Origin of the sequence: Pseudomonas sp. ADAK13, from assembly GCF_012935715.1 — a bacterium.
In the GTDB taxonomy this organism is placed as follows: domain Bacteria; phylum Pseudomonadota; class Gammaproteobacteria; order Pseudomonadales; family Pseudomonadaceae; genus Aquipseudomonas.
In genome coordinates, this window is sequence record NZ_CP052860.1 from 5,761,018 (window position 1) to 6,220,806 (window position 459,789).

Annotated in this window: 407 protein-coding genes and 6 pseudogenes (2 of these 413 cut by a window edge); 241 read left to right on the plus strand and 172 right to left on the minus strand. The window is 60.2% G+C overall.

What is annotated here, in order from left to right:
* Positions 1-184 carry the final stretch of a methyl-accepting chemotaxis protein gene (locus tag HKK54_RS34070; RefSeq protein ID WP_442962342.1) on the plus strand. 452 nt of this gene lie to the left of the window's left edge, so the window shows 184 of its 636 coding nt (coding positions 453-636); the start codon falls outside the window, past its left edge; the stop codon is at positions 182-184.
* Here the strand turns inward: HKK54_RS34070 and HKK54_RS26535 are convergent.
* Genes HKK54_RS26535 through HKK54_RS26545 form a run of 3 tightly spaced genes read right to left on the minus strand, consistent with a single transcriptional unit; the run spans position 165 to position 3,166 of the window.
* Positions 165-1,433, minus strand: coding sequence for an EAL domain-containing response regulator (locus tag HKK54_RS26535; protein ID WP_169388369.1), 1,269 nt, complete (start codon positions 1,431-1,433; stop codon positions 165-167). The two genes, HKK54_RS34070 and HKK54_RS26535, sit on opposite strands and share 20 nt — an antisense overlap.
* Positions 1,434-1,442: 9 nt before the next feature.
* Entirely contained in the window at positions 1,443-1,826 is a 384-nt protein-coding gene (locus HKK54_RS26540) for a response regulator (RefSeq protein ID WP_010170795.1), read from the minus strand.
* Complete coding sequence (locus HKK54_RS26545; protein ID WP_169388370.1) at positions 1,811-3,166, minus strand: sensor histidine kinase; 1,356 nt, start codon at positions 3,164-3,166, stop codon at positions 1,811-1,813. The genes HKK54_RS26540 and HKK54_RS26545 overlap by 16 nt, the downstream gene beginning before the upstream one ends.
* A gap of 421 nt (positions 3,167-3,587) precedes the next feature.
* On the opposite strand from HKK54_RS26545, the gene HKK54_RS26550 reads away from it, so the two are divergent.
* The 5 genes from HKK54_RS26550 to xylB are packed head-to-tail and all read left to right on the plus strand — an operon-like array spanning position 3,588 to position 9,580.
* Complete coding sequence (locus HKK54_RS26550; RefSeq protein ID WP_169388371.1) at positions 3,588-5,120, plus strand: sugar ABC transporter ATP-binding protein; 1,533 nt, start codon at positions 3,588-3,590, stop codon at positions 5,118-5,120.
* 25 nt (positions 5,121-5,145) lie between these two features.
* On the plus strand, positions 5,146-6,114 hold the full coding sequence (locus HKK54_RS26555; protein ID WP_178120999.1) for an ABC transporter permease subunit: 969 nt from the start codon (positions 5,146-5,148) through the stop codon (positions 6,112-6,114).
* 33 nt (positions 6,115-6,147) lie between these two features.
* Positions 6,148-7,089 (plus strand): ABC transporter substrate-binding protein, encoded by a 942-nt coding sequence (locus HKK54_RS26560; protein ID WP_010170799.1) that lies wholly within the window; start codon positions 6,148-6,150, stop codon positions 7,087-7,089.
* A 21-nt stretch (positions 7,090-7,110) separates the two neighbouring features.
* Entirely contained in the window at positions 7,111-8,103 is a 993-nt protein-coding gene (locus HKK54_RS26565; RefSeq protein ID WP_169388373.1) for a LacI family DNA-binding transcriptional regulator, read from the plus strand.
* A gap of 1 nt (position 8,104) precedes the next feature.
* Positions 8,105-9,580, plus strand: a complete 1,476-nt coding sequence (gene xylB / locus HKK54_RS26570; protein WP_169388374.1) for a xylulokinase — start codon at positions 8,105-8,107, stop codon at positions 9,578-9,580.
* 4 nt (positions 9,581-9,584) lie between these two features.
* Here the strand turns inward: xylB and gcvA are convergent, their stop codons facing one another.
* Complete coding sequence (gene gcvA, locus HKK54_RS26575; protein WP_169388375.1) at positions 9,585-10,487, minus strand: transcriptional regulator GcvA; 903 nt, start codon at positions 10,485-10,487, stop codon at positions 9,585-9,587.
* Between the two features lie 130 nt (positions 10,488-10,617).
* Between gcvA and HKK54_RS26580 the strand changes: the two genes are divergently transcribed.
* On the plus strand, positions 10,618-11,391 hold the full coding sequence (locus HKK54_RS26580; RefSeq protein WP_169388376.1) for an SDR family NAD(P)-dependent oxidoreductase: 774 nt from the start codon (positions 10,618-10,620) through the stop codon (positions 11,389-11,391).
* A 145-nt stretch (positions 11,392-11,536) separates the two neighbouring features.
* On the opposite strand, the gene HKK54_RS26585 is transcribed toward HKK54_RS26580, so the two are convergent.
* Entirely contained in the window at positions 11,537-12,391 is an 855-nt protein-coding gene (locus HKK54_RS26585) for an NmrA family NAD(P)-binding protein (RefSeq protein WP_169388377.1), read from the minus strand.
* 96 nt (positions 12,392-12,487) lie between these two features.
* Complete coding sequence (locus tag HKK54_RS26590; protein WP_008433323.1) at positions 12,488-12,931, minus strand: Lrp/AsnC family transcriptional regulator; 444 nt, start codon at positions 12,929-12,931, stop codon at positions 12,488-12,490.
* A gap of 130 nt (positions 12,932-13,061) precedes the next feature.
* On the opposite strand from HKK54_RS26590, the gene HKK54_RS26595 reads away from it, so the two are divergent.
* Positions 13,062-13,958, plus strand: a complete 897-nt coding sequence (locus HKK54_RS26595) for a DMT family transporter (protein ID WP_169388378.1) — start codon at positions 13,062-13,064, stop codon at positions 13,956-13,958.
* Between the two features lie 27 nt (positions 13,959-13,985).
* Complete coding sequence (locus HKK54_RS26600) at positions 13,986-14,855, plus strand: hypothetical protein (RefSeq protein ID WP_169388379.1); 870 nt, start codon at positions 13,986-13,988, stop codon at positions 14,853-14,855.
* Positions 14,856-14,903: 48 nt separating this feature from the next.
* On the opposite strand, the gene HKK54_RS26605 is transcribed toward HKK54_RS26600, so the two are convergent.
* From HKK54_RS26605 to HKK54_RS26615, 3 genes are all read right to left on the minus strand, one after another.
* Positions 14,904-16,892, minus strand: a complete 1,989-nt coding sequence (locus tag HKK54_RS26605; RefSeq protein WP_169388380.1) for a peptidase U32 family protein — start codon at positions 16,890-16,892, stop codon at positions 14,904-14,906.
* Positions 16,893-17,120: 228 nt separating this feature from the next.
* A complete protein-coding gene (locus tag HKK54_RS26610) occupies positions 17,121-17,501 on the minus strand; it encodes a RidA family protein (protein WP_169388381.1) in 381 nt (126 codons plus the stop codon).
* A gap of 120 nt (positions 17,502-17,621) precedes the next feature.
* Positions 17,622-18,947 (minus strand): OprD family porin, encoded by a 1,326-nt coding sequence (locus tag HKK54_RS26615; RefSeq protein ID WP_169388382.1) that lies wholly within the window; start codon positions 18,945-18,947, stop codon positions 17,622-17,624.
* A 581-nt stretch (positions 18,948-19,528) separates the two neighbouring features.
* Between HKK54_RS26615 and HKK54_RS26620 the strand changes: the two genes are divergently transcribed.
* Positions 19,529-20,476 (plus strand): cupin, encoded by a 948-nt coding sequence (locus HKK54_RS26620; RefSeq protein WP_169388383.1) that lies wholly within the window; start codon positions 19,529-19,531, stop codon positions 20,474-20,476.
* Here HKK54_RS26620 and HKK54_RS26625 read toward each other — a convergent pair.
* On the minus strand, positions 20,469-21,374 hold the full coding sequence (locus tag HKK54_RS26625; RefSeq protein WP_169388384.1) for a LysR family transcriptional regulator: 906 nt from the start codon (positions 21,372-21,374) through the stop codon (positions 20,469-20,471). The genes HKK54_RS26620 and HKK54_RS26625 overlap by 8 nt on opposite strands.
* Before the next feature lie 144 nt (positions 21,375-21,518).
* On the opposite strand from HKK54_RS26625, the gene treS reads away from it, so the two are divergent.
* Positions 21,519-23,585 carry a maltose alpha-D-glucosyltransferase gene (gene treS, locus HKK54_RS26630; RefSeq protein ID WP_169388385.1) on the plus strand — a complete coding sequence of 689 codons (2,067 nt, stop codon included), beginning with the start codon at positions 21,519-21,521 and terminating at the stop codon, positions 23,583-23,585.
* Here treS and HKK54_RS26635 read toward each other — a convergent pair.
* From HKK54_RS26635 to HKK54_RS26650, 4 genes are all read right to left on the minus strand, one after another.
* Positions 23,563-24,567, minus strand: a complete 1,005-nt coding sequence (locus HKK54_RS26635; protein WP_169388386.1) for a nucleoside hydrolase — start codon at positions 24,565-24,567, stop codon at positions 23,563-23,565. The genes treS and HKK54_RS26635 overlap by 23 nt on opposite strands.
* Before the next feature lie 14 nt (positions 24,568-24,581).
* Entirely contained in the window at positions 24,582-25,610 is a 1,029-nt protein-coding gene (locus HKK54_RS26640) for a LacI family DNA-binding transcriptional regulator (protein ID WP_169388387.1), read from the minus strand.
* 179 nt (positions 25,611-25,789) lie between these two features.
* Complete coding sequence (locus HKK54_RS26645; RefSeq protein ID WP_169388388.1) at positions 25,790-27,124, minus strand: OprD family outer membrane porin; 1,335 nt, start codon at positions 27,122-27,124, stop codon at positions 25,790-25,792.
* A gap of 117 nt (positions 27,125-27,241) precedes the next feature.
* Entirely contained in the window at positions 27,242-28,627 is a 1,386-nt protein-coding gene (locus HKK54_RS26650) for an MFS transporter (protein WP_010170829.1), read from the minus strand.
* Positions 28,628-29,025: 398 nt separating this feature from the next.
* Here HKK54_RS26650 and fimA point away from each other — a divergent pair, with 398 nt between their 5' ends.
* From fimA to HKK54_RS26730, 16 genes are all read left to right on the plus strand, one after another.
* Entirely contained in the window at positions 29,026-29,571 is a 546-nt protein-coding gene (gene fimA / locus HKK54_RS26655; RefSeq protein ID WP_169388389.1) for a type 1 fimbrial major subunit FimA, read from the plus strand.
* A gap of 57 nt (positions 29,572-29,628) precedes the next feature.
* Positions 29,629-30,351, plus strand: a complete 723-nt coding sequence (locus tag HKK54_RS26660) for a fimbria/pilus periplasmic chaperone (protein ID WP_272902977.1) — start codon at positions 29,629-29,631, stop codon at positions 30,349-30,351.
* Positions 30,352-30,402: 51 nt separating this feature from the next.
* Complete coding sequence (locus tag HKK54_RS26665; protein ID WP_169388390.1) at positions 30,403-32,991, plus strand: fimbrial biogenesis usher protein; 2,589 nt, start codon at positions 30,403-30,405, stop codon at positions 32,989-32,991.
* A 22-nt stretch (positions 32,992-33,013) separates the two neighbouring features.
* Complete coding sequence (locus HKK54_RS26670; RefSeq protein WP_169388391.1) at positions 33,014-33,538, plus strand: fimbrial protein; 525 nt, start codon at positions 33,014-33,016, stop codon at positions 33,536-33,538.
* A 12-nt stretch (positions 33,539-33,550) separates the two neighbouring features.
* Complete coding sequence (locus tag HKK54_RS26675; protein ID WP_010170836.1) at positions 33,551-34,054, plus strand: fimbrial protein; 504 nt, start codon at positions 33,551-33,553, stop codon at positions 34,052-34,054.
* Positions 34,055-34,067: 13 nt separating this feature from the next.
* On the plus strand, positions 34,068-34,967 hold the full coding sequence (locus HKK54_RS26680; RefSeq protein ID WP_169388392.1) for a fimbrial protein: 900 nt from the start codon (positions 34,068-34,070) through the stop codon (positions 34,965-34,967).
* 164 nt (positions 34,968-35,131) lie between these two features.
* Entirely contained in the window at positions 35,132-36,304 is a 1,173-nt protein-coding gene (locus HKK54_RS26685) for an EAL domain-containing response regulator (RefSeq protein ID WP_010170838.1), read from the plus strand.
* Between the two features lie 157 nt (positions 36,305-36,461).
* Positions 36,462-37,088, plus strand: a complete 627-nt coding sequence (locus HKK54_RS26690; RefSeq protein WP_010170839.1) for a response regulator transcription factor — start codon at positions 36,462-36,464, stop codon at positions 37,086-37,088.
* On the plus strand, positions 37,088-39,238 hold the full coding sequence (locus HKK54_RS26695; RefSeq protein WP_169388393.1) for an ATP-binding protein: 2,151 nt from the start codon (positions 37,088-37,090) through the stop codon (positions 39,236-39,238). Before HKK54_RS26690 ends, HKK54_RS26695 begins: the two co-directional genes overlap by 1 nt.
* Before the next feature lie 171 nt (positions 39,239-39,409).
* Positions 39,410-40,624: an EAL domain-containing response regulator gene (locus tag HKK54_RS26700; RefSeq protein WP_010170842.1), complete on the plus strand. Its 1,215-nt coding sequence runs from the start codon at positions 39,410-39,412 to the stop codon at positions 40,622-40,624.
* 70 nt (positions 40,625-40,694) lie between these two features.
* Positions 40,695-41,117, plus strand: a complete 423-nt coding sequence (locus HKK54_RS26705) for a hypothetical protein (RefSeq protein WP_010170844.1) — start codon at positions 40,695-40,697, stop codon at positions 41,115-41,117.
* A gap of 209 nt (positions 41,118-41,326) precedes the next feature.
* Complete coding sequence (locus tag HKK54_RS26710) at positions 41,327-41,911, plus strand: fimbrial protein (protein WP_010170846.1); 585 nt, start codon at positions 41,327-41,329, stop codon at positions 41,909-41,911.
* Positions 41,912-42,187: 276 nt separating this feature from the next.
* On the plus strand, positions 42,188-42,718 hold the full coding sequence (locus HKK54_RS26715; protein WP_169388394.1) for a fimbrial protein: 531 nt from the start codon (positions 42,188-42,190) through the stop codon (positions 42,716-42,718).
* A 67-nt stretch (positions 42,719-42,785) separates the two neighbouring features.
* Positions 42,786-43,523, plus strand: coding sequence for a fimbrial biogenesis chaperone (locus HKK54_RS26720; RefSeq protein ID WP_169388395.1), 738 nt, complete (start codon positions 42,786-42,788; stop codon positions 43,521-43,523).
* Between the two features lie 158 nt (positions 43,524-43,681).
* Positions 43,682-46,117 (plus strand): fimbria/pilus outer membrane usher protein, encoded by a 2,436-nt coding sequence (locus tag HKK54_RS26725; protein ID WP_169389357.1) that lies wholly within the window; start codon positions 43,682-43,684, stop codon positions 46,115-46,117.
* A gap of 58 nt (positions 46,118-46,175) precedes the next feature.
* A complete protein-coding gene (locus tag HKK54_RS26730; RefSeq protein ID WP_010170853.1) occupies positions 46,176-47,285 on the plus strand; it encodes a fimbrial protein in 1,110 nt (369 codons plus the stop codon).
* Here the strand turns inward: HKK54_RS26730 and HKK54_RS26735 are convergent.
* Genes HKK54_RS26735 through HKK54_RS26745 form a run of 3 tightly spaced genes read right to left on the minus strand, consistent with a single transcriptional unit; the run spans position 47,272 to position 53,204 of the window.
* Positions 47,272-50,352, minus strand: a complete 3,081-nt coding sequence (locus tag HKK54_RS26735) for an efflux RND transporter permease subunit (protein ID WP_169388396.1) — start codon at positions 50,350-50,352, stop codon at positions 47,272-47,274. The genes HKK54_RS26730 and HKK54_RS26735 overlap by 14 nt on opposite strands.
* A 9-nt stretch (positions 50,353-50,361) precedes the next feature.
* Entirely contained in the window at positions 50,362-51,549 is a 1,188-nt protein-coding gene (locus HKK54_RS26740) for an efflux RND transporter periplasmic adaptor subunit (RefSeq protein WP_442962314.1), read from the minus strand.
* Positions 51,550-51,578: 29 nt separating this feature from the next.
* A complete protein-coding gene (locus tag HKK54_RS26745; RefSeq protein WP_272902978.1) occupies positions 51,579-53,204 on the minus strand; it encodes an efflux transporter outer membrane subunit in 1,626 nt (541 codons plus the stop codon).
* A gap of 317 nt (positions 53,205-53,521) precedes the next feature.
* On the opposite strand from HKK54_RS26745, the gene HKK54_RS26750 reads away from it, so the two are divergent.
* The 4 genes and pseudogenes from HKK54_RS26750 to HKK54_RS34080 all read left to right on the plus strand — a co-directional run bounded on the left by HKK54_RS26750 (position 53,522) and on the right by HKK54_RS34080 (position 57,631).
* Positions 53,522-54,478 carry an ABC transporter substrate-binding protein gene (locus tag HKK54_RS26750; protein ID WP_169388398.1) on the plus strand — a complete coding sequence of 319 codons (957 nt, stop codon included), beginning with the start codon at positions 53,522-53,524 and terminating at the stop codon, positions 54,476-54,478.
* Positions 54,479-54,501: 23 nt separating this feature from the next.
* The gene (locus tag HKK54_RS26755; protein WP_169388399.1) at positions 54,502-55,827 is read left to right on the plus strand and encodes an LLM class flavin-dependent oxidoreductase; all 1,326 of its coding nucleotides are present in this window, start codon (positions 54,502-54,504) and stop codon (positions 55,825-55,827) included.
* Between the two features lie 181 nt (positions 55,828-56,008).
* A pseudogene (locus HKK54_RS34075) lies at positions 56,009-56,773 on the plus strand (MCP four helix bundle domain-containing protein); the annotation flags it as partial.
* A complete protein-coding gene (locus HKK54_RS34080; protein ID WP_442962343.1) occupies positions 56,768-57,631 on the plus strand; it encodes a methyl-accepting chemotaxis protein in 864 nt (287 codons plus the stop codon). The pseudogene HKK54_RS34075 and the gene HKK54_RS34080, both read left to right, overlap by 6 nt.
* A gap of 65 nt (positions 57,632-57,696) precedes the next feature.
* Here the strand turns inward: HKK54_RS34080 and HKK54_RS26765 are convergent, their stop codons facing one another.
* Together HKK54_RS26765 and HKK54_RS26770 are read right to left on the minus strand one after the other, a co-directional pair.
* Entirely contained in the window at positions 57,697-63,159 is a 5,463-nt protein-coding gene (locus HKK54_RS26765; protein ID WP_169388400.1) for a WGR domain-containing protein, read from the minus strand.
* Entirely contained in the window at positions 63,147-64,349 is a 1,203-nt protein-coding gene (locus HKK54_RS26770; RefSeq protein WP_010170869.1) for a M48 family metalloprotease, read from the minus strand. Before HKK54_RS26770 ends, HKK54_RS26765 begins: the two co-directional genes overlap by 13 nt.
* A 222-nt stretch (positions 64,350-64,571) precedes the next feature.
* Here HKK54_RS26770 and HKK54_RS26775 point away from each other — a divergent pair, with 222 nt between their 5' ends.
* Positions 64,572-65,180, plus strand: a complete 609-nt coding sequence (locus HKK54_RS26775; protein ID WP_169388401.1) for a dTMP kinase — start codon at positions 64,572-64,574, stop codon at positions 65,178-65,180.
* A gap of 131 nt (positions 65,181-65,311) precedes the next feature.
* Positions 65,312-66,496, plus strand: a complete 1,185-nt coding sequence (locus HKK54_RS26780) for a GGDEF domain-containing protein (protein ID WP_169388402.1) — start codon at positions 65,312-65,314, stop codon at positions 66,494-66,496.
* Positions 66,497-66,530: 34 nt separating this feature from the next.
* Here the strand turns inward: HKK54_RS26780 and HKK54_RS26785 are convergent, their stop codons facing one another.
* Positions 66,531-66,971 (minus strand): hypothetical protein, encoded by a 441-nt coding sequence (locus HKK54_RS26785; protein ID WP_178121000.1) that lies wholly within the window; start codon positions 66,969-66,971, stop codon positions 66,531-66,533.
* 172 nt (positions 66,972-67,143) lie between these two features.
* Between HKK54_RS26785 and HKK54_RS26790 the strand changes: the two genes are divergently transcribed.
* On the plus strand, positions 67,144-67,593 hold the full coding sequence (locus HKK54_RS26790) for an AraC family ligand binding domain-containing protein (protein ID WP_237150996.1): 450 nt from the start codon (positions 67,144-67,146) through the stop codon (positions 67,591-67,593).
* Positions 67,594-67,838: 245 nt separating this feature from the next.
* Positions 67,839-68,759 carry an aldo/keto reductase gene (locus HKK54_RS26795; protein ID WP_202946956.1) on the plus strand — a complete coding sequence of 307 codons (921 nt, stop codon included), beginning with the start codon at positions 67,839-67,841 and terminating at the stop codon, positions 68,757-68,759.
* A 148-nt stretch (positions 68,760-68,907) separates the two neighbouring features.
* Here HKK54_RS26795 and HKK54_RS26800 read toward each other — a convergent pair whose 3' ends face one another.
* The gene (locus HKK54_RS26800) at positions 68,908-70,179 is read right to left on the minus strand and encodes an MFS transporter (protein WP_169389359.1); all 1,272 of its coding nucleotides are present in this window, start codon (positions 70,177-70,179) and stop codon (positions 68,908-68,910) included.
* Between the two features lie 243 nt (positions 70,180-70,422).
* Here HKK54_RS26800 and HKK54_RS26805 point away from each other — a divergent pair, with 243 nt between their 5' ends.
* On the plus strand, positions 70,423-71,550 hold the full coding sequence (locus HKK54_RS26805) for an MFS transporter (protein ID WP_169389360.1): 1,128 nt from the start codon (positions 70,423-70,425) through the stop codon (positions 71,548-71,550).
* A 55-nt stretch (positions 71,551-71,605) separates the two neighbouring features.
* Positions 71,606-72,703, plus strand: a complete 1,098-nt coding sequence (locus tag HKK54_RS26810) for a LacI family DNA-binding transcriptional regulator (protein WP_169388403.1) — start codon at positions 71,606-71,608, stop codon at positions 72,701-72,703.
* Positions 72,704-72,811: 108 nt separating this feature from the next.
* Here HKK54_RS26810 and HKK54_RS26815 read toward each other — a convergent pair whose 3' ends face one another.
* From HKK54_RS26815 to HKK54_RS26825, 3 genes are read right to left on the minus strand one after another with little or no spacing between them, the layout of a single operon-like run.
* Positions 72,812-74,422: an FAD-dependent oxidoreductase gene (locus HKK54_RS26815; RefSeq protein WP_169388404.1), complete on the minus strand. Its 1,611-nt coding sequence runs from the start codon at positions 74,420-74,422 to the stop codon at positions 72,812-72,814.
* A gap of 17 nt (positions 74,423-74,439) precedes the next feature.
* Positions 74,440-76,227: a thiamine pyrophosphate-binding protein gene (locus HKK54_RS26820; protein WP_169388405.1), complete on the minus strand. Its 1,788-nt coding sequence runs from the start codon at positions 76,225-76,227 to the stop codon at positions 74,440-74,442.
* Entirely contained in the window at positions 76,224-76,949 is a 726-nt protein-coding gene (locus HKK54_RS26825; RefSeq protein ID WP_169388406.1) for a ThuA domain-containing protein, read from the minus strand. Before HKK54_RS26825 ends, HKK54_RS26820 begins: the two co-directional genes overlap by 4 nt.
* A gap of 287 nt (positions 76,950-77,236) precedes the next feature.
* On the opposite strand from HKK54_RS26825, the gene hisD reads away from it, so the two are divergent.
* Positions 77,237-78,520, plus strand: coding sequence for a histidinol dehydrogenase (hisD, locus tag HKK54_RS26830; RefSeq protein WP_169389361.1), 1,284 nt, complete (start codon positions 77,237-77,239; stop codon positions 78,518-78,520).
* 976 nt (positions 78,521-79,496) lie between these two features.
* Here hisD and HKK54_RS26835 read toward each other — a convergent pair.
* From HKK54_RS26835 to HKK54_RS26850, 4 genes are all read right to left on the minus strand, one after another.
* A complete protein-coding gene (locus HKK54_RS26835; protein WP_169388407.1) occupies positions 79,497-80,564 on the minus strand; it encodes an ABC transporter ATP-binding protein in 1,068 nt (355 codons plus the stop codon).
* Positions 80,565-80,569: 5 nt separating this feature from the next.
* Positions 80,570-81,361 carry an ABC transporter permease gene (locus HKK54_RS26840; RefSeq protein ID WP_010170899.1) on the minus strand — a complete coding sequence of 264 codons (792 nt, stop codon included), beginning with the start codon at positions 81,359-81,361 and terminating at the stop codon, positions 80,570-80,572.
* A 28-nt stretch (positions 81,362-81,389) separates the two neighbouring features.
* The gene (locus HKK54_RS26845) at positions 81,390-82,325 is read right to left on the minus strand and encodes an ABC transporter permease (RefSeq protein ID WP_169388408.1); all 936 of its coding nucleotides are present in this window, start codon (positions 82,323-82,325) and stop codon (positions 81,390-81,392) included.
* Positions 82,326-82,434: 109 nt separating this feature from the next.
* Positions 82,435-83,595, minus strand: coding sequence for an ABC transporter substrate-binding protein (locus HKK54_RS26850; RefSeq protein ID WP_169388409.1), 1,161 nt, complete (start codon positions 83,593-83,595; stop codon positions 82,435-82,437).
* A gap of 566 nt (positions 83,596-84,161) precedes the next feature.
* Here HKK54_RS26850 and HKK54_RS26855 point away from each other — a divergent pair.
* Positions 84,162-85,253: a thiamine pyrophosphate-dependent enzyme gene (locus HKK54_RS26855; RefSeq protein WP_169388410.1), complete on the plus strand. Its 1,092-nt coding sequence runs from the start codon at positions 84,162-84,164 to the stop codon at positions 85,251-85,253.
* Here the strand turns inward: HKK54_RS26855 and HKK54_RS26860 are convergent.
* Positions 85,244-86,110, minus strand: a complete 867-nt coding sequence (locus HKK54_RS26860; protein WP_169389362.1) for an XRE family transcriptional regulator — start codon at positions 86,108-86,110, stop codon at positions 85,244-85,246. The two genes, HKK54_RS26855 and HKK54_RS26860, sit on opposite strands and share 10 nt — an antisense overlap.
* A gap of 437 nt (positions 86,111-86,547) precedes the next feature.
* Here HKK54_RS26860 and HKK54_RS26865 point away from each other — a divergent pair, with 437 nt between their 5' ends.
* The 5 genes from HKK54_RS26865 to HKK54_RS26885 all read left to right on the plus strand — a co-directional run bounded on the left by HKK54_RS26865 (position 86,548) and on the right by HKK54_RS26885 (position 92,351).
* Complete coding sequence (locus HKK54_RS26865) at positions 86,548-87,714, plus strand: Gfo/Idh/MocA family protein (protein ID WP_169388411.1); 1,167 nt, start codon at positions 86,548-86,550, stop codon at positions 87,712-87,714.
* A 77-nt stretch (positions 87,715-87,791) separates the two neighbouring features.
* The gene (locus tag HKK54_RS26870) at positions 87,792-88,823 is read left to right on the plus strand and encodes a glycoside hydrolase family 3 N-terminal domain-containing protein (RefSeq protein ID WP_169388412.1); all 1,032 of its coding nucleotides are present in this window, start codon (positions 87,792-87,794) and stop codon (positions 88,821-88,823) included.
* Positions 88,810-89,850 carry a glycoside hydrolase family 3 N-terminal domain-containing protein gene (locus tag HKK54_RS26875; protein ID WP_169388413.1) on the plus strand — a complete coding sequence of 347 codons (1,041 nt, stop codon included), beginning with the start codon at positions 88,810-88,812 and terminating at the stop codon, positions 89,848-89,850. Before HKK54_RS26870 ends, HKK54_RS26875 begins: the two co-directional genes overlap by 14 nt.
* Positions 89,834-90,718, plus strand: coding sequence for a sugar phosphate isomerase/epimerase family protein (locus HKK54_RS26880; RefSeq protein WP_169388414.1), 885 nt, complete (start codon positions 89,834-89,836; stop codon positions 90,716-90,718). The genes HKK54_RS26875 and HKK54_RS26880 overlap by 17 nt, the downstream gene beginning before the upstream one ends.
* 46 nt (positions 90,719-90,764) lie before the next feature.
* On the plus strand, positions 90,765-92,351 hold the full coding sequence (locus tag HKK54_RS26885) for a GMC family oxidoreductase (RefSeq protein ID WP_169388415.1): 1,587 nt from the start codon (positions 90,765-90,767) through the stop codon (positions 92,349-92,351).
* A gap of 110 nt (positions 92,352-92,461) precedes the next feature.
* Here the strand turns inward: HKK54_RS26885 and HKK54_RS26890 are convergent, their stop codons facing one another.
* On the minus strand, positions 92,462-93,490 hold the full coding sequence (locus tag HKK54_RS26890) for a LacI family DNA-binding transcriptional regulator (protein ID WP_169388416.1): 1,029 nt from the start codon (positions 93,488-93,490) through the stop codon (positions 92,462-92,464).
* 580 nt (positions 93,491-94,070) lie between these two features.
* Here HKK54_RS26890 and HKK54_RS26895 point away from each other — a divergent pair.
* The 6 genes from HKK54_RS26895 (at position 94,071) to HKK54_RS26920 (ending at position 98,731) form a co-directional block, all read left to right on the plus strand.
* Positions 94,071-94,823, plus strand: a complete 753-nt coding sequence (locus tag HKK54_RS26895) for an SDR family oxidoreductase (RefSeq protein WP_169388417.1) — start codon at positions 94,071-94,073, stop codon at positions 94,821-94,823.
* 10 nt (positions 94,824-94,833) lie between these two features.
* A complete protein-coding gene (locus HKK54_RS26900; protein WP_169388418.1) occupies positions 94,834-95,400 on the plus strand; it encodes an NIPSNAP family protein in 567 nt (188 codons plus the stop codon).
* Positions 95,401-95,451: 51 nt separating this feature from the next.
* Positions 95,452-96,486, plus strand: coding sequence for a proline racemase family protein (locus HKK54_RS26905; RefSeq protein WP_169388419.1), 1,035 nt, complete (start codon positions 95,452-95,454; stop codon positions 96,484-96,486).
* A 136-nt stretch (positions 96,487-96,622) separates the two neighbouring features.
* Complete coding sequence (locus HKK54_RS26910) at positions 96,623-97,144, plus strand: cupin domain-containing protein (RefSeq protein ID WP_010170921.1); 522 nt, start codon at positions 96,623-96,625, stop codon at positions 97,142-97,144.
* A gap of 10 nt (positions 97,145-97,154) precedes the next feature.
* The gene (locus HKK54_RS26915; RefSeq protein WP_169388420.1) at positions 97,155-97,922 is read left to right on the plus strand and encodes an alpha/beta fold hydrolase; all 768 of its coding nucleotides are present in this window, start codon (positions 97,155-97,157) and stop codon (positions 97,920-97,922) included.
* The gene (locus tag HKK54_RS26920) at positions 97,919-98,731 is read left to right on the plus strand and encodes an aspartate dehydrogenase (protein WP_010170924.1); all 813 of its coding nucleotides are present in this window, start codon (positions 97,919-97,921) and stop codon (positions 98,729-98,731) included. The genes HKK54_RS26915 and HKK54_RS26920 overlap by 4 nt, the downstream gene beginning before the upstream one ends.
* Before the next feature lie 95 nt (positions 98,732-98,826).
* On the opposite strand, the gene HKK54_RS26925 is transcribed toward HKK54_RS26920, so the two are convergent.
* From HKK54_RS26925 to glcD, 9 genes are all read right to left on the minus strand, one after another.
* Positions 98,827-99,552, minus strand: coding sequence for an amino acid ABC transporter ATP-binding protein (locus tag HKK54_RS26925; RefSeq protein WP_010170926.1), 726 nt, complete (start codon positions 99,550-99,552; stop codon positions 98,827-98,829).
* Positions 99,549-100,205, minus strand: coding sequence for an amino acid ABC transporter permease (locus tag HKK54_RS26930; protein ID WP_169388421.1), 657 nt, complete (start codon positions 100,203-100,205; stop codon positions 99,549-99,551). Before HKK54_RS26930 ends, HKK54_RS26925 begins: the two co-directional genes overlap by 4 nt.
* Positions 100,202-100,876 carry an amino acid ABC transporter permease gene (locus HKK54_RS26935; protein ID WP_169388422.1) on the minus strand — a complete coding sequence of 225 codons (675 nt, stop codon included), beginning with the start codon at positions 100,874-100,876 and terminating at the stop codon, positions 100,202-100,204. Before HKK54_RS26935 ends, HKK54_RS26930 begins: the two co-directional genes overlap by 4 nt.
* Positions 100,877-100,933: 57 nt before the next feature.
* Positions 100,934-101,743 carry a transporter substrate-binding domain-containing protein gene (locus HKK54_RS26940; RefSeq protein WP_169388423.1) on the minus strand — a complete coding sequence of 270 codons (810 nt, stop codon included), beginning with the start codon at positions 101,741-101,743 and terminating at the stop codon, positions 100,934-100,936.
* Between the two features lie 429 nt (positions 101,744-102,172).
* Complete coding sequence (locus HKK54_RS26945) at positions 102,173-104,353, minus strand: malate synthase G (protein WP_169389363.1); 2,181 nt, start codon at positions 104,351-104,353, stop codon at positions 102,173-102,175.
* A gap of 50 nt (positions 104,354-104,403) precedes the next feature.
* A complete protein-coding gene (locus HKK54_RS26950) occupies positions 104,404-104,805 on the minus strand; it encodes a heme-binding protein (protein ID WP_169388424.1) in 402 nt (133 codons plus the stop codon).
* 24 nt (positions 104,806-104,829) lie between these two features.
* Positions 104,830-106,047 (minus strand): glycolate oxidase subunit GlcF, encoded by a 1,218-nt coding sequence (glcF, locus tag HKK54_RS26955; RefSeq protein WP_169389364.1) that lies wholly within the window; start codon positions 106,045-106,047, stop codon positions 104,830-104,832.
* A gap of 3 nt (positions 106,048-106,050) precedes the next feature.
* Positions 106,051-107,115 carry a glycolate oxidase subunit GlcE gene (gene glcE, locus HKK54_RS26960; RefSeq protein ID WP_169388425.1) on the minus strand — a complete coding sequence of 355 codons (1,065 nt, stop codon included), beginning with the start codon at positions 107,113-107,115 and terminating at the stop codon, positions 106,051-106,053.
* Complete coding sequence (gene glcD / locus HKK54_RS26965) at positions 107,115-108,614, minus strand: glycolate oxidase subunit GlcD (protein ID WP_169388426.1); 1,500 nt, start codon at positions 108,612-108,614, stop codon at positions 107,115-107,117. The genes glcE and glcD overlap by 1 nt, the downstream gene beginning before the upstream one ends.
* 232 nt (positions 108,615-108,846) lie before the next feature.
* Here glcD and glcC point away from each other — a divergent pair, with 232 nt between their 5' ends.
* The 20 genes from glcC to HKK54_RS27065 all read left to right on the plus strand — a co-directional run bounded on the left by glcC (position 108,847) and on the right by HKK54_RS27065 (position 137,191).
* Positions 108,847-109,614, plus strand: a complete 768-nt coding sequence (glcC, locus tag HKK54_RS26970; protein ID WP_010170944.1) for a transcriptional regulator GlcC — start codon at positions 108,847-108,849, stop codon at positions 109,612-109,614.
* Between the two features lie 658 nt (positions 109,615-110,272).
* On the plus strand, positions 110,273-110,689 hold the full coding sequence (locus tag HKK54_RS33710) for an energy transducer TonB (RefSeq protein ID WP_237151000.1): 417 nt from the start codon (positions 110,273-110,275) through the stop codon (positions 110,687-110,689).
* Positions 110,690-110,773: 84 nt separating this feature from the next.
* Positions 110,774-111,502, plus strand: coding sequence for a MotA/TolQ/ExbB proton channel family protein (locus HKK54_RS26980; protein WP_169388428.1), 729 nt, complete (start codon positions 110,774-110,776; stop codon positions 111,500-111,502).
* Complete coding sequence (locus tag HKK54_RS26985) at positions 111,502-111,927, plus strand: ExbD/TolR family protein (RefSeq protein ID WP_010170950.1); 426 nt, start codon at positions 111,502-111,504, stop codon at positions 111,925-111,927. The genes HKK54_RS26980 and HKK54_RS26985 overlap by 1 nt, the downstream gene beginning before the upstream one ends.
* Before the next feature lie 113 nt (positions 111,928-112,040).
* A complete protein-coding gene (locus HKK54_RS26990; protein ID WP_169388429.1) occupies positions 112,041-114,161 on the plus strand; it encodes a TonB-dependent receptor in 2,121 nt (706 codons plus the stop codon).
* Between the two features lie 7 nt (positions 114,162-114,168).
* Complete coding sequence (locus HKK54_RS26995) at positions 114,169-115,434, plus strand: histidine-type phosphatase (protein WP_169389365.1); 1,266 nt, start codon at positions 114,169-114,171, stop codon at positions 115,432-115,434.
* A gap of 398 nt (positions 115,435-115,832) precedes the next feature.
* Positions 115,833-116,669, plus strand: a complete 837-nt coding sequence (locus tag HKK54_RS27000; RefSeq protein ID WP_169388430.1) for a substrate-binding periplasmic protein — start codon at positions 115,833-115,835, stop codon at positions 116,667-116,669.
* Between the two features lie 76 nt (positions 116,670-116,745).
* A complete protein-coding gene (locus tag HKK54_RS27005) occupies positions 116,746-117,516 on the plus strand; it encodes an amino acid ABC transporter ATP-binding protein (RefSeq protein WP_169388431.1) in 771 nt (256 codons plus the stop codon).
* A gap of 10 nt (positions 117,517-117,526) precedes the next feature.
* Entirely contained in the window at positions 117,527-118,189 is a 663-nt protein-coding gene (locus HKK54_RS27010; protein WP_169388432.1) for an amino acid ABC transporter permease, read from the plus strand.
* Positions 118,190-118,199: 10 nt separating this feature from the next.
* Complete coding sequence (locus HKK54_RS27015) at positions 118,200-118,871, plus strand: amino acid ABC transporter permease (protein WP_169388433.1); 672 nt, start codon at positions 118,200-118,202, stop codon at positions 118,869-118,871.
* A 91-nt stretch (positions 118,872-118,962) separates the two neighbouring features.
* Positions 118,963-119,157, plus strand: coding sequence for an SDR family NAD(P)-dependent oxidoreductase (locus tag HKK54_RS27020; protein WP_169388434.1), 195 nt, complete (start codon positions 118,963-118,965; stop codon positions 119,155-119,157).
* 496 nt (positions 119,158-119,653) lie between these two features.
* Entirely contained in the window at positions 119,654-121,453 is a 1,800-nt protein-coding gene (locus HKK54_RS27025) for a Mu transposase C-terminal domain-containing protein (RefSeq protein WP_169388435.1), read from the plus strand.
* Complete coding sequence (locus HKK54_RS27030) at positions 121,450-122,298, plus strand: TniB family NTP-binding protein (protein WP_169388436.1); 849 nt, start codon at positions 121,450-121,452, stop codon at positions 122,296-122,298. Before HKK54_RS27025 ends, HKK54_RS27030 begins: the two co-directional genes overlap by 4 nt.
* Entirely contained in the window at positions 122,298-123,329 is a 1,032-nt protein-coding gene (locus tag HKK54_RS27035) for a TniQ family protein (RefSeq protein ID WP_169388437.1), read from the plus strand. Before HKK54_RS27030 ends, HKK54_RS27035 begins: the two co-directional genes overlap by 1 nt.
* Positions 123,330-124,235: 906 nt before the next feature.
* Positions 124,236-125,150, plus strand: a complete 915-nt coding sequence (locus HKK54_RS27040) for a hypothetical protein (RefSeq protein WP_169388438.1) — start codon at positions 124,236-124,238, stop codon at positions 125,148-125,150.
* 640 nt (positions 125,151-125,790) lie between these two features.
* Complete coding sequence (locus HKK54_RS27045; RefSeq protein WP_169388439.1) at positions 125,791-127,020, plus strand: Druantia anti-phage system protein DruA; 1,230 nt, start codon at positions 125,791-125,793, stop codon at positions 127,018-127,020.
* 24 nt (positions 127,021-127,044) lie between these two features.
* Complete coding sequence (locus HKK54_RS27050) at positions 127,045-128,712, plus strand: hypothetical protein (protein WP_169388440.1); 1,668 nt, start codon at positions 127,045-127,047, stop codon at positions 128,710-128,712.
* Positions 128,709-130,601 (plus strand): hypothetical protein, encoded by a 1,893-nt coding sequence (locus tag HKK54_RS27055; protein WP_169388441.1) that lies wholly within the window; start codon positions 128,709-128,711, stop codon positions 130,599-130,601. Before HKK54_RS27050 ends, HKK54_RS27055 begins: the two co-directional genes overlap by 4 nt.
* Before the next feature lie 507 nt (positions 130,602-131,108).
* On the plus strand, positions 131,109-131,636 hold the full coding sequence (locus HKK54_RS27060) for a hypothetical protein (RefSeq protein WP_169388442.1): 528 nt from the start codon (positions 131,109-131,111) through the stop codon (positions 131,634-131,636).
* Positions 131,636-137,191 carry a DEAD/DEAH box helicase gene (locus HKK54_RS27065; protein ID WP_169388443.1) on the plus strand — a complete coding sequence of 1,852 codons (5,556 nt, stop codon included), beginning with the start codon at positions 131,636-131,638 and terminating at the stop codon, positions 137,189-137,191. Before HKK54_RS27060 ends, HKK54_RS27065 begins: the two co-directional genes overlap by 1 nt.
* Positions 137,192-137,400: 209 nt before the next feature.
* Here HKK54_RS27065 and HKK54_RS27070 read toward each other — a convergent pair whose 3' ends face one another.
* The 5 genes from HKK54_RS27070 to HKK54_RS27090 all read right to left on the minus strand — a co-directional run bounded on the left by HKK54_RS27070 (position 137,401) and on the right by HKK54_RS27090 (position 141,629).
* Positions 137,401-138,504: a hypothetical protein gene (locus HKK54_RS27070; protein ID WP_169388444.1), complete on the minus strand. Its 1,104-nt coding sequence runs from the start codon at positions 138,502-138,504 to the stop codon at positions 137,401-137,403.
* A 13-nt stretch (positions 138,505-138,517) separates the two neighbouring features.
* Positions 138,518-138,703, minus strand: a complete 186-nt coding sequence (gene tnpB, locus HKK54_RS34085; RefSeq protein WP_442962344.1) for an IS66 family insertion sequence element accessory protein TnpB — start codon at positions 138,701-138,703, stop codon at positions 138,518-138,520.
* 265 nt (positions 138,704-138,968) lie between these two features.
* Positions 138,969-139,553 carry a hypothetical protein gene (locus tag HKK54_RS27080; protein WP_169388446.1) on the minus strand — a complete coding sequence of 195 codons (585 nt, stop codon included), beginning with the start codon at positions 139,551-139,553 and terminating at the stop codon, positions 138,969-138,971.
* Between the two features lie 251 nt (positions 139,554-139,804).
* Positions 139,805-140,740: an alpha/beta hydrolase gene (locus HKK54_RS27085; RefSeq protein ID WP_169388447.1), complete on the minus strand. Its 936-nt coding sequence runs from the start codon at positions 140,738-140,740 to the stop codon at positions 139,805-139,807.
* Between the two features lie 19 nt (positions 140,741-140,759).
* Positions 140,760-141,629, minus strand: coding sequence for an MBL fold metallo-hydrolase (locus HKK54_RS27090; protein ID WP_169388448.1), 870 nt, complete (start codon positions 141,627-141,629; stop codon positions 140,760-140,762).
* Between the two features lie 100 nt (positions 141,630-141,729).
* On the opposite strand from HKK54_RS27090, the gene HKK54_RS27095 reads away from it, so the two are divergent.
* Complete coding sequence (locus tag HKK54_RS27095) at positions 141,730-142,635, plus strand: LysR family transcriptional regulator (RefSeq protein ID WP_169388449.1); 906 nt, start codon at positions 141,730-141,732, stop codon at positions 142,633-142,635.
* A 24-nt stretch (positions 142,636-142,659) separates the two neighbouring features.
* Here HKK54_RS27095 and HKK54_RS27100 read toward each other — a convergent pair whose 3' ends face one another.
* From HKK54_RS27100 to HKK54_RS27115, 4 genes are all read right to left on the minus strand, one after another.
* Complete coding sequence (locus tag HKK54_RS27100; RefSeq protein WP_237151001.1) at positions 142,660-143,391, minus strand: MBL fold metallo-hydrolase; 732 nt, start codon at positions 143,389-143,391, stop codon at positions 142,660-142,662.
* A 359-nt stretch (positions 143,392-143,750) separates the two neighbouring features.
* On the minus strand, positions 143,751-144,371 hold the full coding sequence (locus tag HKK54_RS27105) for a tyrosine-type recombinase/integrase (RefSeq protein WP_169388451.1): 621 nt from the start codon (positions 144,369-144,371) through the stop codon (positions 143,751-143,753).
* A 144-nt stretch (positions 144,372-144,515) separates the two neighbouring features.
* Positions 144,516-144,842: a barstar family protein gene (locus tag HKK54_RS27110; RefSeq protein WP_169388452.1), complete on the minus strand. Its 327-nt coding sequence runs from the start codon at positions 144,840-144,842 to the stop codon at positions 144,516-144,518.
* 278 nt (positions 144,843-145,120) lie between these two features.
* Positions 145,121-145,813, minus strand: coding sequence for a Crp/Fnr family transcriptional regulator (locus HKK54_RS27115; protein ID WP_169388453.1), 693 nt, complete (start codon positions 145,811-145,813; stop codon positions 145,121-145,123).
* 177 nt (positions 145,814-145,990) lie between these two features.
* On the opposite strand from HKK54_RS27115, the gene HKK54_RS27120 reads away from it, so the two are divergent.
* From HKK54_RS27120 to HKK54_RS27130, 3 genes are read left to right on the plus strand one after another with little or no spacing between them, the layout of a single operon-like run.
* The gene (locus tag HKK54_RS27120; protein WP_202026879.1) at positions 145,991-146,953 is read left to right on the plus strand and encodes a SphA family protein; all 963 of its coding nucleotides are present in this window, start codon (positions 145,991-145,993) and stop codon (positions 146,951-146,953) included.
* A 15-nt stretch (positions 146,954-146,968) separates the two neighbouring features.
* Complete coding sequence (locus tag HKK54_RS27125) at positions 146,969-148,009, plus strand: DUF1254 domain-containing protein (RefSeq protein WP_178121001.1); 1,041 nt, start codon at positions 146,969-146,971, stop codon at positions 148,007-148,009.
* 18 nt (positions 148,010-148,027) lie between these two features.
* On the plus strand, positions 148,028-149,443 hold the full coding sequence (locus HKK54_RS27130; RefSeq protein WP_202026881.1) for a DUF1254 domain-containing protein: 1,416 nt from the start codon (positions 148,028-148,030) through the stop codon (positions 149,441-149,443).
* A gap of 246 nt (positions 149,444-149,689) precedes the next feature.
* On the opposite strand, the gene HKK54_RS27135 is transcribed toward HKK54_RS27130, so the two are convergent.
* Both HKK54_RS27135 and HKK54_RS33715 read right to left on the minus strand, forming a co-directional pair.
* On the minus strand, positions 149,690-149,914 hold the full coding sequence (locus tag HKK54_RS27135) for a hypothetical protein (RefSeq protein WP_177410564.1): 225 nt from the start codon (positions 149,912-149,914) through the stop codon (positions 149,690-149,692).
* 95 nt (positions 149,915-150,009) lie between these two features.
* Positions 150,010-150,150, minus strand: a pseudogene (locus tag HKK54_RS33715) (adenylate kinase); the annotation flags it as partial.
* A gap of 310 nt (positions 150,151-150,460) precedes the next feature.
* On the opposite strand from HKK54_RS33715, the gene HKK54_RS27140 reads away from it, so the two are divergent.
* Positions 150,461-150,679 carry a hypothetical protein gene (locus HKK54_RS27140; RefSeq protein WP_169388454.1) on the plus strand — a complete coding sequence of 73 codons (219 nt, stop codon included), beginning with the start codon at positions 150,461-150,463 and terminating at the stop codon, positions 150,677-150,679.
* Positions 150,680-152,007: 1,328 nt separating this feature from the next.
* Here HKK54_RS27140 and HKK54_RS27145 read toward each other — a convergent pair.
* From HKK54_RS27145 to HKK54_RS27160, 4 genes are all read right to left on the minus strand, one after another.
* Entirely contained in the window at positions 152,008-153,099 is a 1,092-nt protein-coding gene (locus tag HKK54_RS27145; RefSeq protein WP_169388455.1) for a fimbrial protein, read from the minus strand.
* On the minus strand, positions 153,099-155,696 hold the full coding sequence (locus tag HKK54_RS27150) for a fimbria/pilus outer membrane usher protein (RefSeq protein WP_169388456.1): 2,598 nt from the start codon (positions 155,694-155,696) through the stop codon (positions 153,099-153,101). Before HKK54_RS27150 ends, HKK54_RS27145 begins: the two co-directional genes overlap by 1 nt.
* Before the next feature lie 34 nt (positions 155,697-155,730).
* Entirely contained in the window at positions 155,731-156,471 is a 741-nt protein-coding gene (locus tag HKK54_RS27155) for a fimbria/pilus periplasmic chaperone (RefSeq protein ID WP_169388457.1), read from the minus strand.
* A gap of 72 nt (positions 156,472-156,543) precedes the next feature.
* Positions 156,544-157,089, minus strand: a complete 546-nt coding sequence (locus tag HKK54_RS27160; RefSeq protein WP_169388458.1) for a fimbrial protein — start codon at positions 157,087-157,089, stop codon at positions 156,544-156,546.
* A gap of 482 nt (positions 157,090-157,571) precedes the next feature.
* On the opposite strand from HKK54_RS27160, the gene HKK54_RS27165 reads away from it, so the two are divergent.
* The 9 genes from HKK54_RS27165 to HKK54_RS27205 all read left to right on the plus strand — a co-directional run bounded on the left by HKK54_RS27165 (position 157,572) and on the right by HKK54_RS27205 (position 170,294).
* The gene (locus HKK54_RS27165; RefSeq protein WP_237151002.1) at positions 157,572-158,753 is read left to right on the plus strand and encodes an EAL domain-containing response regulator; all 1,182 of its coding nucleotides are present in this window, start codon (positions 157,572-157,574) and stop codon (positions 158,751-158,753) included.
* 140 nt (positions 158,754-158,893) lie between these two features.
* On the plus strand, positions 158,894-159,520 hold the full coding sequence (locus HKK54_RS27170) for a response regulator transcription factor (protein ID WP_169388459.1): 627 nt from the start codon (positions 158,894-158,896) through the stop codon (positions 159,518-159,520).
* Positions 159,521-163,114: a transporter substrate-binding domain-containing protein gene (locus tag HKK54_RS27175; protein ID WP_169388460.1), complete on the plus strand. Its 3,594-nt coding sequence runs from the start codon at positions 159,521-159,523 to the stop codon at positions 163,112-163,114. It begins immediately after the preceding gene.
* Positions 163,115-163,309: 195 nt separating this feature from the next.
* Complete coding sequence (locus tag HKK54_RS27180; protein WP_169388461.1) at positions 163,310-163,858, plus strand: fimbrial protein; 549 nt, start codon at positions 163,310-163,312, stop codon at positions 163,856-163,858.
* Between the two features lie 75 nt (positions 163,859-163,933).
* The gene (locus HKK54_RS27185; RefSeq protein ID WP_169388462.1) at positions 163,934-164,662 is read left to right on the plus strand and encodes a fimbrial biogenesis chaperone; all 729 of its coding nucleotides are present in this window, start codon (positions 163,934-163,936) and stop codon (positions 164,660-164,662) included.
* A gap of 63 nt (positions 164,663-164,725) precedes the next feature.
* Positions 164,726-167,224, plus strand: coding sequence for a fimbria/pilus outer membrane usher protein (locus tag HKK54_RS27190; protein WP_169388463.1), 2,499 nt, complete (start codon positions 164,726-164,728; stop codon positions 167,222-167,224).
* Complete coding sequence (locus tag HKK54_RS27195) at positions 167,221-168,327, plus strand: fimbrial protein (protein WP_169388464.1); 1,107 nt, start codon at positions 167,221-167,223, stop codon at positions 168,325-168,327. The genes HKK54_RS27190 and HKK54_RS27195 overlap by 4 nt, the downstream gene beginning before the upstream one ends.
* Before the next feature lie 10 nt (positions 168,328-168,337).
* Positions 168,338-169,024 carry a cysteine hydrolase family protein gene (locus HKK54_RS27200; protein ID WP_169388465.1) on the plus strand — a complete coding sequence of 229 codons (687 nt, stop codon included), beginning with the start codon at positions 168,338-168,340 and terminating at the stop codon, positions 169,022-169,024.
* Positions 169,025-169,088: 64 nt separating this feature from the next.
* Complete coding sequence (locus HKK54_RS27205) at positions 169,089-170,294, plus strand: EAL domain-containing response regulator (protein ID WP_169388466.1); 1,206 nt, start codon at positions 169,089-169,091, stop codon at positions 170,292-170,294.
* Between the two features lie 237 nt (positions 170,295-170,531).
* Here HKK54_RS27205 and HKK54_RS27210 read toward each other — a convergent pair whose 3' ends face one another.
* Together HKK54_RS27210 and HKK54_RS27215 are read right to left on the minus strand one after the other, a co-directional pair.
* Positions 170,532-172,109, minus strand: a complete 1,578-nt coding sequence (locus HKK54_RS27210; protein ID WP_169388467.1) for a CocE/NonD family hydrolase — start codon at positions 172,107-172,109, stop codon at positions 170,532-170,534.
* A 457-nt stretch (positions 172,110-172,566) separates the two neighbouring features.
* A complete protein-coding gene (locus tag HKK54_RS27215) occupies positions 172,567-173,559 on the minus strand; it encodes a zinc-dependent alcohol dehydrogenase family protein (RefSeq protein WP_169388468.1) in 993 nt (330 codons plus the stop codon).
* Between the two features lie 116 nt (positions 173,560-173,675).
* Between HKK54_RS27215 and HKK54_RS27220 the strand changes: the two genes are divergently transcribed.
* On the plus strand, positions 173,676-174,599 hold the full coding sequence (locus HKK54_RS27220; protein ID WP_169388469.1) for an AraC family transcriptional regulator: 924 nt from the start codon (positions 173,676-173,678) through the stop codon (positions 174,597-174,599).
* A 30-nt stretch (positions 174,600-174,629) separates the two neighbouring features.
* Here the strand turns inward: HKK54_RS27220 and HKK54_RS27225 are convergent, their stop codons facing one another.
* The 3 genes from HKK54_RS27225 to HKK54_RS27235 form a co-directional block, all read right to left on the minus strand.
* On the minus strand, positions 174,630-174,833 hold the full coding sequence (locus HKK54_RS27225) for a hypothetical protein (protein WP_169385833.1): 204 nt from the start codon (positions 174,831-174,833) through the stop codon (positions 174,630-174,632).
* A gap of 23 nt (positions 174,834-174,856) precedes the next feature.
* Positions 174,857-176,413, minus strand: coding sequence for a UxaA family hydrolase (locus HKK54_RS27230; RefSeq protein ID WP_169388470.1), 1,557 nt, complete (start codon positions 176,411-176,413; stop codon positions 174,857-174,859).
* A 138-nt stretch (positions 176,414-176,551) separates the two neighbouring features.
* A complete protein-coding gene (locus HKK54_RS27235; protein WP_237151003.1) occupies positions 176,552-177,475 on the minus strand; it encodes a LysR family transcriptional regulator in 924 nt (307 codons plus the stop codon).
* 265 nt (positions 177,476-177,740) lie between these two features.
* Here HKK54_RS27235 and HKK54_RS27240 point away from each other — a divergent pair, with 265 nt between their 5' ends.
* The 8 genes from HKK54_RS27240 (at position 177,741) to HKK54_RS27275 (ending at position 185,765) form a co-directional block, all read left to right on the plus strand.
* Positions 177,741-178,553, plus strand: a complete 813-nt coding sequence (locus tag HKK54_RS27240) for a shikimate dehydrogenase family protein (protein WP_169388471.1) — start codon at positions 177,741-177,743, stop codon at positions 178,551-178,553.
* Between the two features lie 35 nt (positions 178,554-178,588).
* Positions 178,589-179,836, plus strand: a complete 1,248-nt coding sequence (locus tag HKK54_RS27245; RefSeq protein WP_169388472.1) for a DegT/DnrJ/EryC1/StrS family aminotransferase — start codon at positions 178,589-178,591, stop codon at positions 179,834-179,836.
* 61 nt (positions 179,837-179,897) lie between these two features.
* Complete coding sequence (locus HKK54_RS27250) at positions 179,898-180,821, plus strand: dihydrodipicolinate synthase family protein (RefSeq protein ID WP_178121002.1); 924 nt, start codon at positions 179,898-179,900, stop codon at positions 180,819-180,821.
* Between the two features lie 201 nt (positions 180,822-181,022).
* Positions 181,023-181,841: an amino acid ABC transporter ATP-binding protein gene (locus tag HKK54_RS27255; RefSeq protein WP_169388474.1), complete on the plus strand. Its 819-nt coding sequence runs from the start codon at positions 181,023-181,025 to the stop codon at positions 181,839-181,841.
* A gap of 27 nt (positions 181,842-181,868) precedes the next feature.
* A complete protein-coding gene (locus HKK54_RS27260; RefSeq protein WP_169388475.1) occupies positions 181,869-182,675 on the plus strand; it encodes a transporter substrate-binding domain-containing protein in 807 nt (268 codons plus the stop codon).
* A gap of 79 nt (positions 182,676-182,754) precedes the next feature.
* On the plus strand, positions 182,755-183,450 hold the full coding sequence (locus tag HKK54_RS27265) for an amino acid ABC transporter permease (protein ID WP_169388476.1): 696 nt from the start codon (positions 182,755-182,757) through the stop codon (positions 183,448-183,450).
* Between the two features lie 10 nt (positions 183,451-183,460).
* Complete coding sequence (locus HKK54_RS27270; protein WP_169388477.1) at positions 183,461-184,105, plus strand: amino acid ABC transporter permease; 645 nt, start codon at positions 183,461-183,463, stop codon at positions 184,103-184,105.
* Between the two features lie 73 nt (positions 184,106-184,178).
* Positions 184,179-185,765: an aldehyde dehydrogenase (NADP(+)) gene (locus tag HKK54_RS27275; protein WP_169388478.1), complete on the plus strand. Its 1,587-nt coding sequence runs from the start codon at positions 184,179-184,181 to the stop codon at positions 185,763-185,765.
* A gap of 85 nt (positions 185,766-185,850) precedes the next feature.
* Here the strand turns inward: HKK54_RS27275 and HKK54_RS27280 are convergent, their stop codons facing one another.
* From HKK54_RS27280 to HKK54_RS27285, 3 genes are all read right to left on the minus strand, one after another.
* Positions 185,851-186,069: a transposase gene (locus tag HKK54_RS27280; RefSeq protein WP_237151004.1), complete on the minus strand. Its 219-nt coding sequence runs from the start codon at positions 186,067-186,069 to the stop codon at positions 185,851-185,853.
* Positions 186,070-186,223: 154 nt separating this feature from the next.
* Positions 186,224-186,529, minus strand: a complete 306-nt coding sequence (locus HKK54_RS33865; protein WP_442962315.1) for a hypothetical protein — start codon at positions 186,527-186,529, stop codon at positions 186,224-186,226.
* A 36-nt stretch (positions 186,530-186,565) separates the two neighbouring features.
* Positions 186,566-187,462 (minus strand): AraC family transcriptional regulator, encoded by an 897-nt coding sequence (locus tag HKK54_RS27285; protein WP_169388480.1) that lies wholly within the window; start codon positions 187,460-187,462, stop codon positions 186,566-186,568.
* A 188-nt stretch (positions 187,463-187,650) separates the two neighbouring features.
* Between HKK54_RS27285 and HKK54_RS27290 the strand changes: the two genes are divergently transcribed.
* The gene (locus HKK54_RS27290) at positions 187,651-188,568 is read left to right on the plus strand and encodes an alpha/beta hydrolase (RefSeq protein WP_169388481.1); all 918 of its coding nucleotides are present in this window, start codon (positions 187,651-187,653) and stop codon (positions 188,566-188,568) included.
* A 31-nt stretch (positions 188,569-188,599) separates the two neighbouring features.
* Positions 188,600-188,788: pseudogene (locus HKK54_RS33720) on the plus strand (cyclase family protein); the annotation flags it as partial.
* Positions 188,789-188,820: 32 nt separating this feature from the next.
* On the opposite strand, the gene HKK54_RS27300 reads toward HKK54_RS33720, so the two are convergent.
* Both HKK54_RS27300 and HKK54_RS27305 read right to left on the minus strand, forming a co-directional pair.
* Positions 188,821-189,738 carry an NADP-dependent oxidoreductase gene (locus tag HKK54_RS27300; RefSeq protein ID WP_169388482.1) on the minus strand — a complete coding sequence of 306 codons (918 nt, stop codon included), beginning with the start codon at positions 189,736-189,738 and terminating at the stop codon, positions 188,821-188,823.
* Between the two features lie 10 nt (positions 189,739-189,748).
* Positions 189,749-190,222, minus strand: coding sequence for a nuclear transport factor 2 family protein (locus HKK54_RS27305; RefSeq protein ID WP_169388483.1), 474 nt, complete (start codon positions 190,220-190,222; stop codon positions 189,749-189,751).
* A 99-nt stretch (positions 190,223-190,321) separates the two neighbouring features.
* Here HKK54_RS27305 and HKK54_RS27310 point away from each other — a divergent pair, with 99 nt between their 5' ends.
* Positions 190,322-190,762 (plus strand): RrF2 family transcriptional regulator, encoded by a 441-nt coding sequence (locus HKK54_RS27310; RefSeq protein WP_169388484.1) that lies wholly within the window; start codon positions 190,322-190,324, stop codon positions 190,760-190,762.
* A 222-nt stretch (positions 190,763-190,984) separates the two neighbouring features.
* Here the strand turns inward: HKK54_RS27310 and HKK54_RS33725 are convergent, their stop codons facing one another.
* Positions 190,985-191,125: a hypothetical protein gene (locus HKK54_RS33725; protein WP_237151005.1), complete on the minus strand. Its 141-nt coding sequence runs from the start codon at positions 191,123-191,125 to the stop codon at positions 190,985-190,987.
* Between the two features lie 394 nt (positions 191,126-191,519).
* On the opposite strand from HKK54_RS33725, the gene HKK54_RS27320 reads away from it, so the two are divergent.
* Both HKK54_RS27320 and HKK54_RS33730 read left to right on the plus strand, forming a co-directional pair.
* Complete coding sequence (locus tag HKK54_RS27320) at positions 191,520-192,665, plus strand: asparaginase (protein WP_237151006.1); 1,146 nt, start codon at positions 191,520-191,522, stop codon at positions 192,663-192,665.
* Positions 192,666-192,831: 166 nt separating this feature from the next.
* Positions 192,832-193,193, plus strand: a pseudogene (locus tag HKK54_RS33730) (serine/threonine protein kinase); the annotation flags it as partial.
* A 353-nt stretch (positions 193,194-193,546) separates the two neighbouring features.
* On the opposite strand, the gene HKK54_RS27325 reads toward HKK54_RS33730, so the two are convergent.
* From HKK54_RS27325 to HKK54_RS27355, 7 genes are all read right to left on the minus strand, one after another.
* Complete coding sequence (locus tag HKK54_RS27325) at positions 193,547-193,837, minus strand: LysR family transcriptional regulator (RefSeq protein WP_237151007.1); 291 nt, start codon at positions 193,835-193,837, stop codon at positions 193,547-193,549.
* Positions 193,838-193,885: 48 nt separating this feature from the next.
* Positions 193,886-195,211, minus strand: coding sequence for an MFS transporter (locus HKK54_RS27330; protein ID WP_169388485.1), 1,326 nt, complete (start codon positions 195,209-195,211; stop codon positions 193,886-193,888).
* A gap of 150 nt (positions 195,212-195,361) precedes the next feature.
* A complete protein-coding gene (locus HKK54_RS27335) occupies positions 195,362-196,702 on the minus strand; it encodes an amidase (protein ID WP_169388486.1) in 1,341 nt (446 codons plus the stop codon).
* Between the two features lie 7 nt (positions 196,703-196,709).
* Positions 196,710-197,387, minus strand: coding sequence for a DUF2848 domain-containing protein (locus HKK54_RS27340; RefSeq protein WP_169388487.1), 678 nt, complete (start codon positions 197,385-197,387; stop codon positions 196,710-196,712).
* A 22-nt stretch (positions 197,388-197,409) separates the two neighbouring features.
* Positions 197,410-198,099, minus strand: coding sequence for a GntR family transcriptional regulator (locus HKK54_RS27345; protein WP_169388488.1), 690 nt, complete (start codon positions 198,097-198,099; stop codon positions 197,410-197,412).
* Between the two features lie 594 nt (positions 198,100-198,693).
* Entirely contained in the window at positions 198,694-199,548 is an 855-nt protein-coding gene (locus HKK54_RS27350) for a helix-turn-helix transcriptional regulator (protein WP_169388489.1), read from the minus strand.
* A gap of 34 nt (positions 199,549-199,582) precedes the next feature.
* Positions 199,583-200,206, minus strand: coding sequence for a YbhB/YbcL family Raf kinase inhibitor-like protein (locus HKK54_RS27355; protein ID WP_169388490.1), 624 nt, complete (start codon positions 200,204-200,206; stop codon positions 199,583-199,585).
* A gap of 286 nt (positions 200,207-200,492) precedes the next feature.
* On the opposite strand from HKK54_RS27355, the gene HKK54_RS27360 reads away from it, so the two are divergent.
* On the plus strand, positions 200,493-202,091 hold the full coding sequence (locus HKK54_RS27360) for an argininosuccinate lyase (protein ID WP_169388491.1): 1,599 nt from the start codon (positions 200,493-200,495) through the stop codon (positions 202,089-202,091).
* A 72-nt stretch (positions 202,092-202,163) separates the two neighbouring features.
* On the opposite strand, the gene HKK54_RS27365 is transcribed toward HKK54_RS27360, so the two are convergent.
* The 5 genes from HKK54_RS27365 to HKK54_RS27385 form a co-directional block, all read right to left on the minus strand.
* A complete protein-coding gene (locus HKK54_RS27365; RefSeq protein WP_169388492.1) occupies positions 202,164-203,048 on the minus strand; it encodes a LysR family transcriptional regulator in 885 nt (294 codons plus the stop codon).
* A gap of 57 nt (positions 203,049-203,105) precedes the next feature.
* Positions 203,106-203,858, minus strand: coding sequence for a maleate cis-trans isomerase family protein (locus HKK54_RS27370; protein ID WP_169388493.1), 753 nt, complete (start codon positions 203,856-203,858; stop codon positions 203,106-203,108).
* Between the two features lie 25 nt (positions 203,859-203,883).
* Positions 203,884-205,251, minus strand: coding sequence for an MFS transporter (locus HKK54_RS27375; RefSeq protein ID WP_237151008.1), 1,368 nt, complete (start codon positions 205,249-205,251; stop codon positions 203,884-203,886).
* Positions 205,252-205,493: 242 nt separating this feature from the next.
* The gene (locus HKK54_RS27380; protein WP_169388494.1) at positions 205,494-205,772 is read right to left on the minus strand and encodes an SDR family oxidoreductase; all 279 of its coding nucleotides are present in this window, start codon (positions 205,770-205,772) and stop codon (positions 205,494-205,496) included.
* A gap of 55 nt (positions 205,773-205,827) precedes the next feature.
* Positions 205,828-206,298, minus strand: coding sequence for a hypothetical protein (locus HKK54_RS27385; RefSeq protein WP_169388495.1), 471 nt, complete (start codon positions 206,296-206,298; stop codon positions 205,828-205,830).
* 192 nt (positions 206,299-206,490) lie between these two features.
* Here HKK54_RS27385 and HKK54_RS27390 point away from each other — a divergent pair, with 192 nt between their 5' ends.
* From HKK54_RS27390 to HKK54_RS27410, 5 genes and pseudogenes are all read left to right on the plus strand, one after another.
* Complete coding sequence (locus HKK54_RS27390) at positions 206,491-206,763, plus strand: helix-turn-helix domain-containing protein (protein ID WP_169388496.1); 273 nt, start codon at positions 206,491-206,493, stop codon at positions 206,761-206,763.
* A gap of 584 nt (positions 206,764-207,347) precedes the next feature.
* Complete coding sequence (locus HKK54_RS27395; protein WP_169388497.1) at positions 207,348-208,112, plus strand: SIR2 family NAD-dependent protein deacylase; 765 nt, start codon at positions 207,348-207,350, stop codon at positions 208,110-208,112.
* A 619-nt stretch (positions 208,113-208,731) separates the two neighbouring features.
* A complete protein-coding gene (gene parS, locus HKK54_RS27400) occupies positions 208,732-209,088 on the plus strand; it encodes a type II RES/Xre toxin-antitoxin system antitoxin (protein ID WP_272903155.1) in 357 nt (118 codons plus the stop codon).
* A 49-nt stretch (positions 209,089-209,137) separates the two neighbouring features.
* Positions 209,138-209,302, plus strand: a pseudogene (locus HKK54_RS27405) (transposase domain-containing protein); the annotation flags it as partial.
* Positions 209,303-209,487: 185 nt separating this feature from the next.
* Positions 209,488-209,748, plus strand: a pseudogene (locus HKK54_RS27410) (transposase); the annotation flags it as partial.
* A gap of 70 nt (positions 209,749-209,818) precedes the next feature.
* On the opposite strand, the gene HKK54_RS27415 reads toward HKK54_RS27410, so the two are convergent.
* The 3 genes from HKK54_RS27415 to HKK54_RS27425 all read right to left on the minus strand — a co-directional run bounded on the left by HKK54_RS27415 (position 209,819) and on the right by HKK54_RS27425 (position 213,932).
* Entirely contained in the window at positions 209,819-211,099 is a 1,281-nt protein-coding gene (locus HKK54_RS27415) for a tyrosine-type recombinase/integrase (protein WP_169388499.1), read from the minus strand.
* Positions 211,100-211,433: 334 nt separating this feature from the next.
* Positions 211,434-212,648: a hypothetical protein gene (locus tag HKK54_RS27420; protein ID WP_169388500.1), complete on the minus strand. Its 1,215-nt coding sequence runs from the start codon at positions 212,646-212,648 to the stop codon at positions 211,434-211,436.
* 534 nt (positions 212,649-213,182) lie between these two features.
* The gene (locus HKK54_RS27425) at positions 213,183-213,932 is read right to left on the minus strand and encodes an SDR family NAD(P)-dependent oxidoreductase (protein WP_010171031.1); all 750 of its coding nucleotides are present in this window, start codon (positions 213,930-213,932) and stop codon (positions 213,183-213,185) included.
* A gap of 102 nt (positions 213,933-214,034) precedes the next feature.
* Here HKK54_RS27425 and HKK54_RS27430 point away from each other — a divergent pair, with 102 nt between their 5' ends.
* Positions 214,035-214,394, plus strand: a complete 360-nt coding sequence (locus tag HKK54_RS27430; RefSeq protein ID WP_169388501.1) for a winged helix-turn-helix transcriptional regulator — start codon at positions 214,035-214,037, stop codon at positions 214,392-214,394.
* A gap of 67 nt (positions 214,395-214,461) precedes the next feature.
* On the opposite strand, the gene HKK54_RS27435 is transcribed toward HKK54_RS27430, so the two are convergent.
* Positions 214,462-215,199, minus strand: a complete 738-nt coding sequence (locus HKK54_RS27435) for an SDR family NAD(P)-dependent oxidoreductase (RefSeq protein ID WP_169388502.1) — start codon at positions 215,197-215,199, stop codon at positions 214,462-214,464.
* Positions 215,200-215,302: 103 nt separating this feature from the next.
* On the opposite strand from HKK54_RS27435, the gene HKK54_RS27440 reads away from it, so the two are divergent.
* Positions 215,303-215,674, plus strand: coding sequence for a winged helix-turn-helix transcriptional regulator (locus HKK54_RS27440; protein WP_010171037.1), 372 nt, complete (start codon positions 215,303-215,305; stop codon positions 215,672-215,674).
* 82 nt (positions 215,675-215,756) lie between these two features.
* Positions 215,757-216,959, plus strand: coding sequence for a multidrug effflux MFS transporter (locus tag HKK54_RS27445; protein WP_169388503.1), 1,203 nt, complete (start codon positions 215,757-215,759; stop codon positions 216,957-216,959).
* A 3-nt stretch (positions 216,960-216,962) separates the two neighbouring features.
* On the opposite strand, the gene HKK54_RS27450 is transcribed toward HKK54_RS27445, so the two are convergent.
* The 11 genes from HKK54_RS27450 to HKK54_RS27500 form a co-directional block, all read right to left on the minus strand.
* Entirely contained in the window at positions 216,963-217,253 is a 291-nt protein-coding gene (locus HKK54_RS27450; protein WP_169388504.1) for a DUF971 domain-containing protein, read from the minus strand.
* Entirely contained in the window at positions 217,250-218,203 is a 954-nt protein-coding gene (locus tag HKK54_RS27455; RefSeq protein WP_169388505.1) for a HEAT repeat domain-containing protein, read from the minus strand. The genes HKK54_RS27450 and HKK54_RS27455 overlap by 4 nt, the downstream gene beginning before the upstream one ends.
* Positions 218,200-219,039, minus strand: coding sequence for an ABC transporter ATP-binding protein (locus HKK54_RS27460; protein WP_010171045.1), 840 nt, complete (start codon positions 219,037-219,039; stop codon positions 218,200-218,202). The genes HKK54_RS27455 and HKK54_RS27460 overlap by 4 nt, the downstream gene beginning before the upstream one ends.
* Complete coding sequence (locus HKK54_RS27465; RefSeq protein WP_010171047.1) at positions 219,039-219,821, minus strand: ABC transporter permease; 783 nt, start codon at positions 219,819-219,821, stop codon at positions 219,039-219,041. Before HKK54_RS27465 ends, HKK54_RS27460 begins: the two co-directional genes overlap by 1 nt.
* A gap of 12 nt (positions 219,822-219,833) precedes the next feature.
* Positions 219,834-221,240 (minus strand): ABC transporter substrate-binding protein, encoded by a 1,407-nt coding sequence (locus HKK54_RS27470; protein ID WP_169388506.1) that lies wholly within the window; start codon positions 221,238-221,240, stop codon positions 219,834-219,836.
* A gap of 122 nt (positions 221,241-221,362) precedes the next feature.
* Positions 221,363-221,608, minus strand: coding sequence for a 4Fe-4S dicluster domain-containing protein (locus HKK54_RS27475; RefSeq protein ID WP_003217650.1), 246 nt, complete (start codon positions 221,606-221,608; stop codon positions 221,363-221,365).
* A 40-nt stretch (positions 221,609-221,648) separates the two neighbouring features.
* Entirely contained in the window at positions 221,649-223,379 is a 1,731-nt protein-coding gene (locus HKK54_RS27480; RefSeq protein ID WP_169388507.1) for a fumarate reductase/succinate dehydrogenase flavoprotein subunit, read from the minus strand.
* Positions 223,376-224,137, minus strand: coding sequence for a GntR family transcriptional regulator (locus HKK54_RS27485; protein WP_169388508.1), 762 nt, complete (start codon positions 224,135-224,137; stop codon positions 223,376-223,378). Before HKK54_RS27485 ends, HKK54_RS27480 begins: the two co-directional genes overlap by 4 nt.
* A gap of 172 nt (positions 224,138-224,309) precedes the next feature.
* The gene (locus tag HKK54_RS27490; RefSeq protein WP_169388509.1) at positions 224,310-227,231 is read right to left on the minus strand and encodes a TonB-dependent receptor; all 2,922 of its coding nucleotides are present in this window, start codon (positions 227,229-227,231) and stop codon (positions 224,310-224,312) included.
* Between the two features lie 101 nt (positions 227,232-227,332).
* Positions 227,333-228,280 (minus strand): FecR domain-containing protein, encoded by a 948-nt coding sequence (locus tag HKK54_RS27495; RefSeq protein ID WP_169388510.1) that lies wholly within the window; start codon positions 228,278-228,280, stop codon positions 227,333-227,335.
* Positions 228,277-228,789, minus strand: coding sequence for a sigma-70 family RNA polymerase sigma factor (locus HKK54_RS27500; RefSeq protein WP_010171060.1), 513 nt, complete (start codon positions 228,787-228,789; stop codon positions 228,277-228,279). Before HKK54_RS27500 ends, HKK54_RS27495 begins: the two co-directional genes overlap by 4 nt.
* Before the next feature lie 276 nt (positions 228,790-229,065).
* Between HKK54_RS27500 and HKK54_RS27505 the strand changes: the two genes are divergently transcribed.
* Together HKK54_RS27505 and HKK54_RS27510 are read left to right on the plus strand one after the other, a co-directional pair.
* Positions 229,066-229,338 (plus strand): DUF2790 domain-containing protein, encoded by a 273-nt coding sequence (locus HKK54_RS27505; protein WP_169388511.1) that lies wholly within the window; start codon positions 229,066-229,068, stop codon positions 229,336-229,338.
* A 99-nt stretch (positions 229,339-229,437) separates the two neighbouring features.
* Positions 229,438-230,295 (plus strand): SDR family oxidoreductase, encoded by an 858-nt coding sequence (locus HKK54_RS27510; RefSeq protein WP_010171063.1) that lies wholly within the window; start codon positions 229,438-229,440, stop codon positions 230,293-230,295.
* 119 nt (positions 230,296-230,414) lie between these two features.
* On the opposite strand, the gene HKK54_RS27515 is transcribed toward HKK54_RS27510, so the two are convergent.
* The 3 genes from HKK54_RS27515 to HKK54_RS27525 form a co-directional block, all read right to left on the minus strand.
* Entirely contained in the window at positions 230,415-230,639 is a 225-nt protein-coding gene (locus tag HKK54_RS27515) for a DUF2188 domain-containing protein (RefSeq protein ID WP_003217639.1), read from the minus strand.
* Between the two features lie 116 nt (positions 230,640-230,755).
* Positions 230,756-231,670, minus strand: a complete 915-nt coding sequence (locus HKK54_RS27520; RefSeq protein WP_010171064.1) for a site-specific integrase — start codon at positions 231,668-231,670, stop codon at positions 230,756-230,758.
* Between the two features lie 103 nt (positions 231,671-231,773).
* Entirely contained in the window at positions 231,774-232,562 is a 789-nt protein-coding gene (locus tag HKK54_RS27525; protein ID WP_029615913.1) for a M949_RS01915 family surface polysaccharide biosynthesis protein, read from the minus strand.
* A gap of 469 nt (positions 232,563-233,031) precedes the next feature.
* On the opposite strand from HKK54_RS27525, the gene arnC reads away from it, so the two are divergent.
* From arnC to HKK54_RS27585, 12 genes are all read left to right on the plus strand, one after another.
* Complete coding sequence (arnC, locus tag HKK54_RS27530) at positions 233,032-234,066, plus strand: undecaprenyl-phosphate 4-deoxy-4-formamido-L-arabinose transferase (RefSeq protein ID WP_169388512.1); 1,035 nt, start codon at positions 233,032-233,034, stop codon at positions 234,064-234,066.
* Positions 234,063-236,054, plus strand: a complete 1,992-nt coding sequence (gene arnA / locus HKK54_RS27535; RefSeq protein WP_010171068.1) for a bifunctional UDP-4-amino-4-deoxy-L-arabinose formyltransferase/UDP-glucuronic acid oxidase ArnA — start codon at positions 234,063-234,065, stop codon at positions 236,052-236,054. Before arnC ends, arnA begins: the two co-directional genes overlap by 4 nt.
* On the plus strand, positions 236,054-236,938 hold the full coding sequence (gene arnD, locus HKK54_RS27540) for a 4-deoxy-4-formamido-L-arabinose-phosphoundecaprenol deformylase (RefSeq protein WP_029615914.1): 885 nt from the start codon (positions 236,054-236,056) through the stop codon (positions 236,936-236,938). Before arnA ends, arnD begins: the two co-directional genes overlap by 1 nt.
* Positions 236,935-238,590: a lipid IV(A) 4-amino-4-deoxy-L-arabinosyltransferase gene (arnT, locus tag HKK54_RS27545; RefSeq protein WP_169388513.1), complete on the plus strand. Its 1,656-nt coding sequence runs from the start codon at positions 236,935-236,937 to the stop codon at positions 238,588-238,590. The genes arnD and arnT overlap by 4 nt, the downstream gene beginning before the upstream one ends.
* The gene (gene arnE / locus HKK54_RS27550; RefSeq protein WP_010171073.1) at positions 238,587-238,934 is read left to right on the plus strand and encodes a 4-amino-4-deoxy-L-arabinose-phosphoundecaprenol flippase subunit ArnE; all 348 of its coding nucleotides are present in this window, start codon (positions 238,587-238,589) and stop codon (positions 238,932-238,934) included. Before arnT ends, arnE begins: the two co-directional genes overlap by 4 nt.
* A complete protein-coding gene (gene arnF / locus HKK54_RS27555; protein WP_169388514.1) occupies positions 238,931-239,344 on the plus strand; it encodes a 4-amino-4-deoxy-L-arabinose-phosphoundecaprenol flippase subunit ArnF in 414 nt (137 codons plus the stop codon). Before arnE ends, arnF begins: the two co-directional genes overlap by 4 nt.
* The gene (locus HKK54_RS27560) at positions 239,341-240,720 is read left to right on the plus strand and encodes a UDP-glucose dehydrogenase family protein (RefSeq protein WP_010171078.1); all 1,380 of its coding nucleotides are present in this window, start codon (positions 239,341-239,343) and stop codon (positions 240,718-240,720) included. The genes arnF and HKK54_RS27560 overlap by 4 nt, the downstream gene beginning before the upstream one ends.
* A gap of 3 nt (positions 240,721-240,723) precedes the next feature.
* The gene (locus HKK54_RS27565) at positions 240,724-242,346 is read left to right on the plus strand and encodes an ArnT family glycosyltransferase (RefSeq protein ID WP_169388515.1); all 1,623 of its coding nucleotides are present in this window, start codon (positions 240,724-240,726) and stop codon (positions 242,344-242,346) included.
* 509 nt (positions 242,347-242,855) lie between these two features.
* Positions 242,856-243,035 (plus strand): type VI secretion system contractile sheath small subunit, encoded by a 180-nt coding sequence (locus tag HKK54_RS27570; protein WP_272903156.1) that lies wholly within the window; start codon positions 242,856-242,858, stop codon positions 243,033-243,035.
* Positions 243,036-243,211: 176 nt separating this feature from the next.
* Positions 243,212-243,910: an HPP family protein gene (locus HKK54_RS27575; protein ID WP_169388516.1), complete on the plus strand. Its 699-nt coding sequence runs from the start codon at positions 243,212-243,214 to the stop codon at positions 243,908-243,910.
* Between the two features lie 142 nt (positions 243,911-244,052).
* Complete coding sequence (locus HKK54_RS27580; protein ID WP_169388517.1) at positions 244,053-245,156, plus strand: enoyl-CoA hydratase/isomerase family protein; 1,104 nt, start codon at positions 244,053-244,055, stop codon at positions 245,154-245,156.
* 3 nt (positions 245,157-245,159) lie between these two features.
* Positions 245,160-246,311 carry an acyl-CoA dehydrogenase family protein gene (locus tag HKK54_RS27585; RefSeq protein ID WP_169388518.1) on the plus strand — a complete coding sequence of 384 codons (1,152 nt, stop codon included), beginning with the start codon at positions 245,160-245,162 and terminating at the stop codon, positions 246,309-246,311.
* Positions 246,312-246,362: 51 nt separating this feature from the next.
* Here HKK54_RS27585 and HKK54_RS27590 read toward each other — a convergent pair whose 3' ends face one another.
* From HKK54_RS27590 to HKK54_RS27610, 5 genes are read right to left on the minus strand one after another with little or no spacing between them, the layout of a single operon-like run.
* Positions 246,363-247,136, minus strand: a complete 774-nt coding sequence (locus tag HKK54_RS27590; protein ID WP_010171088.1) for an enoyl-CoA hydratase — start codon at positions 247,134-247,136, stop codon at positions 246,363-246,365.
* A gap of 9 nt (positions 247,137-247,145) precedes the next feature.
* A complete protein-coding gene (locus HKK54_RS27595) occupies positions 247,146-248,273 on the minus strand; it encodes an acyl-CoA dehydrogenase (protein WP_010171090.1) in 1,128 nt (375 codons plus the stop codon).
* A gap of 9 nt (positions 248,274-248,282) precedes the next feature.
* Positions 248,283-249,467: an acetyl-CoA C-acyltransferase gene (locus HKK54_RS27600; protein WP_169388519.1), complete on the minus strand. Its 1,185-nt coding sequence runs from the start codon at positions 249,465-249,467 to the stop codon at positions 248,283-248,285.
* 11 nt (positions 249,468-249,478) lie between these two features.
* Positions 249,479-250,246, minus strand: coding sequence for an SDR family NAD(P)-dependent oxidoreductase (locus HKK54_RS27605; protein ID WP_169388520.1), 768 nt, complete (start codon positions 250,244-250,246; stop codon positions 249,479-249,481).
* Between the two features lie 21 nt (positions 250,247-250,267).
* Entirely contained in the window at positions 250,268-251,917 is a 1,650-nt protein-coding gene (locus HKK54_RS27610; RefSeq protein ID WP_169388521.1) for an AMP-binding protein, read from the minus strand.
* Between the two features lie 1,083 nt (positions 251,918-253,000).
* Between HKK54_RS27610 and HKK54_RS27615 the strand changes: the two genes are divergently transcribed.
* From HKK54_RS27615 to HKK54_RS27630, 4 genes are all read left to right on the plus strand, one after another.
* On the plus strand, positions 253,001-253,891 hold the full coding sequence (locus tag HKK54_RS27615; RefSeq protein WP_169388522.1) for a bestrophin family protein: 891 nt from the start codon (positions 253,001-253,003) through the stop codon (positions 253,889-253,891).
* 75 nt (positions 253,892-253,966) lie between these two features.
* A complete protein-coding gene (locus tag HKK54_RS27620) occupies positions 253,967-255,025 on the plus strand; it encodes a tetratricopeptide repeat protein (RefSeq protein ID WP_169388523.1) in 1,059 nt (352 codons plus the stop codon).
* Between the two features lie 111 nt (positions 255,026-255,136).
* On the plus strand, positions 255,137-256,639 hold the full coding sequence (locus HKK54_RS27625; RefSeq protein ID WP_169388524.1) for an ATPase domain-containing protein: 1,503 nt from the start codon (positions 255,137-255,139) through the stop codon (positions 256,637-256,639).
* Positions 256,636-258,306, plus strand: a complete 1,671-nt coding sequence (locus tag HKK54_RS27630; RefSeq protein WP_169388525.1) for a response regulator — start codon at positions 256,636-256,638, stop codon at positions 258,304-258,306. The genes HKK54_RS27625 and HKK54_RS27630 overlap by 4 nt, the downstream gene beginning before the upstream one ends.
* Before the next feature lie 29 nt (positions 258,307-258,335).
* On the opposite strand, the gene HKK54_RS27635 is transcribed toward HKK54_RS27630, so the two are convergent.
* The 5 genes from HKK54_RS27635 to HKK54_RS27655 form a co-directional block, all read right to left on the minus strand.
* Complete coding sequence (locus tag HKK54_RS27635; protein WP_010171103.1) at positions 258,336-258,713, minus strand: response regulator; 378 nt, start codon at positions 258,711-258,713, stop codon at positions 258,336-258,338.
* Positions 258,714-258,791: 78 nt separating this feature from the next.
* Complete coding sequence (locus HKK54_RS27640; protein WP_169388526.1) at positions 258,792-259,985, minus strand: hybrid sensor histidine kinase/response regulator; 1,194 nt, start codon at positions 259,983-259,985, stop codon at positions 258,792-258,794.
* The gene (locus HKK54_RS27645; RefSeq protein WP_169388527.1) at positions 259,979-260,578 is read right to left on the minus strand and encodes a chemotaxis protein CheB; all 600 of its coding nucleotides are present in this window, start codon (positions 260,576-260,578) and stop codon (positions 259,979-259,981) included. Before HKK54_RS27645 ends, HKK54_RS27640 begins: the two co-directional genes overlap by 7 nt.
* On the minus strand, positions 260,575-261,390 hold the full coding sequence (locus tag HKK54_RS27650) for a CheR family methyltransferase (RefSeq protein WP_010171106.1): 816 nt from the start codon (positions 261,388-261,390) through the stop codon (positions 260,575-260,577). Before HKK54_RS27650 ends, HKK54_RS27645 begins: the two co-directional genes overlap by 4 nt.
* A gap of 15 nt (positions 261,391-261,405) precedes the next feature.
* Positions 261,406-264,903: a response regulator gene (locus HKK54_RS27655; protein ID WP_169388528.1), complete on the minus strand. Its 3,498-nt coding sequence runs from the start codon at positions 264,901-264,903 to the stop codon at positions 261,406-261,408.
* Positions 264,904-265,226: 323 nt separating this feature from the next.
* Here HKK54_RS27655 and HKK54_RS27660 point away from each other — a divergent pair, with 323 nt between their 5' ends.
* From HKK54_RS27660 to HKK54_RS27740, 17 genes are all read left to right on the plus strand, one after another.
* Positions 265,227-265,586 (plus strand): response regulator, encoded by a 360-nt coding sequence (locus HKK54_RS27660; RefSeq protein ID WP_010171108.1) that lies wholly within the window; start codon positions 265,227-265,229, stop codon positions 265,584-265,586.
* A gap of 237 nt (positions 265,587-265,823) precedes the next feature.
* Positions 265,824-266,561 (plus strand): hypothetical protein, encoded by a 738-nt coding sequence (locus tag HKK54_RS27665; protein WP_010171109.1) that lies wholly within the window; start codon positions 265,824-265,826, stop codon positions 266,559-266,561.
* Positions 266,562-266,570: 9 nt separating this feature from the next.
* The gene (locus tag HKK54_RS27670) at positions 266,571-268,016 is read left to right on the plus strand and encodes a DUF1254 domain-containing protein (RefSeq protein ID WP_169388530.1); all 1,446 of its coding nucleotides are present in this window, start codon (positions 266,571-266,573) and stop codon (positions 268,014-268,016) included.
* A gap of 12 nt (positions 268,017-268,028) precedes the next feature.
* Positions 268,029-269,429 carry a DUF1254 domain-containing protein gene (locus HKK54_RS27675; RefSeq protein WP_169388531.1) on the plus strand — a complete coding sequence of 467 codons (1,401 nt, stop codon included), beginning with the start codon at positions 268,029-268,031 and terminating at the stop codon, positions 269,427-269,429.
* Between the two features lie 59 nt (positions 269,430-269,488).
* Complete coding sequence (locus tag HKK54_RS27680) at positions 269,489-270,394, plus strand: transporter (RefSeq protein WP_169388532.1); 906 nt, start codon at positions 269,489-269,491, stop codon at positions 270,392-270,394.
* Positions 270,391-271,428 carry a hypothetical protein gene (locus HKK54_RS27685; protein WP_169388533.1) on the plus strand — a complete coding sequence of 346 codons (1,038 nt, stop codon included), beginning with the start codon at positions 270,391-270,393 and terminating at the stop codon, positions 271,426-271,428. Before HKK54_RS27680 ends, HKK54_RS27685 begins: the two co-directional genes overlap by 4 nt.
* A 12-nt stretch (positions 271,429-271,440) precedes the next feature.
* A complete protein-coding gene (locus HKK54_RS27690; protein WP_169388534.1) occupies positions 271,441-272,193 on the plus strand; it encodes a DUF2092 domain-containing protein in 753 nt (250 codons plus the stop codon).
* Positions 272,190-272,771 (plus strand): hypothetical protein, encoded by a 582-nt coding sequence (locus tag HKK54_RS27695; protein ID WP_010171121.1) that lies wholly within the window; start codon positions 272,190-272,192, stop codon positions 272,769-272,771. The genes HKK54_RS27690 and HKK54_RS27695 overlap by 4 nt, the downstream gene beginning before the upstream one ends.
* Positions 272,772-272,795: 24 nt before the next feature.
* Complete coding sequence (locus HKK54_RS27700) at positions 272,796-273,770, plus strand: AAA family ATPase (protein ID WP_010171123.1); 975 nt, start codon at positions 272,796-272,798, stop codon at positions 273,768-273,770.
* Positions 273,767-274,702, plus strand: a complete 936-nt coding sequence (locus tag HKK54_RS27705) for a DUF58 domain-containing protein (protein WP_169388535.1) — start codon at positions 273,767-273,769, stop codon at positions 274,700-274,702. Before HKK54_RS27700 ends, HKK54_RS27705 begins: the two co-directional genes overlap by 4 nt.
* On the plus strand, positions 274,699-275,166 hold the full coding sequence (locus HKK54_RS27710; RefSeq protein ID WP_169388536.1) for a DUF4381 domain-containing protein: 468 nt from the start codon (positions 274,699-274,701) through the stop codon (positions 275,164-275,166). Before HKK54_RS27705 ends, HKK54_RS27710 begins: the two co-directional genes overlap by 4 nt.
* Positions 275,153-276,160, plus strand: coding sequence for a vWA domain-containing protein (locus HKK54_RS27715; RefSeq protein WP_169388537.1), 1,008 nt, complete (start codon positions 275,153-275,155; stop codon positions 276,158-276,160). Before HKK54_RS27710 ends, HKK54_RS27715 begins: the two co-directional genes overlap by 14 nt.
* A complete protein-coding gene (locus HKK54_RS27720; RefSeq protein ID WP_169388538.1) occupies positions 276,141-277,640 on the plus strand; it encodes a vWA domain-containing protein in 1,500 nt (499 codons plus the stop codon). The genes HKK54_RS27715 and HKK54_RS27720 overlap by 20 nt, the downstream gene beginning before the upstream one ends.
* A complete protein-coding gene (locus HKK54_RS27725; RefSeq protein ID WP_169388539.1) occupies positions 277,637-278,686 on the plus strand; it encodes a BatD family protein in 1,050 nt (349 codons plus the stop codon). The genes HKK54_RS27720 and HKK54_RS27725 overlap by 4 nt, the downstream gene beginning before the upstream one ends.
* Entirely contained in the window at positions 278,683-279,684 is a 1,002-nt protein-coding gene (locus HKK54_RS27730) for an HAD family hydrolase (RefSeq protein ID WP_010171136.1), read from the plus strand. The genes HKK54_RS27725 and HKK54_RS27730 overlap by 4 nt, the downstream gene beginning before the upstream one ends.
* Positions 279,685-279,760: 76 nt before the next feature.
* On the plus strand, positions 279,761-281,347 hold the full coding sequence (locus HKK54_RS27735) for an arylsulfatase (RefSeq protein WP_010171139.1): 1,587 nt from the start codon (positions 279,761-279,763) through the stop codon (positions 281,345-281,347).
* 258 nt (positions 281,348-281,605) lie between these two features.
* A complete protein-coding gene (locus HKK54_RS27740) occupies positions 281,606-284,098 on the plus strand; it encodes a fused MFS/spermidine synthase (protein ID WP_169388540.1) in 2,493 nt (830 codons plus the stop codon).
* Between the two features lie 72 nt (positions 284,099-284,170).
* On the opposite strand, the gene HKK54_RS27745 is transcribed toward HKK54_RS27740, so the two are convergent.
* Positions 284,171-284,842 (minus strand): DUF3313 domain-containing protein, encoded by a 672-nt coding sequence (locus tag HKK54_RS27745; protein ID WP_169388541.1) that lies wholly within the window; start codon positions 284,840-284,842, stop codon positions 284,171-284,173.
* Positions 284,843-285,037: 195 nt separating this feature from the next.
* On the opposite strand from HKK54_RS27745, the gene HKK54_RS27750 reads away from it, so the two are divergent.
* The 3 genes from HKK54_RS27750 (at position 285,038) to HKK54_RS27760 (ending at position 290,044) form a co-directional block, all read left to right on the plus strand.
* Positions 285,038-287,290: a tetratricopeptide repeat protein gene (locus HKK54_RS27750; protein ID WP_169388542.1), complete on the plus strand. Its 2,253-nt coding sequence runs from the start codon at positions 285,038-285,040 to the stop codon at positions 287,288-287,290.
* 120 nt (positions 287,291-287,410) lie between these two features.
* Positions 287,411-289,234: a serine hydrolase domain-containing protein gene (locus tag HKK54_RS27755; RefSeq protein WP_169388543.1), complete on the plus strand. Its 1,824-nt coding sequence runs from the start codon at positions 287,411-287,413 to the stop codon at positions 289,232-289,234.
* Between the two features lie 6 nt (positions 289,235-289,240).
* Positions 289,241-290,044, plus strand: a complete 804-nt coding sequence (locus HKK54_RS27760; RefSeq protein WP_010171149.1) for a MipA/OmpV family protein — start codon at positions 289,241-289,243, stop codon at positions 290,042-290,044.
* 132 nt (positions 290,045-290,176) lie between these two features.
* Here HKK54_RS27760 and HKK54_RS27765 read toward each other — a convergent pair whose 3' ends face one another.
* Together HKK54_RS27765 and HKK54_RS27770 are read right to left on the minus strand one after the other, a co-directional pair.
* On the minus strand, positions 290,177-291,454 hold the full coding sequence (locus tag HKK54_RS27765; protein ID WP_010171151.1) for an ATP-binding protein: 1,278 nt from the start codon (positions 291,452-291,454) through the stop codon (positions 290,177-290,179).
* A complete protein-coding gene (locus tag HKK54_RS27770) occupies positions 291,455-292,162 on the minus strand; it encodes a winged helix-turn-helix domain-containing protein (protein WP_010171153.1) in 708 nt (235 codons plus the stop codon).
* Positions 292,163-292,316: 154 nt separating this feature from the next.
* Between HKK54_RS27770 and HKK54_RS27775 the strand changes: the two genes are divergently transcribed.
* Positions 292,317-293,516 (plus strand): MFS transporter, encoded by a 1,200-nt coding sequence (locus HKK54_RS27775; RefSeq protein ID WP_169388544.1) that lies wholly within the window; start codon positions 292,317-292,319, stop codon positions 293,514-293,516.
* Here the strand turns inward: HKK54_RS27775 and HKK54_RS27780 are convergent.
* Positions 293,472-294,074 carry a tRNA-(ms[2]io[6]A)-hydroxylase gene (locus tag HKK54_RS27780; protein ID WP_169388545.1) on the minus strand — a complete coding sequence of 201 codons (603 nt, stop codon included), beginning with the start codon at positions 294,072-294,074 and terminating at the stop codon, positions 293,472-293,474. The genes HKK54_RS27775 and HKK54_RS27780 overlap by 45 nt on opposite strands.
* A gap of 151 nt (positions 294,075-294,225) precedes the next feature.
* Between HKK54_RS27780 and HKK54_RS27785 the strand changes: the two genes are divergently transcribed.
* The gene (locus HKK54_RS27785) at positions 294,226-295,086 is read left to right on the plus strand and encodes a universal stress protein (RefSeq protein WP_010171159.1); all 861 of its coding nucleotides are present in this window, start codon (positions 294,226-294,228) and stop codon (positions 295,084-295,086) included.
* Between the two features lie 842 nt (positions 295,087-295,928).
* Here the strand turns inward: HKK54_RS27785 and HKK54_RS27790 are convergent.
* The gene (locus HKK54_RS27790) at positions 295,929-296,393 is read right to left on the minus strand and encodes a DUF1289 domain-containing protein (protein ID WP_010171178.1); all 465 of its coding nucleotides are present in this window, start codon (positions 296,391-296,393) and stop codon (positions 295,929-295,931) included.
* Positions 296,394-296,787: 394 nt separating this feature from the next.
* Between HKK54_RS27790 and acnB the strand changes: the two genes are divergently transcribed.
* Positions 296,788-299,388, plus strand: coding sequence for a bifunctional aconitate hydratase 2/2-methylisocitrate dehydratase (acnB, locus tag HKK54_RS27795; RefSeq protein ID WP_010171179.1), 2,601 nt, complete (start codon positions 296,788-296,790; stop codon positions 299,386-299,388).
* Here acnB and HKK54_RS27800 read toward each other — a convergent pair.
* Positions 299,385-299,843, minus strand: a complete 459-nt coding sequence (locus HKK54_RS27800; protein WP_169388546.1) for a MerR family transcriptional regulator — start codon at positions 299,841-299,843, stop codon at positions 299,385-299,387. The two genes, acnB and HKK54_RS27800, sit on opposite strands and share 4 nt — an antisense overlap.
* Positions 299,844-299,912: 69 nt before the next feature.
* Here HKK54_RS27800 and HKK54_RS27805 point away from each other — a divergent pair, with 69 nt between their 5' ends.
* Positions 299,913-301,145, plus strand: a complete 1,233-nt coding sequence (locus HKK54_RS27805) for an NADH:flavin oxidoreductase/NADH oxidase family protein (RefSeq protein WP_169388547.1) — start codon at positions 299,913-299,915, stop codon at positions 301,143-301,145.
* Positions 301,146-301,223: 78 nt separating this feature from the next.
* Positions 301,224-302,948, plus strand: coding sequence for a ubiquinone-dependent pyruvate dehydrogenase (gene poxB / locus HKK54_RS27810; RefSeq protein ID WP_010171185.1), 1,725 nt, complete (start codon positions 301,224-301,226; stop codon positions 302,946-302,948).
* Positions 302,949-303,018: 70 nt separating this feature from the next.
* Here the strand turns inward: poxB and HKK54_RS27815 are convergent, their stop codons facing one another.
* Positions 303,019-303,576 (minus strand): NADPH-dependent FMN reductase, encoded by a 558-nt coding sequence (locus HKK54_RS27815; RefSeq protein ID WP_010171186.1) that lies wholly within the window; start codon positions 303,574-303,576, stop codon positions 303,019-303,021.
* Positions 303,577-303,804: 228 nt separating this feature from the next.
* Between HKK54_RS27815 and HKK54_RS27820 the strand changes: the two genes are divergently transcribed.
* Entirely contained in the window at positions 303,805-304,041 is a 237-nt protein-coding gene (locus tag HKK54_RS27820) for a hypothetical protein (RefSeq protein ID WP_010171188.1), read from the plus strand.
* A gap of 90 nt (positions 304,042-304,131) precedes the next feature.
* Here HKK54_RS27820 and HKK54_RS27825 read toward each other — a convergent pair whose 3' ends face one another.
* Both HKK54_RS27825 and gspG read right to left on the minus strand, forming a co-directional pair.
* Positions 304,132-304,728, minus strand: coding sequence for a hypothetical protein (locus tag HKK54_RS27825; protein WP_010171190.1), 597 nt, complete (start codon positions 304,726-304,728; stop codon positions 304,132-304,134).
* Positions 304,718-305,143: a type II secretion system major pseudopilin GspG gene (gene gspG / locus HKK54_RS27830; RefSeq protein ID WP_169388548.1), complete on the minus strand. Its 426-nt coding sequence runs from the start codon at positions 305,141-305,143 to the stop codon at positions 304,718-304,720. Before gspG ends, HKK54_RS27825 begins: the two co-directional genes overlap by 11 nt.
* 175 nt (positions 305,144-305,318) lie before the next feature.
* Between gspG and HKK54_RS27835 the strand changes: the two genes are divergently transcribed.
* Complete coding sequence (locus tag HKK54_RS27835; RefSeq protein WP_169388549.1) at positions 305,319-306,221, plus strand: LysR substrate-binding domain-containing protein; 903 nt, start codon at positions 305,319-305,321, stop codon at positions 306,219-306,221.
* A 119-nt stretch (positions 306,222-306,340) separates the two neighbouring features.
* Here HKK54_RS27835 and HKK54_RS27840 read toward each other — a convergent pair whose 3' ends face one another.
* From HKK54_RS27840 to pdxR, 3 genes are all read right to left on the minus strand, one after another.
* Complete coding sequence (locus HKK54_RS27840) at positions 306,341-306,910, minus strand: GNAT family N-acetyltransferase (RefSeq protein WP_029615920.1); 570 nt, start codon at positions 306,908-306,910, stop codon at positions 306,341-306,343.
* Positions 306,911-306,930: 20 nt separating this feature from the next.
* Positions 306,931-309,186, minus strand: a complete 2,256-nt coding sequence (locus tag HKK54_RS27845; protein ID WP_169388550.1) for an Orn/Lys/Arg decarboxylase N-terminal domain-containing protein — start codon at positions 309,184-309,186, stop codon at positions 306,931-306,933.
* Positions 309,187-309,267: 81 nt separating this feature from the next.
* Positions 309,268-310,641, minus strand: a complete 1,374-nt coding sequence (gene pdxR / locus HKK54_RS27850; protein WP_169388551.1) for a MocR-like pyridoxine biosynthesis transcription factor PdxR — start codon at positions 310,639-310,641, stop codon at positions 309,268-309,270.
* Between the two features lie 135 nt (positions 310,642-310,776).
* Here pdxR and HKK54_RS27855 point away from each other — a divergent pair, with 135 nt between their 5' ends.
* The 5 genes from HKK54_RS27855 to HKK54_RS27875 all read left to right on the plus strand — a co-directional run bounded on the left by HKK54_RS27855 (position 310,777) and on the right by HKK54_RS27875 (position 316,956).
* Positions 310,777-311,253, plus strand: a complete 477-nt coding sequence (locus HKK54_RS27855) for a carboxymuconolactone decarboxylase family protein (protein WP_010171203.1) — start codon at positions 310,777-310,779, stop codon at positions 311,251-311,253.
* Positions 311,246-311,686, plus strand: a complete 441-nt coding sequence (locus tag HKK54_RS27860; RefSeq protein WP_010171206.1) for a GNAT family N-acetyltransferase — start codon at positions 311,246-311,248, stop codon at positions 311,684-311,686. The genes HKK54_RS27855 and HKK54_RS27860 overlap by 8 nt, the downstream gene beginning before the upstream one ends.
* Entirely contained in the window at positions 311,683-312,306 is a 624-nt protein-coding gene (locus HKK54_RS27865; protein ID WP_169388552.1) for an FMN-dependent NADH-azoreductase, read from the plus strand. The genes HKK54_RS27860 and HKK54_RS27865 overlap by 4 nt, the downstream gene beginning before the upstream one ends.
* 59 nt (positions 312,307-312,365) lie before the next feature.
* Positions 312,366-313,514: a MalY/PatB family protein gene (locus HKK54_RS27870; RefSeq protein ID WP_169388553.1), complete on the plus strand. Its 1,149-nt coding sequence runs from the start codon at positions 312,366-312,368 to the stop codon at positions 313,512-313,514.
* 94 nt (positions 313,515-313,608) lie between these two features.
* On the plus strand, positions 313,609-316,956 hold the full coding sequence (locus tag HKK54_RS27875) for a hypothetical protein (RefSeq protein WP_010171211.1): 3,348 nt from the start codon (positions 313,609-313,611) through the stop codon (positions 316,954-316,956).
* A gap of 125 nt (positions 316,957-317,081) precedes the next feature.
* On the opposite strand, the gene HKK54_RS27880 is transcribed toward HKK54_RS27875, so the two are convergent.
* Positions 317,082-317,297 carry a TOBE domain-containing protein gene (locus tag HKK54_RS27880; protein ID WP_003217010.1) on the minus strand — a complete coding sequence of 72 codons (216 nt, stop codon included), beginning with the start codon at positions 317,295-317,297 and terminating at the stop codon, positions 317,082-317,084.
* Positions 317,298-317,617: 320 nt separating this feature from the next.
* On the opposite strand from HKK54_RS27880, the gene HKK54_RS27885 reads away from it, so the two are divergent.
* The 3 genes from HKK54_RS27885 to HKK54_RS27895 are packed head-to-tail and all read left to right on the plus strand — an operon-like array spanning position 317,618 to position 320,149.
* On the plus strand, positions 317,618-318,589 hold the full coding sequence (locus tag HKK54_RS27885; RefSeq protein WP_010171214.1) for an aliphatic sulfonate ABC transporter substrate-binding protein: 972 nt from the start codon (positions 317,618-317,620) through the stop codon (positions 318,587-318,589).
* 10 nt (positions 318,590-318,599) lie between these two features.
* A complete protein-coding gene (locus HKK54_RS27890) occupies positions 318,600-319,433 on the plus strand; it encodes an ABC transporter permease (protein ID WP_010171216.1) in 834 nt (277 codons plus the stop codon).
* A 2-nt stretch (positions 319,434-319,435) separates the two neighbouring features.
* Entirely contained in the window at positions 319,436-320,149 is a 714-nt protein-coding gene (locus HKK54_RS27895; protein WP_169388554.1) for an ABC transporter ATP-binding protein, read from the plus strand.
* 823 nt (positions 320,150-320,972) lie between these two features.
* Here the strand turns inward: HKK54_RS27895 and HKK54_RS27900 are convergent.
* The 3 genes from HKK54_RS27900 to HKK54_RS27910 all read right to left on the minus strand — a co-directional run bounded on the left by HKK54_RS27900 (position 320,973) and on the right by HKK54_RS27910 (position 323,457).
* Complete coding sequence (locus HKK54_RS27900; protein ID WP_169388555.1) at positions 320,973-321,908, minus strand: FecR domain-containing protein; 936 nt, start codon at positions 321,906-321,908, stop codon at positions 320,973-320,975.
* On the minus strand, positions 321,905-322,423 hold the full coding sequence (locus HKK54_RS27905) for a sigma-70 family RNA polymerase sigma factor (RefSeq protein WP_169388556.1): 519 nt from the start codon (positions 322,421-322,423) through the stop codon (positions 321,905-321,907). Before HKK54_RS27905 ends, HKK54_RS27900 begins: the two co-directional genes overlap by 4 nt.
* Positions 322,424-322,515: 92 nt before the next feature.
* Complete coding sequence (locus HKK54_RS27910) at positions 322,516-323,457, minus strand: LysR family transcriptional regulator (protein WP_010171225.1); 942 nt, start codon at positions 323,455-323,457, stop codon at positions 322,516-322,518.
* Between the two features lie 117 nt (positions 323,458-323,574).
* Here HKK54_RS27910 and HKK54_RS27915 point away from each other — a divergent pair, with 117 nt between their 5' ends.
* The 8 genes from HKK54_RS27915 to HKK54_RS27950 all read left to right on the plus strand — a co-directional run bounded on the left by HKK54_RS27915 (position 323,575) and on the right by HKK54_RS27950 (position 331,497).
* Positions 323,575-324,870 carry an MFS transporter gene (locus HKK54_RS27915; protein WP_169388557.1) on the plus strand — a complete coding sequence of 432 codons (1,296 nt, stop codon included), beginning with the start codon at positions 323,575-323,577 and terminating at the stop codon, positions 324,868-324,870.
* Positions 324,871-324,885: 15 nt separating this feature from the next.
* Positions 324,886-326,070 (plus strand): L-rhamnonate dehydratase, encoded by a 1,185-nt coding sequence (gene rhmD, locus HKK54_RS27920; protein WP_169388558.1) that lies wholly within the window; start codon positions 324,886-324,888, stop codon positions 326,068-326,070.
* Positions 326,071-326,081: 11 nt separating this feature from the next.
* A complete protein-coding gene (locus tag HKK54_RS27925) occupies positions 326,082-326,882 on the plus strand; it encodes an HpcH/HpaI aldolase family protein (protein ID WP_169388559.1) in 801 nt (266 codons plus the stop codon).
* A 10-nt stretch (positions 326,883-326,892) separates the two neighbouring features.
* On the plus strand, positions 326,893-328,326 hold the full coding sequence (gene aldA / locus HKK54_RS27930) for an aldehyde dehydrogenase (RefSeq protein WP_169388560.1): 1,434 nt from the start codon (positions 326,893-326,895) through the stop codon (positions 328,324-328,326).
* Between the two features lie 72 nt (positions 328,327-328,398).
* Positions 328,399-329,304: an amidohydrolase family protein gene (locus tag HKK54_RS27935; protein ID WP_010171236.1), complete on the plus strand. Its 906-nt coding sequence runs from the start codon at positions 328,399-328,401 to the stop codon at positions 329,302-329,304.
* Positions 329,280-329,600, plus strand: coding sequence for an L-rhamnose mutarotase (gene rhaM, locus HKK54_RS27940; RefSeq protein WP_178121003.1), 321 nt, complete (start codon positions 329,280-329,282; stop codon positions 329,598-329,600). Before HKK54_RS27935 ends, rhaM begins: the two co-directional genes overlap by 25 nt.
* A 40-nt stretch (positions 329,601-329,640) precedes the next feature.
* Positions 329,641-330,699: an L-rhamnose/proton symporter RhaT gene (gene rhaT / locus HKK54_RS27945; protein WP_169388561.1), complete on the plus strand. Its 1,059-nt coding sequence runs from the start codon at positions 329,641-329,643 to the stop codon at positions 330,697-330,699.
* Between the two features lie 27 nt (positions 330,700-330,726).
* Positions 330,727-331,497, plus strand: a complete 771-nt coding sequence (locus HKK54_RS27950) for an SDR family NAD(P)-dependent oxidoreductase (protein WP_169388562.1) — start codon at positions 330,727-330,729, stop codon at positions 331,495-331,497.
* A gap of 825 nt (positions 331,498-332,322) precedes the next feature.
* On the opposite strand, the gene HKK54_RS27955 is transcribed toward HKK54_RS27950, so the two are convergent.
* Complete coding sequence (locus HKK54_RS27955) at positions 332,323-332,964, minus strand: LpxA family transferase (RefSeq protein ID WP_169388563.1); 642 nt, start codon at positions 332,962-332,964, stop codon at positions 332,323-332,325.
* A 48-nt stretch (positions 332,965-333,012) separates the two neighbouring features.
* Positions 333,013-334,089, minus strand: coding sequence for a sigma-54 interaction domain-containing protein (locus tag HKK54_RS27960; protein ID WP_010171256.1), 1,077 nt, complete (start codon positions 334,087-334,089; stop codon positions 333,013-333,015).
* A gap of 402 nt (positions 334,090-334,491) precedes the next feature.
* Here HKK54_RS27960 and HKK54_RS27965 point away from each other — a divergent pair, with 402 nt between their 5' ends.
* From HKK54_RS27965 to HKK54_RS27995, 7 genes are all read left to right on the plus strand, one after another.
* The gene (locus HKK54_RS27965; protein ID WP_169388564.1) at positions 334,492-335,568 is read left to right on the plus strand and encodes an ABC transporter substrate-binding protein; all 1,077 of its coding nucleotides are present in this window, start codon (positions 334,492-334,494) and stop codon (positions 335,566-335,568) included.
* A gap of 14 nt (positions 335,569-335,582) precedes the next feature.
* Positions 335,583-336,809 (plus strand): alpha/beta hydrolase family protein, encoded by a 1,227-nt coding sequence (locus tag HKK54_RS27970; RefSeq protein WP_010171259.1) that lies wholly within the window; start codon positions 335,583-335,585, stop codon positions 336,807-336,809.
* Between the two features lie 13 nt (positions 336,810-336,822).
* Positions 336,823-338,031, plus strand: coding sequence for an LLM class flavin-dependent oxidoreductase (locus HKK54_RS27975; RefSeq protein WP_169388565.1), 1,209 nt, complete (start codon positions 336,823-336,825; stop codon positions 338,029-338,031).
* A 4-nt stretch (positions 338,032-338,035) separates the two neighbouring features.
* Positions 338,036-339,592: an ABC transporter substrate-binding protein gene (locus HKK54_RS27980; RefSeq protein ID WP_010171263.1), complete on the plus strand. Its 1,557-nt coding sequence runs from the start codon at positions 338,036-338,038 to the stop codon at positions 339,590-339,592.
* Positions 339,593-339,740: 148 nt separating this feature from the next.
* On the plus strand, positions 339,741-342,302 hold the full coding sequence (locus HKK54_RS27985) for a TonB-dependent receptor plug domain-containing protein (protein WP_169388566.1): 2,562 nt from the start codon (positions 339,741-339,743) through the stop codon (positions 342,300-342,302).
* 19 nt (positions 342,303-342,321) lie between these two features.
* Positions 342,322-343,401, plus strand: a complete 1,080-nt coding sequence (locus tag HKK54_RS27990; protein WP_010171267.1) for an LLM class flavin-dependent oxidoreductase — start codon at positions 342,322-342,324, stop codon at positions 343,399-343,401.
* Between the two features lie 176 nt (positions 343,402-343,577).
* Positions 343,578-344,036 (plus strand): REP-associated tyrosine transposase, encoded by a 459-nt coding sequence (locus tag HKK54_RS27995; protein WP_169388567.1) that lies wholly within the window; start codon positions 343,578-343,580, stop codon positions 344,034-344,036.
* An 87-nt stretch (positions 344,037-344,123) separates the two neighbouring features.
* Here HKK54_RS27995 and HKK54_RS28000 read toward each other — a convergent pair whose 3' ends face one another.
* The 7 genes from HKK54_RS28000 to HKK54_RS28030 form a co-directional block, all read right to left on the minus strand.
* Entirely contained in the window at positions 344,124-345,902 is a 1,779-nt protein-coding gene (locus tag HKK54_RS28000; RefSeq protein WP_169388568.1) for a dipeptide ABC transporter ATP-binding protein, read from the minus strand.
* Positions 345,899-346,735 carry an ABC transporter permease gene (locus HKK54_RS28005; RefSeq protein WP_010171278.1) on the minus strand — a complete coding sequence of 279 codons (837 nt, stop codon included), beginning with the start codon at positions 346,733-346,735 and terminating at the stop codon, positions 345,899-345,901. The genes HKK54_RS28000 and HKK54_RS28005 overlap by 4 nt, the downstream gene beginning before the upstream one ends.
* Complete coding sequence (locus HKK54_RS28010; protein WP_169388569.1) at positions 346,732-347,778, minus strand: ABC transporter permease; 1,047 nt, start codon at positions 347,776-347,778, stop codon at positions 346,732-346,734. The genes HKK54_RS28005 and HKK54_RS28010 overlap by 4 nt, the downstream gene beginning before the upstream one ends.
* Complete coding sequence (locus HKK54_RS28015) at positions 347,771-349,321, minus strand: ABC transporter substrate-binding protein (RefSeq protein ID WP_169388570.1); 1,551 nt, start codon at positions 349,319-349,321, stop codon at positions 347,771-347,773. Before HKK54_RS28015 ends, HKK54_RS28010 begins: the two co-directional genes overlap by 8 nt.
* Before the next feature lie 3 nt (positions 349,322-349,324).
* Positions 349,325-350,500, minus strand: coding sequence for an LLM class flavin-dependent oxidoreductase (locus HKK54_RS28020; protein ID WP_169388571.1), 1,176 nt, complete (start codon positions 350,498-350,500; stop codon positions 349,325-349,327).
* 198 nt (positions 350,501-350,698) lie between these two features.
* A complete protein-coding gene (locus tag HKK54_RS28025) occupies positions 350,699-351,430 on the minus strand; it encodes a class II aldolase/adducin family protein (RefSeq protein WP_010171286.1) in 732 nt (243 codons plus the stop codon).
* 16 nt (positions 351,431-351,446) lie between these two features.
* Positions 351,447-352,490, minus strand: a complete 1,044-nt coding sequence (locus HKK54_RS28030) for an ABC transporter substrate-binding protein (protein WP_169388572.1) — start codon at positions 352,488-352,490, stop codon at positions 351,447-351,449.
* Between the two features lie 413 nt (positions 352,491-352,903).
* On the opposite strand from HKK54_RS28030, the gene HKK54_RS28035 reads away from it, so the two are divergent.
* The 14 genes from HKK54_RS28035 (at position 352,904) to HKK54_RS28100 (ending at position 372,921) form a co-directional block, all read left to right on the plus strand.
* Positions 352,904-354,136 carry an acyl-CoA dehydrogenase family protein gene (locus HKK54_RS28035; protein ID WP_010171290.1) on the plus strand — a complete coding sequence of 411 codons (1,233 nt, stop codon included), beginning with the start codon at positions 352,904-352,906 and terminating at the stop codon, positions 354,134-354,136.
* A 147-nt stretch (positions 354,137-354,283) separates the two neighbouring features.
* Positions 354,284-356,050 (plus strand): ABC transporter ATP-binding protein, encoded by a 1,767-nt coding sequence (locus HKK54_RS28040; RefSeq protein ID WP_010171293.1) that lies wholly within the window; start codon positions 354,284-354,286, stop codon positions 356,048-356,050.
* Positions 356,043-357,890, plus strand: coding sequence for an ABC transporter ATP-binding protein (locus HKK54_RS28045; RefSeq protein WP_169388573.1), 1,848 nt, complete (start codon positions 356,043-356,045; stop codon positions 357,888-357,890). The genes HKK54_RS28040 and HKK54_RS28045 overlap by 8 nt, the downstream gene beginning before the upstream one ends.
* Before the next feature lie 996 nt (positions 357,891-358,886).
* Positions 358,887-360,038, plus strand: a complete 1,152-nt coding sequence (locus HKK54_RS28050; protein ID WP_169388574.1) for an LLM class flavin-dependent oxidoreductase — start codon at positions 358,887-358,889, stop codon at positions 360,036-360,038.
* A gap of 20 nt (positions 360,039-360,058) precedes the next feature.
* A complete protein-coding gene (locus HKK54_RS28055; RefSeq protein ID WP_169388575.1) occupies positions 360,059-361,108 on the plus strand; it encodes an ABC transporter substrate-binding protein in 1,050 nt (349 codons plus the stop codon).
* Positions 361,109-361,234: 126 nt separating this feature from the next.
* Positions 361,235-362,293 carry an ABC transporter substrate-binding protein gene (locus tag HKK54_RS28060; RefSeq protein ID WP_003212534.1) on the plus strand — a complete coding sequence of 353 codons (1,059 nt, stop codon included), beginning with the start codon at positions 361,235-361,237 and terminating at the stop codon, positions 362,291-362,293.
* A gap of 275 nt (positions 362,294-362,568) precedes the next feature.
* A complete protein-coding gene (locus HKK54_RS28065) occupies positions 362,569-364,833 on the plus strand; it encodes a TonB-dependent receptor (protein WP_010171301.1) in 2,265 nt (754 codons plus the stop codon).
* 200 nt (positions 364,834-365,033) lie between these two features.
* Positions 365,034-367,496, plus strand: coding sequence for a TonB-dependent receptor plug domain-containing protein (locus HKK54_RS28070; protein ID WP_169388576.1), 2,463 nt, complete (start codon positions 365,034-365,036; stop codon positions 367,494-367,496).
* Between the two features lie 260 nt (positions 367,497-367,756).
* Positions 367,757-368,518 carry an ABC transporter permease gene (locus tag HKK54_RS28075; protein WP_169388577.1) on the plus strand — a complete coding sequence of 254 codons (762 nt, stop codon included), beginning with the start codon at positions 367,757-367,759 and terminating at the stop codon, positions 368,516-368,518.
* 9 nt (positions 368,519-368,527) lie between these two features.
* A complete protein-coding gene (locus HKK54_RS28080; RefSeq protein ID WP_010171307.1) occupies positions 368,528-369,286 on the plus strand; it encodes an ABC transporter permease in 759 nt (252 codons plus the stop codon).
* Between the two features lie 11 nt (positions 369,287-369,297).
* Positions 369,298-370,086: an ABC transporter ATP-binding protein gene (locus HKK54_RS28085; protein ID WP_169388578.1), complete on the plus strand. Its 789-nt coding sequence runs from the start codon at positions 369,298-369,300 to the stop codon at positions 370,084-370,086.
* A gap of 105 nt (positions 370,087-370,191) precedes the next feature.
* Positions 370,192-371,151, plus strand: coding sequence for a threo-3-hydroxy-L-aspartate ammonia-lyase (locus HKK54_RS28090; RefSeq protein WP_169388579.1), 960 nt, complete (start codon positions 370,192-370,194; stop codon positions 371,149-371,151).
* A 132-nt stretch (positions 371,152-371,283) separates the two neighbouring features.
* Entirely contained in the window at positions 371,284-372,531 is a 1,248-nt protein-coding gene (locus HKK54_RS28095) for a dicarboxylate/amino acid:cation symporter (RefSeq protein WP_169388580.1), read from the plus strand.
* Positions 372,532-372,543: 12 nt separating this feature from the next.
* Positions 372,544-372,921 (plus strand): RidA family protein, encoded by a 378-nt coding sequence (locus tag HKK54_RS28100; protein ID WP_010171316.1) that lies wholly within the window; start codon positions 372,544-372,546, stop codon positions 372,919-372,921.
* Position 372,922: 1 nt separating this feature from the next.
* Here HKK54_RS28100 and HKK54_RS28105 read toward each other — a convergent pair whose 3' ends face one another.
* Positions 372,923-373,549, minus strand: a complete 627-nt coding sequence (locus HKK54_RS28105; RefSeq protein ID WP_010171318.1) for a helix-turn-helix transcriptional regulator — start codon at positions 373,547-373,549, stop codon at positions 372,923-372,925.
* 57 nt (positions 373,550-373,606) lie between these two features.
* On the opposite strand from HKK54_RS28105, the gene HKK54_RS28110 reads away from it, so the two are divergent.
* The 3 genes from HKK54_RS28110 to HKK54_RS28120 all read left to right on the plus strand — a co-directional run bounded on the left by HKK54_RS28110 (position 373,607) and on the right by HKK54_RS28120 (position 378,020).
* Positions 373,607-374,716: a DSD1 family PLP-dependent enzyme gene (locus tag HKK54_RS28110; protein WP_169388581.1), complete on the plus strand. Its 1,110-nt coding sequence runs from the start codon at positions 373,607-373,609 to the stop codon at positions 374,714-374,716.
* 942 nt (positions 374,717-375,658) lie between these two features.
* Entirely contained in the window at positions 375,659-377,062 is a 1,404-nt protein-coding gene (locus HKK54_RS28115; protein ID WP_010171331.1) for a sodium:solute symporter family protein, read from the plus strand.
* Positions 377,063-377,099: 37 nt separating this feature from the next.
* Complete coding sequence (locus HKK54_RS28120; RefSeq protein ID WP_169388582.1) at positions 377,100-378,020, plus strand: pyridoxal-phosphate dependent enzyme; 921 nt, start codon at positions 377,100-377,102, stop codon at positions 378,018-378,020.
* Between the two features lie 114 nt (positions 378,021-378,134).
* Here the strand turns inward: HKK54_RS28120 and HKK54_RS28125 are convergent, their stop codons facing one another.
* The 4 genes from HKK54_RS28125 to aldA (HKK54_RS28140) form a co-directional block, all read right to left on the minus strand.
* The gene (locus HKK54_RS28125; protein WP_169388583.1) at positions 378,135-379,745 is read right to left on the minus strand and encodes a GMC family oxidoreductase; all 1,611 of its coding nucleotides are present in this window, start codon (positions 379,743-379,745) and stop codon (positions 378,135-378,137) included.
* A gap of 27 nt (positions 379,746-379,772) precedes the next feature.
* Positions 379,773-380,990, minus strand: coding sequence for a mandelate racemase/muconate lactonizing enzyme family protein (locus HKK54_RS28130; protein ID WP_169388584.1), 1,218 nt, complete (start codon positions 380,988-380,990; stop codon positions 379,773-379,775).
* 1 nt (position 380,991) lies between these two features.
* On the minus strand, positions 380,992-382,302 hold the full coding sequence (locus HKK54_RS28135) for an MFS transporter (protein WP_169388585.1): 1,311 nt from the start codon (positions 382,300-382,302) through the stop codon (positions 380,992-380,994).
* 76 nt (positions 382,303-382,378) lie between these two features.
* The gene (gene aldA / locus HKK54_RS28140; RefSeq protein ID WP_169388586.1) at positions 382,379-383,803 is read right to left on the minus strand and encodes an aldehyde dehydrogenase; all 1,425 of its coding nucleotides are present in this window, start codon (positions 383,801-383,803) and stop codon (positions 382,379-382,381) included.
* A gap of 207 nt (positions 383,804-384,010) precedes the next feature.
* Between aldA (HKK54_RS28140) and ccoN the strand changes: the two genes are divergently transcribed.
* Both ccoN and HKK54_RS28150 read left to right on the plus strand, forming a co-directional pair.
* Positions 384,011-385,438 (plus strand): cytochrome-c oxidase, cbb3-type subunit I, encoded by a 1,428-nt coding sequence (gene ccoN / locus HKK54_RS28145; RefSeq protein ID WP_169388587.1) that lies wholly within the window; start codon positions 384,011-384,013, stop codon positions 385,436-385,438.
* On the plus strand, positions 385,438-385,659 hold the full coding sequence (locus HKK54_RS28150) for a cbb3-type cytochrome c oxidase subunit 3 (RefSeq protein WP_169388588.1): 222 nt from the start codon (positions 385,438-385,440) through the stop codon (positions 385,657-385,659). The genes ccoN and HKK54_RS28150 overlap by 1 nt, the downstream gene beginning before the upstream one ends.
* A gap of 115 nt (positions 385,660-385,774) precedes the next feature.
* Here the strand turns inward: HKK54_RS28150 and HKK54_RS28155 are convergent, their stop codons facing one another.
* Entirely contained in the window at positions 385,775-386,269 is a 495-nt protein-coding gene (locus tag HKK54_RS28155; RefSeq protein WP_010171343.1) for a hypothetical protein, read from the minus strand.
* A gap of 126 nt (positions 386,270-386,395) precedes the next feature.
* On the opposite strand from HKK54_RS28155, the gene HKK54_RS28160 reads away from it, so the two are divergent.
* Positions 386,396-387,091 (plus strand): aspartate/glutamate racemase family protein, encoded by a 696-nt coding sequence (locus tag HKK54_RS28160; protein ID WP_169388589.1) that lies wholly within the window; start codon positions 386,396-386,398, stop codon positions 387,089-387,091.
* On the opposite strand, the gene HKK54_RS28165 is transcribed toward HKK54_RS28160, so the two are convergent.
* Positions 387,088-387,600, minus strand: a complete 513-nt coding sequence (locus HKK54_RS28165) for a GNAT family N-acetyltransferase (RefSeq protein ID WP_010171348.1) — start codon at positions 387,598-387,600, stop codon at positions 387,088-387,090. The two genes, HKK54_RS28160 and HKK54_RS28165, sit on opposite strands and share 4 nt — an antisense overlap.
* 204 nt (positions 387,601-387,804) lie before the next feature.
* Here HKK54_RS28165 and HKK54_RS28170 point away from each other — a divergent pair, with 204 nt between their 5' ends.
* The 4 genes from HKK54_RS28170 (at position 387,805) to HKK54_RS28185 (ending at position 392,084) form a co-directional block, all read left to right on the plus strand.
* A complete protein-coding gene (locus HKK54_RS28170) occupies positions 387,805-388,776 on the plus strand; it encodes a helix-turn-helix transcriptional regulator (RefSeq protein ID WP_169388590.1) in 972 nt (323 codons plus the stop codon).
* A gap of 108 nt (positions 388,777-388,884) precedes the next feature.
* Positions 388,885-389,760, plus strand: coding sequence for a transporter (locus tag HKK54_RS28175; RefSeq protein ID WP_169388591.1), 876 nt, complete (start codon positions 388,885-388,887; stop codon positions 389,758-389,760).
* A 22-nt stretch (positions 389,761-389,782) separates the two neighbouring features.
* Entirely contained in the window at positions 389,783-390,958 is a 1,176-nt protein-coding gene (locus HKK54_RS28180; protein WP_169388592.1) for an MFS transporter, read from the plus strand.
* Between the two features lie 13 nt (positions 390,959-390,971).
* Complete coding sequence (locus HKK54_RS28185) at positions 390,972-392,084, plus strand: class II histone deacetylase (protein WP_169388593.1); 1,113 nt, start codon at positions 390,972-390,974, stop codon at positions 392,082-392,084.
* Here the strand turns inward: HKK54_RS28185 and HKK54_RS28190 are convergent.
* Positions 392,081-393,223: a glycerate kinase gene (locus tag HKK54_RS28190; protein ID WP_169388594.1), complete on the minus strand. Its 1,143-nt coding sequence runs from the start codon at positions 393,221-393,223 to the stop codon at positions 392,081-392,083. The two genes, HKK54_RS28185 and HKK54_RS28190, sit on opposite strands and share 4 nt — an antisense overlap.
* A gap of 91 nt (positions 393,224-393,314) precedes the next feature.
* A complete protein-coding gene (locus HKK54_RS28195) occupies positions 393,315-394,421 on the minus strand; it encodes a sugar diacid recognition domain-containing protein (protein WP_010171361.1) in 1,107 nt (368 codons plus the stop codon).
* A 160-nt stretch (positions 394,422-394,581) separates the two neighbouring features.
* Here HKK54_RS28195 and HKK54_RS28200 point away from each other — a divergent pair, with 160 nt between their 5' ends.
* The gene (locus tag HKK54_RS28200; protein ID WP_010171363.1) at positions 394,582-395,892 is read left to right on the plus strand and encodes an MFS transporter; all 1,311 of its coding nucleotides are present in this window, start codon (positions 394,582-394,584) and stop codon (positions 395,890-395,892) included.
* A gap of 231 nt (positions 395,893-396,123) precedes the next feature.
* Entirely contained in the window at positions 396,124-396,465 is a 342-nt protein-coding gene (locus tag HKK54_RS28205; protein ID WP_010171365.1) for a hypothetical protein, read from the plus strand.
* Positions 396,466-396,531: 66 nt separating this feature from the next.
* Here HKK54_RS28205 and HKK54_RS28210 read toward each other — a convergent pair whose 3' ends face one another.
* On the minus strand, positions 396,532-397,236 hold the full coding sequence (locus HKK54_RS28210; protein ID WP_169388595.1) for an SDR family oxidoreductase: 705 nt from the start codon (positions 397,234-397,236) through the stop codon (positions 396,532-396,534).
* Positions 397,237-397,336: 100 nt separating this feature from the next.
* Here HKK54_RS28210 and HKK54_RS28215 point away from each other — a divergent pair, with 100 nt between their 5' ends.
* The 3 genes from HKK54_RS28215 to rarD all read left to right on the plus strand — a co-directional run bounded on the left by HKK54_RS28215 (position 397,337) and on the right by rarD (position 400,345).
* Positions 397,337-398,239, plus strand: a complete 903-nt coding sequence (locus tag HKK54_RS28215; RefSeq protein ID WP_010171369.1) for a LysR family transcriptional regulator — start codon at positions 397,337-397,339, stop codon at positions 398,237-398,239.
* 76 nt (positions 398,240-398,315) lie between these two features.
* A complete protein-coding gene (locus HKK54_RS28220; RefSeq protein ID WP_169388596.1) occupies positions 398,316-399,323 on the plus strand; it encodes an aldo/keto reductase in 1,008 nt (335 codons plus the stop codon).
* A gap of 140 nt (positions 399,324-399,463) precedes the next feature.
* Positions 399,464-400,345 (plus strand): EamA family transporter RarD, encoded by an 882-nt coding sequence (gene rarD / locus HKK54_RS28225; protein WP_169388597.1) that lies wholly within the window; start codon positions 399,464-399,466, stop codon positions 400,343-400,345.
* Positions 400,346-400,405: 60 nt separating this feature from the next.
* Here the strand turns inward: rarD and hppD are convergent, their stop codons facing one another.
* Positions 400,406-401,482 carry a 4-hydroxyphenylpyruvate dioxygenase gene (gene hppD / locus HKK54_RS28230; RefSeq protein WP_010171376.1) on the minus strand — a complete coding sequence of 359 codons (1,077 nt, stop codon included), beginning with the start codon at positions 401,480-401,482 and terminating at the stop codon, positions 400,406-400,408.
* Between the two features lie 248 nt (positions 401,483-401,730).
* Complete coding sequence (locus HKK54_RS28235) at positions 401,731-402,654, minus strand: DMT family transporter (RefSeq protein ID WP_169388598.1); 924 nt, start codon at positions 402,652-402,654, stop codon at positions 401,731-401,733.
* 76 nt (positions 402,655-402,730) lie between these two features.
* Here HKK54_RS28235 and HKK54_RS28240 point away from each other — a divergent pair, with 76 nt between their 5' ends.
* From HKK54_RS28240 to HKK54_RS28250, 3 genes are all read left to right on the plus strand, one after another.
* Complete coding sequence (locus HKK54_RS28240) at positions 402,731-403,603, plus strand: LysR family transcriptional regulator (protein WP_169388599.1); 873 nt, start codon at positions 402,731-402,733, stop codon at positions 403,601-403,603.
* 124 nt (positions 403,604-403,727) lie between these two features.
* Positions 403,728-405,272, plus strand: a complete 1,545-nt coding sequence (locus HKK54_RS28245; protein WP_169388600.1) for an EAL domain-containing protein — start codon at positions 403,728-403,730, stop codon at positions 405,270-405,272.
* A 196-nt stretch (positions 405,273-405,468) separates the two neighbouring features.
* Entirely contained in the window at positions 405,469-405,834 is a 366-nt protein-coding gene (locus HKK54_RS28250) for a histone-like nucleoid-structuring protein, MvaT/MvaU family (protein ID WP_010171383.1), read from the plus strand.
* 169 nt (positions 405,835-406,003) lie between these two features.
* On the opposite strand, the gene HKK54_RS28255 is transcribed toward HKK54_RS28250, so the two are convergent.
* Positions 406,004-406,540, minus strand: coding sequence for a DUF4946 domain-containing protein (locus tag HKK54_RS28255; RefSeq protein WP_169388601.1), 537 nt, complete (start codon positions 406,538-406,540; stop codon positions 406,004-406,006).
* 193 nt (positions 406,541-406,733) lie between these two features.
* On the opposite strand from HKK54_RS28255, the gene gloA reads away from it, so the two are divergent.
* Complete coding sequence (gloA, locus tag HKK54_RS28260) at positions 406,734-407,255, plus strand: lactoylglutathione lyase (protein ID WP_169388602.1); 522 nt, start codon at positions 406,734-406,736, stop codon at positions 407,253-407,255.
* 63 nt (positions 407,256-407,318) lie between these two features.
* Here the strand turns inward: gloA and ahpF are convergent, their stop codons facing one another.
* The 3 genes from ahpF to HKK54_RS28275 all read right to left on the minus strand — a co-directional run bounded on the left by ahpF (position 407,319) and on the right by HKK54_RS28275 (position 410,652).
* Entirely contained in the window at positions 407,319-408,884 is a 1,566-nt protein-coding gene (ahpF, locus tag HKK54_RS28265; RefSeq protein ID WP_169388603.1) for an alkyl hydroperoxide reductase subunit F, read from the minus strand.
* A 127-nt stretch (positions 408,885-409,011) separates the two neighbouring features.
* Positions 409,012-409,575, minus strand: a complete 564-nt coding sequence (ahpC, locus tag HKK54_RS28270) for an alkyl hydroperoxide reductase subunit C (RefSeq protein ID WP_003173835.1) — start codon at positions 409,573-409,575, stop codon at positions 409,012-409,014.
* A gap of 150 nt (positions 409,576-409,725) precedes the next feature.
* Complete coding sequence (locus HKK54_RS28275; protein ID WP_169388604.1) at positions 409,726-410,652, minus strand: site-specific integrase; 927 nt, start codon at positions 410,650-410,652, stop codon at positions 409,726-409,728.
* 161 nt (positions 410,653-410,813) lie between these two features.
* Here HKK54_RS28275 and HKK54_RS28280 point away from each other — a divergent pair, with 161 nt between their 5' ends.
* The gene (locus HKK54_RS28280) at positions 410,814-411,821 is read left to right on the plus strand and encodes a DNA-binding protein (RefSeq protein ID WP_169388605.1); all 1,008 of its coding nucleotides are present in this window, start codon (positions 410,814-410,816) and stop codon (positions 411,819-411,821) included.
* On the opposite strand, the gene gorA is transcribed toward HKK54_RS28280, so the two are convergent.
* Together gorA and galU are read right to left on the minus strand one after the other, a co-directional pair.
* Positions 411,822-413,180, minus strand: coding sequence for a glutathione-disulfide reductase (gene gorA, locus HKK54_RS28285; RefSeq protein ID WP_169388606.1), 1,359 nt, complete (start codon positions 413,178-413,180; stop codon positions 411,822-411,824).
* A gap of 103 nt (positions 413,181-413,283) precedes the next feature.
* Positions 413,284-414,123, minus strand: coding sequence for a UTP--glucose-1-phosphate uridylyltransferase GalU (gene galU, locus HKK54_RS28290; RefSeq protein ID WP_003212579.1), 840 nt, complete (start codon positions 414,121-414,123; stop codon positions 413,284-413,286).
* A 306-nt stretch (positions 414,124-414,429) separates the two neighbouring features.
* Between galU and HKK54_RS28295 the strand changes: the two genes are divergently transcribed.
* Complete coding sequence (locus tag HKK54_RS28295) at positions 414,430-414,615, plus strand: hypothetical protein (RefSeq protein WP_010171394.1); 186 nt, start codon at positions 414,430-414,432, stop codon at positions 414,613-414,615.
* A 101-nt stretch (positions 414,616-414,716) separates the two neighbouring features.
* Positions 414,717-415,001 carry a hypothetical protein gene (locus HKK54_RS28300; RefSeq protein ID WP_003212581.1) on the plus strand — a complete coding sequence of 95 codons (285 nt, stop codon included), beginning with the start codon at positions 414,717-414,719 and terminating at the stop codon, positions 414,999-415,001.
* On the opposite strand, the gene HKK54_RS28305 is transcribed toward HKK54_RS28300, so the two are convergent.
* The 4 genes from HKK54_RS28305 to HKK54_RS28320 all read right to left on the minus strand — a co-directional run bounded on the left by HKK54_RS28305 (position 415,002) and on the right by HKK54_RS28320 (position 417,408).
* Positions 415,002-415,232: a hypothetical protein gene (locus HKK54_RS28305; protein WP_010171395.1), complete on the minus strand. Its 231-nt coding sequence runs from the start codon at positions 415,230-415,232 to the stop codon at positions 415,002-415,004. It abuts the gene before it with no gap.
* A gap of 63 nt (positions 415,233-415,295) precedes the next feature.
* On the minus strand, positions 415,296-416,216 hold the full coding sequence (locus tag HKK54_RS28310) for a c-type cytochrome (protein WP_169388607.1): 921 nt from the start codon (positions 416,214-416,216) through the stop codon (positions 415,296-415,298).
* A complete protein-coding gene (locus HKK54_RS28315) occupies positions 416,213-416,863 on the minus strand; it encodes a c-type cytochrome (RefSeq protein ID WP_029615925.1) in 651 nt (216 codons plus the stop codon). Before HKK54_RS28315 ends, HKK54_RS28310 begins: the two co-directional genes overlap by 4 nt.
* Positions 416,864-417,057: 194 nt before the next feature.
* A complete protein-coding gene (locus tag HKK54_RS28320; RefSeq protein ID WP_010171399.1) occupies positions 417,058-417,408 on the minus strand; it encodes a hypothetical protein in 351 nt (116 codons plus the stop codon).
* A gap of 213 nt (positions 417,409-417,621) precedes the next feature.
* Here HKK54_RS28320 and HKK54_RS28325 point away from each other — a divergent pair, with 213 nt between their 5' ends.
* The 5 genes from HKK54_RS28325 to ada all read left to right on the plus strand — a co-directional run bounded on the left by HKK54_RS28325 (position 417,622) and on the right by ada (position 420,710).
* On the plus strand, positions 417,622-417,924 hold the full coding sequence (locus HKK54_RS28325) for a DUF1883 domain-containing protein (protein WP_010171402.1): 303 nt from the start codon (positions 417,622-417,624) through the stop codon (positions 417,922-417,924).
* Between the two features lie 11 nt (positions 417,925-417,935).
* Positions 417,936-418,100 carry a hypothetical protein gene (locus HKK54_RS28330; RefSeq protein WP_169385834.1) on the plus strand — a complete coding sequence of 55 codons (165 nt, stop codon included), beginning with the start codon at positions 417,936-417,938 and terminating at the stop codon, positions 418,098-418,100.
* A gap of 82 nt (positions 418,101-418,182) precedes the next feature.
* Positions 418,183-418,899, plus strand: coding sequence for a 2OG-Fe(II) oxygenase (locus HKK54_RS28335; RefSeq protein WP_169388608.1), 717 nt, complete (start codon positions 418,183-418,185; stop codon positions 418,897-418,899).
* The gene (gene alkB, locus HKK54_RS28340) at positions 418,889-419,569 is read left to right on the plus strand and encodes a DNA oxidative demethylase AlkB (protein ID WP_169388609.1); all 681 of its coding nucleotides are present in this window, start codon (positions 418,889-418,891) and stop codon (positions 419,567-419,569) included. Before HKK54_RS28335 ends, alkB begins: the two co-directional genes overlap by 11 nt.
* 76 nt (positions 419,570-419,645) lie before the next feature.
* Positions 419,646-420,710, plus strand: a complete 1,065-nt coding sequence (ada, locus tag HKK54_RS28345) for a bifunctional DNA-binding transcriptional regulator/O6-methylguanine-DNA methyltransferase Ada (protein WP_169388610.1) — start codon at positions 419,646-419,648, stop codon at positions 420,708-420,710.
* Positions 420,711-420,716: 6 nt separating this feature from the next.
* Here ada and HKK54_RS28350 read toward each other — a convergent pair whose 3' ends face one another.
* Positions 420,717-421,301: a CGNR zinc finger domain-containing protein gene (locus tag HKK54_RS28350; protein WP_169388611.1), complete on the minus strand. Its 585-nt coding sequence runs from the start codon at positions 421,299-421,301 to the stop codon at positions 420,717-420,719.
* Between the two features lie 174 nt (positions 421,302-421,475).
* On the opposite strand from HKK54_RS28350, the gene HKK54_RS28355 reads away from it, so the two are divergent.
* From HKK54_RS28355 to HKK54_RS28390, 8 genes are all read left to right on the plus strand, one after another.
* On the plus strand, positions 421,476-422,354 hold the full coding sequence (locus HKK54_RS28355) for an alpha/beta fold hydrolase (RefSeq protein ID WP_169388612.1): 879 nt from the start codon (positions 421,476-421,478) through the stop codon (positions 422,352-422,354).
* Between the two features lie 110 nt (positions 422,355-422,464).
* Positions 422,465-423,529 carry an NAD(P)H-dependent flavin oxidoreductase gene (locus HKK54_RS28360; protein WP_169388613.1) on the plus strand — a complete coding sequence of 355 codons (1,065 nt, stop codon included), beginning with the start codon at positions 422,465-422,467 and terminating at the stop codon, positions 423,527-423,529.
* Between the two features lie 119 nt (positions 423,530-423,648).
* Positions 423,649-424,416 (plus strand): molybdate ABC transporter substrate-binding protein, encoded by a 768-nt coding sequence (gene modA / locus HKK54_RS28365; RefSeq protein WP_169388614.1) that lies wholly within the window; start codon positions 423,649-423,651, stop codon positions 424,414-424,416.
* On the plus strand, positions 424,417-425,097 hold the full coding sequence (modB, locus tag HKK54_RS28370) for a molybdate ABC transporter permease subunit (RefSeq protein WP_010171419.1): 681 nt from the start codon (positions 424,417-424,419) through the stop codon (positions 425,095-425,097).
* Between the two features lie 5 nt (positions 425,098-425,102).
* Complete coding sequence (gene modC / locus HKK54_RS28375; RefSeq protein WP_169388615.1) at positions 425,103-426,182, plus strand: molybdenum ABC transporter ATP-binding protein; 1,080 nt, start codon at positions 425,103-425,105, stop codon at positions 426,180-426,182.
* 63 nt (positions 426,183-426,245) lie between these two features.
* Positions 426,246-427,274 carry a DNA topoisomerase IB gene (locus HKK54_RS28380; RefSeq protein WP_169388616.1) on the plus strand — a complete coding sequence of 343 codons (1,029 nt, stop codon included), beginning with the start codon at positions 426,246-426,248 and terminating at the stop codon, positions 427,272-427,274.
* A gap of 144 nt (positions 427,275-427,418) precedes the next feature.
* A complete protein-coding gene (locus HKK54_RS28385; RefSeq protein WP_169388617.1) occupies positions 427,419-429,053 on the plus strand; it encodes an ABC-F family ATP-binding cassette domain-containing protein in 1,635 nt (544 codons plus the stop codon).
* 82 nt (positions 429,054-429,135) lie between these two features.
* Positions 429,136-429,840, plus strand: coding sequence for a YoaK family protein (locus HKK54_RS28390; RefSeq protein WP_169388618.1), 705 nt, complete (start codon positions 429,136-429,138; stop codon positions 429,838-429,840).
* A 141-nt stretch (positions 429,841-429,981) separates the two neighbouring features.
* Here HKK54_RS28390 and HKK54_RS28395 read toward each other — a convergent pair whose 3' ends face one another.
* Positions 429,982-430,335, minus strand: coding sequence for a hypothetical protein (locus tag HKK54_RS28395; RefSeq protein WP_010171430.1), 354 nt, complete (start codon positions 430,333-430,335; stop codon positions 429,982-429,984).
* 109 nt (positions 430,336-430,444) lie between these two features.
* Between HKK54_RS28395 and HKK54_RS28400 the strand changes: the two genes are divergently transcribed.
* Complete coding sequence (locus HKK54_RS28400) at positions 430,445-430,705, plus strand: hypothetical protein (protein WP_010171431.1); 261 nt, start codon at positions 430,445-430,447, stop codon at positions 430,703-430,705.
* A 123-nt stretch (positions 430,706-430,828) separates the two neighbouring features.
* Here the strand turns inward: HKK54_RS28400 and HKK54_RS28405 are convergent, their stop codons facing one another.
* From HKK54_RS28405 to HKK54_RS28415, 3 genes are all read right to left on the minus strand, one after another.
* Positions 430,829-431,140: an AzlD domain-containing protein gene (locus tag HKK54_RS28405; RefSeq protein ID WP_010171433.1), complete on the minus strand. Its 312-nt coding sequence runs from the start codon at positions 431,138-431,140 to the stop codon at positions 430,829-430,831.
* A complete protein-coding gene (locus tag HKK54_RS28410) occupies positions 431,137-431,832 on the minus strand; it encodes an AzlC family ABC transporter permease (RefSeq protein ID WP_010171435.1) in 696 nt (231 codons plus the stop codon). Before HKK54_RS28410 ends, HKK54_RS28405 begins: the two co-directional genes overlap by 4 nt.
* A gap of 72 nt (positions 431,833-431,904) precedes the next feature.
* Positions 431,905-432,120, minus strand: coding sequence for a hypothetical protein (locus HKK54_RS28415; protein ID WP_003212603.1), 216 nt, complete (start codon positions 432,118-432,120; stop codon positions 431,905-431,907).
* Positions 432,121-432,297: 177 nt separating this feature from the next.
* On the opposite strand from HKK54_RS28415, the gene HKK54_RS28420 reads away from it, so the two are divergent.
* The 6 genes from HKK54_RS28420 (at position 432,298) to HKK54_RS28445 (ending at position 436,666) form a co-directional block, all read left to right on the plus strand.
* Complete coding sequence (locus HKK54_RS28420) at positions 432,298-432,654, plus strand: metalloregulator ArsR/SmtB family transcription factor (RefSeq protein ID WP_010171437.1); 357 nt, start codon at positions 432,298-432,300, stop codon at positions 432,652-432,654.
* Between the two features lie 18 nt (positions 432,655-432,672).
* Complete coding sequence (locus HKK54_RS28425; protein WP_169388619.1) at positions 432,673-433,956, plus strand: arsenic transporter; 1,284 nt, start codon at positions 432,673-432,675, stop codon at positions 433,954-433,956.
* Between the two features lie 13 nt (positions 433,957-433,969).
* Positions 433,970-434,440 (plus strand): arsenate reductase ArsC, encoded by a 471-nt coding sequence (locus HKK54_RS28430; RefSeq protein ID WP_010171442.1) that lies wholly within the window; start codon positions 433,970-433,972, stop codon positions 434,438-434,440.
* A 9-nt stretch (positions 434,441-434,449) separates the two neighbouring features.
* The gene (gene arsH / locus HKK54_RS28435; protein WP_442962345.1) at positions 434,450-435,133 is read left to right on the plus strand and encodes an arsenical resistance protein ArsH; all 684 of its coding nucleotides are present in this window, start codon (positions 434,450-434,452) and stop codon (positions 435,131-435,133) included.
* 51 nt (positions 435,134-435,184) lie between these two features.
* The gene (locus tag HKK54_RS28440) at positions 435,185-435,976 is read left to right on the plus strand and encodes an AraC family transcriptional regulator (RefSeq protein ID WP_178121004.1); all 792 of its coding nucleotides are present in this window, start codon (positions 435,185-435,187) and stop codon (positions 435,974-435,976) included.
* 78 nt (positions 435,977-436,054) lie between these two features.
* Positions 436,055-436,666, plus strand: coding sequence for a LysE family transporter (locus HKK54_RS28445; RefSeq protein WP_169388621.1), 612 nt, complete (start codon positions 436,055-436,057; stop codon positions 436,664-436,666).
* An 867-nt stretch (positions 436,667-437,533) separates the two neighbouring features.
* Here HKK54_RS28445 and HKK54_RS28450 read toward each other — a convergent pair.
* Positions 437,534-438,841, minus strand: a complete 1,308-nt coding sequence (locus tag HKK54_RS28450) for an MFS transporter (protein ID WP_169388622.1) — start codon at positions 438,839-438,841, stop codon at positions 437,534-437,536.
* A gap of 410 nt (positions 438,842-439,251) precedes the next feature.
* Here HKK54_RS28450 and HKK54_RS28455 point away from each other — a divergent pair, with 410 nt between their 5' ends.
* The 5 genes from HKK54_RS28455 (at position 439,252) to HKK54_RS28475 (ending at position 444,097) form a co-directional block, all read left to right on the plus strand.
* Positions 439,252-439,545 carry a hypothetical protein gene (locus tag HKK54_RS28455; protein ID WP_010171453.1) on the plus strand — a complete coding sequence of 98 codons (294 nt, stop codon included), beginning with the start codon at positions 439,252-439,254 and terminating at the stop codon, positions 439,543-439,545.
* 246 nt (positions 439,546-439,791) lie between these two features.
* The gene (gene mgtA, locus HKK54_RS28460) at positions 439,792-442,506 is read left to right on the plus strand and encodes a magnesium-translocating P-type ATPase (RefSeq protein ID WP_010171455.1); all 2,715 of its coding nucleotides are present in this window, start codon (positions 439,792-439,794) and stop codon (positions 442,504-442,506) included.
* Between the two features lie 60 nt (positions 442,507-442,566).
* Positions 442,567-442,770 carry a hypothetical protein gene (locus HKK54_RS28465; RefSeq protein WP_237151010.1) on the plus strand — a complete coding sequence of 68 codons (204 nt, stop codon included), beginning with the start codon at positions 442,567-442,569 and terminating at the stop codon, positions 442,768-442,770.
* A 31-nt stretch (positions 442,771-442,801) separates the two neighbouring features.
* Positions 442,802-443,149, plus strand: coding sequence for a DUF2493 domain-containing protein (locus HKK54_RS28470; RefSeq protein ID WP_010171459.1), 348 nt, complete (start codon positions 442,802-442,804; stop codon positions 443,147-443,149).
* 144 nt (positions 443,150-443,293) lie between these two features.
* Positions 443,294-444,097, plus strand: a complete 804-nt coding sequence (locus HKK54_RS28475) for a hypothetical protein (protein WP_169388623.1) — start codon at positions 443,294-443,296, stop codon at positions 444,095-444,097.
* A gap of 200 nt (positions 444,098-444,297) precedes the next feature.
* Here HKK54_RS28475 and HKK54_RS28480 read toward each other — a convergent pair whose 3' ends face one another.
* Positions 444,298-445,017: a tellurite resistance TerB family protein gene (locus tag HKK54_RS28480; protein ID WP_169388624.1), complete on the minus strand. Its 720-nt coding sequence runs from the start codon at positions 445,015-445,017 to the stop codon at positions 444,298-444,300.
* 124 nt (positions 445,018-445,141) lie between these two features.
* Between HKK54_RS28480 and HKK54_RS28485 the strand changes: the two genes are divergently transcribed.
* The gene (locus tag HKK54_RS28485; protein WP_169388625.1) at positions 445,142-445,669 is read left to right on the plus strand and encodes a DinB family protein; all 528 of its coding nucleotides are present in this window, start codon (positions 445,142-445,144) and stop codon (positions 445,667-445,669) included.
* A gap of 1 nt (position 445,670) precedes the next feature.
* Here the strand turns inward: HKK54_RS28485 and HKK54_RS28490 are convergent, their stop codons facing one another.
* Complete coding sequence (locus HKK54_RS28490) at positions 445,671-446,126, minus strand: GFA family protein (protein WP_169388626.1); 456 nt, start codon at positions 446,124-446,126, stop codon at positions 445,671-445,673.
* Positions 446,127-446,360: 234 nt separating this feature from the next.
* Between HKK54_RS28490 and HKK54_RS28495 the strand changes: the two genes are divergently transcribed.
* Positions 446,361-446,645 (plus strand): hypothetical protein, encoded by a 285-nt coding sequence (locus tag HKK54_RS28495; protein WP_169388627.1) that lies wholly within the window; start codon positions 446,361-446,363, stop codon positions 446,643-446,645.
* A gap of 188 nt (positions 446,646-446,833) precedes the next feature.
* On the opposite strand, the gene HKK54_RS28500 is transcribed toward HKK54_RS28495, so the two are convergent.
* The gene (locus tag HKK54_RS28500; protein ID WP_023658809.1) at positions 446,834-447,025 is read right to left on the minus strand and encodes a hypothetical protein; all 192 of its coding nucleotides are present in this window, start codon (positions 447,023-447,025) and stop codon (positions 446,834-446,836) included.
* Positions 447,026-447,140: 115 nt separating this feature from the next.
* On the opposite strand from HKK54_RS28500, the gene HKK54_RS28505 reads away from it, so the two are divergent.
* Positions 447,141-447,662, plus strand: coding sequence for a GNAT family N-acetyltransferase (locus tag HKK54_RS28505; protein ID WP_169388628.1), 522 nt, complete (start codon positions 447,141-447,143; stop codon positions 447,660-447,662).
* A gap of 5 nt (positions 447,663-447,667) precedes the next feature.
* Here HKK54_RS28505 and HKK54_RS28510 read toward each other — a convergent pair whose 3' ends face one another.
* The 8 genes from HKK54_RS28510 to deoR form a co-directional block, all read right to left on the minus strand.
* The gene (locus HKK54_RS28510; protein ID WP_169388629.1) at positions 447,668-448,357 is read right to left on the minus strand and encodes an HAD-IA family hydrolase; all 690 of its coding nucleotides are present in this window, start codon (positions 448,355-448,357) and stop codon (positions 447,668-447,670) included.
* 10 nt (positions 448,358-448,367) lie between these two features.
* The gene (locus tag HKK54_RS28515; protein WP_169388630.1) at positions 448,368-449,396 is read right to left on the minus strand and encodes an ABC transporter permease; all 1,029 of its coding nucleotides are present in this window, start codon (positions 449,394-449,396) and stop codon (positions 448,368-448,370) included.
* The gene (locus HKK54_RS28520; protein WP_169388631.1) at positions 449,393-450,889 is read right to left on the minus strand and encodes a sugar ABC transporter ATP-binding protein; all 1,497 of its coding nucleotides are present in this window, start codon (positions 450,887-450,889) and stop codon (positions 449,393-449,395) included. Before HKK54_RS28520 ends, HKK54_RS28515 begins: the two co-directional genes overlap by 4 nt.
* On the minus strand, positions 450,882-451,868 hold the full coding sequence (locus HKK54_RS28525) for a sugar-binding transcriptional regulator (RefSeq protein ID WP_010171473.1): 987 nt from the start codon (positions 451,866-451,868) through the stop codon (positions 450,882-450,884). Before HKK54_RS28525 ends, HKK54_RS28520 begins: the two co-directional genes overlap by 8 nt.
* Positions 451,865-453,385: an FGGY-family carbohydrate kinase gene (locus HKK54_RS28530; protein WP_169388632.1), complete on the minus strand. Its 1,521-nt coding sequence runs from the start codon at positions 453,383-453,385 to the stop codon at positions 451,865-451,867. The genes HKK54_RS28525 and HKK54_RS28530 overlap by 4 nt, the downstream gene beginning before the upstream one ends.
* Before the next feature lie 99 nt (positions 453,386-453,484).
* A complete protein-coding gene (locus HKK54_RS28535) occupies positions 453,485-454,501 on the minus strand; it encodes a galactitol-1-phosphate 5-dehydrogenase (RefSeq protein WP_029615928.1) in 1,017 nt (338 codons plus the stop codon).
* Positions 454,502-454,594: 93 nt separating this feature from the next.
* The gene (locus HKK54_RS28540; protein WP_003207745.1) at positions 454,595-455,569 is read right to left on the minus strand and encodes a substrate-binding domain-containing protein; all 975 of its coding nucleotides are present in this window, start codon (positions 455,567-455,569) and stop codon (positions 454,595-454,597) included.
* 172 nt (positions 455,570-455,741) lie between these two features.
* Positions 455,742-456,500 (minus strand): DNA-binding transcriptional repressor DeoR, encoded by a 759-nt coding sequence (deoR, locus tag HKK54_RS28545; protein ID WP_169388633.1) that lies wholly within the window; start codon positions 456,498-456,500, stop codon positions 455,742-455,744.
* Between the two features lie 143 nt (positions 456,501-456,643).
* On the opposite strand from deoR, the gene deoC reads away from it, so the two are divergent.
* Positions 456,644-457,324: a deoxyribose-phosphate aldolase gene (gene deoC / locus HKK54_RS28550; protein ID WP_169388634.1), complete on the plus strand. Its 681-nt coding sequence runs from the start codon at positions 456,644-456,646 to the stop codon at positions 457,322-457,324.
* A gap of 129 nt (positions 457,325-457,453) precedes the next feature.
* Here the strand turns inward: deoC and HKK54_RS28555 are convergent, their stop codons facing one another.
* Together HKK54_RS28555 and HKK54_RS28560 are read right to left on the minus strand one after the other, a co-directional pair.
* Positions 457,454-457,876: a TonB family protein gene (locus HKK54_RS28555; RefSeq protein WP_169388635.1), complete on the minus strand. Its 423-nt coding sequence runs from the start codon at positions 457,874-457,876 to the stop codon at positions 457,454-457,456.
* Positions 457,877-457,941: 65 nt separating this feature from the next.
* Positions 457,942-458,364 (minus strand): hypothetical protein, encoded by a 423-nt coding sequence (locus HKK54_RS28560; protein ID WP_169388636.1) that lies wholly within the window; start codon positions 458,362-458,364, stop codon positions 457,942-457,944.
* 397 nt (positions 458,365-458,761) lie between these two features.
* Between HKK54_RS28560 and HKK54_RS28565 the strand changes: the two genes are divergently transcribed.
* Complete coding sequence (locus HKK54_RS28565) at positions 458,762-459,313, plus strand: DUF2569 domain-containing protein (RefSeq protein WP_010171490.1); 552 nt, start codon at positions 458,762-458,764, stop codon at positions 459,311-459,313.
* Between the two features lie 102 nt (positions 459,314-459,415).
* Here the strand turns inward: HKK54_RS28565 and HKK54_RS28570 are convergent, their stop codons facing one another.
* On the minus strand, positions 459,416-459,789 hold the 3' portion of the coding sequence (locus HKK54_RS28570) for a hypothetical protein (protein ID WP_169388637.1). 271 nt of this gene lie beyond the right edge of the window; the window shows 374 of its 645 coding nt (coding positions 272-645); the start codon falls outside the window, past its right edge; its stop codon occupies positions 459,416-459,418.

Sequence of the window (459,789 nt, forward strand, 5' to 3'; positions counted from 1 at the left end):
CATCCAGCAGCTCAACGCCCGCAGCCTCGACTATGGCAAGACCATCAAGCAGGTCAGCCACTCTTCGGAGCAGATGCGCCTGACCGTGGGGGTGTTGCAGACCAGCGCGGAAACCGTGCGGGTGAATGCCAACAAGTTGCAGAAGCTGGTGGGGTTGTTCGAGGTCAGTGGGGCTGCGGCCTGACCAGGCCACGTTTCTCCAGCAACAGGCGCTCCAGCTCCTGCATCGGCAACGGCCGGCTGAACAGATAGCCCTGGATCTGATCGCAGCCGGCTTCCCGCAGGAACTCCAGTTGCGCCTGGGTTTCCACGCCCTCGGCGACCACTCGCAGATTCAGGCTATGGGCCAGTTCGATGATGGTGCGGGTGATCGCCGCGTCCTGGGGGTTGCTGGTGACTTCGCGGATAAACGCGATATCGATTTTCAGCGTATCAATCGGAAACCGCCGCAAGTAAGCCAGGCTTGAATAACCGGTGCCGAAGTCATCGATGGAAATCTTTACCCCCATCGCCCGCAGCCGGTGCAGGCTGGCGATGGTGTGCTCAGTGTTTTCCATCAGCGAGCCTTCGGTGATCTCAACCTCCAGCCAATGCGGTTCTACGTTAACCCTGGCGAGGGACTGGGTGATGTCGGCAATCAAGTCACCTTCGATCAATTGATGCCCCGACACGTTGACCGACACTTCGACGGCACCCACCGCACTGGATTGCCACTCGGCGATCTGGCGACACACGTTGTCGATCACCCAGCGACCGAGCACCACGATCAACCCCAGGCTCTCCAGGATCGGAATGAATACCGCCGGAGACACCGCGCCATAACCGGGCCGGTCCCAGCGCAGCAACGCTTCAAGGGCACATACCTGACCGCCGGCCAGCTCGACCTTGGGCTGGTAGTGCAGTACGAATTCTTCACGTTCGACGGCCAGGCCCAGGGCTTTTTCCAGCTCCAGGCGAGCCAGGTCTCGGATGTTCAACCGGGCGGCGGCATGCTGGTGATGTTGCAGTTGCTGCTCCAGCATCAGGCTGTGATTTTTCAGCCGGTCGCCATGGGCCTTGAGCCGCAGCAGGTTACGCACCCGCAACCACAACTCGACCCGTTCCACCGGCTTGCTGATGAACTCTTCGGCACCGTTTTCCAGTCCGCTCAGGCGGGCGCTGGGCTCACTCAGGGCCGAGAGCATGATGATCGGGATGTTCGCGGTGGTCGGGTCCTGCTTGAGCTGGTTGGCCACTTCGTAGCCGTCCATGCCGGGCATCATGATGTCCAGCAGGATCAAGTCCGGCGGCTGTCGCGCCACCAGTTGCAAGGCTTCTTCACCACTGGCGGCGCTCAAGGTCTGGTAACCCTCGTGGCGCAGCAGGGTTTCCAGCAGCTTGCGCACCTGGATTTCATCATCAACGATCAACAGCGTTGCGGGTTGGCTGGCCATGGAGAGGACTCACGTCAGAGGAGTAATGTTTTGTTGCAGCAGCGTGTCGATCACCTGGTACAGCTCTTTGTAGCGCAGCGGCTTGATGATGTAGGCGTCGCAGCCGGCCCGCAGGGTTTTATCGCGGTCTTCCTTCATGGCCATGGCGGTCAGGGCGATCACCGGGATGTGCGCGGTGTGCGGGTCCTGCTTGAGCAACGACGTGGCTGCCAGGCCGTCCATGCCGGGCAACTGAATGTCCATCAGGATCAGCGCCGGTTGTTTTTCCCGGGCCAGGGTCAGCCCGGTCTCGGCATCGGCGGCCCACAACACGCTGTGGCCGGCGTTCACCAGCAGCAGGCGGGCGAGGCGCATATTCGCCTCGTTGTCTTCCACGATCAGGATTTCGGCCATGGGGCCTCCGTATCCGCGGCGCGGTGCAGCGGCAGCCACACCACAAAGCGGGCGCCGGCACCTTCGCGGCTGGCCACTGCGACGCTGCCGCCGTGCAGGTCGGTCAGTTGCTTGACCATCGCCAGGCCCAGGCCCGTGCCTTCGAATTTGCGCGCCAGGCTGCTGTCGATCTGGCTGAAGGCCTTGAACAACTTGCTCATGTCGTCGCGGGCGATCCCGATTCCGCTGTCGCTGACGCTCAGCTCCAGGAACTGTTGATGCGCGCTGGGCTGCAGGGCAAAGCCATGGGTGGGCCAGTCGCCGGGGATCTGCCCGACTTGCAAGCGACTCACCTCGCGCACCGACAGGGTCACGGAGCCGCCGTGCTCGCTGAACTTCACCGCATTGGCCAGCAGGTTGTAGATGATTTGCTTGGTCTTGCGCAGGTCCAGCTCCAGGGTGCCGAAGTCGTCCGGGCTTTCAAGCTTTAACTGGATGCGTTGCAAGGCGGCCTTTTCCCGCACGATCAGCAGGCTGTTGGCCAACAAGCCCGCCAACTCCACGGCTTCCAGCTCGAGGTCCATCATCCCGGCCTCGACCTTGGACAAGTCGAGGATGTCGTTGATCAGCGACAGCAAGTGCTGGCCACTGGTGAAGATGTCGCCGATGTATTCGCGCTGGATATCGCTCATGTCGCCCACCAGGCCGTCCTTGAGCGCCTCGGAAAAACCGATCACGGCGTTCAGCGGCGTGCGCAGCTCGTGGGACATGGTGGCCAGGAACTCGGACTTCATGTGGCTGGCGTGTTCCAGCTCCAGGTTCTTTTCTTCCAGGGCGCGCTCAAAGCCTTTGCGTTCGGCTTCTTCCTGCTTACGCGCGGTGTTGTCGGTGCCGATCAGCAGATAGCCGATGATCGCGTCGCTTTTATTGCGCAGGGCCGTCACCGAGACCATCGCCGACAGGCGACTATTGTCCTTGCGGATATAGGTCAGCTCGTAGATGTCTTCGATGCCCCGGGAGGCCTTGAACACCAGGGCTTCAAAGCCCGGCGTGATCGGCGTGTCCAGTTCCAGGCTGAGGGCGGCGGCGCGGGTGATCAGTTCGGCAGGGTCGGAAATGTCGGCCGGGGTGACGCGGTTCAGCACATCGGCGGCGGCATACCCGAGCATGCGTTCGGCGCCGACGTTGAAGATCTGGATCACGCCTTTTTCGTCGGTGGCGATGCTGGAAAAGTAGGCGCTGTTGAAGATCGCGTCTTGCAGGGCGCCGGTCTTGAGCAGGGTTTTCTGGCGTTTGAATTCGACGATTTTTTCGGCCCGGGATTGGGGTTCGGGCGAGTTGTCGAGAGCAGGTTTTTCCATCGCAGGGCATTCCGTGAACTTCAGGCCCGACACCGCCGAAGGCCGTGCCGCAGAGCATGCTCACAGAAGATCGCACGGGTGCGATGAGGAGGAGATGAGGTCTTTTGACAATAGCAGACATTGTGGCGATTTGATGGCTGAAAACATCCCCCCGGAAGCTTTCAGCCCTCAAATGAATAGATTCAGCTCAATACCGCACACTGTGAGCGCAGAAACAACGCCGTGGCCTGCAGATAGTGGTCAGGCGTTAACCAAATGAAGGTTTATTCATCTGATGAAACGTTTAATCAATCGATAAAAGGCCTACGCAAGCGCTTGCGTAAACAAATGTATCTGATTAGAGTCGGCAGCAATCAGGTCTGCCGATGGCTGTCATCGGCACACGCTTGAACACAAAAATAATAAAACCAGGAGCTCAGTCATGAGCCTTGACCCCTTGCTTGAAATGCAGGGCATCAGCAAGACCTTCAATGGCCTGCGGGTGCTCAAGAACGTCAGCCTGAAAGTCTATCCCGGTGAAATTCACGCCTTGATGGGTGAGAACGGCGCCGGCAAATCGACGTTGATGAAGATCCTCTCCGGTGCCTACCAGGCCGATGACGGCGGCACCATCCGCATCGATGGCCAACCCGTCGCCAGTTACAACCCAGCCTCCGCCAAAGCCCTCGGCATTGCCGTGATCTACCAGGAACTCAGCCTGTGCCCGAACCTCACGGTGGCCGAGAACATCTACCTGGGCCGTGAACTGCGCCGTGGCTGGACCATCGACCGCAAGGGCATGGAAGCCGGGGTGGCCGAGGTGCTGGCAAGGCTTGGTGCAGAATTCACACCCAGCACCCGCGTCGCCAGCCTGTCCATCGCCGAGCGCCAACTGGTGGAAATCGCCCGGGCCCTGCATGCCCACGCGAAAATCCTGGTGATGGACGAGCCCACCACGCCGCTTTCATCCCGAGAGACCGACCGCCTGTTCGCGCTGATCAAACAGCTGCGCAGCCAGGGCCTGGCGATCATCTACATCAGCCACCGCATGGCCGAAATCTATGAGCTGTCGGACCGGGTTTCGGTGCTGCGGGACGGCGAGTACGTCGGCGAACTGGCGCGGGACGTGCTGTCGGCCGAGGTGCTGGTAAAGATGATGGTGGGCCGCGACCTTTCCGGTTTCTACAAGAAAGAACATGCCGCCTACGACCCGGGCCAGGTGGTGATGCGCGTACGTGACATGGCCGACGGCAAGCGCGTGCGCCACTGCAGCTTCGACTTGCACGCCGGTGAAGTGTTGGGCATCGCCGGGCTGGTGGGCGCTGGCCGTACCGAGCTGGCGCGACTGATCTTTGCGGCCGACCCACGTACCTCCGGCACCCTTGAGGTGGTCGGCAAGACCGTGACCCAGTTGCGCAACCCGGCGGACGCGATTCGGGCCGGCGTGGTGTACCTCACCGAAGACCGCAAGGCCCAGGGCCTGTTTCTCGACATGAGCGTGGCCGACAACATCAACGTGTGCGCCTGTGTGCCGGATGCCCATGCCGGCGGTGTGCTCGACCGTGGCCACGGTGCGCAGCGGGCACGTGATGCAATCAAGTCGCTGTCGATCCGCGTGGCGTCGGGCAAGGTAAACGTCGGGGCGTTGTCCGGCGGCAACCAGCAGAAGGTGCTGTTGGCGCGGCTGCTGGAGGTCAAGCCCCATGTGCTGATCCTCGACGAACCTACACGGGGCGTAGACATCGGTTCCAAATCCGAGATCTACCGCATCATCAATCAACTGGCCAAGGCCGGCGTGGGCATCGTGGTGATCTCCAGCGAGCTGCCGGAAATCATCGGCACCTGCGACCGCGTGCTGATCATGCGCGAAGGGCAACTGGTGGCCGAAGTGGGCGGGGCATCCGGACTGGATATTTCCCAGGAGGCGATTATCGACCTCGCCACCGGCAGCGAGCAGGTGGCGGCCCATGGCTAATTCAAACACGAGCGGGAGCAACACCATGACTGTGGCAACGATCGGCAAGGCTGAGCGTATTCGGGAACTGATGCGCACGGTGGGCATGTTGCCGGTGCTGGTGTTGCTGCTGGTGGGCTTTGCCCTGGCCAGCGAAAACTTCATGACCGTGCAGAACCTGTCGATCATCACCCAGCAGGCTTCGGTCAACGTGGTGCTGGCGGCGGGCATGACCTTTGTGATCCTCACGGCGGGCATCGACCTGTCGGTAGGCGCGATTCTCGCCGCCTCGGCGGTGGTTGCGCTGCAAGCCTCGATGTCGCCGCAATTCGGCATGTTCGGGATTGCTGCCGGGATCGGCTTCGGGCTGTTGCTCGGCCTGGTCAACGGCGGCCTGATCGCGTTCATGCGCCTGCCGCCGTTTATCGTCACCCTGGGTGCGCTGACCGCCATGCGCGGTTTGGCGCGCCTGTTGGCCGACGACAAAACCGTGTTCAACCCTGACTTGCCGTTCGCCTTTATCGGCAACGATTCAGTGCTCGGTGTGCCATGGCTGGTGATCATCGCCGTGGCCGTGATCGCGCTGTCGTGGTTCATCCTGCGGCGCACGGTGATGGGGGTGCAGATCTACTCCGTGGGCGGCAACCCGGAAGCGGCGCGGTTGTCGGGGATCAAGGTGTGGAAAGTCCTGCTGTTCGTCTATGCCATGTCCGGCGCTTTGGCCGGTCTCGGCGCGGTGATGAGTGCGTCGCGCCTGTTCGCCGCCAATGGCCTGCAACTGGGGCAATCCTATGAACTGGATGCCATCGCGGCGGTGATTCTCGGCGGCACCAGTTTTACCGGCGGCGTCGGCACCATTGGCGGCACGCTGATTGGTGCGCTGATCATCGCGGTATTGACCAACGGCCTGGTGCTGCTGGGCGTGTCGGATATCTGGCAATACATCATCAAGGGCATCGTGATCATTGGCGCGGTGGCGCTGGATCGTTATCGCCAGTCCGGTGCACGGACCTGATTTCACTCAAACAACAATCACAAGAGAGTCATCATGAACTTCAAACGCATGTTTCCTGTTGTCGCCTCCCTGGGCGTTGCCGTGTTGATGTCCCACGCCGTAGAGGCCCGTGAGCTGAAAGCCATCGGCATCAGCATGGGCTCCCTGGGTAACCCGTATTTCGTGACCCTGGCCGACGGCGCCACGGCCCGGGCCAAGGAGCTGAACCCGGCCGTCAAGGTGACCTCGGTGTCGGCCGACTATGACCTGAGCAAGCAGTTCTCGCAGATCGACAACTTCATCTCGTCCAAGGTCGACCTGATCCTGCTCAATGCCGTCGACCCGTCGGCCATGGCCTCGGCGATCAAGAAAGCCCGTGACGCCGGGATCGTGGTGGTGGCGGTGGACGTCGACGCCAAGGGCGTGAATGCCACGGTGCAGACCGACAACGTCGAAGCCGGCAAGCTCGCCTGCCAGTTCATCGTCGACAAGCTCTCGGGCAAGGGCAACGTGATTATCCAGAACGGCCCGCAAGTGACTGCGGTGACCGATCGCGTCAAAGGCTGTAAAGCGGCCCTGGCCAGCGCGCCGGATATCAAGGTGCTGTCGGACGACCAGGACGGCAAAGGCTCACGCGAAGGCGGCTTGAACGTGATGCAGGGCTACCTGACGCGCTTCCAGAAAATCGATGGCCTGTTTGCGATCAACGATCCCCAGGCCATCGGCAGCGACTTGGCCGCCAAGCAGCTCAAACGCAGCGGCATCATCATCACCTCCGTGGACGGCGCGCCGGACATCGAGAATGCCTTGAAGACCGACACCCTGATCCAGGCCTCCGCCAGCCAGGACCCATGGGCCATGGCTCAGACGGCGGTCAACGTCGGCAATGACATTCTCAATGACAAACAACCCGCCGAAGCGGTTACCCTGCTGACCCCAAAACTGATCACCCGCGACAACGTCGGTTCCTACAGCGGCTGGTCAAGCAAACATTAAGCGCGCGCAGGAGTGAGTACCGTGGCAACCATGGAGGATGTGGCAAGAATTGCAGGGGTGTCGACGTCGACGGTTTCTCACGTCTTGAACGGCACCCGCAAGGTCAGCCCGGACACGGTGCAAGCGGTGCAGAGCGCGATCAGCCAGTTGGGCTACATCCCCAATACGCTGGCGCGCTCCCTGGCGAGGTCCACCACCAACACGATTGGCGTGGCGATCTCGGCGCTGTCCAACCATTACTTCAGTGAAACGGTGCACGCGATTGAAACCGAGTGCGCCAAGCACGGCTACATGATGCTGTTTGTCGATACCCACGACGATCCCGAGCAGGAGCTGCGCGTGGTTACGGCGCTGCACCACCGGCGGGTGGACGGCATTCTGCTGGCGCCGTCCACCGGTTCGCTGGCCCTGGAATACTTGCAGGCCAATGAAGTACCGGCGGTGTTGGTGGACCGGATGATGAGCGACCGTTTCGATCAGGTCGGGGTGGAAAATACGCTGTCCACCCAGGCCCTGGTGACGCACTTGATCGAGCATGGCCACCGGCGCATCGGTTTTATTTCCGGGCGGGCAGGGCTGGGCACTTCCGATGAGCGCGTGGCCGGTTATCACGCTGCGTTGCAGGCGGCAGGATTGCCGCTTGATCCACAGTTGCTGGTCAATGGCGGCTCCAGCAGTGAGCCGGCGCGCCACGCCACCGCGCAGTTGCTGGCCCTGGAGACGCCACCCACGGCAATCATGGCGGGCAACAACCTGATGACCCTCGGTGCAATGCATGCCTTGCGCGATGCGCGCATCGAGGTGCCCGGGCAAATGGCCCTGGTGGGTTTTGATGATTTTGATTGGGCGGACTTCTTCGTACCGCGCCTGACCCTGATCGCGCAACCGGTGCAGGAACTCGGCGCCCGTGCGGTCAACCTGTTGCTTGAGCGCATGGCGTCGCCCAAGCGTAAAAAACACAGCGTGCGGCTTGCGCCCACCCTGAAGATTCGTAATTCATGCGGCTGCCCCTGATATGAACAACCCGGTTTCCCTTGGCATTGATCTTGGCACCTCGGAACTCAAGGCGATCCTGATGGACGAGCACGGCAGTGTCCTCGCCCATGCCGGTGCGCGCCTGACGATATCTCGCCGGCACACGGGCTGGTCCGAGCAGGCGCCGGAGGATTGGTGGCACGCGTGCCTCAGCGCCCTGGACCAGTTGCGCGCGGATCAGCCGCAGGCTTATGGCCGCGTGAGCTGCATTGGCTTGTCCGGGCAGATGCACGGCGCCGTATTGCTGGGGGATGACGACCGGGTGTTGTACCCGGCCATCCTCTGGGATGACTCCCGCGCCATGGCCCAGGCCGAAGCCCTGGGCCGCGAGTTTGCCGAGGTCACCGGCAGCTTGCCGATGGCTGGCCTCACCGCGCCGAAACTGCTGTGGCTGCAGCAGCACGAACCCGACGTATTCGAGGCAATTGACTGCGTACTGTCGCCCAAGGATTACCTGCGCCTGCGCTTGAGTGGTGAGCGTGTGAGCGATGTGTCCGACGGTGCCGGCACGTTGTGGCTGGACGTGGCCAACCGGCAATGGTTCGAGCCCATGCTGCGTGCAACGGGTTTGCGATTGGCCCAAATGCCAAGGCTGGTGGAAGGCGGGGCGGCCAGTGCTCATTTGAACGCTGCGGCAGCGCTGCGCCTGGGCCTGGCCGAGGGCCTGGTGATTGCCGGCGGTGGCGGGGACAACCCGGTGGCGGCGGTGGGCATCGGTGCGGTGAATGCGGGGGATGCGTTTATCACCCTTGGTACCAGCGCGGCCATTGTTGCGATCACCGACCACGCGGCGGGCAATCCGGCGAGTGCCGTGCATAGCTTCTGTCATGCACTGCCCAATCGCTGGTACACCATGGGCGCCATGCTGGCCGGAGCCAGTTGCTTGCGCTGGGTGACACGGTTGACGGGCGCTGTCGATGAGCAGGCGTTGCTGGATCGCGTGCAGGCCGAGTTGCCGATCGGGCAGGCTGTGGCGGTTTCCAATCCGTTGTTCTTGCCGTACCTGGCGGGCGAACGTACGCCCCATAACGACCCGTTGCTGCGCGGTGGTTTCATGAACCTGGGGCATGACTGCACGCCGGCGATGCTGGGTTATGCGGTGATGGAAGGGGTCGGGTTCGGGCTGCTGGATGCACTGAATGCGGTGCAGTCAGCCGGCGCCACGGTGGGCGCCTGCGCACTGGTGGGCGGTGGCGCGCGCAGTGAATATTGGGCGCAGTTGCTGGCCAATATTCTGGAGCGGGAGATCTTTACGTTGCATGGCAGTGAACTGGGTGCGTGTATGGGGGCGGCGAAGCTGGGGTTTGTGGCGAACGGGCAGGGCGCGGCACTGCTGAGGGCGGGGATGCCGGTGAAGGCACGGTTTTTCCCGGATGGCGCCCAAGCCGCTGTGCTGCAGGCGCGGTATCACAAGTTCCAGGGACTGTTGGGCGCCGCCAAGGCATTGCACGATTAAAACCCTACTGGGTCAGTAACCAGTCACGAAACGCCTGCACTTTCGCCAGTTCGCCGCACTCTGGCCGGTACACCACGTAGTACGCCAGAGCCACGGCGCTTTGGACCTGGCCAAACGGGCGGATCAGGCGCCCCGAAGCCAGGTCGTCGTGCACCATAACGCTGCGGCCCAACGCAAGGCCTTGCCCTTCGATCGCCGCCTGCACCACGGCCGCCGAGTTGTTGATGCGCAACCCGTGGCTGGCATCCGTACCCGGTTGCCCCATGGCATCCAGCCAGGTTCGCCAGGTGGGAAAGCCGGGGTCTCCGGCCATGGAAAGGTCATGGATCAGCGTGCATTGCGCGAGTTGTTCCAGGCTGAGCGTGCCGTTGGCCAGCGCTGGATAGTTGGGGGAGCAGACGGGAAACAGGTCCTCGTCCATCAACTTGATCGCGGTTAATCCAGGCCAGCTGCCAGCGCCATAGCGCACGCCGATGTCGATACTTTCCGCGAGAAAATCCAGGGTCTTGAGGTTGGTGTTCAGCAGTACATCGATCTCCGGATGCAGCTGCTGAAACCGCTCCAGCCTGGGCAACAACCACTTGCCGGCAAATGCCGGGCTGACCGTCACGGTCAGGTCGGCGCTCTGTGACGCTTCCTTCAAGCGCGCCAACCCCACCCGCAACCGATCAAAACCCTCGCGAATGTCCGGCAACGCCGACCGGGCCACGTCCGTCAGTACCAACCGCGTATTGCCGCTGCTGGCCCGGGTGAATAACGGCACCCCGAGCCACGCCTCCAAACTGCGCACTTGCTGGCCGACGGCGGCTGAAGTGACGTTCAGCTCTTCCGCTGCCGCAGAGAAGCTTTGATGCCGGGCCGCGGCTTCGAACGCGCGCAGGGCGTTGAGGTATCCGAGTGAGTTCATCTAAAGAATTTCTTTAATGATGGCGAAAGAGATCTGGTTTGTTGGCCTTACGCCAAGCCGCAAGAATAGCAGGCAACCCGGCGATATAAGTAACAGGCGCTGGAAATCCTATACTCAGAGGTTATTTGCCATGCAAAGATTTTCTTCCAAGGTTGTGATCGTTACCGGTGGCGGTTCGGGTATCGGCAAAGAAGTCGCACGCCGTTTTGTGGAAGAGGGCGCCAACGTGGTGATTGGCGGTCGTGACGCGGCAAAACTGCAGCGTGTTGCTGAAGCAATCGACCCAAGCGGCACCTCGATTCGCGCACTGGCCGGCGACATCGCCAACCCGGCCACGGCCCAGGCCTTGGTAGACGAGGCGGTGAAGGCGTTTGGTGGAGTGGATATCCTGGTAAACAACGCGGGTGTGTTCCGTCCCAAGCCATTCCTGGAAGTGGATGCCACGGAATACGACTGGTTTCTCGAAACCATCCTCAAAGGCAAATTCTTCATGGCCCAGGCGGCGGCGAAAGCCATGCTGCAACGCGGTGGCGGTGCGATTGTGCAGACCGGTTCCCTGTGGGCGATCCAGGCCATTGGCGCTACACCGTCGGCGGCGTACTCGGCGGCCAACGCCGGGGTGCATGCGCTGACCCGCAACCTCGCGATTGAGCTGGCCTCGTCCAATATCCGGATCAACACCGTGGCCCCGGCCGTAGTGGAAACCCCGGTGTATGGCACATTCATGGACGAAAACCAGGTCAAGGCAGTGCTGCCGACCTTCAACGCCTTTCACCCGTTGGGCCGTAATGGCCAGCCGGCGGATATTGCCCAGGCAATCCTGTTCCTGGCGTCGAGCGAGGCTTCGTGGATTACCGGTACGGTGTTGCCTGTCGATGGTGGCGTGACTGCGGGCCGTAACTGACTGGGCAACCCGGCCTGGCCTTAAACCTGTGCCAGGGCTCTTGTGGTGAGGGGGCTTGTCCCCCGCTGGGCTGCGAAGCAGCCCCAAAAAAACGGGAGCGCTTCGCACTCCAACGGGGGACAAGCCCCCTCGCCACAGAGACGATTCAGGCTTTGGCAGCCAGTTCGCGCAGCACCTTGAGCAACGTGGTCTCACCCTTGACCACCCCGGCATGCTCAAAGCAGATCCAGCCTTCATTAAACCCATCGATCATGCGCATGCGCGGCAACGGATTCTGCGCACCTTGTTCCCGAAACATCGCTTCCCAGGTATCCCGAGGCACCACCTGCGCGATCACGCCGCGACCGAGCACTTCGGTCAGGGTGCGGGCAATGTCGTTCGGGCTGACCCACTGGCCTTCCAGCTCAACCACCCGGTGCCCGCTCCAGTGTTGCTGCAACAGTTGCGCGGCGAGGCGGCCGACGTCAGCGGTGGCGATCATCGGTACGGCTTTATCCAGCGGTTGCAGGAAGCTGTTGATCACCCCGTGTTCACGGGCGGCGACCACGTCATAGGCCGCGTTTTCCATAAACCAGCCCGGACGCAGGAAGGTCACCGGCACGTTCAACGCGCTCAGCGCCTGTTCCATCAAGGTCCGTTGAGTCAGCAGGTTAACGTGCTCGGCCTGGGCGCCGATGGTCGACAGGCACACCACCTTTTGCGGCGCAGCAGCCTCGATGGCCTGGGCAACGGCGGCAATCACCTTGCGCGCCTCGGGAAAACCGGGCGCCGGGTCGAAGTCCGACGGCGGCAGAATGAACACGCCGGTGGCGCCTTTGAACGCTTCGGTAAGTGCGGCGGCGTCGTCCATGTTCGCGATGGCGACCTCGCAACCCAGCGCGGCCCATTCGGCGCCTTTGGCGGCATCGCGGATCACCGCGCGCACCGGTTGATGATCATTGAGGAGAAACCGCGCCAGGGCGCCGCCGACTTTGCCTGTGATTCCGGTGATGACATACATGGTGTTTACGCCTGTTGTTCCAATGTGTGGAGCAAGCATAAACACCGCACCCGATGCACAGAATAGCGATCCCGTCACTGCATCAGTGACTCAAAGTCACGAGTCGCCAAGTGGCGGCAACCGGCGTTTGACCGGGGTTTTCTTGACGATGGCGGTGTTGGTTTCGGCGTACGCGTTGAGCCGGTCCAGCAGGGTGTCCAACTGATCCATGGTGCGCACGTGCAGGCGCGCAATGAAGCAGTCATCGCCGGTCACCTTGTCGCATTCGGTGAACTCCGGGATCGCCTGGATCTGCCGTTCCACTTCCTGCAGTTTCCCGGGCAGCGGGCGAATACGCACGATGGCTTGCAGCAGATAGCCAAAATGCTTGGGGTCGATGTCCACGGTGTAGTTTTTTAATACGCCGCGCTCTTCCAGGCGGCGCAGTCGCTCGCCGACACTGGGGGAGGAGAGGCCGGTGATGCCCGCCAAGGCCTTGAGGGACAGACGTGAATCATCCATCAGTGCGGCGATCAGTTGCTGGTCAATGCTGTCAATCATGGTCGCTCCGAAAGCCATTGCGCGGGTTTGCCTAATAAGAATAGGCGAAATACACGGTTCGCCTTATTTAGAATCTGGAGTCGCTGCAAGTCAGATTGCCATAATTGAGCCTCACTTGAGGAGCTCAATCATGGACAAATCCATACGTCGCGGTTCATGGGAAATGGTCGCCGCCATGCTGATATCCGGCACCATCGGCTGGTTTGTACTGGTGTCGGGTGTGCCCGTTGTCGAGGTGGTGTTCTGGCGCTGCGTGATCGGCGCAGTGACGTTGCTGGTGGTCTGCTGGCTGATGGGCTATCTGCGACTTGACCTGCTGAGCTACGCCAAATTGGGGCTGGCGATGCTCAGCGGCGTGGCGATCGTGGGCAATTGGTTGCTGCTGTTTGAGTCCTATGCCAGGGCTTCAATCTCCATCAGCACGGCGGTGTATAACGTGCAGCCGTTCATGCTGGTGATGCTGGCGGCGGTGTTCCTGGGCGAGAAAATTACCGTGCAGAAGCTTGCCTGGTTGAGCGTGGCGTTCGTCGGGATGCTGGCGATTGTCACCGCCCATGGCGATCAGCAAAACGCCGGGGATGACTATCTGGTGGGCGTGGCATTGGCGCTGGGGGCGGCATTTCTGTATGCGATTGCGGCGCTGATCATCAAGCGCTTGAAGGACGTGCCGCCGCATTTGATGGCGTTGATCCAGGTGACCACGGGCGCCGTGCTGCTGGCGCCGCTGATGCAGTGGCAGAGCCTGTCCGCCTCGATGGATTCGTGGGCGGCACTGCTGGCCCTGGGCGTGGTGCATACCGGCCTGATGTACGTGTTGCTGTATGGGGCGATCCAGAAGTTGCCCACGGCAATCACCGGGGCGCTGTCGTTTATTTACCCGATCGCGGCCATTTTTGTTGACTGGATCGCCTTTGGTCATCGCCTGGGTTGGCTGCAATGGCTCGGCGTGGCGGCGATTCTGCTCGCGGCGGCGGGGTTGCAGCGGGGTTGGTGGTGGAGACCAAAAACTGGTATGCAGACGAGCTGAATCCAGGCTGCATCTCAGGAGAATCAAATGTCTGCATCGGAGCATCTAGCGAAAGAGCAATTTCTTTCAATGCTGGAAAAATCAGTAAGGCCCTCATTTTTCTTGTTGGTCATCAGCTTTCTGGTCTTCTTCGATTCCGTGATGGTGTACTTTTCCGGGGTGGGGATCGTAGGCCTCCAAATACCGGGGAACACGCTCAATCTAGAGCTCGGGATAAAACTCCTGATTGGGTTTATTGCCTTTTCAGGCCTGATTTCCCTCGCTTTGCCCGTTATATACAGCCTGGCAGGTACGCTTTATCTTGCCTTTGGCGTACCGGCGCTTACCGGGTTTGAGAACTGGATCCTGAGCGCATCCGGAATCACGGGACGCGAAACGTTCAACGTCAGATACCGGCGCAATCGGGATTGCGTCAGAGCGTGGGAGTTAAGAGCGGAGGCACATGAGACGCAGAGTGACTTTTTAATCAATCTGTATAACAACCATGCTGCGCGACGCAAGGCCGATCGAGCAGAGCAGCACACGAACCAGTACTACGCCTTCTGTGCATTCTTCCTGACGGTTTTTAACTTCTGGTTACCGGGAGGCTCACAAGCCAGCACCTTATGCGGGTGGCTCGAAATGCAAACAGGATCGAGCATGCTGATTGGGTTAATCCTGCTTGTATTGTTTTTATTGATGGTTGTGCCATTTCATGTCGACCGCGCTGCAGGCGAAGACATTTACCATCCGCCGCTGCATCAAAGGCTTGAACAGCGGGATGAGCAATCCTTCCAGCGCCAGCGCGCGCTTGATGCCCAACTGGAGCGTGATGTGCAGGAGCGCAAGACGAAGCGGGAAAAACGCCTGAAAAATGAAGAACACCGTCTGGAAGACGGCGACATTGATGAGACTTGATGACCTGTCAAACGAGCACAACGCTAGCGCATTGTGCTCGTCCGTCACTTAGTGCGGTGCGCGAGGGATGGTCTTGAGCAGGTCGTCCGGGCTGATGTAACCCACCACGCTGCCCGGTTGCGGCAGGCCGAGGATGTGGCCCTTGATCTTGCCGATCACGTGCATCTCGCACGGCTTGCAGTCGAACTTCAGCGTCAGCACTTCATCGCCGTGGATCAACTGCATCGGTGCCACCTTGGTCTTCACGCCGGTCACACCCTTGGCCTGTTTCGGGCACAGGTTGAACGAGAACCGCAGGCAGTGCTTGGTGATCATCACCGGCACTTCGCCGGTTTCTTCGTGGGCTTCATACGCCGCGTCGATCAGTTGCACGCCGTGACGGTGATAGAAGTCGCGGGCCTTCTGGTTGTAGACGTTGGCCAGGAACGACAGGTGCGATTCCGGGTACACCGGCGGCGGCGTGGTTTCTGCCTTGCGGCCGCCCCGTGGATGAGCCTGGATACGCGCCTCGGTCAGCGCCTCGATCACTTCACGGCGCAATGCCTTGAGCTGCGAGTTCGGGATGAAGAACGCCTGCGGTGCATCCAGCTCGATTGACGTGGCGTGGTACTGGGTGGTGCCCAGTTGGCCCAGCAGGTCGCGCAGGGTTTCCAGCGCCTGTTCCGGCTTGTTGGCCACGCCGAACGGACCGGGCAGGGCGACGCTGGCGCTGATGCCTTCCTCGCTGGTGACGGTCAGGTCCAGGCGATCTTCCAGCAGGCGGGCCACCCACGACACACCGATACGGCGCTCGGCAGAGGTCTTGAGCAATGCCTGCTGCCAGTTATGGTCCAGGTTACGGTTCAACGGATGATTCGGACGCAGTTGATGCAGGCCGGCCGGCATCTCGTTGGGCTCGACGCGGTAGCGATAGCGTTTTTCGCCGTCCTCTTCAAACTCACCTTTTGGCTCGGCAATGTTGGCGCGGAAGCCCACCACTTCGCGCTTGATCAGCACGTTGAGGCCGTCACCGTTGGACAGCGGCTCATGGGTGACCACTTGCAAGTCGCGCTTGCCGGCTTTTTCCACCACACCCACCGGCAGGCCGGTAAAGGTCGGGGTGTCGAAGGCGCCGATGTCGACCTTGCGGTCGGTGACGAAGTAGTCGGTGCTGCCACGGTGGAAGGTCTTTTCCGGGTCGGGCAGGAAGAAATGCGCAGTACGGCCGCTGGACGCGCGCGCCAGGTCGGGGCGGTCTTCGAGAATCTCGTCGAGGCGCTGACGGTAATAGGCAGTGATGTTCTTCACATAGCCCATGTCCTTGTAGCGGCCTTCGATCTTGAACGAACGCACGCCGGCATCCACCAGGGCACGCAGGTTGGCGCTCTGGTTGTTGTCTTTCATCGATAGCAGGTGCTTTTCAAAAGCAACCACGCGGCCCTGGTCGTCTTTCAGGGTGTAGGGCAGGCGGCACGCCTGGGAGCAATCGCCACGGTTGGCGCTGCGGCCATTCTGGGCGTGGGAGATATTGCACTGGCCGGAGAAGGCCACGCACAAGGCGCCGTGGATGAAAAACTCGATGGCCGCGTCTGTTTCGTCGGCAATCGCACGGATCTCTTGCAGGTTCAGCTCGCGGGCCAATACCAACTGCGAGAAACCCGCCTGGTCGAGAAACTTCGCCCGGCCCAGGGTACGGATGTCGGTCTGGGTGCTGGCGTGCAGCTCGATGGGCGGAATATCCAGCTCCATCACCCCCAGGTCCTGGACGATCAGCGCGTCGACGCCGGCGTCGTGGAGCTGGTGGATCAGCTTGCGGGCCGGTTCCAGCTCGTTGTCGTGCAGGATCGTGTTGATGGTGGTGAACACCCGCGCGTGGTAGCGCCGGGCGAACTCCACCAACTGCGCGATATCGCTCACGTCGTTGCAGGCGTTATGGCGCGCGCCGAAACTCGGGCCGCCGATGTACACGGCGTCGGCGCCATGCAGGATAGCCTCGCGAGCGATGGCAACATCGCGCGCAGGGCTGAGCAATTCCAGGTGATGCTTGGGCAAGGACATAGTTTTTTTAGTCAGGCTTGTCACGGAGGCGGGCATTGTAGCTGCGAAATGCCTTATCGACATCTATCAGGGCCTACGTGCGCTCCCACAGTGGAATGCAGTCAACTGTGGGAGCCGGGCTTGCCCGCGATGCAGGCACCGCGGTGTATCCGTTACACCGAGGCGATCCCATCGCAGCCTCGCTGGGGCTCGACAGCTCCCACATTGGAGCGTCGACCCCCTTATTCATCAGGCCTTGGCGGCCATCGCCGTGACTTCAACCCGCATGCCTTCCACCGCCAGGGCGGCCACGCCAACCGCTGCACGCACGGGCCAGGGCTTGGCGAAATAGCGTTTGTAGACTTCGTTGAAAGCGGCGCGGTCGGCCATGTCGGTCAGATAAATGGTCAGGTGCATGACCCGGTCAATCGAGCTGCCGGCACGTTCCAGGGCCACCTTGAGGGCCTGCAGGGTGCATTCGCTTTGCAGGGTGATGTCGCCCAGTTCCAGGCTGCCGTCGGCGCGGGTGGGAATTTGCGTGGAGACGAGGATGCCGTTGAAGCCGATGACTTCGGACGAGATGGAGTCCGGGTCGAGGTCGGGGGTGAAAGCGAGGTCGTGGTTGGCCATGAAGGTCTCGTTTTGCTGCAGAGTGAGGCCGCGCAGTTTAACGCCTCCAGCAGAACTGCCAACCCAAATAGCCGATCACCGTGCCAGCGACCGACGTCGCCGGCACGTCCCGGGAAGGGCTTACAGGATGCTGAACGGGTAATTGACGATCAGGCGCGTATCGTTGACGTCGCCGCCACTGCCCGACTCGGAACTGCCGGTGTGGTAGGCCTGGCGCAGGCGGAACGCGAGGTTTTTCGCCGGCCCGCTCTGGACCACGTACTTAACTTCTACGTCGGTTTCGTGCTCCTTGGCGCCGTCGCCGTAGGCGCCGAGATAGGCACTGTTGGCGGGGGTGTGGCTGCCGTCAATGTCGGAGCCGTTGATGTAGCGGCTCATGAAGCTAAGTCCCGGCACACCGTAGGGCGCCATGTTCAAGTCGTACCGCAGGGCCCAGGAGGCTTCGCCTGGGCCGTTGAAGTCAGACCATTGCACCGAGTTGGCCAGCAGGATCGAGTCGCCGGCCGCGGCGGCACCGTTGTCACCCGCGCCGATATAGTCGAACGGCTCATTGCCATCGATCTTCTGGAACGACAGCGTCAGCGTGTGGGCCTGCAGGAACGAATAGGCCGCCGCCAGCGAGTACGCCGTGGTGTTGATCGTGCCCGCATTGGCACTCCCGGTATCGAGGGTGCGGTACAGGTTGCCGTCCAGGGTCACCGACTGGCCATTACTCAGGGGCATCACGTAATTGAGGTTGGTGTAGTACTGGCGCCAGACGTCCTGCAATTCGCCGGCGTACACCGTCGCGCTCAAGTCCGGGGTGAAGGTGTATTTGCCCCCGACAAAACTGGCACTCTTGGTCGCTACGTTGGCGTAGGTGGCAAAGATATCGTGCTCATGGTTGGTGGTATCGCCACCGTTGGTCGCGGTGAAGTGACCGGCTTCCAGGTTCAGGCCGGCGATTTCGTTGCTGGTCAGGTCAAAGCCTGTGGCGGTCTGGTCGAGCAACCCGACACCACCGACGGCAAACACCGGCGCAGTGGGCTGCATTTCACCGTATTTGAGCTGCGTCCTGGAGATCCGCAGTTTCAACGCACCACCCAGCGAGCCGTAGGCGTCCTGAGGGTCGCCGTTGCGATCAAGCGGCAGGTTGCCGGTGTTCGCATATTTGCGCTGGGAGTCGAGTTTCAGCCCGCCGTAGGCATAGGCGTCGACGCCGAACCCGATAGTGCCCTGCGTGAAACCGGAGATGTAGTTGGCCATGACGCCTTGTGTCCAGTCACGCTGGTCGGCGCGACCTTCTTCCCGGTTACGGTTCAAGTAGTAGTTGCGCGCGACGCCGGTGAGAGTGCTGCCATCGACAAAACCCTTGGCGTCTGCCTGATCCATTACTGATTCTGCCAAAGCCACTTGGCTCAGGCTGCTGGAAATGACCAGCGCTAATAGGCTCCACTGTTTAACCATGGTTATAGCTACCCCGGATAGATTAATCGCTAATAGTTGCGTGCGCAGGTGCACGGCCTTATTTTTTATGGCGTATATAACTTTTGGGCAGGCGATATTAAGACGGGCATTCAAGCCGGGTTTCGCGTGTTGTAGTTTTAGCCGGGCACCCCCTGGCGGGCGGCGCTGGCCTTTGCGCGATGGGGGATTTTTAACCGGTTTGCGGTAAAGGACCAGTGAAGGGATGGTTAAACTCGATTAATTAAAATTCACTATACCGCTGCCCGTGCTGCTGTAGTTTTGGTCGTGTCTTAGCCGCTCTGCTTCGACAAAATCCTTTGGTTTGCCGCCGCAGTCTCTGCGGCGGATTTTTTATGGTCGCTAGATGTATAAATTTTTAACCTGTTTATAAAGTGGCACTTTGATAGTTGGTTAATTCAAACTAAGCAACTGCGTAGAATAACGGTTCACTTCTGCCCCATTTCGCACAACTGCTGTGCGAGGCGAGGGATTAATCCCGCGCGATTGAGTGCCTATAGTTCCATCACCGCCGCAACGTCCCACGAGGCGTCGCGAAATCCAGCCGTAGATTGGTGATCATAATGAACCGTGAATTCAAGCCTGACGTGACCGATACCCAGCCCCTGCACCTGCACCTGCTAGACGCCGAATACTTCGAATACAGCAAAGCCGCCAACCCCATCAGTGCCAACCTGATCACCCGCATTCCCTACCACAGCTTCCCGGCCTCGCTGTACGACAGCGGCCCGTCCCGGGTTGTGCCGCTGGACCTCAGCGAGGCACTGGGCTGCGAAGGCCCGGCCACCGGCCCGGGGCTGTGTGCGAACTTCATTCGCTTGAACGCCGGCGATACGCTGGACCTGCAACCCAACGCCACCTCACAGGTGTTTTATGTGATCGCGGGGCAGGGCAGTGTGGTTCAGGGTGAGCATCGGATCGAATGGTCCAAGGGGTGCTTCCTGGCGCTGCCAGGCCTGCAGCCGGCGCACTTCAGCGCAACCCGGGATGCGCGGCTGTACTACGTGCATGACGAACCACTGCTGCGTTATCTGGGCGTGACCCGCAGTGCCGACCGCTTCGTGCCGACGCTGTACCCGGCGGAGCTGGCCAACGCCAAGCTGCGTGAAGCCGCCGATGATCCCCGCGCCCAGGACCGCAGCCGCATCAGCATCCTGCTGGGCAATCGGCATTTCCCGCAAACCCGCACCGTGACCCATGTGCTATGGGCGATGTACGGCATCCTGCCTGCCGGATCGATTCAAAAACCTCATCGGCACCAGTCGATTGCGCTGGATTTCATCATCGATTGCCCAAAGGGCTGCTACTCGCTGGTGGGCACCGAGCTGGACGCCGACGGGCAAATCCGCAACCCGGTGCGGGTCGACTGGTCGCCGGGGCTGGCGTTTGTCACACCACCGGGTTACTGGCATGCCCATTTCAACGAGTCCGACACCGAGGCGTTCCTGATTCCGATCCAGGACGCCGGGCTGCAAACCTACCTGCGCTCGCTGGATATACGCTTTAGCTGACGCGCTTCCAGTGCGGCGTTTCGCCGAGTTGCTCGACGATAAAGTCGATGAAACACCGCACCTTGGAAGACACGATGCGCTTGGGCGGATAGACGAACCACACCGCCGATTCGCGGCCGGCGATCCGGATACTCCACTCAGGCAACCACACCACCAGCTCGCCGACGTCAATGCGCTCGGCCACCAGCCAGTCGGGCAGCAAGGCAAACCCCAGGCCTTGCTGTACGGCGATCATCTGCGCGTCCAGGTCGTTGATCCGGAGGCAGTCTTTATGCACCAGCGGCGACACTTCATGCCCGTTGGCGAAAGCAATCTCAGCCGCCCCCAGAATCCCGGGCAGTGCCGCCAGGTCGGCAGGTCTGGACGGTGCCGGGTGCTCCCGGCAAAACCCCGGGCTGGCCACCAGCCGGTAGTTTTCATCGCAAATCTTGCGGGCCTTCAACGTGGAATCCGCCAGGGTGCCAATCCGGATCGCCAGGTCCGCGCCGGCGTGGATCAGGTTGACGTGGCGGTCATCCAGCACCAGTTCCAGCTTGATCTGCGGGTAGCGGGCCAGGAACGCGTTTAAGGTGGGCAGCACATGGTGGCGGGCAAAGGCGGGCGGCAGGTTGAGCTTGAGCACGCCACGGGGCTGTTCGTTCAGCGCCGAGGTAGCCGCCTTGGCCTGCTCCAGTTCGTCCAGCACCCGGCGTGCGTGCATCAGGAAGGTCTGGCCGCCCTCGGTCAGGCGCAGCGTGCGGGTCGAGCGGTTGAACAGGGCGATGCCCAGGTCCTGCTCCAGGTCTTTCACGTAGCGTGAAACCGTAGACGCCTTGATGCCCAGCCGGTCGGCGGCGCGGGAGAAGTTATTCCCCTCGGCCGCTTCCACAAAGGCGGTTAACGCTGCGAAGTAGTCCACGTGCAGCCCTCGGTCTTGATGATGGGTGACGGCCAATGCAACGAATGGCCGCTCAGGGCCTCATACAATAACCAACGGTGCGGCGATGCAAGCTCAAATGCAGGCGCCGGAATCGAATACTTAATGAGCGCAGGTGATCGATTTATGACGGATGCCGAGAAGAATCATGTGGCCTGGCTGGTAGAACAATCGATGCTGCACGCCGCTAAACAGCGGGCCAAACTCTACTCGGGGCAAGGCAGGCTATGGCAACAGCCTTATGCACACACGCGGCCCCGTGATGCTTCAGCCCTGTCGTCGGTGTGGTTCACGGCGTACCCGGCGTCTATTGTTACCCGCGAAAACGGCAGCGTGCTGGAGGCCCTGGGTGATGAAACCTTGTGGCATGCGCTGTCGAAAATCGGCATCCAGGGCATTCATAACGGCCCGCTGAAACGCTCGGGCGGCCTGACGGGCACCGAGCACACGCCGACCATTGACGGCAACTTTGACCGCATCAGTTTCGACATCGACCCGCAACTGGGCACAGAAGCGCAGCTTCAATCCCTGGCCCGCATGGCCGCCGCGCATAACGCGGTGATCATTGACGACGTGATTCCGTCCCACACCGGCAAGGGCGCGGACTTCCGCCTGGCCGAGATGGCCTACGAAGACTACCCCGGGCTCTACCACATGGTGGAAATCCGCGAGGAAGACTGGCCATTGCTGCCCGAGATTACCGAAGGCCGCGATGCACAGAACCTCAGCCCGACGCAGGTCGACGCCCTCAGAGACAAGCACTACATCGTCGGCCAGTTGCAGCGGGTGATTTTCTTCGAGCCCGGGGTCAAGGAAACCGACTGGAGCGCCACCGACGTGGTCATCGGCGTGGACGGCAAGCCCCGGCGCTGGGTGTACTTGCATTACTTCAAGGAAGGCCAACCGTCGCTGAACTGGCTGGACCCGACCTTCGCCGCGCAGCAGATGATCATTGGCGACGCACTGCACGCCATCGACGTGATGGGCGCGAAAATCCTGCGCCTGGACGCCAACGGATTCCTCGGCGTGGAGCGCAAACTTGAAGGTAACGCCTGGTCTGAAAGCCATCCGCTGTCCATCACCGGCAACCAATTGCTGGGCGGCGCGATTCGCAAGGCGGGCGGCTTCAGCTTCCAGGAGCTGAACCTGACGGTGGACGACATTGCCGCCATGTCCCATGGCGGCGCCGACCTGTCCTATGACTTCATCACCCGCCCGGCGTACCAGCACGCGCTGTTGATGGGGGACACCGAATTCCTGCGCCTGATGCTCCGGGAGATGCATACCCTCGGCATCGACCCTGGCTCACTGATCCATGCCTTGCAGAACCATGACGAACTGACCCTGGAGCTGGTGCATTTCTGGACGCTGCACGCCCATGACACCTACCTGTACCAGGGGCAGACCTTCCCCGGCGGCATCCTGCGCGAGCACATTCGTGAGCAGATGTACGAACGCCTGGCGGGCGAGCACGCGCCGTATAACCTGAAGTTCGTGACCAACGGGGTGTCCTGCACCACCGCCAGCATCATCACGGCGGCGCTGGGGATTCGCGACCTTGAGGCGATCACCCCCGCAGATATCCAGCAGATCCGCCAGATTCACCTGCTGCTGGTGATGTACAACGCGATGCAACCGGGGGTGTTCGCACTCTCCGGATGGGACCTGGTCGGCGCACTGCCCTTGCCGGCAGAGGACGTTGCCCATTTGATGCTGGATGGCGACACTCGCTGGATTCACCGCGGCGCCTACGACCTGGTAGACCTGAACCCGGACGCGCCGCAGTCCGCCGGGCACATGCCGCGCCCTAAAACCCTGTATGGCAGCCTGACCCACCAGTTGACCGACCCGGACTCGTTTGCCTCCCAACTGCAGAGAATCCTCGCGGTGCGCCGTGCCTACGACATCGCCGCCAGTCGCCAGATCCTGGTGCCGGACGTACAGCACCCGGGGCTGTTGATCATGGTCCACGAACTGCCGGCGGGCAAAGGCACCCAGATCACCGCACTGAACTTCGGCTCCACACCCATCACCGAAACCCTGCACCTGCCCGATATTGCGCCCGGGCCGGTGGTGGACATCATCAATGAGCGGGTAGAAGGTGATTTGACGCCCGAGGGGGACTTCACCATTACGCTGGATGCATATGAAGGCTTGGCGTTGCGGGTGGTCAGTAGCTCACCGATGCTTTGAGCGGCTGCATCGACAAGTACCGTTCGATGATTTCCAGCAGCAATCGGTTGTCCACGGTCTGCAATACGTCCACCAGGCCAGTAGTAGGCGGTGTGATGCCAACGTCCAGCCGCAGTGGCTGCTTATAGCGCCAGGTTTTGCCCCGCGTACGGCCGGCGCGCAGTTCTACTTCCGTGTAGTACTGCGTGGCGGTGGCAACGCGCGGATCCAGCAACCAGGCAATCACCAGGGCGTCATGGACCCAGCAACCGGCCAGGCTGCGGGTGGCCATTGAGTAGTCGATCCAGGGCCTGAACGTCTCGCAGATAAAACGGGCGAGGGGCGTATCGAGTTGCTGGATACGGTCCAGGTCGTGGTGCGTCATCAGGGTTTGCGTGGTGACGTCCAGGGGCACCAGGGTGATATTCGCGCCACAACCGAGGACACGGTCCGCCGCTTCCGGATCGAAGCCGAAGTTGGTGTCCTTGATGAAGTCATCCAGGGCGAAAACACCGCCCATGATCACGATTTGCCTGACCGCCTTGATCATGTCCGGGTAGCGTTCAATCGCCAGCGCCACGTTGGTCAGCGGCCCGATCGCCACCAGGGTGATTTCCCCAGGGTTCGCGCAAATCAACTGGCCTATGGCGTCGGCCGCTTCCTGGGCCGGGGCCTCGAAATTCAGGGGAGGGCGCACGCCATTCCATAAATGCACGAGCTGGCGTTTGTGTACGGTGTTGTCCAGCGCATCGCGCCAGGGCCCGCCGGGTTCCTGCAGTGCCTGAGTGCTGCCCCTGACCACGGGTAACGAGCGGCCGGTTCGGGCCATCAGGTCTTTGGCGACGTTGTAACCCACGGCGCTGGGGGTGTTGCCTGCCACCGTGGTGACCAGTTCAAGCGACAATTCGGGTGCAGCCAGTGCCAGCGCCAATGCCAGACCGTCGTCAACATTGGCGCCTGCAATCCCGTTTCCGGGATCGCAATCAATAATTAAACGTTTCATTTCACCTTCTTTTTTTAGACTCGCGGTGTTTGCACAGCGCCGCATCCGCAGGACTCACCAATCACCAGACGGTGAGAAAACTCTTGCAGCTTCACCTCGCCATTCCAGGCCAGCAGCATGGCAATGGCGGCTTTGGCCATCTCCCGCACGGGCTGGCACACGGTGGTCAGTGACGGCGCATAAAACGCCGACTCCTCGGTACCGTTGAAACACACCAGGGCTACCTGTTCGGGGACTTTTATGCCGTGTTCCGACAGGGCCCGAATACAGCCGATGGCTTGCGCTTCGTTGGAGCAAAACAGCGCGCGGGCCGGTGGGCCGGCGGCCAACATGCGCTGCGTCGCGTCATACCCGCCTTGTCGTGTGTAGCTGGCGGGCAATATCCATTCGGCGCGTTCTTCAATGCCGGAGTCCGCCAGCGCGTCACGCCAGCCGTTCAAGCGGTCCTGGGCGTTGAGCATTTCCGGGGGGCCACAAATGATGCCTACCTCGCGGTAACCATGGCTCAGCAAATGTGCAGTGACTTGACGTGCAGCGCCGCGCTCGTCGACCCGCAGCATATTGACGGCCAGGCTGGGGTTGACGCGGTCGAGCATCACAAAAGGCGTGCCGCTGGCCTGGATCAGCTCGATATGCGGGTGGCGGTCGACGCTGGTGTAGAACAGCCCATCCACCCGCTGGCTCAGGAGGTTGTTGATCAGGTTCAGCTCACGCTTGCGGCAGTCACCGGAATCGCCCAGCAGGATGACCAGGCCGTTGTCCAATGCTTCCTGTTGCAGTGCATGGGCGAAGGAGGCGATGAAGGTATTCGAGATATTCGGCACAACCAGCCCATAGGTGCGGGTTTTGCCCGAGGCCAGTGCCTGGGCGACGCCATTGGGCCGGTAACCGGTGTGTTTTATGGCATCCAGTACACGCTGGCGCGTCGCCTTGGCGACGGGCCTTGGGCCGTCGTTGATCACATAGCTGACGACCGCGACCGAGGTTCCTGCTTCGCGGGCCACATCATCGCGTGTGGCCCGGGTGGGATACTGTTTTGTCAAAGCGACCTGCCATTTCCTGTGAGTCGATGGACACGCGGGCGGTACCCGGTAACAGGTCTACCCGCGTAGATGTTTACGGCAAGAGAAGGGGCTGAGATGGGCGGCATTATCACTGCTGGTTTATTTCAGTTTGATGACCTGTGTACGGCTTCGCTTAGACACCCGCAGCCCCGTCAGGGTCAGAAGATCGCGTAGGTGTAGCTGAAGATCACACGCGCCTGGTCCACCGCACCCACGTTGGGAATGCCGCTGCGGAAACTGCCTTCGCGCAACGAGGTGCCAAACCCTTTCAACGGACCGCTCTGCACCACGTAGTCGATGCGCATGTCACGTTCCCACTCCGAGTAGCGGCTGGCGCCGTCGACCGAGCGGATGTTGTCGCCATGCAGGTACAGCGCCGAGGCCGAGAGACCGGGCACGCCCAGCGCGGCGAAATCGTAGGAGTACTGGGCAAAGTTGGTGTTTTCGCCTGCACGGATGAACGAGTTATCCATCACGTCGGTAATCAGGTAGACGCTGGCGCCGCCGTTGCCTTCGCTGTTGCCGGCGCCGCCCACTACGTTGCCCTGGTTCAAGTACACGGTGCCGCCGGAGTCAGACACCTGCTGGCGGCCGAGCATGAATGCGTTGCCGCCCAGGTAGTAGGTGAACGCCGCACTCCAGGTGGTGTTATCCACTTTGCCCGGTTCGCTGGCGTAGCCGCCGTTGTTGTTGAAGAGGTAGCCGGTGGTGCCGTTTTTACCCTGGGATTTGCTGTTGAAGTAGCGCAGGTCGGTTTTAAAACGGGAGTTTTCACCCAGCGGCGTGGTGTTCAACAAACCAAGGAAATCCTGGGTGTAATAGTCCTTCAGGTCGGCGCGGTAGTACTGCAGGGTGGTGGTGGGGGTGATTTTCCAGTCGGCGCCGGCGTAGGTGAATGAGTTGCTGTCCTGGGTGCCACCGGCAATGGCCAACCCTGTGGAGTTGGACGACGCACGCCCCGTGGAGCGGTTGAGTTGCCCGGCATTGATCGTCAGGTTATCGATGTCTTTGGACGTTACCGTCACGCCTTCAAAGGTTTGCGGCAGCAACCGGCCGTCGTTGGCCACCAGGATCGGCAGGTTAGGCTGCAGCGCGCTGCCGGCGTGGAACTCGGTCTTGGACACGCGAAGCTTGGCGTTGGCCCCGAGGCGGCTCCAGCTGTCCACCGGCGTGCCGTCCGAATCGACCGGTGCGAGTGAGTTCGAGGTGCTGGCGCTCGGGTGCTGGGTACCACCGGAAAGGTTGAATGCCTGCATGGCTTGAACGTCGAGACCGAAGCCGACCGTGCCTTGGGTAAACCCGGAGAGATAGTCGAGTTTGAAACCCTGGGTCAGTTCGTTCTGATCAACGCCCGGGGTGTTCGGGTTATCACTGCGAAGGTAAAAAGTGCGCGCGTTGACCGACGCCGTGCTGTCGTCGATAAAGCCTGCTGCCAGTGCTTGTTGCGCAAGGATACTGGTAGTCACTGCCAGTGCGAGGGTGGACCGTTTCATGTCAATGCTCCTATGGATTGCCGATTTACAGGCATGGCTTCGCCCGACTGGTGGTTGAACCGTCGTGCGGGTTTGCGCCTTTCTGCGAGGCGTCAGTGGTTTTTCAGGGGGGTGAAACTAGATAGCATCTTCCAGCGCGTTGAGGTCGCGCCCACGGGTTTCCGGGGCGACAAAGGTCGTCACGAAACCGATCCCGGCCATGGCGACAAAGTACCCGGCAATCGCCCACCAGTGGCCGGTCCAGGTCAGCAGCGCGGCAGCCACCAGAGGCGCGGTACCGCCGGAGAGGATCGAGCCCAGCTCCTTGGCCAGGGCGAGTTTGGTGTAGCGGTTTTTTACGCCGAATATCTCGACGCTCCAGGCCGCCTGTACGCCGAAGATACCCAGGGAAGCGAGGCCCATGCCGACCACGATGGTGGTCATGACAATAGCCGGGTCGCGGGAATCCAGCAGCATGAACGCCGGGAAGGCGTAGAGCATCAGCAGCAGGCAGAAACAGCGGTACACGATGCGTCGACCGAACCGGTCAGACAGCCAGCCCGCCAAGGGGATGATCAAGAAGCCGAGGATCGACGCGATCAACACGGACTGGGTCGCGACAGATTTGTCCACCGCAAGCACCTTCACCACATAGCCGACGATAAACCCCTGGGCCAGGTAAGACGGGCCGTTCTCGCCAATGCGCAGGCCGACCATGGTCAGAAATGCCCGGCTGCCTTTCCAGAAACCAACCGGCTGTACAGGGGCAGTGAGGGCGTTATCGCGCTGCGCTTGCAATTGGGCCTTTCGAAGTTCGAACACCGGCGTTTCCCGCAGGTTGCGACGCAGCCACAGGGCGGCCAGGGCAATCAGCGAACTGCACAGGAACGGAATGCGCCATCCCCAGTCCTGCAGTTGCTGTTGATCCATTTGCACCACGGCAAGCCACACCAATGAAGCCAGCAAGGTCCCACTGTTGGAGCCCAGGGCAATCACCGAAGACACCAGGCCTCGTTGTTTGGCGGGCGCGAACTCGCCCAGCATCACCGTGCCTGCGGCCAATTCGGCGCCTGCACCAAAGCCCTGGGTAAAGCGCAGCAGTACCAGGCATGCCGGCGCCCAGATACCGATCGATGCATAGCTGGGGATCAAGCCGATCAACGTGGTGGAAGCGCCCATCAACACAACGGTCGAGACCATGACCACCTTGCGGCCCTTGCGATCACCCAGCCATCCGAAGAACAGCGCACCGATCGGCCGCGCCACAAAGCCCACCGACCAGGTCGCGAAGGTGGAAAGCAACGCCATCGCAGGCGACACATTGGGGAAAAACACATCGCCGAAGATAAGGCCCGCCGCCAGGCCATACAGGGCGAAGTCTGCGTACTCCATTGCCGTGCCCAGCCAACAAGCGAGGGTGGCGCGATACAACTCCCGGCGTCCTTGCGGGGTTATCAAGCTTTCATCCGCTGCGCCCCATGCGATAGGCGCATCGGGTTGAGCAGCACTTGCAACTGTCGACATCAAAAAACTCCTGATCCAAGGAAGGCCCGGACATGACCATTGGGTGTGTTTGTTCTGCTTCTACAGCTATCTACGCGCGTAGATAGCTGACCTTGAAAATCGGCCCGGGGTAAACCTCAAAGGCCGATGGTGGAGATCCTTGGGCGGATCTTAGGCAGGGTTGTATTGCAGTCGAATGACAGATGTGGCGGTGGATGCGTGCACGGCATCGCCAATGAAACGGCTCGGTGGAGGAAATTTCTCCGGCGTACGGAATTATCGCTCTAAACCCAAGAGGTTTCATAAAACCCGGCGGGAACCTGCTCCATTCTTATTCCTTAAAGAGCTACTTATAGTTCGGGTGCTTGAGTTGCCTTATACCAAGTACTGGAATCCCAAAAGATATGGAGTTTAGAGTTATGCGGAAAATTAATCTGATTAACAGCGCGATTGCAGCCTCACTGTTGTCTGTAGGCGTAGCTCACGCAGACATTACAACAGTCAATGGCGGCACCATTCACTTTCAGGGTGAAGTTGTTAACGCAGCTTGCGCAGTTGATACGGGCTCTACTGACCAGACCGTACAACTGGGCCAAGTGAGAACCGCGGCACTGAGCGCGGCCGGCCAGACCAGTACGGCTGTTGGTTTTAATATCCAGCTGAATGACTGCGATACCTCGGTTTCATCTCAAGCGTCTGTCGCGTTCACGGGTGTCACTGATCCCACCAATACCGAAGCGCTGGCCCTGGAAAGCTCTGCTGCCGGTGCTGCAACCAACGTCGGCGTTCAGGTTCTGGACCGCGTAGGCACCCCCCTGACATTTGACGGCGCCACGTTCAGCAACCCGTTGACCCTCAATGATGGCACCAACACCTTGCCGTTCCAGGCACGTTACATCGCAACGGGTGTAGCCACAGCGGGTACTGCCAACGCCAACGCGAACTTCAAAGTGCAATACCAGTAACCCGTAACTGACAAGGATGTGCTCAGGCCAGGAAGGCCTTCTTGATGTAATAAGTGTGTGTTCGCCAACAAGATTGACGTGAAAAAAATCATGATAACCGCAAAGACAATTCCAACCCTGCTCGCATTGGCAGTGGCTGTTCTCGCCAGCCCCACGGAAGCGGGCGTGGCCCTCGGTGCAACGCGCGTTATTTACCCTGCAGATCAGAAACAAACAGCGCTGGGATTAAGTAACAACAATAACAAGGACACCTTTCTTATCCAGTCCTGGGTTGAGAACAGTGAAGGCAAGAAAGACGGTCGGTTTGTCATTACACCGCCCTTGTTTGTGATGCAGGGGAAAAAGGACAACACGCTGCGTATTGTCGATGCCAGCAACAGTAGCCTGGCGAAAGACCGGGAAAGTTTATTCTGGATCAACGTCAAGGCCATTCCGTCTGTAGACAAGGCCCTACAGAAAGACAATACGCTGCAACTGGCAATCACCAGCCGGATAAAACTGCTGTATCGCCCACGGGATCTGAGTATTTCCCCGGAAGACGCACCGGCAAAGTTGACCTTCAAGCGCAGTGGGAAAACCCTGCTCATTACCAATCCCAGCCCTTACTTCCTGACCATCACGGAACTTGCTGCCGGTACTCGGACGCTGGAGAACGCGATGGCGCCGCCTATGGGCTCCGTGACAGTGGGCCTGCCTGGTGACACGGCCGGGGCGATCAGCTATCGAACCATCAACGACTACGGTGCGCTGACGCCAGTGATGAAAGGAACCGAGCAGTAAATAGTGTTGAGCGAATCAATCCCGGGTTATGGAGCTGGCGGTAACACACACATGAAAAATGGAACCTGGGAGTCAGCACGTAAAAGATCACTGTTATCACCCTTGGCGTTGGTTCTCGTAGTCCCCTTTTATTCGGCGCGTGCAGACAACTATTTCAACCCGCGATTCCTTGCCGATGACCCTGCATCAGTGGCGGATCTCTCTGCCTTTGAAAAAGGCCTGGAGGCGCCTCCCGGCACCTACCGTGTGGACATCTACATGAACGATGGCTACATGGCGACCCGGGACGTTACCTTCGCCAAAAGCCCCGATGGGCAGAAGCTGGAACCGTGCCTGACCCGCGCTCAACTCGCGTCCTTCGGCATCAACACGTTAGCCGTGCCCGAGATCATGGCCATGAAGAGCACGGCGTGTGTGCCGTTTACGCGACTCATCAACGACGCCACCAGCACATTCGACGTTGGCCTGCAGCGCCTTTCCCTCAGCGTTCCCCAGGCACTCATGGGCAGCCAGGCGCGCGGGTACATTGCGCCGGAACTATGGGATGACGGCATTACCGCGGGCTTGCTCAATTACAACTACACCGGCAGCGAAGTGCGCAGCGAAGAGGGCGGGACGTCGAGCTATTCGTACCTCAGCCTGCAAAGCGGGATCAACCTCGGCGCCTGGCGCTTGAGGGACACCACGACGTGGATCTACAGCCACGGCGCGGGGACGGAGGAGAACCAGTGGCAGCACACCAACACCTATCTGGAGCGGGGCATTTCCTCCTGGCACAGTCGATTGACCCTGGGCGACGGCTATACCGCAGGCGACATCTTCGACGGCATCAATTACCGGGGCGCTCAAATTGCGTCGGACGACAACATGCTCCCGGACAGCCAACGAGGGTTTGCACCGGTTGTACGCGGGATCGCCCGAAGCACGGCCAAGGTGTCGGTGAAACAGAATGGGTATGAAATCTACCAGACCACCGTGCCTCCCGGTGCTTTCACCCTCAATGACATCTATGCGCCAGGCACCAGCGGCGACTTGCAGGTCTCGGTGGTGGAGGCGAACGGTTCAACACAGACATTCACAGTGCCTTATTCGTCAGTGCCGATGCTGGAGCGTGAAGGCCACGTAAAGTACTCGCTGACGGCGGGGCAATACCGCAGCGGCAATGCACAGCAAGACACACCGGAGTTTCTCCAGGGCGCGGCATTCTGGGGTTTGCCCCATGACTGGACGGCCTTCGGAGGCACGCAGTTCTCGAACAATTACCGCGCCGTCGACATTGGTCTGGGCAAGAACCTGGGCGACCTCGGCGCGATATCGGCCGACCTGACCGAGGCCCATGCGACGTTGCCTGACGGCACTGAGCACCAGGGGCAGTCCCTGCGGTTTCTTTACAATAAATCCATCAATCAGTGGGGGACCAACCTGCAACTGCTGGGCTATCGCTATTCGACGAAAAATTTCTACACCCTGGCTGACACGGCCTGGAGCCGCATGAGCGGCTTCACGGTGGTCAACCAGGATCAATCTGTTCAGATAACGCCGCAAATCACCGATTTCTACAACCTCAACTACAGCAAGCGGGGTCGCTTCCAGGCCACCTTGACGCAACAGATGGGCAAGACATCCACGCTGTATTTAACCGGGAGCCAGCAGAGCTATTGGGGAACCGGACAGTCGGATGAGCAACTCCAGGTCGGGTACAACAGCACATTCGAAGACATCAGTTGGGGGGTGAACTACAGCCTGACAAAGAGCGCCTGGGCCGATAACAAAGACCAGTTACTGGCCATCAATATCAGTATTCCGTTCAGCCACTGGATGCGTTCAGACAGTCATTCGTCCTTTAAAAACACCAACGTCAGCATGAATGCATCCAGTGATTTAAAAGGGCGGGACACCAGCACGGCAGGGCTCTATGGTACGTTGCTTGACGATCACAACCTCAGCTATAGCGTCCAGACGGGATACGCCACGGGCGGGCACCAAGAGGCATCGAAAACCGGCAACACCTCGCTGAACTACCGAGGGCCTTATGGCAATGCCAACCTCGGCTACAGCACCAGTGACGACTATAGCCAGGTGTATTACGGCGTCAGCGGTGGGGTATTGGCGCACGCGGATGGCGTGACCTTCAGCCAGCCGTTGAACGACACCATGGTGCTGATAAAAGCACCGGGGGCAGATCATGTCGCCATCGAAAACCAGACCGGTATACGCACAGACTGGCGCGGATATGCCGTGCTGCCCTATGCGGTGGACTATCGCGAAAACCGCATCGCCCTGAACACGGATTCCCTGGCCAACAACATTGAGTTGGAAGACCCCATATCAAGCGTCGTGCCGACGCGTGGGGCGGTGGTGCGCGCCGACTTCAAGGCCCGCGTGGGGATGAAAGTCCTGATGACGCTGACCCACAACGACAAGCCCGTACCGTTCGGTTCAATCGCGTCTTATGGCGAGGGCCAGGCCGGGAGCATTGTTGCAGACGGTGGGCAGGTCTATCTGACCGGGCTGTCACCCACCGGGCAAATCAACGTGAAGTGGGGGGAGGGTGCGCAGGATCACTGCCGCGCAACGTACAGCCTGCCCGCCGAAAGCCAGGCGCAGGCCTTGAGTTATGCCTCGGCGGCGTGCCGGTAATCGAAACAGGAATGTGCCACCCATGAAAAAGTACCTTTGTGTCCTGGGCCTGATGCCGTGCTTCGCCAGTCACTCTTATGCAGCCGACACCAGCATTTCCATCACGGGTTACCTTAAAGACAATACCTGTTCGGTGTCGGTCGACTCCAAAGGGTTCACCGTGGACTTGATGAGCAACGCGGCCAAACAACTTGACCGAGTGGGGGCGACGACTGTTCCTGTGCCCTTCAAGATCGTCTTTGATAAATGCGGCAGCTCAACGACCGGGGTCAGGATTATCTACGGTGGAACATCAGACGAAGACAACAACACACTGTTGAAAATTGGCGCGGGCACTAATGCCGCCAGTGGTCTGGGTATACAGATACTGGACAGTGACAAACAGCCAATCCCTCTAAACGCCGCGCCCCAATCCCTTGGTTGGACCCCGCTGATCGCGGGCCAGTCAAATACCCTGAGTTTTTATGCGTGCCTGATGGCGACCCGTTCCCCGGTGACGGCGGGGGTCGTGAATGCGACTGCCGATTTTACCCTTGAGTTTCAATGAAGGAGGCCGGGAATGAACGGTATAAAGGCGGCCCTGCTGGCAGGGTTATTACTGACTGCCGGGATCATGAACGCCGATGCGGCAGACGTGACGATTACGGTCAACGGGCGAGTGGTAGCCCACCCTTGTACGGTCTCAACCCCGCCGGCAGCCGTGGTGCTGGGGGACCTGTACGCTTCTGATTTCAGTCAGGCGGGGGCAAGCTCTGCCTGGTACCCGGTGACGCTGGGCCTGACGGACTGCCCGGTGGGCACATCCAGAGTCACCGCCACCTTTACAGGCACTGCGGACAACACGGGTTATTACCAAAACCAGGGGAATGCGCTCAATCTTCAGTTGGAGTTGCAGGATACCAGCGGCAAAAATTTGAATAATGGAAACTCCACCAGTGTCCAGGTCAATGAGTCAACACAGTCAGCCAGCGTGTCGCTGCAAGTCCGTGCGTTATCCGTTAATGGCAATGCAACGCAAGGCAGCATTCAGGCCCTGATTAACGTGACCTATACATACTCCTAGTAAGGTGTGGAAGATGAAGATAAAAATCAGCGCCCTGCTCGTGCTGTTACTCACCTTGGGACTTTCAACCAGTGCCAATGCTTTTTTGTGCTATGTGAACGGTGTGATCTCTGTCGATGGCGGTGGGGGCAATAACGTGTATGTCAACCTGGACCCGTCCGTTCAAGTAGGCCAGAACATTGTCGTTCATTTGGGCAACAGCATCAGCTGCAAGAACCTGGCCCCTGCCGACTTCCAGGACCCCATAAGGATTATCTCCGGCCAATACACCGGGCCGCTGAATAACCTGACGGGCAGCATTACCTACTATGGAGCCTCGTATGACTTCCCCATCAACACACCCACTATTACCGTCAACCATACATGGGGCACACTCACGCCCTGGGACACCGTACTGTTTTTGAAAGTGATCGGCAGTGGCGCCTCTGGAATCACGGTCAACGCGGGGCAGATGCTGGCCAGGCTCACCATGGAGAAGGTTGACTCCGTTCCCTACCAAATCATTACCTGGAATATTTACGCCAATAACACCGTGGTTGTTCCCACGGGTGGCTGCGATGTCTCCTCACGCAATGTGACCGTAACCCTGCCTGATTACCCGGGATCAGCCGCAGTGCCATTGAACGTGCACTGTGCGCAAAACCAGAACCTGTCCTATTTCCTGACGGGTCCGACCACCGACAGCGCCAACACCACCTTTAGCAATACGGCTTCCGCGTCTCCCGCCTCCGGTATTGGCGTGCAGCTGTCAAACGCCAGCGGCGTGATCGCGACCAACCACAATATTTCGCTGGGCTCGGTCGGCGTCAGCCCCGTAGAGCTAGGGATGACGGCGTCCTATGCCCGCACCGGTGGGCAGGTCGTCGCAGGAAATGTGCAGTCCGTTATCGGTGTCACCTTCGTTTATCAATAGACGCCTCCAACAGGTCGGGGCATCCGCCAAGGCTTCACGTTCAACCAATAAAAGCCTTCTGCCATCTCCTCGGAAATTTCCCTGCGATATGCAGGAAAACGGCTTTCGTAATTCGCCAATAAAGACGGCAGCATGGCGGCAACGAAAACAGGGTCTGTACCAACATGATTTCTTTACGAATTCTCGTACTTGAGGATCGCCTGCCACGTCGCAAAGCCATTGCTCAGGCCTTGACGGTGCTGGGCGTGCGTGCGGTTTTCCAGGCGGGGGAATGTGAAAAAGCCCTGGACCTGATCACCCGTGCAGAAGGCGTGGACATCGTTATCTGCGACTTGAGCAACGAGAAGCTCGGCTATTTTGACTTCCTGATGCTCGCGGGCCGGGCACGCCTGGTGAATGCGCTGATTTTAGGCGCGACCCTTGAACCTCAGTTCTTACGGGCAGTGGAGTGCATCAATCAGTTTTCACAGCTCAAGTTGATTGGTGTGATGGGCGTTGTCGCGCCCGTGCAAGACCTGAGCACGATCCTGCGTGATTACATCAAGCACAAAACCTTTTCGCCGTTGTTGGTCACGGATTCCTTCAAGTTGCCTACCGAGCCCGAGGTCAGAAATGGCCTTGAGGCGCGGGAGTTCAAGGCGTGGTTCCAGCCCAAGTTCGACTTGCGGACCGGCGCCCTGTGCGGCGTGGAAGCGTTGGCGCGTTGGGAGCACCCAACCCGTGGGTTGCTGCTGCCCGGTGAGTTTCTGCCAGCGGTGCTGGCGTACGACCTGATCGACGACATGTTCAAGCAGGTGTTTGCCCAAGGCCTTGACCTGCTGGTTGCCCTGCGAGGCCGCAATATTACGCTGCAGGTTGCGTTCAATTTGCATGCGTCGCAATTGGCCCGTTTTGATTTGGCGCTGTACATCGAAAACGCATTGATTGAGCACGATCTTCCAGGCTCGGCATTGATGTTCGAGTTGGCCGAAAACGGCCTGCTGGATATGCCAGTGGCTACCCAGAAAAGTTTGCTGTGTTTGCGCCTGCTGGGGTGTGGCCTGTCGATCGATGATTTTGGCACCGGTTTTTCTTCGTTGACGTTGCTGTGCCAGCTGCCTTTCCAGGAGTTGAAACTCGACAGTTCGGTGGTGCAGGATTTATCCGACCTGCACAGCAAGGCCATGATGATCAGCACGATTGCGTTGGCCCGCGCGCTTGAGATCAGCCTGGTGATCGAAGGTGTCAGCAGCCAGGAAATACGCGACCAGGCCCTCGCCATGGGTGGAACCTTTGCACAAGGTTTTCACCTGGCCAAACCCATGAGTGCACGCCGCTTGAAAGAGTGGCTGGAATGACACAGCCGATCTGAAAATGACAACGCGCGAAGGGCAAAAATAACCCGCATTGTTCAGGTGCGGTTGGACTAGACTCTGCCGGTGTAGTCGCTTGCCTCCCTCTACGCCTTCTCGTTTCGTGGTCTGTGTCCAGATAAACACAATAAGTGAGATAGATATGCGCAAGGCGCTGGTAGTGGACGACCACCCGATAGTTCGGGCGACGGTCAAAATGGTCTTGAAACAGGAAGGTTTCGAAACAGTAGTAGAGGCGGGCGACGGTGCCGACGCTGTGCAACAGGCGCGTCAGGAGACGCCGGACCTGGTAGTGCTGGATATTTCGATGCCCAAGCTCGACGGCCTGGAAGTCATCCGGCGCATTATCGACCTGAATATCGCCACGCGAATTCTGGTCCTCACGTCCCTGGAAGCCGGGCTGTACCTCAAGCGTTGCATGAGCGCGGGCGCTGCCGGTTTTATCTCGAAGATCGACGACCTGGACGACCTGCGTCGCGCCGTCAAAGTGCTGATGTCCGGCTACACGTACTTCCCCAACCTGGCAATTGGTTCGGTTCGGCGCAGTGACGTCGAAATGAATGAAGCGCGGGTGATCGAAAACCTGTCGGATCGCGAGCTGGTGATCCTCAAGCATCTTGCGCAGGGGCGCAGTAACAAGGAAATCGGCGACTCGATGCTGCTCAGCAATAAAACCATCAGCACTTACAAGACGCGTTTGTTGGAGCGCTTTGAAGTGACGTCAGTCGTGTCACTTTCGGAAGTGGCCAAGCGCAACAGTATTATCTGATGAAGGCCGCCAAAACGATTGTTGCCGCGTTGCTGATCGCCGGGGTGCCATTACTGGCGCGGGCGGAACCGCACATTGCCGGCACGCCCGATTTCGAACTCGACATGGTGGTGCGCACCCAGGGTCAATCCACGCTCTATTGGGGTATGGCGCTGGCAGGGCTGGGTTCTATCCTCTGTTGGAACCTTGGGGTGCTGCTGTGGCGGCGCAAGGCCGATGACCCCCGTCGGGTCCTGGCGACATTTGTCGCCAACATGCGCGAGATGATCGATAACGTCCCGCGGCCGGTGTTCATTCGCGACCATGAGGGCCGCCTGGTCGCGTGCAACAACAGCTACCTGGATTTCCTGGCCATGGACCTCAACCAGGTCCTGGGCAAGCCCATCACCGAACTGCAACTGATGCCGTTGTCTGAATCCCGGCAATACCACGAGCATTACCTCAGGGTTGTGCGCGAGGGTGTCCCGCTGATTGGCAGCGGCAGCCTCGTCGCGCCGTACGGGGAAACGCTGGCGCTGTTCTACTGGATTTTCCCCTGCTTCAATGCTCGCGGGCGGGCGGTCGGGGTGATTGCGGGATGGGTGGATGTCAGTGACCGCGAACAGTTGATGATTCAGTTGAAGGCCTCACAAAAAGAGGCCGACGACGCCAACAACGCGAAGACTTTGTTCCTGGCAACCATGAGCCATGAAATTCGTACGCCCATGAACGCCGTGCTGGGCATGCTCGAAATGGCCAGCAAACGGGCCGAACAAGGCATTATCGATCGGGTGTCACTGGACATCGCCTCCAGCGCCGCCAACAGCCTGGTGGATTTGCTGGGTGACATCCTGGATATCGTGCGCATTGAGTCCGGCCAACTCACCCTGGCGCCGAAAAGAGCCAACCTGTATGACGAGGTGCTCAAGGTCGCCCGTATCTTTGATGGCGTTGCGCAGCAGAAATTTCTCGAACTGCAGATTGATCTCGACCCCCAGGCGGACTGTGAAGTGCTGGTCGACGCCATGCGGGTCAAGCAGGTTTTGTCCAACCTGTTGAGTAACGCGATCAAGTTTACCGTCAGAGGCCAGGTACGGTTTTTTCTGCGCTGCACCCCGGTGGTGGATGGCTCCGAGCTGGACCTGACATTGAGCGTCATCGACACCGGCATTGGCATCTCGCCAGAGGACCAGGCCCTGTTGTTCAGCCCCTTTACCCAGGTCGGCCAGCCAGCTGAGGCGATGCGTACGGGGTCGGGACTGGGCCTGGCCATTTCTCGCACGCTGTGCGAAATGATGGGCGGGCGCTTGACCTTGTCGAGTGAGCTGGGGCGGGGCACCCGCATCGACGTGAGCTTGCGCCTGCCGGTGCTTGAAAACCTAGCCCCGACCACCCACGACACAGTCTCGCCGGTGCTTCGAGCGAAGCGCCTGAGTGTGCTGGTGGTGGACGATTACCCGGCAAACCGTTTGCTGCTGTCCCAACAGCTGACGTACCTGGGGCATGACGTCGCCGACGCGGAGGATGGTGCACACGGCCTCAGGGCATGGCGCCAGGGTACGTATGACGTGGTGATCACCGACAGTCACATGCCGATCATGAACGGCTACGAGCTGTCCCGCGCCATCCGCGACGAAGAACAGCGCAAAGGCTCGAAACCCTGCGTCATCGTCGGCCTGACCGCCAATGCCCAGCCCGAGGAAAAACAGCGGTGCCTGAATGCCGGCATGGACGACTGCCTGTTCAAGCCCATCCGGCTCAGGGAGCTGAGTGCCCGGATGTCCATCATCGAGCCATTGGCACATCCCCATGAAGCGCCCTTGGCCATGGTGGGGCAGGGGATCAATCTCGACCTGACCTCACTGATCCAGTTGGCCCGGGGCGACGAGGACTCGGTCAGCACCATTACCAAGAACCTGGCGCTCAGCCTGGAAGAGGACATGTGCGTGCTGATGCAATGCTACGCAAACATGGACATCGAAGGCCTTGCCACGCTGGCACACCGGATAAAGGGCGGCGGGCGGATTGTCGGCGCACAGAACGTGCTGATTCGTTGTGCGCAGCTGGAAACGGCCTGTGAGGAGGCGGAGCCCGGCGAAGTGACCGCCGCCACCCTGGCCCTGGAGCAAGCCATGCTTGCACTAAAAGCGGCCTTGATCGCCTTGCCATGAAACCCCAGGGTCACGGGCCCTTGGGTCAGCCTTCGGACGTTTCCTGTTCGTGTCGGAAATTTCCGTTTGGCACACGGAGTTTTTCCAGAGGCCATTAGGACCAATCCTAAATACACAGCAGGGGTGGGGCGCAATAATTTACCGGTCCCCATCACCTGTGTAAGAACCGCCATGTCTTTCCTACCGATACGCGTTCTGGTTATCGAAGAACAGCCTTTCAAACGACTGATCGCAACGAGCGTTTTTCAGGATCTCGGTTGTGAAGACGTCACAGCGGTTGCCGACGGTGCTGCCGCGCTGGAGGTACTGGCGCTTAACGGTCCGGTGGACATCGTGTTGTGCAGTTTGAAACTGCAATGCACCCAAGGGCTGTCGCTGATCGAGGACCTCAGTCATGGCGGGCTGCTCAAGGCGCTGATCATTTGCAGTGTTTACCCGGCGAACCTGCACGGCGCCCTGGATCGCATGCTGTCGATGCACGGTGTGAAGGTGTTGGGGTATGTCGATACGCCCGTACGGGCCAGTGAGATAGGCCCCATGGTGGCCGGTTTCCTGGAGTCGCTGGCCGTGCGAAGAACGGACGTTTCAAGCTCCCTCAATCTGAAATGGTTCACCCAGTCCGCCTTGAAAAAGGCAATTCAGGAGAATGAATTCAGGGCGTTTTTCCAGCCAAAATTCAATTTGGTCACCGGCGCGGTGGACAGCATGGAAGCCTTGGCGCGGTGGGACAACCCAAGCTATGGATTGTTGTCACCGGCTGATTTCCTGCCCTTGCTGAACAGCTTCTACCTGATGGACGAGTTGTTTTTCGCCCTGTTTGAACAGGGCTTGATGGTGTGGCAGGAAGTCCTGGCCACCGGACGGCAGATGAATCTCGCGTTTAACCTGCAGGCGGAGCAATTCAGCAACCCGCAATTGGTCGCAGGTATCAGCGGGTTGATTGAACGTTATCAGGTACCGGCGTCCTGCCTGACCTTTGAAATTACCGAAAGCGGTTTGCTCGAAACTTCCCCGGCGGTGCTGGAGAGCCTGATCCGTTTGCGGATGATGGGCTCCGGGTTGTCCATCGACGATTTTGGCGTGGGGTTCTCATCGTTGGAGCGCCTGTGCCAGTTGCCCTTTACCGAGATAAAACTCGACGGCAGCTTCGTTCAGGACCTCGATACCAACGCCGCCAATCGCGCCATTGTCAGCAGCACCCTCGCGCTGGGTGAGGCGCTGAACATGTCGGTGGTGGTGGAGGGTGTCGAAACCGAAAAACAGCGCCAGTCATTGATCAAGCTGGGCTGTGTGCACGCTCAAGGTTATCTCTGTGCGCGGCCCATGAGCGCCAATCGGCTGCTGTTGTGGCTGGACTCGCAGCGCGCGTCGATCAACAACGTTTGAATACAGGCCATCAGTGCGGCTGAATGCTTACTGGGTGTTCAGTTTTCTCGTGGGCCAGGAAGGGTGTTTCATGGTGAATCCAAAGTTGCGTGTCTTGTTGGTTGACGAAGAACAATCCAGGTTAGTCAGCATAGAAAAGAACCTCTCGGGGCTTGGCTACAGTCGTGTTGCCCCGCTGACATCATTCCGGGATTTATTGGTGATACTGGATAACGCGTTATGCCCGTTTGACCTGCTGATTATTCATCAGGTCGTGCTGGAAAATGCAGGCGAAGTGCTTGAACAGTTAGTACGAAGTTCGCCGGCAATCAAACATTTACTGGTTTACCAGGGCAATACGCTGCAGGTGCTTTCCACAGTTGAGTCGTCGTCATCGTCGATGCGCTTTGCGTTGCCTGGCCCGCCGGACCGAGAGTCCATCAAGCAAGTAATGGGCTTTATCGACAAGGTCGAGTTGCATGAGGTTTACGGCAAGCAGCGGGTGTCTGTTTAGTTACAGGTGTATCGGGAAAAATACCGACGGTGCTGGAAATGTCATTGTTTAAGCCGGAAGTTTCCCTTATTGCAAAGGGACCTTTAACGTTGAAGGGGTTGGCCGGAAAAAACATTATTCACTGCATGCAAGGTGCGCAGTCACAGCGAAGCAGTGAACGGTTCGCCGAGCATTTCGATCAATGATGTTTTAACCTTTCGAGGCAACTTATGACGCGCACATACCGTATCGTCGCGCTCGCAGCGCTGACGTCGACCTTCGTGATACCGGCTGCACAGGCAGGCGATGGCACCGTTAACTTTAAAGGCCAACTGATTGGGCAGACGTGTACCGTCAGTGTGAACGGTGGCAGCAACATGGGCACCGTTACGCTGCCTACACTGGGCACTATGGCCCTCGGCGCCGTAGGCGCCACCGCGGGTAGAACCCAGTTCACCATTGGGCTGAGTGCATGCGGCACTGGGAATAGCATCCAGGATTTCCTGCAAAACTTAACGGGCAATAGTGTGATTGGCAAGACGGCATCCACTTACTTTGAGAGCGGCCCAGGCGTCGATCCCACCACCCGGAACATTATTAACACCGGTGGTGCCACCGGCGTGCAGCTCCAGTTGCTTGATTCCGACGGCGATGTGATCAAGGCCGGTGACCCGGGCCAACCGCGAACCCCGGCCATTACTAATCTCGCCACCAACGGTGGCGTGATGACTTACGGCGTCCAGTACATTGCCAACGATGTTATTGCGCCGGGCAGCGTTGTGGGCTCGGTTACCTATTCCATCGCCTATAACTAAAACCCACAAGGACTTGAGAGCGATATCGCTGATCAAGTCTTTGATATATCCATTTCAACCAAAAAAGCCGTTTGGCTGCACTTATACGAATTGAAAGTTGAAGCCTTCGGAAGAGTCTTAACTCTGGTAGGAAATTTCCGAAGCTGTTGCAGGACTTTTCAATTTGAAGGGTTTCACTAAAAGAAACATCATTCACCCTGTGCAAAACGCACCGCCATATTGCAACTGCGAGTGGCCTGCCGGGCATTTATCCAACTAATGATTTTGAGGCAACTTATGAACCGTACTTACCTCGTTCTTGCAGCGGCGACTTCCGCACTCGTGATGTCTGCTGCACAAGCCTCCGATGGCACTATCAACTTCAGTGGCCAACTGACGGCTCAAACCTGCACCACTTCGGTCAATGGCACGAGCAATGTGGGCACCGTAACGCTTCCGACGTTCTCGATTGCGTCGCTGGCGAGCGCGGGGGCGACTGTTGGTGCCACCAACTTCACCATTAACCTGAGCGGCTGCCAGGGCACTATTGCGACCGCCGCTGCGATATTTGAAGCGGGCGCGGGCGTCGACCCGACCACCCAGAACATCCGTAACACCGGTAATGCCACTGGCGTGCAACTGCAATTGCTCGACTCCAATGGTGCTGTGATCAAGGCCGGTGATACCAGCCAAACCGCCAACACTGCCCGTACCACTGTGACCGGCGCCACTGCCGTGCTGCCGTACGCCGTTCAGTACATTGCCAGCGCGGCAACCACCGCCGGTACTGTCGTGGGTTCGGTGACCTACTCGATCAACTATCAGTAAAAGCTGCGCGGTCAGCGCATCTTTCAGGAAGCTGGAAGGTGCGCCGACGATGTCGGGAGAGAATGATATGCAGCGTAAAAAGGCCTGGTGCCGTTGCGTCGTGATGATGGCGGCCGTGCTCGGTTGTTCCCAGGCGATGTCTTCGGTCGTCATCACGGGCACCCGTGTGATTTATCCGGCTGACAAGAAAGAGGTCACCGTCAAACTGAACAACAACGGTGCCAAACCCGTCCTCGTTCAGTCGTGGATTGATGAGGGGGATGCTGCATCCACGCCAAGCAACTCTTCAGCGCCGTTTGTGATTTCCCCACCGGTCTCCCGGGTTGATGCTGCCAAGGGGCAGAGCCTGCGCCTGATGTTTACCGGTGCTCCGCTGGCGTCCGACAAAGAGTCGGTGTTCTGGCTCAATGTGCTGGAAATCCCGGTCAAGGCCACGGGGGAGCAAAACATGCTGCAAATGGCCTTTCGCTCACGGATCAAAGTGTTTTATCGACCTGCCGATTTACCCGGTACACCGACAGCGGCCATCGAGGCGTTGCAGTGGAAGGTCGTCGCACAAAAGAACGGTACTTATGGGCTGCAAGCCTACAACCCCACTGCTTTTTACGTTTCGCAAAGTGACCTGGCCCTGGTTAACGGCGGCCAGCGAGTACCGAGTGAAGCGGGAATGGTCGCGCCCGGCGAGACCCACACCTTTGCCTTGCCCGGCCTGAAGTCGATGCCGGGCCCCGGCGCCAACGTCGAATACAGCGCCATTAATGATTACGGCGCCCTGGTGCCCACTCGGGTACCCGTCAAGCCTTAGGCCCTTCTGGCCCCAATCGTTTTCACCCTCTGTTGTCCGGGTAATCTATGACTACGCTCTCTCCTCTGCGCATGCGCCGGAAGGAAATCTGCTGCTCCAGCGTCGGCTGTTCGCCGATTTGGGGCCGTCGACTGTTACTGATCGCCAGCGCACTGCTGATGCCTCACGCGATGGCCGAAGACGTGCAGTTCGACGATTCCTTCCTTCCGGCGGGCTCAAGCGGGATTGACCTGACGTTGTTCCAAAGTGGCAACCCGGTCATGTCGGGCACTTACCGGGCCGACATTCTGGTGAACTCGACCCTGAGCATGCGCCAGGATATTCGTATCGTGTCCGACGCCAAGGGCAGGAACCCCATCGTCTGCGTCGACAGCCGCATGCTGGAATTGATCGGTGTAAACGTGGAAGCCCTGTCGCCGGCGGCGCTGGCCAAGCTGGACGCCGGACAATGCACGTCCATCGCCGAGGTGATCGATGAGGCGACAGCACTGTTTTCCACCGAGACCCAGCAACTGGACTTCAGCATTCCGCAGGCGGCCATGCGGCGTAACGCCCGCGGGTATGTCAGCCCTGAGTTATGGGATCGCGGTACCACCGCCGCGATGCTCAGCTATGACTTCAACGCCAACCACAACAAAAACCTGTCGGGTACTGACGATTCTGCCTATGTCGGCTTGAACGCGGGGTTGAACGTGGGTGACTGGCGCTTGCGGCACAACGGATCGTTGAATTGGGACAGCCTGACCGGCACCAAGTACCAGGAAATCAACACGTTCGCCCAGCGTGACCTTACCGCCTTGCAAAGCCAACTGACGGTAGGCGAGGCCAACACCAGCGGCGAGATTTTCGACACCCTGGCCTATCGCGGGGTAGAAGTGGCAACCGACGACCGCATGCTGCCAGAGACGTTACGCGGGTATGCGCCCGTGGTACGCGGGATCGCCCGCACCAATGCCCGGGTCACCATCAGCCAGGGCGGCAATGTATTGCTGCAGACCACGGTGGCGCCTGGCGCCTTCGTCATCGATGACCTGTATGCCACCGGCTATGGCGGCGACCTGCAAGTGACTGTACTGGAAGCCGATGGCACTCAGCAAAGCTTCATCGTGCCCTATGCCTCGGTCAACCAGTTGCTGCGGCCTGGCACGTCGCGTTTCAGCGTGACGGCGGGCGAGACTCGCAATAACTACATCGATAAACAGGTCGGGCTGCTGCAAGGCACCTATCAATACGGCTTGGCGAATTCGCTGACCGGTTATACCGGCGCCCAGGCCAGCGATGGGTACCTGTCGGTGCTGGGCGGTATTGCCTTTGGCACCCCCATCGGCGCCTTCGGGGTCGACGTGACTCACGCCCAGACAGAACTGCCGTCCGGCGATCAGCAGGGGCAGAGCCTGCGGGTGTCTTTCAGTGAAAACGTGCAAAGCACCGGGAGCAACTTCTCCCTGGCAGCGTATCGTTTTTCCACCAGCGGTTACTTTGATTTCAACACCGCCGCGCTGTTCCGGGACGCTCAAGAGCATGGCACCGACACCAGCCAGATTGGCCAGCCACGCAGTCGCCTGACCTTGTCCCTCGACCAGAGCCTGGCCGGCTGGGGGCATTTGTCACTGAGCGGGTTTACCGAAAACTACTGGAACGAACCGGGCGAGGATGTCCAGTACCAGATGGGCTACAGCACACAAGTCGGGCGAGTCAGCCTGGGCTTCAACCTCAGTCGCAGCCGCTCCGGCCTGGCGGAGATGCAAACCACTGAGTTGTTTACCGTGAGCATGCCGATCGAGTTCGGCTCCTCGTACAACTCGCCGCAGCTGTCGGGCCGTTTGGCCCGCGACAGCCAGGGCAATTACAGCCAGCAAGCGAGCGTGAGCGGCAGCGCCGGTGAGGATCATGAATACGGCTACAGCCTGACGGCCGACCGCGATGGCGCAAGCCAGTCCACCGACACCTCGGTCAGCGGCCAGTACATGGGCTCCAAAGCCCGGGTCAACGGTTCCCTCAGCGAAGGCGATGGCTACAGCAGCCTCTCCCTGGGTGGTGGCGGCACGATTGTGGTCCATCCAAAAGGTGTGACGTTGACGCCTTACACCGGTGAAACCATGGCGGTGATCAGCGCCCCCGGTGCGGCCGGCGCGAAGGTGGTGGGTTATCCAGGCCTGCGGCTCGATGGCAACGGTTCGGCGGTGATCAACTATCTGCAGCCTTATCAGTTGAACGAGATCGCTATCGACCCGGACGGTATATCCCAGGACGTCGAGCTGAGCGAAACCAGCCAGAAGATCGCCCCCCGGTCGGGTGCCGTGGTAGCGGTGGACTTCGCCACGGTGCACGGAACTGCCTTGTTGTTGAACGTGCGCTTGAAGGACCAGAGTCCATTGCCGTTCGGTGCCACCGTGGTGGATGACGCAGGTAACCCGGTAGGCACTGTAGGGCAGGGCGGGCAACTGTATGCACGTATCAAGGACGGCACACAAAGCCTGCTGGTCAATTGGGGTAAAGAGAGTGGTCAGACCTGCACGCTGAAAGTGCCGGCCCTTAAAGAGCAGGGTCAGATATTGAAGGGCAACGCGCTGTGCCTGAGTGCTGGGTCATGAGGTATGCGGCGAATGCAGCGGTGCCGTCTTCAGTCAACTATACGTACAGAGGTAATCCATGAAGGTGCTTTATTCCCTGATCGCCGCATTGGTGTTGTGTGGCCTTGCGCAGTCGGCGCAGGCGGTCAATTGTGTCTACATCAATGGTAACAAGGGGTTTATAGGCACGTTCCCGTTGCAGATCAGCACCCTCAGTGTGCCTCGGGATGCGCCAGTGGGCACCGTTCTCTATCGGCAGAACTTTAGTCAGACCGGTGGAGGCTACGATACCAAGTGTCTCAGTACGGGTGGGGCGGCAACCATGAACACTCTTTTAGTGCTGAAGAGCATTGGCGCCAATACTGGTTACAGCACCGGTCCTTACGCCAACTTCGTCTATCAAACAGGGGTAGCCGGCATCGGTGTCGCTTGGGTTAACGGGACATCCGTGCAAACTGCTGCCGTGAGGGCAGCGATTCCAAATGGCTGCACACTGTCGGGAACCGTTGACTGTTCCATAACGGGACTCAAGATTGCGCCAGCAACAGGGATGGTGCTGATAAAGACCGGGCCAGTGGGAACCGGCACCATCAACGGCAGTTCGCTGGGCACTCTGGAACAGGATGTCACAGTTAACGATGGCGGTACCATTAGAGCCAACTCCGTGGGGCTGACCGGCAGCATCAACATCGTCGCCCTGACGTGCATGACCTCGGACGTTAATGTACCCATGGGCACCAACAAGATTGCATCGTTCAGCGGGATAGGTTCGGCCAGCACGCCGGTGAACTTCATGATCAGCCTGACGGGTTGCCCAGGATTTCCCGGTTATTACGGCAACGCCAGTTCGATTCCGACAAGCTCGCAATCGGCGGTCATCAGTGCGGGCACCCTCGTGCCCAACACCCTAAGCCTGCGACTGGATCCGGTCGGCACACCGATTGATGCCAGCAATGGCGTGTTGAGCCTGTCAGCGGCTGCAGACCCGGCGACGGGTGTGGGTCTACAGGTGCTTGATGCTTCCGGCGCACCGTGGGCGCTGTCCCAAAACAAATTGTTGAACCTTCCAATAGCCGCTGGCACCACATCATTGAACATCCCGCTGAGCGCGCGTTATATACAAACGGCAACCACGGTGACTGCGGGTTCCGCCAACGCTGTTGCGAATTACACCATCATCTATCAGTAGCCACGCCTGGCGCCTCATCCTGGCCAGGGACCGGCCGCTCAACCTCCTGATGGTGCGTCGAACCAATAAACATATACATCGCCGGCACCATGAACAGCGTCAGCACGGTACCGATCGACAACCCGGCGAAGATCACCAGGCCCATGTCATGCCGCCCCGCAGCCCCGGCGCCAGACGCCCACACCAGCGGCACCACCCCCAGCACCATCGCCGCGGTGGTCATCAGGATCGGCCGCAGACGTACGCCGGCCGCTTCCTCTATCGCTTCACGCTTACTGTGCCCCGCGCGCTGCAGCTCATTGGCAAACTGCACGATCAGGATCCCGTGTTTGGTGATCAACCCCAGCAACGTCACCAGCCCAACCTGGGTGTACACGTTGATGGACGCAAACCCCATGGTGATAAAGGCCAGCGCGCCAAAGAGTGCAGGGGGCACCGAGAACAGGATCACCACCGGGTCGCGGAAGCTTTCGAACTGGAAGGCCAGGGCCAGGTAGACGATCAGGATCGAGAACATCAGCAACCCGAAGAACCCGCCCGACTCCTGCATGAACTGGCGCGACTCGCCGGAGAAGTCCGAGGTGTAGCCCGTGGGCGCAATGTTGGTCAGGATGGTGTTCAGTTTCGCCAGCAGTTCGCCCTGGGCCACGCCGCTGACGCCCGACAGGGTGGCCGAGTTGAGTTGCTGGAAGTGGTTGATGGATTCCGGCTGGGTCGAGGTCTCGATGTGTGCCACGGTGCGCGCCTGGATCATGCTGCCGGATGGCGTGCGGATGTAGTAATCGAGAATTTGATCAGGGTTTAGACGGTCTACCTGCAGCACTTGGGGAATGACTTTGTACGAGCGCCCGGCGGTGGAGAAGTAGTTCACGTAGTTGCCACCCAGCGCGGCGGACAGCGCCGCGCCGACGTCAGCCTGGGTCATGCCCAGTGCGGCGATTTTTTCCCGGTCGACCACCAGCTTGGCTTGTGGTTTGTCGAGTTTCAGGTCCATGTCGGAGAAGTAAAACAGCTGCTGTTTCAGTGCCTCGGCCACCACCGCCTGGGCGACTTCGTTGAGGTTTTCCACCGAGTCGGTGGTGGTGATCACAAATTGCACCGGCAACCCTTGGGCGCCCGGCAGCGACGGCAGCGGAAAGGCCGCGATGGTGGCGCCCGGTACCTGATTCCATTTCTGCTGAAGTTCCAGGATCAGTTGGGCCTGGGAACGCGTGCGGTCGTCCCAGGTTTTGAGCAGCACGCCGCCCAAGCCCTGGTTGAGGATGGGCAGCCCGGTCAGCTGGAACATCTGCGCGTATTCAGGCTCTTTGTTGGCGATCTGGAACGCCTGGTCGGCAATGCGCTCCATCTGCTGCGGCGAGGCAGTCGGTGGGCCTTTGATCTGCATGAACACCAGCCCCTGGTCCTCGGTGGGCGACAGCTCGCTTTTGGCAGTCATGCCGCTGGCGGCCACCAGCAGGAACAGCAAGAAACCAAACGTCACCAGCACCGGCCACACGTTCAAACCGCCTGAGAGTACGCGGTGGTAACGGCCCCGCAACCAGTCAAAATACTGATCGAGCTTGCGTGCGAAGCGGCCTTCTTCCTGCCCGGACTTGAACAGTCGCGAGGTCATCATCGGCGACAGCGTCAGCGCCACCACCGCCGACACGGTCACCGCACCCGCCAGTGAGAAACAGAACTCCTTGAACAGCGCCCCGGTCAGCCCGCTGCGCAGGCCGATGGGCACGTACGCGGCAATCAGCACCACGGTCATCGCGATGATCGGGCCGCCCAGTTCCCGCGCCGCGACCAGTGCCGCCTCCAGCACGCCTTTACCTTCTTCCTTGATATGCCGGTCGACGTTTTCCACCACGATAATCGCGTCGTCCACCACCAGGCCGATCGCCAATACCAGGGCGAGCAGGGTCAGCAGGTTAATCGAGTACCCCAGCAGGTACATGATGAAGAACGTCCCTACCAGCGACAGCGGGATCGCCACCAGCGGCACAATCACTGCACGGAACGAGCCGAGGAACAGGTAGATCACCACCGACACGATGATCATCGCCTCAACCAGGGTTTTCACCACCTCATAAATCGAGGTATTGATGAACGCCGTGGAGTCATACACGATCTCGCCGCGCACCCCGGTGGGCAGTTGGGACTGCAGCTCGGGGAAGGCTTCGCGCACGCTGTCGGCGACCGTCAGGATGTTCGCATTGGGGGCCGTCTTGATCCCGATGAACACCGAACGCTTGCCGGAAAACGCCACGCTGCTGTCGTAGCTTTCGGCGCCGAGGGTGACGGTGGCCACATCCTCCAGGTACACCAGGGCATCGCCTTTCTGCTTGATCACCAGCCGCTTGAATTCATCCACCGTGTGCAAGTCGGTCCCGGCGGTCAGGTCGACCGTCACCGTTTGCCCGCGGGTGGAACCGACGGCAGACAGGTAGTTGTTGTTGGCCAGGGCGGTGGACACGTCCTGGGCGGTCACGTTGTGCGCCGCCAGCTTGTTGGGGTCCATCCAGGCCCGCAGGGCGAACTGGCGCCCGCCGAGGATCTCGGCGGTTTGCACGCCCTGGATCGAATCCAGCTTGGGCTTGACCACCCGCACCAGGTAATCGGTGATGTTGTTGGTGGGCAGCGTGTCGCTATAGAAGCCCAGGTACATGGCATCCGTGGTCTGCCCGACCGCCACCGTCAGCACCGGTTCCTGGGACTGGGCCGGCAGTTGGTTCTTGACCGAGTTGACCTGGGTATTGATCTCGGTGAGTGCCTTGCTGGCTTCGTAGTTCAGCCGCAGCGTGGCGGTGATGGTCGAGACGCCGGTGATGCTCGTCGAGGACAGGTAGTCGATACCCTGGGCCTGGGCGATGGCCGATTCAAGCGGCTGGGTGATAAAGCCGGCCACCGTCGATGCGTCCGCACCGTAGTAGGCCGTGGTGATGGTGACCACGGTGTTTTCGGTGCGCGGCCATTGGTTCACCGGCAGTTCGAAGATCGAACGCAGCCCCAGGATCAGGATGAACAGCGAGACGACAATCGCCCAGACCGGTCGCTGAATAAAGGTATCGGTAAGCTTCATGGGACACCTTTAGTGTTCTTGGGGAGTCGGCGCGGGATCGTTCAGCGGCGCGGCGCTGTTATCGACCTTCACCGGCGAGCCATTCTTGAGCTTCATCTGGCCGCTGGTGATCAACAGATCACCTTCCTTCACGCCCGACAGGATGGCCACCTGGTCGCCCCGGGTTGGCCCGGTCTTGATGAAGGTCTGTTGCGCCGTCAGCACTTCCTCACCCTTGTCGTTCTTGCTTGAGGTGGCGATGAACACCGTGGTGCCGTAAGGGTTGTAGGTGACCGACGTCTGCGGAACGGTAAGGTAGCGCTGGGTCGCGCCGGAGGTGACCACGGCGCGGGCAAACATCCCGGGCACCAGGCTTTGCTTGGGGTTGTCGACGGTGGCTTCCACAGTGACGTTGCGGGTGGTCGAGTCGAACTGGGTGTCGATGGTGCTGACCTTGCCGGTGAAGGTTTGATTGGACAGGCCGTCGGCCGTCACCGAAACCCCTTGGCCAATGGCGATGGCCTCCAGTTGGGTCTGCGGCACCGTGAAGTCGATGTAGATGGGGTCGAAAGTTTGCAGGGTGGCGATCTTGTCGCCGGGGTTGAGGTACTGGCCGGGGTTGACGCTGGTGATCCCGATGCGCCCGGCAAACGGTGCGCGTATGGTTTTTTTCGCCACCAGCGCACGCTGTTGCTCGGCGGCGGCGAGCTTGGCTTTCAGGTCGGCGGTGTCGGTGTCCACTTGGGCCTGGGAGATGGCGTTGACCGCCAGTTGGGCCTTGTCACGCTTGAGGACGATCACGGCCAGGTCGGCGGTGGCCTCAAGGGAATGCAACTGCGCGATGTCCGAGTCGGCATTCAACTGCACCAGCAGCGCCTGGGCCGCCACCTCTTGCCCGGGCGTGAAGCCGAGGGTGCGTACGATGCCGCCCACCTCGGTGGTCACATCCACCCCTCTGACCGCCTTCATCGAGCCCACCGCGGTGACATTCGGCTGCCAATCGCTGAAGGGCACCTTCATGGCCGTGACCACGGAGGCGGGCAGGGGCATCTTGGACTGGGCGATCAGCGCCGAAATCTGCACGAACTTCACCCCGGCAATGATCGCCACAATCACCAGCACCACCACGATCATGACGAGCATCGGCCGCCACAGTCGACGCTTGCGCGGTGCGCCGGGCTCGGGTGGCAGGGGAGAGGCAGTAATGACGTCAGCCATGGGTGTTCTCGCTGTATCAAGAGTTCAGTTCAGTCGAACCGTGCCGAATCGGCAGGCGCTGCCTTGTTGTTGGCCGGCATGATCTCGTTCCACGATGGCAGGCCGAAGCGATCCGGGTGGCCCTTGGTGGCAGGGTCCACATCCGTTCGGTTCCACCAACCGCCCCCCAATGCCTGGAACAGCGCAGTGGTGTCGCTGTAGCGGGAGGCCTGTGCCTTGACCCGCGCAAGCACGGTGTTCTGGTAGGTCTGTTGGGCGGTGAGCAGGTTGATGTACGCCACGGCACCGAGCTTGAACTGTGCCTGCACCAAGTCCAGGTTGGCTTGCGCGGAGCGCTCAGCCACCACCTGCTGGTTGAGCGCATCGGCATCGGCTTCCAGCGCCCGCAGCGCGTTGGCCACGTCCTGGAATGCGCCAATCACGGTGCCACGATAACGCGCCGCCGACTCGTCGTAGGCCGCCACGGCCGCGCGTTTGCGATGTTCGAGTGCGCCGGCATCAAAGATCGGCTGGGTGATCGACCCGGCCAGGCTCCACACACCGCTGCCCGCCGAAAACAGCTTGGTGCCGCTGGCCACCGTGGAACCCACCGACCCGGTAATGCTGAACTGCGGCAACTGATTGGCCACGGCCACGCCTATGTTGGCGCTGGCCTGGTGCAGTTGCGCCTGGGCAGAACGCACGTCCGGGCGTTGGCCCACGATGGCCGAGGGCAGGCTGACCGGCAGTTCTTCCGGCAAGTGCAGGGAGGCCAGGTTGAAGCGCTCGTCCCGGTCCTGATTGGGAAACCGGCCGAGGTAGGCCATCAACTGGTTGCGGGTCTGCGCCAATTGCTTTTGCAGGGGCGGCAAGCTGGCACGGGTTTGCGCCAGTGCGGTCTGCTGCGTCAGGACGTCGCTATCACCGATGGCACCCAGCCGCCGCTGCGACTGCAGCACGTCGAGCTGGTCGCCCTGTAGCCGGATGATTGCCTCGGTAGAGGCGATTTGATCACGTATCGACGCCAGGCTGACCGCGGTATTCACCACATTGGAGGTCAACGTGAGGTAAGTCGCCTCCAGCTGGAAGCGTTCGTACTCGGCTTGCGCCGTGGTGGATTCGATTTGCCGGCGCGTACCGCCGAACACATCCGGGGCATAGGACACGCTCAACGACGCCGAACTCACCGTGAGAATCGGCGACTCCGGCAAGCCCGAGGTCACCCCCGATACCTTCTCGCGGGCTTTCTGCACATTGCCGCTGACGGAAGGGAACAACGACGCCTGGTCGGCATAGACCAACTCGTTGGCCTGGCGCAACGCGGCTTGAGCGGCGGTGACATCCGGGTTGGCGCGCAAGGCTTCTTCGACCAGGGCGTTGAGGGCTGGCGAACGGAACAACGTCCACCATTGCCCGGGAATATCCATCCCGGCGATCAGCCGCTGCGCCGCGCCGCCGGCGTCGATGTCGGCCTTGGCGGTAGCGGTTAGCTTTTCCCGTGAGTAATCAGCGTTAGCGGGCACCTCGGGGCGCGCGAAATCGGGCCCGACGGTGCAACCCGCGAGGGCAATGCACAGCAGGCTCAACGGAGCCAGAAGGTGTGGTTGTCGAAAAAGGGCGCGGGGCTGCGCCACTTGTTGCGGTCCCGATGCAAGCTGCCGAGGCTGCTCTTTCATATTTACTCTGATTAATCAGTAGGTTGACTGCTTTATTGGTTGAGCGATGAATGCAGGCGCATCGGTTAGGGCCGCCGAAAAATGGCTCGCGAGTAGCCGAATTCAAATCAGTGTAGGTGGTGCCGGCCGGTACGCAATGTCAGTACGTGCCGACCCTTAATGAAAATGCGTTATGCGCATTAATATTGAATTAGGTTATGCAATATAAGTATTTTACATGCGACCATTAGCACCTCATGGTAGCTGTCCCTACGAACACTGCCGAGACCGCGCGCGCGGATCGACTTGAAATGCCTGAGAGGGCATCTGGAGCGAACGTGCGTTATCTGACAAAACTGGCGGCCGGGTTGGCCGCTACCTTGCTGTGCCTGACCGCGAACGCGCAAACGCTGGTGGTCGGAGACCAAAGCTACAACGCCCAGGCCGTGATGGAAGCGGCGGGGGTGCTGGACGACCTGCCCTATACCCTTGAATGGAAGCAATTCACCGCCGGCTCACCGGTCGCCGAAGCGCTCAACACCAACAGCCTGGACCTCGGCTTGCTCGGTGATGCGCCCGTGCTGTTCCTGGGCGCGCTGGGCGCGCCGATCAAGGTGATTGCCATCAGCCGGCAAAATCTCGAAGGCGTGGCCATCCTGGTGAAAAAGGACTCATCGATCCACAGCCTTGCAGACCTCAAAGGCAAGCGCGCGGCCATCTGGAAAGGCTCCTGGAGCCAGCAATTGCTGCTGACTGCACTGGACAAAGCCGGCGTGCCAAAGGACTCATTGGACCTGCGCTACCTCAGCGCACTGGATGCTTCCCACGCGCTGGAAGGCGGCTCCGTTGACGTCATCGCCACCTGGGAACCCTACGTCACCCAACAGGAACGCCAGGGTGCGCGGGTGCTGGCGACCGCCGACGGGTTGATCCCGGCCCAGAGCTTCGTGGCCGCCAGCACCAAGGCCGTCGACACCAAGCGTGCGCAAATCAGCGATTTTCTCCAACGCCTGAAAAAAGCCCGTGACTGGACGCGCCAAAGCCCGGCCAACGCCGACGCGTACGCAGACGCCTGGGCCAAACGCACCCGCGCCGACGCCGACATTGCCCGCGCCTGGTTCGCCCGTGCGCGTACCACGGTCGAACCTGTGACAGCCCAATCACCGGTAGAAGCGCAAAAGACCGTGGACTTTTTCGCCAGCCAGGGTCTGGTCAAGTCCTACCCGGCTGCCACGTTGTTCGATGACTCCTTCGCCGCGTCGCTGCAGCCTGCCGTCGCCAAAACCCAGCCCTGAACGCTTCAAGGAATACCTTAGTCATGACCAAACGACAGCTCAAACTAGGCGCCTTGACCATGGGCTGCGGCGGGCCTGGCCGCCACAATCTATGGCTCGACCCTCAACTGCCGGCCGACGCCAGCGTCAATGTCGACTGGTACATCGACATCGCGCGCCAGGCCGAAGCGGCGTTGTTCGACCTGATGTTCATTGTCGACAGCCAGTTCATCACCCCGGGCTCGCCCTCCCACTACTTGAATCGCCTGGAGCCGCTGACGTTGTTGTCGGCGCTTGCCGTGAGCACCCGGCATTTGGGCCTGGTCGGTACGCTGACGACCTCCTACAACTCGCCGTATAACGTCGCGCGACGCCTGGCCTCACTCGACCTGATCAGCAAAGGCCGCGCCGGCTGGAACGTGGTCACCAGCGGAGACGCCGGCACCGCCGGCAACTACAGCCGCGACGAACATTACGATTACGACACCCGCTACGGCCGGGCAGCCGAGCACGTCCAGGTGGTGCAGGGCCTGTGGAACTCCTACGAGGACGATGCATTCGTGCGCGACCGGGCCACGGGCCAGTTCCTCGACCCGAACAAACTGCACAGCCTGAATCACAAGGGCGAGCACTTCTCCGTGGTCGGCCCGCTGAATATCCAACGCTCACCCCAAGGCCAACCGGTGATCTTCCAGGCCGGCGACTCGGAACAAGGCCGCGACCTGGGGGCCGCCACCGCCGATGTCATCTTCACCCATGCCGCGAGCATCGAGCAGGGCCAGGCGTTTTACCGGGATATCAAGGGCAGGGCGGAGCGACATGGCCGTGATCCCGGGCAATTGCTGGTAATGCCCGGCGCCGAGATTTATGTGGGCGATACCGACGAACAGGCCCGTGAAATCGAACAGCACTATCACCAGGCCGATCACAGTTTCGAGCTGGCGTTGAAGGAGTTCGGGCGCAATTTCGGCTGGCATGATTTCACCCAGTACGACCTTGACGCGCCGTTTCCGCAGGAGAGTCTGGAGGCGGCACGCAGCAGCTTCTTCACCGCCGCCAAACGCATTGCTGACCAGGCCCAGGAGAAAGGGTTTACGTTGCGCCAGGCGGTGGAGTTTGGTCGGCAGCTGCGCCCGGGTGCCTTTGTCGGGTCGGCGCAGACGGTGGCGAGCAAGATGGCGGACTGGTTTGAAGCACGGGCGGTGGATGGGTTCAATATCTACATCGGGCATCCGGAGCAGTTCAAGCGGTTTACGCAGGAGGTCATCCCGTTGTTGCAGGCCCGTGGCGTGTACCGCACGGCGTATGAGGGGACGACGTTGCGGGAGAGTCTGGGGTTGGCGATTCCGCGAGGGGTTCGTAAAAGGTAGTCGATGTCGCCATACCCTCACGATAAAAGTGCCCACTGAACTCGCTGCTCAGGTCGAGTCTTTGTGCTAAAGGTTTTCGGTTTTCTACCGACAGTAACGGAGGAGGCCAAGTTTTCCGTTCGCCCGATGTTACCTGCCAAGATTGCCGCTAAATGCTTTTCGAACCTGAGCGAAAAAATCCATGTTCTTAAGAAATATACGAATCGCCGCCAGGGCGTTCATCGCTTTTGCCGCTATTGCGCTGCTGAGTGTGTTTCTCGGCCTCTTCGCGTTGAAGCAGATTCGAGAAGTTCAGTTCCAGGCGGCTGACATCCAGAACAACTGGATGCAGCGGGTCAGGATCCTCGCGCTGGCCAATGCATCGCTAGACCGTTTTCGCCTGGGTGAGATGGCACACATCCTGTCTTCAACCAACGCAGACATGCAGACCTACGAAGAAAAATCAGCAGGGCGCCTGAAAATCGTCAAGGAACAATTGACGCAGTACGCAGGATTACTCAGTACGACGGATGAAAGATCACGTCTCGCCGTGTTCAACCAGAGTCTTGATGTTTATGCGAAGAACCATATCGAGATGCTCCGGCTCTCGCGGGCGGGCGATAAAAAGGCTGCCGTAGAGTTTCTCAACAGCATACGAGACAGCTATGAGCAGATGACAAAGAACTTCGATCAACTCATAGACCTTGCCAATAAAGGTGCCGAACAGGCTGGCCAACAGTCTGTAGACGCTTACGAGCATGCCATCGGCGGTATCGCAATCGTGATTCTGCTGGTGAGTGCGGGAACAGTCATTGTTGCCTGGCTGCTGACCCGAAGCATTACCGCGCCCATCATCGAAGCGATGCACGTGGCCGAGACCATTGCCAGAGGCGACCTGACCCAACCCATCAACCCCACCGGTAACGACGAGGCCACACGCTTGCTCAGGGCGCAGGAGGTGATGCGCGATAACCTCGTGCAGACACTCCGGCAGATAACCGGCTCCTCCAACCAACTGGCCGCTGCGGCCGAAGAACTGAATGCTGTCACCGCCGAGGGCAGTCGCGACTTGCGACAACAGCATGGGGAGATTGAGCAGGCAGCCACGGCGGTCACGCAGATGACAACAGCCATTGAAGACGTAGCGAGGAATGCCGCGTCAACTTCCGAGCTTTCACAGGAATCGCGAAACATCGCCTTAAAAGGCCAGCAGCGAATGGTTGAGGCTTTAAATTCGATTCGATCGCTGACACAGGGTGTCGAACTGAGTTCCGAGCAAGTCGGCGGCCTTGCCGATCAAGCCAAGAGTATCGGCAAAGTCCTTGATGTTATTCGGGCGATTGCCGAACAAACCAATCTTTTGGCGCTGAACGCTGCCATCGAGGCCGCACGTGCGGGGGATGCGGGCCGTGGTTTCGCGGTGGTGGCCGACGAAGTGCGTGCCTTGGCACACCGTACGGCCCAATCCACCCAAGAAATTGAGCAGATGATCGGAGGCATCCAGACCGGGACCGCCAACGCCGTCAACACCATGCACGCCAGTAGCAGCATGACTCAGCAGACCCTCGAGTTGGCCGAGCTTGCGCAAAAAGCCTTGGCGGACATTGTTGCAGCCAACGACGAAATCAATGACCGTAACCTGGTAATTACCACCTCGGCTGACGAGCAAGCGCATGTCGCGCGGGCGGTAGATCAGAACCTGCTGAATATTCAGCAACTGTCGATTCAATCCTCAGAGGGTTCCAGCCAAACGACGGCCGCGTCACAGTCTCTTGCAACCCTGGCGTCTGAGCTGAACACAATGGTCAAGCATTTCCAGGTCTGATCAGTCATGGGATCGCCACAGCGCGTTCTGATTGAACGCGCTAATCCCATTCATGCCGGATCTACTCAGAGCGGCTCGGTGTGATTGACCCCTGCCTGCTCTTGATACCCTTTGCGCAGTTTCTCCGCGACCAGCTTCTCTGCTTCGCGCGAAGCTCGCTCGGGGCTGTCGAGGGACTTGATCAGGGTCTGGCCCTTGGTGCCGATGCGGCCGAAGTGCACCACGACCTCTGCCTCGGTGACGCCGATTCGCCAGAACTTGTTGGAGTTGCCTTCACCAAAGGTGAACTCGCGCATCGGGGTCGACGCTTCAGGGGGTGGAGCCGGCTCGACCTCAACCGTTTCCGGTTCGACGTCCGGTTCCGGCTCTGGCAGCGCGGGCGTTTCTTCACCCCGTAGCAGCGCTTCGATGCGATTCAGCACCTCTTCCGGGTCTCGCAGCCAGTCATGGCTGGGCACGTCGATGATCTTCCAGCCGAAGCTGCGCAACACGGTCGGGCGGAAGATATAGCGCTCACGCACGTCAGCTGCGGCCGCCGTATTGCCGTCCAGCAGCACACCAAGGCTGAAGTGTTCACCGCTGGCGTCACTGATCGCCAGGTCGCAGCGGAACTGCGAACGTCCCACATATTCCTGCACCGTATGCCCTCGCTTGCGCAACGCGGCAGCGAGAGCGCTGCGCAGGCTGTCCCTGGGCAGGCTGACCGCAAAGGATTGCTTGGCGCCCGGGTTGAGGTTGGCGAGGATGCCCTGAGAGCGCGGCGCATCTCCGTTGGCACTGGCCTGGGCGAACTGCAGGAACGCGCGCAATGCAGCGGCACCGTCGTTGTGGGTGTTGGTGATGGCCTCTGCCTCAATGCTGGAGACGATCGCCATGCGTTTGCGCGCGCGGCTGAAGATCACATTGAGGCGTTTTTCCCCGCCACGCTGGTTGATCGGGCCGAAGTTCATCAGCATCTTGCCGTTCGGGCCCGGCGCATAGCAGATGCTCAGGATGATTACGTCCCGTTCATCACCCTGCACGTTCTCCAGGTTCTTGACGAACAGGCCATTGAACTGCCCGGCGTCTTCGCGCACGTACTCGCGCTCCAGGCGGGTGGCAAAGGCCGAGTCGCTGGCGGCCAAGTCTTCCAGGGCTTGTTCGATAGCGCCTTGCTGGGCTTCGGAGAAGGCCACAATGCCCAGGCTCAAGCCGGTCTCGCGCTGCAGCAGTTCGCGCACCAGCTGAGCGATATACCGCGCTTCGGCCAGGTTACTACGACCGAGGTAGACGCCATCGCTCATCTTCAAAAAGCTGATGGGGCTGTCGAGCAGCGTGTCGGCACCCTGCGTCACTGCCAGGGCATCCGTGGAGTCCAGGGCGGCATGGGCCGGGGCAGGGCGCTCGATACGCCGGTCGGGGATGGTGATCAGCCGGCCTTCGTAGAACGCCGCGTTGGAAAAGCTGATCAACGCTTCATGCCGGCTGCGGTAGTGCCAGGCCAGCAGGGTCGCCGGCAAATTGCGTGCGGCCTGGCTCAGCAGGCTGTCGGCATCGAGGTTGATTGCAATCTGTTCGCCGTCTTCCATGGCAATCAGTTCGTTATCGTCCTGGTCCCCTGCGCTGGAGAAGAAGTTGGTCGGCGGCAATTGCATCTCGTCACCCACCACGATCACCTGCTGCGCACGGCTCAAGGCCGGCACGGCTTCTTCGCTGGGGATCTGGCTGGCCTCGTCGAAAATCACCACGTCGAAGAGGTCCGGGATCAGTGGCAGCGTGTCGGATACCGACAGCGGGCTCATCAACCAGATGGGCTTGAGGTCGTTGATCACTCGACCACTGTCGCCACTCGCCATTTCGCGGATGGAGCGGTAGCGCATGGTCTTGCCCAGCTCATGCTCCAGCTCGCGGCGGCCCTTGGCATAGGCTTTCTTGAACTCGCGGGCCTGGGCGTCCAACTGGGTCACCGACATCGCCGATTGCTTCACATGTTCCAGGAAACGCTGATGCAGCGTGGCGCTGAGCACATGGGCATTGTGCTTGAGCAGGCTGCTTTCCGCCTGGCTGACCTGACGGGCTGCCAGCCCCAGGGCCGGGCCGTCGAAGCGCGCCAGTTGCGGGTTGGCGCGGTACAGGCGGGTGAGGTTTTCCTGGGCAATCAAACCCTCCAGCGCAGGTTGCGCCAGGGCGTGCTGTTGCAGGGCAAACAGGCAGACGGGATCGGCCTGGTGCAGCTCTATGAGCAGGGGCAGGGTGTCGGGCAGTTCGTCGAGTTCTTCACGCAGGTCGCGCAGGTATTCGGCCAGCGCGCCCAGGCTCGGCGCCGGCTCAAACGCACAGTGTTGCGCAACCAGCTCGGCCAGGCGAGCAACCGGCTGTCGCAGGCTGGCTTCCTGGCGCACGCCGGGCAGGGCATTCGGGTTACCGCGCAAGCCTTCGACCCACTGGCGCAACAACGGTGACGTGCTCAGTTGCTGGAGCAGGGCTTGCAGGTTGTGCACGAACAGGTCGATGTCCTGGATACCGTAGCGACTTTGCAGGCGCTGCTGTTCGGCCTGCAACTCGGCGGTGGCGCGGTGTTCGCCGGCCAGGTTGTCGAGCACATTGCGGTAGCTGGGACGGACTGCGTGCTGGCTGAAGTCGTAGCGCCGCTGCAGCTCGCCACGCAGTCGCCACCACGCCGGTTGCAACCATCGCAGCAGCGAGCCTTCCAGGCGCTGCACCAGATCCTGGGCGGCCTGGGTGTCCTGGGGCGCGAGTTTGTGGCGCCAATGGCGGGTGGCTTCACCGGCGCTCTGTTGCTGCACGGTCAGCGTCTGCAACGCCGCTTGTTCGGCGTGCAGCGCCTGGGAGCCCGGTGAGCCCGGTTCCAGCAGGTCGAGGTGCGACGCCAGGTTGGCGCCGGTCAGTTGCTCGGCGGCCTGGGTCAGCACGCACGCATCCGCCAGGCGCGTATCACTGGACAGCAGGCTGGAGGAAGACTCCATCAACTGCTCGACACTGTCCATCAACCCGCTGGCTTCATCCAGGAAGGCCTTGAGCTGGCCATAGGCATGCTCGTGGGTAATGAGACTGGAAGCCAGGTGGCTGAAAGGGTGGCGCGCAAAACTGTCGAGGCCGAAGCGCTCGTTGATCGCCTGATACAAGCGACCCGTCAGTTCGTTTTGTGCCTGCCAGCGACGCCAGTCGGGCAAGCGCTCCAGGGCCTCGGGGGGTAACTGTGCAGCCACGGCCGGCAGTTCGATGAGATGCCGCACCAGCTCACGCACGGAGCAGGCCAGGGTCTCCGGCACCCCGGCCATGGCTTGTTCAAAACGCTCGATCAGGCCCAACTGTTGGCTCAGGGTGGCCAATGCAGCGCTGCGTCGGGCCTGCAACTGCGGCGATTGCGCGTCGCCGGCAATCCAGCGCTCATAACACTCGCGCAGGTTGCCCACGAAGTCCTTTTTGTCGGTCTGGGAGTCGTGAATCAGGCAGCACAATTCGCCCAGTTCACTCTGTTGCAGGCGATGGAATACCACGTCCAATGCCGCGCGCTTTTCGCAGACAAACAGCACGCGCAGGCCGCGACCGGCGTAGTCTGCAATCAGGTTGGTGATGGTCTGGGACTTGCCGGTGCCAGGCGGCCCCTGAATGATGAAATTGCGCCCGGTGCGGGCCAGGCTGACAGCGGCGTTCTGCGTAGCGTCGCCGGCCACCACGTTCCATTGTTCCGGCAGCGGGATCGGATCCGGTGATTGGACTTCGACCTCCCGTGGCTCGATGGAAAACATCCGGTCAAACGATTCGTTTTGGGCCGGCTCGTCGATCAACTGCGCGTAGTCGCGCACCAGCGACATCTTGCGGTAGTTGAAGTTGGCCAGGGTGACCTGGGTCAGGTCGATGTCCCAGGCGTATCGATGCCCCTGATTCTCGGGCAGCGCGAAGGTGCTGTTTTCGGTGCTGCTGGCGACCATTTGCGGATGCTGGTCGCGCAGCGACGGCTTGCCGCCAACCGCGAGGCGCAGCGGCAACTGGCTGGGCAACACCTTTTGCTGGAACAGTTGCAGGCCCAGCGGGCGGTAGTCTTCGCGGTCGTAGCTGAAGTCTGGCTTCACCAAAGGCATGGCCGAGCGCTGACGGGCCCGGCGGCGCTGGAAGTGGTGCAGATGCTGCACCGCCTTCTGGTGGATCAATTCGATTTGCGGTTTGCTTTGCAGGCGCAACTCAACGCCAGGCTCGGTCAGTTTGATCTGGCGAGCAATGTCGGCGTGGATGTCTTCCAGCGACGTCTTTTGCAGGTCAACGGTTTCCGGCAACTGGATATCGTAGAGCTGGCGCAACTGATGACGCAGCACCGGGTTGAACTCCGCCTCGGTTTCATCGCACTGCAACATGAACTGGTCGCGCACGCCTTTTTTACGGCTCAGCTCCACCGGCAGCCACAGCAGCGGGGTGACGATGCGTTCTTCCGGGTTGTCCTTGAGGTTGTGCCAGCGCATGAAGGCCACCACCAGGCGCAGGTTGCTGAAGCCGAACTCGGCGCGGTCGCGGCGAGTTTCCTGGATGATGCGTTCCAGGGACGCCTGCAACCAGGTCTGGTCTTCAAACCGCAGCCATTGCTGCAGGCCAACGGGCTTGCCGCTCAATACCTGCTCGGAGAAACCACCGAGGGTCGGCTGCCAGGTGCACAACGCGTCGGGCCGGATGCTTTCAATCTGCATCACCAGCGGTACGCTGGCCACGGTCAGGTTGACGCTGGCCTGGGTCGGCCGGAAGTACAGCAGGCGATTGCGTCGCGACAGGTCGAACAGGCGGTTGCGCAGGTGCTCCAGCACCACGGTGCGCCGCGAAGCCGGGCCCTCGGCCTGGGCCAGCACGCGCTCCACATCCAGGCTTGCCGGCTGCTCTCGCCAGGATTCCAGGCGCCGGGCCAGGGCGTTCACATCAGTGGCGCGCTGATGCCGGTTGAGCTCGGTCATCTCGACGATCAGGTTAGCCAGCACCGGATTCAGCCGGCCATTGAGCTGGAACAGGTTGCGCCGGTGGCGGGCAAACGTCTTGAGGTCGTTGATATCGGAAAAGTCCAGCCCGCAGGCCAGGCACGCCAGCAACTGGCCGAGCTGGAAAATATCGGTGATTTCGTCGTGATGCCCGAGACGATGCTCCCAGCTGTGCAAGTCCGGCAGGAACACCGGGTGAGCGATAGGCTGGTGCGGGTCTTCCTGAACGTGTAGGTCGGTAATCGCCACGCCCGTTTCCGAATCCCGGGTCAGGCGGACCTTGCCGACGATATTCAGCGCAGACTCCGGGTTGGGTTGCACCTGCTTGATCGCCTCCAGCGCCAGGCGCGGCGGCACGCCCTCGGGGTTACGCAAGTACAGGGTGCGCTCAGGCCCTTGCAGCACATCGAGGAAGCTCAGCTGGGCGACACGCCCAAGCTCATGCAGTTGCGCCACCTGACGCAGCAGCGGCAGCGCCAGGAACAACACGTCGTCGATGGGCACGGCGGCGCCATCGTGGCTCAGCAACAACTGCGTGAACGTGACAGGCTGGGTTATTGGGTCCATGTGTCGACCTCCGCTTTGAGCGCGCGAACGATCGGGTCGAGCTCACGTTTTGGCAATTTGATATCGCGCTTGAGCACGCTGATAAAGTCATCGGCGCTGCCGAGCTTCTTCGCGGTGCGCGCGGCATACAGCAATGCTTCATCACGCAGGTCGCGGTCCACCAGGCTGAGGTCGAGCATGATGAAGTGCAGGTATTCGTGAATGCTTGCATCGATACGTTCGGCATTCAGCGAACCAAGGTCCAGCAGCGTTTCATTGTCCTTCCAGTCGGGAAAAAAGCCACGCACCTGATTGAGCACAACCGCCGACTGCAACACTGCTGCATTGATAAAGCTGGCGATAAAGCCGCGGGTGAGGGCGGTCAGCTCCACCTGGTCGGTTACATCCAGGCGGTTGAGCGAGAGCGGCCCGCGTAACCGACGGTGCAGCCAGGCGTCCGTCTCCGGGAGCTGCTGCCACCAACTGTCTACCGCCTGGGAACGCAGAAAAGTCTCCGGGTGCGATATGCCCTGGGACAATTGCGCATCCTTGCCATCCAGCTCGCGGGCCTGCTGCAGATAATTGGCAGCATCGACGCTGACAATCCCGGTGTGAATCTTGACCAGCGAAGTGATGGATGCTTCCGGTCCGCCGGCCACCAGGGCTGCGCCGCGATCGGCGTAGATTTCGGTGTGCAGGCTATATAAACGTGCGGTCTGCTCCAGGCTGGCCGGCGTATACACATCGGCCATCGCGTGATTGAGGATTCGCTCGGCGGTGAGAAAGTCACCGTCGTGCTCCGACCATAAACGGTAATGGGCCAGCTCATGCCCCAGCAACGCCAGTAACTCCTGGGCGTCGAGCCGTTCAAGGATCGGCCCGTAGAACACCACATGCACTTCACCGGCCAGGTAATACAGGCTCGCATTCATCGCGCCATCGCCAGCCTGGTAGAGGGTGGCGGGCGCCTGGATCTGCAAGCGCTGCAACGCTGTTTCGCACGCCTGGTAGGCCTGCGGGTGGGTTTCAGGGCTCAGGCGGTAGGTGTCTCGCAGCAATTGCGCGCGCACATCCTGGGCATGTTCCTGCTGAACCCCCAGGGATGAGGCCCAGTCCCATACGGCAGGTTCACGGGTTTTCAGGTACTCGACCACCTGTTGGTGGTAAGGCAGAGGCGTCAGGCTGCTGATGTCCAGCGCGGGGGTGCTCATCGTTCGAACGTCCTTGAGGATACGGCTCCATAAACTGCGCCTGGGCAGCAGAGGCGTGGGCTGGCATCCCGGTATCAGTGGTCGGCAATAAACGCGGAGCATACCTAGGAAGGGCAGAGACGTCATTTAAATAGGGACAGGCCGTCACCCAGGGTTTTGAGAACCCTCAGCCAGCAATTCAGATAGAGTTCACCGATTCCCCCCTCAATCATTAGTTGAAGTATGAATCGTCCGCTGTTTGTTTCTCTGGATGGGCCCAAGGGGACCGGCAAAACCACGCTGCTGGAAGCCGTGACGAAAGTCCTGAGGGCAGACAACAAAACAGTGATCCGGCTGTGCGAGAAAAAAAGTGATCCCCATCGGGCTGAAACAATGGCCCTGGTTAACCAACTCGTCAGAAAGCCCAGCCGGGCATTGGAGTGGGAGGTGTGTGAGCGATTGGCGGATAGCCGTGCCTGGATTTCACGGCACGTGCTCCCTAAACAGCCACCCGGCCGCATCGTCTTGATCGATCGCTGGTACCCATCTGATGCGGCGTTCCGCCGGACGGTCCCGTTTGCCGAAATCCTGCAGTTGAATATGGATCGAAACGTGCGAGTGCCAGACCTGCATGTCGGGGTTGTGACCACGCCTGACGTTTCATGGGCGAGGGCGGCGGCACGCCGGCGTGGGCTGGGCAGTACGGTAATCCATCAGTTGGCAGAACAGGTCGCATGTACCCAGGCGTTCGAGCAAGCGATTGCCGATAACGGTTGGGTGTTATGCCGTAATGAAGGAATGGTCGAAGACGCAACGATGCAGGTGGTGGCTGCGATACGTCACCTCGAATAACGCTGCTCTAGCAACGTGCAAGCGGTATTCAGGGGAGGGCAGACGTTGTCATTCTCGACAGTCAGCCCTGTTTGGCCCGTTCAACTAAACTGGCGAGCAACACACTTCCTGCCAGCGCTCGGTGAGACGCCATGATCGCTCATACCCCCACACTTTTCGCCTGTGTTGCCCTGGTGGCGACGATAATGGCGTTTTGTTTGATTCTGGTCGGCCAGTTCAATCAGCGTGACGGTTTGCTGACCATTGGCTGTGGCCTGTTGGCGCATGCCCTTGCCTATGTGGGTTACACCTTGTATGGCCATGCACCGTTGTGGTTTACCTACGGCGCCGCCAACACACTGCTAGCGGTGGCCCTGGCCTTTTATGGGGCCAGTGTATTCAGGATTGTTGAGTTGCCGGTCTCCTGGTGGCGGGTATTCGCCCCCGCGGCGTTGATGCTGCTGTTGATGGTCGGCCTGATCGACACCCTGGAACCGCGAATGCTCGCGGCCACACTGGTCTTGATGGTGCAGTGCGCATTGATCATCTACTGGACCCGCCGCTATGTCCCCGCCCAGGGGCGGGCACGGATGCTGTTGATCATCGGGTCGAGCATCAGCCTGATTGGCTTGGGCATGCGGGTGGTGGCCGTGCTGGGCGGAGGGGCTGCCGAGATGCGTTACGACGTCAGCAACCTCAAGCAAACCATCTCGGTCAGTATCGGCACCTTCACCGCAATGATGATCTCCCTCGGCTTGGTGTTGTTGTCCAAAGAGCGCAGTGAATCCTTGCTTCAGCACATGGCGTTGCGTGATGTGCTGACGGGCATCCTTAACCGTCGGGCGATCCTTGATCAGTTTTCCACCGAGTTGGAACGCGCGCGCCGCGACGGTTCCTGCCTGGCAGTGGCGATGGTCGACATCGATCACTTCAAACAGATCAATGACCGGTATGGACACCTGGCGGGGGACGAAGTGATTTGTCACTGCGTTAACCACCTCACCCGGCGCCTTCGTCAATCCGACAGCATTGGCCGTTATGGTGGCGAGGAGTTTCTGTTATTGCTGCCTGGCACTGACTCAGAAGGCGCCATTGCCGCACTGGATACACTGCGCGCCTCGTTGGCCGAGTCGCCGGCTTACTACGGTGATTCAACCATCTCACTGCGCATCAGCATCGGTGTTTGCTGCGGGGTACCTGATGAAGGCGACACCACAGCGAGCCTGCTTGCCAGGGCGGACGCGGCACTTTATGAAGCCAAGGGCTTGGGGCGCAATACCTTGCGGTTGGCGCCGCCGTATTTCCAGCCGAGTGAAGCGCCGCTCAGTTCTGCATGAATGCCCAGAACGCCTGACGTATCCGCGAGGCCCTTCACGCTGCCGCCTGGAGCTTTTCCTGGGTGGCAGGCTTGAGAATCGGCGTTAAGCAGAACATCAGGATGGTGACACCAAAAAGGGTCGCGTAGGACAAGGTATAGCTACCCAAGTGGTCGCGCAAAGCGCCGAAACAGAGCGGCCCAAGTGCCGCGATCAGATAGCCAATGAACAGCATGAAGACCGTCCAGGCACCTGCTTGCTCGGGTGAGTCAACGTTATCCAGCGCCAGCGTCATTGCGACCGTGAAGCCCATCCCAAGACCGACTGCTGCCAGAACTACATACGCGCCAGGGGCCAGCGTCGGCGCAAGCCACATACCCGCCATGCCAAGGCCTGCGACCAAAGAAGAGAAGCCCAGCAGTGGACGACGATCGTGTGCTTTACCTGGGAGCATCCCGGCGCCGACGCTTGCCAATGCAAAAACCGCGGTGAACAAGCCAAGCAGCACGCCCGGGGGCAGGTGCGTTACCGCCGTTTCAGACGATGCAGGAGCAAGCCACGCGAACCGGGCCTTTGGATACGAAATGCGTACTCATCCAGACCCAGCTGAAGTGACAAATGTCGGCATGTGTATGAGCTGACCGAAGTGAGCCATGGAGGAGGGTGGTGTGACGCGAGAAATTCGTACAGTCGCTGTTTGTGAGGCGAGTCCTGAACGCAGCGAAGATTACCTGGACTACCGTGATGTTCCCCGGCAAATGACGGTCCTGGTTCGAAATCAACACACCGGCGAATACAATGAGCCTCACACGCACAAGCACGGGCAGGTGCTCTATGCGTCCAGTGGCGTCATGCGTGTTGCCGCGCAAAATGGACTGTGGTTCCTACCGCCGAAAAGAGCACTGTGGATCCCTGCGGGCGTTGTGCATGACCAACTGATGCTCAGTCCGGTCAAGCTCCGTTCGGTTTATATCGATCCAGAGGCATCACAGGCATTCGGCGCCGAGTGCAAGGTGCTTGAAGTCTCAGTGATGTTGCGTGAGCTGATTCTGGCCTTGGCAGACCAGCCGGTCGAATATCCTCAGAACGTTCGCAATGCGCACATTGGGGGGGGTTGATCCTCAGCGAGCTTGAATTGTCGCGCAGCTTGTTCCGACGGATAATGGGCGAGTCGCCTAGAGAATTCTTGATCAGGGGATAGCGGTGAGCCAATCGCTTGTTTACGAGAACATCCCCACGCCACGTGCGGGCTTTCCACAATGAAATAATCTTCGGATCAACGCTGGACTCAGTGAAAAGCTGAACTTATTCAATCAGCCTGCCTGCTTAATAGGCGCTATTTACCGCATAGAGGGGAATGTTAATGGATGTCTCACCACGAATATCGCTCACGTCTCAAGGACCGGAGTTTTCTCGAATCGTGTATGGCATGTGGCGCTTGAACGAGTGGTCTCTATCGGTCCGCGAACGCCAGGAACTTATTGAGGCAGCACTCGAACTGGGTGTGACGAGCTTCGATCACGCGGACATTTACGGTGGCTATCAGTCCGAAGAATTGTTTGGTGAAGCGCTCGCTGCAGCACCGCACTTGCGCAAACACATGCAACTTGTCAGCAAGTGTGGAATCAAGCTGATCTCTTCTCGGCGACCAGAGCATCGACTCAAGAGTTACGACACGAGCTTCAGTCACATTGTCGCGTCAGCCGAAAGCTCACTACGAGCCCTGCGCACCGAGTACCTTGACTTACTATTAATACATCGTCCTGATCCGTTGATGGATGCAGATGAAGTTGCACGCGCATTCATGGTGTTACGCCAGGAGGGAAAAGTTCGCCATTTCGGCGTGTCGAATTTCTCACCGGCCCAGTTTAGTCTGCTCCAGGACCGGTTGGCCGCCAATGGTATGACATTGGTCACGAATCAGGTCGAATGCTCATTGCTGCACCTGGCCCCTGTCTACGATGGGACGTTTGACCAAGCTCAACAGTTGAAGTGCGCTCCAATACTGTGGTCGCCACTCGCCGGCGGGAGTCTTTTTACCGATTCAGGCCCTGTGGCCAAGCGAATCAGGGAAAGCCTGACACGCATAGGAGAGCAATTAGGAGAGTCTGCAACAACGGTTCTTATGGCGTGGTTGCTTGCGTTGCCATGCCAACCGTTGCCCATTGTAGGATCGAGACGTCTCGATGTTTTACGTGAATCAGTACGTGCTTGCCAGCTGGCCATTACGAAAGATCACTGGTTCGAACTTTTGCTCGCGGCACAGGGGACCGAAGTACCGTAATGAGTGGTGAAGGTCGAGAGCCTTTGATGTAGATGAAGGTGTCTCCCGTCGGTAGCAATCGGGAATTGCAGGTGCAACCTTGCACCGTTCGGAATGCTGCTCAGGGGGCATCATATTACTCGCGAATTGAGGCTGCTCATTGCCCCTCTCAGCTAGGTGATGCGTCGATTTGTGGATTTCCACAGGTAACGCTTTGTCTCGGCGCACGTATCAGCAGTGGCCCGAGCATTGCCATTAAAGCGAGCATCACCAGTGGGAAAAACATCAACTTGCCCAGGCCGAAGTTGCTCACGATCACCGTGATCACAGCAGGGCCCGCCAGCATTCCGGAAAAGCCGATGCAGTTGACGATCCCGATGTTGCGCCCGGCATGTGCCGGATCTCGGCGCCCGGCGGCGGAGATCATCAACGGTGCGATGCACGAAAGGCCGAGGCCAAACATCGCGAAACCGATAATGCCGGTGACGGCCGTGCTGCCCAAAATTGTGACGACCATTCCGAGTACGCACAGCGTGCCGCATCCAAACACCACCTGCGCATTACCGAGCGCAGCGGCCAGGCGGTCGCCAAAAAGGCGCCCCACGAATGACGCACCAACGAACAGTGAGACCGCCATGCCTGCGGTCGAGGTGGTGGTCTCGAACTCCCGGCGAATGTATTCCTGGCCCCAGTCGGCAATTGCGTTTTCGCCCATCATGCTGCCCAGCAGCAAGGTGCCGAGAGCGATCATCACCAGCAGCGTCTTGGCCGAAGGGCCCTTGCCGGTTTCGTCCCGGGACTGAGTGCCGGCTTGCCAGTCGTCAAGCCGGGCGTCAGGCACATCATGCTTGCCCAGCAACCATCGGCTGAACACGCAGCCAAGAATGAACATCGCCAGGCCCAGTACGGTGTAGGGCACCAGCACGCTGTCGGTGTAGAACCGGGTCAGCCAACTGCATGCCATGCCCAGCAGGAAGCCGCCCAGGGAATAGAAGGCATGGAAGCCGGACATGATTGAGCGTCGATAAAACCGTTCAACCTGCACGCCGTGGGCATTCAAGGCGGTATCCAGGGCACCGCGCAACAGCCCCAGCGCAGAGCCGAAACATAGCGCAAACCAGAAACCGTTGACGAAGCCCAGCGGGATAATCGAAAGGGGATAGGCGAGGGCGCCAACGGTAATGACCGGCTTGGCGCCGAAGGTGTCCAGCAGCCGCCCCACCAGCAGCGCACCGGTTGCGGAGCCGACACCGACCCCGAGGGCAATCAGGCCGAAACTCGAATCCCCGAGCTCTCCCGTCAAGCCAAGCTGGGTCCTGAATACGCTCACGCCGGTGGACCAGATGTACATCATGGCGCCAATCATCATGAAGCCGAGAAAGGTGGCGATACGCGCCTTGCGAATACGCGGGGGGATCGGGGTTTTCTGGAAAGTGCTTATCACGCTGCATGGTCCCTTTTGTTTTTGTGGGGTGGTTATGCAATTTTGAGTTATACGAATAACCTTGCGGAAGTAAAACCTGCACCCTATGGGCTGTCAATGCTTTATCAATCCAGAATATGTAACAGTAACAAGGCAGTGGCTGGCGCTTGAGTTTTAAGTTATACGTATAACTCTAACTGTCCAGGTATTAGGGTTTCCGTGTCGTCTCAAGAGTTGTTATTGCCGTGCTCCACGCCGCACATGTCGGCCTACCGCTTGACGTTTCTGCTGTCCGGCCTGTGCATGGGCGCCTGGGCGCCGCTGGTTCCCTATGCGCGCAGTCGGGCTGGGGTGGACGACGGCGCATTGGGCATCCTGTTGCTGTGCCTGGGCCTGGGCTCACTGGTGATGATGCCGCTGGCGGGCATCCTGAACGCCCGTAAAGGCTGCCGCTTTACCATGCACATCGGCATCGCCCTGGTATTCCTGACGCTGCCTCTGCTGGCGACCACCCATTCATTCATAGGCTTGATGTTTGCCCTGACCGTGTTCGGTGCCGGGTGCGGCGCGGTCGATGTGACGATGAACGTGCAAGGCGTGATGGTTGAGCGCGCGACAGGCCGGTCGCTGATGTCGGGCTTTCATGGCCTTTTCAGCCTGGGCACGATCGTCAGTGCGGCGGGAATCACCGCGCTGCTCTGGCTAGGCGCCACGCCGTTGCTGGCCAGCAGCGCGGTGATGGCGGCATTGGCTGCGTTTGTCCTGAGTTACGGGCGCCAGATGCTCGGGCGCAGCGGCGAAGAGGGCAGCCCGATCTTTGTGCGGCCCACGCGTAAAGTCCTGGTGCTGGGCGTGCTGTGCCTGTTCGCGTTCCTGGCCGAAGGTGCGATTCTCGACTGGAGCGCGGTGTTCCTGACCCAGGTGCGTGATGTAGAACCTTCCATTGCAGGCCTGGGTTACGCCTGCTTCGCCGTGATGATGGCGTTGGGGCGCTTGAGTGGCGACCGGATTCTGCTCAAACTCGGTGCCCGCACGGTGCTGGTGGGCGGCGGTTTTATTGTGATCCTTGGGTTCCTCACGGTGGTGCTCGCGACGAACTGGCTGGTGAACCTGGTGGGCTTTGCCGTCATTGGTATCGGTTTGGCCAACATCGCGCCGGTCTACCTGTCCCTGGCGGGTGCACAAAAGACCATGCCAGGGGAGTTGGCGATTGCCGCGGCCACCAGCCTCGGTTATCTGGGTATCCTGATGGGCCCGGCGGTGATCGGCTTGTTCGCCCACGCGACGAATCTATCCTGGGCGCTGCTGGCGGTTGCCTCGCTGATGGTCGCAATCATGTTCAGTGCCACACGACTGGTTCCGAAGGTTTCCCCTCAACGGGTACACTGAGCGTCTGTTTTTTCATGACCTCGCATGAGGTTTCAAAAGGATTGGGAAGCAAGCGATGGCCGTTTCAATGAAAGACGTAGCACTGGCAGCAGGGGTGTCCCAGCCTGCGGTGTCTTACGCCTACAACCGACCTTCCAAACTGTCCCCGGCCCAGCGCGAGCATATCCTCGAGGTGGCCGCGTCATTGGGCTACCCGGGCCCCAATGTGCTGGGCCGCAGCCTGCGCTCGGGCAAGATCGGCGCCATCGGGTTGATGATGATGGACAAGTTGTCCCTGGCCTTTGCCGACCCGTGCACCATCGCCATGCTGCGCGGCATCAGCGAAGTGGGCGAACTGGAAAATGTCGCACTGACACTGTTTCCGCTCAACAATAATCGCCTGGTGGGTCGCGGCCAGGCAGCGAGCCACAGCAGTCTGGCCTTGCGCGGGCTGGTGGATGGCCTGATTATCTCGACCCTGCCCGATGATCACCCGGCGGTGCTGGCCGTGGTGAAGCACAGTATTCCGTTCGTGGTGATCGACTCGCCGCTCGTAGAGAATTCGTTTTTTGTCGGCATTGACGATCGCGGTGCGGCTCGCACGCAAATGCAGCATCTGCTGGACCTGGGCCACCGCAAGATCGGCGTCATCATTGACCGCCTCAACCCGGATGGTTACCGCGGCCCGATTGACCTGCAACGCTTCAAAAGCGCCAGTGAACGGATTGTTCGCGAACGCCTCACCGGTTACGTGGAGGCGGCCACCGACGCGGGCCTGGCGTTTGAAGACCTGAGCGTGATCGAGGCCGGTGGACTGGATTCCACGTCCGGCCAGGCCGCAGCGTTCACGTTGCTGACCTCCAACGACGTCACGGCAGTGGTGGCGTGCTCGGATGTGATGGCGATTGCCTGCATGAAAACCGCCCACGCCCTCAGTCGCCAAGTCCCGGAGACGCTTTCGGTGATTGGTTTCGACGATATTCCCGAGGCGGTGCAGCTCGGTTTGACCACCATTGCCCAACCCATGGTGGAGAAGGGCGTGTACGCCGCACGCATGCTCACCGAGCAATTGAATGCCCCGGCTGATGCACCGCTTGTGCCTGCGCAGAAAATATTCGCCACCAAGCTGGTGGTGCGTACCTCCACTCGCAGTATCCAGCCGGCAGACGCCTGATCCTGTTGGTAGGGGAACACTGTAGGCGCTGGTTTGCCTGCGATGGCAGCGACTCAATACCACTGACAGACCGAGTCGACTGCATCGCAGGCAAGCCAGCGCCCACCTTTACCCCTGCGGTCCATTGAAGTGTGCCGCTACTCTGAGGGCATTCGCCGCGATAGTGAGCGCCGGATTAACCGCCGCCGACGACGGGAAGAACGAGCTGTCCACCACCCATACATTCTCCAGGTCATGCAACTTGCAGTTCAGGTCCAGCACGCTGGTGGCCGGATCCTTGCCCATCACGGCAGTGCCGCACTGATGGGAGTTCGTCGCGATACCCATGCGCGCCTTGAGGATCAGCGGATACCCTGCATCACGCATGGTTTTGGTGGCCTTGCTCACCAGCCCTTCATGGGCCTTGAGGTTGTTCGGCGTCCAGTGAACCTTGATCGCACCGCGCTGCACGTCGTAGGTGACGCGGTTGTCCTGGGTGGGCAGATCTTCCGAGGTCAGGTACAGGTCGACGCTGTGGTCAGTGATATAACGTGAAGCAAATTTCGGCAACCAGGGCCGCATGGCACTGATCATCGGCTCGCGGATTTTCCCCAGCATCTGCACATTGCCCAAGGGAAACGCGTTGTGTGCACTGGCACTGTACCAGTCGTTAATAGCCAGGGTTTTCTGGAAGGTCACGTTGTTCTTGCGTCGCGGGTCTACTACCAGCATGAAGGTGCTGTTATGCACCATGTAGTTACGCCCCAATTGCCCGGAGCTGTTGCCCAGGCCGTGAGGATGTTGAGCGTTCGCAGACTTGAACAGCAACGCTGCGCTGTTGACTGCGCCGCACGCCAGCACGAAGCGGGTGGCACGCAGTGTCACCTCGCGTCCATCGAACAGGCCTCGGGCTTCGGTCACGGTTTTGCCATCGTTACCGGTGTCCAGCTGCTTGATCGTGGTGCGGGTCATCAGCCGAATGCTGCCACTGCGCAGGGCGGGCCTCAGGGCTGAAACTTCGGCGTCGGCCTTGGCGTCCACCAGGCACGGATAGCCATCGCAGGTTGAACACAACACGCAATTGCCACCATCGCCATAGTCCACCGCCGCCGGCATCACGAACGGCTTGAGCCCGGCGCGTTGCATGCTTTGCTCCAGCGCAACCAGGGCCGGGTCATGCTTCAGTGCCGGTTGCGGGAAGGGCCCCGAACGCCAGGGTTCGCTGGGGTCGATGCCGGCCTGGCCATGCACGCGGTAGAGTTTTTCCGCCTCGGCGTACCACGGCTCAAATTCGGCATAGCTGACGGGCCACGCAGGGGACACGCCCTCGGCATGCTGGATCTCGCCAAAGTCCGCCTCGCGAAACCGTGGCAGCATGGCGCCGTAGAATTTGGTGTTGCCGCCGACGTAATAAAACACCCCCGGCGAAAATGCTTGGTTGGCCTGGTCCAGCCACGGTTCGGCATTACGATAGCGCCCTTGGCCGAACACCGCTTCAGCGCTCCAGTTCTGGATCTCACGCGGCAGGAAATCACCCCGTTCGACGATCACGATATCCAGCCCGCTGTCACGTAAGGCATGAGCGAAGGTCGAACCGCCCATGCCCGAGCCGATAATCACCACATCACAGTTGATCGTGCCATCTGCATCAGGCGTCACCACGCCGAGGGCGCGCGGTTCGCGCGACGCCCCCGGTTGTGGATTCAGCTCTGCATGATGCGAAATCAATGCATCACTCATTTGAGCCGCTCCAGCGTTTACAGGTGTTGTTCGGAATTACGGATCTGCCAGTACTCATCCTGGCGTTCGTCGGTGATGTATTCCGGAATCGGGAAGTCCCACCAGCCCGGTACCCAAGGGCCGGCTGCGTCGCGGTCGGTCGGTACTTCGATCAGCACCGGCACGTTCAAATCCAGAGCTTCCTGCAGGATCGGCTCGAGGTCTTCCGGGCGTTCCACACGGTAGGATTTGAGGCCGAAGGCTTCGCCCACCGCCTTGAAGTCCGGGCTGTAGGGCGTGCCGTCCGGGTGGTTGAACTCGGTGCCGATATGGCGGCTGGTCTGCTTTCGCTGGCCACCGCGAATCGACATGTAGCCGGCGTTGTTCTGGATCAGGAACACAACAGGGATATTGTTGGTCACGCAGATCGCAATTTCCTGGGAGGTCATCAGGAAATCGCCATCCCCGAGAATGCACACCACCGGCTGGTTAGGCGCAGCCAGCTTGGCGCCGATAGCGGCAGGCACGGCCCAGCCCATGGACGAGAAGCCGCCGGAGGTCAGGTGTGTACGTGGAGTGTAGACCGGGAAGGTCTGCTTGACCGCACCCTGGGTGTTGCCCGAGCCAACCACCACGATTGTGTCGCGCGGGAACACTTTGCGCAGCGCGCCGAGGGGGCGTTGTGAGGTGAACGGGAAGCGATCGGAGTCACGACGGCCCGCCAGTTTGGTTTCCCATTCTTCCTGATAACCGCGCAGGTCGCTCAGGTACTCTTCGCGCTCAACCGTCTCGCCGTTCAGGCTTTCGACGATGGCGGCGAGGGCGTATTTGGCGTCGGCACAAATCCCCACGGTCACCGGGTAGTTCTTGCCGATCTCGTGCGGGTCGATGTCGATGTGGATCAGCTTCGACGGCGGGATTGCAAAGGTCACGCCCTTGGCATAGCTGGACGACGACCAGTCGGTGAAACGGCAGCCCACGGCGATGATCACATCGGCGGTGGACGCGACTTTATTGCCGCACAGGGTGCCGGTCTGGCCGACGCTGCCGGCGAACAACGGGTGGTCTTCCGGGAAGCCGCTTTTGCCGTTCCAGGTGGTCACCACCGGGATTTTCCACGCTTCGGCGAGGGCGAACAGTTCCGCACTGGCTTCGCCGGTAATCACGCCGCCGCCGATCACCAGCACCGGGCGCTTGCTCAGTTTCAGCTCTTCCACCGCGCGGGCCGTGGCTGCCGGATCCGGGAAGCATTTACCGATCGGAGTACGTTCTTCGAGGGCATGAAGGGTCACTTCAGCCGCCTCGGCCTGCACGTCCATCGGGATTTCCAGGTGCACAGGGCCTGGGCGCCCAGTGACCATCGCGCTCCAGGCGCGGTGCATCATGAATGGCAGCTCTTCAACGCGGGTCGCCACCCAATGACGCTTGGTCACGGCTTCGGCAATTTTCGGGAAGTCGTTGTCGGTGTAGCGTTCCAGCTCCTGTAACAAACCGTGGCCACGCATGTGAGTGGGTGGCCCGCCGGTGATCAGCATCAGGCTGGTGGAGTCGGTAAACGCGGTGGCCATGCCGATCACGGTGTTGGCGGCGCCGGCACCGATGGAAGTCACCGCCGCCATCGGCTTGCCGCTCACCCGGTAGTAACCGTCGGCGAGGTGAACCGCGCTCTGCTCATGGAATACCTGGATGAACTTGAGCTTGGAGTCTTCCTCGAGGAAGGCGTCGGTCAGGGTCCAGATACCGTGGCCAGGGATACCGGCGACGTATTCGACGCCATAATTTTTCAGGGTTTGAGCCACGATCTGGCTGCCGGTCAATTTAGTCATGACAGGACTCCTTGGGTTGATGAAACGGGGGTGTTTGCGTCGGTGGGTCCGGTACTGCTTGCACGTCCGCGTGTCGCCCAGTTCAGGCCTTGCTTGGTCAGGCGGCGGATATTCGGGTCGGCGAGGTTGCTGGTGTCGTGCCCGATGGAGTGATAGAACACCCGACCCTGGCCCCACTGGCGCACCCAGGCCACCGGGCTGCGATGGCCCTTGAGCCAGGGGAAGGGGTTGCCGTCGAAGGTGGTTTCGGCCAGCACGTGAATGTTCGGGTCGACCTGCATGTAGTACTGCTCGGACCGTACCTCGAAATCCTCGACGCCTTGTGTCACCTCGTGGCTGTGGTCGATGACGTTGACCTCGTACGGGTGGGGAAAGCCTTCGCCCATCGGGTGTTCGAGGAATGAGCCGCCGAGCACCCAGTGATATTTGAGGCTGGCGCGAAACGCTGCGCCTGCACCGTGCCAACCCACCAGGCCGGTGCCGCTTTCTACCGCTTGCAGCAGGCGGTTTTCCTGGGAGGCGGTGAGCGTCTCGGTGGTGACCGCGTTGTTCCAGCCGATCACGATCAGGTCATAACCGGTCAAGTCCCTGTCCAGTGTGAAGATGTCGGTGGACTCTTCGACCTCGAAATCCAGCTCCTGGAAAACGGTGCGCGCCCATGCCGCGATTTCGTAGGGGAAATGGCCGGGCCAGCCACCGAATAGATACAAGACTCGACTCACGGTTGATCACCTCTTTACGTTGGGTGTGATTATTAGGTTATACGTATAACCGCTTATTTAACCTATCACTCCGAACCACTAAGTCAATGGGGCTCGCCTATTTTTCGTGAACGGTTATACGAATAACGTCAGCGACCGCCGTAGTGCTTCAGCACTGCGTCTGTGTTGCGTCAGGTTGCGTCATCAATAGGGTGGCTGCGAAATTGCCGGGGGCAGGGGGGTAGGAAAAGATGGTTGCCAATGCCGGGGGCATGTCGCGTGCCCTCAAGAACCACCTGGAGCCACTGATGATTCGTTACCTGAAAACACCTAAACCGGTCGAAGCCCAAGCCGAGATTGCTGCCCAAGTCCGCGATACCGTTGAGCAAATCATCGCCAACGTCGCCCGCAATGGTGATGCGGCCGTGCGTGAATATTCGAAGCAGTTTGATCAGTGGTCGCCCGTGTCTTTCCGGCTGACCGACGAAGAAATTGCCGCGTGCGTGGCGAGCCTTTCCGAGCAGGAAATGGGTGATATCACCTTTGCCCAGGCGCAGGTCCGGCGGTTTGCCGAGGTACAAAAGGCCTCGATGCACGACGTGGAAGTCGAGACTTTGCCGGGCGTGATCCTGGGGCACCGCAATATTCCGGTGAACTCGGTGGCCTGCTACATACCGGGCGGGAAGTATCCGTTGCTGGCGTCGGCGCATATGAGCGTACTGACGGCCAAGGTGGCCGGTGTGAAGCGCGTTGTTGCCGCCGCGCCGCCGTTTGATGGCAAGCCGCATCCGGCCATCGTGACGGCGATGTATTTGGCCGGCGCCGATGAGATCTATTGCGTGGGCGGGGTGCAGGCTATCGCCGCGTTTGCGTTGGGGACCGATACGTTCAAGCCGGTGGATATGATCGTTGGGCCGGGTAATGCGTATGTGGCTGAGGCCAAGCGTCAGTTGTTCGGCAAGATTGGTATCGACTTGATTGCCGGGCCCACTGAGACGTTGGTGATTGCTGATGACAGTAGCGATGTGGAAATTATTGCTGCCGATTTGCTGGGGCAGGCGGAGCATGGGGTTAATTCGCCTGCGGTGTTTTTGACCAACAGTGCTGAGTTGGCGGAAACGCTGCCGGCGGAGATTGAGCGTCAGTTGGCAATCTTGTCCACTGCGCCGGTGGCTTCCATCGCCTGGCGGGATTATGGCGAGATTATTCTGTGCGACACCGTCGACGAACTTGTGCAGGAAGCCGACCGCATCGCCTCCGAGCACGTGCAGGTGATGACCCGCGATCCGTTGTATTTCCTGGAGCACATGACCAACTACGGCGCGTTGTTCCTCGGTGAGCGCACCAACGTTTCCTATGGCGACAAGGTGATCGGCACCAACCATACATTGCCTACTACCGGGACCGCGCGGTACACCGGCGGGCTGTGGGTCGGCAAGTTCATCAAGACCTGCACGTATCAGCGCGTGCTGACGGATGAAGCGTCGGTGCTGGTAGGGGAATACTGCTCGCGGCTTTGCGGGATGGAAGGGTTTGCGGGGCACAAGGAGCAGGCGGATATTCGGATTCGTCGTTACAAGAAGCACGGTTGAGGGTACATATCCGTTATTTGGGTGACGGCTGAGATTGGTTCCGCTCTTACAGCGGCTCACTTTTGAACAGCCGGAATGCCGGCCCAGTCAAAAGTAAGCAAAGCGCTCTTGCCCCACCACTCGGCTCCTCGCTTAGGCTCGGAGTGCCCGCACTCCGGCTTTGGAGCGTGGGCCGCCGTCATGGGCCATCCTTGGCCCAGGACGGCTAACCCGGCGTCCTGCCGGTTTACCCACGCTCCAAAGTATGCGTTCGGCCAGCGTGGTTTAACCGGGCGCCCAAGATCAAGATCAAAAGCAGATCAACAGCACAGCGGCCTGAAAGCCGACCTGAGTGTTAAAAGCAAAATCAAAAGCTAAAGCGGGCACGGTCCACTGTAGGAGCTGGCTTGCCAGCGATGGCATCAACTGGGTGTACCTGATGCACCGAGGTGTCTGCATCGCCGGCAAGCCGGCTCCTACAGAAAAGCAGCTCTGCTTTCGCTTTGGCTTTTGCTCTGGCTTCTACCACTCAAGCCGGCCTGTAGGCCGCTGTGCTCTTGCTTTTGATCTTGATCTTGATCTGACTGCCCCAATAAGCCCGAGGCCGAACGCAGGGATTGAGGAGCGGGTAAACCGGCAGGACGCCGGTTTAGCCGCGACGGGGCAGGGACGCCCCGTCGCGGCGGCCCGCGGAGCAATGCCGGAGTGAGGGAACACCGAGCCTAGGCGAAGTGCCGACAGGCGGGGCAGAGCGCTTTGGTTACTTTGCCGCTTTTGCAAAGTGACTCGCTGTAAGAGCGAAACCATAGGCCGCCGTTACCTAAATAACGGATATACACCCCATCACCCCGCCCCCCACTACCCGCTCGATGTAACCAACCATTATTCTCTTCCCCCGGGGCAAAAAAAACGCCAGACCAGGCTCCCGTGAAAGAGCGCATGATCCGGCGTAAAAATGAACCTCGGCTGCTTCAGCCTGGCCCCATGTTCAACCCCTTCAGACCGGAATCACCACAAAGCTTTCCGGTTTGCAGGTCAACGCCACGTTCGTACCCGGCGGCAGTGCGTGGCTGCCGGGAGTCGGCAGTTGCTGGCATTTGAGATCAAGCGTGCCACCGGCCACCTCCACGCGGTAGATCACCCGATTGCCGATAAACGAAGTGTCCTTGACCTTCCCGGCAAACGCACCGTCGGCCAGTGCGGCGCCCAGAGCCGGCTCAAGGCCGATGGTTTCAGGCCGGATCGACACATTAACCGGCCCCGCACCCACGCCGCTTTTGGCGGTGTGGGCATAGCGCCCGAACGGCAAGTCGACCACGCCACCCAGCCCATACGTGCCGTTGACGATATTGGTATCGCCGAAGAACTTGGCGGCGAACAAGGTGCGCGGCGACCAATACATCTCCTGCGGCCCGCCGATCTGCTCAATGCCACCCTTGTTCAGCAGCACCACCCGGTCCGACAAAATCATCGCTTCGTCCTGGTCGTGGGTCACATACACAAAGGTGGTCGATGTCTCTTCGTGGATGCGCTTGATCTCGTTGAGCATATGGTGGCGAATCTTCAGGTCCAGAGCCGCCAGCGGTTCATCCAGCAGCAGTACTGCCGGGCGGTTCACCAGTGCGCGGGCCAGGGCCACACGTTGCGCCTGCCCGCCGCTGAGTTCGGAGATCCAGCGGCTCTTGAAGCTTTCCAGTTGCACCAGTTCCAGCGCCTTGTTCACTTCACGCTTGATCTCATCCTTGGGCTTCTTCTTCAGGCGCAACCCGAAGGCCACGTTGTCGAACACGTCCAGATGCGGGAACAGCGCGTATTTCTGAAACACCATGTTCACCGGGCGGTGTTCAGGCGCCAGGGCGGTGGAGTCCTTGCCGTCGATCACCACCTTGCCGGTGGTGGGTTCTTCGAAGCCGGCGATGATGCGCATCAGGGTGGTCTTGCCGCAGCCGCTGGGGCCGAGCAGTGTCAGGATCTCGTTGCGCTTGACGGTCAGGTCGACTTTGCCCAGGGCGGTGAGGTTGCCGTAGCTCTTGGAAATTCCGGTCAGTTCAATACTGTTGGTCATGGTGATTACTCTGCAGTTTCAGCACGTTCAAGTTCGAGGCGGCGACGACGCAGGGTCATGACCAGGCCGGCGATGGCGATGATGGCGATGGTCACCACCAGCATGAATACCGAGGCGGCATTGATGGTGGGGCTGACGGCGCGGCGCATCATCGAAAGAATCATGAGCGGCAGCGTGGTGTCGCTGCCGGTGACGAACACGGTGATCAGGAATTCATCCATCGACAGCGCCACCGCGAGGATCGCGGCGCCTGCGATGGTTGGCCCGATGATGGGCAGCGTCACCAGCCAGAACGCCTTGAGGGGCGAGGCGCCGAGGTCGCGCGCGGCCTCCTCGAACGACAGGTCGAAATACTCCAGCCGCGAACGCACCGACTCCACAAAGAACGGAAAGGTGAACAGCGTATGGCCGATGATCACCGTCAGCAGCGAGCGGGGCAGGCCGATCAGCGAGAAGAAAATGACCAGCGCAATCCCCAGGAACAAACCGGGCAAGGCGATGGGCGCGAAGTTCATGAACGCGAACACTGCCTTCACCCGGCCTTTCATGCGCATCAGCGCCAGGGCCGAGAACGTGCCCAGCAGCGTGGTAAGAATCGCCGAGCCAGCGGCGACGATCGCGCTGTTGGTCAGGGCTGTCATAAAGTCCGAACTGCTGAACAGCGCCTCATACCAGCGCGTGGAAAATCCCTCGAACGGGAACGACAACGAGGCCGACGAGTGGAAGCTGAACAGCGCGATAATCGCGATGGGCGCGTAGAGGAACAGCATGTAGACGTAAGTGAATAGCCGGATCATGGCGAGTTACCTTTTTTATGGGCGGTATTCAGTCGTGGTAACGCTTGCCGGGTGCCAGGTTGGCAGCGCGTAACACCGCCAGCAGCAACGCGTACACCAGCATGAACACGATCAACAGCAGATAGGCCATCGCCGCCCCCAGCGGCCAGTTACCCACCGAGCGGAACTGGTTGGCGATCACCAGCCCGGTGGTCATCGCATCCCGGCCACCCAGCAGTTGCGGTGTGACGTAGTCGCTGGCGGCGAGCACGAAGGTGAACATGAACGAGCTGACGATGCTCTTGTGCGCCATCGGCATGATCACCCTCCACAGAATGGTGACGCCGCCGGCGCCGAGGTCGGCGGCTGCTTCCAGGTAGTCCTTCTTGATATCCCGCAGGCCCGACACCAGCAGCAAAAGGGTGAAGGGCAGCATGATGTGAACCAGGGTCAGCACCACTGCGAATTTGCTGAACACCAGCCATTCCAGCGGCTGGTCGATCAGGCCGAAGTGCAGCAGTGTGGAGTTGATCACGCCGTTGGTACCCAGGATTGAGCGCCATGCGTAGACCCGCACCAGATAGCTGGAAAACCACGACACGAGCGCCAGGTACAACACGGCGTTGGAGCGTGTGCGGTACACGATGTAATAGGCTACCGGAGCACTGATCACGGTGGAGAGCAGGGCGGTCCAGAAGCCGTTTTGCAGGGCGATCCACAACGAGTCATAAAACCCGCTGGCGTTCAGGGCCTTGGCATAGTTGGCCAGGGTGGCGGCGGGTTCCATGCTGAAGGTCTTGGCGGTCCAGAAACTGGCGACCAGCAGCAGCACTGACGGAATCAGAAAGAACACCACCAGAAACAGCAACGGTGGCGACGCCAGCCAGTACCCGCTGAGGGTTCTCTTGTCGATCTTCATGTGTTTGCCGACCCTTGAATCCCGGTTGTCCAGGGGCATGGACTCGGTATTGTTGACTACGGTCATGATGAGATTGCCTTTGCGTTTTTATTCGATAGTCAGGGCGCGTTGACCCGTGGGGCGGGTGTTGGTGACCCCCGGCCCCACGGTTGCCTGCACCGGCGTGCCAAGCGCTCTAGAACGAACCCTTGAAGTTCGCCCACTGATCGATCCATTCAGCGTAGGTCACATATTTTTCGGAGCTCAGGGGCGGTTGACCATAGAGTTTGGATTTCTCGAAAAAGCTGTCCAGGTTCGCGTAGTCGAAGGTGTTTCTCAGGTCTTCGGGCAGCAGCGGCACGGCCTTTGGGTTGACCACGCCGGAGAACATCGTGGTCGCCATCTTGGCTTGGGTGTCGGGCTCCAGGGTCTTGTTGATGAATTCCAGGGCCAGGGGAATGTCCTTTGCGGTTTTCGGGATGAACAACGCATCGCACCAAAGCGCCGCACCTTCGGTGGGTACTGACAGGGCAGTGGTCACGCCACGCTTGATGGTTTCGCTCGGGGTGTTGGCGGAGGCCGAGAACACCGCGTCCACTTCACCCGAGACCAGCAGCGACACCGCGTCACCCGACGAGGCGGCGAACACCCGGCACTGATCACGGTACGGCTTGAGTTTTTCGAAGGCATCGTTGAATTCGGCGCGGGTCAGGTTGGGGTACTTGTCGCCGTAGCCGGCGATGGTCGCGATCAGCGACCAGTTCGAGGTGCCGTCATCGACAAAGGTCAGCTTGCCCTTGAGTTTGGGGTCCAGCAGGTCGGTGTATTGGGTAGGTTTTTTGACGTTCCTGGGGTTGTAGATAATGGTGTTCATGCCCCACAGCAACGGGATGCCCCATTGCTTGCCGTCCCAGTACCAGCGGCTGCCCTTGTAGAACAGCGCGAGGGTATTGTCGGCGGAATAGTTGGGGATCTTCGTGGTGTCGATGGCCTTGAGCAGACCCATTTCCTGATAGATCTTTTCGTAGCCCAGGGCGTACATGGTCAGGTCGAGTTGCACCGGATCGGAGCCTGCCAACCGTGCGGTGATGTCGTCCTGGTTGCTGGCATAGCTGGAGCGCACGGTGACGTTGCGCTGCTTGCGCCAGTCGGCGAGTTCGGCGTCGCCGGTTTCACCTTCCCAACCGAGGATTTCCAGGTGGCCGGTGGTGGCGGCAAATGCGCTGGGCACGAACGAGCCGAGGTACAAGCCTGCGGCAGAGGCGGCAGCGCCCAGCAGAAACGAGCGTCGTTTCAAGCTGAGGGAATTGAAGTCAATGCCGGTCAAACCATAACCCGTCTCTATTTCTTTTTTCATTTCGAGTTCCTGCCTGGGGTGGTGGGTGCGAACGTTGAGCGACTTGCAAGGCGTGGGCCCGGCGGTGTGGCCGGGTGCTTCCTTTTGTATGCAGTCAGTTGGATCGGCAGTGTTATGGCCAGCATTGATTCCATGCTGCTGGGGAGGGTGGTAAGGCCTCCACTGTTCCGATTGACTCTTCCTTGGCTGGGCGACGCACGCTTTTTCCGGGCTATGGAGTTGCAGGCCTGAAGCGGTGCGCCCAGCGCTTGATAGGCTCGGCTTGTTGTTTTCATGGGGTGAGTATTGAGCCGGGAGGCGGGGGGCTCAATTTCGCAGGGGGGTTAAAAGCGACGCACTCTGACGCATTGAAGTGACCTAATCGGCGCACGCCTCTGGGTATGGGTTATGGGTCGGGGATTGAGTATCAAAAATCACCCAAATAACGGATATCCCCCCAATCGCCAGGTACCTGCGTCAATCTGCGTCTCTTTTACCCAAGGTGCGAAGTTGAGCCCACCCCGTACCAGGCGAATACTCCAAGCCTGATCCCCGGCCAAGACGCCGCGCATTCGCTGGAGTGTTAAGTGAAACTCACAGGTGGCCAAATCATCGCCAAGGCACTGAAAGCCAACAGTGTCGACTACGTAGCGGGCATCCCGGGCGACGGCTCCCGGGCCCTGGTCGAAGCACTGCTGACCCCAGGCACCGACATCCCGTTCATCCACGTCATCCAGGCCCACAGCGCCGTCCACCTCGCCGACGGCTACTTCCGCGCGTGCGGGCGCCCCATGGCCGTCGTACTGACCGGTCCGCTGGGCATCCCCTCAGCCCTGGGAGCCCTGGCCACCGCACACCAGGACGCCTCCGCACTAATAGTCATCAGCAACGCCCAGGCCGAAACGGTATCGATCAACGTCTTGAAAGACCAGACGACAGTCCAGACGCTACAACAGCTACCCCAAGCCCTGCGCCAGTCCTTCGACACCATGCTGAGCGCCCATTCCGGCCCGGTCAGCCTGTCCATCGACGACACCCTCCAACGCGCCTCCACCAACGCCAGCCTGCCACTCGCCACCCTGCGCGCAGAACCCCAACCCACCCCGCGCAAAATCACCTTACTGCGCGAAGGCCGCGCCTTACGCTCCGTGCTGGAAAACGATGCGCTCCTCGTCCTGGGCGCCGGACCCACACAGCCCATGGCCCGCGAAATGTTCCCGGTGCATTACCCCGGCAGGCACCTCTGCGCTGGCAACCCCGCCACCCTCGGCTGGGCTGTCCCGGCAGCGATCGGCGCCAAGCTCGCGATGCCCGCCCGCCAAGTAGTCTGCGCCGTCGGCAGCCGGGACTTCCTGCAGTCAATGCAAGAGATGGCCGTGTGCGTGATGCACAGCATTCCGGTGGTATTCCTGGTCTTCAACCGCAGCGCTGACGACGCTGTGAACGAGGCACAAGCCCAACCCATCGAGCAGCACCGGGCCGGTGAATTCAACTTGCCCGATGGCAAGCCCTACGCCCCGGATTTCGCCGGTATCGCCCGCAACTTCGGCCTGGAAGCCTGGCGCGTCGAACACGTTTCACAACTCAACGCGACCCTCGTCAAAGCCCTGAACAGCAAGGGCCCGTCGCTGGTTGAAATGATGACCACGCGCCAACCCCTGCAAGCTCCTCAGTCCTGACCGCCCCAGACGATGGTGGCGTTTTCGCCGGTCATGTACTCACGTACATCCAGCGGGATCGACTGATCACTGGGCAACAGCACCGTTGCATTGCGCAAGTGCTGCTTGCGGATCTTGCCCTTGTCCACCAGCCCCAGCGCCATGCGCGTAGAGAAGGGTTGGCGAAACGAGGACGACGCCACACCCGTCACCAACCCATACAGAAAACGGATCGGCCGACGATGTTGCGGCGTCAGGATCGAAAACGTCATCTCGTTACGCTGCTTGCCTTCGAAATCCACCATGAACAGGCGATCGCCCAGCAGCAAACAGAACCCGTGGTAGGTAAATGAATAACCGATCTTGCCGCTGCCATCGCGCAACGGAAACCGCTCCACGGTGACGTACTGCACCATCGAATCGGCCCGGTACAGGCAGGTGACAGAACGCAGGATGCGCCCCTTGTAGATCGACGAATTGTGATAGCGGTAATACACGCCCAGATAGTCTTCAAGCACGTCAGCCGACTGTTTCGCCAGCGGCAGGAAATGATTGAACTGCTCCGAGGCCCGCAAGCCGGTCGGCAGTTCGTTTTCATAGCCTTCATAGAACTTCTTGAACTCGGCGGGCGGACGGAAAAGGTCTTCCGCTTCCATCATGAAATAACGCCCGATCTTCTGAAGGATCTTCTGCGACGGAACGTGCTGGCCCACCAGGTACTTGTTGAACTGCTGGCGATTCACATCAACTTTGCGACACATATCGGCTACCGACCGGCAGGATTCGACCAGGGTGCTCAGGTTCCTTTGCACATTGGCCTGCAAGTCACTGCGCGCCTGCTGTCGCTCGGGGTGCGAAGTGGCAGAGGCTAACGACAGGGGGGATGCGTCCGGGCGACTGGGCATTATTATCTCGATGTACTTGGCTGGGTTAAGGCGCCAGTTATTAAAGTTATAGCGCAGTTATCGAATAACCCTGCTTATAACTTTAATAACCGTTTAAGCGTTTGAAAATTCCGGTAATTACCAAAGCATCTTTCATGCCGTTTTTATAAGTTTCTACATAAAGGTTTAGAACGACTGAATGCGTCAGATTGTAAGCGCTTTTGCTGGCTGCTCGGCACCGCCGACAAGCGCGGCATCGTAGTTTAAGCCGCAGAATCGCTGCGCCCAGTAACACATTGAAATGCCGCGGGTAACACCGCGTGCTGCTTGTGAGTGCTTCAGTCCGCGTCAGGTATCACCAAGGGTGCGAAATGGTGGAAACAAACATCACCCTTGATACTCGGCCCATGCTTTTTGCGGAGGATTGGGTGATGGCAAGGTTGACCGGCGACATTCCCGGAAAGCGGCGATTCAAGGTCGGCATGGTCGGTGGCGGGCAGGGCGCTTACTTCGCCAGTTACCACCGTGCCGCGATGCGCCTGTGTAATCGCTTCGACATCGTCGCCGGGGCCTTCTCGTCGGGCGCGGACAAATGCCGCGAGGCGGGCGCTGCTCTCAATATTGAACCCGACCGCATTTACCTTTCCTTCGAGGCCATGGCCGCCGCCGAGTCGCGCCGACCCGACCCGATAGAGGCGGTGGTCATCGTGACGCCCAATCACCTGCATTTCGAGCCGTGCCGGTTGTTCCTGGAAGCAGGCATCCCGGTGATCTGCGACAAGCCCTTGGTCAACCATCCCCACGAAGCCCTCGAGCTGGCGAGCCTTGCCGAGCGCCACGGGACGTTTTTTGCGCTGACCTACACCTACCAGGGTTATCCGATGGTCAGGGACGCCCGCAGTCGGATCCAGGCCGGTGAGCTGGGGGAGTTGCGCTTCCTGTACGTGGAATATTTGCTGGAGTGGTTGGCACCGGGCGTGTCCGGCTTAAGCAACAGTCTGGCGTGGCGCGGTGACCCGCAAAAGGCCGGCCCCACCGGGGCCTTGGGCGACGTCGGCACCCACGCGTTCAACCTGCTGGAGTTTCTTTCCGGGCAGCGCTGCAACCAGCTCAACGCCAAGTTGACCAGCGTGGTGCCGGGTTGGGCACTGGACGACACCTGCGTGGTGCAACTGGAGTTCGACGGCGGCGTAGACGGCTTGTTGTGGGCCAGCTTCGCGGCGCCTGGTCATCGCAACGGCTTGCGCTTCAAGATCGTCGGCAGCCTGGCCTCGCTCGAATGGTGCCAGGAGTCACCGGAAACCCTGCTGTTCACACCCATCGACGGCGCCGACCGCATTTATCGGCGTGGCCAGGCAGACAACATGCCCCAGACGCTGAGCTTCACCAGCCTGCCGGCGGGCAATACCGAGGGCTATCTGGAAGCGCTGGCGGTGTTGTACGCCGACTTCGCCGACGCCCTGGAGGCCGGGGCGCAGTGGCGCACGGCGACCAGCGTGCCGTTGCCGGATATCCAGGAGGGCGTGCGCGGGGTGCTGTTGTCCCAGGCCTGCGTCGAATCCCACCAGCGACGTGCCTGGGTGCCGTTCCCGCTGTAATTGAATTCATGCGTGGAATAGCCGCGCATCCACCGAGTTGAGCGTTCCGCTCACCATAACGCTGTTGAGGAAAAGCAATGTCAAGCGAACTGCATAGCGCCGCGTATTCGGTACTGCTTCCCGCGTTCGGGGATTTGCACCTGGACGACAATGTGCGCCGTTACCTGAGCCGTGGTGGTGTGTCCCTGTTGCTCGGGGAAACCCGCGATGAATATGTTGGTCGAGGCATGAGCCCGGCGCGCAAGGCAGCCGAGTCCAAGGCTGATTTTGTCAATGTCGTTAAGGAAGCTACGGCCTTGGCGGGTTCTGCGGTATTGATCGCAGTCGACCAGGAACTCGGCGGGATCGAGCGCCTGCATCAACTGGTCCCGGCGGTCGCCTCCCGAGCGCAGCTCCAGGCCCTCAGTGCCCTGGATATCGAGCAACGGTGCTTCGAGATGGCCACCGTGGCCCGTGAGCTGGGGGTGAATCTGTTTCTGGCGCCAATCGTGGACGTCGTCACCGGCGCCAATCCGTGGCTGCATAACCGTCACCTCGGCGCCGACCCGGTGGAAGTCAGCCGGGTGTCCTGCGCGTTTATTCGTGGGGTGCAGCGCGCCGGTGTGATCGCCACCGCCAAGCACTTCCCCGGGCATTACGTCACCGAACACGACCCGGCCATTGCCGAAGCCACCGTGCCGGGGCCGCTGGAATTGCTGCATGACAACCTTGAAGTGTTCAAGCAGGTCATCGCCACCGGCGTGAAAGCCATCATGCCAGGCCCGGCGGTGTTCCCTGCGATAGATACCGATCACTCGGCCTCCACCTCACCCAAGGTTATCGGGGTGCTGCGTGACACCCTCGGCTTCGACGGCTTGATCATTTCCGATGATCTGGACGCGGTTTCCATTCTGCGCGGCAACACCATTCCCGACACCGCTGTCGCGTCGCTGGTGGCCGGTGCGCACCTGCTGCTGGTTTCCAGCGAGTCCGGCCTGGACAGCATCGCCGACGCGATCGTCGCCGCCGTTCACGAAGGCACGCTGGATCGCCAGGTGTTACTGGATGCAGCCGCCAGGGTCCGCCAGTTGGCAATCGCGACCCAGGGGACTAACCATGAGCGCGAATGAAGGCAAGGCCTACGGCGTGCTGTTCCCGGTGTTGCTGGACGTACAGATGACGGATGACGTGCGCCGGTTTCTCGGGAATGGCGGGCGCAGTCTGTTGTTTGGCGAAACGGGCGAGGAATACGTCAGCGGAAAAATGAGCGCCAGGCGCCTGGAAACCGAAACCCTGGACACCTGGCAACGCTTTACCGGCACGGCCACCGCGCTCGGCGGGCCGCTGCTGCTGGCGGCAGACGCCGACATCTCCGCCGTGCACCGCTTGCAAGGGATCACCCCGGCGCTACCTGAACCCGACGTGGCAAGGGCGATGGACTGCGCGGCGCTGGAGCAGGCCTGCTTCAAGGTTGCGACCGCCGTGCGGGAGACCGGGGTCAATCTGTTGCTGTCGCCGACGGCGGACATTGTTGGCGGCCCCAATGTGTGGCTGGCAGGGCGCACGCTTTCGGACGACGTGCAGCAGACGGCGGCGATGGTCGGTGCGTATGTGCGTGGCGTGCGGCGGGCCGGGATGGCCAGCACCCTGAAGCACTTCCCCGGCCATCCGGTGTTGTTTCAGCAGCCGTCGACTGAAACGGCGGTGGTCAGCGAATCCATGAAGCAGCTGCGAGCCTATTGGCCGGGGTTCCAGGCCGGGATCGACGCGGGGGCGGATGCGGTGATGATGGGGCCGGCGATATTCGCCGCGTGCACACCGCCCACCGCGGCCTCAGTGTCGCCGGAACTGATCGGTGTGTTGCGCCAGGAGTTGGGCTTCAAGGGGCTGGTGATGACCATCGACCTCGATCACCGCTCGACCATCGGCCAGATGTCCCTCGGCGAGGTCGCAGTGGCCGCGTTGAATGCCGGGGCTGACCTGTTGCTGATTTCTGCCGGCGCCATGCCGCAGGTGCCGCAAATCGTTCGGGCGATTGTCGCCGCCGTCGCCCGGGGCACCTTGTCTCAGGCTCGGCTGGACGCTGCGGCGCTGGCCGTTGGCGCGTTGGCTGATCGCTACTCACCCGTAGGAGCGCCATATGGCAACCCAAAATAATATCCTCGCACTGCATTCCACCGTCGCCAAACACTCGACCCTGGCGATGGATATCGACATCGCCCAGACGTTGGGTTTTGACGCGCTGGAGATCAACAGCGGCAAGCTGGAGGCGTATTTGCAGGCCGGCTATTCCGAGTCGGAGCTGCAAGCATTACTGCAGCACGTACCGGTCACCGGCATCGGTTACCTTCGGGACATCGAACGCCAGGGCGCCGAGCGGGATGACCTGTTCAAGGAAGCCGAGCGGCTGTTTCAACTGGCCAACCTGGTCGGCGCCAAAGGCGTGCAAGTGCTCACGGGCCCGATCAATGTGCAGGCGGTGATTGATTTCCAGGCGACGGGCAAGAGCGCCCATTACTCGGGCTTGCTGGGTCTGGATCAAGCCGAACAGTACGCTCGCACGGCCAGCAACCTGGCGGAGCTGGCCGATGTGGCCAAGCAATACGGCCTGTTGCTTTATCTCGAAGCGCTGTCCTGGACGCCACTCAATACCCTGGACCACCAACTGCAACTGATCGAACGCACCGGGCGCAGCAACGTGAAGATGGTGATCGACTACTGGCATTGCTTTACCAGCGGCGTTACCCCTGCGGACGTCGCCAGGCTCGACAAGGGCGTGATCTACGGCGTGCATGTCTGCGACTCGCTGGCCTTCGATGGCGGCATCCCGAATGAAGAAGTGCTGCGTGATGTTCCCACCGGCAGCGGGGTGCTCGACCTGGCCGAATGGACCGCCGCGGTAAAGGCTACCGGTTACGTCGGTTGGTGGAGTTGTGAGTTGTTCTGCAAAAAACAGCAGCAGCAAAACAGCTACGCCGTCGCCCAACAATTGAAGACGCTGTTAACCGGCCTGGTCGGTCGATAACGCGCGTTTCAACACTGGCTGAATACTAAAAAGATCTGAGGTTGTCATGGTGGATTTCATCGTAATCGGGGGCGGCTCCACAGGCTGCACGGTCGCATCGCGCTTGAGCGAGGAGCAAGGTGCGTCAGTGGTGCTGTTCGAGGAAGGGCCGCGCGATCGCAGCCCGTACATCCATATTCCCGGCGCCTACTACAAGACTGCCCAGGGCCCGCTGCTCAAGCGCTATGCCTGGGAGCCCACCGAGGACCAGCACCGCAGCGAAACGCCGACCATGGTCCAGGCCAGCGTGCTCGGCGGCGGCAGCTCGGTGAACGCGATGATTTACATCCGTGGCGTGCCCGCCGACTACGATGGCTGGGCCGAGCAGGGCGCTGCCGGCTGGTCGTACAAGGACGTGCTGCCGTACTTCAAAAAGGCTGAAGACAACGAGCGTTTCTGCAATGAGGTACACGGTGTTGGCGGGCCGTTGGGCGTGTCGGACCCGATCAATATTCACCCCTTGACCAAGGTCTGGCTGCGCGCCTGCCAGCAGTACGGATTGCCCTATAACGAAGATTTCAACTCGGGCCAGCCCGAAGGCTGCGGTCTGTACCAGATCACCGCCAAGAACGGTTTTCGCAGCAGCGCCGCCGTGGCCTACCTGGCGCCCGCCAAGTCGCGCAAGAACCTGACGGTGAAGACCGGTTGCCGGGTGCTGCGTATCCTGATGCAGGGTAACAAGGCTGTTGGTGTCGAATACCTGGAGAAGGGCGTGCGCCAGGTGATGCACGCCGACAAGGAAATTGTCCTGTCCTCCGGCGCGATCAACTCACCCCGGTTGTTGATGTTGTCCGGGATCGGGCCCGCCGCGCAGTTGGAGAAACATGGAATTAAAGTTGTTCAGGATTTACCTGGGGTAGGGCAGAACCTGCAGGACCATATCGAAGTGTCGCTGGTGTATGAGCTGACCGGCCCCCACAGCTATGACAAATACAAAAAGCCCTGGTGGAAACTCATGGCGGGCTTGCAGTACGCGCTGTTCAGGCAGGGTCCGGCGGCGTCGAACCTGATTGAAGGCGGGGCGTTCTGGTGGGGCGACAAGACGGCGGCGCATCCGGATATCCAGTATTTCATGGTGGTGGGCGCGGGCATCGAGGAGGGCGTGGATTCGGTGCCTGGCGGCAATGGCTGCACCTTGAACCTGGGGCAGATACGTCCAAGGTCCAGGGGTTATGTGGAGCTGTATTCAGCCGACCCGATGTCACCGCCACGCATTGTGCCTAACTATTTTTCCGATCCGTACGACATCGAAAGCCTGGTGGACGGTTGTCTGATTGGCGAACAGATCATGGCCCAGGCGGCTTTCAAACCCTATGTGGCACGGCGGCACGTACCGGATGTGAGCGTACGCTCGCGAGAAGCCATGAAGAAATTCTGTCACGAGGAAGCCCATGCCGCGCTGCACCCGTCAGGCACCTGCCGCATGGGGATAGATAAACAGGCTGTGGTTGGGCCGGATCTCAAGGTGCATGGCATCGAGGGGCTGCGAGTGGCCGACGCGTCGATTATGCCAACGCTGATTTCAGGTAACCCCAACTCGGTGTGCATCATGATCGGCGAAAAGGTCGCCGACATGATCAAAAGCACCCGATAGGGTTGCCGAATGCGGACATTTCAGCTCACTCCTATCCAAGCTGCCGGTGGGTGTTTGCCAACGCGCATGATCACCCACCCTGCCTCGCAGGCCTCAGAGCGCGAGGGCTACTAGATTGAGTGGCTGGATTGACGGATCATCAACTGAGTACCGAGCAGCAGCGGTTTTATCTCGGTACCGTTTTTCAAGTTTGCGATCAGCGCCTCTGCACTCCTCAGTCCCATCTCTCCTGCGGGTACTGCAAGCGTCGTAAGGGGAGGGTCCAGGTATTCAGCGAACTCGAGATTGTCATACCCCACTACCGACATCTCTCTGGGCACATCAATACCCAGCTTTTTGCAGGCTGAGAGAACGCCAAAAGCGATAACGTCGCTGTTGCAAATGATCGCGGTCACATCCGGGTATTCCAGGCGGATTCGGCGAAGGGTTTTTTCACCGAACTCAATGGTGTATCCGCCGGCGCTTTCGTAGGTGAAGTGAGTGCACTTGGATTTGGAGACAGTGAGCGCATCAATGAATGCTTTGTGGCGCGCCTGTTGGCGATCATTACCTTGCATAGGGCCGGTTAGCATCGCCATGTGGCGGTGCCCAAGACCAAGCAGGTATTCCGTCATCTGTTTCGTGGCCAGGTAATTATCGAAGCCGATAAAGGGAAAAGCCTTGTTTTCAAAATAGGAGTACGTGCAGACCACCGGCATGCGGTACTCCTTGAGGTACTGGATCAGGTCAGGATCGGCGATATCCCCCACGACCAGCAACGCCTCGGCACCCCGTTCGACCAGCAACTTTACGTTGTTGGAGATTGCGTTTGAATCAAACCCGCAACTGAGCACGTAGACGACATAACCGTATTCGGCCAGTTTGTCCTGGAAGCTTTTGACCATGGTCGCGTAAATGGAATGGTCAAGTGTGGGGATGATCGCCCCAATGACGTGGGTCTTTTGAAGCCTCAAGGCCTTGGCTGCAGAGTTGGGTGTATAGCCCATTTTACTCGCCGTCTGCAGAACTTTTTCTCGCACGTCGTCCCGAACATGATGGGGTAAATTGAAGCTTCTGGAGACGGTGGCCACCGAAACACCGGCAGCTTTTGCCACATCAGTGACGTTTACACGTCCCGATGGATTTCGCTTAATGCTCACACAGATTCCTCATGATGGCGCATGCAGATGAAGACGCGGCGTTTAGCGACTGATATCGATTACCTCTCACTCAGCCTACGGCCTGCTCCCTGGAGCCGTTTTGCACGGCTATATGCCCCGATTCTGCGGTATTCCGTTCCGTCCCGCATCAAAAAAAACGAGCACGCCGCGGAAGGGAGGCGCCGCGGATAAAATCCCCCTGCGGCCGCCGCTCCAGCTGGCTTAAAAGGCCTGCGCCCCATAATGTAATCAATTTCAGTAAACGTTACCATTTTTCGCACAAATGCAGTCCTGTAACACACACAAAGACGCGATTGGGGACGGGCGTAGAGCCTGATATTGCCCCGGCAGTGGGCCCGTAGGCCCGCAAAGCAAGACGCCTCCTGACGGGCATGCGATTTGCTTCACGGATTCCATACAACACAGAGATTTCTACAAGCATCTTCCTAAGGTGATTATTTGTTGTTATTTTGAGCGACGAGATGTAAACGTTTACATGAGGCGGGCAGCTATTCGCTTGGCTTCAGTGCGTTCTGTTTTCCAATGATGCTTTTTTAGTGATATGTGAAGGAATTGAACGATGAAATTACAAGACAAGGTTGCACTGATTACGGGTGCCGGTGCGGGTATTGGTGAAGCGACCGCCAAGCTGTTCGTGGCTGAGGGCGCCAAGGTTATCGTCGCCGATCGCAACATCGAGCAAGCGCTGGCCGTAGCACAAGCGCTGGGCAGCCAGGCATTTGCGGTTCAGGCCGATGTTTCTGACGCGGCTCAGGTCAAGGCTATGGTTGAAAAGGCCGTGGCGCATTTCGGCGGCATCGACATCCTGGTGAATAACGCAGGTTTCGGTACGCTGGGAACTGTCGTCACGGTCGATGAGCAAACCTGGGACGAGGTCATCAACGTCAACCTGAAGGGTGTATTTCTGTGCTCAAAATACGCCATTCCTGAAATTATTCGACGCGGCGGCGGGGCGGTCGTGAACCTGGCATCTACTATTTCTGTGGTGGGTATCAAGGATCGCGCAGCTTACGTTGCTGCCAAAGGCGGTGTCGCAGCGCTGACGCGCGCAATGGCCCTTGACCATGCCCTTGAAGGCGTTCGTGTGAACAGTGTGGCGCCAGGCGTGATCGCTTCCAGCTATTACGACAAGATTTTCGAAACTGTTCCAGACCCGGTAGCGTTCAAAAAAGGGCTGGAAGCACGTTCGCCATTGAACAAAATGGGCGAGCCCATCGATATTGCCAACGTGATTTTGTTCCTGGCTTCTCAGGATTCCAGTTTTGCAACGGGCGCGATGTTCACTGTGGACGGTGGCTACACCGCCTGGTGAGGACATGTCGATGATCGATGAACTGCGCGAATACCAATTGACCCCCGAAGCCTGGGAAAAATACTGGACTCTTTTCGAGAGCCTTTGTTTGCCGATTCGGGGTGATAAATATGGCAAGTTGCAAGGCCTGTGGCAGGAGCGAGTAGGGGACAACGTCATCTTTCGGCACCTTTGGCGGTACGAATCCCTGGACGAGCGGGCCCGCTTGAGGGCGCAATTGATCAAGGTAGATGCATGGCGAGAAACTTTTCTGCCTCAGGCAGCAGCCCAGGTCAGCCAGCAGTTCCTGCAAGTGCTCATACCCAGGCTTTACACGGTCATCGATAGCCTCGCACCGGTTCGCTACCTGCATAAATATCGCTGTCCAACGGGCAAGGCGGGTGCTGTGATCCAGCAAATCAATTGCGCAGTAACTGAGGGCCGATCTCACGTGTGCGGCCTTTGGGCGACGGAGTTTTCGGACCCCAACCAGGTGGTCGTCATGGGTGCCGACCCCGAGGCCCCCCAAGTCGATATCCAGGCGTCGTTGGTCGTAGAAACACGTTCTCTCAAGCCATTACGTGTTCTGCGCACCTGACATCCGGACACATCGGCTGGATTACTTCTCAATGACTCGGAAAAGTGACCTATGAAATTCAAACGAATGATCAATGTTGTCGGAGCTCACGTTGCTGGTGAGCGCAATGATGTGATTACCGGTGGCGTGCTGGATGTGCCTGGCAACACCATGTTCGACAAGATGAAGTACCTGGAAACCCAGGGCGATGACCTGCGTAAATTCCTGCTCCAGGAACCTCGCGGCACCGTGACCCAGTGCATCAACCTGGTGTTGCCTTCATCGCACCCGGAGGCCGATGCCGGCTTTGTCATTATGGAGTCCGAGTTCTACCCGCCGATGTCGGGTAGCAACACGATCTGTACAGTCACAGCGTTGCTTGAGACCGGCATGATAGCGATGGTCGAGCCTGTTACTCGCCTGACGCTCGAAGCCCCGGGTGGCCTCGTGCGTGTTGAAGCACGCTGCCAGGATGGCAAATGCCTGAGTGTGAAATTCACTAACGTCCCCTGCTTCGTATTTGCCCTCGACAAGCACATAGAAGTACCCGGGCTTGGTACGCTCAAAGTCGACGTGGCCTATGGCGGCATGATCTACGTACTGGCAGATGCTCGATCGCTTGGCTTCGACATTACACCTGACGAAGCGGCAACGCTGGTCAGCGTTGGGGAGACCATCAAGGCGGCGGCCGCAGAGCAAATCCCGGCGGTGCACCCCGAACAACCGGAAATTCACACCATCAACCAGACCCTCTTTGCCGGGCCAATGCGCGATGACCCTCAAGGCAAGCGCTCGCGCAACGGCGTGATCGTGTCCCCTGGCCGTCTCGACCGCTCGCCCTGCGGCACGGGCACCAGCGCACGCCTGGCCGTCATGCATGCGCGCGGCCAGATCAAGCCGGGCGAGAAGCTGATTCACGAGTCCATTCTGAGCACTGAGTTTGTCGGTGAAATCGTCGAGACGCTGACAGTAGGCGATCGCGCCGGCATTCGCCCGGCCATCAGCGGCCAAGCGTTCCTCACCGGTTTTCACCAATATGTTCTTGATCCAAATGATCCATTCCCAACGGGCTACACCCTGAGCGATACCTGGCGTAAAAATAGCTGATGATTTGCTGGGGGCTCGGCTGAAACTGCTGGGCGCACACCGTTAGAAGCTATTTTTTTATCTTGAGATGTAAACGATTACTAGCCGGTAAAGCAGGTCTTTTCCGGTTCATCCAGCAAGGCTGACGGAGGTTTTCATGACTAACAAGGCAATAGATTCAAACGAAACGCCAGACGTTAAAGGAACGCTGGTTTACGTCACTCGCGAGACGGAGGTGAGTTACTGGCAGCCCAAGCCGGCTAACGGCTACGTATCAGTGGCGGTGTCACCCCAGCAGTTCGAGATGAATCACAACTTCTCTGTGGGCACCCAATTGCTTCCGCCCGGCGGCCGTGTCCGTGAGCATGCCCATGTAATGAACGAAGAGGTCCTGCACTTCGTTTCCGGCACCGGTACCGCCGTGGTCGATGGCAAGGTCTTCAAGCTTGAGCCAGGCGCGACGTTGTTTTTGGGCAAACACAACTCCCACACATTCAGCAACGACGGCGATGTCGATCTGCACTGGGTTTGGTTTATGACCCCCAGCGGCCTGGAGACGTTCTTCCGTGATATAGGCCGACCTCGTCAGCACGGCGAGGCGGCTCCGGAGCCCTTTGAGCGGCCCGAGAACATCGACCAAATCGAGTCCACGGGCCTTTTCGCCTACACCAAAAAATGAGACTGATGACATGGCCAAAAAGCTCTACGCCCACGAGGAGGGAGCGGGCATCCCTGTGGTGTTGATATCAGGGCTGGGCGGGCTGGCCGACTTCTGGAAGCCCGTCGTCAATCAGCTCAAGCATGACTACCGGGTCATTACGTTCGACCATCCAGGAGTAGGCCAGAGCGAAATTGCAGGCGCACCCTGCATTCCCGGTATCGAGGATGCTTTGCTCCGGCTGTTGGATGAGAAGGGCATTGAGTCTGCGCATATTTTAGGGCACTCGACCGGTTCACTGGTCGCGCAAAGCATGGCGCTGGATCACCCGAAACGGGTGAAGAGCATCGTGTTGAGCTGTGGCTGGGCGAAGCCCGACAAGCGCTTCAAGGACTTTTTTGCCTATCGCCAATACTTGCTGATGAAGCTGGGTGGCTCCGCCTACAACGCGCTGACTCGCCTGGTCGCTTACCCGTCCACCTGGTATGGCGAGCATTTCGCAACAGAGCATCCGCTGGATTTTGAAGAAAGCTCATCGCTGGATGTCGAGATGACCTACGCGCGGATGGAGATGCTTTTGAACTTCAACCGCCGTGACGAGTTGGCGTCACTCAAGCTGCCCACCTGGGTGATTGGGGCCAAGGATGACTACATCATCCCGTTTCACCACTCGCAGGAACTCGCCAGCCTGATTCCGGGCGCCAGTCTTGTAGAGCTCAGTGGTGGGCACTTCCCACCGGTTACATGCACTCAATATTACTCATTACTGCTTCGTCAATTCTGGGAGTCCCTAGCATGAGTACCCATAAAATCAGGCGCGTCGGGATCATCGGACTTGGAGCGATCGGCAAGCGTGTCCTGGACGCCCTGCAAACCCGGCACCTGCCATTGGCTTCCTATGCTGCGATTAACCACGCTGCTGATGTTGATGGCTATGCCAAAGGTCGCAAGGTCGAGCTATTTACTGAAGTTCAGGATCTGATCGACTGGAAACCAGACCTGGTCATCGAGTGTGCAGGGCACAGCGCGGTTGTTCATGCAGTGCCAGCTTTCCTCAACGCAGGAGTCGATGTCGTCATCGCCTCTATCGGCGCGCTCGCTGATAAGGCGTTGGCGGCGACTCTTGAGCACGCCGCCCAGTCCGGTGGGTCACGCTTGATCCTTGTCTCTGGCGCAATCGGTGGTTTGGATGCCATGCGTTCCGCTCGCTCTGCCGGCCTTGATGAAGTGTTGTATATCGGTCGTAAACCTCCCAAGGCATGGGCTGGGACGCCTGCCGAGGAAGAATTCGATCTGGATCAGATCAAGGTTCCAACGACCATCTTCCGAGGCACGGCCGCTCTTGCATCCGTTCGGTTCCCAAAAAATGCGAACGTCACGGCGGCCGTCGCGTTGTCGGGCGTGGGTTTTGATCACACGCAGGTGGAGCTGATCGCTGACCCGAGCGTCGCAAAAAACGTTCATGAAGTGAACGCCAAGGGGGCGTTTGGTGAGTTGTCGATTCGACTGGTCAATAATCCACTGCCGGACAATGTTAAGACATCGTGGCTGGCAGCGTTGAGCATTGAGGAGGCGGTCAGCAAGCAGTTGCTCAGTACGGTGTTCTGATTTTCGAGTTTTAATGTAATCGAATACAATGTTTCAGCAGTAACCCATAGAAAACGGCGACGCCATCCATGAATGTGCGTCGCCGTTTGTATTTGTCAGTGGATCTGATGAGAAAGGAATTGCTGCGTACGCACGTTCCTGGGTGAGTCGATGACTTGAGCCGCAGGGCCAATCTCCGCGATCTTGCCGGCGTCGAAGAAGGCAACCCGGCTGGAAACCTCTCGGGCGAAAGCAATTTCATGCGTGACGAGCACCATCGTCATCCCTTCTGTCGACAACATCAAAAGCGTATCGAGCACCTCACGCACCAACTGAGGGTCGAGTGCGGCGGTGACCTCGTCAAACAGCATGTACCGGGGCTGCATCGCCAGGGCGCGAGCGATAGCCAGGCGCTGTTGCTGGCCTCCGGATAACTGGGTCGGGGACATGTTCGCCTTATCGCCCAGCCCGACTTTTTCGAGCTGTGCGTAGGCAACTTCCTCAGCGTTCTGGCGCTTCATCTTGCGAACAACCTTGAGGGCCAATGCCGCGTTGTCGAGCACTGAAAGGTGCGGAAAAACGTTGTACTGCTGGAACACGATGCCTACATTCGCACGAAGCGCGTTGAGGTCAGTAGCTCGCGAAAAAACATCGATGCCATCGACACAAATGTTGCCGTCACTGATGCTTTCCAGGCCATTGATGCATTGAAGCAGGGTTGATTTTCCAGAGCCGCTTGGCCCGATTATGGATACCACTTCACCCTTCTCAACACTCATGTCGACACCCTTTAGAATGTTCAGGTTGCCGTAGGACTTATGGACGTTCTTGATTTCGATCATTGACTTAGACCTTTTTCAACTTTGGCACCCAAGCGAGCGATGGGGTAGCACAACAGGAAGTAAAAGACGCCGACGATCAGTAGCACCAACAGTGGCTCCTGAGTTCGGGTAACGATGATTTGCGATCCACGCAGAAGCTCTATGTAGCCAATGACCGCAGCCAGGGAGGTATCCTTCAGGACACCCAGGACAATGCCGATCCATGAGGCAAATGTGCGCCGCAGCATGATAGGTGCGGTGACGCTGACGAATGCCTGCACGTAGCTCATGCCGAGAGACCGTGCCGCCTTCTGCAGGTTTTGCGGTACCGCCTCGAATCCGCCCTTGTAGATTTCCGAGCAGAACGAGGCCATGTACAAGGTGAGTACGAGTGCGCTGCACAAGAATGGGCTTAACGGAAAACGAAAGGCGGCCAACGCAGCGTTCACTACGATTAACTGTATAAGCAGCGGAACAGAACGGGAAACATCCACCAGTATCATGATCAGGCCATTGCCGATTTTTGACACCGATCTCAGCCAGCCCATCAAGAAGCCCAGCACGGTGCCCAGGACGATCGCCCAAAGCGCGAGCCAGAGTGTGTGTCCTGCACCCTGGAGCAAGTAGAGAAGGTCATTGGGCTGCAGGCCCGAGAATAACGGCACACTGTTCATGCTTGAGCTCTCCGTTTTCCGCCGTACAGCCGAGCGGCCCCGTAAAGCATCAGCGTCACCAATTTGGCGAGCACGTAATAGATGATTGCGGTAGCAATGAAAAACTCGAACGAGCGAAAGGTCAGCGACTGGGCGGTGTACGTTGCCCCGGTTAGTTCCTGGAGGCCAACAACCATGCCCAACGACGTGTTCAGCAGACTCCAGATCAACTGGTTACCGGCGCCTGGCAAAATCAACGGCACCAATTGAGGAAGGATGATTCGCACGAATGTTTGGCGCCGGTTCATTCCCAGCGCTGTACCCGCACGGTATTGCCGCGGGTCAACACCCTCTATTCCGCCGCGAATCACTTCGGCCAGGTACCCGGCCGTATTGAACGTAATAGCGCCCAGCACGGCATAGAAGGAGTTCACATCAACGCCGAGTGCTCCCAGGCCGAAGTACGCCATATAGATCTGGAACAAACACGGTGTATTGCGCGCAATCTCGATCCAGCTGACGCAGATTCCCTTCGCGAATTGATTGCTCGAGGATTTACCCCAAGTCAATACGAACGCAATCACTGACCCGAGAACGAACGCGAGCAACGTCAGCTCCAGGGTCATGATCAACCCGGGCAGCAAGTCGGGGAAAGCCTTCCATACTGGCGCCCATTGGAAGTGATAGTTCAAGGCATCGCCCCTCCTTCAATAGGGTGGGAGCCCGAAGGCTCACACCGTTCAACGTAATTAAAGCTTGTCCAGGGCAGGGGCGTCGGTTTGATACCACTTCTTGTACAGCTCTGCGTAACGGCCACTCACTTGCTGCTGGTGCAGGAACAAGTTGGTGAAACGAAGGAAGTCCGTGCTGTCGCGTGTCACCATCATCCCAACAGTATCCTTGGGAAACGGGGCATCGCAGCAGGTATGAAACGCCTGGTACTGAGGCAGTTTTGTCAGCTCGCTGGCCGCTTGAACATTGACGATAAAGGCGTCCACCTTGCCTTGGGCCAGTGCAAGGTTCCGGTCACTGTCATTGCTGACGGTCAGGTATTGGCCGCTGGCGTCATTCCATTTTTTGAAGTAGTTCTGGAATAGCGAGTCTTCTGCTGCTCCACGAACGCCGGCTACACGTTTGCCTTTCAAATCATCAAACGTTTTGATGTTCGCGTCTTTGCGCGCGACCACCACAAAGCTGTATGAGGAATAAGGAGAGGTAAAGGCGACCGTTTTTGCGCGCTCCAGAGTGATGGTTGCGCTGGCAATCGAGATATCGACCTGGCTCGACAATAGGGCCGGAATACGCTGAGGGGAGGGCGTCTCGACAATGACCGGTTTGACACCCAACGCCTTGGCCAGGTCCTGGCAGTACTCCACGTCATAACCTGTCGGGTTATTGGACGAGTCACGAAAACCGTTAGGCGGGTAGTCCAGCATGACGCCGCATTTAAGCTCGCCTGCCGAGATCACGTCGTCGAGTTTGTCTGCCATGGCGGGTGCCGCTGCTGCCATCAGCGAGACCAGAGCGGCGGTGGTAACAAGTTTCTGCTTCACGTTCATTCTTCATACCTTTGGTTGATGGGAAGGAATGTAATCCTTTACATTTGCAGGAGCAGAAAGCGTGCCATATCGCTTTTCAACGGCCCTGACTGCCTTCATGCGCCTGTCTTTTGCGGGTTTTTACCCTCGATTGATAGAATATAGTCCGTATTTACAGCCTTTGGAGACTCTCAAACGGCCGAAATGAACTGATGTGTCACATTCGACGCTCTGTTTTGGTGCTGATTAATGTAATCGATTACTTTTTTGTTCCGATGGTGAGAAAATTTGTAACGCTGGGCGTGTGCGAGTGAAGGATAAGATGCGGCGAAGGGTGACGGATCGACGGCGCTCCTTAACCCTGAGTGCCCGCGGCTACCTGCCAAAGCGCCCACGCCGGATGCAATGCATCGGGCGCTGGCGGCGCAGGTGAAACCTGTTGCGGATGGTTTAAACCGTCGACTGCTTGAACGTGAGCCGAAATTTATGCAACAGCGGTTCGGTATAACCATTGGGTTGGGCTCGTCCTTCGAACACCAGCGCGCAAGCCGCTTGAAATGCCAACGAGCTGTAGAAGTCAGGCGCCATCGGGGCATAGTGGGGGTCTGCCGCGTTTTGCTCATCGACGACCCGCGCCATACGTTGCAGAACATCCAGGGCTTGAGCTTCAGTAATAACCCCATGCCTCAGCCAGTTGGCCATGTGTTGGCTGGAAATACGCAGCGTTGCGCGATCCTCCATCAATCCCACGTTATGGATATCGGGAACCTTCGAACAACCAATACCCTGTTCGACCCAGCGCACCACGTAGCCCAGCAAACCCTGCGCGTTGTTTTCGACTTCCTGGCGGATTTCATCGGCCGACCACTCGTTGTCGGTAACCACCGGCACACTGAGCAATCCATCCAGAAGCGTTTGCCTGGTGCTGCCCGACCGGGTGCCTTCAAGTGACTCCTGCACCGCTCGTACGCTGACTTGGTGATAGTGCAGTGCGTGCAAGGTAGCGGCTGTCGGGGAGGGGACCCACGCTGTATTGGCACCCGACTTTGGATGGGCGATTTTCTGCGCCAACATATCTGCCATCCGATCGGGCATGGCCCACATGCCCTTGCCTATCTGGGCTCGCCCGCGCAGCTTGCAGTCCAGCCCGACCAGCACGTTATTAAGCTCATAGGCCTTGATCCAGGCGGTGTTTTTCATGTCGCCCTTACGCAGCATCGCGCCGGCTTCCATGGACGTGTGCATTTCGTCGCCGGTCCGATCCAGGAACCCGGTATTGATAAACGCGACCCTTGACGACGCTGCGCCGATGCAGGCCTTCAGGTTAATACTGGTGCGTCGCTCCTCATCCATGATGCCAATCTTGAGCGTGTGCCGTGGGAGCACAAGCAGGTCCTCGATACGGTTGAACAAGTGGTCGGCGAAAGCGACTTCGGCAGGGCCATGCATTTTCGGCTTAACAATGTAGACGCTGCCAGTGCGTGAGTTGCCCTTGCGCGGCAGGTCGTGCAGGGCAATCAGGCTGGTGATGACACCGTCGAGAATGCCCTCTGGAATTTCAAGCCCGGTGTTATCGAGAATGGCCGGGCAGGTCATCAGGTGCCCGACGTTCCGGATAAAAAGCAATGAGCGCCCGGGGAGTGTCAACGAGCTGCCATCTGCTGCGGTGTACACCCGGTCCGGGTTTAGCCGGCGGATAATGGTTTTGCCATTTTTCTCGAGGCTTTCCGTCAGGTCGCCCTTCATCAGGCCCAACCAGTTGCTGTAGACCTGGACTTTGTCTTCAGCGTCGACCGCTGCCACCGAGTCTTCGCAATCGATGATCGTGGACAGTGCGGACTCAATCAGCAGATCCTTGACGCCCGCACCGTCGCCTTGACCGATGAGGCTCTCCCGGTCGATTTGTATTTCCACATGCAGGTCATTGTGTTTCAGCAAAATGGCGACCGGATCTGCCGGCACACCCTGGTAGCCGGCGTATTGCGTGGTCTGCGACAACACTGCCTGTGTGCCATCTTGCAGAGTGGCCCGCAGTGTTGCGCCTTCTATCGTGTACTGAACCACGGCAGCGTGTGAGCCGTTGCTCAGGGGAAATGCGTCATCCAGGAACGCCCGTGCAAACGCAATCACCTGGGCACCCCGAACCGGGTTGTAACCTGCGCCAGGTTGGGCGCCATTCTCATGAGGGATCGCATCCGTTCCGTATAGCGCGTCGTACAGCGACCCCCAACGTGCATTCGCGGCATTCAGCGCGTAACGAGCGTTAACTGCGGGCACCACCAGTTGCGGCCCGGCTTGCACGCTAACCTCAGCGTCAACGTTGCTGGTGGTGACGTTGACGTCTTCGGGTTCCGGTTGCAGGTAGCCGATACTAGTCAAGAATGCTTGATAGGCCGGCATATCGGTCACAGGCCCTGGATGGGCTCGGTGCCAGTCGTCCAGTTGTACCTGCAGGCGATCACGTTCAGCCAATAGTGCGCGGTTCTTGGGGGCCAAATCATGCACCAGGCTTGCAAAGCCGCTCCAGAACGCTTCAGGGGAAAGCCGGGTTCCCGGCAGCACTCGAGCATCCACAAAATGCTGCAGGACGGGGGCGACTTTAAGGCCATGGCAGTTAACGAAATCGGTCACTTTGTGCATCTCCATCATACTGTGTTCATTCGGTTGCTTTGGTTTTGTGCTCAGCTCACGCATTGCGCGCCAGCTCTTGCGACCTGTGCATCCTGCTCGGCTTTAACCCCGGAAACCCCGACGGCCCCTATCACCTGTCCATCGACGAAGATCGGTACGCCGCCTTCCAGGGAGGTCAGCAATGGCGCCGATAAAAAGGCGTATCGCCCACCGTTGACCATGTCTTCGTAGCCCTTGGATTCGCGTCGACCCAATGCGGACGTGCGCGCCTTTTCGACGGCGATGTAGGCGCTGATCGCGGCGCAACCGTCCAAGCGTTCGAGCGCTAGAGGGTGGCCGCCGTCATCAACAATCGCGATGGTCACCGCCCACTGGTGGTTGTGTGCTTCGGCACGTGCAGCGTTCAGGATTTGGTTGATTTCGACTTGACTCAATATGGCTTTGCTTTTCATGGGGTTTCTCCAGGGGGGCGGCGGTTAGGGCAACGCAGCTTCAACCAACTCGATCCAGTGCCGCACAGGGGTGCGACCAGCGCCACCGAGGTGGGTCTGACAGCCAATATTGGCCGTGGCGATGACGTCGGGTTTTCCGCTTTCCAGGGCATTCAGTTTGTTGTCACGCAATTGCAGTGACAGTTCGGGTTGGGTAATTGAATAGGTGCCCGCCGACCCGCAGCACAAGTGACCCTCCGGAACAGCGGTGAGGTTGAAGCCAAGGCTTGTGAGCACCGCCTCGACGGCTCCGCCGAGCTTCTGCGCGTGCTGCAAGGTGCAGGGGCAATGGAAGGCAATTGATTGGGCGCTTTTAACCCCCAGCCGCTCAAGTTGCTCGTCACGCAACACTTCAACCAGGTCTTTGGCTAACGCGCTGACCCTTCTTGCCTTGTCGGCGTAGGCCGGGTCGGTGCTCAGCAAGTGACCATATTCCTTGATGAACGCACCACAGCCACTCGCTGTCTGCACAATCGCTTCGGCCCCAAGCTCGATGCTCGGCCACCAGGCATCAATGTTTCGACGGGCTCGATCAAGCCCGGCCGCTTGAGCGTCCAGGTGGTATTCCACCGCGCCGCAGCAGCCGGCCTGTTTGATCGAGGTGACACTGATCCGGAGTTGGTCCAGAACTCGCACAGCGGCCGCGTTCGTGTTGGGCGAAAGGCTTGATTGCACACAGCCTTCCAGGATCAGCATCTTGCGCGCATGCAGGGCGGTGGGACGCTGTTTCGCCGGCTCAGCGCTGCGCGGCAATTTTGATTCGAGGTGGCCTGGCAGCAATGCACGGAAGACCTGGCCGCTGCCAATCAATCCTTTGAACAACCCAGGATTAGGCACCAGTTTGCGTAACCCCTGGCGCAGGAGCCGCTGGGCGAGGGGCCTTTGCACCGCCGCATCAACCACCGCCCGGCCGATATCCAGCAGGTTGTGGTACTCCACGCCGGAGGGGCAGGTGGTTTCGCAATTGCGGCAGGACAGGCAGCGATCCAGGTGTTCCTGGGTCTTTCGGGTGACTTCGTTGCCTTCCAGAACCTGCTTGATCAAGTAGATGCGGCCTCGGGGCCCATCCAGCTCGTCACCCAGCAGTTGGTAGGTCGGGCAAGTTGCATTGCAAAAGCCGCAGTGCACACAACTGCGCAGGATGCGTTCTGCTTCCGCGGCGCGAGGGAGTTGGCTGGCGTGTTCACTCAAGGTGGTCTGCATCACTCAAAGCTCCGCGTAAAGGCGTCCGGGGTTGAAGATTCCGCTGGGGTCCAGGTGCCGCTTGAGGTTTTGGTGGTAGCGCATCAGAGCAGCCGGTAGCGGCTGGAACGGGCTTTCGGCGTGGCCATGGCTATAGCAGGTCACATGCCCACCGGCTTTTTCGACAACCTGGCGAATCAATGCAGCGTCGGCGTCGGACTTAAGCCAACGCTGCGCTCCGGCCCAGTCGATCAATTGCTGACCGGGCAAGTCGAGCATCGGCGTGTTGTTCGGTAGCGACAGCCGCCAAAGTGGTTGACCCGCATCGAAGAAACTCAATCGATGCTCGTTGAGACCGGCCCAGTACGAACCGTCCAACAACTCGCCACCGAGCCGGTCATGGGCCGCAGCTACGGAGCCTTCACCGCCCTCCAGGCGCAGGTGCAGGCGTTCACCGTCATGACACGCCGCACTGATTGGCAAAGGTTGCTGACCCCATTGCGCCAAGTGCTGCAAGGCACGTTCGCTACCCATTTCCAGGCTGATGCTCAAGGTTTGACGGGGCTTGGGAAGCACCTTGAGGGAAACTTCCGTGATCAGGCCCAGTGTTCCGTAACTGCTGGCCATTAACCGCGAAACGTCATAACCGGCGACGTTCTTCATGACCTCGCCGCCAAAACGCAGATGCTTGCCCTGGCCGGTAATCACGCGGGTTCCCAGGACGAAATCGCGCACCGACCCAGACCAGGGGCGACGTGGCCCCGACAACCCGCTGGCAATCATGCCGCCAACCGTCGCGGTGCCAGCGAAACCTGGAGGCTCGCAAGGCAGCATCTGCTGCGCGGCGTCCAATACCTGTGACAGTTCCGCTAGCGGCGTTCCGCAGCGCACGGTGACCACCAACTCGGTGGGGTCGTAGCTGACGATGCCGCGATGGCCGCGAGTGTCGAGCACATCACCGGCAACGCTGCGCCCCAGGAACGCTTTGCTGTTGGAGCCCTGGATACGTAAAGGCGTTGCATCGCGCAGCGCTTGATTGACCTGCTCCAGCAGCGCACCACCGGCATCGATATCGAGTTGATTGCGCATCAGAAACGCTCCAGTTCAGGGAAGGGCAGTTGGCCCATATGAACGTGCATCGCGCCAAACTCGGCGCAGCGATGCAGGGTCGGAATATTCTTGCCCGGGTTGAGTAACCCGCTTGGGTCAAAGGCTGCCTTGACCGCATGGAACAGGGTCAGTTCGTCGCTGTTGAACTGCGCGCACATCTGGTTGATCTTCTCGCGGCCCACACCGTGTTCACCGGTGATGCTGCCGCCGACCTTCACGCATAACTCCAGGATCTTGCCGCCCAGCGCTTCGGCACGCTCGAGTTCGCCCGCCTGATTGGCATCAAACAGAATCAGCGGGTGCATATTGCCGTCACCGGCATGAAAGACGTTGGCCACCCGCAGGTCGTACTCGGCAGACAGCGCCGCAATGGCCTGCAGCACGCCAGGCAACTCGCGCCGTGGAATGGTGCCATCCATGCAGTAATAGTCCGGTGAAAGCCGGCCCACCGCCGGGAACGCGTTCTTGCGTCCTGCCCAGAACCGCACGCGCTCTGCCTCATCCCGGGCTTGGCGTACTTCGGTGGCACCCGCCAGCTCCAGCACTTGGCGGACTCTGCCGCAGTCTTCATGCACGTCGGCTTCAACACCGTCGAGTTCGCAGAGCAGAATGGCGTGTGCTTCGACCGGGTAGCCGGCGTGAATAAAGTCTTCGGCGGCACGTATCGCCAGGTTGTCCATCATCTCCAGGCCACCGGGAATAATCCCGGCAGCAATGATGTCACCGACCGCGCGTCCAGCCTTTTCCACAGAGTCGAAGGCGGCCAGCAGCACCTTCGCAGACTGTGGTTTGGGCAGGAGTTTGACCGTCACTTCGGTGATCACGCCCAGCATGCCTTCAGAGCCGGTAAACAAGGCCAGCAGGTCAAAACCTGGAGAGTCGAAGGCGTTCGAGCCCAGGCTCAGGTAATCACCTTCAACGGTGAGGATGTCGACCTTAAGGAGGTTGTGTACCGTCAGCCCGTATTTAAGGCAGTGCACGCCGCCTGCGTTTTCGGCAACGTTTCCGCCAATGGAGCAGGCGATCTGAGAGGAGGGGTCCGGCGCGTAGTAAAGGCCATACGGCGCGCTCGCCTGGGAAATCGCCAGGTTGCGCACCCCAGGCTGAATCCTGGCGGTCCGCGCATCCGGGTCGATGTGCAGTATCTGGTTAAAACGCGCCATCACCAGCAGCACGCCTTTTTCCAGCGGCAGGGCACCGCCCGACAAGCCCGTTCCTGCGCCTCGCACCACCACCGGTACCTGGCGCTCATGACACAGCCTGAGCACACCCTGAACTTCATCGAGATGACGGGGCAGTACCACCACCATGGGGGTGGTGCGATAAGCCGACAGGCCGTCGCATTCGTAGGGCTTGAGCTCTTCTTGCTGTTGGAGGATCTCCAGCTCCGGCAATCGCGCCTGCAGCGCCTTTACAAGTGCGTATTTGTCGACGTCTGGCAGAACGCCGTCGACGCGCTCATCGTAGAGAATGTTCATAGGCAGGTGGCAACTCTCATTTGTTTTTATTAGAGGCTGTTGCGGTTACGGCTGGCTTGCATCATTGACCTGAGGCGTTTTACTGTCTATGTGATGTTTTACTGGTCGAACCAGTTTTTTATTTATTGTGTTTTTAGGTATCAGATAAAGATGTTTTAAAACATATGGTTAATCCTTGGTATTTGGTGGATTTAAAAAGAGGTTTGTACTGGTAATACCACCCGGAGGCAGGATGGACGGCACAGGTTCGAGACGAAATCCCCAGGTTGCAGACGTGGTCTGTGAACGCATCGAGCGCTTGATCGTGGACGGTGTGTTCAAGACCGGGCAATTGTTGCCGTCCGAACGGCGCCTGACCGAGAAACTTGGCGTATCCCGTACGGCGCTTCGCGAGGGGTTAAAGCTGTTGCGTGCTCGTGGAATTATCGACACAGAGCACGGCAAGGGCTCGTACGTTGCCGACCTGTCGAGCCACGGTGCTGCGTCGCCGCTGATGCATCTTTTCAGCTCGCAGCCACGCACACTCTACGATCTGTTCGAGGTACGCAGCCTTCTTGAAGGGGAGTCCGCACGTCTGGCCGCTTTACGCGGGACCGACGCCGATTTTGTACTGATCACCCGTAGCTACCAGACGCTGGTTGACGCACATACCCGAAGTCTGGATACCGGCGAGCACGCCCGGCTTGATCATGCCTTTCATTTGGCAATCTGCGAGGCCTCACACAATCCGGTGCTGGTACAAACGCTGCGTTCGCTGACGGACCTGTTGCTTAATACGGTGTTTGCCTCGGTCAATAACCTCTATCACCGAGAGCCGCAAAAACGCCAAATCGACCGTCAGCACGCGAGGCTCTATAACGCCGTGATCGGGCGTATGCCGGACCAGGCGCGCAAAGCGGCCATTGCTCACCTGCGTAGCATCTGTGAGAACCTCAAGGAAATCGAAGTCGAGGAGCAGCGCTTGATCCGCGCAACATTGCGCCTCGAAGGGTGGGCGTGAGGAGTTCGGATTAATGACGTGGTTTGCGACAGCGTTATGAACTCGATGATTTGCACCGTGAGACCCGTGGTGATGCGGGTCGCGCTGAAATGTTTGGCATAGCTGTGAGTCGTGAAAGGCTACTTTCGACTATGGATTCAATCCCGTAATGACGGTTTAGGAGGTCTTGCCTATAGGCGCCAACGCAATTGTCACAAACTGCTTACTTGATAATTGTTCTCTGTCACGCATCTGTCATTCGTCACTCCTATATTCCTGCGACACCTGTCACGAGGCGCCTATACCGGGCCTCGGGCCCAACTTTCGCAGGGAATGCGCCCGATGTACCCGGCTACCGGCCTGGAGGAAATCAATCGTGGATGCGACGCTGACACCCCTGCTGCACCTTCAGCCATTGCCTGCCGGCAGTGCCTCACGATTACTGCGCAGAGGCTGCGCGGTGGCGCTGGTGGTGGCGGTGCATGTGGTGGCATTGAGCGTGGTGAGCCGGTCATCGATCCCGGCGCTCGCACCACCGGTGATTCGTACTATTTACGCTTCGGTCATCAATGAGCCGAGTCCGGTGCCAGCCGCCACTGCGGCACCCGCACCACCACCGCCCGTTGCCTCGATCGCTCCGCCGCCTGTCGCCGTTCAGCCAGTCGTCCGGCCTAAACCCGTGGCCAAGCCGCATGTGATGCAACGCCCGGTTGCGGCCGTCGCAACAACCGCCCCCGCGACCACCAGCACGGCGGCCGCCGCACCAGCAGTCATGCCGACTCCAGCGCCAACTCCCGCATCACCGCCTCACCCCAAGACACTCACCCGTGGCGTCGAATACGTGCATGAACCGCAACCCGAATACCCCGACAGTGCCCGCGAAGAGGGCCACGAGGGCACCGTAATTCTGCGGGTGCTGGTGGACGAACACGGTAAGCCTGGCGCGGTGGACGTCGTGCGTTCCTCCGGCTTCGGTAACCTCGACGAAGCGGGTAGGGCGGCGGTGCGCGGCGCACTGTTCAAGCCTTATCTGGATGAGGGGCATGCGGTGTCGGTATACGTGATTGTCCCACTGCGATTCCAGCTCGACAGTTAGCACTCCTGTAGGTGTAACCCCGCCATCTTTTATCGAAGGGCCTCCCGGTCAGGGCAGCGCTCACCTCCAAAAAAGGAAATACACATGGAAACCGGAACACTGGGTTTGAATGTTTTGTGGCAACAGGCCGACTTTGTCACCCGTGGCGTGGCCTTGATGTTGTTGGTGATGTCGATTGCGTCCTGGTACGTCATGCTCGACAAGCTGGTGCGCCTGGCGCTGCATCGCCTGCGTTCACCGAAGTTGCTGGCGGCGTTCTGGAACGCACCGACGCTCAAGGATGGCGTGCAACGGCTGGGTCATCACAGTGCCTACGCCGAACTCACCCATGCCGGCGTCAGCGCCGCACGCCAGCACCGTGATGCGTTGGATGGCGACATGAACCTGCCAGCCTTCAGCGAATGGCTGACCCGCGCCTTGCGCCATTCCACCCTGACCGTGGGCGGGCAATTGCAAGGCGGCATGGCGATTTTGGCCACTGTGGGTTCCAGCGCACCTTTTGTCGGTTTGCTCGGCACCGTATGGGGCATCTATCACGCCTTGATGAAGATCGGCCTGACCGGCGACGCGAGCATCGACAAGGTCGCAGGCCCGGTCGGTGAAACCCTGATCATGACCGCCCTGGGCCTGGCCGTGGCCATTCCGGCCACCCTCGGCTACAACCTGCTGGTGCGCAGTAACAAGCAGACGCTGGCTGAATTGGGCAAGTTTGCCTTCGAGCTGCACGACTTGCTGGTGATCGGCGCCCGTGCTGCCCCACGCGGCGGGCAGCCAGCGCGCAGCACGTTCAATGCCCAGGCGGAATACGTCTGATGGCCGGTGGATTGCTGGACGGGGACGATCTGGATGAGGACGGCTTCAACCCCGAGATCAACACCACGCCGCTGGTGGACGTGATGCTGGTGCTGTTGGTGATCTTCATCATCACCGTGCCGGCCATCCAGCACGCTGTGAAGATTGACCTGCCCAAGGCCGTCGCGCAGCAGGACAACAAACCGCCGCCCTCCGTGGATCTGGCGCTGGACAGCGACGGTCACCTGCATTGGGACGACCACGCCATCAGCGACAGGGATTTGCCAGCACTGATCGCCGAGGCCGCAGCGCGTCAGCCGGTACCGGAGTTGCACCTGCGCGCCGAGCGCAACACCCCCTATGAAAAGGTGGTGCAGGTAATGGCTGCTGCGCAGTCCGGAGGCCTGGACAAGATCGGCTTTGTGACCCAGGCCGTAACACCTTAACAACCGCGTCGCCTTCGTCCAACTCGCTGCGTCGGCTGTTACAGCCGGCCACGGCGAAGTGCGCGCCGCAGAAATCAACCAGGCCGTGAACGGCCGTTTTCGAAGGTGCAGTCATGTTTCGCAAATCCCCGTTGTATGTGCGTGCAGGTCTCGGTTTCGCAGCGTTTGCCCTGGCCTTGCCGTCTTTTGCGGCCGATGTTCCACCGGCCATCGACGACAGTACGTTGGCCACATTGCCTCAAGTCACCGTAAAGGCTGTCAAGCGCAAGCCGGCGCTGCACCAGCAGACCAATAGCGGTGCCCTGGGCAGCCACGCGGTGATCGACACGCCGTTTTCGTTCAAGAGCGTAGGTAGCGACGAAATCCAGGCCCGTCAGGCGGGCATCCTGTCTGAGGCCATCAAGTACGATGCCTCGGTCACCTCCATCAGCTCCAGCTATGGCACCCACCCAGCCACACTGGCCGTTCGTGGCCTGCCGCTGGATGACCTGAACGGCTATAAAGTCGACGGCATGGCCAACATCAACCGCGGTGTGGAAATGCCTCTCGAGATGTTCGAGCGGGTCGATGTGCTTAAAGGCCTGTCTGGCTTCATGTACGGCTTCGGCAGCCCGGGCGGCATCGTCAACTACGTGACCAAGCGGCCTACCGACAAGACCACCCTCAGTGTTGAGGCGGGCTACCAGTCCAACACCCTCTATAAGGAGCATCTGGACGCCGGAGGGCGCCTGGATGACCCGCGTTTCGGCTACCGGGTCAACGTGGTGCATGAGGAGGGCGGTGCCGCTTCGGGTGACGCCAGGGTCAACCGTACGGCAGTCGGCATAGCTCTGAACGCGCAGCTCAGCGATGACCTGAGTCTCGACTTCGACACCCTCTACCAGACGCGCAATACCAGCGGCGGCACCGACATCATCGTCAACACCAAGAACGCCTTGCCCAGCCCGATTGATGGCAGCAAGCGCCTGTACAGTAATGGCTCCTACACCGATGTCGACTACAGCCTGTCGACCGTGAGCGCCACCTACAAGTTCTCGCCCGACTGGACCGGTAAGTTGGCCTACCGCTACACCGATTCGACACGCCGTTATGTGAAGGATCAGTTCCAGATTTCCAGCGACGCCGGCGCCTACTCCGACAAGGTTACGTCCGAGTACCACGCTTACGATTACAACGACACCATGGGCACCCTGGAAGGCAAGTTCACCACGGGATGGTTCACTCACGACCTGGTACTGGGTGCCAGTTATTCGCAACTGAACTCGGACAAATCGGTGGTCACCCCCAAAACCACCGTGGGCAAAGGCAACCTGTACGATCCGACGATCTTCTCGGTCTACAACATCGACTACAGTGGCGGCACTTACGGCGATGACAACGTCAAGGAAAGCGCGGTGTTCGCCAGCGACACCATCGGCCTGGGCGAGCACTGGTCGTTACTGGCGGGCCTTCGCAACGAAACCTTCCTTGAGCAAACCCACGATTCCGCCACTTCCGCGGCGACACAATACAAGGCGCGGCCGGTAACCCCAACCGTTGCGTTGATGTACAAGCCGACCCAGGACGTGACGCTGTACGCCAGTTACGTCGAATCCCTGGAGAGCGGCGGTACCGCACCCACCACCGCCGTCAACTCCGAGCAAACCCTTGGCCCGCTGCGTAGCAAGCAATACGAGGTGGGCGTGAAGGCCCAGCAGCGTAACTGGAGCGCCACCGCCGCGGCGTTTCGCATCGACCGTGGCGCCGAGTACACCAACGACGCCAACGTCTACGTGCAAAGCGGCACCATCCGCTATCAGGGCCTGGAGCTGAACGCCAGCGTCGATGCCACACCGGACCTGACCGTGGAAGGCAGCGTCATGTCGCTGGACTCGGCCTACCACGATGCGGGGGACGGCGTGGACGGAAACCGCGCAGCCGGTGCGGCGCGTTATCAGGCCGCGACCCAGGTCACGTATCGTGTGCCGTTGGTACCGGGTATGTTCCTGCACACCGGTGCCCAGCGTATTGGCGAAATGGCGGTGGACTCGGGCAACGTGCACACCCTGCCGGCCTACAGCCTGTTCGATGCCGGGGGCGGTTATCGTCTGCGTCTGGGCGATGGCCATGCGCTGACCTTTGGGGCCAACGTCACTAACCTTGCCAACAAGAAGTATTGGACCTACTACCAGGAAAACTACCTGCAGCCGGGTTCGCCGCGTACGTTAAGCCTCAATACCCGCTATGACTTCTAGGCCCTTGATGATGAAGTCGACGTTATTGAAGTACGCGAGTTTGGCGCTGGGCGTGTGCCTGGCGCTTCCATCGGTGGCCGCGCCCCTGGACACCACCGGCCTGCGCCTGGACAAGGTGGTGCTGGTGATGCGCCACGGCATCCGCCCGGCTACCGACACCGCCGAGTTGCAACGCTGGTCGGCCAAGACCTGGCCGGCGTTTGGTACCCCGGACGGCCAGTTGACCGCCCACGGCCGCGCTGCCACCGTACTGCTGGGCCAATGGCAGCGCCACACGCTGGATTCGCTCGGCCTGTTCAAGGCCGGGCAATGCCCACAGGCGGGGGAGGTCTACGTGTGGTCCAGCCCGGTAGCACGTACTCAGGCCACCAGTGCGGCGTTGGTACAGGGGATGTTCCCGGGCTGCGGCGTAGCGGTACACCATGTGCGCGAAAGTGAAGACCGACTGTTTCACGGCGATGAAAATGGCCTGGCACCACTGGACCCGACGCGAACCCAGGCGGCGATGCTGGCGGCCATGGGCGGCAGCCCAGACGCGGCGCGCGAGCGCTACGCCGCGCCGGTACTGGCCATGCAGCAATTGGTTGGCGTGCCGACGCCCTGCGGGAAAAACACCTGTGCCCTGAGCGAGCAACACTGGGCACTGACAGAGAAGACGGGCGTCATCAAACTCAGCGGCCCTTTGAGCGTGGGCGCGGCCATGAGCGAAACCTTCCGCATGCAATACGCCGAAGGCTTGCCACTGGATCAAGTGGCGTTTGGGGAAGGGCGCACCGCCGCAGACGTATCGCGCTTGATGGCCTTGCGTTCGGGCAAATACGCGTTGAGCAATCACGTACCTTACATCGCACAGCGGGGTGCTTCGCAATTGCTGGGACAAATCATCCTGGCCCTGCAACCGGCATCCGTGGGCAGCCCGCCGGGTAGCAAATGGTTGGCGTACGTGGGCCACGACAGCAACATCGCGCAGTTGCGCACGCTGCTGGGCTTTGACTGGAAAATCGCCGAATACCCCGAAAATGACGCAGCACCGGGCGGCACTATTACGTTTGAGCGCTGGGTGAACGATCGCACAGGCGCGCAGTTTGTCAGCGTTGCCTATGTGGCGCAGAGCCTGGACCAATTACGCAGTTTGTCTGACGCACCGCCCTATCAAATGCAGTACCCGGGGTATGCGGGAGAGGGGTTGATGCCGTTGAAGGGGTTTGTTACCGAGATGGAAGGGCGCATCGATCCCTCTGCGACCGAAGTGCAGCATTACGGCAGGCCGTGATTATTCGGGTTGAAGTTTTGGTATTACATCAGTGACGCTTACAGCGCAACGGTCGTTGCTGATCGCTGTAAAGCAGGGTGATTACGGTCCCCGCCGCCCTGCTTTTTATTCTCCCCAAGTGTGTCCTTCTCGCTGGCATTTTCAGTCCTGGCGCAGGGAAATTCTCAGATAAAAATGCCTCAAAAAGGAGCGATATTTTCTTTTTTGACTTCTTTGAGTGCGCTTTTCGTCCAGTAAATACGGGCTATTTACGACCTTTAAAAAATTGTTACCTACCTTGACACCCTTTTTGAAAGGTGATGTCATGTAAACGTTTACAGAATAAAAAAATTGGTTGCATTCCTGCCTATTGACGAACCAGAAGCTGGTTCCAGCTCAACACAACCGGAACGATTTCCATGAAAAATTACTTGAAGCGCTTCACTCAAACAGCTTTCGCCGCAGTCATTGCAGTACTCGTGTTTTCAGACTTGGCGATGGCGGCTGAGCCCGCCACGGAATCGCTTTGGGTTAATGCTCAAAAGGCAGGTGTGCTCCGCGCCGGTGCCGGCCTTGCGCCACCCGATGTGATTCGCGACCCGCAGACCGGAGAGTACAGCGGCATTTTCGTGGATCTGCTGCGCGAATTTGCCGACAAGGAGCTGGGCGGGGTCAAGGTTCAGTTCGTCGACACCGACTGGGACAACATGATCGCCGGCCTGAACAGCAACAAATGGGATGTGGCCATGGCGATCAACCGCAAACCACAGCGGGCAATGGTCATTCATTTCAGTGAACCATCGCGGTTCTTTGAAGTGTCACTGGTCTACAACAAAGACAACCCGAAAATCAAAGCTATCAGCGACTTCTCAAAAAACTTTGATAACGAAAACATTACCTTTGCCGTCGTAGGCGGGACCGCGGAAGAGCAGGCACTGTCCGCCCGGATTCACAAAGCCAAGATTCTAAAGTTGCCTAACATTGGTGATGTAGGCCTAGCGGTTTCCAGTCGTCGTGCTGATGTATCAGTCGCCGACTCGATCACCAATCAGTTGTTCATCAACGCCAACGAGGGCTGGGCTGTTGCTGCAATGCCGGACCCGGCGCTGGCAAAACAGGGGATCGCTTATGGTTTCCGTCGTTCGGTACCCCTGGACGACATCGAGGCTTTCAATATTTTCATTGAGCAGAAAGCGGCGGATGGCAGCGTTGCTCGTCTTACCCAGAAGTACTCTGCCAAGGCAACCGCCCAATAACGTTCCACGAACGATGGTAGTGACCGGGGCCGCCAGTCGGCGGTTCCGCCGCACAGTTCTTGTGAGAGATACCGAGATGTCCGACGCGTTCATCAATATTTCGAACCTGCATAAAAGTTATGGCCTCGGCGCGCTCAAAGTCCTCAATGGCTTGGACCGTACGATTGACCGCAATGACCGACTGGTTATCGTCGGGCCCAGCGGTGGCGGAAAAAGCACCATGCTGCGCTGCGTCATGGGCCTGGAGGATATTGATTCCGGTAGCATCGAGATGGACGGCGAACGCTATATTTCTACCGGCCGCAATGGCAGGACCGTGATCAACCGCAAGTTGCAAAAGCAAATCGGCATGGTGTTTCAGCACTACACTTTGTTTCCTCATTTGACGGTTCGACAAAATCTGACCTTGGCGCCGGTCCGGGCCCATGGGGTATCGCCAAGAGTGGCGAATGAGAAGGCCGAGAGCTTGTTGGAGCGTTTTGGATTAGCTACCAAGCTGGATGCGCATCCCTCCAAGTTGTCCGGCGGACAAAAGCAACGGGTAGCGATTGCTAGGGCATTAATGCTTGATCCCAAGTTAATGTTATTTGATGAGGTTACCTCGGCGCTGGACCCTGAGTTGGTGTTTGAAGTTGAAGGCATGATGTCGGCGTTGGCCGAGGGCGGCATGCCAATGATGATCGTGACGCATGACATGAACTTTGCGAAGAACATTGCTACCGAAATCGTATTTTGTGCCGGCGGCATCATTGTTGAATCCGCGCCTCCCAAAGAGTTCTTTGGTTCTCCCAAGATGCCGCGGACTCAAGAGTTTCTGAAATCTATTCGATCCGGTGGATCTGAGTGAGGGTTGAATAATGGACTTCCACTCAGTCATTAATAATGCCGGGCAGCTCTGGTCCGGGTTGATTATTACGCTGGAACTATCAGCGATCACGATTGCAATCTCTACCTTCACCGGGTTTATTGTTGCGTTGCTATCCATCAGCCCTTACAGAGTCGTGCGGTTGCCGATCCGAACCTACATTGAAATTTTCCGCTGCACGCCGGCGCTGGTGCAGGTGGTGTGGTTCTTTTATTGCGTACCGGTGCTGTTCAATGTGTTCTGGGAACCCTTCACCATGGGCGTGATCGTTTTTTCCTTGAACCTGACGGCTTATAACGCGGAGGCTTATCGGGCGGCTATTCAGGCAGTACCGGGCGCTCATAGCGATGCTGCCGTGGCGCTTGGGCTCAAGCGCACTCAGTATTACCGTTTCGTGGTATTCCCCCAGGCCCTGAGACTGGCAGTGCCCGTATTGCTGACCAACAGCATCGGCATGATCCAGCAAAGTGCGTTGGTGGCATTGGTTGCAGTCAACGACCTGATGTATGAATCCAAGGCGCTGGCCTCGCAAACCTATCGGCCGGTCGAAGTATTCACGGTTGCGGCCGGGGTCTACTTTCTGATTTCCCTGGTTATGAGTCGCGTCGTTGAATTCGTCAGCAAGCGCACCAGTCGATTGATTGACGCAAGGTAGGGGAACGATCATGACGTACACTTTCGATTTTTCGATTCTCTGGAAGTTTTTACCGGTTATCGGCTCGGGATTGCTGGTTACTTTGCAGGTCGCACTCGCCGCTATCTTGGTCGGCGCCGTGGTGGGATTTTTTCTCGCCTATATAAGAAACTACGGCCCGTTTGTTTTGGCAGCGATTGCAACCACCGTGGTTGAATTTTTGCGGGGTGTCCCGGTTCTGATTCAGTTGTTTTGGGTGTTCTTTTGCTTTCCGGTTATCTTTGGAATCGAAACCAGCCCATTCTTTGCTGCGTTCTTTGCGCTGATGATGTACATGGCGGCTATTTGTAGTGAATCTTTCCGGTCGGCGTTTGCGACCATTGAAAAAGAACAATGGGATGCCAGTGTGGCGCTGGGTATTCCAGGGCGAGTCATGATGCTATATGTGATTCTTCCGCAATCGTTGTTGCGGGCTGCACCGACTTTATTGTCTAACGCTGTTTCGGTGTTCAAAGAGTCCGCCATTGTCTCGGCGGTAGGTATGGTGGACATGATGTTCGTGGGCCGTAATGTCTCAAGTGCAACGGGGCACCCCATTGAAGTATTAACCTTGATTGCCGTTATTTATTTCATCATTGCTTTTCCATTGACCCAAGCTGTTTCAGTAGTCGAAGCACGGATACTGCATCGCTTGAAGCTTTAGCGTTTCATCCACTCAACACATCATCAATCCAACAGCATTCGCTGGTGGGTGGCTCAATGACGTCTCCCGATCGATAGTCAGGTGAACATTAATGAAACTAAAAGATAAGGTTGTATTGATTACGGGTGCCGGCGCCGGTATCGGAGAGGGGACCGCGAGGTTGTTTGCCGAGCAGGGTGCCAAGGTGATCGTCGCGGATCGTTATATCGACCAGGCCAGGGCAGTGGCTGACGCCATTGGAGCTCAGGCGTTTGCGGTGCACTCAAGGGGTATTTCCATGCTCTAAGTACGTAGTGCCGCATGTCGTCAACCGCGCCGGTGGAGTGATCATCAATATCTCGTTTAACACCTCGGTAGTCGGTATCAGGATCGTGCAGCGCGTGTCGCCACCAATGGCGGCATCGCCGCATTAGCCAAAGCCATGGCGCTCGAACACGCAGCGATGCAGGATGTTCTGGTGCGAGTGTGGCTGTCAATCAATAATGATTTTCAATAATTATCAATAAAATCAATAGTATAGATAATATCCCAATTTAAAAAGGATAAAAGCCCCAGATCTTTAGGGGGTTTTATCCTTTTTAACTTTTTCGAAAAGCCCAAAGATTCGTTATCTCGGCGTGTATCGGATACACGACTCTGATTTTTAAATACGACATTTTGAAAGAAAAAAAGCACTACGATTCAGAGTGTTATCGCATCAGCCTTCTGAGTTATACATTCGCGTCAAAAAATATGAACGGTAGTGGTCTATATAGCTAATAGAAAACTATTGGACCCTATTCATGTTTGTTGAGCTAAAAAAAGACTTGCAAGTAATAGCGCGCGGAAAAGGCTCGGTTATAACTTCTATCATTGACTCTAAAAATGTCCTGGTACGAGTTTCATCGACCGGTGAAACTGTGGCAGTAGGGGTCGATGAAATCGAATTTTTGATTGTGGCTGATCAGCAAAATATTGCTTGGTCGGCAACGGGTGGCTATGAAGTATCAGATGATGAATTTTACGAGGCCAAACGCCGGCACGATATCCTCGTCAAGTTCAAAAATGGAGAGATTTCTCAAAAGCAAGCGGCGGTAGAAGTCGGTGTCAGCGTGAACCATATCTATAAGATTCTCGGAAACTTCGACGCTGCAAGAGGACCAATTACTTTAACAAGGAGAAATCGAGGAGTTAAAAAGGGTGAAGTGCGACTTAACCCGAAAATAGAAAAAGTTATCAGCGAAGCTATAGATGTGTACAAAAACAAAGAAGCTGTGCCGATTTCAAATATATGGAAAAGAGTTGAGGTGGTATGCAAGGAGAAAGGCTATAAGACGCCATCGAAGGCAACCGTTAGGCAGCGAGTTTATTCAAAGTTAACTTCCCTACAAGTCACATCTTTACGCAAAGGAAAAGAAGCCGCCAAGCAAAAACATCATGCAAAACCAGGGTCTCAAGCCCTGAGTTTTCCATTAGAATCTGCTCAAATGGATCATACATTAGGTGACGTAGTACTTTTGGCAAATGACCGAATCCATCCCATTGGCAGGCCATGGATAACACTTGTCGTCGATAGGTATACGCGCGTAGTTTTAGGTTATTATTTGAGCCTGCACGTTCCTAACTCAGTCTCGGTTGCTTCGGCCTTAACTCACGCGGTACTGCCAAAGTGGGAGTTTCTGGGGAGGCTGGGTTTAGACAAGTTTAGCTATCCGTTTTTCGGGGTGCCACAGTTACTCGGAATGGATAATGCTAAGGAATTCAAGAAACGTAGATTTCTATTGGATTTAGATAAAGTTCAGATGGGATACGAACATCGCCCTCCTGGCAGAAAACATTACGGTGGTCATGTAGAAAGAATGATTGGCACGTTTATGGGGAAGTTACACCTTTTGTCAGGAACAACAATGTCAAATACAGTTGCTCGTAAAAATCTTAAATCTTCCGCGTTGCCTACGATGACATTCTCCGAATTTTGTCGATGGTTTGCCTTACAAGTATATGAATATCATAATACTGTTCATTCTGCGCTTGGTAAGTCACCAGCGGAGGCGTGGACGGAATATTTCGATCCGACAGGGATAACTCCTTATCCTCCATTTACTACTGATCCTCAACAGTTTAGATTGAATTTTATGCCTACTGAGGAAAGGGTGGTACAAACTAAGGGTATAGAGTTTAAGAATATGTTTTACTGGGATAATGTGCTTTCGCCACTGGTCGGCACAGGAAAGGCTATAATAAAATACGACCCCCTTTCAATGAAGCAAATATGGGTGAAGTTCCCAACGGGATATGTACCTATCCCATTCGCGGATATGAGTAACCCTGATTACACATATGAAGAGTACCGTGCGGCCGCGTTTCACAGCGGTCGTAAGATACCAGGGGCCTTCACAACGCCAGAAGGACCAGTCGCTTATCGAGAGGCGGAGGCGATTGAGATTAAAAGCGTCAAGGAAACAAAAAGAGCGAGAAGGCAGGCTGCAGCACGAGAAGAGTACGAAAAAGAATTTTATCCCAGTAAGACAACCGCCGAACCAAAAGATGTACCGGATTATTCACAACCCCCCAAAAAATTTGGTGTGAGTGATGAGCTATGAGTGACTATCCTCGAGATTTACGAGAACTTAATACTCAAGATAGAATCTTGCTAATAAATAAAGACGTCTGGGTTGACTATTCTCCAAGTGAGGAAATATTCAAAATAATGAACAATATTTCTCGCGTACCGAGACGTATTACAGCGCCCGCACTTATGGTTGCAGGAGTAGGAGGTGTAGGTAAGACGGCAATCATACGTCAAATACCTAAAAGAGTTGAGCGAAGTGATGGCCTTCTATTTTTGGATATGGCGCTCGACCCAGAAAAACCTCATATTAAAAAGACATTTCACTCGGAATTGTGTAGGGCGTTAGAAATACCGATTGATGGGTCATCTAGGCCAAAGGAAGGGCGATTGGTTTCGCATGAACTTGCAGATATTTTAAAGCTAAGACAAATCTGGGGATTGGTTATCGATGAAATACATGAGCTATTGTTAGTAAAGAAAGATGAGCAACGAATCAACGGATCGATTCTCAAAACGTTGATCGGTGAGAAATACGCGCTGTGTTTATTTGGATTCGGTACTTTAGGTGCTACTACTGTACTAGGCGCAAAGCCTGAAACCAAACGACGGTTCACGGAGGTGTTGCTAAGTGACTGGAGAGAAACTGAAGAATTTAGATCGTTTCTACTTTCTATTGAAGAGAAGCTACCACTTAGGGAGCCCTCAAAGCTCTACGAAAAAAATATAGTACGGGTTATTTTGCAAAGCACCCACGGGCGTATGGATAAAGTCATTGACCTGATACGCAGCGCCGGATGTTACGCGCTCAAGAATGGGAAGGAGCGCATAGATGTAGAATGCTTGAAGGCTGCAGCTGAAAAACCTTGGTCTTACTAATGCGGTTTTCATGCGGCCTACCTGCACCATTTCATGATGAAACATTAACATCATGGCTCTACCGAATTTCTTTCAAAAGACGAATAGTTGTGGGAGAGCGCGAACTGCTTCTAGCACGACCAAGGATAGCATGGGCGGGGGTTAATCCTATTGATGAAGATCTAGACTTTGATTTTTCGACTGTATATTTCAAAAAAAACACTATTTCTTTGGCGTTAAATGAACAGGCAGTCAAGTGCTTTTTTAGCGCAAAAAATATTGCTATTGTTAATCCTGGCCGAAGAACGCATTTTTGCTCTATTTGCTTGCGAGAGGACATTGTAAGGGGGCAAATGCCAGGCTGGCGTAAAAGCTGGTGCGCGAGGGATGCTGTGATTTGCGCTTTCCACGGAGTAGATCTATCAGTCTTAGGGGTAAATGCAACTTTCCGTAAGAGCTGGGATGCTTACATCCAAAGTGTGCAGCCTAATATAGCTCTCGATCCTTGGCTGAGCGTAAACTTTCAGAGGTTACGTAGAGATTTAATTCAGCGCATCAAACTTTGGCGCAAGCGTCAGAACAAACGCGCACGCAAACTGTTTTTCAATCTTTACGACCTATTCCTTCTGGCGCCGACCTACAATCATGAGGCGGGTGTAGCACGTTTTCTTTTTGGCCGAAAACCTACGAGAAAATATAGTCAACTTATTACGTTTGAAGATGCAATCCTTCATGGCGCCGAATTAAGTGATATTAAAGCAAGATTTGGTGGTCAGGTGCTTGCGGCTTACGTTCTTGGTGGGATTCGAGAAAAGGAAATTTTGAAATTGCGGGCTAGTTGTATAAGGCATGGTATAGCGTTTCCCAAGATAGAAGAAATTATTCCAATGATACATTTCGGCTGCGCGACCTCAGCCGATTATGAATACTTGCATAGCCATTTAGGGAGGTTTACTCGAAAGGCGGGTAGTAAGCTTGATTGTCTCTTTGCGCGTTTTGAAAAAAATATCGGATCACGCATTTTCCATAGTCAACTTCGGTTTGGTCGTTAGCTCTTTCGAATGGAATTGTTCTTTGATATGTCTCGTACAACGAGAACTTATGACCTATGAAGTAGGCTACTGTGCCTTGGTGCGCACGTGCTAATTCAAGGACTACGGAGCGCTCAATTATCCATTGAGAGCTCAACCAGACGAATGACCCCGCCGGACATCCTGATTAAAATAGCATACACCATGAGATTTGAACGTGGGCGAGAGATTCCGTGCATCCTTAATTCCTTCCTCTTCGGATCAAGTAAAGGCGCTGACGTGTACAGTGTGTTCGCTGATATCGAACACGCTGTACGAATTCCTGTACTAAGGGCGACTTTATCCGTTTATTTAAAGGGAGCGCCATCAACGTTGTCACAAGGAGTCTGATGCATCAACAAAACATTAAAAAAACTATGTTAACGCCCAGGTCGTGCCTCGCATCGCTCAATGAGCTTAAGTTATTGAGAGACCTCCGCGAGGTGCTTCTCCAGAAAACTCAAGTTCGCAATATGTTTGTCTTGTATCTCCTGCGTTGCTCTGTCTAGGCATGGCAGCTTTTTTCTGGTCTCTCTGAATTGTTTGATTGACTTCAGCAAGTCATTTTACTTTTGAATCCTTTTCGCGGCGGCGAAGAACTGGCATTCCAGGAATGCGAATAGCATCGTAAATTCTTAAGACCTCACTGCTTGTCTTCGCCCTGGGCGCAAGTTGGACGATCAGTCGATCTCAATCAAGGGCATACACTACAATGCTTTTGCGAAAAAGCGCCGCTCACGATGCTCAACGCAGTTTGGGGTCGGTCTGGGCGGCGTCCAATCAACGACATACCCCAGCCGAGCGAAATCGTCGAGCGATGGTACATTTCACGGTGATGGCATTTTGTCTCAGAGAAATGTACATTTCGCATCTTGCAAGGAGAGCACTGTGGCAGAACCCATCACCTATACCTTACCGCTAGCGTTCTATTATGAAAGCAAGCTGCCCGTCCCAATTGACGAAATCGTAAAATCTCTTCTCGCCCTCGAAAAGCTCGCGGCCAAAGTGCCACTGCTACTCGGGGAGCTCAGTGGAACCTCGATTGATCTGCATTCCCTGAAAGTGGAAAAAATCGAATCTGGGAGTCTGAAAGAGCTTCTTGAAATGTCCATTTCCTTTCTGTCGGAAGAGGACAAGGTGAAGTTTAAGGCCTGGCTGAAGGGGACAAAGATGGGGCAAGCGACGAAGGTTGCAGCAGTGGGAGGCTTAGCCTCACTGGCCGTTTTGCTAATCGCCAGTCAAGCGATCACTGCTTACGACACCTTTACCAAAACCGACACCCCGAGCATCCAGGCAAACCATAACGTCATCATCAACATAGGTGCTGATGCTACCGGCGTGTCGCCTGAGCGTCTGAAAAAAGCCATCGATGCCTCCATGACGGGTGACAAGAAAAAAGTGGTGGCTGCCGCTTTAAACTTCGTAAGTCCGGCGGCGGGTGAGGATGGCGGACGTCTATACATCGGGCAGGATAAGAGCTCCGACGTGTCCTTCTCCCACGAGGCCGCGACCGATGCTCCGGCACAAGCCGATTTCCGCATTCGGGACGTCGATCATCTCTATGAGAGAGTGGCGGTTGAGATCAAGGTCCTTGATCGCGATAAAACCGATCGCGGCTGGAAGGCGATTCTTCCGACGGTTGCTTCGGAAAAGCGGCTACCACTTTATTTCGGTGAGGGCGTCGTCCCTGGTAAAGCTGCGACCGAGGAAACAGTCATGGCGGATGTCATCGTCACATACGCTCAAGACTTTAATAAAGGCGTGATGATTCCCAAGGCGATCCTGGTTAAGCGGATCTATTGATCGACCAAACTGAGCATCGGTACGCCCAATGAGTGAGGGCGTCCTGGACAGATCGCCACTTAAATGCCCCAAGGCGTGATCTTGGCGAGCGCATGTTGTGACTCAAAATCTCTTGATTCCCCGACTTCCGCAGGAAGTGATCGCCGACAGACATTCGTGATGGACATTCGGTCCGCTTCGCGCGCCACCGTCTGGTAGGTGCGGGTGGCGGTCGTATGAGAGGAATCAAGGTCGTCCGCGTGGCGTCCTTCCCAGTGTGGACGTCGCAGCAGCGTGTGTTCGCTGCCAGATTTTTCAGCGACGACGTGCTGAGTTGGATCAGGGCATTAGAGCTCAGCTTGTCTGGGCACGTGCTGACTGTCAGTGCAGTGCGTTGCCTTTATTTTATAAGTGTTGAGGATGGATGTACCATCTACTCTCTGCGCTGACGGCTGGACTCACAAGCTGTTGGAGTTCGCCAAACGGAAGCTGGGATGGGGTATCCGTTGACCCCTTTTGCTGAAGTCTGGCGCGACGCGAACACCGTCCGAATAATCGATTGGGTGGCCGATCCGATTCTAATCAAGCCTCCCATGCGTGTAACGCAGAAGCTGTCGGCTAGTTAGGCGCCATTGGATTACTACTGAGCAGGAAGCGACACATGCCAAAAGGCGACGCGATCATTATTGGCGTTAACCTCCGAGAAGCGAACCTCAAGCGAAAGTTACGCGAGCACTTACATTCTTTGGGGTTCACTAAAACAGATGAGGGTGCGCTGCGTCCGCCGGGAAATGGCAAGGAGGCAATCCGCACTCTGCATAGTGCGCAACGTGAAGAGCGTCTTATCGCCAGCGAAAGCTTTGTTCTCAGGGCGGGCGCAAAACTGATGCATCATTTTGCATCAGGATCTGAGGTTAAACCGGAAAAAATTTCACCCGTGCTGGAGCGCGTGTCTTCCAGTACTTGGCAAAGCGACTTATTCCGATTGGCTGCGCTATCCTGGTCAGTGCCGGTGTCCAATGGCTTTGGGCGCCGCCTACGTTATCTGGTTTGGGACCAAAGCAACGGAAAACTGATGGGGATTATCGCTATCGGTGATCCTGTATTCAACCTTGGGGTGCGAGACAAGTTTATCGGTTGGAACTCCCATGACCGCGGCGCCAGACTGGTTAATATTATGGATGCTTATGTGCTAGGAGCGATCCCGCCTTATAACTCACTGCTTGGCGGCAAATTGGTTGCCTGTCTGCTTCGTAGTCGTGATCTGTACGATGATTTTGCCGCGACCTATGGCGCCTCTAGGGGCATTATCTCTCAGCAGGAAAAGAAGGCGCGTTTACTGGCGATCATAACGACCTCGTCGATGGGACGCTCTTCGGTCTATAACAGGTTGAAGCTACACGGCACGGAGTATCTCAAATCGATAGGCTATACCGGTGGTTGGGGACATTTTCATATCCCAGACTGGCTCTTCACCGAACTGCGGGACTATCTGCGCTATAAGGATCACACCTATGCCGATCAGCACGCTTTCGGGCAGGGCCCCAACTGGCGGTTGCGCACCACTCGAGCAGCGCTGACCGCTCTCGGCTTCAAAGATGATCTGATGCGCCATGGCATCCAACGCGAAGTCTTTATCTCTCAACTCGCATCCAATGCGACCAAAATCTTGCAGAGCGGAAAAGGGAAGCCCGACGTGAGCTCTCTGCAATCCGTTAACCAGATCGCTGATATGGCGCTTGAGCGATGGTTACTGCCCCGTGCTATCCACATGCCGAATTTCAAATATTGGAAATCGAGCGACCTGATTGATTTGTTTGGCAATCAAGCCCAGTTACTCCGAGCACAAGTGGAGCAGGAGCAGTTGCTCGACGCAACCCAACGGAATTAGGGACGCAAGGGGAAGGGGAAGGCGATGGACTATGCCATTAACAGAGTGACAAACAAAATCGAGTCGGCTGAAAAGGCATTTGGCGGAGGATTTTACGTCTGTCCTATTTGCCGGGCGAGAGTGAGCCACTGCGCAGGACTCAAACGTAGAAAATATTTTGCACACTATCCCGGCACCGGCACATTTGAATGTGAAAACTTTACTCTAGGCCAGTATGAGCAGGGCGCTTCCAATGGCGCGCTTGCTGGTCTAACCAAGCGGCGCATGGACCTGCGATTAAAAATCGAAAGAGGGCAAAATCGGGCTGCGTGGTATCTAGAGTTGACCCTGCCTTCCTGTCGTGCGTGCAACGCCACGCTCACTGTTGATGTGGGGGGACGGTTACAGAACATCAATATGCGCGGTATGGCTACTGGCTTTCGGATCATGGCCGAACTCTCCACGGATGACTTTCGGATAGTGTCCTTTGACGGTGCTCCGGACCGTTTTTTCGTCGAAGGCGTGGAGCGTGAATGCCGCGGACTTCCATCATTGGGGGCGGCTGTGTTCACGGCTTCGGGGCGCGGTGGCACGATTGGATTCCCGAGAGCGCACGAACTGCGAGGGGCAGAGACCTACGCTGTTTTGTGGAAAGAACCCGAGTTTCCGGGCTTCCCCAATGAGCTTGTCCCCGATAGGTTTCAAAGTCGGCAAGGTTGGTCGCTTGCTCTAATCACTGTTCCTGAAGCGCCCTCTCAAGAATGCATTGAATGGCTCCAGGCTTTCACGGGCTTGATGGTCAATCCCTCTGTACCAAGCATCTCAACCGTCTGGCCGTTTCTTGCGAGAAACGCCAGTGTAAATGCCGTTGAGTGTACCGATTCTAGTTCGATAGTCTTGGCCGCCAATATGATGCCGGTAGGTCCGGGGGATGCAGGGCCAAACATGCTGGTGTTTGGTGGTGAAAGCCGAATAGCTGCAATGGGGCTTGAACGATCACCTGCTTTGTTTGCTTTGGCACCGGGTGGACAAACGCATTTCCGAGTCGCTAAGTCCGAGCGCTCTGAAAGCGAAAAACTCTTTTCCCGGACACTCACAGTTAGGCCGGTATCGGACCTACCTGGACTGGAGATGGCATTTACTACTGCGGAAGGAGTGCACTTAGTCGTACCCTTCGGCACTTCAAAGTGTAAAGCGCTTGTGGAGTCAGTCAGGCAGCAGCGGACGACACTCGAGTACCTGGCGATGCCTCCCGGCATCTCTGGCCAGCTACATGCCGAAAGTCGGTCAACGCCGGTCACCCTTCGATTGGCGTCAGGCAATACTGCCGCTCCCCATTGTGCCCATCAGCGGCTCCTGCCCCCCGCTATACAGACCGCGGTCATTGATTTTTTAAGCGACTCGTCATCACCTGTCGATCTTGAGTTCGGAGGGTTCGGCCGGCTGCGTTTGGCGGGCACTCCGTTGATGCCGGCAGTCAGTAAGGCTCATTTAGTCTTGGATCACCTCATCCGGACAAGGCTGCGCAGTTTCCTTTTCCAAATGCACGTAGGGTCAACGGCTGGGCGTTTTGCGAACGATTCGACATTGGTTCGAGCATTTTGCGCAAGCAGGCCTCCGCAGAGACTTATACCGAACTATCGCGCTCTGGCGAGCGAACTCCGCGCCAGCGGATTTGACATCAAACATTCAGCAGGAGGTGTCTCGTTATGAGTTACCAGTATGGCCAGGAGGCAAGAGAGCGTATCTCTGCATTCGGACAACATAAAATTGCCGAGTTCATTGAGGAGGTCCCTCATGATTACCGCAAGGCTTACTGCGACCGCCAACCGGCCATCTCCGGCTTCCGCAGAGGCTCACCGCCTGAATTCAAGGAGAAACAAAGGCGCCTTATCGGTCACATTGTGCAGCCCCAAGGTGGCCAGAAAGGCGACGCAGACTGGAAAACATTTGCAAACTTCTGGGTGGCTTGGGCTAAACATAGGCTGGGCGTTGAATTTCCCGCTGGCGATCGAACTGTTCCCGAGGATGACGCAGGACCGATGTTCCTGGAAACGATAGCGGGTAAGTTTCCCGACGTTCCTCGAGAGGTTGTGGAGCGATTGATCGCGTTCAGTTGCTTTTCCGACCATTCGGATACGCAAGCGGCACTGGAAAAATTTCGCCCGGCATCGACCCTTGCTCGTGATCGAATGATTGACGGATTGCCAGGACGTTTGGACAAGATTGAAGGTTACTTCGAGATCGCCGAAACGGCAGCCGAGGAGGTCGCCGGGCAATTTGAGTTACTTGAGTCCAAAGTGTCAGCGCTAATCGACTCTGTGGACGATGTTAAAACACGGGTGCAGTGCTCGGCTAGCGAGGCTGCTGACCTGCGATCTGCTTTAGATAAGGCAAACCAACGAACGGAGCAGTTCATTAAGACCGCTCAGGCGCTTGATGAGGGGGGGCGAAACATTAGTGAAGCTCTGACTGCATCGGAAAAAAAGGCGGATCTGGTTAGACAAAATGTGAATGCGCTTGCTGATAGGGCGCAAGATTGGGATGAGACCTCGGCACAAGCTACCGAGCTCAAAAAACTGGTGGAACAGATTAAGTCACAGGCACCGGACTGGATCAAAACTGCCGAGACGGTAAGTGCACTCTCCGATCGGATTGAAGAGTTACACGCCAATCTGGACAAACTGGGCAGCGGGGCGGGGCACCGGCCACCGCAGTATCGACTGTTTGAGCTTGAAGCCCTAGGGCCTCTTGTCGAGATACATTCTGTCGAAAACGCACGAGAGCTTATCTCATGCAACCTTCAAGCATGTGGGATCGTAAAAGGGGCTGCGATATCTGTTGCTCGGCTGATCCTGGCTGGGCTCGCTGCCGGTCAGTTGGTCCAATTCTCAGGGTCCCTTGCCGACTTCATGGCGGATGCAGTCGCAGCAGCGATAGGCGGCCCGACATTTCACGAGTGGCGGGTCCCCGTCGGCCTCCTATCAGAAGAGGCCGCGAGCGACTGCCTTGAGGCGGTTGCCGACCATTCAGGCTGCTTAGTTCTAAAAGGTGCGAACCGATCTGCGTTTGAAATTTATGGCAACGCAATCCGAGACATTGTCACCCGTCGCCAGTTAGCCGTTGCCACCCATCACAAACTGGCTCTGATCTGTTCGTGGGCAGAGGGCCCCGCCGCATTTCCCGACGGTGGCACCTTGGCCGAGCTCGGCCCAGTTTTTGACACCGATAGCCTGCCGCTACGGGGCGTGTCGTCGAGAGTACCGAGCTTAAGATATGGCCACCTGTCGAGGGGCTCGTGGCAGCTTATTGAGGGTTTTGATGATGAGACGCCGAGCACCCTCATCACCGACTGGAGAGAGTTGCTCGCCGAGTCGGGGTTTCGCCCAGGCAATCTTTGGACACGCAGTGCAGATCGAGCGTATCTGCAACTCAGGGCAACGCCGGGTGGAAACGAAGATGGGGATTTACACGCGATGCTGACGTACTGGGCCTGTCCTTGGGCGAGGGCGTCTGGTGGCCCGTTTGAAGCGGTCGCTACTATTGCGGAACGGATTCTGGCTCAGCAACAAGCAGAGTCTTCGCATTTTGAGGGGGCGTAAATGAGGTGGCAGGCGGTCTCTGGAGATGAGGCTAAGAGGACCATCGCTGCTGGAATTGGCTGCAAAGTACGTGGTGAAGGGCTGCGTATCTCGGCGATCTCAGAGTGCTTGAGGGCTGCGTCCTATTTGTGCTCAGTACCGTTAACAAAGGATGGTCCTTGGGAGCCTGCCGTATCGCTCAGCTTGACTAGCCTCGTGCGCAAACGGCTGTCGCCGATTTGGGACAGCCTTGGCGAAGATGCCGATGCCCGACCAGGCGTGCTGAGTATTTTGGAGAGCCTTGGAGAGCTCGGAGACTTGGTCAGGGCCGAGCGTGGCTGGTTAACTCCGCGGCCCCAAGCGATCAGTGCCGATTGTGGTAACGCAGTGATCCTAGGTGGCGGTCCCTCTCAAGCTTTCCCCGGCGGCGTTCAGCCCCGGGCGTGTGGCCGCGCCCGTCTGGTCACCAGGTCGATGTGCGAAGGATGGCTCGATATCTGTGATGCTAGTGATTGGATTGGTGCGCCAATGGAAGGGTTGAAAAGATGGTCCGCCAGGCTACTCGGTGAGGTGAGCGAGCGCTTCGGCCCCCCTCCCGATAATTTGGTAGACGTCATGGTGTATCTCAACTTGAAATGGGTTGGGATTACTGACCTGCCCGGCGTTGAAGGCACCCATTTGGCAAAGTACCAAGCCGGCCCCCTGACCTGTTATTTCTTAGGCGCTTTCTATCGAGGACGACTTCAGCGGCTGGCCTCGATTCAAGCGCAGGATGCCAGACGTCTTCGCTTTCATTTCGATCAACAAATTGGTCGCCCCACGACGGTGGAGGCCGAGACCTTTCAAGGATTTGTGAAGCTACGCCTGTTCCGGAAACTGCCCGTGGCGGAAGCCAAGACCCTTCTAATTGGTTGGGAAATGGGCGTTCCTCCGGGCTCGCATCCAGGGTTGAGACAATATGTAATACCTATTGAGGCGCTCCCAATCGTGCGGAGCGCGCTAAATGGGCTGGGTATTGAGTTAGTTGAGCGCCTAGGCGCGGAAGGAGGGATCTGATGAGTGGGACGTCTACGACGGCTGAGTCGACTGGTGTGCATGAGACAGCCAAGAGCCTGGCAGACAGCTTGAGGCAATATATCGAGGCTCAATACCATATTCGGGATGAGGGCCTGGTCAGAGAACGTCATGCACTCTTGCAGGCGAGCGAAACCATCGCACAAAAGCCTTATGTTGAAGCGACTCAGGTCTACAAAGTCGGTGAGTCCTACGAGGCTCTTCCAATCCCTCAGGCCGCATCTGCCGTGCTGAGTAAACTGTCGGTGATGGGGCTAGGCCTCTACCCACGTCCATATGAACATCAGTCGCAGGCACTTGCCGCATTTCTTGGCAAGGACGCTGCGGACCTTGTGATCGCAACGGGTACCGGTTCAGGTAAAACTGAGAGCTTTTTGATGCCGGTCATTGGAACGCTAGCGGTAGAAGGTGAGGAGCGACCGGACTCTGCGGCGCTGCCGGGTTGCAGAGCCATGCTGCTGTACCCAATGAATGCACTGGTTAATGACCAAATGGCACGGATTCGCCGGATCTTGGGTAATCCGGATGCGGCAAGTCTCCTTACACAGGGACGGACGACCCCGATCCGTTTCGGCAGCTATACCGGACGAACGCCTTACCCCGGCCGCCGTTCAGCGGATCGAGATGAGCGTTTCATCAAGCCGCTATTTGAACAATTCTACAAAAAGGTCGCGAATGCTCCTGCAGTCCAGCGTGATCTGGTTCGTATCGGACGCTGGCCTAGCAAAGATTTGGTTGGCTTCTACGGAGATGACTCCGTTCAAACTAAAACTTATGCGTCCGGAAAACGGGCGGGGAAGGAATTTGTTTCAAAGAACTGGAAGGGACGTCTGAAAACCCAGTCCGGTGACCGCGAATTGATGACTCGTGATGAGATGCAGACTCGATGTCCTGAGTTACTCGTCACCAACTATTCCATGCTCGAATATATGCTCATGCGCCCCATTGAGCGTGACATCTTTGAGCAAACCAAGGACTGGTTGAAGAGCGACGCTCGGAATGAATTCATCTTGGTGCTCGACGAGGCCCACATGTACCGCGGCGCCGGCGGGGCTGAGGTGGCGCTTTTGATTCGTCGTCTATGCGCACGCCTCGATATTCCTCGAGAACGCATGCGATGCATACTGACGAGTGCTAGTTTGGGCAGCGGTGATACCGCTACAACGGACGGTGAACGGTTTGCCCGCGATCTCACTGGCTTGCTTGAGGAGTCAGAAAGAAGCTTCAGAGTTATCTTGGGAACACATGAACCTCGGTCAAATGAGCGCTCTGTTACTGCCGATCAGATCGATGCTTTAGCCACATTCGATTTGGACGCGTTTCAGACTGTAGCCAATGATTTGCCAACTGCAGCAAAGGCAGCGATGGCGCTAGGTTCCCAACTTGGATGGGAACAGTTTATTGATAATGATCATGCTGCGCTGCGCAATTGGCTGTACGACAATCTCAGTGGCTTCGGTCCGCTGGAAAAGCTCATAGAATTGGTATCAGGGAAGGCGGAGCAACTAAGCACGCTCAGTCGTAAGCTCTTCGGCGAAAGCCCCGCGCAACAGGCCGAAAGAGCGACTGATACCCTCCTTGCCCTGGCGAGCCACGCGCAGAGAGCTTCAGATGGTCGAGTGCTATTGCCGACTCGCCTTCATCTATTTTTCCGCGGATTGCCTGGGCTATATGCCTGCGTGGATCCGAACTGTTCGGGTAGGCTGGCTGATCATAGCGGGCCGACAACGCTCGGCCGCTTTCAGACCAAGCCTTCGACCCAGTGTGCCTGTGACTCGAAATCTAGGGTTTTTGAGTTCCTCACCCATCGAGACTGCGGCGCTGCATTCGTTCGAGGTTACGTGAGTGAAGACATGAAGTTCGTGTGGCACCAGCCAAGCGGGCCTCTGTCGGACGGCGGGACGACGGCGCTTATGCCAATCGATATATTTGTTGAAGAGGCTGCGCACCCCCGCAGCCGTCATAGGGAGATGTGGTTGCATATGGCCACTGGTAATTTGACAGACGTCTGCCCGGCACCTGACGCGGGTTTCCGGAAAGTCCTCGTGCCAGATAAACCTGCGGTTGGCGATGACATCACATTCGATAATTGTCCGGTGTGCACGCGCAGGATCAGGAACGCTAGAGGCGAGCCTTCCAAAATCATGGACCACGTCACTAAAGGCGAGGCTCCGTTCACCACGTTGGTTCGTACCCAGATGGCGAAACAGCCGGCTAGCCGGGTAGCCAATGCCAGGCATCCAAATGCTGGTCGCAAAGTTCTTATTTTTTCGGACGGACGACAGAAAGCGGCGAGGCTGGCTCGAGATATTCCACGTGACATTGAACTTGACGTATTCCGTCAAGCAATAGCGCTTGCTTGCAGCAAGTTGAGCAACCTCTCGAAAGAGCCGCGGCCCTCTTCGGTACTGTACATGGCATTCCTAGCGGTTTTGACCGAGTTCGATTTGCCGATTTTTGATGGCGGTGATGCGAGGAAGGTGGAAGACGCAATCGCGCTTTTCAAACGTGATTGCGATTCAGAATTGGCGGAAGCCTTTGAACAAAACTCCTTGCCCCAAGAGTTACCCTCTCGATATAAAATTGCCTTGTTGAAGCTCCTGTGTAGCAGTTACTACTCGTTCACTGGGACAACAGTGGGTTTTGTCGAGCCCGCGGGCCAGAAGCTCAAAAAAATCAGGCAGGAATTAAGTGCCGCAGGGATTTTGCTTTCGGATAACGACCTTCGTGCTCTGACCGTTGGCTGGATCGAGTCTTTGCTGCAGGAGTTTGCGTTCGATAAGACCATAGACTCAGCTTATCGCTACAAAGCGGCCGGGTATCCGAAGCAACCATGGGGTAGCACTGGGAAGTTTGATAAACCGCTCAGAAGCCCACTTGTTGCCCATCTAGGTGTTACAGAGACGGTACTTGATTCCATCGAAGCGACATTTCGCAAGCACCTAGCGGAAGAAGAAAACGGTGTATGGTTCTTGTCTCCAAACTCCCTAAGTCTGGTCGTGGATCTGGATCACGTGTGGGCGCAATGCTCGCAGTGCACCGCGCTGACGCCGTTCTCATTGGCAGGTAAAATTTGCCTAGCCTGCGGCAGTGATAGCGCACTTCCGGTAGATCCTGCAACGAGTGCCTATGTGAATGCTCGTAAGGGTTTCTGGAGGCAGCCGGTGTGGGAGGCTCTTCAACCCGGCGCCCGGCTTTCCAATCTCAGTGTGGAGGAGCATACGGCACAGTTGTCGAACCGAGACCGTAACAAGGTCCATGCAACAACTGAGCTCTACGAGCTGAGATTTCAAGATGTTCTTATCGATGCTACCGACCGTCCAATTGATGTACTCAGTTGTACTACCACGATGGAAGTGGGCGTTGATATTGGCTCGTTAGTCGCGGTCGCGCTAAGAAACGTGCCGCCACAGCGCGAGAACTACCAACAGCGTGCTGGTCGTGCTGGGCGTAGGGGATCTTCGGTTTCGACTGTCGTCACCTATTCACAAAACGGACCTCACGATAGCCACTATTTTCTACATCCGACCCTTATTGTTGCTGGTCCACCGCGTACTCCCGAGATCAAGGTCGATAACGCAAAAATTGCGCGCAGGCATGTTCACGCTTATTTGTTTCAGACGTTCTTCCATGAAGTTATGGCGCAAACGCCCAACATTTCCGTCGAAAAGACATCTCTGCTGCAGAAGGCCCTTGGCACCACGCAGGATTTCTTTTTTGGAAATCGTGACATAGGTCTAAATCTCGACAGCTTTGAATCCTGGGTTTCGCGAAAAGTTACTGACGACCAGGCGCCTCTCAAGTCCTCAATTCTCGCGTGGCTTCCCCCCAGCTTAGACACTAGGGGGCTTAGCTCGATTGAGTGGCTGGTTGATACCGCTGTGACGCTCATCCGGCAGTTGCGGGAGTTAGCTGAGGAACTTCCGCGGGAGATGTCCGCGATAAATGGCGTTGAGCTAGATGACAGGGAGGAGTCAGATGAGGAGGCGACGGATGGCGTCACTCCGGAACCTGTCATTGAGCAGAAGGAGTTGCTGGAATTTTTGTTCTTTCATGGCTTGTTGCCTAGTTATGCTTTCCCGACCAGTTTGTGCAGCTTTCTTGTCGAAAAGCTATCCAAGGTAAATGGAATGTGGGATGTTCAAACGCTTCAGCGCCCGCAGCAATCTATTGCTAAAGCATTGAGCGAATATGCGCCGGGACGATTGATTGTCATCGACCGCAAAACCTACAGGTCAGGGGGGGTGTTTGCTGATCTACCTTCCCATGCCGTAAACCGCGCGGCACCACTGTTCGAGAGCGCTAAGCCTCACGTCCACTGCAAATCTTGCTCCTTCGTTCGAAATCCCAATAAACCAGGAGCAGGAGGCAATGGCGGCATCTGCCCTGTATGTAATGGAGAGTTGACGGAGGAGAGGATGATTCTTCCTCAAGTATTTGGGCCAGAGCGGGCTGACGACTTGCCGGAGGATGATCGCGAGCAGGAAATTACGTTCGCGACGATGGCCCAATTCCCCCAAGCAGTGGATCCGGAGAACTTCTTATTCCTTGATCTCGGTCCCAATGCAAGCTACACCCATGCAACTGATCAAACCCTGGTAACCGTTAACCGCGGCAGAGAGGGGGCAGAGCAGGGAGGGTTTTCGGTCTGTGTTGAGTGCGGGCATGCTTCAGTTTATGACCAGCAATCCTCGGTCGGCATTCATGATAGGCCCTATAAACTTCTCGGGCCAAAAGGTACGCCACTGACCTGCTCTGGACATTTTGCTAAGGTGCTTCTCGGCCATGATTTTAAGACTGATCTGCTGCTGCTAAGGTTGAGAATCGGTGAGCCGCTCGCGACGAATACGGTGGACATCGTGGTGTTGCAGATGCTTGAAGATGCGTTGCACACCGTTGCGGAGGCTCTTCGACTCGCGGCTAGTCGTCATAGACAACTGGACCTTGACCCTGCGGAGTTTGGTTCGGGCTTTAGGATAGAGCCCGCCCTACAGGATGAGGCTCGCATGTTAGAAGTTTTCCTGTATGACACCCTTGCAGGAGGTGCTGGTTATGCTGAGATCGCGGCAAGGCACCTGCCAGAAATATTAGAAGCAAGCATTGATCTGTTAGAGGGTTGCACTTGCGAAACGTCTTGCACGGAATGCTTAAACCATTTTCACAACCAACACCTTCAAAAACGTCTTGATAGACATCTGGGGGCTATGCTGCTGCGATATGCCATATTGGGTGAGGAGCCGGTGTGTTCATCTCCTGAGGGGCAGGCTTTGACTTTGTCCCAGTTGCGCGCAAGTCTTGAGCTAGACGGATACCGATGCACGTCGCTAGACGATGATTCAATGCCATTGCTTGTGGAACGCAATGGTCGGCGTGTCGCCGTTGGTTGTTATCCTGGGTTGATTAACACACCGGAGTTTATTCACCCCGTTGCGACCGCTGTTGGGGTGAATGGACATGTTGCATTGAATGAATACTTGCTCAGATCAGATTTGCCCGGAGCGCACTTGAAGGTTCGACAGGGCTTTCTTGGCAGTTAGAGCCAAATATGCAGGGACTGGGAAGACTCTTCGGCCGATCACGGTAAATGTGGTTGGCTGAAGTGTTTTCTCCAAATCTCTAGGTGTTTTTCGCAAATCGAGTGTCTAGTAGGGTAGTTTGGCTATCGAGATTTTCCGTGCGGCAATCCAGCTCTCACCTCCCGAATCACCGACTCACCTCCGATCATCCCTCAGCCCATGACCAGGCCTCAATGGAGGATCTGCTTCGCGTGAAGAATTATGTCTTGAGTTGCCGGTACCAGAATCCCACCTTCGCTCGCGTGCAAATTGTTAGATACCTCCAAGGTAATGGCCTCAGACACATTTTGGTCCATGATACCCCCGGTCCTGTACAGCGAACTCAGATAGTGACTGTATTGATCGACATCCTGTTGATTAAGACCCAACTGCTCGGGCCTGGCCAAACGTGAGACGACATCGTGATATTCATCTGCCGTGATGCTACCGGACTTGTGCATCGAGGTAAGCAACCTCAAGCAAGCATCATAAGAATGCTCTCCGCTTGCATGCTTGAGGACCGTGAGAACGCGGTGGTATCGATTGGAGCGCATGGGTTCAATTATTTCTTTCTGCTCATTGCCTGTGATGGCCTTCACCTGCACTCCAGCGGGAGTATTGCTATTAGCCTGGTTGGCCACCTCTGCTAAACCCTCATCGTTAATTCGGTAGAACTGGACATCAAAACAGCTGGCAGTGTTGTAGAGCCATGCAGTCGCACGATTACGCACGAAACTCTTGTCTACTGTCACAAATGGTATGTATTTGGCATACAGATCATCCAGGGCTTTGCCGGGCTTTCGGTTCGTGCACCAAGCGAAAACCTTGCGGCCAATTGAAACTGGATCATCGCGGCACATCCTGGCCAAGTAGGCCTCAAAAACCAATCCTTTAAACGATGGTTCAGATTGCTTGCTGGTGAACCACAGCTTGGTGCCCATCGTGACAAATGCATTGCCAGTCACCATCGCGTCCTGCTGGGTAACATCGCGGTACAGCATGGTGAGCAAACTATAACGATCTTCTTCGTTGAAGTTTTGATCCATAACGTTGATAGCAGTCGGAGCTATCTTAATAATTCCCTGCATCGGAAGCTGCAGAATATGCGACGGGAGCACCAGGCCAGAGGGTGTATCTTCGTACATGCAGGCGGACCGAAACGTGACTAATCGATAGTCGTGATCATGCCACAGGATCCAATTTTGTTGCATTTTTACAGTTAAGTACGTTGTATTTTGTGGCTTCGTACCCGTGTTCGCGTAGAGATCGGCACTGTGCTGGTAGTTTAGAAGCATATAAACCGCCCGACTATAACCTCAAGCATGAAGCCCCGCCGTCCACGTAAGCCGACCCAGTTGTAGGAATGCATTCTTTACGCCGCGCCTGAAGTTGCTCGGTATCCAGTTCCATCTCAGAACCATGTCGAATGCCAGGCCAGTGGAATTTGCCCTGGTTCAACCGGCGCGCCACCAGCCATATGCCAAAATTCGTAATTTACCCGCACTGTCATTCGATTGGTGCAGCGGTTGGCGAACATATAAGTACAGCGCGTCGGTGCCGCACTGTGAGTCAGCAGCCACATCAGCTCATCAGCACCAGCAGCTGTATAAGGACACAAAACCGCCATAGCCCTAGATGCTTTTGATCGCTAGCTGCCTCGCGACGACAGCTAGCGCCCCACCTAAATGCTCTTCGCGGAAAGCAGAAACCTTTCAGTAGCGACATTTCGATATCGTCGGTTGGAATGACCTGTTGATTTTTATTCCCATGCCCTATGAATCTCATGATCCGATTCTAATTCATTGATGTAGTCGACAATACAGACGCCAAATTTGGCAGGGTTAAGTAAAACTTCCCACTCCTTACCTCTGTTTTCGCCTTTAAGGCGAACCTCTCCACTGAACCAAAAACCTGCGAGGTCCTCTGACCAGTATGCAAACTCTTCCATCAGTCCATCTGCGTTTCGCATTACGAATGCCACTGATGTCGCGTGGATAATCTTGTTGCATGTCTCACGGATCGAGAGGTTGACCTGGCTGTTCGTCAGATACGCCGATGGGTGCTGTCCCGAGACGTTAGCGTCAACCTTTGCCATCTCCCCTGGATCAAAAATTAGCTCGCTCAGCGAATCCTGGAGAATTCTTATCTTTGTTGCAGTTACGACCAACAGCTCGCTGATTGTAGTTTGCAAACGGTAAACGTAGTGCGGTTTTGTAGCTCCCCATGCGCTAGGGTCATCGCTATCGACAAAATGGCGCTGAGCTTCTTTGGCGCCGGCGCTCCAAGCGACGAGTTGAAACGCATTTTCAGTAATGAATGCAGTGCTTAGTGAGTGAGGTCTCATAAAGATCCTGAAAGCCTAAAATTTCAGTTCAGCAGATGTCAGAGGCAGTCCGCTGAAGTTGATAGTTAAAAGTATGCGTTGTATGCCTCAACTCTATACGGTAATGGCCGTTTGCAGCCTGTGGCGACCGGCAGAAAACGACCCAAAACTGCCCCTCACAGGGGGCAGTTTTCGGACATGAACGGACTGATTGAACCTTCTTAGCCTGCACCTTTTCGAGACTTCGGCATATCCAGGAAAACCGGGGAGACTCACTCATCTAAGAACTGGCGCACTGCTCCAATTACCTGCCAGCGATTGCGCTCCATAAACACGCTGTGTGTGCCTTCGCCGATTTCCACCCAGCGCCGGTAGACGGCATTGATCAGTTTTGAAAACACCGTACGGGACATCTCCAGCGGACAGTCACGGTCACCGTCGGCATGCACGATCAGCACCGGCACCCTGATCATGGCCGGATCGTATAGTGAACGTCCGGCGGCCCAGAATTCGCGACTGTCTTGTACAGTACCGTTAGGGGCCTTGATCTGTGTTTCGCCGGGGCCGAAGGTAGCGACGGCCCAGGCTTCAAACCAGGCTTCGGGCAGTACGGCTTCGTGGCGTTCGGCGGGTACGCCATTGAGCCAGCGCGCCTTGGCCTCGCTGCGGTTGACGATTCGGTAGGCCCCCAGTGCGCCGCCGCTGTCGGCCAGGCTCGGGGTATCGCGAATCCATTGCGGCGCCACCAGCACCAACTTGACCACCTCGTCGTTGTGCTCGGCAGTATAGTTCGCCATCAACGAGGTGCCCCACGACCAGCCAATCAAGTTGATACGGCTGACTCCGTTGCGTTTGCGCACAAAAGCCGCGGCCGTGGCGACATCGCCGGTTGCAACCGGTGTGCGTACCACCGGTGGGTTGTCTGCAGCGGGTTGTGCAAGCTCTGCGGGTTTGCTGGAGCGGCCATACCCGCGCACGTCCACCAGGTAGGTGTCATAACCCTGTTGCGCCAGTTGGTCCATCCAGGACTGGCCATCAAGTGGCAGGTCAAACGTGCTCGACGCTGGATAGGTAGAACCTGCGACGAACAGCACGGTTTTTTCGCCCGACCAGTCGGCCATGTCCGAGCGCCGTTTGTTGCGTACGTACAGTTCGATGCCTGGCGTACCACTGGGGATCATGAATTCGGTACAGGTAAGTGCTGTCATTGAGTTGCTCCCGATCAAGTCAGATAAAACGCCAGTCGAACTGGCCGTTCGCTTCGGTCACAAGGCCTGCCGAAGTTTTGGCGAAGTGGCTGGTGAACACGGTCAGGCCGCGCCCGGCGGCCTGTTCCAGCAACCAGTGACGTGAGGCTCGCGCCTGTTGTGGGTGGCTGCAAAAACAGCTGTTCCACTCGGGGCGGAACACCTGCAGGGGTTGGTGCATGATGTCGCCGCTGAAAATGGCCCCTTGGGCGCGGTGCACCAGTTCGATGGCCAGATGTCCGACGCTGTGGCCCGGCGTGGGATGAATCAGCAAGGCGTCGCCGATCAGGCCCTCGTTATCGACGATTTGCGCCTGGCCCTGCTCAATCACCGGCAGCACGCTGTCTTCAAACACGTTGGCGTTGAAGCTGTCCTGGCCTATCTGGTCGAGCCAGTACTCATGTTCCGCGCGGGAAAAAACGTACTTGGCGTTTGGAAACGTCGGCACCCAGCGCCCATCGATCAGGCGCGTGTTCCAGCCGCAGTGGTCGGCGTGCAGGTGCGTGCACATTACGTAGTCCACCGACTCGGGCGTCACGCCCGCTTCGAGCAGGCGCTCAAGAAACGGCAGTTGCTGTTGATGAAAGCGCGGCATGCCCGGGCGTTCCTTGTGGTTGCCGGCGCAGCTGTCGACCAGGATGGTGTGATGTGGTGTCTTGACCACCCAGGTATGGATGCTGGCGATAAAACGATTCAATTGCGGGTCGAAGCAGTCCGGCACCATGAGGCGGTGATGCTGTTCCAGCGCCAGGGGATCCCAGTCGGGGTACAGCGCTTCGGGGGCAAATCCGGGACCGCGTTGTTCGGTCACTCGCGTCACTGAAACGTTGCCGAAATGGTAAGTGTGCATGGGGTTTGACCTCCTGGCTGTAACCGGTTGATGGGTGAAAATGCTATACAGCATCCCCTCCACCGTGAAATCGACTCTTGGGATACGGGGCATAACCGTCATGAATATCACCGGCCATAATCTGGCGTTGCTGGCCTCCCTAAGCACCTTGCTCGATGAGCGCAACGTGACCCGCGCGGCCGCACGCTTGGCCATCAGCCAGCCGGCGCTGTCGGCGCAACTATCGAGGTTGCGTGACTTGTTTGGCGACCCGTTGCTCACCCCGGCGCTGTCGGGCAAGGGCATGATCCTGACCCCGCACGGCGCGCGGTTGCAGGAGCCGTTGCGCCTGGCCTTGCAGGCGCTGGAAGACGTGATCAACCACACGCCCGAGTTCGACCCGCTGACCGCCGACCGAACGTTTTGCATTGCCGCCAACGACAACGGCGGCGCCATCATCGGGCCGCGTTTGATTCAGCTGACGCGTGAAGCCGGCTGCCAGGGCATTCGCTTTGCCTTTCGTAGCCTTGATAAGGCTAGGCTCGCCGAACAGATGGAGAACGGCGAAGTCGATGTGGCTCTGACCGGCAAAGACTCGGTGGCCAAAGCCTCTCAGCAGCCGTTGCTTGAAGAGGAATTCAGGATGGCCCAGCGCATCGGCCACCCGCGCGGTGCGGGGCCATTGTCGCTGGAGCAGTACACGCAGCTTGAGCACGTGATTGTATCGGGTGATGGCGGGGGCTTTTACGGGTTTGTGGATGAGGCGTTGGCGAAGCTGGGGTGCAGCCGGCGAGTGGGCGTTTCGGTGCAGTACTACCGCCTGGTGCCGGTGATGCTGCAGGCGACGGATCTGGTGTGTACGTTGCCGGCTCAGTTCCTGGCGCGGTATGCCGAAACCCTAGAGTCTTTCCCGTTGCCGGTGGGGGTGCGGCGCTACAGCTTGTATGCAGCGTGGCATTCACGGTTCGACAAGGACGCAGGCCACTGCTGGCTGCGCACCATGCTGGAGGCCGCGGCCCGGCCCTGAGCCGCGGCGCTCCAACGGAGTTGTTTACTTGGCCGGTTGCCAGATGAAGTGATCACCCTCGGCTGCGATTGTGCCGATGCCGGGGAACGGAAAGTGCGTGGCGAAAATGGTCTCGTGGCTGGCGGCCAGTTTCGTCAGTTCTGCACGACGAATCTTCACGCCCTCGTCTTCATCATTGTCAAAGGTGATCGCCCAGTCAGGCTTGGCCAGTGAAATGATCGAGCTGTGCACCAGGTCACCCACGTCCAGTACACGGTTTTTGCCGGATTCGATCTGATACCCCACATGCCCCGGCGTATGGCCCTTGAGCGGCACGGAGCGAATGCCCGGGGCCACGCTGTCGCCCGGCGTGAAAGTCTTCACCTGAGGGGTGATGATCCTGATCAAGTCCGCCAGCTCCGGCTGAGTCTGGACCCATTTCCAGTCCGGGCTGGAAATCCGTACCACCGCCTTTGGAAAGGCTTGTTTGCCCTCGGCTGTCGCCAGGCCGCCGATATGGTCGCTGTGCACGTGGGTGATCAGCACATCGGTGATCTGTTCGGGCGTATAGCCGGCCTTGGCCAGGCTCGGGATCAAAACGCCTTGAGCGCTTGGGCCCAGGCCGGTGTCGAGCAGCACCGTGTGCTGGCCGTCCTTGACCAGCAGCGCATCGATGCCCAGGGTGATCTGATCGGTAGGGGCGCCCGCTGCCGCCAATACTCCGGCAACCGCCTGGGTGCCCTGGGTGCTGCCGAACACCTTGCCGTCGTTATGCATGCTGTGCACTTTGTCACGTAGTGCGGTGATCGTCAGTGAGCCGAAAGTGAAACTATGGGCGGCGGGGCCGTCTGCTGGGTCTGTTTGCGCGAAGGCCACTGAGCAAGTGATGGCTGACAACACGGCAAAAGCCAAGGGTTTAAGCATGGTGGTGGTCTCTGGCGGGAAGAAGGTGACTTCGGATGCCTGAGGAGGCTATCGCGCTTGCGCGGGACGTTGAAATCCAAATTCAGCATATGGGGTATAAGCGCTTTGAGTGGGTGCCGATTAAGCTGAATAGTCCCGAGTCTCGTAGATATTTTCATAGGCCGCTTGTGGCCGGTTAGCGACGGCCTGACTTCGACCGCCGCTATGCGTGATCAAACCTCAGTCTGTTCCGCCATCTCCAGGGCGTCATCGACCTCAATTCCCAGATATCGAACAGTGCTCTCCAGCTTCGTATGACCGAGCAGCAACTGAACCGCCCGTAGGTTCTTCGTTCTGCGATAGATTAGTGATGCCTTCGTACGTCTCATTGTGTGAGTGCCATACATGGCTGGATCAAGGCCTACTGCTTTCACCCAGCCTTTGACGATACGAGCGTATTGACGAGTGGATAGATGGTCTGAGGCATGTAGCCGACTAGGAAAAAGGCAGTCCTCGCTGCGTAGTTGTGCCTGATGTATCCAGGCCGCAAGAGCAAAACGTGTTTGCTCAGTGATCTCAAACTGCACAGGCCGCTGCGTCTTCTGCTGCATCACCATGGCTCGTGATGATACGTGCTCGCCATGAGCAACATCGCGCACGCGTAGCTTGGTTAAATCGCAGGCTCGAAGCTTACTGTCGATGGCCAGATCGAAGAGAGCCAGGTCTCGGGTTCTTTCCGCAATTTGAAGCCTTACTCGGATGGCCCAGATATCTCTCAGTCGGAGTGGGGTTTTCTGTCCGACTAGTTTTCCTTTGTTCCAGGGCTGACGGCCGTAGGTAGCGATGATGTTCATGACAAGTCCTCCACGTGTGGAAAGACAAGGATGGCTAATCAGAGCGACGGTCGCTAACCGGCCGATAGCAGCCTGTCAGGACGGTCAACTTTCACCTTGTCGCAGTCGGTGATAACACCCCTGTCGATTGATATGGGCGAGCACTTAAACATTAAAAGCAAGCGCCAGGAGTGGGGTGCCGCCAGCAACGACCACTCGCCAGTTCACAAAAGCTGCGCATTCCACAAGCGCTTCAAATTGTTCAGGACAGCGACGCTTGAAATTCTGGGCATTGTCGATGACCAATGAAAGCGGTTGTCCGCTTTGTACATGGATAGACGACATTTCTGCACTGGGGTCATCGAGGTATGAAAGGCAATCAACCCAGGCGTCCATGTTGCGGCCGTAGAAGCTCGGGAAACCGAAATTTTCTGCGAAAACACTGTGAAATGTTTGCCAGTCAGTTATCAGGTTTGCATCCACTCGCACCATTGTCAGATTACCCTCCGCCACATTGAAAAAAACAGGTATGGCGGTCTCGCAAGGTGAAGTCAATTGCTGACTGCATATTTGCGCAATCCAGGGCTTAATCCGCTACAGATGACGTTCCAGTGCCCATTTATGGCCGATTGCTGCCCCCCTGAGAAGGGCAGCTATTTGGCCCACAGACGTCGGTCGTGAGCGGTAGCTGTCGACCCAAATCAGTCAGTCGAAACAGGCCGAAATCGACCCAAAGCAGCCAATCGACCGAGGGTGGGCGCTACGGTGAATCAAGAACAGCGTTCGTCTCCCGCACGTGCATAGGCTGTCAGTGCGCGCGCGTCCAAGATGGTGATTGTGCGGTAAGCAGAGCTTATCCAGCCCTTCTCGGTGAAACGCCCAAGGACTGAGTTCACCTGGACTCGGGAAGCATTAGCCATCACGCCAATTTCTGCCTGTGATAGTGGAATCCCCTGTGGGCTTACGGAGGCGATACGGCTCAGCGTTGAAGCAATCCTGCGCGCTGCGTTGGGAATCTGCAGGTCATGAACGATCTGCATCAAGACGTCCACTGTGGCCATCAGGATTTGTGAAAAACAGCGAGTGGCATTGGGCTCTGCCAGGGCGATTTCGTCCATGGCGGCCAACGGAAGATGCAACATCCACGTGTGGGTGCGCGCCTGTAACGTCAGGCGTCGTGGTTGGCGGGAAAGAAAACATCCCTCGCCCGTCCAGGAGCCCGGCATGCCTACCTGCACCAATCGTTGCGGTTCACCGGGCGGAGCCGTATCTATCGTCACTACGCCCGATACCAGCCCGTAGATTCCCCCCAGCGGATCGCCCATCCGATAAACGATTTCACCCGGCTCGAAAGACATCAGTTTTGCGCACTTCAGAACGGCCAACTGGAACGGCTGCGGTTGAGCAGCAAGCCAGCCACTTTGGCACATCAATTGATCGACAAGTTTCCGTTGCGTCGCCATTTTTCTTCCCCTGAATCCCCTGGCTCGCAGGTAGACGATGTCGTTAAGACTGTTCGATTCTGAACAATCGGCCGACGGCTATCTCTCTATGATGAAGCCCCAAATCAAGACGCACAACGTCACCGCTCACTGCCGACAGGCACGCCGAACGTGGCGGCATTTATTGAGAGCGCAGTAATGCTGAATCGACAGGCAATGGTCGCCGCCGCGGTGCTGGCGGGCAGTTTGATGGAAATACCCAACGTACACGCCGTAGAAGGAGCCGCCGGGGTTTATCTGCTCGGCATGAAGAGCCCCGGCGCCGGCATACTCCCCGCCGAAGGGGTGTATTACCAAAATGATATCTACCTCTATCGCGGCACCCTCGGGGGTGAACACGAGCTGCCCACAGGCGGGCGAGTGGCAGCGGGGATCGATGCGACTGCTCTGGTCAACCTGTCGACCTTGCTGTGGTCCACGCCCTGGCAACTGGGCGGGGGGCGCGTGGGGCTGAACGTTACGCTTCCGATCGGCTACAAAAAGCTTGAGGCGCAGGTGCAAGCGCAAGGTCCCTTTGGCGGCCCCGGGGTCAGCCGCCCACGTACTGACGATATCGCCACGGTTGGCGACCCGACCGTAGGCGGCAGCCTGGCCTGGTCGGAGGGTAAGTTCCATTGGCAAACGGGCCTGTCGGTCAACGTGCCGGTGGGCGATTACCGCGAAGGGCGCTTGGCCAATCTGGCCTACAACCGTTGGGGCGTTGACACCAGTACGTCAGGCACATGGCTGGATACCGAGAACGGCCGCGATCTGTCCGCTTCTGCAGGTGTGACCTTCAATGGCAGCAATGACGCCACCCGCTATCAGAGTGGTAACGAGTTGCACCTGGAATGGTCAGCAACGCAATACCTCTCACCCCAACAGTCAGTGGGACTGATCGGCTATCACTACCGCCAGTTGACCGGAGACAGCGGCGCGGGGGCATTGCTGGGAGATTTCAAGGGCCGCGCCACGGCCCTTGGCGCCAGCACCAGTTATACGTTTTCGGGCAAGCGACCTGTCACCGTGCGACTGAAGTATTTCCATGAACTGTCTGTGCAAAACCGTGCCAGTAGCGACAGCCTGTTTATAACGTTCGCCTTTGCACTGACATCCGGCTGATTCAGGAACAACTCAATGACAATCACAGCACGCCTTCTATTGGCCACAACGCTTGCCATGGGCAGTGTTGACGCCTCGCTTGCCGCGCCGATCGGCGTGACGCCGGATAATTTCGTCCGTGCCGAAAGCGATCTGTATTTCAGCCGTGTGGTGAGGGATGGAGGGTTCGCCAAGTTCAAACATAGTCGGGAATTCCCCGCCATCGACAAGCAAATCATCATCCGTTTGAACCGTGACACGTTGTACTCATCGGCCGTAGTGGATATGGACGCAGGGCCAGTTGTGTTGAACGTGCCGCACGCCCATGGGCGTTTTTTGTCTGTGCAGGTCATCAACGAGGACCACTACACCGCGGCCCTGCTTCACGAACCTGGCCGCTATACGCTCACCCGCCAGGACATGGGCACCCGCTATGCATTGATCGGTGTACGAATCCTGGTCGATCCCAAGAACCCAGCAGACATGACAGCCGTGCATGCCCTGCAAGATCAATTGAGCCTTGAGCAAGCGCAGCCCGGCACCTTCAGCATTCCCGACTGGAACCACCGCTCACAAGACGAGATAAGGCAGCACCTGCTGGCCCTCGCTGCGAAGCTGCCGGATACGCGCGGTATGTTCGGCACGCAAGAGCAAGTCAATCCGGTGCGCCATCTGCTTGGCAGTGCATTCGGATGGGGTGGGAATCCTGATACGGAGGCAACGTACTTGAATGTGTCCGTGGCACACAACGACGGCAAGACACCGTACGTCCTCGACATCAAGGACGTACCGGTAAAGGGCTTCTGGTCGATCAGTGTCTACGACAAAAACGGCTACTTCAAAAAGAATGCGTTGCAAACCTACACGCTCAACAGCATTGGAGCTGCCCGCCAGGCCGACGGCACAGTGCGTGTTCGGTTCGGCGGCTGTGGTGCCACCACCAGCAACTGCATCCCGATCACAGACGGTTGGAACTACATGGTCCGGCTGTACCTGCCCAGCCCTGAAATCCTCGACGCAAGCTGGTCATTCCCGACTGCCCGGATTGCCCGGGAAGCGACCCCTCACACTCCCTGAATATCACAAGGAGCGCATATGAAGCGCAGAAGTCTTCTAGTCAATGGTTCGTTGGGGTTGATCGCCGGCGGCATCGGGTTGGGCATGCCGTTGAGTGCCGCCTTTGCGAAAGCCTTATCCACCGATAAGGCAGCCCTGACCACGCTGGCCCGAGAGGCTTACATCTACCTGCTGCCTATGGTGGAGAACTACTACAGTCTCTACAACTACGCGGTGGATACACGGGGAGCGGATTTCAAGGCGCCCTTCAACCACATCGGCAACGTCGCGCGCACGTTCACGCCTGATGACCGTGGCGTGGTCACGCCTAACTCCGACACTCCTTACTCGTTCCTCATGCTTGACCTGCGCGCCGAGCCGCTGGTGGTCAGCCTGCCTGCCATCGAGCCAACACGTTACTACTCGCTGCAGCTGGTTGACCTGTACACCCACAACCTGGATTTCGTTGGGACACGCAAAGACGGTAATGGGGGTGGGCACTTCTTGCTAACCGGTCCGGACTGGAGAGGTGAGACGCCACCCGGTATCATGCGAGTCATCCGCTTTGACACGTCGCTGGGATTTGCCCTGATCCGAACTCAATTGTTCTCTGCGCAAGACCTGGATATGGTCAAACGCATTCAGGCAACCTACGAGGCTAAACCTTTAAGCGCCTACCTTGGCGACAAGCCTGCACCCGCCGCCCCGACCATTGCCTGGCCCGCAATCGACCGGACCTCAGCAGAGAAGCAATTCTGGTCATTCGCTGCGTTCCTGCTGCAATTTGCCCCGCCTCTGCCATGGGAACATGACTTGCGCGCACGCTTCTGCGAACTTGGACTTACGCCCGGAGGCGTGTGGCCACCCACAGGGTTTCCCGCAGATAAATACGATGCGATGGTCCAAACAGGCGAAACCACGCGGGAGCAGATTGACCACGGTGTGGCAACCCTCACGTCATCCAAAGGGCTGTTCGGCTCTCCAACCCGAATGAAGGGGCATTACTGGGAACGAGCTTTGGGAGCCAAGGGCGGGATCTATGGAAACGATATCGAAGAAACGGTGTACCCCATTATCACGCTGGACCGAGACGGAAAACGCCTGGACACCTCGACCCATCGTTACGTCATACGTTTCCCGAAGGGCCAGTTTCCACCCGTTAACGCGTTCTGGTCACTGACGCTCTATGACGGTCCCTCCAAACTGTTGGTCCGCAACCCACTGGATCGCTACCTCATCAACAGCACCATGGAGAACCAACTCAAACGCGATGGCAATGGTGACGTGGTCATTTACGTCCAGCGGGATTCACCCGGCGCGGCATTGGAGTCCAATTGGTTACCGGCTTCCAACGGCCAGGTCAACCTGGTGATGCGTCTTTACTTGCCCAAGCCTGTAGTACTCGAAGGAAAGTGGACTGCGCCGCAGGTTGATGCGTTTGAGCTTATGGTTTGACCATCTCAAACGGGTCCGCATAGTTGGAAGCCAACTCTGATGGAGCCCGGACACGCTGCAATCAGTAACGGCCAAGTATGAACGTCCGTTTTCGGCCAGAAGCGGCCGCTCAATGGGGTTTATCAAAACAGTGGGATGAATCTCCTGACGTACCTCGGTTTAGGGCATAGAAGCGTCTACGAAATTCTGAGCGATTCAAAAAACTAAGACCTGATCTCGTAGTTATCGAGTTTTCGGTTGTGACTGTTAGATCAAATTCAGTTGAGCATTGCCTTGACCTGCTAAGACTTTGGTCACGCAGAGCATCCAATCCTTCCAAATTGTCGGATCGGCAGTCTCGCCATCGGCAAGATAACTCATACTGCCCAACATTGAGCCCAACTCATCCGACTTCGTTCGCTGATAGATATCCACAAGAAATTCATACATTGCAAGATATGCGAGTTCAGGCGTTAAGTTTTCGGTGATCATTGCTATTTTCCTCTAGACACTCCAGTAGCTGGATTGAAGCTTGAGCGCGTTTAAAGTAGTGCCTCGCCCGCCACGGTTTCGAGCTATTACGATACTTACGACAACGCATGAATGACCTTCGCAGCCATCTTTTCAGCACTGTTCATCCCGTCAAACCGTAAGACCGTAGCCGTTTGCTCTGTTATCCACGCCTCGTGCCACGCTCGGTTGCGTCCTGAAAATTTCGGATTGTCATGCACACGAAGCACCAAAAATGTAAAACCGCAATTTTTCCTCCATGAATACAAGTCGGTTTCGAGGTCAGAACGATATCCCATACCCGCCTGAGTCTCACTTTTTCTGGGCTGTAAATGACCGCTTCTGGCCGTTCACTGTCAGTGATGGTTGTTAGGGGGGCAAGTCCGTTGCAAATTGCTGGTTAGGTCGATTGCAAATGAGTCGTCAAGTCAGTGCAAATATCCAGGTGTCAGCGGATCTGGAGAAGTGGCTCCAGCCAGCGGCGTGTTCAGCTAGTCTTCCCACACCAGTTACTCAAGGACGATCTCCATGCCAGATAACTTTGAAGCCAACATAGCCACAGCGGACGCTCTCACACTGCTCCTGCACAACCAGCACGCCCTAGCAGCGGCCCTTGAAGAAGTGACCAAATGGATCTCAGAGAATGGAGTGGGAAGTGTCGCCGCTAACGCAATGGGGGCCATGGAAACGCTGGACAAGAATGCACGAGCCATTACCGATGCGATTATGCGCCTACGCCAGTTATAGGCATCATCTAACACCCGCTCCCCCTTGCAGCTAGCGAAATGATTCTGCTGAATCGACCTTTAATCTGTCACTCGATTCACTGGAACTAATCATTTGAGATGTGGGGAGTACCGATGCGAATTGACTAGCCTTGTTCCCCACTAGAGAGTAATGCTCAGAACACATTCCGGTGCGGGAAACCGTCTTGCCATGACTAGCTGTTAGAATAGCGCTGGTTTCCAGGACGCCCAGGAGCAGTTTTTGACCCTGTATGAGCAGCCTGATAGGCCTGCCAGCTCTGCCGGTGAATTGGACGCTGTCAGGGCCAGCTCTGAACGGGGGCTGAGGAATGATCGGGGGGGAGTCTAGGTGATCCAGGAGGTGGCAGCATAATTGACCTAGTGATAATGGATTGACTACTATTCATTTGCACGTAGGCGTGAACCATAGGTTGGTTACAGGGATCTTCGGATCGCACCCCGCTTCTGATGAAAGTCAGATGGCCCAGTGCCAAGTAACAGCGTCCTGCCCCGTCGAACGCATGCGATCGACGGCTGCGAATCCCGCCTAGAGCGGGATTCGCCGTTTCTGGCCCTTCACTTTTGCGGCTTCGGCCGATTCCGTAATTCCTTGGGGCATTGGCCCTTCGGTTTTCTTGGCGTATCCATCGCGACCTTGAAGACACTGAACGCCTTTTTGTTGATCGGGGTTTCCGGTGAGCATTCGCCAGTGCGTGCGAAATACGCTCTGGTGACGTGAATCCGCAGCAAGCGGTGTTCGCGATAGAAGGTTAGGCACACTTTGTACGGTTCCAGCAGGCGATAGCTCTGTTCAACACGCTCATGGTGAAAAACAGCTCCCCTTCCGTGTGTTAGATCGTAGCGGCTTCCAGCTTCTCTATGATGCCCTTGAGCTGCTTGGAGGCGCCGTAGCGTTTTAGGCCGACCATTTGCTCATGCCGACCGTCTTCGTACCGGTAGGGAATGTAGTCCGAAGTGCGGGATCAACACGGTCATCGGTTCAGCATCCAGCCTGCCGATTACACCTGAATTTCTTCCAAAAATGCACGAGCATTGTTTCTAAAAGATCCCGTCATTCGATGGCATCCCTCCTGTTTGGAATCTACAGACGAGCTTTACCTCAGTACCGCACGTTCCTGCTGCGTATTTACACACTCTGGGCCAATAGCGGCCTCGCCATCAGGGATTCGAGCTGACTATTGCGGAGAATCATACGTCGACAGAAAGCTGGGTATTCTCGACTTCGTTTTTTACTTTGATGAGAGGATTAAGTGAAAGCAATTGCTGGGAGTCTTTGAGCGTAATAGAGCGCTCAAGTAATCTACGTGCTCAATAGTAATTGATGGTAAACGTCGCCGTGGCGTTGGCTGGGCCTGCAGTAATGTTGTCGCCGGTTTGGATGTAGCGGGCCTTCAGCGGGATGGTATAGCTGGCGTCCTCCACGGTTCGAGGTGTGATGCCGCTGGCACGAAGCGTGGCTAGTGGCAACGGCGTGCCGATGCTGTCGGCGACTTGCAGGCCGACGCCGGTGGCGGCCGGGTCTTCACCCGGTGCACTGGGGTTGAGGCTCATGATGCCAAGGTTAGGGGTGATCGCGGCTCTGGTCGGATCGAGGCGCACCTGCAGGACGTTGTTTTTGCGCATGGTCAGGTTGCTGGCCATCCCATTGCTCGCCCAATGAGGACCAATGTCTTGGTAATAACCCCTGAAGGCCGGGCAGTTGTTCAGGGCGATGGAGAAGTCTTTCCATGGCGTAAAGGTGTTCCTGCCTGAGAACTCACTGGTCATATGTGTACCCATGGGTACGGCGACGTCGGGCGTAGAACAGGTGCGCGAGACGATGAAAATGCTGCCGGAGAAACCCACGCGCTGAATTTCAACATTGTTGCTGGTGATACGCGACTGGGCCATCGTCGGTAGCGACACCCCCTGAATCGTGCCCGGTGACACTTCACCGATCTTGATTAATGACATATCGAACGCCAGTGGCGCCTGGATTGACAGGACACAGACGTTCGTTCCACCACCACAGTTCGTGCCGTTGGTCGATGCCGGAAGTGCTACTCCATTAAACCAGAGAGCCACACCGATGCCGGGCACACCCGTCTGATACACGCGTCCTCCATAGGGGGTACCCGCCCAGCTTGACAATGGCAATGGCGTTGTCGGCAACCATCGTTTGGCCTCCATGTTATATAGACCGGGCGAGCACGCTAAACTTACTAACGTTGAGGCGTCGAACGTTTGCCGATAGATCTCTGCCCCCAAAGGCACATCTCTGCCGACGGTCAGATAGCCCCCCAGCAAAGGCTGGGTACGGATCATGCTGGATGTACCGTCGGCGAAGCTGCAATTAGCCAAAGCCGTCCCCGCCAACAACGACAACCCCAACACCGCAGCACTTGCTTTCATCACGTTCATCACTTGGTCTCCTGTGCGCTGTTCACAGAAGCAACGCGGTTATCTGGTTGGTTGGCCGAGCACACCGCGTCCACTTGCTGCAGGTGCTTGCCTTCGCTTTTCACCGACGGCAACGGCAATGCACATTGCTGCCCGGCCTGAGTGCCCCAACTGATCAGCAGTCGGTGCGCATTGTCCTTGACCCGTGCATAGAGCTGGCCGCCCTGGCCAACCACACCTACCGACACGCCGCGGTCATCGACCACGCTGGCGCCGAACGGCAAACTGCTGCCGTCGGCCAGGGTTACGATGAGTAACAGCGCCTGGCCGTTGTTGGTACCGTATTTGAGCGCCACCACGGCACCGGCTCGCGGCGCTACTTGCTGGCTGGTTTCGCTCAACTCGACGTTCATGTCGGTGCCTAGCGGATCGATAGCCACTTCGTTCAATTCGTATGGTCGCAAGTAAGGCACCACCGCATTGCCACGCTTGTCGAGGCGCAGGCCGGGGAAACCGACCACTTTGGCACCTTCGGCGCCTTTGGCAGTTATCACTGCCATGGTTTCGCCGCGATAGGGGGTCAGCGTCAGGCCGTTCGGGTGTACGACCACGCTGCCGCTGGCGTTCAGCGACAGGCTGTCGTAGCCAGCGCCGTGGCTGACAGTGGCGCCGACGATGGCTTTGGGGCCTATGTACTGGCCGTTAACTGAAGTACTGTTTTCGCGCGTTGCGCCGTCATGCCCTGCGGTCACGCCATAGTTGTACTGGCGATCGACACCGGCAGTGCCGCTGAGCGTTGCCTGCTCGCTGTAGGCGCCTTGGGTGTCACGCATCAAACGTGCGGACAGTTGTGGGTTGTTGATCGAAGAGCCGAATTCCAGCGGCATGCTCACCGTGAACAGCAGGCTGTTGTCCATATCGCCTATGCCCATGCGCGCACGGTTGGCACTGACGCCGTAACTGACCGATCCGACCTGCTTGTTGTAGCTGAACTGGTACTGCACGTCGCGGCCCGGCAGGTTCCAGTAATTCTGGGTAAACCCGTTGAAGGCCACCTGGCCCCATTCGCCCAGGCTCTGGTTGGCGGTCAGCGACAAACGACTGCGCGCGCGGCCATACAGGCGGGTGTCCAGGCCCCTGCGCTCGGCATCGAGCAACTGCACGGCATTGCTGAAGTCCAGGTAGTTTTCCGTGGAGAAGCGCGTCGCCGCCACGGCGAGGTTGCTACCTGTGCTAAGGATGTTCTTGCTGTAGCTCAGGCGTGCACTCTGGCCGGTGGCGGTGCCGCTTTTGAGTTCGGTCTGCGCGTGGGTGACGTCTACCGCCACAGCCCCGACCGGCGTGCTGAATGCCAGGCCGCCGAGGGTCGAACGGTAGTCGTCACTCAATTGCGCACCGCCGTACCCGGTGAAAATGTTGCTCAGTCCACGCTGATAGGTGCCCTGGAAAAGCTTCGCCTGGCGGTCGATGTAGTTGTTGCGGGTTTCACCGGCGGCCACGCTGAAACGCGAAGTGCCTGGGCGCAGCAACTGCGCGGTGGAGGCAAATGGCACGATGAATGATTGTTCGCTGCCATCGGCTTCGTAGACAGTCACGTCGAGGTCACCACCATAACCGGTCGAGTACAGGTCATCGATTACGAAAGCGCCCGGCGCCACCGTGGTTTCATACAGCAGGTTGCCGGCCTGACGGATCGCCACGCGCGCGCTGGTGCGGGCAATGCCGCGGATAATCGGCGCATAGCCACGCTGGGACTCGGGCAGCATGCGATCGTCGGTGCCCAGTTGCACACCGCGATAAGCCAGAGTGTCGAAGATCTCGCCGCTGGTGTTGGCTTCACCCACGGTCAACTGGCTCTTGAACGAGGTGATATCGCGTTGGGCGTAGGTATTGAGGGCCTCGTAGTTCTGACGGTTGAAGGTGTCCCAACTGGCCGAGCCGTTGTGGCGCAAGCGCCAATCGCCAACGTTCAACCCGGCATTCAACCCCAGGTACGCCGAGTCATAATTACCGGTGTCGGTTTTGTTGTGGTTGGCGTTGAAGTTATAGCTCAGGGTGCCGGCGGTGACGCCGCGATCCCACAGTTCAGGGCTGACATAACCACGCGCATCACGACGCAAGGCAATCTGCGGAACGCTGATATCCAGTTGCTGGCTGGACGGCGAAAACATCGCCATCGCGCCCTCGATCAACCCTGCGATATCGAGGCACTCGGCACCGCTTTCCACGCTTGTCATGGACTCGGCGGACAACCGTCGAAAATCCACCCCAATCAGCTCCAGCAGGCCACGGCTGAAGCACACCGTCGGGTGGCTGCCATCGTCATTTGCGTGGATGCGAATGTCCTGGCGCGTTACCAGTTTGCCGTTGACCGCGACATCGGCACGGTACTCGCCCGGCAACACCGGGTCGCCCTGCTGGTAGGCGCTGAGGTCGAGGCTGCGCGAGTCTTCAGGCAAAAAAGCGTCGTTGAATTGCACGTCTTCGGCCCATGCCGCCTGGGTGGCAAGCGCAACTGAAGTGCCAGCCAGTGCCTGGAGTGCCAAGGCGGCCAGCGGATTCAGGGCAAAGCGAGGCCGAACCTGCGGGCGCGCCCCCAGGCGTGGAAGAGTCTTCATAGGTTACTCGTGCGCTAAAACGTTCGCGGGAAGATCAAGGCTTGAGCGGTTGCTTCACCGGCACCAGGGCGCCGTAGTCGTTGATGGCGTTGAACTCGACCTGCGCCGCAGCACCGGGCATCGACTTGAGGGTGGGCAAGGCAAAAATCTTGGTTTCACCCGGGCCGACCATGCCGTTTTCACTCTCGAAACGTTGCGTGCCAACCGTCAGAGCCAGTTCGACCTGGGACATATGAAACGCGGTCGGATTGAAGGCTTGCAGGGCGAAACCCTGTTCTGCCGGTACGACTTTCCATTGCACCTGCTGCAGGGTCTCGACAGGGTTCCCTGGCAAACCGTCAGGACGGTAAAAAATCTTGATCCGCGAACGAAATGCCATCTGCAGCACGTTCAGGTCTGCCGGGCCTTCGGCTTTTGGCGGGATCTCCAGCACGTTTAGCCAGAACACCGACTCCTTGTTGGCCGGTAACGTTGCGCCAGTGAACATCAGGCGCAGGCTCTGGCCTTTGCTCGGATCGATACGCGACACCGGGGGCGACAATACGAACGGAGACTTGGAGCTGGTCGGGCTCGATTGCATATCACCGCTGTCGACCCAGGATTGCACCAGCACGGGACGCGCGCCGTTGTTGTCCAATTTGACGGTGATTTCTTTCTGGCTCGCCGGGTAGACCAGGCGCGTCCCGGTGATAACCACACCCGCCTTGGCTTGCGAATACATCAGCATGGACAGCATCAGTAATGCGCTGATTCGAATAACACTTGCGTAACGCATGACGCACCTCATTTGCCACACCCTGACGTGTCCCTGCCCGCCTTGGACAGGGTACGTCAGTGTGCTGTCGGCTTACTGGTAGTCGACGTTGTAGGTCACGGAGCTGACCACGGTGCCAGGGGTCGTGGCGCCGGTTGCGAAGTACTGCACGGCATATGGCATGTTGGCGGCGCCGGTGCCGTCGATGGTGTTGCGGGTGGTGCTGGTGATCTGGTTGGTGTTACCCGCCTGAATCGCTGCGCCGCCCTGCAGGTCAACCAGTTGCAGTTGTACATTGGTCGCGGTGCCGGTCATGTTGTTGAGGTTGCCGCTGATCGGGTCAACCGTGGAACCGGCGTTGAAGAAAGCCGCGGCGGTGGTTGCGGTACCAACGCAGTTGCTCAACTGGATGTTGAAACCGGTCTGGCCTTCAACCTGGCCCGGAGTGGTCAAAAGGCCGGTGGAGATGGTCGGCAGGGTCACGGTGGCGATGGCAGGCGACACCACGCCGTCAACGGCGATGGTGCAGGTCTGGTTACGCAGTTCACCGTTGAAATTGATAGTGCCGTCGGCGGCATTGGCCAATTGTGCGCCGGTTGCGGAAACCAGTACGGCGATGGCGAGAGCTTTGCGATTCATGGGACAACTCCAAAAGTAAGGTACGAGCCTGTCGCGAAAGCCTGGATGGTTGGAGGACGCGAAATGCGTCGAGCGTTACAAACCATTTGCTGGGCGACAGGGTGATCTTGTGCTTTGGGAAAACTTATTTGTGTAGGTGCGTTCCCTGTGATTTGTAGGAGCTTTCCTACAGGCTCCACTAGCATTGCCGCTCAGATGTTGTATCTCGGCTAAAACTAGCAAAGCACGAGCTTGCTGTTTTATGTACCAAACAAACTCACCCTTTTCGATCATCGCGGTCTTAACGCCCGGGATTGGCCGGAGGCAACGTTTGCAAGTGTCCCTGATGAGTTATTCACTACAGTGGGACGCTAGTTGCGCAGGGAAATTTCCCACAAGAAACAAGGCGGTTTCCTTCGTTGAGGGTTGCCTATGCTCGTCATTATGTCCGTCTTCGAGCTTGAAAACGGTTGATGACGATGCCTTCACCACGTGTCCTGGTTATGGAAAACCACAGTTTCCAGCGCAGTGCCCTGGTTAATATGTTGCGACGGCTCGGGGTGCGGGAGGTGTTGCAAGCTAGTAATAGCGAACAGGCGATGATCCTGATGCAGCGCACCAGCGGCGTGGATATCGTGCTGTGCGACCTGGGTGATAAGGGCTTCGAGCAGGTGGAGTTCCTGCGCTATGCCTGCCAGATCGGCCTGGTCCAGGCGGTGGGGTTGTCCAATGAGCTGCGTCCGGAGCTGCGCCGGGCTCTGGGACATCTGGAATTTTTGTCGGGTGTGCAACTGCTGGGTATCTTGAGTACGCCTTTGCAGCCGCAAGCGCTGGACCGCTTGCTTAAACGGTATCGCTCGATACCGCCGGCGGCGCTCAAGCCTCCGGCCATGGCCCCGCTGCCCAGCGAAGAAGAAATACAACTGGGCCTGGCCCTGGGTGAGTTCCGCGGCTGGTTCCAGCCCAAACGGATGATGAACGATGGCAGCCTCGCCGGCGTGGAGGCTTTAGTACGCTGGGAACACCCGGCACGGGGCTTGCTGTTACCCAAGGACTTCCTCGCGGCAGTGCTGGCCTATGACCTGATCGATGAAATGTTCATGCAACTACTCGAACAAGGGCTGAAATTGCTCGCCGTACTGCATCGTCAGGGCACCGTGCTGGAAATGTCTTTCAACCTGCATGCCTCGCAACTGGCCCGCCATGGGCTGATCGAGCATATCCAGAGCGCGCTGCAACGCCACAATCTGTGCGCTTCGGTGCTGGTGTTCGAGCTGGCTGAAAACGGCTTGCTGGACTTGCAATCCCCCATCCAGGAAAACCTGCTGCGCCTGCGCTTGATGGGCTGCGGTTTGTCGATTGATGATTTCGGCGTGGGTTTTTCGTCACTCAAGTTGCTTTGCCAATTGCCGTTCAACCAGATCAAGCTTGATGGCGACCTTATACGCACCTTGAATGAGCCGCGCAGCCAGGCCATGGTCGGTAGCACTCTGGCATTGGCTCGCTCGCTGGACATGAGCCTGGTGATCGAGGGCGTCAGCAGCCGACATATTCGTGATGCCCTGATCAGCCTCGGTTGCGAGGTGGGGCAGGGGTTTTTCCTGGCCCGGCCAATGACCGGCCACGACCTCCTGCATTGGTTGGCGCGGCAGGACGTACAGTCGGCAAGTTCGCCGGTGGGCTAAGCAGCAAAACTTCAGAATTTTCCTACACTTCAGTCGTGTTCGTGTAACTTGAGCGACGCATCGGCTGGTCGTTAATCCATCGTTTTGTGTAGCAGGTGCTTCTGTCACCGGATCATTCCGGCGCACCTACAGGAGGTTACATGTATACCGCTTTGGTTGTGGATGACCATCCCTTCATTCGCTCGTCCGTCAAAATGCTGCTCAGCCAGGTTCAGTTCAAAGTCGTGGCCGAAGCCGATAACGGCTCAGATGCGGTGCAGTTGGCACGGGAGCATGTGCCCGACCTGATCATTCTCGACATCGGCATGCCCAAGCTCGACGGCCTCGAGGTGCTCAACCGAATCACGTCCCTGCGCTTGCCGAGCAAAATCCTCGTATTTACCTCGCAGTCGGCGATGTTTTATTCAATGCGCTGCATGAAAGCCGGTGCGGCGGGGTTCATTTCCAAGACCAACGACATGGAGGAAGTGACCAAGGCAATCAAAGCCGTGATGGACGGCTACACCTTCTTTCCCAACTTGGCAAACAGCTCGGTACGGCGCAATGATGCCGAGGCTACGGATCACGAGTTGATCCAGAATCTCTCTGACCGCGAATTAACCATTCTGCAACAACTGTCCCTGGGTCTGACCAACAAGGAAATCGGCGACGCCATGCTGATCAGCAATAAGACGGTGAGCACTTACAAGACCCGTCTGATCGAAAAGCTCAACGTGAAATCTGTGGTGTACCTAGCCGACTTTGCCAAGCGAAATAACCTCATCTGAATGAACACACTTCTTCGACACGGCTTGCTGGGCCTGCTGTTGCTCGGAACCCTGGGCAAAGCCCTGGCGGCGCCGCAAATGCTCAAGCTGCATGGGCGCTCCGACGTCAACGACTACAGCGTGGGCCTGGACGAGGCCGACTGGAGCTGGCTGCGGGGCAAGGGCACGCTGGTGTTGGGATCTTCAGCGCCGGACTATTCGCCGTTCAGCATTACCAGTAATCGCCACGACTATGAAGGTTTTACCGCCGACTACGCGCAGTTGCTGGCGCAACTGTTGCACATCAACGTCCGCGTTCATCGATATGCCTCGCGGGATGAGGTGCTGGCGGCGCTCAAGGCTGGCGACGTCGATATGTTGGGCAGCTCCAACGGTTTTGAAGCAGCAGACCCGGAACTGCAACTCTCCAACGCCTATGCAGAGGACCAACCGACCCTGGTCACTCGCGTCGGCGACAGCCAGAACCTCGACCCGGAACTGGCAGGCAAGCGCGTGGCGATGCTTTACCACTACCTGCCGCCCAAAACCGTTGAAGACTTTTACCCGAAGGCCAGCTTGCAGCTTTACCCGTCCACCCTCAGCGCCATCGGCGCCGTGGCGTTCGGCCAAGCGGACGTGTACTTGGGTGATGCGATCAGTGCCAATTACCTGATCAACCGCAACTACCTGAACAATGTGCAACTGGCGGACTTCTCACGCCTGGAAGTCAGCAACTTCTCCTTTTCGGTCAAGCGTGACAACGCCCGCCTGCTGCGCGTTATCAACGCGTCGCTGGCGGCGATCCCGGTTACCGAACGCCAGACCATCCTGCGCCGCTGGAGCGCTGGCGGCGCAAGCATGCCCGGCCAGCGTCCGTTGCATTTCAGTGTCAATGAGCAGCGCTGGCTGGATAAACATCCGCGGTTGCGGGTGGTCGTGGACGACAGCTTTTTACCCATATCGTTCTACACCGACGCAGGCGAGTTCCGTGGCATTAGCGCTGATGTGCTGGCGAAGGTCGCGTTGCGCACCGGATTGAAATTCGAGGTGCAGCGGGTGAATTCCGTCAGGGAGATGATTGAAGCCATCACCACTGACAAGGCGGATCTGTTGGTCACCCTGACGCCCAGTGATGAGCGCGAAGCGGTGCTGCGTTTCACGCGACCATACCTGGCTACACCGTTCGTGCTGGTGAGCAGCAATAGGCCCGGCAGCCCTAACACGCTGGATGACATGAATGGCAAGAAGCTTGCTGTAATCCGCGGAAACGCCACCCGTGACATGCTCATCGAGCAGTACCCGGGCATTCGCCTAGTGGATGCGGAAAACGCTCAGGACGCAATGGCCATGGTTGCCAACGGCCAGGCGGATGCAGCAGTCAACTCGCTGATTACGGCACGCTACATGATTTCGCGCCAGTATCGTGACCGCTTGCGAGTGACCAGCACCGTTGGTGTGACCAACGCCCGGGTGGCTTTCGCCACCGCAAGGGGGGCACTGGAGTTGTTCTCTATCATGGATAAGGCGTTGCTGAGCATTGCGCCCGAAGAAATGGATGAGCTGACCAACCGTTGGCGCAGCCAGGTCGTGGTGGGTGACAGCTATTGGCTGCGCAACCGCAACGCAATCATCCAGGGTTTCGTGATTGCCGCCGTGTTGCTGTTGATTGCCCTGGGCTGGATCGCCTACCTGCGGATGCTGATGCGCAAGCGCAAGCAGGCCGAGCAGGCGTTGAGCGACCAGGTTGAGTTCATGCGGGTATTGATCAACGGCACACCGCACCCCATCTATGTGCGCGACCGCGAGGGCAAGCTGCTGATCTGTAACAGCGGTTACCTGGAAGTGTTCAACGTCGAGCGCGAGCAGGTGATCGGCAAGACCGTATTGGACGGTGTGCTCGGCGACCCGGATGAGGCCGCCGCGTATCACCGTGACTATCTGCAGGTGATGGACAGCGGCGAAGCGCAGCTACAGGACCGCAGCCTGAGCATGCCAGATGGCCGAGTATTGACCATCTACCACTGGATGCTGCCGTACCGCAGCAGCACCGGCGAAGTCAGCGGCATGATCGCCGGCTGGATCGATATCAGCGAGCGCCAGCGCCTGCTGGAAGACGTCCACGCCGCCAACCGCGCCAAGACCACCTTCCTGGCGACCATGAGCCATGAAATTCGTACGCCTATGAACGCGGTGATTGGCATGCTCGAACTGGCGACGAAAAAGGCTGACCAGGGCGTGATGGATCGCTTTGCGATTGACGTCGCTTCCGGCGCGGCGCGGGGCTTGCTGGACCTGATCGGCGACATCCTCGACATTGCCCGCATCGAGTCCGGGCGTCTGTCCCTGAACCCGGAGCGCGCCAATCTGCGGGAACTGCTGGAGTCGGTGGTACGCATTTTTGAAGGCTTGGCGCGGCAGAAACAGCTGCAACTGCAGCTGGACCTGGATGCCGGGGTCAATTGCGATGTGTTGATCGACCCGCTGCGCTTCAAGCAGATCGTGTCCAACCTGCTGAGCAACGCCATCAAGTTCACTGCCCAGGGCCAGGTGCGCTTAAGTGTTCGAACGGAAACGGGCAAGGAGCAATTGGGGGTAAGACTGCAGGTTGAGGACTCCGGTATGGGCATTGGCGAAGAGGACCAGAAACGCCTGTTCAGCCCCTTTACCCAAGCCAGCAACAATGACCAGTCGGCTCGCAGCGGCTCCGGCCTGGGCCTGGTCATCAGCCGCACACTCTGCGAAATGATGGGCGGGCGCCTGACCCTCGACAGCACATTGGGCAAAGGCACGCGCATCGACCTGCGGCTTGACCTGACCACGCTTCAACCGTTGTTCGACGCCGCCCCGGTCGAGGATGAGCCGGCAGTGATGAGCCACGCATTGAACATCCTGATAATTGATGATTACCCGGCCAACCGTCAGTTGCTGACCCAGCAACTCAATTACCTGGGGCACCGGGTCGAGGATGCTGAAGATGGCGCCCATGGGTTGCGGGCCTGGCGGAGCGGGCAGTTCGATGTAGTGATCACCGACTGCAATATGCCCCTGATGAACGGCTACGAATTGGCCCGGGCGATCCGCGCCGAAGAGACGTCCCGTGGCTTGCCACCGAGCCTAGTCCTGGGGTTTACCGCCAATGCGCAACCGGAAGAGAAGGTCCGCTGCCTGGCTGCTGGCATGGATGACTGCCTGTTCAAGCCCATCAGCCTCAAGGATTTGAGTGCACGCCTGGCAGGCCTGGCAACCGAGCAGAGGCCTGCGCAACCCTGGTTTTCGGCAGATGACGATATCGACCTAAGCAGCGTTGAACATCTGGCTGGCGGTAACATCGCCTCGATCAAAAGCCTGCTGGGCGACCTGGCCGGCAGTAATGAGCAGGACATGGCGCGCCTGATGCAGCTGTTTACCCGCCACGACCTGCAAGGCCTGGCGGACCTGGCCCACCGGGTCAAGGGCGGCGCGCGGATCATCAAGGCCCAGGGGCTGATTCGCTGTTGTGACGACCTGGAGGCCGCCACCAAGCGAGCAGACGCCACGCTACTGACCGAGACGGTGGATGCGCTGCATCAACAGATGGAGCTGCTCAGCGAACGTCTTGAGCGTTACCTCGCCTGAATATTAGGAGAGGAGGCAGCAGTTGGCAGCAGGAAATTTCCTACAAAAATGCGGCAGCGTTCATACGTCATTTACTCATCACAACTCCGATACTGAGCCTCGTTGAACGGCCCCACCGACCAAGCGGACCGGGCCCTGCAACCTGATTGAAGTCCTCACTGGGCTTCAGACTTTCCTCATTATCTGGATTACGTTATGAACAAGTTTGCGCTCAAAGGTCTGTTTGCCGCTGTCGTCCTCGCCGCTGGTTCCCAAGCTGCCATGGCCGCTGACGGTGAAATCAACTTCGTCGGCAGCGTGACCGACAACACCTGCCCAGTGGTTGTGACCGACCTGAACGGTTCGGCCGGTGCCGGCGATGTGGGCCTGGGTGATGTACCTGCCACCTCCCTGGCCACCACCGGCGCTGTCGCCGGTGGCGGCGCGTTCACTCTCACCATCGACACTACCGCCCCAGGTTGCAACGTCACCGGCAAGAGCGCCGTGGTCAAGTTCCTGTCCCTGAGCGGTACCGCTGGCGCCAGCGGTCAGTGGATTGGTATCGCCCCGGAAGCGGGCCACGCTACCAACGTTGCGGTACAGATCAAGGACGCCACCGACAAGGACGTGCAACTGGGCCTGGAATCCGCTCCGTACCTGGACCTGAGCCAGCCGCTGCGCTTCACCGCCAACTACATCGCTACCGGCACTGCGACCTCCGGCCCGGCTAACGCCAAGGCTGCGTTCACCGTCGAGTACCAGTAAGCCCTGTTGATGCGCCGCTGCAGCGTTGATGCGCGCAGCGGCCATCCCCTCGCTCACGGCAAGAGGATGATCGAAATGAACGTTTCCCCCTTCAAGAAAGCATCGGCCCTGGCGCTGTTGCTCAGTGCCGCACTGCTCAGCACAGCCAGCCACGCTGGTGTGATGCTCGGCGGTACGCGGATCGTGTTCGACGGCAACAAACGCGATGCGGCGATCACCGTCAGCAACACCACGGCGCAGCCGTACATGGTGCAGACCTGGGTCAACACCGAAGCCGATGACATGACCACCGCCACGCCCTTCGTGTCCACGCCACCGCTGTTCCGCTTGGACCCGCGCAAAGAGCAAATGGTGCGTATCCAGAAAGTCGCCGGCAACCTGCCGACCGACCGTGAATCGGTGTTCTATTTCAACGCCCAGGAAATCCCGGTCGCCAGCGAAGGCAATGCCAATACGCTGAAGATCGCCATGCGCACCCGCGTCAAATTGTTCTATCGCCCGGCCGGCCTCAAGGGCAATGCGATGGAGGCACCGTCGAAGCTGACCTGGAGCCTGGCGCAGGAACAGGGCAGGGCAGTACTGGTGGTCAACAACCCGTCGCCGTTCCATATCTCGTTTATTGGCGTGACGGCCAAGTCCGCCGGCCAGAGCGTCGAGGTCAACGAGCCGACGATGGTCGCGCCGATGAGCAGCCAGCGCTATCCGCTGCAAGGTTTCAAAGGCACCGGCGGTGAAGTGGTGTTCTCGGCCATCAACGACTACGGCGGCTACAGCGAGCCGCAGACCGTGCCACTGAACCGCTGATTCCTTTTCTTTCTGTAGACGTTTGCGCGTGCCACGGCTGTGGCGCGGCGGCCGGGTATTGCCATGCGATTCGATAACTCCTTCAGCTTTAGTCGTTTGCCCTTGTGGGTCGCCGTGGCGGCCGCCTGTGCCGGTGAGTTGGCCCTGGCCGGTGAGCCCGCCAAGTTCGATGCCAGTTTCATGCAGTCGTTTGGTGGCACCGATGCCGGGCCAAACCTCGACCTGGATGCGGTTGCTAACAGCGGCAGCATCGGTCCTGGTACTTACCCGGTACTGATTCGCCTGAACCAGAGCTTTTTCGACCGGCGTGACATGACCTTCATCAAGGACGAGCAGGGTAGCGACGTGCGGGTATGCCTGTCCGAAGCCTTTCTCAAGGAGCTCGGGGTGAAGCTGGATGCGTTCAAAGTACCCGGCGAAACGCTGCCCGCGTGCATCGACCTGGCTGCGCTGATCGAAGGCGCCTCGGTGACCTTCAACGCCAACTATCTGGCCCTGGATATCAGCGTGCCGCAGATCGCCTTGAGCCGGGATGCGGCCGGCTACGTGGCACCGTCGGAATGGGACCGTGGCATCAATGCCGCGATGCTCAACTACCAGTTTTCCGCCGCGCAAACCAACAGCGACGCCCGCGGCACCGGCAACCAATACAACCTGTATGCCACGGGTGGGTTCAACCTCGGTGACTGGCGTTTTCGCTCCAGCTCATCGTTCCGCCAGGACGATGAAGGTGGACGCAAGTGGCAGCGCAGCAATACCTACGCACAACGGGACATCACGCCGCTGAAAGCCACGCTGACGATGGGCGAGAGCTTCACCCCCGGCGATGTGTTCGACAGCGTGCCGTTTCGCGGTGTGCAACTGGCTTCGGACATGGGCATGTTGCCGGACTCGATGCAGGGCTACGCCCCGGTGATCCGTGGCATTGCCGAAACCCAAGCTAAGGTCGAAGTGCGCCAGAACGGCTACTCGCTTTACACCACTTACGTGGCGCCGGGCGCTTTTGAAATCAACGACCTCAACGCGGCCTCGGGCAGCGGCGACCTGGAAGTGATCATCACCGAAGCCGATGGCGGCGAGCGCCGCTTCACCCAGCCGTACGCGACCCTGGCCAATATGCTGCGGGAAAAAACCTGGCGCTACAGCGCGACAGTGGGCGAGTACAACTCGGCCAATGGCGGCGAGCGGCCAATGTTTACCCAGGCGTCTCTGGCCTATGGGTTGCCGTTCGACCTGACGCTGTACGGTGGCTTTCTGGGGGCTGATTTTTACCGTGCCGGTGTGGTTGGCGTGGGTAAGAGCCTGGGCAGCCTCGGCGCCGTGTCGATCGACGTCACCCAGGCCCAGACCGACGTACCTACGACTGTCACTGCCAAAGGCGAAAGCAAAAAGGGCCAGAGCGTCGGCGTGCGCTACGGCAAGGCGTTTGAAAGCGGCACCTCGGTTCGCTTCGCCGGTTATCGCTATTCCACCGAAGGCTATCGCGACTTCAGCGAAGCCGTGGATTTGCAGCAACCCAACGAATACAGCCAGTTCTCCAAACGCAGCAAGGTCGAGGCAAGCGTCAACCAGGCCCTGGACAACTACGGCTCGCTGTATTTGAACCTGAGCAAGCAGAACTACTGGGGCACGTCCCGGGAAGACAAGCAGATGCAGTTGGGTTTCAACACCCAGTATAAGGGCGTGACCTATGGCGTGTACGCCAGCAAGACTCTGACAGACGACTTCGGCTCCAACAACCAAGTGGTTTTCACCGTGTCCATGCCCCTGGGGCAAACCCGCAGCACTGGTACGTTCAGCGTCACCCGCAATAACGACGGCAGCCTTGATCAACGGGCCGGCCTCAGTGGTCGCGATGGCAACCTGAACTATAACGTCAACGCCAACCGCGTGGAAAACACCGGAAACAATGGTTCGGCGTTACTGGGCTACCGCGCACCGTTTGCCCAGTTGGGCGCCGGTGTGAGCGTCGGCTCGGGCTACCGCCAGACTTCGGTCAGCGCGGCTGGCTCGGTGCTGGCCCATGGCGATGGCGTGGAATTCGGCCAGACCCTGGGTGAAACCGTCGCACTGGTAGAGGTCAAGGACACGCCGAAGGTTGGCCTGCTGAATGCCCCGGGCACCCTGACCAACGATCGCGGGTATGCCCTGGTGCCGTACGTCACGCCGTATCGCAAGAACCGCGTGGCAGTGGACACCAGCGAGCTGGATACCAGCGTCGACATCGCCGAAGGCGTGACCAATGTTGTGCCGCGTCGCGGTGCGGTGGTCAAGGCGGTATTCGCCGCTGGCCGTTCGGAAAAAATACTGCTCAACGTGCGCCTGCAGGACGGCTCGCTATTGCCTTTCGGCACCACCGTGCAGGACGACCAGGGCGCCAGCGTTGGTGTGGTTGGACAGGCGGGGCAGGTGTTGCTGTCTGCCAGCAAGGGCACGACATACACGATGAAGTGGGGTGGCGAGGCTGCCCAGCAATGTGAAATCAATTTGGATATCAGCAGCACGCCAGCCACCGACGGTTACCGGGTGATGGATGCTGTTTGCGGAGAATCTCGTCCATGAAAATTTTTAGTGCTGTGTCCTCGACCCAAGACTTGGCTTTGCCCGCGCGTAATGTCTGGAAGAAACGCTTGATGATGAGTGCGCTGGCGGTGCTGCCGGTGGTTATTTCACAAATGGCTGCGGCTGACTGTGCTGCCACCGTTGCGACGCAGAGCATCCATGCCGTAGGTGACCTGTTCATCCCTCAGGACGCCCCGGTGGGATCGACCATTGGCGCGGTCAAGTACACCCGGTTTCCTATTATCAACTGCGCGACGACTACCCCGTTTTCGATCCAGTCCACCATGCTGACTGCCAAGGCGCCTAACGTCACAGCAGCCATTGGTGCAGTGCAAGGCAGTCAGCTCTACACGACTAACGTTCCAGGAGTCGGAGTCGGAGTAGTCAACGAAAGCCGGCCCGCCTATATGTGCCTGACGTCTGGCAGCTGGTACTTCCCGCTCACGTTCAACGGCTGCAATACCGGTGGATTTAGCGCCAACACCAACAACAGCCTGATCCTGATCAAAACCGGACCTATCCCGGCAGGAATCAACGATTTCGGCAACTTGCAGGTCTACACCGTCGATATCAACAACAACGGCACCCCGTTCAACTGGATCGATGGCCGCCTGACCGGAACCGTGACCGTGGCGGGCTGCAGCATGCCCGCAGCCGTGGGCAACATCATCGATGTGCCCATGAAGAACTGGGAGAAGCGCGTGTTCAACGGCCCGGGAACCGTCACGCCCACCGAAGGGTTCAACATCGCGCTCAACAACTGCGTGGCCGGGACCTATGCCGGAAATCCTACCTGGAACTATTTTCGCGGCAACAACGCGAACATCCGCCTGGACGGCGCCAAGGGCTCGATGATTGTCGACGCCAGCCAAGGTGTGCTCGGCCTGAATAGCGAAGCCACCGCCACAGGCGTCGCCGTGCAAGTGCTGAAGCAGGATGGAACCCCGCTGCCACTGGGCGTCGACGTGCCGATCATGCCGGTCCAGGACGGCAATACCAACTTGCAGTTCGGTGCCCGCTATATCCAGACCGCCGGCGACGCTACCGGGCCACAGCCCGGCAGCGCCACCGCGACCGCCAACTTCACCATTACCTACAAATAGGAAACTCCCCATGCAACGGTTTACCCGTCGCTTCATGGCTGCTTGCGTACTGTCCACTGTGGTTGCCAGCGGTGCAGCAATCGCCAACGATCACCCGACCATCCGCGCCATGTCCGGTGCCGAGCAGATTAAGCAATTGCCGGCCGCCAAGACCGCGCTGATCGTGATCGACTTCCAGAACGAATACTTCACCGGGCGCATGCCGATCCCGGATGGCGCCAGCGCCCTGGCGAAAGCCCGTGAGCTGATCAACTATGCCGATAGCCACAAGATTCCGGTCTACCACGTGCAACACGTGTCGCCGGCCGGCGCTGCGGTATTTGCCATTGATGGCGAGACCGTGAAATTCCACAAGGACATGCAGCCGCGTCCTCAGGATCACGTCGTGCAAAAGAACACCGTCAGCGTGTTCGCCAGCACTGACCTGGCCGCACAGTTGAGCAAGGCCGGGATCAATACGCTGATCATCAGCGGTCTGATGACCCACGCCTGTGTCGCCGGTGCAGCCCGTGATGCAGCGCCACTGGGCTTCAACGTAATCGTGGCGTCCGATGCGTCCGCCACCCGTGCGATCACCCGCCTCAATGGCCAGAGCGTCGACAAGGACGCCTTGCATCAATCGGCACTGGCCGAAGTCGAAGACACCTTCGGCGACGTGATGACCACCGAGCAGATCATCAAGCTGCCCGTGCGCTAAATCGCTGCAACCCGCCCGGCGTCACACCCGGGCGACCTTATTCCTTTCAGATGAGCCGACTTCAATGACGAGTTTTCCCATACGCGTGCTGGTTCTCGAGGATCATCCTTTTCAACGTGCCGTCGCAGTGAGTATGTTGCGCCAGTTGGGTTGCCGCGAGGTCTTCGAGGCAGTGGACGGCTTACACGCCCTGGCTGTGTTGGATCAAGTGGGCGCAGTGGACATTGCCCTGTGCGACCTGTGCATGGAAGGCATGGATGGCCTGGAGTTTCTTCAGCAGGTGGGAAGTTCCGGATTGGTCGGCTCAGTGATTATCAGCAGCTCCCTGTCGGCCGATGTACGCCGCACGGTTCAGCAGATCGTTTCGTTGCTGGGCCTGGAAATGCTCGGGGATGTCGGAAAGCCGTTGCAGGCGCACACTCTGGAGAACTTGCTAAAAAAGCGCTCCAGTGGCCCTGGTGTCGCGCCGCCCGACGCTGTGCCGGTATGCCTGGCCAGCGATGAAGAAGTGCGTTGGGCCCTCAACGAACAGCAATTGCAAGCCTGGTACCAGCCCAAGGTCGACATGAATACCGATGACGTCTGCGGCGTGGAGGTGCTCACCCGCTGGGTGCACCCGTTGCGCGGCATCCTGTCACCGGCGGTGTTCATGCCCGTGCTGGAACGCTGCGGCTTGCTCGATACGCTGCTGTTCATGCAGATGAACCAAGCTCTGAGCCTGCAGCGACTGGCAAAAAACACCGGCCTGACGCTCGACCTGTCGTTCAACCTGCACACCAGCCAACTGACCAACAGCAACCTGACCGCGGTGATCAAAGGCATTCTGTCCCTGCACGAAGCAGTGCCCGCCAGCCTGACCTTCGAACTCACCGAAAGCGGCTTGCTGGAAGCCCCGGCCACCAGCCTGGAAACCCTGGTACGCCTGCGCATGATGGGCTGCAAATTGTCCATCGACGACTTCGGCGCCGGCTTCTCGTCGTTGCAGCGCTTGTGCCAGCTGCCGTTCAACGAGATCAAACTCGACGGTGAGTTTATCCGCACCTTGCTCCACGAACCGCGCTGTCGGGCAATCGTTAGCAGCACCCTGGCATTGGGGGAAACCCTGGGGATGTCCGTGGTAGTGGAGGGCATCGAGACTGAGGAACAGCGCGAGTCGTTGCTCGCGATGGGATGCACTCAAGGGCAGGGCTACCTGTTCGCCCGGCCGATGAATGATGTGGATCTGCTGCGATGGCTACCGGCCGCGTCGAGAATTGATGGACAATCATGATCTGCCCTGCGGCCACTATGTATGAACTAAAATCCGCGTACTGAACCATCCTGTTTTCGTTGAAGCGTCATGCCATTGTCTCAGCCTTGGAGCGGACCACATGCGAATGTCTGCTTTTGGCCGGTAGCTGAAACTCATGAACGACCCCTTCAGACCCGAAGCGGCCGCTCATGAGTGGCTTCTGCCGTCCACAAAAAGGACTCCAAAAAACGTCTACGAAACCCGGGGCGATTCAGTTCATCTGGGGGTATAGCGAACCAATGGCAGCTGAATACTACTTTGATAATCAGGTCCCAGATGAAGAGTGTTGCATGCTTTCAGGGACTGTTCGTAGCCATCCAGTTGATCCCACGTGTTGGTATGGCGCTCAAAACGTGGCCAGTTACTGCTCTGTATGAAAACGCCTAGGCGATGCCCTTTGTTGAATACAAGCGCCGTTGACCAAAGGTCGATGGTGACCGGGTAGATCTCGTCTTTTACAACAAGGGTCTGGCTGTAACCTCCCATTCGGTGTCTCAGACGTGTTCCCTGATCACGCACCAGGGCCTCGAAGCCATCTGGATGGATGTCGACAAGCTTGATAATAAAGTCGGTGTCTTCTGCGTCAGTCGACACCCAAAGTTGAGCAGTGATTTGTCCGACCACGGTCATTGAATCCTGAAGTGGCTCGCTGACAAAACGCAGTACATCGGCACGCGAACTTACAGGGCGCTGATCAACTGGCCCGCTAGCCATAGAAAGATTGTTTCCCCCTCTTGTCGACACAGGGTTCAGCGGATCATAGATATAACTGAGAGCAGCGTTTGTGATGGCAGGGGTATTGCTCAATGCTCCATTCGCCTGCAGATAAAAATGGGTAGGCGTTGAAGGCGGCGGCCAGGTTTCGTCCTCCCGCCATTCGTTTCCGGGCGCTGACTCATCAAACGTGTCACCCATCAGGTAATAACGTACCGCAGGTTCCTCCATGACACCATTGTCCTCCCCCTTTAACCAGTGGTTGAACCAACGAACCATCAGTTCGCTAGAAATGAACGGTGGCGCACCGCAATCTTCGGGAAAAACAACCTCTTCAACCGCGCCTATGTGAGCGCTTGCTGCCATGATTAATTTCTGATTGCCACGTGCAGGTGCTGCGGCCTTCGCCTGAAGATGCCTGAAGTTGTCGATTGTGGCTTGGAGGTGAATATCAAACCACCCGCCTAGATGGATAAAAGGTACGTTGATCTGCTTATCGTATTGGCGAATGTCCATCTTGATATCGTTATCATCGAACGATGCAATTTTGGGCACCCTCGATGACTTCTCAGCTAAACCGACAGTTTTGCTCCACTCGCCAGCACCATTCTCCAGATAAAGCCCTCCTGGAAACCGCGACAAGTTTTGATTCGGATTGCGTGCCACCATCACCGCGCCTGCAAATAGGTGCGGCGGATTGGCCATTGCGGCGAGATAGGCGGCAATTCCCATCGCCGAGGCACCGGTCATACCGACTTTACCCGTGGAATAAGGTTGGACCGCTAACCACTCAACAGTGTCGTAACCGTCATCCATATCATCTACGAACGGCCGATAATCGCCCTCACTGTCAAAACGCCCCCGATTGTCCTGCACGGCCAGTACAAACCCTGACTGCAGAAGATAGTAAAAAGGCGCGTAAAAAAACGGTTGCTTGCGACTATAAGGTGTACGTTGCAGTACTAGTGGCCAAGGCCCATCGCCTTCGGGAAAGTACAGGTCGGTCGCCAGACTTACGCCATCGCGCATAGGTACCATAATAGTCTTCGCGTGCATCTTTTCAGCGTCGGGAAAGCTCATGGACTCTGGTAGGGTCCCGCCATGCCGCACTTGTCCCGCGGGTTGAGCACTCGACTTTTCCATCAATTAAATTGCCCCATTACAATTTAGAGTGTGGCCAGACGCGATGAGCCTTGCATATATCTGGATATCACCAGCCTATCAGCAACTGAGAGCGTGGAATATGAAGCTTACCGGTGTCTGCTCGGACAATGCAGTTCCCACTTAGTGCATCTCCACGAATCGATCCAGGCGCAAGTGGAGCTGCAAAGGGTTGTTCTTGATCGTAGTAGGTTGGGTGTTGCCGAGGAAGGGCTTGTTGCCTTGATCGAGCTGCGCTATCCCGAAGGTGAGGTAAGTCGGCGTGCCGGTTGATGGCAATGCTGCGCGGGCCTTCCCATCAGAGGCGGACGCGAGAGCGTCCACCAAAGTCAGGTCTCATTTATCGGTTTTTTGTGGGGCACCACGCTGCTGACGTTTACTGCGTGATGATGACCTTGCCGAAGAGGTCGCGCTTAGCGAAGTGCCGCCATGCACTGTGGGCGGCATCGAAGTCGAAGGTACTATCAATCACCGGGTGCAGACGGTGCTGAGCCACCGTTGCGATAACATCCTCCAGGTCCTGGCGACTGCCCGTAGCGATTGGCTGAAACCGTGCCTGGCTCAAAAACATATCCATGAAGCCAGGCATTTCGCCTGACGCCAAAACGCCTACCATCGAGACCTGCCCGCCGATTGCGACGGCCTTCACAGACTGGGCCAAGGTCCCGGGACCGCCCACATCCACCACACGATCCACACCTCGACCGCCGGTAATTGCCTTAACGGCCTCACCCCAGTTGGGCTTCTCGACATAATTGATGACATGGTCCGCGCCCAGTTCGCGAAGCCGTTGCGCTTTCTCTGCGGACGATGTCGTCGCTATGACTTCTGCGCCTGCGGCCTTGGCAAGCTGGACCGCGAACAGCGACACTCCACCCGTACCTTGAGTCAGGACACGTTGGTGCGGCCCTACACCGCTTAACGCAGACCATGCGGTGACAGCAGCGCAGGGCAGCGTAGCAGCAGTAGCGAAACTCATGGAGGCCGGTATGGCGACGACTTCGTGTTGGTCTACGCAGCGATACTCACTCGACCATCCATCGAGGTGAATACCGTACTGCGGCGCGAATTCGCGAAGCGGACCCGAGACCCAACCCGGTGCAAAGGCGTTTACCACCCGAGCACCCACCCCGAATCGGGTTACGCCCGATCCCACGGCTTCAACGATTCCCGCCGCGTCAGACAGCGGTACTCGCCCTTGCTCCACGCTGAAGGGCATCGAACCATTCAGAATGGCGAGGTCTCGGAAGTTCAGGGAGGTCGCCATGATCCGAATCAGAACTTCGCCAGCCCCAGGTGTGGGAACCGGCTCTTCGCAAAGTTCCAGGCCGTCGATTGAACCAATAGTCTGCAAACGATAAACCTTCATGTCATCTCCAATGGTTGGCGCCTTATCGGCCTGTGGCGCCATAGTGGTTCGGCTTGACTGGATGATCCATTGCCAGGAATATCGAATTACTAACCCATCGTCCAAAGCGTGCCCGAATGAACCCGTTTAATTCCGTTCTCGATGCGATGCGACTCGAAAGCTCGCTTTTCGTCCGTCTGCGCGGGCACAGCCCTTGGGCGATCTCTTTCGACACTGGTGCCCAAGCAAGGTTGGTGGTCATCGCCAAAGGGCATTGCTGGTTCACCCAGGCCGGCCAGCCCCCTTTTATGGTCAGGACGGGCGATTGCCTTATCATCAAACAAGGTGTCGAGGGTATCCTGGGCGATACGCCGGACCGCGATGCAATCCCATGTTGGGTGGTGGCCGATCACGTGACTGGAAACATGGTGTCGTTCGGAGGCGACGCAGAGGTCTGCGAGTTCTTCTCGACGTTATTCACCTTCGACCATGCTGCGGGCGAGCCCTTGTCAGCGCTGCTGCCAAATGTCGTGCATGTCGCAATGGCTGCCCCTGATGCGGGGCGGATGCTGTTAATCCTTGAGCAGATTGGTGCTGAAGAGGCACAGGATGGGCTCGGCGCACCGTATATCGTCAGCCGGCTTCTGGACGTTGTGTTCATCCAGGCGATTCGGCTATGGGCGGCCTCCGAGGGCAATATGCCGAACGGCTGGCTTGCCGGCCTGAGCCACCACCAGCTTGCCGGGACGCTACACCGCATCCATGCTGACCTGGCACGACCATGGACGTTGGAGCAACTTGCCCGGGACGCGGCGATGTCGCGTTCTGCATTCGCGGTGCTCTTCAAGTCTGTCATCGGGGTTCCGCCGATGACCTACATCGCTAACTGGCGCATCTACCAGGCAAAACTTCTCCTGGCGGCCGGTCAGTCGATTGCCGAGGCGGCCGAGCAAACGGGCTATAGCTCCGACGTTTCGCTCAGCCGAGCCTTTAAGGCTGTGACCGGAAGGACACCTGGGCAGTGGCGGCAAGAGCGCCGCGTCAGCACCCGTAGTGCGTAGTTCCTCTGCAAGGAGAAATACTGCGTTTAGCTAACCTTTACGTTCAGGATGATACGAGCGGGGAAGCTTGGCCGTGCGTAGGGTATATGCCGCAGCGATTTCCTGAAGCAAGTGGCACATCCAACGGTGCGTCGAGTCGCTGTCGAACACTTTGCTCCACAAGGTGAATTCGCGCCGCAGCGGCAGTTCAAAGGGCGGGTGATCATAAATGATCACCCATTCCTGCACCTCCATTGTTATCTCCCCCCTTCAAAGCCTTAAGTAATCGCGCCAATCTGCCAAGGCACAAATTCATTCTGCCCATAGCCGTGAAGTTCGCTTTTGCTGCGCTCTCCGGAAGCGACGCGCAGCAGCATGTCGAAGATATGGGCGCCGCGTTCCTCGATCGTATCGGTGCCGTCGGCGATACCGCCACAGTTCACGTCCATGTCCTCTTCCTGATGGTTGAACATGTGCGAGTTGGTCGCGATCTTGATCGAAGGCGAGGGCGCGCAGCCAAACGCCGACCCGCGGCCTGTGGTGAACGCAAGCAGGTTGGCACCGCCCGCCACCTGGCCGGTGGCCGAGATCGGGTCGTAGCCGGGGGTGTCCATGAACACCAGGCCGTGGGCGGTGACGGCTTCGGCGTATTCGTAGACATCCACCAGGTTGGTGGAACCGCCCTTGGCTACGGCGCCGAGGGATTTCTCCAGGATGGTCGTCAGCCCACCGGCCTTGTTGCCGGCCGATGGGTTGTTATTGAGTTCGGCGTTCATGCGCTGGCAGTAGTCCTCCCACCAGCGAATACGTGCGATGAGTTTTTCACCGACCGCGCTGCTCACCGCGCGGCGTGTCAGCAGGTGCTCGGCGCCATAGACCTCTGGCGTTTCGGAGAGGATCGCCGTGCCGCCTGCCGCCACCAGCCGGTCAACCGCATTGCCCAGGGCCGGGTTGGCGGTGATCCCGGAGTAACCGTCCGAGCCGCCGCATTGCAGCCCCACAATCAGGTGCTTGGCACTGACTGTCTCGCGGTGTACCTGGTTGGCGGTCGGAAGGAGCGCCTTGATCTGCTCGATGCCGTTGGCAATGGACTTCGAGGTGCCCCCGGTGCCCTGGATGGTGAACACCCGAAGGTGCGGGCCGGCGCTCAGGTGCTGGGCCTTGAGCAGGTCGTCGATTTGGTTGGTCTCGCATCCCAGGCCGATCATCAGCACGGAATGGAAGTTGGCGTGAACGGCATAACCTCCCAGCGTTCGCTGCAGCATGGCCAAGGCCACGCCACCGGGGTCCACGGCGCAGCCGATGCCGTGGGTCAGGGCCACCACCCCATCGACATTCGGGTATGGCGCGAGCGCTTCAGGGTGAATGTCACGGCGGAAGTAATCTGCGATTGCCCGCGCCACGGTGGCCGAGCAGTTCACCGAGGTCAGCACGCCAATGTAATTGCGCGTTGCCACGCGGCCGTCCGGGCGAACGATGCCCATGAACGTCGCTTCTCGCTGCGGTGTCGGCTTGGCGTCGATGCCGAATTCATGGTTGCGTGAAAAGTGCGCCATGCCGAGGTTATGACTGTGGACATGCGCACCGGCCTCAATCGCCTCAGACGCGACACCGATGATCTGGCCGTAACGGCGAACATTCTCGCCGGCCTCAATACGCCGCACGGCGACCTTGTGCCCGGCAGGAATCGCCTGGCGCACCACCACACCTTCTGCTTCCAGCAAGAGCCCGGCAGGCAGCGGCTGGCGTGCGATCAGTACATCGTCATGCGGGTCAAGGCGAATCGTGGCGGCTGCAATCTGGCTTTGCGCACTTGTTTTAGCAATCAATTCCATTACGGCACCTTACTGGGCGGGAAAGCGGATGCTGGGCTACAGGGTTCATAGCCCGATCCTAACGCCGGCTCGACGGGGCGGGTAATGAAAATCCGGAGGCTTTAGATAACCGGGCGTTATCTATGTGGCGCCGCCGGGCTACTTCGTCAGTTCCTCTATCAGCAGGTGCGTCAGTTGCGAGAGTTCCACCTGGGTGCGCGTGACGATGGCGAACGGTTCGGTCTTGGGCGTGATGGTACAAGGCAGCAGCGCCAGCATGGCCTGCAACAGCGGCAGCTCGGCCACGTCGGTAGGCAACACCGCGACCAGGTTCGGGTCATTGATCAGCAGTAGCAACGTGGCAAAGGTGGATGAGGTTTCGATGGGGTGCGCCGGAAAATTCACGCCTGCCTCGTGGAACTCACGCTCCAGGGTCTGGCGCAGCGGCATGTTCGCCGAGAAAACCACCCAGCCTGAATCCGCAAGGTCTTCCAGGGCCAGCGAGCTGCGCCCCGCCAACGGATGCTTGGGGTTGGCCATGACCACCAGCGCCTCGGGTTTCATGCTGATGCTGTCATAGGCGGTGGGGCGCGGGCTCACGCTGGGGTAACACAGCGCCACGTCCAGCCGGCCCTGGTCCAGCAGGCTCAGCAGCTTGACGCTGGTGTCCTCGACAATCTCGATGGTCGCCTGGGGTTGACGCTTGCGCAGCCGCAGCAGGCTGTCGGTCAGCAGCGGCACGCCGCCCATGATCGTGCCGACGGTGATGCGGCCCCCGTGTCCCTGGAAGATCCCTTGCATTTCCTGCCGAAGATGGGAGAGGTCAGTCAGGATCAACCGTGCATAGCGAATCGCGCAACGGCCCATCGCATTCGCATTGAGCCCCTTGCTGGTGCGCTCGAACAGCGTCGCGCCGAGGGTTTCCTCTACATCGTGCAGGGCCTTGGTGGCGCCGGGCTGGGTGATGCCGATGATTTCGGCGGCCCGGTGGATGGAGCCGTGGTCGTCCAGCGCAACCAACAGGCGCAATTGCTTGAGGCGAAGGCGCGAGGAGATGGTCTCCAGGGTCGGCATCGTCATCATCAGGTAGGCGCCTTTTTTTATAGGTGCTGCGCATTAGGCATCAGCTCATCGGAAAACTCCAGCCGGCTCCGGTCCCGTAGCAGGCGCTAGCTGGAGCCCGTCTTCAGCCGGGGATAGCTGACGGTTATCGAGGGCGGTCGACTTCTCATTACTCGGCCTGCAGGAAGTGCAGTACTTTTAATCCATCCGGTTTTGCGGTGTTTAGTGTTTCGTCGTAGAGCCCGCAAAACAGCCCGGATTGTTTTTATAGAGAGGAGCCACGTACATGCCTGACAGGCTGGATAACACCCTAGAAGTGACGGGCAGAACCCGGGTATTGGGGATTCTTGCTCACCCCACCGAACATGTAAAAGCGCCGCCCAAGATCAACCGGATTGCCCGTGAGCGCGGCAGTGACGCGATCATGGTGCCCATGAATGTCGCGCCCAAAGACTTCGAAGCTTTCGTCAACAGTCTTCGAACCCTGCTGAGCTTCGATGGCGCGATTGTCACGGTGCCCTTCAAGCAAGCCATCCTGGGGTTGTGTGACGAACTCAGTGAACAGGCCGCAGCCGTCGGCGCCGCCAATGTCATCCGGCGCCTGCCCGATGGCCGCCTGGTGGGCGATCAACTCGATGGCGTCGGCTTCCTGCAGGGGCTGCAGCATGCCGGCATCGAAGTCGCCGGCCAGTCGGTGTACCTGGTTGGTGCCGGTGGCGCGGCCAACGCAGTGGCCTTCGCGCTGGCCAACGCCGGCATCTCCCGGCTGACCCTGGCCAACCGCAGTGAACACAAGAGTCTTGAACTCAAGGAACGGCTGCTGCGGCATTACCCGTCCCTGGAGGTCGCTCTGGGAACCCGTGATCCCAGTGGCCACCAACTGGTGATCAATGGCACGTCGCTGGGCATGCACGCCACCGACCCGTTGCCGCTGGATGTCGACAAGCTGACTGCGCAGATGACCGTCGCCGAAGTGGTCCAGGAACCGGAGCGCACGGCGTTGCTGAACGCAGCCGAGGGCATCGGCTGCCGGGTCCACCTGGGACGCCACATGCTGGAACACCAGGTGCAGTTGATGGCGGATTTCCTCGGCCTGTAAGCGGTTGCACTCACTTCAAATAAGAAGGATTGATCATGAATGAATTAGCCATCCATGGCGGACCACGCGCCATCGAAGGAACCCTGCCGAGCTTTCGTGATGCGTCCGGGCGCACATTCGACGCCGAGGAAGAAAAACTCCTGCTGGAAGTGATTCGGTCCGGCAGCCTGTCCTTCCTGGTCGGGCCCAAGACCCGGCAGTTCGAGCAACGCTGGGCGCAGATGTATGGCGTGTCCACGGCCGTGGCGGTGGCGAACGGCACAGCGGCGCTGCATACCGCGGTGATCTACCTGAACCCCGAACCTGGGGACGAAATCATCCTGTCGCCAGTGACGGACATTGGCACCGTGATTCCGGTACTCGCGCAACTCGCGGTGCCGGTCTTCGCTGATGTCGACCCGCTCACGCAGAACCTCGACCCGATCTCCATCGAGAAGAACATTACCCCGCGAACCCGCGCGATCATCGTCACCCACGTGTACGGCCATCCGGCGGACATGGACGCGATCATGGCGATCGCCAAAAAGCACAACCTGTTTGTGATCGAGGACTGCGCCCAGGCGCACCTGGCCTACTACAAGGGCCAGTTGTGCGGCACCTTCGGCGATGTAGGGTGCTTCAGCTTCCAGCAGTCCAAGCACATGACCACCGGTGACGGCGGCATGGTGATCAGCAACCGCGACGAATACAACGGCCGTGGCCTGCGCGCCAGCAGTGACAAGGGCTGGCCGCGTGAGCGTGGTGGCCGCGACCATCTGTTCCTGGCGCCCAACTACCACATGACCGAATTGCAGGCCGCCGTCGGCCTGGCGCAGGTCGAGAAACTGCCGCAGTTCGTCGAGGCACGTATCGCGTCGGCCGATCGCCTGACCGAGTTGTTGGAGGGGTTGCCGATCCAGCCGGTATTGCCACTGCCGCAGACCCGCGGGGTGTACTTCTTCTATTCGTTCCGCGTCGACACCGCGCAACTGAAGTGCTCGATGCGCGATGTCATGAAAGCGCTGGTGGCGGAAGGCATTGACGGTTTCATCGGTTATCCGGGCGAGGTGCCGCTCTACAGCTACCCGGTCATCCGCGAGCGCAAGACGTTCGGTACCTCGGGGCTGCCTTTCACCTTGCCTGGCGTAACCCCGCAGGACTTTTCCAGCAGCGTCTGCCCGGTGGCGGAAACCGCCTGCAAGGAAACGGTGTGCATGTGGTGGACCGACCGTTTCGAGGACAAACACCTGCAAGGCATCGCCCACGCGATCCGCAAAGTGCTGACGGCCTACGGCCGGGGCTGACTCATACACACGACAGGCCGTTGCCCGGCCTGGCGTTTCCCAAATGGAAGAGGTTCTTGCGATGCAAACGACTGGGCCGTACTCGGGGCTGTTTCCTGTTGCTCCCACGCCATTCACCGACGCCGGCGAACTCGATTTCGAGGGGCAGGGGCGTGTGCTGGACTGCATGATCGACCAGGGCGTCGATGGCATTTGTATTCTGGCCAACTACTCGGAGCAGTTTCTGCTCTCGGATGAGGAGCGCCGGCAGTTGACCGTTTTCTGCCTGGAGCACGTCAAGGAGCGTGTGCCGGTGATGGTCACCTGCAGCCACTTCAGCACCCAGGTCGCTGGCCAGCGTGCACGTCACGCGGCAGACCATGGCGCTGCACTGATCATGATGATGCCGCCCTACCATGGCGCGGGCATCAAGCTTGAGCCGCGCCTGATCCGTGAGCATTTCGCCCGCGTCGCAGAGGCGTGCCAGTTGCCGATCATGATCCAGGACGCGCCACTGAGCGGCGTGGCGCTCTCCACCACCTTCCTGGCAGAAGTGGCGCGTAACTTGCCGCTGGTGCGTTACTTCAAGATCGAAGTGCCCGGCACTGCCGCCAAGCTGCGCGAGTTGATAGAACTCGGCGGCAGCAATATCGAGGGGCCTTTCAACGGTGAAGAGGCGATCACCCTGATGGCCGACCTGGATGCCGGTGCGCGTGGCGTAATGGCCAGCGCGATGATTCCAGACCTGATCCGGCCAGTGATGGCCGCCCATGCCGAAGGCCGTCGCCAGGACGCTATCCGGGCCTACGAACGGATACTCCCGTTGATCAATTATGAGAACCGCCAGTGCGGGCTGCGTGCAGCCAAGACGGTCATGAAGGAGGGCGGGGTCATCAAGTCCGACAGCGTGCGCCATCCCCTGGAGGCGTTGCATCCGAAGACACGTGAAGGTCTGCTCGAACTGGCCAGGGCGGCCAACCCGATCGCCTTGCATTGGGGTAAATAAGGTCGAGGCCCCGGTACGAACGAGGTACCCGGGCTACTCGCCTAAGCTGTCTGAGGGAACGACATTCATAGCGCCTGGAGTTGGAGCGAAAGAGCTCATGAGGTCAATAAAAACAAGAACTGCCAGTCATTGTGATTTTCTGCTGCGATGACAGCGTCTGCCGCCACTAGCTGTATATATCTCGATGTGAGGGGTATTTGAATGTCAGGCCGAATAAGTGAAAACAGCTTTGCCAAGCCCACATTGGTCGTGTCCCAGGGAGGGTGGAACACTGGCGATGTGGACGAGAAACGCCCGTCGCTGGTGTCGTTCGACGGTGTACGCAAGAACTTCGGGAGCCTGCAGGTCCTGAAAGACGTAACGCTGGACATCAAGGCGGGCCAGGTCATCTCGTTGATTGGTCGAAGTGGCTCGGGCAAGAGCACGGCACTGCGCTGTGTCAACGGCCTGGAACGCATTGATGGTGGAACGCTGAAGGTCTGTGGCCGCGACTTGTCCACCCCCGGCAGTGATTTGCGCGAGTTGCGCAAGGAAGTCGGCATCGTCTTCCAGAGCTTCAATCTGTTTCCGCACCTGACCGTCGCGGACAACGTCACGCTGGCCTTGCGCAAAGTCTTGAAAGTCAGCCAGCACCACGCCTTGGATGTGGCCAGGGACGTATTGAACCAAGTGGGGCTGCTGGAAAAGATCGACAACTATCCCGAGCAATTATCCGGCGGCCAGCAGCAGCGTGTCGCGATTGCCCGCGCCCTGGCGATGCGCCCCAGGTTGATCCTGTTCGATGAAGTGACGTCGTCGCTCGACCCGGAGCTGACCGGGGAAGTGCTCAAGGTGATTGAAAAGTTGGCGGCCGACGGCATGACCATGTTGCTGGTGACCCATGAAATGGCATTTGCCCGGTCGGTCTCGGACGAGATCGTGTTCATGCACCAAGGCAAGGTCTGGGAAAAAGGCGGTGCCCAGATACTGACATCACCCGACTCCCAGGAGTTGGCGCAATTCATCGGCAGCGGCTTATAACTATAAACAACTCAGGAATACGTTCTCATGAAAGCGATCACAATTAATGTACTCCGTGTGGCCACGATGCTCGCGGTGACCGCGCTGTCGGTCCAGGCCCACGCCAACGCACTGGACGATATCAAGAAGCGCGGGGAGTTGGTGGCGGCGATCGATGTCAGCTATCCGCCGTTTGGCAAAATTGATGCGACGGCGGGCGAGTCGGGCTCGGACGTCGACACCGCAAGGCTGCTGGCGCAGGACCTGGGCGTGAAGCTGAAGATTATTCCGGTCTCCGGCGCGGCGCGCGTGCCGTTCCTGCTGTCGAACAAGGCCGATGTGGTGATCGCCTCGTTCTCCGTCACCGAAGAGCGCAAAAAGGTCGTCGATTATTCCCTGCCGTATGCGGTGGATTACCTGGTGGTAGCGAGCGAAAAAGCCAATGCGATCACCCAGGTGGGTGACCTGGCGGGCAAGAGCGTCGCCGTAACGCGCGGCACCACGGCGGATATCGAACTCACCAAGTCGCTGAAGGGCGCCTCCGTCTCAGCCAACGTGGTGCGTTATGAAGACGAGGCCACGGCCAACACGGCAGTCGTCACCGGGCAGCAGGACATCATCGCCGCGTCCCTGTCGACGGTCCAGGAACTGCAAAAGCAGGTGCCCGCCAAGAACATCGAAATCAAGTTCAACATGGCGCATTACCCCCTCGCCATCGGCCTGCGCAAGCAGGAGCCAGAGCTGAAGGCCTGGCTGGACGCGTGGGTTACCAAGAACGTCGAGAATGGAAAGCTGGACAAGATCTTCGTGCAGTACTTTGGCCAATCCTTGCCCGCTGATCTGCTGAAACCCTGAGACGGGCTCCAGCACCTGACGAACCGGGCGCGTTGCCCCGGTTCGTTTTTCTTCTCTGACGGATTGTCGGGACCGGAATATGTCGTACATCTTTGATTTTTCCTTTCTGCAAGAGTACTGGCCCAACGTTGTCGACGGCATTATCAAGACCTTGTACCTGAGTGTGGTGTCCATGGTCCTGGGGCTGGTAGTCGGCTCGCTGACGGCAGTGGGGCGCTCTTATGGGCCGCGCTCGGTCCGCGTGGTGGCGGTGGTCTATGTGGAACTGGTGCGCAATACCCCGTTGATCATCCAGGTGTTCTGGTTGTTTTTCGGGCTGGCGGTGCTGCAATTTCGGATCGGCGCGACGAACGCCGCGATCATCGCCCTGGCGATCAATGCGGGGGCCTATACCGCCGAAATCATCCGCGCCGGACTGGGCAGCATTCATCGCGGCCAGACTGAAGCAGCCTCCTGCCTGGCCTTGACCAAGTACCAGTTGATTACCAGCATCCTGCTCCCCCAGGCGCTGGAAAAAATGTACCCCGCTCTGGTCAGCCAGTTCGTGCTGTTGATGCTGGCCAGTTCATTGATGTCGCAAATCTCGGTCGAAGAGTTGACCGGTGTGGCCTACATGATCCAGTCATTCACGTTCAGGGGCTTTGAGGTCTACCTGATCATCGCGGCGGTCTACCTGGTGCTGGCCATCCTGATCAAGGTCATCTGCTTCTGGGCGGCGGCTTATATCTTCCCGCGCAAGCGGCGCATTCAACGGTCCGTCCGTCTAGCTCAGTGAGGTGGGATTCATGTTCGTCTTGACTCAAGATCAGTTCGTCTTCCTGTTGACGGGTGCGGGCTGGACATTGTTGCTGTCGGCCATCGGTTTCATCATGGGCTCGATCCTTGGCTTGCCGCTGGCGCTGATGCGCGTGTCATCGAACCGCTTGCTGGCCAATGCGGTGCTGGCGTTCATCCACACGGTCCAGGGGATCCCGCTGCCGGTGGTGATGTTCCTGGCCTATTTCGGCCTGGGCTTCAGCGGCTTCAATGTGCCGGCGCTGCTCGCTGCAGGCCTCGCGCTGTCGCTTTACGCATCGGCTTACCTGGCGGAGATCTGGCGCGGCTGCATCGAGTCGGTGCCCAAGACCCAGTGGGAAGCCGCCGAATGCCTGGCCCTGACCAATACGCAGCGGTTGCTGTACGTGATCCTGCCCCAGTCGATCAAAATCGCCGTGCCGCCCACCGTGGGCTTCCTGGTGCAGATCGTGAAGGACACCTCCAACGCGGTGGTCATCGGGTTCTTCGACCTTGCCTACTCGGCCAAGGTGCTGAACAACGCGACCTTCAGCCCGTTCGTCATCTACAGCATCGCCGCCGTCATCTACTTTTTAATCTGCTTCCCGCTGACCTCGCTGGCCGCGTACACGGAGCGCAAGATGACCCGTACGTGAAGTACAGCCCACACCGTTTCCTGTACATTTCATTCGTTTCGGCCACGGGCCGATGCAATAGAGAGAGTTGAAAATGCTTCCTGTACTTGGCCAACAGTTCATCGCGGGCGCCCGTAGCGGCCTCGGCGAGACCCGTCACCAAAGCGTCGATGCCGCCAGCGGTGAAGCCCTGCCGTATGCCTTCCACCAGGCCACGCTCGAAGAAGTCGAGCAGGCCGCCTTAGCTGCAAAAAGCGCCTTTGGCCCTTTTCGCCAACTGAGCCCGGCGCGGCGCGCAGAGTTCCTGGAGGCGATCGCCGAAGAACTGGAGGCGCTGGACCAGGAATTCGTGGCCATTGTCTCCCGGGAAACTGCGCTGCCGCCCGCGCGTATTCAGGGCGAACGTCTGCGCACCAGCAACCAGATGCGCCTATTCGCCCAAGTGCTGCGCCGTGGCGACTTCTTAGGTGCACGCATTGACCTGGCGCTGCCGGACCGCCAGCCGTTGCCACGCGTAGACCTGCGCCAGTACCGAATCGGCGTCGGCCCAGTAGCGGTATTCGGTGCCAGCAACTTCCCCTTGGCCTTCTCCACGGCAGGGGGCGACACCGCTTCGGCGCTGGCGGCCGGTTGCCCGGTGGTGGTCAAGGCCCACAGCGGCCACATGGCGACCGCCGATCTGGTGGGCTGCGCCATTGAACGCGCTGCCACGCGCACCAGCATGCCTGCGGGGGTGTTCAACATGATCTTCGGTCAAGGTGTCGGGGCGGCCCTGGTCGCGCATCCGGCCATCCAGGCGGTGGGCTTTACCGGCTCGCTACACGGTGGGCAGGCCCTTTGCAAGATCGCCGCTGAGCGTGAGCAGCCAATCCCGGTGTTTGCCGAAATGTCGAGCATCAACCCCGTCATTCTGCTGCCGGGTGCCCTGGCCGCCCGTGGCGCAACCATCGCTGGCGAGCTGGCGGGTTCGGTGGTGCTGGGCGCCGGGCAGTTCTGCACCAACCCTGGCCTGGTGATCGGTATTCGTGGTGCGGCATTCACAGCGTTCACCGAGCAGCTCAAGGGGCACCTGTCGGCACAGGCACCGCAAACCCTGCTCAATGCGGGTGGCCTGCTCAGTTATCAGAACGGCATCAGCGCCTTGGCTGAGTGCGCAGGCATCACGCACCTGGCAGGTCAGCCGCAGCAGGGCACCAAGGCTCAGGCGCAGTTGTTCAAGGCCGACGTCAACCTGCTGCTTGAGGGCCATCCCTTGCTGCAGGAAGAAGTCTTCGGTCCGACCACGGTGCTGATCGAGGTGGCTGACGACGCCGAACTCAAGCGGGCGTTGCAGGCCTTGCGCGGCCAACTCACAGCAACCCTCATCGGTGAGCCTGGCGACCTGCGTCAGTACCACTGGTTGGTGCCGCTGTTGGAGGAGAAGGTCGGTCGCATCCTGGTCAATGGCTACCCGACTGGCGTAGAGGTCTGCGACGCGATGATCCATGGCGGCCCGTACCCGGCTACCAGTGATGCCCGGGGTACCTCCGTCGGTAGTATGGCGATTGATCGGTTCCTGCGCCCGTTGTGCTATCAAAACTACCCGGACAGCTTGCTGCCTGCTGCCTTGCAGAATGTAAACCCCCTGGGAGTGACACGGTTGGTAAACGGTGCCTGGAGCAGCGAGAGCATCGTGCCTTAATACATGATAAGAACTGGGGCTACGGATACATGGACGTTAAAACTAAAGAGACTCTAGGCCATGCATCGTGGATTCTGGTCTTGACCTAGCGCTGGTGGCTTGCAGTCAACTGCATGGGTAACGGAATGAATGCAGGTTGCAGCGCCGTGCTTTTCTGCGCTTGCGCCCGAATCCATTTGTGTACGAAGTTTGCGTTAAGACCATGGCTGAGCGCGATGCTGGCAATTGAAGCTCCGAGCTGGGCACACTCTTGAATGACCTGGGCCTTGAAGGACTTGGAGTAGGAACGGCGTTGTGGCTGCATGAAATACCCGCTTAAAAAACTGGAACTGGTGCCCACTTAAATTTAAGTGCACACCATGTCTTGGCCTCGCGGGGCTGGGTAAATGACTTGGCCGGAAGGATACGTATTTTGCGCTTATGTACCTGAATGACTGGCAGTTCTGGGATAACCATTCTCAGAGCGCATATTTTCTGACGACAACAAAGATAGCTTGGATGCCTTCCACCACGCTGCAAAGTACTACAAGGTCACTCGAAACTTTCCAATTGATGTGTCCGAGAGCCGACTCCAGGCCGCACTTAATCTGGTCAGGTCTAGGCGAGGTGCGTTGACTGAAAAGAATGTTTGCCAAACGGTGAACGCCGGGCGATTTGTACTTATGGCGCCGGCGCTGACGACTGGCGATACCAGCTTCGCGCATCAAGCTGCGGGCCATGTACCGCCCGACACGATGTCCATTCGCTTGCAGCTCTTTGGCCAAGGTGCGTGTACCAATGCTACGGAGGATTGCTGGATGTTAGTCACTCTCAATTTTTCTGAGTATTTTCCCATCCTCACGTGGAGGTCGTCCGAACAAACGGTGGTATTCACGACTGAACTGAGAAGGACTCTCGTAGCCGACCGCAAGACCTATATCCGCTATCCCTCTCAAGGAAGAGGCCAACAGTGATCGAGCCATTTGGAGTCGAACATGCTTTTGGAATTGGATAGGACTTAATGATGTCGCCGCTAGGAAATGCCGATAAAACGATGTAGTACTCATACCTGCTACGTCTGCCAACTTCTCTATTCGGATGGTCTCTGCGTAGTGGTCTCTGATCCATTTAATCGTTCGTGCGATCTGCATCGTTCGGCTGTCAGCAAGGCCAAGCTGCCGGACCATTGCACCTTGTTCCCCGTTAATGAGGCGCCACAGAATTTCGCGTTCAATTGACTGCGCTAAAATTGGAATGTCGTTCGGTTTATCTAAAAGCCTTATGAGCCGGACAACGGGATCAAGTAGATCATCACTTAATTCACTTACAGCAATACTGGACTGCTCACCTTTCTTTTTTTGTGGCGCGCTGCTTTCTAACAACAACGAAGCTATCGCTTCGGGCCTCAGGACTAATCCAAGGCCCAGCAGTGGTTCCTCTTCGCTTGCCTGTATGACATTTGAGCTAAGCGGCAAATCGACCAGGTAAATCAGATACTGCCCTGTGGCATATCGAAATACCTGCTTGCCGAGGGCGACCTGTTTAGCGCCCTGTACCACGAGGGCCAGGGCAGGTTCGGCGATGTGGCGGACTGGCTGCGTCGGCGCGAAATAGCTCGATAACACGACGTTTGGGAGCGCGGGTCGAGCAGCGTGCGATGCGGCATGGCGAAGGATGAGTTGCTTCAACTCGTCCAGCAAACTTGTGTTCTTTTTCATGACGAAACTCTACCTCGCCAGCAAACGATGCGTACCCGATGAAATCACATTTGGAAGGATTGTGCAGATGAATGGCAGCTTCAGGCTACCTCTGAAATTTCCTGGCATTGTTCAATTGCGTCAATGCCAGTCGCTAGGCTTTAGGCAGCACGTTCACTCCAGCAATTAAGCCGGTAAGGAATTTCAACATGAAGCAAAAAATCGTTACTTTCGAAAGTGCCGGGCTCAACCTCGTGGGCAATCTTTACAGCTCAGATGGCTTGGCGAGCGGGCCACAAGCGGCAGTTGTAGTGGTGCATCCTGCTAGTGGCGTAAAAGAACAAACCGCTGCCTTATATGCCCGTTATCTCGCAGAGCAGGGTTTTATTACGCTCGCGTTCGACGCAGCTTACAGCGGTGAAAGTGCAGGTGAGCCGCGTGGTTTGGAAGATCCGGCACATCGCATTGAGGATATTAAGTCTGCAGTTTCATTCATGAGCGTTCGTGATGACGTTGATTCAGAGCGAATTGGCCTGCTGGGTATTTGCGCCGCTGGCGGGTATGTGATTCCGGCCACCGCGACCGACCATAGAGTTAAAGCTGTCGCTATGGTTAGTGGCGTCAGTATTGGCGAATTCTTCCGGGTGGGTTATGACGGGAAGCAACCTCCTGAGGTTCTCAAGATGATGCTGGATAGTGCTGCGAAGGCACGTACTGCCCAAGAGCGCGGCGAGGGGACACAAACCTTCCCGATTTTTCCGTCTGATGAAGCGGCGGCCCGCACGCTCGGTCAGTACGTATACGAAGGATGGGAGTATTACTGCACTCCTCGTGCTTATCATCCGCGATCTACTAAACAGATGCCTTGGGTCAGCGTCGACAAGATGGCGCTATTTGAGGGTTTCCGCTTCATCGACAGGGTTGCACCACGTCCCTTGCTAGCCATTGTAGGAACGGAAGCCGCCACCAAGTGGATGACGGAAGAGGCTTTCCCCAGGGCAGGAGAGCCGAAGGAGTTACTTTGGGTAGAAGGTGCGAGTCACGTCGATCTCTACGACAAAGAGCAGTACGTAACGCCAGCGATAGTGAGGCTCACCGAGTTCTATCGAAAAAATCTGCTGGTTTGAGTATTTTTCCGCTTGCGGCTACTGGTCCTATGGGGACAGTTCCCTGATATGGGAAGGGCACAAGGCTGGACGGGAGATTGGCTATGGACAGATGGAGAAACTCTCTAATCTGGAAACGTTGCCTGCCCACGGCTTTGAGGTCTCGTGTTTCCCCTACAAGATCAAACACGCCTCGGCTGGTTTTGTGAGGGTGGTTGCCATCTTCGAGGAGGGTGTGTGAGCAGTGACCCTCCACGAGTCCACCCGATGCTGTCAGGTAAAACCTGGAACGAGGACTAATCTTCCTGGTCCGCAGGTCCTTGCCTTCAGCACGTCCTGTGCGAGTGCGGCATCTGCCAAGGCAAACGAGGCTGCAACCGTCACTCGTAGAGCCCCGGCTTCAACCAGGTCGACAAGCCGTGCGAGAATCTCAGTATCGTGTCGGGCGAAAACTGTAGTTATCCCGGGGCCGCTGTCCGCTATTGAGCAGACTCTTGCATTTGGGGCAGCAGCCATAGCCTTCGCCAACCTGCCGTGGCCGGCGCAATCCACGATGGCCGTCACGTCGGTGGATGTGTGCCTTTTGAGTTCGGCGACATCATTCGACAGCATGGGTTCTGCTTCGAGCGACCTCACATAGGTGTGGTGTTGGGCAGAAGCACTGCCAATGACGGTAGCGCCTGAGAGCACCGCGAGTTGGGTCGCCAGCGAGCCTACCCCTCCTGATGCACCGAGCACCAGAACGGTATCTGCTTCGGACACGCGCAACGTTTCAATCACCGCACGATAGGCCGTCAGACCGGCAAGTGGCAGTCCGGCCGCTTCGGCCCATGACACGTTCTTCGGCTTTCGCCATAAGCGTTCCACGGGCACGCTCACCAGCTCGGCATAGGTGCCGTTATGCATGATGTGTTGATGCGTATAGGCGATGACTTCATCACCTGGTTCGAACTCGACTACCCCGGCCCCCACACGCTCGACGATGCCGGCAAGGTCCCATCCAGGTACTACCGGAAACCAGGTCTCCATGAAGCTCTCGCCAAAACCGGCCTGTAATGCGATATCGGCCGGGTTGACGGTCGCGGCTTTCATTCGCACGATCACTGAGTTCTGCGACAGCTTCGGTTCTGGCAAATCACCGTATTGGAGGACTTCCGATCCTCCGAAGCCACTATAAAAAACACCTTTCATAGTACTTTTCCTAGAAGGCATACGGCATGTCGTGATAAATGCGCATGTGCGCGATCATCCAACGCCCATCGACTTTCTCCAGGATAGGCCGGTAGTAGCCACTCTCGATCGGGGTAATAGTGCCTTGCGCGCCAAACGCTCCTTGCGGCCAACCGCCTTCAGGCTTTTGCATACCGACAACGTTGAACACCACAAAATGGACATCCAGTGTCCCGCTGTCGCCATTCACCTCGATGAGCGGGTCATGGGTGGTGTGGTGGCTCCAACCCCGTGGTGGATGCGGTTTCATCATCGTGGTAACGGCTGCGCCAATTGCCTCCGATCCGGCCACCTCGCCAAAAAGCTCGGGTGTGCCAGCATTGTTGTAGAAAACCTCGACCTTGGCGTCGGCCAGGAAAAGGTTGCTCATTGCCTCGCCGTCTCGGTAGTCAGCCGCCCTGACATAGCGCGCCATGACCTGCTGAATTTCACGTTCTTCGGACATCGGAGTTCTCCTTGGGATAATGTGTGCCCATAGAAATACATCCACCGCGACATATATGCAACAATAATAGATGCATATTAAAATGATCGGGAGTCGTAAATGATCGATGTCCGTTTCCCAACGGCCTTGCAGATGATGCTCAGCCTGGCGCTGGCTCAGGCCGAAGGCGTCGAACGCTTGAGTTCTGCTCAATTGGCTGAGGGGGTCGATTCCAATCCGACCTTTGTCAGACGATTGTTGGTGCCCTTGATTCAGGCGGGCCTTGTTCACTCGACTATGGGGCGAGACGGGGGGGTGAGCCTTGGTGTTGACGCCACTGCGATCACGCTCGGCGATATCTACAAGGTGTCGATGGGGGGCAAGAAGCTGTGGGTCGGGCGCAGCGATATCCCTCACCGCTGTCTCGTCAGCTGTAATGTTGAACGGTTCTTTGGGAATTTGGCTGACGAAGTCGATGAGTCGGTGTCGCGTTTGTTGGGTGGGCGGACACTGGCCGATGCGCTCCAGGAACTTCGCAGCCTCGATACGCAGCGTACGTAGGTGGCGAACCGGGACGCCAGCGCCATGAACTCAGCGTCCGCTGGATCGATACCGAGGAACTACGCAAGGCATTGCTGGCGATAGGATGCACTAAAGAGCAGCGCTAATTGTTCACTTGCCCAATGAGTGATGTGGATTTTTTTGCGCTGATTACCGGTGGCGTTGACCGACAATCGTGACCTCTCCCGCCTCACCATAAACCTCTACCTGGCCGCAAGCTTGCTAATCTTTCGGCATTACGCGAGAGCCGCAGGGATACAGCATGTCGCCCATCTCCAGCAAGGCCAGCTCGGTGACACGAATACCAGTGGTGTGAGTAAGCCACAACAGCATCACGTCACGCTCTGGCAGACGGCCAGTCATCTGGTACTGGTAAATCGTTAGATATGTACCTTCTTAGAAACAAGCCCTTAGAAGCTCGTAGGCATTGCTTGAGAGATGGTCGATGACTTCTCTATCAAAGCAGGCAAAGGAGTTGGATTTCTGATCAGCGCAGAAAGCTGTAGATAGAGCTCGTGTGGGCGGCTGAGGAGTTGATTATCGCTGGTCAATCCTTTTCGGTCTGCTATGGGACTCTATGGAGAGTATCGTCCTGTTCACAATTCTTCAGTTGTCTCCATCCATGCCCATTCTCAATGTTCAGATTTTCTCGTGTGAGATAGACGCTGGTACCAGCAGTGCATAAGATCTGTCGCAACAACATTCTCATTGCTGCTTGAAACCCAATCCCAACACAACAAAAAATTTGGATAGATAAATGGATATTTCGATTGGAACCGTTCTAAGCGCTTCGTCTACGCGATATGGCGATAAAACCACCCAGGTTGCCAACGGGCGCAACTATTCGTGCATGAGGACATTGAGAAAAACGCTTGTAACTTTGGCGATGTGCCTCGCGGCGATGGATGCATCAGCCCAGGCACAACCTGTGGTGCAATTCATCGCCACGGGCGGGACGATAGCCATGAAGATCGACCCGGTGACCAAAGGTGTCGTCCCCGCGATTTCGGGAGATGACCTGATGCAGACGGTGCCAGATGCCGGCAAATACGCGATCGTCGAAGTCAACAACTTCTCGAACATGTCGGCCAACTATGTCGAAGCGAAGTGGTGGACACGTCTCACTAAGGCCGTTGATGATGCGCTCGCGCGTCCCGAGGTCGCCGGCGTTGTCATCGCGCACGGCACCGATACGATGGAAGAAACGGCTTACTGGCTGGACCTAACCGTCAAGTCCGACAAGCCGGTGATCCTGATCGGTGCGCAGCGTAATGCATCCTCGCCCGATTTCGATGGTCCGCGAAACCTGCTCAATGCCATCCGCATAGCTACCACGGCGCAAGCCCGCGGCAAGGGCGTAATGTTAGCGATGAACAACCAGATCAATGCGGCGCGCAGCGTCACCAAGACTCACACAGGAGATGTCGAGACCTTCAAGTCTGGTGACTTCGGCTTTCTTGGCGAGGTCTGGGAGGACAAGGTCATCTTCACTAACGCACCGCTGCGCCGCCAGCATATCGACATCGGTACCGCAGAGATGCCGCGCGTAGAGATTCTAGCCATGTTCGGTGGGGCCGATGGGTCGCTGCTGCGCTATGCTGTCGACCAGGGTGCCAAAGGCATCGTGGTGCAAGCTGTTGGCATGGGCAACATGAACGTCTCTATGTTCGAGGCGGTCAAGTACGCCCTTTCGAAGAAGGTACCGGTGGTGGTTGCGACCCGAGTGCCCAACGGCCGCACGATGCCGGTCTATGGTTTCGTTGGCGGCGGCAAGACCACCTACGAAGCAGGTGCAGTGATGGCCGGCGATCTGAGCCCTCAAAAGGCGCGCCTGCTTCTCATGCTCTTGTTGCAGAGCGGTATTAGCGGTCAGGCAGAACTTCAAGCCGCATTTGATCGCTAGTACTAGTGCGTAGATTCGGGGGTGCCGTCGAAGCTTCTCTGTAAGCCACAACGGGAGCCATTTCGAGTTACAGGCTGGTTTCTATGAGCGGCTGCGGTGCAGTAGCGGGGGAGTCGGGCGAGAACATTTAAGATGTGATCGACTTTCAGACTTCCCGACTCAAGCCCCCGGCTTTCCGCACCTGAGCCGCAACCGCTTCAACGTCTAGCCCCCGGGTAACGCCGCCCCGGCGCTGCTCGAAGGCCAGCCTCTGTCTGCCAGTGCTGATGTGTACGCCGTAGCGTGTGTGATCTACGAGCTGGCGGGGGGCAAACAGCCGTTTCGCAGCTTGTCCTCGGGTCAGCCACGCAATGAGTTTCTGGAGTGTTACCGGCACCTGAGGATTTACCGAAGCACTGTTGATCAGCTTTGCGAGCCGCGCTGGCGTTCGACGTGGCAGACCGAGCGATGAGTTCCAAGCAATTACGTGACGCATTTGCCTTCACTTCATCCAGGCTTCAACGTTTGAGGCATTGGCGTAAAGGGTGATCACAGAACAGGGGCCGAACGATGTGAACCCTTTTAACGAAACGCACTTCAGCCTTCCCAAGGCGACTTCGCAGTGTATCTGCATGTGCGGTCGTTCGTTGGTACTGAAGGCGACAATTAAAGGCGGATGCTCGTTATTAGCCACTACGCCACCTGACCAGTCCGTACCTAGATACCATCCTGTCGTGATTCCGTCGATAACTTCAGGTGCGTTACCCATGAATTTGCATCGGTGTGCACAGGTCCCTGGACGCTGGCCGATGCACTCCAGGAACTTCGAAATCTCGATTCGCTGCACATACGTTGAGAACAGGGGGCGCTCAGCGCGATGAATTCAGCGTCCCCTGGATTGTTTAGGAAGGGGGGCTCGTTGTTGAGTGAATCGTCTGCACCACTTGCTGGAGAGACTTCAGCATGGGCTGGACACACTCCAATAACATTGCTCCCGCCTCGGTGAGTTTCACTTCTGCGCAGCTTCGTTCAAAGAGTTCAAGCCCCAGGCTGTTCTCCAGATTCCTTACTTGCTTGCTCACCGCACTTTGCGTAACAGACAACACCTGGCTCGCCTTGGTGAAGCTTTTCTGGTGCGCCACCGCCTCAAAAAACCACAATGTGTGGAGTGGTACGAATGGTTGGTTTTTCAATGAAATGTCCTTGTTTGCTGCAGTAAAAAACGACGCCCCTTGCACGTGCTACTTGCTGACTTTTACCCCTTTGAATAACAACAGCAGTAACACCCCTGCCAGCAACTCGAAACCTGCGACCAAATACAGTCCTGCGGACAAGCTACCGGTCAGGGTTTTCAGCCAGCCAATCATGTAGGGCGCCACGAACCCTGCCAGGTTGCCGATACAGTTGATCAAGGCAATGCCTCCGGCGGCCGCAGTACCGGCCAAAAAGGCCCCTGGAATCGACCAGAACACCGGGAACGCTGCGAGGATGCCCATGGCCGCAATGGTCAGGGCGATCAATGCCAGAACGGCGTTGCCGATAAACAACCCGGTCCCAATCAGCCCGAGCCCGGCGAGCAGCGCGGCCATGGCGCAATGCACGCGGCGCTCAGAGGTTTTGTCGGAGTGAAAGCCGTTCCACAGCATCGCCGCAGTGCCCAATATGAACGGTATCGAGGAGAGCAGGCCGATACGCATGGTGTCGTCCACCCCCAGCGCCTTGATGACGGACGGGGTCCAGAACGCAATGGTCGCGTTGCCGCTGACCAGGCAGAAATACACCAGGGCACACAACCACAGTTTGGGGTAACGAATCAGCGAACGCAGGTCGCTGTGTTTGCCAGGTGCCTGGTCTTCGCGGGCGATCGTGTCGCTGACCATCTTGCGTTGTGCCGGGCTCAGCCACTTGGCATTGATGGGTTTTTCCGGCAGGTAGCGCAGTACCAGGAAACCAGCGATCACCGAGGGAATGCCTTCGAGAATGAAGAGCCATTGCCAGTTGGCCAGGCTGCCGACCCCCACCATGTGGCTCATGATGAACCCGGCTAGTGGGCCGCCGACCACGCCTGCGATGGCGAAAGAGGTCATGAACATGCCGTTGATCTTTGCGCGTTGCGCCGCCGGGAACCAGTAGGTCAGGTACAGCACCACACCCGGGAAGAAGCCCACCTCAAACGCACCGAGCAGAAACCGCAACACGTAGAACGACCAGGCACTTTCGACATAGGCCATGGCGATGGACGTCAGGCCCCACATAATTGTGATGCGGGCCAGTGTGCGCCGCGCGCCGATTTTTTCCAGCAGCAGGTTGCTGGGCACTTCGAAGAAGAAGTAACCAATGAAGAAAATCCCGGCGCCCAGGCCGTAGACGGCCTCGCTGAAACCCAGGTCCTGCAACATCGCCAGTTTGGCGAAGCCGACGTTGACCCGGTCGATCCAGGCCAGTACGAAGAGGAATACCAGGAACGGGAGCAACCGCCAGGCGATCTTGCGATACACAACCGCCACTTCGTCGGACATCGGCGAGTGGTCCAGTTCCAGCGATGAAGTTGCGTTACTTGGGTTCATAAGTTGTCTCGTCAATTCGTTGCGCATGGAGTACGCAAGCCGATTGGCAGGCGAGTGCGGCCGCACGGGCGGCCGCCGTGGAATTTTTGCTGTGAGTCAATAAGTGAACCAAGGGCAGGTCGCGCCCGCCGTTGGCTCAACGGCAGTGCGTTACGTGCTCTGGCGTAACAGCGCCTCGATCGAACGAGACACTTGCAGCACCCGTGCGTCCTGGCCGTGCAGGCCGGCAATCGACAAGCCTACGGGCAGTTCGTCGCCACGCTGGCAAGGCAGGCTCATGGCGCAGCCGTCCAGAAAATTGAGCACGCTGGTATTGCGCAATACCAGGCCGTTGGTGGCAAAAAAAGCCGCGTCATCCGCCAGGTCGGCAAGCGTTGGCGGCACCACTGCGACACTCGGCAGCAACCACGCATCGGCGTCGCCCAGGCGTTCACGCGCCACGCTGATCAGGCGTTGACGTTCGTCCTGGATGTCCAGGTAATCGGCTGCACTGATGGCCGCGCCACGGCGTATGCGTTGTGCAACGCGTGGGTCATAAGCCTCGCTGCGGTCGCCTTCGAGCCACTGGCGATGGCCCTGCCAGGCTTCGGCCGCCGTGAGCCCGCCTGCAGCATTGATGCGTGGCAGTTCATGCAGCTCCGGGAAGTCGAACCAGCGGATATGTGCACCTGCCTTGGCGAGCAGGTCCAGGCTGCGCTCGAACGCTGCCGCCACGGTGGCATCCAGTTGGTCGAGCACCACGTCGCGGGTGACCGCCAGACGCAACCCGGCCAGCGGCACGGCACGGGTATCCAGCGATTGGCCGCTGAGTATCTGGTCCAGCAGGATGCAGTCGGCGACGCTGTTTGACAGTGCGCCGACCGAGTCCAGGCTGGCGGCCAAAGGGAAGGTGCCGGACATCGGCACACGGCTGGCGCTGGGCTTGAAACCAGTGAGGTTGCAGAAGGCCGCGGGGATGCGGATCGAGCCACCGGTGTCGGTGCCCAAGCCTGCCACCGCCATGCCCAGTGCCACGCTCACGGCGGCGCCGGAGCTGGAACCCCCGGCGATGCGCCCGTCTGCACACGGCGTGAGCGGCGTGCCGTAGTGGGGGTTCCACCCCAGGCCGGAAAAGGCAAACTCGCTCATGTTGGTGCGGCCGAGCAAGATCGCGCCGGCCGCCCTCAGGCGCTCGACGACCACCGCATCGTTGCGGGCGGGCTGTGCATCGGCGAGTAACCGCGAGCCGGCTGCTGTGACTTGCCCGGCCACGTCGAACAAGTCTTTGATCGATACGGGCAGCCCGGCCAGCGCCGACGGCACATAGCCGGATGCACGCGCCAGGTCGCTGGTCCGTGCAGCGTTCAAGGCGCTGCCGGCGTCGACGCTGATATAGGCCGTGCCGCCCGCTGTGCGATGCGCTTCAATACGGTTCAATGCCTCGGTCACCAGTGCCTCACTGGTGGTGCGACCCTCGGCAAGCTTCTGCGCGAATTCTGCAATCGTGGTCATCGTGGGTTTACTCAGCGACAGGCAGCGACTCGACACCGTACTGGTGGCGCAGGCTGCGGTTGAGGATGGGGTCGAACAGTTCCATTTCAAAGGCTTCGCCGTAACCCAGCTCGCCGATCACCGATTGCGTGCCGCAGAACATAGCCGTATCGGCGGGCAACGCGGCGTCGTTATTGAGTTTTGCGAGCAGGGTTGGCGGCGCGAGCAGGTTGGTCACCGGCCCCTCTTGATACAGCGCTCGCACGCCATCACGCACTCGCCAGGTGCGCATCACCAGGTGATCCCAGTGTTCCTGTACCTCGGTGTAGCGCCATACCTGCTGGGCGATGGGTTTGTCGCACATCTGCTTGGACACGGTCACGTCATAGCTTTCGACCTTGCGGTCGGTGTGGTCCGAGCCCAGGCCGATCAACAGGCCTTGCTCGCTCGGGATCAGTACAAACTCGGTCTCACCGGAGGAGTCCTTGCCCGGCACCTGAATAGTCTCGGCGTTGTTCAACAGGCTGGCAGACACACGATAGAAGCACGGTACCTGGGTAGGCCGGCGTACGCCCAGCGCTTCCAGTTCGGCAATGTGGTGTTCGACCGCTTCGCTGTTACGTCCCGCCCAGCCAGCGATGATCAGGTGTTTGATGCTGGCCTGGTGTTCGCCTTGGCCGACGACGTGGAAAGTCATTTGAGTCATGAAAGCTTCTCGTAGTGAGTGATCAAAGCGTGCGCATGATTGCGCGGCGGAAATCGTCAATGTGGTGATGGATCGCGGCAATGGCGGCGGTGCCGTCGCGCTGTTCCACCGCTTCAAGGATTTGCAGGTGTTCGTGGTAGATGCGTTCGCTGTGGTGGTTTTCCGACAAGGTCAGGTACCAGAAGCGAGCCTGTTTTTCGTGCAGGTTGCGCAGCAACTCGGCCAGCACGCGGTTGTGGGCGGCGGCCGAAATCGACATGTGAAACTCCAGGTCAAGCGACATCAGCCCGGCTACGTCGTGCTTGGCTAAAAGGGCAGGGGTGCGCTCCAGAATGTCGCGCATGGCCTGGATGTCAGTGGCCTTGGCGCGCTCAACTGCGAGCTTGACGCACAGCTGTTCGTTGCTGACGCGCACTTCGATCATGTCGAGTACATCGTTAAGCGATAGGGCCGTCACCATCACGCCCTTGCGCGGCATGATTGTGACCATACCTTCCACTTCCAGGCGGTGCAGCGCTTGATGGATGGGGGTTCGGCCGATGCCCAGTGCAGCGGTCAACTGTGCCTCGTTGATCGCATCGCCAGGGCGAAACTCGCAGTTGATGATCCGCTGTTTGATTTGTGCATAGGCCAGCTCACGCAGTTGCGCTGCGCTTTTTGTGGGAGCCGTTGCGGGTGGGTGACGGCTTATAAAATCGGTCGGTTCAAACATGCTCTCTCCTGAAAATCATCTGATATATCAGATGATTTTCAGAACAAAGCAAAGCCTGTGCCAGTTTTTGGCGGGCGGCCTGGAGCATGATCTATGAGGGCTTGGCGAAATCACAAGGGCGGTGGAGGGCAGGGCCGGCTGTGTTACTTGTTACTTATCTGCCCGACTTCGGGCGCGTGTGCTCGATGTTTGTGCGGGCTAGATATCAACTTAAAGGTGGCTAGAGAGCAGGGTCGTTAGCCGATAGCTCCACTAGCGGAATCGTGATGCCCGCTTCCGGCTCAGAGTGTGTAAATACGCGCTTATGCACTGTCGTGCGCGTAGCTGAGTAATTGCTCGCGACAAGTCCTGTGGTCATCACTTGGTCCTAGGAGCCCCTAGCGTCGCTTCTACCTTGCTGGGTGACCAAAAAAGACATCTTTAGGCCGACAGCGCCTTCATTAAGCCGTTGGTACCGAGAGTTTTCTTGACCCGCTTCAGGTTGTAGGCGAGGACGTTCAAGCTCATCTCTGTGAATCGCCCCGGATTTTCTAGACACCTTGCAAGCTGATTGCGTAACGTTTTTCAAACTCTACTGGTGACAACTGATTTCGCTTATCTTCTAGGTGAGAAACCAAAACGACTTTTAAAACGCATTGAAAACCTGGAAATCGCTCGATAGCCGCAAGCGTCGGCTATTTGAGAAATACTAAAATGCGTCGTTTGTAAGAGCATCATTGCATGATGCATTCTCACTTCAATCAGCATCGCACTGAAGCTGATGCCTTCGGTTGCGAGACGTCGCCTTAAGGTAGCTTCACTGACGGCTAGCTCGCGACTAACTTGTGCCGCCGTCCAGTGTTTTTCCGGTGCCTTGGTTAGTAACTGAGTCAACTGCTCAGGCAGACCAGGAGTTGAAGGACGAATAAATACAATGCCCCGCTCTTGCAGCGCCAACAGAAGCCCCAGTAACCGGGTTGTCTGTTGCGACTCTGAAACGGTCGGCGAGCTGATTCCTCGAATGCAAAATTGCAGCGCATCATTCAAATCATCGTCCAGTTCAGTCGTCTTGCATTCATCGACCGTGGGTGCGGCCATGACGTTGTGGCCATAGCGTTGGTGAAACTCAGTGATGAGGCCGGGGGCGAACGTCAAAAAAAGAGAGCTAAACGCCGAACTGTTTTTGTCGGGTGTTTTTTGAATATTCATGATTGAGTTTTTTGCCACGACCATCAGCGTGTGAGAGTCAGCCAACTCCCAAGTCCTTTCACCTCTCGCCAGTGTTAAGTGGCCCGATGTCACAACCAGCAGCGTTGCCTCAAAAAAACGGAAGTCAGTAGCATGCTGAGGCCACATCAGGTGCGGCGTGGCCACCATACAAAGCGCTTGAGCTTTCAGGGATGCACCCGATGGCAGTAGCCAACGGGCGTCGTCCAGTTGCGATGTCGTCACAGGTTTGATTCGCTCCATCGAGAGTGTGTGGTACCTGAAGTTGGCTGCAAAATCACAGGTTCATATTGAGCGTGTAGGTGCCAGTAAGGCTTACCTTGGCCAGTACGTGGCCTTGCAGGGCCTTAAGGATATTGGCGCCGTTAAGCGGGCCTTTTATCGCAAGCTCCGGTACATCCAAAGCGTACAATGTGAACACGTAACGGTGCAGTCGCTCATCGTTCCACGGTGGGCACGGGCCGTCGTACCCATAGTACTCGCCGGACATCTGCGGGTCTGAGGCAAACCAGCTTGTGTAGTCATTGATCCCATGGCGCTGTCCATCGGTTGTGTGAGGGCCGTTTTTGCCTCTCGGGGTAATGGCCGCGCTATGGCTCCCTTCCGGAATTTCCCGCTGGTTCGCAGGAATATCGATCAATAGCCAGTGGTAAAAATCTACACGCGGCAAGGATGCAGAAATCGATTTACCTTCCTGATTCACATCGTCGCCCACACTAGGTACATCGGGATCGTGGCAAATCAGCACGAATGATTGAGTGCGCTCCGGAACCTCTGCCCAGGCTAGATGAGGGTTGCGGTTTGTCGACAGGGCGTAGCGGCTTTGCGCGTCAGGAACAGCAAACGCGTGCTCCCCAGGGATGGGGGCGTTGTCATTAAATGCGTTACTGCTCAGTTTCATGGTTCGGCCTAATGGGTGTGTATCGGGGGGGGGGGCAGCCGCTATGAAGCAGCAGCTGTGGAGGGATTTTAGAGTGGAAGTGAACTCCGGCGTTGACCCACCCAATCATAAACCGCACCGATCCGGTCAACTTGTTCAACTGGCTGCACCACCATCGCCATCGACGATGGCATGCTCGTCAACGCCTAATGTACGAGACAATTCTCCCTTACTACTATCGGCCGCTCATCAACCGTCGCCTCGCGACAGCGTTCGTGAACGTCCAATAATAATAAGTGAGAGTCCTATGTCCCCTGCGAAAACTGCGTTACACGTTGCCATCGGCTATGCGATCTTCGTGTCCTTTGTCGCCAATGCTGCGAACACCGGATCAATTCCTTGTACTACGACAACCGAATGCTCCGCCGAGGCTGGAAAAATTGGCGCCTCGGTCTACAACCGGGCTCCAGGTGGTGGGGCTTACGAAGATCAGTTCAGCGGCCTCAATCGCATTAACAAAGCGTCTATTGTGATGCTGGCCGAGGAGGGCATCGTCAAGGCGCCGATGGCTGGAAAAATAGCCGCGGGTGTCCAGCACGTCATCGATCAGGCTGCGCAACCAGGCGGCAAGCGGCCCAGCGACGTGCTTCAAATTGAACAGATCATGGTCGACTACATCGGCCCTGAGGCATCGCTGATTCACTCGGGACGAAGCCGGCAAGACATGTACGCAACCTTCCGCCTGGCGACGCTACGGGCTCAAGTGCTGGCGTTAAATGAGGCTATGAATAGCACCCGGGCGCACCTGCTCAAGCTTGCGGCGGATAACATCGACACATTGGTACCCGCTTATACCAATGGTGTTCAAGCCATGCCCATTAGCTACGCGCATTATTTGCTGGCGTACGAGGCGGCGTTTGAACGAGATGCCCAGCGTATTCATGAACTCTATGTGCGTTTGAACCAGAGCCCCATGGGCACCGCCGTATTGGCCAACTCCGCATGGCCATTGAACCGCGAACGCCTGGCCACGTTGTTGGGATTCGATGCCGTGCGAGAAAACTCACTGGATTCCAGCCAGGTATCAACATACGACATTCCCCTGGAGGCCACTGGTATCGCGTCTTCTTCGGCGATTCGTATTGGCGCGATGATTGGCGATATCCATACTCAATACCACCAGACGCGGCCCTGGTTGCTACTGGATGAAGGCTCGACCTACACCAGCAGTGCAATGCCGCAAAAACGTAATCCTGGTTTCTTGATGCGCACCCGTGAGTCCGCGTCCGATGTGGTGGGGCTCGCACAGGCAACGACGATCAGGGCACACAATGTCACCACGGGTATGACCGACTACAAGGATGCCTTCGACAGTTTGGGGGTGTTTGGTGCCGCAGAGGAAATGTTCAAGCACATGGACAGCGTACTGGAAGCGTTGACCATCGACCCAAAGCGCTCGCTTGAAGAATTGGAGAACGACTGGACTACTTCAATGGAGTTGGCGGACACGCTGGAGCGCCAATACGGCGTGCCTTTTCGCATTGGGCACAGCTTCGCTTCGCTGATCGTGACACACGCTCGTACGCATGGGCTGTTACCCAAGACGTTCCCCTATGACGTAGCGCAGAAACTTTACACCCAGGCAGCGCAGCAATATCACTGGAAAACCGATAACTTGCCCCTGGATGAGGCCGGTTTTCGCGCAACATTATCGCCGCAGAATATGGTTGCGACCCGCATAGGCATCGGCGGACCGCAGCCTGCCGAGGTCAAGCGCATGTTGGCCGAAGCGCAGACCACGCTAGGCAATGATCAACAATGGGCGCAGCAACATCGCCAACGGCTTCTCGATGCGGATAACACACTAAACGCTGCCTTCTCCAAACTGCTTTCCGCCCACCGTTAACGCGGCAGATGAGGTGCCGGTCGATGCCTTGAAGGGCATCAGCCGGTTTGAGCGAATGCTGTTTCCGGTCGTTCATTGCCCTTCGAGCAAATGGTCCAGAAACAATCCTGCCGCAACGGACAAGGCTTCACGGGACCTCACGCACACACTGATCTCACGGGATGTCCATGCCTCATCCAGCCTGACCATCTTCGCTCGATCGATTTTATAGAGGCTCATACTGCCTTCGGGCAGGATGCCAATCCCGACGCCTGCCTGAACCATCCCGCACAATGCATCGTAGCTGGACACCTCCATGCGGATTTTCAACGAGCGCCCCAGGTCGTTGGCTGCCTTGATCAGTTGAAAGTTGAGGTGGGTGCCACTGCTCAGTGCGACATAAGCATGATCGAGGGTTTCGCTGAAGCTGACGCAATCGCGCACGGCCAACGGATGATCATTGGGAACCAGGAGCACCAGCCGGTCGTGACGGAACGGGAATACTTCGATATCTGCACCGTGAGGCAAGCGGGTGAATATGCCGACATCGGCACGGTTTTCCGCAACTGCCTTGGTAATGGCCAGACTTTGCCGCTCCTCCATGCTCACGCTGATCAACGGGTACAAGTCCATGAATGACTTGATTTTGGCCGGCATGAATTGGGTGATGGCTGAGATGTTGGCCAGTACATGCACCGAGCCACGACGACCGTGGGAGTAGTCGCGCATTTGTACAACGATTTCATTGAGGTTGTTCAGCGCGCTGCGGGCCATGAACAACAGGGAAAGGCCCGCATCCGTTGGGGTGATCCCTTTGTTCGAACGATCCAGCAACTTTGAATCGAGTAGCTCTTCCAGCTCGCTGAGCCGCTTGCTGACCGCTGCCGCCGCGATATGCTCGCGTTTAGCCGCGGCAGCGATGGTGCCTTCTTCAACAACGCTGACAAAGAGTCGCAATGAGACGGGATCAAGTTTCATGTGAGATACCGTGGCATCCAGGCCTAAGGTGTTTATCGTACCTCACAAGGCCTCGACTCAGAATGCTCCGGACAACAGGTGGCCTGCATTCGGTACGTGAGCCGTCAGGCCGAGGGTCTTGAGCATCTGGTAAACCGTGGCGATCGACGCAGACAACACGGGTTTCTCGAGACGATCCTGTACCACCTGAATGGCGGGCAGCGAAGGCATCTGCACGCAGCAGGACAGCACCACGCCGTCGGCCTGGCCAATATTGAGCCGGTCGGCATGGGCCACCAGGTTCATGGGGTCCAGACGGCCGACCTCGAGGTTGTCGGAAACCTCCAGGCTGATGGAGTCGACCACCTCAATGCCAGCGGCTTCGATGTAGTCAATGACTTGTTGGGTCAGTGGTTTCATGTACGGGGTAATGATCGAAATTTTCTTGTACTCGAGCAGGTTCAGGCTGTCGATCAACGCGCCGGCGGAACTAAGTACGGGGGCGTTCGATTGGTTGGAGGCCACCGTTTTACCCAGGCGGGCCTGGGAGACTTTGTGATAGCCGGCTCCCTGACACATGATTGCGACAAGGCAGGCATACGCCATTACATCAACCCGCGCATCGCTGAGTTCCAGCGCACAGCGGTCGCTGTCGATGTCCATCTTTTTCAGCTCTTCGGGGCTGACATGCATCATACGCATACGCGCCGAGTGGAAGGTGAAACGCTCCTCGGGAAAGAGCCCGTAACGCGAGGTCAGCATCGCCGGGATCTCGGTTTCCATAGTGGTGTTGGAGCTGGGAACAATCTGTCCGATACGTAAGCTTTTCATGTAGGTGTTCTCTGTGTGGTGCAATTCAATTGCCGCTGGTGAGTTGAACGCCTTTGGTTTCCTGCAAGGTGAACACCATGATGGCGGCGATCACGTAAGCAACGGAGGCGAGGGAAATGGTCGCTGTAAAGCCGACAATCGGGATCAGGATCGGTACCAGCTTGATCCCGGCAATGGCGCCGATCCGGCCGAAGTTGAAGCAAAAGCCCGAAGCCGTTGCGCGAATGCTGGTGGGGAACAATTCGGCATACCAAGCACCGAAGCCGCTGAAATAACCGGTAAAAAAGCCCAGCAGCGCTGCCAGTGAGCCCAGGGTAACGACGTTCTGGGTGGTGAAAGTCAGCTTCCCGTCCGTCAACGGCATCAAGGTCGCCGAGTAGGCGAAAACGGGCACCATGATCGCCATGCCGGCGAAGAAGGTCGCGAACGCCAGGCGCCGACCGATGCTCTCCGCCAGGTAGCCGTAAGCCAGGTAACCTATCGTGGCGCCGATGCCGATCCAGATAATGAACACCGGTGCCTGGTCGATGCGCACGTTCAATATGTTCTGCAGGTAGGCAGGCATGAAGGTTGTGATGATCCAATAGCCATACATGCCGAGTACCGAAATGCTGAGGCCCAGCAGCGTGGTTTTCAGGTAATTGGTGCTGAAGATTTCTGTGAGGCGGCCTTTGTCGGTGTTATTGCGCATGAACTCGCGGTTGGCCAGCCAAACCGGCGACTCTTTGACGAACAACCCAATGAATATCAGAGTCAGGAACGACGGGATTGAAGCGTAGATAAACAGCATCCGCCACGAGTCCGGGTTATTGCTGTCGAGAAAGTTCCAGGCGAAAACCGCAGCAAGAAGGCCACCGCCGGACCAGCCGGTTTGCATGACCGCGAAGGCCTTGGCCCGACCTGCAGGCGGCCAGATCTCCGAGACCAGTGCTGCCGCGGCTGACCACAAGCCACCCACACCGATGCCGACGCAAAAGCGAAACAGATCAAGCTGCCAAAGGGTTTCGGCAAAGCCGCACAGGAAAGTGCCGGTGCCGTATACCAACACGGACAGCATCATGGTTCTCTTGCGCCCAATCTTGTCGCAAAGGTTTCCCAGGAAGAATCCGCCGATTCCCGTGGCGAGCAGGAACCATGCAACCGTGGAGACAACATCGCTCAAACCCACGGCGAAGGTTGTCGCAATCGCCAGCAGCACGAAGCCGAAGATGGTTGCGTCCAGTGCATCAAACAGCCACGCCGCCCAAGAGCCTCCCAATGTGGCGTAGCGTTGGTTAGTGGTCAGCGGCAGGCCGCGCTTGGCGCTTGAAGCATGGGTCATAGACCCGGAAGCGGGGTTGTTCATGAAAAGCCTCACAAAGATGGTTTTATTATTCTTGGGAAAATGCGCCACAGCCGTTGATCGTTGCCGTGCGAATGCTCATGAAGTAGTGATGGTAGTGGCGGGGGAGAGGAGGCGTATATCAGGCATTTGTGAGCTTGCCATCGCGCTTCGCGATGGCAGCCGGAGCAGTCCGAGTGTGTGAAACAGCCAGTATTTTTGCTGCAGGTGGCCTTAGCTCTTACCGTGTCTTCAGAGCATGGTCGGTAATGAAATACACCGGATTGCTAAAGCCCCCTTTTGATGTGCCGATGTCAAATGTTGGAAGACAATCCAACACCACCGGAAGCCTCAATATTCTGTCCCGTAATCCAGCGAAAATCATCCGAAAGTAACGATGCGATCACGACGCCAACATCGCCGGCTTCGCCCAAGCGTCCCATCGCCGTTATGCTGGCCATATGTTCGGCAATCCCCGGGTACTTTTCATAGGCGTCATCGCAATCCGCGCGCGGGTAGCTCCCGGCGCGACAGAGTTGACGCGGATTCGGCGATCGCTGAATTCCTTGACCATATAGCTGGTCAACAATCATCGATCTCTTCCTCAGCGATGCCTATATCAGAAAGAAGTGCCAGCCCTAAGATCGACTACTTCCGCCATAGGGGGCCGTAGAGTCCGCCGCCATCACCCTGGAGCCTTTCCAGCCCACGCGATGGTGTGTGGTTTTGGAGGTGCTGAAGCGAATACAAAACCCGTGAACTCTTTTTTTTCCGTAAATCTAGGTCGCCGACTTTGTAGCTTGCGATGGCGGTTCGATAAACAACCGCGTTTGCGTTATTTGCGACCCCCTGAAAGACAACGATGCTCTCAAGCTTCTCAAGAGCCCATTCACTTCGACCGCTGACCGTCGGAGGACACATCATGTGGACATGCTCGACCACGACGTCTTTCACCGCGGAAAGGTAATGCTGCAATTCATACGCGCATTCGATCACAGCAGCTCGGTTTTTCTCACCCGTGCGCATAGACGTGATGGTAGCGATGAAGCAAGGACCTTCGATTTCGCCATGAGTCCAGGTGCGAACCTCTCGATGGGCTGCGTCAAAAACAAAAATCACTCAAGGCACCGTGATAAGTGAGTTATGGCTGCTCAAGTGAGCAGCAAGGACTGGCCCGACGTAAGGATGGCGTACGGGGAGGATTACGGCAGAGAATCACACGAACACACTAATTCTACCTAAATGAATACTATAGATTGTAGTCCTATAGTGCTCAAAAAGGCTTCATCGTTCCTTTTGCGAGGAACGGTAATGGAAGTCAAAGAAGCCTTCGGGATTGCGTTGCGTAACGCGCGCGCACGGCGAGGTCTGACTCAGGAAGATTTTCACGGTATCAGCAGCAGGACCTACCTGAGCACCCTAGAAAGGGGTCTTAAGAATGTCACCTTAGAAAAAGCAGTAGAGCTTGCCAGACGTACGGGGGTCCACCCGTTGACCCTTATAGTTGAAATGTTCTTGATTCTCGAGCCTGAAGCGGATCTTGCCTCCCTGTTTAAGCAAGTCATCAAAGAAATCGAGTCCTGATTTTGGGTCCAGCTAAGAGAAATCACCGGCGGCCAAGAGGCTTAGCCTCCGGTGTTTCGAGCTCGGGGCGGAGTAAAACGCTTTTCGTCTGCGTATGCCGCTTGCATTTCGATATTTGAAAGATGAACACTATAGGGCACAATGCTTACTCAGCAGACGAAAATCAGGTCGCCGCTGTCGATTTTAGGGTAATAGCATAGACATGCGTAAAACCTCCAACGTCTAAGTCGGCCCCTTCTACACAGAAATGCCTATGGCTGACGCGGCTATTCCCTGACTTACACCGCAAGAAAACACCAACCTGGAGGCCCGCATAATCATTTCAAAACCGCGGAAAATTTTTCCCAGGTGATTGAGGTGATGGAACGCGCCGGATTGCTTTGGGCTAGCGCAAGGTACGCAGCATTAGGTGCCGATTGCTAAACAAAAACGCTCGTAAGGCTGGGGTCGAATAGAGGAGGGCAGTGATAGCGATACATTACGCTGCCCTAGTCCCTATGCTCCATCTGTATTTGTCGGTAACGAAATCGGGAATTCGCGTAAATGCGCGATGAATCGTCAGCACGTAAACAGAGGCCGATCAGATGGACGACATGAGCAGGGCTACACAAGCTCTTCGTGCGGCTCGAAAGGTTGTATTTTTCACAGGTGCCGGTATTTCAGCAGAGAGTGGTATTCCCACTTTCCGGGATAAGCTCACGGGGCTATGGGCGAAGCATGATCCCCAGCGCCTCGAAACGGCAACCGCGTTTCGAGAGAATCCGGCTTTGGTTTGGGGTTGGTACCTATGGCGTCGCAATCAGGCGAAGCAAGCAAAACCTAACGCCGCACACCACATGGTTACGCACCTGGCTGACTCAGGCCGAAGTGTCTTCGTGGTAACTCAGAATATTGACGACTTGCATGAACGTGCCGGCTCTCGAAATGTATTGCACCTCCATGGAAGCTTGGCCACACCGATCTGTTTCGCATGCAAGCGTTCCGCGGATCTGACAAACGAGCAAACGGCGATCTCTGATGAGTTTGCGCTTATCCAACCACCTCGCTGTCTGCGCTGCAACGGTCGGCTCCGGCCCGGGGTAGTTTGGTTTGGGGAGGACCTCCCAGACGGAGCGTGGAAAACAGCGATTGCTGAAGTAAAAAGCTGCGACGTCCTGATATCCGTCGGCACCTCAGGCGTTGTCCGCCCTGCGGCTGATATTCCCGAAATCGCTATGGCAGCAGGTGCAACGGTCATCCATGTGAACTTATCAGATGTGGCTCTGGGTAACCCGAACGAGTTGATGCTGGTAGGCTCGGCAGCGAAGTTACTGCCTCTCCTACTGCTAGCCATCAATGATCCTCTCTAGGCAAACGCTGCAGCAATTTAAGTTGACGATGCTCTATAAATGGTAAACCAAACCGACCGAGTGGCGGTAAGTCTTGAGGCGGGCGATGAAGATTATTGAGCGAGTCGAGATAGAGGTAGTAACCGACGTAAAGTGCGACGTGTGTAGATGCTCAACCCGATCGGAGATCGATGGACTTCAGTTCGCAACTCTCCACGCACACTGGGGTTTTGGCACAAAGCATGATGGCGAACGGTATGAGCTCCATCTCTGTGAGAACTGCTTCTTCGGAACGATTGCTTACATAAAGCAAGAGCGGCGCATACAGAGTCTTTTCGATGAACGTGACCAAACTAACTCTGAAGAACTTGGCTTGGTTGTCAGAGGTGACTTTTTTGGTGACTCCAGGCAGTAGGTAGGGAAACTCTCGACATTTGCAAGAGGGTATTTTAACAAAATGTCGACGTAACCTGATGATAGGATCATCAAAATCTTGCTATTCCGGCTTGGAGGAGTAGACCCGTTGAGATTTTCAACTGAACAGCACCGAAATAAAAGGAGTGAACGGTTGCGTATCTTAGGCGCCAAGGAATTTTGGGCCTTCAGTTCCGTTCGCTATGCACTTAGGGACTCAGAGCGATTGCTCCAAATCAAGAACGGATTTCCCGCCCATCTTTTTCAAGCCATGCTCCGGACTTTTAACCTTCAAGAACACGCCTTGGCCGTTCTCCTCAATATATCAATGGCAACGTTTGAACAGAGAGTACGAGAGCAGCGAACCCTTGGTACCGCCGCGTCCGAGCGGCTGGATCGAATCGCTACCGTTTCACACCTGGCCGAAAAAGTCTTTGAGAATAGAGATGCCGCGGCTCAATGGATGGCAAGACCAAATAAAGCCATCGGCGGTAGCTTACCAATTATGCTGTGCGAGACTGAAATTGGTGCTCGGCAAGTCCGCCGGGCACTCCGTGCTTTGGGCTCTGGAGGCATAGTATAATTGCATCCGTATCGACTACGAGAGCAGCTATAAGCCGTCGGTGCGTGACAGCAGAAAACGGGCTGCGGCAATCATGAGCCTGATTCAGTCGGCACGCATGATCGGGCATGACCCGTATGGCTATCTCAAGGATGTACTTACGCGGTTGCCGACACAGAGGGCCAGTGAAATTGGACAGTTGCTGCCGCACCAGTGGGTAGCTCCATCGCATTGATCTAATGGGCGTAACCCACTAGATTTCCCATTTTTTCCCCTGTCGTTGGCTAGATTTTCTTAACCGCGCCAAGATTTTCTTAAAATGTGCGCCGAGCACTCAGAAAATATTAACCGAAAATTGTAGTGGTCTAATGAAACCGGGCACCCATTTAGTCGAGAATGCTCGCTAGATCCAGGTGTCAGATGACCAAACAACGCCGCTCCTTTACGGCTGAATTCAAACGCGAGGCTGCCGACCTCGTGCTCAAGCAAAACTACAGCTACATCGAAGCCCGCCGCTCACTCGGCGTTGGTGAGTCAGCGCTGCGCCGGTGGGTTGACCAGGTTCAGGAAGAACATAAAGGCGTCACTCCGCAGAGCAAGGCGCTGACCCCAGAGCAGCAGAAAATTCAGGAACTGGAAGCCCGGATCGCTCGGCTTCAGCGAGAGAAATCAATACTAAAACCCAGGGTCGAAACTCACGACGATAAAACGCAAGATGTGTCCTCCGCCCGTTTACGCATATCGTGCCAACTCAGCCGCGATCCCGCATGCCGATACGTTTAACAGAGTGCGCCCGTTCTTGGTCATGAGAGTGATAGTAAGTGTTCTGAGTGGTGCTGAGATTGCTGTGACGTAAGTCTTCCTGCAGGTCTTTTGGATTGCGCAAAGGGGCATCAAAGGTGGCGGAGGTGTGCCGTAGCCAATGAGCCGAAGCGCAACGCAGACTTTCCAACTCATGAAGGGCTCGACCCTCGTTACGCATATTGTCCGTTGCCTTATCAAAAACGGCTTGGAGGAGGGCGCGGATCTGTCGATCTGACAAACCCGCACGGCCATTGAGTGTTTTGATCAGAGGCGTGCTTTCGTCTTTAGCAGGCAACTCTGGCAATCCCAGAAATCGTCGATAGCGCTTAAGGTAGCGTTCTACGTATACATCCCGCACAGCAATCTTTGCCGCCTTGTTGCCTTTGCCAACAGTGTGATACCACCAGTTTCCCTCAGCATCTAAACGGAAATCGCCCATGGTCGGTTTCCAGTTCTTTCTGCCTGCGAGATCGGACACGCGAAGGTACATAGCAAAGAGCGTGGCTAGAATAAATAAAGTGCGTTCGTGCCGCAATGGCTCTATGTCCGCCATGTTTTCAGCGGTGTCTAACACATAGTCCCATTGCAATGGAGTAAGTGCGCGAGAGGATGAGAGTTCAAACTCCTGCCCGGAAAACCGATTGCCTTTTTTTAACAATCTAAATGGATTGGTTTCGGAGAATCCATCTTCAACCAAGTATTCATAGAATCGACTACACACAGTATAAACCTGATTCAAAGTGCCATTGGCAGCATGGTATTGCTGTTCGGCAACATGTTCTGCACTGTCATTTTTTCGCGACTTAAGATTAAAAGGTAGCCACTTAGGGTTAGGCAAGTACGCATCCAAGGGTCCCGTTGCCTCGGGATTGGTCACGAAACGGCTTCGCGTCACCGGACCTATCCAGTCGCCAGGTGGATTCCTGCAAAAATCCAAATAGTCTTGTGCATCCTGTCGTTTAAGCCGATTCAGCGGTTTGCCTTTAACGAGCAGTGACCACAGCAGCAATCGCTCAACGTGGCTTCTGTACGAGTTAAACGTTTGTGCGTTATCCGAAAAAGCACGCAGAAATGAACGTACTGCAGCGTAACCGCGTGCGACCTCCAGTTCAGATTCAAACTCGCCAAGATAAGTTTTGACGCAGTCCAGTGTGGGTGCATGAATGCTGAAGTCTTGCTCGATAAAAATATCATAAGTTTCGAACAAAGGTTTGGGTGCGCGAGCCATGGGTGACAGCCGTTCTAATGATACGTTAAAGACTTCCAGTTATGACAGTAATCGGAAGTTGGCAGCTAATCTGCGAGGATTGCTTCAATCGACCGATGTTAGCGATTAGATCTCCAACACGCAACAAGCGCTGAAGAACCCACCGCTGCGGCATGCAGAGGTTGTTCAGCAACACCAGAAAGGCACATCATGAGCTGAGAAGTTTTAACGTGGATTATGACAACGGGCGCGTGATGAGCACGAGAATATGAACCCCCTGAAACCCCTGATACCTCAATGCCAGAGCGTCCGGCTCGCATAGCTACTGTTCCGTCTCGGACCGAACGGTCTTTTTTCAGATGCCTTTACGCAAAATCGAACTGAATATTTCGGAGCCTAACTTTTTTTGAGTTTCGTAAATACCGTACTCTTGAAGACTCCCACTTATGCTAGCAATTCGTATAGAGTCCAAACACGATTTCTTCAGAGAAATTATTTCCTGATTATCCACCCCTTCAACTTCCAGCTGTTGAACCGTTACCAGCACAATCTCATTGACAAGGTTTCTGATTTGACGTTGCGTCAAACCAGAACGACCATGTGAGGTCACCAGCAACGGCTCATCCTCATCGTCGGGAGCCTCCTTAGGCAGGCCACGACTTGCCCGATACCTTTCAAGATATGAGATGAATACGCTTGGGGCGCTCACTGCTTCGACGCCCCGTAGACCGTCAACCAAATACTGAACACCGCAGGTAGTATGTTTTAAAAGGTTAAATGAAGGAGTTCTCCTAATGTCTTTCGCAATCCACCGGATCGGCACTAAAAGATATCTCATCATGGCCACTATGAATAAGGCTCGCTCATGGCGACCGCAGCCCAGATTTGCGCCAACTCTTAAAACTTGATCCACATGCCAGACCGTCAGCCCGCGGTCAATGGACCTAGATTCGACACTTAAGGTTTGAAGAGGGAGCCTTTCGACATTTCGTGCCGGGTTAAACTGGCAAACTCCTTTGCGGATGAGGTAATCATAGAAAGACATGCAACAGGAGACTATGAGCCTAAACATACTCATTGTACGCATGCCGGTTTCATTGGCAGGCTTGGAAAATGGGCGCCAAGCCGGGTTAGCGATGTAGCCAACTCCATCAATCCAATCGAATCGTCGACGTGCGGCGTCGCCTACCCATTCGAAAGGGGGCAATGAGTTGAACTCTAGAAACTCTTGAAATTCTTCCTTGCCTATCGCTTCTACCGACTTTCCTTTTATGATCCATGACCAGAGTAATAAACGCTCTGTAATACCTCTCGCAGATCCAAAACCTGAAAGATTCTCTCCATCACTATGCGAGCCGACACTTCCAGCAATGAATTCTCGCGCCAGATTCGCGTACTTGAAAGTATTTAGGCTTGAGTCAAATCCAGCTAAATAACTCTCTACTCCTGGATGCTCTCGGTAATAATCAACCTCACATAAACCAATACTAGCCGCGGCTGAAAAGAGTGGATGAGGCAAGCTCATGATGATTATCTCTCGACCAATGTTTTGATAAGGGTAGGAGATCATCAGGAGATTTTGAGATTATTTTTTTTAAAAAATATTCCCATCAGCAAGCCTTTGATTTGGGTCGTAATTAGTGACAATCCGAATTCGAGCATTATTTTTAAAGTCTTCAGTACTAAATACGTCATTGTTTCTTAAGGCTTTTCACATAATCAGTCAAAATCTTTAAGCTATAAACGTTTTGCAACCGTTTGATTTCTCGACCTTTAAGGGCACACTCAAAAGAAGAGATCATCGTTATCAGAGCTTCAGGTACCGAGTGAGAGACTGGTTTTTCGCCTCAATGACTTATCGTGACGATGCCGAGCTAGCAGGGCGTGAGGCTAAGCTTATGATTTCACGATACGATTTTTAAATTCACGAATTATCTTTTTTTGATAACCGCCACAGCGAGAGCGGCATGTAGGGGTACAGCAAGTTAATCTCTAACAAGATACGTGATTTAACATAATATACATTATGCGTAATCATATGATTCGTTATCAGGGGCAGTGCCAGTCAGATTTCAACAGGCACCGCCCCTCAAAACGCTGCGTCTCAGACTTGTGCAAACCCACCGTCCACAAACATTTCACTGCCGGTCATGAAGCTGCTTTCATCCGACGCCAGGAACAACGCCGCCGCCGCAACTTCTTCCGGCTGACCGATGCGTCCCAGCGGCAACTGTTCAACCATGCTGTCAACGATCGCATCCTTTTGACCGGTACCCGAAAGCGCCAGGTCCAGGCCTGGTGTCGCGATCGGTCCGGGCGAAAGTACGTTGACACGAATGCCCGTGCCTTTCAGGTCAAGCGCCCAGCTCCTTGCGAAGTTACGCAGCGCTGCTTTTGTGGCGCTGTAGACGCTGAAAGCCGGTGTTCCCATGGTTCCTGTGGTCGAACCGGTCAGGATGACTGAGCTGCCAGCACTCATCAGTGGCAAGGCTTTTTGCACGGTGAACAGCGTGCCTTTGACGTTGATGCCGAAGGTACGGTCAAACGATTCCTCGGTGATCGATCCGATCGGCTGGAAATCCCCCAGGCCAGCATTGGCAAACAGCACGTCAACCCGACCTTTGGTGGCTTTCACCTGAGCGAAGATTCGCTCCAGATCCTCCAGATTTGAAATGTCACCTCGGATAGCGACAGCATCAGGTCCGATCAGCTGCAGCGCTTTATCCAGTTCTTCCTGCCGCCGTCCGACGATCACCACCTGCGCGCCCTCAGCCGCAAAGCGAATGGCCGTTGCCAAGCCGATGCCGCTGTTGCCGCCGGTCACCACCGCAATTTTCCCGTTGAGCCTGCTCATGATTAACTCCAAAGAATAACGTTGAGGCCCAACTGTAGAACTGCGCTATTCTTTTGAATAGTATGCACCTTTTAGTAAGTACCCTCCGGAGCCTGCACAACCATGGCCAACAACTCTTTCAACTGTGGTCTCGAAGCCGCTCTGGCGGTGATTGGTGGCAAATGGAAGCCGCTCGTTCTGTTCAACCTGGCGCAGAATGTTCACCGATATGGCGAATTAAGGCGCGCAGTTGGCGGTGTCACCGATAAGGTGCTGATCCAGCAACTCAAGGAACTGGAGCGTGACGAGATCATTGAACGCGTTGATTTCCACGAAATACCGCCCAAAGTCGAGTATTCCCTGACGCCCTTCGGGCAATCCCTGGCCACAGCGCTGGGTGCGCTGTGCCAGTGGGGCACGGAACATATGCAAACGGTGGAGCGCATTGCTGAACGACGCACGTCTGCCCTCGCCCAACCCTGATCCCCTGCCCCTGATACCCAACTCAACTAAATGGATATTTAGTTGAGTTATCACCCTTCGAGCGGCCTTACAGCCCCCCACTGACCACCAGTACATCGCCGGTAACCCAGCCCGACTCATCCGATGCCAGGAACAACGCCGCTTTCGCAAGATCCTCGGGCAACCCCATCCGGCCCAATGGCGTCTGGTCGATCAGTACCTGGCTCATCTCGCTTTCCATCATGCTCCGCGTGCCATCGGTACGTGTCGGGCCGGGGTTGAGCGTGTTAACCCGTATTCGTTGCCCACCCAACTCCTTGGCCAGTACGCCGCTGATGCCCTCCAATGCGCTTTTGCTCGCGGTGTACACCGCAGACGTGGGGGGTTTCATGTGAGTGACATTGGAACCGATGTTAATCACACTGCTGCCCTCCCCCAGATACTTCGCGGCAGCTTGCGTCATCAGCAGCGGGCCCAGCACGTTGATGTTGAACACCTTATGAAAGTGCCCTTCGGTGATCCCGGCCAGTGGCGCGAACTCATAAACGCCGGCGTTGTTGACGAGGATATCCAGCCGCCCAAAGGTTGAAACGGCCGCCTCGACGATCCCGACGGCCTGGGCAACAACGGACACGTCGCCCTTGACCGCAATCGCCTTGCCACCCGACGCATGGATCTGCGCGACCACGGCCTGCGCACCGCTCTGGCTGCTGGAATAATTGACGACAACCGAGGCTCCTTCAGCGGCGAACAAGACGGCGATCGCCGCGCCGATACCCTTGGATGCACCCGTTACAATGGCTACTCTATTGACTAAACGGCCCATGACGAATCCTCTGAATGTCACTCGAATGCGTTCACAGTAAGTCGCCCGAAAAATCATTGTAAGTAGGCACTTTCAAGTAACCGGGTGCCCTGGAGTCATGCCGATGTCATCGATCCAAATCGAAAAAACACCCTGCGAAACGGGCGAATCCGAGGCCCAACGGTGTGCAATGAGGGTGCTGCTGGAGCTGATTACCGCGCCGTGGACTTTGCATATCCTGCTGGTACTGACGGCCGACGGCCCTACCCGGTTTGGCGCTCTGCGGCGCCGGGTTGAAGGCATCTCTGCGCGGGTGTTGACTGTGCGTTTGCGCTCACTCGAAGAGCGCGGGCTGTTGGTCCGCAGGGCCACATCGAGCAAATCCCCCGAAGTCACGTATTACCCCACCGCGCGCCTGCACGACATGCGCGAGTTCATGCAGCAAATGCGCGACTTGTCGCTTAAGTGGCAGGACGAGGACCTGCGCAACACCTAGCCGGTTACTCTGCCGTACCTGCTTGTATACCCGGGCCGCGCTACTTAAGCTTGCCGCTCTTTTGATGCCGCCCGGAACCTCCATGCCTAGAAGTATCGCCCACCTCGCCCTGTTGCTGGGGTTGATCACCGCCGTCGGCCCCTTTGCCATCGACAGCTACCTGCCGGCCTTACCGACGCTGGGCGCCAGCCTGCACGCCTCGCCAGCTGCGGTGCAGATGAGCCTCACGGTGTTCTTCATGATCATCGGCGTGTGCCAGTTGTTTTACGGGCCGATCAGCGACGTGTTCGGGCGCAAGCCGCCGATCTATGCCGGCCTGGTGATTTTCATCGTGGGCAGTATTGGCTGCGCCCTGGCGCCAAACATCGAAGTGCTGATTGGCTTCCGGGCCTTGCAGGCCTTTGGCGCCTGCGCCGGGATGGTGATTCCCCGGGCGGTTGTCCGTGACCTGTACACCGGCCATGAAGCCGCCCGGTTGATGGCGTTGCTGATGCTGGTGGTGAGTATTTCACCGATCCTCGCACCGCTGGCCGGCAGCCTGGTGATCGCAGTGTGGAGCTGGCGCGAAGTGTTTTGGGCGCTGGCCGTGGCCGCGGTGCTGTGCCTGATCATGACCGCCGTGCAACTGCCGGAAACCCATCCCGCCGAACGGCGCCTGGGCAAGACCCTGGGCAATGCGTTCGGCAGCTACGGCGCGCTGCTGCGTGACCCGGTGTTTACCGGGTTGTCGGTGGTGGGCGGTTTTGGCCTGGCGACCTTCTTCGTGTTCATCGGCAGCGCGCCGTTCGTTTACATCGAGTACTACGGGCTTACGCCGACCCAATTCAGCCTGTGCTTCGCCCTCAACGCCGCGTCGTTTTTTGCCCTCAGCCAACTCACGGCGCGCTTGAGCGCACGCTTCGGCCTGGCACCGCTGATTCGCTGGTCGGTGACGGGCGTGGCAACGGTCATGACCTTGCTGGCGCTCACCACCCTGTGGGCCAATAGCCTGCCGTTGATGATGGTGTTGCTGTTTATCGGCTTTGGTTTTCTCGGCCTGCTGCTGCCGGCAGCCGGGGTGTTGTCCCTGGAAGACCACGGCGCCGTGGCCGGTTCTGCATCAGCACTGCTGGGCGCGATCCAGATGATCACCGCCGCCGTGTGCATGGCGGTGGTGGGTGTGTTTGCCGACCATACGCCGGCACCGATGTTGATCGGCATCGCCCTGAGCGCCGTGGCGGCACTCTTCACCACGCTATGGACGCTCCGCCGTTTGCCACCGCACCTGGCTGGGACCTCTTCATAGCGCTCAGGTGATTTTGATCGCCCCCAACCCGGCCAAATAAGCCCACGGGTAAATCCCCCGTTGGTGCCCATCACTGAAGATCAACTGCACCCCATATCCCTGGGAATGAATTTCCAGCACGCGCACGCCGTCCGACACCAGTGGCGGCGTGCCTTTCAGCCGAAAGGACCGGCACTGTGAGCATGGGCATTCACGGCGCAGGCGGGCATGGTCGATCCATTGCACGCCCTCGCGCCACTCCAGCCTCAAGCGCCCTTCGTCATCCCGGCCAATGCGTTCAGGCGCGCTGTTCATTGCAGTTGGGCCAAGGCAATGCGTACGGCCTTGCGCACTTCCGGGTCGCCGTCGTCGGCAGCGTCCCGCAACGGGCCAAGGGCTTGCCGGTCGCCCAACTCGCCCAGCGCCAGGGCGGCTTCTTTGCGCAGGTTGCTGATGCTGTGCCCCAACGTCAGGATCAGTGGCTGCAACGCCGGTGTGTACCGCAAGCGCCCCAGGCTGCGGGTGGCGCGCAGGCGCACTTGCCAGTAGTCGTCGGCCAGCGCGTGGATCAAGGCCTCGCCGGCGCTGGCGCTACCGACTTTACCCAGGGTGGTCGCCGCCTCTTCTCGCACCTGCCAGGTGGCGTCCTGCAACGCTTCATACAGTGCCGGCAGCACACGCTCATCGCTGGCAAGGCCGAGGGCGCCGGTGGCAGCTCGGCGGACTTCGGTATCCGGGTCGCTACTGGCCAATGTCGCCAATGCGTCCAGGGCTGGCAGGTGTTTGAGCCAGCCGAGCACACCCACTGCTTCACGGCGTACGCCGGCATCGGCATCGTTCAGCGCCAGCAACGCCGAAGGCGCCGCGGCCTCCAGGCGCAACTCGCGCAGGGCACGGAATATCGCGGCGCGTACGCTGACATCGGCGTGAGTGGTCCACGGCAATAACAACCGGCCCGCCTGCGTTGTCTTGAGCACGCTCAAACTCTGGGCAGCGGCGTCACGTACCGACGCTTCGGTGTCGGTCAGTGCCCGGCACAGCGCCTCGACCACCTCATCTTCTTCCCAGGCTTCCAGCAGGCTGGCGGCCTGGGCGCGCACGTCGGTGGCCGGGTCGTTGCTCAGGCTGTCCACCAGCCACACCAGACCGTCGGGGTCTTCGAGGTCGGCCAGGTCAATCAGGGCGATCCGGCGCATGCCGGCATCCGGCGCTTGCAGCCGTGGGCGCAGGGCTTCGATGTCGGGGTTTTCGGTTTCATAGGTCATATGGCAAATCGCGGTCTTGGGTGATCGTTGGGCAGCCCGAGCGGGTTCAGCCGGGGCAACTGGCGACCATCTTCGTGGTGCAGCAGCTCCAGGCAATGGCGCTTGAGGTGGGTAAATTCCGGCGAGGTCATCAGCTCGGTGCTGCGGGGTCTCGGGAAAGTCAGCTGGAAGTCTTCGATGATGCGCCCGGGACGCGGGCTCATGACCAGAATGCGATCGGCCAGGAACAACGCTTCGTCGATGTCATGGGTGACAAACACCACGGTGGTGCGGATACGTGTCCAGATGTCGAGCAGCAAGGCCTGCATTTTCATGCGGGTCAAGGCGTCCAGCGCGCCGAAGGGTTCGTCCATCAACAGCAGGCCGGGACGGTTGATCAGCACCCGGGCAATTTCCACCCGCTGCTGCATGCCGCCCGACAGCTGGTTTGGCCAACGCTCGGCAAAGCCTTCGAGGCCCACCAGCTCAAGGATTTCATCGGCGGCGGCGAGGCGCTCGGCCTTGCCCACGCCGCGCATCTTCAGGCCGAAGGCGACGTTTTCGCGCACCGAGCGCCAGGGGAACAGCGTGTGTTGCTGAAACACCATGCCGCGCTGCTGTGACGGCCCGACCACCGGCCGGCCATCCATTTCCAGGGTGCCCAGGCTCGGGGTGAGGTGCCCGGCCAGCGCGCCGAGCAAGGTCGACTTGCCACACCCGGACGGGCCGAGGATGCACACGAACTGCCCCGGTTCGATCCTGCAATCCAGGGCCTTTACCGCCTCGAACGCCTGCTGCTGTTCGCCCAGGACAATGGACAAGCCGCGTATGTCGACACAGCCTTCAAGATGACTCATCAGGCTTTACCTCGTGGTCGATGCCAGGGAGTGAACAATGCGCCAAGGCGCTTGACCAACAGGCTGCTGCCCATGCCCAGCACGCCGATCAACAGCATGCCGACGACAATGTCGGCATAGTTCTGGATGGTGTAGGACTCCCAGGTGTAATAGCCGATACCGTACTGGCCGGAGATCATTTCCGCCGTCACCAGGCAGAACCAGGAGGTGCCCATGCCGATAGCCAGGCCAGTGATGATGCTCGGCGCGGCGCCCGGCACAATCACCTCCAGCAGGATTGCCCGGCGCCCTGCCCCCAGGCTGCGCGCCGAGGCGATCAGGCGCGGGTCGACGCCTTCCACGCCATGCACGGTATTGAGCAGCACCGGAAACAGCGCGCCGGTGAAGGTGATGAAGATCATCGACAACTCCGACGACGGAAACATCAGGATCGCCAACGGGATCCAGGCCACCGCCGGAATCGGCCGGATCACCTCCAGCGGCGGCAACAGCAGGTCTTCCGCCCACTTCCAGCGGCCTATCGCGATGCCCAGGCCGATCCCCACCACTGCCGCCGCCAGGTAACCTTCAAACACCCGGGTCAGGCTCGCACTCAGGTGCCGGGCGAGCTTGCCCGAGTCCACCAGGCCCAGGGCGGCCTGCACCACGGAACCCGGCGTGGGCACATTGGCAAAGGTCACCAGGCCCAGGTTCCAATGCAGGCTGGCCGCCAACTGCCAGAACAGCAGGCACAACAGCAGCGAAGCGGCCTTGGGCAGCCAGCGCCATGGGGTGCTTGTCATGAACGCGCTCCCTCAGCGACCGGCAACGGCCTGCGCGCCGGCGTCGGTAAAGTTGAACACCTTGCCGCCCTGGGCCTGGGCGAACTGCTGCGCCTGGCCTTTGAGCAGGAACGCACTGAGCTGGCCTTGCTTGTTGGTTGCAAACCAGGCCTGGCTCGCCAGCAACTTGATGCCGCTGTCCTCGGCCTGGGCATACACCGCCCGCACGGCCTTGCCTTGTTTGTTGAGGCTGTCCAGCGCGGTGAATGCCGCCTCGGCCGATGCGTAATCCCGCACCTTGGGCTCACCCTTGACCCAGATTTGCGCGACATGCTTCCAGTCAGTGATCGGCGCACCAGTCAGCGCATCGTTGGCCTTCAGCGGCGACTGGGCGTAGTTGCCCAATTGCGCCTGGTAGTCCAGGCCCGATGCCTTGAACGCGGCGCGGATGTACTGGTCATCGATAAAGGTCGTGAGGTCCAGGCCACGGTCGGCCTTTCTCAGCAACTTGAGGGTGTCGATGGCGGTGCCGACGGCCTGGCGGTACTCGGGCTTCCAGCTCAAGTCGCGGGTTTGCACGCCCAGCGGGCCATGGAACAGGTAGTTGACCTCGGCTTCAACGCCGGTGACTTTTTCGATCAGCTCGCTGTACTTCTCCGGCTCTGCGGCCAGCAACTGATTGGCCTCGATACTCGCACGCAGGTAGGCGACGACGACTTCCGGGTACTGTTTTGCGTAGTTCTCGTCCACCAGCGCGCCGTGGAATGTCGGGGTGTCGGATTGCGAACCGTCGTAGATCTTGCGGGCGAAACCACGGTTGGGGAACAACTCGCCAAACGGCACAAAGTCGGCGTGGGCGTCGATCTTGTTGGCCTGCAACGCCGAGCCCGCCACTTCAGGGGCCTGGGCAATGATGTTGACGTCCTTGAGCGGGTCCCAACCCTGGGCCGCTACGGCGCGCAGCAACATGCCATGGGCCGTCGAGGCGAACGGCACGGAAATCGTCTTGCCCTTGAGGTCCGCCAACGACTGGGCGCTGGAAGCGACCGGCACCACGATGCCGTTGCCGCTGCCCTTGATATTGCCCGACAGCACGCTGATAAACAGGCTGTGCTTGCCCGCGGCCTCAAACGCCACGCCGTTGAAGGCGCCGGGGAAGTCGGCCATTGCGCCAAAGTCCAGTTTGCCGGCGACCATTTCATTGGTCAGCGGCGCGCCACTGGTGAAGTTTTTCCACTGGACGTCGTAGGTGGCGTCCTTGTACTTGCCGTCGTGTGGCAGGTACTTGTCCAACAGCCCCAGTTCGCGGATCAGCAAGCCGCCGGCCGCGCAGTTGATGGTGGTGTCCTGGGTGCCGATGGCCACCCGGATCGTTTGTGCCTGAGCCGAAAGGCTCAAGGAAGCCAGCACCAGGCCGGCCAACGTTGCGCGCAATAACATTGGGTATTTCCCCTCGAATCATGGTTAAAAGAGTCGTCTCCGCCACGGTCTGGCGTGGTGGGAAACGAGGGGGTGTTGCTCGGGCGGCGTCCGGGGTTGGCGGATGGCTTTTGCGGCAGACCTCAGCGCAGCAGGTACGGGATCTCGACCTTGACTGCACCGGTGGGGCAATCTTTTTCGCAGGGCATGCAGTACCAGCACTCATCGAACGCCATGTACGCTTTCTGCGTTGCCGGGTTGATCGCCAACAGGTCCATCGGGCACACGTCGACGCAGACCGTGCAGCCTTTTTCGGCGATGCACTTGTCTTCATCCACCGTCACCGGGGCGTTGGAGCGGAAGAATATTTCCTGGGGCTGATAGGCCATTTCACGGTGTCCTGTGGTGAGCGAGCTTGGGGAGGCACATTCAGGCGGCGTCAGCCCCTACGCGCAGGCGGTCGTAAGCCTGCATCTCTTCGGCATCCAGTGGGATCACATAGGGCTCGACGGGTTTCTTGAAGCTGACCATCTGCCCGTCATCGCCCTTTTTCAGGTGGCAATGGCAGAACCAGTCGGCGTCGTTGCGTTGCGGGTGATCGACCCGGTGGTGGTACAGGCCCCAACGGCTTTCGGCGCGGTACAGCGAGGCGCGGGCGGCCATTTCGGCGCAATCGCGGATCACGCTGGTTTCCATGGCGCGCATCAACTCGTGGGGGTTGTGGGCCTTCATCTGGTCCAGGTCGCGTTCGATGTCGGCGAAGCGTTGCAAGCCGATTTCCATCTTGCGGGTGACCTTGGGCGGTTGCAGGTAATCGTTCACGAAACGCCGCAGCTTGTACTCGACCTGGGCCGGCGGCAGGCCGGTTTCGCGGTCCAGCGGGGCGTACACCCGGGCCTGCTCGGCGGCCACTTGCCCGGCATCCACGGCGCTGAACTCGCGCCCGGCCACAAAGCTGGCGGCGTTGGTGCCGGCGAACCACCCATAAGTGAACGCACCCAGCATGTAGTTATGCGGCACCGCGGCCATGTCGCCCGCCGAATACAGGCCCTTGACCGAGGTCTCGGCGCGCTCGTTGACCCACACGCCCGACGCGGAATGCCCGCTGCAAAAGCCGATCTCGGAGATGTGCATTTCGACCATCTGGCTGCGGTAATCGGTGCCCCGGTTGGCGTGGAACTGGCCACGGCTCGGGCGCTCATTGCTGTGCAGGATCTGTTCGATGTTCTGGATGGTTTCCTCGGCCAGGTGATCGAGCTTGAGGAACACCGGCCCGTTGCCGCTTTCCAGCTCCTGGTGGAACTCCCACATCATCTGCCCGCTCCAGTAGTCACACTCGATGAAGCGTTCACCCTTGTTGTTGGCGGTGTAGCCGCCCAAGGGCCCGGTGACATAGGCGCAGGCCGGGCCGTTGTAATCCTTGATCAGGGGGTTGATCTGGAAGCACTCCAGGTTCGCCAGCTCGGCACCGGCGTGGTAGGCCATGGCGTAGCCGTCGCCGGCGTTGGTCGGGTTTTCATAGGTGCCCATCAGGTAACCCGACGACGGCAAGCCCAGGCGGCCGGCCGCGCCGCAGCACAGGATCACGGCCTTGGCCTTGATCACCTGGAAGTCCGCAGTACGGCAGTCAAACCCCATCACGCCATTCACCGCGCCGTCGCTGTCGGTCAGCAAACGGGTGCACACCAGACGGTTGGTGATCGTGACCCGGGCCCGCTTGAGTTGGCGATACAGCACCTTCTTGATGTCGTGCCCTTCGGGCATCGGCAATACGTAGGCGCCCATGTGGTGGACTTTCTTCACCGCGTAATCGCCGGTTTCGTCCTTCTCGAACTTCACGCCCCAGCGGTCCAGTTGCTCGATGGTTTCAAAGCTGTGAGTCGCGTAGGCATACACCGCCGCCTGGTTGACGATGCCGTCGTTGGCAATCGTGATTTCCTTGGTGTACTGCTCCGGCGTGGAGTGGCCGGGGATAATCGCGTTGTTCAGCCCGTCCATGCCCATGCTGATGGCGCCGCTGCGCTTGACGTTGGCCTTGTCGATCAACAATACGCGCAGGTCACGGTTGGCCTCCTTGGCCTTGATCGCCGCCATGGGGCCGGCAGTACCGCCGCCGATCACCACGATGTCGTATTCCAGTTCCAGGGTTTTGCGGCTCACGGGCGGCTACCTCGCTGACGGTCGATACGCAGGCGATACTGGAAGGCATCGCCGCGGTAATACAGGTGTTCAAAGTCCACCGGCTGGCCGTCGGCGGTGTGGGTCAGGCGTTCGATGCGCATGATCGGCGAACCGGCCTCGACGTTCAGCGCCTGGGTCAGCTCGCTGTCGGCGAGTACCGCGTCAATCGCCACGTCGGCGTGGCCCAGTTGCAAGCCGCAGTCGTTCTCCAGGATGAGGAAGATGTCGCGGGTCACCAGGTCGGCGTTTTCCAGGCGTTCGCCCAGGGCCTGGCTGAGGTAGGTGATTTCCAGCGACACCGGTTCGCGGTTGATCAGCCGTACGCGCTTGATCTGCGCGACCGTGGTGCCCTCCTCCACACCCAGGCGCTCGGCAACCAGCTTGTCGGCGGGCACAAAGCGGTAGCTGCGCAGGCGGTTGATCACTTCATAGCCGCGCTCGGTCATGGACTCGCCCAACCCCTGCAGGGTGCTGACGTTCTGATAGGCCTTGGGTTTGGAGACGAAGGTGCCTTTGCCGTGGATCTTGTAGATCAGGCCTTCCTTTTGCAGATCACCCAGCGCCTGGCGCACGGTGATGCGGCTGACCTTGAAGCGCGCACCCAGTTCGCTTTCGGAAGGCATCTGGGTGTTCGGTGCGTATTCACCATCGAGGATGCGGCTGCGCAGCAGATCCCGCAGCTGGGCATGCAGCGGAACGCTGGACAGAGGGGATAAGGCGACGGTTGATTCGTTCATCAGGACCACTTGTCATAACGAGTTATGACGTGATCATAAGGAGTCTTATGAAAGACGTGGAAATACCGTTTTGGAATAAGGTTATGGACAGGCTGATCCGCTGCACCTACCCGATATGTGCAGTGGATCAGCTTGTTTTATAGAGCCGCGTTAGACCTGATGATTATAAAAATCAGAAGTTGTAGCTGACTCGGGTATACAGGATCCGACCAAACGGGTCGGCGTATTTCGGGTCGTACCCGCTCTGGAAGGCGTAGGTCTGGTTGCTGAAAGGCGGCGCCCGGTCAAACAGGTTTTTCGCGCCCAGGGTGACGGCCAGGGACTTGCTCCAGTTGTAGGTGCCCGCCAGGTCCCAGACGTTGTAGGAGCCCACCGCGTCGTGGGTTTCGGGGTCCGAGTCGTGATAACCACTGGTATAGCGGTTGGTCAGGCTAACGCCCAGTGGTCCCCGCGCCCAGGTACCGGTCAGGCTGTGGCGCCAGCGTGCAACGGCACCCGCGGTGGAGAACTCGCCGCCACGGAAATCACCGAGTTTGTCGATGTAGTCGCCCTTGAGCTCCTGCTGGTATTTGTATTGGTTGACGTAGGTGCCTTGCAGGCCGATGCCGAAGTCACCGATGGCGGTGCTCGGGAAGCGGTAGTCGAAACTCACGTCTACGCCGTTGGTTTTGGTCTTACCCAGGTTGGCCAGGCCGGTAACGATGTGATCAATGGAGCCGTCAGCCTTACGAATCAAGCGGTCGCCATAGGCGTCCGGGTCGTCGAAGACCGACGATTCCGGAAACTCGGCGATCTGGTTGGCGATGGTGATCCACCAGAAATCCAGGCCAGCGCTCAAGCGCTCAATGGGTTGGAATACGAAACCAAAGGTCACGTTACGGGCGGTTTCCGGGCTCAGGCTGCCGTTGCCGCCGGTCTGCCGGCGGAACTGCTGGGCGCAGTCGCGGTTGCCGATCCCGCCATTGGCCGGGGTGCCGCCCGGGCACAAGCGCGGGTCGTTGTAGTTGGCCACGGTGTAGCTGGTGTAGGTCGGGTTGTACAACTCATACAGCGACGGTGCGCGGAACCCTTCGCTGTAGGCGCCACGAACCACCAACTCCTTGAACGGCTGGAAACGGAACGAGTATTTCGGGTTGGTGGTGCTGCCAAAGTCGCTGTATTTGTCATGCCGCACGGCGGCGGAAAGCTCCAGGCTTTCGAGCACCGGTACGTTGACCTCGGCGTACTCGGCCGAGACGCTGCGATTGCCGCGCACCGCGCCATTGGGGTCTACGCCGAGGCTCTGCACGGTCTCGGCAAACTGGGCGAAATCCTGGTGAAAATCTTCCTTGCGGTATTCACCTCCCAGCGCCAGGCCCGTGGGGCCTGCCCCAAACCAGTCGCCGATTTCACGGCTCACGCGCCCGTCGATACTCTTCACCCGGCCAACGGCGGTGGCGTAGTCGCCATCGACGCGGCTGGACGCCAGCAACGCCCTGCCCGCTTCACTCTGCGGGCCGAACGGGTTGATCACGCCGTTGGCGATCCCCTGGCTGATGGTCTGGTCGTTCACATAACCGTCGAGAATGGTTTGCACCACTTTGTTCTGGTTGTAGGACGCGCCGACGTTGTAGTCCCAGTTCGCCACGTTGCCTTCAAAACTCAGCAGCAGGCGCTGGCTGGTGTTGTCATCTTCGTGCTTGCGCGCGCCGGCATCGGTTTCACGCCAGTTCACGTCTACCGGCTGTGTCGGGTCCAGGGCGAAGCCCGTGGGGCCCGGGGTGACGCCGTTGCCAGGATAGAAAGGCGTACCCGGGTTAACCTGGGCGCCCATCAGGGTGCCCGGGCCAATCTGCGTCCGGTTTTCGTTGCGCGCCCAGAAGTACTCGAGGCTGACTGTATGGTCATCGGCCAGCTTGCCGGTGGCCTTGGCAAAGGCCGAGGTTTTTTCGGTTTCAGGGACCAGGTCCAGGTAACTCCACAGGCTTTGGCGGCAGATGCCATTGCGTGACAACAGCCCCGGCGAGTTGCAGCCGGAGCCCGCCAGCGGGTTGGTCGCGTTGCTGCCCTGGCTCCAGTTAGCCGGCGCGGCGGTACCGGAGGTGAAATCCAGGCCGCGACCGGGCTGGTAGTTGTAGGTGAAGTCCCGGTCCTTGGCCGCCAGGCGCGTCTGCTTGTCATAGCTGACCACGCCGAACACGTTGAAGCGGTCCTCTTCAAGGTCGCCGAAACCGTAGCTGCCGCTGAAGTTATGGCTGTCGCCGCCGCCGGAGCGCGTCGGCGAGTCGTAATTGGTCGACAGCTGGCCGCCGGTCAGGCTGGTCTTGGTGATGAAGTTGATCACTCCGCCAATCGCGTCGGTGCCGTACAGCGCCGAGGCGCCATCGCGCAGGACTTCCACGCGGTCGATGGCAGCGAACGGGATGGTGTTCAAATCCACCCCGGAGCCGTTGGTGGTGTTGACCGCGTTATTGCTCAGGCGTCGGCCGTTGAGCAACACCAGGGTTTTGTTCGCGCCAATCCCGCGCAAATCGGCAAAGGCCGCACCGCCGCTGCTGGAACCCACCGAGCGCCCGGAGCCAACGGAGGACTGGTTGGCAGAGATGCGGTTGATCAACTCTTCGGTGGTGCTCACACCTTGTTCGCGCAGTTGCTCGACCCGCAGGATGGTCACCGGCACGGCTGTTTCAGCGTCCACCCGGCGAATCGCCGAGCCGGTCACGGTGACTTTTTCGAGGCGGTAGTCGGTGCTTTTACCTGCTGCCGGGGCGGCCTGGGGCGGCGCCACAGGCGCCGCCTGTACGGTCAGGCCCTGCTCGCTGTCACTCACTTGCAGGCCGCTGCCCTGCAACGCTTTGTCCACCGCTTGCAGGCTGCCCAGGTTTCCCCGAATGGCGGCGCTGCGTTTGCCCTGGACCAATTGTTGACTGAACGAAATCATCACCCCGGTCTGCCGGGAGATATCCAGCAGCACCGTATCGAGCGGGCCGCCGGCGATATCAAGGCTGAACACCTTAGCGGCCGCTTCCTGGGCCATCACCGATGTTGTGCAGACACCCATCGCCAACGCCGCCGCCAGCGTCAGTCGTGGTAATTGTTGTTTGAATAAGAACATCGAGGATCTCCCTGTTGAATGTGTCTACAGGGGATGAGCAGCAGCCTGCGGATTTTTATAGGGCGGCGTTTAGGCAAAGAAGCTATGAGTTTATAACCGGTTTAACGCGACCCGATGCTCACCCAGTAAGCGCTGTGGTAAGTCACGCGAATCGGCAATGAGTTCTGCAGCAATTGCAGGGTCCGATCCGTATCGTCCAGGGAATAGATGCCGCTCAGGCGCAACCGGGCGACGTCCGGGCTCAAGCGCAGAATCCCGCGGCGATAGCTGCGCAGGCTATCGATTACTTCGCTCAAGGCGCGGTCGTGGACTTCCAGGCGTCCCTGGGTCCAGCCCGCTTCATCGCCCTTGAGCGGGCCAGTGCCGAAGGTGTGCTGCTCATCGAAACGCAGGCTCTGCCCGGCCTCCACAATTTGGCGCGCGCCGTCCCGGGTGACCACTTCCACCCGCGAATGCAGCATCGCCAGGCGGGTGGACGCTTCGTCATGCTGCACCAGGAACCGGGTGCCCAGGGCACGAATCTGGCCATGCCGGGTTTGCACCACGAAGGGCCGTGTCGGGTCCTTGGCCACATCCACCAGCAACTCGCCATCCCGCAGCTCCAGCACGCGCTGGTGAGCGTCGAAGCGCGCCATTACCCGAGTCTGTGCGTTCAGCGTCAGCAAGCTGCCATCCTCCAGCGTGAGGTGCTTGCGCTCACCGGTGCCGGTATACAGCTCCCCGGTATCGCCCAGCCAGCCCTGGCGACGCCCGAGAAACAGCGCGGCCAGCGCGACGACACCCAGGCTGCCGGCGACAAACCGCCGGCGGCTGGACGGCGCTTTCAGGCTGTGCAACAGGCGCTCACTGGGCACCCCGTGCAACGCCTGACTGCGCAACAGCCGCATGCCACCGCTCATTTGATCAATCACCTGGCGGTGACGAATGTCCGCCGCGCACCACGCCTCGAATGCCTGCCGTTCCTGAACGCTGGCGTGCTCCGATTGCAGGAGCGCCATCCAGCGCGCAGCCTCCTCGACCACTGCATCTTCCGGGCGTAAAAGGCTCATGGTTGCGCCATCGCCAGGTAGCAGCGCTTGAAGGCATCGGCCATGTATTGCTGCACACGGCTGGTGGAGACCTGCAAGCGCTCGCCGATCTGGCTGTAGGTCAGGCCGTCCAGTTGGTGGTAGAGAAATGCCGCCTTGGCCTTGGCAGACAGCCCGTCAAGCAGGCGATCCACGGCCAGTAAAGCCTCGATGACCAACGCCCGCTCTTCGGGTGATGGATGCACCGGCACCGGCGCATGCGCCAGGCTTTCAAAGTAGGCGCGCTCCAGATCCTGCCGGCGCCAGCCCTCGTACACCAGGCGCCGAGCGATGGTCGTCAACAGCGCGCGAGGTTCGCGAATGGCGGCCGGGTCCGGTAGTGACAGCACCCGCAGGAACGTTTCCGAGGCAATGTCCTGCGCGCTGTGATGACACCCCAACGTTCGCCTGACCGAACCGCACAACCACTGGTAATCCTTTTGGAACATCTGCCCAATCAATGGGTAACCGAGGGGCTGTCTGACACCCATGCCTTGCTCCCTTACGAGGCATTTCGCCTGCCTCGAAAATCATCCGCCAACACCACCCTGTAAGTGGCTTGGAATAAAGGGAGCGACTGTGCAGCAGAGGTGCGGAGCTTTGGAAGTAATTAAAAATCCGCTTTAACTCTCAAACGAATATAAGGGCCGCAAGCATCGATTTGGCTGATGTCTTCTATTGCCCCGCAAGCGTTCATCCCCGCAGCAAGCGCTTTGTAGAATGAACCCCACAGTCAACTCACCACCTTCGTGGTGCCGGAGGTTCCCATGCGTTATCTGCTTATCGCCGTGCTGGGCCTGTTCAGCACACTTGCCGTCGCCCAGGGCGAAACCACGGCGCCCACTGTGAGTGCCAGCGCACCCGCCAACGAGACTTACGACTACTCCCAGGACCTGGATATCGCCAAGGTGGTGCGCGTCAGTACCGAGTCTTCCACCGAGTGCGGTCCGGTCAAGGGCCACATGGTCTATATCGATAGCCATGGCGTGCGTCACGAACTGGACTACATGCGCCTGGGCGATGCCTGCCAGCATGGTTGATCGCAAACCATTCGTCGGGCCTGACCGGCATCGATTACAACTATTGGGCTGCTGAAAATCACTAATCCATAGAACCCGTTGTGATCTATGGAGATTGAGATGACTGACTACCCACGCCCACCTTTCGCCAGCCAGGCCCAATCCGTTCCCGGTTCACAGAAGAAGATGGACCCCTACCCCGACTGCGGCGAGAAGAGCTACACCGGCTCTGGTCGCCTGGCCAACAAGATCGCCCTGATCACCGGCGCCGACAGCGGTATCGGCCGCGCCGTGGCGATTGCCTTCGCCCGCGAAGGGGCCGATGTGGCCCTCGCGTACCTGGATGAACACGAGGACGCCAAGGAGACCGCACGCTGGGTGGAGGAAGCCGGCCGCCAGTGCCTGCTGCTGCCCGGGGACCTCGCGCAAAAGGCCACCTGCCAGGCGATTGTCGACCAGACCGTCGAGCAGTTCGGCCGGATCGATGTGCTGGTCAATAACGCAGCCTTCCAGATGACCCACGAGACCCTGGAAGACATCCCCGACGAGGAATGGGTCAAGACCTTCGATATCAACATCACCGCGATGTTTCGCCTCTGCAAGGCGGCGCTGCCACATATGAAGGCCGGCGGGTCGATCATCAATACCAGTTCGGTGAATTCCGACATGCCCAAGCCGACGTTGCTGGCGTATGCCGCCACCAAGGGCGCGATTGCCAACTTTACCGGTGGCCTGGCGCAATTGCTGGGCAGCAAGGGCATCCGGGTGAACAGCGTAGCGCCTGGGCCGATCTGGACGCCGCTGATTGTCTCGACCATGCCGGACGAGGACGTGAACAGCTTTGGCAGCGAGACCCCACTGGGCCGCCCCGGCCAGCCGGTGGAAGTGGCACCGATCTACGTGCTGCTGGCGTCGGATGAGGCGAGTTACATCTCCGGCTCGCGGTATGCCGTGACAGGTGGCAAGCCGATTCTCTAGGGTCGGATGCAAATCCAGTGTGGGAGCGGGCTTGCTCGCGAAGGCGGAGTGTCAGGCAATGCATGTGTGACTGATCCAACGCCTTCGCGAGCAAGCCCGCTCCCACATGTGTGACTCGGTTAACCTGGAGATCGAGTCGGATCAGCCTTGCGCGGATAGGTTCTTTCCTCCTGAATCCGCCCATCCATGCTGTGAATTCTCAGCGACGCCGTCTTGTCGCTGAGAAACTCCTTCGCCAACTCGACGATCGCCTCCTTGGTCTCCGCTGTTTTCGACGGCCGCGCCGAGCCCTGCTTGGTCAACGCCCAACCGGTGCCGGTCTTGTTGATGTTGTAGGTATCCATGGTCTGCTCCCTTGACTGAATGAACACGGCACGCGGCAAAACCCGCGCCCTAGTTATTGCGAGCGCAGGCGCCGGGCAGAGTTCAAGGCAGTTGGCCGCCCAGGTTACAGGCGGCCCTACAGGTCAAACCGATCCACCGCCCGGCGCCGCTCGTTGTCGTCGCGCACGTCGTAAGTGGCGGTGGTCTGGATATTGGTGTGGTGCGCCAGCTTCTGGGCGATGGACAGGTCGTACTCTTCAATTACCCGGGTGATAAACGAACGCCGGAAATCATGGGGCATGATTTTCACCCCAACCTGTTCCCCGCGCTGGCGGGCAATGTAGTAAATCGCGTGTTTGGTGATGCGTTCCCGGGTGATATGGCTGCCCCGGCGGATGCGGTTGAACAGGAACGTGTCGTCCTGCTCGCCCTCTTTCAACTGGCTGCGACGAAACTCCAGCCACGCCTCCAGCTTGGCAAAGGCCCAGGCCGGCGCGTACTTGATCAGTTGTTTGTTGCCCTTGCCGGTGACCTGCAGGCTGCGCTCGGCAAAGTTGACCTGGTTCAGCTCGATATTCACCGACTCCGACTTGCGCATGCCCGAGCCGTACAGGATCCCGATCACCGCCGCGTCCCGCAGCCCCTGGGGCCGTGGGTCGGCGGCACAGACTTCCATCAACTCACGAATCAACGTACGCCGCAGGTTGCGCCCCTGGCTCAGCCGGGTGCCGGCCATGGCCTTGACCGAGCGCATCTTCAGCAGGTGATCCTGGCTGATCAGGCTCATGCGCCAGGCTTCATTCATCACCCCGCGCACTGCGTTGACGTATAGCGAAGAGGTATTCGGCGCGTAACCGTCTTCACGCAGTACGGCCACCAGCGCCATGACCTGCTCGGGTTGCAACAGGTGCCAGTCGATGTCTTCGAGGTTGATGTCTTCAAAGCCCAGGCGGTCGGCGGCGTCTTGCAGCACGTAGCGCATGGTCAGCTGGCTGGAGGGCGCCAGGCGGGTGAGGTAGAGGGTCAGCGGGTTGCGGGTAGACTCAGTCAAGGTAGATCAGCCTTTGGATTAAATAGATCGACTAACCATTTGATTAATCGACCTATTTAGTGAATTGGCGAGCGCGAAGTCTAGCGCAGGTCAATCCTCGGGGCTATTCCTGATCGTCTTCTGCCGGGGCCGGCGTCTGCTGCTGGCTCCAGTCGGTGTCCTGCTTCTGCATCAACGCAAACCAGTGCTGGCGCATGAAGTCCAGGTACGGTTTGGGCGCCTTGGCGAAGTCCTGCTCGTCGCCATAACAGCCCGGCAACGGCAACTCGGTGCCCTGCTCCTTGTACTGGCTGACCAGTGCCTGTTGCGCAGCAACGCTGCAATCCTTGGGCAACGGCATGCCTTGCAGGGCGCCGGCGTCTTCATCCCACCAACTGGCGCCATAGCGGTCGATGCCCCGCAGGCGGTACTTCTGCGACTTGCCGATGTGCATGATCAGCTTGAAGTCATTGGGGCTGACATCACTGGTGCAGGTGCGGCTATAGCCCACCGTGACCTGGCTGATGCCATCGCCCAGCAGGTCCGTGACCTGGGTGGCGTCGGTGTTGAAGTGCGCGCCAGCGTCAAATTCACAGTGCTGCACGTCGTCGTAGAGCATCCACACCCGCTTGGGCCGGTCGCCGTCAAGCAGGTACTGGGCGGCATAGACAAAGGCCGACTGGGCGCCGTCGTCGTCGCGCTCGCTGACCTGTTCCGCCAGCACCAACAGGTTTTTGCCCTGTTTATCGCTCCAGGTGTAGGCCCCGACCTGTTTACCCCGCACTTCCACGCCATCGGGCACCGGGTCGATGGCCGTCAGTGCCACACCGTCACCGGCCCGCACCACCGTGGCCCACGCCACCGACATCAACAACACCATCAACATTGGCCGTAAACGCTGCACGCTATTCATCCGACTGCCCTGGCAAGAGATGGCTTACTTTACCGGCACTTGCGCGGCATTGCAGAGAAGATTCTTCAGGAATGAACTAGCGAGTAGGAAAAGGCTACTCCCCCTCCACACGTGGCCAGGAAGGCATTGTCCGTGTTCCTGCTGTTTAGCTGAACACTAGCTGTCTACCTGCCAAAAAAACGACTTTTTCATCTGCGTTTCATATTCGTTGAACATTTTTGCGCTTAATCTTGGCGGCACGACTTGAGAGCGAACCGTACTTTGCAGGTTAACTCGTTGATTCCGCTTTACCTTTGAGCATTTTGGTCTTTACTCACGTAAGCCAAGGAAGACCCACTGTGACCTGTCAGGACTACCGAATGAATGCCATGAATCCACGTTATTTTTAATCAGGCGCCTGCTGTTCCAGGCTTGTGATTACTGCTGTGTTTACGCTCCAAGTTGCTCTAACCCCCGAGGTAATGAATCTTTGAAACCCTATCCAATTCATTGCGTGTCGATCGTTATCCCGGTCTACAACGAACAAGAAAGCCTGCCTGAATTGCTGCGCCGCACCATGGCCGCCTGCAAACAGCTGGCTTACGAATACGAAATCATCCTGGTGGATGACGGCAGCCGCGACAACTCCGCGCAATTGCTGGAAGACGCCGCCGCGCTCGAAGGCAGCAACGTGGTCGCGGTGATCCTCAACCGCAACTACGGCCAGCACGCCGCGATCATGGCCGGCTTCGAGCATTGCCGGGGCGACGTGGTGATCACCCTGGACGCCGACCTGCAGAACCCGCCGGAAGAAATCCCGCGCCTGGTTGAACAGGCCGCCCTGGGCTACGACGTGGTTGCCACCGTGCGCAACAATCGCCAGGACTCGGCCTTCCGCCGCTGGCCGTCGCGCCTGATCAACCTCGCCGTGCAGCGCTCCACCGGCGTGGCCATGAGTGACTACGGCTGCATGCTGCGCGCTTATCGCCGCACCATCGTCGACGCCATGCTGGCCTGCCGCGAGCGCAGCACCTTTATCCCGATCCTGGCCAACAGCTTTGCGCGCCACACCACGGAAATCCTGGTGCATCACGCCGAGCGTGAACACGGCGAGTCCAAGTACAGCCCGATGCGCCTGATCAGCCTGATGTTCGACCTGCTGACCTGCATGACCACCACGCCACTGCGCCTGTTGAGCATCGTCGGTTTCAGCCTGGCGGCGCTGGGCATGCTCTTCGCCTTTGCGCTGATTGTGCTGCGTATTGCCTTCGGTGCCGGCTGGGCCGGTGACGGGATGTTCGTGCTGTTCGCCGTCCTGTTCGTGTTCACCGGTGGCCAGTTCATCGGCATGGGCCTCTTGGGTGAATACCTGGGCCGCATGTACAGCGATGTGCGGGCCCGCCCACGGTTCTTTATTGAAAAAGTGCTGCGCAACCAACCGGCAGCACCGGCCGAGACCTTTACGGTCGATGGCCTGACGTCTTCCCACACCTCTACTTCTCCTTCCGATCAGGTTTCGTCATGAATTCAAAAGCTGTTGTCTTCGCTTACCACGATATTGGCTGTGCAGGCATCGAAGCCCTGCTCAATGCGGGTTACGAAATTGCTGCCGTGTTCACCCATGCCGATGATCCCAAGGAAAACAATTTCTACGGTTCCGTCGCCCAACTGTGCGCCCGCAATGGCATCCCGGTGCACGCCCCGGAAGACGCCAACCACCCGCTGTGGATCGAGCGCATCGCCAAGCTGAACCCGGACTACATCTTCTCGTTCTACTACCGCAACCTGCTGAGCGAAGCCCTGCTGGCCACCGCCAAAAAAGGCGCGTTCAACCTGCACGGCTCCCTGCTGCCTAAATACCGTGGCCGTGCACCGGCCAACTGGGTGCTGGTCAACGGCGAAACCGAAACCGGCGTGACCCTGCACCGCATGGTCAAGCGTGCCGATGCCGGCGCGATCCTGGCCCAGCAGAAAGTCGTGATCGACCGCACCGACACCGGCCTGACCCTGCACGCCAAACTGCGTGAGGCGGCCACCAACCTGCTGCGCGACGCCCTGCCGCAACTGGCTCAAGGCAAGCTGGCTGAAACCGCACAAGACGAAAGCCAGGCCACCTACTTCGGTCGCCGCACCGCAGCAGACGGCAAGCTGGACTGGAAAAAGCCGGCTGAAGAGCTGTTCAACCTGGTGCGTGCCGTGACCCAGCCTTACCCGGGCGCCTTCTGCGCCGTGGGCGAGCACAAGCTGATCGTCTGGAGCGCTGAAGTCGTCAAGGGCAACGAAGGCCTGGCGCCAGGCCGCGTGATCAGCGTCAACCCGCTGCGCATCGCCTGCGGTGAAGATTCCCTGGTGGTCAAGTTTGGCCAGCGCAACGAAAACGGCCTGTACCTGGCCGGCCCGTCCCTGGCGGATGAGCTGGGCCTGGTGGACGGTTCCGTGCTGCGCGGCGCCGAGTCCGGCCGCAAGCCACGCCGTACCCGCGTGCTGATCCTGGGTGTGAACGGCTTTATCGGTAACCACCTGTCCGAGCGCCTGCTGCGCGACGACCGTTACGAAATCTACGGCCTGGACATCGGTTCCGACGCCATCGAGCGCCTGCGCAGCCACCCGAACTTCCACTACGTGGAAGGCGACATCAGCATTCACTCCGAGTGGATCGAGTACCACATCAAGAAGTGCGACGTGGTCCTGCCACTGGTGGCCATCGCCACCCCGATCGAATACACCCGCAACCCGCTGCGCGTATTTGAACTGGACTTCGAAGAGAACCTGAAACTGGTTCGCTACTGCGTGAAGTACAACAAGCGCGTGATCTTCCCGTCGACCTCCGAAGTGTATGGCATGTGCCAGGACCAGTACTTCGACGAAGACACCTCCAACCTGGTGGTGGGCCCGGTCAACAAGCAGCGCTGGATCTACTCGGTCTCCAAGCAACTGCTGGACCGCGTGATCTGGGCTTACGGCGACAAAGGCCTGAAGTTCACCCTGTTCCGTCCATTCAACTGGATGGGCCCGCGCCTCGACCGCCTGGACTCGGCCCGTATCGGAAGCTCCCGCGCCATCACCCAGCTGATCCTGAACCTGGTGGAAGGCACGCCAATCCGTCTGTTCGACGGTGGCGAGCAGAAGCGTTGCTTCACTGACATCGCCGACGGCATCGAAGCCCTGGCGCGCATCATTGATAACGACAACGACAACTGCAACGGCCAGATCATCAACATCGGCAACCCGGAAAACGAAGCCAGCATCCGTCAGCTGGGCGAAGAACTGCTGCGTCAGTTCGAAGCTCACCCGCTGCGCAGCAACTTCCCTCCGTTTGCCGGTTTCCGCGACGTAGAGAGCAAGGCGTTCTACGGCACCGGTTACCAGGACGTGGCACACCGCAAGCCAAGCATCGAAAACGCCAAGCGCCTGCTGAACTGGGAGCCTACCGTCGAGATGAGCGAAACCATCGGCAACACCCTGGATTTCTTCCTGCGTGAAGCCATGCTCGAAATCGCGGACAAGCGTTGATGCAAGCGGGTCTACGCATCGACGTCGACACCTACCGAGGCACCCGCGAAGGGGTGCCAAGGTTGTTGGAGTCGCTCGACGAAGCCGGGGTCAAGGCGACCTTCTTCTTCAGCGTCGGGCCGGACAACATGGGGCGCCACTTGTGGCGCCTGATCCGCCCGCAGTTCCTGTGGAAGATGCTGCGCTCCAATGCTGCCGGTTTGTACGGCTGGGACATTTTGCTGGCCGGCACTGCCTGGCCGGGCAAACCCATTGGCCGCGACCTGGGGCACCTGATGCGCCAGGCCAAGGCAGCCGGGCATGAAGTCGGCCTGCACGCCTGGGATCACCATGGCTGGCAGGCCAACACCGCAAGCTGGAGCGACAAACAGCTGGTCGAGCAGATCCGCCGTGGCGTCGACACCTTGAGCGACATCCTCGGTGAGCGCATCGACTGTTCAGCCGCCGCCGGCTGGCGTGCCGATGAGCGCGTGGTGCAAGCCAAGCAACCGTTCAACTTCCGTTACAACAGCGATTGCCGTGGTACCAGCCTGTTCCGGCCGACCCTGGCGGATGGCAGTGCCGGCACGCCACAAATTCCGGTGGACATGCCGACCTTCGACGAAGTCGTGGGCCCGGTAGTGGCTGCCAAGGATTTCAATGCCTTCATCCTCGACCGCTTCAAGCCGTCGAAGCTCAACGTTTATACGATCCACGCAGAAGTAGAAGGGATTCTGATGGCCAATGATTTTCGCCAGTTGCTCGCCCAGGCAGGGCAGCGCGGCATCGCGTTCAAACCGTTGGGCGACCTGTTGCCCGCCGACGTGACCACCCTGCCCCAGCAACAGTTGGTGCGCGGTGTGCTGAGCGGCCGTGAAGGCTGGCTCGGAGTGCAAAAGGCATGATCCGGCGCTGGGCCCTGCCCCTGCTCCTGTTGGCTTTCGGGGTGTTCTACCTGATCCCGCTGGCCACCCACGGGCTGTGGATTCCCGACGAAACCCGCTATGCGCAGATCAGCCAGGAAATGCTGCTGACCGGCAAGTGGGCGTCGCCGCACTTCATGGGAATTCGCTACTTCGAAAAACCGGCCGCCGGGTACTGGATGATCGCGCTGGGCCAGGCGATCTTCGGCCAGAACCTGTTCGGCGTGCGTTTTGCCTCGGCCTTGAGCACCGGCCTGAGCATCCTACTGGTGTACTTCGTGGCCCGGCGTTTGTGGAACGACCCGCGCAAGAGCCTGGTCAGCGCCGTGCTGTACATGAGTTTCGTCAGCGTCGCGTTCCTGGCGGGCTATGCCAACCTCGATCCGCAGTTCACCTTCTGGGTCAACCTGACCGGGGCTGCGCTGTGGTTCTGCTTCGACAGCACCACCCCCCGTGGCCGCCTGGGGTCCTGGGCCTTGCTCGGGTTCGCCTGCGGCATGGGCTTCATGACCAAGGGGTTCCTCGCCTGGTTGCTGCCGGTGTTGATCGCCCTGCCCTACATGGTCTGGCAAAAGCGCTTTCGTGAGCTGCTCACCTATGGCCTGGTGGCCGTGGTCGTCGCGATTGTCGTCAGCCTGCCGTGGGCACTGATGGTGCATGCCCAGGAACCGGATTACTGGAATTTCTTCTTCTGGCACGAGCACATCCAGCGCTTTGCCGGCGAAGACGCCCAGCACTCCGAACCCTTCTGGTACTACCTGCCGTTGCTGGTAGCGTTCACCCTGCCGTGGATGGCGTTGCTGCCGTCCACCGTCAAACAGGCGTGGCTGGAAAAGCGCAGTGCCAAGATCGGCTTCCTGTTGCTGTGGCTGCTGATGCCGTTGGCGTTCTTCAGCCTGGCCAAGGGCAAGCTGCCGTCGTACATCATGCCGTGCCTGCTGCCGCTGGCATTGTTGATGGGCCATACCCTGGCCGACAAGTTGGCCCAGGCCCGTGGCCGCGTACTGCGCATCAACGGCTGGCTGAACCTGATCCTCGGCGTGCTGGGGCTGCTGGCCCTGACCTGGTTCCAATTGAAGAAGCCGGTGTATGAGCACGGCCAGGAAACCTTGAGCCTGGTGCTGGTGTTCATCTTCCTGTTCGGCTGGATCATCGCCAATCTGCTGCAAGCCGCCCGCCCGCTGCACCTGTGGGCCGCACCGGTGATCGGTAGCTGGCTGCTGGTGGCACTGGTGCCGGCCGCGTTGCCGCACTCGGTGGTTTATAACAAGACCCCGGACCAGTTCATCATCGATCACCTCCAGGAATTGCAGCCCACCACCGCGTTGCTGAGCAACGACCTGGGTGCGGCCTCGGCCTTGTCATGGCGCCTGCAGCGTCCCGAAGTGATGCTTTACAACACCGTTGGCGAAGTGAAATACGGCATCGCCTTCCCGGACACCGCTTACCGCAAGATCGATGCCGCCCATGTCCAGCAATGGATGACCGACGCGCGCAAACAGGGTTCAGTGGGCGTGGTGATGCGGGTCAAGGGTGACGACGAGCGCCAGGAAGTCGAGCTGCTGCCCAAAGACGGCAAGCGCTACGAGCAAGGCAATATTGTGATTCTGATTTTCCCGCAGAGTGCCCCATGACCACACTGCTGCTGTTGTTGGGCGCGTGCCTGCTGACCTGCATGGGCCAGGTGTCCCAGAAGTTTGCCGTGGAAGGCTGGCGTGACCAGCCCGAGGGTTGGGCCTTGAAGCTGCGCTCGCCGTGGCTGTGGTCGGCACTGATATGCCTGGGCCTGGGTTTGCTGGTGTGGCTGCTGGTGCTGCAACGCCTGGAAGTCGGCATCGCCTACCCGATGCTCAGCCTCAACTTTGTGCTGGTGACCCTGGTGGCGCGCTTTGTGTTCCACGAACACATCGACGGCCGCCATTGGTTCGGCGTGCTGCTGGTGATTGCCGGTGTGGTGTTGCTGGGGCGTCAGGTATGAGTCGCGCTCGCGGTTTTGCCCTGGCCCTGGGCAGCGTTGCACTGGTGAGCGGCGCCCAGTTGGGCATGCGCTGGAGCATGACGCGCCTGCCGCTGCCCGCCGAATGGCTGACAGCGCTCAACACCGGTGCCATCGACCTTGGCGCACTGGGCGTGGTGATCCTGGCGATCATCGCCTATGCCCTGTCGATGCTCTGCTGGCTGGGCGCGCTGAAAGACCTGCCGCTGGGGCGTGCCTATTCGCTGCTCAGCATCAGCTACGCGCTGGTGTACCTGCTGGCCGCCAGCCTGCCGGTGTTCAACGAACATTTTTCCGTTTCAAAAACTGCGGGAGTGGCCTTGGTCATCCTCGGAGTCCTGACTATCAACTCTCGTCGTGCTAGCACCACAAGTCCCAGGAATGCCCCATGAAAATCAGTGTATTTGGTAGTGGTTACGTCGGTCTGGTGCAGGCCACCGTATTGGCCGAAGTCGGTCACGATGTCATCTGCATGGACGTTGACGAGAACAAGGTCAAGCAACTGCAACAGGGCCACGTGAGCATTTTCGAGCCGGGCCTGGCGGCCATGGTCAAGGAAAACCTCGAAGGCGGGCGCCTGACGTTTACCTATGACGAAAAACTCGCGGTCGAGCACGGCGAAGTCCTGTTTATCGCCGTGGGCACGCCTTCGGATGAAGACGGCTCGGCCGACCTGAAATACGTGCTGTCGGTAGGCGATGCGGTGGCCCGTCACCGGGTGCAACCGGTGATCCTGGTGGAAAAGTCCACCGTGCCCGTCGGCACTGGCGACACCTTGCGCGCCCACATGGAAAAAGCCCTGCACCTGGCCGGCCGCCACCTGGAATTCGATATCGTCTCCAACCCGGAATTCCTCAAGGAAGGCTCGGCCGTTGCCGACTGCCGCCGCCCGGACCGCATCGTCATTGGCTGCGAGCGTGAAGAAGTGCGCGAGGTGATGCGTGAATTGTATGCACCGTTCAACCGCAACCACGACCGCATCATCTTCATGGACCTGCGCAGCGCCGAGCTGACCAAGTACGCCGCCAACTGCATGCTGGCCACCAAGATCAGCTTCATCAACCAGATCGCCGAACTGGCCGAACACCTGGGCGCCGACATCGAAGCCGTGCGCTTGGGCATCGGTGCCGACTCGCGCATTGGTTATCACTTTATCTACCCGGGCTGCGGTTATGGCGGCTCGTGCTTCCCCAAGGACATGCGCGCCCTGATCCACAGCGCCAAGGCCGCCAACTGCTCCAGCGACCTGCTGGAAGCCGTGGAAGCGATCAACCAGCGCCAGAAGAGCAAGCTGTTCGAACGCGCCAACGCGTTCTTCAAGGGCGACCTCAAGGGCAAGACCTTCGCCTTGTGGGGCCTGGCGTTCAAACCGAACACCGACGACATGCGCGACGCACCCAGCCGTGTGCTGATGGAAGCCCTGTGGGCCGCCGGCGCCAATGTGCGCGCGTTTGACCCGGAAGCCATGCAGGAAACCCAGCGCATCTATGGCGATGACCCGCGCCTGATGCTGATGGGCACCCCGGAGTCGACCCTGAGCGGTTCCGACGCCTTGATCATTTGCACTGAATGGCAGCAGTTCAAGGCGCCGGACTTCGACCTGATTCAGCAGCGCCTGAAAACCCCGGTGATCTTCGACGGCCGTAACCTGTACGACGGCGAACGCTTGGCACGCAAAGGCATCCAGTACTTCCCGATGGGCCGCGGCGACTCCTGCAATTTGCCGATCCCCCAGCAAAACTGGGTACCTCAGGCCGAGGAAGCCTAAGACGTGGACAGAGCTCATCCGCCCCTGCTCAGCCCGACGATTCGCCGACACTCATGGTTGCTGGGGCTCCTGGCGCTCGTCCTGTTTATCGCGGGCAACTGGAACCAGGCAATCATTGGCTTTGATTCGCGCTTTGTGCTGTTCGCCCAGGAGATGCTGCGCCATGGGCCGGGGTTCTTCCCGACGACCTACGGGCAGCCTTATGCCGACTACCTCGCCACCTCGACACTGCTGACCTGGCTGCTATCCCTGCCCCTGGGGCAGGTCACCAGCCTGACGGCCTGGCTGCCGACGGCCATCGCGTCGGCACTGATCGTGGTGCTGGTCTATCGCCTGACGGCGCCCTACTCCCGGCGCTGGGCGCTGCTGAGCATCGCGGTGATGATGCTGAGCAGCACCTTCATCAGCGAAACCCGCGCAGTGTCCCTCGACCAGATGCTGGCCGCGGTGGCCCTGGCGGTGTTTTACCTGGGGTATGCCCATGATCACTTCGGCGCCGGCAAGCGCTTGCACTGGCTGTTTGCGCTGCTGATCGTAGGGTTCGCGATTCGTGGGCCGATCGGCCTGGTGATTCCCACCGGCATGCTGTGCAGCTACTACCTGATCAATCGCCAATGGCGGCAACTGTTCAGTTTCGGCCTGTTGGCCCTGGCGTTGCTGGCGGCTTGTGTCGGCCTGCTGTTGCTGCTGGCCAAGCTCAGCGGCGGCGAAGGGTTCATGCAGGATGTGATCCGCATGCAGTTCCTCGGCCGCATGGACGGGACTGAAGGCTCCGGCAGCGTGCTGTATTACTTCAGCAGTTCCCTGGGCAACTACGCCCCGGCGTATCCGCTGGCCCTACTGGCGCTGATTGCAATCGTTGCCGGTGGCCGCGAAGAACAGGGGCCGGCGCTGAAGCTGGTGCTGTACTGCCTCGCCGCAGGTTTGATCGTGATGATCGGCCTGTCGGTGCCTCAGGCGAAAAAGGCCCGCTATGTACTGCCGATGCTGCCCATGGCGGCGATCATCGCCGCGTATCCGTTCCAGGTTGAACGGGGGCGACTGTTCGCCGGGCTGCGCTGGCTGATGCTGGCGCTTTGGACGGCAATTCCCGGGCTGCTGATCGCCGGCTTGTTCGTGGCGCGTCATCGCTTCCCCGGGGAGATTGGCAGCCTCAACCCGGTGTTCGGGATCCTGATAGCCCTCCAGACGCTGGCACTGGGGTTTCTGTTCAAGACGCGCCTTCGCTACCTGGGCCCGGCCTTCACCGCCGTGCTGGCGGTATGGCTCGCCTATATCGTGATGGTCGAACCCCTGGAGCGCCGGCTGTATGACACGCGCACCTTTACCCTCCAGGCCCAGACGCTCATCCAGCAGGAACGGGCGCCGCTGGTGCTGCACGCGCTGGGCAAGGATGCGAAAGCCATCAAGTTCATGGTCAACCTCGATTGCGACCGGGTGCCGCTGTTTACCCAGTTGACCGCCGAACTGGCACCGATTCAGGCACCTGCCTGGCTGATCATGAGCCAGGCGGACTTTGAAGGGTTGAGCGATCCACGGTTTCGCTCACTGGTGCCGGTGTTGACCGGGCAGTTCGACAAGAACCCGTATGTGTTGCTGCATTTGGTCAAAAACCCACAGCCTTGATGCCTGGCAATGGGATAAGCGGGCAACCCGCTTATCCCATGTCGGTGCTATCCGTAGTTTAAAACTCCGGTGTATGTAAGAAGCTTCTTTATCCGATAACTTCTGTAAATTTCCAGACAGTAACTATCGAGAAAAATCCTACGCTTCTATCCGTAACCACCGATGCAACTCCCCTTCCCGCTTAAAGTCCCCAACTGTAGACTCGCCTGCCAAGTGAGTTAATTAATTACTACCTTCCCCACTATTTAAAATAGCACCCGTGGCTCGACTCAGGGCCTTCCTGACAATTTTGAAAGAAACCAGCTCAAATCGTGCTCACCCGGTTATAGAAAGAGTTGCAATAACAATAAACAAGTTTAAACAGCACTTAATCCTGCCGTTTATTTACTCTAGAGGAATGCTCCGTGTCCGACCAACCATTGCCCGCCCTCTCTTCTGCGACAGGTTTTACATCCATTCTTCAAACCCCCTCTTCACCGGCAAGCGTTGGCTATGTCCCGGTTCCCAAGCTGGATCGACTGATGGAGTTGCGCGATGCGCTGGTGGTGCTCAAGGGCCCGCTGGCCAACAACCCGTCACTGCGGGAAAACGTGCAGAACCTGCTGATCAACGAAGAAACCAATGACCGGGTGCTGGGCAAGGTCAGCAGCCCCCTGCCACCCCCGACGCGGCTGATACCCTTCGGCTGAGGCGGTTAACTGCAAAAATACTGCACTTGACCTGCATTAATATGCATTGGCGGCAACTTTGCCCGATGGGCACACTGCGCAGGTTCCTCCCCCAAATGCAGGAACTTTTTTGAAGGGCTTTTCCGGGAAACCAGACAGGCCTTTTTTTTCGCCCGCTTTTTATGGACCGTCTGTCAATGCTCGCTCGCTGGTTACCCGCTGCCATCAATACCCGCCCCGCCGAATGGAGCCGCGCCGCGATCGGCATGGCCCTGGGCACGCTCTTCAGTGTCTGGGTATGTGCCCAGGTGTTCGGCATGGAGGTGGCCTTGCACCTCATCGGCCCGCTCGGGGCCTCGGCGGTGCTGCTGTTTGCCGTGTCATCCGGCGCACTGGCCCAACCCTGGTCGATCATCGGCAGCTACCTGTGCGCCGGGGTCGTTGCCTTGCTGGTGGCCCGGGTACTGGGACGCACCCTGGGCAGCGCGTGCCTGGCCGCCGGGATGACGGTGATCCTGATCTGCTGGCTGCGTTGCCTGCACCCGCCGGCGGGTGGGCTGGCCATGAGCCTGGTGCTGGCAGACCCCGCCTCCATCGCCCTGGGTTGGCAGGAAATGGGTGCCGTCATGCTGGGCGCTACCGTCATGGTGGCGTGTGCCCTGGCCTACAATAATGCGACGCGCACACGTTACCCCAAGGGCGCAAGCGAACCGGCGGCACCGAGCTTTATGCCAACCGCCATCGAAAACCCCGGCATCAGCGCCGAAGACCTCAAGCAGGCACTCGCCGAGCGCGAGCAGTTCCTGGACGTGACCCCACAGGAACTGGAAGAGCTGATCCAGGCCAGCGAACGGTACGCCCGGCGACGCGCTATCGGGGCGGTTTTCCAACGCTAGGGCCGATGCAGCCCATCGTGCAAAAATGCAAAAACGACCTGCAGGATTCCGACTTGTACTGGGCAAATTTGCACTGGTACGATCGCGAGAGCGTTCGCCCCCGAACATCTTGATAAAGAACAATAAAAGCAGGGAGTTAGAGATGACTGCTCAGGTTTCATCCGAGGCAAGCAGCGCCGGGATTCTGCAAGACGAGGTCCTGGCTGAAGTACGCAACCACATAGGCCACCTGACGCTCAATCGCCCCGCCGGCCTGAATGCCATTACCCTGGACATGGTCCGCAGCCTCAGCCGGCATTTGCAGGCCTGGGCTGACGACCCCCGGGTGCACGCCGTGGTGCTGCGCGGTGCCGGGGAAAAAGCCTTCTGCGCCGGCGGCGACATTCGCTCGCTGTACGACAGCTACAAGAACGGCGACACCCTTCACGAAGACTTCTTCGTCGAGGAATACGCCCTCGACCTCGCCATCCACCACTACCGCAAACCGGTGCTGGCGCTGATGGACGGCTTTGTCCTCGGCGGCGGCATGGGCCTGGTGCAAGGCGCCGACCTGCGAGTGGTCACCGAACGCAGCCGCCTGGCGATGCCGGAAGTGGCCATCGGTTATTTCCCTGACGTGGGCGGCAGCTATTTCCTGCCGCGTATTCCCGGCGAACTGGGGATCTACCTCGGTGTGACCGGGGTGCAGATTCGCGCGGCCGACGCCCTGTATTGCGGGCTTGCCGACTGGTACCTCGACAGCGCCAAACTCAGCGAGCTCGATCAGCGGCTCGACCGCCTTCAATGGCACGACTCGCCGCTCAAGGACCTGCAAGGCCTGCTGGCCGGCCTGGCCGTACAGCAATTGCCCGACGCACCGCTGGCGGCACTGCGCCCGGCCATCGACCACTTTTTTGCCTTGCCGGACGTGCCGAGCATCGTTGAGCAGTTGCAGCAAGTCACCGTTGCCGACAGTCACGACTGGGCGTTGACCACCGTCAGCCTGATGCAGACCCGCTCGCCCCTGGCCATGGCCGTCACCCTGCAGATGCTGCGCCGGGGTCGCCACCTGCCCCTGGAGCAGTGCTTCGCCCTGGAATTGCACCTGGACCGCCAATGGTTCGCCCGCGGCGACCTGATCGAAGGCGTACGCGCCCTGCTGATCGACAAAGACAAAACCCCTCGCTGGAACCCTCCGTCCCTCCAGGCGTTGGAGGCTGATCATGTCGAGAGCTTCTTCCGCGACTTCGACAAGAACGAGAACTAAGTCATGCAAGATATTGAATTTACTGAAGAACAGGTAATGATCCGCGACATGGCCCGGGACTTTGCCCGAGGCGAAATCGCGCCTCACGCCCAGGCCTGGGAAAAAGCCGGCTGGATCGACGATGCCCTGGTCGCCAAGATGGGCGAACTGGGGTTGCTGGGGATGGTCGTCCCCGAGGAATGGGGCGGCACCTACGTCGACTACGTGGCCTACGCCCTGGCAGTGGAAGAGATCTCCGCCGGCGATGGCGCGACCGGCGCACTGATGAGTATCCATAATTCAGTCGGTTGCGGGCCAATTCTCAACTACGGCTCACAAGCGCAAAAGGAAACCTGGCTGGCGGAACTGGCCAGCGGCCAGGCTATCGGCTGCTTCTGCCTGACCGAACCCCAGGCCGGTTCCGAAGCCCACAACCTGCGCACCCGTGCCGAACTGCGGGACGGCCAGTGGGTGATCAACGGCGCCAAGCAGTTCGTCAGCAACGGCAAGCGCGCCAAGCTGGCGATCGTGTTTGCGGTGACCGACCCGGAACTCGGCAAGAAAGGCATCTCGGCCTTCCTGGTGCCTACCAACACCCCGGGCTTCGTGGTGGACCGTACCGAACACAAGATGGGCATTCGTGCCTCGGACACCTGCGCCGTCACCCTCAACCAATGCAGCGTGCCCGAAGCCAACCTGCTGGGCGAACGCGGCAAAGGCCTGGCCATCGCCCTGTCCAACCTCGAAGGTGGCCGCATCGGGATTGCCGCCCAGGCGCTGGGCATCGCCCGGGCCGCCTTTGAAGCGGCGCTGGCCTATGCCCGTGACCGGGTGCAGTTCGACAAGGCGATCATTGAACACCAGAGCGTGGCCAACCTGCTGGCCGACATGCAGACCCGCCTGAACGCCGCGCGCTTGCTGATCCTGCATGCCGCCAGACTGCGCAGTGCGGGCAAGCCGTGCCTGTCGGAAGCTTCCCAGGCCAAGTTGTTTGCCTCGGAAATGGCCGAGAAGGTGTGCTCCTCAGCGATGCAGATTCATGGGGGATATGGCTATCTGGAGGATTACCCGGTGGAGCGTTACTACCGGGATGCGCGGATTACCCAGATTTACGAGGGCACCAGCGAGATTCAGCGGATGGTGATTGCTCGAGAGCTTAAGAACTATCAGCTGTAAGCAGTTGATTTAAATTGAAATTGTGGGAGCCATCAGGCTCCCACCTTGGCCTCACTTATCCTTGAACTCCGGCGCACGCTTGGCCACAAACGCCGCCATGCCTTCCTTCTGATCCAGTGTGGCAAACGCTGCATGGAACACCCGGCGCTCAAAGCGCACACCTTCAGACAGGCTCACTTCAAACGCACGGTTGACGCTTTCCTTGACCATCATGCTGATGGGCACCGATTTGCTGGCGATCAGGGTCGCGACTTTCAGCGCCTCATCCAGCAACTCATCCGCCGGCACGATCCGCGCGACAATCCCGCAACGCTCCGCTTCCACCGCATCGATAAACCGGCCGGTCAGGCACATTTCCATGGCCTTGGCCTTGCCCACGGCGCGGGTCAGGCGCTGGGTGCCGCCCATGCCCGGCAGCACGCCGAGGTTGATTTCCGGCTGGCCGAACTTGGCGTTGTCACCGGCCAGGATGAAGTCGCACATCAACGCCAGCTCACACCCGCCGCCCAGGGCAAAACCGTTGACCGCCGCAATGATCGGCTTGCGGCGGTTGGCCACGCGGTCGCTGTCGCTGAACAGGTCATCCAGGTAGATCTGCGGGTAAGTCAGCTCGGCCATTTCCTTGATGTCGGCGCCGGCGGCAAAGGCTTTTTTCGAGCCGGTGAGCACGATGCAGCCGATTTCCGGATTGGCTTCCAGGCTGTCCAGCGCCTGGTTCAACTCGCTGACCAGTTGAGCATTCAAGGCGTTCAGCGCTTGCGGGCGATTGAGGGTGATCAGCCCGACACGGCCCTGGACGTCCAGCAAAATGGTTTCGTAACTCATAGATGCTCCTCAGAGATTGCGTGAAATGACCATGCGTTGAATATCGCTGGTGCCTTCGTAAATCTGGCAGACCCGCACATCGCGGTAGATCCGCTCCAGGGGAAAGTCGCTCAGGTAACCGTAACCGCCGAGGGTTTGCAAGGCCGCCGAACAGACCTTTTCGGCCATTTCCGACGCAAACAGCTTGGCCATTGAGGCTTCCACCAGCGCCGGTTTGCCGCTGTCACGCAGCGCGGCGGCGTAATGCACCATCTGCCGGGCGACGGCGATTTGCGTGGCCATGTCCGCCAGGCGGAACGCCACGGCCTGGTGCTCGATGATCGGTTTGCCAAAGCTTTCCCGCTCACGGGCGTAATCCCGGGCCGCTTCAAACGCCGCCCGCGCCATGCCCACCGCTTGCGAGGCAATGCCGACGCGCCCGCCTTCAAGGTTGGCCAGGGCGATTCGGTAGCCTTCGCCCTCCTCGCCCAAACGATTGCCGACCGGCACTTTCACGTCCTCAAACAGGATTTGGCAGGTGTCGGAGGCGTGCTGGCCGAGCTTGTCCTCGACCCGCGCCACGCTGTAGCCCGGCGAGTCAGTGGGCACGATAAACGCGCTGATGCCCCGCTTGCCGGCGGCCGGATCGGTGACCGCAAACACGATCACAATCCCGGCGTTTTGCCCGGAGGTGATGAACTGCTTGCAGCCATTCAACACGTAGTGATCGCCTTCCAGCCGGGCCCGGGTTTTCAGGCCGCTGGCGTCGGAGCCGGCCTGGGGTTCGGTCAAGGCAAACGCGCCGAGCATGGCGCCGCTGGCCAGGGGCTTGAGGAACTGCTCTCGCTGTTGATCGTTACCGAACTTGAGGATCGGCACACAGCCCACCGAGTTGTGCACGCTCATGATGGTCGAGCAGGCGCCGTCGCCGGCGGCGATTTCTTCCAGGGCCATCGCATAGGCCAGGTAGCCGGTGTCGCAACCGCCCCATTCTTCCGGGACCAGCATGCCGAAAAAGCCCAGTTCGGCCATTTCGCCGACGGCCTCCCTGGGAAAGCGATGCTCGCGGTCCCACTCGGCGGCGAACGGCTTGAGCCGTTCCTGGGCAAATTGCCGGGCGGCCTCGCTGATTTGCAGTTGTTCGTCATTCGGGAGCATAGGTGTTCCTTAGTACAGGCATTCAACGGCCATAGCCGTGGCTTCACCGCCGCCGATGCAGATGGCTGCGACGCCGCGCTTGAGGCCTTTCTGGCGCAGGGCCGAGAGCAGGGTCACCAGGATCCGTGCGCCGGACGCACCGATCGGATGGCCCAGGGCACAGGCGCCGCCGTGGATGTTGACCTTGCTGTGGGGGATTTCCAGCTTGCTCATGGTCACCAGGCTGACCACAGCGAAGGCTTCGTTGATTTCAAACAGGTCGACCTCGTCGAGGTTCCAGCCGGTCTTGGTCATCAGCTTGCGGATCGCCCCCACCGGCGCGACCGGGAACAGGCCTGGCTCGTCGGCAAAGGCTGCGTGGCCATGAATCACCGCCAACGGCTTGAGCCCACGCTTTTGCGCTTCGGACTCACGCATCAGCAGCAGTGCCGCTGCACCGTCGGAAATCGAGCTGGAGTTGGCGGCCGTCACCGTGCCGCCTTCGCGGAAGGCCGGTTTCAAGGTGGCGATCTTGTCCAGTTTGGCTTTGGGCGGCTGTTCATCGTGGGTGATGGTTTTCTGCTCCTTGCCTACGGTGACCTGTACCGGAACGATTTCGGCGATGAAGTTGCCGTCGGTGATCGCCTGTTGCGCACGGGTCAGGGACGCAATGGCAAACGCGTCCTGGGCCTCGCGGGAAAAGCCGTTGTGCTCGGCGCAGTCCTCGGCAAAGGTGCCCATCAGGCGGCCCTTGTCATAGGCGTCTTCGAGGCCGTCGAGGAACATGTGGTCGAGCACCCGGCCGTGGCCCATGCGGTAACCGCTGCGGGCGCGGTCCAGCAGGTACGGCGCGTTGGACATGCTCTCCATGCCACCGGCGATGACCACGTCCACACTGCCCGCCAGCAACGAGTCATGGGCCAGGATGGTGGCCTCCATGCCGGAGCCGCACATCTTGTTGAGGGTGGTGCAGCGGGTGGATTTGTCCAGGCCGGCGCCGAGGGCCGCCTGGCGCGCAGGGGCCTGGCCGAGGCCGGCGGGCAGCACACAGCCGAACAGCACTTCATCCACGGCGTCGCTGGCAATACCGGCCCGTTCGACCGCCGAGCGAATCGCTGCAGCGCCCAGTTGCGGGGCAGTCAGGCCTTTGAGGTCGCCCTGGAACCCGCCCATCGGGGTACGTACCGCGCTGACAATAACGATTGGATCAGTCATGAAAAATCTCCTTATTTGGCCGCCATGCGCAAGGCACCGTCGAGACGGATCACCTCGCCGTTGAGCATGCTGTTTTCAATGATATGCCGCACCAGCGCGGCGTACTCGCCTGGCTTGCCCAGGCGCGGCGGGAACGGCACACCGGCGGCCAGGGACTCACGCACTTGCGGGGTCATGCCGGCCATCATCGGGGTTTCGAAAATGCCGGGGGCGATGGTCATCACCCGAATCCCGTAGCGCGCCAGTTCGCGGGCCGCCGGCAGGGTCAGGCTGGCAATCGCGCCCTTGGAGGCGGCATACGCCGCCTGGCCAATCTGACCGTCAAAGGCTGCCACCGAGGCGGTGTTGATGATCACGCCGCGCTCGCCATCGGCATTTGCCTCGGTTTCAGCGATGGCGGCTGCGGCCAGGCGCAGCAGGTTGAAACTGCCGATCAGGTTGACGTTGATCACCTGGGCAAAGTTGGCCAACGCGTGTGGGCCATTTTTGCCGAGGATTTTCTCGCCACGCACCACGCCGGCGCAGTTGACCAGCCCGTGCAAGCCACCAAACGCAGCAACGGTGGCCTGCACCGCAGCCTCGGCGGCGGCTTCCTGGCTGATATCCGCGACCACGCTGCGCGCCTGCTCACCGAGTTTTTGCGCCTGGGCGGCGACGGCGTCGGCGTTCAGGTCCACCAGCATTACCTTGGCACCGGCGGCTACCAACATCTCGGCGGTTGCCGCGCCGAGGCCTGAAGCGCCGCCGCTGACCAGAAAAACCTTGTTCTCAATCTGCATCATTGTTTCCTTGAAGAGGGATTACGCCGTAGCCGCCTGGGCCTTGGCGATTTCCTGATTACGCAAAATGAAGCGTTGCAGCTTGCCGCTCGGGGTCTTGGGCAGCTCGCTGACAAATTCGATTTCCCGTGGGTACGAGTGGGCCGCCAGGCGCTTGCGCACGTGCTGGCGCAGCTCTTCGGCCAGGGCCGGCTCGGCGCGGTACTGCTCGCTGAGCACTACAAAGGCTTTGACGATCTCGGTGCGTTCCGGGCAGGGCTTGCCCACCACCGCCGCTTCCACCACCGCCGGGTGCTCGATCAGGGCACTTTCCACATCGAACGGGCCGACCCGGTAGCCGGAGGTGGTGATCACATCGTCACTGCGCCCCACGAAGCTGATACTGCCGTCGGGGTTCAGCTCCACCGTGTCGCCGCTGAGGTAGTACTTGCCGACGAAAGCCTTCGTCTTGACCCCGTCGTAGCCGGCGAACCAGCACATTGGCGATTGCTCGCGGTCGATGGCGAGAATGCCCGGCTGACCGGCGGGCAGTTCCTGATGGTCGTCGTCCAGCACCACGATGCGATGCCCCGGCGAGGCAAAACCGGCAGAACCGACATGCACCGGGTGCTCCAGGCCGTGGTGATTGCACAGCACCATGCCCAGTTCGGTCTGGCCATAGTGGTCGTGGATGGTCACGCCGAGGTTGTCGGCGAACCAGCGAATCACCTCCGGGTTCAACGGCTCGCCGGCGCTGCTGACAATGCGCAGCTTGCCTTTGATCGACTGGGCGAACTGTTCGCCGCCAGCAATCAGCAGGCGGTAGGCCGTCGGCGATCCGGTGAGGTTGGTGATCCCGTATTTGTTGATGACGCGGCAGGTGCTTTCGAGGGTGAACGGGCCGTCGTAGAAGGTGATCGGGTGGCCCATGGACAACGGGCCGGTGACGCCGAAATAGATGCCGTAGGCCCAGCCCGGATCGGCGACGTTCCAGAACGCGTCCTCGGGGCGCAGGTCCACGGCATCGCGGGTGTAGCTCTGGAACGCGACGATCGCCTTGAGCGGCACGGCCAGGGCTTTCGACGGGCCGGTGGTGCCGGAGGTGAACATCAGCAGGAATGGGTCTTCGGCGCCCAGCAGTACCGGCTCGCAGGTATTGGAATAGTTGGGCAACTCGGCCCAGAAGCTGAAATCGCCACGCACGATGCCTTCGCCGTTGGGGCCGGAGACGGTGACGATGGTTGGGCAGTCGGCCACTTCATTAAGCTTGGGACGGTTGACGGCGTCAGTCACCACCAACGCTGCGCCGGAGCTGTTCAGGCGGTGTTCGATGGCTTTGGGGCCGAAGGCGGTGAACAGAGGCTGATAGACCGCGCCGATGCGCCAGGTGGCGAGTACCACCACCAGCAACTCGGCGGTGCGTGGCAGGAGGCCCGCTACCTTGTCACCGCGTTTGACGCCCTGGGCCAGGAGGAAATTGGCGAAGCGTGCGGCCTGGTCTTGCAATTGGGTGAAGGTGGACGTGGCGCTGCGGCCGTCCTTGCCCTCCCAGAACAGTGCGATGCGGCCGGGCAATGCGTGGCGGTCGCAGCATTCGACGCAGGCGTTGAGCGCCTGCAGGCTGCCCGACAGGGCGGCGTCGACGGTGTGTTGGTAGTTGAACTGGGTGGTGGCAGCCGAGTAATCACGCATCGCTTCAAATCCCTGTGTGTTTTTATTTTCAGGATGGGTACGTAGACCGGTGAAATAGTCGCTCTAGAGCGGTGGACGGGCAATGGTCAAAGCTTTCAACTTGGTTGACTGGTTTGGCCAAGGGGGCTGCGCTTTTGGGGGGTATATCCGTTGCTGCGGTAACGGCCGCTATGGGTTCCGCTCTTACAGCGGCTCACTTTTGAACAGCGCAAAAGTAAGCAAAACGCTCTTGCCCCACCACTCGGCACCTCGCTAAGGCTCGGTGTGCCCTCTCTCCGGTACTACTGCGCGGGCCGCCGCGACGGGGCGTCCCTGCCCCGTCGCGGCTAAACCGGCGTCCTGCCGGTTTACCCGCTCCGTACTACCTGCGTTCGGCCAGCGTGGTTTAACGGGGCGCCTAAGATCAAGATCAAAAGCAGATCAACAGCACAGCGGCCTACAGGCCGGCTTGAGTGGTGTGAAGCAAAGGCAAGATCAAAATCAAAAGCCAGAGCGGGCACGGTCAAATGTGGGAGCTGGCTTGCCTGCGATAGCATCAACTGGGTGTACCTGATGCACCGAGGTGTCTGCATCGCCGGCAAGCCAGCTCCTACAGAAAAGCAGAGCCGCAGCAGTTTCAGATTTGGTTTTCGCTTTGGCTTTTGCTCTGGCTTCTACCACTCAAGCCGGCCTGTAGGCCGCTGTGCTCTTGCTTTTGATCTTGATCTGGCTCTGACTGCCCCAATCAGCCCGAGGCCGAACGCAGGGATTGAGGAGCGGGTAAACCGGCAGGACGCCGGTTTAGCCGCGACGGGGCAGGGACGCCCCGTCGCGGCGGCCCGCGGAGCAATGCCGGAGTGAGGGAACACCGAGCCTAGGCGAGGTGCCGACAGGCGGGGCAGAGCCCTTTGCTTACTTTGGGGCTTTTCCAAAGTGAGTCGCTGTAAGAGCGAAACCATAAGCCGCCGTTACCCAAATAACGGATATGTACACCAAAAGCCCCCCGGCGATAGACCCCACCAATCACCCAGTCAGCCCAAGCGATTGGACGCTCTACCCGCAAGCTTCTAAGCTTGAGGCCTGCGCCACCCAAGAAGCCCGCCCATGATCGTCCGCCCCAAACCCAACCTGCTCGGCATCCTGTTCTCCCTCAAGGGCTCAATCGCCAAGCGCATCGCCCTGCGCAGCCTGCTGGTCACCTTGCTGGCCTCAGTCATCGTGCTGGTAGAAACCCTGCACCCGGCCTATTTCTCGAAGGTCAACGCCACCCCCTTCACATTGCTGGGCCTGTCGCTGTCAATCTTCATGAGCTTTCGCAACAACGCCTGCTACGACCGCTGGTGGGAAGGCCGCAAACAACTGGGCCAGATGATCATTGAAGTACGCTCGCTGATCCGCGAAACCCAAATTTTCACCACCGCCGAACGCGAAAGCATGCTCCGCAGCCTGTGCGGCTTTGCCCATGGCCTGGTCGCCCGCCTGCGCCTGGAAGACGAAGCCCGGGCAATCCAGCCGTGGGTCAGCGTCGAGGCCAGCCACCCGAACCTGCCCGACCGCATCCTGCAAGACCTCGGCGCACACTGCTCGAACCTGGCCGAACAAGGCCACATCACCGAATGGCGCTACACCCAACTGGAAACCCGGCTGTACGGCCTCAGCCAGGTCCAGGCCTCCTGCGAGCGGATCAAGCACACGCCGCTGCCCTTCCCTTACACCTTGCTGCTGCACCGAACCATCTACCTGTTCTGCATTCTGCTGCCCTTCGCCATGGCCGAGCCGCTGGGCTGGCTGACGCCGGTCTTTACCGCGATCGTCAGCTACACCTTCTTCGGCCTGGATGAAATCGGCGACGACCTCGAAGACCCGTTCGGCTTCGACGAAAACGACCTGCCCTGCAACGCCATCGTCCGCACCCTGGAACGCGAGATTCTCGCCGCCCTCGGCGAAACCGAGTTGCCGCCGGCCCTTGAACCGATTGAATTCGTGCTGACGTGATGCGGGTTTGACAGTCGCGATGACCTGACCGAAGCTGATGGCTTTGCACTAGCTCCCCAGCTTTCGGACGCCTGCATGTCAAAGTCACGCCGTTACTCCATCATCGGCCTGTGCGCCCTGTTGTTTATCGTCGCAATCACCTGGTATTTCACCCGCACACCCCCGGTGGTCGTGCCCCCGGCCATCGCCCACGGTTACGCCAAGGCCTTGAAACAGGCACATAACGGCGAACCCGGCGCCGCCCGTGTGCTGTATCAACAGTTGGGGCGTCCGGACCTGTCCGACGTGCGCCGCGCCGCCTTGCATGCCGAATTGCCCAACTACCCCAGCCCCCAGGCCCTGAAGCTGGCGGACAAGGACCTGGCCAACGACGCACCAATGGTGCGCGAGGCGGCGATCCACAGCATCGTCGGCCTGGTGCCCAGCGGCCAGCGCACGCTGTTGCTCGGCCCGCTGCTGGATGACCCGGAACAAAGCGTTCGGTTTGCTGCGGCGAATGCCCTGCTGGGGCTGTCCCCCGACACCCTGGGGCTGTATTTCGGCCCATTGCAGCAAGTGCTCGACGAATACGTGAAGTTGCTCAAGGGCCAGCCCGAAAGCCCCGAAGGCTGGATTCAGCTGGCGCGCCTGTACATTCACAGCGCGCTGCTGCCCGATGCACAAAACGCCCTGGAACAGGCGATGCGCCTGCAACCGGACAACCTGCAGGCGGTGGTCGCGCAAATCGAATTGCTGGATAAACAGGGCAAGGTCGACGAGTCCCGCCAGCTCCTGGCCAGGCAGCTGCAGGCCCATCCCGATTCGGCTTACCTGCAACATGCCTTGGGCATGTGGCTGCTGCACCATGGGGAACGCCCTTTTGCCCTGCTCAGCCTGTCCCGGGCGGTGGAGCTGGAACCGAACAATCAGGATTACCGCTACGACCTGGCCACCACCCTGCACGCCCAGCAGGAAGTGGAAGCCGCCCAGCGCCAACTGGAAGAAATCGTCCAGCGCAACCCGGCCAATCGCAAGGCGCGGGTATTGCTGGTCAACTACTGGAAAGAAACCGGCCAGTTGCAGAACGTCCAGGTCTTGCTGGCGCAGCTTGAACAGCAGAACCCGGACGACCCGGCGCTGCAACAAGGCCTGTAAACGCTGTAATTGATACAAAACGTTGAACCGCTACACGGCGCCACGGTCAAGTAAATATGGCGCGCCCCAGCGGGCGCTCCCCCCTACTGATACGTGACCCGAGGGCACTTCTTGTCTACATCCAAAGAGCTGTTCACAGCAAAGGCGGCCACCGGTATTGAAGGTCTGGACGACATTCTTGCCGGGGGGCTTTCACGCAGCCACCTGTTCCTGCTCGAAGGTGAGCCAGGCACCGGTAAAACGACCGTAGCCCTGCACTTCCTCCAGGCAGGCGCCCGCAATGGCGAACGTTCGCTGTACATCACCCTGTCGGAGACCGAACGCGAGTTGCGCCAGGGTGCCAGGTCCCACGGGTGGGACCTGGACGAACACATTCATATCTTTGAACTCACCCCGCCGGAAAGCCTGCTGAATGCCGAGCACCAGCAGAGCCTGCTGTACTCCTCGGATCTTGAGCTGGGTGAAGCCACCCGGCAGATTTTCGAAGTGGTGGAACGGGTCAAACCCACCCGCGTGGTCATCGACAGCCTTTCGGAAATCCGCTTGCTGGCCCAAAGCTCCCTGCGCTATCGCCGGCAAATCCTCGCCATCAAGCATTACTTCGTGCGCTACGACGCCACGGTGTTGCTGCTGGACGACCTGACCACCGAGTCCCTCGACAAAACCGTACACAGCGTGGCCCACGGCGTGATTCGCCTGGAAGAGCTGACCCCCAACTACGGCGCCGAACGCCGGCGCGTGCGGATAGTGAAATACCGTGGCCAGAAGTACCGCGGCGGCTTTCACGACTTCACCATCATGGAAGACGGCGTGCATGTATTCCCGCGCCTGGTGGCTGCCGAGCACCGTGGCGGCTACAACCGTCAGACCTTGACCAGCGGCATCGGCGAGATGGATGCCTTGTTGGGCGGCGGGATCGAAACCGGTTCCAGCACCTTGATCCTGGGCCCGGCCGGTACCGGCAAATCGCTGATCTCGATGATCTTCGCCGCCGCTGCCGTCGCCCGGGGCGAGAAAGCCGCGCTGTTCATTTTTGATGAAGAGTTGGGGCTGCTGTTCGAGCGCATGAAGAACATGGGCATCGACCTGGAAGCCCTGCAAGGCACCGGCAACCTGCTGATCGAGCAAGTCGACGCCGCCGAACTGTCCCCCGGCGAATTCTCCCACCGGGTGCGCCGCTGCGTGGATGAGCGCGGGATCAAGACGGTGGTGATCGACAGCGTCAACGGCTACCAGGCCGCGATGCCGGAAGAAAACGCGCTGATCCTGCACATGCATGAACTGCTGCTGTACCTCAACCGCCGTGGCGCCGCGACCTTCATGACCGTGGCCCAGCACGGGCTGGTGGGCGACATGCAGGCGCCGGTGGACATCACCTATCTGGCCGACACCGTGATCCTGCTGCGTTACTTCGAAGCCCTCGGCAAAGTCCGCCGGGCCATCTCGATCATCAAGAAACGTACGGGCAGCCACGAATCGACGATTCGCGAATACCGCATCGGCGGCCGAGGCATGACCATCGGCGAACCCCTCGACGCGTTCCAGGGTGTGTTGCGTGGCGTCCCCACCTACATGGGCACCGATAACCCGCTGCTCAAGGAAGAAGGTTCGTGAGTGGCGCACCCGCCATCTCCGAGCGGGCAATCATCCTGGCGCCACTGGGCCGCGACAGCACTCTGGCGCTGATGATGCTCAACGAGGCGGGCTTCAGCGGCATCGTCGCCAGCCACCTGCAGATGCTGTGCGACGAACTGGAACAGGGCGCCGGATTGCTGATCGTCGCGGCCGAGGCCATGCACGGCATCGACCTGGAACCGCTGCTGACTCATTTGCAGCATCAGCCGGCGTGGTCGGACTTGCCCATCGTGCTGATGACCCACCATGGCGGCAGCGGACAGAACGGCTCATCGCGCTTGAGTACGCTGCTGGGCAACGTCACCTTCCTGGAGCGGCCGTTCCATCCGGTGACCCTGATCAGCCTGGTGACCACGGCGCTGCGCGGTCGCCGGCGGCAATACGAAGCCCGCGACCGGCTGATCGACCTGAGCCAGAGCGAACAACGCCTGCAAAGTACGCTGGAAACCCTCGAACAGCAGGTGGAAGAACGCACCGCACAGCTGCGCAATAACGAAGAAGCGCTGCGCCAGTCACAGAAAATGGAAGCTGTGGGCCAATTGACCGGCGGTATCGCCCATGACTTCAACAACATGCTTACCGGCATCATCGGCAGCCTTGAGTTGCTGCGACGACGGGTGGCCAGAGGGCGCATCGACGACCTCGACAGCCTGATCGACTTGGGCGTGACCTCGGCCAACCGTGCCGCCGCCCTGACCCACCGCCTGCTGGCATTCTCCCGGCGCCAGTCGCTGGATTCAAAACCGGTGCAGATCAACCAACTGGTGGCGTCCATGGGCGAGCTGCTGCAACGCAGCCTCAACGAGAGCATTGCCCTGGACATAAGGCTGAGCGAGCAGCTGTGGACCGCCGAGGTCGACCCCAATCAACTCGAAAGCGCCCTGCTCAACCTCGCGATCAATGCGCGGGACGCCATGCCCAGTGGCGGCCAACTGGTGGTGGAAACCACCAATCGTCACCTCGACAACGTGTTTACGGCGGCCTACGGCACCCTCACTCCCGGTGACTACGTGGAGCTGAGCGTCAGCGACACCGGCTGTGGCATGCCCGAAAGCGTGATCAGCCGCGCCTTTGACCCGTTCTTCACCACCAAGCCGATTGGCCAGGGCACGGGCCTGGGGCTGTCGATGATTTATGGCTTTGCCCGCCAGTCCCATGGCCACGTGACGATTCACAGCGTGGTCGGCGAAGGCACCACCGTCAGCCTGTTCCTGCCGCGTTTCGTCGGCGAAATAATCGCAGAAGAAACGCCCAACCCCGCCTTGCTGCCCTTCGCCAATGCGGGCGAAACCGTGCTGATCGTCGAAGACGACCCGGCCGTTCGGGTGCTGGTCAGCGCCGTGTTGAGTGAGTTGGGCTATGCGTTTGTGGAAGCCGGTGACGCCGACGGCGCCATGCCGATCATCGAGTCCAGCCAGCGGATTGACCTGTTGATCAGTGACGTTGGCCTGCCCGGCATGAATGGCCGGCAACTCGCGGAAATCGGCCGCCAGGTGCGGCCGGACTTGAAGGTGCTGTTTATCACCGGCTATGCGGAGCATGCGGCCGTGCGTGGGGGGTTTCTGGACCCCGGCATGCAGATGATCACCAAGCCGTTTACCTTTGATTTGTTGACGGCGAAGGTGCGGGAGATGATCAGGGCGTGAAGAGGGAGCACGCCCCTCTTCACCTGCCCTCAGGCCAACAGGCGCTGGATATGCTCCTGCAACGTATCCAGATCAAACGGCTTGGCCAGGATCGGTGCATTGCGGGTGATCGGGCTGTTGCAGTCGAGAATTTCCTGCGGGTAGCCGCTGATAAAGATCACCTTCAATTCCGGTCGCAGCTTGATCGCGGGCTCGGCGATCTGCACGCCGGAGATGCCGCCCGGCAGGCGATAGTCGGTCACCATCAGGTCCAGGTGCGGCTTGGTGGCCAGGATTTCAAACGCCTGCTCACCGTCAATCGCCTTCAATACCCGGTACCCGAGGCCCGACAGGTACTCACCCAACACAAACATAATCGACTCGTCATCTTCGACGATCAGAACCACATCTTGCGCATCTTCACTCATGGGAAGCCTTTGTCCGGTCAATTGCTGCTGATACGACCATAGGGTCACGCAGAGGTTGCGTCGGATTCACGATTGATTTCACGCCCCAGCCTCCAGGGGCAAACAGACGCGAAACAGGGCGCCCTCGCCTATCCGGCTTTCAACTTCGATAGTACCGCCGTGGGCCGCGATAATCTGTTCGGAGATAAACAGGCCGAGGCCCAGGCCCGCCACGGCATGGCTGGCCGACACCCGCTCGAACTGCTGGAAAATCCGCTTCTGGTTCTCTTCGCTGATACCAATCCCGTGGTCCCGCACCTCGACGCGCGCCTCACCGTGCTCGGCATACACCCGCACTTCGACAGGGCTCTTGGCCCCGTAACGCAGGGCATTGGTCAGCAGGTTGGACACCACTTGCTCGATACGAAACTCGTCCCAGTTGCCCACGACCGAGCCTTCTTCGATCCATTTCACCGAGGACTCGGCCGCGGCGACTTGCGGGGCAAAGTTCTCCAGCAGGTTGCGCACCAGTTGCGTCAGGTCAAAGCGCCCTGGGCGAATGGACAGCTTGCCGGTGCGGATGCGCGACACATCGAGCATGTCTTCGATCAAGCGGATCAGGCTCTGGATCTGCCGCTCATCGCGGTCGACCATAGCGTGCATCTTGTCCAGGGTGAACGCGGCGGCGTTGTCCCGGGCCAGGTGCATCTTGCGCAATTGGGTTTCCAGGATCAGCCCGTTCAGGGGCGTGCGCACTTCGTGGGCAACGATCGACATGAAGTCGTCACGCATGCGCACCGCCTGCTCAAGCTCGGCCTGGGTCGCCTGCAAGCGCGTCAACAAGGCTTCCTGCTCGCGACGGCTCTGCTCCAGGGCTTCCACCTGCAGCTTCATCGCCTTGCTCTGGCGGTACAGGTCGACGAACACATTGACCTTGCTCTTGACCGCATGGATATCCAGCGGCTTGTGCAGGAAGTCCACGGCCCCGCTTTCGTAGCCCTTGAACGCATAGTTGAGTTCACGGCCGGCGGCGCTGACAAACACGATGGGGATGTTCTTGGTCTTTTCAGTGCCACGCATCAACTCGGCCAGTTCGAAGCCGTTCATGCCCGGCATCTGCACGTCGAGAATGGCCATGGCGAACTCGTGCTCCAACAGCAGCGACAAGGCCTCGTCGGCGCTCAGTGCCTTGTAGACCTGACGGTCCTCGCGCTTGATCAGCGCTTCAAGGGCCAGCAGGTTTTCCGGCAGATCGTCAACGATCAGCAGTTTGGCCTGGACAGTACTTAACATGGGGACGATTCCAGGGAGGCCAGCAACTCGCCGATGCGGCTCAAGGTGAGGATATAGTCAGGTTCATGCAGCGCCAGGGCAGCCCGGGGCATCACGGCGACCCGTGCCTCCAAGGGATCCTGGACCACGGTGATGCCTGCGCACTGCTTGACGTGGGCCAGGCCCCGGGCGCCGTCCTGATTGGCCCCCGTCAGCAGGACCGCCAGCAAGCCCTCGCCATAGACGTCGGCCGCCGATTCGAACAGGTAGTCAATGGCGGGCCGGGAATGGTGCACACGGTCCTCCTGGCTCAGGGACAGGCTGCGGTCGTGCTCCACCGACAGGTGATAGCCGGGGCCGGCAAAATACAGGGTGCCTGGCTGGATCAGTTCCTTGTCGCGGGCCTCGACCACGCTCATCGACACCCGTCGGTCGAACACTTCCGCCAACTGGCTGCGACGCTCGTCTGGCAGGTGCAACACGGTGATGATCGGCAGGCTGAAGCTGGCGGGCAAGGCGCTGAAGATGCTCAGCAACGCCTCGACCCCGCCGGCGGAAGCGCCGATCACAATAGCCTCGATCCCGGATACCGGGCTGGCAGCAGCTTGGTTCATAATTTTCGGTAGATCCGTTCTTGCTTGACCAGGGGTTCGAACCGTTTGCTGTAGGCCGAGAAATCCAGGGTTTCCTTGCTGCCCAGCACCAGGAAGCCGCGATGGCACAGCGACTCATGAAACAATCCAAACGCTCGATCCTGCAACTTTTTATTGAAATAAATCAGTACGTTACGACATGAAATTAATTGAGTTTCTGAGAATACGCTGTCCGTCGCCAGGCTGTGATCGGCGAAGGTCACGTTCTCGCGCAGGGTCTTGTCAAAGATCGCGTGATCGTAAGCCGCGGTGTAGTAATCGGCAAATGAACATCGCCCACCGGCCTGCTGGTAGTTGTGGGTATACGCGCGGATGTTCTCCAGGGAGAAAATCCCCTGCTTGGCTTTTTCCAGGGAGCGGGGATTGATGTCGGTGGCATAGATGATGGTGCGCTCCAGCAAGCCCTCCTCCCGCAGCAGGATGGCCATGGAGTAAACCTCTTCCCCGGTACTGCAGCCCGCGATCCAGATCTTGATCGACGGGTAGGTCTTGAGCAGCGGCACCACTTCCTGGCGAATCGCCAGGAAGTGCGAAGGGTCGCGAAACATCTCGCTGACGGGAATGGTCAGGAACTGCAGCAACTGCATGAACGCCGTCGGGTCGTGCAGCACCCGCTCCTGCAAGGCCGAGATGGTATTGCAGTCGAACTGGCGCAGGGCATGGGCCACGCGGCGCTTTACCGACGCGCCGGAGTAATCGCGAAAGTCATAGCTGTACTTGAGGTAAATAGCCTCGATCAGCAAGCGCAGTTCAATATCGGTGCTTCGTTCCAATTAGCGTCTTTCCACTTAAATGCGTTCCATCTTCGGGAGCCATACCCGAATCAACGAAAACAATCGGTCAAGGTCGATGGGCTTGGCCAGGTAATCGTTGGAGCCCGCTGCCAGGCAGCGCTCCTGATCGTCCTTCATGGCCTTGGCCGTTACCGCGATGATCGGCAGTTTGCGCCAGCGCGGGTCCTGGCGGATCAAGGCCGTGGCCTCGTAACCGTCCATCTCCGGCATCATCACGTCCATCAACACCAGGTCGATGTCATCGACCTCATTGAGCTTCTCGATCGCCTCACGGCCGTTACGGCCAATGACGACAATCGCGCCCTTGTGTTCCAGGGCGCTGGTGAGGGCGAAGATATTGCGCACATCGTCATCCACCAGCAGCACCTTGCGCCCCTCGAAGACCTTGTCGCGACTGCGGGCGGTCCTGAGCATTGTCTGGCGTTCATGGGACAACTTGGATTCGACTTTGTGCAGAAAGAGTGTGACTTCGTCCAGCAGGCGCTCGGGAGAACGGGCGCCCTTGATGATGATCGAGCGCGAATACTTACGCAGTTCGGCCTCTTCGTCCCGGGTCAGGTTGCGCCCGGTGTAGACGATTACCGGCGGGAACGAACAGATGTCTTCGGTGGACATGCGCTTGAGCAACTCGTTGCCCAGCATGTCCGGCAGCTTGAGGTCGATGATCATGCAGTCGTAGATATTGTTGCGCAACAGGTCCAGGGCTTCCTGGGCGAAGCCAACGGCAGTGATTTCGATGTCATCGTCGCCGATCAGGCGGGCAATGCTGTCGCGCTGCAAGTCGTCGTCTTCCACCAGCAGGATGCGCTTGACCTTTTGCGTCAGCTTGGCCTCCAGGCGCGCAAAGACATCCTTGAGTTCTTCACGGGTGGTCGGCTTGACCGCATACCCCACGGCGCCCATGTGCATGGCCGCCTCGACGCGGTCTTCGACGGAAATCACATGCACCGGGATGTGCCGGGTCCCGGCGTGTTCCTTGAGGCGTTGCAGCACGGTCAATCCGGAATGGTCCGGCAGGCGCATGTCCAGCAGGATGGCATCGGGAATGTACTGTTCCGCCAGGCTGTAGCCTTCGTCCGCGCCATGGGCCACCAGGCAGTGGTAACCGAGTTCATGGGCGAGGTCGAACAGAATGCGCGCAAAGTTCGGCTCGTCTTCCACCACCAGGATGCAGCGGGTGGTAAACGGTGCCTTGTCACGGTCATCGATGAAGCGCGGGATCTGCGCCGCGTCGGCGACAGGCAGCGGCGAAACCTTGACCGGGGCCGGCGCGGGGGCCGGGACCACCACACGCGGCGCCTCGATGGCCGGTGCGTCTGCGTCACGCTCAACGTAGTGTTCCGGCAGCACCAGGGTAAAGACGCTGCCCTGGCCCGGCTCACTGGTCACACTGATGTACCCGCCCAGCAGGCTGGCCAGGTCACGGGAGATCGACAGCCCCAGGCCGGTACCGCCGTAACGGCGGTTGGTGGTGCCATCGGCCTGGCGGAAGGCTTCGAAGATGCTTTCCTGCTGGTCCGGCGCAATTCCGATCCCTGAGTCGCGCACGGTGAAGGCAATGCCCTCGTCCGGCTGGCGGGAGACCGTCAGGCTGACTTGGCCCTTCTCGGTGAACTTGACCGCGTTGGACAGCAGGTTCTTCAGAATCTGCTCCAGGCGCTGGCGGTCGGTGTACAGCATGTGCGGTGAACCTTCCTGCACCTGCACCTGGAACCCGAGTTTGCGGTCGGCCGCCAGGGGCTCGAACATCCCGCGCAAACCATCCACCAGGCGCGCGACGCTGGTGTTCTCGGGGCGCATTTCCAGCTTGCCGGCCTCCACCTTGGAGATGTCGAGGATGTCGTTGATCAGGTTGAGCAAGTCGTTGCCGGCCGAATAGATCGACTCGGCAAACTTGACCTGTTCCGCGCTGAGGTTTTCCTGGGGGTTCTCTGCCAGCAGCTTGGCCAGGATCAGCGAACTGTTGAGCGGCGTGCGCAGCTCGTGGGACATGTTGGCGAGGAATTCGGACTTGTACTTGCTGGAGCGCTGCAACTCGTCGGCACGCTCTTCCAGCTCGATCTGTACGCGATTGAGCTGGACGTTCTTCTGGTCCATGGCATCGCGCTGTTCGGCCAGGGTCTGGGTCTGCTCGGCCAACTGTTCGTTGGTCTGCTCCAGTTCCGCCTGCTGGGTTTCCAGGTGCGCCTGGGACTCCTTGAGAATGCGTGACTGCTCTTCCAGCTCTTCGTTGGCGGTCTTGAGTTCTTCCTGCTGAACCTGCAGCTCTTCATTGAGCTGTTGGGTTTCGGCCAATACTTCCTGCAAACGCTGGCGATAACGGGCGGCTTCGATGGACGTGCCGATGTTGTCGGCAATCAACTCCAGCAATTCCACGTCACGTTCATCCAGCTCGCGCAGGAAGCCCAGTTCGATCACACCGTTGACCCGGCCATCATCGCTGGTCGGCACCACCAGCACACTGCGGGTTGGGCCCTCGCCCAGGCCTGAACTGACCTTGAAGTAGTCCACTGGCACATCGTCGAGGCGAATCAGGCGGTCCTGGCGGGCCGACTGGCCGACGATGCCTTCATCGTTGTAGATCGACTGTTCCTGCTGCTCTTGCTCACGGGAGAAGCCATAGGTGGCCACCCGAGTGAGGCCGCCGTGCTCTTCACGCACATACAGCGCGGCCACCGCCGAGCCCATGTATTGGGCGAAGAACTGCAACACATTGCGGCCCAGCATGTTCAAGGTCAGCTGGCCCAGCACCTGTTCGGCCAGTTCGGTCTGGCCGTTGCGCAGCCACGCTTGCTGTTCAAGGCGCTTGGCAATCCTCTGTTGCGACTCGAGGTTTTCGCTGTAACTTGTTGATAGCTCTAATAGATTTTTTCTTCCGATATACGCCAGGATGCCGCTCAGCCCGAGCACAAACACCAGGTACAGGCTGACGCTGATAATGGTGGTGCGAGTGACGTCTTCATTGCGGCTGATGCGGAACTGTTGCTCCATCGCCACCGCCCGGTCGTACTCCTTGCGGATCTCGTCTGTCAGGCTCTTGCCACGCCCGGCTTTCACGGCCGAACGGTAATCGCCGTTCTGGCGCTGCATATCAATCATGGACTGGGCGTAGGTGTTCCACGCCATTTGCAGCGACTCCAGGCGCTTGAGTCGGTCCACCTGCTCCGGGTTATCCGCCACCAGCACCTGCAAGTTGCGCAGGTCGGAGATGATCCGCGGCTTGGCTACTTCGTAGGGGTCGAGGAAATGCTCGTCGCCAGTGATCAAAAAGCCGCGCATGCCGGTTTCCAGGTCAACCGTCAGCTTTGAGGTTTCGTTGAGGTTGTTGATTACCCGGTCGGTGTGTTCGACCCACTGGATCACCGACAACAGGTAGGTGATCAGGCACACGAAAAACACCGCGCTGAGCACGCCGACACCCAGGGGCAATGCCACGTTGCGGCTCAACAGTTTACGGAAGCTTTTCTCATCGACTGACGACGCGGGAGTCATGGGGATGCCTTGGCCAAATGCGGAAAAACGAGGAGTTTGCCCCAAAGTCGCGCCTGAGCGCTATTTTTCTGCCCGCATTGGCCACATTTACTGCATAAGTTATTGAAAAATATACGAGCGCCTGTGTTTTTCTACAGGTTGCAATGTGCGCTGAAACGCGGCTTCGGCACACCACGACTGAGTAACACCGGAGGACATTCCTACGCATTCCCGGCACAATGCCTACCTTGTTTCGGGAACTTGCCGAGATTGACGCAACTCATTAGAGGATGGTCTTTCAACTGATCAAGACCTGTACCCTCCACTTCTCGGGAACTCTCACTATGTCCGCCGCAGCCTCCACCATCCTTGTAGTCGAAGACGACGCCATCGTGCGCATGCTGATCGTCGATGTCCTCGAAGAGCTGGAGTTCCAGGTGCTTGAAGCGGCAGACGCCGAAAGCGCCCTGGGTATCGTCAACAATTCCGCGCTGACCATCGACTTGATGATGACCGACGTCGGCCTGCCAGACATGGACGGCAAGCAGTTGGCCGTCAAAGCGCGTGAATCACGCCCCGCCCTGCCCATCCTGTTTGCCAGCGGCTACGCAGAAAATATCGACGTGCCGGACGGCATGCAGGTCATCGCCAAACCCTTCTCGATTGATCAACTTCGCGACAAAGTAAAATCCATGCTGGCCTGATTTCCTCGGTCACTTGCGTGATTGCCCCCGCACAAACCAACTAATTCTTTCGTTTGACTAGCGAGTCTGAATTTTGCTGCTAGTTTCAAACGACATGTCCTACAAGAAATAGTGAAAAAGGACAGCCCGATAGCCTGTTTAAACACGCTATCGGGAACGTCACCAGGGAATTGGGGAGTTGTCATGTGCAGGTCATCGTATCTTCCGGCATTCGTGCTGGCGTCATCCGTGTTGCCTATGTTTGCGGCCCACGCCGATAACGCCGAGACCGCCAACAAGAGCAACAACCCCCTGAACCTCGCGCCGGGCGCGAACCTGCAGGATTACTACACCCCCAGGCTCTTCGACAGTAATGCCCACACTAATGACCTGCTGCTGCGAGGCACATTGCCGGTAGCCCCGTCGGATTTCATTGGCGTGCCCCAGTTACTGCGCGCCACCCTGCCCCTGAGCACCCGTCCCGACCCCCACAGCGGCTACAGCACCGGGATCGGCGACCTGAACCTGTTCGATATTTTCCTGCTCAAGACCGACGGCGTGCAGTTGGGCATTGGTCCGCAAATCACCGCGCCCACTGCCGAACACGATGAGCTGGGCACCGGCAAATGGCAGGCGGGCCTTGCGGCGGTGGCCATCGATGCGTCGCCCCGTGGCCTGCTTGGCGCACTGGTGCAATACCAAAGCTCGTTCGCCGGGGACCGCGACCGGGCTCATGTGGAAAGTGCCACCTTCCAGCCCTTCGTCATGCATAACCTGCCCAAGGGCTGGTACTTGCGCTCCACCGGCACCTGGACCTTCGACCTGAAGAACGACACCCATTACATCCCGATCGGTTTCGGTGTGGGCAAGGCGTGGAAAGCCGGGACCAATATCCTCAATGCCTACGTCGAACCGCAGTGGACCGTCGCCCGCAAAGGCGATGGCCTGCCGCAGTTCACCCTGTTTGCCGGGATCAACGTGACGTTTGGGAAATAAGGAAGTGTCATGCACGCTCTGATTCGTAGTGCCGGTTTCTGCCTGTTAACCCTGGCCGCCGGTGTACAGGCACAGCCCCTGGATACACGCATCGGCCCGATCACCATGGAGGGCGAGCTGCCGGCCCACAGCGAAATTGCCAAGCTGTATGGCGAGCTGGATTTCCAGCAGGCCACCCAGAGTTTTCTCTGGGCCTTGCCGCTGGTGTCCTACGCCCAATGGCAGGACGAATTCAGCACCAAGCTCGGCGCGCGCAGCGGCGACCTGATGGTGCTGACCACCTACGAAGACAAGCTGGGGGTGATCACTGCCAACGCCACCACGCCTTACATTCTCGGCTTCGTCGACCTCAACGAGACCGGCCCGCTGGTGATCGAGCTACCGCCGGGGCCAACAGCCGGCGGTGTCGGCGACTTCTGGCAACGGGCAATCATCGACATGGGCCAGACCGGCCCCGACCAAGGCAAAGGCGGCAAGTACCTGGTACTGCCGCCGGGCCAGGAACCCCCCGCCGATGCCGGCAAGTATTATTTGGCCAAGTCAGAAACCATGAACGTGCTGGTGGGCTTTCGCGTGCTCGACCCCGACCCGGCCAAGGGCAAGGCATTGGTCGAACAATTCAAGATGTACCCCTACGCCCAACGCGCCAACCCGGCCAAGACCCGCTTGCTGTCCCCTGGCGGCAAACCCTGGTCCGGCACCCAGCCACGGGGCATGGCCTATTGGGAGCGCCTGCACGGGATTATCCAGAAAGAACCGGTCAACGAGCGTGACCGCTTCTATATGGCAATGCTCTCCAGCCTGGGTATCGAAAAGGACAAACCGTTCAACCCCAACGATCGACAGCGCCAGGCCCTGGAGCAAGGTGCACAGATGGGCGAGCTGATCGCCAAGGCCAACGCCTTCGCCAAGCGTTTCCCCCAGGCCCAGTACTGGAAAGACCGGCAATGGGACACGGTGCTGAACATTACCGAACCGTCCCAGCGCGTGGCCTACTACGATCAGCTCTGGGAACGCAGCGCCTGGTTCTATGAGGCCGTGACCAACACCAAGGGCATGGTCTCCAAGACCCCGGGCCTGGGCCAGACGTACCTGGGCGCCTATACCGACAACAAGGGCCAATGGCTCGACGGTGGCCAGTCTTACACCCTGCACGTGCCCGCCAACCCGCCGGCCAAGCAGTTCTGGTCATTGACCGTGTATGACATCGCCAGCCGCTGCCTGATCGACAACCCGCAGCGTAAAGCGGACCTGTCGTCACGCCAGGACCTGAAGAAAAATGCGGACGGATCGGTAGATCTTTACTTTGGCCCTCACGCGCCAAAAGACTTCGAGAGCAACTGGGTGCAAACTCTGCCCGGCAAACACTGGTTCAGCTATTTCCGACTGTACGCCCCCACCGAGGCCTACTTCGATAAAAGCTGGAAACTCGACGACATCAGACTGATTCAGTAAGGACGCAACAACATGATTCGAACTCCGACGCGCCTGCTGTTGGCGAGCCTCTCGATTCTCATGAGCACCGGCGCCTGGGCCGACTTCACCGCGACGCCGAGTGAAGCCCGGGCCATCGCCAAGGAAGCCTACCTCTATGGCTTCCCGGTGGTGGAGATGTACAAGACCCTCTACACCCAGGCCGTCGACAAGACCGGGCCAAACTACAAGGCACCGTTCAACCATATCGGCAACACCGCGCAGCTGTTCACACCCAAAGACACTGCGTTCGTCACGCCGAACTCCGACACGCCCTACTCTTTCGTCTGGCTGGACCTGCGCGCCGAACCGGTGGTGCTGACCCTGCCGAAGATCGAAGACAACCGCTACTACTCGGTGCAGTTGATCGACCTCTACACCCAGAACTTCGGCTACCTGGGCACCCGCAGCACCGGCAACAACGGCGGGCACTACATGATCGCCGGCCCCAACTGGAAAGGTCAGCAGCCCCCCAATGTCGACCGCGTGGTGTACAGCGAAAGCAACATCGCCTACGCGCTGTACCGCACACAGTTGTTCGATGACAAGGACCTGGGCAAGGTCAAGCAGATTCAAAGCGGCTACAAGGTCCAGACCCTCAGCAACTACGTGAACCAACCCAAACCCGTCAAGCCGCCGAAGATTGCCTGGCCCAAGCCAACCCCGACCATGAGCGACAGCATCCACCTGTTCCGCTACCTGAACTTCATGCTGGGTTACGCAGCCCCTCAGGACAGTGAGAAAGACGTGCTCGCGCGGTTTGCCAAAATCGGCGTCGAGGCGGGCAAGCCGTTTGACCTCAAGGCCCTGACAGTTGAGCAACGCAAGGCGCTGGAAGACGGGATTGCCGACGGCAAGGCCGAATTTGCCGCGTTCAAGAAAGACAAGATCGACACTCACCAGGTTGCCAGCGGTGACTTTTTCGGTTCGCGGGACCACCTCAACAACAATTATCTGTATCGCTACGTGGGCGCCAACCTCGGGATCTTCGGCAACTCGACAGATGAAGCCGCCTACTTGAGCTACTTCGTCGACAGCGAGGGCAAACCGGCCAACGGTGCACGTCACAGCTACACCGTGCATTTTGCCAAGGACCAACTGCCACCGGCCGAGGCGTTCTGGTCGCTGACCATGTACGACGCCAAGACCAAGCTGCTGGTGCCCAACCTGAAGAAGCGCTACCTGCTCAACTCGCGGATGTTGCCCAACTTCAAGTTTGACGCCGACGGCGGCCTGACCTTGCTGGTGGCGCACCACGAGCCACCGAAAGCCGAACAAAGCAACTGGCTGCCGGCACCACCCGGCCCGTTCTACGCCGTATTGCGCATTTACCTGCCCAAGCCTGAGGTAGGTAGCGGCCAATGGAAGCTGCCACCGCTCACACCGATCAAATAGCGCCTGATCCAGTAGCACCGCTGCACCCCTGACATCAGGCATTTACAAGGAGTAGAGCCATGGTTTCACGTAGTCAATTGAGTGCGTTTACCGCCGCCACGCTGGCACTGATGCCAGGGATAGGGTTTGCCGACAATGCCAGGGATTGGCAAAACACCCCGACGGACTTGAACATGGTGTTCGGCTACTACAACCGGCTGGACACCAACACGCCGATCGACACCTCGCTGCCGATTACCGGCCTGTCGTTGAATGCCGACCTCTATCTGTTCCGCTACGCCCGTTCATTTGGGATTGACGGGCGCAACAGCGCGATCCAGCTCATCCAGCCTTACGCCGATATTTCGGCGTCGTTCGACAACGCGCAGTTCTTCAGCGGCACCAAGCACAACGGCGGCATGGGCGATACCCAGGTCGTGTTTGCCCACAACTTCTTCGGTGGCCCCGCCTTGACGGCCGCCGAATTTGCCAACTGGACGCCCGAGACGTTCCTTACCGGGGCTTTCTGGTTGACGATGCCGACCGGCGACTACGACAAAGACCGCATCATCAACATCGGCTCCAACCGTTGGGTGTTCAAACCGGAAATCGGCTTTGGTACCCCTATTGGCCCGACCTGGCTGGAGATCAACACCTATGTGTCGCTGTTCGGCGACAACAAGGATTACCACGGCAACAGCAAGCTCGAACAAAAGCCGCTGTATGCCATTGAAGGCCACTACAGCTACACCATCAACCGTGCGCTTTGGGTATCCCTGGACGCCACCTACAACCGTGGCGGCGAAAGCAAGATCGACGGCGACTGGCAAGACAACAAGCAGGAAAACGGCCTGCTGGGCGCCAGCCTGGGTTTTATGCTGTCACCGCAATTTGGCGGCCTGATCGCCTATAACGACACGGTGTCCGAGCGCACCGGTTCGCCGGATGTAAACACCTGGACCTTCCGCCTGCAGTACGTCTGGTGAACAGCGTGCGCTACGCAGCGCTCTATGCCGGGTTACTCGGCAGTGTCGGTGTGTCCGCCGCCAACCTGCCAGACCTTGGCACCGCCTCCGGCCCGGTTGTCAAAGCCGACGCCGAGACCTGCCACCGCCTGCAGCAAGACTTTGATATCGACCTCAAGCAAGTGGTCAAGGCCGGCTGCGAGCCATCCACCGAGCAGATCGCCAAGTTGATGGACAACCCGGTGGGCAACCTCGTGCTGCTGTTCAATCAGTTCGACTACAGCGCCCTAAAGGGCCCCCACAGCAATGGCACCCGTTACCTGGGCAAATACAGCTTCATGCCCACCTTCCCGATTTCCCTCGGTGAAGACTGGAACCTGATCAACCGCCTGCCCGTCAGCTATGTGAGCGCACCAGTCAACCAGAAGGCCGGCGACCTGGTAGGCATGAGCCCTTATGGGGTGCTGACCGACCGGGCATTCCCCTCGGTGGTCAATGACCCGTTCGACCGCACCTCGGGCTTCGGTGACTTGGCTTATGTGGGTGTGTTCTCCCCCAAGCAGCCGGTGCGCTTTGCCAATGGCGGCAAGATGGTCTGGGGCTTCGGCCCGACGGCGATGTTCCCCACCGCTGAAAAAGACGTGCTGGGCACCGGCAAGTACTCCCTCGGTCCGGCATTTGTAGCCGCCTACCTCGGTGAAGACTGGACGTTGGGGGTGTTCCCCCAGCATTGGTGGTCGGTGGGCGGCGATGCCCGGCGCAAAGACGTGAGCCTGACCAATATCCAGTACTTCATCCAGCGCAGTATTCCGGGCCCCAGCCAATGGCGGGTGGGCATGACGCCCAACGTCACCGTCAACTGGAAGGCCGAAGGCGGCAACAAGGTCAACTTCCCCATCGGCCTGGGTGCCGGGCGGATCGTGTACTTCGGCAAGCTGCCGGTGCGCATTTCCGGCGAGGTGCAGTACTCGGTGATTCACGCCGACGACCTGATCAGCAGCCGCTGGAATTTCCGCCTGTCGTTTATCCCGGTGATCCCGACTTTCATGCTTTGAACGAGGTGCGCCATGCGCAGTTTTCAGTGCACACGCGTGTTGTTGATCGGCCTGATATTCAGTGCCCATACCGCGGCCTGGGCCGACGAACTTGAACCCAAGGCCCTGACCGCCCTGGAGCAGATGGGCGGCTACCTGCGCAGCCTGCAACAGTTTCGCATCGACGCCCACAGCCACACCGACCAGGTGCTGGATAACGGCCAGACCATCGAATTCAGCCACCAGACCCGCCTCGTGGCGATGCAACCGGACAAGCTGCAAGTCTCGGTGGAAAGCGACGGTGAACGGCGCAGCCTGTTCTACAACGGTAAAAGCTTCACCCTGTACGACAGCCGCAGTGGCTACTTCGCCAACCAGTTAGCCCCGGCGAACATCGGCGGGCTGCTGGATCAATTGAGCGAGCGCTATGGCATCGAGTTGCCCCTGGCCGACCTGTTCCGCTGGAACCCCGGCACCGCCAGGGAGGTGGGCATCAGCAACGCCGTGCTGATCGGCAGCGAAACCATCGACGGCCAGACCTGCACCCACTACGCCTACCGCCAGCCGGACATCGACTGGCAACTGTGGATTCGCCAGGGCCCGCAGCCGTTGCCATGCCGGCTGGTCATCAGCCGCCGCGACACCGCCGAACACCCTCGGCACAGCGTCAACTACCTGTGGCAACTCAACAGCCCGCCCGCCTCCAGGGACTTTGAGTTCAGCCCACCGGCCGGCGCCCGCGCGGTCCCCCTGCAACAGCTGGAGCCTCAGGGAGAACAGCCATGAAAAGCACGGCGGCGGTGCTGACCGCGAGTTTGCTCCTGACGCTGTTCGACCCGCTGGCCGCCCAGGCCTGGCAACTGCGTGGCGGTGGCGGCGCACGGACGTTTGTGGTGCCCCATGGTGGTGGCGGCGGTTACCGGCCGCCAATGCCTGCGCCGCACCCGATGCCCGCGCCCCGGCCAATGCCGCCGCACCCGGAGCCGCACCCGCAGCCCCATCCTCAACCAGCACCGCACCCCGAGCCCGGGCCGCATCCGTATCCAGGCCCGGGACCACAACCTGGCCCACATCCTTATCCGGGACCGGGGCCACAACCGCATCCGATGCCGCCACCGCCACCGCCTCCACCGCCTCCGCCACCCCACGGAGATGACTGGTACCACCCGTGGGCGACCGCAGCCGTCGTCGGCGCCACCACGGCGACCCTCCTCGCCATCGGTACCCGCGTGACCACGGTGCCGGTGGATTGCGTCTCGGTGGTCGCCAATGGCGTGGCCTACCAGCACTGCGGGCCCACGTGGTACCAGCCGCAATACGTCGGCAGTTCCGTGCAGTACATCGTGGTCGCCGCGCCCTGGTGACCCACTGTTTCAAGGATGATTGTGATGACAGCGCTCAACGATTTAACCGCCCTGCAAGCCAGCATCGCCGAAAGCGTACTGGGCCAGGACCAGGTGATCCGGCAGATCCTCATCGGCCTGCTGGCCAACGGTCATTTGCTGCTGGAAAGCCTGCCGGGGCTGGCCAAGACCCGCACGGTCAAGGCCCTGGCCCGGCACCTGGATGCGAAGATGAGCCGTATCCAGTTCACCCCCGACCTGCTGCCCTCGGACATCACCGGCGCCGAAGTGCTGCACCAGGTGGACGGCCAGAACCAGATCCGCTTCCAGCCCGGCCCCTTGTTCGGCAACCTGATCCTCGCCGATGAAATCAACCGCGCCCCGGCCAAAGTCCAGGCGGCGTTGCTCGAAGCCATGGAAGAACGCCAGATCACCGTGGCCGGTGCCAGCCACCCGCTGCCCGAGCTGTTTATCGTGGTCGCCACCCAAAACCCCATCGAACAGGAAGGCACTTATCCGCTGCCGGAAGCGCAGATGGACCGGTTCCTGATGAAAGTCCTGCTGGATTACCCCAGCGCCGACAACGAAAGCCAGGTGCTGCGCCTGCTGCGCGAAGAAGAACAGCACGCCGCCACCGCCGCGACCCAGGGCTTCACCCTGGCGCCCGAGGTGATCTTCGCCGCACGCAAGGAAGTCAGCGCGATCCAGGTGTCCCCCGCCATCGACCGCTACCTGATCGACCTGATCAACGCCACCCGCCATCCCGCCGACTACGACGCCGACCTGGCGCGCTGGATCAGCCTCGGCGCCAGCCCCCGTGGCGGCATCGGCCTGGACCGCGCCGCCCGCGCCGATGCCTGGCTGCAAGGCCAGGCCTTCGTCACCCCGGACAACGTGCGCACGGTGGCGCATCCGGTGCTGCGTCACCGCCTGCAACTGAGCTACGACGCGGTGGCCGATGGCGTCACCGCCGACCAGGTGCTGGACCGCTTGCTGGACAAAGTGGCGATACCGGCATGAACGCCGACGGCCTGGTCTATGTGTCCCTGGGGCAGTTGATGGCCTTGCAGTTCCAGACCCGCGGCCTGAGCTTTGTCGCGCGCCAGCCCCAAGGCAGCATCCTCGCCGGCAACCATGCCTCACGGCTGCGCGGGCGCGGCCTGAACTTCGATGAGCTGCGCCGCTACCAACCCGGCGATGACCTGCGCCACCTGGACTGGCGTGCCTCGCTGCGCACCGGCAAACCGGTGGTCCGCACCTTTACCGAAGAGCGCGACCGCCCGGCGCTGATCGTGGTCGACCAGCGCATGTCGATGTTTTTTGGCTCGGTGCGCAGCTTCAAATCCGCCGTCGCCGCAGAGTTGGGCGCATTGGCGGCGTGGATGGTGTTCAACGCCGGCGACCGGGTCGGCGGCCTGGTATTCAACGATGAACGCATCGACAGCGTGGCGCCGTTGCGCAGCCGCAAACGTGTGGAAACGCTGTGCAGCCGAATCGTCGAACAGAACGCCACCCTGAGCGCCTCCAACCCGGACCACGAAGCCGACGGCCAACTCGACAAGGTGCTGCAACAGTGCCTGGCGCTGGCCGGGCATGACCATTTGATCTGCCTCGTCAGTGACTTCGCCGGGGCCGGTGAGCGCACCCTGCAATTGATGCGGCAGCTGTCGGCCCACAACGACGTGATCGCCCTGCAGGTCTACGACCCGCTGGCGCTCAACGTGCCGGACAGCGGGCACCTGATGGTTACCCAGGGCCAGTTGCAGGTCGAACTGGCGGTACAGAAACGCCAGGTGCGCCAGCCGTTGGGCGACTTTCTCGGTGGCCGCCTCAAAGACGTCGCCAGCCTGCTGCGCCGCAGCCAGGTGCCGTTGTTGATGATCAGCACCGCGCTGCCCGCCGTTGACCAACTGCGCGATGAACTGGGCCGGCGCGCGGGAGCGCGGCGATGAACAGCCATGTGCCGAGCATCGAACAGCTCAAGGAGATGGGCTTGCCTGCCCCGACCAGCTATTGGCCGCAGACCTGGGGCTGGTGGGCGCTGCTGGGGTTGCTGGCAATTGCCTTGCTGGCGCTGGGCATCCGCGCCTGGCTGCGCTGGCGGCGCAATGCCTATCGCCGCGAAGCCTTGGCGCGCCTCAACGCGCTCGACGACCTGCGCGAATTGCCCGAACTGCTCAAGCGTGTAGCCCTGTCGATGCCCCTTGCGCCGCAGGAGCACCAGCGCGTGCCGACCTTGAGCGGCGCCGACTGGCAGGCATTCCTGCTGCGCCACGCCGGTACCCCGCTGCCGGAGGACTTCAGCCGCCAACTGGCAAGCCTTGCGTATGGCTTGGCGGATGTTTCCGGCGCCCAGCGGGAACAGCTGTTGGCCCAGTGCAAAGCCTGGGTGGAGCATCATCATGTGGCAGCTTGATTACCCCTGGCTGTTGCTGCTGCTGCCGCTGCCGTGGCTGGCCTACCGTTACCTGCCGGAATACCGCGAAGCCCGCAGCGCCGTACGCGTGCCGTTCTTTGCCAGCCTCAGCCGGGCTGTCGGCCAGACGCCGGCAGCCAGCGGCATTCGCACCAACCGCCGGCAACTGCTGCTCAACCTGCTGGTCTGGGCGTTGCTGGTGCTGGCCATCGCCCGTCCGGTGTGGATCGAAAAACCCATCGAACGCCAACAGCCGGTCCGTGACTTGATGCTGGCCATCGACATTTCCCAGTCCATGGAAACCCAGGATTTCACCGACGCCAACGGCCAGAAGATCAACCGCCTGGCTGCCGTCAAACAAGTGGTGCACGGTTTTATCCAGCGCCGCAAGGATGACCGCATCGGCCTGATCCTGTTTGGCAGCGGCGCCTATCCCCAGGCACCGTTGACCCTCGACCATGCCAGCCTGTCGCTGCTGCTGGACGACAGCGGCATCGGCATGGCCGGGCCCAACACCGCGATTGGCGATGCGATCGGCCTGAGCCTGAAACTGCTGGACCAGGCCCATGAGCAAGAGAAAGTGCTGATCCTGCTTACCGATGGCAACGACACCAGCAGCGCGATCCCGCCGGACCATGCAGCGTCGATGGCGGCCGCCAAGGGCGTGGTGATTCATACCATCGGCATTGGCGACCCTGACGCCTCGGGTGAAGCCAAGGTCAACCTCAGCGCCCTGCAACAGATTGCCGACGCCACCGGCGGGCGGTATTTCCGCGCGGAAAACCGCAACACCCTGGACCAAGTCTACGCCACCCTCGACCAGATCACCCCGCACCAAGTGAACACCCTGAGCCACCAGCCCAAGCGTGACCTGTTCTGGATGCCCCTGGCGGCGGCCATTGGCGTACTGGCGCTGTATCACTTGATCGCCGCCTTGTGGCCGCACCTGAGTCAGCGCCATCGGGAGGCCCGCGATGGAACTCAACCTCAGTGACTTCCACTTCCTGCGCCCGGCCTGGCTGCTGCTGGGGTTGTTCGGCTTGTTGCTGCCGCTGCTGTGGCGTCGCAGCAAGGACCTGCAACGTCGGCTGCGGGGCAATATCGCGCCTCATCTGTTGCCGCATTTGCTGCTCACGCCGACGGACCCTCATCGCCTGCGGCCGGTGCACCTGGTCAGCGCCTTGCTGGTCCTCGGCGCACTGGCCAGTGCGGGCCCTACCTGGGAACAGGACCGCCCCGATTTCCTGGAAAACCGCGCGCCGCTGATCATCGCCCTCGACCTGTCGCCGTCCATGGACACCGCCGACGTGCCGCCTACCCGGCTACAGGCCGCCAAGCACAAGCTGCAAGACCTGGTACAGCGCCGTCAGGGTGCGCGCACTGCGTTGATGGTGTACGCCGGCAGCGCACACCTGGTATTGCCGCCAACTGACGACCCGGCGCTGCTGGACAGCTTTATCCAGGCCCTGGCCACCGACCTGATCAGCAAACCCGGGCGGGATGTGGCCGGGGTGATCGACCAGGCCAAGCTTTTGCTGGCGGCCGAAAAGGCCCCAGGCAGCCTGTTGCTGATCACCGATGGCGCCGACCTCGCGCAGCTGCCGCAGCTCAAGCAACACCTCGCAGACAGCCCGTTGCAGGTGCTGGTACTGGCGGTCGGGGTGAATTTCGACGCCGGCGCGTTGAAGCAACTGGCGGCCGCCACCGACGCACCACTGGGCAGCCTGACCCTCAACGATGACGATCTGGACTGGGTTGAGCTGCACGCCCAACAGCATTTCCAGAACGCCGACGAACAACAGCGCAACCTGCAATGGAAGGACGCCGGCTATTGGCTGTGCTGGCCGCTGCTGCTGTTGGCGTTGTTCAGTGTGCGCCGGGGCTGGAGCCTGAACTGGATGGCGGTGCTGGTGCTGGGGGTGTGCCTGCAACCGGCACCCGCCGAGGCCAATGCCCTGACCGACGCCTTCTTCACCCGCGACCAACAGGGCCGCTGGGCCTTCGAGCACCATCACTACCCCGCCGCTGCCGCACTGTTTGTCGACCCGTACTGGAAAGGCATTGCCGCCTACAACGCCGCCGACTACGACCTGGCCCTGACCACCTTTTCCCAGCTCGACACCCCGCAGGCCGCGTTCTACCGGGGCAATATCCATGTGCGCCGCTTCAAGTTCGACGATGCCATCGCCGCCTATCAACAAGCCCTCCAGCAACAACCGCAGTTCCCCGAAGCCAGCGCCAACCTGGCCCTGGCATTGGCGCTGAAAAAGGACACCGAAAACGCCTCGGACAACGCCCCCGAGGTCAAACCCGATGCGGTCAAGTTCGACAAGGCCGCCGGCAAGGGCAAGAGCAAGACGATCCAGACCGAACAGGCGAGCAACGATGCGTTGTGGTTGCAGAACCTGACCACTTCCCCGGCGAACTTCCTGCGGCGCAAGTTCAGCCTGCAAGACCAGGGAGCCCAGCCATGAACCGTCTCTGCTGGCTGTTGCTGCTGGTCGCGGGCCCGTTATGGGCGGTCGAGCCGCAACTGAGGGTGCAGGCGCAATTGGTGCCGGGCAACAACGTGGTGGTGGGCGAGCAGGTGCAACTGCAGGTCGATGTGTTGACCGACAGTTGGTTCACCGCCGCCGCCAGCCTGCCGCCGCTGCACCTGAACGGTGCGCGGGTGCAGGCGCCGGACGGTGAGTCCGAGCACCTGAACCAGGTGATCGAGGGCAAGACCTTCTACGGCATGCGCTACCGCTACCGCATCACACCGGCCGTGGCCCAGACCTTTACCATTCCGGCGCTGACGGTGCAGGCCCAGCCCGGTCAAGCCAGTGCGCCCTTGAGTGCGCAGACTGCACCGCTGTCGTTCCAGGCCACCCAGCCGCCGGGGTTCGATCCCGGAGAAAGCGTGTTGGTGGCCGAGGGTTTGCGCCTGACCCAGACGGTCAGCACCCCACCGCTCAAGGTCGGCGACACCCTCACCCGCACGCTCACCCTGCAAGCCGACAACACCCCCGGCCTGTCCCTGCCGCCGCCTGACCAAGCGCAGGTAAAAGGCCTGCGCCGCTACCCGCAGTCGCCGGTCATCAGCAACCTGGATGATGGGCGCGGCAACATCAGCGGCGGCCAGCGCATCGACCGGCTGGTGTACCGCGTCGAGCAAGCCGGCAAATACACACTGCCCGCCATCAGCGTGAAATGGTGGGACAGCCGCAACCATCGCCTGCAAATCACCCGAGTGCCTGAGGTCACCCTCGAGGCAACAGCGGCGAGCGCCTACACTCCGGCATTTTCCATCGCCGAAGACCTCAAGCAGCTCGGCCAACACAGCCGCTGGCAGTTGTCGCGCCACGGGTTGGCCTGGGGCTCTGCGTTGGTGGTGCTGGTGCTGGCGGCGTACCTCGTACATGGCATCTGGCCACGTATTCCGCCGCTGTGGCGACGTGGCTGCGAGGCATTGCGCTGGCTGTTTCGTCGACTACGCTTGCTACCACTGAACCCCCGTCGCGAAAAGGATTTCCCATGACGTCCCTCCGTTCTGTCCTGCCCCTTCTCCTGCTTATCAGCCTGCCTGCCCTGGCCACCGACCCGCTGCCCTCGTGGAACGACGGCCCGAGCAAAAAACACATCATCGAATTCGTCCAGGCCGTCACTGCCGAAGGCTCCCGGGACTACGTAAAACCGGCCGAGCGCATCGCCGTATTCGATAACGACGGCACGCTGTGGACCGAACAACCGGCGTACTTCGAGGTGCTGTTTGCCTTCGACGAAATCAAGCGCATGGCCCCCCAGCACCCGGAGTGGAAAACCACCCAACCGTTCAAGGCCGTGCTCGAAAACGATCACCAGGCCTTGGCCCAAAGCGGCATGGAAGGCCTGCTGAAAATCATCGGCGCGACCCATACCGGCCTCACCACCGACGCCTTTATCGACAACGCCAAAACCTGGCTCGCCCAGGCCCGCCACCCGAAAACCGGCAAGCCCTACACCGAGATGATCTACCAGCCGATGCTGGAAATGCTCGACTACCTGCGCAGCCAGCAATTCAAGACCTACATCGTTTCCGGCGGCGATACCGCCTTCATGCGCGCCTTTGCCGAAGTGGTCTACGGCGTGCCACCGGAACAGGTGATCGGCTCCAACTTTGTCACCGCCTTCCAGATCAAGGACGGCGCCCCGCAGGTACTGCGTACCGCCAAGCTTGCCCACAACGACGATGGCCCGGGCAAACCGGAAAGCATCGATTCGATCATAGGCCGCCGGCCGGTCCTGGCTTTCGGCAACTCCGACGGCGACCTGCAAATGCTCCAGTGGACGGCCGCAGGCCCGGGCAAGCGCTTCATGGGCCTGGTGCACCACACCGACGCCAAGCGCGAGTGGGCCTATGACCGCAACTCATCGATCGGCCGCCTGGACAAGGCGCTGGATGAAGCAAAGACAAAAGGCTGGAACGTGGTGGACATGGCGACCGAATGGAACCGTATCTACCCCTTCGAGCCGGCTGTGCAAAAGCAGGTGCAATAAGAAAAGACGTCGCGATGGACTGTAATAAACGTTGGTCGCAGGCAATGCGACTCAAGCCGAGAAAGGAGCAAGTCATATGACTCGCAGATGCAAGTGGCTACCGAAGCTCGCCCTGGTGGCGGCCTCGGTAATGGGGATCTCGGCGTTAGCCGGGGCCGCCGAAAAACCCAATATCCTGGTGATATTCGGTGATGACATCGGGCAAACCAATATCAGCGCGTACTCAATGGGTGTGGTGGGCTACAAGACCCCGAACATCGACCGTATCGCCAAAGAAGGCATGATGTTCACCGATTACTACGCGGAGAACAGCTGCACCGCCGGGCGCTCATCCTTTATCACAGGCCAGACGCCGTTGCGCACAGGCTTGTCCAAGGTGGGGATCCCGGGTGCACCGGTAGGCCTGCAAAAACGCGACATCACCATCGCCCAGGCGCTTAAAGGCCTGGGCTATTCCACCGGGCAATTCGGCAAGAACCACCTGGGGGACAAGGATGAATACCTGCCCACCAACCACGGTTTCGACGAGTTCTTCGGCAACCTGTACCACCTCAACGCCGAAGAAGAGCCGGAGCGTCCGTACTGGCCCAAGGATGACGCCGAGTTCGTCAAGGCCAACACCCCGCGTGGCGTGATCCACAGCTTCGCCGACGGCAAGATCGAAGACACCGGCGCCCTGACCGCCAAGCGCATGGAGACCATCGACGACGAAACCACGGCCGCCGCCCAGGCGTTCATCAAGAAACAGGCCGAAGCCAACAAACCGTTCTTCGTGTGGATGAACACCACGCGCATGCACGTGTTCACCCATGTGCGTGACTCGATGAAGGGCCAGAGCGGCATGCCCGGCAACGAATACGCAGACGGCATGCTGGAGCACGACGGTGATGTGGGCAAACTCCTGCAAACCCTCGACGACCTGAAAATCGCCGACAACACCATCGTGGTCTACACCACCGACAACGGGCCGAACCAGTTCTCGTGGCCGGACGCGGCCACCACGCCGTTCCGCAACGAGAAAGACTCCAACTGGGAAGGCGCCTACCGGGTGCCGGCGATCATTCGTTGGCCAGGCAAGATCAAGCCCGGCGAAGTCTCCAACGAAATGGTCTCGGGCATGGACTGGTTCCCTACCCTGCTGGCCGCCGCGGGTGACGCGGACGTGAAAGACAAGCTGCTCAAGGGCTGGGCCCCGACCGCTGGCGGCAGCAACTTCAAGGTGCACCTGGACGGTTACAACCAACTGCCCTACCTGACCGGCCAACAGCCCAAAGGCGCACGTCACGAGTTCTTCTACTTCAACGACGACGGCGCGCTGGTGGCAGTGCGTTTCGACAACTGGAAAGTGGTGTTCGCCGAACAGCGCCAGCCGGGCGGTTTCCGGGTGTGGAGCGAACCGTTCGTGCAACTGCGGGTGCCGAAGATCTTCAACCTGAGGATGGACCCGTATGAGCGGGCGGACGTGGTGTCTGACCAGTACTACGACTGGAGCACCAAAAACGTCTACCTGGGTGCAGTGGCGGTGACCAAATCGGCGAAGTTCCTCGAGACCTTTATCGAGTACCCGCCGAGCCAGAAACCGGCCAGCTTCAGCATCGACCAGATCCGCGCCGCCGTGGACAAGAAGATTGATGAAAAAATGAAGGCTAACCCGGCGCAATAGCCGTTGAGCGCCGTTCTCGCGAGCGGCGCGTAACCTGTGGCGAGGGGGCTTTTCCTGTGGCGAGGGGGCTTGTCCCCCGTTGGGCTGCGCAGCAGCCCCAATAAGCTGACCGCGGTGCTTCAGGCAGCACTTCGTTGCATGCTTTGGGGCCGCTTCGCAGCCCAACGGGGGACAAGCCCCCTCGCCACAACAAGCCCCCTCACCACAACAATCTCTTTCGCCACATTTTGATCCGTGTTCCCTATAAGGCTATTTGCAATGTCGTCACGCACCGCCGGCAAACCCGCTGCACTGGCTCACACGTCCACCACCCTGATCCCCGCCCTGCTGCTGTTCATCTCCGGCATGGCCGCGCTGGTGTACCAGGTGTTGTGGATCAAGCAACTGTCGCTGGTCGTGGGGGTGGAGGTGTACGCCATCACCACCGGCATCAGCGGATTTTTTGCCGGGCTGGCGCTGGGTGGCTTGCTGTTCGGACGCTGGGCGGATCGCCTGTCGCGACCGCTGCTGCTGTATGCAATCCTCGAAATTCTTGTCGCCGTGCTCGGCGTGGGCGCCACTGTCGCCCTGAGCATGGCGGCCAGCCCGTTTGCCTGGCTGGAGCAACACATCGGCCTGCTGGCCTGGGTGCTGCCGTTTGTACTGGTGGGCATTCCGGCGCTGCTGATGGGCGGCACCTTGCCGGTGCTGGTGCGCTCGCTGGACATCGACCCCAAGGCCCTGGGCCAGGCCGGCGGCCGCCTGTACGCGGCCAACACGGCGGGAGCGATTGCCGGCACCCTGCTCACCGCCTTCGTGCTGATCGCCACGTTTGGCGTGCGCGGCAGTGCCCTGGTGGCCGCGATGCTCAACCTGCTGGCCGCCGTCGGCGCGCTGCTGTATGTGCGACAGCACACGCCCGCGCCGTTAACCCACACCCATGACACCCAGCCAGCGCGCCTGGCTCTGGTCCTCTACGCGATCGCCGGCGGCGTGGCCCTGGGTTATGAGGTGGTGTGGTCGCAATCCATCGTGCAATTCATGAGTACCCGCACCTATGCGTTTGCGGTGGTGCTCGCCACCTACCTGGCCGGGCTGTTCATCGGCAGCCAACTGATGGCGCGCCGGGTGGAACGCATTCGTGATCCCTGGGGCGTGTTCGGCCTGCTGATCGCCGGTGCCGGGCTGGTGGCGCTGCTGGAAATCGCCCTGCTGGGCCGCTGGCTGGTGCTCCTGCAAACCCAGGCCGAAGCCCTGGTGCTGAGCCTGGGCGGCGCCGAACTGCCCGGCATGAGCGCGCGCTTTGCAGTGGCGGCGCTGTGCATCGTGTTTGTACCGACGCTGTTGCTCGGCGCGGCGTTTCCCCTGGCCCTGCGCTTGAGTGTGGGCAGCCAACACGTTGGGCGGGATGTGGGTGCCGTGGTGGCGTTCAATACGCTGGGCGGGATTGTCGGGGTGATGCTTTGTGGTTTTGTGCTGATTCCCTGGCTGGGGCTGGTGCGTACCCTCGGTTTGCTGGCGGTGATTGCCGGTACCGTCGGTTACATGGCCGTACGCCGTGGTCACGGGGTGAAGAAAGGCCGGCGCCAGGCGGTGGTCGCACTCGGCTTGTTGTCACTGGCCGTGGCGCTGCTGACCCCGGTGGACCGCCTGGCCAAGCTGCTGCCCGGGGCGCGCAATGCTAGCCTGGCGTTTTACCAGGAAGGTCGTGGCGCCACCGTCGCCGTGGTCACCCAGGGCCAGGGCGCGCGGAGCTTTCAGCGCCTGTACATCCAGGGTGTGTCCAACACCGGCGACGCCATGCCGTCCCTGCGCTATATGCGGATCCAGGCGCTGCTGCCACTGCTGATTCACACCGGCGAACCGCGTTCGGCACTGGTGATCGGCTTCGGCACCGGAATTACCGCCGGGGCCTTGTTGCGCTATCCCGGGCTGGAACACCGGGTGGTGGCCGAGTTGCTGCCATCGGTGATCCAGGCGGCGCCGCTGTTCAAGGGCAATTTCAACGCCGCCGCTGACCCGGGCGTGGACGTGCGCCTGCGGGATGGTCGCCAGGAACTGCTGCGCAACCCGCAGGCCTACGACCTGATCACCCTCGAACCACCGCCGCCGTCGGCAGCCGGCGTGGTCAACCTGTATTCCCGCGATTTCTACCAACTGGCCGCCCGGCGCCTGGAAAAAAACGGCCTGCTGGCCCAGTGGCTGCCATTGCCGACGCAAAACATCGAGGACTCGCAGTCGCTGGTGCGCAGTTTCCTCGACGTGTTCCCGTACGCGACGCTGTGGACCAGTGAGTTCCACGAAATGCTGCTGGTGGGCTCCATGGCGCCCATCACGCTGGATGCCACACGGATTCGCCAGCGCTTTGAGCAACCCACCGTCAGCAGCGCCTTGGGCGATGTGGGCATCGATTCGGCCGCCACCCTGCTCGCCACCTGGGTCACCGACCGCCAGGGCCTGGAGCGTTTTGCCGGGAGTGCGTTACCGGTCACCGACGACCAGCCGCGCATCGAATACGCCCCCTGGGTACGCAGCAAGGAAATCGCCCGGGTGCTGCCGGCGTTGCTGGACTTGCGTGTACCGGCGCCACTGTTGAATGCAGACCCGGCGTTCGCACGCACGCTGGCCAGCGAGCAACAGCGCCTGATGCAGTTCTATCGCGCCAGCCTGCATGCCTACGACGGCGACCGTGCCGCCTGGGGCCGGGATATCCAGGCGGTGTTACAACAAGACAGCGCCAACCCGTACTACCGCTGGTTTATAGGCCAATAGTTTCACCCTGCCGCCGCAGCGGAGTGACGACTGCCTGCCACTGCGCTGCAACGTCGGGTTCACCTGTGAGGCTTAACCCTTTTTAAGCTTCAGGTACGACTGATGCAGGTCCGAAGCCCAGCCGTCGATGACGCTCTTCACGTCATCGGCCTTCATCACCTGGGAGTCGTTCGACAACGGCTTGCCGGTGCCTTTGCGCACGACCTGGGCGACTACTTTGCCGCTGTCGCCATCGAGGAACTGGGCTTCGGTGCCCAGGGTGGTTTCCTGGTCACGAATGCCGGTGCCGGTGCTCACCGCTGCGGCCACCAGGGCCACGGGAATGTACTCATACGGCTTGAGGCTTTCGGTCTTGCTGCTGACGGCCGTGATCGCCGCCCGCACCACAATCACACCCGGGCCAGGCCCGTTGGCCAGTGGCAGGGACTTTTCCAGCTCACGCTTGAGCGCCTGGTTGTAGTAGGTGTTGATGCCCTGCAAGGTGCTGTCCGGAATCTTGGTGGTGGCTTGCGGCTTGGGGTAGTACTGGGTGGGCTCGATGTACACCGCGGTATACCGGCTCAGGTTCAGGTCGGGATCTACCCAACGCATTACCTCAGCGCCTGACGGTGACTTGGCCTCCTTCAGGTGGCTGTAGTCGGAGAGAAACCCGGAGTATTCATCCGGCTGCGTCACCTTGCTGGAACACCCCACCGCCCCGATCGAGGCAATGCACACCGTGCCGATCATTAGTCCTAGCTTCATCGTCGAACTCCCTGGCTGTCATCGAAGGAACACTGAGCTGTAGGTATAGCCAACTCTGGAAAAATCGCCCGCCCCGCGTGGCAGGTTGGGAGCTATTTCACAGCACGGATTTGACAGGCATGCGCTCAACGTCAAAGCTGCACGAAGCTTAAGCGCGCCGTTAGAGCGTCAATGCATCGGACATCGGAAGTCGTAATGCCCAAGCCTGACCATAAAGCCGTACCTCACCGTGATTCATCCAGCCGTTACCTGTACCCCGTCGTGATCGCCCTGTTGCTGTCGGCCATGGCCGGGATCTGGTTTTTCCTCCAGGCCAGTACGCCCACGCTGCCGGTGTCGCCCCCTGCGCCCGTGGCCAAGCCGGTGGCCGTTGTGCCGGCGGCGGCAATGGTCGATGAGCAGCAATGCCAGGGCTGCCACCAGGCTCAGGTCAAGGACTGGCAAGGCTCGCACCACCAGTTGGCAATGCAGGCGGCCACGCCCGAGACGGTGCCAGCCGACTTCAACGATGTGTCGTTCAGCAGCGAAGGCGAGACCACCCGGTTCTCGCGCCGGGGCGATGAATTCTGGGTCAACACGCCCGGTGCCGACGGCAAGGCTGCGGACTTCAAGGTGGCCTATACCTTCGGCATCGCACCGTTGCAGCAGTACCTGATCGAGGTTGGTGACGGGCGCCTGCAAGCCCTGGGCGTGGCCTGGGATACGCAGAAAAACCGCTGGTTCCACCTCTACCCCGGCCAGGGCGTGAACTTCAAGAACCCGCTGCACTGGAGCAAACCCAGCCAGAACGCCAACTTCATGTGCGTGGAATGCCACACCACCGGCTACAAACGCAATTTCGATGCCGCCAAAAACAGCTTCGACAGCCAGTGGAACAGCCTGGGCGTCGGCTGCCAGGCGTGCCATGGCCCGGCGTCGAACCATGTGGCATGGGCGGCGAAAAAAGGTGACCTGCTGCACGCAGGCTTTGCCGTGGACCTGAAAGACAAGGACGCCACCGTCGAGATCGAAACCTGCGCCCGCTGCCACGCGCGCCGCGCTCCGCTGGGGGACGGCTATACCGTCGGCAAGCGCCTGATGGACGACTACCTGCCCAGCGTCCTGACCCGCGAGCTGTATGCGCTGGACGGCAAGATCAAGGATGAAGTGTTCGAACACGGCTCCTTTGCCCAAAGCAAAATGGCGGACAAGGGTGTGCGCTGCAGCGACTGCCACAACCCCCACAACGCCGAGCTGAAGGCGCCAGGCAATGGCGTGTGCCTGCGATGCCACAACACCGCAGGCAAAACTGCCGTGGCCACGGTGGACGGTCGCGGGTTGCAGGCCAAGAATTACGACTCCCCGGAACACACCCGCCACGCGGCCGGCGAACCGGGTTCGTTCTGTGTCGATTGTCATATGCCCGGCAAGTTCTACATGGGCAATGACTTCCGGCATGACCATAGCTTCAGCATTCCGCGGCCCGGGGACAAGGTCAGCGAGCAGTTCAAGCTCTGGAGTGCCAGCGAGCCCGAGCATGCGCCGCGTTACGCCGAGAGCATGGTGTTGATCCGTGGCGGTCAGCCGGGGGCGGCGCAGGCCTTGTATGACCAACTGGCCCGCAACAACCTGCCGGCGATCCAGCGCGCGACATTACTCGCCGAACTGCCCAACTACCCGAGTGAACAGGCGCTGAAACTGGCGACCCGGGACCTCGGCAACCCGGCGCCGCAAGTGCGCGAGAGCGCGGTGCGGGCGATCAGCGCGTTTCTGCCGCCGCCTGAGCGGGTCGCTTTGTATGGGCCTTTGCTTCGGGACCCGGTGCTGGCGGTTCGGATCATCGCCGCCCGGGACCTGTTGAGCGCCGCCGGGCAAGGCCTTGGGCCGGCCTGGGACAAGGCGATCGTGGAATACGAAAACGTGCAGTTGAGCTTGCTGGAGCGGGCCGAAGCCAACCTCAACCTGGCGATGCTGTATCAGGCCAGCGGTCGGGGCGACAAAGTGGAAGCGCAGTTGCGTACCGCGCTGCTGCGCGACCCGGATTTCTTCCCGGCGCTGGTGACCCTGGCGCAGTGGCTGGAGGCCAATGGTCGCGCCCAGGAGGCGCGCACGCTGATCGCGGACAACCTCAAGCAGCACCCGCAGGCGCCACTGTTGCAGCACACTCAGGGGCTGATGCTGATTCGCGCCGGGGACACGGCCAACGCCATGCCGCATCTGCGCGAGGCTGCGCGCCTTGAGCCGGCGAACCCGCAATACACCTACGTGCTGGCGGTGGCGCTGCATGACAGCGGGCAGGCGGACCAGGCCTGTGAGCAGCTGGAAAAACTGCTCGCGTTGCAGCCGTATAACCGCAATGCGCGGCTGTCGCTGATCCAGTATTACCTGGAGAACGGAAAAGAGCCCAAGGCGCAGGTGGTGATGCAGTCGTGGAAGAAGCTTAACCCTGGAGACCCGGCATTGAAGTAACTCAGCCCGGGGCGGCCCCCTATTAACAGTCTTTGACACTTTCCCGACAAAGCTCACAAAGACGCATGGACGGGCCGCCCCTAGCATTCGAGCATCCAAACCACCCCTCGGGTGCTCATCATGTTTCGCACTTTGCGCAGTATCCCGCTGCTGGGTTGCCTGCTGGGCAGCATCGGCTGCCATGGCCAGCCACCGGCCCCGCCGCCCATCCCCAAAGGCGACTACAGCGCAATCATCCGCTACCTGCAAAAACGCATCCCCGTTGAAATGGCCAGGCAAGGCACCGCCGGCCTGTCCATCGCGCTGGTCAACGGCCAGGAACTGATCTGGGCCCAAGGGTTTGGCGTTGCCGACAAAACCCTGGGCAAACCGGTCACCCCCAACACCGCCTTCCGCGGCGGTGCCCTCTCCAAACTGCTCACCGCCACCGCTGCCCTGCAACTGGTGGAGCAACAGCGGCTGGACCTCAACGCCCCGATCCAGGACACCCTGCGGGAATTCTACGTACGCTCGCGCTTTCACTCCGACCAGGCCGCCGCCGACCGCGACATCACCCTGCGCCGCCTGCTCAGCCACCAGTCCGGGCTGCCCAGTGAACACCTGCGGGACGTGCGCAACACCTTCGCCATGGGCCAGATGCCGATGCGCATTTCCGGGGTGTGGCTGAGCACGCCACCGGGCACCCAGGTGGCCTACTCCAACCTCGGCTACGCCCTGGCCGGTGCCGCTATCGAGCGCAGCAGCGGGCAAGACTTCGAAACCCGGTTGCAAAACAGCCTGCTCAAGCCGCTGGAGATGAACCAGTCGAGCTTCGTCGGTACCGGCGCGCAACCGGGTTTCCGCGCCCGGGGTTATGAAGACGGGATTGCCAGCGCCGACGCCCAGGTACGCGACCTCGCCGCCGGTGGGTTGTGGACCAGCCCCAAAGACCTCAGCCACTACGTGCGGATGCTTTTTGCCCGGGGCCTCTACAAAGACAAACAGGTGCTGGGCAGCCCGTCGATTGATGAAATGTTCACCCGACAAAACACCGGCAACGCCCTGGATTTCGACTGCCAGATGGGCCTGGGATGGTTTCTCGCGCCCTGCGGTGACGAGCCGGTGGCCCCAGGCATCCGCACCTATCAGCACAGCGGTGGCGGCGACGATTTCGCCGCGCAACTGACAATGCTGCCGGACCAGCAACTGGCCGTGATCGTGATGGCCAACGACAGCAACGCCGAAGAGCTGGTGGTGTCCCTGACCACCGACACCCTGCGCCTGATGCTTCAGGCCCAGACCGGCAACCCGGTGTGTGCCGACACCTGCCAGGAACCCACCCACGGGCTGAAAATTCGCCAGGTGCCCGCAGCCATCGACCGCACGCGCCTGGCCGGTTTCTATGCCACGGCCTGGGGCGTGTTCCGCATCAAGGATGAAAACGGCAAGTTGTATGGCGAGTTGGCCGACACCCGTTTCGAACTGCTGCGCGACGGCCAGGGCTGGCTGCGGGCACAGCAGAAGTTCCTGGGTTTCTGGCTCAAGGACCTCGGCGAGTTGGGCCGCGTACAGCTGGATGTGGTGACGGTGCAAGGCCGCCAGATGCTCACCGCCCGCAGCCACGGCCAGCGGGTGCCGGTGGGCGAACGTATCGAACCGACGCCACTGAGCAACGCCTGGGCCGACACCATCGGCACCTATCAGGTGCTCAACACCCATGAGCCCGACGCGCCCTTGAGCGGCATCAGCGTGCGCCTGGAAAACGGCTTCCTGGTGATCCGCGGCCAACTGCATGACGAGCCACTCACCGACTACATCCTGCTGCCCGTGGACAACGCCCACGCGGTGCTGGCCGGCAACGGCTATGGCCTGGGCGACACCGTGAGCCGCCAGGTCAACGGCCTGAGCGCCTCCGGCTACCACTTCAAACGTACCGATTCTCCCCACAACCCCTTGAGCCTCTGACCTCACATGAAGACCCTCCTGCGTTCAAAACCCCTGTGCCTGTCCCTGACGTCACTGTGCCTGCTGGCCAGCGCCGACACCCTGCGGGCCGAAGATTGGGAATACACCCTCAAGGCCGGCGTGGCCAACCTGCCCCGCTACAGCGGCAGCGACGAGCGGGTGACCGCGCCGGTGCTGGGGGCGGCCATCGTCAGCCCGTGGGGGATTTTCCTCGACACCGACAAGGGCCTGGGCTGGGGGTATGACGGCGGCGGCGCGAGCTTCAGCGCCTACGTCGGCGCCAGCAGCTCACGCAAGGACGAGAGCAAAAGCGGCCGGCCGGGCTCGAAGAAACTCAAGGGCATGGGCGAGATCAAGACCCGCGCTCAGGTGGGTGTCAGTGGCAGCTATAACCTGGGCGGGGTGATTATCGGCGCGACCCTGGAACATGCGCTGAAGGAGGACGATCACAAGGATTCCGGCAAGGCCTTCACCCATCTGGAGCTGAGCCTGGGCACCAACCTGTATGACGGCGACTACGGTTCGCTGGACGCCAGCCTCAGCAGCCATTTTGGCGACAGCAACTACATGCAGACCTGGTACGGCGTCACCACCGGCCAGGCCGCGCAGAGTCGCTTCAAGGCCTACAAGGCCAGCGGTGGCAATATCAGCAACGGCATGAATGTGGTGTGGAGCTTGCCGATCAGCGAGCACACCAAGTTCTCGACCTTGCTGGACGTGCAGTACCTGGCCGACAAGGCCGGCCAAAGCCCGATTGTGGAGAGACGCTTGCAGACGTCGGTGATGGGGATGGTCGAGTACACCTTCTAATTGGGTAACCCAATCAATAATGTGGGAGCTGGCTTGCCTGCGATGCAGGCACCTCGGTCTTTCAGTGAGACTGAGGTGATGCTATCGCAGGCAAGCCAGCTCCCACATCTGATCTCCATCGTTCCTCACTCGTTACTCCACATACGCCCACGTCATGCGGAACGACGCCCCGCCCCACTCCGAGTCCAGCACTTCAACCTGCCCGCCATGCCACTGGCACACGCGCTGCACCAGTGCCAGGCCCAGGCCGAAGCCGCCGGTGCGGCGGTCGCGGCTGGCATCCAGGCGCAGGAACGGTTCGAAAATCTTCGCCCGCCCTTCCACCGGCACGCCCGGGCCGTCGTCATTCACCCGGACTTCATAGCCGGCACCAAACTTCACCAGTGACACTTCCACGCGCCGGTCGGCGTAGCGAATCGCATTGCGCAACAGGTTGATCACCGCCCGCGCCATAAAGCGCGGCTCGATGCGGATGTAGTCGACTTCGCAGGTGCGCAGCAGCAACTGCACCCCTTCCGCCTCGGCCTCCAGGGCGACGCTGCCAATCACGCTGTCGAGCCAGCTGTGGGCCTCGATGCTTTCCCGGGTGATCTGCGTGGCGCCACGCTCCAGGCTGGCGTAGGTCAACAGCTCCGAGACCATTTCTTCCAGCTCGCCGAGGTCGGCGTACATGTCCTCGATCAGCGCGCGGCTTTGCCGTGGGTCGGCCTGTTGCTTGAGCTGGTCCAGTTCAAACGACAACCGCGCGATCGGCGTGCGCAGCTCGTGGGAGACCGCGTTGGTCAACTCGCGCTGATTGGCGATCAGGCTTTCGATGCGCTCGGCCATTTGGTTGAAGTGCCCCGCCAGCTCGCGCACCGTGGAGCGGCGCGGCAGCAGGATGCGTGAGCCGAGGTCGTTGTCGCCGAAACGTTGCGCCGCCAGGCGGATGTGCTCCAGGTCGCGCCAATGGGGCCGAACCCAGAAATACAAAACAATCGCCAGGCACAGTCCGAGGAAACCGTACGCCCACATGTACAGCCACTTGGGTTCTTCCGGCAGTTTGATTTCGAGCATTTGCGGGCCGCCATCGATATCCACCAGGAACTCCATGAAGTCCCCCCGCACCAACAACTGCCCGGCGGCCAGCAACTGTTTCTCACGCTCGGTCATCGCCAGTTGGTCACGCTGTACCAGCGCCAGGCGCAGCCCATAGTGCGGTTGCAGTTCGGCCAGGCGTGCGGCCCGGGCGTCCCCTTTCACCGGGCGCAATTGCTCCACCAGCCCATACGCCGGGCCGCGCAGGGCCTCGCGGTTGTAGGTTTCGTTGGCCTCCGGCAGCAACTCGTCGAAGGTGTAGTTCACCAGCCAGATTGCCCCGGCCAGGCCGATGGCCAGGATGATATACAGACGCAGAAACAGCCGTAACATCTAGACCTCCCACGCAAACGGATTGAACAGGTAGCCCTTGCCCCAGATGGTCTTGATGCACACCGGCTCCCGGGGGTTGTCGTTGAGCTTGCCGCGCAGCTTGCTGATGTACACATCGACGCTGCGGTTGAGCCCGTCGAAGGCGATCCCGCGCATGCGGTTGAGAATGTCATCGCGGGAGAGGATTTTCCCGGCAGAGCTTGCCAGCAACCACAGCAATTCGAATTCCATGGTGGTGAGGTCGATCTTCTCGCCGCCCAGGCTGACTACACGGCAACTGCGGTCGATGGCCAGCCGGCCGAACTCAAGGGAGCCGCGCACGGTGGGTTCCGGGGTCTGGCGGCGTTGCAGGGCACGCAGGCGGGCCAGCAGCACCGGCGGTTTGATCGGTTTGATCACGTAGTCGTCGGCGCCGGACTCCAGGCCGAGGATATGGTCCAGGTCGTCTTCCTTGGCGGTAAGGATCACGATAGGCGTGTCGGACACGTTACGAATTTCGCGGCACACATGCAGGCCGCTCTGGCCCGGCAGCATCAGGTCGAGCACGACGATCTTGGGCTTGAATTCCAGGAAAGCCGCCAGGGCCAGGTCGCCCCGGTGCACCGCCAACACCTCGAAGCCATGCTGGGACAGGAAATGGGCAATCAGCCCTGCCAGCTTCTGATCGTCCTCCACGAGCAAGACCTTGCCGAGACCCAAGTTATCCATAAATTTCCAGTGCACGCGCGGATTGAAGTGTGCGCATTATAGGTGGCAAGCTGACCAACTAAAGCAGCTGGCCATCACTGGCCGACGAAGCTTCATGCTTTTAAGAGTTTTTAACAAATAGCCTGCAATCTTTAACGCCATCACAGGGAGTTGTATGCGCAAGGATTACCTGGCGTTCTTCATGTCGTTGTTCCTGTCCCGCCTCGCTGACCAGATTCTGTTGTTCATCGTGCCGTTGATCGTGTTCCAGACTACCAACAGCGTGTCCTGGGCCGGCCTCGCGTTTTTCGTCGAGTCTTTGCCGCGCTACCTGTCGTTCCCGGTGTGCGGGGCGTTGTGCGACAAGTATCCCGCCGTGCGCATCCTGCATATCAGTCAGGTATACCGGGCACTGGCCTGTGTGGCGGCGGTGCTGCTGTACGGAATGTTCGACGGGATTTACTGGATTGTCATCCTTTCGGCCCTGTGCGGCGTGTTGACCACCCAGGGCATCATGGCCCGGGAAGTGTTGCTGCCGCATATCTTCAAGCATTACAGCTATGCCAAGACCTTGTCCTATTCGCAGATTGCCGACCAGACCGGGCTGGTGCTGGGCCCCCTGGTGGCGGCGCTGATGCTGGAGGTGTGGGCGTGGCACTGGGTGGTCATGGGGATTGCCGGGTTGTTCCTGCTGGCAGACCTGGCCATGGGCATCTGGCAACGCAACACCACCGTCAATCTGGAGACTTTCGAGCAACACAATGACATCTGGCTGCAACCGCTGCGTATTGCCTTCGGGCATATCCGCGACCTGCCGGAGCTGAAAAAGATCATTGCCCTGGCGGTGGGCGTGAACCTGATCATCGGCGTGACCCTGGCCACTTCGGCGGCCATGGTCATCGGCCAATACGCCGCCGGCAAAGACACCTACGCCGGATTGCAGGCGGCGGGCGCGGTGGTGACCATTGTCATTCTGTTCTACCTGGCGCGTGCGTCGCTGCCGCTGAAGGTACTGGGCGGTTTGTCGTATTCGATGATTGCCGTGGGGGCGCTGATCACCGCCATCAGCCCCAACGTATGGGCGTATACCCTGGGCTTCCTGCTGGTGACCGGTTTCGACAAGATGTTCAACGTGTACATCCGCAGCACCCGCCAACGGGTGATCCCGGTCCGGGACTTTGGCAAGACGGTGGGCGTATTGACCTTGCTCAACAACCTCTCGCAGCCAGTGGCCGGGTTGTTGATTGCGCTGCTGGCGGCGCCGCTGGGGACGCAGACGGTGATCCTGCTGCTGGCCGGGATCACCGCATTGATCGGTGCAGCGGTTGCGTCAGGCTGGCACGCCACTGTGAAAGCGGAACTCGACGTCCGTTGATTCGATCAGCTCCTGCTCGGCAGCGCGCACCCGGTCGATGACCTGGGCAATGTCCTTGGCATCGCCGTACTGGTAAGCCAGTTTCAGGTAACCCTGGAAATGCCGGGCCTCGCTTTTCAGCAGGCCGAAGTAAAACTTGCCGAGTTCTTCGTCCAAATGCGGCACCAGTGCTTCGAAACGCTCGCAACTGCGAGCTTCGATAAACGCACCGACCACCAGGGTGTCCACCAGTTTGACCGGTTCATGGCTGCGCACCACTTTGCGCAAACCTGACGCGTAGCGGCCGGCAGACAATTGGCGCAGCTCGATCTTGCGCTTCTTCATCAGGCGCATGACTTGCTCATGGTGCACCAGTTCTTCACGGGCCAGGCGCGACATCAGGTTGATCAGGTCGACATGGGAATGGTACTTGGCGATCAGGCTCAAGGCGGTGCTGGCGGCCTTGAATTCACAGTTCTTGTGGTCGATCAGCAAGGTTTCCTGGTCGGCCAACGCGGCCTGGACCCAGCCGTCGGGGGTGCGGCAACCGAGGAATTCGTGGATTTCTGGCAGGTTCATCGGGCTCACGGGCAAAGAATCACAAAAAGGGCCGCGATTATACCGACCACACCGCAGACCGCCAGCCACCGGGCTTGATGTGCATCAACATGACGTGTGCCGGGCAGCAACTATAGTTGTTCCACGCCCACCTTTTTTGGAGAACCCGATCATGCAAGCCATCCGCAGCATCCTGGTGGTCATCGAGCCCGAGCATTCGGAAAGCCTGGCCCTCAAGCGCGCCAAGCTGATTGCCGGGGTAACGGGGGCGCACCTGCATTTGCTGGTGTGCGACAAAAAGCACGAGCATTCGGCGATGTTGAGCCTGCTCAAGGCGGGTTTGCAGGAGGATGGCTACAGCGTCACCACCGAACAGGCGTGGAATGACAGCTTGCATGAAACCATCATCGACGTGCAGCAGGCCGAGGGTTGTGGGTTGGTGGTCAAGCAGCACTTTGCTGACAGCCCGCTGAAAAAAGCACTGTTGACGCCGGCGGACTGGAAGCTGATGCGTTACTGCCCTACGCCCGTTCTGCTGGTGAAAACCTCCAGGCCGTGGGCGGGTGGGGTGATCTTGGCGGCCATTGACGTGGGGAATTCCGATGCCGAGCACCAGGCTCTGCATAATTCGATCATTGATCACGGGTTTGATATCGCCAGCCTGGCCAAGGCGCAGTTGCATGTGATCAGTGCGCATCCTTCGCCGATGCTGTCGGCGGCGGATCCGGTGTTTCAGCTCAAGGAGACGATCGAGGCGCGGTATCGTGAGCAGTGCAAGGCGTTTCAGGCGGAGTTTGATATTGATGATACCCACCTGCATATCGAGGAAGGGCCGGCGGATGTGTTGATTCCTCATGCGGCGCACAAGTGGCAGGCGGCGGTGACCATTATTGGTACGGTGGCGCGTACCGGGATTTCCGGGGCGTTGATCGGGAATACGGCGGAGGTGGTGCTGGATGCGGTGGACAGTGATGTGTTGGTGCTTAAGCCGCAGGAGTTGATGGATCATCTGGAAGAGCTGGCTAATGGGTGAGGCTTTTGGGGGGGCATATCCGTTTTTTGGGTGATGGCTTCGATGGGTTCCGCTCTTACAGCGGGTCACTTTTGAAAGGAGCCCAAAAGTAACCAAAAGGCTCTTGCCCCACCACTCGGCACCTCGCTAATGCTCGGTGTGCCCTCACTCCGGTACTACTCCGCGGGCCGCCGCGACGGGGCGTCCCTGCCCCGTCGCGGCTAAACCGGCGTCCTGCCGGTTTACCCGCTCCGTACTACCTGCGTTCGGCCAGCGTGGTTTAACGGGGCGCCTAGGATCAAGATCAAAAGCAGATCAAGAACACAGCGGCCTACAGGCCGGCTTGAGTGGTGTGAAGCAAAGGCAAAATCAAAATCTAAAGCGGGCACGATCCCCTGTAGGAGCTGGCTTGCCTGCGATGGCATCACCTCGGTGCATCTGAAAAACCGAGGTGTCTGCATCGCAGGCAAGCCAGCTCCTACAGAAAAGCAGAGCTGCAGCAGTTTCAGATTTGGTTTTCGCTTTGGCTTTTGATCTGGCTTCTACCACTCAAGCCGGCCTGTAGGCCGCTGTGCTGTAGATTTTGATCTTGATCTGGCCCTGACTGCCCCAATAAGCCCGAGGCCGAACGCAGGGATTGAGGAGCGGGTAAACCGGCAGGACGCCGGTTTAGCCGCGCCCGGGCCGGGCCGCCCCGTCGCGGCGGCCCGCGGAGCAATGCCGGAGTGAGGGAACACCGAGCCTTAGCGAGGTGCCGACAGGCGGGGCAGAGCCCTTTGCTTACTTTGGGGCTTTTCCAAAGTGAGTCGCTGTAAGAGCGAAACCATAGGTGGCCGTTACCCGAATAACGGATATGCACTCAATCACAAGGCATCCCTGAGAAACCCCGGCGCGATATACCGCTGATAATGCGCCTCAGACAAAATAAAAAACTCCCGATCAATGGCATCCCGCAATTCAGGCAACCCCCACTCCCGAAACTCCGGCATCAACACCATCCCATAAGCCTCAAGATTGCTGATCACCCGCGCCCCCCGGGCAATCAACTGATAGGCCCAGCAGTACTCCGACTGATGCGGCACAAACCGAATCTTGCGCTGTTCAAGCTGCCCCCGAAGCATTTTGGGGTCAAACACCTCAACCTTCCCCGCCATCACCTGCACCAACAACTGCTCCAGCCTCAGCCAAACCGCACGTTTTTCTTCCTCGTTATACCCGTTCCACTGAATCACCTCATGGTGAAACCGCTTACACCCCCGGCACACTAGATCGCCGTAAACCGTGGAGCACAGGCCTACGCAGGGGGTCTTGATGGTTTGGTTGGACATGGTCGACAACGCACAAATCAGCGAAACAGTTGCACATGTTAGCCCTTTGTCTAAGGTTCATCACCCTGCAAACTTGGCGCGGCAACTTACGTTTAGAAATTTTTTGCCGTAGAATCACCCGGCCTTGTAAGGCGCCAATAATCCGTTGGAAGCTGTTTTCAAAGCGTCACGAGCACAGTCGTTCCTAAAGAACGGTGTTGGCGATGGTTATTTACCCGGTAAATAGCCAGCGCCAACCCTCATCAGCTCCGTTCTGCAGGCGTAAAACTTTGAAAGCAGCTTCTGTGAGGATTGCCGGCAGCGCTGGCTCTACGGCCCAAAAAGCCCCCGAGCGCATGCGTGCCGTGCATTTCTGGATGAGCGTCCCGTGGGACCACTGATGAGGGTAATAACTGTGCTTGAAGCCTACCGCAAACATATCGAAGAGCGTGCAGCCCTGGGTATCGTTCCCCAGCCGCTTAATGCCGAACAAACCGCAGGCCTGGTCGAGCTGCTGAAAAATCCCCCGGCTGGCGAAGAAGAATTCCTCGTTGACCTGATCACCAACCGCATTCCACCAGGCGTTGACGAAGCTGCCTACGTCAAGGCCGGTTTCCTGTCTGCCCTGGCCAAGGGCGAAGCCACTTCTCCCCTGATCGACAAGAAACGCGCTGTTGAACTGCTCGGCACCATGCAAGGCGGCTACAACATCGTGACCCTGGTCGAGCTGCTGGACGACGCCGAACTGGCGCCCGTCGCTGCCGCCCAACTCAAGCACACCCTGTTGATGTTCGATGCATTCCACGACGTCGCGGAAAAAGCCAAGAATGGCAACGAACACGCCAAAGCCGTGATCCAGTCCTGGGCCGACGGCGAGTGGTTCAAGAACCGCCCGACCCTGGCCGACAAGATCAGCCTGCGCGTGTTCAAGGTCACCGGCGAAACCAACACCGACGACCTGTCCCCTGCCCCGGACGCCTGGTCCCGTCCTGACATCCCGCTGCACGCCCTGGCCATGCTGAAAATGGCCCGTGAAGGCATCGTGCCGGATGAGCAAGGCAAGACCGGCCCGATGAAACAGATCGAAGAAATGCGCGGCCAAGGCTTCCCGATCGCCTACGTCGGTGACGTGGTCGGTACCGGTTCGTCGCGTAAATCGGCCACCAACTCGGTGCTGTGGTTCTTCGGCGACGACGTTCCTTACGTGCCGAACAAGCGCGCTGGCGGCTTCTGCTTCGGCAGCAAGATCGCTCCGATCTTCTACAACACCATGGAAGATGCCGGCGCACTGCCCATCGAGTTCGACGTCACCAACATGAACATGGGCGACGTGATCGACCTGTACCCGCATGCTGGCAAAGTCACCAAGCACAACAGCGATGAAGTCCTGACCACCTTCGAAATGAAGACCCCGGTCCTGTTGGACGAAGTCCGTGCCGGCGGTCGTATTCCGCTGATCATCGGCCGTGGCCTGACCGAAAAGGCACGTGCCGAGCTGGGTCTGCCACCTTCGACCCTGTTCAAACTGCCGGAAGCTCCGGCTGAAAGTGACAAGGGCTACACCCTGGCGCAGAAAATGGTCGGCAAGGCGTGCGGCGTGGCTGGCGTTCGTCCAGGCACCTACTGCGAACCGAAGATGACCACCGTGGGTTCCCAGGACACCACCGGTCCAATGACCCGTGACGAACTGAAAGACCTGGCGTGCCTGGGCTTCTCGACCGATCTGGTAATGCAGTCGTTCTGCCACACCGCGGCCTATCCAAAGCCGATCGACGTGACCACCCACCACACCCTGCCTGACTTCATCATGACCCGTGGCGGTGTATCGCTGCGTCCAGGCGACGGCATCATCCACAGCTGGCTGAACCGCATGCTGCTGCCGGACACCGTCGGTACCGGTGGTGACTCCCACACCCGTTTCCCGATGGGCATTTCGTTCCCGGCCGGTTCCGGCCTGGTAGCGTTCGCCGCAGCCACTGGCGTTATGCCACTGGACATGCCGGAATCGATCCTGGTGCGCTTCAAAGGCGAAATGCAGCCTGGTATCACCCTGCGTGACCTGGTTCACGCCATTCCTTACTACGCGATCCAGGCTGGCCTGCTGACCGTAGAGAAGAAAGGCAAGAAGAACGCCTTCTCCGGCCGCATCCTGGAAATCGAAGGCCTGGACAACCTGAGCATCGAACAAGCCTTCGAGCTGTCCGACGCCTCGGCTGAACGTTCGGCTGCCGGTTGCACCATCAAGCTGTCGAAAGAGTCCATCACCGAGTACCTGAACTCCAACATCACCCTGCTGCGCTGGATGATCGGTGAAGGCTACGGCGATGCGCGTACCCTGGAACGTCGTGCCCAAGCGATGGAAGCCTGGGTTGCCAACCCTGAGCTGATGGTTGCCGATGCTGACGCCGAATACGCTGAAATCATCGAAATCGACCTGGCCGACATCAAAGAGCCTGTGCTCTGCGCGCCAAACGATCCGGACGACGCCCGTCTGCTGTCGTCGGTACAAGGCGAGAAGATCGACGAAGTGTTCATCGGTTCGTGCATGACCAACATCGGTCACTTCCGCGCTGCCGGTAAACTGCTGGATCAGGTCAAGGGTCAGCTGCCTACCCGTCTGTGGCTGTCGCCGCCGACCAAGATGGACGCTCACCAACTGACCGAAGAAGGCTACTACGGCATCTACGGCAAGGCTGGCGCGCGCATGGAAATGCCGGGCTGCTCGCTGTGCATGGGTAACCAGGCACGTGTAGAGCCGAACTCGACGGTTGTGTCGACGTCGACCCGTAACTTCCCGAACCGCCTGGGTGACGGCGCGAACGTCTACCTGGCTTCGGCCGAGCTGGCGTCGGTAGCTTCCATCCTGGGTCGCCTGCCGACCGTCGAGGAGTACATGGAATACGCCGCGAAGATCAACACCATGGCCAGCGACGTGTATCGCTACCTGAGTTTTGACCAGATCGCCGAGTTCCGTGAAATTGCTGCAAGCGCCAACATCCCTGTGGTTCAAGCCTAAGGTTTTGTTGCTGTAAACGAACGCCGCGTATCGTCAGATGCGCGGCGTTTTTTATGCGCCTCGATTGAGGCCCAGACCTTGTCCTGCGCCTGGGTGCACGGCGTGCCTTCCGGGTGCGACTGGATCGTGGCGATCACCGCCCGCAACTCGGCCTTGCTCTGGTCCATACGGGTCTGCAGCTCTTCTATCTGCGCAATCCTGCGTTCCAGCCTCAACACGATATCGGCGCGCTTGGCCTCGCTCGGCGAATCGTCCGGCATCAGCGCCTTCAACTCCTGCAAGCTGAAACCCGCCCGCTGAGCGCCCTGGATCAATTGCAGCGTCTGCAACGTCTGCGTGGGATAACGGCGATAGCCATTGCCTTGCCGCTCGACCTGGATCAGCCCCTGGGCTTCGTAAAAACGAATCTTCGAAGCAGCCAAGCCACTGCGTTCCGCCAGTTCACCGATATTCATCGCCTACCCCATTGACCTTAAAGTTACCTTTAAGCTTAGCCTGAGCGCTCCCATTGTGAGGAGTCAAGCATGTCGCCCTTTGAAGCATTGCAATTGCCCAACGGCCAAGTCGTCAGTAACCGCATCGCCAAGGCGGCGATGGAAGAGAACATGGCCGATGCCGACCAGGCGCCTTCCGAAGCCCTGATGCGCCTGTATCAAGCCTGGGCCCAGGGCGAACCCGGCCTGATCCTGACCGGCAACGTGATGATCGACCGCCGAGCCATGACCGGCCCCGGTGGTGTGGTGCTCGAAGACGAACGCCACCTGGACGCGTTCCGCCGGTGGGCCACCATTGGCCGGGCCAAGGGCGCGCAGTTCTGGGTGCAGCTCAACCACCCGGGCCGCCAGACCATGGCCAACCTCGGCCAGCAGGCACTCGCGCCTTCGGCGGTGCCTCTGGACCTGGGTGGCTTCTCGAAGATGTTCGCCCAGCCCAAGGCGATGACCGAGGAAGATATCCAGGACGTCGTCACGCGCTTCGCTACCAGTGCACGCCTGGCGGAAAAAGCCGGCTTCAGCGGGGCCCAGGTCCATGCGGCCCACGGCTACCTGCTCAGCCAGTTTCTCTCACCCTTGAGCAACCAGCGCACAGACCGCTGGGGCGGCTCCGTGGAAAACCGTGCACGACTCCTGCTGGAGGTGATCAAGGCCGTGCGCGCCGCCGTGAGCGCTGATTTCTGCGTGGCCGTGAAACTCAACTCCGCCGACTTCCAGCGCGGTGGCTTTGACGCCGCCGACGCCCGCGCCGTGGTCGAACTGCTCAACCCGCTGGCCATCGACCTGCTGGAGCTGTCCGGCGGCAGCTACGAAGCCCCGGCCATGCAAGGCGAAGCCCGCGATGGGCGCACCCTGGCCCGCGAAGCGTATTTCATCGAGATGGCCAGCGACCTGGCGAAGGTCGCCCGCATGCCGGTGATGGTCACCGGCGGGATCCGGCGCTTGCCCATCGTCCAGCAAGTACTCGACAGCGGCATCGCCATGGCCGGGATCGCCACCGCCCTCACCCTGGAACCGCACCTGATCAAGCAATGGCGCGCAGGCCGTGACCTCAACCCGCAACTGCCGCCGATCCGCTGGAAACGCAAACCCCTGGCCAGCCTGGCGAGCATGGCGGTGGTGCGCTATCAGCTACGCCGCCTGAGCCGTGGCCGCCAGCCCAAACCCGGCGTGGCGCCGCTGCTGGCGTTGATCAAGGACCAACTGTTTATCGCCCGCCGCACCCGCCAATATCGCGCGGCGATGACCAATTCTTCACATTAACCGGGGAGCATTCAGCGCCATGGAGCTGTCCTCTACTGATCAGCAGCTTTTTACCCTCACTGACGATTGGAGTTCTTCATGGCGAAAATCACCCTGGCCCAGCAATTGGCGACCACCCTTGAACAGGCGGGCATCAAGCGCATCTGGGGCCTGACCGGCGACAGCCTCAACGGCCTGACCGACTCCCTGCGCACCATGGACAGCATCGAATGGATGCACGTGCGCCACGAAGAAGTGGCCGCATTCGCCGCCGGTGCCGAAGCCGCCGCCACCGGCGAGCTGACGGTGTGCGCCGGCAGTTGCGGCCCCGGCAACCTGCATTTGATCAACGGCCTGTTCGACTGCCATCGCAACCATGTGCCGGTGCTGGCCATCGCGGCGCAGATCCCCTCCTCCGAGATCGGCCTGAACTACTTTCAGGAAACCCATCCCCAGGAGCTGTTCAAGGAATGCAGCCACTTTATCGAGCTGGTGACCAACCCCGAACAGATGCCCCACGTGCTGCACCGCGCCATGCGCTCGGCGATCCTCAATCGTGGCGTGGCCGTGGTAGTGATTCCGGGTGATGTGTCGCTGCTGGAAGTGGAAGACACCTTCAAACCGTGGCCGGCCCTGCTCGCGCCACGTACGCTGCCGGCGGAACAGGACCTGCAACGCCTCACCGACATCCTGGAACACAGCGGCAAAGTCACCCTGCTGTGCGGCAGTGGCTGTGCCGGCGCCCACGATGAGGTGGTGGCCCTGGCCGACGCCCTCGGTGCGCCTGTGGTGCATGCCCTGCGCGGCAAGGAGCACGTGGAGTGGGATAACCCGTTCGACGTCGGCATGACCGGCCTGATCGGCTTCAGTTCCGGCTACCACGCCATGCTCAACTGCGACACGCTGATCATGCTCGGCACCGACTTTCCGTATCGCCAGTTCTACCCCACCGACGCGAAGATCATCCAGGTCGACCGCAACCCGCAGGCCCTGGGCCGGCGTGCCACCCTGGACCTGGGGATTGCTGCAGACGTCAGCGAAACAATCCAGGCGCTGCTGCCGCGCCTGACCCGCAAGACCGATCGCAGCTTCCTCGAAACCTCGCTCAAGCATTACGAGAAAGCGCGCCAGGGCCTGGATGACCTGGCTGAGCCGTCAAAGGCCGGCCGTCCGATCCACCCGCAATACGTTGCGCGCCTGCTCAGCGAACTGGCGGACGACGACGCAATCTTCACCGCTGACGTTGGCTCGCCTACGGTATGGGCGGCGCGCTACCTGAAAATGAATGGCAAGCGCCGACTGATCGGCTCGTTCAACCACGGCTCGATGGCCAACGCCATGCCCCAGGCCATCGGCGCGCAAGCGGCGTTTCCCGGGCGCCAGGTGATTTCCATGTCCGGCGACGGTGGCTTCACCATGTTGATGGGCGACTTCATCAGCCTGGCGCAGTTGAACCTGCCGGTGAAACTCGTGGTGTTCAACAACTCGTCCCTGGGCTTTGTCGCCATGGAGATGAAGGCTGCCGGCTACCTGGATACCGGCACCGAGCTGAAGAATCCGGACTTTGCCGCCATGTCCAATGCCATGGGCATCCTCGGTATTCGGGTCGAGCAGTCCGAAGACCTCGAACCTGCCCTGCGCCGCGCCCTGGCCCACGACGGCCCGGTACTGGTGGACGTGGTCACCGCCACCCAGGAACTGGTGATGCCGCCGAGCATCAAGCTGGAACAGGCCAAGGGCTTCAGCCTGTACATGCTCAAGGCGGTGATGAGCGGGCGCGGTGATGAGGTGATCGAGTTGGCGCGGACCAACTGGTTGCGTTGATAGCGCCATAGCGGCTGACCGCAGACAAAAAGACCCCGCCTAAAAAGCGGGGTCTTTTTCGTGCGGCCTGTCAGCCGTGTTGTTTTTCGACCCACTTGCCATAGGCGTCGATAAACGCCTGCAAAAACGGCTTGGTCTTTTCCGAGACCTTGCCCGACTCGTCGAACACGCTGCCCGCACCGCCCAGGTAGGCTTCCGGCTGCTGCATGCATGGCACATCGAGGAACACCAGCGACTGGCGCAAATGGTGATTGGCGCCAAAACCGCCGATGGCACCGGGGGACACACTGATCACCGCACCCGGCTTGCCACTGAAGACACTTTGGCCGTACGGGCGCGAACCGACGTCAATCGCATTCTTCAATACACCCGGTACGGAGCGGTTGTATTCGGGGGTCACAAACAGCACCGCGTCGGATGACCGCACGTGCTGGCGGAAAGTACTGTAGGCTGCCGGCGGTGCAGCACCGTCGATGTCCTCGTTGTAGAGCGGCAAATCGCCAATTTCGACAATGTTCAACGTGAGATTGGCGGGCGCCAACTCGGCCAATGCCAGGGCGACCTTGCGGTTGATCGACTCTTTTCTCAAGCTGCCGACCAGTACGGCAATCGTGTAGACCTTGCTCATTGGGGTTTCCCGGTTTCTGACTTAAGGAGCTTGTAGTTATAGAGCCTGCGCGGCGCTATCACCAGCGTGTTTTTGCAATCTCCAGGGACGTTCACACCGCAGACGGATTTGTAAGTAATGTCTGAAAAAGTCAACGAATAGTATTTTTTTTCAATAGGTAAACTACCCCGCTCTCCTACGGTCTACAGAACCGCAAATCGAGTGTTTATCTCCAGAGGTTCTAAACAGATGGCAGCAGTACTTGTCGGACAGTTCCATGCCAGAGACGCGGAAGGTCGCGTTTATTCGGTGCATGAGTTCCAGGAATCCAACCCGCCCCAAGGCGACCTGACTGGCTCGGCGCCCACCATTACCTACAAGCTGGCCATTGGCGATCGTGTAGAAAAACTGGACGGCGATGAATTCAGATTGATTCAGTCGGGCACCATCATCACCCGCGAATCCGCAACGACCCACGCTTCATAAGACCTCGCCGTAACGCAACGTCTTGGATGTGTACCTGCTCAGTCCTGGCCATACGTGGCATGGTGACTGGGCCGGGACGGATCGCAGCGTTCAGCTTCCCCAGCCGTTCATGCCCATCAGCATAGTTATAAATCCCATCAGTACCAGACCCAGGCCCAGCGGCCACTTCAGGTAGCGGCTCCACCCCGGTCGAAGTTCGAAAAAGCGCCACACGCCTTCGCGATGCCTGGCAATCACCCGATCCCCCCAGATCATTCCCGCAATGCCCCCCGTCAACACCAGCAAGCCCATGCAGGTCAGCGCCGTATTGAAAGGTGCCTTGCCGAGTTGTACCTGCGTTATTTCGATCGGATGGTCGCTATCCTCTCGCCTGACCTCGACCGTGGCCTGCCCGCGCTCACCCACCACACGGTACAAAGACTGCGTATAGCCGGGTGTATCGCCATGAACGCCACCATAGCCCGGGTAGAGTGTCACACGCTTAAGGAGCTCAACGGATGAAACGGTCCCCACCTGCGACGTGACCTGCGCCTGTGAGCGAATAAACGCCTGAAACGCCAGGTTCGTCGGATCTTTTTCTTCGTAATGCTTGACCACTACGCCCAAAGCCACCACCGCCACGGCTGCCAACAGCCAGTTCCTGGCACGTCGTGAAACGCCGGAGGCGCCGCCGATGCTACTCGCCATAGGCAATGTCCACGTTGTCGCCTTCACCTCCCAGCGTCCGGTCCTTACCGAACGAAAACAACTCAAAGGGCGCGCTCGGCTGGGTAGCCGGGAAATGGTACTGATAGGCCACGCCCCAAGGGTCTGTGAGGATATCCTCCTTGAGGTACGGCCCCTTCCACTTCGCCTCGCCTTGAGGCTGAACCATCAGCGCGCTCAGGCCCTCGTCATCCGTTGGATACCGCCCCACATCCTGATGAAACTGCTCCACCGCCTTGCCCAGCGCATTCAACTGGACCTTGGCCGTGGCGATTTCCGTTCGGGTCACGTCGCCAAATAGCCGCGGCCCCACCGCAACCGCCAGCACGCCAACCACCAGCACCACCACCAGCAGGTCCCACAACGAAAACCCGCGCGTATCTGCTTTACCCAACATCGACGTGGCTCCCCCTTGGATCCCTTGGTTGATACGCCCTTTGTATGACCGTTGGTGGCAAGTCTCAGGGGTCTTGATCGTGCAAGTCTAGTTGGGCCGTTCCCGCGCCGGGTCTTTTTTCCACACCCGGGCCCAAGCCATTGAATCCACGTCGCACTGAACATAGACTCCGGCCATGCGTTTACGTCATATCGAAGTCATTCAAGCGATTTTGCAGACCGGACACCTCGGCACCGCCGCCGAATGGTTGCAACTCCCTGTGGCCGATGTGGAGGCGACGCTCAAGGATGCCGAGCTGCAACTGGGCTTCATGCTGTTCGCCAGTGTGCGCGGACGCTTGCAGGCCACCCGCGAAACCCTCGAACTGCAGGGCCAGATCGCCCACCTCTACGCCGCCCTTGAGCCGGTGCAGCGCCTGGCCAGCAGCCTGAAGCACCATCATGCCCCGCCCTTGCGCGCGCTGTGCACCCCGCCCCTGGCCAATCAGTTGCTGCCCCAGGCGATCGCCGTGCTGCGCCGACGCTTTCAAGACACGCCGTGCAACCTGTCCAGCCACTCCACCCGGGATATCGTCAAGAGCCTGCTGCTGCACGAAGCGGACCTCGGCCTGAGCCTGCACGACCCGGAACACCCGCAAATCCACAGCACGCCACTGGCCCACGGCAAGCTGCAATTGCTCGCGCCCCATGGCTGGCTGAAACCGCGACAGAAGTACATTGCGCTGCAGGAGTTGGCCGGGCAGTCGATGATCGGACTGGAGGGCCAGGACCCGCTGAGCCGCCTGCTGGACAGCAAGCTGCAAGCCCTGCGCCCGCTGCCGGTGGTACAGACGCGGGTGCAGACCTACCAGATGATGCGCAGCATGGTTGAAGCCGGGGAAGGTCTGGCGATTGTCGACCCGTTCACCGCCACCGGTGCACGGGAAGCCGGGCTGGATGCTTGCCCGTTGTCACCCCCGATTGGGGTGACCTTGTATGCGTTGACGCTGGAAGGCCGTGAGGCGTCGCCCGCCTTGAATGCGCTGCTGGAGATTGTCACCGAGAAGGCCGAAAGCCTGCTGACAAACACACTCTCCTGACCAACAGAGATAAATGTGGGAGCTGGCTTGCCTGCGATGCGCACACTGCGGTGTATCAGTAACACTGAGGTGATGCTATCGCAGGCAAGCCAGCTCCCACACTGAATCAGCGCCCGGCTTCAGACCGCTTCCAGCTCCGACCTGAACAACCGATACCAGAAAATCGCCACCTCGCGCGTCTGCGGATCAATCCCGCGATAGCGCAGGTGGTCGATTCCGCCCATCACATACCCGCAGCGCTCGTACAACCGGCAGGCACCGAGGTTGTTGTTCTGGGTCTCCAGCATCATCCCCGGCAGGTTCTTCTTGCGGCTCCAGAACTGCGCCACGTCGAGCAACGCCTTCGCCACCCCGTGGCGCCGCGCGGGCAATACCACTGCCAGTTCGTCCACATGGGCAAAGCCGTTCCAGTTGGTGCTGACCACGATATGCCCCACGGGCCGGTCATCCAGGTACGCCATGAACACTGCACTGTCGGCCGCGTCACGGAAGCTGGCGAACTCCTCGGGGTCGATGCCATAGCATTTGCGGTACGGCACAATGCGCTCCACCGCCCACTGATCGACGCGCTTGCCCATCTCCGGCATGCCGTAGGCGTTGACCTCAAAGCTGAAGTCGTTACCCCACACGTACGCGTCAAATCCTTCGTCAGCCACCCGGACACTGAGGCCCGGGTACTTCGGGTTCATCACAGCTTGCATAAACATTCTTAACCCTTGATGCAGTCGACGGTGTAACAACGACCAGTGCCGTCGTCTTCGTGTTGCAGTCCATGCACATCCGCGACAAAGCCGGGGAAACTGCTATCGAACGTCCTGGCAAATGCCAGGTAATCAATGATCGAGCGAGTCGATTCGGTAAAACGCTCCCCCGGCATGATCAATGGAATGCCCGGCGGATAAGGCACCAGCATGACCGCTGCAACGCGTCCTGGCAAAGCGTCGATGGACACCGCCTCGACTTCGCCCTTGACCAGCAGGTCGTAGGCATCGGCCGGTTTCATGGCGATTTCCGGCAATACGGTGTACATCCGCTTCAGGTGCTTGGCCGTGGCATTACTGCGGTAGCAGCCGTGCAACTGATCGCACAGATCCTTCAAGCCCAGGCCCTGATACCGTGCCGGCCCCTGCGCAAACACCGAGGGCAAACAGCTGGCGAGGCTCACGTTGGCGTCATAACTGCGCTTGAATTCCAGTAATTCGGTGAGCAGGGTACTCCACTTGCCTTTGGTGATGCCCATGGAAAACAGCACGAGGAACGAATACAGCCCGGTCTTTTCCACCACCAGCCCACGTTCCCAGAGGAATTTACTGACCACCGCCGCCGGGATTCCGCACTCGCTCAGCGCCCCTCCGGCGTTCAGGCCGGGCATCACCAGGGTGACTTTTATTGGGTCCAGCAACACGTAGTCTTCGGCGATATCGCCAAAGCCATGCCACTCCGCCTCGGGTTGCAGCAGCCAGTCCGCCGTCACCACCCGGTCGATGCCCGCCACCAGCGGCGGCTGCCAGATGGAAAACCACCAGTCTTCGGCGGCAATGTGCTGGCGCAGGTTGGCCAGGGCGCGACGAAAGCTCAGGGCTTCGTCAAACATTTCTTGCAGCAACGAACGCCCCGCCGGGCCTTCCATCATGGCCGACGCCACGTCCAGGGAGGCGATGATGCTGTACTGCGGCGAGGTGGAAATATGCATCATGAAGGCTTCGTTGAAGCGGTCGCGGTCCAGCTTGCGCACCCCGCCATCCTGCACATGGATCATCGAGGCCTGGCTGAATGCCGCCAGCAGCTTGTGGGTGGAATGGGTGGTGAACACCAGCGGGCTGTCGGGCGTGCGCGAGGTGCCCATGCCGTAGCGGCCGGCGAAGAACTCGTGAAACGCCGCGTAGGCGTACCAGGCTTCGTCAAAGTGCAGCACCTCGACGCTGTTGCCCAGTTGCTGCTTGATCAGCTCGGCGTTGTAGCACAGGCCGTCGTAGGTGGAGTTGGTGACGACCGCCAGCTTGACCTTGGCGGGCCGGCCACGGGTCAGCGGGCTGGCGTCGATCTTGGCGCGGATCGAGTCCGGGCTGAACTCGCTCAGGGGAATCGGCCCGATGATCCCCAGTTCATTGCGCTCCGGGCACAGGTACAGCGGGATCGCGCCGGTCATGATGATCGAATGCAGCACCGACTTGTGGCAGTTGCGGTCCACCAGCACCAGGTCATCACGGCCCACCATGGAGTGCCAGACGATCTTGTTGGCGGTGGACGTACCATTGATCACGAAGTAAGTGTGATCGGCGCCAAAGTTACGTGCCGCACGGGCTTCGGCCTCGGCCAGCGGCCCGGTGTGGTCCAGCAGCGAGCCGAGTTCCGGCACCGACACCGACAAGTCCGAACGCAGGGTGTTTTCCCCGAAGAACTGATGAAACGCCTGCCCCACCGGGCTCTTGCGATAGGCCACGCCACCGCCGTGACCGGGGGTGTGCCAGGAGTAATTGGAGTCCGCCGTGTGCTGCACCAACGCCTTGAAGAATGGCGGCAACAGGCCATCCAGGTAAGCCCGCGCCGCCCGGGCCACTTGCCGGGCGAGAAACGGCACGGTGTCTTCAAACAGGTAAAGAATGCCCCGCAGCTGGTTGAGTTCGCTCATGGCATCGGCCGGGGCGTTTTCCAGGGTGACTTGCTCACCGAGGGCGAAGATCGGCAGGTTCGGTGCCCGTACCCGCGCCAGGCGGATCAGCTCCACCATGTTTTGCATCAGGTGGGTATTTTCCCCGGCCCCTTCGGCGGCAATCAGCATGCAGGCCAGGCCGTGATGGGTGGAAGCCACCAGGCGGCCCTCGGCGTAGTCCACCGCCGAAAAGATACTGAAGCCCTCCTGTTCCAGCTCCCGGGCGATGCCCCGGACGCGGTCGCCGGCAACGGTGTCGGCCTTGATGTCGCGGTGTACGATCAGAACCGGGAACTTCAGGTCTTTGTACATGAGCGCTTGGCGTCCTGAGGGCTATGCCTTCAGGGTAGAAGCTTGGGGCCGATGTGGCGAATGAAGATGTTCAACCAGTCTTCATAAAGCGCCGTCGATGACCTCGCGCAACACCAACGCCGCCTCCATGGCCTGCTGGCGAGTTGCCAGGTTGGTGAAGCCCATCAACAGGCCTTGCTGGCGACCGGGTTCGATGCTCCAGCCAGACACGGCCTGAATCCCCAGCCCCGCACGAGCGGCGGCCGCCGCGATCGCCTGGTCAGGGACGTCCACCCGCAGCCGCGCCAACAAGTTGATCCCGCCCGACTGCTCATCCACCTGCAAAAACTCCCCGCAATGACTGGCCAACGCTTCCACCAGGAAACCGCGCCGCACGGTGTAGAGCTGGCGCATTTTTTTCAGGTGCCGGGTGAAATGGCCTTGTTCAAGAAAGTCGGCCGTGGTGGCTTGCAGCAATTCAGCGCTGCGGTTTTGCAGGACGCCGGCGCTGGCCTCAAAGGCCGGGCGCAACGCCTGAGGCACCACCAGGTAGCCCAGGCGCAACCCCGGGAACAGCATCTTGCTGAAGCTGCCCGAGTAGATCACCCGGTCGGCAGTGTCCTGGCTCTTGAGCGCCGCCAGGGGTTGGCCCCTGTAGCGAAACTCGCTGTCGTAGTCGTCTTCCACCACCCAGCCGCCATGGGCCTGCGCCCAATCGAGCAAACCGAGCCGCCGGGAGGCACTGAGGGCCACCCCCAGCGGACTTTGGTGGGCCGGGGTGACAATCGCCAGCCGCGCCTTTGGAGCGCGCCGTACGCCCGCCTCCACATCAAGCCCGTCACGGTCCACCGGCACCGGTACCAATTTCACGCCCAAGTGGCGTAACAATTGCCGCGCATGCAGGTAGCCCGGGTCTTCGAACCAGCAGTCCTGGCCGGCCATCTGCAGCGCATCACACACCAGCGCGAGGCACGCCGAATAACCGGCGCACACAAACACCTGCTCCGGCGAACACTCCACGCCCCGATACAGCGCCAGGTACTGCGCAATCGCCACACGCAGCGAACGGGCACCACGCACGTCGCCCATGGCCAGGCTGTTCACGTCGATACGCCGCACTTGGCGGGTGACCAGCCGCGCCCACAACTTGCGCGGGAAACTGTCGAGCGCCGGCAAGCCCAGTTGCAGCAGGCGCAGGTTGGATGCCGGTGCCACGGGTTCGGATGCCACCGGCAGCGTCTTGATCGACCGCTGCGGCAGTGCCTCGGCCACCACCGTGCCCGCTTGGCCGCGCGCGAGGAAGAAGCCTTCGCTGACCAGCAACTGATAGGCCGTCTCCACGGTGCCACGGGCCACCTTCAGTTCCTGGGCCAGGCTGCGCACCGACGGCACCCGTTCGCCGGGGCGCAGTTGGCCCTGGTCGATGGCCTGGCGAAAGCGCCGGTAAATCTCCTGGTATTTGGGCAGTGACGACATCGTTATCCGGCTCACAGTCAATCAGCCCTGAAGTCTGATCTTGTCCCAACCCGCTTGTCCATTCTTGGCCCTATTGAGCCGGCGACCCGGCCGCCAGACTGGCGGCATCACTTCACGACAGTCAGGAGCCACCCCATGCAACACCGTCTCGACTACGCCCAGGCGGCACCCGTCGGCTACAAAGCCCTTGGCTCGGTGCACAGCTATATCCACGGCTGCGGCCTGGAGAAGGAATTGATTGACCTGGTGTACCTGCGGGTCTCGCAACTCAACGGCTGCGCCTATTGCCTCGACTCCCATTCCCGCGACCTGCTCAAACAGGGCGTGAGCCTGGAAAAACTGATGCTGCTGGCCGCCTGGCGCGAAGCCTCGCCGCTGTTCACCGCCCGCGAATCCGCAGCCCTGGCCTGGGCCGAGTCAGTCACCCGGGTCGCGCAAACCGAGGTGCCGGACGCGGACTATGCCGAGGCCACCGCGGTCTTCAGTGCCAAGGAAATCGCCGACCTGACCCTGGCCATCGCCCTGATGAACGCCCTGAACCGCGTCGCCATCAGCTTTCGAAAAGTACCCGCAGCGGTGAAAGCCCACCTGGAGCACGGCCACCATGAATGATCATGTGGAGTTCGTGCACATTGAAACCGACGCCGACTGCCAGGCCTGCTTTGCCGTCATGCAGCAACTGCGGCCCATGCTCAGCGACCCGCAAGCCTTTACCCGGCAAATCCAGCGCCAGCGGGACAACGGCTACCGCCTGCTCGCCGCCCGGGAAAACGGCCAGGTGCTGGGCCTGGCCGGTTATCGCCTGACCGAAAACCTGCTGTATGGCCGCTTCATCTACGTCGATGACCTGGTGGTAGACGCTTCTCTGCAACGCCGGCGCCTGGGTGAGCAACTGCTGGACCAGGTACGCCAGCAAACCCGCAGCCTGGGTTATCGCTACCTGGTGCTGGACACGGGCATGCACATGGCCCTGGCCCAGCGCTTCTACTTTCGTCAGGGCCTGCTGCCGCGGGGGATGCACTTTTCCCAGGACCTCAGCCAATGAGCCGCGCGCTGCTGCTGAGCTTCAGCCCCCATGGCAAGGCCGCCCAGACCTTCCGCCTGGCCCGCGCCCTGCTCCGTGAACAGGCGCCAGAGGCCCAGGTGACCGAGCGTGACTACGGCGGCCAGGCGCTGCCGCCGCTGACCCGGGAATACGCCAGCGCCCTGACCACGCCCGGCGGCCTCAGTGGCCCGGCAACGGAGCGCTCCGAACAGCTGATCGTCGAGCTGGAGGCCTGCGACCTGTTGATTATCTGCACCCCGGTGCACAACTTCACCCTGCCGGCGGCGCTCAAGTGCTGGATCGATCATGTGGTGCGTATCCATCGCAGCTTCACGGTCAGCCCGCAGTTTGAAAAAGTCGGCCTGCTCAAGGACCGGCGCACTTTTGTATTGGTGAGTTCCGGAAACTCGCGAAAAAGCCGCGAGCCGGACTTCCTGAGCCCGTACCTACAGGCGATCCTCGCAACGGTGGGTATTCACACCGTGCGCTTCGTCTATCTGGGCGCCATGGTCCGGGGCGAAGCGGCCGTCCAGCGCAGCTTGGCACAGGCCCATGAACAGTTGTCCAGGGCGTTTGACCGGCAGACGGGAGGCCACGCGACAATCAGCGCTGGCGCGTAAAATTAATGGCGCTAGAATCAGCGCCATTTCCTCGCCCGCCTCCCTGACTTGAGCCACCCATGAGCTTTAATTTCGACACGATCCACTCCCGCCTCGGCACCGGCAGTACCAAGTGGAGTCGTTACCCGCAAGACGTTCTGCCGATGTGGATTGCCGACATGGACATCGCCGCGCCACCGGCTGTGCTTCAGGCGCTGCACGAGCGCCTTGGCCAGCAAATCCTCGGCTACAGCGTGGCCTGCGATGGCGTGCGCGAGGCGATCGTCGCCGACCTGTGGGCCAAGTACGCCTGGCGCGTGCAGCCGGATGAGCTGCTGTTCCTGCCGGGGGTCGAGCCGGGTTTCAACATGGCGCTGCATGCGTTTGTGCAGCCCGGCCAACCGGTGGTGCTGCAAACCCCCAACTATCGCCCGATCCGCCTGGCGCCGGGCCACTGGAACCTGCCAAAAATCGAAGTGCCGTTTGAACTGAGCGCCGAGGGCGAGTACCTCACGCCGTTGCCGGCCATGCGGGAAGCCCTCACCGGCGCCGGTGCGCTGCTGTTGAGCAACCCGCACAACCCGATGGGCAAGGTCTTCCCTCGCGAAGAACTGCTGGCCGTGGCCACCGCCTGCCTCGACCAGGGCGCGCTGATCGTCTCCGATGAGATCCACGCCGAGCTGTGCTTTGATGGCCGCCGGCATATTCCCACTGCCAGCCTCAGCCCCGAGATCGCCCAGCGCACTATTACCCTGATGTCGGCGAGCAAGGCGTATAACGTCGCCGGGCTGAAGACCTGCTTTGCGGTGATCCAGAACCCGGAAATTCGCGAGCGCTTCAACCACGCCCGCTGCGGCATGGTCGACAGCGTCAGCCCCCTGGGCCTGGAAGCCACCCGTGCAGCCTATAGCGACTGCGGCGACTGGCTGGAAGCGCTGGTGGCGTACCTGCAAGCCAACCGCGACTACCTGCTGAACGCCGTGCAAACCCGCCTGCCCGGCGTGGTGATGCATGCGCCCCAAGGCACCTACCTGGCCTGGCTGGATTGCAGCGCCTTGGGCCTGGATGACCCGCAACAATTCTTCCTCGAACAGGCCAAGGTCGGCTTGAGCGCCGGGATTGAATTCGGCGATGACAGCCAGCAGTTCGTGCGCCTGAACTTCGGCTGCCCACGGGCGATGCTGGAAGAAGGCATTGCCCGTATGGAAGCCAGCCTGCGTCACCGTTAAGGCGCAATTCACAACTTTTCGCAACGACCACCGAACCCCTGCTGTTACTGTTTTTGCCGATTCGTCCCACCGGTAACAGCAGGAGTTCCATGGCATGACGACCCAGCCGCTCAACCGCTCGACCGACCCCAAGGCCCTTCCCCTCACACCGCCCAAGTCCGGCGCGGCGTTCCATGTGCTGCTCAAGAACAGCGCCAACAACAAGAAGGTCGAGGCCGGCGACAAAACCGCGCAAGGGCTCGCTGCCAGCAAGGAACAAGGCTACGAACTGGCCGCCAAGGACGCCGCACCGCCCACCACCCTGGGCGACTACAAGGCCATCGGCCCGGCGGACGAAGTCGGCCCCGGCCTGATTCGTTATGAAACCCAGGACGGCAAGAAAGTCATCGTCAGCGAAAAAGACAGCCCCGAGCTGTTCAAGCAAGTCAGCGCCGACTTCAAGGCACTCTCCGGCGTCAACGCCAGCGAAGCCGCCGGCTACCAGCGCCTGGGCGGCGACGCCACGGCCCCGGAAAAGCTCGGCGACTACAAATCCCTAGGCCCACCGGACGAAACCGGCCCGGGTGTGATCCGCTACGAAACCCAGGACGGCAACAAGTTCGTCATCAGCCAGCGCGACAACCCCGAAGCGTTCCAGAAAGCCAAGGAAGCCTATGAAAGCTTCACCGGCCTGGCCAGCAGCGAAGACGCCGGCTACAAGCGTGCCAGCGACAACGAAGTGTGGCCACCCTACGCCGGCACCACCGTCGGCCCCGAGGATGAAGTCGGCCCGGGCCTGATCCGCTTCGAAAGCAACGGCCAGAAAATGGTCGTGGCCCGGGACGACAACCCCAAGCTGTTCGATTACCTGGCGGGCCTGCACGAGGTCTACACCCACCCGGACAAAAAGGCCGCCGTGGAGTCCGCACTCAACGACGGCTCCACCCTGGCGGACGCCAACACCCAACCGCCGGAACTGAATGACTACAAGGGCTTCGGCTGGATCGAAGGCCAGCAAGGCAATGTACTGACTTATGAAACCCACGACGGCACCAAAGTCGTGGTGTCGGCCGACGTCAGCCCGGAACTGTTCAAGAGCGTGGCCACCGCCCAGGACACCTGGAGCAAGATCCACTCCAGTGAAGACGCCGGCTACAAGCTGGCGGGGCCGAATGATTTCCTGAAAAACACCGAGATCACTTTCGGCTCCCCCGATGAACTGGGTGACGGCCTGATCCGCTATGAAACCAGTGAAGGCAAGGTCATCGTCTCCAAGGAACTCAGCCCGCAGCTTTACGACGAAGTGGTCGCCAAGTGGGAAGCCTGGAGCGCCGGCACCGTCGACGAAACCCGCGCCAAGTACAACCTGCCGAGCAACGACGAACTGGACGTGCTCAACCTCGACACCGGTGTGCACGCCGACAAGGACGACGATAAATCGCCGACCCAAAGCGTCAGCGAACTGGCCACCACCGAACTGATCGACACCTACCGTGCCGGGGTCAAGGACGGCTCGATTCCCAAGGACGACCCGCGGGCCAAACTGGTCCGGGCCCTGGAAGCCCAGGCGGCCTACCAGAACGGCCACGGCATCACCGGCTACGAAGAATCCAAGCGCCCGTTCAACACCACCTGGCGCGAGTTCGATGACAAGCAGACCGAACTCACTTCAGCCGACATGCACGACATCATCGACGGCAAGGCGGTGCAGGAGCAGATCGGCGAACTGTTCAAAGACCCGACCGTGCAGGCCGACTACAAGACCAAGATGGACGACGCCATCAGTCACCTGCCCAACAAGGACGAGATCAAGCAGAAGCTCCTCGACCTGACCAACAACCCTGACTACGTGCTCTACCTCAAGGACCTGCAAAAACAGGGCAAGAGCCACGAAGCCCAACAGGACCTGAGCAACACCCTCACCTCGCTGTCGCTGTTCGACCCGGAAGCCGCCACCAAGGCTGCGCAGAATATCCAGGCCGACGGCCTCACCACCGACCTCAACGAGATCCTGTCGGACCCGAGCAAGATCTCCGACGAGAACAAGGAACTGGCCACCAAGGACCTGTTCGGCCTGCTCAAGGGCGTGCTCAAGGGCAACCTGCTGGACTTGCCGCGACGCAGCCAGGAAGTGCTGGAGAAATTCCTCAACGAAGGCCTGGAGGGCAAGGAGAAATCCTCGGCCGTGACCAAGGCCCTGGAAGAACTCGGCGATGTCTACAAGAACAGCGGCACCATCAGCGAAGCCGACGTGAAAACCGCCCTGAGCAAACCCTATATCCCGGTGGCGGATCGCGGCATGCTCGGCGAGGTGTTCAACACCCTCAACAGCAAAGGCATCCTCGGCTCCATGGGCGCCGGCGTCAGCCTGTTCTCAGGGATTTACCAACTGGTGGGCAAAGGCGGCAAGCTCGGCGAAACCCCGGCCCAGCGTATGACCATCGCCAAGGACTTCCTGAGTTTTGCCGGCGGCGCGAGCCACTTCGTCAAGCTCGGCGACAAGATCGGCGAAGCCCTGGGCAAGGGCGGCCTGGTGGACTTTCTCGGCCTGGACAAGACCCTGCCGGAAATCTGGGGCAAGGAAGGTGCGGCCGGCAAAGTCATCGACTTCAGCAAGCCCACCGAGATCGACTCAAAGGTCAGCAAGGAAATTGCCGCGGCCCTGGACGCGGTTCCCGACAGCCAGTACGACGGCGTCGCCAAACTGTTTGGCGAAGGCGATAAAGCCGTGACCGAAGCCACCGAAGGCCTGGCCACCCACCTGGATGACGGCCTGAAGGCTGCCGGTGCGGCCAAGCTGGGCGCTTCCCAATCGGCGAAGATCGCAGGTTCGGTGATCAAGGTGCTGGGCCCGGCCACGGATATCGCCGGTGGTTTTGCCGATATCGTACTCGGCGCCCTGGCGATCAAAAGTGGCGTGGACAGCAAAGACCCGTTGGCTCAGGCGGCGGGTGGATTGCAGGTGGCGGGCGGTGCGTTCGGTGCATCGGCCGGCGTATTGGGTGCGGCGGCGCTGTTTGGCGCAGGCACGGCGGCAGCGCTGACCGGGCCGCTGTTCCTGGTGGGCGTGGTGTTGGCGGTGGTGGGCGGGATCATCGGCTACTTCGTCGACCACAACAAAAAACAGAAGGCCACCGAGAAGGAAAACGACTGGTACCGCGACCTGGCGGGCGACGGTTTATTGCAGGACAACTGGGCGGACAAGGTCGAATACGCCCACTACGAAATCCACCACTACCACGGCCGCGACACGCCGACCGATGACAGCCTGTTCCGCTTCCAGCAATCGGAGTGGGAACACTTTGACGCGACACCGCAAAGCGGCGGCTCGTCGAGCAACCGGCTGGATGGGGATTTGCACAAGGACTACAAGGACCCGAGTGAAAAGCCCAAGGAACTGCCGGATGCTTCGGGTGAGAAGCCCGGGTCCCGTCCGTCTGGAGGCGGCCCTCGGCTCAACTAAATCTACACAAATCAGTGTGGGAGCTGGCTTGCCTGCGATAGCGGTGTATCAGCCGACAAATAGGTCGACTGACACTCCGTCATCGCAGGCAAGCCAGCTCCCACATTTGGATTGGGTTCACACCTTTACAGCTTGGCAATAGACACTTCGGTCGATTTCACGAAGGCAATCACTTCACTGCCCACTTTCAATTCCAGGTCACGCACCGAGCGCGTGGTAATCACCGACGTCACGATCCCCGACGCGGTTTGCACGTCGATCTCGGACACCACTTCGCCGATCAGGATTTCCTTGATCACGCCTTTGAACTGGTTGCGCACGTTGATCGCTTTAATGGTCATGTCGGCTTTCCTTTGGTCTGTTGGGTCAATCCGCACGAATGCGCAGGCACTCAAAGTGCCCTATTCGTGAAAACAACAAAAGGAATAAATAACTCTTTATTTATTCCATAAAGACATATACAAGCTGTTGCGCAGCCAACAGTGATTCAACAAAGTGCCCTCTCCCATCACAACGTCCCTGCCCCCAACCCCAATAGAAACGGCCCCGCGACTGCTGGCACAGAGACTGCATATTCCTATAACGCATGATGGAACATGCCATATGAATTTTCTGAATATAAGAAAAGCCTTCTCTTTCCCGCCTTGCCCGGAGCTGTTCCATGAAACCCTTCGCCAAAACCCTTCTGGGCGCCTGCGCCCTCGCCCTCAGCCTGCAACCCCTGGCCCATGCGGCGGAAACCGACCCTGCGCAAGTCAACCTGGACTATGCCTATTACTCGCCGGTGAGCCTGGTGCTCAAGCACTTCGGCTGGCTCGAAGAAGCACTGCCAAAAACCAAGGTCGGCTGGGTGCTGAGCCAGGGCAGCAACCGTTCCCTGGAATACCTCAACAGCGGCGGTGTCGATTTCGCTTCGTCCGCCAGCCTGTCGGCGGTGTTGAGCCGGGCCAACGGCAGCCCGATCAAGTCGGTGTATGTGTACAGCCGCGCCGAGTGGACCGCACTGGTGGTGCGCAAAGATTCAACCTTCAAGAGCGTGAGCGACCTCAAGGGCAAGAAAATTGCCGCCACCAAAGGCACCGACCCGTACCTGTTCACCCTGCGCAGCCTGCAGAAAGCCGGCCTGGCCAAGGACGACGTAGAACTGGTGCACCTGCAACATCCGGACGGCCGTACCGCCCTGGAGAAAGGTGATGTCGACGCCTGGGCCGGTCTTGACCCGCACATGGCCGCCAGTGAAATCCAGGCCGGTTCTCGCCTGCTGTACCGCAACAAGGACTTCAACAGCTACGGCGTGGTCAGCGTCACCGAGACGTACGCCAAGGAGCATCCGCAGACCATCGCCAAAGTGCTCGGCGCCTATGAAAAAGCCCGCAACTGGGCGGTCCAGCACCCGGATGAATTTGCCAAGCTGCTGGCGGACGAATCCGGCCTGCCGCTGGAAGTGGCCAAGCTGCAATTGTCCCGCACCGACCTGAGCAGCCCGTTGCTCACCGCTCAGGACGTGGTGTCCTCCAAGGCTGCTGCGCCGATCCTGGTATCGGAAGAACTGGTGCGCCGTGGGGTGAATGTGGATCAGGTGATCGACCAGTTGATCGACCCAAGCTTCGGCCAGGCCTTGCCTCGTCCATAAGGGGAGCGTCATGAGCAGCAAAAGCGAAGCCCTGCCGGTCCCACGGACACCCACGATCACTGTCCAGCGCAGCGCCTGGCCACGCCGGCTCAAGGGCCTGGCGTTGCCGGTGTTGATCCTGGTGATCCTTGAAGTGGTGGTGCGTATCGGCTGGCTGCCGTCCTACCAGATGCCGGCCCCCAGCGAGATCGCGGTGACCCTCACCGACCTCGCCGAAGGCGCGTTATGGAAACACATCAGCGCCAGCCTGTTGCGGGTACTGCTGGGGTTCGCCATCGGCGCCAGCCTGGCCCTGGTGTTTGCCGCCTGGGTCGGCTTGAGCCGCGAGGCCGAGGCGTACCTGGAACCGACCTTCGCCGGCCTGCGCTCGATCCCGAGCCTGGCGTGGGTGCCGCTGTTGCTGCTGTGGCTGGGGATTGATGAGACCTCGAAGATCGTGCTGATAGCCATCGGCGCGTTCTTCCCGGTGTACCTCAACGGCGTCGCGGCGATTCGCGACATCGACCGCAAGCTGGTGGAAGTCGGGCAGATGTATGGCTTCAGCCGTACGCGCCTGGTGCGCCGCATCCTGTTGCCCGCCGCCCTGCCCGGCTTGTTCACCGGTTTGCGCAGCGGTTTGAGCCTGGCCTGGATGTTCCTGGTGGCGGCCGAATTGATCGCCGCGACCAAGGGCCTGGGTTACCTGCTCAGCGATGGCCGGGAAACCTCACGGCCCGACATTGTGCTGGCGGCGATCATTGTGTTGGCCCTGTTGGGCAAGATCAGCGACGGCCTGCTGGCCGCCCTGGAGAAACGCTGCCTGGCCTGGCGCGACACCTTCAACGGCCAAGGCCCGGAGAATTGAGCATGAGCGAAGCGCTACTGGACATTCGTGTCGAGCGTAAAAACTTCGGCGCTACCACGGTGCTGACCAACGTCCACCTGGCCCTGCAACCGCGGGAAGCGGTGAGTTTGCTGGGGCCCAGCGGCTGCGGCAAAAGCACCTTGCTGCGGATCGTTGCCGGGCTGGAAAAGGACTACCAGGGTGAGCTGTTGCAGGGCGGTGGCGAGGTCGCGTTTGTGTTTCAGGAACCGCGCCTGATGCCTTGGCTGACGGTGGAGCAAAACATCGGCTTCAGCGATGACAACGGCTATGACAAAGCCTGGGTCGCGCAGTTGATTGACGAGGTGGGGCTTACCGGCTTTGGCCAGGCGTTGCCCAAGGCGTTGTCGGGCGGCATGGCGCAACGGGTGGCGATTGCTCGCGGGCTGTATTCGCGGCCGCAGGTGTTGCTGCTGGACGAGCCGTTCAGCGCGGTGGATGCGTTTACCCGCATGAAGCTGCAGGACTTGCTGCTGCAATTGGCTGAGCATCACGGGATCGCCCTGTTGCTGGTGACCCACGATGTGGACGAGGCGCTGTACCTGAGTGACCGGGTACTGGTGATGGATAACCGGCCCAGCAGTATTCGCCAGGAACTGGCGGTGGAGCTGGAGCATCCGCGGGACCGGCGGGATCCGCTGTTGGCGCGCCTCAAGGCACTGGCGTTGACCGAGTTGCAGCGGGCGCATGTGATCTGAAACGCACGTGTTGGGGGGGGTAAGTCAGGCTGGGGTGTATATCCGTTATTTGGGTGACGGCTGATATGGGTTCCGCTCTTACAGCGGGTCACTTTTGGAAAAGAGCCCCAAAAGTAACCAAAAGGGCTCTTGCCCCACCACTCGGCACCTCGCTCAGGCTCGGTGTGCCCTCTCTCCGGTACTACTCCGCGGGCCGCCGCGACGGGGCGTCCCTGCCCCGTCGCGGCTAAACCGGCGTCCTGCCGGTTTACCCGCTCCGTACTACCTGCGTTCGGCCAGCGTGGTTTAAAGGGGCGCCTAAGATCAAGATCAAAAGCAGATCAACAGCACAGCGGCCTACAGGCCGGCTTGAGTGGTGTGGAGCAAAAGCAAAATCAAAATCTAAAGCGGGCACGGTCACCTGTAGGAGCTGGCTTGCCAGCGATGGCATCAAATGGGTCTGCCTGATGCACTGAGGTGTCTGCATCGCCGGCAAGCCAGCTCCTACAAAAAAGCCGCTCTTGCCTTTGCTCCTACCACTCAAGCCGGCCTGTAGGCCGCTGTGCTGTAGATTTTGATCTTGATCTGACTGCCCCAATAAGCCCGAGGCCGAACGCAGGGATTGAGGAGCGGGTAAACCGGCAGGACGCCGGTTTAGCCGCGACGGGGCAGGGACGCCCCGTCGCGGCGGCCCGCGGAGCAATGCCGGAGTGAGGGAACACCGAGCCTAGGCGAGGTGCCGACAGGCGGGGCAGAGCCTTTTGCTTACTTTGGGGCTTTTCCAAAGTGAGTCGCTGTAAGAGCGAAACCATAAGCCGCCGTTACCTAAATAACGGATATGTCATCAGACAGCCGTTTTACGCGCCGTCAGCGTCACCCAATACCGCGTACGCGACTGCACCTCCAGCGGCATCGTCGACGCCAGCAACGCAAGAATGCGATCAGTATCGGCCAACTGAAAACTCCCGGTCACCCGCAGCGCTTCCAGGCTCGAGTCCCAACGCATCACCCCCGGCCGATACCGCTCCAACTCCCGCAAAAAATCGCCCAGCAGCTGGTTCTGCGCGGTCAACACACCCTCGCGCCAACCCAGTTGCAGCGCATCAAACGCTACAGCTGCGCCCATCCCGAACGCCTGCAAGCGCGCCTGTTGCCCACCTTGCAACGTCGCCACTTGCCCCCGCAGGTCCTGCACCTGCACCGCGCCCTTCAAGACCGACACCAGGCACCCGGAAGACAGCTGCCGCACACACACCTCAGCCTGGCTGACAATCACCTGGCCATAACGCGTCTGCACCGTCAGCGCACCAGCCCCCGGCACCGTCAACGCCATCTCGCCTTCCACCAGCGTCACACGGCGCCGGGCCACGTCCACATCCACCGCACTCGCGGTGTTCAGTTGCAGGCTGCTGCCATCCGCCAGCGACACCCGCTTGCGTTCGCCAGTGGCGGTATGCAAATCGGCGCGCCATGCATCGATCGGCAATTGCCGGCTAAGCAACCACGCAGCCGGCACCAGCGCGGCCACGCCCAACGCACGCTTGAGCACCGCGCGCCGTCCCGGTTGCGGGCGATCAAGGCTGGCCATGGCCAATGCCGGTGGCAAATCGTTAAATCGCTGACGCAACAGTTGGGCTTTTTGCCAGATTTGTTCGTGCTGGGGATGGCTGTCGCGCCACTGCTGCAGGCTGGCGTGATCACGCTCGGTGGCACTGCCAGACTCCAGCAACGCCAGCCACTGCGCCGCCGCACGGGCGAGATCCGGCGCGCTGCGGCTCACAGGTCCACCAGCAAGCAATGCTCATAGGCCTGGGCCATGTAGCGCTTGACCGTACGCTCGGAGACCTTGAGCCGCTCGGCAATCTCCCGGTAGCCCAGGCCTTCCAGTTGGCTCCAGAGAAACGCGCGACGCACCACCGGTGGCAAACCGTCGAGCAGTTCATCCAGGGCTTGCAGGGTTTCCAGCAGCAACCAGCGCTGCTCCGGGGACGGCACGCAGTCTTGCGGCAAGTGCATCAGCGCGTTGAGATACGCCTGCTCCAGGCTGCGCCGCTGGTGAAAGTTGACCAGCAAGCGCTTGCCCACGGTCACCAGGTAAGCCCGGGGCTCCTGCAATTGTGCAATCGGCTGGGCGCTGGCCAGCACCCGCAGGAACGTGTCCTGGCTCAGGTCGGCCGCATCCCAGGCATTGCCCAGGCGCCGCCGCAGCCAGCTTTCCAGCCAGCTGCGGTGGTCGCGGTACAAGGTGTGAAGACTCGCTTCAGCCAGGTGCGTCGGCAATACAGCATCATTCATGGCAAGTAACCTGCGCGGCGCGAGTTAATCTCAAATGAGATTCATTCTATTTAATATCCCGCCGGCATACCACGTTCTTTTACACGCAGCGTTTAAAGCATCGCGGCCTTCTGTCGGAGCATGTCGATAAACAGCCCCAGCTCGCGGCTCACCGGGTCGCCCTTGCGCAACAGCATCCCGAACGGCGCCAGCTGCACCTCCAGCACCACCGGCAAGGCCACCACGAGGCCCATTTTCAGGTAGTCCCGCAGGGCGCTTTCCGACAGCACCATGATTGCGTCGGTGAGTTGAATCAGTTGTTGCATGGAATACACCGAACTGCACTCGATGATGTCCGCCGGCTGCGGCAAGGCCAGGTGTTGCAGCGCCTCGTCAAAACCAATGCGCGCCGGGCTGGTTTGCGGTTGCAGGATCCACGGCCAGTCGCTGACCAGCTCCGCCAACGGCAAGTGTTCGCGTTGCGCCAGGGGATGGCCGGCGTGCACCACCACAAGCATGCGTTCATTACCCAGGGGCTCGAAACTGTAATGCTCGCTGTCGGTGGCGGCATTGCGCCGGGCGATGGCCAGGTCGATGCGGCCCTGTTCCAGCAACTGGATCACCTGGTCGCTGGTGTCGCCCATGATGCGAATGCGCATCTGCGGGTTGAGCGACTTGATCTGCGCAATCGAGTCCATCACCAGGTCCGGCGCCGCGCCCATGATCGTGCCGATCGACAAATACCCATAGCCGCCCTGCTGGCGCACCCTCAATTCCTCGGCGCAGCGGTCGAGGCCGCTGAGGGCGGATTCGGCAAAGCGGATCAGCTCCTTGCCCAGCGCCGTGGGGCGCATACCACGGGGCAGGCGCTCGAACAGGTCGCAGGCAAACATGTCCTCGATCTCCCGCAACATGCGCGTCGCCGCCGGTTGCGACATGTTCAGGCTCTGGGATGCGCGGTGCAGGTTCTGGCTGGAACTCAAGGCCACCAGCATATGCAGATGCTTGTAGCGCAGGCGGTTGAACAGGCTGCGGGAGATCGCGGGACTACTCATTATTTTCCTTGTTATCGATACCCTGAGGTTATCAGTTGTAAGCGAGATTCGATTTGTAGCGCATAGATCGAGCGCCGTACAGTCCTTCCCATAAGAACAAAACAACCGGACTGACCCATGAAGACCCTGCCTGCGTCTCTGCTCGCCAAGATTTCCTGGCGGCTGCTGCCCTTCCTGCTGTTGATGTACATCATGGCCTTCCTCGACCGCGCCAACGTCGGGTTCGCCAAGCAAGCCTTCCAGGCCGACACCGGCCTCAGTGATGCCGCTTTCGCCTTTGGCGCCGGGGTGTTTTTTGTCGGCTATGCGCTGCTGGAAGTGCCGAGCAACCTGATCATGCATCGCGTCGGTGCCCGCCTGTGGATGTGCCGGATCATGGTCAGTTGGGGCCTGGTGTCCGCCGCCATGATGTTTGCCCATAACGAAACCAGCTTCTACGTGTTGCGCTTCCTGCTGGGCGTGGCCGAAGCCGGGTTTTTCCCCGGTGTCATTCTCTACCTCACCTATTGGTTCCCGTCTGCGGTACGCGGCAAGGCCATGGGGTTCTTCTACTTTGGCGCGCCCCTGGCCTTCATCTTCGGCAGCCCGCTGTCGGGTCTGTTGCTGGAGCTGGACGGGTTCTCCGGGCTGCACGGCTGGCAATGGCTGTTCGCCGTGGAAGGCCTGATGGCCACGGCGGTCGGCATCTGGGCCTATTGGTACCTGGACAACCGCCCCGCCGATGCCAAATGGCTGACCGTGGCAGAGCAGCGCCAGATCCAGGACCTGCTGGACCGCGAAGACCAACACAAAACCACCCACGGGCACAGCCTGCTCAATGTGCTGTGCCAGCCCAGCGTGCTGTACCTGTGCCTGGTGTACCTGCTGATCCAGGCCAGCGTCTACGGCGTGGTGTTCTACTTGCCCACTCAGGTCAGCGGCCTTTTGGGCACCAGGGTCGGCTTGATGGTGGGCCTGGTCTCGGCCATTCCGTGGGTGTGCGCGCTGTTCGCCGCCTGGTGGATTCCCGGCTATTCCGACCGCACCGGCGAGCGCCGCAAAACCGCGTCCCTGACCCTGTTGATGGCCGCCGCCGGGATTGCCTGCTCCGTGACCTTCGCCAACCCGCTGCTGGGCATGCTCGCCCTGTGTTTCGCCGCCTCGGGATTTATCGCTGTGCAACCGGTGTTCTGGACTTTCCCCTCCAGCTACCTGGCGGGCAGCGCCGCGGCCGCCGGCATCGCGTTGATCAACTCCTTCGGCGCCCTCGGCGGGTTTATCGCCCCGGTGCTGAAGAACTGGGCAGAAACCGCCTTCCACTCCCCTGCGGCCGGCCTCTACCTGCTGTCCGCCACCACCGTGCTCGCCGCCTTGCTGGTACTCGGTATCCATTCGCCAGGCCAAAAAGCGACGAACACGCCGGCCACTGTTTAATCAAGGAGTCACACCATGGGCAACATCACTATCAAGCACGTACGCGCCTTTGTGCTGCGCGGCGGCGGCGCGGACTACCACGACCAGGCAGACGGCCACTGGATCGACGATCACATCAGCACCCCCATGAGCAAATACCCCGAATACCGCCGGAGCCGCCGCAGTTTCGGGATCAACGTACTCGGCACGCTCGTGGTGGAAATCGAGGCCAGCGACGGCACCGTCGGGTTTGCCGTGACCACCGGTGGCGAACCCGCCGCCTACATCGTCGAGAAACACCTGGCGCGCTTCCTGGAAGGCGCCCGCGTCACCGATATCGAGAAAATCTGGGACCAGATGTACCAGTCCACTCTGTACTACGGGCGCAAGGGGCTGGTGATCAACACGATCTCCGGTGTGGACCTGGCGCTGTGGGACCTGCTCGGCAAGATCCGCCAGGAGCCGGTGCACCAGTTGCTCGGCGGCGCGGTGCGGGACGAGTTGCAGTTCTACGCCACCGGCGCTCGTCCGGACCTGGCGCAGAAGATGGGCTTTATCGGCGGCAAGATGCCCCTGCACCACAGCCCGTCGGAGGGCGAAGAAGGCCTGCGCAAAAACCTCGAGGAGTTGGCGACCATGCGCGAACGGGTCGGCCCGGACTTCTGGCTGATGCTCGATTGCTGGATGAGCCTGGACCTGAACTACGCCACCAGACTGGCAACCGGCGCCCACGAATTTGGCTTGAAGTGGATCGAGGAAGCGCTGTCGCCTGACGACTACTGGGGCTATGCCGCCCTGCGCAACAACGTGCCCAAGGGCATGCTGGTCACCACCGGCGAACACGAAGCCACCCGCTGGGGCTTTCGCATGCTGCTGGAGATGGGCTGCTGCGACATTATCCAGCCGGATGTGGGCTGGTGCGGCGGCCTCACCGAACTGGTGAAAATCTCCGCCCTGGCCGACGCCCACAACGCGTTGGTGGTGCCCCACGGCTCGTCGGTCTACAGCTACCACTTTGTCGCCACCCGCCATAACAGCCCGTTCGCCGAGTTCCTGATGATGGCGCCCAAGGCCGACGAAGTGGTGCCGATGTTTCACCCGCAACTGCTCGGCGAGCCAGTGCCGGTGAAGGGCCGCATGCGCCTGTCGGTGCTCGACAAGCCGGGGTTTGGCGTGGACCTCAACCCCGATTGCCAACTGCACCGTCCGTATAACCGCTGAGGACTCCTGCCATGAACATGCCCCACAACGCTTTCAAGGCCGCGCTGCGTAAAGACGCCGCGCAATACGGGATCTGGGCCGGTTTCGCCACGGCCTATGCCGCCGAAATCGTCGCCAGCACCGGTTATGACTGGATGCTGATTGACGGCGAACACGCCCCCAACACCGTGCCCAGCGTGCTCAACCAGCTCCAGGCCGTGGCGTCCTATGGCACCGCGCCGGTGGTTCGCGCGGTGAGCAGCGACGCCAACCTGATCAAGCAACTGCTGGATGTGGGCGCCCAGACGCTGATGATCCCGATGGTGGAAACCGCCGAACAGGCCCAGGCCCTGGTGCGTGCAATGCGTTATCCGCCCCACGGCATTCGTGGTGTCGGCGGCGGCTTGACCCGCGCTACCCGCTGGGACGGCGTGGCCGACTACCTCAATACCGCCCATGAACAGCTGTGCCTGATTGTGCAGGTGGAGTCACGTCTCGGGGTGGAAAACGTCGCGGCGATTGCGGCGGTCGAAGGTGTGGACGCGGTATTTATCGGCCCGGCCGACCTGTCCATCGGCCTCGGTCACGCCGGCAACCCAGGGCATCCCGAAGTGCAGGAACGTATCCGGCACGCGGTCGACGCCACGCTGGCGGCCGGCAAGGCTTGCGGCATCCTCGCCCCCAACGAAGACGACGCCCGCCGTTACCAAGCCTGGGGCTGCCAGTTCATCGCAGTGGCCATCGACATCAGCCTGTTGCGCCAGAGCGCCATGGCCGCACTGGCCCGCTACCGCCCCGTCGCCGACGCCCAGGCGCCGTCACGCACTTACTGAGGAGCTGCCCATGTCATCCGTACCGGTCTACCAGAATTTCATCAACGGCCGTTTTACCCCCAGCGATGCCCACCTGGAGGTGTTGAACCCGGCTACCGGCGCCCTGCTGTCGAAGGTCCCGGCGTCCACCGCTGAAGACGTCGATCAGGCCCTGGCCGCTGCCCGTCATGCGCAAAAAGACTGGGCCCGCAAACCCGCGATCGAACGCGCCGGGCACTTGCGCCGCATTGCCGCCAAGCTGCGGGAAAACGTCGCCCACCTGGCACGCACCATCACCCTGGAGCAAGGCAAGGTCACGGGCCTGGCGGAAGTCGAAGTCAACTTCACCGCCGACTACCTCGACTACATGGCCGAGTGGGCGCGACGCATCGAAGGCGAGATCATCACCAGCGACCGGCCCAACGAAAACATCTTTCTGTTTCGCAAGCCGCTGGGCGTGGTGGCCGGCATCCTGCCGTGGAATTTCCCGTTCTTCCTGATCGCCCGCAAGATGGCCCCGGCGTTGCTGACCGGCAACACCATCGTGATCAAGCCCAGCGAGGAGACGCCCAACAATTGCTTTGAATTCGCCAGACTGGTGGCCGAAACCGATCTGCCAGCCGGGGTCTTCAACGTGGTCTGCGGCGATGGCCACGTCGGTGGCGCCCTCACCGCCCACAAGGGCGTGGACATGATCAGCTTCACCGGCAGCGTCGCCACCGGCTCGCGGATCATGGCCGCCGCCGCGCCGAACATCACCAAGCTCAACCTGGAGCTGGGCGGCAAGGCCCCCGCCATTGTCCTCGCCGATGCCGACCTGGACCTCGCGGTAAACGCCATTCGCGCCTCAAGGATCATCAACAGCGGCCAGGTGTGCAACTGCGCCGAGCGGGTGTACGTGGACCGCAAGGTGGCCGACCAGTTTATCGAGCGCATCAGCGCCGCGATGGCTGCCACCCGCTATGGCGATCCCATCGCCCAGGCCGATGTGGAGATGGGCCCGCTGATCAACCGCCAGGGCCTGGACAGCGTCAATCGCAAGGTGCGCACCGCGCTGGGCCAGGGTGCATCGCTGGTCACCGGTGGGCAGATTGCCGACCTGGGCCAGGGCTTTCACTTCCAGCCCACGGTATTGGCCGGTTGCCGCGCCGACATGGAAATCATGCGCGAGGAGATCTTCGGGCCGGTACTGCCGATCCAGATTGTCGACGACCTGGATGAGGCCATCGCCCTGGCCAACGACTGTGACTATGGCCTGACGTCGTCGATCTACACCCGCGACCTGGGCAAGGCGATGCAGGCGGTGCGCGACTTGTCGTTCGGCGAAACCTACGTCAACCGCGAGAATTTCGAAGCCATGCAAGGCTTCCATGCCGGTGTGCGTAAATCCGGAATCGGCGGCGCCGATGGCAAGCACGGCCTGTATGAGTACACCCATACCCACGCGGTGTACCTGCAGGGCTGAGGTGGTGCAACGGGCCCTGGCGCGGTAGCGTGCGGGCCCTTCCCGATCAATTCTTCCGACAAGGATTGCGCAATGCCTCTTACCCCTTACAACGGCCCGATCATCGACAGCCACTTGCACCTGTTCGACCCGCGCCGCCCCCAGGGCATTCCCTGGCCCGAACCCGGTAACGCGCTGTATGCCGCGCATTTGCCGGCGGATTATTGGGCGCTGGCGGGCGACCATAACGTGATCGGTGCGATTGCCGTGGAAGCCAGCCCGTGGCGCGACGACAACCGCTGGCTCCTGGAAACCTTGCGCAGCGATCCACGCCTGCTGGGTTTCGTCGGCAACCTCGACCCGCTGCACAGCGACTTTGCAGCAGACCTTGAAGCCCTGGCCCATGAACCGCTGTTCCTCGGCCTGCGCTACGGCAACCTGTGGGACCGCGATCTGCTCGACGACCAGACGCGCCCCGGCTTTATCGACGGCCTGCGCCGCCTCGCCGAATATGGGCGCAGCCTGGACAGCGCCAACCCGAACCCACGCCTGATCAAAGGGCTGCTGCACGTGAGCGATGCCTTGCCCGAGCTGCGCATCATTGTCGATCACCTGCCCAACGCCAGCGTGCCGGCCGGTGAAGCATCGGCGTACCACGCCGACCTGATGCGCCTCGCCGAGCGGCCCAATGTGTTTGCCAAACTGGCGGAAATCCCCCAGGTCGGCCCGCAGGGCCTGATCCTTGACCCGGCCTTCTATAACGACCGCCTGGCGGTGCTGTGGGAAGCCTTCGGCGAAGACCGTTGCTTCTTTGGCAGCGACTGGCCCAACAGCGATCACCTGGCCAATTTCGCCACCACCCTGGGCCTGGTGAAAGCCTGCCTGGCGGGCAAACCCGAGGACGTACAGGGCAAGTTTTTCCTGCACAACGCGGTGCGGATCTACAGCCCCACGCCACCCCACGGAGGCCAGTCATGCAGACCCGAGCCTTTCGCATGAACCTCAACCCCGGGCAGCACGCCGAGTACCGTCGACGCCATGACGCGATCTGGCCGGAACTGGCCCAGGCCCTGCGCGATGCCGGCGTGGTGGACTACCGGATCTACCTCGACGAGGCCAGCAACGCCTTGTTCGCCGTGATGACCCACGAAGACCAGCACCGCCTCGACACCTTGCCTGGCACCGCGCTGATGCAGCGTTGGTGGCACTACATGCAAGACATCATGCCCAGCCACCCGGACGCCTCGCCCGTCAGCGTGAATTTGATCCCGATGTTCAGCCTCACTCCAGGCTGAATCAGCGCGGTACCACAACAATAAAAAAGGATTCGACTACGTGGAAATCATTCTCTTCGGTGTGATCCTGCACTTCATCGGCGGCTTCGCCTCCGGAAGCTTCTACATCCCCTACAAGAAAGTCCGCGGCTGGGCCTGGGAAAGCTACTGGATCACCGGCGGCCTGGTGTCATGGCTGATCGTGCCGCTGATTGCCGCGCAACTGACCGTGCCCGGCTGGGCCGACATCCTGCGCCAGGCCGACACCAGCACCCTGCTCTGGACCTACCTGTTCGGCGTGCTCTGGGGCATTGGCGGGCTGACGTTCGGCCTGACCATGCGCTACCTCGGGTTGTCCTTGGGCATGTCGCTGGTACTGGGCCTGACCTCGGCCCTCGGCGCCTTGATGCCGGCGCTGTACCGCGACCTCTTCACCGACGCCACCGAAGGCACCCTGACCTCAATGCTCGCCTCCCAGGGCGGGCATTGGGTGCTGTGGGGCGTGGCGGTATCGCTGGTGGGCATCGCCGTGTGCGGTAAGGCCGGGCTGATCAAGGAACGGGAAGTGCCGGAAGCGGTGAAATTCGCCAGCATCAGCGAGTTCTCGGTGGCCAAGGGCATGCTGGTAGCGGTGATATCCGGGGTGCTGAGCGCGTGCTTCAGCTACGGTATTTCAGCCGGGCGCCCACTGGCTGCCGCGGCTGTCGAGCACGGCGCCAACAGCCTGTTCCAGAACAACGTGACCTTCATGGTGATCATGTGGGGTGGCCTGACCACCAACGGCCTCTGGTGCCTGTGGTTGAACTGGCGCAACCGCACGTTCCACAACTACACCGACCGCAGCACGCCGCTGTTAAGCAATTACCTGCTGGTGGCGTGCGCCGGAACCCTGTGGTTCCTGCAGTTTTTCTTCTACGGCATGGGCGAAAGCCGCCTGCAGAACGATGCCAGTTCGTGGGTGCTGCACATGTCGTTCATCATCATCGTGTCCAACGGCTGGGGCCTGTATTTCCGCGAATGGCAAGGCACCAGTGCTACCAATAAAAGCGTATTGGTGGCCGGTATCGCGGTGATTCTCGGCGCTATCGCCATGGTCGGTTACGGCAACTATCTCGGCTGAGGCCGTTTGTTTTCGAGGAGTTCATTTATGTTACTTGCAGATAAAACCGTGATTATTACTGGCGCTTCCCGGGGTATCGGACGCGCTGCTGCCCGTGAGTGCGCGCGCCAGGGGGCTCGTGTGGTGATTGGTCATAGTGGCAGTGGCCAGGGAACTGAGGCGGCGTTGTCGTTGATCGAGGAGATCAAGGGGTTTGGTGGGCAGGCGGTTGAAGTGGGCGGTGATGCCGCTGACCCGGACACCGGTGACAAGCTGGTGGCGGGCGCGCTCAAGGCATTCGGCAGTGTGGATGTGTTCGTCAACAATGCCGGGATTTGCCCGTTTCACTCCTTCCTCGACATGCCGCGCGAGGTGTACCTCAAGACGGTCAACACCAACCTCAACGGCGCCTACTTCGCCGTGCAGGCGGCGGCCAACCAGATGAAAAACCAGGGCAAGGGCGGCGCGATCATCGCCGTCAGTTCCATCAGCGCGCTGGTGGGTGGCGGGATGCAAACGCATTACACGCCGACCAAGGCCGGGCTGCACTCGTTGATGCAGTCCTGTGCGATTGCGTTGGGGCCGTATGGCATTCGCTGTAATTCGGTGTTGCCGGGGACGATTGCTACCGACATCAACAAGGAGGATTTGGCGGATGAGGAGAAGTTGGCGTACATGACGTCACGTACGCCGCTGGGGCGGTTGGGCGAGCCCGACGACGTTGCTGGCCCCATTGTGTTTCTTGCTTCGGATATGGCGCGGTATGTGACCGGGGCTTCGCTGTTGGTAGACGGGGGGTTGTTTGTCAACTTGCAGTAGCTTTTTTTGGGGGGCATATCCGTTTTTTGGGTGATGGCTTCGATTGGTTCCGCTCTTACAGCGGGTCACTTTTGAAAGGAGCCCAAAAGTAACCAAAAGGCTCTTGCCCCACCACTCGGCACCTCGCCTAGGCTCGGTGTGCCCTCACTCCGGCATTACTCCGCGGGCCGCCGCGACGGGGCGTCCCTGCCCCGTCGCGGCTAAACCGGCGTCCTGCCGGTTTACCCGCTCCGTACTACCTGCGTTCGGCCAGCGTGGTTTAACGGGGCGCCTAAGATCAAGATCAAAAGCAGATCAACAGCACAGCGGCCTACAGGCCGGCTTGAGTGGTGTGAAGCAAAGGCAAGATCAAAATCTAAAGCGGGCACGATCCCCTGTAGGAGCTGGCTTGCCTGCGATGGCATCGCCTCGATGTACCTGAAAAATCGAGGTGTCCGCATCGCAGGCAAGCCAGCTCCCACAGAAAAGCAGAGCCGCATCCGTTTCAGATTTGGTTTTCGCTTTGGCTTTCGCTTTTGATCTGGCTTCTACCACTCAAGCCGGCCTGTAGGCCGCTGTGCTGTAGATTTTGATCTTGATCTGGCCCTGACTGCCCCAATAAGCCCGAGGCCGAACGCAGGGATTGAGGAGCGGGTAAACCGGCAGGACGCCGGTTTAGCCGCGACGGGGCAGGGACGCCCCGTCGCGGCGGCCCGCGGAGCAATGCCGGAGTGAGGGAACACCGAGCCTAGGCGAGGTGCCGACAGGCGGGGCAGAGCCCTTTGGTTACTTTGGGGCTTTTCCAAAGTGACCCGCTGTAAGAGCGGAACCATAAGCAGCCGTTACTCAACCAACGGATATGTACCCCAAAAGCCCCCTACCCCTCACAATCAAAAACCTCCCCCGCCTGACCACACTACCCACCGCAAGCACCGCCCCCGGTGCCAACACACCATTGGCTCCAACCCGCGACTGATCCCCCAACAGCGCCCCAAACTTGTCGCACCCGGTACGCTGCAACTGCCCATCAACCCGCACCTGGACCTCCTTGTCATCCCGCTCATTACGGTAATTCGCAACGATACTGCCCGCCTCCAGATTCACCCCGCGCCCCAACACCGAATCACCCACAAAGTTGAAGTGCGCCAACTTGCTGCCACTGAAAACAAAGGACGTCTTGAGCTCCGCACCCGGCCCGAAGATGCAATATTCATCCACCCAGCAACCACCACGAAGGTAAGCCCCGGCCGCGATAAAACAGTGGGCACCAATGATCAGCGGCGCTTTCAAAACAGCGCCAGCTTCAACCACCGCAGTACGGTGCACGGCGATCTCGTCATGAATCTCGTAATCGTCGTCAGAAAGCCCCGCCAGCAATTGACGCACGATGCCAGGCGCCTGGGTCACCAGTTCCCAGGGTGCAAGGTCAACCCAGGGTGCCAGCGGCGAACGGGAAAAATCCGCGATGTAATCGGTGAGTCGAATCAACGTCGAGCCCTCTACAGATCAGAGAAGCCCGAAACGCTAACACCCCCGTCACTGCCCGTCGAGCAGCACCGGCTTGCCCAGTTCGCCGATCTTTTCCAACCGCGCCCGCACAATGTTGCGGCTGATATTCAGCAAGCGCCCGGTCTGCAACTGGTTGCCATGGCAGTAACGATAGGCCGCACGAAAGACCGTCTCCTCGATGTGCTCGTAAAGGTCCGGAATGTTCTGCTCGAACAACGCATTCAGCGCCGCCTCCAGGCTCACCGGCCCGGTGATCGCGGGCGCGGCCTGGTTTGCCTCGTCCTGGCGAATGCCCGAGGAACGCATGTCCACCAGGTGCAGGTCCGGCGGCTGCACCAACTGATTACGGCACACCAGCAACGCATGGTGAATCGCGTTTTCCAACTCGCGAATATTGCCCGGCCAGCTGTGTTCCAGCAGCTTGCGCTCGGCATCGATGCTCAGCGAAGCGCGGTTGTAGCCCAGGCGCTGGCAGTGTTCTTCAAGAAAAAATTCCGCCAGCGGCAGGATGTCGCCGGGACGCTCCCGCAGGGGCGGCAGGCGGATGGTGGCGACGTGCAGGCGGTAGAACAGATCCTCACGGAAGTGCCCGGCCACCACCGCGTCGGCGAGGTTGACGTTGGTGGCCGCCACCAGCCGTACGTTGATCGGAATCGGCGTACGCGAACCCAGGCGCACCACTTCGCGCTCCTGTAGCACCCGCAGTAATTTGACCTGCATGTTCAACGGCAAATCGCCGATTTCATCCAGAAACAACGTACCGCCGTTGGCGGCTTCAAACCAGCCGGCCTTGTGGGTGGTGGCGCCGGTGAACGCGCCTTTTTCGTGGCCGAACAACTCGCTTTCCACCAGGGTTTCGGCAAACGCGCCGCAGTTCACCGCCACAAACGGCTCACGCCCGCGACGGCTCAGATGATGGATATGACGCGCGACCAGTTCCTTGCCGGTGCCGGTCTCGCCGATGATCAAGGTGTTGGCCTCACTGGGGGCCAGGCGCTCGATACGTGCGAGCAATTCCTGTGAGCGCGGGTCCTTGAAGACCAGCACGGTGGCGCGCACCGACTTGGTCAATTCACGGGCGTTAGGGTGGGTGATCAGCGACATGGTGCATTCCTGGCAGTAAAAGCGCGTGTCAATAGTGCATGAAGTTTTCTATACCATTTAATTATTAATTAATATTTATATATTCCCGAAAAGAATATACCAACACATCACACCCCACCTGCTGCTGGAGCAGCAATCGGCCAGCACCTGCCTGTGCGCAGATCAGCACCAAGCCATTGCCAGGCGGCTCTTCGAAAACCCGCAAAGCCACGTTCTACAAGGCGTGCAGCGCGTTTTTCCACTGATGGCATGCAATCTGCTCTCTCCCTCCCAACGCCACCTCCCCTGTAGGAGCCGGCTTGCCAGCGATGAGGCCCTCAAGCCTTGCACCGACTAAACGGACGCTTTCGCCGGCAAGCCGGCTCCTACAAGGGGTCGCGATCACTTAGCAGGGAGATCCCAATGAAAAGTTTCTGGCGCAACAGCATTGCCACCGTGTTCGGTGTGCTGGTCAGCACCGGCGTGCTGGCTGAACAGGCGCCACCGGCGTCGGTGAAGATCGCCATCGTCGCCTACACGCAAGGGGGCAAGCCGGTGTTCGGCGGCATCGCCGGGCGCGTCATCGAAGACGGCTGGCTCGAAGCGCAACTGCGTGAACGCGGGGTCAAGCTGGAGTGGATCGCCCTGCCTCACGCCGGCGCCGGGCCGCAGATCAACGAAGGCTTCAGCAATAACAGCCTGGACTTCGCCGTGCGCGGTGACCTGCCTTCGGTAATCGCCGGGGCCGGCGGTGTGCCGGGCAAGCTGATCGTGCCCGGTGGCAGCGGCAACAATATCTACCTGGTGGTGCCCGAAGGCTCCCCCGCGAAAACCATCGACGACCTCAAGGGTAAGCGCCTGGCGCTGCATCGCGGCCGGCCATGGGAGTTCGCCTTCAGCAACTTCCTGGCCAGCAAGGGCCTGAAGCTCGACGACTTCAAGATCGCCAACCTCAACCCGCAAGTCGGCGCCGCGGCCGTGTCTGCCGGCAAGGTCGACGCGGCGGTGTTGCTCAGCGAGGCCTATGCCCTGGAAGACAAGGGCGTGGGCAAGATCATCTGGTCGACCAAACAAGGCAGCAACGACTGGCGCCTGGTCTCCGACCTGTGGGGCACCGAGGCCTTCGTGCAGCAGCACCCGGACATCACCCAATTGCTCGCCACGGCCTGGGTGAAAGCCGCGTGGTGGATTTCCCAGCCACAGAACCAGGACGCCTATTACCAGCTGTCTTCCCGCGCCGGCACCGCCGAAAGCGTGCTGCGCCGTGACGATCAGGACGATCCGGTGGCCTGGAAGGATCGCTGGGCGCCAAAAAGCGACCAGCAACTCAAGGCTCATTACCAGGCCCTCACCACCTACGCCCTGGCCAATCACCTGATTCGCGACACCTACGACATCGGCCCGTCACTGGCCACCGGCTTTACCAACCAGGCCCTGATCGACCTGAAACTCACTGACTACTGGCCAGCCCTGCGTGGCCAGGTCAGCACTAATCCGTAATAGGGAAATTGAGCATGAAACTGCCGCACTCCTTTGCCTTTGGCCTCAGCGTTCTGGCCCTGTCCATGAGCGTGTTCGCTGCCGACACCTACGCCCCCAAACCCGACCCGCTGCAAGGCGATGGCCGCGTCTCGGCGTTCTACACCTGGGAAAAAGCCATCCCGGCCGTTCCCGGCAAACTGCTGCGCAGCGAGCCCCTGGACAGCACCCTGAGCCTGGCCAACGCCGCCAGCGCCCAACGGATTCTGTACACCTCCACCGACGGCATCGATAACAAGACACCGATCGTGGTGTCCGGCGCGCTGTTCCTGCCAAAAGGCACGCCGCCTGCCGGTGGTTGGCCGGTGGCGAGCTGGGGCCATGGCACCGTGGGCGTGGCGGACGTGTGCGCACCGTCCTGGCAAGGTCGCTCGTACCGTGACGTGGCCTACCTCAATCGCTGGCTGGCCGAAGGTTTTGCCGTCGTCGCCACCGATTACCAGGGCCTCGGCGTGCCCGGCGGCCACCCATTGCTCAATAGCCGCATGGCCGCCTACGGAATTCTCGACGCCGCCAAGGCCGTGGTGGCCGGGGTACCCGGGCTGGCCGACAAGGTGTTGATCGTCGGTCAATCCCAGGGCGGTGCCGGTGCCTTCGCTGCCGCGGCGTATGCCGCCACCTACGCCCCGGACCTGGGAGTGAAAGGCAGCATCGGCACCGGTGTGATCTACACCCTCGACTACGCGAAAAACCCCAGCGAAGAAGTGCGCAACAAGGTCGACCCAACCCTGGCCTACGGCTTCTACACCCTGCTCGCCGCCCAGCAATACGACCCGAGCATCAACCCGGCCGACTTCTACACCGAAAAAGCCCTGCCGATTTTCGAGCAGGCCCGCACCAGTTGCCTGTTCGCCCTCGAAGGCGACGTGGAAGGCCTCGGCCTGAGCATCGCCAACACCAAGAAAGACTACAAGGGCAAGCAGCTCGCCCCGTGGCTGGCGCAAGTGTCCTACCCGACGCTGAAAACCTCGAAGCCGATCTTCATCGGCACCGGCGCCGAAGACACCACCCCGGCCGCCGCGACCCAGGTCAAGTTGATGCAGGACGCATGCAAGGCCGGCTCCATCGTCGAAGGCCACCTGTACAAAGGCCTGGGCCACAGCGCCACGGTCAACGCGTCGCTCAAGGACTCGATCCCGTTTGCCCACAAGGTCATCAACGACCAGCCGATCACCCCGATCTGCGCCCCCACCGCGCAATAAGCAGGAGGCTTGCATGAGCATCGAATTCTTTACCCGCCTGCCACTGCACGGCGAAACCCAGTTCCTGCCCGGCGACCCACGCAACCGTGGCGACTGGCATCGCGGCGGGCCCAGCACCGGTGCGGTGTCGGGCTTCAGTGTCGGTGATCACTTCACGTACATCGACTACCTCGGACAAATCGCCAGGGCTGCGGAAATCAACGGCTTTGGCGGCGCGCTGATGGTCAACGCGCCCACCGGCGAAGAGCCGTGGACCGTCTGCGCGCTGCTGGCCCGGGAAACCCGCACCCTGCAATTTGTCACCGCGTTCCAGCCCTACCACTACACCCCGTGGGTGGCCGTGCAGCAGGCGGCGACCTACCAGCGCGCCACCGGCAACCGCCTGGTGTGGAACATCATCAACGGCGGCTCGGACGCGATTCAACGCCAGGTGGGCGACTTCAGCGACCACGATGAACGCTACGAACGCGCCACCGAATTCATGGACGTGGTCAAGGGCTATTGGCACAACGAAACCTTCCACTACGACGGCAAGTTCTACAAGGCCGACGGTGGCGGCTTGCGCGGGCCGTTGAAGAAAGCCCAGTTGCCGCTGATCTGCACCGCCGGTTCGTCCATCGCCGCCCGGGAGTTTGCCGCCAAGCACGCCGACTTCTACCTGATGCGCGCCGAACACCCGGACGAAATCGCCGCCCTGATCGCCGACCTGCGCGAGCGCGCGTTGAAATGGGGCCGCACCGACATTCGCTTCGGCCTGTCGATTGACGTGATCACCCGGGAAACCGAAGAACTGGCCCGCACTGAAGCCAAGCGTTTCTTCGACGAAGGCATCGCCCGGGGCGCGGTCAAGGCCGTGGCGGCCCATGCCGGGTTGCGTACGGCACGCAAGCTCAGCTATGAGCACGGCTTCAGCGAAAAAACCGAAACCCAGGGCTTCGATGACTTCTTCATCCACCCCAATGTGTGGACCGGCTTTGGCTACATCGGCATTCCGCCGGGCTGCGCGCTGGTGGGCAGCTACGAGAACGTGGTGGCGCGAATTCGCGAGTACAACGCCATCGGCATCGACCTGTTCTTCCTTGCCGGCTACCCGCACCTGGAGGAAGCCTACCGCCTGGGCGAGCACATCCTGCCGCACTTTTTCAATGAACGCGCCGAACTGAGCCGCTCCCAGGAGCCCGTGCTGGAACTGCGTTCCTCCAACGGTCCGGCCGGAGTCTGATGCCATGAGCCTACTGCTTAGCCGCCGGGACTTTCTCGGCTACAGCGTGACCGTCGGCGGCGGCTTGCTGCTGGCCGGTTGCGGCCCCGGTGACACGCCCAAAAGCGTCACCGCCAACGACCAGCCGCGCTACGGCGGGCGCCTGCGCCTGGGGATCCTGGATGGCAACCAGAGTGGCAACCTCGATGCCCACAAGCCCGTGGGCAGTGGCATCGTTCGCGGCTTTGCGCTGTACAGCAAGCTCTGGGAATGGGACGAGCAGATGCAACCGCGCCTGGCCCTGGCCGAGTTTGCCGAGCCGAATGCCGACGCCAGCAGCTGGACCCTGCGCCTGCGCCCCGGCCTGGAGTTTCACAACGGCAAGACCATCGACGCTGATGACCTGATCTTCTCGATCCGCCGCCTCACCGACCCACAGTTGGCCTCGCCCTACGCGGCGCTGCTGCACTGGGTGGACCGCGACAACCTGGTCAAGCTCGACAACCGCACCGTGCGCCTGAGCTTTCGCGACGGGCGCAGCTACATGCCGCTGGCAGAAACCTGGGTCAACTTCGGCGGCATCGTGCCGGTGGATTACCACCCGGTCACCAACCCGGTGGGCGCCGGCCCCTACAAGCTCAAAAGCTTCACCCCCGGCCAGCGCTCACTGTTTACCCGCTTCGAGAACTACTACAAGGACGGCAAGCCCTACGCCGATGAGCTGGAGATCATCGACTTCAAGGATCAGGTCTCGCGCCTGGCCGCCCTGCGTTCCGGGCAAATCGACATGGCCAATGTGATGCCCACCGAGCAGTTGCCGATCCTGCAAAAGGACCCACGCCTGAAGGTCATCACCTCGGTGACCGGTAACTGGCTGTCGTTCGACATGAACCTCGACAAGCCGCCGTTCAACGACCCAAGGGTGCGCGAAGCGTTTCGCTTGATGGCCGACCGTGAAGAGCTGGTGCGCCGCGCGCTGAACGGCCAGGGCCGGGTAGCCAACGACCTGTATGCACCCAGCGACCCGACGTTCAACCACGACCTCGGCCCACGCCCCTACGACCCGCAACGCGCGGCACAACTGCTGAAGGACGCCGGCCAGGAGAACCTTGAGGTGGAATTGATCACCACCCCGGGGCCGGGACTGAGTTCGGCGCTGGTGCTGGCCGAACAGGCCAAACGTATCGGCGTGACCCTCAAGGTCAAGCAGGTGGACCTGGCGACTTTCCAGGGCCCGCTGAAAAACGACTGGACCCTGAGCACCGGCGGCAGCATCGGCGCGCCGTTCCTGGCCAGTGCGATCCATACCGACGCGCCGTTTGCGGTGTCCAACAAGACCCACTTCAACGACCCGCAATTCAGTGAGCTGTTCCTGGCCGCCATGGCCCAGCCCGACCTGGAAAAACGCAAGGCCCTGGTGCATCAGGTCCAGCAGATCCAGTACGAACGCGGCGGGATGCTGATCTGGGGCTATGCCGACTTGCTCGACAGCGTCTCCACCCGCGTCGGCGGCGCGCAGTCGGAAGAGTCGCTGTTCAGCACCTGGCGCTTCGAAAAGCTCTGGCTCAAAGACACCGCCTGAGCCACTTGCACCGTATCGCCCTGTAGGAGCCGGCTTGCCGGCGATGGCGTCCGGTCGACCGGCGCAGGGCTCGAGGGCCTTATCGCCGGCAAGCCGGCTCCTACAAGGGACCGTGCGCTCTTCATTCTTTTTATGGGGCATTTCTGCCATGCACGCTATCGCCTTGCGTTTACCTCTGCTGCTGGCCGCAAGCCTGCCAATCCAGGCCTTTGCCGCCGATACCCAACTGCAAACCGTGACCGTGCAGGCCAGTGCCAGCCAGTCCGATGACGACGCCCTGCCCACTCGCCCACCGACGTCGGTGTACGGCGGTACCGAAACCAAAGTCCTCGATACGCCGCGCTCGGTGGTGCAAATCAACGCCGAGCAACTGGCCAACGACTCGATCCGCAGCGCCGACGACCTGGTCAAGTACGCCCCCGGCATCACCCGGGGCGGCGGCCAGAACGCCGGCATCGCCCCGCAGTTTCGCGCCCAGGGCTCCGAGGTGTTCCAGGACGGCCAGCGCGCTTATGGCGTGCGCCACCCGGCAAACTTCAACGCCTATGAAGGTGCCGACATCGTCGCCGGACCGTCCTCGGTCACCTACGGCTCGGTGTCCGGCAGCGGCGGTTATGTGAACTACCTGAGCAAGAAGCCCGACTTCGACGCGTTCAAGACCAAACTCAGCGGTGAACTGGGCTCGTGGATACCGGACGGCACCTCCCGCAGTTCCAACAAGTTCAGCATCGACAACACCGGCCCCTTGAGTGACAACCTGGCCTACCGCCTGAGCATCACCAAGCAGCGCCAGCAGGACTTCTACGACAACGTCGACAACAACTTCGACGCTTTCTACGGCGCCCTCGCCTGGCGCAACGACAACGTGCGGGTGGACTGGAACGCCAGCTACGACAACTACTACGACTACAACATCACCCACGGCTGGAACCGCGCCACCCAGGACCTGGTGGACAACGGCAAGTACTACGCCGGCCGCGCCACGCCGATTATCCAGAACGGCAACACCCTGTGGTCACCGGTGCTGGCCTCCGGCGCCACCGATGCGCCAACCCTGGGTTGGGTCAAACGCCAACGCAATGCCCAGGGCCAATACAGCGTGGTGGATGGCAGCTTCCAGACCGCCTCGCCCAACACCCAGAGCAACCCCGGCAGCCTGCGGGGCTGGGTGTATGACCCGACGCTGGCGGGTAACGGCGAACGCTCGCTGTCTTCACAAACCGGGCAACGCAAGGAAGACGAGAGCAGCTCCCGGCGCTTTACCACGCAGCTGCGTATCGAGGCCGACCTGTCGCCCACCATCACGCTGGCCAACAGCACGTTCTACCAACGCTCCAAGGACATCACCGATGCCGTGGGTTCGTTCCAGGTGCAATCCAAAGACAACATCTTCGACAACCGCTTCGAATTCCGCTCACGCAATGAAACCCGCCTGGGGGGCTGGACCCTGCGGGATGACAGTAACACCGGCCTGATCTATCGCCGCGAGTTCAACCAGTCGATCGCTGCCAACAACAGCTTCGGCTCCACCATCAACGCCTATGACTTGACCCAGGACTCTTCGGGCAAGAACCCCGGCGACCTGCTGGGCCTCACCGGTGCCAACCCGGCCGGTGGCAATGGCGCGTGGATCGGCCAGCCCGGCGTGCCGCAGTATTCGAATTACTACGGCTGGCTGAACCTGCCGCCGATGTACCCGGCCGGGCACGGGCTCTATGCCGAATCCGTGGCGCCCTACACCGCCGAAAGCACCTGGACCACCAAGACCCTGTTCAGCCAGCACAACCTCAAGTACGGCGACTATTTCGGCCTGAACATCGGCGCCAGCCGCAGCTGGATCGAGGCCGAGATCGATAACCCGTTCGTGCTCGCCGGCGGCAACCCGCGCAAGGACAGTGACAATTACCGGCTGTTCGCATTCCAGGTCAGCCCCTACGTCAAGCCCACGGAAAACACCACGCTCTACTACACCTTCGATCGCTCGCTGGCGGTCAACACCGGGTTCTTTTCCAACGGCCTGGGGTGGGGCAGCGGCAGTGGCGCCAACCTGCTCAACCCGCTGGCGTTCCAGAGCCTGAGCGTGTTGCACGAAGTGGGCGTGAAGGTGGAAGCGGTGCCCAACCAATTGTTCATGACCCTCGCCGCGTTCAAGCAGGCCCGGGACCAGGCGCCAGACAGCAACAACAGCATCGCGCGGCTGGTGATCAAGGGCGTGGAAGCCACCGTGCGCTATCAGCCGGATGACCACCTGCGCAGCGGCTTGAACCTGTCCAAGCTCAACGCCTACAACGAATTCACCTCCCAGGCGGGCTTTGCCTCGGCCGGGTTCGTGCCCGACAACGGCACGGTGTTCGGCGACAACAACAGCCTCAACCAGCGGCCTTCCGGGCGTTTCGACGCGGTGCAGATTCCTGAATACACCGCCAGTGGCTACGTCGACTACCGCTTCGACTCGGGCTTTGGCGCCGAGCTGTCCGGCTGGTGGACCAGCAACTGGTACCTGAACCTGAGCAAGACCGTAAAGATCCCCAACGAATACAACCTCGACCTTGCCGTGTACTACCGCCAGCCGCAGTGGAGCACCACCTTGCGCGTGCTGAACCTGACCAACGAACTGAACTTCGTCAGCGGCCTGGCCGGCTCCACCAACACCTTCCTGCAACCGATGCCTGGCCGCACCTTGCTGGCCCAGGTCGACTACCAGTTCTAACCCTCAAAGGAGCCTCAGCATGTCCATTGAATTTGTCGGCATGATCTTCCCCCGCCAATGGTCCGAGACCCGTGGCGTGCGCAGCCCGGATTTCGACCTCGATTTTATCCGCCACCACGCCCGCGCCCATGAACACGCAGGCTTTGACCGGGTGCTGATCGCCAGCGGGCCCGGCAGTGCCGACAGCCTGCAAATCGCCGCCTACGCGGCGGCGCACACCGAACGCCTGGGTTTCATGATCGCCCACCGCCCGGGGCTCACCGCGCCGACAGTCGCAGCCCGGGCCTTCGCCACGCTGGACCACACCACCGGTGGCGGGCGCATTCGCCTGCACGCCATCACCGGCATCACCGCCGAGCCCCAGGAAGGCGACTTCCTGCTGGACAAGACCGAGCGCTACCAACGCACCGACGAATACCTGGAGATAGTGCGGCGCACCTGGACCGCCGAAGAGCCGTTCGACTTCGAGGGCAAGTACTTCAACATCAAGGGGGCGTTTTCCCCGGTCAAGCCGCTGCAACAGCCCCATATCCCGATTTCGTTTGGTGGCTCGTCGGACATTGCGTACCAGATTGCGGTCAAGCATGCGGATCTGTATGCGCTGTGGGGCGAACCGTTGAGCGGTGTGGCGGAGCAGATTGCCAAGCTCAAGGCGGCGGCCAGTGCAGCGGGTGTGCAGGCGCCGCGGGTGAGTTTGTCGGTGCGCCTGATTTTGGGCGCGACCGAGGAACTGGCCTGGCAACGGGCCGAGCAGATCCTGGAGCAGATCAAGGCCAATCCACAGTTTGCGGCGGGCAGTCCGTGGCAGAAGCGAATCAAGGGAACGGGGTCGGAACGCTTGCTGGCAGCGGCGGCTTTAGGCGACCGGCATGACCGCGCGTTGTGGATGCCGACGGCGACGGCTGTGGGGGCGTATGGCGACACCACGGCATTGGTAGGCACACCGGAGACCGTGGCCCAGGCGCTGCTGGATTATGTGGACCTGGGGGTCACGACGTTTTTGAACCGGGGGTATGACCCGCTGTATGACACCGTGGATTATGGGCGCTGGATCATTCCGGCAGTGCGCGAGGAAGCCCGGCGCAGAAAGGCCGCGTAAAGACGGCCTCCACCATCGCCGGCAAGCCGGCTCCTACAGTAAAACGCGCACACCTGTAGGAGCCGGCTTGCCGGCGATGGCGCCCCCACAGACACACCCTGAGCCAAAAGCCCGCGCCAAATCTCGACGTTACGCACTAGCCTTTCCTGCCTGTATTTCCAACAGGAGGACAAGGAATGTCCACGCTTCCTCACGCCAAACACCTACGCACCGGCCGCTATTCCGAACCCGGGCGGATTTACATGCTGACAGCAGTCACCCAGCACCGCGATCCTGTCTTCACCGATTGGCGGGTAGGCCGATTAGTCGTTCATCAATTCCGTCAGGCCCAAACCGAAGGTTTGGTTGACTCTCTCGCCTGGGTCGTCATGCCCGATCATTTCCATTGGCTGGTCGAACTCAAACACAGCACGTTGCCGCAACTGATGCTTGCAACAAAGTCCCGCAGTGCGCGTGCGGTTAACGCGCACTTGGGGCGCTCGGGGCGTTTCTGGCAGAAAGGTTTTCACGATCGGGCGATTCGTCGGGAGGAAGACCTGCAGGCCGTGGCTCGTTACATCATCGCCAACCCAATACGGGCGGGGCTGGTGCGGCGGGTACATGACTATCCGCTGTGGGATGCCATTTGGGTGTGAACGGACGGACGCCATCGCCGGCAAGCTGGCTCCTACAGGTTTCGTGTAGGAGCCGGCTTGCCGGCGATCACTGCGCAGCAGTGTCGGTCAGCCCAGCGAGGGCGAATGCTCCAGCAACGTCTGCGTATACGCCGCCTGCGGCTGATCCAGCACGCTATCCACCGCGCCCTGCTCCACCACCCGCCCGACCTTCAGCACCAGCACCCGGTCGGCAATCGCCCGCACCACGCCCAGGTCGTGGGTGACAAACAACAACGTCAAACCGTCCCGCTGCAACTGGCGCAGCAAATCCAGGATCGACGCCTGCACCGAGACGTCCAGCGCCGAGGTGATCTCATCGCAGATCAGCAGCTTCGGCTCACACAGCAACGCCCGGGCAATCGCCACGCGCTGGCGCTCACCGCCAGACAGGCTGTGGGGATACAACCCGGCCACTGACGCCGGCAGCGATACGCGCTTGAGCACCGCCTCCACCCGTTCCCGTGCGGCGGCGCCGCTCACGGCAAAGAAATGCGCCAGCGGTGCACTCAAGGTCTGGTACACCGTCTGCCGCGGATTCAACGCCCTATACGGGTTCTGGAAGATGTACTGAATCTGGTGCCGCAACCCCGCCTCACGCTGCCGTGCCTGCAGCGGCAACGGTTGCCCGGCATAACGCAGCTCGCCTTCGGCATTCTCCCCCAACCCGGCAACGGCCCGCGCGAGGCTGGTCTTGCCGGAGCCGGACTCGCCCACCAGCGCCAGGCACTCCCCCGGCAGCAGCTGCAGCGACACGTCAAACAGCACCTGCCGGTCATACGCCACGTTCAACCCGCTGATCTCCAGCAGCGCGGTATCGGTGCGCGCATCCACGGCGGCAATCGGTGCCAGGGCGATGCGCTGCAACGGCTGATCATGGGGCGTGAAACACGCCACTTCATGCCCCGCCGACAGCGTCTGCAATAGCGGTTCCTGCTGTGAACACTCAGGCCCAAAACGCTCACACCGCGGCCCGAAGCCACAGCCTTGAGGGCGCTGCCCCGGCGCCGGGGCATGCCCGCCAATCGCCCGTAATTCACGGCGCCCGGCCACATCGGGAATCGCCGCCAGCAAGCCACGGGTGTAGGGATGGGATGGCCGACTGAACAACCCGTCCCGGCTGGCCGTTTCAACAATCCGCCCGGCGTACATCACCATGACTCGGTCCACCAGGTCCTTGATCACCGCCAGGTCATGGGACACATACACCGCCGCCACGCCCTGGCTTTTGCACAAGCGGCGCAAGGTGGCGAGGATATGCGCCTGGGTGGTGACGTCCAGGGCGGTGGTGGGCTCGTCCAGCACGATCAGCCGGGGCCGCAGCACGAACGCCAGGGCCAGCATCACCCGCTGTTGCTGGCCGCCGGACAGTTGATGGGGAAAGCGCCGTAGAAACTCCGGGTCATCCGGCAAACCCACATCACGCAAGGTTTCAATAATCCGCTGTTGCTGCGCAGCCTTGTCCAGCTGGAGTGGATGCACCGCCAGGGTTTCGCGCAGCAGGCCGCCAATACGCAGCGCCGGATTGAGCGCGGTGGCCGGGTCCTGGGCAACATAGCCGATCAGGCTGCCACGGGCGCGGCGCAAGGCTTCACCTTCCAGGCCCAACAGCGCCTGGCCGGCGATGTGCACCTGGCCCCCGACAATCCGCGCGCCGCGCCGGGCATGGGCCAGCAGCGCGGTGGCCAGCGTGGTCTTGCCGGATCCCGACTCCCCCACCAACCCGAGGATTTCGCCGGCCTCCAGGCTAAAAGACACCCCGGACAGCACATCCACCTGCCCCGGCAATTCAACCCGCAAGCCGCTGACCTGCAGCACGGTTGTCGCAATTTCCGCGATCGCATTCATGGCTGTTTTTCTCCCAGGCGCGCGCTGCTGCGGCCGATGCCTTCAGCGAGGATATTGGTGCCATAGGCAAATACGCCGATCAGCACCGCCGGTGCCAGCACGGCCCAGGGCTGCACCAGCAACCCGGCCTGGTTTTCATTGATCATCAAGCCCCAGTCCGCCGTCGGCGGCGCCACGCCATAACCGAGAAAACTCAGGCCCGAGAGCATGCCCACGCCCCAGGTCAGCATGTTGCCGAAGTGCACCAGCAATGGCGTGAGGATGTTCGGCAGGATCTCCTTGAAGAGGATCCGCCGCCGCGAATAGCCCATCATCTGCGCCGCCTCGACAAATTCCTGCCCCGCCACCGCCACCGCGCTGGCCCGCGCCAGGCGAATCACCCCGGGGATAAATGCAATCGACACCGTGAGCACGATCAACCACGGCGCACGACCCAGCATCGAGACAATCAACAGCACCAGGATCAGGTCGGGAAACGCCAGGGACACGTCCGCCAGCCAGGTGATCAACTGGTCCAGGCGCCGCCGCGACAGGCCGGCGAGCAAGCCAAGGGTGCTGCCCACCGCGAGGGCAATGCTCGCCGCCGCCACTGACATCCACAACACCGACAGGCCACCGCTGAGCAGCCGCGACAACACGTCATGCCCGAGGAAGTCATACCCGAGCAACGCCCAACCCGTTGGCGCGCCGTACACCGGCCCGACCATGTCCGTCGAACCATGGGGCGCCAGCAACGGGCCCAACAGCGCCACGGCGATCACCAGCACGGTGATCAGCGCACCTTTGCGGGTCTGCGGCTCGGCCAGCCAGCGGGAAACTCGACTCTTGCTCATGCATCACCTCGGGAGCGCCGCCACCACGGGGTAATGCCCCGGCGGTTGCGCGAAATCATTGTCACGCGACGGGCCGTGCGCAGCTTGGGCGTGAGCAGCACCGTCAGCAGGTCAGCCAATAGGTTGATCAGTACCACCGCCAGGGTGATCACCAGCACGATGGCCTGGATCATCGGCAAATCGCGCATCTGGATCGCCGCGTTAAGGGCCGTGCCGATGCCGGGGTAGCTGAAGATCACCTCGGCCAGCACTGCGCCGCCGATCAACGTGCGCAGGGTCAGCGCCACGCCTTGAATCGCCGGCACCAGCGCATTGGGCAAGGTGTGCCGCCATACGATCCGCCAATGGGGAATGCCCCGTAGCCGTGCGGCAATCACGTAGTCGGACTCCAGCGCGTCGATCATCGCCGCACGTACCATCCGCGTGAGGTACGGCAGCGCCGACAGGCTCAGGGCCAACACCGGCAGCACGAGGAACGGCAACTGGCGCCACAGCGACTGATCCGGGTCGAGGATCGACACCGCCGGCAACCAGTCCATATGCGGCATGGAAAACAGCAGCACCAGGCCAATGGCCAACAGAAAGCCCGGCGTGGCCTTGAGGAAAATCAGCAACGACAGGCTCCAGCGGTCGAGGTGGCTGTCGCGGCGCAGTGCCAGGTACACACCAAGGCCCAGCGCCGCCGGCACCACCACGGCGATGACCCCGGCGAGCAGCGCCAGGGTGTAGCCGAAACGGCCCCACAGGATGCTGCTGACTGGCGCGTTGGAGTCCAGTGACACCCCCAGGTCGCCGCTCAGGGCCGAGCCGAGCCAGCGCAGGTATTGCCGCAGGATCGGCTGGTCCAGCCCCAGTTGATGTTGCAGGGTGAGGATGCTTTGCAGCGGCGCGTCGGGGCCGAGAATCACCCGGGCCGGGTCCGAGGGCAGCGCCTGGGTGGCGATGAACACCACCAGGCTGATCACCCAGGCGGTGAGCAGGCCGTAGCCCAGGCGGCCGACGAACCACGACAGCCAGGCCGGCGTTCGCAGGGGCTTAGACATGGTTCAACCACAACTCGTCAAAGCGCCAGGAGGCGAAGGTGGTCTGTTCCGGCGTGAGGCCGCCGACCCGTACCGACGCGGCGTCCAGCACGTCGTTGAAGCCCCAGATCAGCAGGCCACCGCGCTCGTGTTGAATCTGCTGGGCCTCGTGCACCAGGCCTTTGCGCAGTTGCAGATCCGGTTGGGCCAGGGCCTGGCGGTACAGCGCGTCGAAGCGCTCGTCGTGGAAATTGCTGCGGTTGTAGATCGCCAACGGTGCGTCGTTGTGCAACGCCGACGCGAGGAAGCCACGGGCCGGCGTCGAACCCGGCGACAGCTGCCACTGTTCACGCTGCGGGCCGTTGAATACGGCGCCGTCGACCTGGGTCACACGCACCTCCACGCCGGCCTTCTTCGCCTGCTGGGCAAACACCAGCGCGGCATTCACGCCGGGGCCGGACGGGGTCGTCAGTTCAACACGCAGATCGGTCTGCCCGGCCTGGCGCAGCAGCGAACGCGCCTGGTCCAGGTCATGGGGACGCTGCGCAATGTCATGGTTGTAGGTGGGGTCATGGGGCGAATACAGGTCGTTGGCGATGCGCCCGAAACCGTTGAGGCCACGGTCTACCAGTTCCTGCCGATCGGCCAGCAAACGGAACGCCTGGCGCACCCGCACGTCATCAAACGGCGGCTTGGCCAGGTTCAGGTTGAAGCCGGTGAACGAGGTGCTGGGCGACACACACAGCGACAGGCGCGAGTCGGCCTTGAGCAATGCGCTGTGCTCGGCCTGCACGCCACTGGCGACGTCGATCTGCCCGGCCCGCAAGGCCGCGACCCGCGACACCTGGTCCTTGAACTCGATGATTTCCAGTTCGTCGGCGTAGGGCTGGCCGGGCTTGTAGTAATTCTCGAACCGGCTGTAGAGCGAACGCTGGCCGGGCACGAAGCGCTTGAGCTTGTAGGGGCCGGCGCCCACCGGATTGCTGATGGGGTCGTAGTCGGTGGGCACGATGCCGCCGAAGCTGATCAGGGTTTCATCCAGCGGGAAGAAGCTCTGGCCCTGTTTGAAGCGGATTTCGATGGTGCGCTCATCCAGCTTGCGCAGCGCATCGCGGTCGATGGCACCCACCAGGCCGGCAAACGGCGAGGCCAGTTTCGGGTCGGTGAGGCGCAGCAGCGAGAACAGCATGTCGTCGGCGCCGATGGTCTTGCCGTGGTGAAACTCCAGGCCTGGCTTGATGCGGATGATCCAGGCGCTGGCGTCGGCGTTCGGCTCGGCGAACTCGGCCAGGGCCAGGCGCGTGCTGACGTCGGTGTTCCATTCCCAGAACTTGCTGTACAGCGCCCAGCCGCGAATGATCCCGCCGCCCACCGGTTTGTGGGCATCGAGGTTGCCGGACTGGTCGCCGTCGATGATGCCGATGCGCAGGCGTCCGCCGGTAGTCGGTGTGCTCGACAGCACCGCCGCCGGCGCTGCACCGCTGTCACAGCCACCCAGCAGCAAACCGCCGCCGATGGCCAGGCTGTTGCCGAGGAACACCCGGCGGGAAAAACCTTCGCTCATCAGTTACGCCTCTTGGTGTTGCACGGCGTTCAGACGCGGCACTTCAAAACCGTGGTCCAGGTCCAGCAGCGGGAATAGCAGGTCTGCCACCCGGTGCGCTTCATCGATCAGCGGGAAGCCCGACAGGATGAACGCCGAGGTGCCCTGGGCTTCGTACTCGCGAATGCGCTCGGCCACCTGTTCGGCGCTGCCCACCAGGTAAGTGCCGGCGGCCGGGCCGAGGATGTTGAAGCCGAACAGGCTCGGGCCGAGCCACACGTTGGGGTAAATCTCCAGGTCTCGGGCCTTGGGCAGGCGGCCGGCGCGAATGGTCTCGACGTTGCGTTGGGTTTGCGGGTCGTCGCTGTGGAAATCCTCGAAGCTCACGCCGGGGGGCAACTGGCGTTCGATGGCAGTGCGGGCGGTTTGCAGCGAGGTGCGTTGCAGCAGTTTCTCGGCGTGGGCCCAGGCCTCTTCTTCGGTCTCGCGCACGATGATTTGCAGGCGGGTGCCAAAGGTCAGTTCACGGCCGATCTTTGCTGCTTCGGCGGCGACCTTGCGGAACTTGTCGCCGAGTTTTGGCGGGGTGTTGGCGAAGCTCAGGTACACGTCGAGCAATTGCACCGAATGCTCAACCCCCGGCCCTGAAGTACCGGCACCCCACAGCGGGATGCCCGGTTTCTGGTACGGCGGATGCCAGCCGCCCAGCGGATGTTTGGCCGCCCCCGGCGCACGCGGGGCGAGCTTGACGTATTCGCCGTCATAACCCCGAGTATCGCCGGCGTAGAAGCCCTGGAAGGCGCGCCAGTATTCGAGGCTGAAGGCGTAGCGTTCATCGTGTGGGTAATGCACGCCGAGGGTGGCCAGGCCGGCGTCATTGCCGTTGACCACGTTGAACAGCAGGCGGCCATTGGAGAACTGGTCGAAGGTCAGGGCCCATTTGGCCAGGACGGCAGGTGACAACTCGCCGGGGTGTTGCGCCACCAGGAAGCGCAGGCGCTGGGTGGCGTCGATCAGCGAGGCGGCTACTGCCAGACTTTCGTTGGGGCTGGAGCCGAGCAGCGAGCCGTAGAACCCCAGGCGGTCGCTGGCGACGGCGAGTTGCTTGAGGTGTTGGAAGTCGGTCTTCCAGCGGCCTTCGGGCTCCCATGGATAAGGGCCGTCGGGCGTGGTGAGGTACCAGAGAATTTTTACCGCCATGGGGCAACATCCTTGAAGTTGGAAGCCAAAATGGGCACTGATTTTTCCTGTGGTGAGGGGGCTTGTCCCCCGTTGGGCTGCGCAGCAGCCCCAATAAGATCACCGCGTTTTTTTCAGACAGGATGGGATCGCGGCTTTTAGGGCTGCTTCGCAGCCCAACGGGGGACAAGCCCCCTCGCCACAACAGCGCCCTGGTACTCAGGTGCGGCGGTCGATGGCGGGGACCAGGCCGAGTGCTGTTGCTTGTTCGTATAAGCCACTCATCTTCCACTGCTGGGTCAACACGCCAGGCCCGTAAGCCCGCGAACCACCCAGGGCATCTGCCAGCAATTGCAGCTGCGCGCCCTCCTCCAGCAACAGGATGAATTCAGCCGTGGCCCGCAGCCCTTGCTTGCCCCACACCGTGGAGCCGCCGTTGGCTTCGAGGATCGCCAGGTTGAAGGGGTTTTCAGCGATCTTGTCGAGGATGAAATCCACTTCCTGCTGGCGACGGTCGATGTACACCGGCAGCTCGCGCGCCAGCTGGTAACGCTGCACCGGCACGTAGTGGAACGGCAGCGTGCGATGGGTCTGGGCCCAGGCGCCGAGGTACGGCGAGTGCACGTGAGACACCGTGGTCACGTCCGCATGCTGCTGGAACAACTTGGTGTAGCGCCCCAGGCCGCCCTTGCCTTTGCCGAAGATCACGTTGCCGGCAAAGTCGGTGACGGTGGCCTGCAGCGGCTTGCGGTAGTTCCACGGGCCGCCGTAGTTGACCGACACCAGCAGTTCCTGGCCCGGCACACGCTCGATAAAGCCCACGGTGCCGTTGGCGGTGATGGTGTTGGTCTCGCGGAAGACGGTGAAGGCTTCTTCGGCTTCCAGCAGGACCTTGTCGATAAAGTCCTGCAGTTCCTGGGTGATCGGTTGGGCGTGGACAATGGCAGTCATTGCAGTTTCTCCGGGTTCAGGCGCGGCGCTTGGCCAACAGTTCATGGGCAGCTTGCAGGGGGCGCGGGTCGACCCAGTCGGCGATCGTAAAATCGCGCTCCAGGAAGCCGTGCAGGTACAGGAAGTTTTTCTGGATACCGAGGAAGTCCAGGCGCTGGGCCGACAGGTCCGGCGCCAGGGTGGTATGGAAATCGCCGCGATAGGCCTCGGCCACCCCGGCACTGCCGGCGCGGGTTTCTTCTTCGAGAATCGCGTTCAGGCCCTCACGATTGTTCGCAGCCCAGTCTGCCGCGCTGAGGGTTTGCGCGAGGAAACGCACCACCAGGTCAAAGTGGTTGTCCAGCAGGCTCTGGTGGACGGTGATCGGGCGCGGCGTGCCGTTATTGATGCGGTAGCGCGGCTCGGCGATCAGGTCCAGGTCGATGCCCACCACCAGGCCTAGACGGCGTGCGGCATCGGCGGCCGAAGCGCCCTTGACGTACACCGCATCCACTTCGCCGCGCGCCAGGTAATCCAGGCCCGACCACAGGCGCTGCAAACCTTCCTGTGGGTTGGACGCCTGCTCCTGATCGTGCAGCGCCACCTCCACCAGTTGCACATCATCAAAGCCCAGGCCGGCCAGGCTCAACGCGCCTTTATAGCCGTGCAGGCTCATGGCCCGGGCGATGCTGCCCGGGCGGCTGTCGCCCCAGGCCGGCAAGGCCAGGCGCTTGCCTTTCAGGTGTTCGGGACGCGTGATCCCGGAATCCGGACGGACCAGGATGGTTTGCCATTCCTCGATCCAGGTCAGGCCGATCAAACGGCTCGGCGCACCGGCGGCACGGGCCGCCAGTGCCGGCACGTTGCCGCCTTCGCGAAACAGCCCGGGCAGCTCGTGATCGTAGTGGTGATGCCCCAGTTGGCGGGCCTCCTGCAAGGTCGAGACCGGCAGGCCGTCGGCGGCGAATTCCTCGCTCAGCCAACCGAGTTTGTAGGCGATGCCGGAAGCGGTCGGCACCGGGCAGCGGGTAAACCAGATCTGCTCAAGCGCAGGCTTGGGCAGGATGGCGGAAAGGGTCATGGGCAGCTCCATTGAATTGGGCAAGGCAGTCCATGGGGGTATTGCAGAGGCCGTGCCAATTGGCCAAAGCCCCGGTTTACAAGGCTTTGGCGCAAACAGCCAAAGCGCTGTTGCTGGCCTGTCAGCAGCGCTGCTGCTGGCCCAGCAGTCACCCGTTCGCCACTGCTGCCCCAGCAACACCCCCGTTGTCGCAGCCCCCGCCAGGCGTGGTTTTCGGCATTGGCGCAGAACTTGCTCAAGGCACCTTCAATGCCCGACATCCAGCGCAATCCCCTGTAGGAGCTGGCTTGCCAGCGATGGCCTCAAGTGCACCGCGTAAACCCGTCAGTACGCGTCATCGTTAACCACCATCGCAGGCAAGCCAGCTCCTACAGAGGGGCTTGAACGCACGGGCCAAATCAGGGGAAGAAACTATGAGTACGTTCGAACAGGTACCGGTACGCCAACTGCACAGCGAGGCCGAGGCGATTGCCGCGGCCAAAGAGATCGCCGTGGAAATCGCCGCGATCGCCGCCGACAGTAGCCAGAACGGCCAACTGCCGTGGCGCCAGGCGCAATTGCTGTCCCAGAGCGGCCTGACCGCCATCGGCGTGCCCAAGGCATTTGGCGGGCTGGGTGCCTCGGTGCAAACCATCGTCGAAACCGTGCGCCTGGTCTCGGTGGCCGATGGCGGTGTGGGGCAGTTGCTGCAGATTCACAACGTGATGCTGCGGGGCATCTTCAACGGCTATCCGGATGCAGTGCGTGATCGCCTGGTGGCTGACGTATTGGCCGGCAAACGCTTTGGCAACGCCCTGGCGGAAGTCGGTGGCAAGAACAAGTTCGCCCTCAAGACCCGCGTCGAGCGGCGTGCCGACGGCAAGCTGGTACTGAATGGCAGCAAGTTCTACTCCACCGGTTCCTACCTTGCCGAGTGGATCTCCCTCACCGCCGCCTCCGATGATGGCGGTGCTGGTGTGCTGCTCAACCGCAACGCGCCGGGCCTGACCCTGGTGGACGACTGGGAAGCCTTCGGCCAGAAAAACTCGGTCAGCGGCACGGTGAATTTCGACAACATCGAACTGGACGAAGACTTCGTCTCCCGGCGCAAGGGCCCGATGAAGCGCACCGGACTGACCTTCCCGCAGATCCTGCACGCGGCGATCGATACCGGGATTGCCTCGGGCGCGCTGACCGCTGCGGTGGACTACCTCAAGCACAACGCCCGGCCGTGGGTGGAAAGCGGCGTGGACCACGCCAATGAAGAGCCGCACATCATTAAGCAGATCGGCGAATACGCGGTGGCCCTGCGCGCGGCCGAGTCACTGCTGCGGGATGCGGCGCGGGTGTTTGACGAGCATGAACTGGACCCGGAAAACAAGGAACTCCAGGACGAGTTGATCCTGTCGGTGGCCACCGCACGGGCGCATTCGGACAGCGCCTCGTTGAAGATCTCCAGCGATATTTTCTCGTTGCTGGGGGCCAGTTCGTCGTTGAGCAAATGGAACCTGGACCGGTTCTGGCGCAACGCGCGGGTGCACACCACCCATGACCCGATTCGCTGGCGTTTGCACCATGTGGGCAATTACTACCTGAACGGGATTGATCCGGGGGAGTACACGGCGATCTTGAACGCCAAGGAAACCCAGGGAGCTACCACTCGCTAGACCCGCCCGACACATCCCTGTGGCGAGGGAGCTTGCTCCCGCTGGAGTGCGCAGCAGGCCCCTCTTTCGGGGTCGCTTCGCAACCCAACGGGAGCAAGCTCCCTCGCCACAGTTTGGGAACGATCAATAACCCCCATTGAGCTTTTCATGATCGAAAGACACCCTCTTCTGCGCAGCCTGGCGATCTACCGCGAAATGCCCTGGCGTTTCGCTCTGGTCGCCGGGCTGTTCGTGGCCATCAACCTCGGCCTGGTCTGGCAACAATGGCTGATCGGCCATGCCGTCAACGATGTGAGCGCCGGCCGCGCGGTGATCCGCCAGGCCGACGGCAGCCTCGACGCCAGCCTGGGCTGGCACTGGTTATGGCTGATGCTCGCCGTGGCCCTGGGCCGTGGCGTACTGCAATACGCCGCCAGCGTGTTGTCCCTGGTGCTCAGCCAGGAACTGCTGACACGCCTGCGCGAACGCATCCTCGCCCAGGTGCAAAGCCTGCACCTGGGCTATCACTGGCAGCACGGCATGGGCGAGATGATCACCCGCACTACCCGCGATGCCGACAAGGTACGGGACGCCCTGATCACCTTCTGGCGCCAGGTGGTGGAAACCCCGCTGGTGGTGCTGGCCACCGTTGGCCTGTTGAGCTGGTACAACCCGTGGCTGGGGCTGGTACCGCTGCTGCTGACCGTCACCGGGCTGTGGATTTTCGTGCGGCAGACCGAACGCCTGGTTGAACTCGACCGCAACGTCGGCGCGGCCTACGACCGGGTCAACCAGGACCTCAGCGAAGGCATCGGCGGCGTGCGGGTGATCAAGTCCTTTGCCCTTGAGCAGAGCCGTATCCAGGGCTTCTCCGAACAGGTCGCAGTGTTCGCCGGGCTGGCCCGCCAGGCGCTGGCTTATTCCAGCTCACGCATTCCGCTGCCCCAGGCAGTGGTCGCTCTCGGCCATGTCTGGATCCTGGTCTACGGCGCCCATCTGGTGGCCGCCGGCCAACTGGGCATTGGTGAGCTGGTGACCTCGCTGCTGATCGCCACCACCCTGGTGTTTCGCATCGAAGGCATTGGCCGGGTGATGCAGACCTTCGCCGATGCCCGGGCCAGTGCCGAGCGAATCTGGCAACTGCTGGACGCCCCGGCCGCTATCCGCAGCGGCAGCGCCACCCTGCCCGCTTCGCCCTTGGGGCTGCACCTGGAGCACGTCAGTGTGAGCGCTCCCGGCGGTGGCCGGGACATTCTGCATGACTGTTCGCTGACCCTGGTGCCCGGAGAAATTGTCGCGTTGGTGGGCGCCACCGGTACCGGGAAAAGCTTGTTGGCCAGCCTGCTGCCGCGCCTCACCGATGTCAGCGCCGGACGTGTGTTGCTCGGCCATGACGATGCTGGCTGGCAAGACATTCGCGAACTGGACCTGGGCACGCTGCGCCAACGGGTGCACGTGGTGCCGCAAGAGAGCTTCCTGTTTGCCGGCAGCCTCGCCGCCAACCTGCGCCTGACCGCCCCCGACGCCACCGATGAACAATTGCTCGAGGCCCTGCACCTCGCCGCTGCCGACGACATCTTGCTGCGCCTGCCCCACGGCCTCGCCACGCCGCTGGGTGATCGTGGCGTGACCTTGTCCGGCGGCCAGCGCCAGCGCCTGTGCCTGGCCCGGGCGTTGCTCGGCAAACCGGACATTCTGTGCCTGGACGACGCCACCAGCGCCCTCGACGCCATCAGCGAACGCCGCGTGCTGAATAACCTGCGGGAACTGCGTGGCACCACGGTGCTGGTGATCTCCAGCAAGTTGTCGACCATCCTCCTGGCCGATCGGGTGCTGATGCTGGCGCACGGCAAAATCGCCGCCGCAGGGCCACACGCCGAGCTGCAACACACCAACCCGCACTACCGCGACCTGCTGGGGATCGACCATGGCTAATCCAATCGCCGGCAAAGCCTTGAGCGATATCGAAATCGAAGAAATGCTCGCGAAAAAGGCCCTCGACCGCAGCATGTTCAAACGCTTGCTGCCACTGCTCAGGCCAATCCGCCGCTCGATTTTCGCGGTGATCGGCATTGAGTTATTGCTGGTATTCACGGTGTTTTTGCGACCCTGGTTCGTGCGTGAACTGCTGGACCGTGGCTTGATTCAACAAGCCGACCACTGGCTGCTGGATGAGCGCCTGGTGCTGTGGCTGGGCCTTGGGCTGGCCGCCAGTTGGCTGGTGCGCTTCCTGCTGGCCGGGGTCTCGCAGTTCGTCGCCGGAGGCGCGGCGATTCGCGTACTGAATGCCCTGCGGGTACAGGTATTTGCGCATGTCCAGGGTTTGAGCGTGAGCTACTTCGACCAGACCCGCGCCGGGCGGATCATTTCCCGGGTTGACCGCGACGTGGATGCCCTTGAGCCCCTGGTGATCCAGGGCCCGCCGGAGCTGCTCGGTGCCGTGCTGCGCTGCGGCCTGGCGTCGGTGATGCTGTGGCGTATCGACCCGCGCTTCTTCCTCAGCCTGGCGGCCACCGTACCGTTGCTGGTGCTGGCGACCTGGAGTTTCAAGCGGATCTCCCAGCGCAACTGGGCCAGGGTCGCGGAAAACCGCAGCCGCTTTACCGCGCACCTGGTGGAGAGCGTCAGCGGCGCCCGAATGCTGCAGCAGTGCGCGCAGGAGGCGCCGAACCTGCGGCGTTATCGCGGGTTGCTGGATGACTTCAACCACGCGCTGATTCGCGGCAGCCTGCGGTCGGGGTGGTTCGCCCCCTTTACGGCGTTGCTGAGTTCGGCGGGGATCGCCTTGTTGCTGCTGGTGGGCGGTTATGGACTGGCGGCGGGCGAGGTGTCGGTCGGGCAAATGGCGGAGAGTCTGTTCTACGTGTTTTTGTTTTTGGGGCCGTTGCAGGAACTGTCGGACCTGTTTGAGCGCTATGCCACCGGCTCGGCGTCGGCCCAGCGGATTTTCCTGTTGCTGGATACCCAGGCGCAGATCACCGACAGCGCTACTCCCCGGCACTTGGGCCGGGCACGGGGTGAGGTGCGGTTTGAAAAAGTGGACTTCAGCTATGTGCCGAGTGCGCAGACGCCGGTGATCAATGGGCTGGATTTGCATATCCCGGCGGGTGAAGTGTTGGCGATTGTCGGGCCGTCGGGGCACGGGAAAAGCACGCTGGTGCAGTTGCTGACGCGGTTTTACGAGGTGCAGTCGGGCGCGGTGCGGCTGGATGGGATTGATGTGCGGGAGTTGGCCCAGCATGCGTTGCGGCGCAATGTCGGGGTGGTGTTGCAGGACAATGTGTTGTTCAGCGGGAGCATTCTCGACAACTTGCGGCTGGCGGCACCACTGGCGGATGACGCGACATTGATCGCGGCGGCCCGGGAGCTTGGGGCGGATGAGGTGTTGGAGCGGTTGCCGCATCAGTACCACACCGAGGTCGGGCCTTTGGGTGCCCATTTGAGCCATGGGCAGCGGCAGCTCGTTTGCCTGGTGCGGGCGTATCTGGCGGACCCGGCGGTGCTGGTGCTGGATGAGGCGACTTCGGCGGTGGATATTCACACGGAGCGGCGGATTCAGCGGGCGTTGCGCAGGCTGTGTCTGGGGCGCACGGCGATCATCATTGCCCACCGGTTGGCGACCATACGGGACGCGGACCGGATTGCCGTGGTGAGGCATGGGCAGGTGGTGGAGCTTGGGGCGCATGATGCGTTGATTGAGCGTGGGGGGGCTTATGCGGCGTTGTATCAGACCTATTTGCGGAGTGCTCGGGTGGGGGATTTGGTGGCTGGGTGATTGGGGGGTATATCCGTTGCTGCGGTCAGGGCTGCTATTGGTTCCGCCCTTACGGCGGCTCACTTTTGAACAGCGCAAAAGTAAGCAAAACGCTCTTGCCCCACCACTCGGCACCTCGCCTAGGCTCGGTGTGCCCTCTCTCCGGTACTACTGCGCGGGCCGCCGCGACGGGGCGTCCCTGCCCCGTCGCGGCTAAACCGGCGTCCTGCCGGTTTACCCGCTCCGTACTACCTGCGTTCGGCCAGCGTGGTTTAACGGGGCGCCTAAGATCAAGATCAAAAGCAGATCAACAGCACAGCGGCCTACAGGCCGGCTTGAGTGGTGTGAAGCAAAGGCAACATCAAGATCAACATCTACAGCGGGCACGGTCAAATGTGGGAGCTGGCTTGCCTGCGATGCAGACAACTCGGTACATCAGACACACCGAGGTGATGCCATCGCCGGCAAGCCGGCTCCTACAGAAAAGCAGCTCTGCTTTCGCTTTGGCTTTTGCTGTGGCTTCTACCACTCAAGCCGGCCTGTAGGCCGCTGTGCTCTTGCTTTTGATTTTGATCTGACTGCCCCAATAAGCCCGAGGCCGAACGCAGGGATTGAGGAGCGGGTAAACCGGCAGGACGCCGGTTTAGCCGCGACGGGGCAGGGACGCCCCGTCGCGGCGGCCCGCGGAGCAATGCCGGAGTGAGGGAACACCGAGCCTTAGCGAGGGGCCGACAGGCGGGGCAGAGCCCTTTGCTTACTTTGGGGCTTTTCCAAAGTGAGTCGCTGTAAGAGCGAAACCTTAAGCAGCCGTTACCGCAGCAACGGATATGTACACCCAAAACAGCGACTGCTTCACCCCCAACACCCACTGCTGACCCAGTGTTGCTACAGACGCACCCCACCCACCCAAAAAACCCAACACCCCCGCCCCCATTGGCCCAAGCCCCCATGGCATGCCCGTTGCAGTCCCAATACCAAAAGGTCCCCGCACCTCACGCGACTGACTCCGGAGCACCCATGACCACTGAATTCTTCTGGCGCCTGCCACTGGGCACCGACGGCCCCCAACTCACCACCGACAAACACAACCGGGGCAACCCGGACTACCGCCCCGGCAATATCGCCCCGGGCCGCCTGCCCAACGGCCAACCCGACGACTTCACCTACATCGACTACATCGCCCAGGTCGCCAAGGCCGCCGAACTCGCCGGTTTCGAAGGCGCCCTGCTGCCCACCGGCCCGGAGCCGTGGATCGTCGCCGCCGCCCTGGCCCGGGAAACCCGGCGCATCAAGTTCCTGATCGCCTTCCAGGCCACCTGGACCCTGCCCGCCTACGCCGCCCAACAAGCCGCGATCCTGCAAAACCTCAGCCGCGGCCGCGTGGAATGGAACATCATCACCGGCGGCAACCCCGCCAGCCAGCGCGCCAACGGTGACTTCCTCGAACACGACCTGCGCTACAAGCGCACCGGCGAATTCCTCGACATCATCCAGGGCCTCTGGGAGAACGAAAAATTCTCCTACGACGGCGATATCTACCAACTGGAAAACGGCGCCCTGCCCCACGGCCTACACCACGAACGCAAGCCCGGCGTGTACTTCTCCGGTTTCTCCGACGCCGCCCTCGACGTCGCCGCCAAGCACGCCGACGTGTACCTGAACTGGGCCGAACCCATCGACAAGCTCAAGCCACACATCGAGCGCGTACGCGAATTGGCCGACAAACAAGGCCGCACCGTGCGTTTCGGCCTGCGGGTCGATCTGTTCGCCCGGGAGACCGAGGAGCAAGCCTGGAAGGACCTGCGCCGCCAGTTCGACAAGCTCGAAGGCAAGAGCAGCCAGGTCGCCAAGGGCTTTACCAGCGGCTCGGATTCGGTCGGCGGCGCGCGCCAGACCGCGTACCACCAGAACGTCGACCGGTTCGACGACCTGATCATCGGCCCCAACCTGTGGGCCGGGTTTGCCAAGGCCAAGCCCGGCCCCACCGTGGGCCTGGTCGGCAGCCACCAGAACATCGCCGAGCGCCTGGTGGAGTACCGCGACGCCGGTTTCTCGACCTTTATCCTCGCTGGCAATCCACACCTGGAAGAAGCGTTGCGCATTGGCCAGGAAGTCCTGCCGCTGGTGCACCAACGCCCGGCCATCCAACCTTTGAAAGCCAGCGCCTGAACGCTGTGGGAGACCCCCTGATGACCCAACCTCTCGATACGCTCTGGTACACCCGCTGCCCCGTGCCCACCGGCCTGGGCATTGCGGTGCAAAAAGGCTGGCTGCAAGACACCGTCGGTGCCCTGGGCACCGAGGTGCAGTCGCTGCGTGAGTCCGATGACAAAGCGGTGCGCGAATCGCACTTCGATCACACCCTGCGCAATTCGGTACGCCATGGCGGGAATATCCCGGCGATCTGGGCCCGCGCCCAAGGCCGGGAAACCCGGGTGATCGGGTTGTCGTGGGCAGATGAAGTGCAACTGATCCTGACCCGCCAGGACAGCGGCATCAAAACCGTCAATGACCTCAAGGGCCGCACCTTCGGCCTGCCGGACTGGGCCGGCGCACAGATCGACTTCACCCGCGCCCAGGCCCTGCGCGGGCTGGAGAACGCGCTGTCACTGGAAGGCCTGAAGGTCGGCGACGTGAAGCTGAAGAACTTCCGCTACGGCGGCACCTTCAGCGATACCCCGGTGCGCAATATCGCCGGTACGCCGGTCACGCAAAAAGTCAGCGAACGCAACCTGGAGCTGATCGGCCTGCTGCGGGGTGAGGTCGATGCGATCTTCCTCAAGGGCGCCCACGCCGCCCAGCAGGCTCATGATTTTGGCCTGCACACGGTGATCGACACCGGCTCCCACCCGGACCCGCTGATCCGCAGCAACAACGGCACGCCACGCACCCTGGCGGTAGACCTGAACCTGCTGGAAAACCACTTTGACGTGGCCACCGGCATCCTCGATTCGGTACTGCGCGCCGAGCAATGGGCCCACACCCACCCGGAGGAAACCCGGCGCTACCTGGCACAGGAAACCAACAGCAGTGAGTATTGGGTCACCGCCGCCTATGGCAACGACGCCCACTTGCGCCTGCGCACCGGGCTCGATGAACAGGCGATTGCCGCGCTGCAGGACTTCACGCATTTCCTGCACCGCTGGCGCTTTATCCCGAAAAGTTTTGATGTGCGTGAATGGATTGATGCACGGCCGCTGGAAGCACTCTTGAACGGCAAAACCGCGCTGGCAGGCTAACCCGTGCAGGAGCCGGCTTGCCGGCGATGCCGGCCTAGAATGCGGCAATGACCTTTCGGACCTCATCGCCGGCAAGCCGGGCTCCTGCAAAGGTTTCCTATTTCATGGATTTGAACGAAGACCCTTATGAGCAAACCACTCGATACTCTCTGGTACACCCACAGTCCGGTTCCCACCGGCCTCGGCATTGCGGTGCAGTCCGGCCGCCTGGCGGAGGCTTTCCTGCCTTTTGGCACCAATATCCAGTCGTTGCGCGAGTCCACGGAGCGCGAAGTTCGCGAAGCGCATTACGACCATCACCTGAAAAATTCGGTGCGCCACGGCGGAAATATCCCGGCGATCTGGGCCTACGCCAGTGGCGTGGAAACCCGGGTGCTGGGGCTGTCGTGGAGCGACGAGGTGCAGTTGATCCTGACCACCGCCGAGAGCGGTGTGCGCAGCGTGCGCGACTTGAAAAACCGGCGCTTCGGCCTGCCGAAATGGGCCAACGTGCAGATCGACTTCACCCGCGCCCAGGCCCTGCGCGGCCTGGAAAATGCCCTCAAGCTCGAAGGCCTGGAAGTCTCGGACGTGGAGCTGGTGGACTATCCCTACGGCGGCACCTACAGCGACAACCAGGTGCAATACGTCTACGGTTCTCCGGCCAGCCTTGGGGTGAGCCGCTTCAGCCGGCGCAACAACGAGCTGATCGGCCTGCTGCGCGGTGATATCGACGCGATCTTCCTCAAGGGTGCCCACGCCGTGCACCTGGCCAACGAGTTTGGCTTGCATGTGGTGGTGGACACCGGCTCGCACCCGGACCCGCTGATCCGTTCCAACAACGGTACGCCGCGTACCCTCACGGTGGACATCAACCTGTTGCAGGAGCACTTCGACGCCAGCGTGAAAATCGTCGACACCGTGCTGCGTACCGAGCAATGGGCCTGGGCGAATCCGGACGAAACCCGGCGTTTCCTGGCCCAGGAACTCAACACCAGCGAGTACTGGGTGACCGCGGCCTATGGCGAAGATGCCCATCGCCGGCTGCGTACCACACTGGACTCACGCTCCATCGAAGCCTTGCAGGACTTCACCGACTTCCTGCATCGCTGGAACTTCATTCCACGGCGTTTCGATGTACGCGACTGGATTGATTTCAGCGTGCTGGAAAAGGTCATCGGCTCCACCTCTCGCGTGGCCGTCTAACCCCACCGCAGGAGCCGGCTTGCCGGCTCCTGCAGTGCTTGCCTGGCAACACTTCCCCTGCTGCTCCAGCAGCACCCTCCAAGCAACTTCTGCTGAATCTTCGACACGCTTTTCAAACGGCCTTCGGCTGCGCTTTCAATCGCTCGTAAACGCCCGCTTATTTAATTTTTTAATCGTTATATATCATCATCTTACAATCATGTATCGACCCTGAAATCTGCTTGGCACGATCTCTGCTCTAGCCCCTTCAAGGAAACTTTTCCGGGGGAGATTTCATGCACACACTTAATCCGATCACCAAGGGCCTGTGGCTCGCTTTACTGCTGGCAGGCGGCACCGCCAGTGAACCTTTATTGGCCGCCGAAGCAGCCGAAAACGACGCCAGCAACACCGAGCCGTCGCTCAAGACCGTGACCGTCACCGCACAACACCGGGAAGAAACCCTGCAAGAGGTTCCGGTGGCGGTATCGGCGGTCCAGGGCACCAGTATCATTGCCGACGGCGTACGCTCGATGGGCGACATCACCACCTTTATTCCCAACGCCTCGGCGAAGAACCCCGACGGCGACGGTCGACCACGCTGGTACATCCGTGGCCTGGGCACCGGCGACACCGGCGCGGCCACCGTGTACCCGGTGGGCATCTACGCCGACGACGTGTACCTGAACGCACCGATTGCCGGTGGCGGCCCGCTGTTTGACCTCGAACGCATCGAGATTCTGCGCGGCCCCCAGGGCACGCTGTATGGCAAGAACACCACCGCGGGCGCAGTCAATATCATCTCGAAGAAGCCGACCTTCGACACCGATGGCTACGGCACGATTGGATTTGGCAGCAAGAACGAACGCATCGTGAACGGCGCCATCGGCGGCACCCTGGTGCCGGAAAAACTCGCGGCACGGATCTCGCTGTACTCCGAGGAGCGCGACGGTTTCCAGAAAAACCTGATCGACGATCACACCTACGGCGACGTCAACAAGAAGGCCGTGCGCCTGCAGTTCTTCGCCCAGCTCAACCCGGACCTGGATGCGCTGTGGAAGATCCACAGCCGCGAGTTCAAGGGCGACGGCGCCAACGGTGCGCTGACCCTCGGGCGTTACTACAACGTGGGCTACACGCGCCCCGCCGGACGCAATATTGCACTGAACGTGGACGACGACTCCAAGCTCAACCACGACGGCACGTCGCTGACCCTCAACTGGCACCTGGGCGACTACACCCTGACGTCCATCAGCGCCTACGACTACATCCGTGGCCAGTCCAGCGGTGATGCCGACTACACACCTTACGAGGTCAACGGCACCTCCACCGCCGACAACAAATACACCCAGTACTCCCAGGAAATCCGCCTGGCCTCGCCCCAGCAGGAAACCCTGCGCTGGCTGGCCGGTGCGCACTATTTCCATGAAGACCTGGACAGCAGCGCCGGACGCTTTATCGCCCCAGGCCCGACACCCAATGGCACCGGCTCCAACCAAATCAACGGCGCGACGGATTTTCGTGACCTGAACTACAACCACACCACCGATAGCTACGCGCTGTTCGGCAACCTGACCTACGACCTCACCGACAATTTCAGCGTGACCGGTGGCCTGCGCTGGACCCAGGAAAAGAAAGACATCGACCTCAACCTCACGCAGTTGACCCGCGCCACCGCCAACGGCCCGCTGATTCCCCTGGCGGGCGTCGGCACCAACGGCAACCGTCAGGAAGACAAGACCTGGGAAGCCTGGACCTATGACCTGACCCCGGAATACCGGATCAACGACAACGTGCGGGTGTTCTTCCGCTATGCCCACGGCTTCCGTTCGGGCGGCTTCAACACCGGGCTGTCCACCAGCCTGTCGCAACTGACCACGGTGGACCCGGAACAACTCGACGCCTACGAATTCGGCGTCAAGTCCGAGTGGTTCAACCACCGCCTGACGGCCAACGCGAACATCTTCTACTACGACTACTCGGACATTCAGGTCAACCTGCTGACCGTCAACAACGGCGTACTGACCACCGCGCTGACCAACGGCGCCAAGGGCAAGGTCAAGGGTGCCGAGCTGGAACTGGAAGGCCAGCCCACCGACTACCTGCACCTGCGGGCGGCGATTTCGTTCCTTGACTCCGAATACACCGACTTCAAGAACACCAACCCCAACACCGGTGCGGTCACCGGTGACTACAGCGGCAACAGCTTCGTGCGCTCGCCGCGCAACGTGGTGTCGCTGGGTGGCGACTACACCATCCCGCTGGAGATCGGCGGCAAGCTGGTGGCCGGTGCCGACGTGAGTTTCCGCGACAAGGAATACTTCCTCGCCGACCGCCAGAGCAGCGCCGACAAGGACTTGAGCCAACCGCACTACACCTTGGCCAACAGTCGCCTGACCTGGTACAGCGCCGACGAAAAACTCAGCGTCACCGGGTTTGTGAACAACCTCACCGATCGCCGCTACCAGGTGCATGGCCGGCCGAACGGTGGATTGGGGCAGTACGTGATCACCTATGGCGACCCGCGCACCGTGGGACTGAGCGTGACCAGCCGCTTCTGACTTCAGCCGCCGGACACTATTCACCAAACGCCGGAGATCAAATGTGGGAGCTGGCTTGCCTGCGATAGCGGTGGGTCAGCCAACCACTATGTGGCTGTGCCGCCATCATCGCAGGCAAGCCGGCTCCCACAGTTGACCTTCTTTGTTTGAACCATAGCGTCCGGCCCGCCATCGCCAACACTCTTCGAAAGGACCTTTCTATGTTCCAACGTACTCCGTTGGCCGGCGCCATCGCGCTGGTCATGGGCAGCCTTGCCGTGCCCGCTGTAGCCGCCGAGACACAGCCCACCGCCAAGAACGACAGCCTCGACACCGTGGTAGTACTCGGTACCCGTCGCAGCGATGTCACCGCCCTGCAAAGCGCCGCGCCGGTGGATGTGCTGAGCGGCGAGCAGTTGCAGCAAACCGGCGCTGCCGACCTGTCCGGCGCCCTGACCGCGCTGTCGCCGTCCTTCAGCTTCCCGCAGTCGCCTCAAGGCGCGTTCGCCGGGTCCATCGCCCAAGGCGCCTCGCTGCGCGGCCTGGCGTCCGACCAGGTGCTGGTGCTGGTGGATGGCAAGCGCCGCCACACCAGCGCCAACATCACCCGCCAAAGCCTCGCCAACGGCCGGGGCGCGGCGGCGGTGGACTTGAGCCTGATCCCGTTGAGCGCGATCGACCACGTGGAGATCCTGCGTGACGGCGCCGCCGCCCAATACGGCTCCGATGCCATCGCCGGGGTGATCAACATCGTGCTCAAGCAGAAGGACGACGGCGGCAACGTCGGCTATCGCTTCGGTGGCTACAACAAGGGCGACGGCATGCAGCGCAAGTACAGCGGCTGGAAAGGCTTCGAGCTGCCCAACGACGGCTTCCTGACCCTGAGTTTCGATGCCGGCAGCCAGGACCCGGCCAGCGACACCAACCCGGACAACCGGATCTTTTATCGCGGCGATACCAGCGTCAATACACCGCGCGAACAGAACAACCGCTACCGCACCTGGAACTGGGGCTCCAACAGTGTCTCCGACCAGTACAACTTCCTGGCCAACAGCGAGATGGGCGTTGGCGAGGGGCTGACCGCCTACGGCTTTGCCACCTACTCCCACAAGAACACTGACTCCACCGGTTTCTTCGACCCGCCCACCGCGCTGTACAACAACTACGGCAGCGTTTCCTTGCAGCGCTACCCGGACGGGCGTTTGCCGATCACCCGCTACACCCTGGAAGACTATGCCGCCACCGGCGGCCTGCGTTACGAAAACGAGCAGTTGGGCAAGTTCGACCTGGCGCTGAACCACGGCACCAACATCGTCAAGTCCACCGACTACAACGCGATCAACCCCAGTTGGGGTACCAACAGCCCGGCGACGATCTACACCGGCGAGCGCAAGAACGACCAGACCAACGTGACCCTGGACTGGGTACGGGATTTCCCCACCGACTTGCTGTTCAAGCCATTGACCGTTTCCGCAGGCCTGGCCTGGCGCCAGGAGAACTACCAATTGAGCGCAGGCGCGCCGGCGGCGTCGCAAAATGGCCCGCTGTTCAACACCATCGACCCGGTGACCGGGCGCCGGCTCGCCGGGTATTACTCGGGGATCACCCCGGTGGATGCCGCCTCGCTGCAACGCAAGGTGCTGGGCGCGTATGTGGATGTCGAAGGCCAGGTCACCGAGAAGTTCCAGGCCGGCGTTGCAGTGCGCACCGAACACTATTCGGACTTTGGCGACACCACCAACGGCAAGCTGTCGCTGCGCTACGATTTCACCCCGCAGATCGCCGCACGGGCCAGCGCCAGCACCGGCTATCGTGCGCCGTCCCTGGCCCAGAGCGGCATGTCGTCGTTCAGTGTGCAGGTGGTGGAGCAGCCACCGGGCAGCGGCAACTACGTGGAGGTGCAACAGCGCACGCTGCGCGCCAACAGCCCGGAAGCCCAGGCCCTGGGCGGCACCCAGCTCAAGCCCGAGGAGTCGACCAACTACTCGCTGGGCCTGGTCTGGCAACCGCTGGATAACGCATCGGTAACGGTGGATGCCTACCGCATCAACATCAATAACCGCATCACGCTCTCCGACCAATTGCCGGCCTCGGTGGTCTCGCCGATCTTCGCCGGCACGCCTTACGCCAATATCCAGAGCGCGGCGTTCTACACCAACATCGCCGACACCCGCACCGACGGTATCGAGCTGACCGGCAACTACAAACTCAATCTGCAGCAATGGGGCCGGGTGAACTTCAATGCCGGCTACGCGCGTAACCGCACGCAAATCACCGACCTGCGCAACGTCGGCAACATCGCCGGCAACCAGATCATTGGCCGCACGACCCAAGGCCTGATCGAACACGGTACGCCGGACTACAAGCTGACCCTCAGCGCCAACTGGGCCTATGAACAATGGGGCGTCACCGTGGCCCAGCGCCGTTATGGCGAATGGAAAAGCCTCAACGCCGCCAACCCGAACCTCGACCAGACGTTCAGCCCGCAATGGGTCACCGACCTGGACGTGTCCTACAACCTCGGCAAGGGAATCAAGCTTTCCGCCGGCGCGACCAACCTGTTCAACACCCACCCGGACAAGGCCTCCGGCGCGCAGCTGTATGGAGTGCCGATCTACTCGATCACCAGCCCTGAAGGTGCGCAGGGTGCGTTTTACTACACCAGTGTGAGCTACGACTTCTGAGGGGATTGCTGATGGGGTGTTGCTGGAGCAGCACCCCATTGTTGGCCAGGCATCATTCGGGCATTCGGATATACACCCATGCATTGTGGGAGCTGGCTTGCCTGCGATAACGGTGGATCAGCCAGCCTCAATGTTTACTGGCCCACCGTCATCGCAGGCAAGCCAGCTCCCACATTTGGCCTTCATTGTTCTCCTCTGTTGTGTTCACTGGCACATGTCTTGCGATGCTCCCCCAGTACTTCGCCGAAATAAGACCCGCCATGCGCCCCTACCGATTACTGACTGCCCTGACCTGGCTCATCTCGCCCCTCGCCCTGCTCGCCACCTGGACGCTGGTGGCGCACCTCGGGATCTTCCCGCGCAACCTGCTGGTACCGCCGGCCCAGGTCCTGCACACCTTCGAAGAACTGCTCGCCAGCGGCGAACTCGCGGAACACCTGGGCAACAGCCTGTCGCGCCTCGGCCTGGGCTTTGGCATCGGTTCGCTGTGCGGCCTGGCCTTTGGCGTGCTGATGGCCTTGTCCAAGAACGTCGAGGTGTATTGCGCGCCGCTGTTCCACACCCTGCGCCAGATCCCCAGCATCGCGCTGATCCCGATGTTTGTGCTGCTGTTCGGCATTGATGAAACCTTCAAGATCATCATCGTCGCCAAGACCGCGTTTTTCCCGGTGGCCCTGGCCGCCAGCGAGGGGGTCAAGGGCATTCCCCGTAGCTATTTCGAAGTGGCCGACGTGTACCGCCTGCGCTGGCCGACCTTCGTCTGGCGCATCGCCCTGCCCGCCGCCGCACCGCCGATCATCACCGGTTTTCGCATCAGCCTGACCCGCGCCTGGGTGGTGCTGGTGGCCACCGAGTTGCTGGCGGCCGACAGCGGCCTGGGGCAAATGATCGAGATGGCCCGGCAGATGCTGCGCATCGACGTGGTGATGGTGGGCGTGGTGGTCACCGGGGTGATCGGTTTTGCCCTCGACTTTGGCTTTCGCTCACTGGAACAGCGGCTGTTTCGCTGGCAAACCCGCTAGGAGCCCGGCATGAACCTCTTGAAAAAGTCCCGCGGCCTGTTGCTGCCACTGTTGTTGATCCTCGCCTGGGAATACGCCTCGCGCCAGGACGCGGCCGGCGCGTATGCCTTCGTGCCGCTGTCGGCGATTGGCTCGGCGTTGCTGGAAATGCTCGGCAACGGCGAGCTGCTGGTCAACCTGCTGGCCAGCCTGGCCCGCACCAGCAGTGGCCTGGCCCTGGGCATCCTGTTCGGCGTGGTGCTGGGAGTGCTGATGGCGCTGTCCGGCGTGGCCAACCGTTTGATCGGCCCGTTGTTCCATTCGATCCGCCAGGTGCCGATGCTGGGCTGGATTCCGCTGATTGCCATGTGGTTCGGCAATGGCGAATTTTCCAAGGTGCTGATCGTCAGCCTCGCGGCCTTCTACCCGATGGTGCTCAACACCTACCAGGGCTTCAGCCATGTGGAGCGGCGTTATCGTGAAGTCGGCCAGGTGCTGGTGCTCAGCCCGGTGCAGCAGTTCGTGCATGTGCTGCTGCCGGCGGCGCTGCCGAGTATTGCCACCGGCGTGCTGCATGCCCTCGCCTTCGCCTGGGTCACCGCCATCGGGAGCGAACTGTTCCTGTCCTCCGGCGCCGGCCTGGGCAACCTGATGATGAACGCCGAGGCCGGCTCGCGCATGGAAGTGATCGTGCTCAGCGTGCTGTGCATCGGCCTGCTGGGCTACCTGATGAACCTGCTGTTTACCCGCCTCAGCCGCCACGTGCTGCGCTGGCGCAATCTTCGTTGAAGGCCATGAACATGAACGCAATCGCCCACCACGCCCTCCACACCGCCGTGCAGACCGGCGCCCTGCAGATTCGCGGCCTGAACAAGGCCTACCGGATCGAAGGCAAGCCGCTGCCGGTGTTGCACAACATCAACCTCGACGTGCGCCCCGGGGAGTTTGTCAGCATCGTCGGCGCCAGCGGCTGCGGCAAATCCACCTTGCTGCGGCTGATTGTCGGGCTGGAGGCCGAGTACGAAGGCGACATCCTGCTGGACGGCCAACGCATTGCCGCCACCAGCCTGGAGCGCGGCATTGTGTTCCAGGACCACCGCCTGTTCCCGTGGATGACCGTCAGCCAGAACATCGCCCTGGCCCTGAAAAATCACAAACTGGCCCAGGCCGAAAAGGATCGGCAGGTGGCCGAACACATCGCCCTGGTCAACCTCACCGGCTTCGAAAACGCCTATCCCCACCAGCTCTCGGGCGGCATGGCGCAACGTGCGGCGATCGCCCGGGCGCTGATCAACACACCCAAGGTGCTGTTGCTCGATGAACCACTGGGCGCCCTCGATGCCCTGACCCGGGTGCATTTGCAGCGTGAACTGCAGCGGATCTGGGTGCAGCAGCGCTGCACGGTGATCATGGTCACCCATGACATCGAAGAGGCGTTGTACCTGGGGGACCGGGTGATCGTGATGGATGCCCACCCAGGGCGAATCAAACATGAAATCCGGGTGGACTTGCCGCATCCGAGGGAGCGCAGCTCATCGGTATTGCAAGGCTACAAAGAGCAGTTGCTGGAGGAACTGGTCGGGCACTGAAAACCCTGGGCACGCGGCGCTTTACATTTTGTATAGTTCTGGATATTTTATCCAGACAGCAAATGCAATGCGCCCGTGCCCGGTTCATTTTCAGAGGTCCTTTCCATGCAATTGTCTTCGTACCATGACGTGATCAAAGCCGCCGAACGCCTGGAGGGCTTCGCCAACCGCACGCCGGTGTTCACCTCGCGCACCCTCGACGCCGAGACCGGGGCCCAGGTGTTCATCAAGTGCGAAAACCTGCAACGCACCGGTTCATTCAAGTTTCGCGGCGCGTTCAATGCGCTTTCACGGTTTGACGAGGCGCAGCGCAAGGCCGGTGTGGTGGCGTTTTCCTCGGGCAATCACGCCCAAGGCATCGCCCTGGCCGCGCGTCTGTTGCAGATGCCGGCCACCATCGTAATGCCCACCGACGCACCGGCCGCCAAGGTCGCCGCCACCCGGGAATACGGCGCGACCGTGGTGTTCTACGACCGCATCACCGAAGACCGCGAACAGATCGGCCGCACCCTGGCCGAGCAGCACGGCATGACCCTGATTCCTTCCTACGACCACCCGGACGTACTCGCCGGCCAGGGCACTGCCGCCAAGGAACTGCTGGAATTCACCGGCCCCCTGGACGCCTTGTTTGTTGGCCTGGGCGGTGGCGGCATGCTCTCCGGCACGGCATTGGCCACCCGTGCGCTGTCGCCCGATTGCCTGCTGTACGGGGTCGAGCCCGAAGCCGGGAATGACGGCCAGCGCTCCTTCCAGACCGGCAGCATCGTGCACATCGACACTCCCGCCACCATCGCCGACGGCGCCCAGACCCAGCATCTGGGCCACCACACCTTTCCGATCATTCGCGAGCAGGTCACTGACATCCTTACCGTCTCGGACGCCGAATTGGTCGCAGCGATGAAGTTCTTCATGCAGCGCATGAAAATGGTCGTGGAGCCCACCGGTTGCCTGGGTCTCGCGGCGTTGCGCAGCGTGAAGGATCAATTCAAGGGCCAGCGCGTGGGCATCATCGTGACGGGCGGCAACGTCGATATCGAGAAGTACGCGAGCCTGCTACAGGGCTAAGCCTTCCAACAAAAAAAACACTGAACCCGACTGTGGCGAGCGTGCTTGCCACACGGTTTCCTGCTGCCTGCAATTTCTGCCGCCGATAAAAACGCCCGGGTTTTCCCGAGGCTTTAACAACAAGAGGTGCTTATGAAAAATCGTTACCTGGCCCGGGCCATCGTGATTGCGATCATCCTCGGTGTGCTGGTGGGGGCCGTACTGCACGCCCGACTGGACGCCGACACTGCCAAGACCATCGCCGGTTACTTGAGCATGGTGACCGACGTATTTTTGCGCCTGATTAAGATGGTCATCGCGCCGCTGGTGCTGGCGACGTTGATCAGTGGCGTGGCGAGCATGGCAGACAGTGGCTCTATCGGCCGCGTCGGGTTCAAGGCGATGGCCTGGTTCCTGATTGCGTCGGTGGTGTCGCTGCTGATCGGCCTGGTATTGGCCAACCTGTTCCAGCCGGGCGCGGGGCTTAACCTGAGCGTGGCGGCGAACGGCAGCAGCGGTTTGAACACCGCCACCTTCAACCTGTCGGGCTTTTTGTCCCATGTGTTCCCACGCAGCATCGTTGAGGCCATGGGCAACAATGAAGTGCTGCAAATCGTGGTGTTTTCGTTGTTCTTCGGCGCCGCGCTAGCCTTCGTCAAGGGCAGCGCCAGGTCGCCGATCCTGCACGTACTGGAAGAGTTGACCCAGGTGATGTTCCGCATCACCGAGTACGTGATGGTGATTGCACCGCTGGCGGTATTTGCCGCGATTGCCGCCACCATCAGCCTGTACGGGCTGGGGATGGTGGTCAGCTTTGGCAAGTTGATCGCGCAGTTCTACCTCGGGCTGGCAGTGCTGTGGCTGGTGATCAGCGGCGTGGGTTACCTGGCGCTGGGCGCACGCTTGCGGCAATTGCTGCGGCTGCTGCGCAGCCCGGTGTTGCTGGCGTTCTCCACCGCCAGCAGTGAAGCCGCCTACCCCAAGACCATCGCCGCCCTGGACAGCTTCGGCTCGCCCAAGCGTATCAACAGCTTTGTGTTGCCCTTGGGTTACTCATTCAACCTCGACGGTTCGATGATGTACCAGGCGTTTATCGTGATGTTCATTGCCCAGGCCTATGGCATCGAGATGAGCTTCAGCCACCAGGTAATGATCCTGCTGACCCTGCTGGTGATCAGCAAGGGCACCGCCGGCGTGGCCCGCGGCTCACTGGTGGTGCTCGCGGCCGGCCTGCCGATGGTGGGTCTGCCGGAAGCCGGCTTGCTGCTGATCCTGGCGGTAGACCCGATCCTCGACATGGGCCGAACCGCCACCAATGTGTTCGGCTGCGGCGTGGCCACGGCGGTGATTGGTCACGGTGCCACCGATGAACAACCTGCTCCCCTTCCCTCTATTGCCTGAGAACTGCCGATCATGAAGATTCACCACACACCCACTGCCTCCCAGCCTGCCGGTCACTACGCCCAGGCCGTCAGCCATCAGGGCACGCTGTATATCTCCGGGCAATTACCGGTGAGCCCGGACGGGCGCCACAACATTGATGCGTCGTTTGCCGAACAGGCTCAAGTGGCGCTGGACAATCTGTTGGCGATTTTGAAGGCCGCAGGCGGCTCACCCGCAGACCTGGTGAAAGTCACGGTGTATGTGGTGGGGGTAAAACACTGGCCTGAATTCGACGGCTTGTACGCTGCCGCGCTGGGGGACCACCGCCCTGCCCGCGCGGTGGTGCCGGTGCCGGAACTGCACCACGGCTACCTGATTGAAATCGAAGCCGTGGCGCGTTCGGCGTAGGTCATTTGGCGTAGGTGTAGACCGCCGCCCGCGAGACCCCAAGGTGCGAGGCAACCGTTTCCATGGCCCGTCGTATGTCCATCACGCCGGCGTCCTTGAGCTCTTGCATCAGCAAGCGGCGATCGGCGGCCTTCAGCGCACGCGGCGTGGTCGCCAGGCGTGCGGCGAACTGATCGATACGCGCACGAATGGCATCGGCACCGGACGGGTCGAGAGACTCGGCGGGCCGGTCGCCGCTGACCGAGCCGAACTGTTCCAGCATGCCCTGCAAGCCACGGAACAACGAGAGGTCGACGTTCATGCACAAAGCCGCGACGTACTTGCCGGTGGAGTCCTTGATACCGATGGAAGTGCTCTTGACCTGGCGGCCATCGGCGAACTGGTTCTGGTAGTTGGCGATCACCTGCGGGTACTCGGGATCGGCAATCCGCGCCAGGCCCAGCTCGGTCGCAGGGTCTCCCGGCTGGCGCCCGGAGAGGTTGTTGTGGATGGCCATGATTGCGTGCTGCGGGTCGCGCAGGTCGTGCAGCACGACCTCGCAAAACGGGCTGAAGGTCTTGCTCAGGCCTTCGGCAATCTGTTCGAGTTGGCTGATCAGGGCCGCTTGTTCGGGAGTGTGTTTTTTCATTCAGACAACATATCCAGTACTGGATAGACCGTCAATTTACCTTTTGGAGTGTGCACGATGGATACCCCGACCGCTTTGCTGGATGTCAGCCGGATGCAGCGCAATATCCTGCGTATGCAGCGGCGCGCCGATGACTTGGGGGTGAGCTTGCGGCCCCATGTGAAGACCCATAAATGCGCCGGGGTGGTGGCGGCGCAAATCGCTGCAGGGGCCACGGGGATTACGGTTTCGACGTTGAAGGAGGCCGAGTATTTTTTCGACCTCGGCATTCGCGACGTTCTGTATGCGGTGGCGATGGCGCCGCATAAATTGCCCCAGGCGTTGGCGTTGCGTCGTCAGGGGTGTGCGCTGACGCTGATCACCGACAGCCTTGCCGGGGCCCGGGCGATTGTCGAGTTTGGTGCGCTGCAGGGTGAAGTTTTTGCGGTGCTGATTGAGATTGACTGTGATGGGCACCGGTCCGGGGTGAAGCCTCAGGATCCGCTGTTGCTGGAGATCGCCAGGCTGCTGCATGGCGGCGGGATGCTTGCCGGGGTGTTGACTCATGCCGGGGAAAGCTACGGGCTGGATACGCCTGAGGCGTTGCGGGCGATTGCCGAGCAGGAACGGGCGCGCTGTGTGGCGGCGGCCGAGGTGATTCGGGGAGCGGGTTTGCCTTGTTCGCAGGTGAGTGTGGGTTCGACGCCGACGGCGCTGTCGGCGGTCAGCCTGGAGGGTGTGACTGAGCTGCGGGCCGGGGTTTATGCGTTTTTTGATTTGGTGATGCATAACGTTGGGGTGTGCCGCGTTGATGAGCTGGTGTTGAGTGTGCTGACTACGGTGATCGGGCATCAGCCGGAGAAAGGCTGGATCATTACCGATGCGGGGTGGATGGCGATGAGTCGGGACCGTGGGACGCAGTCGCAGAAGCGGGATTTTGGGTACGGGCAGGTGTGTACCGAGGGCGGTGAGGTGATTGAGGGGTTGGTGGTGGGCAGCGCGAATCAGGAGCATGGGGTGGCTTGGTTCGACGGCGTTTCGGTGGATGTGGTTGAGCGGTTTCCGCTGGGGACGCGGCTGAGGGTTTTGCCTAACCATGCGTGTGCTACGGGGACGCAGTTCGGCAGCTATAGCGCGTTGTTGGAGAACGGGGATGTGCAGGTTTGGGAGCGGTTGCGGGGGTGGTAGATTGGGGGCATATCCGTTATTTGGGTGATGGCTGATATGGGTTCCGCTCTTACAGCGGGTCACTTTTGAAAGGAGCCCAAAAGTAACCAAAAGGCTCTTGCCCCACCACTCGGCACCTCGCCTAGGCTCGGTGTGCCCGCACTCCGGCATTACTCCGCGGGCCGCCGCGACGGGGCGTCCCTGCCCCGTCGCGGCTAAACCGGCGTCCTGCCGGTTTACCCGCTCCGTACTACCTGCGTTCGGCCAGCGTGGTTTAACGGGGCGCCTAAGATCAAGATCAAAAGCAGATCAACAGCACAGCGGCCTACAGGCCGGCTTGAGTGGTGTGAAGCAAAGGCAACATCAAGATCAAAATCTAAAGCGGGCACAGTTAAATGTGGGAGCTGGCTTGCCTGCGATGGCCTCGCCTCGGTGCATCTGAAAAACCGAGGTGTCTGCATCGCAGGCAAGCCAGCTCCCACAGAAAAGCAGAGGTGCATCAGTTTCAGATTTGGTTTTCGCTTTGGCTTTGGCTTTTGCTCTGGCTTCTACCACTCAAGCCGGCCTGTAGGCCGCTGTGCTCTTGCTTTTGATTTTGATCTGACTGCCCCAATAAGCCCGAGGCCGAACGCAGGGATTGAGGAGCGGGTAAACCGGCAGGACGCCGGTTTAGCCGCGACGGGGCAGGGACGCCCCGTCGCGGCGGCCCGCGGAGCAATGCCGGAGTGAGGGAACACCGAGCCTAGGCGAGGTGCCGACAGGCGGGGCAGAGCCCTTTGGTTACTTTGGGGCTTTTCCAAAGTGACCCGCTGTAAGAGCGGAACCATAAGCAGCCATGACCTAACCAACGGATATTCACCCATACCAAAAGAGTATCAAACCATACCAACCCGATATTAGACGAAAGCAAAACCACCAGAGGAAACTACCCACAATTACAAAAATACCTAAAGAGTATAAAAAATGCCCACCCACTCATCCTGGATCGTGCTGTCCATCACCGGCCTCTACATGCTGAGCCTGGCGCTGATCAGCTACGGCGTCCGCCGCCATTCCCGCAGCGCCAACAACTACACCACCGGCGGTGGCCACTTCCCGGCGTTCCTGATCGGCTTCCTGATGCTCTCCGAATTTATCGGCACCGCAGTCAGCATCGGCACCGCCCAAACCGGTTTCAAGGTCGGCATCTCCGCCGCATGGAACCTGTTCGCCCTGGCCCTCGGCTTCGTACTCTTCGCCTGGCTGCTGGCGCGCAAATACAAGGACCTGGGCGACAACACCATCTCCGGCGTACTCGCGCGCAACTACGGCCAACGCACCCGCTTCGCCACCTCGATCATCACGATCTTTGCCCTGGAGATCGTCGCCGTCTCGATCTACGCCAGCGGCGGCGCGGTATTGGCCAGTGTGATGCAAGTGGATCGAACCCTCGCGATCGTGATCGTCGGCGTGGTCTCGGTGCTGTACGTGAGCATCGGCGGCATGCGCTCAGTGATCTACACCAACTTCGTCCACGCCGCCTTGAAGTACCTGGGCGTCGGCCTGGCCCTGTGGTTTGGCTTGAAGCAAGTGGGCGGCATCGGCCAGTTGCAGGCGCAATTGCCCGCCAGCATGTTTGACTGGACCACCGTCGGCTGGGGCCAGATCGTCGCCTGGATGATCGCCGGTATCGGTTCGATCTTCTCCACCCAATACGTGATCCAGGCGGTGAACACCGTCAGCCATGCGGGCAAGGCCCAGCGTGCGTGTTTCTATGTGGCAGTGCTGATGGTGCCGTTCGGCATCGGCGCGGCATTGATCGGGATGTGCAGCGCGGTGCTGTTTCCCAATGTGGATTCGCTGCAAGCCTTCCCGACTCTGATCGCCAGCATGGACCAACTGACGGCCGGGCTGGTGGTAGCAGGCCTTGCCGGCTCACTGTTCGGCACCATCTCGGCGGTAAGCATGGGCTCGGCGACGTTGTTGCTGCGGGACTTCTACGAACCCTGGTTCAACCCGGAAAAAAGCGACGCCAAATCCCTGCGCTTCGTGCGCCTGGCGACCATCGCCGTCGGCCTGTTGCCGATTGCCCTGGCGCTGACTTCTGACAAGGTGCTGATGATCGCCTTCCTCGGCAAGGCGTTACGCGCCTCCCTGGCCGTGCTGGTGTTGATGGTGTTCTACGCGCCGAAATTCGGCACGGCGGCCGGGGCATTCCTGAGCATCATTGCTTCGTTGCTGGCGACCGTGGGCTGGTTCCTCGCCGGTAATCCGTGGGGCATCGACAACGCGTACATCGCCCTGTTTACGCCGCTGATTATCATGGGCATCAGCCATTTGACGCGCCGCAAGACACCGGCCGAACCCCTGGCGGCGGCCGCTCACTGAGGTAGGATGGCAGCCCACCCAATAAGGAAGTTGCGCAATGCTGCCCATCCGCACCCCGTTGATCCTGCACCCCGGCCTGTCCACCCCTAACCGGCGCATCTGGCTGAAGCTTGAGAACCTGCAACCCTGTGGCTCGTTCAAGTTGCGCGGGATGACCACGCTGTGCGCCTACGCGGCCAGCCAGGGCAAAACCACGGTGGTGTGCCCTTCCGGCGGCAATGCCGGGTTGGCCACGGCCTTTGCAGCAAGAGGCCTGGGATTGCAGGCGCGGATCGTGGTGCCCTCCACCACCCCCGAAGCCACCCGCGCGCGTATCCGCCAGGCGGGCGCCGAGGTGGTGGTGCACGGTGATCTGTGGGATCAATCCAACGAGCTGGCGCTGCAACTCGCCGAAGCGCCGGACGCGTTGTATGTACCGGCTTTTGATCACCCACTGTTGTGGGAAGGTCACAGCCGCATGATCGATGAGATTCTTGAGGATTGCCCGCAGGTGGGCGCTATCGTGACCTCCGTGGGCGGCGGTGGCTTGCTCGCGGGGGTGCTGACGGGGCTGGAGCGTCATGGACGGTTCGACTGCAAGGTGATTGCCTGTGAAACGGCGGGCGCGGCTTCGTTTGCGGCCGCTGTGGAGGCTGGAAAGCCGGTGCGCCTGGCGAAGATCGATACCGTGGCCAAGTCGTTGGCCGCGACCCAGGTGGCGGCGTGGCCGGTTGAACATATCGGCCAGTTTGCCCATCAGTGCGTGGTGCTGAGTAACGCCGAGGCGATGATGGGCGTGGCGCGGTATGCCGATGATTTACGGCAGTTGGTGGAGCCGGCGTGCGGGGTTTCGTTGGCTGTGGCGTATCTGGAGCATGGGGCGATTGCCGGGGTTGAGGATGTGGTGGTGATTGTGTGTGGTGGGGTGAGTATCAGCGCAGAAACGGTTGCTCAGTGGCAGAACACCGCCTCTCTATGATCGTTCCCACGCTCTGCGTGGGAATGCCACCCTGGACGCTCCGCGTCCGTTCGTGATGTCGTGACGCGTAGCGTCACAGGATGCATTCCCACGCAGAGCGTGGGAACGATCAGTTCAGGCATCCTGCAGGATAAGATCCGCGCCCTTCTCCGCCACCATCAACACTGCCGCATGGGTATTCCCTGACGTCACGTTCGGGAAAATCGACGCATCGACAATCCGCAACCCTTGCATCCCGTGCACCTTCAGGCGCTTGTCCACCACTGACACCAACGGGTCCGAGCCCATGGCACACGACCCGCACAGGTGATAGATCGAGCCGCTGTTCTCGCGGAAGTACTGCAGCATCTGTTCATCGGTTTCCACCGCAGGCCCCGGCAACACCTCGGCCACGGTCACGCCCTTGAGCGCCGGGGCCTGCATGATCGTGCGCATCAGCCGGCTGCCCTGGATCACCTCGTCGATGTCCTTCTGGGTGCTCAGGTAGTTGGGGTCGATCAAGGCCGCATCCCGTGGGTTTTTCGAGGCGATGCGAATCGTCCCGCGGCTGGTGGGCCGGCACGGGTTGAAGCACAGCAGGAAGCCTGAATACGGCTCGGGCTTGAGGCTGGCCTTGTTGTTTTTCGGGATCTGGTACGACAGCGGGTTGAAGTACAGCTGCAGGTTGGGGTGCGCCTGTTCCGCGTTGCCGCGAAAGAACCCGCCGGCCTGGTTGACGCTCATGGCCAGCGCGCCCTTGCGGGTCAGCAGGTATTTGAGGCCCAGCTTGAACTGGCCGAACAGCGAGCTGAGCTGGTCGTTCAGGGTCGGGATATTGGCCTTGTAGTAATAGCTGGCGCACAGGTGATCCTGCAGGTTCTGCCCCACCGCCGGCAGGTCCTTGACCAGCGGGATGTTGTGTTCGGCGAGCAGTTGCTTGTCCGCCACCCCCGACAGTTGCAGGATCTTTGGCGTATCCACCGCCCCCGCGCACAGGATCACCTCCTTGCGCGCGGTGAAGGTGCGGACCACGCCGTGCTGGGTCACGCTGATGCCGGTGGCCCGCTGTTGGTCGTCGAACAGCACGCGGTCTACCAGCGCATGCAGTTCCACCGTCAGGTTCGGTCGACCCAACGCCGGGTGCAGGTGCGCAAAGCTGCTGGAGCAGCGCTCGCCGTTGCGGGTGTTGACGTCGTAGAGGCCCGCACCTTCGAAGTCCGGCCCGTTGAAGTCATCGCTCAGGCCGTAGCCCAACTGCTCACAGCCCTTGAGGAACACATCACAGATAGCGTGGGTCTGGCCCTTCATCGGGGTGATGCTGATGGGGCCGCTGCTGCCGTGGTATTCGGTGTCGCCCAACGGGTGATTTTCCAGCTTGCGGAAGTACGGCAGCACGTCCTGGAAACCCCAGCCGTCGTTGCCGTTGGCCGCCCAGTCATTGAAGTCATGGGCCTGGCCGCGCACGTAGATCATGGCGTTGATCGAGCCGGAACCGCCCTGCACTTTGCCGCGTGGGGCATAGATGGCGCGGTCGGCCAGCTGTTTTTGCGGCTGGCTGTAGTACATCCAGTTGAAGGTCGGGTTGTAGTACATCTTGGCAAAACCGACCGGGATCTTGAACCACCAGGAGCTGTCCTTGCCGCCGGCTTCCAGCAGCAACACCGAATGCTCGCCCGAGGCGGAGAGTCGGTTGGCCAGGACGCAACCTGCGGCGCCGGCGCCGGCGATGATGTAGTCGTATGTCATTCACAGTTACCGCATCAGTCGTTTTTTTTAGCCCTTGGCGGGCGAAGTGTCTTTCACGTCAGCCGGCGTAGGCGCCATTTGCAGGTGCAGGCGTTCGCCGGTGTACGGCGTGTGCTTGCGCACCACGTCCATGTTCAGCTCCACCCCAAGGCCCGGCTCGGTGGACGGGATGATGTAGCCGTCCTCCCATTGCAGCGGCTTGGTCAGCACTTCGGCGTGGAAGCCGCCCCAGGTCATGATGCTTTCCTGGATCAGGAAGTTCGGCGTGCACGTGGCCAGCTGGAAACTCGCCGCTGCGCCAATCGGCCCGTTGTACAGGTGCGGGGCGATTTGCGCGTAGTAAGCCTCGGCCATGCTCGCGATTTTCTTGGCTTCCAGCAGGCCGCCGCAGCGGGCCACGTTCATTTGCAGGATCGATGCACCACCGGCCTGCAAGAGCTTGAAGAACTCGTACTTGGTGGTCAGCCGCTCGCCGGTGGCGATGGGGATGGTGGTCTTGGCTGCGACCTGGGCCATGGCGTCTTCCTGGCCCGGTGGCACGGGCTCTTCGAACCACAGCGGGTCGTATTTTTCCAGGCGCTTGGCCAGGCGGATGGCCGACGACGGCACCATCTGCCCGTGGGTGCCGAACAGCAGGTCGCACTTGTCGCCCACCGCTTCGCGGATCTTGCGGCAGAAGGTTTCGCAGCGTTCCAGCACTTCCAGGGAAATCTGGTGGCCGGAGTACGCGGTGTACGGGCCTGCCGGGTCGAATTTGACCGCGGTGAAGCCCTTGTTCATGTTCTCGACGGCGCACTCGGCGGCCAGGTCCGGGTCGTCGTAGTCGTACTCGCCCTTGCTGTTGACCGGGTACAGGTAGGTGTAGGAGCGCAGGCGCTCGTTGACCTTGCCGCCCAGCAACTCATAGACCGGCTTGTTGGCGGCCTTGCCGATGATGTCCCAGCAGGCCATTTCCAGGCCGCTGACCACGCCCATCATGGTCAGGTCGGGACGCTGGGTGAACCCGCTGGAATACGCCTGGCGGAAGAAACGCTCGATGTGGTGCGGGTCGTGGTTGAGCAGGTAGCGCTCGAACACGTCCTCGATGATCGGCAGCATGGCTTTGGGGCCGAAGGTGGCGGCGTAGATCTCGCCCACGCCTTCGATGCCGCAGTCGGTTTTGAGTTTGACGAACAGCCAGTACATGCCGCCAATGTGGGGTGGCGGTACGGCGACAATATGGGTTTCAAGGGCGACGATTTTCATCTCAGGCACCTGTCTGGTTGAATTTTTTACGATTGATTCGGGCGCGCAAGGTCAGGGCCGCGAGGGTCCCGAGCACGCCGATGAAGGCGATGTAGCCGAAGTACAGGTTGTAGCCAACCTGCCCCGGGTACGTGTCGGTGAGGTAGCCATTGATCAGCGGGATAAAGGTGTCCGGCAGGTAACCCACCACCGAGACAATGCCGATGGCCAGGCCGGTGATGCGCAGCGGGATATCGCAGCTGTCGAGGATCGCCCAGTACAGGCCGCGAATCGCATAGGTCATCAGGCCGATAAAGATCACCGTGCCGATCAGCAAGCCGAGGCTGCCAATGGCCGGGAACACGATCAGGCCGACCATCGCCAGGGTCACCAGCACCAGCGCGATGATCAGCACCGAGATGTTCGAAAACTTGTCCCCCAGCCAGCCGCCGCCGATCCCGCCGATAGGCCGCATCCACAGCTTGATGGTGGTGATGGTGCCGGCCATCACGGCGGTCATGCCGCTGCCTTGCAGGTAGTCAGAGAAGCTGTAGGTGGCCCAGAACATGTGATAACCGCAGAACACAATGGCAGTCACCAGCCACAGCTCAGGGATTTTCACCAGGGTGGTGAGGTCGGCGATCAGGTTGAACTTGCCCTTCTCTACCGCCGCGGTTTCGGCCATGGACTTGGGGTCCTTGAGCAGCACCAGCACACAACCAATCGCGATACACACGAACGAATACAGGTACACCACGTGCTTGAAACCTTCGGCGGCGGTTTGGCTGCGGGTCTCGGTGGCATAGGCGAACAGCCCCAAGGCCACGGTGGCCAGCAAGGCTTCCACCAGGCCACGGCCGCCGTCGAGGATGCCGAAGAACCGGCCTTGCTCACTGTGATGGGCAATCATCTTCACCCGCTTGAGCACCGAGGCCCAGAAGGTCAGGCCGGTGGTCAGGCCCCAGCAACCGAAGATAATCATCAGGCCGGTCATCGACGGCACGGTGGAATACCAGATGCCCAGGGCACCGGTGGCCACCAGCGAAAAAAAGATCAGGAAGCGCGGTGGCAGGCGATCCGCCAACCAGCCGCTGGGCAGGTAGCTGAGCAGGAAGATCGTGCCGAGCATTGAATACAGATAACCCAGCTGGCTGTGGTTGATCTGGAACACGTCGAGCATGGTGGTCTGGTAGACCTGGCGCAGGTAGAGGATCGGGTAGATCGCCCCGGCGGCCAGCACCAGCAACATCAATTGGAAGTAGCGACTGGCTTTGTCGCTTTTGGCCGCGGACACGGCATCGAAACCCTGGGCAACGGGTGCAGGCTTGGACATCTTGTAGACCTCGGGCACCCGATGCGCGGGTGCCCCGATAATTGTTTTTATTGAGGTAAAGCCGGTGGTCGGTGACTCAGTACTTCATGACCACCAAACGGGTCTGGGTGAACTCAAGCATCCCGTGCTTGCCGTCATCGCCGCCCAGCCCTGAGCGTTTCCAGCCGGCGTGAAAGCCCTGGTAAGGGTCCGCCGGGGTGCGATTGACGTACAACTCGCCGGCCTCAATGGCATTGGCGACTTTCATGGCCGTGCGGTAGTTCTCGGTGTAGAGCACAGACGACAGGCCGAACTGGTGGTCGTTGGCCATGGCCAGCGCTTCGTCGATGTCGCGGTACTTGAGCACCGGCAGCACCGGGCCGAAGATTTCTTCCTGGATGATTTCCATGCCTTGGCGGCAACCGCTGAGCAGCGTCGGCGGGTAGAAATGGCCCGGGCCTTCGGGGAGTACGCCGCCTGTTTCCAGTACAGCACCGTCGGCGATGGCGCGCTCGACCATGGCGTGAATATTCTGCCGGGAGCTGGCGTTGACCAGCGGGCCCATCAGGCCGGCGTCCGTGGCGCGATCGCCAAATTTTACGGCGCTGATCTTGGCCTTGAGCAGCGCCAGGAATCGGTCGTAGACGCTTTCCTGCACGTACACGCGCTCGACCGCCGTGCACAACTGGCCGCAGTGAGTGGTCTTGGAGGCGATGATGTCGCTGGCGGCTTTTTCCAGGTCGGCGTCGGCCTCGATGATTGCCGGGGTCTTGCCGCCCAGTTCCAGGGATGGCTTGGCGATGTTGGCCTTGCAGTAATCCAGCACGATGCGCCCGGCGTTGACGCTGCCGGTCAGCGTGATCAAGCCCACGGCCTTGTGGGTGCACAGGGCGGCGGCGGTGGCGTGGTCCATGGTCAGGATGTTGATCACGCCGGCCGGGATGCCCGACTGCTCAACCGCGCGGGCGATTTCGAAGGCAGACAACGGGGTGTTGTTGCTCGGGCGCACCACCACGGTGTTGCCGGCAATCAGCGCCGGGGCGATTTTGCGCAACAGGGTGTAGACCGGGTAGTTGAACGGGATCAGGCACGCCACGACGCCAATCGGCTCGCGTTGCAGGAACAGGTTTTCGTCCGGGGTGTCGCTGGGGATGATTTCGCCTTCAATGCGGCGGGCCCATTCGGCGTGGTAACGGGTGATTTGTGCGGCGTAGCGGGCTTCGTTGCTGGCGTCGTCGAGGCTTTTTCCGGACTCGCTGGCCAGCGCCTTGCCTATGCTTTCAGCGCAGGTTTCGAGGGCGTCGGCGAAAGCCCGCAGGTGTTCGGCGCGCTGGATGCTGGTGAGCTTGCCCCAGGTTTTCTGTGCGGTAGCGGCGGCGTCTACGGCAGCAATCGCCTCGTCGGGGGTGGCGGCGGACACCTGGCCTACCTGGGCCTCGGTCGCAGGGTTATAGACCGCGATCCGGGCGGTGGTGGCAGGTTCGGCAAACTGGCCGTTGAAAAAATTGCGCTCGATTTGCATGTGGTTTTTGCCCAATCGTTGTTGTTTTGCGAGTGACTTGCAGTTTTGTCATTGGGCGGGGGTTGGACAAACGATTTATTGACGGGGGTAACGTGCGAAAAATGCAGGTTAGTGGCTGATCCGTATTAATGACCCGGGTCTGAGTCTGTATTGTTCCGCCCATCCTTCCTACAGTGCCGCCCACTTGGAACCGTGGGAGGACTAAGCATGCAACCACCATCAATCGCACAGGCCTACAACTACAAGGTCGTGCGTCAATTCGTCATTGCAACCATCGTTTGGGGCGTGGTCGGCATGGCCATGGGCGTGTGGATCGCCTCGCAACTGGTCTGGCCCGAGATGAACCTCGACCTGCCCTGGACCACCTTCGGGCGCCTGCGCCCGCTGCACACAAGCCTTGTGATCTTCGGCTTTGCCGGCAGCGCGCAATTCGCCGCCAGCTACTACGCAGTACAGCGCACCTGTCAGGTACGGCTGTACTCGGACAAGCTCGCAGCCTTCACATTCTGGGGCTGGCAATCGGTGATCGTGATCATGTTGGTCAGCCTGCCGCTGGGCTACACCACCACCAAGGAATACGCCGAGATCGAGTTCAGCGGCGCCGTGTGGATGACCGTGGTGTGGGTCGCCTATGCGATCGTGTTTTTCACCACTGTGGTGCAGCGCAAGACCCAGCACATCTACGTCGGCAACTGGTTCTTTGGTGCGTTTATCGTGGTGATCGCCATGCTGCACGTGGTCAATCACCTGTCGATCCCGGTGGACTGGTTCAAATCCTACCCGGTGTATTCCGGTGCCACCGACGCCATGGTGCAGTGGTGGTACGGACACAACGCCGTGGGTTTCTTCCTGACCACGGGCTTTCTGGGGATGATGTACTACTTCGTGCCCAAGCAAGTCGGGCGGCCGGTGTATTCCTATCGCCTGTCCATCGTGCACTTTTGGGCGTTGATCACCCTGTATATCTGGGCCGGCCCCCATCACTTGCACTACACCGCGCTGCCGGACTGGGCCCAGTCGCTGGGCATGGCGATGTCGCTGATCCTGCTGGCGCCCAGCTGGGGCGGGATGATTAACGGCATGATGACGCTCTCGGGGGCCTGGCATAAATTGCGCACCGACCCGATCCTGCGTTTTTTGGTGCTGTCGCTGGCGTTCTACGGGATGTCGACGTTTGAAGGGCCGATGATGGCGATCAAGACCGTCAACGCCCTCTCCCACTACACCGACTGGACCATCGGCCACGTCCACGCCGGCGCGCTGGGCTGGGTGGCGATGATCACGTTTGGCTCGCTGTACCACATGATCCCGAAGGTTTTCGGGCGCACGCAGATGCACAGCGTGGGGCTGATCAATATGCACTTCTGGCTGGCGACCATTGGCACGGTGCTGTACATCGCGTCGATGTGGGTCAACGGCATCACCCAGGGCCTGATGTGGCGGGCGGTGAACGATGACGGCACCCTCACCTATTCCTTTGTGGAAGCCTTGCAGGCAAGCCATCCGGGGTTTTTAGTGCGCTTTGTCGGCGGGGTGTTTTTCCTCAGCGGCATGTTGCTGATGGCGTACAACACCTGGCGCACGGTGCGGGTGGCGGACTTGAAGGTGGCGCAGCTTGACGCGCGGATCGCCTGATGTGGGAGGTCGTGCTGAACCTGGCGGCGGTGATCGGCCTGTATGGTGCGGTGGAGTATTGCTTGCGGGGTGAGTCGAGGGAGAGCCTGGATGAGGCCAGCCTGATGCCGTTCGCCGATGACCCGGAAGTGGCGCGGCGGGTGGAGTTGGCTACGGGCAAGCGGGTTAACGCGGTGGCGCCTGAAGAGGCAAAGCCGGGTTGGGGCAATGTCGATATCTGAGAAAGGAATGCACCACCTGTAGGAGCTGGCTTGCCGGCGATGCGGGCCACTCGGTGCTTGTGAAACACCGCGGTGATGCTATCGCAGGCAAGCCAGCTCCCACAGAAGCCATGACTCACCCGCGTTCGCGGGGAATCAGGCTCTGCAACTGCAAGGCCAGGAAGTTGGCATCGAAACCGAAGGTGTCCGGGTCTTTCAGGCCGTTGGTTTTCTTCCACAACCAGTCGTTTTTCCCCGGCAGCAGCACCAGGGAAATGCTGCCGTAGCGGGCGGCGGTCAAGCCCATCACCGACAGTGAAATCAGGCCGCCGGCGCCCATTACATCCGGCACGAACTCCACGGGTTTGCCGGCAATATGGATGGTCAGTTTCTCGGTCTTAAAGGTGGAGGTCTCCACCGGTACGCTCGGGCCGGAAGCCACATACGCTTCGCGCTGCACTTCCAGCAAACCGACGGTTTTCACCGGCTCCAGCCACTGCTCGATCTGGCCGAACAGCTCGCCGATCTTCTGCGCCCAATGGGCCGACTGCACGTCGAACTGCTGCTTCTTGTGGGCTTCGCTGTCGGCGTAATGACGAAGCATCTCGCCCAGTTGTTGTACATCGTCCATTGCCGTGTTCCTTGGGTGACCCAGGTTGCGAGCCTTGATCATGGCAGATGCGGCACACCGGCGTATGACTAAAGCACCGCGCTTGGGTAATGTGGTGCCCTCGCCCGTCCATTTCAGGAGCATCGAATGCGCACCATCGGCCTTATCGGCGGCATGAGCTGGGAGTCCAGCGCCGAGTATTACCGCATCATCAACCAGAGCGTGCGCGACCAGCTCGGGCCACTGCGCTCGGCGCAACTGTTGATGTACAGCGTCGACTTCGGCCCGGTGGAGCAGGCCCAGCACGCAGGCCGCTGGGATGACGCAGCGCTGATTCTCGAAGACGCCGCCCGTCGCCTGCAAGCCGGTGGCGCCGAATGCATCGTGCTGTGTACCAACACCATGCACCTGGTGGCACCGCGTATTGAAGCGGCGGTGTCCATACCGTTTCTGCATATTGCAGACGCGGCCGGCGCGGCGGCGGTAGAGGCCGGCACCCTCACCGTCGGCCTGCTGGGCACCGCATTTACCATGGAACAGGAATTTCTCAAGTCACGCCTGGCGGCCCAGGGGCTGACCGTGCTGGTGCCGGACGCAGACGAGCGCCAGGCCGTGCACCGGATCATCTATGAGGAGTTGTGTGTCGGGGTGATCAGCGACGCATCGCGCGAGGTGTACCAACGGGTGATCGGGTCCCTGGCGGCACGCGGCGCCCAGGCCATCATCCTCGGTTGCACGGAAATCAGCCTGTTGATCAAACCGCAGCACAGCGACCTGCCACTGCTGGACACCACCGAGCTGCATGCGCAGGCTGCGGTGGCGTTTGCGTTGCAGGACGACTAGGCAGGCTTGCGGATGCGCGCCATGGTCAGGGTGTCGACGAATACGCCGTCACGCACGGCGTAATCCCGCAGCCGGCCTTCGGTCTCGAAGCCGAACTTGTGGTACAGCCGGTGGGCGGCTTCGTTGTCGGCGTACACCGTCAGTTCCACCCGGTGCAGGTTCATCCAGTTGTCCGCCACCTCCAGCGCCGCGCCCAGCAACCGGGAGCCCACGCCCTTGCCCTGCCAGGCGGTGGCCACGCCCATGCCGAACGAACCGACGTGGCTTTGGCGCACCCGCAAGTACTGTTCGAGGCCGAGCTGGCCGATCACCTCGCCGGCATGCAGCGCCACCAGCTGTAGCCGCCGTTCGTTGTCCTGCACCAGGCGTTTGCGCCAGGCCTCGACCGACTGGAAAGGCATTTGCAGCACCTGACGGCAGACAGCCGGATCGTTGTAGAGCGCAGTGACGCCTTCAAGGTGGGCCTCGGTGAAGCGCGTGATAACGATTTTGGGTTCAGGTGTGTGCATGGTGTTTCGTCCTGTGAAAAACACGTGGCCGACCAGTGTAGGCGGCACAGCGGCTTTTTGGCGAGCACAAATCCTGCCGCACATCGTGCATCTGTAGGATAGCGATCGCCCCTCGCAGCGCCGATACTTCACCCAGGCCCTGCCCCGTTTCGGCCTTCAAACCCTGTGACTAAAACAATAAAAAAGTCCCACAGAGGAACGCCCATGAGCCGCCTTGATCTTCCTGGCCTGTTACAGGCTTTCAGCACCCTGACACTTGATCTGCAACGCCTGGCCCAACACCAGGACATTGAACAGTTTCATGGCCATGCCCTGACGCGCATCAGCCAGTTGCTGCCTTTCGACAGCGCCTGGTGGGGCCGTGCGGCGATCATCGATGGCCTGCCGGAGGAACACAGCAGCTACCTGCATCACCTGCCCGCCACCTACCTGGCCGACTGGCAATCGATCCGCCATGTGGACGTGACGGTCGGGTTGGTGCACGAGGCGCCCGGCCAGGCGGTGATTGTCGACATGCTCGACGCCGCCAACGGCCCGGGTCAGAACTGGTTGGGGCAGCGCTACGGCATTGGCGAGTTGTTGTGCGTGATTCACGTCGACCCGCAAACCCGCCTCAGCGATCACTTGAGCCTGTACCGCAAGCCCGGCGCGCCCCGCTACAACCAGGACGACTGCCAACTGCTGAACAACCTGATGCTGCACCTGGTGGCGTCGGTTTCGGCGAATCAGATCCGAACCCTGGTGGCCATGCGCGAAACCCTCACCAGCCCGCGCAACCTGGCCCTGGCGGTATGCGACCAGCGCGGGGTGTTGCAGTGTGCCGAACGCGGGTTTGTCGACCTGTTGCTCAGTGAGTGGCCGCAATGGAGCGGTCCCGCCCTGCCGCTGCCGTTGGATGAACGCGGGCATGAGGGCAAGCACATCCACATCGAGGCCTCGGCCGTGGGTGACCAGTTTCTGTTGGCGGCGCGCATCAACCGCGCCCTGCCCCAACTGAGCCCGCGGGAAAACGACGTGGCCCAGGGCTTCGGCGAAGGCAAGACCTACAAGGAAGTCGCCCGCGACCTGGGCTTGTCGCCGAACACCGTGCGCCATCACATCCGCGCCATCTACAGCAAGCTTGGGGTCAAGGACAAGGCGCGCATCGCGCACTTGCTGCACGCCCCGCCCGACTGATCTCAGCCCTTTATCCATTGCTTTTTTGCGCTGTCGTTTTGACGGCCACGGGCGCCCTTTGCCCATTTTCCGCTGCCATCCATAACAGTCCATAAGAGATGCCTTGCGATGAATCACCCTACCTTGCGTCACCTGGCCATGCTGCTGGGCGGTACCCTGCTGAGCCTCGACAGCCAGGCTGCCGACCTCAACGCCCGGGATTTTTTCGGCGCGCCGTCCGGCACCAGCCTCGGCGTGCTGTACTTGCCCGCCTCGCGCTACGATGACTTCCACGGCCCGGCCGACACCACGGGCAAGGCCGACTTGAAGGTCAACGCCGTGGCGTACCGCCAGGTGTTTTTCACTGACGTCTGCGGCACGCTGTGCACCCCGCAATTTATCCTGCCCTTCGCCGACATCAACGCACGCTTGCCCGGCGCCAGCCAACACACCGGCGAGAGCGGCTTTGGTGATCCGCAAGTCGGCGGCACGCTGTTTTTCATCAACGACCCGGCCTCGCGCACTTACAGCGGGCTGTTGAGCCTGATCACCGTGCCGGTGGGCGAGTACCACAGCAAAAACCCCGACGTGTCCCCCGGTGCCAATCGCTGGGGCGCGACCTTCGTTTACAACTACACCCAGGGCATTGGCGAGAAATGGGTACTGGAAGCCAACCTCGAAGCCCAGTTGTACGGCACCAACAACGACTATTTCGGCAGCGACCTCAAGCAAGACCCGCTGTACCGCCTGCAAGCCTTCGCCTCCTACGACTTCAGCCCCACCACCTACGGCGCACTGCGCCTGATCCATGCCGATGGCGGCGCGCTGCGCATCAACGACCAGCGCATCGACGACACCCATAAACGCTACACCCAGGTGGGTTTCGAGGTGGGGCACTGGCTCGACCGGCAGAACCAGCTGATGTTCAGCCTTTCGCAAAACGTCGCGGCGTCCAACGGCTACGCGGGCACCGACGCCCTGCTGCGGCTGGTTCATGTGTTCTGAATCACTTTCCCGGAGCTTGCCCATGAACACTCAGACCCACGCTGCAACCGCCGGCTATTCGGCGCGTTCCTGGCCCTTGCTGGCGGCGATCATCCTGTTCGCCGCCATCACCCCGACCATCCTGATGACCGCACCGGCGGTGGCCGCGCAACTGGCCAGCCAATGGCAACTGAGCCCGTCACACATCGGCGACCTGTTCTCCACCGAGCTGGGGGCGATGAGCCTGGCCACCTTGCCTGCGTTCTGGTGGCTCAAGCGGGTGGACTGGCGCCTGGCAGCGCTGGTGGCCGCCATTGCGTTCATTGCCGCCAACCTGCTGTCGATGCTCGCCGACACCTACGCCACCTTGCTTGCCTTGCGCTTTATGAGTGCCCTGGCGGGCGGGTCGCTGATGATCATCTGCCTGGCCAGCGCGGCCGCCACCGCCAACCCCAGCCGGATCTACGGCTTGTGGGTGATGGGGCAACTGGTGGTCGGCGCCGTCGGCCTCGGGGTGTTGCCCGGGTTGTTTGCGCGCTATGGGCTCGGCGCCTGCTACTTGATTCTTGCGGGGTTGATGACGCTGCTGCTGCCCCTGGCCCGCTGCTTTCCATCCGGCAGCCCGCCGCGCCAGCCAACCGATGCCGCGCCATTGCCGGGCTCCCGGGTGAAGGCTGCGCTGGGCATCGCCGGGATCCTGACTTTCTATATCAGCCTCGGCGGCGTCTGGACCTTTATCGGTGCCATCGGCAGTGGCGCTGGGATCTCCGCACAACACAGCGGTGAAGTGCTGGCCGTTGCCACGGTGATGGGAATCGTCGGCGCCGGGTGTGCCTCAGTCTTCGGTACGCGGCTGCCGCGCCTGCTGCTGTTGCTGGCCGGCTACGCCCTGATGGCGGGTGCCGTGCTGTTGCTGAGCGGCATGCCGACGCTGATGCGCTTTGCCCTGGCGGCGCTGCTGTTCAAGTTCACCTGGACCTTCATCCTGCCGCTGATTCTCGCCTGCCTGGCTGACCTCGACCGCAGCGGCAAGCTGATGAACACCTCCAACCTGGTGATCGGCGCCGGCCTGGCCATCGGGCCGGCGATTGCCGGGCGGCTGATCGAGGCCAGCGGCGGGTTTACCTCGCTACTGGTGGGCGGCGCCGCCATCACCTTGTTGTCCCTGGCGCTGATGCTCGGCAGCCGCACCCCGCCTGACGCTGTTTTAACCCGCTGAACTGGAGACTCTGATGAACCGATCCACTGCGTTTTTCTTTGATGAACTAAGCCTCTGGCACAGCGCCGGCCCCCACGCCCTGACCTTGCCAGTGGGCGGTTGGGTGCAGCCGCCTGCCGGCACCGGGCATGCCGAGTCACCGGAGACCAAGCGGCGCTTGAAAAGCTTGCTGGACGTGTCCGGGCTGAGCCGTCACCTGCAACAGCACAGTGCCGCCCCAGCCACGGAGGAGGATTTGCGGCGAGTACACGGCGCCGACTACCTGCAACGCTTCAAGGCCCTGAGCGATGCCGGCGGCGGCGAGCTGGGGCCCCAGGCGCCGATTGGCCCAGGCAGCTACGAGATCGCCAAACTCTCTGCCGGGTTGACCATCGCTGCGGTAGACGCGGTGCTGAGCGGGCACGTCGGGAATGCCTACTCGCTGTCGCGGCCACCGGGGCATCACTGCCTGGCGGACGGCGCCATGGGCTTTTGCTTCCTGGCCAATATCGCCATCGCCATCGAGGCGGCCAAGGCGCGCCGTGGGCTGGGCAAGGTCGCGGTGATCGACTGGGATGTGCACCATGGCAACGGTACCCAGTCCATCTTCGAAGCACGCGGCGATGTACTGACGATCTCCCTGCACCAGGACGGTTGCTATCCGCCGGGTTACAGCGGTGAACAGGACCGTGGCCACGGCGCGGGCCTGGGGGCGAATATCAATATCCCGTTGCCACCCGGCAGCGGCCACGCGGCGTACCTGCATGCGATGGAGCGCATCGTGGTGCCGGCCCTCGAGCGATTCGAGCCCGAACTGATCATCGTCGCCTGCGGTTACGACGCCAACGCCGTCGACCCGCTGGCGCGGATGCTGCTGCACAGCGAGTCGTTCCGCCTGATGACCCGCGCAGTGCGTGAGGCTGCCGAGCGGCTGTGCCAGGGCCGCCTGGTGCTGGTGCATGAAGGCGGCTACAGCGAGGCCTACGTGCCGTTTTGCGGGCTGGCGGCGCTGGAGGAATTGGCCGGCGTGCGCACGGCGGTGGAAGACCCGATGCTGGAGTTTGTTCAGCTGCAGCAGCCCAAGGACGCGCTGCTGGGCTTTCAGCGCCAGTGGGTCGACCAACTGGCGCAGGGCTTTGAGGCTTAAACCGCCGGGGCCGCCAGGCGCCAGACCCGGGCGATGTCCGAGGCGCGTTCGCGCAACAGGCGCGGCGCCTCGCTGCAGGCCTGCTCCAGGGTAGTCGGGCCGGACGGCAAGGCGAACGCGGCATCCACACCGTGGGCGTACATCTGCTCATAGCCATCACCCAACGTGCCGGCGATCACGATCACCGGCACGTTGTGCTGCTTGGCAATCCGCGCCACGCCAAACGGGGTCTTGCCCCGCAGGGTCTGGGCGTCGAAACGGCCTTCGCCGGTGATCACCAGGTCGGCGCCGCGTACCGCGTGTTCAAGTCCTACCAGTTCAGCGACGACTTCAACCCCTGCACGAAATTGCGCGCCCAGGAACGCCTTGGCGGCGAACCCCAAGCCACCGGCGGCGCCGCTGCCGGGCTCGTCACGCACGTCTTTCGGCAACACCTTGGCGCAGTGATCGGCGAAATGGCCGAGGGCAGCGTCCAACTGCTCGACTTGTTGGGGATTGGCACCTTTTTGCGGGCCGAAAATCGCGGAGGCACCGTGGGGGCCGCACAGCGGGTTGTTCACGTCGGCAGCGATTTCGAAGCGCACCTCGGCCAGGCGTGGGTCCAGTTGTTCCAGGCTGATGCGCGACAGATTGGCCAGTGCCAGTCCGCCCAAGGGCAATGCGGCACCTTCGGCATCAAACAATTGCACACCGAGGGCCAGCATCGCGCCGGCGCCGCCGTCGTTGGTGGCGCTGCCGCCAATCGCCAGGATGATGCGCCGGGCGCCGGCATCCAGTGCCGCGCGGATCAGTTCGCCGGTGCCAAACGTGCTGCTGGAACAGGCATCCCGCTTACCCGGCGGCACCAATTGCAGCCCGCTGGCCTCGGCCATTTCGATGATTGCGGTGTGGCTCTCGGCCAACCAGCCCCAATGCGCATCAATGCGGGCGCCCAACGGCCCTTGCACGTTGGTGGTACGCAGCTCGCCCTGGCAGGCGGCGAGTACCGACTCCACCGTGCCCTCACCACCGTCCGCCATCGGGCACTTGATCAGCTCGGCGTCGGGCCACACCGTGGCCAACCCCTCGGCAATGGCATTCGCCACGCCTTCGGCACTCAGGCTGTCCTTGAACGAGTCGGGGGCGATGATTATTTTCATGGGCTTTCTCCGGTTTTTATAACGCCCATGCTGCCAGTTGGCTCAGGCAATAACGCCGGTCCATTGCACAAGAGTGGCTGGGGTTTGTTGTTCATTTCGACAAAGCCTGGGGCAAGAGCTGCACGCCGAGGTACAACGCGAGCATGCCGTCGAGGGTCAGCGGGTCAACGCCGCTCAGCTCGGCAATGCGCTCCATGCGGTAGCGCAGGCTGTTGCGGTGGATGCCCAGGGCATCGGCGCAGGCCTGGCTTTGCCCGTCGTGGTCGCACCAGCTGCGCAGGGTCGCCAGCAACTGGCCGTTGCTGTCCTTGGCCAGCACCTTGCGCAGCGGGTTGAGCAGTTCGTCGAGGGCATCGTCGTTGCGGTGGCGCCAGAGCATCACCGGCAGGCGGTAACGGGTCAGGGTCAGCAAACGTGATTCCGGCAACACATCGCGGCCATAGGCGAGCAGATCGCCGACGCGTCGGTAGCAACGGCGCAGCCCGGCCAGGCCGTCCGCCTGGCCGCCGACGGCAACCCGCAGGATGTTCCAGCCCAGGCCTTCGAGCTTTTCCAGCAGGCGCGGGTTGTCGACTTGCACTGACGCCGGCCGGCACCACAACAGGGAAAACTGCGCGGAGCTGACGCACCAGCTGTCGGGGTAGCGCGAGGTCAGCCAGGCGCTCAAGGCCTCGGCCGACTGGCCGCTGCCCAGTTCAAACAGGTACGGCGTGCGCGCCAATTGCGGCTTGAGGCCCAGTTGCTGCGCTTCGTCCACCAGGCGCGGTGAATCGCCGGTCTCGGCCAGCAGCAGCGCCAACAGATCATCGCAACGCTGGCGGCGCCATTGCTGCTCGGCTTGCTGGTGGCGCTGGCTCACCAGCATTTCGGCGGTCATGCGCACCAGCTGGGCATAGGTACGCAGCACTTCCGGCTCGCCGGTAATGCCCAGCACGCCGATCAGGCGCTGATCGTGCAACAACGGCAGGTTGATCCCGGGCTGCACGCCCTTGAGGTGCTTGGCGGTCTGGCTGTCGATTTCCACCACGCGCACGTTCGCCAGCACCAATTGCGCGCCTTCATGGCGGGTGTTGATACGCTCCGGTTCGCCGCTGCCCAGAATCAGGCCCTGGCTGTCCATGACGTTGACGTTATAGGGCAGGATCGCCATGGTGCGATTGACGATATCCTGCGCCAGGTCATGATCCAGCTCGAACATGGGGCTAAATTCCTGAAAAAACGGGTTGTTCATAGGCACAGCGCAAACCATGCCTGACTGTGCGCGAGCACAAAGACATCACCCCTTGAGGTGGCCGAGACTCATTGGGCGATCAACGTTACCCTCGCATCGCGAAAAATCATAATAAAGAGAGACTGCCATGTCACAGAGCGCCGCTGTCACCCAGGCCACCGATGACGATAAAAACGCCGTATACAAGCGCATTACCCTGCGCCTGATCCCCTTCATTTTCATCTGCTACCTGTTCAACTACCTCGACCGCGTCAACGTCGGCTTTGCCAAGTTGCAGATGCTCGACGACCTGAAATTCAGCGAGACCGTGTACGGCCTCGGTGCCGGGATCTTCTTTATCGGCTACGTGCTGTGCGGCGTACCGAGCAACCTGGCGTTGACCCGGTTTGGTCCACGGCGCTGGATCGCGCTGATGATGATCGTCTGGGGCACCCTGTCCACCTGCCTGCTGTTCGTCACCACCCCCACCCATTTCTACGGCTTGCGCCTGCTGACCGGCGCCGCTGAAGCCGGTTTCTTCCCGGGTGTGGTGCTGTACCTCTCGCAGTGGTTCCCGACCTTCCGCCGTGGGCGGATCATGGCGCTGTTCATGTCGGCGATCCCGGTGTCCGGCTTGCTCGGCAGCCCGTTCTCCGGCTGGATCCTCAACCACTTCGCCGCAGGCCAGGGCGGGCTCGCAGGCTGGCAGTGGATGTTCCTGCTGCAAGGCATCCCGACGGTGATCCTCGGCGCCCTCGCCTACTTCCTGCTCAGCGACAGCTTTGCCAACGCCAAATGGCTCACGCCTCATGAACGCGCAGTACTGGAAGCCGACCAGGCGACCGACCTGGCCAACAAGCCGAAAACCACCAGCGACTCGCTGCTGGAAGTGTTCAAGAACCCGGCCATCTGGGCGTTCGGCCTGATCTACTTCTGCATCCAGAGCGGCGTGTACGCCATCAACTTCTGGCTGCCGTCGATCATCAAGAACATGGGTTTCAGCGATAACCTGGTGATTGGCTGGTTGAGTGCAATCCCGTACTTGCTGGCGGCGGTGTTCATGCTGCTGGTGGGCCGCTCTGCCGACTTGCGCAAGGAGCGTCGCTGGCACTTGGTAGTACCGATGCTGATGGGCGCGATCGGGTTGGTGATTGCGGTTAACTTTGCAACCACGCCGGCGATTGCGATCCTCGGCCTGACCATCGCCACCATGGGCGCCCTCACCGGCCTGCCGATGTTCTGGCCGGTACCGACCGCCATGCTCAGCGCAGGCGCTGCGGCGGGTGGCTTGGCACTGATCAACTCCATGGGCCAGATGGCCGGGTTCCTCAGCCCGTATATCGTCGGGTTTGTGAAGGATGCCACCGGGTCTACCGACATGGCGCTGTACTTGCTGGCGGCGGTGATAGTGGCGGGCAGTGTGCTGGCGTTGCGGATGACGCGGACACTCAAGGCCTGACATCAGGGCAAACCGGCGCTGTCGACCTCCATGGCGGCGCCGGTGTTTTTATATTCAGAACGCCGCCGGACACCCGTATTCACTTCAACGCCAGAGCCAGGTAACAAACAGGCTACAAACCTTACCTAACCTTTACTCTGGCGCCGCGTAATCCCCTCAAAAAGCACTGTCTGAAACGTATGCCCGGGAATATGATTAAAACCGGTTCGATGCATAAGTAGAGGACTTGTCATGATCAGTCGACTCTCAAAAGTGAAAGTAGCCCTCGTGCTGATTGCCACCCTCGCCATCGCGGGGCAGGCAGAAGCCCGTGGCGGGTACGGCTATGGATGGGGTCACGGTGGCTACCGTGGTGGTTGGGGCTGGGGTGGCCCGGCGTTGCTGGGGGCCGTGGTCGGCGGGCTCGTCGTAGGCTCGGTCGTCGCCAACTCCCAGCCGCCGGTCTACGTGCAACAGCCGGTTTACGTCCAGCCGCAGCCGGTGTACATCCAGCAACCTCCGCCGGTGTACTACCAGGCGCCGCCTCCGGGCTATTACTACCCGCCGCAACCGGCTCCGGTGCCGCGTTATTAAGCAAGATGCGGTGGGTGATACAGCAGGCCCCGCCCGAAAGCGGGACCTGTTTTGATTGACCTGCGCTTAGAGCAAGCCGCCACCATCCACATCAATCACGCTACCCGTGATAAACCCGTTCTCCATCGCCAGCACGTACCCGGCAGCCACTTCTTCGGCCTGCCCCACTCGTCCTACCGGCAACGCCCCGCCGGCCTTGGCAAACATCGCCAGCCGCTGCTCCTCGGACAACCCGGCATACGCCTCGGTGTCGATTACGCCCGGGCTGATCACGTTGACCCGACGTGGCGCCAGCTCCTTGGCCAACTGCTTGCCCAGCGCTTCAGTCGCCGCATTGATCCCGGTCTTGATGAACTGCCCCGCCACCGCTCGACGACCCAGTTGGCCCGAGGTCAATGTGATGCTGCCGTGCTCGCCGAGAAATGGCAGCGCCGCCTGGATCGCCCGCAGCGAACCCCAGAGCTTCACGTTGTAGTTGTCTTGCGCTAGGTTCAGGTCAGTCTCGATCAACGTCTTGGCCTGCACCGCAGGGCCGGCGGTGTAAACCAGATGGTCAAAACGCCCCACTGTTTCAAACAGGCGCTGCAACGAGGCGGCGTCGGTCACGTCCACCTGTTCGCTGCGCACACCGTTCTCCACGGCTGAAGACAAGCGCCGTCCGGCCAGCACCACGTGGGCCCCGCGTGCCACAGCCTGTTTGGCCACGGCTGCACCAATGCCGCTGCTGCCACCGATGACGATGACGGTTTTGCCGTTGAGGGGAGAAGTCATGGAGAAATACCTGGTTGGGAAAATGAGGTTTCATCTTCCCAGCTTGGCAATCGTTGAAAAATCCCGGTAAAACGACAAGATCTTTAAAGGATTTTTACAGATGAGTTCGATCCTCGACCTTGAAGTCTTCGTGCGTACGGCCGATACGGGCAGCCTGTCCGCGGCTGCTCGTAGCCTCAGCCTGACTCCGGCCGCAGCCAGTATCGCCCTCAAGCGCCTGGAAACCCGCCTGGGCATCCGGCTGCTGGCGCGCTCCACCCGCAGCATGCGGCTGACCGAAGAAGGCCGGCGCTACCTCGACAGCGTGCGTGTGGCCCTGGAGGCGTTGTCGGAAGGCGAACAGGCGATCAAGCAGCAAGGCCAGAGCTTGAGTGGCTTGCTGCAATTGGCGGCGCCCTCGGATTTCGGGCGCAATGTGCTGCTGGGCTGGCTGGACGAGTTCAAGCTCGAACACCCGAACGTGCGCCTTCAGTTGCTGCTCAACGACAGCAATGCCGACCTGTTCCGCGAGACCGTCGACATTGCCCTGCGCTTTGGCGTGCCACGGGATTCCAGCCTGGTGGCCCTGCCGGTGGTGCCCGATCACCAGCGCGTGGCGTGTGCCAGTCCTGAGTATCTGGCACGCCATGGCACACCGCGCACGCCCCAGGACTTGGCGCAACACAGCACCCTGCGCTACATGCGCCAGGGCCGTGCGAACAACACCTGGTACTTTCGCCAGGGCGCCCTGCTCCAGGAAGTCGAGGTGACAGGGGACTACCTGAGCGATGACGGCGAGATCGTGCGGCGCTGGGCGCTGGCCGGCCATGGCATCGCCTACAAAGCGCGGCTGGATGTGGCCCGCGATATCAAGGCCGGACGCCTGGTGCCGTTGCTCACCGATTGGCAAGGCGAGCCGACGCCGTTCAATTTGATGTGCCCGCACCGGCTGCAAGTGTCGGAACGGGTCAAGGTCCTGCACCGCTTCCTGCAACAGCGCTGCGCCGAACTATTACCGCAATAACCGTCGCAGGGCTTGTTCCAGAGCCTTGCTCTCTGGTATTGGGTAAGTACTGTCTCCCCCTTTTGAGGTGTTCACGATGATTTACCGCACACTGGGCCAGTCCGGGTTGAAAGTCAGCGCGCTGACCCTGGGCAGCATGATGTTTGGCGAGCAGACCAACACTGAGGATTCGCTGCGCATCATCGACAAGGCCTGGGACCAAGGCATCAATTTTATCGACACCGCCGACGTCTACACCGGCGGGCGCTCCGAGGAAATCGTCGGTGAAGCCATCGCCCGCCAGCGCCAGGATTGGGTGCTGGCCTCCAAGGTGGGCATCGGCCCCGTGGATGGTCTGCCAAACCGCAGCGGCTTGAACCGCAAACGGATCTTCAATGCGCTGGAAGCCAGCCTGACGCGCCTCGACACCGATTACCTGGACATCTACTACCTGCACCGTGAAGACCACAACACGCCGCTGGAGGTGACGGTTTCGGCCATCGGCGACTTGATCCGCGAGGGTAAGATCCGCCATTGGGGCCTGTCCAACTACCGCGGCTGGCGCATCGCTGAAGTGATCCGTGTGGCCGAGCGCCTGGGGGTGGACAAGCCGATCATCAGCCAGCCGCTGTACAACATCGTCAACCGCCAGGCCGAGGTGGAGCAGATCACCGCCGCTGCCGCGTACGGTTTGGGCGTGGTGCCTTACAGCCCGCTGGCCCGAGGCGTGCTCAGTGGCAAATATGCGCCGGACGTGACACCTGAAGCCGGCAGCCGCGCCGGGCGCCAGGACAAGCGCATCCTGGAAACCGAATGGCGCGTCGAGTCCCTGCGCATCGCCCAGCAGATCCAGCAATACACCCAGGGCCGCGGCGTGGGGATTGTCGAGTTCGCGATTGCCTGGGTGCTGAACAACTCGGCGGTCAGCTCGGCGATTGTCGGGCCGCGCACCGAGGCGCAGTGGGACGCCTACACCGGCGCGCTGGAGGTGAAGATCACGGCGGAGGATGAGGCGTTTATTGATTCGCTGGTGACACCGGGGCATGCCTCGACGCCGGGATTCAATGATGTGAGCCATTTCGTGTCGGGTCGGATTGCACGATAGCCGAGCGGGCTACACCTGACCTGCGGTGAGGGGGCTAGTCCCCTCACCACAAAACAGCACAAACATCTCACCGCAAAAGCACTATATTCCCTCCCTGAAATTTCCCCTCTTTTGTAGTCATCGGTTTTCGCGAGGACAGCGTGTCTAAAGGTGTTGTGTTATCGGTATTGGCCTCGGTGTTGTTTGCCGTGATGTATTACTTCACGTCGCTGCTTACGCCCTTGAGCGGCCTGGAGATCTTCGGCTGGCGGATGCTGCTGACAGTGCCCTGCATGACCGTGTTCATGATCGTCAGCGGCGAGTGGCGCCGCGCCTGGGAGTTGGTTCGGCTGGCCGCAGCCAAACCCGGTTTGATCGGCGGGCTGGTGTTGTCTTCGGCCTTGCTGGGGGTGCAGTTGTGGCTGTTCATGTGGGCGCCGCTCAACGGTCGCAGCCTGGATGTATCGCTGGGGTATTTCCTGCTGCCGTTGACCATGGTGCTCACCGGGCGCCTGGTGTATGGCGAACAGCTGTCACGCCTGCAAAAGGTCGCGGTGTTTTTTGCAGCTTGCGGCGTGCTTAACGAGTTGTACCAGGTAGGCGGTTTCTCCTGGGCCACGCTGGTGGTGATCATCGGTTACCCGATCTACTTCATCGTGCGCAAACGTCTGAAGACCGACCACCTTGGCGGGCTGTGGCTCGATATGGCGCTGATGTTGCCAGTGGCGTTATGGTTCGTCCAAAGCGGCGAACAGGGCTTTGCGGTGCTCGATGCCCACAAGGGGTTGTACGCCTTGATCCCGATGCTGGGCGTGATCAGTGCATCGGCTCTCGTGTGTTACATCGTCGCCAGCCGCTTGTTGGCCTTCAGCCTGTTCGGGCTGCTCAGCTATGTGGAGCCGGTGCTGTTGCTCGGGGTGGCGTTGCTGCTGGGAGAAAGCATCAAGGCCGGTGAGTGGCTGACCTATATACCCATCTGGCTGGCGGTGATGGTGCTGGTGTACGAAGGGTTCAAGCACCTGGTTCGCCAGCGCAAAGCCTGATTGCAGGCAAAAAAAAGCCCGGTCGCGGATATCCACGACCGGGCTTTTTTACATCAACCATCAGTCAGCGGTGAGCACACCGCGACGTACCTGGTCGCGCTCGATGGATTCGAACAGTGCCTTGAAGTTACCTTCGCCGAAACCGTCATCACCTTTACGCTGGATGAACTCGAAGAACACCGGGCCCATCAGGGTTTCCGAGAAGATCTGCAGCAGCAGGCGCTTGTCGCCCGCCACTGACGAACCGTCCAGCAGGATGCCCCGCGCTTGCAGTTGGTCCACCGGCTCACCGTGGTTCGGCAGGCGGCCTTCGAGCATTTCGTAGTAGGTGTCCGGCGGCGCGGTCATGAAGCGCATGCCGATCTTCTTCAGCGCGTCCCAGGTCTTGACCAGGTCGTCGGTGAGGAACGCCACGTGCTGGATGCCCTCGCCATTGAACTGCATCAGGAACTCTTCGATCTGGCCGGCGCCCTTGGACGATTCTTCGTTCAGCGGGATGCGGATCATGCCGTCCGGGGCGCTCATGGCCTTGGAGGTCAGGCCGGTATATTCGCCCTTGATATCGAAGTAACGCGCTTCACGGAAGTTGAACAGCTTCTCGTAGAAGTTCGCCCAGTAGACCATGCGCCCGCGGTACACGTTGTGGGTCAGGTGGTCGATGACTTTCAGGCCGGCGCCCACCGGGTTGCGCTCGACGCCTTCGAGGTACACGAAGTCGATGTCATAGATCGAGCTGCCCTCGCCGAAGCGGTCGATCAGGTACAGCGGCGCGCCGCCGATACCCTTGATCGCCGGCAGGTTCAGTTCCATCGGGCCGGTTTCGATATGGATAGGCTGGGCGCCCAGTTCCAGGGCCCGGTTATAGGCCTGTTGCGAGTCCTTGACGCGAAACGCCATGCCGCACACCGACGGGCCGTGCTCGGCCGCAAAGTAGGAAGCGATGCTGTTGGGTTCGTTGTTGAGGATCAGGTTGATCTCGCCCTGGCGGTACAGGTGCACGTTCTTGGAACGGTGGGTCGCCACTTTGGTGAAGCCCATGATCTCGAAGATCGGCTCCAGGGTGCCCGGGGTTGGCGATGCGAATTCGATGAACTCAAAGCCCATCAGGCCCATTGGGTTTTCGTACAGGTCTGTCATTTTCGGTGCCTCATCATTCTTGTCATTAACGGATGTCGTTAGTTGCCAGCAAGGATGAGGTGGGCAGGCGGCGCACAGGAGATACCCCGCACGCTGCGGGCGAGGAAGTCACCAAAGATGAGGGCGGACCCGAGTAGCTTCATGATTACATCAGTCTCTGACGGGCGAGGCTTGCGTTAGCGCAAGTCCTTATTCTTGTATGCGTAAATCGATTCTACACAGCGTAAACAGATTTGTCCGTACTCTTATCAAATCCCCATTGCCCTCACCCGCGCAAGGGGTTTGTTGCACAGGTAGATGCCCAGCAGGATCACGGCCCCTCCCAGTAGCATCGGCGCGGTGAGTTGTTCGCCGAGCAGCAATGCACCGCAGATCACCGCCGTCAGCGGATTGAGGGCGATGAACACACCCGCGCGGGTGGCGCCGATACGGCGCAGGCCATCGTAATAGCCGATGTAGGCCAGCGCCGAGCCCAGCACGCCGAGGTACAACAAGCTCGTCAGTTGGGGCAGATCAATCGCGCCCAACGCATCCACCGTCAATCGCCCCGTCACCAGCGTGGTGAGTGTCAGCATCAGCGTGCCCAACAGGATCGACCAGGTCACGGTTTGCAAGGGGCCCAGGCTCTGGTTGAGGCCGCGGGAGAACAGCGAATACACGCCCCACCCCACCACACAGCCAAAAATCAGCAGGTCACCGATCCAGGCGTTCGCAGCGCCCTGCAACAGCTGCGGGTTGCGACTGACGATCACCAGCCCCGCACCGCCCAGGCACAGCGCAATACCCAGCAGTTTGAGCGGCTCCAGGCGCTCTTTGAACAACACCCACGAAGCCAGGCCAATCACTGCCGGGTTCAGCGCCACGATCAGCGACGCCCGGGACGCGTTGATGTACTGCAGGCCGTAGAAAAAGCACAGGTTGTAGAAAAAGATCCCGAAAAAGCCGAGGACGGTCAGTTGCGCAAGCTGCGCGGTGGTCGGGCGTACCAGTCGAATTCGCGCCGCGCCCAGGAAGGCCAGCAACGCCACGCTGGCCAGCAAAAAACGCACGGTCGCCGCCAGCAGCGGGTCCAGGCCAGCGGCCAGATAACGTCCGGCAACGAAGGTGCCGCCCCAGATCATGGTCACGGCCGCCAGTTTCAGATACGTGAGACGGTCAGAGGTCGGTGTCATCGGATTTCTACTCAAACATTCAGGATTGGCTTATTGTTTGGCTAATCCCTTGTCATCGTAAAATGAGTAAATACTCATGACCCTTACCCAGCTGGAAATATTCTCCCTTGTGGCCGAGCTGCAAGGTTTCACCAGCGCTGCCAATCGCCTGGGCATCAGCCAGTCGGCGGTGTCCCACGCGATCAAATCCCTGGAGCAGGAGTTGGGGGTCGAGTTGATTCGCCGCCATCAATCCCAGGTCGAACTCAGTGATATCGGCCAACAACTGCTGTTGCGCGCCCGGGCCATGCTCGGGCTGGCCAACACACTGCAACAGGAAGCCGCCGACGCCCGCGGCATGAAGCGCGGGACGTTGCGCATCGGGTCGTTCGGGCCCACTTCGTCGATTCGATTGTTACCCAGGATTCTGCAGCACTTTCGCCAATTGCATCCGGGCATTGAGGTACATGTGGATGAAGGCCCGGATCGGCAGGTAATGCAGTGGCTGGAAGAGCGGCGCGTCGACGTGGCGTTCGTGGTGCTGCCCGAAGAGCGCTTCGATACGTTCCCGTTAATCGAGGACCAGTTGGTCGCGCTGCTGCCGTCAGGCCACCCCCTTGGCGCGCTGCCAAGTGTCAGCCTCAAGGCCCTGTGCGGCGAACCCTTTATCCTGACCCAGGCCGGCTCGTCCGAACTGGTCTCAAGGCTGTTCGTCGGTGCCGGGCTACAGCCGGACGTGCGTTACCGCTGTTCGCAGTTGCTCAGCACCCTGGACACCGTACGCCGGGGCGATGGCGTGACCATCGTCGCCGAGTTGTCGCTGCCTGAGTCCACGGACGCCGCGTACCTGATCAAGCCCCTCAAGCCCGTCGTCAAGCGTCAGGTGGGGCTGGCGGTACTGGATCGGCGACAGTCGTCGCCAGCGACCCTGGCATTTGTTGAACTGGCCACACGCTTGCCGCTTGATTGAACATGCGCGCTCGCGTGGCGCCATCTATCATGGCCAATACCAATACGCTTTGTTGGAAGGCCGCCGTGGTTGTCCCGACCGCATTTGAGCGTCTTATCGCCCCCTCCCGTTACAGGCCGCACTAATGCCACTGACCGTCAAAGGCCCACGAAAAGCCTCCACTCGCCACCTGATCACCCTGCTCAGTGGCGCGCTGCCGATTTTACTGGGTGTGTTTATTCTGTATTGGCAAGCCGGGCGCACCCTGGAGTACAGCACTGCACAGACGGCACAGGAGGCCGTGCGCCAGTTCGACTTGATGCTCGACAACACCGCCCTCGCCGCCCAGGACCTGTTGCCGATGGCTGGCCATGAATGTGATAACCCGACACAACTGGCACTGCGCGAACAAGTCACCCGCCGCCCCTTCGTGCGCGCCACGACTTTGTCCTGGCAGAGAAACATTTATTGCAGCTCATTGTTTGGCGGCAACTACCAATCGCCGGTCAACCCTGAAGACTACGTCGATGGCCGCCTCTGGCTGATGAAAGGCAACCCGGTCACGCCCGACACCGCCTTGCTGGTGTATCGCCTCACCGAAGGTGACCGGGGCGCGTTTGCGTCTATCGATGGCTACCACCTGACCAACGCCCTGCGCCTGATCAGCCGTTTTGCCGACCTGGTGCTGCAGGTCGGGCCCAACTGGCTGTCGGCAGATGGCAAAGTTCACAACACGGCGCTGCCGACCTTTGCCGTGGCCCAGCATCATCTCGATTCCAAGCGGTATACCTACAGCGTGGAAGTCGGGATGCCGGAAGGCGAAACATGGCGCTACATGAAAGACCGGTTTCCGGCGCTGTTCGTCCTGGTGGTGTTTTTTGGCGTACTGGCGGGCCTGCTCGCGCACTGGCTGCAAAAACGCTCGTCAGCACCGACCCATGAACTGCAGCGGGCCTTGGGCGCCAATGAATTCATTCCGTATTATCAGCCCGTGGTGCGTGGCGACAACATTCGCCAGTGGGCCGGCTGCGAAGTGCTGATGCGTTGGAATCACCCGAAGGAAGGCCTGGTGCGCCCTGACCTGTTCATCCCCCTGGCCGAACATTCCGGCCTGATCGTGCCAATGACCCGCGCCCTGATGCGCCGGACCGCCGCACAACTGGCGCCCCACGCCGCGCAATTTGCTGACAACTTTCATGTAGGTATCAACATCACCGCCCGCCATTGTCACGACCTGGAGCTGGTGGAGGACTGCCGCGAATTCCTCGCTGCCTTCCCGCCGGGCAAGGTGATCCTGGTACTTGAATTGACCGAGCGCGAGTTGATCGAGCCCACCGACATCACCCGCCAGTTGTTCCAGGCGCTGCATGAAATGGGGGTAATGATCGCGATCGACGACTTCGGCACCGGCCATTCCAGCCTGGGTTATTTGCGCAACTTCAATGTCGATTACTTGAAGATAGATCAAAGCTTTGTAGCGATGATCGGTGTTGATGCACTCTCGCGGCATATACTCGACAGCATCATTGAACTGTCCACCAAGCTCGACCTGGGCATCGTGGCAGAGGGCGTCGAAACACAAGAACAATGCGATTATCTCGCCGCTCAAGGCGTGGATTTCTTGCAAGGTTACCTGTTTGGCAAGCCTGTTCCTTGCGACGAGTTCATTAGATTCCTGAACGGCCATTGAATAGCCAGCCACTTCAATGGAAATATTGTTAATTATACAAAAGACATGATTTACTCATGGCTGATTAACTACTACAATTTTTCCTGCCTGTGCTGAATTGGCAGGAGGGCCACTTTCATTGAGTCGCCTTAAGGCTCTTGGCTTATCGCTTTGTTTGCAGTAGATATCAGCCAAATACACTATTGGAGTATAGATTTTGTCCAGACTCGCCGAATTTCGCGCAGCAGAAAAAGCCCTTCAAGAGCAGCTTGCCCAGCTGGAATCCCTGAAGAACGATGCTGGTTTGAAGAAAGAAATCGAATTCGAAGAAAAGCTGCAAGGGCTGATGAAAACCTACGGCAAAAGCCTGCGCGACATCATCTCCATCCTGGATCCTAACCCGAGCAAGTCCGGCGCTTCCGTCGCCGCCGCACCAAAACAGCGCCGCGCACGTGTGGTCAAGGTTTACCACAACCCGCACACTGGCGAACTGATCGAAACCAAGGGCGGCAATCACCGCGGCCTGAAGGCATGGAAAGAACAGTACGGCGCAGCCACTGTAGATTCCTGGCTTCGCGGCTAATGCCTTGCGGCTAGTACAAACGCACTAAGAAAAGCCCTGCACATGCAGGGCTTTCTTGTTTTCGGGCAGCAATATTGAAACAAAATAGTACCGTGGCATTTTCAAAAACGAACTTTAAAAAACATTTCACTTTGTTCAAATCGAATATTTTCTGCGCTGCCTACAGCGCTCAAAGTTTAAGGCTGTCTCGCACCGAACTGACTTCGTCCTTGCTGGACTCGTAAGCTTCGGCCTGGCCTGCGTATGAAAAAACATAGGCCTTATCGGTATCAAGCGCCCCGACCAACGTTTGCGACAGCACGTGCCGACCGTTCTCGGTGATGACACAGGTAGTTTCCAATGCTTCAAGCCGGCTCAATGTTGTGGGGTGCATCTTGGTGCACACACTTTGATAACCACCCTGGGCAAAGTCCTTCTGGATGGATTTGCGCATTTCCAGCAGCACACCTTGCAGGTTGACCGTATGCCCCACTTCGATCGGGGTGCCCGTCAACTCCATGACCATTAACGTCGCACCATTTTCATCATTCTTTATTGCACGCTGGCGCGACACTGTGGAAGGCTGAGCCGGCGCCTGATCGTCGGGCACCACCTCCTCCACCTGCCAGCCGCTGGGCCAATGAATTTCCGGGTCAGCCGCCCATGCGGCGGTGCTGCCCAACAACAGGCCCAGGGTCGTTAACAGCGGTGCGCGAAATCCGATCATTGCGAAAAACACTCAAGGTTCAAGCGACAAAGTTTGGCCCCCCGCACCCGCTGCTCGCAAGGGCTGCGTGACCTTTTTCATTTGGCGCAGCAGGCATGGCTGCGTATCATGGACCGGCTGCAAGGATGCCAGCCGCAAGCCAAGGGATGCTCCAACCGGAGCCACGTTTGCCCCATTCTTCTCTGGAGGGCCCATGAGCCTGCACGAACTGAACACATTCCCGGGCGTCACCGCCCAACCTGACACCGCCACCTCGAACTTCGTGTTCAACCACACCATGCTGCGGGTCAAGGACATCACCAAGTCGCTGGATTTCTACACCCGCGTCCTGGGTTTTTCCCTGGTTGAAAAACGTGACTTCCCGGAAGCCGAATTCAGCCTGTACTTCCTGGCCCTGGTCGACAAGGCCCAGATCCCGGCCGACGCCGCCGAGCGCACCCAGTGGATGAAGTCGATTCCAGGCATCTTGGAACTGACCCACAACCACGGCACCGAAAACGACGCAGACTTTGCCTATCACAACGGCAACACCGACCCGCGTGGCTTTGGCCATATCTGCATCTCGGTACCGGACATCGTCGCGGCCTGCGCACGCTTTGAAGAGCTGGGTTGCGACTTCCAGAAGCGCCTGAGTGATGGCCGCATGAAAAGCCTGGCCTTCGTGAAAGACCCGGACTCTTACTGGGTTGAGATCATTCAGCCAACACCGCTGTAAGATTTGGCAGGCAATAAAAAACCCCATGATCACTCATGGGGTTTTTCATTTCCGGGCCAGAATTTACGCCGGGGCGGAAGTGCGGATCAGGTGGTCGAAAGCACTCAGGGAAGCCTTGGCGCCCTCGCCTACTGCGATCACGATCTGCTTGTACGGCACAGTCGTTACGTCACCGGCGGCAAAAACACCGGGCAGTGACGTCTCGCCACGTGCATCGACGATGATCTCGCCACGTGGAGTCAGTTCCACAGTGCCTTTGAGCCAGTCGGTGTTGGGCAGCAAACCGATCTGTACAAAGATGCCTTCCAGGTCAATCGTCTTGAACTCACCGCTGTCGCGATCCTTGTAGGCCAGGCCGGTAACTTTCTGGCCATCGCCCTTGACCTCACTGGTCAGCGCGCTGGTGATCACGTCAACGTTCGGCAGGCTGTACAGCTTGCGCTGCAACACGGCGTCGGCGCGCAGCTTGCTGTCGAACTCAAGCAAGGTCACGTGACTGACGATACCGGCCAGGTCGATGGCTGCCTCAACGCCGGAGTTACCGCCGCCGATCACCGCCACACGCTTGCCCTTGAACAACGGGCCATCGCAGTGCGGGCAGAAGCACACGCCCTTGGCTTTGTATTCCTGCTCGCCCGGTACACCCATTTCGCGCCAGCGGGCACCGGTGGCCAGGATCACGGTCTTGGACTTGAGGGTCGCACCGCTTTCAAAACGGATTTCGTGCAGTTCACCCGCGTTCTTCGCCGGGACCAGCGCAGTGGCGCGCTGCAGGTTCATGATGTCCACGTCGTACTGACGCACGTGGGCTTCCAGGGCGCTGGCCAGTTTCGGCCCTTCGGTTTCCTGTACCGAGATAAAGTTCTCGATCGACATGGTGTCCAGTACCTGCCCGCCGAAGCGCTCAGCCGCAACACCGGTGCGGATGCCTTTACGTGCAGCGTAGATGGCGGCTGCCGAGCCCGCTGGGCCGCCGCCGACGACAAGTACGTCGAACGCATCTTTGGCGCTGATTTTCTCGGCGGCCTTTTCGATGCCGCTGGTGTCGAGCTTGGCGAGGATTTCTTCCAGGCCCATACGGCCCTGGCCGAAGTTCACACCGTTCAGGTAAACGCTCGGCACCGCCATGATCTGACGATCATCGACCTCGGCCTGGAACAACGCACCGTCGATGGCGACGTGGCGGATATTCGGGTTCAACACTGCCATCAGGTTCAACGCCTGGACCACGTCCGGGCAGTTCTGGCACGACAGCGAGAAGTAAGTCTCGAAGCTGAACTCGCCTTTAAGGGCGCGGATCTGTTCAATCACTTCGACACTGGCCTTCGAGGGGTGGCCGCCGACTTGCAGCAGCGCCAACACCAGGGAGGTGAATTCGTGGCCCATGGGGATGCCGGCGAAACGCAGGCTGATATCGGCACCCGGGCGGTTGATGGAGAACGATGGCTTGCGCGCATCATTGCCATCGGTTTTCAGGGTAATCAGCGTGGTGAGGCTGGTTACGTCCTGCAAGAGGGCAAGCATTTCCTGGGATTTCGCACCGTCGTCGAGGGAGGCGACGATCTCGATCGGCTGGGTGACCCGTTCCAGGTATGACTTCAACTGAGCTTTAAGATTGGCGTCCAACATACGGGCGATTTCCTATTAATTCGGTTTATTGCAGACAAAAAAACGCCCGAGCGAATCTCGCCCGGGCGTTTTGAGGGCGGATGCAGCTTACTTAGGTGCGGTAACCCGCCCTTGGCATTTCACAGACTTAGATCTTGCCGACCAGGTCCAGGGACGGAGCCAGGGTGGCCTCGCCTTCTTTCCACTTGGCTGGGCACACTTCGCCCGGGTGAGCAGCAACGTACTGAGCGGCCTTGATTTTGCGCAGCAGCTCGGAAGCGTCACGGCCTACGCCGCCATCGTTCAGTTCAACGATTTTGATCTGGCCTTCAGGGTTGATCACGAAGGTGCCACGGTCTGCCAGGCCTGCTTCTTCGATCAGTACGTCGAAGTTGCGGGAGATGGTCAGGGTCGGGTCGCCGATCATGGTGTACTGAATTTTGCCGATGGCTGGCGAAGTGTTGTGCCAGGCAGCGTGAGCAAAGTGGGTGTCGGTGGAAACGCTGTAGATTTCGACGCCCAGTTTCTGGAATTCGGCGTAGTTGTCAGCCAGGTCTTCCAGTTCGGTTGGGCAGACGAAGGTGAAGTCGGCTGGGTAGAAGAAGACGACAGACCATTTGCCTTTCAGGTCAGCATCAGTCACGTCTACGAAGTTGCCGTTTTTGTAGGCGGTAGCTTTGAACGGTTTTACTTGGCTGTTGATGATAGGCATCGTTGACTCTCCGTCAGGGTTTGTAGAAGGGCTTAGTAAGTTGATGAGGTGAATCCTACCCACTCTCCTGGCCGATGGCTCATTGGCAAACCTCATGCTGACGATTGGTTTTCGCTATCAAGGGACTGTATTAATAGAAGAAACCTTCAATCACTCGAGGGCTGCGCGGGTCATGCCGAGAAAGGGTGTCGCTTCAACATAGCGCATGGCGGATTTCATGTCTTTCCAGCCGACGTAAGTCATCAGCGACTTCAAGTCCCAACCGCTGCGATGGGCCCAGGTGGCAAAGCCCCGGCGCAAGGAGTGGCTGGTGTATTGATCGGCCGCAATGCCGGCGCGCTCCAGGGCCTGGCGCAACAGCGGGATCACGCTGTTGGGGTGCAGGCCCTCCTCGCCCAGGTTGCCCCAGCGGTCAATGCCGCGAAACACCGGGCCGCGCACCAGCGCCGAGGCACTGAGCCACTCACTATAGGCCTGGACTGGACACAGGCGTAACAACGCCGGTGTCTGGTAGGTGCGGCCGATATTTTCCCGATCACTTTTACTGCGTGGCAAATACAGGGTGATGCCCGAGCCTGGCACCGCCTGCACGTGCTCGATAGTCAACCGGCATAACTCGTCGCTACGAAAGCCGCGCCAGAACCCCAGCAGGATCAACGCCGCGTCACGCTTGGCCCGAAGCCAGCGCGGATGATCTTCGGCGCCTCGGGCGTCGCTGCCTTCCCGCTCAAGGAAATCAATCACCTGTTCCAGGTGCTGGAGCTGCAAAGGCTCAGCCTGCTTTTCCTGGGCCGGGTGCACGGCCCGGATGCCTTTCAGGACTTTGCGCACCACCGGCGCCTTGGTCGGATCGGGAAAACCCTGGCTGGTGTGCCACTGAGCCAGCGCCGACAAACGCAGCTTTAGCGTGTTGACCGACAGCACGCCCGCATGCGCCACCAGATAGCGCGCCACGCTGTCGCTGGTGGCCGGCAGAAACCCACCCCAATTCACCTCGAAATGCTCGATCGCCGCCCGATAGCTGCGGCGGGTGTTATCCCGAGTGGCCGCATTCAGATAACGGTCCAGTTCACTCATACCTGTACTGCCATTGGGCGACATCCACTCATAAACCCTTGTCACACGGGATAATACGCCAATATCCCATCTGTTAAATCAACAATTTAAGCTTAAATATAATCGTGATATAGTACGTATATACATACTACGTACCACAGTACTAAATCGACGGAGACTCCATGGCTCGCGGCGGCATCAATAAAGCAGTAGTTCAAACGGCACGCCTGGCGATCCTCGCCCGCGGCGAAAACCCAAGCATCGATGCCGTACGCATCGAGATGGGCAATACCGGCTCGAAAACCACGATTCATCGCTATTTGAAGGAGCTGGACGAAAGCGAAACCCGCCAGACCATCACTGAAGCGCCCATCGACGACGAGCTGGGCGAACTGGTGGCACGCCTGGCCCAGCGCCTCAAGGAGAAGGCCCAGGAGCCTATCGACCTGGCCCTGGCGCAGTTCCAGCAACAGAAAGCCGCCCTGCTCGCCCAGGCCGAAGCGCTGGAAGGCGCCCACAGCCAACTCAAGCAACAGTTCGATATCCAGGCAGCCGCCCTGGCCGATGAAAGCGCGGCCCTGCAAAGCACCCGCTCCAGCCTGCAAACCGAGCAAACCCGCAACGCCGGGCTGAGCCAGGCGTGCAGCGATTACGAGCTGCGGATCAACGATAAAGACGAGCAGATTCGCTCACTGGAAGAGAAGCACCTGCATGCCCGGGATGCCCTTGAGCATTACCGCAACGCGATCAAGGATCAGCGCGAGCAGGAACAGCGCCGCCATGAAGGACAGTTGCAGCAGGTACAGGCAGAGCTGCGCCAGGCCCAGCAGAGCGCGACGGTGCGCCAGGATGAGATCACCCAACTGCACCGCGATAACGAGCGCCTGCTGATTGAGCATCGGGTGACAGTGAAAGAGCTGAGCGCCTTGCAGGAACAGGCCCGCCAGGACCGCGAACAGCAGCGCCAGCTGAGCGAACAGGTGAATGTGATCGACAGCGAGCGCACCCTGTTGCAGGAACGCTTGCGGGTTGCACAACTGGAGAATCAGGCACGTCAGGAAGCGCTGGCCGAACACCAGCAGGTCAACAAGACCCTGGAGCTGGACCTGGTCAAAGCCCAGGCCAGCATCGAGGCGCTGCGCCTGGCGGCCGTCGTTGCGACGGCGCCAGAGGCAACTACCGAGGGCTGATTACTGCGCCACCGGCGTGCGCATGGTGACGAATTCTTCCGCCGCCGTAGGGTGCACGCCGATGGTTTCGTCGAAATGCTGCTTGGTCGCGCCCGCCTTGAGTGCGATCGCCAGGCCCTGCACGATCTCGCCAGCGTCAGGGCCGACCATATGGCAGCCCAGGACCTTGTCAGTCTCGGCATCCACCACCAGTTTCATCAGGGTCTTTTCCTGGCACTCGGTCAGGGTCAGCTTCATCGGCCGGAAGCGGCTTTCGAAAACCTGCACCTTGTGGCCGTCCTCACGCGCCTGCTCTTCGCTGAGGCCCACGGTGCCGATGTTCGGCAGGCTGAACACCGCGGTCGGGATCATCGCGTAATCCACCGGGCGATACTGCTCAGGCTTGAACAAGCGACGCGCCACGGCCATACCTTCAGCCAGCGCCACCGGCGTGAGTTGCACACGACCGATCACATCGCCAATCGCCAGGATCGACGGCTCAGCGGTCTGGTAAAGGTCGTCCACTTCGACAAAACCACGCTTGTCCAACTTGACGCCGGTGTTCTCCAGCCCCAGGTTATCAAGCATCGGGCGCCGGCCGGTGGCGTAGAACACGCAATCGGTTTCCAGCACGCGACCGTCTTTCAAGGTGGCCTTGAGGCTGCCGTCGGCCTGCTTGTCGATACGCTCGATGTCGGCATTGAATTGCAGGTCCAGGCCGCGCTTGGTCAGTTCTTCCTTCAAGTGTGTGCGTACCGAACCGTCAAAACCGCGCAAGAACAGGTCACCGCGATACAGCAGCGAGGTCTGCGCGCCCAGGCCGTGGAAAATCCCGGCGAACTCGACGGCGATATACCCCCCGCCGACCACCAGCACACGCTTGGGCAGTTCTTTGAGGAAGAACGCCTCGTTGGAGCCAATGGCGTGCTCGCGCCCCGGGATTTCCGGGATCTGCGGCCAGCCGCCGGTGGCTACCAGAATGTGTTTGGCGGTGAAGCGCTCGCCGTTGATTTCCACCTGGTGCGGGTCCACCAGCCGCGCATGCCCTTCGTGCAGGGTCACGCCGCTGTTGACCAGCAGGTTGCGGTAGATGCCATTGAGGCGGTTGATCTCGCGATCCTTGTTGGCAATCAGGGTCGCCCAGTCGAAGCTGGCTTCACCCAGGGACCAGCCAAAACCGCTGGCTTGCTCGAAGTCTTCGGCGAAATGTGCGCCGTACACCAGCAGCTTCTTCGGCACGCAGCCCACATTCACGCAGGTACCGCCCAGGTAGCGGCTTTCCGCTACCGCCACCTTGGCGCCAAAACCTGCAGCGAATCGCGCAGCGCGCACACCGCCGGAACCGGCACCAATTACATAAAGGTCAAAATCGTAGGCCATTTCACTCTCCTCGGCAGGACAACAGCATACCTGCTTACATGGGGCCGAAAAACGAAAAAGCCACCCGAAGGTGGCTTTCCCAGATCAAGCAGGCAACCGTGAATCAGTAAGCCTTGCCAGTCTTGTAGAAGTGCTCGTAGCAGAAGTTGGTTGCTTCGATGTAGCCTTCAGCGCCACCGCAGTCAAAACGACGACCTTTGAACTTGTAGGCAATCACGCAACCGTCTTTTGCCTGCTTCAACAGGGCGTCGGTGATCTGGATCTCGCCACCCTTGCCTGGCTCGGTCTCTTCGATCAGCTTGAAGATGTCCGGGGTCAGGATGTAGCGGCCGATGATCGCCAGGTTCGATGGGGCATCTTCCGGCGCCGGTTTTTCAACCATGTCGCGTACGCGGATCAGGCCATCACCGATATCGTCGCCGGCAATCACGCCGTACTTGTTGGTTTCCTGAGGGTCAACCTCTTGAACCGCGACGATGGTGCAACGGTACTTCTGGTACAGCTTGACCATCTGGGTCAGCACGCCGTCGCCTTCCAGGTTTACGCAAAGGTCATCCGCCAGTACCACGGCGAACGGTTCGTCACCGATCAGCGGGCGACCGGTCAGGATCGCGTGGCCCAGGCCTTTCATTTGGGTCTGGCGGGTGTAGGAGAACGAGCACTCGTCGAGCAGTTTACGGATGCCGACCAGGTATTTTTCCTTGTCGGTGCCCTTGATCTGGTTTTCCAGCTCGTAGCTGATGTCGAAGTGGTCTTCCAGGGCGCGTTTGCCACGGCCGGTCACGATCGAGATTTCGTTCAGGCCGGCATCCAGTGCCTCTTCAACGCCGTACTGGATCAGTGGCTTGTTCACCACCGGCAGCATCTCTTTGGGCATGGCCTTGGTCGCTGGCAGGAAGCGAGTGCCGTAACCGGCTGCTGGGAACAAGCATTTCTTGATCATATGAGTCCTTACAAAGGGCTGTGCGTACGAAATTCGGCGCAGTCTAATCAGGCCGCAGTCACCTTACAATGGGTCCTGCTGGCGTTGCGATGTCAACATAGAGAAAAAATGTCGGCGTAAGTTCCGCCGGCATTCAATCAAGTGCCTTCGTCGCTGTTAAAAATCGTCGGCTTGCGCCCGTCATTCAAAGGGCTTCAACCTTTTTAGCACGCTTTATCGCGATCGGCACTGACCTGCAACAACTTGCGCCGCCCCACGCCGTTTGGCGCTATCATTGCAGCCTGAACCAAACAACGAGATTGATAGATGTCAGAACCAAAAGGCGTGAACGGCTACCTGATCACCAAGCGAGCGGACGGCTGGCACTTGATCAACTTCCACGGCGACAGCGTTGCCGGGGCATTCGCGAGCGAAGCCCAAGCCATTGCGGTGGCCGAAGTGTTTGTGGATGAAGCAGGCCACGCGTCGAGCAAACGTCCCAAGACCAAGTAAGGCCTGTTTCAGGGGCTGCTTCGCAGCCCAACGGGGGGCAAGCCCCCTCACCACAAGACAGTGTCAGCGCTCCCTTCCAACACCCTGATGACGACTCCTACATGAACAAGATTCTGGCACTGATTGCGGTACTGGCGCTTACGGGTGGTTGCACCACCACCTCCGACACCGTCCTGAAAAACGGCGAACAAGGACTGGCTATCGACTGCTCCGGCGAAGCCAACTCCTGGGCCAGTTGCTATGAAAAGGCGGACGCGTCCTGCGCGGGCACCGGTTACCGGATTGTCGGCACTGAAGGTACGCCAGCCCTGAAAGAAAGCGACAAGACCCTGGGCAAGGATGTCGGCAACTACAAAACCCGCAGCGTGACCGTGGTCTGTAAGTAATTACATGTGAATTTCGGCGAACTTGATGCCCAGGCCGCGAATGGTCTCGATCAAGTCGTCCAGGCGAGAGAAGGATTCGACTTCATCTTGGTCATCTACCAGGAAATAGCTGCGACCGCCGCTCTTCTTGAAGAATACGATCCACTCGCCTGTATCCGCAGGATTTTGAATCACATGGGTCGCAGAAATATGACCCCCTGCATGTCGCTCTCTGACTTGCTCACGCTTCATGACTGAATATCCGAAAAGACAATGCCGCTGATTCAGCGGCATTTTTTATGGGTGATCGACAGTTTAACGGATGCCTTGGCCAATCAGCACGCCATCGACCGTCTGCCCGTAAAGATTGATGCCATCATTGGCGTGAAACTTCACCCGGGTTTTCTCCACGGAGCCTTCCACCAGGCGCGGGTCCTGAGGCCGCTCGTGGCGATTGACGTAGGCCGCCACGTCCCAGGCCTGTTGGTCGGTCAGGCTGCCGCCCTTGCCCAGGGGCATGTTGTGCTTGATGAAGGACGCTGCCGTGTTGATCCGGTGCATCCCCGCGCCCCAATTGTAGGAGTCTTTACCCCAGAGTGGCGGCATCACGTAGCTGTCGCCGACTTTCTGGCCCTGGCCTTCAGCACCATGACAAACGGCACATTGGCCCTTATAGACTTCAGCGCCCTGGGCCAGGTCATACCCCTTGTCGGGGGCCGGCACGTCCGGGTAGCCACGCCCCGGCAGTTCGACGCCCAAGGGAGCCTTGCTCGCCAACCAGTAGGCATACACCGACAACGCAGTAATCTCCGGGCTGTCTGCTGCCGGTGGCGTGCCGCCATTCATGCTGAACTGGAAGCAACCCTGCAGGCGCTCGGCGAAGGTGTTGACCTTGTCGTTCTTTTTTCGATACGCCGGGTACATCGGATAGGCACCCCACAGCGGCGCGGAGTTGGCCAGGCGTCCCTGGTCCAGGTGGCAGTTGCTGCAATTGAGGCCATTGCCGACAAACTGCGGCGCCAGGCGCTTGGTGTCGACAAACAGCGCGTAACCCTGTTTAACCAGCTTGCCGTAGGCGTTGTCCGGCAGCTCACTCTCTTTCGGCGGCTGGAACTGCTCGGCCGCAGGATGAGCAGCAGGCTGCAACTGTGACTGGTCCTCCATGGCGATGGTGGCCGCATGGGCCGGCACACTGATCAGGGTTCCCAGCAACGGCGCACACAAGAAACGCTTCATGGCTTGGCCTCCTGGCCGCTCAGCGACGCGAAATAAGTGGCCACCGCCTGCACTTCTTCAGCGCTGAGAGATTTGGCGACATGCCCCATCAGATCGTTCGGATCGTTATGGCGTGTACCACTGCGCCAGGCGTTCAACTGCGCTGCCAGGTAGGCTGCCGATTGCCCGGCCAAGGGTGGAAATGCCTCGCCGACACCCACGCCGGCCGGGCCATGGCAACTGACGCAGGCCGGGATCTGGCGCTCCCACGCGCCTTGCATGGCAATCTTTTGCGCAGCGTCAGTTGGCATATCGCTGCGGTGCACCGGGACAGGCGCCGGCGCGGGCATTGCCGCCAGCTCCTCGGTCACGGCGTTGATTTCTTCTTCCGTCAGTGCGCTGGCCAGCGGTTGCATCACGGGACTGTTACGCGCGCCGCTTTTGAAATCCTGCAGTTGCTTGCGCAAATAACCCGCAGGCAAACCGGCCAAGCGCGGAAAACCCGCCGCCGCCAGCCCCAGGCCATCAGCCCCGTGGCAAGCCACACAGGGCGCCGCTCCCGGCTGGGAACCGCCCTGTGTAAACACGTTTTTTCCCTCTAGCGCGTGGGCGCTGCCCACTATCAGCAACAACGCGCTACCCATCAGAACTCGTTCCAGAGACATCATCACGACTCCATTTTTATAGTTATATGCTTAGGCGAATCAGGCATAAGCCTACAAATGGTAGGGTAATGATCGGACTGTCACAACACCCAATGGCGAGTGGAAAACCAGGCGCTGAATATCGCGCACAAAAAACCCGACACTGCGATGGCAGGTCGGGCTTCTTGATCGGATTCGAAAGTGGGTGACCTACCGGATTAACCGGAAATGCAAGCCTCGCCGGCCGCCTTCACGTCACCCGGGCGAATCGGCACATTGGACATGCTCTCGTAGAGCTTGATGCTGCTGCCGCTGGAACGCTCTTCGATTTCGAAGATAGCCGACGGATCAGCAGAGAATTTCTGCGGCACAATCACTTGAACACCCTCCTTGTGGGGCTCGATCTGGGACGGCCTGCGGGTTTTGGACAATTTCTGAACCACACACGCCGCGTATTCCTGCGGCTTTTTGCCCGAGATCACTGCCAGCGTCGGTGGGGTCTGCTTGATATCCGCCACCGAAGCACATCCACCCAACGCCAGGGCCAGAACCAACACACTCCACTTCATATAAAAAACCTCCGATAAAGACCCTACGACAGCGAGGAAGGTATTTTTCTCCCGCCCACGTTGGATTTATCCCTGATAACTCGGTAAATAACTGTTTTAAATTGTCGAAGTCGTCGACGACGGTCCGATAATAAACGTGCTGGGGCTGATAAACTCCATCTTAACCTACGTATCGTTCTGATTTTTCAGAAAAAGCCCTTCTGGAGACACCCAATGAAATTCATCCACCAGCGCGAACACCTTAATGAAGGAGATATCGTCGTCATTGAATGCTCGCAAACCTGCAACATCCGCCTGATGAGCGACGCGAACTTTCGCAGCTTCAAGAACGGTGGCCGCCATACCTACCACGGCGGCGCATTTGACAAGTTCCCTGCAAAAATCACCGCTCCGAGCACCGGGTTCTGGAACATTACCCTGGACGTCGTGACCCGCCGTGCCATCAGCGTGACCAAGAAGCCGACCTTGTCCCACAAGATCCGCATCGTGCGCCGCACCCATTCGAAACTGAGCTGACAGGAATGCCCGTGACTACCACCAAATATGTGATCAAGTACAAACTCAACGGTGAGCGCCGCTTCGAATTCGCCCAATTGCAGGCCGGCAGCCTCGAAGAAGCCAAGGAAGCCCTGGCGAAAATCCACGACGCCAGCGATGAAATCACCGATATCAATGTGAGCAAGGCCCTGTAATTCGAGCGCAAGCATCGGAGTGTCACGCCGCTGACGACTTCCTAGACTGGCAGCCTTTACCCGCTGCCACAGGAACTCGTCGATGCCTCCTACTCCACTGCAAGAACGCCTGGCCAACCTGAACTGGGACGCGATCGAGCGAGACCTCGATCAACAGGGCAATGCGCTGATCCCGGGCCTGCTGGAGCATTGTGAATGCGCAGCACTCAGCAGCCATTATCCCCGACAGGACCTGTTTCGCTCCCACGTGCTGATGGCCAGGCACGGCTTTGGCCGTGGCGAGTACAAGTACTTCCGCTACCCGTTGCCCTCGCCGATCTGCGAGCTGCGTGAACAGCTGTATGGGTACCTGGCGCCCCAGGCTAATCGCTGGAACGAGCGGATGAACCTGCCGATCACCTACCCGGCGCACCATGCCGACTTCATCGCCCGCTGCCACGCCGCCGGGCAGCAACGCCCTACGCCGTTATTGCTGCAATATGGCCCCGGTGACTACAACTGCCTGCACCAGGATCTGTACGGCGAACATGTATTCCCCTTACAAGTGGCCATCCTGTTGTCGCAGCCGGGAGAGGATTTCCAGGGCGGCGAACTGGTACTGACCGAACAGCGGCCAAGAATGCAATCCCGTGCCCATGTCGTACCGCTGAACAAGGGCGACGCGGTGGTCTTCGCGGTCAATCAGCGACCCGTGCCCAGTGTGAGGGGCTTTCATCGGGTCACCTTGCGCCATGGGGTCAGTGTTCTGCACAGTGGCATGCGCCATACCTTGGGAGTGATTTTTCACGATGCGCAGTAAGAGCAATCCCGGCCCCACCCTCGATCTGTTTGCCGACGAGGCCTTGCGGCAACCCGCGGGGCGCGAGCAAATCGGCGAGCAGTCCTGCGTGCTCAAGGGCTATGCCCTGCCCTGGGTCGAGCGTTTGCTGCCGGAACTGCGGCGCATATTGGCCCAGTCGCCGTTCCGGCAAATGGTCACGCCGGGCGGTTTTACCATGTCGGCGGCGTTGAGCAGTTGTGGGGAGTTGGGCTGGACAACCGATCCCACGGGCTATCGCTACTCCCCGGTAGACCCCAACAGCGGACAACCTTGGCCAGCACTGCCCGAGGCACTGCGCCAACTGGCGATCACGGCCGCAGCAGATGCGGGTTTCGCTGATTTCGAGCCGGATGCCTGCCTGATCAACCGCTACGTGCCGGGGGCCAAAATGTCCCTGCATCAGGACAAAAACGAGCGCAACTACGCAGCCCCGGTGGTCTCGGTGTCCCTGGGTTTGCCGGCGATCTTTCTGTTCGGCGGCCATGAACGGAGCGACAAGCCACAAAAGGTCTCGCTGTTCCATGGCGATGTGGTGGTGTGGGGCGGCGTGGACCGCCTGCGCTTTCATGGCGTGATGCCGATCAAGCCCGGCACTCATCCGGTGATGGGGCCGCAGCGTATCAACCTGACATTTCGAACCGCCGGATGAATTTGACCGCAAGCATCGGAGTGATGGGAATGCCGCACGGGACTAACCTGGCATTCCTCAACCAGGAGTCATCACCATGACCGCGCGCCACGCCACCGAACAAGATCCACGCTGGGCCGCCATCGTCGCCCGCGACGCCAAGGCTGACTTGACCTTCGTCTACGGTGTGAAAACCACCGGCGTGTACTGCCGCCCCAGCAGCTCCGCACGGCGGCCGCGCCCGGAGAACGTCGAATTCTTCGACACCCCGCAACAGGCCGAAGCCGCGGGCTACCGACCCAACAAACGCTATTCGGGCGACCAGACCCAAGTCGCCGCACGCCATGCGCAACTGGTGGCAGGCGCCTGCCGACACATCGAGCAAGCCGAAACCTTGCCGTCCCTTGAAGCCTTGGCCGCCCTCGCCGGCTTGAGCCCGTTCCATTTTCATCGGGTGTTCAAAGCGGTGACCGGCCTGACGCCCAAGCGGTACGCCAGCGCCCACCGCTCGCGCAAGGTGCGTGACGGGCTCAAGGACCAACACTCGGTAACCGACGCGCTGTACGACGCGGGCTTCAATTCCAACAGCCGCTTTTACGAAGCTGCCGACCAATTGCTCGGCATGAAGCCTGGCGACTACAAAGCCGGCGGCACCAACACAGACATCCGTTTTGCCGTCGGCGAATGCTCATTGGGCGCGATCCTGGTGGCGCAGAGCAATCGCGGCGTATGCGCGATCCTGCTGGGGGATGACCCGGACAAACTGGTGCGCGACCTACAGGACCAGTTTCCCCGTGCCAATCTATTGGGCGCCGATCACGACTTCGAACAATTGATCGCCCAGGTGGTGGGCTTCATCGAAGCGCCGGCCCTGGGCCTGGATTTGCCCCTGGATTTGCGTGGCACCGCGTTTCAGGAACGGGTTTGGCAGGCCTTGCGGGAAATCCCGGTGGGTTGCACCGCCAGCTACGCCGAGATCGCCCAGCGCATCGGCGCCCCGACTGCCTACCGCGCCGTGGCTCAAGCGTGTGGCGCCAACAGCCTGGCCGTGGCGATTCCCTGCCACCGTGTCGTGCGCGCCGACGGTAACCTGTCGGGCTATCGCTGGGGCGTTGAACGCAAACGCCAACTGCTGCAGCGCGAAAGCCCGGCAGAATCCTGAAGACGGTTAGTGGAGTTTACGTTTGCGAAACTCCGCCACCTTATGCCGGTTGCCACACAGCGCCATGCTGCACCAGCGGCGCTTGTGCCCCTTGGTACGGTCGTAAAACCACAGCACGCACTCGGGATGCTCACAGGTGCGGATCAACCCGAAATCCCCTTCCACCAGCAACGTCGCAGCGGCTTCGGCAATCGGTGCCAGGAACTGCTCAGCGGTTTGCTGTTTGCGCTGTCGCTCCAGGCGCAACTCGCCAGGTGCCGGCCAAGCCAGCTGCGGGTGACTGACCGCCTTGCGCAAAAATGCATTGAGTGCGCCAGGGTCGCCCTGCTCGCCGGCCTTGCGCTGTTCGAGCAACTGCCGGATCACCTCCCGCAAGCCCCGCGCCGCGCCCAGCAGCGCGCCCTCCTCGAACACCGGCACCGTGCCCTCATCGCACCAGCCCAGCCGCACCAGCCAGCGCTCGACATCGCCATCGCCTTGCCAGAATTCAAATGGCACGCCGTCGACATTCGCCCGGGTATTGAGCATGTCCAGCACCGGATGGTCGGCCAGAACGTAGGGTTCCAACGGGGATGGGGTGATGGCGGTCATGGCGAATCCTCTTCAAGTCCGGGTCATCGTAACCGCTGACTGGGCTTTTGGATAGTTACCAATCCACAAAAACGTAACCTCTTAAATTAATTTGACAGGTTACTTTTTCGGGCGCAGCCTAAAAATCAGTAACCCGACAAATAATCTTATCCAGTTACAAAGAGGACTCCGATCATGTCGATTTCAACCCCAGTGGTTCGCTACCAGCACGTTGATGCCGATGGCGTGCGCATCTTCTACCGCGAAGCCGGCGACCCGTCCGCCCCCGTGATGTTGCTGCTGCATGGTTTCCCCAGTTCGTCCCATATGTACCGCGACCTGATCCCGCTGCTTGCCACCCGCTACCGGGTCATCGCGCCAGACCTGCCTGGTTTCGGCTTCACCGAAGTCCCCACCGAACGCAATTACCACTACAGTTTCGACAACCTGGCGCTCACCGTCGGCCATTTCGTCGACGCCCTGCAGCTCAGCCGCTATGCCCTGTATGTGTTCGACTACGGCGCGCCGGTGGGCCTGCGCCTGGCGGTGGCGCACCCGGAACGGGTCAGCGCGCTGGTGTCGCAAAACGGCAACGCGTACCTGGAAGGCTTGGGTGACGCCTGGGCGCCGATCCGCGCCTATTGGGCCGAACCCAGCCAGGCCAATCGCGAGGTGATTCGCCATGCCGTCATCAGCCTGGAAGGCACGCGCTATCAGTACCTGCATGGCGTCCCGCAACCGGAGTTGGTCGCACCAGAGTCCTACATGCTCGACGTGCTTTTGATGCAGCGCCCCGGCAATGACGAGATCCAGCTGGACCTGTTCCTCGACTACCGCAACAACCTGACGCTGTACCCGGCGTTCCAGGCGTTTTTCAAGGCCACGCAAGTGCCGGCGCTGGTGATCTGGGGCCAGAACGATCCGTTCTTCATCCCGCCGGGCGCCCATGCCTACAGCCGCGACAACGCCAACGCGGTGGTGGAATTACTCGACACCGGCCACTTCGCCCTGGAAACCCACGCCGCGCATATTGCCCAGCGGATTCATGAGGTATTGGGCCACGCCATCGACTGATGGCCGCGCACGAAACACTGGATTCGTCCAGTGAATAATACAGACTGGCCTGGTGCTGCCTGGCCCTGCTAAAACGACGGAACAGCATTCCACCGTTGGAGAAGCGTCCCATGAGCACCTGGCCAGACACCCGAATTCTTGACCTGCTGGGCATTGAGTTACCGATCATCCAGGGGCCCATGGCCAATGCCACCAGCACGGCGATGGTGATTGCCGTCAACCAGGCCGGCGCTCTCGGCTCGATGCCCGCCGCAGCACTGAGCATCGAGCAATTACGCGAAGCGCTCTCTGTCATTCGCCAGGCCAGTTCGCGGCCACTCAACGTCAATTTCTTCTGCCATCAGCCACCGGCGCCGGATGCTGAGCGCGACCTTCAGTGGAAGAACCTGCTGGAAACCTACTACCGCGAACTGGGCGCCGACTTTGACGCGCCTACGCCCGTCTCCAACCGCGCACCGTTCAACAATGCCGCCTGTGAAGTGGTGGAAGAGTTCCGTCCGGAAGTCGTGAGTTTTCACTTCGGCCTGCCGGAAAAATCCCTGCTGGACCGAGTCAAGGCCACCGGCGCGAAAGTGCTGTCGTCGGCCACCACCGTTGAAGAAGCCATCTGGCTGGAGCAGCACGGCTGCGACGCAATCATTGCCATGGGCGCCGAAGCCGGCGGCCATCGCGGGATGTTCCTCAGCGACGACCTCAATACCCAGATTGGCACCATGGCCCTGGTGCCACAGATCGTCGACGCGGTGAGCGTGCCGGTGATCGCAGCCGGCGGCATCGGTGATGCACGGGGCATTGTCGCCGCCTTTGCCCTCGGCGCCTCGGCGGTGCAGATCGGCACGGCGTACCTGTTTACCCCTGAAGCAACGGTGTCGAAGTCACACCACCACGCCTTGCGCAACGCCCAGGCCAGTGAAACCGCGCTGACGAACCTGTTCACCGGGCGCCCGGCACGGGGCATCGTCAACCGGGTGATGCGTGAACTGGGCGCGATCAACCCGACGGCACCGGCGTTTCCGCTGTCCGGTGGTGCGTTGATGCCGCTCAAGGCCAAGGATGAAGCCGGCTTCAGTAACTTGTGGTCGGGCCAGGCACTGCGCCTGGGCAAAGACATCTCCACCTATGACCTGACACTGGAACTGGCCGCGCAAACCCTGGAAAAACTCGGCCGACGCTGAACCTGAACTCCCGGGACAACTTTGCACTGTACCGGCAGTGGCGAACCGCTATATATTCCCATACATAGCGGTAGCCTCCCTCTGCCTATAACAAGCCGCAAACCCCAAGGAGCTTCTTGATGATGATTCGCGCCTCACGCCTGGCCCCCACGGCCCTCGCTACCCTGATCGCTGCGTTTGCCTTTTCTTCGGCGCATGCCGATGAAGTACAGGTGGCCGTGGCTGCCAACTTCACCGCACCGATCCAGGCGATTGCCGCCGACTTTGAAAAAGACACCGGCCATAAACTGGTCGCGGCCTACGGCGCCACCGGCCAGTTCTACACCCAGATCAAGAACGGCGCGCCGTTTGAAGTGTTCCTCAGCGCCGACGACACCACCCCGCAGAAACTCGAAGCCGAAGGCGAAACCGTCAAGGGTTCGCGCTTCACCTACGCAGTCGGCACTCTGGCGCTGTGGTCGGCCAAGGAAGGCTACGTGGATGCCAAAGGCGAAGTACTGAAGAAGAATGAATTCCAGCACCTGTCCATCGCCAACCCGAAAGCCGCGCCGTATGGCCTGGCCGCCACCCAGGTACTGGCGAAGGAAGGCTTGACCGAGAAGGTCAAGGACAAGATCGTTGAAGGCCAGAACATCACCCAGGCCTATCAGTTCGTGTCCACCGGCAACGCCGAGCTGGGTTTTGTCGCGCTGTCGCAGATCTACAAGGACGGCAAAGTCACCAGCGGTTCGGCCTGGATCGTGCCCTCTTCGATGCATGACCCGATCAAGCAAGACGCGGTGATCCTCACCAAAGGCAAGGACAGTGCAGCCGCCAAGGCCCTGGTTGAATACCTGAAAGGTCCGAAAGCCGCCGCGGTGATCAAGTCCTACGGTTACGAGCTGTAAATGCCGCTGTCGAGTGCCGATTTTTCCGCGATCTGGCTGACCCTGAAGCTGGCGTCACTGACCACGGTCATCCTGCTGATCATCGGCACTCCGATCGCCCTGTGGCTGTCGCGCACCCGTTCGTGGTGGCGCGGCCCCATTGGCGCCGTGGTGGCCTTGCCGCTGGTGTTGCCACCCACGGTGATCGGCTTCTACCTGCTGTTGACCATGGGGCCCAACGGCTACTTCGGCCAGTTCACCCAATGGCTGGGCCTGGGCACCCTGACGTTCAGCTTTGCCGGGCTGGTAATCGGCTCGGTGATCTATTCCATGCCGTTCGTGGTGCAGCCGTTGCAAAACGCCTTCTCCGCCATCGGCACTCGCCCACTGGAAGTGGCCGCGACCTTGCGGGCCAATCCCTGGGACACCTTCTTCAGCGTGATCTTGCCCCTGGCGCGCCCGGGGTTTATCACGGCGTCGATTCTCGGTTTTGCCCACACCGTCGGCGAGTTCGGCGTGGTGCTGATGATCGGCGGCAATATTCCGAACAAGACCCGGGTGGTCTCGGTGCAGATCTACGACCATGTCGAAGCCATGGAATACGCCCAGGCCCATTGGCTGGCCGGCTCCATGGTGGTGTTTTCTTTCCTGGTGTTGCTGGCGCTCTACTCCAGCCGTAAAACCAAAGCGGGCTGGAGCTGATGTCGATGATCGAGGTGCGCCTGCAACTGAAGTACTCCGGGTTTGCCCTGGACGTCGACCTGCAACTGCCAGGCCGCGGGGTGACGGCGCTGTACGGTCATTCCGGCTCCGGCAAGACCACTTGCCTGCGCTGCATCGCCGGGCTGGAGCGGGCCGAAGAAGGCTTCGTGCAAATCAACGACGAAGTCTGGCAAGACAGCCGTAAAGGCCTGTTCGTGCCACCGCACAAGCGCGCCCTGGGCTACGTGTTTCAGGAAGCCAGCCTGTTCCCGCATTTGTCGGTGCTGGCCAATCTTGAGTTCGGCCTCAAGCGCATCCCGCGCCAACAACGACGCGTGGAGATGAGCCACGCCACCGAACTGTTGGGCATCGGCCACCTGCTGGACCGCCATCCGCAGCACCTTTCCGGCGGCGAACGCCAGCGCATCGGCATCGCCCGCGCGCTGCTCACCAGCCCGAGCCTGCTGCTGATGGACGAACCCTTGGCGGCGCTGGACAGCAAACGCAAAAGCGAAATCCTGCCGTACCTCGAACGCCTGCACGACGAACTGGAAATTCCGGTGCTGTACGTCAGCCATGCCCAGGACGAAGTGGCGCGCCTGGCCGATCACATCGTGTTGCTCAGCGACGGCAAGGCCCTGGCCAGCGGCCCCATTGGCGAAACCCTGGCCCGGCTGGACCTGCCCATGGCCCTGGGTGACGACGCCGGCGTGGTGATCAACGGCACCGTCTGTGCCTACGATGAGCACTACCAATTACTGACCCTGCAACTGCCCGCCAGCCAATTGCAGATGCGCGTGGCCCATGCACCGCTGGCGCTGGGCAAACAGCTGCGTTTCAAGATCCAGGCCCGGGACGTCAGCCTGAGCCTGCAAGCCGAGGAACACAGCAGCATCCTCAATCGCCTGCCGGTGACCGTGACCCAGGAGATTCCTGCAGACAACGCCGCCCACGTGCTGGTGAGCCTCGACGCGGCCGGTACACCACTGCTGGCGCGCATCACCCGGTACTCACGGGACCAGTTGCAACTGCATCCGGGCCAGACGTTATGGGCGCAGATCAAGGCGGTGGCGGTACTGGCCTGAATCCATTGGCACGACCGCAAAAACCTGCGGTCAATCAGAAATACCTGCCAAGGAATTTGCGCCATGCCCGATCCCGCGTTGCTTGCCGACCTGCCCCGCGACCTGCATTACGTCGACGACACCCAGCCCGGCATTTCCCGGAAAAAGCTGCGGGGCAAATTCCAGTACTTCAAGGCCGATGGCACACGCATCAGTGACGCCGACGAAATCAAGCGCATCAACGCCCTCGCGGTGCCGCCGGCCTACACCGATGTGTGGATCTGCGCCGACCCGCGCGGCCATCTGCAAGCCACCGGGCGCGATGCCCGAGGGCGCAAGCAATACCGCTATCACCCGCGCTGGCGCGAAGTGCGCGACACCGACAAATACTCCCGGCTGCAACAGTTCGGCAGCGCCCTGCCCAAGTTGCGCAAGCAGTTGGAAGCGCAGATCGCCGCGCCCGGCTTCAATCGGGAGAAGGTGCTGGCCACGGTGGTGCTGTTGCTCGATGCCACCCTAATCCGCGTCGGCAATACCCAATACGCACGGGACAACCGTTCCTACGGCCTGACCACCCTGCGCACGCGCCATGTGGACGTCAAGGGCAGCGAGATCCTGTTCCAGTTTCGCGGCAAGAGCGGCATCGAACACCAGATCACCGTCAAGGACCGGCGGCTGGCCACAGTGATCAAACGCTGCCTGGAGCTGCCAGGGCAGAACCTGTTCCAGTACCTGGACGAGAACGGCGAGCGCCACACGGTCAGCTCCACCGACGTGAATGCCTACCTGCACACCCTTACCGGCGCGGACTTTACCGCCAAGGACTACCGCACCTGGGCCGGCAGCGCCCTGGCGTTGGCGGTGTTGCGCGAGCTTGAATGGCAGCCGGAATCCGATGCCAAAAAGCACGTGGTGGAAATGGTCAAGAACGTCGCCAAGCAATTGGGCAATACCCCGGCGGTGTGCCGCAAGTGCTATATCCACCCGGCCGTGCTGGAGCATTTCAGCCTTGGCGAGCTGGCAAAACTGCCCAAGCCACGGGTGCGCAAAGGCCTGAAAGCCGAGGAAGTGGGGCTGGCAATGTTTCTGGAGCAACTGGCCGAGCGCTTGTAGAAAAAATCCAAACCGGGTTAACCTGCCCGTCCTTTCTGATCCCGGGATGACCGCTGACGTGAACCACTAAGCCTTCCAACATGTAAACGCAACGAGCCGCCTGGCGCGCTTGTTGGCTTGTGCCACATTGTTTTGGAGGTGCTGATGACTGACGTCAAACGGCTGCCTGTGCTTGTTTCCCTGCAACATGTGTATTTCCAGTTCGCCAATGGCGAAACCCTGCTGGACGACCTGAACCTGTCTTTCGATCGCACGCCCACCGGGATTGTGGGGCGTAATGGCGCGGGCAAAAGCGTGCTCGCGCAATTGATTGCCGGCAGGCTGGCGCCCTCTTCCGGTACGCTTGAGACCTGCGCCCGGCTGGCCTATGTCCCACAGACCCTGAGCCTTTCTCCCGGGCAAACCGTCGCGCAAACCACCGGCACCGCCGACGTGCTGGCCGCCCTGGACCGGTTGGCCCGGGGCGAAGCGCACACCGACGACCTGGAACGGATCGATGATCGCTGGGACCTGGCCGAGCGCCTGCGCCAGGCGTTGGACGCCGCGGGACTGGCCGGCGTCGGTTTCGAGGACCGTGCCGATCAGTTGAGTGGCGGCCAACTGGCCCGCCTGGCGGTGATCGGCGCCCTGCTGGCCAATCCTCAACTGCTGATTCTCGATGAACCCACCAATCACCTGGACAGCCAAGGCCGCGAATGGCTGCTGGGCATACTGGGCGAGTGGCGTGGCGGCTTGATCGTGGTCAGCCACGACCGGCAATTGCTCAACCGCATGCGGCGAATCATTGAGCTGTCGCCCTTGGGCACCCAAGTCTACGGCGGTAACTACGAGGCGTTTCAGGCTCAGCGTGAGACCGAACAACACGCCGCCCAGGCCACCCTCGAACATGCGCGCCTGGTGCGCAGCCGCGAACGCAAGCGCCTCAAGCAAAGCAACGATGACATCCAGCGCCATGCCGCCCGCTCCCGCAAGCACGCCGAAACCGCAAACGTGGACCGTTTCACCAAAGCGCGCTGGAAAGGCGCCGCCACCGAAATCGTCAGCACCGTACGCAGTGCCCATCAGCAACACAAGGATGCGCTGGATGAGCGGGTGCGCAAAGCCTACGAACAGGTGGTGGATGAGACGCCCACCCTGCTGGCATTACCCGGCACGGCGGTGCCTTGCGGTCGGCAGGTGTTGACCCTGGAGCACACGCAACTGCCCTGGCTGGATCCGCAACGGCCGACCACCTTCCTCAGTGCCCAGCTTATGGGGCCGATGCGGGTGGCCGTCCACGGGCCGAACGGTTGCGGCAAATCCACGTTGCTCAAATTGCTGGCGGGGCAGTTACGGCCGGTCAGCGGTGACTGCACGGTGCATGTACCGACGGCCTATATTGATCAGCACCTGGCGCTGCTGGACGACCAGCGCTCGATCGTCGAACAGCTCAACCTGCTGGACACCCCGCTGGCCGAGGGTGAATTGCGCACACGCCTGGCCTTGCTGCAACTGGACGCCTTGCGCGTGACACAACCCGTGGCGCGGCTCAGCGGCGGCGAGCGGCTGAAGGCCGCGATGGCAATTGCCCTGTGGCGCAAAACCCCGGTGCAACTGTTGCTGCTGGACGAACCGACCAACCATCTGGACATGCAATCGGTGATCGCCTTCGAGCAGGCATTGCAGGGGTTTACCGGGGCGATGGTTGCGGTGTCCCACGATGCCGAGTTTCTCGCCGCACTCCACCCCAGCCACACCCTGACATGGCAACCTGCGGGCTGGCGCCTGGAACCGGTGTGAAAGGCCTGCGCCAAGTCATTGCAGCCGAACGCAAAGCGCCCTACGGTAGTGGCCGGATAATCTCACCGAGGAACCCGGCCCCATGCTGCCTTCATCCCTGAAGCCCTACACCAACGCCGCCCTGTTGCACCGCCACAAATGGCGCGGGCGTGTCGGGCTGATGCTGGTGGCCAGCCTTTCCGTCCTGGCGGGGATGACCGACGCCATCGGCTTCATGGCCAGCGGGGATTTTGTCTCGTTCATGAGCGGCAACACCACGCGCCTCGCCGTGGCGATCAGCGAAGGCGACCTGGGACTCACCGGGCGCCTGACGCTGTTGGTGGCGACTTTTATCGCCGGTAACGCGCTGGGCGTGATGGTCAGCCGCATCAGCCGGCGCCATGCCCTGCCGCTGTTGCTGTGCATCGCCACCTTGCTGTGCGGGGCCGCGGCCTGGCCGTTCGAGGATCAGTTGCCAGCGTTGCTGGCGGCGATCATCGCCATGGGCATGCTTAACGCCGCCGTCGAAGAAGTGAATGGATTACCGGTGGGCCTGACCTACGTCACCGGGGCGCTGTCGCGATTCGGGCGCGGGCTGGGCCGCTGGATGCTCGGTGAACGGCGCAATGGCTGGCGCGTGCAACTGATCCCCTGGGCCGGGATGTTTGCCGGTGCGGTGATCGGCGCGGTGCTGGAGCATCACATGGGGATTCGTGCGCTGCTGGTCAGCGGTTTGCTGTCGGCGCTGCTGGGGCTGGTGTCGCTGAAGATTCCCCGGCGCTGGCACCTGGGGTATATGCCACGCTAGAAAAAGACTGCCCTCCCGGCGCTCCGGCCTCGACGTCCCTGTACCGGTAAAGAGCCGTCACGCCGGGTGAGCACGGGAATACTAAGACAATGCCCGCGGGGCTGTCCGCAGGGCATTTCTGAATTTTTCTAACGTAAGGGATTACAGGCAAGTCGCCAGTGCGGCGAGGCGACGCTTGGCCGGGTAGTCATCCTGGGCTGCGTAATAGTTGACGGTGGCGCCAGCGCCCGCGCTGCGTACATCGACAAAATAATCACCCGCCGTGGTGTAGATGGTGAAGCCGCCGGCCTGTGCGGGCTCCATAAAACCACCGGCGTCCACGCCGAATACGGCTTCGTCCTGCCAGCCGAACTGGATGCACTGGGCAACCACCAGCGGCGCCTTGTCCGAGGCCAGGGTTTTGTAGGGCGTACCGGTACGCGCCTCTTTCATCTTAGAGCCTGCGCAACCGGCCAGCGATGCCAGTACCAATGCGCCAATGACCACCATCCGCATACCGTAGCTTCCTTGGAAAAAACGCGACTGTACCATTAGCAGGCGACACCGAATGATTATTGCGTCACCCTGCCGCCTACTTACGAACCCGCTTTTACCCGGAAACCCCATGACACCCAACGCCGAGCGCTACAACCCCTCCACCGACTACGCCGACAAGCTGATCAGCCGCATCGGCCAAACGCCTTCGTGGATCGCCAAACGCATCGGTGTGACCGACAAGCGCATCCGCTACATCCTCGACGGGATGCGCACCGTCAAGGGCGAGAGCACGCCGATCCAGATGACCTACACCGAGCAGTTTGCCCTGGAGTGCCTGGCGGCCGAGGCCAAGGCCAACAAGAAAGCCGCGGCCCCGGTTATCGAATAGCTGACAGATTCATGAACTTTGTTTCACTGTGAAGGGAGACCTTGCCGCCTATAGTCGGCAGGCTCATTTTTAAGAAGTCTCCCTTCTAGCTCGCCCTCCCGCGGGCTTTTTTTTGCCTGTTTTTCAGAGCAGCCAGCGGAACAGATAGAACAGCGCCATGCTCAACAGCACGGTGATCAACACGCTGCGGGTCCAGAACATCAGCGCCACCGCGCTGATCCCGGCCAGCAGGTAGGGGTTGCTCACGCTCAGATTGAGTGTGTGGTCGGCGAGGAAAATGATCGGGCCGCAGATGGCGGTGAGCATTCCCGGTACGGCAAAGCCGAGAAACTCCCGCGCCCCGCGATTGAGGCGCACCGGCAGGCGCGGCTCGATAAACAGGTAGCGGTTGAGAAACACGATCAGGCCCATGCCAAAAATCATCACGAAGATCATTGCTGCCCCACTCCCAGCCGCTTGCAGGCAAACCCCGCGCTCATCCCCAATACACCGGACACCACCACCGCCGACTCCCAATGCAGGTAGCTCAGCCATACCGAACACAGCAACGACACCGCGACACAGACAATGGTCGGCACGTCGCGCACCACCGGGGTGATCAGGGCGATAAAGGTTGCGGCGATCGAGAACTCCAGGCCCAGTTGATCGAGCCCGGGAATGCTTTTGCCGAGCACGATGCCGGCGAAGGTAAACACGTTCCAGATGATATAGAACGTCAGGCCAACGCCCAGGGCGTACCAGCGGTTGAAGGTCTGGCGGTCATATTGGCTGACCAGGGCGAAGAATTCGTCGGTCAGCAGAAAGCCCAGGCTCATGCGCCACCGGGCCTTGAGCGGCGACAGCGTGGGACGCATGTGCATGCCGTAGAGCAAATGCTGGGAGGTCAGCAACAAGGTGGTCAGCAGGATCGAAATCAGGCTGGCGCCGCTCTTGACCATGCCGATGGCCACCAGTTGTGCAGCACCGGCAAACACGATGGTCGACAGCCCCTGGGCTTCCAGCGGGGTGAATTGGGCGTCAATTGCAGTGGAACCGGCCAGCAATCCCCAGGGCGCGCAGGCCAGGGACAACGGAATGATCGCAATCGCGCCACGGGAAAAGGCGTTTAGAGGCAGAGCATCAGGCATACACAACGGGCTCATCGACAGTCAGTCGACAAGCATGCCAGCGGTGTCAGGGATTGTCTTGAACGATCGTGCTCACGCCAGCTTGACCGACACTCGCTCCACCGCATCCCGGGCTTCGCGCAGTTCGTGGGCGTCCTGGTTGAGCCGGTGGATGGTATTGAGCAGGCGCTGGCGCAGCACTTCATCACTGAGTTTTTCGACGGCGCGCATCAGGTCAAAGGCCGCGGTTTCGTTATTGTCCGCGACGGAATCGAGGGTCTTGCGCAGGTTGCGAGTGGCACGGGTCACACGTTTTCTTCCTTCATCACCAATGGGCAGGCACTTTAGGACATTTGTGTTTCAGTTTAATTTCAACCACTTGTCGTCGATTGTCGGGCCGTTGACGTAGATCAATCGAAACAGGGTTTGACCAATACATATGGAAATACGTATATTCGTATCTCCATATGTATCAAGGCGTCTCACATGGCCGATCCCTTCTCCCCGCCCAACGTCTTCAAATGCCTGGCCGACGCCACCCGCGTCCGGCTGACGCTGTTGATTGTGCGCGAAGGCGAACTTTGCGTGTGCGAGTTGATCCATGCTCTGGACGACAGCCAGCCAAAAATCTCCCGCCACCTGGCGCAACTGCGCAGTTGCGGGTTGCTGCTGGACCGTCGCCAGGGCCAGTGGATTTATTACCGCCTCAATCCGGCATTGCCTGAGTGGGTGACGGCGGTGCTCGACACCACCCTGCAAGCCAACCAAGCCTGGTTAAAAACAGACGCCCAGCGTCTGGACACCATGGGCGACCGACCACAACGGGCCAGCGCCTGCTGCTGACCCTGCGGAGAGCTTTTCATGCTTGTTGCCGTTGCTATCTTTCTGTTCACCATCATCCTGGTCATCTGGCAGCCCAAGGGCCTGGGCGTAGGCTGGAGCGCCACGATGGGCGCGATCCTGGCCCTGGCGCTTGGCGTTATCAGCCTGGCGGATATTCCGGTGGTGTGGCACATCATCTGGAACGCCACCGGCACGTTCGTCGCACTGATCATCATCAGCCTGCTGTTGGACGAGGCCGGCTTTTTCGCCTGGGCCGCCTTGCATGTGGCGCGCTGGGGCCGTGGGCGCGGCCGGCGATTGTTCGCGTATATGGTGCTGCTGGGTGCGCTGGTCTCGGCGTTGTTCGCCAATGACGGTGCGGCGCTGATCCTCACCCCCATCGTGATGTCGATGCTGCTGGCGTTGCGCTTTTCACCGGCGGCGACCCTGGCGTTTGTCATGGGCGCCGGGTTTATCGCCGACACCGCGAGCCTGCCCCTGGTGGTGTCCAACCTGGTGAACATCGTCTCGGCCGACTACTTCAAGATTGGCTTCAACGAATACGCCGCCGTGATGGTGCCGGTAAACCTGGTGAGCGTTGCCGCGACCCTCGAGGTATTGCTGTGGTTTTTCCGACGCGATATTCCGCAAACCTACGACCCGGCAGACCTCGACGATCCCGCCAATGCGATCCACGACCGCGCGACGTTCCTGGCCGGCTGGTGGGTGCTGGGCATTCTGCTGGTGGGCTGCTTTGCCCTGGAACCGCTGGGCATTCCCATCAGCGCCATCTCCGCCGCTTGCGCCACCTTGCTACTGGTGATCGCCGCCAAGGGCCACAAGATTTCCACCCGCAAGGTGCTGAAGGAAGCGCCCTGGCAGATCGTGATTTTCTCCCTGGGCATGTACCTGGTGGTCTACGGCCTGCGCAACGCCGGGCTGACCGACTACCTCGCCACCTGGCTCGACACCTTCGCCGGTTACGGCGTATGGGGCGCCGCCCTGGGCACTGGCGTGCTGACCGCCCTGCTGTCTTCGGCGATGAACAACCTGCCGACCGTACTCATCGGTGCACTGTCCATCGAGGCCAGCCATGCCGTGGGCGTGGTCAAGGACGCGATGATCTACGCCAACGTTATCGGCAGCGACCTCGGCCCCAAAATCACCCCCATCGGCAGCCTGGCCACCTTGCTCTGGCTGCATATCCTGGCGCGCAAAGGCATCACCATCACCTGGGGTTACTACTTCAAGGTCGGCATTGTGCTGACCCTGCCCGTGCTGTTGATCACCCTCGCCGCCCTCGCCTTGCGCCTGAGTTTCTGACGGAGTCCACTCAATGAAAGTCCTGTTCATGTGCACCGCCAACAGCTGCCGCAGCATCCTTTCGGAAGCGCTGTTCAATCACCTGGCGCCAGAAGGATTCCTGGCCATCAGTTCCGGCAGTTTTCCCAAGGGCCAGGTACTGCCCCGCAGCCTGACCACCCTGAAGGCCGCCGGCATCAGCACCGAGGGTTTGTACAGCAAGGGCAACGACGCCTTTGAAGGCAACCCGCCGGACATCGTGATCACGGTGTGCGACAAGGCTGCCGGGGAAGCGTGCCCGGTGTATTTCGGCCCGGCACTCAAGGCGCACTGGGGGCTGGAAGATCCGTCAGATGTTCAAGGAGATGAAGCTGAGATCGACGCTGCGTTTCACACCACCCTGGACATAATTGAACGCCGTTGCCGGGACTTTTTCGAGATTCCGTTTGCCAGCCTGGGTCCGGTCGAAATCAAGGCCGAACTCGATCGCATCGCGGCGCTGTAACCGGAGCAACTGATGAGTACCCTGCCCAACCTGAACCACGACCTGTCCAAGCCGCAACAACTGGACCCACCGCCGCGCATCCTGCTGCTCTACGGCTCTACTCGGCCACGCTCGTTCAGCCGTCTGCTGGTGGAAGAAGCCGCGCGCCTGTTGCAGCACTTTGGCGCCGAGACACGCATCTTCAACCCCTCGGGCTTGCCACTCCCGGACGATGCGCCCAACGACCACCACAAGGTCCAGGAACTGCTGCAACTGATGCAGTGGTCCGACGGCCAGGTCTGGTGTTCGCCGGAGCGTCACGGCTCGATGTCGGCGGTGTTCAAGGCACAGCTGGACTGGGTGCCATTGGCCCTCGGCGCGGTGCGTCCGACCCAGGGTAAAACCCTGGCAGTGATGCAGGTATCCGGCGGCTCGCAGTCGTTCAATACCGTCAACCAGTTGCGGGTGCTGGGACGCTGGATGCGCATGTTCACCATCCCCAACCAATCGTCGGTGCCCAAGGCCTATATGGAGTTCGACGACCAGGACCGCATGAAGCCGTCGGCACTGTATGACCGGGTGGTGGATGTGATGGAAGAGCTGGTGAAATTCACCCTGCTGCTGCGGGATCGCCCGGACCTGGTCGACCGCTATTCAGAGCGCAAGGAGAGCAGCGAAGCACTGTCGAAACGGGTCAATCAACGGTCGATCTGAAGCCCTTTTCCGGCGTATGCTCGCGGGCAACCGTCACTGCGAGCCACCTCAATGCGTTCCATGCAACACGCCTGGCTGGGCAACTACGAAGTCAGCAGTACCTCCTGCACCGGCTTGACGTTTGCCCGCCACAGCCACGATGAATGTGTGATCGGCGTCAACCTGCTCGGCGAGGAACAGGTGTGGCTGGACCGCCGCACCTTCGAGGCGGGCCCCGGCAGCATCACCTTGTACAACCCGGGGCAAATTCAGGGCGGCGGCGCGGCCGAGGGGCAGCCGTGGCGCTTTGTCAGCCTGTATGCGACCGCTGACCAATTGGCGACCGACCTGGGCCTGGCGCACCTGGAGTTCGACCGTTCGCTGTGCTTCCAGCCGGAATTGGCGATGAAGCTGGCCGGGGCGATCGAAGGCTCGTTGAGTGCCGATCCAATGGCCCGCGAGCTGAGCGAAGAAGCCCTGGTGGTGCTGCTCGGCGAAGTGGTCAGTTACAGCGGCGTGCGCCTGCCCGGTAGCACCGCAGCGGGTCGCGGGCTGGTGATCAAGGCCCAGGAGCTGCTCGCCGAAAACCTGCATCAGGCCGTTGCCCTCGACACCCTCGGTGATGAGCTGGGCCTGTCGAAATTCCATCTGCTGCGGGCCTTTCAGAAAGAAACCGGACTGAGTCCGCGCCAGTGGGCGATGCAACTGCGCACCCGACGCGCCAAAGGCCTGCTGCGCTCGGGCGTTGCAGCGTCGCAGGTTGCCCACGCCCTTGGGTTCGCCGACCAGAGCCATCTCAATCGGCATTTCCGGGCGGCTTACGGCATCACACCGGGGCGCTATCAAAGCGTACTCAAGGGCTGAAAAGCGCAATCTGGTTCAAGACGCCTCACCTGCCCTCGCGCAAAATGCCGGCCATCACTTGAAGGAAGGCAGGCAGGCATGTTGACGATCTTTTTTTCGGCGCTGGTATTTGGTTTTGTGTTTTGCCTGTCGCCGGGGGCGGTGTTGGCGGAGACGCTGCGCCGTGGGCTGTTGCATGGGTTCACGCCGGCGCTGCTGGTGCAGATTGGATCGCTGGTGGGGGATGCCGTGTGGGCGGTGATTGGGCTGACGGGCATGGCGTTGTTGATCCAGCATGAGTCGGTGCGGGTGCCGCTGACGGCCGTTTGTGGGTTGTATCTGGCCTGGCTCGGGGTTCGCAGCCTGATGGACGCCTGGCGCTTGCCAGAGGCCGAAAGTGCACCGGCCGGGTCCGGGCAGAATGCGCTGGTGGTGGGGGCGGCTATTTCGTTGGCTAATCCGAAGAACATTGTTTATTGGGGGGCGCTGGGCAGTGCGTTGTCTGGGATAGTCGGGGCGGCGCCGAGCCATGGGCAGACGTTGATGTTTTTTGCGGGGTTTATGGTGGCGTCGGTGCTTTCGTGCTTTCTGATTGCGGCACTCGTCAACCTGCTGCGCCAGAACGCGTCACCCCTATGGCAGCGTGTCAGTTATGGGGCGTGTGGGGGGGTGTTGCTGTATCTGGCGATTCTGGCTTTGCGTGCGATTTGAGGGAGGGGTTGGGCGGTGGGCATATCCGTTGCTGCGGTCACGGCCTCCTAAGGTTTCGCTCTTACAGCGACTCACTTTGGAAAAGCCCCAAAGTAAGCAAAAGGCTCTGCCCCGCCTGTCGGCACCTCGCTAAGGCTCGGTGTTCCCTCACTCCGGCGATGCTCCGCGGGCCGCCGCGATGGGCCATCCTTGGCCCAGCGCGGCTAAACCGGCGTCCTGCCGGTTTACCCGCTCCGCACCACCTGCGTTCGGCCTCGGGCTGAATGGGGCAGTCAGATCAAGATCAAAAGCAAGAGCACAGCGGCCTACAGGCCGGCTTGAGTGGTAGAAGCCAGAGCAAAAGCCAAAGCCAAATCTGAAACTGATGCAGCTCTGCTTTTCTGTGGGAGCTGGCTTGCCTGCGATGCAGACAACTCGGTCTCTCAGGTACACCGAGGCGAGGCCATCGCAGGCAAGCCAGCTCCCACATTTGACTGTGCCCGCTCTGGCTTTAGATTTTGATCTTGCCTTTGCTTCACACCACTCAAGCCGGCCTGTAGGCCGCTGTGCTGTTGATCTGCTTTTGATCTTGATCTTAGGCGCCCCGTTAAACCACGCTGGCCGAACGCAGGTAGTACGGAGCGGGTAAACCGGCAGGACGCCGGTTTAGCCGCGACGGGGCAGGGACGCCCCGTCGCGGCGGCCCGCGTAGTAATGCCGGAGTGAGGGCACACCGAGCCTAGGCGAGGTGCCGAGTGGTGGGGCAAGAGCCTTTTGGTTACTTTTGGGCTCTTTTCAAAAGTGACCCGCTGTAAGAGCGGAACCAATCGAAGCCATCACAAAAAAAACGGATATGCCCCCCCCGGAAAAATCAAGCCACGCCTCTGATCAAGCCGGCCACCGCCGGTGCAGATCATCGATAACATAGTCGTGCCTGTGCACCCCGCCATGGTTAAGCGCCAAGTGCGGATGCCCCACCGGCAGATCATCATGACGATGGAACATCTGGATTTGCTCATGACCCGGTCGCCACAGAAAAACGCAAGCCATCAGCGCCAACACCGCTATCACCGCCATCGCGGCAAACGACGCCACCAACCCCGCATTGGCACTCAACCAACCCGCCAGCGGATAAGTGATCAACCAGCAAACGTGAGACAGCGCAAATTGTGCGGCAAACAACGCCGGACGATCTTCAGCGTGCGCAGAACGACGCAACAAACGCCCTCCCGGTGTTTGCGCCAGCGAGTAACCAACCCCCAGCACACACCACAACACCCACAACTGGCCGTAACCCGACAACTGGATACCGGCGCTCAACCCCACTATCAACAACCCGCCCCCCGCCAACATCGCCACCCGGTCACTGATGTTTTTCAGAAGCCCGGGCAACGCCAATGCGGCAATCATCGACCCCGCACCAAACGCCGCCAGCGCCATCGCAGTAAACCGTTGCGGCAATTCAAAGCGCGACTGCACGAGCACCACGGTGTTGACGATCACCATGGAGCTGGCCGCCGCCACCGCCAGGTTCAACGCCAACAACCCGCGCAGGCGCGGTGTCGCAAGGAAGATCCGTACGCCCCGGGTGGTGCGTTCATAAATGCTGCGAGGCACCATCGCCCGGGCCTGAGGCAGCAGCACCGAAGACACCAGCAGCGCCGACACCACAAACCCCACCGACGTACCGGCAAACAGGCTGTGGAAGCTGATCACCGTCAGCAATGCGGCGGCCAGCATCGGGCTCACCACGCTTTCCATGTCGTAGGCCAAACGAGCCAGGGACAGCGCCTGCGTGTACTGCTTTTCATCGGTGAGGATGTCCGGGATGGTCGCCTGGAAGGTCGGGGTGAAAGCCGCCGAGGCTGACTGCAGGACAAAGATCAACAGGTAGATCTCCCACACCTGCGTCACAAACGGCAGCGCCAGGGCCACCAGCGCCCGGGTCAGGTCCAGGGTCACCAGCATCGCCCGACGTGGCAGGCGCTCGGCAAAGGCCGCGGCCACCGGGGCAACGCCGATATAGGCGGCCATCTTGATCGCCAGCGCCGTGCCCAACACCGCGCCCGCCTGGGCACCCGCCAGGTCGAACGCCAACAAGCCCAGCGCAACGGTGGTCAAGCCGGTGCCGATCAGCGCGATGATTTGCGCCAGGAACAAGTGGCGATAGGTTCTATTGCCGAGAACATCGAACATGGGAAGTTGCCTCGTGCGCACACACATAGAAGTTGTTGCGGCATTGTGACTCCGCGTTATCCACCTGGTACAGATCATTTATCAATAAGTGCATTGGATACTAGAACTTCCCTCCCCTTTTGTCTGAACGAACTCTGAACCGGTAACAAATTAAGTCATTAAATGTTGACAGGCCGCAACTGCCTGAGTAGATTGCCCGTGCCTGCAACTCCGGGCCATTTTTTAACCTCACAAAAGAAGCCAATGGACACAGTATCTAGTCGCTGTCCGATCACCGTGAATGCGGCGAATCGGGCGCAAAACCCAGAGAAAATGACGGGACTCGCCTTTCCGGCCGAGTAAGCTGCGCTAGAGCCTGACGCTCCAACGTAACTGCCTCACCGGATGCCAGTCCGGTCCCGAGGTGTGTTATGACCTTTCAACTGATTGCTTTGCCTGATCTGCGTACGCTGGCGTCGGCCCTGCGTGCCAAATTGTGCCGCGAGCCCGTAGGCTTTTCGCCTACCCGCAGCGCTTTTGTGACCTCATCTCCCCGCGTGTGCCCGGCTCCCCTGGCCCACTGGCGTATCTGCCCCACCACCGGCCACCTGGTCCAGCAATGGGATCACGCCGACCCTCAAGACCCACAGAGACGGGACGTTTCCGGCCTGGTCGCGCAAGCGAGCCTGATGCTGAGCCTCTACGTGGACGCTCGCGCGGCGTAAGCCGGCTGGAAACAGCAACTTCCTGATTATCTGTTAATTATTTAGCTGGAGTTCTCTATGGACGAAGCCAGTAGTAGCCCGCTGCGCGCTAGTTAACTAACGCGCTGTTAGCGGGCCTCTAGAAAGTTACTCAACACTTTATTTAAACCGATCGCGAAGTCAGCGACTCGGCATGCTTTCGCTCGCCTGTCATCAGGTAAGTACCGGGTATGTTTTGTCGAAAAATTGGCGACAGGAGTACACACAATGAGCGCAGTAAAAAACCCGAAACTGCACAAGAAAAACGGCACCGACACCGACACCAAGCTGTCGATGCGTGCTGCCCGCGAAGCCCAGAACGGCCTCTCGGCAACCCTCGCCAATGTCCGGGCAACCAAGGATGGCCTGACCGAACTGGACGCCTCTGCCCGCCTGCAACGTGAAGGCTACAACGAGGTGGCCCACGACAAGCCGCCTCACGCCATCGTGCAATTCCTCCAGGCACTGAACAACCCGTTCATCTATGTGCTGCTGACCCTGGGCGGCATCAGCTTCGTTACCGATTACTGGCTGCCGCTGCAGGCCGGTGAAGAAGCCGACCTGACCAAGGTCATCATTATCATGACCATGGTCATGCTCAGCAGCCTGCTGCGGTTCTGGCAGGAACACCGCTCGGCCAAGTCCGCCGAAGCCTTGAAAGCCATGGTGCGCACCACTGCCACGGTGTTGCGCCGCGAACAAGTGGGCTCCACGCCGACCCTGCGGGAAGTGCCGATGCGCGACCTGGTGGCCGGCGATATCGTGCAACTGTCAGCCGGCGACATGATCCCGGCCGATATCCGCCTGATCGAGTCCCGCGACCTGTTCATCAGCCAGGCCGTGCTGACCGGCGAAGCCTTGCCGGTGGAGAAGTACGACACCCTCGGCGATGTCACGCAAAAATCCGCCACCTCCACGGCGGCAGACCAGGGCAACCTGCTGGACTTGCCGAACATCTGCTTCATGGGCACCAACGTGGTCAGCGGCCGGGCGAAAGCCGTGGTGGTTGCCACCGGCCCACGCACCTACTTTGGCTCCCTGGCCAAGGCGATTGTCGGTTCCCGGGTACAAACCGCATTTGACCGTGGGGTGAACAGCGTCAGCTGGCTGTTGATCCGCTTCATGCTGGTGATGACGCCGATCGTGTTTTTCCTCAACGGTTTCTCCAAGGGTGACTGGAGCGATGCCTTGTTGTTCGCCCTGGCAGTTGCGGTGGGCCTGACCCCGGAAATGCTGCCGATGATCGTCAGCGCCAACCTGGCCAAGGGCGCAACCGCCATGGCCAAGCGCAAAGTGGTGGTCAAGCGCCTCAACGCGATCCAGAACTTCGGTTCAATGGACGTGCTGTGCACCGACAAGACCGGCACCCTGACCCAGGACAAGATCATCCTCGAGCACCACGTCAACGCCTTTGGCAACCGTGATGACTCGGTACTGACCCTGGCCTGGCTCAACAGCCATCACCAAAGCGGCATGAAGAACCTGATGGACCAGGCGGTCGTACAGTTCTCGGAACAGAACCCGAAGTTCCAGGTGCCGTTCGCCTACAGCAAGGTCGATGAATTGCCGTTCGACTTTATCCGTCGTCGCCTGTCGATTGTGGTCAAGGACGCGCAAAACGATCACCTGCTGGTGTGCAAGGGCGCGGTCGAGGAGATGCTGAGTATTTCCACCCACGTGATGGAGGGTGACGTTGCCGTCGAGCTGGATGATCGTCGTCGCAACGAGTTGCTGGCGATTGCCCAGGATTACAACGAAGACGGCTTCCGGGTGCTGGTGGTTGCCACCCGCAACATTCCAAAGGCGCTGGCGCGCAACCAGTACACCACCGCCGATGAGCGCAACCTGGTGATCCGTGGTTTCCTGACCTTCCTCGATCCGCCAAAGGAAACCGCAGGCCCGGCCATCGCTGCCCTGCGCGAAATTGGTGTGGCGGTCAAAGTGCTCACCGGCGACAACGCCATCGTCACCAGCAAGATCTGCCGCCAGGTCGGCCTGGAGCCCGGCGTGCCGTTGCTGGGCGTGGAAATCGAAGCGATGGACGACGCCACCCTCAAGCTGCGGGTTGAGGAACGCACGGTGTTTGCCAAGCTGACGCCGCTGCAAAAGTCCCGGGTGCTCAAGACCTTGCAGTCCAACGGCCACACCGTGGGCTTCCTCGGCGACGGCATCAATGATGCACCGGCCCTGCGGGACGCCGACGTGGGTATCTCGGTGGACAGCGCGACGGACATCGCCAAGGAGTCGGCCGACATCATCCTGCTGGAAAAGAGCCTGATGGTGCTGGAGGAAGGCGTGCTGAAAGGCCGTGAGACCTTCGGCAATATCATGAAGTACCTGAACATGACCGCCAGTTCCAACTTCGGCAACGTGTTCTCGGTGCTGGTGGCCAGTGCATTCATTCCGTTCCTGCCGATGCTGTCGATCCACCTGCTGCTGCAAAACCTGATGTACGACATCTCCCAGCTGGCCTTGCCGTGGGACAAGATGGACAAGGAATACCTGGCCAAGCCGCGCAAGTGGGATGCGAAAAACATTGGCCGCTTCATGATCTGGATCGGACCGACCTCGTCGATCTTCGACATGACCACCTTTGCCCTGATGTGGTACGTGTTCTCGGCCAACAGCGTGGAAATGCAGACCCTGTTCCAGTCCGGCTGGTTCATCGAGGGGCTGCTCTCGCAAACCCTGGTGGTGCATATGCTGCGCACCCGCAAGATCCCGTTCTTCCAGAGCAACGCCGCATGGCCGGTGATGATGATGACGTGCATCGTGATCGGGCTGGGCATCTACGTACCGTTCTCGCCGCTGGGCGCGATGGTGGGCCTGGAGCCGCTGCCACTGGCGTACTTCCCATGGCTGGTGGGCACCCTGGTCGCCTACTGCTGCGTGGCACAGCTGATGAAAACCCTCTACATCCGCCGCTTCAAGCAGTGGTACTGATCAACCGCCCCTGAAAAGCGCTGGCTATCGATGGATAGCCAGCGCCTGCGGAGACTGACAATGAACCGACTCATGAGCTACCTCGACAACGCCGCACGCGCGATGCTGGTGTACGGCCTCGCCCAAGCCGCCAAGGCGGTGATGGTGCTGGGCGTACGGCTTTACGTACGCAACCTGCTCAGCGCCGTGGAAATGCGCTTCATGCTGGGCTTTTCCAGCACGTTGAACAGCACCTGCCTCCGCTTGCTGCGCCCGCGTCGATAAATGGCAATACGCAATACAAGGAAACTTCACCATGCGCGTCTTGATCTGTGCAGGTCGTCATTACGCCGATACAAAAATGTCCCGCCAGGTGCTGGACGCCTACCACCGCCTGCGCCCGGTGCAGGTATTGATCCACGGCGGCAGCCAGTTCCTGGGCAGCGACGTGGAGGACTGGGCCCGGGAAACCGGCGTGGATGTGGTGCGTTACCCACCCAACTGGCAACGCCATGGCAAGCAGGCCGAGCGTCATCGCAACCAGTTCATGCTCACCGACAGCCGGCCCGACGTGATCATCGCGCTGCCCGGTGGCGACGACACCTCGGAACTGGTGAGCCAGGCCAAGGCCTGCGGCATCCATGTGCTGACGGTAGACAGCTGAATCAACCCTTACTGGAGCATCCAGACATGAACGAAGAACCCAGTTGTAGCAGTACCCAGTTGCACACCCTTTTCTATTTGAATCACGGCGCGTCCCTGCCAAATCCGGCCGGGACACGCCTCAGGCTGTTGATCGAGGTTCACCATGTACAAGAAACACACCCCTGACGGTTTCACCAAATACCGCAACCGCAGCACCCACGTTACCTTCCATCCCCTGCCCGCCTCCAAGCTACGAGCGGTGCGGCGTAATCTGATCTTCGTTGGCGTGACCCTGGGCGTCGTGCTGGTGCTCAGCCTGATGTCAAATGCCTATGCGGCCGGCGGCTCCTACGTGGTCGACGACGGCGCGATCAATGCCCCGGGCGAATGCAATGTCGACGCCTGGTTCACCGCCAATCGGCACGACGGCTCAACCCACAGCGAAACCCTGGCGCCGGCGTGCACCTCCACTGCCATTCCGTGGTTGCAGTGGACTGCCGCCGTGTCGCGGGCCAACCATGATGGCGAGGGCGAAACCCAGGTGAATCCGCAGCTCAAGGCGCAGTTGTGGGCCCGGGAAGACCTGGGCCTGGAACTGGCCGCGTCTGCCGGCGTGCATTACGCGCTGAACCGCCAGCATTCGTTTGATGGTGCGGACTTGAATGTGCCGTTTACCTGGCAGCCCATGGAGGCCCTGCGACTGAACTTCAATGCGGGCTGGAGCCATGCCTATAACGACGGCGACCAAACCCATCGACCGACCTGGGGCACCGGGCTTGAATACACCCTGGCCGACTCACTGACGCTGATCGCCGAACGTTACGGCCAGCAAGGCGGCGACCAGGCCTGGCAAGCCGGGCCGAGGGTGCATATCGGTAAAAATGTGGATGTGGACCTGGTGGTGGGGCGCAGTTTGATCGGAGATCGGCATCAGTGGCTGACAACCGGCGCTACACTCAGGTTCTAAAAACCAAGGGAAGTACACACAACCTGTGGTGAGGGGGCTTGTCCCCCGCTGGGCTGCGAAGCGGCCCCAGAAAGGCAACCGCGATCTTTCAGAAATACAGCGGTGGATGAATCAGGGCCGCTTCGCAGCCCAACGGGGGACAAGCCCCCTCGCCACAGCCCCCTCACCACACGTGTCAGACGCAAGACTTGCCGCAGCGGCTAAACCTGCCCTTTGGCCTGCTGCTCCAGATGCACCTGCAACGCAGGATCAATCTTCAACTGCCCCGCCAGCTCATCCAGGTAATTGCGTTCCGCATCCTGCTGGTCATCCACCAGCATCACACTGACCAGGTACACCTCGGCCGCCACCGCCGGGTCTGCGGCAAACTCGGCAAAGTCCGCCGGATTCAGCGGTTTGGCCACCTCGGCATCCAGCCATGCCTGCAACTGCGGATTATCGGTGTGCTTGCCGATCTCGGCCGAGATCATCTGCTGCTCGCGCTGATCAATCTCGCCATCGGCCTTGGCCGCCGCGATCAACGCACGCAACACGGCGTGGCTGTGTTCCTCGACCTGAGCGCCGGACAATTGGTCAACCGTTTGCAAGGTCTGCTGCGGTGCCGACGCCTGTTGCCGCTGCCAGGCCTGATACGCCTGGAACGCCATCATCCCCAGGGAGGCCAGCGCCGCATAGTTGGTGCCGCCGGTGCGCCCTTGGGGCGCCGCACGGCTTCCGCCCAACAGGCCACCCAGGCCTCCGAGCAAACCGCCCAGGCCACCGCCGCCGGAAGCTGAAGCGCCACCGCCGCCCAGCAAGCCGCCGAGCAACCCGCCCAAATCGCCGAGCCCGCCCTGGGACGCCGGAGCAGCGCCGCCCTGCTGACGCGTCGAGGCCTGGCCAGCGCGCAGCAATTGTTCCAGTAGATCGCCGGTATTCATGGTGTCACCCTCCCAGGGCGCAGAGTTCCAGATCAACAACAATAGACCGGCTGCGCCAGAACACCATGACCGCCCGGCAGGCACGCACTATCATGCTGCCAACCCCCCATGGAGGACGCACCACGTGACCCGTACCGAGCAGATTATCTTGATGGCGAGCTACAACCAGTGGATGAACCGCAAGGTGTACGAGGCTGCCGGCGGCCTGAGCGACGAGGCGTTAATGGCCGACCGTGGCGCGTTCTTCAGCTCGATCCTGGGCACGCTGAACCACCTCGCCCTGGGCGATCGCGTCTGGCTCAAGCGTTTCGCCGAGCATCCGGCGCAATTTACCGCGCTGGCGCCGTTAAGCGCGCTGGAAGTGCCGCCACGCCTGGACCAACTGGCGTTCGCTGACATCCGAGAACTGTCGGCCCACCGCGCCTGGCTCGACCGACTCATCATCGAATGGGCGCAATCGATCACCGAGCCGGACCTGGAGCAGCTGCTGCAGTACCGCAACATGGCAGGCACGGCCATGAACAAGAATTTTCATGCACTGCTGGTGCATTTCTTCAATCACCAGACCCACCACCGGGGCCAGGTAACAACGCTGCTGACGCAGGCCGGGCGCGACGTGGGCGACACCGACCTGCTGGCGCTGATCGACTAGTTCAACCGGCGTTAAACTCGGCGTAGGCCTGTATCAATGCCGGGAAATTCTCTCGCTCCGGCAACTGCGCAAAGCTGTGCTGCGCAGGGGTCGTCGCCCACGGCAGCTTTTCACTGGTCCAGGTTTCAATGAACGGCACATAGTCGCTGACATCATCAAACATGGTGGGCCGCAGGTTGATCAAATCCTCGACGCCGTTGGGGCGGGAAAACATCCAGCTCATGCAGTGCGGGCAGCAGTAATGGCGGTCTACGCCGTGCAGCCCGCCGATCACCGGGTTGCCCTGGGTGATGGTAAATCCGCTGCTGGGGATCAGCGCGCTCAGGGAGAACGCGCTGGACGACATCTTCTGGCAGCCGGTGCAGTGGCACGCCATGGTGATCAACGGTTTTTCGGTCACGGTAAACCGCACCCGATCACAACGGCAGCCACCTTCCTGGGACTCTTGATTACTCATCTTCCACTCCAGTCACATTGTGTGTGTGCCCGGAGAATAAACGAGCGGGTGCGTCACGAACAGCAGCAGGCTCTATGGGTGCCGACGGGGGCGCAATACCCTCAAACGAACGCCTGGGGCAGCGAACTGTCATAAAAAAGACAGAGCGGTGAAATCAGCCAACAGCTGCCCGCCCTGCCCGCGCGCATCAGCAGATTACCGGTGCGACGCATCCCCCAAGAAGGAGACGCTTACATGGTCATTCACTTCAAGGTCGCCGGGCATCTTGCCTGCGGTCATCACGGCAACAACCTCCCTTCCAGCACCGAGCTGAAGCGGGTCAAATGCCGTACCTGCCGTAATACCGAAGCCTACAAAGAAGCCCGCCGCACCCAACGCAACGCCGCCCGGCGTGCCGCACGCCGATCCAAAGTCGCCCATGCCGCCGGTGACTGGCGCAGCGCCTGGACCCAACGCCTGACCGATCTGCCAGGCCGTCAACGCCTGCCACGCGGCTTCAGCGGCCAGCCATTCGTCTAGGCTGTACAGGACACACCGTGGCGAGGGAGCTTGCTCCCGCTGGGCTGCGTAGCGGCCCCAAAATCCAGGGAGCGCTTCGCACTGGAGCGCCAGCCCGGTCCAGCGGGAGCAAGCTCCCTCGCCACAGGTATGCATCACCCAATCACCTCCCAATAAAAAGCCCCGGACTGGCCGAGGCTGTTGAGGGTTCACGCATCATTGGCAACGGGCCTCGACCGCGCCTTGTAACCCGGCAGTGCAGCAGCATACGCCAGTGCCTGCTCACGGGAACCGAAGGACGCCAGCCGATCAGCCTTGGTACAGACCCGCCACGGGCCACTGTTGACCTGCACGATGTCGTAGCCGTTGAGATGCAGCTTGTTCAGCATGGGAGTGCTCATAGTCACCTCTCTCTCCAGAGATAATCCAGGTGTTTGCCCGGTCTACCATACACCCGGGTAAAGCGGTGTAACCTACCGGGCGTCGCACAGGCGTGCACTTCATGGAGCAGGGAAGATGATCACTATCAAACAGGCGACGGTCAGCGATGTTGCAGTGCTGCGTGACATTGGCATCCAGACCTACACCGAGCATTTCTCGGCCATCTGGAGCCCGGCGGGCATGCAGGGCTTCCTGGACAAGGACTTCTCCCCCGAATCGCTGCAAGACACCCTTGAGCGTCCCTCGGCACATTGTTGGTTACTCGCCCAGGATGAACAGGCACGTGCCGTCGGGTTCGCGAAGGTCAACTGGGACCGGGAGGTTCCGGGCAGCGATAAAGCAGGCGCCGAACTGCAAAAGATCTATTTCCTGAAGTCCGCGGCCGGTAATGGTTACGGCCAGCAGTTGCTGGACCACGTACACCAGCTCGCACGCACCCACCTGCAACCGCTGTTATGGCTCGAAGTACTCAAAACCAACGAAAGCGCCCAACGCTTTTATCAACGCTACGGGTTTGAACGCCTGGCAGAAATCCCTTTCAGCACCGACATCACAGCGATCCCAATGGTGGTCATGTCCCACCGCTTGGCCCGGTAAAAGGCTCATCCTGCATCGGGTAACGGCAAGCCCCAAGCTTGCAGGTCAAACGCCTCCAGGCTCAGCAGTCGACCGTCCGCATGCAGGAACTTCTCCTGCGGCATAGCCGGGTCCGGGATGGCAACGGCGTACATCCCCGCCGCCTTGGCCGCCGTGATGCCGAATGGCGAATCCTCGAACACCAGGCAGTCAGCCGGCGCCACACCCAGCCGTTCGGCGGCCACCAGGAAGATGTCCGGCGCCGGCTTGGCGGCACCCACCTGCGGGTCATCCGCCGTAACGATGGCGTCGAACAAGGCGAACCACTCCCGGTGCAAGGTGGTTTTCAGCTCGAAATAATGCCGCGATGAGCTGGTGCCCACCGCAATCGGCACACCGTGGGCCGACAAATGCCGCACCAGCGCCTGGGCCCCGGCCATCGCCGCCGCTTGTGGAAAGCGCGCATTCATCAACGGCGTGCGTTCCTGCAGGAACGCCTCGGGGCTCATCGGCAAGCCCACGGCCTGCACGATATAGCTGGCGAGCTCATAGGCCCCCAGGCCGATGGTGTTCTGCTTCATGCTCCAGTCAAACGTGAGGCCGTAGCGGTCGGCAATCATCTGGGTGACTTCGGTGTAGATGCCTTCGGTGTCGAGCAGCAGGCCGTCCATGTCGAAGATCACAGCCTTGATCGGCGCGGGTCGCGGTGCATTCATCAAGGTGCCCTCAAGTACGGCCGGCATAATGGTCGATCAAGCGGTTGAGCAAAATCGCCAGCACGATGATCACCCCGGTGATCGCCATCTGATAGAACGAGCCCAGCCCCAGCAGGTTGAAGATATTGCGCAGCACCTGCAGCAGCATCACCGCCACCGCCGTGCCCACCACACTGCCGCGCCCGCCGAACAGGCTGGTGCCGCCCAGCACCACGGCGGCAATCGCATCCAGTTCCAGGCCTTGGGCGGCGGTCGGCTGGCCGACGTGCAGGCGTGAGGTCATCAACAAGCCGGCAAACGCCGCCAGGCCGCCGCAGATGGCGAACACCGCAATCGTCACCGCACGCACCGGCACCCCGGACAGCCGCGCAGCCTCCAGGTTGCCGCCGGTGGCGAGCACATACTCGCCAAACACCGTGTAGCGCAGCACCAGCCAGGCGATGACGGTGATCAGGATAAAGATCAGCCCCAGCACCGGGAACGCGATACCCGCGCTGGGCAAGATGTCGATCATCGCCGAGCCGAACGCCGTAAAGCTGGCCGGCAACCCGCCAATCGGCGCTCCATCGGACGCCAGGAACGTAGCCCCGCGCAACGAGACCAACCCGGCGAGGGTGATGATAAAACTCGGCACTTTGCCAAACACCGTCAGGCTGCCCATCAAGGTGCCGATGGCCAGGCCCACCAGCAACGTGGCCGGCACCGCCAGCCAACCGCTGACCTGCTGTTGCAGGAGCACGGCCACCAGAATCCCGCCGAAGGCGCACAGGCTGCCCACTGAAAGATCGATATTGGCGGTGAGGATGACGAAGGTCATGCCGATGGCAATGATCCCCACAATCGCCCCCTGCTGGAACAGGTTGGCGATGTTGCCGAAGGTCAGGAAGTCATCCGACAGGAACGTCGCCACCACCACGGCAAACAGGAAAATGAACACGAAGTTGTAGCGCATCACCCATTCCAGCACCGCACTGCGACGGCGGCTGGCGAGGGCGACAGGCTTATCGAAAACCGGGCTTGGATTGCTCGCAATAGTCATGGTTCTACACTCGTTTTACCGATAAGGATGGCCTGGTCGATCTGGTCGCGGCTGGCACTCAAGGGGTCGAAACACAGCGCATTGCGCCCCTCGTGCATCACCCAGATGCGGTCGCAATTGACGTACAACTCATCCAGCTCGCTGCTGGCCACCAGCACCGCCGCCCCTTCCTGCGCCAGGCTGCGGGCCAGGGCGTAGAGGTCGGCCTTGGCGCCGACATCCAGGCCGCGGCTGGGCTCGTCCAGCAGCAACAGCCGTGCGCCGTCGATCACCCACTTGGCCATGACCACTTTCTGTTGATTGCCACCGGAGAGCTGGCGCACCGGTTGCTCGAGGTTGTCGAGCTTGGTCTGCAAGCGTTGCAGCACCGGGCCGGCGCGATCCTTGGCCTGGCGATGGGAAAACCAGCTCAAGTGCCGGGTGTGCACCAGGCACGCGTTGCGGTAGATCGGCGCGTCCAGCAGCAGGCCTTCGGTCTTGCGGTTTTCCGGTACCAACCCGACGCCCTGGCGAATGGCCTGGCGCGAGGTTTGCGGGTGATAGGGTTGGCCGAACAGCTCGACATCGCTGTCGTTGCGACCCACACCAAACAAGGCCTTGAGCAAGGTGCTGCGCCCCGCTCCGTTCAGCCCGGCAAGCCCGACGATTTCACCCTGGCGCACTTCCAGTCCTTGCACGTCCAGGCCCTGCTCGCCCTGCAAGCGGCGAATGTTCAGCGCGAGGTTTTCCCGGGGCGCCTGGCGCGGGCTGCGCTCCAGCAGGTCGCGGTGTTCGCCGACCACGGCAGCAATCAGCGCCTGGTCATCGATCTGCGCCAGCTCATGGGTTTGCAGGGTTCGCCCGGCGCGCAGCACCGTGACCCGGTCGCCGATCTCGCGGATTTCATTCAGCCGGTGGCTGACATACAGCACGGCCACCCCGGCCGCCGTGATCTCGCGGATCACCTGGAACACCCGCTTGAGTTCAGTCTCGTTCAGCGCCGCCGAAGGCTCGTCCATCACCACCAGTCTCGCCTCACAGGTCAGTGCCCGGGCAATGGCCGCCAATTGCTGATTGGCAATCGACAGGCTGCCCACTCGGTCGGTGCTCGAGAAATTCGCCCCCACCCGCAACAGCGCGGCCTTGGCCAAGGCAGTGCGCTTGCCCCGGGAAATAATCCCGAAGCGCTGGGGCGCGTAGCCGAGCATCAGGTTTTCTTCGACGGTCATCTGCGGGATCAGGTCGAGTTCCTGATAAATCATCGCGATCCCGGCCTGGCGCGCCTGTTGCGGGTTCTTCAACTCCACACGCTGCCCGGCCACCGACATCTCGCCGCCATCCGGGCGATGAGCGCCGGCGACGATTTTCAACAAGGTACTTTTGCCCGCGCCATTGGCACCCAGCAGGCAATGCACCTCCCCCGGCCGAACGTCGAGGGACGCGTCAGTCAGCGCCACCACATTGGGCGGAAAACGCTTGCTGACATGACGGATATCCAGGGCCAACTCACTCATGATCCTGCTCCAGCAAATAACGGGCGGTCGCCGCGTCGGTGGCCAGCACATTGACGTAGCCGGCCTTGACGCTGGCGTGGACGATGCGGTGCTTCTGCGCGCCGACGCACACGGCAATGGACCAGGCCTTGTCGCGCAACGCGGCCAACGGCAGGCCCAGGGTGCGGGCGTCGAGTTCGGGCATCACCGGCTCGCCATCCATGCCGATAAAACGGCCCATGATGTCGCCGACGGCGCCCAGGCGCTCCAGCGCTTCGAGCAGCGGGCGGTCGATGTAACCCGACTCCATCAGCACCGAATGATCAGACAACTCCCCCAGGCTGAAACACGCCACCGGCGCCTGTTGGCCGAGGCGCAAGACCTGGGCGATCACCGGATCTTGCTCCAGCGCTTCGCGGGTGTGGGCATGCCCCAGGATCGCCGGCACCGGCAGCAACGTGGCCTGGCCACGAGCCGCCTGGGCGAAGCGCTCGGCAACGTTATGGCTGGGCTCCCCCATCGAGCGCGTATTGATCGCGCCGTTCAGCAGCACCACATTGACGCCCTCGTTCCAGCGCGGCACCAGCCACTGGGCCATTTTGGTCAGGGTGCGGCCCCACGACACCCCGATCAGTGCCGGCATCGGCTGCAAATTGCACAGGTAACGGGCGGCGGCCTGGGTCACCACGTTCAGCGCGGTGTCGGCGTCCTCTACATCCAGCACCAGCGCTTCACGCAAGCCGAAGCGCCGTTGCAACGCCACTTCCAGCTGCGGCAGGCGGGCCGAGCGGGCGACGATATCGATGCGCACCACCCCGCAATCCCGCGCCTCGCGCAGCAGGCGGCTGACCTGCCAGCGGGTCAGGCCGGTTTCCCGGGAAATATCGCTTTGGGTTTTCTCCAGGTCGTAATACAGCTTGGCCACCTGGACCATCAGGTCATCGCGCTGGGAATCTGCCGACAACCGCGTGGCAAATGATTCTTCAGGATGGGCGCTCATGCTGCCGGCCTTACGCCGAGCGTGCGGTTCGCCGGCGGCTTGCAACTGATGGGCGCGACGCTGTCGGTGGCGGCGCGGTAGCGGCCCAGCAGCTCGATGTATTGTTCGTGGGCGTAAGGGTCCGGCTCGATCAGCCGGCCGATGGTGGTGAAGTCGGTGGCGGCCTCCTGCAGGTTGCCGAACTCGCCCAAGGCGCAAGCCGCCGCTGCTGCGGTGCCGATCAGGGTGAGGTTGTCGTGGGGCACCATTTCGAACGGCACACCGGTGGCGTCCACCGTGGCCTGCAACCACAACGGGTTTTTCTGGAAGCCGCCTGCCGCGACCACACGGGTGATCTCGATGCCTTCGGAGCGCCAGGTATGAAAGATGTTTGCCGAGCCCAGGGCAATCGCTTCCACCGAGGCGCGGTACAGGTCATGCCGGTCATGGTTCAGCGAGAGGCCCATGATCGCCCCGCGCATGTCCGGCGAACGGTACGGCGTGCGGTTGCCCATCCAGTAATCGAGCACCAACAAGCCGGTGGAGCCTGGCTGCAGTTGCGCAGCCTGGCGGATCAGGCGCTGGTGCCCGGCATCGTCGAGGCCGAACATCTTTTGCGCCAGCCAGTTGAGGATCGAACCGGCGGACACCTGCCCGCCTTCCATCAGCCATTGGCCGTCGAGCAAGGCGCCGGGATACGGCCCCCAGATGCCCGGCACATCGATCCGTTGCGGGGTGTGCATCAATTGCACCACCGAAGTACCGCCGATGAATAACAGCTCGCCGGCGCCGGTGGTGCCGGCACTGAGCATTGCCATGTGGGCATCGATGCCACCCTGGGCCACCAGGGTGTCGCGGCCCAGCCCCAGATGGTTGGCGGCATCGGCGCTCAACGGGCCGATACGCCCGCCGACCTTGATCACTTCCTGAGGGAGTTTTTGCGCCAGCTCCGGCACGCCCAGTTCGGCGTACAGTTCCACCGGAAAACGCTGCTGAAGCGTGTCGTAGTTCCACTTGCAGCTGGCATTCAATTGGGAGGCGACCCAGCGCCCGGTCAGCTGGAAGTTGATCCAGTCCACCGCCTCGCAGATGCGCTCGGCGCGCTGGTACACCTGGGGCTCGTGCTCGGCCAGCCACATGGCCTTGGGCACCAGCCACTCCACCGCGTCACCGCCCTGGTTCATCATCGGGTGGCTGACGTGAGCGGTGCGCGCCGACTCGGCTGCGGCGCGGCAATCCATCCATAAGAGTGCCGGGGCCAAGGGTTGGCCGTCTGCCTGGGCGACCACTACGGTGGAGGCTGTGGTGGCGACGCACACCGCCGCCACCTGCGGGTGCCCGGCCTGGGCCATCAACTGCCGGCAGGCTTTGCCCAATGCCGACCACCAATCCGCCGGCGCCTGTTCGGCCCAGCCCAACTGCGGGTATTGCGTGGCATACGGCGCCTCGGCGACGTGCACCAGTTTGTGGCTGTGCAGGTCATACAAACCGGCCCGCACCCCACCTGTTCCGAAATCCAGTCCCAACAACAAGGTCATCGGTAGTCCTCCTGCGTCTTTTTACGACGACGCTTTTTGTTTTAAGCCCGGCAACGCTCCGCGCTGTCGGGCTTGGCGACACACAGCAAACGGCATGGCTCAGGGACGGAAAATCACCTTGGCCGCCACTTCACTGCGATCGGCATACCGCTTGAACATCGCCGGCAACTCATCCAGCGGCAAGTCGTGGGTAATCATGAACTGCCACTGCAATTCACCGGAAGCCAGTTTGTCGATGGAAGCCGTCCACTCGTCACCCGGGAACGGTGCCGAGAACGAGTTCCAGGCGCCGTGCAGGGAGATTTCCTGGCGCAGGAAGTGCGAGAACGTCGCGGTGCTGAGGGCCACGTCGCTGGTGGGAATGCCGATAAACACCACGTGCCCGCCGGCCTTGGTCAGTTGCACGGCCTGGTTGATGGAGCTGGGGTGGCCTGCGGCTTCAATCACCAGTTGGCAACGCGGCAGCTCGGCATCCGCCGCGCCGCTGAGCAGGGTGTGGGTGGCGCCGGCCTGGCGGGCCATGGCGAGTTTTTCTTCGGCGATGTCGATGGCGACGATGTCCTTGGCGCCCATGATCCGCAGCCATTGAATCGCAAACAGGCCGATCGGCCCGCAGCCCACCACTGCCCCGCTCTGCCCGGCCTTGAAGTCGGCTTTCCAGATCGCATGCAGGGCAATCGCCGCCGGGTCTACCAGGGACGCGGCAATCGGGTCCATGCCTTGGGGCACCTTGATCAGGTTGCTCAGCGGCACGTTGACGTACTCGGCATACGCGCCGTCGCGGCGGCTGCCGAAGTAATCGTAGCGCTCCGAACGGGACGGAAAGCCACGGGCATATTGGTCGCTGCTGACGTCCGGGATCATCGGCGGCACGGTCACCAGCTCGCCGATGACGTAGCCTTCGACGCCGCTGCCGATCTCTTCGATGAAGCCTGCGAATTCATGGCCGCAAATCAGCGGCATCACGTGGGCGCCCTTGCTCAGCATGCGCGGGATATCCGAGCCGCACACGCCGCAGGCTGCGACCCGGACCAGCGCATGGCCGGCCTTGACCGCCGGTTTTGGAACCTCTTCGACCCGGATATCGCCCGGTTGGTACATGACGGCAGCTTTCACAGTGAATTCCTCTGTTGAGTGACGAGTGCGTTCGAACAGGCACCTCTCGCAAGAGGTGCCCGCAAAAATCCATAAGGTGGCGGCGCAAATCCGTCAGAGCGCGCCGGGGCGGTATTCGCCGAAGGTAGAGTCATGCTTGACCTCCGCCACGTTGGCCTTGGTCACCACCTGGGTGCCGGCGTCGACAAAGTTGGGCACCGATTTGCCGGCCGCCAGGGCCCGCGCGGCTTCAATGGCGACCTCGCCCAGGTAGCGCGGGTCGTTGAGGGCGGTGGCCACGTATTGATCGCCGCTCTGGATGGCATTCAAGGCCTCGGACAAGCCATCGATCCCGGCCACCAGCACGTCTTTCTTGCCGCTTTCGGTGAGCACTTGCAGCGCGCCCATGGCCATGTCGTCGTTATGCGCGATCACGGCCTTGAGGTCGGGGTGCGCTTGCAGCAAATCCTGCATCGCCGTGACGGCGTTGGCGCGCATGTACTCGCTGTAAGGGCCGTCGATGATCTTGAAGTCGGTGCCGGCCAGGGCGGTGTGGAAGCCCTTGCGGCGTTCTTTCATCACCGTGCCGCCGGCATCGCCCTGGATCTCGATGATCTTGCCTTTGGTCACGCCGCGCTGCTTGAGGGCGGCGAGCAAGGCCTTGCCGGACAGCTCGCCCATCTCGGCATTGTTGCGGCCGATGGTGGTAGCCACCGGCGCATTGATTGCGCGGTCGACGGCAATCACCGGCACCTTGGCGCGCTTGGCAGCGTCGAGGGCGGCGCCTACGGCGTCGGGGTTCACGGCGTTGATGATGAGGATGTCGACCTTGCGGGTCAGCAGGTCCTGGATGTCGTTGTTCTGCTTGCTGATATCGCCGTTGGCGTCGAGGAAGATCAGCTCGTCGCCGCCCTTGGCCGCGGCGGCCTTGGCGCCATCGCGCAGCTGTACATAGAAGGGAGATTGCAGGGTGACCTGGCTGAAACCGATCTTCAGATCCTTGGCCTGGGCGTTCAGCGCCAGCGCCGAGGCCGCGACAGCCAGTGCAAGGGCCAGCACATGAACAGGTTTACGGGCTATCTGGAGCATGGTGATTCCTATTTTTTATTGTTGTCAGGAGTCGGGCATGGCCTTCAGCGAGGCCATGCTCACAAATGTGAACCGCGATCACATTTGAAAAACTATGCCTTGCTCCCGAGGGTGTCAAGGCTAATTTGTTAGATTCCAAACAAATGAAATAAAAATCACAATACCATTTGAATCAGATCAGCAGGATCGCCCCGCTGTCCTTGATCACCTGCTGCTGTGCCGCCTGAAGGCCGGGGTCACTGACCACCCGCTGGAAGTCCGACAGCTCGGCAAAGTGCGCGGCGCGTACCTCGTCGAACTTGCTGTGGTCGGCCACCAGCACGCAGGTTTGTGCCCGTGCCATGACCCGGCGCTTGACCTCCACTTCATTGAGGTTGTAGCAGGTCACGCCGTGGGCCGCGCTCACGCCCGCCGCGGAAATAAAGGCCCAGGCCACGCGGATGCCGTCCAGGATGCCCGCCTCGGCATGGCTTTCGAAGACCATGTTGCGCCGGTGAAAGGTGCCGCCGCAGAGGATGATGGTGCAGTGGGGCTTTTGCTGGAGCTTGAGCAATACGTTGAGGGAATTGCACAGCGCGGTGAATTCCAGGTCATCCGGCAACGCCTCGATTATGAACGGCGTGGTGGTGCCGCAATCGATAAACACCGTGTCGCCGGGCCTTACCAGGCTGGCGGCCAGTGCGCCGATCTGACGCTTCTCGGCGACGTGGCGCTGATCCTGTTCGGCCACCTGGTAGTCGGGCTCCGGCGGCCCGCTACGGGTGACGTGACCGCCCAGCAAACGCAGGCCCTGCGGGCTGTCTGCCAGGTCGCGGCGCAGGGTCATCTCCGATACACCCAGCAATACGGCCATGTCCCGCAGGTGAACCGCCGACTCGCCCTGCAAGGCCTTGTGCATGGCCCGAAATCTTTCGCTTTTCTTTGAATCCACTGCGTTCCAGCCCTCGTTGAATGCACGCCCTTGATCAGGGCAGTCACAAATTCCATTTACAATGTTATTTATTTCACATTTAATGCATCCAACTTAACACAAACCGGCTTTTCCCAGCACCTCATCCTGACAGGACACTTGCCATGCCGACTGATCCGTTGCCGCTCGCGGCCTATATCGACCACACCCTGCTGGCCGCCGATGCCTCCCAGGCGAGCATTCGCCAACTGTGCGACGAGGCTCGCGAGCATGGCTTCAAGTCCGTGTGCGTCAACAGTGCCAACGTGCCGCTGGCCGCTGAATGCCTGCGCGACGCTGCACCGCTGGTGTGTGCGGTGGTGGGTTTCCCGCTGGGTGCAGGCTTGAGTGCAGCCAAGGCGTATGAAGCAAAGCTTGCGATCGAGGCCGGTGCGGGCGAGATCGACATGGTGCTGAACATCGGCTGGCTGAAGGACGGCCTGCTGGATCAGGTTCGCGACGATATTGCCCAGGTACTGGCGGCCTGCGGCGCGGTGCCGCTGAAAGTCATCCTCGAAACCGGGTTGCTTGATGACCAACAGAAGACCGAAGCCTGCACCGTCTGCCGCGAGCTGAACGTGGCATTCGTCAAGACCTCCACCGGCTTTGGCCATGGCGGAGCGACGTTGGCGGATGTGCGCCTGATGCGCGGCGTGGTGGGTGGGCAGATCGGCGTGAAGGCTTCAGGCGGCGTGCGCGACCTGGCGACGGCCCAGGCGATGATCGAAGCCGGCGCCACCCGCTTGGGCAGCAGTTCCGGGATCGCCATCGTCAGCGGCGCAAAGGCGGCTGCGGGCGCTTACTGAATTCAGTGCAACGCTGGCGCCCTTTCACAACTCTTTCACAGTCGGGCGCCTATGGTCACCTCAGCTCCTGGTGAAAACCTTTAAGCCCGCGCTCCCCATCGCGGGCTTTTCTTTGCCCGGGATTTGCCCCTAGCGAGCGATGACGTTATTGCTGGAGCTGCGTGGCGCCATACCGCTGCATGTCTGCTCAAGGCAGAATACGAAGGGCGCCACCACTTCAATTTCACCTTTGAGCAGCATTGAGGGTGGAGGCGCAGGCACTGGCGATGCCGCCGGAATAAATGCCTCCACTGCCCCGACGAACACATCCGAGCCGGTATGGCTGACGATTTTGTGGCGTATCAGGTTGCCTTTGGCGTCGACGACAAAGGCCACTCTGACCAGACCGGTCAGCCCTTGCAGGCGAGCTTCTTCAGGGTAGGACTTGAACCGGTTAAGGTGGGTGAGCAACTGATATTCCCATAAGCGCTGCTCTGCCCTTTGTTCCTGGTGGTTGGGCCCGCTTGTGCAGGCACAAAGCAGTAAGACAAGTGCGATCCAGCTGTATTTCATAAACGCAGTTCCGTTGACGTTCTGGTGTACTAAGTGAGGCTAATCAGCCGACGCTATGCTGCGTCTCAGGCGGTGGTACTGACGATTGAACCGGTACTGCTTCCACCCTCGGAAGTGACCGCTTGCAACAACGCCGAAGACGCCGACTGCAACGCTGCTGCCGTGGCGGCAATCTGCGTCTGGGCGGCTGCCACGGCTGCAGCTTTGGCGTCGGCGCTTTGATTGCTGGCCTGAGCCTTCTGCATGTTTTGCTGCTGCTCTTGAAGCTGCTTCTGCAGCTCCGCAATCTGCTTTTTCAGTTCCTTGACGGTGTCGGACTCCTGCGACGTCGATGCCGCCTGGCCGCCACCTGCAGCCGGCGCACTCTTGGCCTCTGCGCCCGGGCTTACGTTCAAGGCGCCAGGGTCGTCGGTCTTGGAGCTGTCGCTAACGCCGGCTGGGGTTGGGCTGGTGGGCACTGAAGCGAGACTGCTGACGTTAGTGATCATCTCAAATATCCAATTCCGCTATAGATCCTGGTTCATCGGCGCTTTAGCGCAATACTTTAACGCGTTAACCGCGGTAATGCCCGGGCTGGCGGTGATTATCCGGAAAGTCGCCGGCCACGTCTGTGCTCAGCCGGGAATGACCGCCATTCTTTGATTCGCCTGGATCAACGAGCGGCGTGTGCAGAGGTGATAAGGACCGGGCATTTGCGTGCAGATACCGGGCTGGTGCGGGAGGCAGGTATTGCTCATGGGCATGCCGGGTCAATCCGATATAGTATGCCGACTTATCACCCACTCCATTTGCCGGAAGCTAAACGAACGTCATCTTCCGCGCGAAGAGTCGTGCGCCGCAGGTGATCTACCCCTCGTCAGTAACTCAACTGTTTACGGAATGAACATGCAAAACAATACAGATTTAAAAGGATTGAGTGGCTGGCTGATATTAGTTGGAATCGGCTTGATCTTTAGCGTTTTCCGCCTGGCCTATCTCTTCATCCCGTTGTACTACTCTATTTTCACAAACGGCACATTTGACAGCGTCACGACCCCTGGAACAACGTTTTACAATCCGTTCTGGGGCGCGCTGTTGATTTTTGAAGCGGTCTTCAACTCCCTGCTGACCTTGACGTATCTGTATCTGGCCTATCTGTTTTTCTCAAAGCACTACTTATTCCCAAAAATTTATATAGCCACACTCACCGCCGCCGTTATTTTCATCCCTTTGGACGCCTGGTTTGTCTCACTTATCATGCCTGGTCAACCCACATTCGACGTCAACACCGTAAAAGAATTTATGCGGGGATTAGTGTCCGCCGCCATATGGATTCCTTACATGCTCGTCTCTAAAAGGGTAAAGGCAACGTTTGTAGAATCCAGGCCTGAGGCGAAGCCGAACCCGGTCGTTCAGACGGAGATCGTCGCCGGCAATAACATGGGAAGTGGCGATTAACAGCCGCAACGCAATCAAGCTGCGCACGCCCGGCACCAGGCCGGGCCCACCCTCAGTCAGGGTCAACCGCCCCCCGATTCCTGCTGCCGAAAAGGTGTGTTTTCAGGCCGCCGGAGCAAGCACTTCCGAGCGCTGTGGTGCCGCCTGGGGACGTCTGAGCCGTTGCTGACCAGCCAGTTGGGCCTGAACCACAGCGACCGCATCCAGAACCCTCTGCGCCCAGTGCTCATCCTCCGGATTCACGACCACCACGCGAAAGCCGTGATCATGACCTTCAAGCTGCACACCCTCGGAATCATCGACATGCAAGTCGATATCAAAGGCCGGCGGGAATTTCGAGGGCGTGGTCGACAGCCCGCGCACCGTGAGGGCGCGGTTATGCAGCACACTGTTAACCACCCCGTCGACGCGTATGCCGTAGAGCATCAACCAGCGCCTGATGTAGGAAGGCTCTCGACCGGACGATGTGTAGACCC

What these genes read in the sequence shown, in the direction of transcription:
- HKK54_RS26740 (WP_442962314.1), bottom strand. Translation starts at nt 51,549, where the DNA reads ATGGCTGACGTCATTACTGCCTCTCCCCTGCCACCCGAGCCCGGCGCA.
- HKK54_RS27925 (WP_169388559.1), top strand. Translation starts at nt 326,082, where the DNA reads ATGAACATGCCCCACAACGCTTTCAAGGCCGCGCTGCGTAAAGACGCC.
- HKK54_RS26680 (WP_169388392.1), top strand. Translation starts at nt 34,068, where the DNA reads ATGAAGATAAAAATCAGCGCCCTGCTCGTGCTGTTACTCACCTTGGGA.
- HKK54_RS26600 (WP_169388379.1), top strand. Translation starts at nt 13,986, where the DNA reads ATGTCTGCATCGGAGCATCTAGCGAAAGAGCAATTTCTTTCAATGCTG.
- HKK54_RS26645 (WP_169388388.1), bottom strand. Translation starts at nt 27,124, where the DNA reads ATGAAACGGTCCACCCTCGCACTGGCAGTGACTACCAGTATCCTTGCG.
- HKK54_RS27370 (WP_169388493.1), bottom strand. Translation starts at nt 203,858, where the DNA reads ATGAAAAGCTTACGTATCGGACAGATTGTTCCCAGCTCCAACACCACT.
- HKK54_RS27680 (WP_169388532.1), top strand. Translation starts at nt 269,489, where the DNA reads ATGGTTTCACGTAGTCAATTGAGTGCGTTTACCGCCGCCACGCTGGCA.
- HKK54_RS27205 (WP_169388466.1), top strand. Translation starts at nt 169,089, where the DNA reads ATGACGAGTTTTCCCATACGCGTGCTGGTTCTCGAGGATCATCCTTTT.
- HKK54_RS28015 (WP_169388570.1), bottom strand. Translation starts at nt 349,321, where the DNA reads ATGAGCGAAGGTTTTTCCCGCCGGGTGTTCCTCGGCAACAGCCTGGCC.
- HKK54_RS27270 (WP_169388477.1), top strand. Translation starts at nt 183,461, where the DNA reads ATGTTCGTCTTGACTCAAGATCAGTTCGTCTTCCTGTTGACGGGTGCG.
- HKK54_RS27645 (WP_169388527.1), bottom strand. Translation starts at nt 260,578, where the DNA reads ATGAACCAAGCTGCTGCCAGCCCGGTATCCGGGATCGAGGCTATTGTG.
- HKK54_RS27615 (WP_169388522.1), top strand. Translation starts at nt 253,001, where the DNA reads ATGATCGTCCGCCCCAAACCCAACCTGCTCGGCATCCTGTTCTCCCTC.
- HKK54_RS27170 (WP_169388459.1), top strand. Translation starts at nt 158,894, where the DNA reads ATGTATACCGCTTTGGTTGTGGATGACCATCCCTTCATTCGCTCGTCC.
- HKK54_RS27105 (WP_169388451.1), bottom strand. Translation starts at nt 144,371, where the DNA reads ATGAACATCATCGCTACCTACGGCCGTCAGCCCTGGAACAAAGGAAAA.
- HKK54_RS26910 (WP_010170921.1), top strand. Translation starts at nt 96,623, where the DNA reads ATGACTAACAAGGCAATAGATTCAAACGAAACGCCAGACGTTAAAGGA.
- HKK54_RS26550 (WP_169388371.1), top strand. Translation starts at nt 3,588, where the DNA reads ATGAGCCTTGACCCCTTGCTTGAAATGCAGGGCATCAGCAAGACCTTC.
- HKK54_RS27445 (WP_169388503.1), top strand. Translation starts at nt 215,757, where the DNA reads ATGCCTAGAAGTATCGCCCACCTCGCCCTGTTGCTGGGGTTGATCACC.
- HKK54_RS28420 (WP_010171437.1), top strand. Translation starts at nt 432,298, where the DNA reads ATGGCCGATCCCTTCTCCCCGCCCAACGTCTTCAAATGCCTGGCCGAC.
- HKK54_RS27380 (WP_169388494.1), bottom strand. Translation starts at nt 205,772, where the DNA reads ATGATTGTTGACCAGCTATATGGTCAAGGAATTCAGCGATCGCCGAAT.
- HKK54_RS27340 (WP_169388487.1), bottom strand. Translation starts at nt 197,387, where the DNA reads ATGACTCAAATGACTTTCCACGTCGTCGGCCAAGGCGAACACCAGGCC.
- HKK54_RS28065 (WP_010171301.1), top strand. Translation starts at nt 362,569, where the DNA reads ATGCACACACTTAATCCGATCACCAAGGGCCTGTGGCTCGCTTTACTG.
- HKK54_RS28025 (WP_010171286.1), bottom strand. Translation starts at nt 351,430, where the DNA reads ATGACTGCCATTGTCCACGCCCAACCGATCACCCAGGAACTGCAGGAC.
- HKK54_RS27910 (WP_010171225.1), bottom strand. Translation starts at nt 323,457, where the DNA reads ATGAGTAGTCCCGCGATCTCCCGCAGCCTGTTCAACCGCCTGCGCTAC.
- HKK54_RS26980 (WP_169388428.1), top strand. Translation starts at nt 110,774, where the DNA reads ATGGAAACCGGAACACTGGGTTTGAATGTTTTGTGGCAACAGGCCGAC.
- HKK54_RS26580 (WP_169388376.1), top strand. Translation starts at nt 10,618, where the DNA reads ATGCAAAGATTTTCTTCCAAGGTTGTGATCGTTACCGGTGGCGGTTCG.
- HKK54_RS26610 (WP_169388381.1), bottom strand. Translation starts at nt 17,501, where the DNA reads ATGGCCAACCACGACCTCGCTTTCACCCCCGACCTCGACCCGGACTCC.
- HKK54_RS28075 (WP_169388577.1), top strand. Translation starts at nt 367,757, where the DNA reads ATGCGCCCCTACCGATTACTGACTGCCCTGACCTGGCTCATCTCGCCC.
- HKK54_RS27825 (WP_010171190.1), bottom strand. Translation starts at nt 304,728, where the DNA reads ATGGCGAGTAGCATCGGCGGCGCCTCCGGCGTTTCACGACGTGCCAGG.
- HKK54_RS28160 (WP_169388589.1), top strand. Translation starts at nt 386,396, where the DNA reads ATGCGCACCATCGGCCTTATCGGCGGCATGAGCTGGGAGTCCAGCGCC.
- HKK54_RS28115 (WP_010171331.1), top strand. Translation starts at nt 375,659, where the DNA reads ATGCCCACCCACTCATCCTGGATCGTGCTGTCCATCACCGGCCTCTAC.
- HKK54_RS27365 (WP_169388492.1), bottom strand. Translation starts at nt 203,048, where the DNA reads ATGAAACTTGATCCCGTCTCATTGCGACTCTTTGTCAGCGTTGTTGAA.
- HKK54_RS27995 (WP_169388567.1), top strand. Translation starts at nt 343,578, where the DNA reads ATGTCCACGCTTCCTCACGCCAAACACCTACGCACCGGCCGCTATTCC.
- HKK54_RS26795 (WP_202946956.1), top strand. Translation starts at nt 67,839, where the DNA reads ATGGATGTCTCACCACGAATATCGCTCACGTCTCAAGGACCGGAGTTT.
- HKK54_RS27165 (WP_237151002.1), top strand. Translation starts at nt 157,572, where the DNA reads ATGGAAAACCACAGTTTCCAGCGCAGTGCCCTGGTTAATATGTTGCGA.
- HKK54_RS28520 (WP_169388631.1), bottom strand. Translation starts at nt 450,889, where the DNA reads ATGAGTGAGTTGGCCCTGGATATCCGTCATGTCAGCAAGCGTTTTCCG.
- HKK54_RS28040 (WP_010171293.1), top strand. Translation starts at nt 354,284, where the DNA reads ATGATCGAAAGACACCCTCTTCTGCGCAGCCTGGCGATCTACCGCGAA.
- HKK54_RS28315 (WP_029615925.1), bottom strand. Translation starts at nt 416,863, where the DNA reads ATGATGTCTCTGGAACGAGTTCTGATGGGTAGCGCGTTGTTGCTGATA.
- HKK54_RS27200 (WP_169388465.1), top strand. Translation starts at nt 168,338, where the DNA reads ATGCAACGGTTTACCCGTCGCTTCATGGCTGCTTGCGTACTGTCCACT.
- HKK54_RS27465 (WP_010171047.1), bottom strand. Translation starts at nt 219,821, where the DNA reads ATGACAAGCACCCCATGGCGCTGGCTGCCCAAGGCCGCTTCGCTGCTG.
- HKK54_RS27970 (WP_010171259.1), top strand. Translation starts at nt 335,583, where the DNA reads ATGAAACTGCCGCACTCCTTTGCCTTTGGCCTCAGCGTTCTGGCCCTG.
- HKK54_RS28180 (WP_169388592.1), top strand. Translation starts at nt 389,783, where the DNA reads ATGAACACTCAGACCCACGCTGCAACCGCCGGCTATTCGGCGCGTTCC.
- HKK54_RS27660 (WP_010171108.1), top strand. Translation starts at nt 265,227, where the DNA reads ATGTCCGCCGCAGCCTCCACCATCCTTGTAGTCGAAGACGACGCCATC.
- HKK54_RS27120 (WP_202026879.1), top strand. Translation starts at nt 145,991, where the DNA reads ATGCTGAATCGACAGGCAATGGTCGCCGCCGCGGTGCTGGCGGGCAGT.
- HKK54_RS27470 (WP_169388506.1), bottom strand. Translation starts at nt 221,240, where the DNA reads ATGTTATTGCGCGCAACGTTGGCCGGCCTGGTGCTGGCTTCCTTGAGC.
- HKK54_RS34080 (WP_442962343.1), top strand. Translation starts at nt 56,768, where the DNA reads ATGCGCGATAACCTCGTGCAGACACTCCGGCAGATAACCGGCTCCTCC.
- HKK54_RS26845 (WP_169388408.1), bottom strand. Translation starts at nt 82,325, where the DNA reads ATGACCGTAGTCAACAATACCGAGTCCATGCCCCTGGACAACCGGGAT.
- rhmD (WP_169388558.1), top strand. Translation starts at nt 324,886, where the DNA reads ATGGGCAACATCACTATCAAGCACGTACGCGCCTTTGTGCTGCGCGGC.
- HKK54_RS28385 (WP_169388617.1), top strand. Translation starts at nt 427,419, where the DNA reads ATGACTGACGTCAAACGGCTGCCTGTGCTTGTTTCCCTGCAACATGTG.
- HKK54_RS27050 (WP_169388440.1), top strand. Translation starts at nt 127,045, where the DNA reads ATGGACTATGCCATTAACAGAGTGACAAACAAAATCGAGTCGGCTGAA.
- HKK54_RS28035 (WP_010171290.1), top strand. Translation starts at nt 352,904, where the DNA reads ATGAGTACGTTCGAACAGGTACCGGTACGCCAACTGCACAGCGAGGCC.
- HKK54_RS27245 (WP_169388472.1), top strand. Translation starts at nt 178,589, where the DNA reads ATGAATGAATTAGCCATCCATGGCGGACCACGCGCCATCGAAGGAACC.
- HKK54_RS27700 (WP_010171123.1), top strand. Translation starts at nt 272,796, where the DNA reads ATGACAGCGCTCAACGATTTAACCGCCCTGCAAGCCAGCATCGCCGAA.
- HKK54_RS28325 (WP_010171402.1), top strand. Translation starts at nt 417,622, where the DNA reads ATGAAATTCATCCACCAGCGCGAACACCTTAATGAAGGAGATATCGTC.
- HKK54_RS26590 (WP_008433323.1), bottom strand. Translation starts at nt 12,931, where the DNA reads ATGATTGACAGCATTGACCAGCAACTGATCGCCGCACTGATGGATGAT.
- HKK54_RS27990 (WP_010171267.1), top strand. Translation starts at nt 342,322, where the DNA reads ATGTCCATTGAATTTGTCGGCATGATCTTCCCCCGCCAATGGTCCGAG.
- HKK54_RS28175 (WP_169388591.1), top strand. Translation starts at nt 388,885, where the DNA reads ATGAATCACCCTACCTTGCGTCACCTGGCCATGCTGCTGGGCGGTACC.
- HKK54_RS26840 (WP_010170899.1), bottom strand. Translation starts at nt 81,361, where the DNA reads ATGATCCGGCTATTCACTTACGTCTACATGCTGTTCCTCTACGCGCCC.
- ada (WP_169388610.1), top strand. Translation starts at nt 419,646, where the DNA reads ATGACCGCGCGCCACGCCACCGAACAAGATCCACGCTGGGCCGCCATC.
- HKK54_RS26865 (WP_169388411.1), top strand. Translation starts at nt 86,548, where the DNA reads ATGGCAAGGTTGACCGGCGACATTCCCGGAAAGCGGCGATTCAAGGTC.
- xylB (WP_169388374.1), top strand. Translation starts at nt 8,105, where the DNA reads ATGAACAACCCGGTTTCCCTTGGCATTGATCTTGGCACCTCGGAACTC.
- HKK54_RS27960 (WP_010171256.1), bottom strand. Translation starts at nt 334,089, where the DNA reads ATGTCGCTGATCACCCACCCTAACGCCCGTGAATTGACCAAGTCGGTG.
- pdxR (WP_169388551.1), bottom strand. Translation starts at nt 310,641, where the DNA reads ATGTCGTCACTGCCCAAATACCAGGAGATTTACCGGCGCTTTCGCCAG.
- HKK54_RS27320 (WP_237151006.1), top strand. Translation starts at nt 191,520, where the DNA reads ATGGATATTTCGATTGGAACCGTTCTAAGCGCTTCGTCTACGCGATAT.
- HKK54_RS27265 (WP_169388476.1), top strand. Translation starts at nt 182,755, where the DNA reads ATGTCGTACATCTTTGATTTTTCCTTTCTGCAAGAGTACTGGCCCAAC.
- HKK54_RS28400 (WP_010171431.1), top strand. Translation starts at nt 430,445, where the DNA reads ATGACACCCAACGCCGAGCGCTACAACCCCTCCACCGACTACGCCGAC.
- HKK54_RS28060 (WP_003212534.1), top strand. Translation starts at nt 361,235, where the DNA reads ATGAGCAAACCACTCGATACTCTCTGGTACACCCACAGTCCGGTTCCC.
- HKK54_RS28170 (WP_169388590.1), top strand. Translation starts at nt 387,805, where the DNA reads ATGAGCCGCCTTGATCTTCCTGGCCTGTTACAGGCTTTCAGCACCCTG.
- HKK54_RS33725 (WP_237151005.1), bottom strand. Translation starts at nt 191,125, where the DNA reads ATGACTGGCCGTCTGCCAGAGCGTGACGTGATGCTGTTGTGGCTTACT.
- HKK54_RS28150 (WP_169388588.1), top strand. Translation starts at nt 385,438, where the DNA reads ATGTGGGAGGTCGTGCTGAACCTGGCGGCGGTGATCGGCCTGTATGGT.
- modA (WP_169388614.1), top strand. Translation starts at nt 423,649, where the DNA reads ATGATGATTCGCGCCTCACGCCTGGCCCCCACGGCCCTCGCTACCCTG.
- HKK54_RS28165 (WP_010171348.1), bottom strand. Translation starts at nt 387,600, where the DNA reads ATGCACACACCTGAACCCAAAATCGTTATCACGCGCTTCACCGAGGCC.
- HKK54_RS28030 (WP_169388572.1), bottom strand. Translation starts at nt 352,490, where the DNA reads ATGACCCTTTCCGCCATCCTGCCCAAGCCTGCGCTTGAGCAGATCTGG.
- HKK54_RS27655 (WP_169388528.1), bottom strand. Translation starts at nt 264,903, where the DNA reads ATGACTCCCGCGTCGTCAGTCGATGAGAAAAGCTTCCGTAAACTGTTG.
- HKK54_RS28220 (WP_169388596.1), top strand. Translation starts at nt 398,316, where the DNA reads ATGATTTACCGCACACTGGGCCAGTCCGGGTTGAAAGTCAGCGCGCTG.
- HKK54_RS27870 (WP_169388553.1), top strand. Translation starts at nt 312,366, where the DNA reads ATGAGCTTTAATTTCGACACGATCCACTCCCGCCTCGGCACCGGCAGT.
- HKK54_RS26905 (WP_169388419.1), top strand. Translation starts at nt 95,452, where the DNA reads ATGAAATTCAAACGAATGATCAATGTTGTCGGAGCTCACGTTGCTGGT.
- HKK54_RS28280 (WP_169388605.1), top strand. Translation starts at nt 410,814, where the DNA reads ATGGCTCGCGGCGGCATCAATAAAGCAGTAGTTCAAACGGCACGCCTG.
- modB (WP_010171419.1), top strand. Translation starts at nt 424,417, where the DNA reads ATGCCGCTGTCGAGTGCCGATTTTTCCGCGATCTGGCTGACCCTGAAG.
- HKK54_RS28405 (WP_010171433.1), bottom strand. Translation starts at nt 431,140, where the DNA reads ATGATCTTCGTGATGATTTTTGGCATGGGCCTGATCGTGTTTCTCAAC.
- HKK54_RS26745 (WP_272902978.1), bottom strand. Translation starts at nt 53,204, where the DNA reads ATGAAAGAGCAGCCTCGGCAGCTTGCATCGGGACCGCAACAAGTGGCG.
- HKK54_RS27025 (WP_169388435.1), top strand. Translation starts at nt 119,654, where the DNA reads ATGTTTGTTGAGCTAAAAAAAGACTTGCAAGTAATAGCGCGCGGAAAA.
- HKK54_RS27450 (WP_169388504.1), bottom strand. Translation starts at nt 217,253, where the DNA reads ATGAACAGCGCGCCTGAACGCATTGGCCGGGATGACGAAGGGCGCTTG.
- HKK54_RS28555 (WP_169388635.1), bottom strand. Translation starts at nt 457,876, where the DNA reads ATGAAATACAGCTGGATCGCACTTGTCTTACTGCTTTGTGCCTGCACA.
- HKK54_RS28425 (WP_169388619.1), top strand. Translation starts at nt 432,673, where the DNA reads ATGCTTGTTGCCGTTGCTATCTTTCTGTTCACCATCATCCTGGTCATC.
- HKK54_RS26695 (WP_169388393.1), top strand. Translation starts at nt 37,088, where the DNA reads ATGAAGGCCGCCAAAACGATTGTTGCCGCGTTGCTGATCGCCGGGGTG.
- HKK54_RS27090 (WP_169388448.1), bottom strand. Translation starts at nt 141,629, where the DNA reads ATGCACACTTACCATTTCGGCAACGTTTCAGTGACGCGAGTGACCGAA.
- HKK54_RS26700 (WP_010170842.1), top strand. Translation starts at nt 39,410, where the DNA reads ATGTCTTTCCTACCGATACGCGTTCTGGTTATCGAAGAACAGCCTTTC.
- HKK54_RS27415 (WP_169388499.1), bottom strand. Translation starts at nt 211,099, where the DNA reads ATGGCTCGCGCACCCAAACCTTTGTTCGAAACTTATGATATTTTTATC.
- HKK54_RS27580 (WP_169388517.1), top strand. Translation starts at nt 244,053, where the DNA reads ATGACTGCTCAGGTTTCATCCGAGGCAAGCAGCGCCGGGATTCTGCAA.
- ccoN (WP_169388587.1), top strand. Translation starts at nt 384,011, where the DNA reads ATGCAACCACCATCAATCGCACAGGCCTACAACTACAAGGTCGTGCGT.
- HKK54_RS26820 (WP_169388405.1), bottom strand. Translation starts at nt 76,227, where the DNA reads ATGACTAAATTGACCGGCAGCCAGATCGTGGCTCAAACCCTGAAAAAT.
- HKK54_RS27765 (WP_010171151.1), bottom strand. Translation starts at nt 291,454, where the DNA reads ATGTTACGGCTGTTTCTGCGTCTGTATATCATCCTGGCCATCGGCCTG.
- HKK54_RS27015 (WP_169388433.1), top strand. Translation starts at nt 118,200, where the DNA reads ATGACGTACACTTTCGATTTTTCGATTCTCTGGAAGTTTTTACCGGTT.
- HKK54_RS28275 (WP_169388604.1), bottom strand. Translation starts at nt 410,652, where the DNA reads ATGAGTGAACTGGACCGTTATCTGAATGCGGCCACTCGGGATAACACC.
- HKK54_RS27145 (WP_169388455.1), bottom strand. Translation starts at nt 153,099, where the DNA reads ATGAACGTGATGAAAGCAAGTGCTGCGGTGTTGGGGTTGTCGTTGTTG.
- HKK54_RS26540 (WP_010170795.1), bottom strand. Translation starts at nt 1,826, where the DNA reads ATGGCCGAAATCCTGATCGTGGAAGACAACGAGGCGAATATGCGCCTC.
- HKK54_RS27575 (WP_169388516.1), top strand. Translation starts at nt 243,212, where the DNA reads ATGCTCGCTCGCTGGTTACCCGCTGCCATCAATACCCGCCCCGCCGAA.
- HKK54_RS27720 (WP_169388538.1), top strand. Translation starts at nt 276,141, where the DNA reads ATGGAACTCAACCTCAGTGACTTCCACTTCCTGCGCCCGGCCTGGCTG.
- HKK54_RS27475 (WP_003217650.1), bottom strand. Translation starts at nt 221,608, where the DNA reads ATGGCCTATCAGCCCCAGGAAATATTCTTCCGCTCCAACGCCCCGGTG.
- HKK54_RS27135 (WP_177410564.1), bottom strand. Translation starts at nt 149,914, where the DNA reads ATGATCACCGAAAACTTAACGCCTGAACTCGCATATCTTGCAATGTAT.
- HKK54_RS27885 (WP_010171214.1), top strand. Translation starts at nt 317,618, where the DNA reads ATGAAACCCTTCGCCAAAACCCTTCTGGGCGCCTGCGCCCTCGCCCTC.
- aldA (WP_169388586.1), bottom strand. Translation starts at nt 383,803, where the DNA reads ATGCAAATCGAGCGCAATTTTTTCAACGGCCAGTTTGCCGAACCTGCC.
- HKK54_RS26710 (WP_010170846.1), top strand. Translation starts at nt 41,327, where the DNA reads ATGACGCGCACATACCGTATCGTCGCGCTCGCAGCGCTGACGTCGACC.
- HKK54_RS27845 (WP_169388550.1), bottom strand. Translation starts at nt 309,186, where the DNA reads ATGTACAAAGACCTGAAGTTCCCGGTTCTGATCGTACACCGCGACATC.
- HKK54_RS26885 (WP_169388415.1), top strand. Translation starts at nt 90,765, where the DNA reads ATGGTGGATTTCATCGTAATCGGGGGCGGCTCCACAGGCTGCACGGTC.
- HKK54_RS27430 (WP_169388501.1), top strand. Translation starts at nt 214,035, where the DNA reads ATGGCCAACAACTCTTTCAACTGTGGTCTCGAAGCCGCTCTGGCGGTG.
- rhaM (WP_178121003.1), top strand. Translation starts at nt 329,280, where the DNA reads ATGCAGACCCGAGCCTTTCGCATGAACCTCAACCCCGGGCAGCACGCC.
- HKK54_RS26940 (WP_169388423.1), bottom strand. Translation starts at nt 101,743, where the DNA reads ATGAACGTGAAGCAGAAACTTGTTACCACCGCCGCTCTGGTCTCGCTG.
- HKK54_RS27180 (WP_169388461.1), top strand. Translation starts at nt 163,310, where the DNA reads ATGAACAAGTTTGCGCTCAAAGGTCTGTTTGCCGCTGTCGTCCTCGCC.
- HKK54_RS28135 (WP_169388585.1), bottom strand. Translation starts at nt 382,302, where the DNA reads ATGTCCAAGCCTGCACCCGTTGCCCAGGGTTTCGATGCCGTGTCCGCG.
- HKK54_RS28335 (WP_169388608.1), top strand. Translation starts at nt 418,183, where the DNA reads ATGCCTCCTACTCCACTGCAAGAACGCCTGGCCAACCTGAACTGGGAC.
- HKK54_RS27875 (WP_010171211.1), top strand. Translation starts at nt 313,609, where the DNA reads ATGACGACCCAGCCGCTCAACCGCTCGACCGACCCCAAGGCCCTTCCC.
- HKK54_RS27605 (WP_169388520.1), bottom strand. Translation starts at nt 250,246, where the DNA reads ATGCAGATTGAGAACAAGGTTTTTCTGGTCAGCGGCGGCGCTTCAGGC.
- HKK54_RS28125 (WP_169388583.1), bottom strand. Translation starts at nt 379,745, where the DNA reads ATGACATACGACTACATCATCGCCGGCGCCGGCGCCGCAGGTTGCGTC.
- HKK54_RS27045 (WP_169388439.1), top strand. Translation starts at nt 125,791, where the DNA reads ATGCCAAAAGGCGACGCGATCATTATTGGCGTTAACCTCCGAGAAGCG.
- HKK54_RS27435 (WP_169388502.1), bottom strand. Translation starts at nt 215,199, where the DNA reads ATGGGCCGTTTAGTCAATAGAGTAGCCATTGTAACGGGTGCATCCAAG.
- HKK54_RS28525 (WP_010171473.1), bottom strand. Translation starts at nt 451,868, where the DNA reads ATGAGCGCCCATCCTGAAGAATCATTTGCCACGCGGTTGTCGGCAGAT.
- HKK54_RS26815 (WP_169388404.1), bottom strand. Translation starts at nt 74,422, where the DNA reads ATGAGTGATGCATTGATTTCGCATCATGCAGAGCTGAATCCACAACCG.
- HKK54_RS26615 (WP_169388382.1), bottom strand. Translation starts at nt 18,947, where the DNA reads ATGGTTAAACAGTGGAGCCTATTAGCGCTGGTCATTTCCAGCAGCCTG.
- HKK54_RS27225 (WP_169385833.1), bottom strand. Translation starts at nt 174,833, where the DNA reads ATGGAGGTGCAGGAATGGGTGATCATTTATGATCACCCGCCCTTTGAA.
- HKK54_RS27905 (WP_169388556.1), bottom strand. Translation starts at nt 322,423, where the DNA reads ATGAATGATGCTGTATTGCCGACGCACCTGGCTGAAGCGAGTCTTCAC.
- HKK54_RS28480 (WP_169388624.1), bottom strand. Translation starts at nt 445,017, where the DNA reads ATGAATACCGGCGATCTACTGGAACAATTGCTGCGCGCTGGCCAGGCC.
- HKK54_RS28510 (WP_169388629.1), bottom strand. Translation starts at nt 448,357, where the DNA reads ATGAATGCACCGCGACCCGCGCCGATCAAGGCTGTGATCTTCGACATG.
- HKK54_RS26725 (WP_169389357.1), top strand. Translation starts at nt 43,682, where the DNA reads ATGCCTCACGCGATGGCCGAAGACGTGCAGTTCGACGATTCCTTCCTT.
- HKK54_RS27460 (WP_010171045.1), bottom strand. Translation starts at nt 219,039, where the DNA reads ATGAGTCATCTTGAAGGCTGTGTCGACATACGCGGCTTGTCCATTGTC.
- HKK54_RS28200 (WP_010171363.1), top strand. Translation starts at nt 394,582, where the DNA reads ATGTCACAGAGCGCCGCTGTCACCCAGGCCACCGATGACGATAAAAAC.
- HKK54_RS27710 (WP_169388536.1), top strand. Translation starts at nt 274,699, where the DNA reads ATGAACAGCCATGTGCCGAGCATCGAACAGCTCAAGGAGATGGGCTTG.
- HKK54_RS28255 (WP_169388601.1), bottom strand. Translation starts at nt 406,540, where the DNA reads ATGATCGGATTTCGCGCACCGCTGTTAACGACCCTGGGCCTGTTGTTG.
- HKK54_RS27725 (WP_169388539.1), top strand. Translation starts at nt 277,637, where the DNA reads ATGAACCGTCTCTGCTGGCTGTTGCTGCTGGTCGCGGGCCCGTTATGG.
- HKK54_RS26880 (WP_169388414.1), top strand. Translation starts at nt 89,834, where the DNA reads ATGGCAACCCAAAATAATATCCTCGCACTGCATTCCACCGTCGCCAAA.
- HKK54_RS28080 (WP_010171307.1), top strand. Translation starts at nt 368,528, where the DNA reads ATGAACCTCTTGAAAAAGTCCCGCGGCCTGTTGCTGCCACTGTTGTTG.
- HKK54_RS28495 (WP_169388627.1), top strand. Translation starts at nt 446,361, where the DNA reads ATGGTCATTCACTTCAAGGTCGCCGGGCATCTTGCCTGCGGTCATCAC.
- HKK54_RS27585 (WP_169388518.1), top strand. Translation starts at nt 245,160, where the DNA reads ATGCAAGATATTGAATTTACTGAAGAACAGGTAATGATCCGCGACATG.
- HKK54_RS27640 (WP_169388526.1), bottom strand. Translation starts at nt 259,985, where the DNA reads ATGTTAAGTACTGTCCAGGCCAAACTGCTGATCGTTGACGATCTGCCG.
- HKK54_RS26805 (WP_169389360.1), top strand. Translation starts at nt 70,423, where the DNA reads ATGTCGGCCTACCGCTTGACGTTTCTGCTGTCCGGCCTGTGCATGGGC.
- HKK54_RS26775 (WP_169388401.1), top strand. Translation starts at nt 64,572, where the DNA reads ATGAATCGTCCGCTGTTTGTTTCTCTGGATGGGCCCAAGGGGACCGGC.
- HKK54_RS27255 (WP_169388474.1), top strand. Translation starts at nt 181,023, where the DNA reads ATGTCAGGCCGAATAAGTGAAAACAGCTTTGCCAAGCCCACATTGGTC.
- HKK54_RS26585 (WP_169388377.1), bottom strand. Translation starts at nt 12,391, where the DNA reads ATGTATGTCATCACCGGAATCACAGGCAAAGTCGGCGGCGCCCTGGCG.
- HKK54_RS28235 (WP_169388598.1), bottom strand. Translation starts at nt 402,654, where the DNA reads ATGACACCGACCTCTGACCGTCTCACGTATCTGAAACTGGCGGCCGTG.
- HKK54_RS28020 (WP_169388571.1), bottom strand. Translation starts at nt 350,500, where the DNA reads ATGGCGGTAAAAATTCTCTGGTACCTCACCACGCCCGACGGCCCTTAT.
- HKK54_RS28045 (WP_169388573.1), top strand. Translation starts at nt 356,043, where the DNA reads ATGGCTAATCCAATCGCCGGCAAAGCCTTGAGCGATATCGAAATCGAA.
- HKK54_RS26665 (WP_169388390.1), top strand. Translation starts at nt 30,403, where the DNA reads ATGAAAAATGGAACCTGGGAGTCAGCACGTAAAAGATCACTGTTATCA.
- HKK54_RS27675 (WP_169388531.1), top strand. Translation starts at nt 268,029, where the DNA reads ATGATTCGAACTCCGACGCGCCTGCTGTTGGCGAGCCTCTCGATTCTC.
- HKK54_RS28240 (WP_169388599.1), top strand. Translation starts at nt 402,731, where the DNA reads ATGACCCTTACCCAGCTGGAAATATTCTCCCTTGTGGCCGAGCTGCAA.
- HKK54_RS28515 (WP_169388630.1), bottom strand. Translation starts at nt 449,396, where the DNA reads ATGACTATTGCGAGCAATCCAAGCCCGGTTTTCGATAAGCCTGTCGCC.
- HKK54_RS28360 (WP_169388613.1), top strand. Translation starts at nt 422,465, where the DNA reads ATGAGCACCTGGCCAGACACCCGAATTCTTGACCTGCTGGGCATTGAG.
- HKK54_RS28390 (WP_169388618.1), top strand. Translation starts at nt 429,136, where the DNA reads ATGCTGCCTTCATCCCTGAAGCCCTACACCAACGCCGCCCTGTTGCAC.
- HKK54_RS28455 (WP_010171453.1), top strand. Translation starts at nt 439,252, where the DNA reads ATGACCTTTCAACTGATTGCTTTGCCTGATCTGCGTACGCTGGCGTCG.
- HKK54_RS27860 (WP_010171206.1), top strand. Translation starts at nt 311,246, where the DNA reads ATGAATGATCATGTGGAGTTCGTGCACATTGAAACCGACGCCGACTGC.
- HKK54_RS27305 (WP_169388483.1), bottom strand. Translation starts at nt 190,222, where the DNA reads ATGTCCGAAGAACGTGAAATTCAGCAGGTCATGGCGCGCTATGTCAGG.
- HKK54_RS28500 (WP_023658809.1), bottom strand. Translation starts at nt 447,025, where the DNA reads ATGAGCACTCCCATGCTGAACAAGCTGCATCTCAACGGCTACGACATC.
- HKK54_RS27035 (WP_169388437.1), top strand. Translation starts at nt 122,298, where the DNA reads ATGCGGTTTTCATGCGGCCTACCTGCACCATTTCATGATGAAACATTA.
- HKK54_RS27310 (WP_169388484.1), top strand. Translation starts at nt 190,322, where the DNA reads ATGATCGATGTCCGTTTCCCAACGGCCTTGCAGATGATGCTCAGCCTG.
- HKK54_RS27055 (WP_169388441.1), top strand. Translation starts at nt 128,709, where the DNA reads ATGAGTTACCAGTATGGCCAGGAGGCAAGAGAGCGTATCTCTGCATTC.
- HKK54_RS28320 (WP_010171399.1), bottom strand. Translation starts at nt 417,408, where the DNA reads ATGAAGTGGAGTGTGTTGGTTCTGGCCCTGGCGTTGGGTGGATGTGCT.
- poxB (WP_010171185.1), top strand. Translation starts at nt 301,224, where the DNA reads ATGGCGAAAATCACCCTGGCCCAGCAATTGGCGACCACCCTTGAACAG.
- HKK54_RS28395 (WP_010171430.1), bottom strand. Translation starts at nt 430,335, where the DNA reads ATGCGGATGGTGGTCATTGGCGCATTGGTACTGGCATCGCTGGCCGGT.
- HKK54_RS27070 (WP_169388444.1), bottom strand. Translation starts at nt 138,504, where the DNA reads ATGCTTCTAAACTACCAGCACAGTGCCGATCTCTACGCGAACACGGGT.
- HKK54_RS26555 (WP_178120999.1), top strand. Translation starts at nt 5,146, where the DNA reads ATGACTGTGGCAACGATCGGCAAGGCTGAGCGTATTCGGGAACTGATG.
- HKK54_RS27330 (WP_169388485.1), bottom strand. Translation starts at nt 195,211, where the DNA reads ATGAACCCAAGTAACGCAACTTCATCGCTGGAACTGGACCACTCGCCG.
- HKK54_RS27240 (WP_169388471.1), top strand. Translation starts at nt 177,741, where the DNA reads ATGCCTGACAGGCTGGATAACACCCTAGAAGTGACGGGCAGAACCCGG.
- HKK54_RS27775 (WP_169388544.1), top strand. Translation starts at nt 292,317, where the DNA reads ATGCGCAAGGATTACCTGGCGTTCTTCATGTCGTTGTTCCTGTCCCGC.
- HKK54_RS27260 (WP_169388475.1), top strand. Translation starts at nt 181,869, where the DNA reads ATGAAAGCGATCACAATTAATGTACTCCGTGTGGCCACGATGCTCGCG.
- HKK54_RS27760 (WP_010171149.1), top strand. Translation starts at nt 289,241, where the DNA reads ATGAAGACCCTCCTGCGTTCAAAACCCCTGTGCCTGTCCCTGACGTCA.
- arnA (WP_010171068.1), top strand. Translation starts at nt 234,063, where the DNA reads ATGAATTCAAAAGCTGTTGTCTTCGCTTACCACGATATTGGCTGTGCA.
- HKK54_RS26605 (WP_169388380.1), bottom strand. Translation starts at nt 16,892, where the DNA reads ATGTCCTTGCCCAAGCATCACCTGGAATTGCTCAGCCCTGCGCGCGAT.
- HKK54_RS28530 (WP_169388632.1), bottom strand. Translation starts at nt 453,385, where the DNA reads ATGACCTTGTTGTTGGGACTGGATTTCGGAACAGGTGGGGTGCGGGCC.
- arnD (WP_029615914.1), top strand. Translation starts at nt 236,054, where the DNA reads ATGCAAGCGGGTCTACGCATCGACGTCGACACCTACCGAGGCACCCGC.
- HKK54_RS27110 (WP_169388452.1), bottom strand. Translation starts at nt 144,842, where the DNA reads ATGGTGCGAGTGGATGCAAACCTGATAACTGACTGGCAAACATTTCAC.
- HKK54_RS28430 (WP_010171442.1), top strand. Translation starts at nt 433,970, where the DNA reads ATGAAAGTCCTGTTCATGTGCACCGCCAACAGCTGCCGCAGCATCCTT.
- HKK54_RS26560 (WP_010170799.1), top strand. Translation starts at nt 6,148, where the DNA reads ATGAACTTCAAACGCATGTTTCCTGTTGTCGCCTCCCTGGGCGTTGCC.
- HKK54_RS27835 (WP_169388549.1), top strand. Translation starts at nt 305,319, where the DNA reads ATGCGTTTACGTCATATCGAAGTCATTCAAGCGATTTTGCAGACCGGA.
- HKK54_RS27425 (WP_010171031.1), bottom strand. Translation starts at nt 213,932, where the DNA reads ATGAGCAGGCTCAACGGGAAAATTGCGGTGGTGACCGGCGGCAACAGC.
- HKK54_RS26950 (WP_169388424.1), bottom strand. Translation starts at nt 104,805, where the DNA reads ATGAAAAGCAAAGCCATATTGAGTCAAGTCGAAATCAACCAAATCCTG.
- mgtA (WP_010171455.1), top strand. Translation starts at nt 439,792, where the DNA reads ATGAGCGCAGTAAAAAACCCGAAACTGCACAAGAAAAACGGCACCGAC.
- HKK54_RS27160 (WP_169388458.1), bottom strand. Translation starts at nt 157,089, where the DNA reads ATGAATCGCAAAGCTCTCGCCATCGCCGTACTGGTTTCCGCAACCGGC.
- HKK54_RS26690 (WP_010170839.1), top strand. Translation starts at nt 36,462, where the DNA reads ATGCGCAAGGCGCTGGTAGTGGACGACCACCCGATAGTTCGGGCGACG.
- HKK54_RS27235 (WP_237151003.1), bottom strand. Translation starts at nt 177,475, where the DNA reads ATGATGACGATGCCGACCCTGGAGACCATCTCCTCGCGCCTTCGCCTC.
- HKK54_RS27300 (WP_169388482.1), bottom strand. Translation starts at nt 189,738, where the DNA reads ATGAAAGGTGTTTTTTATAGTGGCTTCGGAGGATCGGAAGTCCTCCAA.
- HKK54_RS26635 (WP_169388386.1), bottom strand. Translation starts at nt 24,567, where the DNA reads ATGAAACGTTTAATTATTGATTGCGATCCCGGAAACGGGATTGCAGGC.
- HKK54_RS28190 (WP_169388594.1), bottom strand. Translation starts at nt 393,223, where the DNA reads ATGAAAATAATCATCGCCCCCGACTCGTTCAAGGACAGCCTGAGTGCC.
- HKK54_RS28210 (WP_169388595.1), bottom strand. Translation starts at nt 397,236, where the DNA reads ATGACTTCTCCCCTCAACGGCAAAACCGTCATCGTCATCGGTGGCAGC.
- HKK54_RS27950 (WP_169388562.1), top strand. Translation starts at nt 330,727, where the DNA reads ATGTTACTTGCAGATAAAACCGTGATTATTACTGGCGCTTCCCGGGGT.
- HKK54_RS27690 (WP_169388534.1), top strand. Translation starts at nt 271,441, where the DNA reads ATGCGCAGTTTTCAGTGCACACGCGTGTTGTTGATCGGCCTGATATTC.
- ahpF (WP_169388603.1), bottom strand. Translation starts at nt 408,884, where the DNA reads ATGTTGGACGCCAATCTTAAAGCTCAGTTGAAGTCATACCTGGAACGG.
- HKK54_RS27060 (WP_169388442.1), top strand. Translation starts at nt 131,109, where the DNA reads ATGGAAGGGTTGAAAAGATGGTCCGCCAGGCTACTCGGTGAGGTGAGC.
- HKK54_RS27755 (WP_169388543.1), top strand. Translation starts at nt 287,411, where the DNA reads ATGTTTCGCACTTTGCGCAGTATCCCGCTGCTGGGTTGCCTGCTGGGC.
- HKK54_RS26720 (WP_169388395.1), top strand. Translation starts at nt 42,786, where the DNA reads ATGCAGCGTAAAAAGGCCTGGTGCCGTTGCGTCGTGATGATGGCGGCC.
- HKK54_RS28560 (WP_169388636.1), bottom strand. Translation starts at nt 458,364, where the DNA reads ATGATCACTAACGTCAGCAGTCTCGCTTCAGTGCCCACCAGCCCAACC.
- HKK54_RS28475 (WP_169388623.1), top strand. Translation starts at nt 443,294, where the DNA reads ATGTACAAGAAACACACCCCTGACGGTTTCACCAAATACCGCAACCGC.
- gloA (WP_169388602.1), top strand. Translation starts at nt 406,734, where the DNA reads ATGAGCCTGCACGAACTGAACACATTCCCGGGCGTCACCGCCCAACCT.
- HKK54_RS28205 (WP_010171365.1), top strand. Translation starts at nt 396,124, where the DNA reads ATGATCAGTCGACTCTCAAAAGTGAAAGTAGCCCTCGTGCTGATTGCC.
- HKK54_RS26595 (WP_169388378.1), top strand. Translation starts at nt 13,062, where the DNA reads ATGGACAAATCCATACGTCGCGGTTCATGGGAAATGGTCGCCGCCATG.
- HKK54_RS26995 (WP_169389365.1), top strand. Translation starts at nt 114,169, where the DNA reads ATGATGAAGTCGACGTTATTGAAGTACGCGAGTTTGGCGCTGGGCGTG.
- HKK54_RS26985 (WP_010170950.1), top strand. Translation starts at nt 111,502, where the DNA reads ATGGCCGGTGGATTGCTGGACGGGGACGATCTGGATGAGGACGGCTTC.
- arnT (WP_169388513.1), top strand. Translation starts at nt 236,935, where the DNA reads ATGATCCGGCGCTGGGCCCTGCCCCTGCTCCTGTTGGCTTTCGGGGTG.
- HKK54_RS26685 (WP_010170838.1), top strand. Translation starts at nt 35,132, where the DNA reads ATGATTTCTTTACGAATTCTCGTACTTGAGGATCGCCTGCCACGTCGC.
- HKK54_RS27080 (WP_169388446.1), bottom strand. Translation starts at nt 139,553, where the DNA reads ATGAGACCTCACTCACTAAGCACTGCATTCATTACTGAAAATGCGTTT.
- HKK54_RS27560 (WP_010171078.1), top strand. Translation starts at nt 239,341, where the DNA reads ATGAAAATCAGTGTATTTGGTAGTGGTTACGTCGGTCTGGTGCAGGCC.
- HKK54_RS28350 (WP_169388611.1), bottom strand. Translation starts at nt 421,301, where the DNA reads ATGACCGCCATCACCCCATCCCCGTTGGAACCCTACGTTCTGGCCGAC.
- HKK54_RS26895 (WP_169388417.1), top strand. Translation starts at nt 94,071, where the DNA reads ATGAAATTACAAGACAAGGTTGCACTGATTACGGGTGCCGGTGCGGGT.
- HKK54_RS27230 (WP_169388470.1), bottom strand. Translation starts at nt 176,413, where the DNA reads ATGGAATTGATTGCTAAAACAAGTGCGCAAAGCCAGATTGCAGCCGCC.
- alkB (WP_169388609.1), top strand. Translation starts at nt 418,889, where the DNA reads ATGCGCAGTAAGAGCAATCCCGGCCCCACCCTCGATCTGTTTGCCGAC.
- HKK54_RS28155 (WP_010171343.1), bottom strand. Translation starts at nt 386,269, where the DNA reads ATGGACGATGTACAACAACTGGGCGAGATGCTTCGTCATTACGCCGAC.
- HKK54_RS27880 (WP_003217010.1), bottom strand. Translation starts at nt 317,297, where the DNA reads ATGACCATTAAAGCGATCAACGTGCGCAACCAGTTCAAAGGCGTGATC.
- hisD (WP_169389361.1), top strand. Translation starts at nt 77,237, where the DNA reads ATGATTCGTTACCTGAAAACACCTAAACCGGTCGAAGCCCAAGCCGAG.
- HKK54_RS27215 (WP_169388468.1), bottom strand. Translation starts at nt 173,559, where the DNA reads ATGAAGGTTTATCGTTTGCAGACTATTGGTTCAATCGACGGCCTGGAA.
- HKK54_RS28445 (WP_169388621.1), top strand. Translation starts at nt 436,055, where the DNA reads ATGTTGACGATCTTTTTTTCGGCGCTGGTATTTGGTTTTGTGTTTTGC.
- HKK54_RS27390 (WP_169388496.1), top strand. Translation starts at nt 206,491, where the DNA reads ATGGAAGTCAAAGAAGCCTTCGGGATTGCGTTGCGTAACGCGCGCGCA.
- HKK54_RS27730 (WP_010171136.1), top strand. Translation starts at nt 278,683, where the DNA reads ATGACGTCCCTCCGTTCTGTCCTGCCCCTTCTCCTGCTTATCAGCCTG.
- deoC (WP_169388634.1), top strand. Translation starts at nt 456,644, where the DNA reads ATGCCGACTGATCCGTTGCCGCTCGCGGCCTATATCGACCACACCCTG.
- HKK54_RS28005 (WP_010171278.1), bottom strand. Translation starts at nt 346,735, where the DNA reads ATGAGCAAGAGTCGAGTTTCCCGCTGGCTGGCCGAGCCGCAGACCCGC.
- HKK54_RS28185 (WP_169388593.1), top strand. Translation starts at nt 390,972, where the DNA reads ATGAACCGATCCACTGCGTTTTTCTTTGATGAACTAAGCCTCTGGCAC.
- HKK54_RS27610 (WP_169388521.1), bottom strand. Translation starts at nt 251,917, where the DNA reads ATGCGTGATTACTCGGCTGCCACCACCCAGTTCAACTACCAACACACC.
- HKK54_RS27280 (WP_237151004.1), bottom strand. Translation starts at nt 186,069, where the DNA reads ATGCAGCCACAACGCCGTTCCTACTCCAAGTCCTTCAAGGCCCAGGTC.
- HKK54_RS27485 (WP_169388508.1), bottom strand. Translation starts at nt 224,137, where the DNA reads ATGAACGAATCAACCGTCGCCTTATCCCCTCTGTCCAGCGTTCCGCTG.
- HKK54_RS28000 (WP_169388568.1), bottom strand. Translation starts at nt 345,902, where the DNA reads ATGAATGCGATCGCGGAAATTGCGACAACCGTGCTGCAGGTCAGCGGC.
- arnF (WP_169388514.1), top strand. Translation starts at nt 238,931, where the DNA reads ATGAGTCGCGCTCGCGGTTTTGCCCTGGCCCTGGGCAGCGTTGCACTG.
- HKK54_RS27785 (WP_010171159.1), top strand. Translation starts at nt 294,226, where the DNA reads ATGCAAGCCATCCGCAGCATCCTGGTGGTCATCGAGCCCGAGCATTCG.
- HKK54_RS27805 (WP_169388547.1), top strand. Translation starts at nt 299,913, where the DNA reads ATGTCGCCCTTTGAAGCATTGCAATTGCCCAACGGCCAAGTCGTCAGT.
- HKK54_RS27665 (WP_010171109.1), top strand. Translation starts at nt 265,824, where the DNA reads ATGTTTGCGGCCCACGCCGATAACGCCGAGACCGCCAACAAGAGCAAC.
- HKK54_RS28470 (WP_010171459.1), top strand. Translation starts at nt 442,802, where the DNA reads ATGCGCGTCTTGATCTGTGCAGGTCGTCATTACGCCGATACAAAAATG.
- HKK54_RS27185 (WP_169388462.1), top strand. Translation starts at nt 163,934, where the DNA reads ATGAACGTTTCCCCCTTCAAGAAAGCATCGGCCCTGGCGCTGTTGCTC.
- HKK54_RS26930 (WP_169388421.1), bottom strand. Translation starts at nt 100,205, where the DNA reads ATGAACAGTGTGCCGTTATTCTCGGGCCTGCAGCCCAATGACCTTCTC.
- HKK54_RS27635 (WP_010171103.1), bottom strand. Translation starts at nt 258,713, where the DNA reads ATGAGTGAAGATGCGCAAGATGTGGTTCTGATCGTCGAAGATGACGAG.
- HKK54_RS27935 (WP_010171236.1), top strand. Translation starts at nt 328,399, where the DNA reads ATGCCTCTTACCCCTTACAACGGCCCGATCATCGACAGCCACTTGCAC.
- HKK54_RS27510 (WP_010171063.1), top strand. Translation starts at nt 229,438, where the DNA reads ATGACTGACTACCCACGCCCACCTTTCGCCAGCCAGGCCCAATCCGTT.
- HKK54_RS27855 (WP_010171203.1), top strand. Translation starts at nt 310,777, where the DNA reads ATGCAACACCGTCTCGACTACGCCCAGGCGGCACCCGTCGGCTACAAA.
- HKK54_RS27335 (WP_169388486.1), bottom strand. Translation starts at nt 196,702, where the DNA reads ATGACCACGATTGCAGAATTCGCGCAGAAGCTTGCCGAGGGTCGCACC.
- HKK54_RS28100 (WP_010171316.1), top strand. Translation starts at nt 372,544, where the DNA reads ATGAAGATTCACCACACACCCACTGCCTCCCAGCCTGCCGGTCACTAC.
- HKK54_RS27490 (WP_169388509.1), bottom strand. Translation starts at nt 227,231, where the DNA reads ATGTTCTTATTCAAACAACAATTACCACGACTGACGCTGGCGGCGGCG.
- HKK54_RS26535 (WP_169388369.1), bottom strand. Translation starts at nt 1,433, where the DNA reads ATGGCCAGCCAACCCGCAACGCTGTTGATCGTTGATGATGAAATCCAG.
- HKK54_RS27735 (WP_010171139.1), top strand. Translation starts at nt 279,761, where the DNA reads ATGACTCGCAGATGCAAGTGGCTACCGAAGCTCGCCCTGGTGGCGGCC.
- HKK54_RS28355 (WP_169388612.1), top strand. Translation starts at nt 421,476, where the DNA reads ATGTCGATTTCAACCCCAGTGGTTCGCTACCAGCACGTTGATGCCGAT.
- HKK54_RS27290 (WP_169388481.1), top strand. Translation starts at nt 187,651, where the DNA reads ATGAAGCAAAAAATCGTTACTTTCGAAAGTGCCGGGCTCAACCTCGTG.
- HKK54_RS27085 (WP_169388447.1), bottom strand. Translation starts at nt 140,740, where the DNA reads ATGACAGCACTTACCTGTACCGAATTCATGATCCCCAGTGGTACGCCA.
- HKK54_RS28305 (WP_010171395.1), bottom strand. Translation starts at nt 415,232, where the DNA reads ATGAAGCGTGAGCAAGTCAGAGAGCGACATGCAGGGGGTCATATTTCT.
- HKK54_RS27195 (WP_169388464.1), top strand. Translation starts at nt 167,221, where the DNA reads ATGAAAATTTTTAGTGCTGTGTCCTCGACCCAAGACTTGGCTTTGCCC.
- HKK54_RS28055 (WP_169388575.1), top strand. Translation starts at nt 360,059, where the DNA reads ATGACCCAACCTCTCGATACGCTCTGGTACACCCGCTGCCCCGTGCCC.
- HKK54_RS28130 (WP_169388584.1), bottom strand. Translation starts at nt 380,990, where the DNA reads ATGAAAATCGTCGCCCTTGAAACCCATATTGTCGCCGTACCGCCACCC.
- glcF (WP_169389364.1), bottom strand. Translation starts at nt 106,047, where the DNA reads ATGCAGACCACCTTGAGTGAACACGCCAGCCAACTCCCTCGCGCCGCG.
- HKK54_RS27455 (WP_169388505.1), bottom strand. Translation starts at nt 218,203, where the DNA reads ATGACCTATGAAACCGAAAACCCCGACATCGAAGCCCTGCGCCCACGG.
- fimA (WP_169388389.1), top strand. Translation starts at nt 29,026, where the DNA reads ATGCGGAAAATTAATCTGATTAACAGCGCGATTGCAGCCTCACTGTTG.
- HKK54_RS27020 (WP_169388434.1), top strand. Translation starts at nt 118,963, where the DNA reads ATGAAACTAAAAGATAAGGTTGTATTGATTACGGGTGCCGGCGCCGGT.
- ahpC (WP_003173835.1), bottom strand. Translation starts at nt 409,575, where the DNA reads ATGCCTATCATCAACAGCCAAGTAAAACCGTTCAAAGCTACCGCCTAC.
- HKK54_RS27895 (WP_169388554.1), top strand. Translation starts at nt 319,436, where the DNA reads ATGAGCGAAGCGCTACTGGACATTCGTGTCGAGCGTAAAAACTTCGGC.
- HKK54_RS27420 (WP_169388500.1), bottom strand. Translation starts at nt 212,648, where the DNA reads ATGATCTCCTACCCTTATCAAAACATTGGTCGAGAGATAATCATCATG.
- HKK54_RS26730 (WP_010170853.1), top strand. Translation starts at nt 46,176, where the DNA reads ATGAAGGTGCTTTATTCCCTGATCGCCGCATTGGTGTTGTGTGGCCTT.
- HKK54_RS27150 (WP_169388456.1), bottom strand. Translation starts at nt 155,696, where the DNA reads ATGAAGACTCTTCCACGCCTGGGGGCGCGCCCGCAGGTTCGGCCTCGC.
- hppD (WP_010171376.1), bottom strand. Translation starts at nt 401,482, where the DNA reads ATGACAGACCTGTACGAAAACCCAATGGGCCTGATGGGCTTTGAGTTC.
- HKK54_RS27275 (WP_169388478.1), top strand. Translation starts at nt 184,179, where the DNA reads ATGCTTCCTGTACTTGGCCAACAGTTCATCGCGGGCGCCCGTAGCGGC.
- HKK54_RS26875 (WP_169388413.1), top strand. Translation starts at nt 88,810, where the DNA reads ATGAGCGCGAATGAAGGCAAGGCCTACGGCGTGCTGTTCCCGGTGTTG.
- glcC (WP_010170944.1), top strand. Translation starts at nt 108,847, where the DNA reads ATGGACGGCACAGGTTCGAGACGAAATCCCCAGGTTGCAGACGTGGTC.
- HKK54_RS28310 (WP_169388607.1), bottom strand. Translation starts at nt 416,216, where the DNA reads ATGAAGCGTTTCTTGTGTGCGCCGTTGCTGGGAACCCTGATCAGTGTG.
- HKK54_RS27220 (WP_169388469.1), top strand. Translation starts at nt 173,676, where the DNA reads ATGAACCCGTTTAATTCCGTTCTCGATGCGATGCGACTCGAAAGCTCG.
- HKK54_RS26915 (WP_169388420.1), top strand. Translation starts at nt 97,155, where the DNA reads ATGGCCAAAAAGCTCTACGCCCACGAGGAGGGAGCGGGCATCCCTGTG.
- HKK54_RS26835 (WP_169388407.1), bottom strand. Translation starts at nt 80,564, where the DNA reads ATGACCAACAGTATTGAACTGACCGGAATTTCCAAGAGCTACGGCAAC.
- HKK54_RS27865 (WP_169388552.1), top strand. Translation starts at nt 311,683, where the DNA reads ATGAGCCGCGCGCTGCTGCTGAGCTTCAGCCCCCATGGCAAGGCCGCC.
- HKK54_RS27745 (WP_169388541.1), bottom strand. Translation starts at nt 284,842, where the DNA reads ATGAAGCTAGGACTAATGATCGGCACGGTGTGCATTGCCTCGATCGGG.
- HKK54_RS27590 (WP_010171088.1), bottom strand. Translation starts at nt 247,136, where the DNA reads ATGAGTTACGAAACCATTTTGCTGGACGTCCAGGGCCGTGTCGGGCTG.
- HKK54_RS27005 (WP_169388431.1), top strand. Translation starts at nt 116,746, where the DNA reads ATGTCCGACGCGTTCATCAATATTTCGAACCTGCATAAAAGTTATGGC.
- HKK54_RS26675 (WP_010170836.1), top strand. Translation starts at nt 33,551, where the DNA reads ATGAACGGTATAAAGGCGGCCCTGCTGGCAGGGTTATTACTGACTGCC.
- aldA (WP_169388560.1), top strand. Translation starts at nt 326,893, where the DNA reads ATGTCATCCGTACCGGTCTACCAGAATTTCATCAACGGCCGTTTTACC.
- HKK54_RS27525 (WP_029615913.1), bottom strand. Translation starts at nt 232,562, where the DNA reads ATGAATAGCGTGCAGCGTTTACGGCCAATGTTGATGGTGTTGTTGATG.
- HKK54_RS26545 (WP_169388370.1), bottom strand. Translation starts at nt 3,166, where the DNA reads ATGGAAAAACCTGCTCTCGACAACTCGCCCGAACCCCAATCCCGGGCC.
- gorA (WP_169388606.1), bottom strand. Translation starts at nt 413,180, where the DNA reads ATGGCCTACGATTTTGACCTTTATGTAATTGGTGCCGGTTCCGGCGGT.
- HKK54_RS28095 (WP_169388580.1), top strand. Translation starts at nt 371,284, where the DNA reads ATGAAAAATCGTTACCTGGCCCGGGCCATCGTGATTGCGATCATCCTC.
- HKK54_RS28490 (WP_169388626.1), bottom strand. Translation starts at nt 446,126, where the DNA reads ATGAGTAATCAAGAGTCCCAGGAAGGTGGCTGCCGTTGTGATCGGGTG.
- HKK54_RS27715 (WP_169388537.1), top strand. Translation starts at nt 275,153, where the DNA reads ATGTGGCAGCTTGATTACCCCTGGCTGTTGCTGCTGCTGCCGCTGCCG.
- HKK54_RS27155 (WP_169388457.1), bottom strand. Translation starts at nt 156,471, where the DNA reads ATGCGTTACGCAAGTGTTATTCGAATCAGCGCATTACTGATGCTGTCC.
- HKK54_RS27815 (WP_010171186.1), bottom strand. Translation starts at nt 303,576, where the DNA reads ATGAGCAAGGTCTACACGATTGCCGTACTGGTCGGCAGCTTGAGAAAA.
- HKK54_RS27740 (WP_169388540.1), top strand. Translation starts at nt 281,606, where the DNA reads ATGTCGTCACGCACCGCCGGCAAACCCGCTGCACTGGCTCACACGTCC.
- HKK54_RS26755 (WP_169388399.1), top strand. Translation starts at nt 54,502, where the DNA reads ATGACCAAACGACAGCTCAAACTAGGCGCCTTGACCATGGGCTGCGGC.
- HKK54_RS27890 (WP_010171216.1), top strand. Translation starts at nt 318,600, where the DNA reads ATGAGCAGCAAAAGCGAAGCCCTGCCGGTCCCACGGACACCCACGATC.
- HKK54_RS27705 (WP_169388535.1), top strand. Translation starts at nt 273,767, where the DNA reads ATGAACGCCGACGGCCTGGTCTATGTGTCCCTGGGGCAGTTGATGGCC.
- HKK54_RS27820 (WP_010171188.1), top strand. Translation starts at nt 303,805, where the DNA reads ATGGCAGCAGTACTTGTCGGACAGTTCCATGCCAGAGACGCGGAAGGT.
- HKK54_RS26780 (WP_169388402.1), top strand. Translation starts at nt 65,312, where the DNA reads ATGATCGCTCATACCCCCACACTTTTCGCCTGTGTTGCCCTGGTGGCG.
- HKK54_RS28450 (WP_169388622.1), bottom strand. Translation starts at nt 438,841, where the DNA reads ATGTTCGATGTTCTCGGCAATAGAACCTATCGCCACTTGTTCCTGGCG.
- HKK54_RS27505 (WP_169388511.1), top strand. Translation starts at nt 229,066, where the DNA reads ATGCGTTATCTGCTTATCGCCGTGCTGGGCCTGTTCAGCACACTTGCC.
- HKK54_RS26620 (WP_169388383.1), top strand. Translation starts at nt 19,529, where the DNA reads ATGAACCGTGAATTCAAGCCTGACGTGACCGATACCCAGCCCCTGCAC.
- HKK54_RS27790 (WP_010171178.1), bottom strand. Translation starts at nt 296,393, where the DNA reads ATGTCCAACCAAACCATCAAGACCCCCTGCGTAGGCCTGTGCTCCACG.
- HKK54_RS28295 (WP_010171394.1), top strand. Translation starts at nt 414,430, where the DNA reads ATGTCAGAACCAAAAGGCGTGAACGGCTACCTGATCACCAAGCGAGCG.
- HKK54_RS27360 (WP_169388491.1), top strand. Translation starts at nt 200,493, where the DNA reads ATGTCCCCTGCGAAAACTGCGTTACACGTTGCCATCGGCTATGCGATC.
- HKK54_RS28105 (WP_010171318.1), bottom strand. Translation starts at nt 373,549, where the DNA reads ATGAAAAAACACACTCCCGAACAAGCGGCCCTGATCAGCCAACTCGAA.
- HKK54_RS28050 (WP_169388574.1), top strand. Translation starts at nt 358,887, where the DNA reads ATGACCACTGAATTCTTCTGGCGCCTGCCACTGGGCACCGACGGCCCC.
- HKK54_RS27100 (WP_237151001.1), bottom strand. Translation starts at nt 143,391, where the DNA reads ATGCATAACGACGGCAAGGTGTTCGGCAGCACCCAGGGCACCCAGGCG.
- HKK54_RS27695 (WP_010171121.1), top strand. Translation starts at nt 272,190, where the DNA reads ATGAAAAGCACGGCGGCGGTGCTGACCGCGAGTTTGCTCCTGACGCTG.
- HKK54_RS26810 (WP_169388403.1), top strand. Translation starts at nt 71,606, where the DNA reads ATGGCCGTTTCAATGAAAGACGTAGCACTGGCAGCAGGGGTGTCCCAG.
- HKK54_RS27595 (WP_010171090.1), bottom strand. Translation starts at nt 248,273, where the DNA reads ATGCTCCCGAATGACGAACAACTGCAAATCAGCGAGGCCGCCCGGCAA.
- glcD (WP_169388426.1), bottom strand. Translation starts at nt 108,614, where the DNA reads ATGAACATTCTCTACGATGAGCGCGTCGACGGCGTTCTGCCAGACGTC.
- gspG (WP_169388548.1), bottom strand. Translation starts at nt 305,143, where the DNA reads ATGTTGGGTAAAGCAGATACGCGCGGGTTTTCGTTGTGGGACCTGCTG.
- HKK54_RS28565 (WP_010171490.1), top strand. Translation starts at nt 458,762, where the DNA reads ATGCAAAACAATACAGATTTAAAAGGATTGAGTGGCTGGCTGATATTA.
- arnE (WP_010171073.1), top strand. Translation starts at nt 238,587, where the DNA reads ATGACCACACTGCTGCTGTTGTTGGGCGCGTGCCTGCTGACCTGCATG.
- HKK54_RS26670 (WP_169388391.1), top strand. Translation starts at nt 33,014, where the DNA reads ATGAAAAAGTACCTTTGTGTCCTGGGCCTGATGCCGTGCTTCGCCAGT.
- HKK54_RS27140 (WP_169388454.1), top strand. Translation starts at nt 150,461, where the DNA reads ATGCCAGATAACTTTGAAGCCAACATAGCCACAGCGGACGCTCTCACA.
- HKK54_RS27130 (WP_202026881.1), top strand. Translation starts at nt 148,028, where the DNA reads ATGAAGCGCAGAAGTCTTCTAGTCAATGGTTCGTTGGGGTTGATCGCC.
- modC (WP_169388615.1), top strand. Translation starts at nt 425,103, where the DNA reads ATGATCGAGGTGCGCCTGCAACTGAAGTACTCCGGGTTTGCCCTGGAC.
- galU (WP_003212579.1), bottom strand. Translation starts at nt 414,123, where the DNA reads ATGATCAAGAAATGCTTGTTCCCAGCAGCCGGTTACGGCACTCGCTTC.
- HKK54_RS28120 (WP_169388582.1), top strand. Translation starts at nt 377,100, where the DNA reads ATGCTGCCCATCCGCACCCCGTTGATCCTGCACCCCGGCCTGTCCACC.
- HKK54_RS27115 (WP_169388453.1), bottom strand. Translation starts at nt 145,813, where the DNA reads ATGGCGACGCAACGGAAACTTGTCGATCAATTGATGTGCCAAAGTGGC.
- HKK54_RS27515 (WP_003217639.1), bottom strand. Translation starts at nt 230,639, where the DNA reads ATGGATACCTACAACATCAACAAGACCGGCACCGGTTGGGCGTTGACC.
- HKK54_RS27285 (WP_169388480.1), bottom strand. Translation starts at nt 187,462, where the DNA reads ATGAAAAAGAACACAAGTTTGCTGGACGAGTTGAAGCAACTCATCCTT.
- HKK54_RS26765 (WP_169388400.1), bottom strand. Translation starts at nt 63,159, where the DNA reads ATGGACCCAATAACCCAGCCTGTCACGTTCACGCAGTTGTTGCTGAGC.
- HKK54_RS27915 (WP_169388557.1), top strand. Translation starts at nt 323,575, where the DNA reads ATGAAGACCCTGCCTGCGTCTCTGCTCGCCAAGATTTCCTGGCGGCTG.
- HKK54_RS27980 (WP_010171263.1), top strand. Translation starts at nt 338,036, where the DNA reads ATGAGCCTACTGCTTAGCCGCCGGGACTTTCTCGGCTACAGCGTGACC.
- HKK54_RS27175 (WP_169388460.1), top strand. Translation starts at nt 159,521, where the DNA reads ATGAACACACTTCTTCGACACGGCTTGCTGGGCCTGCTGTTGCTCGGA.
- HKK54_RS26650 (WP_010170829.1), bottom strand. Translation starts at nt 28,627, where the DNA reads ATGTCGACAGTTGCAAGTGCTGCTCAACCCGATGCGCCTATCGCATGG.
- HKK54_RS27985 (WP_169388566.1), top strand. Translation starts at nt 339,741, where the DNA reads ATGCACGCTATCGCCTTGCGTTTACCTCTGCTGCTGGCCGCAAGCCTG.
- HKK54_RS27750 (WP_169388542.1), top strand. Translation starts at nt 285,038, where the DNA reads ATGCCCAAGCCTGACCATAAAGCCGTACCTCACCGTGATTCATCCAGC.
- HKK54_RS28300 (WP_003212581.1), top strand. Translation starts at nt 414,717, where the DNA reads ATGAACAAGATTCTGGCACTGATTGCGGTACTGGCGCTTACGGGTGGT.
- HKK54_RS26850 (WP_169388409.1), bottom strand. Translation starts at nt 83,595, where the DNA reads ATGAAAAAAGAAATAGAGACGGGTTATGGTTTGACCGGCATTGACTTC.
- HKK54_RS28440 (WP_178121004.1), top strand. Translation starts at nt 435,185, where the DNA reads ATGCGTTCCATGCAACACGCCTGGCTGGGCAACTACGAAGTCAGCAGT.
- HKK54_RS27600 (WP_169388519.1), bottom strand. Translation starts at nt 249,467, where the DNA reads ATGACTGATCCAATCGTTATTGTCAGCGCGGTACGTACCCCGATGGGC.
- HKK54_RS28090 (WP_169388579.1), top strand. Translation starts at nt 370,192, where the DNA reads ATGCAATTGTCTTCGTACCATGACGTGATCAAAGCCGCCGAACGCCTG.
- HKK54_RS27975 (WP_169388565.1), top strand. Translation starts at nt 336,823, where the DNA reads ATGAGCATCGAATTCTTTACCCGCCTGCCACTGCACGGCGAAACCCAG.
- HKK54_RS28070 (WP_169388576.1), top strand. Translation starts at nt 365,034, where the DNA reads ATGTTCCAACGTACTCCGTTGGCCGGCGCCATCGCGCTGGTCATGGGC.
- HKK54_RS28540 (WP_003207745.1), bottom strand. Translation starts at nt 455,569, where the DNA reads ATGCTCCAGATAGCCCGTAAACCTGTTCATGTGCTGGCCCTTGCACTG.
- HKK54_RS27125 (WP_178121001.1), top strand. Translation starts at nt 146,969, where the DNA reads ATGACAATCACAGCACGCCTTCTATTGGCCACAACGCTTGCCATGGGC.
- HKK54_RS26770 (WP_010170869.1), bottom strand. Translation starts at nt 64,349, where the DNA reads ATGAGCACCCCCGCGCTGGACATCAGCAGCCTGACGCCTCTGCCTTAC.
- treS (WP_169388385.1), top strand. Translation starts at nt 21,519, where the DNA reads ATGACGGATGCCGAGAAGAATCATGTGGCCTGGCTGGTAGAACAATCG.
- HKK54_RS26920 (WP_010170924.1), top strand. Translation starts at nt 97,919, where the DNA reads ATGAGTACCCATAAAATCAGGCGCGTCGGGATCATCGGACTTGGAGCG.
- HKK54_RS27620 (WP_169388523.1), top strand. Translation starts at nt 253,967, where the DNA reads ATGTCAAAGTCACGCCGTTACTCCATCATCGGCCTGTGCGCCCTGTTG.
- HKK54_RS27670 (WP_169388530.1), top strand. Translation starts at nt 266,571, where the DNA reads ATGCACGCTCTGATTCGTAGTGCCGGTTTCTGCCTGTTAACCCTGGCC.
- HKK54_RS27210 (WP_169388467.1), bottom strand. Translation starts at nt 172,109, where the DNA reads ATGAGCTTTCCCGACGCTGAAAAGATGCACGCGAAGACTATTATGGTA.
- HKK54_RS27250 (WP_178121002.1), top strand. Translation starts at nt 179,898, where the DNA reads ATGCAAACGACTGGGCCGTACTCGGGGCTGTTTCCTGTTGCTCCCACG.
- HKK54_RS28110 (WP_169388581.1), top strand. Translation starts at nt 373,607, where the DNA reads ATGGATACCCCGACCGCTTTGCTGGATGTCAGCCGGATGCAGCGCAAT.
- HKK54_RS26990 (WP_169388429.1), top strand. Translation starts at nt 112,041, where the DNA reads ATGTTTCGCAAATCCCCGTTGTATGTGCGTGCAGGTCTCGGTTTCGCA.
- HKK54_RS27800 (WP_169388546.1), bottom strand. Translation starts at nt 299,843, where the DNA reads ATGAATATCGGTGAACTGGCGGAACGCAGTGGCTTGGCTGCTTCGAAG.
- HKK54_RS27965 (WP_169388564.1), top strand. Translation starts at nt 334,492, where the DNA reads ATGAAAAGTTTCTGGCGCAACAGCATTGCCACCGTGTTCGGTGTGCTG.
- gcvA (WP_169388375.1), bottom strand. Translation starts at nt 10,487, where the DNA reads ATGAACTCACTCGGATACCTCAACGCCCTGCGCGCGTTCGAAGCCGCG.
- HKK54_RS28465 (WP_237151010.1), top strand. Translation starts at nt 442,567, where the DNA reads ATGAACCGACTCATGAGCTACCTCGACAACGCCGCACGCGCGATGCTG.
- HKK54_RS27355 (WP_169388490.1), bottom strand. Translation starts at nt 200,206, where the DNA reads ATGAAACTGAGCAGTAACGCATTTAATGACAACGCCCCCATCCCTGGG.
- HKK54_RS26870 (WP_169388412.1), top strand. Translation starts at nt 87,792, where the DNA reads ATGTCAAGCGAACTGCATAGCGCCGCGTATTCGGTACTGCTTCCCGCG.
- HKK54_RS27095 (WP_169388449.1), top strand. Translation starts at nt 141,730, where the DNA reads ATGAATATCACCGGCCATAATCTGGCGTTGCTGGCCTCCCTAAGCACC.
- HKK54_RS28195 (WP_010171361.1), bottom strand. Translation starts at nt 394,421, where the DNA reads ATGTTCGAGCTGGATCATGACCTGGCGCAGGATATCGTCAATCGCACC.
- HKK54_RS28245 (WP_169388600.1), top strand. Translation starts at nt 403,728, where the DNA reads ATGCCACTGACCGTCAAAGGCCCACGAAAAGCCTCCACTCGCCACCTG.
- HKK54_RS28505 (WP_169388628.1), top strand. Translation starts at nt 447,141, where the DNA reads ATGATCACTATCAAACAGGCGACGGTCAGCGATGTTGCAGTGCTGCGT.
- HKK54_RS27345 (WP_169388488.1), bottom strand. Translation starts at nt 198,099, where the DNA reads ATGTTTGAACCGACCGATTTTATAAGCCGTCACCCACCCGCAACGGCT.
- HKK54_RS27010 (WP_169388432.1), top strand. Translation starts at nt 117,527, where the DNA reads ATGGACTTCCACTCAGTCATTAATAATGCCGGGCAGCTCTGGTCCGGG.
- HKK54_RS28410 (WP_010171435.1), bottom strand. Translation starts at nt 431,832, where the DNA reads ATGCCTGATGCTCTGCCTCTAAACGCCTTTTCCCGTGGCGCGATTGCG.
- HKK54_RS26925 (WP_010170926.1), bottom strand. Translation starts at nt 99,552, where the DNA reads ATGATCGAAATCAAGAACGTCCATAAGTCCTACGGCAACCTGAACATT.
- HKK54_RS27440 (WP_010171037.1), top strand. Translation starts at nt 215,303, where the DNA reads ATGTCATCGATCCAAATCGAAAAAACACCCTGCGAAACGGGCGAATCC.
- HKK54_RS27000 (WP_169388430.1), top strand. Translation starts at nt 115,833, where the DNA reads ATGAAAAATTACTTGAAGCGCTTCACTCAAACAGCTTTCGCCGCAGTC.
- HKK54_RS27500 (WP_010171060.1), bottom strand. Translation starts at nt 228,789, where the DNA reads ATGGGTGTCAGACAGCCCCTCGGTTACCCATTGATTGGGCAGATGTTC.
- HKK54_RS28085 (WP_169388578.1), top strand. Translation starts at nt 369,298, where the DNA reads ATGAACGCAATCGCCCACCACGCCCTCCACACCGCCGTGCAGACCGGC.
- HKK54_RS27350 (WP_169388489.1), bottom strand. Translation starts at nt 199,548, where the DNA reads ATGGAGCGAATCAAACCTGTGACGACATCGCAACTGGACGACGCCCGT.
- HKK54_RS27030 (WP_169388436.1), top strand. Translation starts at nt 121,450, where the DNA reads ATGAGTGACTATCCTCGAGATTTACGAGAACTTAATACTCAAGATAGA.
- HKK54_RS27190 (WP_169388463.1), top strand. Translation starts at nt 164,726, where the DNA reads ATGCGATTCGATAACTCCTTCAGCTTTAGTCGTTTGCCCTTGTGGGTC.
- HKK54_RS27770 (WP_010171153.1), bottom strand. Translation starts at nt 292,162, where the DNA reads ATGGATAACTTGGGTCTCGGCAAGGTCTTGCTCGTGGAGGACGATCAG.
- HKK54_RS28010 (WP_169388569.1), bottom strand. Translation starts at nt 347,778, where the DNA reads ATGTCTAAGCCCCTGCGAACGCCGGCCTGGCTGTCGTGGTTCGTCGGC.
- HKK54_RS27495 (WP_169388510.1), bottom strand. Translation starts at nt 228,280, where the DNA reads ATGAGCCTTTTACGCCCGGAAGATGCAGTGGTCGAGGAGGCTGCGCGC.
- HKK54_RS26715 (WP_169388394.1), top strand. Translation starts at nt 42,188, where the DNA reads ATGAACCGTACTTACCTCGTTCTTGCAGCGGCGACTTCCGCACTCGTG.
- HKK54_RS26705 (WP_010170844.1), top strand. Translation starts at nt 40,695, where the DNA reads ATGGTGAATCCAAAGTTGCGTGTCTTGTTGGTTGACGAAGAACAATCC.
- HKK54_RS26735 (WP_169388396.1), bottom strand. Translation starts at nt 50,352, where the DNA reads ATGAAGCTTACCGATACCTTTATTCAGCGACCGGTCTGGGCGATTGTC.
- glcE (WP_169388425.1), bottom strand. Translation starts at nt 107,115, where the DNA reads ATGCGCAATCAACTCGATATCGATGCCGGTGGTGCGCTGCTGGAGCAG.
- HKK54_RS27065 (WP_169388443.1), top strand. Translation starts at nt 131,636, where the DNA reads ATGAGTGGGACGTCTACGACGGCTGAGTCGACTGGTGTGCATGAGACA.
- HKK54_RS27395 (WP_169388497.1), top strand. Translation starts at nt 207,348, where the DNA reads ATGGACGACATGAGCAGGGCTACACAAGCTCTTCGTGCGGCTCGAAAG.
- HKK54_RS28215 (WP_010171369.1), top strand. Translation starts at nt 397,337, where the DNA reads ATGAGTTCGATCCTCGACCTTGAAGTCTTCGTGCGTACGGCCGATACG.
- HKK54_RS27840 (WP_029615920.1), bottom strand. Translation starts at nt 306,910, where the DNA reads ATGAACCCGAAGTACCCGGGCCTCAGTGTCCGGGTGGCTGACGAAGGA.
- HKK54_RS26900 (WP_169388418.1), top strand. Translation starts at nt 94,834, where the DNA reads ATGATCGATGAACTGCGCGAATACCAATTGACCCCCGAAGCCTGGGAA.
- HKK54_RS28380 (WP_169388616.1), top strand. Translation starts at nt 426,246, where the DNA reads ATGCCCGATCCCGCGTTGCTTGCCGACCTGCCCCGCGACCTGCATTAC.
- HKK54_RS27780 (WP_169388545.1), bottom strand. Translation starts at nt 294,074, where the DNA reads ATGAACCTGCCAGAAATCCACGAATTCCTCGGTTGCCGCACCCCCGAC.